Annotated in this window: 414 protein-coding genes, 7 tRNA genes, 3 rRNA genes and 12 pseudogenes (2 of these 436 running past the window's edge); 275 read left to right on the top strand and 161 right to left on the bottom strand. The window is 50.6% G+C overall.

Features of this window, described 5'->3' with window-relative positions:
- The 5 genes from SAQUA_RS23530 to yhjD all read right to left on the bottom strand — a co-directional run.
- A protein-coding gene (locus SAQUA_RS23530) for a sugar kinase (protein WP_380678683.1) crosses the window boundary here: on the bottom strand, positions 1-71 show its beginning. Its footprint begins 862 nt before the window's first position; the window shows 71 of its 933 coding nt (coding positions 1-71); the start codon lies at positions 69-71; its stop codon lies beyond the left edge, outside the window.
- A 159-nt stretch (positions 72-230) separates the two neighbouring features.
- Positions 231-434, bottom strand: a complete 204-nt coding sequence (locus tag SAQUA_RS23525) for a 2-hydroxymuconate tautomerase family protein (protein WP_404413110.1) — start codon at positions 432-434, stop codon at positions 231-233.
- A 52-nt stretch (positions 435-486) separates the two neighbouring features.
- The gene (locus SAQUA_RS23520) at positions 487-1,239 is read right to left on the bottom strand and encodes a CDP-diacylglycerol diphosphatase (RefSeq protein WP_380678681.1); all 753 of its coding nucleotides are present in this window, start codon (positions 1,237-1,239) and stop codon (positions 487-489) included.
- A gap of 95 nt (positions 1,240-1,334) precedes the next feature.
- Positions 1,335-2,657: an MFS transporter gene (locus SAQUA_RS23515; protein WP_380678679.1), complete on the bottom strand. Its 1,323-nt coding sequence runs from the start codon at positions 2,655-2,657 to the stop codon at positions 1,335-1,337.
- 504 nt (positions 2,658-3,161) lie between these two features.
- Positions 3,162-4,154 carry an inner membrane protein YhjD gene (gene yhjD, locus SAQUA_RS23510; RefSeq protein ID WP_380678677.1) on the bottom strand — a complete coding sequence of 331 codons (993 nt, stop codon included), beginning with the start codon at positions 4,152-4,154 and terminating at the stop codon, positions 3,162-3,164.
- 521 nt (positions 4,155-4,675) lie between these two features.
- On the opposite strand from yhjD, the gene SAQUA_RS23505 reads away from it, so the two are divergent.
- Complete coding sequence (locus tag SAQUA_RS23505) at positions 4,676-5,542, top strand: crotonase/enoyl-CoA hydratase family protein (protein WP_380678675.1); 867 nt, start codon at positions 4,676-4,678, stop codon at positions 5,540-5,542.
- 18 nt (positions 5,543-5,560) lie between these two features.
- Here the strand turns inward: SAQUA_RS23505 and pdeR are convergent, their stop codons facing one another.
- Positions 5,561-7,555 (bottom strand): cyclic di-GMP phosphodiesterase, encoded by a 1,995-nt coding sequence (gene pdeR / locus SAQUA_RS23500; protein ID WP_380678673.1) that lies wholly within the window; start codon positions 7,553-7,555, stop codon positions 5,561-5,563.
- Positions 7,556-8,027: 472 nt separating this feature from the next.
- Between pdeR and spy the strand changes: the two genes are divergently transcribed.
- From spy to SAQUA_RS23485, 3 genes are all read left to right on the top strand, one after another.
- The gene (spy, locus tag SAQUA_RS23495; RefSeq protein WP_380678671.1) at positions 8,028-8,543 is read left to right on the top strand and encodes an ATP-independent periplasmic protein-refolding chaperone Spy; all 516 of its coding nucleotides are present in this window, start codon (positions 8,028-8,030) and stop codon (positions 8,541-8,543) included.
- A 1,023-nt stretch (positions 8,544-9,566) separates the two neighbouring features.
- Positions 9,567-10,103, top strand: a complete 537-nt coding sequence (locus SAQUA_RS23490; protein WP_380678669.1) for a TetR/AcrR family transcriptional regulator — start codon at positions 9,567-9,569, stop codon at positions 10,101-10,103.
- A gap of 408 nt (positions 10,104-10,511) precedes the next feature.
- Positions 10,512-11,363 (top strand): helix-turn-helix domain-containing protein, encoded by an 852-nt coding sequence (locus SAQUA_RS23485; RefSeq protein ID WP_380678667.1) that lies wholly within the window; start codon positions 10,512-10,514, stop codon positions 11,361-11,363.
- On the opposite strand, the gene SAQUA_RS23480 is transcribed toward SAQUA_RS23485, so the two are convergent.
- The 11 genes from SAQUA_RS23480 to SAQUA_RS23430 form a co-directional block, all read right to left on the bottom strand.
- Positions 11,353-13,140 carry a hybrid sensor histidine kinase/response regulator gene (locus tag SAQUA_RS23480; protein WP_380678665.1) on the bottom strand — a complete coding sequence of 596 codons (1,788 nt, stop codon included), beginning with the start codon at positions 13,138-13,140 and terminating at the stop codon, positions 11,353-11,355. The genes SAQUA_RS23485 and SAQUA_RS23480 overlap by 11 nt on opposite strands.
- Positions 13,137-13,619, bottom strand: coding sequence for a molybdopterin-dependent oxidoreductase (locus SAQUA_RS23475; RefSeq protein ID WP_380678714.1), 483 nt, complete (start codon positions 13,617-13,619; stop codon positions 13,137-13,139). The genes SAQUA_RS23480 and SAQUA_RS23475 overlap by 4 nt, the downstream gene beginning before the upstream one ends.
- Positions 13,620-13,648: 29 nt before the next feature.
- Positions 13,649-14,683 (bottom strand): glycosyltransferase family 9 protein, encoded by a 1,035-nt coding sequence (locus SAQUA_RS23470; protein ID WP_380678663.1) that lies wholly within the window; start codon positions 14,681-14,683, stop codon positions 13,649-13,651.
- Between the two features lie 155 nt (positions 14,684-14,838).
- On the bottom strand, positions 14,839-16,191 hold the full coding sequence (gene gorA / locus SAQUA_RS23465) for a glutathione-disulfide reductase (protein WP_380678661.1): 1,353 nt from the start codon (positions 16,189-16,191) through the stop codon (positions 14,839-14,841).
- A gap of 101 nt (positions 16,192-16,292) precedes the next feature.
- Positions 16,293-17,081 (bottom strand): DeoR/GlpR family DNA-binding transcription regulator, encoded by a 789-nt coding sequence (locus SAQUA_RS23460; RefSeq protein WP_380678659.1) that lies wholly within the window; start codon positions 17,079-17,081, stop codon positions 16,293-16,295.
- Between the two features lie 128 nt (positions 17,082-17,209).
- Entirely contained in the window at positions 17,210-18,259 is a 1,050-nt protein-coding gene (gatD, locus tag SAQUA_RS23455) for a galactitol-1-phosphate 5-dehydrogenase (RefSeq protein WP_380678657.1), read from the bottom strand.
- A gap of 50 nt (positions 18,260-18,309) precedes the next feature.
- Positions 18,310-19,692, bottom strand: coding sequence for a galactitol-specific PTS transporter subunit IIC (locus SAQUA_RS23450; RefSeq protein WP_380678655.1), 1,383 nt, complete (start codon positions 19,690-19,692; stop codon positions 18,310-18,312).
- A gap of 5 nt (positions 19,693-19,697) precedes the next feature.
- Positions 19,698-19,982, bottom strand: a complete 285-nt coding sequence (gene gatB, locus SAQUA_RS23445) for a PTS galactitol transporter subunit IIB (RefSeq protein WP_380678653.1) — start codon at positions 19,980-19,982, stop codon at positions 19,698-19,700.
- The gene (gene gatA, locus SAQUA_RS23440) at positions 19,979-20,482 is read right to left on the bottom strand and encodes a PTS galactitol transporter subunit IIA (protein WP_380678651.1); all 504 of its coding nucleotides are present in this window, start codon (positions 20,480-20,482) and stop codon (positions 19,979-19,981) included. The genes gatB and gatA overlap by 4 nt, the downstream gene beginning before the upstream one ends.
- On the bottom strand, positions 20,475-21,773 hold the full coding sequence (gatZ, locus tag SAQUA_RS23435; protein ID WP_380678649.1) for a tagatose-bisphosphate aldolase subunit GatZ: 1,299 nt from the start codon (positions 21,771-21,773) through the stop codon (positions 20,475-20,477). Before gatZ ends, gatA begins: the two co-directional genes overlap by 8 nt.
- Before the next feature lie 614 nt (positions 21,774-22,387).
- Positions 22,388-23,230 carry a 23S rRNA (adenine(2030)-N(6))-methyltransferase RlmJ gene (locus SAQUA_RS23430; protein WP_380678647.1) on the bottom strand — a complete coding sequence of 281 codons (843 nt, stop codon included), beginning with the start codon at positions 23,228-23,230 and terminating at the stop codon, positions 22,388-22,390.
- 386 nt (positions 23,231-23,616) lie between these two features.
- Here SAQUA_RS23430 and prlC point away from each other — a divergent pair, with 386 nt between their 5' ends.
- From prlC to SAQUA_RS23415, 3 genes are all read left to right on the top strand, one after another.
- Positions 23,617-25,659 (top strand): oligopeptidase A, encoded by a 2,043-nt coding sequence (prlC, locus tag SAQUA_RS23425; RefSeq protein ID WP_380678645.1) that lies wholly within the window; start codon positions 23,617-23,619, stop codon positions 25,657-25,659.
- 8 nt (positions 25,660-25,667) lie between these two features.
- Entirely contained in the window at positions 25,668-26,414 is a 747-nt protein-coding gene (gene rsmJ / locus SAQUA_RS23420) for a 16S rRNA (guanine(1516)-N(2))-methyltransferase RsmJ (RefSeq protein ID WP_380678643.1), read from the top strand.
- Positions 26,415-26,578: 164 nt separating this feature from the next.
- Entirely contained in the window at positions 26,579-28,471 is a 1,893-nt protein-coding gene (locus SAQUA_RS23415; RefSeq protein WP_380678641.1) for a bifunctional metallophosphatase/5'-nucleotidase, read from the top strand.
- Between the two features lie 194 nt (positions 28,472-28,665).
- Here SAQUA_RS23415 and tssJ read toward each other — a convergent pair whose 3' ends face one another.
- The 32 genes from tssJ to uspA all read right to left on the bottom strand — a co-directional run bounded on the left by tssJ (position 28,666) and on the right by uspA (position 69,035).
- A complete protein-coding gene (gene tssJ, locus SAQUA_RS23410; RefSeq protein ID WP_380678639.1) occupies positions 28,666-29,217 on the bottom strand; it encodes a type VI secretion system lipoprotein TssJ in 552 nt (183 codons plus the stop codon).
- Positions 29,198-30,292, bottom strand: coding sequence for a type VI secretion system baseplate subunit TssG (gene tssG / locus SAQUA_RS23405; protein ID WP_380678637.1), 1,095 nt, complete (start codon positions 30,290-30,292; stop codon positions 29,198-29,200). The genes tssJ and tssG overlap by 20 nt, the downstream gene beginning before the upstream one ends.
- The gene (tssF, locus tag SAQUA_RS23400) at positions 30,256-32,031 is read right to left on the bottom strand and encodes a type VI secretion system baseplate subunit TssF (protein ID WP_380678635.1); all 1,776 of its coding nucleotides are present in this window, start codon (positions 32,029-32,031) and stop codon (positions 30,256-30,258) included. Before tssF ends, tssG begins: the two co-directional genes overlap by 37 nt.
- A gap of 304 nt (positions 32,032-32,335) precedes the next feature.
- Complete coding sequence (locus SAQUA_RS23395; protein ID WP_380678633.1) at positions 32,336-33,424, bottom strand: T6SS immunity protein Tli4 family protein; 1,089 nt, start codon at positions 33,422-33,424, stop codon at positions 32,336-32,338.
- Positions 33,415-33,786 carry a hypothetical protein gene (locus tag SAQUA_RS23390; protein ID WP_380678631.1) on the bottom strand — a complete coding sequence of 124 codons (372 nt, stop codon included), beginning with the start codon at positions 33,784-33,786 and terminating at the stop codon, positions 33,415-33,417. Before SAQUA_RS23390 ends, SAQUA_RS23395 begins: the two co-directional genes overlap by 10 nt.
- A 43-nt stretch (positions 33,787-33,829) precedes the next feature.
- Positions 33,830-34,921 carry a T6SS immunity protein Tli4 family protein gene (locus SAQUA_RS23385; protein ID WP_380678629.1) on the bottom strand — a complete coding sequence of 364 codons (1,092 nt, stop codon included), beginning with the start codon at positions 34,919-34,921 and terminating at the stop codon, positions 33,830-33,832.
- The gene (locus SAQUA_RS23380) at positions 34,912-36,489 is read right to left on the bottom strand and encodes a lipase family alpha/beta hydrolase (RefSeq protein WP_380678627.1); all 1,578 of its coding nucleotides are present in this window, start codon (positions 36,487-36,489) and stop codon (positions 34,912-34,914) included. The genes SAQUA_RS23385 and SAQUA_RS23380 overlap by 10 nt, the downstream gene beginning before the upstream one ends.
- Before the next feature lie 482 nt (positions 36,490-36,971).
- Complete coding sequence (locus SAQUA_RS23375) at positions 36,972-40,382, bottom strand: ImcF-related family protein (protein ID WP_380678625.1); 3,411 nt, start codon at positions 40,380-40,382, stop codon at positions 36,972-36,974.
- Positions 40,379-41,503, bottom strand: a complete 1,125-nt coding sequence (locus SAQUA_RS23370) for a hypothetical protein (protein WP_380678623.1) — start codon at positions 41,501-41,503, stop codon at positions 40,379-40,381. Before SAQUA_RS23370 ends, SAQUA_RS23375 begins: the two co-directional genes overlap by 4 nt.
- A gap of 2 nt (positions 41,504-41,505) precedes the next feature.
- Positions 41,506-41,766 carry a PAAR domain-containing protein gene (locus SAQUA_RS23365; RefSeq protein WP_380678621.1) on the bottom strand — a complete coding sequence of 87 codons (261 nt, stop codon included), beginning with the start codon at positions 41,764-41,766 and terminating at the stop codon, positions 41,506-41,508.
- Positions 41,767-42,420: 654 nt separating this feature from the next.
- Positions 42,421-43,380: a T6SS immunity protein Tli4 family protein gene (locus SAQUA_RS23360; RefSeq protein WP_404413109.1), complete on the bottom strand. Its 960-nt coding sequence runs from the start codon at positions 43,378-43,380 to the stop codon at positions 42,421-42,423.
- Positions 43,381-43,571: 191 nt separating this feature from the next.
- A complete protein-coding gene (locus SAQUA_RS23355; protein WP_380679844.1) occupies positions 43,572-44,657 on the bottom strand; it encodes a T6SS immunity protein Tli4 family protein in 1,086 nt (361 codons plus the stop codon).
- A 74-nt stretch (positions 44,658-44,731) separates the two neighbouring features.
- The gene (locus tag SAQUA_RS23350; protein ID WP_380679841.1) at positions 44,732-45,817 is read right to left on the bottom strand and encodes a T6SS immunity protein Tli4 family protein; all 1,086 of its coding nucleotides are present in this window, start codon (positions 45,815-45,817) and stop codon (positions 44,732-44,734) included.
- 74 nt (positions 45,818-45,891) lie between these two features.
- Entirely contained in the window at positions 45,892-46,977 is a 1,086-nt protein-coding gene (locus tag SAQUA_RS23345; RefSeq protein WP_380679836.1) for a T6SS immunity protein Tli4 family protein, read from the bottom strand.
- Complete coding sequence (locus SAQUA_RS23340) at positions 46,970-48,604, bottom strand: lipase/acyltransferase domain-containing protein (RefSeq protein WP_380679833.1); 1,635 nt, start codon at positions 48,602-48,604, stop codon at positions 46,970-46,972. The genes SAQUA_RS23345 and SAQUA_RS23340 overlap by 8 nt, the downstream gene beginning before the upstream one ends.
- A gap of 3 nt (positions 48,605-48,607) precedes the next feature.
- Entirely contained in the window at positions 48,608-51,130 is a 2,523-nt protein-coding gene (locus SAQUA_RS23335; RefSeq protein ID WP_380679830.1) for a type VI secretion system Vgr family protein, read from the bottom strand.
- Positions 51,131-51,336: 206 nt separating this feature from the next.
- On the bottom strand, positions 51,337-51,795 hold the full coding sequence (locus SAQUA_RS23330) for a putative T6SS immunity periplasmic lipoprotein (protein ID WP_380679827.1): 459 nt from the start codon (positions 51,793-51,795) through the stop codon (positions 51,337-51,339).
- 139 nt (positions 51,796-51,934) lie between these two features.
- Positions 51,935-52,441, bottom strand: a complete 507-nt coding sequence (locus tag SAQUA_RS23325) for a type IV secretion protein Rhs (RefSeq protein ID WP_380679847.1) — start codon at positions 52,439-52,441, stop codon at positions 51,935-51,937.
- Between the two features lie 244 nt (positions 52,442-52,685).
- Complete coding sequence (locus tag SAQUA_RS23320; protein WP_380676927.1) at positions 52,686-53,177, bottom strand: Hcp family type VI secretion system effector; 492 nt, start codon at positions 53,175-53,177, stop codon at positions 52,686-52,688.
- A 3-nt stretch (positions 53,178-53,180) separates the two neighbouring features.
- Positions 53,181-54,923, bottom strand: coding sequence for an OmpA family protein (locus SAQUA_RS23315; protein WP_380679823.1), 1,743 nt, complete (start codon positions 54,921-54,923; stop codon positions 53,181-53,183).
- A gap of 3 nt (positions 54,924-54,926) precedes the next feature.
- Positions 54,927-55,607: a type VI secretion system protein TssL, short form gene (gene tssL, locus SAQUA_RS23310; protein ID WP_380679820.1), complete on the bottom strand. Its 681-nt coding sequence runs from the start codon at positions 55,605-55,607 to the stop codon at positions 54,927-54,929.
- Positions 55,604-56,941: a type VI secretion system baseplate subunit TssK gene (gene tssK / locus SAQUA_RS23305; protein WP_380679817.1), complete on the bottom strand. Its 1,338-nt coding sequence runs from the start codon at positions 56,939-56,941 to the stop codon at positions 55,604-55,606. Before tssK (SAQUA_RS23305) ends, tssL (SAQUA_RS23310) begins: the two co-directional genes overlap by 4 nt.
- Positions 56,942-56,952: 11 nt before the next feature.
- Complete coding sequence (tssC, locus tag SAQUA_RS23300) at positions 56,953-58,506, bottom strand: type VI secretion system contractile sheath large subunit (protein ID WP_404413108.1); 1,554 nt, start codon at positions 58,504-58,506, stop codon at positions 56,953-56,955.
- Positions 58,507-58,529: 23 nt separating this feature from the next.
- A complete protein-coding gene (tssB, locus tag SAQUA_RS23295) occupies positions 58,530-59,027 on the bottom strand; it encodes a type VI secretion system contractile sheath small subunit (protein ID WP_380676143.1) in 498 nt (165 codons plus the stop codon).
- A gap of 880 nt (positions 59,028-59,907) precedes the next feature.
- Positions 59,908-60,513, bottom strand: coding sequence for an SIS domain-containing protein (locus SAQUA_RS23290; RefSeq protein WP_380676145.1), 606 nt, complete (start codon positions 60,511-60,513; stop codon positions 59,908-59,910).
- On the bottom strand, positions 60,513-62,150 hold the full coding sequence (locus SAQUA_RS23285) for an FGGY-family carbohydrate kinase (RefSeq protein WP_380676147.1): 1,638 nt from the start codon (positions 62,148-62,150) through the stop codon (positions 60,513-60,515). Before SAQUA_RS23285 ends, SAQUA_RS23290 begins: the two co-directional genes overlap by 1 nt.
- 16 nt (positions 62,151-62,166) lie before the next feature.
- Entirely contained in the window at positions 62,167-63,120 is a 954-nt protein-coding gene (locus SAQUA_RS23280) for an ABC transporter permease (RefSeq protein WP_380676149.1), read from the bottom strand.
- Position 63,121: 1 nt separating this feature from the next.
- Positions 63,122-64,111, bottom strand: a complete 990-nt coding sequence (locus SAQUA_RS23275; protein ID WP_380676151.1) for an ABC transporter permease — start codon at positions 64,109-64,111, stop codon at positions 63,122-63,124.
- The gene (locus SAQUA_RS23270) at positions 64,104-65,603 is read right to left on the bottom strand and encodes a sugar ABC transporter ATP-binding protein (RefSeq protein ID WP_380676153.1); all 1,500 of its coding nucleotides are present in this window, start codon (positions 65,601-65,603) and stop codon (positions 64,104-64,106) included. Before SAQUA_RS23270 ends, SAQUA_RS23275 begins: the two co-directional genes overlap by 8 nt.
- 143 nt (positions 65,604-65,746) lie before the next feature.
- A complete protein-coding gene (locus tag SAQUA_RS23265) occupies positions 65,747-66,733 on the bottom strand; it encodes an autoinducer 2 ABC transporter substrate-binding protein (protein ID WP_380676155.1) in 987 nt (328 codons plus the stop codon).
- Between the two features lie 337 nt (positions 66,734-67,070).
- The gene (gdhA, locus tag SAQUA_RS23260) at positions 67,071-68,414 is read right to left on the bottom strand and encodes an NADP-specific glutamate dehydrogenase (RefSeq protein ID WP_380676157.1); all 1,344 of its coding nucleotides are present in this window, start codon (positions 68,412-68,414) and stop codon (positions 67,071-67,073) included.
- Between the two features lie 186 nt (positions 68,415-68,600).
- A complete protein-coding gene (gene uspA, locus SAQUA_RS23255; protein WP_380676159.1) occupies positions 68,601-69,035 on the bottom strand; it encodes a universal stress protein UspA in 435 nt (144 codons plus the stop codon).
- 658 nt (positions 69,036-69,693) lie between these two features.
- Here uspA and uspB point away from each other — a divergent pair.
- Positions 69,694-70,029 (top strand): universal stress protein UspB, encoded by a 336-nt coding sequence (gene uspB, locus SAQUA_RS23250; protein WP_380676161.1) that lies wholly within the window; start codon positions 69,694-69,696, stop codon positions 70,027-70,029.
- Between the two features lie 63 nt (positions 70,030-70,092).
- Here the strand turns inward: uspB and pitA are convergent, their stop codons facing one another.
- Positions 70,093-71,598 carry an inorganic phosphate transporter PitA gene (gene pitA / locus SAQUA_RS23245; RefSeq protein ID WP_380676163.1) on the bottom strand — a complete coding sequence of 502 codons (1,506 nt, stop codon included), beginning with the start codon at positions 71,596-71,598 and terminating at the stop codon, positions 70,093-70,095.
- A 303-nt stretch (positions 71,599-71,901) separates the two neighbouring features.
- On the opposite strand from pitA, the gene SAQUA_RS23240 reads away from it, so the two are divergent.
- From SAQUA_RS23240 to fetB, 4 genes are all read left to right on the top strand, one after another.
- Positions 71,902-73,095, top strand: a complete 1,194-nt coding sequence (locus SAQUA_RS23240) for an NAD(P)/FAD-dependent oxidoreductase (protein WP_380676165.1) — start codon at positions 71,902-71,904, stop codon at positions 73,093-73,095.
- Positions 73,096-73,475: 380 nt separating this feature from the next.
- Positions 73,476-73,844, top strand: a complete 369-nt coding sequence (locus SAQUA_RS23235; protein ID WP_380676167.1) for a hypothetical protein — start codon at positions 73,476-73,478, stop codon at positions 73,842-73,844.
- Between the two features lie 441 nt (positions 73,845-74,285).
- Positions 74,286-74,963: an iron efflux ABC transporter ATP-binding subunit FetA gene (gene fetA, locus SAQUA_RS23230; RefSeq protein WP_380676170.1), complete on the top strand. Its 678-nt coding sequence runs from the start codon at positions 74,286-74,288 to the stop codon at positions 74,961-74,963.
- On the top strand, positions 74,950-75,723 hold the full coding sequence (fetB, locus tag SAQUA_RS23225; RefSeq protein WP_380676172.1) for an iron efflux ABC transporter permease subunit FetB: 774 nt from the start codon (positions 74,950-74,952) through the stop codon (positions 75,721-75,723). Before fetA ends, fetB begins: the two co-directional genes overlap by 14 nt.
- A 95-nt stretch (positions 75,724-75,818) precedes the next feature.
- On the opposite strand, the pseudogene SAQUA_RS23220 reads toward fetB, so the two are convergent.
- Together SAQUA_RS23220 and SAQUA_RS23215 are read right to left on the bottom strand one after the other, a co-directional pair.
- Positions 75,819-76,070, bottom strand: a pseudogene (locus SAQUA_RS23220) (inosose isomerase); the annotation flags it as partial.
- A gap of 95 nt (positions 76,071-76,165) precedes the next feature.
- A complete protein-coding gene (locus SAQUA_RS23215; protein ID WP_380676174.1) occupies positions 76,166-77,608 on the bottom strand; it encodes a sugar porter family MFS transporter in 1,443 nt (480 codons plus the stop codon).
- 549 nt (positions 77,609-78,157) lie between these two features.
- On the opposite strand from SAQUA_RS23215, the gene SAQUA_RS23210 reads away from it, so the two are divergent.
- The gene (locus SAQUA_RS23210) at positions 78,158-79,663 is read left to right on the top strand and encodes a CoA-acylating methylmalonate-semialdehyde dehydrogenase (RefSeq protein WP_380676176.1); all 1,506 of its coding nucleotides are present in this window, start codon (positions 78,158-78,160) and stop codon (positions 79,661-79,663) included.
- A gap of 136 nt (positions 79,664-79,799) precedes the next feature.
- Positions 79,800-80,624: a 5-deoxy-glucuronate isomerase gene (iolB, locus tag SAQUA_RS23205; RefSeq protein WP_380676178.1), complete on the top strand. Its 825-nt coding sequence runs from the start codon at positions 79,800-79,802 to the stop codon at positions 80,622-80,624.
- Between the two features lie 90 nt (positions 80,625-80,714).
- On the opposite strand, the gene SAQUA_RS23200 is transcribed toward iolB, so the two are convergent.
- Both SAQUA_RS23200 and iolC read right to left on the bottom strand, forming a co-directional pair.
- Positions 80,715-81,551 carry a MurR/RpiR family transcriptional regulator gene (locus SAQUA_RS23200; RefSeq protein ID WP_380676180.1) on the bottom strand — a complete coding sequence of 279 codons (837 nt, stop codon included), beginning with the start codon at positions 81,549-81,551 and terminating at the stop codon, positions 80,715-80,717.
- Between the two features lie 305 nt (positions 81,552-81,856).
- Positions 81,857-83,797, bottom strand: coding sequence for a 5-dehydro-2-deoxygluconokinase (iolC, locus tag SAQUA_RS23195; protein WP_380676182.1), 1,941 nt, complete (start codon positions 83,795-83,797; stop codon positions 81,857-81,859).
- 573 nt (positions 83,798-84,370) lie between these two features.
- Here iolC and iolD point away from each other — a divergent pair.
- From iolD to SAQUA_RS23175, 4 genes are all read left to right on the top strand, one after another.
- Positions 84,371-86,311 carry a 3D-(3,5/4)-trihydroxycyclohexane-1,2-dione acylhydrolase (decyclizing) gene (iolD, locus tag SAQUA_RS23190; RefSeq protein WP_380676184.1) on the top strand — a complete coding sequence of 647 codons (1,941 nt, stop codon included), beginning with the start codon at positions 84,371-84,373 and terminating at the stop codon, positions 86,309-86,311.
- Positions 86,312-86,458: 147 nt separating this feature from the next.
- Positions 86,459-87,472 (top strand): Gfo/Idh/MocA family protein, encoded by a 1,014-nt coding sequence (locus tag SAQUA_RS23185; RefSeq protein WP_380676186.1) that lies wholly within the window; start codon positions 86,459-86,461, stop codon positions 87,470-87,472.
- 32 nt (positions 87,473-87,504) lie between these two features.
- The gene (iolE, locus tag SAQUA_RS23180; protein ID WP_380676189.1) at positions 87,505-88,401 is read left to right on the top strand and encodes a myo-inosose-2 dehydratase; all 897 of its coding nucleotides are present in this window, start codon (positions 87,505-87,507) and stop codon (positions 88,399-88,401) included.
- A gap of 171 nt (positions 88,402-88,572) precedes the next feature.
- Positions 88,573-89,781, top strand: a complete 1,209-nt coding sequence (locus SAQUA_RS23175; protein WP_404413008.1) for an IS256 family transposase — start codon at positions 88,573-88,575, stop codon at positions 89,779-89,781.
- A 21-nt stretch (positions 89,782-89,802) separates the two neighbouring features.
- Here SAQUA_RS23175 and SAQUA_RS23170 read toward each other — a convergent pair whose 3' ends face one another.
- Entirely contained in the window at positions 89,803-90,282 is a 480-nt protein-coding gene (locus SAQUA_RS23170) for a GNAT family N-acetyltransferase (RefSeq protein ID WP_380676642.1), read from the bottom strand.
- Between the two features lie 386 nt (positions 90,283-90,668).
- Here SAQUA_RS23170 and SAQUA_RS23165 point away from each other — a divergent pair, with 386 nt between their 5' ends.
- Both SAQUA_RS23165 and gntR read left to right on the top strand, forming a co-directional pair.
- Positions 90,669-91,364: a pirin family protein gene (locus SAQUA_RS23165; protein WP_380676644.1), complete on the top strand. Its 696-nt coding sequence runs from the start codon at positions 90,669-90,671 to the stop codon at positions 91,362-91,364.
- A gap of 122 nt (positions 91,365-91,486) precedes the next feature.
- Complete coding sequence (gene gntR / locus SAQUA_RS23160; protein WP_380676646.1) at positions 91,487-92,482, top strand: gluconate operon transcriptional repressor GntR; 996 nt, start codon at positions 91,487-91,489, stop codon at positions 92,480-92,482.
- A 39-nt stretch (positions 92,483-92,521) separates the two neighbouring features.
- Here the strand turns inward: gntR and SAQUA_RS23155 are convergent, their stop codons facing one another.
- Complete coding sequence (locus SAQUA_RS23155; protein ID WP_380676648.1) at positions 92,522-93,028, bottom strand: gluconokinase; 507 nt, start codon at positions 93,026-93,028, stop codon at positions 92,522-92,524.
- A 306-nt stretch (positions 93,029-93,334) separates the two neighbouring features.
- Between SAQUA_RS23155 and gntT the strand changes: the two genes are divergently transcribed.
- Entirely contained in the window at positions 93,335-94,651 is a 1,317-nt protein-coding gene (gntT, locus tag SAQUA_RS23150) for a gluconate transporter (protein ID WP_380676650.1), read from the top strand.
- A 42-nt stretch (positions 94,652-94,693) separates the two neighbouring features.
- Here the strand turns inward: gntT and SAQUA_RS23145 are convergent, their stop codons facing one another.
- On the bottom strand, positions 94,694-95,287 hold the full coding sequence (locus SAQUA_RS23145) for a YhgN family NAAT transporter (RefSeq protein WP_380676652.1): 594 nt from the start codon (positions 95,285-95,287) through the stop codon (positions 94,694-94,696).
- Between the two features lie 300 nt (positions 95,288-95,587).
- Between SAQUA_RS23145 and asd (SAQUA_RS23140) the strand changes: the two genes are divergently transcribed.
- From asd (SAQUA_RS23140) to glgP, 6 genes are all read left to right on the top strand, one after another.
- Complete coding sequence (gene asd / locus SAQUA_RS23140) at positions 95,588-96,691, top strand: aspartate-semialdehyde dehydrogenase (protein WP_380676654.1); 1,104 nt, start codon at positions 95,588-95,590, stop codon at positions 96,689-96,691.
- Positions 96,692-97,143: 452 nt separating this feature from the next.
- Positions 97,144-99,327 carry a 1,4-alpha-glucan branching enzyme gene (glgB, locus tag SAQUA_RS23135; RefSeq protein WP_380676656.1) on the top strand — a complete coding sequence of 728 codons (2,184 nt, stop codon included), beginning with the start codon at positions 97,144-97,146 and terminating at the stop codon, positions 99,325-99,327.
- Positions 99,327-101,312 (top strand): glycogen debranching protein GlgX, encoded by a 1,986-nt coding sequence (gene glgX / locus SAQUA_RS23130; RefSeq protein ID WP_380676658.1) that lies wholly within the window; start codon positions 99,327-99,329, stop codon positions 101,310-101,312. Before glgB ends, glgX begins: the two co-directional genes overlap by 1 nt.
- A gap of 11 nt (positions 101,313-101,323) precedes the next feature.
- Positions 101,324-102,601: a glucose-1-phosphate adenylyltransferase gene (gene glgC / locus SAQUA_RS23125; RefSeq protein WP_380676660.1), complete on the top strand. Its 1,278-nt coding sequence runs from the start codon at positions 101,324-101,326 to the stop codon at positions 102,599-102,601.
- An 84-nt stretch (positions 102,602-102,685) separates the two neighbouring features.
- The gene (gene glgA / locus SAQUA_RS23120) at positions 102,686-104,119 is read left to right on the top strand and encodes a glycogen synthase GlgA (RefSeq protein ID WP_380676662.1); all 1,434 of its coding nucleotides are present in this window, start codon (positions 102,686-102,688) and stop codon (positions 104,117-104,119) included.
- Positions 104,120-104,143: 24 nt separating this feature from the next.
- Positions 104,144-106,591 (top strand): glycogen phosphorylase, encoded by a 2,448-nt coding sequence (gene glgP / locus SAQUA_RS23115; protein ID WP_380676664.1) that lies wholly within the window; start codon positions 104,144-104,146, stop codon positions 106,589-106,591.
- Between the two features lie 86 nt (positions 106,592-106,677).
- On the opposite strand, the gene glpD is transcribed toward glgP, so the two are convergent.
- Positions 106,678-108,186: a glycerol-3-phosphate dehydrogenase gene (gene glpD, locus SAQUA_RS23110; RefSeq protein WP_380676667.1), complete on the bottom strand. Its 1,509-nt coding sequence runs from the start codon at positions 108,184-108,186 to the stop codon at positions 106,678-106,680.
- 380 nt (positions 108,187-108,566) lie between these two features.
- On the opposite strand from glpD, the gene SAQUA_RS23105 reads away from it, so the two are divergent.
- The gene (locus SAQUA_RS23105; protein ID WP_404413107.1) at positions 108,567-108,677 is read left to right on the top strand and encodes a hypothetical protein; all 111 of its coding nucleotides are present in this window, start codon (positions 108,567-108,569) and stop codon (positions 108,675-108,677) included.
- A 76-nt stretch (positions 108,678-108,753) separates the two neighbouring features.
- On the opposite strand, the gene SAQUA_RS23100 is transcribed toward SAQUA_RS23105, so the two are convergent.
- The 5 genes from SAQUA_RS23100 to ulaG form a co-directional block, all read right to left on the bottom strand.
- The gene (locus SAQUA_RS23100; RefSeq protein WP_380676669.1) at positions 108,754-109,512 is read right to left on the bottom strand and encodes a DeoR/GlpR family transcriptional regulator; all 759 of its coding nucleotides are present in this window, start codon (positions 109,510-109,512) and stop codon (positions 108,754-108,756) included.
- A gap of 259 nt (positions 109,513-109,771) precedes the next feature.
- The gene (glpG, locus tag SAQUA_RS23095; protein WP_380676671.1) at positions 109,772-110,608 is read right to left on the bottom strand and encodes a rhomboid family intramembrane serine protease GlpG; all 837 of its coding nucleotides are present in this window, start codon (positions 110,606-110,608) and stop codon (positions 109,772-109,774) included.
- A 154-nt stretch (positions 110,609-110,762) separates the two neighbouring features.
- Entirely contained in the window at positions 110,763-111,089 is a 327-nt protein-coding gene (glpE, locus tag SAQUA_RS23090) for a thiosulfate sulfurtransferase GlpE (RefSeq protein WP_380676898.1), read from the bottom strand.
- A 240-nt stretch (positions 111,090-111,329) separates the two neighbouring features.
- Positions 111,330-112,085, bottom strand: coding sequence for an HTH-type transcriptional regulator UlaR (ulaR, locus tag SAQUA_RS23085; protein WP_380676673.1), 756 nt, complete (start codon positions 112,083-112,085; stop codon positions 111,330-111,332).
- Positions 112,086-112,211: 126 nt separating this feature from the next.
- The gene (gene ulaG / locus SAQUA_RS23080) at positions 112,212-113,276 is read right to left on the bottom strand and encodes an L-ascorbate 6-phosphate lactonase (RefSeq protein ID WP_380676675.1); all 1,065 of its coding nucleotides are present in this window, start codon (positions 113,274-113,276) and stop codon (positions 112,212-112,214) included.
- A gap of 421 nt (positions 113,277-113,697) precedes the next feature.
- Here ulaG and ulaA point away from each other — a divergent pair, with 421 nt between their 5' ends.
- Genes ulaA through SAQUA_RS23050 form a run of 6 tightly spaced genes read left to right on the top strand, consistent with a single transcriptional unit; the run spans position 113,698 to position 118,110 of the window.
- Positions 113,698-115,095 (top strand): PTS ascorbate transporter subunit IIC, encoded by a 1,398-nt coding sequence (ulaA, locus tag SAQUA_RS23075; RefSeq protein WP_380676677.1) that lies wholly within the window; start codon positions 113,698-113,700, stop codon positions 115,093-115,095.
- Between the two features lie 14 nt (positions 115,096-115,109).
- Entirely contained in the window at positions 115,110-115,415 is a 306-nt protein-coding gene (gene ulaB / locus SAQUA_RS23070) for a PTS ascorbate transporter subunit IIB (protein WP_380676679.1), read from the top strand.
- Between the two features lie 10 nt (positions 115,416-115,425).
- A complete protein-coding gene (gene ulaC, locus SAQUA_RS23065) occupies positions 115,426-115,899 on the top strand; it encodes a PTS ascorbate transporter subunit IIA (protein WP_380676681.1) in 474 nt (157 codons plus the stop codon).
- A 10-nt stretch (positions 115,900-115,909) separates the two neighbouring features.
- A complete protein-coding gene (locus SAQUA_RS23060; RefSeq protein WP_380676683.1) occupies positions 115,910-116,566 on the top strand; it encodes a 3-keto-L-gulonate-6-phosphate decarboxylase UlaD in 657 nt (218 codons plus the stop codon).
- Between the two features lie 9 nt (positions 116,567-116,575).
- Positions 116,576-117,436, top strand: a complete 861-nt coding sequence (locus SAQUA_RS23055; RefSeq protein WP_380676685.1) for an L-ribulose-5-phosphate 3-epimerase — start codon at positions 116,576-116,578, stop codon at positions 117,434-117,436.
- Positions 117,421-118,110, top strand: a complete 690-nt coding sequence (locus SAQUA_RS23050; protein WP_380676687.1) for an L-ribulose-5-phosphate 4-epimerase — start codon at positions 117,421-117,423, stop codon at positions 118,108-118,110. The genes SAQUA_RS23055 and SAQUA_RS23050 overlap by 16 nt, the downstream gene beginning before the upstream one ends.
- Before the next feature lie 46 nt (positions 118,111-118,156).
- Here SAQUA_RS23050 and malT read toward each other — a convergent pair whose 3' ends face one another.
- Positions 118,157-120,871 carry an HTH-type transcriptional regulator MalT gene (malT, locus tag SAQUA_RS23045; protein WP_380676689.1) on the bottom strand — a complete coding sequence of 905 codons (2,715 nt, stop codon included), beginning with the start codon at positions 120,869-120,871 and terminating at the stop codon, positions 118,157-118,159.
- A 543-nt stretch (positions 120,872-121,414) separates the two neighbouring features.
- Here malT and malP point away from each other — a divergent pair.
- Positions 121,415-123,820: a maltodextrin phosphorylase gene (gene malP, locus SAQUA_RS23040; protein ID WP_380676691.1), complete on the top strand. Its 2,406-nt coding sequence runs from the start codon at positions 121,415-121,417 to the stop codon at positions 123,818-123,820.
- 9 nt (positions 123,821-123,829) lie between these two features.
- Positions 123,830-125,911 carry a 4-alpha-glucanotransferase gene (gene malQ, locus SAQUA_RS23035; RefSeq protein WP_380676693.1) on the top strand — a complete coding sequence of 694 codons (2,082 nt, stop codon included), beginning with the start codon at positions 123,830-123,832 and terminating at the stop codon, positions 125,909-125,911.
- Between the two features lie 60 nt (positions 125,912-125,971).
- On the opposite strand, the gene nfuA is transcribed toward malQ, so the two are convergent.
- Both nfuA and gntX read right to left on the bottom strand, forming a co-directional pair.
- A complete protein-coding gene (nfuA, locus tag SAQUA_RS23030) occupies positions 125,972-126,547 on the bottom strand; it encodes a Fe-S biogenesis protein NfuA (RefSeq protein WP_380676695.1) in 576 nt (191 codons plus the stop codon).
- Between the two features lie 58 nt (positions 126,548-126,605).
- Positions 126,606-127,289, bottom strand: a complete 684-nt coding sequence (gene gntX, locus SAQUA_RS23025) for a DNA utilization protein GntX (protein ID WP_380676697.1) — start codon at positions 127,287-127,289, stop codon at positions 126,606-126,608.
- A gap of 32 nt (positions 127,290-127,321) precedes the next feature.
- On the opposite strand from gntX, the gene bioH reads away from it, so the two are divergent.
- Positions 127,322-128,089, top strand: a complete 768-nt coding sequence (gene bioH, locus SAQUA_RS23020) for a pimeloyl-ACP methyl ester esterase BioH (protein WP_380676699.1) — start codon at positions 127,322-127,324, stop codon at positions 128,087-128,089.
- A gap of 11 nt (positions 128,090-128,100) precedes the next feature.
- Here bioH and SAQUA_RS23015 read toward each other — a convergent pair whose 3' ends face one another.
- From SAQUA_RS23015 to greB, 5 genes are all read right to left on the bottom strand, one after another.
- Positions 128,101-128,340, bottom strand: coding sequence for a FeoC-like transcriptional regulator (locus SAQUA_RS23015; protein ID WP_380676701.1), 240 nt, complete (start codon positions 128,338-128,340; stop codon positions 128,101-128,103).
- A complete protein-coding gene (gene feoB / locus SAQUA_RS23010; protein WP_380676703.1) occupies positions 128,340-130,655 on the bottom strand; it encodes a Fe(2+) transporter permease subunit FeoB in 2,316 nt (771 codons plus the stop codon). Before feoB ends, SAQUA_RS23015 begins: the two co-directional genes overlap by 1 nt.
- A gap of 81 nt (positions 130,656-130,736) precedes the next feature.
- Positions 130,737-130,961, bottom strand: coding sequence for a ferrous iron transporter A (gene feoA / locus SAQUA_RS23005; RefSeq protein WP_380676705.1), 225 nt, complete (start codon positions 130,959-130,961; stop codon positions 130,737-130,739).
- A 623-nt stretch (positions 130,962-131,584) separates the two neighbouring features.
- Positions 131,585-133,915 (bottom strand): Tex family protein, encoded by a 2,331-nt coding sequence (locus SAQUA_RS23000; RefSeq protein WP_380676707.1) that lies wholly within the window; start codon positions 133,913-133,915, stop codon positions 131,585-131,587.
- 169 nt (positions 133,916-134,084) lie between these two features.
- Positions 134,085-134,567, bottom strand: coding sequence for a transcription elongation factor GreB (gene greB, locus SAQUA_RS22995; protein ID WP_380676709.1), 483 nt, complete (start codon positions 134,565-134,567; stop codon positions 134,085-134,087).
- Between the two features lie 387 nt (positions 134,568-134,954).
- On the opposite strand from greB, the gene ompR reads away from it, so the two are divergent.
- The gene (ompR, locus tag SAQUA_RS22990) at positions 134,955-135,674 is read left to right on the top strand and encodes a two-component system response regulator OmpR (RefSeq protein WP_004709363.1); all 720 of its coding nucleotides are present in this window, start codon (positions 134,955-134,957) and stop codon (positions 135,672-135,674) included.
- Complete coding sequence (envZ, locus tag SAQUA_RS22985) at positions 135,671-137,038, top strand: two-component system sensor histidine kinase EnvZ (protein WP_380676715.1); 1,368 nt, start codon at positions 135,671-135,673, stop codon at positions 137,036-137,038. Before ompR ends, envZ begins: the two co-directional genes overlap by 4 nt.
- A gap of 123 nt (positions 137,039-137,161) precedes the next feature.
- Here envZ and pckA read toward each other — a convergent pair whose 3' ends face one another.
- The 6 genes from pckA to SAQUA_RS22955 form a co-directional block, all read right to left on the bottom strand.
- Positions 137,162-138,781 (bottom strand): phosphoenolpyruvate carboxykinase (ATP), encoded by a 1,620-nt coding sequence (gene pckA, locus SAQUA_RS22980; RefSeq protein WP_380676717.1) that lies wholly within the window; start codon positions 138,779-138,781, stop codon positions 137,162-137,164.
- 509 nt (positions 138,782-139,290) lie between these two features.
- Positions 139,291-140,406, bottom strand: coding sequence for a hypothetical protein (locus tag SAQUA_RS22975; RefSeq protein WP_380676719.1), 1,116 nt, complete (start codon positions 140,404-140,406; stop codon positions 139,291-139,293).
- Positions 140,407-140,945: 539 nt separating this feature from the next.
- Positions 140,946-141,824: an Hsp33 family molecular chaperone HslO gene (gene hslO, locus SAQUA_RS22970; protein ID WP_380676721.1), complete on the bottom strand. Its 879-nt coding sequence runs from the start codon at positions 141,822-141,824 to the stop codon at positions 140,946-140,948.
- A 28-nt stretch (positions 141,825-141,852) separates the two neighbouring features.
- Complete coding sequence (hslR, locus tag SAQUA_RS22965) at positions 141,853-142,257, bottom strand: ribosome-associated heat shock protein Hsp15 (RefSeq protein ID WP_380676723.1); 405 nt, start codon at positions 142,255-142,257, stop codon at positions 141,853-141,855.
- Positions 142,254-142,934: a GMP/IMP nucleotidase gene (gene yrfG, locus SAQUA_RS22960; RefSeq protein WP_380676725.1), complete on the bottom strand. Its 681-nt coding sequence runs from the start codon at positions 142,932-142,934 to the stop codon at positions 142,254-142,256. The genes hslR and yrfG overlap by 4 nt, the downstream gene beginning before the upstream one ends.
- A gap of 94 nt (positions 142,935-143,028) precedes the next feature.
- Positions 143,029-145,167, bottom strand: a complete 2,139-nt coding sequence (locus SAQUA_RS22955) for an IgaA/UmoB family intracellular growth attenuator (RefSeq protein WP_380676727.1) — start codon at positions 145,165-145,167, stop codon at positions 143,029-143,031.
- A gap of 492 nt (positions 145,168-145,659) precedes the next feature.
- Between SAQUA_RS22955 and nudE the strand changes: the two genes are divergently transcribed.
- On the top strand, positions 145,660-146,214 hold the full coding sequence (gene nudE, locus SAQUA_RS22950) for an ADP compounds hydrolase NudE (RefSeq protein WP_380676729.1): 555 nt from the start codon (positions 145,660-145,662) through the stop codon (positions 146,212-146,214).
- A 52-nt stretch (positions 146,215-146,266) separates the two neighbouring features.
- Here nudE and mrcA read toward each other — a convergent pair whose 3' ends face one another.
- Positions 146,267-148,825: a peptidoglycan glycosyltransferase/peptidoglycan DD-transpeptidase MrcA gene (mrcA, locus tag SAQUA_RS22945; protein ID WP_380676731.1), complete on the bottom strand. Its 2,559-nt coding sequence runs from the start codon at positions 148,823-148,825 to the stop codon at positions 146,267-146,269.
- Between the two features lie 121 nt (positions 148,826-148,946).
- Here mrcA and pilM point away from each other — a divergent pair, with 121 nt between their 5' ends.
- The 12 genes from pilM to trpS all read left to right on the top strand — a co-directional run bounded on the left by pilM (position 148,947) and on the right by trpS (position 159,580).
- Positions 148,947-149,795 (top strand): type IV pilus biogenesis protein PilM, encoded by an 849-nt coding sequence (gene pilM, locus SAQUA_RS22940; RefSeq protein ID WP_380676733.1) that lies wholly within the window; start codon positions 148,947-148,949, stop codon positions 149,793-149,795.
- The gene (locus tag SAQUA_RS22935; protein ID WP_380676735.1) at positions 149,795-150,331 is read left to right on the top strand and encodes a PilN domain-containing protein; all 537 of its coding nucleotides are present in this window, start codon (positions 149,795-149,797) and stop codon (positions 150,329-150,331) included. Before pilM ends, SAQUA_RS22935 begins: the two co-directional genes overlap by 1 nt.
- Positions 150,324-150,833 (top strand): hypothetical protein, encoded by a 510-nt coding sequence (locus SAQUA_RS22930; protein WP_380676737.1) that lies wholly within the window; start codon positions 150,324-150,326, stop codon positions 150,831-150,833. Before SAQUA_RS22935 ends, SAQUA_RS22930 begins: the two co-directional genes overlap by 8 nt.
- A complete protein-coding gene (locus SAQUA_RS22925; RefSeq protein ID WP_380676739.1) occupies positions 150,826-151,173 on the top strand; it encodes a hypothetical protein in 348 nt (115 codons plus the stop codon). The genes SAQUA_RS22930 and SAQUA_RS22925 overlap by 8 nt, the downstream gene beginning before the upstream one ends.
- A 64-nt stretch (positions 151,174-151,237) precedes the next feature.
- A complete protein-coding gene (gene hofQ, locus SAQUA_RS22920; protein ID WP_380676900.1) occupies positions 151,238-152,431 on the top strand; it encodes a DNA uptake porin HofQ in 1,194 nt (397 codons plus the stop codon).
- Positions 152,432-153,029: 598 nt separating this feature from the next.
- On the top strand, positions 153,030-153,551 hold the full coding sequence (aroK, locus tag SAQUA_RS22915) for a shikimate kinase AroK (RefSeq protein ID WP_005271698.1): 522 nt from the start codon (positions 153,030-153,032) through the stop codon (positions 153,549-153,551).
- A gap of 219 nt (positions 153,552-153,770) precedes the next feature.
- Entirely contained in the window at positions 153,771-154,868 is a 1,098-nt protein-coding gene (gene aroB, locus SAQUA_RS22910) for a 3-dehydroquinate synthase (protein WP_380676742.1), read from the top strand.
- Between the two features lie 378 nt (positions 154,869-155,246).
- A complete protein-coding gene (locus tag SAQUA_RS22905; RefSeq protein WP_380676744.1) occupies positions 155,247-156,278 on the top strand; it encodes an SPOR domain-containing protein in 1,032 nt (343 codons plus the stop codon).
- An 84-nt stretch (positions 156,279-156,362) separates the two neighbouring features.
- Entirely contained in the window at positions 156,363-157,175 is an 813-nt protein-coding gene (gene dam / locus SAQUA_RS22900) for an adenine-specific DNA-methyltransferase (RefSeq protein ID WP_380676746.1), read from the top strand.
- Between the two features lie 29 nt (positions 157,176-157,204).
- Complete coding sequence (rpe, locus tag SAQUA_RS22895; RefSeq protein WP_380676748.1) at positions 157,205-157,882, top strand: ribulose-phosphate 3-epimerase; 678 nt, start codon at positions 157,205-157,207, stop codon at positions 157,880-157,882.
- Complete coding sequence (locus SAQUA_RS22890) at positions 157,875-158,573, top strand: phosphoglycolate phosphatase (protein ID WP_380676750.1); 699 nt, start codon at positions 157,875-157,877, stop codon at positions 158,571-158,573. The genes rpe and SAQUA_RS22890 overlap by 8 nt, the downstream gene beginning before the upstream one ends.
- Before the next feature lie 2 nt (positions 158,574-158,575).
- Positions 158,576-159,580, top strand: a complete 1,005-nt coding sequence (gene trpS, locus SAQUA_RS22885; RefSeq protein ID WP_380676752.1) for a tryptophan--tRNA ligase — start codon at positions 158,576-158,578, stop codon at positions 159,578-159,580.
- A 193-nt stretch (positions 159,581-159,773) separates the two neighbouring features.
- Here trpS and cysG read toward each other — a convergent pair whose 3' ends face one another.
- The 4 genes from cysG to nirB all read right to left on the bottom strand — a co-directional run bounded on the left by cysG (position 159,774) and on the right by nirB (position 165,040).
- Positions 159,774-161,177 carry a siroheme synthase CysG gene (gene cysG / locus SAQUA_RS22880; RefSeq protein WP_380676754.1) on the bottom strand — a complete coding sequence of 468 codons (1,404 nt, stop codon included), beginning with the start codon at positions 161,175-161,177 and terminating at the stop codon, positions 159,774-159,776.
- A 107-nt stretch (positions 161,178-161,284) separates the two neighbouring features.
- Positions 161,285-162,085, bottom strand: coding sequence for a nitrite transporter NirC (nirC, locus tag SAQUA_RS22875; RefSeq protein ID WP_380676757.1), 801 nt, complete (start codon positions 162,083-162,085; stop codon positions 161,285-161,287).
- Positions 162,086-162,161: 76 nt separating this feature from the next.
- The gene (gene nirD / locus SAQUA_RS22870; protein WP_380676759.1) at positions 162,162-162,494 is read right to left on the bottom strand and encodes a nitrite reductase small subunit NirD; all 333 of its coding nucleotides are present in this window, start codon (positions 162,492-162,494) and stop codon (positions 162,162-162,164) included.
- Positions 162,491-165,040 (bottom strand): nitrite reductase large subunit NirB, encoded by a 2,550-nt coding sequence (gene nirB / locus SAQUA_RS22865; protein ID WP_380676761.1) that lies wholly within the window; start codon positions 165,038-165,040, stop codon positions 162,491-162,493. Before nirB ends, nirD begins: the two co-directional genes overlap by 4 nt.
- Before the next feature lie 279 nt (positions 165,041-165,319).
- Here nirB and SAQUA_RS22860 point away from each other — a divergent pair, with 279 nt between their 5' ends.
- Entirely contained in the window at positions 165,320-166,588 is a 1,269-nt protein-coding gene (locus SAQUA_RS22860; RefSeq protein WP_380676902.1) for a cytosine deaminase, read from the top strand.
- A 68-nt stretch (positions 166,589-166,656) separates the two neighbouring features.
- Here the strand turns inward: SAQUA_RS22860 and tsgA are convergent, their stop codons facing one another.
- A complete protein-coding gene (gene tsgA / locus SAQUA_RS22855) occupies positions 166,657-167,841 on the bottom strand; it encodes an MFS transporter TsgA (RefSeq protein ID WP_380676763.1) in 1,185 nt (394 codons plus the stop codon).
- Positions 167,842-168,582: 741 nt separating this feature from the next.
- On the opposite strand from tsgA, the gene ppiA reads away from it, so the two are divergent.
- The 5 genes from ppiA to SAQUA_RS22830 all read left to right on the top strand — a co-directional run bounded on the left by ppiA (position 168,583) and on the right by SAQUA_RS22830 (position 173,783).
- Positions 168,583-169,152: a peptidylprolyl isomerase A gene (gene ppiA, locus SAQUA_RS22850; RefSeq protein WP_380676765.1), complete on the top strand. Its 570-nt coding sequence runs from the start codon at positions 168,583-168,585 to the stop codon at positions 169,150-169,152.
- Between the two features lie 163 nt (positions 169,153-169,315).
- Positions 169,316-171,001, top strand: a complete 1,686-nt coding sequence (locus SAQUA_RS22845) for a LytS/YhcK type 5TM receptor domain-containing protein (protein WP_380676767.1) — start codon at positions 169,316-169,318, stop codon at positions 170,999-171,001.
- Positions 171,001-171,726: a two-component system response regulator BtsR gene (gene btsR / locus SAQUA_RS22840; protein ID WP_380676769.1), complete on the top strand. Its 726-nt coding sequence runs from the start codon at positions 171,001-171,003 to the stop codon at positions 171,724-171,726. The genes SAQUA_RS22845 and btsR overlap by 1 nt, the downstream gene beginning before the upstream one ends.
- A 152-nt stretch (positions 171,727-171,878) precedes the next feature.
- Complete coding sequence (locus SAQUA_RS22835; protein WP_380676771.1) at positions 171,879-172,454, top strand: aminodeoxychorismate synthase component II; 576 nt, start codon at positions 171,879-171,881, stop codon at positions 172,452-172,454.
- Between the two features lie 111 nt (positions 172,455-172,565).
- Positions 172,566-173,783 carry an aspartate aminotransferase family protein gene (locus tag SAQUA_RS22830; protein ID WP_380676773.1) on the top strand — a complete coding sequence of 406 codons (1,218 nt, stop codon included), beginning with the start codon at positions 172,566-172,568 and terminating at the stop codon, positions 173,781-173,783.
- Between the two features lie 330 nt (positions 173,784-174,113).
- Here SAQUA_RS22830 and SAQUA_RS22825 read toward each other — a convergent pair whose 3' ends face one another.
- Positions 174,114-176,183 (bottom strand): YccS/YhfK family putative transporter, encoded by a 2,070-nt coding sequence (locus SAQUA_RS22825; RefSeq protein ID WP_380676775.1) that lies wholly within the window; start codon positions 176,181-176,183, stop codon positions 174,114-174,116.
- Positions 176,184-176,239: 56 nt separating this feature from the next.
- The gene (gene crp, locus SAQUA_RS22820) at positions 176,240-176,872 is read right to left on the bottom strand and encodes a cAMP-activated global transcriptional regulator CRP (protein WP_005969523.1); all 633 of its coding nucleotides are present in this window, start codon (positions 176,870-176,872) and stop codon (positions 176,240-176,242) included.
- Positions 176,873-177,253: 381 nt separating this feature from the next.
- Between crp and SAQUA_RS22815 the strand changes: the two genes are divergently transcribed.
- Positions 177,254-177,661, top strand: a complete 408-nt coding sequence (locus SAQUA_RS22815; RefSeq protein ID WP_380676778.1) for an OsmC family protein — start codon at positions 177,254-177,256, stop codon at positions 177,659-177,661.
- A 2-nt stretch (positions 177,662-177,663) separates the two neighbouring features.
- Here the strand turns inward: SAQUA_RS22815 and SAQUA_RS22810 are convergent, their stop codons facing one another.
- A complete protein-coding gene (locus SAQUA_RS22810; RefSeq protein WP_380676780.1) occupies positions 177,664-178,572 on the bottom strand; it encodes a LysR substrate-binding domain-containing protein in 909 nt (302 codons plus the stop codon).
- Between the two features lie 193 nt (positions 178,573-178,765).
- Between SAQUA_RS22810 and SAQUA_RS22805 the strand changes: the two genes are divergently transcribed.
- Entirely contained in the window at positions 178,766-179,956 is a 1,191-nt protein-coding gene (locus tag SAQUA_RS22805) for an MFS transporter (protein WP_380676782.1), read from the top strand.
- 11 nt (positions 179,957-179,967) lie between these two features.
- Positions 179,968-181,140: an amidohydrolase gene (locus tag SAQUA_RS22800; protein ID WP_380676784.1), complete on the top strand. Its 1,173-nt coding sequence runs from the start codon at positions 179,968-179,970 to the stop codon at positions 181,138-181,140.
- 40 nt (positions 181,141-181,180) lie between these two features.
- Here SAQUA_RS22800 and SAQUA_RS22795 read toward each other — a convergent pair whose 3' ends face one another.
- The 3 genes from SAQUA_RS22795 to SAQUA_RS22785 all read right to left on the bottom strand — a co-directional run bounded on the left by SAQUA_RS22795 (position 181,181) and on the right by SAQUA_RS22785 (position 183,396).
- Positions 181,181-182,050: a phosphoribulokinase gene (locus SAQUA_RS22795; protein ID WP_380676786.1), complete on the bottom strand. Its 870-nt coding sequence runs from the start codon at positions 182,048-182,050 to the stop codon at positions 181,181-181,183.
- Positions 182,051-182,185: 135 nt separating this feature from the next.
- The gene (locus SAQUA_RS22790; protein WP_380676788.1) at positions 182,186-182,419 is read right to left on the bottom strand and encodes a YheU family protein; all 234 of its coding nucleotides are present in this window, start codon (positions 182,417-182,419) and stop codon (positions 182,186-182,188) included.
- Positions 182,416-183,396, bottom strand: a complete 981-nt coding sequence (locus SAQUA_RS22785; protein ID WP_380676790.1) for a hydrolase — start codon at positions 183,394-183,396, stop codon at positions 182,416-182,418. Before SAQUA_RS22785 ends, SAQUA_RS22790 begins: the two co-directional genes overlap by 4 nt.
- Before the next feature lie 118 nt (positions 183,397-183,514).
- On the opposite strand from SAQUA_RS22785, the gene SAQUA_RS22780 reads away from it, so the two are divergent.
- Together SAQUA_RS22780 and SAQUA_RS22775 are read left to right on the top strand one after the other, a co-directional pair.
- The gene (locus tag SAQUA_RS22780; protein WP_380676792.1) at positions 183,515-184,117 is read left to right on the top strand and encodes a LysE family translocator; all 603 of its coding nucleotides are present in this window, start codon (positions 183,515-183,517) and stop codon (positions 184,115-184,117) included.
- A gap of 10 nt (positions 184,118-184,127) precedes the next feature.
- A complete protein-coding gene (locus tag SAQUA_RS22775) occupies positions 184,128-184,910 on the top strand; it encodes a PhzF family phenazine biosynthesis protein (protein ID WP_380676794.1) in 783 nt (260 codons plus the stop codon).
- A gap of 93 nt (positions 184,911-185,003) precedes the next feature.
- Here the strand turns inward: SAQUA_RS22775 and SAQUA_RS22770 are convergent, their stop codons facing one another.
- Positions 185,004-186,923 (bottom strand): ABC transporter ATP-binding protein, encoded by a 1,920-nt coding sequence (locus tag SAQUA_RS22770; protein ID WP_380676796.1) that lies wholly within the window; start codon positions 186,921-186,923, stop codon positions 185,004-185,006.
- Between the two features lie 244 nt (positions 186,924-187,167).
- Here SAQUA_RS22770 and kefG point away from each other — a divergent pair, with 244 nt between their 5' ends.
- The 4 genes from kefG (at position 187,168) to slyD (ending at position 190,474) form a co-directional block, all read left to right on the top strand.
- Positions 187,168-187,722, top strand: a complete 555-nt coding sequence (gene kefG, locus SAQUA_RS22765) for a glutathione-regulated potassium-efflux system ancillary protein KefG (protein WP_380676904.1) — start codon at positions 187,168-187,170, stop codon at positions 187,720-187,722.
- Complete coding sequence (gene kefB, locus SAQUA_RS22760; protein ID WP_380676798.1) at positions 187,722-189,527, top strand: glutathione-regulated potassium-efflux system protein KefB; 1,806 nt, start codon at positions 187,722-187,724, stop codon at positions 189,525-189,527. The genes kefG and kefB overlap by 1 nt, the downstream gene beginning before the upstream one ends.
- Before the next feature lie 61 nt (positions 189,528-189,588).
- Positions 189,589-189,792, top strand: a complete 204-nt coding sequence (locus tag SAQUA_RS22755; protein WP_380676906.1) for a YheV family putative zinc ribbon protein — start codon at positions 189,589-189,591, stop codon at positions 189,790-189,792.
- A 94-nt stretch (positions 189,793-189,886) separates the two neighbouring features.
- Positions 189,887-190,474 (top strand): peptidylprolyl isomerase, encoded by a 588-nt coding sequence (gene slyD / locus SAQUA_RS22750; RefSeq protein WP_380676800.1) that lies wholly within the window; start codon positions 189,887-189,889, stop codon positions 190,472-190,474.
- A gap of 43 nt (positions 190,475-190,517) precedes the next feature.
- On the opposite strand, the gene SAQUA_RS22745 is transcribed toward slyD, so the two are convergent.
- On the bottom strand, positions 190,518-190,745 hold the full coding sequence (locus SAQUA_RS22745) for a protein SlyX (protein WP_380676802.1): 228 nt from the start codon (positions 190,743-190,745) through the stop codon (positions 190,518-190,520).
- Positions 190,746-191,061: 316 nt separating this feature from the next.
- On the opposite strand from SAQUA_RS22745, the gene fkpA reads away from it, so the two are divergent.
- From fkpA to SAQUA_RS22540, 41 genes and pseudogenes are all read left to right on the top strand, one after another.
- Positions 191,062-191,907, top strand: a complete 846-nt coding sequence (fkpA, locus tag SAQUA_RS22740) for an FKBP-type peptidyl-prolyl cis-trans isomerase (protein WP_380676804.1) — start codon at positions 191,062-191,064, stop codon at positions 191,905-191,907.
- A 363-nt stretch (positions 191,908-192,270) separates the two neighbouring features.
- Entirely contained in the window at positions 192,271-192,993 is a 723-nt protein-coding gene (locus SAQUA_RS22735; protein WP_380676806.1) for a transcriptional regulator, read from the top strand.
- Positions 192,993-193,382, top strand: coding sequence for a sulfurtransferase complex subunit TusD (gene tusD, locus SAQUA_RS22730; RefSeq protein ID WP_380676808.1), 390 nt, complete (start codon positions 192,993-192,995; stop codon positions 193,380-193,382). The genes SAQUA_RS22735 and tusD overlap by 1 nt, the downstream gene beginning before the upstream one ends.
- Positions 193,383-193,391: 9 nt before the next feature.
- Complete coding sequence (tusC, locus tag SAQUA_RS22725; RefSeq protein ID WP_380676810.1) at positions 193,392-193,751, top strand: sulfurtransferase complex subunit TusC; 360 nt, start codon at positions 193,392-193,394, stop codon at positions 193,749-193,751.
- Between the two features lie 9 nt (positions 193,752-193,760).
- Positions 193,761-194,048: a sulfurtransferase complex subunit TusB gene (gene tusB / locus SAQUA_RS22720; RefSeq protein ID WP_380676812.1), complete on the top strand. Its 288-nt coding sequence runs from the start codon at positions 193,761-193,763 to the stop codon at positions 194,046-194,048.
- Positions 194,049-194,192: 144 nt separating this feature from the next.
- A complete protein-coding gene (gene rpsL, locus SAQUA_RS22715; RefSeq protein ID WP_004930426.1) occupies positions 194,193-194,567 on the top strand; it encodes a 30S ribosomal protein S12 in 375 nt (124 codons plus the stop codon).
- 96 nt (positions 194,568-194,663) lie between these two features.
- Positions 194,664-195,134, top strand: coding sequence for a 30S ribosomal protein S7 (rpsG, locus tag SAQUA_RS22710; RefSeq protein ID WP_127959713.1), 471 nt, complete (start codon positions 194,664-194,666; stop codon positions 195,132-195,134).
- Positions 195,135-195,231: 97 nt separating this feature from the next.
- Complete coding sequence (fusA, locus tag SAQUA_RS22705; protein WP_380676816.1) at positions 195,232-197,340, top strand: elongation factor G; 2,109 nt, start codon at positions 195,232-195,234, stop codon at positions 197,338-197,340.
- Positions 197,341-197,411: 71 nt separating this feature from the next.
- Complete coding sequence (tuf, locus tag SAQUA_RS22700) at positions 197,412-198,596, top strand: elongation factor Tu (protein ID WP_380676818.1); 1,185 nt, start codon at positions 197,412-197,414, stop codon at positions 198,594-198,596.
- A 132-nt stretch (positions 198,597-198,728) separates the two neighbouring features.
- Entirely contained in the window at positions 198,729-198,923 is a 195-nt protein-coding gene (bfd, locus tag SAQUA_RS22695) for a bacterioferritin-associated ferredoxin (protein ID WP_380676820.1), read from the top strand.
- Positions 198,924-199,006: 83 nt separating this feature from the next.
- A pseudogene (gene bfr / locus SAQUA_RS22690) lies at positions 199,007-199,487 on the top strand (bacterioferritin).
- Between the two features lie 358 nt (positions 199,488-199,845).
- Positions 199,846-200,157 carry a 30S ribosomal protein S10 gene (gene rpsJ, locus SAQUA_RS22685; RefSeq protein ID WP_001181005.1) on the top strand — a complete coding sequence of 104 codons (312 nt, stop codon included), beginning with the start codon at positions 199,846-199,848 and terminating at the stop codon, positions 200,155-200,157.
- Positions 200,158-200,189: 32 nt separating this feature from the next.
- Positions 200,190-200,819: a 50S ribosomal protein L3 gene (rplC, locus tag SAQUA_RS22680; RefSeq protein ID WP_142008002.1), complete on the top strand. Its 630-nt coding sequence runs from the start codon at positions 200,190-200,192 to the stop codon at positions 200,817-200,819.
- Positions 200,820-200,829: 10 nt separating this feature from the next.
- Positions 200,830-201,435 carry a 50S ribosomal protein L4 gene (gene rplD / locus SAQUA_RS22675; RefSeq protein WP_004929779.1) on the top strand — a complete coding sequence of 202 codons (606 nt, stop codon included), beginning with the start codon at positions 200,830-200,832 and terminating at the stop codon, positions 201,433-201,435.
- Entirely contained in the window at positions 201,432-201,734 is a 303-nt protein-coding gene (gene rplW / locus SAQUA_RS22670) for a 50S ribosomal protein L23 (protein WP_004951179.1), read from the top strand. Before rplD ends, rplW begins: the two co-directional genes overlap by 4 nt.
- 18 nt (positions 201,735-201,752) lie before the next feature.
- Positions 201,753-202,577 (top strand): 50S ribosomal protein L2, encoded by an 825-nt coding sequence (gene rplB / locus SAQUA_RS22665; protein WP_024912205.1) that lies wholly within the window; start codon positions 201,753-201,755, stop codon positions 202,575-202,577.
- A 14-nt stretch (positions 202,578-202,591) separates the two neighbouring features.
- Positions 202,592-202,870, top strand: a complete 279-nt coding sequence (gene rpsS / locus SAQUA_RS22660) for a 30S ribosomal protein S19 (RefSeq protein WP_004929772.1) — start codon at positions 202,592-202,594, stop codon at positions 202,868-202,870.
- A gap of 14 nt (positions 202,871-202,884) precedes the next feature.
- Complete coding sequence (gene rplV / locus SAQUA_RS22655) at positions 202,885-203,217, top strand: 50S ribosomal protein L22 (RefSeq protein WP_002223844.1); 333 nt, start codon at positions 202,885-202,887, stop codon at positions 203,215-203,217.
- Positions 203,218-203,234: 17 nt separating this feature from the next.
- Positions 203,235-203,933 (top strand): 30S ribosomal protein S3, encoded by a 699-nt coding sequence (gene rpsC / locus SAQUA_RS22650; protein ID WP_380676836.1) that lies wholly within the window; start codon positions 203,235-203,237, stop codon positions 203,931-203,933.
- A gap of 12 nt (positions 203,934-203,945) precedes the next feature.
- Positions 203,946-204,356, top strand: a complete 411-nt coding sequence (rplP, locus tag SAQUA_RS22645; RefSeq protein WP_004951171.1) for a 50S ribosomal protein L16 — start codon at positions 203,946-203,948, stop codon at positions 204,354-204,356.
- Positions 204,356-204,547 (top strand): 50S ribosomal protein L29, encoded by a 192-nt coding sequence (gene rpmC / locus SAQUA_RS22640; protein ID WP_002218942.1) that lies wholly within the window; start codon positions 204,356-204,358, stop codon positions 204,545-204,547. The genes rplP and rpmC overlap by 1 nt, the downstream gene beginning before the upstream one ends.
- Entirely contained in the window at positions 204,548-204,802 is a 255-nt protein-coding gene (gene rpsQ, locus SAQUA_RS22635) for a 30S ribosomal protein S17 (RefSeq protein ID WP_020837241.1), read from the top strand.
- Positions 204,803-204,968: 166 nt separating this feature from the next.
- Positions 204,969-205,340, top strand: a complete 372-nt coding sequence (gene rplN, locus SAQUA_RS22630; RefSeq protein WP_000613954.1) for a 50S ribosomal protein L14 — start codon at positions 204,969-204,971, stop codon at positions 205,338-205,340.
- A 10-nt stretch (positions 205,341-205,350) separates the two neighbouring features.
- On the top strand, positions 205,351-205,665 hold the full coding sequence (rplX, locus tag SAQUA_RS22625) for a 50S ribosomal protein L24 (protein ID WP_020837239.1): 315 nt from the start codon (positions 205,351-205,353) through the stop codon (positions 205,663-205,665).
- A gap of 14 nt (positions 205,666-205,679) precedes the next feature.
- Positions 205,680-206,219 (top strand): 50S ribosomal protein L5, encoded by a 540-nt coding sequence (gene rplE, locus SAQUA_RS22620; protein ID WP_317693662.1) that lies wholly within the window; start codon positions 205,680-205,682, stop codon positions 206,217-206,219.
- Between the two features lie 13 nt (positions 206,220-206,232).
- Positions 206,233-206,538 carry a 30S ribosomal protein S14 gene (gene rpsN, locus SAQUA_RS22615; protein ID WP_202308054.1) on the top strand — a complete coding sequence of 102 codons (306 nt, stop codon included), beginning with the start codon at positions 206,233-206,235 and terminating at the stop codon, positions 206,536-206,538.
- A 30-nt stretch (positions 206,539-206,568) separates the two neighbouring features.
- Positions 206,569-206,961, top strand: coding sequence for a 30S ribosomal protein S8 (rpsH, locus tag SAQUA_RS22610; protein WP_380676846.1), 393 nt, complete (start codon positions 206,569-206,571; stop codon positions 206,959-206,961).
- A gap of 14 nt (positions 206,962-206,975) precedes the next feature.
- Positions 206,976-207,509, top strand: coding sequence for a 50S ribosomal protein L6 (gene rplF, locus SAQUA_RS22605; protein WP_380676848.1), 534 nt, complete (start codon positions 206,976-206,978; stop codon positions 207,507-207,509).
- A gap of 9 nt (positions 207,510-207,518) precedes the next feature.
- Positions 207,519-207,872 (top strand): 50S ribosomal protein L18, encoded by a 354-nt coding sequence (gene rplR, locus SAQUA_RS22600; protein ID WP_317693659.1) that lies wholly within the window; start codon positions 207,519-207,521, stop codon positions 207,870-207,872.
- Between the two features lie 14 nt (positions 207,873-207,886).
- Positions 207,887-208,387 (top strand): 30S ribosomal protein S5, encoded by a 501-nt coding sequence (gene rpsE / locus SAQUA_RS22595; protein WP_004929747.1) that lies wholly within the window; start codon positions 207,887-207,889, stop codon positions 208,385-208,387.
- Positions 208,388-208,393: 6 nt separating this feature from the next.
- Positions 208,394-208,573, top strand: a complete 180-nt coding sequence (gene rpmD, locus SAQUA_RS22590) for a 50S ribosomal protein L30 (RefSeq protein ID WP_004956161.1) — start codon at positions 208,394-208,396, stop codon at positions 208,571-208,573.
- 3 nt (positions 208,574-208,576) lie between these two features.
- On the top strand, positions 208,577-209,011 hold the full coding sequence (gene rplO / locus SAQUA_RS22585; RefSeq protein WP_380676852.1) for a 50S ribosomal protein L15: 435 nt from the start codon (positions 208,577-208,579) through the stop codon (positions 209,009-209,011).
- 8 nt (positions 209,012-209,019) lie between these two features.
- On the top strand, positions 209,020-210,351 hold the full coding sequence (gene secY / locus SAQUA_RS22580) for a preprotein translocase subunit SecY (protein ID WP_380676854.1): 1,332 nt from the start codon (positions 209,020-209,022) through the stop codon (positions 210,349-210,351).
- A 33-nt stretch (positions 210,352-210,384) separates the two neighbouring features.
- Positions 210,385-210,501: a 50S ribosomal protein L36 gene (rpmJ, locus tag SAQUA_RS22575; protein WP_002227352.1), complete on the top strand. Its 117-nt coding sequence runs from the start codon at positions 210,385-210,387 to the stop codon at positions 210,499-210,501.
- Between the two features lie 146 nt (positions 210,502-210,647).
- Positions 210,648-211,004 (top strand): 30S ribosomal protein S13, encoded by a 357-nt coding sequence (gene rpsM, locus SAQUA_RS22570; RefSeq protein ID WP_380676858.1) that lies wholly within the window; start codon positions 210,648-210,650, stop codon positions 211,002-211,004.
- Positions 211,005-211,020: 16 nt separating this feature from the next.
- The gene (rpsK, locus tag SAQUA_RS22565) at positions 211,021-211,410 is read left to right on the top strand and encodes a 30S ribosomal protein S11 (protein ID WP_004929731.1); all 390 of its coding nucleotides are present in this window, start codon (positions 211,021-211,023) and stop codon (positions 211,408-211,410) included.
- Positions 211,411-211,443: 33 nt separating this feature from the next.
- On the top strand, positions 211,444-212,064 hold the full coding sequence (rpsD, locus tag SAQUA_RS22560) for a 30S ribosomal protein S4 (RefSeq protein WP_380676861.1): 621 nt from the start codon (positions 211,444-211,446) through the stop codon (positions 212,062-212,064).
- Positions 212,065-212,090: 26 nt separating this feature from the next.
- The gene (locus SAQUA_RS22555; RefSeq protein ID WP_002919219.1) at positions 212,091-213,080 is read left to right on the top strand and encodes a DNA-directed RNA polymerase subunit alpha; all 990 of its coding nucleotides are present in this window, start codon (positions 212,091-212,093) and stop codon (positions 213,078-213,080) included.
- A 40-nt stretch (positions 213,081-213,120) separates the two neighbouring features.
- Positions 213,121-213,510, top strand: a complete 390-nt coding sequence (rplQ, locus tag SAQUA_RS22550; protein ID WP_004929726.1) for a 50S ribosomal protein L17 — start codon at positions 213,121-213,123, stop codon at positions 213,508-213,510.
- A gap of 272 nt (positions 213,511-213,782) precedes the next feature.
- On the top strand, positions 213,783-214,208 hold the full coding sequence (gene zntR / locus SAQUA_RS22545) for a Zn(2+)-responsive transcriptional regulator (protein ID WP_380676908.1): 426 nt from the start codon (positions 213,783-213,785) through the stop codon (positions 214,206-214,208).
- 85 nt (positions 214,209-214,293) lie between these two features.
- Positions 214,294-214,500, top strand: coding sequence for an alternative ribosome-rescue factor A (locus SAQUA_RS22540; protein ID WP_380676874.1), 207 nt, complete (start codon positions 214,294-214,296; stop codon positions 214,498-214,500).
- A 51-nt stretch (positions 214,501-214,551) separates the two neighbouring features.
- Here the strand turns inward: SAQUA_RS22540 and mscL are convergent, their stop codons facing one another.
- The 5 genes from mscL to def all read right to left on the bottom strand — a co-directional run bounded on the left by mscL (position 214,552) and on the right by def (position 219,381).
- Positions 214,552-214,968, bottom strand: a complete 417-nt coding sequence (gene mscL / locus SAQUA_RS22535; protein WP_380676876.1) for a large-conductance mechanosensitive channel protein MscL — start codon at positions 214,966-214,968, stop codon at positions 214,552-214,554.
- Positions 214,969-215,101: 133 nt separating this feature from the next.
- Positions 215,102-216,478: a Trk system potassium transporter TrkA gene (gene trkA, locus SAQUA_RS22530; RefSeq protein WP_380676878.1), complete on the bottom strand. Its 1,377-nt coding sequence runs from the start codon at positions 216,476-216,478 to the stop codon at positions 215,102-215,104.
- Between the two features lie 69 nt (positions 216,479-216,547).
- Positions 216,548-217,837, bottom strand: a complete 1,290-nt coding sequence (rsmB, locus tag SAQUA_RS22525; RefSeq protein ID WP_380676880.1) for a 16S rRNA (cytosine(967)-C(5))-methyltransferase RsmB — start codon at positions 217,835-217,837, stop codon at positions 216,548-216,550.
- A 72-nt stretch (positions 217,838-217,909) separates the two neighbouring features.
- Positions 217,910-218,854, bottom strand: a complete 945-nt coding sequence (fmt, locus tag SAQUA_RS22520; RefSeq protein WP_380676882.1) for a methionyl-tRNA formyltransferase — start codon at positions 218,852-218,854, stop codon at positions 217,910-217,912.
- A 17-nt stretch (positions 218,855-218,871) separates the two neighbouring features.
- Positions 218,872-219,381: a peptide deformylase gene (gene def, locus SAQUA_RS22515; protein ID WP_380676884.1), complete on the bottom strand. Its 510-nt coding sequence runs from the start codon at positions 219,379-219,381 to the stop codon at positions 218,872-218,874.
- Positions 219,382-219,513: 132 nt separating this feature from the next.
- Between def and dprA the strand changes: the two genes are divergently transcribed.
- From dprA to aroE, 5 genes are read left to right on the top strand one after another with little or no spacing between them, the layout of a single operon-like run.
- Positions 219,514-220,635, top strand: coding sequence for a DNA-protecting protein DprA (gene dprA, locus SAQUA_RS22510; protein WP_380676886.1), 1,122 nt, complete (start codon positions 219,514-219,516; stop codon positions 220,633-220,635).
- The gene (locus tag SAQUA_RS22505) at positions 220,607-221,080 is read left to right on the top strand and encodes a DUF494 family protein (protein ID WP_380676888.1); all 474 of its coding nucleotides are present in this window, start codon (positions 220,607-220,609) and stop codon (positions 221,078-221,080) included. The genes dprA and SAQUA_RS22505 overlap by 29 nt, the downstream gene beginning before the upstream one ends.
- Before the next feature lie 25 nt (positions 221,081-221,105).
- On the top strand, positions 221,106-221,651 hold the full coding sequence (locus tag SAQUA_RS22500; RefSeq protein ID WP_380676890.1) for a topoisomerase DNA-binding C4 zinc finger domain-containing protein: 546 nt from the start codon (positions 221,106-221,108) through the stop codon (positions 221,649-221,651).
- Positions 221,652-221,658: 7 nt separating this feature from the next.
- Positions 221,659-222,228 (top strand): L-threonylcarbamoyladenylate synthase type 1 TsaC, encoded by a 570-nt coding sequence (tsaC, locus tag SAQUA_RS22495; RefSeq protein WP_380676892.1) that lies wholly within the window; start codon positions 221,659-221,661, stop codon positions 222,226-222,228.
- 15 nt (positions 222,229-222,243) lie between these two features.
- Positions 222,244-223,062, top strand: coding sequence for a shikimate dehydrogenase (aroE, locus tag SAQUA_RS22490; protein WP_380676894.1), 819 nt, complete (start codon positions 222,244-222,246; stop codon positions 223,060-223,062).
- A gap of 33 nt (positions 223,063-223,095) precedes the next feature.
- Here aroE and SAQUA_RS22485 read toward each other — a convergent pair whose 3' ends face one another.
- Entirely contained in the window at positions 223,096-223,638 is a 543-nt protein-coding gene (locus SAQUA_RS22485) for a gamma carbonic anhydrase family protein (protein WP_380676896.1), read from the bottom strand.
- 519 nt (positions 223,639-224,157) lie between these two features.
- Here SAQUA_RS22485 and SAQUA_RS22480 point away from each other — a divergent pair.
- From SAQUA_RS22480 to rrf, 4 genes are all read left to right on the top strand, one after another.
- Positions 224,158-225,700, top strand: a 16S ribosomal RNA gene (locus SAQUA_RS22480).
- 143 nt (positions 225,701-225,843) lie between these two features.
- Positions 225,844-225,919, top strand: a tRNA-Glu gene (locus SAQUA_RS22475).
- A gap of 222 nt (positions 225,920-226,141) precedes the next feature.
- Positions 226,142-229,051 (top strand): 23S ribosomal RNA (locus SAQUA_RS22470).
- 114 nt (positions 229,052-229,165) lie between these two features.
- Positions 229,166-229,281: ribosomal RNA gene (gene rrf / locus SAQUA_RS22465) — 5S ribosomal RNA — on the top strand.
- The 16S, 23S and 5S rRNA genes sit together here with 1 tRNA gene alongside, the layout of an rRNA operon.
- Positions 229,282-229,403: 122 nt before the next feature.
- Here the strand turns inward: rrf and actP are convergent.
- From actP to acs, 3 genes are all read right to left on the bottom strand, one after another.
- On the bottom strand, positions 229,404-231,056 hold the full coding sequence (actP, locus tag SAQUA_RS22460) for a cation/acetate symporter ActP (RefSeq protein WP_380676572.1): 1,653 nt from the start codon (positions 231,054-231,056) through the stop codon (positions 229,404-229,406).
- Positions 231,053-231,364 carry a DUF485 domain-containing protein gene (locus SAQUA_RS22455; RefSeq protein ID WP_380676570.1) on the bottom strand — a complete coding sequence of 104 codons (312 nt, stop codon included), beginning with the start codon at positions 231,362-231,364 and terminating at the stop codon, positions 231,053-231,055. The genes actP and SAQUA_RS22455 overlap by 4 nt, the downstream gene beginning before the upstream one ends.
- Positions 231,365-231,550: 186 nt before the next feature.
- Positions 231,551-233,509 carry an acetate--CoA ligase gene (gene acs / locus SAQUA_RS22450; protein WP_380676568.1) on the bottom strand — a complete coding sequence of 653 codons (1,959 nt, stop codon included), beginning with the start codon at positions 233,507-233,509 and terminating at the stop codon, positions 231,551-231,553.
- Between the two features lie 858 nt (positions 233,510-234,367).
- Here acs and gltP point away from each other — a divergent pair.
- Both gltP and glgC (SAQUA_RS22440) read left to right on the top strand, forming a co-directional pair.
- On the top strand, positions 234,368-235,684 hold the full coding sequence (gene gltP / locus SAQUA_RS22445) for a glutamate/aspartate:proton symporter GltP (RefSeq protein WP_380676566.1): 1,317 nt from the start codon (positions 234,368-234,370) through the stop codon (positions 235,682-235,684).
- A gap of 437 nt (positions 235,685-236,121) precedes the next feature.
- A complete protein-coding gene (glgC, locus tag SAQUA_RS22440) occupies positions 236,122-237,402 on the top strand; it encodes a glucose-1-phosphate adenylyltransferase (RefSeq protein ID WP_380676564.1) in 1,281 nt (426 codons plus the stop codon).
- Between the two features lie 368 nt (positions 237,403-237,770).
- On the opposite strand, the gene kbaY is transcribed toward glgC (SAQUA_RS22440), so the two are convergent.
- The 8 genes and pseudogenes from kbaY to kbaZ form a co-directional block, all read right to left on the bottom strand.
- Positions 237,771-238,646: a tagatose-bisphosphate aldolase subunit KbaY gene (kbaY, locus tag SAQUA_RS22435; protein ID WP_380676562.1), complete on the bottom strand. Its 876-nt coding sequence runs from the start codon at positions 238,644-238,646 to the stop codon at positions 237,771-237,773.
- 12 nt (positions 238,647-238,658) lie between these two features.
- Positions 238,659-239,813, bottom strand: a complete 1,155-nt coding sequence (locus SAQUA_RS22430; RefSeq protein ID WP_380676560.1) for an SIS domain-containing protein — start codon at positions 239,811-239,813, stop codon at positions 238,659-238,661.
- Positions 239,814-240,310: 497 nt separating this feature from the next.
- Positions 240,311-240,424 (bottom strand): annotated as a pseudogene (locus tag SAQUA_RS22425) (N-acetylglucosamine-6-phosphate deacetylase); the annotation flags it as partial.
- Positions 240,421-240,855 carry a PTS galactosamine/N-acetylgalactosamine transporter subunit IIA gene (gene agaF, locus SAQUA_RS22420; RefSeq protein WP_380676558.1) on the bottom strand — a complete coding sequence of 145 codons (435 nt, stop codon included), beginning with the start codon at positions 240,853-240,855 and terminating at the stop codon, positions 240,421-240,423. The gene agaF and the pseudogene SAQUA_RS22425, both read right to left, overlap by 4 nt.
- A gap of 25 nt (positions 240,856-240,880) precedes the next feature.
- Positions 240,881-241,756: a PTS N-acetylgalactosamine transporter subunit IID gene (gene agaE / locus SAQUA_RS22415; RefSeq protein ID WP_380676556.1), complete on the bottom strand. Its 876-nt coding sequence runs from the start codon at positions 241,754-241,756 to the stop codon at positions 240,881-240,883.
- Entirely contained in the window at positions 241,746-242,528 is a 783-nt protein-coding gene (gene agaW, locus SAQUA_RS22410) for a PTS N-acetylgalactosamine transporter subunit IIC (RefSeq protein WP_380676554.1), read from the bottom strand. The genes agaE and agaW overlap by 11 nt, the downstream gene beginning before the upstream one ends.
- Positions 242,529-242,537: 9 nt before the next feature.
- Positions 242,538-243,011, bottom strand: coding sequence for a PTS N-acetylgalactosamine transporter subunit IIB (gene agaV, locus SAQUA_RS22405; RefSeq protein ID WP_380676552.1), 474 nt, complete (start codon positions 243,009-243,011; stop codon positions 242,538-242,540).
- Between the two features lie 23 nt (positions 243,012-243,034).
- Positions 243,035-244,327, bottom strand: coding sequence for a tagatose-bisphosphate aldolase subunit KbaZ (kbaZ, locus tag SAQUA_RS22400; RefSeq protein ID WP_380676550.1), 1,293 nt, complete (start codon positions 244,325-244,327; stop codon positions 243,035-243,037).
- 248 nt (positions 244,328-244,575) lie between these two features.
- Here kbaZ and SAQUA_RS22395 point away from each other — a divergent pair, with 248 nt between their 5' ends.
- The gene (locus tag SAQUA_RS22395; RefSeq protein WP_380676581.1) at positions 244,576-245,385 is read left to right on the top strand and encodes a DeoR family transcriptional regulator; all 810 of its coding nucleotides are present in this window, start codon (positions 244,576-244,578) and stop codon (positions 245,383-245,385) included.
- Between the two features lie 425 nt (positions 245,386-245,810).
- Positions 245,811-246,233 carry a DoxX family protein gene (locus SAQUA_RS22390; RefSeq protein ID WP_380676548.1) on the top strand — a complete coding sequence of 141 codons (423 nt, stop codon included), beginning with the start codon at positions 245,811-245,813 and terminating at the stop codon, positions 246,231-246,233.
- Between the two features lie 321 nt (positions 246,234-246,554).
- On the opposite strand, the gene SAQUA_RS22385 is transcribed toward SAQUA_RS22390, so the two are convergent.
- The gene (locus tag SAQUA_RS22385; protein ID WP_380676546.1) at positions 246,555-246,716 is read right to left on the bottom strand and encodes a hypothetical protein; all 162 of its coding nucleotides are present in this window, start codon (positions 246,714-246,716) and stop codon (positions 246,555-246,557) included.
- 201 nt (positions 246,717-246,917) lie between these two features.
- Between SAQUA_RS22385 and SAQUA_RS22380 the strand changes: the two genes are divergently transcribed.
- The 5 genes and pseudogenes from SAQUA_RS22380 to SAQUA_RS22360 form a co-directional block, all read left to right on the top strand.
- The gene (locus SAQUA_RS22380; protein ID WP_380676544.1) at positions 246,918-248,852 is read left to right on the top strand and encodes a gamma-glutamyltransferase family protein; all 1,935 of its coding nucleotides are present in this window, start codon (positions 246,918-246,920) and stop codon (positions 248,850-248,852) included.
- A 1,024-nt stretch (positions 248,853-249,876) separates the two neighbouring features.
- On the top strand, positions 249,877-252,525 hold the full coding sequence (gene tssH / locus SAQUA_RS22375; RefSeq protein ID WP_380676542.1) for a type VI secretion system ATPase TssH: 2,649 nt from the start codon (positions 249,877-249,879) through the stop codon (positions 252,523-252,525).
- A gap of 340 nt (positions 252,526-252,865) precedes the next feature.
- Positions 252,866-253,000, top strand: a complete 135-nt coding sequence (locus SAQUA_RS22370) for a hypothetical protein (RefSeq protein ID WP_380676540.1) — start codon at positions 252,866-252,868, stop codon at positions 252,998-253,000.
- A gap of 174 nt (positions 253,001-253,174) precedes the next feature.
- The gene (gene tssA / locus SAQUA_RS22365; RefSeq protein ID WP_380676538.1) at positions 253,175-254,782 is read left to right on the top strand and encodes a type VI secretion system protein TssA; all 1,608 of its coding nucleotides are present in this window, start codon (positions 253,175-253,177) and stop codon (positions 254,780-254,782) included.
- Between the two features lie 31 nt (positions 254,783-254,813).
- A pseudogene (locus SAQUA_RS22360) lies at positions 254,814-255,052 on the top strand (type VI secretion system baseplate subunit TssF); the annotation flags it as partial.
- Positions 255,053-255,086: 34 nt separating this feature from the next.
- On the opposite strand, the gene SAQUA_RS22355 reads toward SAQUA_RS22360, so the two are convergent.
- Both SAQUA_RS22355 and SAQUA_RS22350 read right to left on the bottom strand, forming a co-directional pair.
- Positions 255,087-255,794 carry an autotransporter outer membrane beta-barrel domain-containing protein gene (locus tag SAQUA_RS22355; protein ID WP_380676536.1) on the bottom strand — a complete coding sequence of 236 codons (708 nt, stop codon included), beginning with the start codon at positions 255,792-255,794 and terminating at the stop codon, positions 255,087-255,089.
- 713 nt (positions 255,795-256,507) lie between these two features.
- The gene (locus SAQUA_RS22350) at positions 256,508-257,710 is read right to left on the bottom strand and encodes an MFS transporter (protein ID WP_380676534.1); all 1,203 of its coding nucleotides are present in this window, start codon (positions 257,708-257,710) and stop codon (positions 256,508-256,510) included.
- A gap of 217 nt (positions 257,711-257,927) precedes the next feature.
- On the opposite strand from SAQUA_RS22350, the gene SAQUA_RS22345 reads away from it, so the two are divergent.
- The 4 genes from SAQUA_RS22345 (at position 257,928) to SAQUA_RS22330 (ending at position 262,766) form a co-directional block, all read left to right on the top strand.
- Entirely contained in the window at positions 257,928-258,839 is a 912-nt protein-coding gene (locus tag SAQUA_RS22345) for a LysR family transcriptional regulator (RefSeq protein ID WP_380676532.1), read from the top strand.
- A 732-nt stretch (positions 258,840-259,571) separates the two neighbouring features.
- Positions 259,572-260,753 (top strand): non-hydrolyzing UDP-N-acetylglucosamine 2-epimerase, encoded by a 1,182-nt coding sequence (gene wecB, locus SAQUA_RS22340; protein ID WP_380676530.1) that lies wholly within the window; start codon positions 259,572-259,574, stop codon positions 260,751-260,753.
- 18 nt (positions 260,754-260,771) lie between these two features.
- Positions 260,772-261,500 (top strand): hypothetical protein, encoded by a 729-nt coding sequence (locus SAQUA_RS22335; RefSeq protein WP_380676528.1) that lies wholly within the window; start codon positions 260,772-260,774, stop codon positions 261,498-261,500.
- Between the two features lie 12 nt (positions 261,501-261,512).
- Positions 261,513-262,766, top strand: a complete 1,254-nt coding sequence (locus tag SAQUA_RS22330; protein WP_380676526.1) for an FG-GAP repeat domain-containing protein — start codon at positions 261,513-261,515, stop codon at positions 262,764-262,766.
- 166 nt (positions 262,767-262,932) lie between these two features.
- Here the strand turns inward: SAQUA_RS22330 and SAQUA_RS22325 are convergent, their stop codons facing one another.
- Positions 262,933-263,355 (bottom strand): EVE domain-containing protein, encoded by a 423-nt coding sequence (locus SAQUA_RS22325; RefSeq protein ID WP_380676524.1) that lies wholly within the window; start codon positions 263,353-263,355, stop codon positions 262,933-262,935.
- A 629-nt stretch (positions 263,356-263,984) separates the two neighbouring features.
- On the opposite strand from SAQUA_RS22325, the gene SAQUA_RS22320 reads away from it, so the two are divergent.
- From SAQUA_RS22320 to SAQUA_RS22205, 24 genes are all read left to right on the top strand, one after another.
- Positions 263,985-264,851 carry a ParA family protein gene (locus tag SAQUA_RS22320; protein ID WP_380676522.1) on the top strand — a complete coding sequence of 289 codons (867 nt, stop codon included), beginning with the start codon at positions 263,985-263,987 and terminating at the stop codon, positions 264,849-264,851.
- On the top strand, positions 264,848-265,207 hold the full coding sequence (locus SAQUA_RS22315; RefSeq protein ID WP_380676520.1) for a hypothetical protein: 360 nt from the start codon (positions 264,848-264,850) through the stop codon (positions 265,205-265,207). Before SAQUA_RS22320 ends, SAQUA_RS22315 begins: the two co-directional genes overlap by 4 nt.
- Positions 265,200-266,555 (top strand): SPI-7-type island replicative DNA helicase, encoded by a 1,356-nt coding sequence (gene dnaB-PI, locus SAQUA_RS22310; protein ID WP_380676518.1) that lies wholly within the window; start codon positions 265,200-265,202, stop codon positions 266,553-266,555. The genes SAQUA_RS22315 and dnaB-PI overlap by 8 nt, the downstream gene beginning before the upstream one ends.
- On the top strand, positions 266,545-268,275 hold the full coding sequence (locus tag SAQUA_RS22305; RefSeq protein ID WP_380676516.1) for a ParB family protein: 1,731 nt from the start codon (positions 266,545-266,547) through the stop codon (positions 268,273-268,275). Before dnaB-PI ends, SAQUA_RS22305 begins: the two co-directional genes overlap by 11 nt.
- Positions 268,276-268,368: 93 nt before the next feature.
- A complete protein-coding gene (locus SAQUA_RS22300) occupies positions 268,369-268,938 on the top strand; it encodes a DUF2857 domain-containing protein (RefSeq protein WP_076944321.1) in 570 nt (189 codons plus the stop codon).
- Positions 268,938-270,179, top strand: coding sequence for an STY4528 family pathogenicity island replication protein (locus SAQUA_RS22295; protein WP_380676514.1), 1,242 nt, complete (start codon positions 268,938-268,940; stop codon positions 270,177-270,179). The genes SAQUA_RS22300 and SAQUA_RS22295 overlap by 1 nt, the downstream gene beginning before the upstream one ends.
- Before the next feature lie 300 nt (positions 270,180-270,479).
- Positions 270,480-271,016 carry a stationary phase growth adaptation protein gene (locus SAQUA_RS22290; RefSeq protein ID WP_076944323.1) on the top strand — a complete coding sequence of 179 codons (537 nt, stop codon included), beginning with the start codon at positions 270,480-270,482 and terminating at the stop codon, positions 271,014-271,016.
- 1,054 nt (positions 271,017-272,070) lie between these two features.
- Positions 272,071-272,850, top strand: a complete 780-nt coding sequence (locus SAQUA_RS22285) for a PFL_4669 family integrating conjugative element protein (protein WP_380676512.1) — start codon at positions 272,071-272,073, stop codon at positions 272,848-272,850.
- Entirely contained in the window at positions 272,834-273,424 is a 591-nt protein-coding gene (locus tag SAQUA_RS22280; RefSeq protein ID WP_380676510.1) for a hypothetical protein, read from the top strand. Before SAQUA_RS22285 ends, SAQUA_RS22280 begins: the two co-directional genes overlap by 17 nt.
- A gap of 134 nt (positions 273,425-273,558) precedes the next feature.
- Entirely contained in the window at positions 273,559-275,559 is a 2,001-nt protein-coding gene (locus tag SAQUA_RS22275; RefSeq protein WP_380676508.1) for a DNA topoisomerase III, read from the top strand.
- Positions 275,560-275,839: 280 nt separating this feature from the next.
- Positions 275,840-276,148, top strand: coding sequence for a hypothetical protein (locus SAQUA_RS22270; protein WP_380676506.1), 309 nt, complete (start codon positions 275,840-275,842; stop codon positions 276,146-276,148).
- Between the two features lie 359 nt (positions 276,149-276,507).
- The gene (locus SAQUA_RS22265) at positions 276,508-276,975 is read left to right on the top strand and encodes an STY4534 family ICE replication protein (RefSeq protein ID WP_380676504.1); all 468 of its coding nucleotides are present in this window, start codon (positions 276,508-276,510) and stop codon (positions 276,973-276,975) included.
- A gap of 137 nt (positions 276,976-277,112) precedes the next feature.
- On the top strand, positions 277,113-277,748 hold the full coding sequence (locus tag SAQUA_RS22260) for a PilL N-terminal domain-containing protein (protein WP_380676502.1): 636 nt from the start codon (positions 277,113-277,115) through the stop codon (positions 277,746-277,748).
- Entirely contained in the window at positions 277,745-278,494 is a 750-nt protein-coding gene (locus SAQUA_RS22255) for a hypothetical protein (RefSeq protein ID WP_380676500.1), read from the top strand. Before SAQUA_RS22260 ends, SAQUA_RS22255 begins: the two co-directional genes overlap by 4 nt.
- Before the next feature lie 12 nt (positions 278,495-278,506).
- On the top strand, positions 278,507-279,235 hold the full coding sequence (locus SAQUA_RS22250; RefSeq protein ID WP_380676498.1) for a TIGR03759 family integrating conjugative element protein: 729 nt from the start codon (positions 278,507-278,509) through the stop codon (positions 279,233-279,235).
- Positions 279,214-279,810: a transglycosylase SLT domain-containing protein gene (locus SAQUA_RS22245; RefSeq protein WP_380676496.1), complete on the top strand. Its 597-nt coding sequence runs from the start codon at positions 279,214-279,216 to the stop codon at positions 279,808-279,810. Before SAQUA_RS22250 ends, SAQUA_RS22245 begins: the two co-directional genes overlap by 22 nt.
- On the top strand, positions 279,807-280,313 hold the full coding sequence (locus SAQUA_RS22240) for an integrating conjugative element protein (RefSeq protein ID WP_380676494.1): 507 nt from the start codon (positions 279,807-279,809) through the stop codon (positions 280,311-280,313). The genes SAQUA_RS22245 and SAQUA_RS22240 overlap by 4 nt, the downstream gene beginning before the upstream one ends.
- Positions 280,310-280,846 (top strand): restriction endonuclease, encoded by a 537-nt coding sequence (locus SAQUA_RS22235; protein ID WP_380676492.1) that lies wholly within the window; start codon positions 280,310-280,312, stop codon positions 280,844-280,846. Before SAQUA_RS22240 ends, SAQUA_RS22235 begins: the two co-directional genes overlap by 4 nt.
- Complete coding sequence (traD, locus tag SAQUA_RS22230) at positions 280,846-282,942, top strand: type IV conjugative transfer system coupling protein TraD (RefSeq protein ID WP_380676490.1); 2,097 nt, start codon at positions 280,846-280,848, stop codon at positions 282,940-282,942. The genes SAQUA_RS22235 and traD overlap by 1 nt, the downstream gene beginning before the upstream one ends.
- A 13-nt stretch (positions 282,943-282,955) precedes the next feature.
- Complete coding sequence (locus SAQUA_RS22225; protein WP_380676488.1) at positions 282,956-283,228, top strand: hypothetical protein; 273 nt, start codon at positions 282,956-282,958, stop codon at positions 283,226-283,228.
- Positions 283,229-283,238: 10 nt separating this feature from the next.
- Entirely contained in the window at positions 283,239-283,997 is a 759-nt protein-coding gene (locus SAQUA_RS22220) for a TIGR03747 family integrating conjugative element membrane protein (protein ID WP_380676486.1), read from the top strand.
- A gap of 436 nt (positions 283,998-284,433) precedes the next feature.
- Entirely contained in the window at positions 284,434-285,027 is a 594-nt protein-coding gene (locus SAQUA_RS22215; protein ID WP_380676484.1) for a GNAT family N-acetyltransferase, read from the top strand.
- A 285-nt stretch (positions 285,028-285,312) separates the two neighbouring features.
- Positions 285,313-286,677: a DNA cytosine methyltransferase gene (locus tag SAQUA_RS22210; protein WP_380676482.1), complete on the top strand. Its 1,365-nt coding sequence runs from the start codon at positions 285,313-285,315 to the stop codon at positions 286,675-286,677.
- On the top strand, positions 286,677-287,657 hold the full coding sequence (locus tag SAQUA_RS22205; RefSeq protein WP_380676480.1) for a DUF4928 family protein: 981 nt from the start codon (positions 286,677-286,679) through the stop codon (positions 287,655-287,657). Before SAQUA_RS22210 ends, SAQUA_RS22205 begins: the two co-directional genes overlap by 1 nt.
- A 252-nt stretch (positions 287,658-287,909) precedes the next feature.
- Here the strand turns inward: SAQUA_RS22205 and SAQUA_RS22200 are convergent, their stop codons facing one another.
- Positions 287,910-288,101 carry a stability determinant gene (locus SAQUA_RS22200; protein WP_380676478.1) on the bottom strand — a complete coding sequence of 64 codons (192 nt, stop codon included), beginning with the start codon at positions 288,099-288,101 and terminating at the stop codon, positions 287,910-287,912.
- 300 nt (positions 288,102-288,401) lie between these two features.
- Between SAQUA_RS22200 and SAQUA_RS22195 the strand changes: the two genes are divergently transcribed.
- The 10 genes from SAQUA_RS22195 to SAQUA_RS22150 are packed head-to-tail and all read left to right on the top strand — an operon-like array spanning position 288,402 to position 296,421.
- The gene (locus SAQUA_RS22195; protein WP_156294433.1) at positions 288,402-288,710 is read left to right on the top strand and encodes an RAQPRD family integrative conjugative element protein; all 309 of its coding nucleotides are present in this window, start codon (positions 288,402-288,404) and stop codon (positions 288,708-288,710) included.
- Entirely contained in the window at positions 288,710-288,946 is a 237-nt protein-coding gene (locus SAQUA_RS22190; protein WP_380676476.1) for a TIGR03758 family integrating conjugative element protein, read from the top strand. Before SAQUA_RS22195 ends, SAQUA_RS22190 begins: the two co-directional genes overlap by 1 nt.
- A 44-nt stretch (positions 288,947-288,990) precedes the next feature.
- The gene (locus SAQUA_RS22185; RefSeq protein WP_380676579.1) at positions 288,991-289,362 is read left to right on the top strand and encodes a TIGR03745 family integrating conjugative element membrane protein; all 372 of its coding nucleotides are present in this window, start codon (positions 288,991-288,993) and stop codon (positions 289,360-289,362) included.
- Between the two features lie 12 nt (positions 289,363-289,374).
- Entirely contained in the window at positions 289,375-289,758 is a 384-nt protein-coding gene (locus SAQUA_RS22180; RefSeq protein ID WP_076944265.1) for a TIGR03750 family conjugal transfer protein, read from the top strand.
- Complete coding sequence (locus tag SAQUA_RS22175; protein WP_380676473.1) at positions 289,751-290,404, top strand: PFL_4703 family integrating conjugative element protein; 654 nt, start codon at positions 289,751-289,753, stop codon at positions 290,402-290,404. Before SAQUA_RS22180 ends, SAQUA_RS22175 begins: the two co-directional genes overlap by 8 nt.
- Positions 290,404-291,324, top strand: coding sequence for a TIGR03749 family integrating conjugative element protein (locus SAQUA_RS22170; RefSeq protein ID WP_380676471.1), 921 nt, complete (start codon positions 290,404-290,406; stop codon positions 291,322-291,324). Before SAQUA_RS22175 ends, SAQUA_RS22170 begins: the two co-directional genes overlap by 1 nt.
- The gene (locus tag SAQUA_RS22165) at positions 291,314-292,819 is read left to right on the top strand and encodes a TIGR03752 family integrating conjugative element protein (protein ID WP_380676469.1); all 1,506 of its coding nucleotides are present in this window, start codon (positions 291,314-291,316) and stop codon (positions 292,817-292,819) included. Before SAQUA_RS22170 ends, SAQUA_RS22165 begins: the two co-directional genes overlap by 11 nt.
- Before the next feature lie 10 nt (positions 292,820-292,829).
- Entirely contained in the window at positions 292,830-293,234 is a 405-nt protein-coding gene (locus SAQUA_RS22160) for a TIGR03751 family conjugal transfer lipoprotein (protein WP_380676467.1), read from the top strand.
- Positions 293,234-296,026, top strand: coding sequence for a conjugative transfer ATPase (locus tag SAQUA_RS22155; RefSeq protein WP_380676465.1), 2,793 nt, complete (start codon positions 293,234-293,236; stop codon positions 296,024-296,026). Before SAQUA_RS22160 ends, SAQUA_RS22155 begins: the two co-directional genes overlap by 1 nt.
- Positions 296,023-296,421 (top strand): hypothetical protein, encoded by a 399-nt coding sequence (locus SAQUA_RS22150; RefSeq protein WP_380676463.1) that lies wholly within the window; start codon positions 296,023-296,025, stop codon positions 296,419-296,421. Before SAQUA_RS22155 ends, SAQUA_RS22150 begins: the two co-directional genes overlap by 4 nt.
- A 77-nt stretch (positions 296,422-296,498) precedes the next feature.
- Here the strand turns inward: SAQUA_RS22150 and SAQUA_RS22145 are convergent, their stop codons facing one another.
- The gene (locus tag SAQUA_RS22145) at positions 296,499-297,986 is read right to left on the bottom strand and encodes a DUF2971 domain-containing protein (RefSeq protein ID WP_380676461.1); all 1,488 of its coding nucleotides are present in this window, start codon (positions 297,984-297,986) and stop codon (positions 296,499-296,501) included.
- 159 nt (positions 297,987-298,145) lie between these two features.
- Between SAQUA_RS22145 and SAQUA_RS22140 the strand changes: the two are divergent.
- A pseudogene (locus tag SAQUA_RS22140) lies at positions 298,146-298,394 on the top strand (hypothetical protein); the annotation flags it as partial.
- Positions 298,391-298,798 (top strand): hypothetical protein, encoded by a 408-nt coding sequence (locus tag SAQUA_RS22135; RefSeq protein WP_380676459.1) that lies wholly within the window; start codon positions 298,391-298,393, stop codon positions 298,796-298,798. The pseudogene SAQUA_RS22140 and the gene SAQUA_RS22135, both read left to right, overlap by 4 nt.
- A 211-nt stretch (positions 298,799-299,009) precedes the next feature.
- Here SAQUA_RS22135 and SAQUA_RS22130 read toward each other — a convergent pair whose 3' ends face one another.
- The gene (locus tag SAQUA_RS22130; protein WP_380676457.1) at positions 299,010-301,577 is read right to left on the bottom strand and encodes an AAA family ATPase; all 2,568 of its coding nucleotides are present in this window, start codon (positions 301,575-301,577) and stop codon (positions 299,010-299,012) included.
- Between the two features lie 321 nt (positions 301,578-301,898).
- Here SAQUA_RS22130 and SAQUA_RS22125 point away from each other — a divergent pair, with 321 nt between their 5' ends.
- Genes SAQUA_RS22125 through SAQUA_RS22105 form a run of 5 tightly spaced genes read left to right on the top strand, consistent with a single transcriptional unit; the run spans position 301,899 to position 306,566 of the window.
- Positions 301,899-302,306: a TIGR03757 family integrating conjugative element protein gene (locus SAQUA_RS22125; RefSeq protein WP_380676455.1), complete on the top strand. Its 408-nt coding sequence runs from the start codon at positions 301,899-301,901 to the stop codon at positions 302,304-302,306.
- Complete coding sequence (locus tag SAQUA_RS22120) at positions 302,303-303,250, top strand: TIGR03756 family integrating conjugative element protein (protein WP_380676453.1); 948 nt, start codon at positions 302,303-302,305, stop codon at positions 303,248-303,250. Before SAQUA_RS22125 ends, SAQUA_RS22120 begins: the two co-directional genes overlap by 4 nt.
- Before the next feature lie 18 nt (positions 303,251-303,268).
- Entirely contained in the window at positions 303,269-304,690 is a 1,422-nt protein-coding gene (locus tag SAQUA_RS22115) for an integrating conjugative element protein (RefSeq protein ID WP_380676451.1), read from the top strand.
- A 2-nt stretch (positions 304,691-304,692) separates the two neighbouring features.
- The gene (locus tag SAQUA_RS22110; RefSeq protein WP_380676449.1) at positions 304,693-305,061 is read left to right on the top strand and encodes a hypothetical protein; all 369 of its coding nucleotides are present in this window, start codon (positions 304,693-304,695) and stop codon (positions 305,059-305,061) included.
- A complete protein-coding gene (locus SAQUA_RS22105; RefSeq protein ID WP_380676447.1) occupies positions 305,061-306,566 on the top strand; it encodes a conjugal transfer protein TraG N-terminal domain-containing protein in 1,506 nt (501 codons plus the stop codon). The genes SAQUA_RS22110 and SAQUA_RS22105 overlap by 1 nt, the downstream gene beginning before the upstream one ends.
- Before the next feature lie 44 nt (positions 306,567-306,610).
- Here SAQUA_RS22105 and SAQUA_RS22100 read toward each other — a convergent pair whose 3' ends face one another.
- Complete coding sequence (locus tag SAQUA_RS22100) at positions 306,611-306,826, bottom strand: hypothetical protein (protein ID WP_380676445.1); 216 nt, start codon at positions 306,824-306,826, stop codon at positions 306,611-306,613.
- Positions 306,827-307,094: 268 nt separating this feature from the next.
- Between SAQUA_RS22100 and parM the strand changes: the two genes are divergently transcribed.
- From parM to SAQUA_RS22080, 4 genes are all read left to right on the top strand, one after another.
- Positions 307,095-308,054 carry a plasmid segregation protein ParM domain-containing protein gene (gene parM, locus SAQUA_RS22095; protein ID WP_380676443.1) on the top strand — a complete coding sequence of 320 codons (960 nt, stop codon included), beginning with the start codon at positions 307,095-307,097 and terminating at the stop codon, positions 308,052-308,054.
- Positions 308,055-308,056: 2 nt separating this feature from the next.
- Positions 308,057-308,431, top strand: coding sequence for a plasmid partitioning/stability family protein (locus tag SAQUA_RS22090; RefSeq protein ID WP_380676441.1), 375 nt, complete (start codon positions 308,057-308,059; stop codon positions 308,429-308,431).
- A gap of 582 nt (positions 308,432-309,013) precedes the next feature.
- On the top strand, positions 309,014-310,252 hold the full coding sequence (locus SAQUA_RS22085) for an IS110 family transposase (protein ID WP_380676439.1): 1,239 nt from the start codon (positions 309,014-309,016) through the stop codon (positions 310,250-310,252).
- A gap of 383 nt (positions 310,253-310,635) precedes the next feature.
- The gene (locus tag SAQUA_RS22080) at positions 310,636-311,223 is read left to right on the top strand and encodes a DUF2971 domain-containing protein (RefSeq protein WP_380676437.1); all 588 of its coding nucleotides are present in this window, start codon (positions 310,636-310,638) and stop codon (positions 311,221-311,223) included.
- Positions 311,224-311,720: 497 nt separating this feature from the next.
- On the opposite strand, the gene SAQUA_RS22075 is transcribed toward SAQUA_RS22080, so the two are convergent.
- The 4 genes and pseudogenes from SAQUA_RS22075 to SAQUA_RS22060 all read right to left on the bottom strand — a co-directional run bounded on the left by SAQUA_RS22075 (position 311,721) and on the right by SAQUA_RS22060 (position 314,879).
- Complete coding sequence (locus SAQUA_RS22075) at positions 311,721-313,058, bottom strand: hypothetical protein (RefSeq protein ID WP_380676435.1); 1,338 nt, start codon at positions 313,056-313,058, stop codon at positions 311,721-311,723.
- 89 nt (positions 313,059-313,147) lie between these two features.
- A pseudogene (locus SAQUA_RS22070) lies at positions 313,148-313,408 on the bottom strand (IS3 family transposase); the annotation flags it as partial.
- Between the two features lie 162 nt (positions 313,409-313,570).
- A complete protein-coding gene (locus SAQUA_RS22065; protein ID WP_380676433.1) occupies positions 313,571-314,023 on the bottom strand; it encodes a hypothetical protein in 453 nt (150 codons plus the stop codon).
- Complete coding sequence (locus SAQUA_RS22060) at positions 314,010-314,879, bottom strand: hypothetical protein (RefSeq protein WP_380676431.1); 870 nt, start codon at positions 314,877-314,879, stop codon at positions 314,010-314,012. The genes SAQUA_RS22065 and SAQUA_RS22060 overlap by 14 nt, the downstream gene beginning before the upstream one ends.
- A 1,608-nt stretch (positions 314,880-316,487) precedes the next feature.
- Here SAQUA_RS22060 and SAQUA_RS22055 point away from each other — a divergent pair.
- From SAQUA_RS22055 to SAQUA_RS21990, 14 genes and pseudogenes are all read left to right on the top strand, one after another.
- On the top strand, positions 316,488-317,393 hold the full coding sequence (locus SAQUA_RS22055) for an integrase domain-containing protein (RefSeq protein WP_380676429.1): 906 nt from the start codon (positions 316,488-316,490) through the stop codon (positions 317,391-317,393).
- A 341-nt stretch (positions 317,394-317,734) separates the two neighbouring features.
- Positions 317,735-318,064 carry a hypothetical protein gene (locus SAQUA_RS22050; RefSeq protein WP_380676427.1) on the top strand — a complete coding sequence of 110 codons (330 nt, stop codon included), beginning with the start codon at positions 317,735-317,737 and terminating at the stop codon, positions 318,062-318,064.
- 22 nt (positions 318,065-318,086) lie between these two features.
- Positions 318,087-318,371, top strand: a complete 285-nt coding sequence (locus SAQUA_RS22045; RefSeq protein ID WP_380676425.1) for a hypothetical protein — start codon at positions 318,087-318,089, stop codon at positions 318,369-318,371.
- Positions 318,372-318,471: 100 nt separating this feature from the next.
- Positions 318,472-318,939 (top strand): DNA repair protein RadC, encoded by a 468-nt coding sequence (radC, locus tag SAQUA_RS22040; protein WP_380676423.1) that lies wholly within the window; start codon positions 318,472-318,474, stop codon positions 318,937-318,939.
- 75 nt (positions 318,940-319,014) lie between these two features.
- Positions 319,015-319,467: an antirestriction protein gene (locus tag SAQUA_RS22035; protein WP_380676422.1), complete on the top strand. Its 453-nt coding sequence runs from the start codon at positions 319,015-319,017 to the stop codon at positions 319,465-319,467.
- 101 nt (positions 319,468-319,568) lie between these two features.
- Positions 319,569-319,883: a hypothetical protein gene (locus SAQUA_RS22030; RefSeq protein ID WP_380676420.1), complete on the top strand. Its 315-nt coding sequence runs from the start codon at positions 319,569-319,571 to the stop codon at positions 319,881-319,883.
- Positions 319,883-320,362 carry a hypothetical protein gene (locus SAQUA_RS22025; protein WP_380676418.1) on the top strand — a complete coding sequence of 160 codons (480 nt, stop codon included), beginning with the start codon at positions 319,883-319,885 and terminating at the stop codon, positions 320,360-320,362. Before SAQUA_RS22030 ends, SAQUA_RS22025 begins: the two co-directional genes overlap by 1 nt.
- A 98-nt stretch (positions 320,363-320,460) precedes the next feature.
- Positions 320,461-321,459, top strand: a complete 999-nt coding sequence (locus SAQUA_RS22020) for an ArdC family protein (protein WP_380676416.1) — start codon at positions 320,461-320,463, stop codon at positions 321,457-321,459.
- Positions 321,460-321,481: 22 nt separating this feature from the next.
- On the top strand, positions 321,482-321,802 hold the full coding sequence (locus SAQUA_RS22015) for a TA system toxin CbtA family protein (RefSeq protein WP_380676414.1): 321 nt from the start codon (positions 321,482-321,484) through the stop codon (positions 321,800-321,802).
- A 99-nt stretch (positions 321,803-321,901) separates the two neighbouring features.
- Positions 321,902-322,603: pseudogene (locus SAQUA_RS22010) on the top strand (IS5 family transposase); the annotation flags it as partial.
- A 185-nt stretch (positions 322,604-322,788) separates the two neighbouring features.
- Positions 322,789-323,190: pseudogene (locus SAQUA_RS22005) on the top strand (tyrosine-type recombinase/integrase); the annotation flags it as partial.
- A gap of 6 nt (positions 323,191-323,196) precedes the next feature.
- The gene (locus tag SAQUA_RS22000; protein WP_380676412.1) at positions 323,197-325,329 is read left to right on the top strand and encodes an ATP-dependent endonuclease; all 2,133 of its coding nucleotides are present in this window, start codon (positions 323,197-323,199) and stop codon (positions 325,327-325,329) included.
- Between the two features lie 143 nt (positions 325,330-325,472).
- Entirely contained in the window at positions 325,473-327,008 is a 1,536-nt protein-coding gene (locus SAQUA_RS21995; RefSeq protein ID WP_380676577.1) for a UvrD-helicase domain-containing protein, read from the top strand.
- Between the two features lie 23 nt (positions 327,009-327,031).
- Positions 327,032-327,100, top strand: a pseudogene (locus SAQUA_RS21990) (hypothetical protein); the annotation flags it as partial.
- Between the two features lie 268 nt (positions 327,101-327,368).
- Here the strand turns inward: SAQUA_RS21990 and SAQUA_RS21985 are convergent.
- From SAQUA_RS21985 to SAQUA_RS21975, 3 genes and pseudogenes are all read right to left on the bottom strand, one after another.
- Complete coding sequence (locus SAQUA_RS21985) at positions 327,369-327,743, bottom strand: hypothetical protein (protein WP_380676410.1); 375 nt, start codon at positions 327,741-327,743, stop codon at positions 327,369-327,371.
- A gap of 1,111 nt (positions 327,744-328,854) precedes the next feature.
- On the bottom strand, positions 328,855-330,282 hold the full coding sequence (locus SAQUA_RS21980; RefSeq protein WP_380676408.1) for a PqqD family peptide modification chaperone: 1,428 nt from the start codon (positions 330,280-330,282) through the stop codon (positions 328,855-328,857).
- 308 nt (positions 330,283-330,590) lie between these two features.
- Positions 330,591-330,722, bottom strand: a pseudogene (locus SAQUA_RS21975) (helix-turn-helix domain-containing protein); the annotation flags it as partial.
- 669 nt (positions 330,723-331,391) lie between these two features.
- Here SAQUA_RS21975 and SAQUA_RS21970 point away from each other — a divergent pair.
- Both SAQUA_RS21970 and SAQUA_RS21965 read left to right on the top strand, forming a co-directional pair.
- The gene (locus SAQUA_RS21970; protein WP_404413104.1) at positions 331,392-332,810 is read left to right on the top strand and encodes a TraI domain-containing protein; all 1,419 of its coding nucleotides are present in this window, start codon (positions 331,392-331,394) and stop codon (positions 332,808-332,810) included.
- 20 nt (positions 332,811-332,830) lie between these two features.
- The gene (locus SAQUA_RS21965) at positions 332,831-333,811 is read left to right on the top strand and encodes a tyrosine-type recombinase/integrase (protein ID WP_380676404.1); all 981 of its coding nucleotides are present in this window, start codon (positions 332,831-332,833) and stop codon (positions 333,809-333,811) included.
- Positions 333,812-334,064: 253 nt separating this feature from the next.
- Here SAQUA_RS21965 and SAQUA_RS21960 read toward each other — a convergent pair.
- The 6 genes from SAQUA_RS21960 to aspA form a co-directional block, all read right to left on the bottom strand.
- Positions 334,065-334,140, bottom strand: a tRNA-Phe gene (locus SAQUA_RS21960).
- Positions 334,141-334,283: 143 nt separating this feature from the next.
- Positions 334,284-334,859, bottom strand: coding sequence for a transcriptional regulator (locus tag SAQUA_RS21955; protein WP_380676402.1), 576 nt, complete (start codon positions 334,857-334,859; stop codon positions 334,284-334,286).
- Positions 334,860-334,899: 40 nt separating this feature from the next.
- On the bottom strand, positions 334,900-336,609 hold the full coding sequence (locus SAQUA_RS21950; RefSeq protein ID WP_380676400.1) for a protein-disulfide reductase DsbD: 1,710 nt from the start codon (positions 336,607-336,609) through the stop codon (positions 334,900-334,902).
- Positions 336,585-336,908: a divalent cation tolerance protein CutA gene (gene cutA / locus SAQUA_RS21945; protein WP_380676398.1), complete on the bottom strand. Its 324-nt coding sequence runs from the start codon at positions 336,906-336,908 to the stop codon at positions 336,585-336,587. The genes SAQUA_RS21950 and cutA overlap by 25 nt, the downstream gene beginning before the upstream one ends.
- A 127-nt stretch (positions 336,909-337,035) precedes the next feature.
- On the bottom strand, positions 337,036-338,337 hold the full coding sequence (locus SAQUA_RS21940; RefSeq protein ID WP_380676396.1) for an anaerobic C4-dicarboxylate transporter: 1,302 nt from the start codon (positions 338,335-338,337) through the stop codon (positions 337,036-337,038).
- A 122-nt stretch (positions 338,338-338,459) separates the two neighbouring features.
- Positions 338,460-339,896, bottom strand: a complete 1,437-nt coding sequence (aspA, locus tag SAQUA_RS21935) for an aspartate ammonia-lyase (RefSeq protein WP_380676394.1) — start codon at positions 339,894-339,896, stop codon at positions 338,460-338,462.
- Positions 339,897-340,235: 339 nt separating this feature from the next.
- Between aspA and SAQUA_RS21930 the strand changes: the two genes are divergently transcribed.
- The 4 genes from SAQUA_RS21930 (at position 340,236) to SAQUA_RS21915 (ending at position 343,584) form a co-directional block, all read left to right on the top strand.
- Positions 340,236-340,727: an FxsA family protein gene (locus SAQUA_RS21930; RefSeq protein ID WP_380676392.1), complete on the top strand. Its 492-nt coding sequence runs from the start codon at positions 340,236-340,238 to the stop codon at positions 340,725-340,727.
- Positions 340,728-340,922: 195 nt separating this feature from the next.
- Positions 340,923-341,219, top strand: a complete 297-nt coding sequence (locus SAQUA_RS21925) for a co-chaperone GroES (RefSeq protein WP_380676390.1) — start codon at positions 340,923-340,925, stop codon at positions 341,217-341,219.
- Positions 341,220-341,262: 43 nt separating this feature from the next.
- Positions 341,263-342,906, top strand: a complete 1,644-nt coding sequence (gene groL / locus SAQUA_RS21920) for a chaperonin GroEL (protein WP_380676388.1) — start codon at positions 341,263-341,265, stop codon at positions 342,904-342,906.
- A gap of 333 nt (positions 342,907-343,239) precedes the next feature.
- Entirely contained in the window at positions 343,240-343,584 is a 345-nt protein-coding gene (locus tag SAQUA_RS21915) for a DUF4156 domain-containing protein (RefSeq protein WP_380676386.1), read from the top strand.
- 81 nt (positions 343,585-343,665) lie between these two features.
- Here SAQUA_RS21915 and epmB read toward each other — a convergent pair whose 3' ends face one another.
- Positions 343,666-344,694, bottom strand: coding sequence for an EF-P beta-lysylation protein EpmB (gene epmB / locus SAQUA_RS21910; protein WP_380676384.1), 1,029 nt, complete (start codon positions 344,692-344,694; stop codon positions 343,666-343,668).
- Positions 344,695-344,735: 41 nt separating this feature from the next.
- Here epmB and efp point away from each other — a divergent pair, with 41 nt between their 5' ends.
- Both efp and sugE read left to right on the top strand, forming a co-directional pair.
- Positions 344,736-345,302 carry an elongation factor P gene (gene efp, locus SAQUA_RS21905; protein WP_380676382.1) on the top strand — a complete coding sequence of 189 codons (567 nt, stop codon included), beginning with the start codon at positions 344,736-344,738 and terminating at the stop codon, positions 345,300-345,302.
- Between the two features lie 158 nt (positions 345,303-345,460).
- Entirely contained in the window at positions 345,461-345,778 is a 318-nt protein-coding gene (sugE, locus tag SAQUA_RS21900; RefSeq protein ID WP_380676380.1) for a quaternary ammonium compound efflux SMR transporter SugE, read from the top strand.
- On the opposite strand, the gene blc is transcribed toward sugE, so the two are convergent.
- The 5 genes from blc to frdA form a co-directional block, all read right to left on the bottom strand.
- The gene (blc, locus tag SAQUA_RS21895) at positions 345,772-346,305 is read right to left on the bottom strand and encodes an outer membrane lipoprotein Blc (RefSeq protein ID WP_380676378.1); all 534 of its coding nucleotides are present in this window, start codon (positions 346,303-346,305) and stop codon (positions 345,772-345,774) included. The two genes, sugE and blc, sit on opposite strands and share 7 nt — an antisense overlap.
- 85 nt (positions 346,306-346,390) lie before the next feature.
- Positions 346,391-346,750: a fumarate reductase subunit FrdD gene (gene frdD, locus SAQUA_RS21890; protein ID WP_380676376.1), complete on the bottom strand. Its 360-nt coding sequence runs from the start codon at positions 346,748-346,750 to the stop codon at positions 346,391-346,393.
- Between the two features lie 12 nt (positions 346,751-346,762).
- The gene (frdC, locus tag SAQUA_RS21885; protein WP_380676373.1) at positions 346,763-347,155 is read right to left on the bottom strand and encodes a fumarate reductase subunit FrdC; all 393 of its coding nucleotides are present in this window, start codon (positions 347,153-347,155) and stop codon (positions 346,763-346,765) included.
- A gap of 16 nt (positions 347,156-347,171) precedes the next feature.
- Entirely contained in the window at positions 347,172-347,906 is a 735-nt protein-coding gene (locus SAQUA_RS21880; RefSeq protein WP_380676371.1) for a succinate dehydrogenase/fumarate reductase iron-sulfur subunit, read from the bottom strand.
- Entirely contained in the window at positions 347,899-349,695 is a 1,797-nt protein-coding gene (gene frdA / locus SAQUA_RS21875) for a fumarate reductase (quinol) flavoprotein subunit (RefSeq protein WP_380676369.1), read from the bottom strand. Before frdA ends, SAQUA_RS21880 begins: the two co-directional genes overlap by 8 nt.
- 401 nt (positions 349,696-350,096) lie before the next feature.
- Between frdA and epmA the strand changes: the two genes are divergently transcribed.
- Positions 350,097-351,074, top strand: a complete 978-nt coding sequence (gene epmA, locus SAQUA_RS21870) for an elongation factor P--(R)-beta-lysine ligase (protein WP_380676367.1) — start codon at positions 350,097-350,099, stop codon at positions 351,072-351,074.
- Positions 351,075-351,124: 50 nt separating this feature from the next.
- Here epmA and mscM read toward each other — a convergent pair whose 3' ends face one another.
- The 3 genes from mscM to rsgA all read right to left on the bottom strand — a co-directional run bounded on the left by mscM (position 351,125) and on the right by rsgA (position 356,555).
- The gene (mscM, locus tag SAQUA_RS21865; protein WP_380676365.1) at positions 351,125-354,478 is read right to left on the bottom strand and encodes a miniconductance mechanosensitive channel MscM; all 3,354 of its coding nucleotides are present in this window, start codon (positions 354,476-354,478) and stop codon (positions 351,125-351,127) included.
- Between the two features lie 13 nt (positions 354,479-354,491).
- Positions 354,492-355,388 (bottom strand): archaetidylserine decarboxylase, encoded by an 897-nt coding sequence (gene asd / locus SAQUA_RS21860; RefSeq protein WP_380676363.1) that lies wholly within the window; start codon positions 355,386-355,388, stop codon positions 354,492-354,494.
- 117 nt (positions 355,389-355,505) lie between these two features.
- Entirely contained in the window at positions 355,506-356,555 is a 1,050-nt protein-coding gene (gene rsgA / locus SAQUA_RS21855) for a small ribosomal subunit biogenesis GTPase RsgA (RefSeq protein WP_380676361.1), read from the bottom strand.
- A gap of 226 nt (positions 356,556-356,781) precedes the next feature.
- Between rsgA and orn the strand changes: the two genes are divergently transcribed.
- The 4 genes from orn (at position 356,782) to SAQUA_RS21835 (ending at position 357,872) form a co-directional block, all read left to right on the top strand.
- Positions 356,782-357,327, top strand: a complete 546-nt coding sequence (orn, locus tag SAQUA_RS21850) for an oligoribonuclease (protein WP_380676359.1) — start codon at positions 356,782-356,784, stop codon at positions 357,325-357,327.
- A 194-nt stretch (positions 357,328-357,521) separates the two neighbouring features.
- Positions 357,522-357,597: transfer RNA gene (locus SAQUA_RS21845), tRNA-Gly, on the top strand.
- 67 nt (positions 357,598-357,664) lie between these two features.
- Positions 357,665-357,740, top strand: a tRNA-Gly gene (locus tag SAQUA_RS21840).
- A gap of 56 nt (positions 357,741-357,796) precedes the next feature.
- Positions 357,797-357,872, top strand: a tRNA-Gly gene (locus SAQUA_RS21835).
- Between the two features lie 311 nt (positions 357,873-358,183).
- Here SAQUA_RS21835 and queG read toward each other — a convergent pair.
- The gene (gene queG, locus SAQUA_RS21830; protein WP_380676357.1) at positions 358,184-359,323 is read right to left on the bottom strand and encodes a tRNA epoxyqueuosine(34) reductase QueG; all 1,140 of its coding nucleotides are present in this window, start codon (positions 359,321-359,323) and stop codon (positions 358,184-358,186) included.
- On the opposite strand from queG, the gene nnr reads away from it, so the two are divergent.
- The 15 genes and pseudogenes from nnr to SAQUA_RS21755 form a co-directional block, all read left to right on the top strand.
- A complete protein-coding gene (nnr, locus tag SAQUA_RS21825; protein ID WP_380676355.1) occupies positions 359,322-360,836 on the top strand; it encodes a bifunctional ADP-dependent NAD(P)H-hydrate dehydratase/NAD(P)H-hydrate epimerase in 1,515 nt (504 codons plus the stop codon). The two genes, queG and nnr, sit on opposite strands and share 2 nt — an antisense overlap.
- A 10-nt stretch (positions 360,837-360,846) precedes the next feature.
- Positions 360,847-361,335 carry a tRNA (adenosine(37)-N6)-threonylcarbamoyltransferase complex ATPase subunit type 1 TsaE gene (gene tsaE / locus SAQUA_RS21820; protein ID WP_380676353.1) on the top strand — a complete coding sequence of 163 codons (489 nt, stop codon included), beginning with the start codon at positions 360,847-360,849 and terminating at the stop codon, positions 361,333-361,335.
- The gene (gene amiB / locus SAQUA_RS21815) at positions 361,325-363,058 is read left to right on the top strand and encodes an N-acetylmuramoyl-L-alanine amidase AmiB (protein ID WP_380676351.1); all 1,734 of its coding nucleotides are present in this window, start codon (positions 361,325-361,327) and stop codon (positions 363,056-363,058) included. The genes tsaE and amiB overlap by 11 nt, the downstream gene beginning before the upstream one ends.
- 22 nt (positions 363,059-363,080) lie before the next feature.
- Complete coding sequence (mutL, locus tag SAQUA_RS21810; RefSeq protein ID WP_380676349.1) at positions 363,081-364,946, top strand: DNA mismatch repair endonuclease MutL; 1,866 nt, start codon at positions 363,081-363,083, stop codon at positions 364,944-364,946.
- Complete coding sequence (gene miaA, locus SAQUA_RS21805; RefSeq protein ID WP_380676347.1) at positions 364,939-365,880, top strand: tRNA (adenosine(37)-N6)-dimethylallyltransferase MiaA; 942 nt, start codon at positions 364,939-364,941, stop codon at positions 365,878-365,880. Before mutL ends, miaA begins: the two co-directional genes overlap by 8 nt.
- A 114-nt stretch (positions 365,881-365,994) precedes the next feature.
- Complete coding sequence (gene hfq, locus SAQUA_RS21800) at positions 365,995-366,303, top strand: RNA chaperone Hfq (RefSeq protein WP_004952704.1); 309 nt, start codon at positions 365,995-365,997, stop codon at positions 366,301-366,303.
- A 98-nt stretch (positions 366,304-366,401) separates the two neighbouring features.
- Entirely contained in the window at positions 366,402-367,682 is a 1,281-nt protein-coding gene (gene hflX / locus SAQUA_RS21795) for a ribosome rescue GTPase HflX (protein WP_380676344.1), read from the top strand.
- Between the two features lie 218 nt (positions 367,683-367,900).
- A complete protein-coding gene (hflK, locus tag SAQUA_RS21790) occupies positions 367,901-369,166 on the top strand; it encodes an FtsH protease activity modulator HflK (RefSeq protein ID WP_380676342.1) in 1,266 nt (421 codons plus the stop codon).
- A gap of 3 nt (positions 369,167-369,169) precedes the next feature.
- On the top strand, positions 369,170-370,180 hold the full coding sequence (hflC, locus tag SAQUA_RS21785) for a protease modulator HflC (protein ID WP_380676340.1): 1,011 nt from the start codon (positions 369,170-369,172) through the stop codon (positions 370,178-370,180).
- Between the two features lie 92 nt (positions 370,181-370,272).
- Entirely contained in the window at positions 370,273-370,473 is a 201-nt protein-coding gene (locus tag SAQUA_RS21780; RefSeq protein ID WP_380676338.1) for a DUF2065 domain-containing protein, read from the top strand.
- A 96-nt stretch (positions 370,474-370,569) separates the two neighbouring features.
- Positions 370,570-371,868: an adenylosuccinate synthase gene (locus tag SAQUA_RS21775; RefSeq protein ID WP_380676336.1), complete on the top strand. Its 1,299-nt coding sequence runs from the start codon at positions 370,570-370,572 to the stop codon at positions 371,866-371,868.
- A 235-nt stretch (positions 371,869-372,103) separates the two neighbouring features.
- Complete coding sequence (nsrR, locus tag SAQUA_RS21770) at positions 372,104-372,529, top strand: nitric oxide-sensing transcriptional repressor NsrR (RefSeq protein ID WP_380676334.1); 426 nt, start codon at positions 372,104-372,106, stop codon at positions 372,527-372,529.
- A gap of 59 nt (positions 372,530-372,588) precedes the next feature.
- The gene (gene rnr, locus SAQUA_RS21765; protein WP_380676332.1) at positions 372,589-375,075 is read left to right on the top strand and encodes a ribonuclease R; all 2,487 of its coding nucleotides are present in this window, start codon (positions 372,589-372,591) and stop codon (positions 375,073-375,075) included.
- 60 nt (positions 375,076-375,135) lie between these two features.
- Positions 375,136-375,867: a 23S rRNA (guanosine(2251)-2'-O)-methyltransferase RlmB gene (gene rlmB, locus SAQUA_RS21760; protein WP_380676330.1), complete on the top strand. Its 732-nt coding sequence runs from the start codon at positions 375,136-375,138 to the stop codon at positions 375,865-375,867.
- 129 nt (positions 375,868-375,996) lie between these two features.
- Positions 375,997-376,230, top strand: a pseudogene (locus tag SAQUA_RS21755) (isovaleryl-CoA dehydrogenase); the annotation flags it as partial.
- Between the two features lie 40 nt (positions 376,231-376,270).
- Here the strand turns inward: SAQUA_RS21755 and bsmA are convergent.
- Positions 376,271-376,579, bottom strand: coding sequence for a biofilm peroxide resistance protein BsmA (gene bsmA / locus SAQUA_RS21750; RefSeq protein ID WP_380676328.1), 309 nt, complete (start codon positions 376,577-376,579; stop codon positions 376,271-376,273).
- Positions 376,580-376,709: 130 nt separating this feature from the next.
- Between bsmA and yjfP the strand changes: the two genes are divergently transcribed.
- The 6 genes from yjfP (at position 376,710) to SAQUA_RS21720 (ending at position 379,575) form a co-directional block, all read left to right on the top strand.
- Positions 376,710-377,462, top strand: coding sequence for an esterase (gene yjfP, locus SAQUA_RS21745; protein WP_380676326.1), 753 nt, complete (start codon positions 376,710-376,712; stop codon positions 377,460-377,462).
- A gap of 197 nt (positions 377,463-377,659) precedes the next feature.
- Entirely contained in the window at positions 377,660-378,055 is a 396-nt protein-coding gene (gene rpsF, locus SAQUA_RS21740) for a 30S ribosomal protein S6 (protein ID WP_037404458.1), read from the top strand.
- 8 nt (positions 378,056-378,063) lie between these two features.
- Entirely contained in the window at positions 378,064-378,381 is a 318-nt protein-coding gene (priB, locus tag SAQUA_RS21735) for a primosomal replication protein N (protein ID WP_380676323.1), read from the top strand.
- Between the two features lie 4 nt (positions 378,382-378,385).
- On the top strand, positions 378,386-378,613 hold the full coding sequence (gene rpsR, locus SAQUA_RS21730) for a 30S ribosomal protein S18 (RefSeq protein WP_000135199.1): 228 nt from the start codon (positions 378,386-378,388) through the stop codon (positions 378,611-378,613).
- Between the two features lie 39 nt (positions 378,614-378,652).
- The gene (gene rplI / locus SAQUA_RS21725; protein ID WP_317694293.1) at positions 378,653-379,105 is read left to right on the top strand and encodes a 50S ribosomal protein L9; all 453 of its coding nucleotides are present in this window, start codon (positions 378,653-378,655) and stop codon (positions 379,103-379,105) included.
- 110 nt (positions 379,106-379,215) lie between these two features.
- Positions 379,216-379,575 (top strand): DUF488 domain-containing protein, encoded by a 360-nt coding sequence (locus tag SAQUA_RS21720; protein WP_380676308.1) that lies wholly within the window; start codon positions 379,216-379,218, stop codon positions 379,573-379,575.
- Here the strand turns inward: SAQUA_RS21720 and SAQUA_RS21715 are convergent.
- The gene (locus SAQUA_RS21715; protein ID WP_380676306.1) at positions 379,572-380,246 is read right to left on the bottom strand and encodes an OapA family protein; all 675 of its coding nucleotides are present in this window, start codon (positions 380,244-380,246) and stop codon (positions 379,572-379,574) included. The two genes, SAQUA_RS21720 and SAQUA_RS21715, sit on opposite strands and share 4 nt — an antisense overlap.
- Before the next feature lie 328 nt (positions 380,247-380,574).
- Here SAQUA_RS21715 and SAQUA_RS21710 point away from each other — a divergent pair, with 328 nt between their 5' ends.
- Positions 380,575-381,195 carry a peptidylprolyl isomerase gene (locus SAQUA_RS21710; RefSeq protein WP_380676304.1) on the top strand — a complete coding sequence of 207 codons (621 nt, stop codon included), beginning with the start codon at positions 380,575-380,577 and terminating at the stop codon, positions 381,193-381,195.
- A gap of 63 nt (positions 381,196-381,258) precedes the next feature.
- On the opposite strand, the gene SAQUA_RS21705 is transcribed toward SAQUA_RS21710, so the two are convergent.
- Entirely contained in the window at positions 381,259-383,208 is a 1,950-nt protein-coding gene (locus SAQUA_RS21705) for a bifunctional 2',3'-cyclic-nucleotide 2'-phosphodiesterase/3'-nucleotidase (RefSeq protein WP_380676302.1), read from the bottom strand.
- Positions 383,209-383,568: 360 nt separating this feature from the next.
- Here SAQUA_RS21705 and cysQ point away from each other — a divergent pair, with 360 nt between their 5' ends.
- On the top strand, positions 383,569-384,309 hold the full coding sequence (cysQ, locus tag SAQUA_RS21700; RefSeq protein WP_380676300.1) for a 3'(2'),5'-bisphosphate nucleotidase CysQ: 741 nt from the start codon (positions 383,569-383,571) through the stop codon (positions 384,307-384,309).
- Positions 384,310-384,356: 47 nt separating this feature from the next.
- Here cysQ and SAQUA_RS21695 read toward each other — a convergent pair whose 3' ends face one another.
- The gene (locus SAQUA_RS21695; RefSeq protein WP_380676298.1) at positions 384,357-384,911 is read right to left on the bottom strand and encodes a YtfJ family protein; all 555 of its coding nucleotides are present in this window, start codon (positions 384,909-384,911) and stop codon (positions 384,357-384,359) included.
- 327 nt (positions 384,912-385,238) lie between these two features.
- Here SAQUA_RS21695 and SAQUA_RS21690 point away from each other — a divergent pair, with 327 nt between their 5' ends.
- The gene (locus SAQUA_RS21690; protein ID WP_380676296.1) at positions 385,239-385,445 is read left to right on the top strand and encodes a DUF1107 domain-containing protein; all 207 of its coding nucleotides are present in this window, start codon (positions 385,239-385,241) and stop codon (positions 385,443-385,445) included.
- Positions 385,446-385,520: 75 nt separating this feature from the next.
- Here the strand turns inward: SAQUA_RS21690 and SAQUA_RS21685 are convergent, their stop codons facing one another.
- Entirely contained in the window at positions 385,521-386,852 is a 1,332-nt protein-coding gene (locus SAQUA_RS21685) for a hemolysin family protein (protein WP_380676294.1), read from the bottom strand.
- A 187-nt stretch (positions 386,853-387,039) separates the two neighbouring features.
- Positions 387,040-387,678 (bottom strand): peptide-methionine (S)-S-oxide reductase MsrA, encoded by a 639-nt coding sequence (gene msrA / locus SAQUA_RS21680; RefSeq protein ID WP_380676292.1) that lies wholly within the window; start codon positions 387,676-387,678, stop codon positions 387,040-387,042.
- 293 nt (positions 387,679-387,971) lie between these two features.
- Between msrA and SAQUA_RS21675 the strand changes: the two genes are divergently transcribed.
- The 3 genes from SAQUA_RS21675 to SAQUA_RS21665 are packed head-to-tail and all read left to right on the top strand — an operon-like array spanning position 387,972 to position 393,853.
- Positions 387,972-389,708, top strand: coding sequence for an autotransporter assembly complex family protein (locus tag SAQUA_RS21675; RefSeq protein WP_380676290.1), 1,737 nt, complete (start codon positions 387,972-387,974; stop codon positions 389,706-389,708).
- Positions 389,705-393,502, top strand: a complete 3,798-nt coding sequence (locus SAQUA_RS21670) for a translocation/assembly module TamB domain-containing protein (protein WP_380676288.1) — start codon at positions 389,705-389,707, stop codon at positions 393,500-393,502. Before SAQUA_RS21675 ends, SAQUA_RS21670 begins: the two co-directional genes overlap by 4 nt.
- 3 nt (positions 393,503-393,505) lie before the next feature.
- Entirely contained in the window at positions 393,506-393,853 is a 348-nt protein-coding gene (locus SAQUA_RS21665; protein ID WP_380676286.1) for a gamma-glutamylcyclotransferase, read from the top strand.
- Between the two features lie 51 nt (positions 393,854-393,904).
- Here SAQUA_RS21665 and ppa read toward each other — a convergent pair whose 3' ends face one another.
- The gene (gene ppa, locus SAQUA_RS21660) at positions 393,905-394,432 is read right to left on the bottom strand and encodes an inorganic diphosphatase (RefSeq protein ID WP_380676284.1); all 528 of its coding nucleotides are present in this window, start codon (positions 394,430-394,432) and stop codon (positions 393,905-393,907) included.
- A gap of 270 nt (positions 394,433-394,702) precedes the next feature.
- Positions 394,703-395,707, bottom strand: coding sequence for a class 1 fructose-bisphosphatase (fbp, locus tag SAQUA_RS21655; RefSeq protein WP_380676282.1), 1,005 nt, complete (start codon positions 395,705-395,707; stop codon positions 394,703-394,705).
- Between the two features lie 170 nt (positions 395,708-395,877).
- On the opposite strand from fbp, the gene mpl reads away from it, so the two are divergent.
- The gene (mpl, locus tag SAQUA_RS21650; RefSeq protein WP_380676280.1) at positions 395,878-397,257 is read left to right on the top strand and encodes a UDP-N-acetylmuramate:L-alanyl-gamma-D-glutamyl-meso-diaminopimelate ligase; all 1,380 of its coding nucleotides are present in this window, start codon (positions 395,878-395,880) and stop codon (positions 397,255-397,257) included.
- Between the two features lie 87 nt (positions 397,258-397,344).
- On the opposite strand, the gene yhcN is transcribed toward mpl, so the two are convergent.
- Together yhcN and argR are read right to left on the bottom strand one after the other, a co-directional pair.
- Positions 397,345-397,608, bottom strand: a complete 264-nt coding sequence (gene yhcN, locus SAQUA_RS21645) for a peroxide/acid stress response protein YhcN (protein WP_380676278.1) — start codon at positions 397,606-397,608, stop codon at positions 397,345-397,347.
- Positions 397,609-398,155: 547 nt separating this feature from the next.
- Positions 398,156-398,626, bottom strand: a complete 471-nt coding sequence (gene argR, locus SAQUA_RS21640; protein ID WP_380676276.1) for a transcriptional regulator ArgR — start codon at positions 398,624-398,626, stop codon at positions 398,156-398,158.
- Positions 398,627-399,092: 466 nt separating this feature from the next.
- On the opposite strand from argR, the gene mdh reads away from it, so the two are divergent.
- On the top strand, positions 399,093-400,031 hold the full coding sequence (gene mdh, locus SAQUA_RS21635) for a malate dehydrogenase (protein ID WP_380676274.1): 939 nt from the start codon (positions 399,093-399,095) through the stop codon (positions 400,029-400,031).
- A gap of 58 nt (positions 400,032-400,089) precedes the next feature.
- Here the strand turns inward: mdh and SAQUA_RS21630 are convergent, their stop codons facing one another.
- Positions 400,090-400,350: a helix-turn-helix domain-containing protein gene (locus tag SAQUA_RS21630; RefSeq protein ID WP_380676272.1), complete on the bottom strand. Its 261-nt coding sequence runs from the start codon at positions 400,348-400,350 to the stop codon at positions 400,090-400,092.
- A 181-nt stretch (positions 400,351-400,531) separates the two neighbouring features.
- On the opposite strand from SAQUA_RS21630, the gene SAQUA_RS21625 reads away from it, so the two are divergent.
- Positions 400,532-400,885, top strand: a complete 354-nt coding sequence (locus tag SAQUA_RS21625; RefSeq protein ID WP_380676270.1) for a DNA-binding protein — start codon at positions 400,532-400,534, stop codon at positions 400,883-400,885.
- A gap of 224 nt (positions 400,886-401,109) precedes the next feature.
- Here SAQUA_RS21625 and ispB read toward each other — a convergent pair whose 3' ends face one another.
- Positions 401,110-402,081: an octaprenyl diphosphate synthase gene (ispB, locus tag SAQUA_RS21620; RefSeq protein WP_380676268.1), complete on the bottom strand. Its 972-nt coding sequence runs from the start codon at positions 402,079-402,081 to the stop codon at positions 401,110-401,112.
- Between the two features lie 10 nt (positions 402,082-402,091).
- Positions 402,092-402,229 carry a hypothetical protein gene (locus SAQUA_RS21615; protein ID WP_380676266.1) on the bottom strand — a complete coding sequence of 46 codons (138 nt, stop codon included), beginning with the start codon at positions 402,227-402,229 and terminating at the stop codon, positions 402,092-402,094.
- Positions 402,230-402,350: 121 nt separating this feature from the next.
- Here SAQUA_RS21615 and rplU point away from each other — a divergent pair, with 121 nt between their 5' ends.
- From rplU to cgtA, 4 genes are all read left to right on the top strand, one after another.
- On the top strand, positions 402,351-402,662 hold the full coding sequence (gene rplU / locus SAQUA_RS21610) for a 50S ribosomal protein L21 (protein WP_004955927.1): 312 nt from the start codon (positions 402,351-402,353) through the stop codon (positions 402,660-402,662).
- Between the two features lie 17 nt (positions 402,663-402,679).
- Positions 402,680-402,937, top strand: a complete 258-nt coding sequence (gene rpmA, locus SAQUA_RS21605; protein ID WP_004933559.1) for a 50S ribosomal protein L27 — start codon at positions 402,680-402,682, stop codon at positions 402,935-402,937.
- Between the two features lie 235 nt (positions 402,938-403,172).
- On the top strand, positions 403,173-404,144 hold the full coding sequence (locus tag SAQUA_RS21600; protein WP_380676261.1) for a DMT family transporter: 972 nt from the start codon (positions 403,173-403,175) through the stop codon (positions 404,142-404,144).
- A gap of 16 nt (positions 404,145-404,160) precedes the next feature.
- Positions 404,161-405,333, top strand: coding sequence for an Obg family GTPase CgtA (gene cgtA, locus SAQUA_RS21595; RefSeq protein WP_380676259.1), 1,173 nt, complete (start codon positions 404,161-404,163; stop codon positions 405,331-405,333).
- Positions 405,334-405,604: 271 nt separating this feature from the next.
- On the opposite strand, the gene dacB is transcribed toward cgtA, so the two are convergent.
- Entirely contained in the window at positions 405,605-407,038 is a 1,434-nt protein-coding gene (gene dacB / locus SAQUA_RS21590; RefSeq protein ID WP_380676257.1) for a serine-type D-Ala-D-Ala carboxypeptidase, read from the bottom strand.
- A 255-nt stretch (positions 407,039-407,293) separates the two neighbouring features.
- Here dacB and greA point away from each other — a divergent pair, with 255 nt between their 5' ends.
- A complete protein-coding gene (greA, locus tag SAQUA_RS21585) occupies positions 407,294-407,770 on the top strand; it encodes a transcription elongation factor GreA (RefSeq protein WP_380676255.1) in 477 nt (158 codons plus the stop codon).
- 115 nt (positions 407,771-407,885) lie between these two features.
- On the opposite strand, the gene yhbY is transcribed toward greA, so the two are convergent.
- Positions 407,886-408,179, bottom strand: a complete 294-nt coding sequence (gene yhbY / locus SAQUA_RS21580) for a ribosome assembly RNA-binding protein YhbY (protein ID WP_380676253.1) — start codon at positions 408,177-408,179, stop codon at positions 407,886-407,888.
- A gap of 331 nt (positions 408,180-408,510) precedes the next feature.
- On the opposite strand from yhbY, the gene rlmE reads away from it, so the two are divergent.
- The 19 genes from rlmE (at position 408,511) to yedF (ending at position 428,261) form a co-directional block, all read left to right on the top strand.
- Positions 408,511-409,140 carry a 23S rRNA (uridine(2552)-2'-O)-methyltransferase RlmE gene (gene rlmE / locus SAQUA_RS21575; RefSeq protein ID WP_142009347.1) on the top strand — a complete coding sequence of 210 codons (630 nt, stop codon included), beginning with the start codon at positions 408,511-408,513 and terminating at the stop codon, positions 409,138-409,140.
- Positions 409,141-409,196: 56 nt separating this feature from the next.
- Positions 409,197-411,128, top strand: coding sequence for an ATP-dependent zinc metalloprotease FtsH (gene ftsH / locus SAQUA_RS21570; protein ID WP_380676250.1), 1,932 nt, complete (start codon positions 409,197-409,199; stop codon positions 411,126-411,128).
- Between the two features lie 92 nt (positions 411,129-411,220).
- Positions 411,221-412,054: a dihydropteroate synthase gene (folP, locus tag SAQUA_RS21565; protein WP_380676248.1), complete on the top strand. Its 834-nt coding sequence runs from the start codon at positions 411,221-411,223 to the stop codon at positions 412,052-412,054.
- A gap of 7 nt (positions 412,055-412,061) precedes the next feature.
- A complete protein-coding gene (glmM, locus tag SAQUA_RS21560) occupies positions 412,062-413,399 on the top strand; it encodes a phosphoglucosamine mutase (protein WP_380676246.1) in 1,338 nt (445 codons plus the stop codon).
- A 250-nt stretch (positions 413,400-413,649) separates the two neighbouring features.
- The gene (gene secG, locus SAQUA_RS21555; RefSeq protein ID WP_380676244.1) at positions 413,650-413,985 is read left to right on the top strand and encodes a preprotein translocase subunit SecG; all 336 of its coding nucleotides are present in this window, start codon (positions 413,650-413,652) and stop codon (positions 413,983-413,985) included.
- A gap of 67 nt (positions 413,986-414,052) precedes the next feature.
- A tRNA-Leu gene (locus SAQUA_RS21550) sits at positions 414,053-414,139 on the top strand.
- Positions 414,140-414,199: 60 nt separating this feature from the next.
- Positions 414,200-414,276: transfer RNA gene (locus SAQUA_RS21545), tRNA-Met, on the top strand.
- A gap of 217 nt (positions 414,277-414,493) precedes the next feature.
- The gene (gene rimP, locus SAQUA_RS21540) at positions 414,494-414,946 is read left to right on the top strand and encodes a ribosome maturation factor RimP (protein WP_380676242.1); all 453 of its coding nucleotides are present in this window, start codon (positions 414,494-414,496) and stop codon (positions 414,944-414,946) included.
- 21 nt (positions 414,947-414,967) lie between these two features.
- A complete protein-coding gene (gene nusA / locus SAQUA_RS21535) occupies positions 414,968-416,476 on the top strand; it encodes a transcription termination factor NusA (protein WP_380676240.1) in 1,509 nt (502 codons plus the stop codon).
- Positions 416,477-416,500: 24 nt separating this feature from the next.
- Positions 416,501-419,188 carry a translation initiation factor IF-2 gene (gene infB, locus SAQUA_RS21530; protein ID WP_380676238.1) on the top strand — a complete coding sequence of 896 codons (2,688 nt, stop codon included), beginning with the start codon at positions 416,501-416,503 and terminating at the stop codon, positions 419,186-419,188.
- A gap of 68 nt (positions 419,189-419,256) precedes the next feature.
- Positions 419,257-419,667 carry a 30S ribosome-binding factor RbfA gene (rbfA, locus tag SAQUA_RS21525; RefSeq protein WP_380676236.1) on the top strand — a complete coding sequence of 137 codons (411 nt, stop codon included), beginning with the start codon at positions 419,257-419,259 and terminating at the stop codon, positions 419,665-419,667.
- Positions 419,667-420,611 (top strand): tRNA pseudouridine(55) synthase TruB, encoded by a 945-nt coding sequence (gene truB, locus SAQUA_RS21520; protein WP_380676234.1) that lies wholly within the window; start codon positions 419,667-419,669, stop codon positions 420,609-420,611. Before rbfA ends, truB begins: the two co-directional genes overlap by 1 nt.
- A 131-nt stretch (positions 420,612-420,742) precedes the next feature.
- On the top strand, positions 420,743-421,012 hold the full coding sequence (gene rpsO, locus SAQUA_RS21515) for a 30S ribosomal protein S15 (RefSeq protein WP_380676231.1): 270 nt from the start codon (positions 420,743-420,745) through the stop codon (positions 421,010-421,012).
- A gap of 243 nt (positions 421,013-421,255) precedes the next feature.
- Entirely contained in the window at positions 421,256-423,376 is a 2,121-nt protein-coding gene (gene pnp / locus SAQUA_RS21510; protein ID WP_380676229.1) for a polyribonucleotide nucleotidyltransferase, read from the top strand.
- A 125-nt stretch (positions 423,377-423,501) separates the two neighbouring features.
- Positions 423,502-424,386 (top strand): lipoprotein NlpI, encoded by an 885-nt coding sequence (gene nlpI, locus SAQUA_RS21505; RefSeq protein WP_380676227.1) that lies wholly within the window; start codon positions 423,502-423,504, stop codon positions 424,384-424,386.
- 118 nt (positions 424,387-424,504) lie between these two features.
- Positions 424,505-424,585, top strand: a complete 81-nt coding sequence (yrbN, locus tag SAQUA_RS21500) for a protein YrbN (protein WP_096335046.1) — start codon at positions 424,505-424,507, stop codon at positions 424,583-424,585.
- Complete coding sequence (locus SAQUA_RS21495) at positions 424,575-426,515, top strand: DEAD/DEAH family ATP-dependent RNA helicase (RefSeq protein WP_380676225.1); 1,941 nt, start codon at positions 424,575-424,577, stop codon at positions 426,513-426,515. Before yrbN ends, SAQUA_RS21495 begins: the two co-directional genes overlap by 11 nt.
- Positions 426,516-426,810: 295 nt before the next feature.
- On the top strand, positions 426,811-428,025 hold the full coding sequence (yedE, locus tag SAQUA_RS21490) for a selenium metabolism membrane protein YedE/FdhT (protein WP_380676223.1): 1,215 nt from the start codon (positions 426,811-426,813) through the stop codon (positions 428,023-428,025).
- A complete protein-coding gene (yedF, locus tag SAQUA_RS21485) occupies positions 428,022-428,261 on the top strand; it encodes a sulfurtransferase-like selenium metabolism protein YedF (RefSeq protein WP_317694335.1) in 240 nt (79 codons plus the stop codon). The genes yedE and yedF overlap by 4 nt, the downstream gene beginning before the upstream one ends.
- 32 nt (positions 428,262-428,293) lie before the next feature.
- Here the strand turns inward: yedF and SAQUA_RS21480 are convergent, their stop codons facing one another.
- Positions 428,294-429,319 carry a luciferase-like monooxygenase gene (locus SAQUA_RS21480; protein ID WP_380676221.1) on the bottom strand — a complete coding sequence of 342 codons (1,026 nt, stop codon included), beginning with the start codon at positions 429,317-429,319 and terminating at the stop codon, positions 428,294-428,296.
- 1,133 nt (positions 429,320-430,452) lie between these two features.
- On the opposite strand from SAQUA_RS21480, the gene SAQUA_RS21475 reads away from it, so the two are divergent.
- The 6 genes from SAQUA_RS21475 (at position 430,453) to SAQUA_RS21450 (ending at position 436,749) form a co-directional block, all read left to right on the top strand.
- Positions 430,453-430,947 carry a transcriptional regulator gene (locus tag SAQUA_RS21475; protein ID WP_380676219.1) on the top strand — a complete coding sequence of 165 codons (495 nt, stop codon included), beginning with the start codon at positions 430,453-430,455 and terminating at the stop codon, positions 430,945-430,947.
- Positions 430,948-431,017: 70 nt separating this feature from the next.
- Positions 431,018-431,587, top strand: a complete 570-nt coding sequence (locus SAQUA_RS21470) for a fimbrial protein (protein ID WP_380676217.1) — start codon at positions 431,018-431,020, stop codon at positions 431,585-431,587.
- A 123-nt stretch (positions 431,588-431,710) separates the two neighbouring features.
- Positions 431,711-432,442, top strand: a complete 732-nt coding sequence (locus SAQUA_RS21465) for a molecular chaperone (RefSeq protein WP_404413103.1) — start codon at positions 431,711-431,713, stop codon at positions 432,440-432,442.
- 50 nt (positions 432,443-432,492) lie between these two features.
- Complete coding sequence (locus SAQUA_RS21460; protein WP_380676213.1) at positions 432,493-435,045, top strand: fimbria/pilus outer membrane usher protein; 2,553 nt, start codon at positions 432,493-432,495, stop codon at positions 435,043-435,045.
- Between the two features lie 28 nt (positions 435,046-435,073).
- Positions 435,074-436,192, top strand: a complete 1,119-nt coding sequence (locus SAQUA_RS21455) for a fimbrial protein (protein ID WP_380676211.1) — start codon at positions 435,074-435,076, stop codon at positions 436,190-436,192.
- Positions 436,193-436,206: 14 nt separating this feature from the next.
- Positions 436,207-436,749, top strand: a complete 543-nt coding sequence (locus SAQUA_RS21450) for a fimbrial protein (RefSeq protein ID WP_380676209.1) — start codon at positions 436,207-436,209, stop codon at positions 436,747-436,749.
- Positions 436,750-437,120: 371 nt separating this feature from the next.
- On the opposite strand, the gene SAQUA_RS21445 is transcribed toward SAQUA_RS21450, so the two are convergent.
- Positions 437,121-437,999 carry a U32 family peptidase gene (locus SAQUA_RS21445; protein ID WP_380676207.1) on the bottom strand — a complete coding sequence of 293 codons (879 nt, stop codon included), beginning with the start codon at positions 437,997-437,999 and terminating at the stop codon, positions 437,121-437,123.
- An 11-nt stretch (positions 438,000-438,010) separates the two neighbouring features.
- Positions 438,011-439,006: a peptidase U32 family protein gene (locus SAQUA_RS21440; RefSeq protein WP_380676205.1), complete on the bottom strand. Its 996-nt coding sequence runs from the start codon at positions 439,004-439,006 to the stop codon at positions 438,011-438,013.
- 462 nt (positions 439,007-439,468) lie between these two features.
- Between SAQUA_RS21440 and SAQUA_RS21435 the strand changes: the two genes are divergently transcribed.
- Positions 439,469-439,990: an SCP2 domain-containing protein gene (locus tag SAQUA_RS21435; RefSeq protein WP_380676574.1), complete on the top strand. Its 522-nt coding sequence runs from the start codon at positions 439,469-439,471 to the stop codon at positions 439,988-439,990.
- A complete protein-coding gene (locus SAQUA_RS21430; RefSeq protein WP_380676203.1) occupies positions 439,984-440,487 on the top strand; it encodes a GNAT family N-acetyltransferase in 504 nt (167 codons plus the stop codon). Before SAQUA_RS21435 ends, SAQUA_RS21430 begins: the two co-directional genes overlap by 7 nt.
- Here the strand turns inward: SAQUA_RS21430 and SAQUA_RS21425 are convergent.
- The 4 genes from SAQUA_RS21425 to SAQUA_RS21410 all read right to left on the bottom strand — a co-directional run bounded on the left by SAQUA_RS21425 (position 440,474) and on the right by SAQUA_RS21410 (position 447,628).
- The gene (locus SAQUA_RS21425) at positions 440,474-440,770 is read right to left on the bottom strand and encodes a GIY-YIG nuclease family protein (protein WP_380676201.1); all 297 of its coding nucleotides are present in this window, start codon (positions 440,768-440,770) and stop codon (positions 440,474-440,476) included. The genes SAQUA_RS21430 and SAQUA_RS21425 overlap by 14 nt on opposite strands.
- A 105-nt stretch (positions 440,771-440,875) precedes the next feature.
- Positions 440,876-441,361, bottom strand: a complete 486-nt coding sequence (locus SAQUA_RS21420) for an HXXEE domain-containing protein (protein WP_380676199.1) — start codon at positions 441,359-441,361, stop codon at positions 440,876-440,878.
- The gene (locus tag SAQUA_RS21415; protein WP_380676197.1) at positions 441,358-444,213 is read right to left on the bottom strand and encodes a beta-ketoacyl synthase N-terminal-like domain-containing protein; all 2,856 of its coding nucleotides are present in this window, start codon (positions 444,211-444,213) and stop codon (positions 441,358-441,360) included. The genes SAQUA_RS21420 and SAQUA_RS21415 overlap by 4 nt, the downstream gene beginning before the upstream one ends.
- A gap of 115 nt (positions 444,214-444,328) precedes the next feature.
- Positions 444,329-447,628 carry an amino acid adenylation domain-containing protein gene (locus SAQUA_RS21410; protein WP_380676195.1) on the bottom strand — a complete coding sequence of 1,100 codons (3,300 nt, stop codon included), beginning with the start codon at positions 447,626-447,628 and terminating at the stop codon, positions 444,329-444,331.
- Positions 447,629-448,245: 617 nt separating this feature from the next.
- On the opposite strand from SAQUA_RS21410, the pseudogene SAQUA_RS21405 reads away from it, so the two are divergent.
- The 11 genes and pseudogenes from SAQUA_RS21405 to SAQUA_RS21355 form a co-directional block, all read left to right on the top strand.
- Positions 448,246-448,365: pseudogene (locus SAQUA_RS21405) on the top strand (subtype I-F CRISPR-associated endonuclease Cas1); the annotation flags it as partial.
- Positions 448,366-448,667: 302 nt separating this feature from the next.
- Positions 448,668-449,159 carry a DUF2878 domain-containing protein gene (locus SAQUA_RS21400; protein ID WP_380676193.1) on the top strand — a complete coding sequence of 164 codons (492 nt, stop codon included), beginning with the start codon at positions 448,668-448,670 and terminating at the stop codon, positions 449,157-449,159.
- A 648-nt stretch (positions 449,160-449,807) separates the two neighbouring features.
- Positions 449,808-450,305, top strand: a complete 498-nt coding sequence (gene tssB, locus SAQUA_RS21395) for a type VI secretion system contractile sheath small subunit (protein WP_380676143.1) — start codon at positions 449,808-449,810, stop codon at positions 450,303-450,305.
- Positions 450,306-450,328: 23 nt separating this feature from the next.
- The gene (gene tssC / locus SAQUA_RS21390; RefSeq protein WP_404413102.1) at positions 450,329-451,882 is read left to right on the top strand and encodes a type VI secretion system contractile sheath large subunit; all 1,554 of its coding nucleotides are present in this window, start codon (positions 450,329-450,331) and stop codon (positions 451,880-451,882) included.
- Positions 451,883-451,895: 13 nt separating this feature from the next.
- Positions 451,896-453,248: a type VI secretion system baseplate subunit TssK gene (tssK, locus tag SAQUA_RS21385; protein ID WP_380676933.1), complete on the top strand. Its 1,353-nt coding sequence runs from the start codon at positions 451,896-451,898 to the stop codon at positions 453,246-453,248.
- Complete coding sequence (gene tssL / locus SAQUA_RS21380) at positions 453,245-453,934, top strand: type VI secretion system protein TssL, short form (RefSeq protein ID WP_380676931.1); 690 nt, start codon at positions 453,245-453,247, stop codon at positions 453,932-453,934. The genes tssK (SAQUA_RS21385) and tssL (SAQUA_RS21380) overlap by 4 nt, the downstream gene beginning before the upstream one ends.
- Positions 453,931-455,664, top strand: coding sequence for an OmpA family protein (locus tag SAQUA_RS21375; RefSeq protein WP_380676929.1), 1,734 nt, complete (start codon positions 453,931-453,933; stop codon positions 455,662-455,664). The genes tssL (SAQUA_RS21380) and SAQUA_RS21375 overlap by 4 nt, the downstream gene beginning before the upstream one ends.
- A gap of 3 nt (positions 455,665-455,667) precedes the next feature.
- Positions 455,668-456,159: an Hcp family type VI secretion system effector gene (locus tag SAQUA_RS21370; RefSeq protein ID WP_380676927.1), complete on the top strand. Its 492-nt coding sequence runs from the start codon at positions 455,668-455,670 to the stop codon at positions 456,157-456,159.
- A gap of 292 nt (positions 456,160-456,451) precedes the next feature.
- Positions 456,452-459,163: a type VI secretion system tip protein VgrG gene (vgrG, locus tag SAQUA_RS21365; RefSeq protein WP_380676925.1), complete on the top strand. Its 2,712-nt coding sequence runs from the start codon at positions 456,452-456,454 to the stop codon at positions 459,161-459,163.
- A gap of 11 nt (positions 459,164-459,174) precedes the next feature.
- Positions 459,175-459,585: a DUF4431 domain-containing protein gene (locus SAQUA_RS21360; RefSeq protein WP_380676923.1), complete on the top strand. Its 411-nt coding sequence runs from the start codon at positions 459,175-459,177 to the stop codon at positions 459,583-459,585.
- Positions 459,582-461,373, top strand: partial view of a TIGR02594 family protein gene (locus SAQUA_RS21355; RefSeq protein ID WP_380676921.1) — the 5' portion only. The gene runs 71 nt beyond the window's last position; the window shows 1,792 of its 1,863 coding nt (coding positions 1-1,792); the start codon lies at positions 459,582-459,584; the stop codon falls past the right edge of the window. The genes SAQUA_RS21360 and SAQUA_RS21355 overlap by 4 nt, the downstream gene beginning before the upstream one ends.

Below are 461,373 nucleotides of genomic sequence, written 5' to 3'. Positions count from 1 at the left end.
CTGAGGTCTGCGCCTTTCTGCGACAGTTCGATCATACATTCGCCGATCACGGCAAGGTTTTTACGATTCATGATAATCCCCGGCTGAACAATGAATAAATAGGGTTGATGCGAAATATATCCAGTCTCAACGCAAGGGAGAATTGAGTCAATATAAATAAAACGACGTTTTAATTATTTTATGATCGAGATCGGGAAACCTACTGCTTCCCGATTATTGATGAGGGAAAGCTATTTGGCTGACGCCCGTAGATCGGTGACACATTTACCGCCGATGCCCCAGTTATCGGTTTCTACTTCATCGATCACTACCACGGTTGTGGCCGGATTTTTACCTAGCGTGTCAACCAACAGTTGAGTTACACCAGCGATCAACTGTTTTTTCTGTTCTGCGGTAGCCCCTTCACGGGTAATTTTGATATTGACGTAAGGCATTTTACTTTCCTTTGTTATTGATACATAGGCTGTTACCGAAAGCTGAAATATATTACTGCAGGACCTGACAGTTGTGATCCTGGAGTTCTTCTGCTGAGGCCATATTCAACTGTAAGAAATTGCGTTTGGTGGCTAATAGCAGGAAATCACCCCCAGGCAACGCGGTCATTGCCATGCCATAACTACCCATATTTTCACGAGCGCCGTCGACACCTTGCGCCAACAAGCGGAACGCCCCTTGCTGTTGTAGCTCGCTGGTGGTTACGCGGCGGAACAGATAGGCTTTATCCATTAGATCGCCGGGCAACTGTTGCCATTGCTCGCTGAAATCCACATTTAACTGCGCCAGTTTGTTTTTTACTGCTGGCCGCAGGCAGGAAATATGAATATGCAGCTGATTTTGTGTGCGGCCATACTCAGAGTTGATAGCTAGCGAGATATTGGCATCCTCGATCGGTTTGCCGTATTTATCCGCCATAAAATGCCGTGCTTGCCAAGCCAATGCGAAGAAGTTTGCCGTGTCAGACTGTAAAACCTGTGGGCTTTCAATCCCGGAGATTTTTGTACTTGGCATCAACAGATACTGCAAAGGCCCGTTACGGTCTTTTAGCACCACAAATCCTGCCTGCTCGTCTACTTGAGCGCAGGGGGCCGGATTGTGGTTTTGCCGTTGGTTTGGTAAACACTGCTGGCTGACGATGTGCCATAGTGCGTCCGGGTGAGCGGGTTTCAGCCAGAAATAGAGAGCACTGGCGGCAGCCACAAGTACCGCAGCAGATAAAAAAAGCCAATGGCGCAATGGCATGAGCGTGTTCCACACTTATGAATATGCCAAACAGCATAGCCGGGTTTTATTATCGCGACAAACGGCCCCAAGATAGGGGCCGTAAAAGATGCAGCTTAAAGTGACTTGTGGCGGGTTTCTTTCATCAACAATAATGCAATCAGCGTTAGGCTGGCCATGGCTGCCAGATACATGCCTACGTAGAACAAGCCATAATTGTTAGCTAACCAGGTTGCAATGTAGGGGGCGACAGAAGCACCCAAAATCGAAGCCACGTTATACGAGAACGAAGCCCCGGTATAACGCACTTCGGTCGGGAATAGCTCTGGCAGCAAGGCTCCCATCGGGCCAAAGGTCAGGCCCATAATGCTTAGCCCCAGCAGCAGGAATGCCATAACCAAGACCTGGTTGCCTGAACCCAGCATGCTAGGGAACAAGAAAGCAAAGGCGATCATCAGTATCGTAATCACAATCATGGTTTTGCGGCGGCCAAACGCATCGGCCAGCAAACCCGCAATCGGTACCATCACACCAAAGCCAATAACCGCTACCATCAGCATCCAGAGGAAACTGTTACGTGAATAACCTAGCCCTAGGGGTTCTGGAGTCGTCCCAAAGGTCATGGAGTAAACGGTCATCAGGTAAAACAGCGTGTAAGTAGCCAACATGATGAAAGTGCCCAGAATAGTGGCTTTCATGTGCTTGCTCAACAAAGTACCTAGCGGGATCTTCACCTGCTTGCCCGCTTTGGCTATCTTGGCAAACACCGGGGTTTCATGCAGTGAAATACGAACGTACAGGCCAACCAGAACCAGCGCAGCTGAGAGGATAAACGGCACGCGCCAACCCCAGGTCATAAACTGCTGGTCCGTCAGCAACCAGGAAAGCAGCAGGAAAGTGCCATTGGCGAAGAAAAAACCAATCGGCGCACCTAACTGGGGGAATGATCCGTACAGCGCTCGTTTGTTCGCGGGGGCATTCTCGGTTGCCAGCAGAGCTGCGCCACCCCATTCACCACCCAATCCCAGCCCCTGACCGAACCGCGCCAGTGCCAGCAGGATAGGAGCAAAGATGCCAATAGTTTCATAACTTGGCAGTAGCCCGATCAATACGGTGGAGATCCCCATGGTCAACAGCGAGGCCACCAGCGTGACTTTACGCCCAACACGATCGCCAAAGTGACCAAAGAGCGCTGAACCGATTGGCCGTGCGACAAAGGCAATGGCGAAAGTAGCCAAAGATTGTAGCGTGGCGGCGGCTGGATCGCCTTGCGGGAAGAAGATATGGGGAAACACGATCACCGCTGCGGTGGCGTAAATATAGAAATCAAAAAATTCGATGGCAGTGCCGACCAGAGAGGCGACAATGACCTTGCTCCGGGAGTTGACCGGGGTAGACGCCGTTTCGGCGTCTAAGGGGGTTGCGATGGAGGCTTGCATAGTTATTTCTTATGTGTGGGATGTTAAAAAAAGCCATCTTAGTCATAGCAAAACACCTTTTCAATGACGAGGTTTTGTACAATTTGGCGCTTAAGCTGTTAAAAAGATTAATGTTATAGTTCGGCTGTTTTTTGCGGTTTTAAGCGTGGCTAAATGATAAATATGTAGACATAAAGACTGTAAAAGGAGGAAATAAAGATATTGTGCAGTTTCTTATGCTGGTTTTCGCCACCCGGCTATCTATTTCATGAAGTTATATGCTGACTATTTGGTTTTTTATTGGAATAAAAAACCAGTCATAATGCTATGGCTGGCATGAATGCACTGCATACGATGGGGAACCACTTAGAGCCTAGGCCATTAGGGCTATTTCACTGGTCATTTTGAACCTGAGCAGTGCTCAAAATCCTCACGTACTGTGTGTACGCTGCGGTTTCTACGCGCTGTCCGTGTCCAAACTGCCTGCGCCAATAACGCCTAATGGGATAGGCTCGTAACCTAAGGTCAAGTTTTATCCTCCTTGTACTGCGCTGTCGCAATCCATGCGGCACAAAACAACGTCAGCCGAGCAAAGAAGTAGAAGAACGCCATCAGGCCAATCACGGAGCCAAACGCAGCGCCGGACGGGGATCTTGCGAGTTGCGGCAGCGTCATGGTCATCACAAACTTTATCACTTCGAAACCGATAGCGGCGAGTAGCGTACCGCGTAGCAGCGCTTTTTTCTTTGGTTTATGGCGTGGCAACATCCAGAAAATCCACAAAAACAGCAGGTAGTTGGCGAAGATGGAAATAGATAGAGCGATCAAGGTCATCGCAGGGCGAAGCCATTCGATGCCATCCAGCCCCAATGCCTTCACAATGGCAGCTTGGGCCGAACCGGCAATAGAAGTCAGCGACAGCGTGATGATCAGTGCGATGACCAGGCCGATCAACGAAATAAAATCGCGTGTGTATCTGAAATAGATTTTTTCCTGATCTTGCGGATTACGTTCCCAGACATCCCGTGATTGGGCTCTGATCGCTTCTCGCAGGTTTCCCATCCAACTGATTCCGGAATAAAGTGCCAAAGCCAAACCGGTCAGGCCGACGGTAGTACGCTGCTGAACTGCCGTGTTCACGCTGTTTTTTAACGTAGCGGCCAGGGTGGGATCGCTGATGCTGTTGACGATTTTATTGATCAGTTCAGCCAGCAGATCCGGGTTTGAGGCCAGTACAAAGCCTACTGCGGCAAACGAGACCATCAGAATAGGGATCAGCGAAAGAAAGGAGAAATAGGTAATGGCGGCCCCAAACTGGCTACCCAGGCGATCGTTAAACCGCTCAGTAGCGCGCAGCCAATGGGCAATGCTTGGCCAGGATTTGACATATTGCACCCAGCGAGAAAATGTGGAGAGCCCATTATCCAGCTTTGGATGGCCTGTTTTAAGCGTGACAAGAGACGGCTCTTTGGCCCCGTGTTGTGATCGTTGAGTGTTTTTATCAGATTCAGTAGGCATTACTTCATGATTTCCTTGGCTTAGGCTGTGTCCCTTAACTGCGCGCAAATGGCCCCAGCCCGAAGGGTCGCGCCCCAAAAGCCCGTTCGAAGTAAAGTCGGGCTTGAACAGAGACCCACTCTGCCCTTCACCCTCCGCCTTGATAACGGGCTTTTGGGTCTGCGACGGCACCACGGACAGTTAAGGGACACAGCCTAGTATGTTTTTGATTATAGCCAAATGTACCTTTGCTCTGGCCACCAGAGTCAAGGCTTGACAGTTAAAGAAGCATTATGACTTTGACCTTAACGGCAACCGAGTGAAATTCATGATCAGCGGTCGGAAAATCAAGTCATTTCATCCTGTATTATTCACCATGCATATTCTTTTCTCCTGAATACTTTCAATTTTTATCTATTTAACTGCCAGGAAGGGTTTTACTCATCTTATGGCGCGGTGTTGTTCAAGCTGTCTGCGCCTATTGCAGCCGTATGGGCTGGAACAGTTACCACCTATTATCAATAGATAAAATGGAAGGTCCTATGAAATTATTCAATCACCCAACTTGCCGCCCATTTACCGAAGCGGGCAATTTGTCACAACTTTCCGCTTATTATGAGGAGGACCGTCATATCATGTGGATGCTGTTACGCGCCGAACCTCGCCCTTGTTTCAATCAGGCATTGATTGAAGACATCATGACGTTGGCGCAGGCAGCCAAAGAGTCGACATTGCAGTTCGATTTTTGGGTCACCGGCTCTCTGGTGCAAAACATATTTAATGTCGGCGGCGATCTGAGCTTTTTTGCTGAGGCAATCAAAAACCGTAAACGTGAAGCGATGATGGCTTACGCCCGCGCCTGCATTGACTGTGTACATGCGGCCGCCCGTGGTTTTGATACTGGCGCAATCAGCATTGCCATGGTGGAGGGCAGTGCATTGGGCGGCGGTTTTGAGGCTGCGCTGGCGCACCATTTTGTCCTGGCACAGAACAATGTGCGCATGGGGTTCCCCGAAATTGCCTTTAATCTGTTCCCCGGAATGGGCGGCTACTCTTTGGTGGCTCGCAGGGCAGGTATGCACTTGGCAGAAGAACTGATTTGGAGTGGTGAATCTCACACCGCTGAATGGTTCGAAAGCCGTGGACTGGTTGATCATCTGTTCCAGCCAGGGGATGCCTATATGGCCACCCGCACCTTCATCGATACCATCAGGCCGAAATTAAACGGTATGCGGGCCATGTTGCGTGCCCGTCAGCGGGTATTGCAATTGACGCGTTCGGAACTGATGGACATTACTGAAGATTGGGTACACTCGGCCTTTACCATTGAGGAGAAAGATCGCCTGTATATTGAACGGCTGGTGATACTGCAGGATAGACATGCGCTTAACCTGAGCCGCGCTGGCTAACCATTGACCCCGCCCGCCTCACCGTGACGGTAAGCGCGGGCGATATGATTGCAGCCAATGTTCCAATTGTTCCGGTAGCATTGGCTGGGCAAACAGGAAACCCTGCTTCTCATCAACTCCCACACTATCCAGGAACTGGTTTTCACTCTCCGTTTCTACGCCTTCGGCAATCACTCTGAACTGCAGGGCTTCTGCAGTCGCGACGATGGCGCGTATCAATGATTGCGATACCGGGGCCATATTGACCCCACGCACAAAGCTCTGATCCAGTTTGATCGCATCCAGTGGGATACGTGCCAGTTGCGCCAGGGAAGAGTAACCAGTACCAAAGTCGTCAAGATGTACCTGTGCTCCCAATGCTCTTAATCGGGAAATGACTTCTCGCGTCCGCTTTTCATCCTCTATCAGGCTACTTTCTGTCAGTTCAAAATCCAGCATACAGGGGATGAGCTGATTTTCCTTAAGCACTTCTGTAAGGTCATCGACGATACTATCATCGACTAACTGACGAACTGAAAGATTGACCGCCACGCGAATATTCAGACCCTGCTGTTGCCATTTTGCGGCCTGTCTGGCTGCGGTTTGCAGCACCCAGCGGCCAAGCGGGATGATAAGCCCGGACTCTTCAGCATATGAGATAAACTGCAACGGCGGGATCAGCCCCCGTTCCGGTGAGTCCCAGCGAACCAAAGCCTCGACGCTGTTTATGGCACCATTGTGCGTGCTGACCTTGGGTTGGTAGTATACCACCAGTTGATGCTGCTCAAGCCCTTTGCGCAGGTTGGTATCTAACCACATGTACTCGGCAACGCGCCGATTCATTTCCGTCGAAAACACAATATAGGTGCGTTTACCCTGTTCCTTGGCGACATACATAGCGGTATCGGCACAGCGGATCAGGCTATCAATATCGTCGCCATGTTCTGGGCATAGCGCTATACCGATAGAACAGCCGGTATAGACTTCGATCAGGCCAATGCGGAATGGGGTTTTCAGACGATCAATAATACGTTGGGCCAAATCCTGCAACATGATGCGGTCGGCATGAGATACCAATACCAGAAACTCGTCTCCACCAAGACGTGCCAGCGTATCCCCCTGGTTGAGACAACCGCGAATGGCATGTGAAACCTCAATCAGTAAGCGGTCACCAAACATATGACCGTAGGCGTCGTTCACTTTCTTGAAGTTATCGAGGTCAAGATAAACCAACCCGACGCTGTTTTCGCCTCGTTCGCTGATTGCCTGATTGATCACATCCTGAATGGCGTTACGGTTCGGCAGGCCGGTAATCACATCGGTATTGGCCAGCACCCGCAGGCGTTCCTGCGCGCGGCGTTCTTCAGTAATATCCGTACCTGAGCAGATGAGGAAAACCTCTTTTTTGCCACTACCGCTATGGACGAATTTATTACGGAACAGGAATAATCGCTCACCTTTTACCGTTTTTATCCAACGTTCCACCTCGTAGGAGGAACCATTACGAAAGAAACCGGCAATATTACGGCGGGAGGCGGCGGCTTCTTCAGCGCTCATAAACATCTGGAAGACGTTTTTGCCGATCACGTCCTGTTCCTGTAAACCCGTGTACTCTTCGCTGAGGCGGTTAAAGCGTTGAACGCGGCCGTGCTGGTCAACAATCACAATCACGGAGTTGGCTTCTGACACTACCTGTTCGGCAAATGACAGGCCGTGAACCAGATCGCGAGCTACGGCTTCGGTGTCGGTATAAGCGGAAGCGGTTCCTGCCCATTTAAATTTGTTAACTCGTCGGCCAACCAGATGCAGATGGATGGGTTGGCCTCCGAGTTGGATCGTGAGGTCCAGACTGGCGGTGATCCCACTCAACCGGCGGATTTTTGCCGCCTGCATTTCGCTAAGCGCTACTGCAACATGAGTTTTACCCTTGACTGCTGTCAACTCCAGGGCGTTGCTGTCGAACGCCAGATGCCAGTATGGGCTGCAGGTACCAAAATGAGTGTTAAGCAGCGTAGGGCCTTGGTCTGCGGACATGATCATTCCTCAACAAACAGGGCGGTCGTGCACGAAGGCTTAGCGTCAAAGATGTCTTACCTGCGGGTAAAACGCCTTTTGCCAGCCATTGCCATTATATAGATAATGATTCACTTTGATAGGCGACTTTTGCGCTAACAGCGTCGCTATAGAGTGTAAAAGAGAACTGCAAACGGCGCGAAAATCTATTTTTAATCTGGTTGGTCAAAGGTTGCTATTGCTGATAAATTAGACTACGGACGATAAGGCAACTAATGACTAGTTCATTATTATCCTCAATGCAAATTTCCAAATATCCAACACCTTCTCCATGATTTATTCATAATTGCTCAATAGCGGCATTTTTGATTTTGAAAAATTTACACTCCATCGCATTACTATATGTTCAGACGCATACTATTGTTCCAGACCGCACAATGAGCCTGTTAATGTACAGAGCTTCTGATCAAGAGTAATTATTAAGGAAATAATCATGCGTAAACTGACCACTTTATTTGCTGTTTCCGCTTTAGCCTTGAGTTCATCATTTGCCGTTTTTGCTGCAGACGCTACAACTAGCCCTGAAGCCGCCCCAACAACAGCGCCTGCAACCAATGGCGCTCCGATGAAAATGATGCACCATAAAGGCCAAGACAAAGGTGGTCCATTTGCCGGTCTGAATCTTACGGACCAGCAACGCCAACAGATGCGCGATATCATGAAAGAGTCGCGTCAAAACAGAGGCCAGGGGGTAAAGGATGAGCGCCAGGCATTGCATCACATGGTAGCTTCTGACAGCTTCGACGATGCCAAGGCAAAAGAACAGATTGAGGCGATCGCTAAAGCACAATCCGAACGTATGCTTGAGCGCGTCAAAGCTGAAAACAAAATGTATAACCTGCTGACACCGGAACAGAAGAAACAATACAATGAGAATTATCTCAAGCGCGAACAGAAAATGATGGAGCATATGAATAAAATGAAGGGACAACAGCCAACTGCTCAGTAATTGACATTTCTGTTAAAATATAAAGCCGGATAGCTAATCCGGCTTTATACTCGTCATACTTCAAGTTGCATGTGTGTTGGCTTTCCTCGCTCACCCTAATCACTTACTTGAGTAAGCTCCTAGGGATTCACTGCGTTGCCGCGTTACTCGGCCCAATCTGGGCCTCGCCCCTGCGGGGCCAGCGCAAGCGCTGTTCAAAAACGCATTGCGTTTTTGTCATGCAACTCGAATTATTTAGAGTACACTCATTTTACGCCATGCAAATTTATTATTAATTGTCTTTGGGAATAAAATTCCACCTACCCTTTCCAAACCGCATACCGTTACCCGAAGGTGCCAAATCACTGTCTGTCGCCAACCTGTAGGCAACGTAAATTGCAATGAGTACCTTGGTTACAGACCTTAGGCTGTGTCCCTTAACTGTCCGTGGTGCCGCCGCCGTTCCTCTCCCCGCTAAGAAAGAGCAAAAAGCAACATCAGCGCTTGAATTTTAGGCATATCTCAGCTCCCATCGTTTTGACAAAGTTGGGGCCTGACCTGGAAAAAGGTTAGAATAATTGCTAGGAAGATTTAGCTATAGACTCTTCATATTTCAAGCCGCTACTGCCAGTAACAGAGCGATCTGTGAACTTGGAGGCAAGGAACCTCATTCATGAGGTTCCGAACTTACAGCCTTCATACAACTCGAATTATTTAGAGTATAATGCTAATTATTATTTGAATTTTGGAACCCTGGTGTCGGACAATAAACTAAACATGTTTATTATATGCACATAATGAGACGCTAGTATCATTTATGCAAGTATAAATTTTATTAATGTGTAACCTGTGTCTCATTTTTGGTTCTGATTTTGCTATCGGTGGGATGCATTCTACTGGCTAGGCTTTTATCGTATCTGTTCCGGGGGAGGATGATGCGAGGATATCGAGGTTGACGTGACAATAACTGCATTTCCCACACCCCAAGATGAGTCATTAACACATACGCGGGCTAGAACCCGTCATTTGTTGCTTACCAGCGCAATGGAACTCTATGATAGCGGAGTTTTTCCCTCTATTACTGAGTTAGCGGCGCATGCGCAAGTTTCTCGTGCCACTGCTTATCGTTATTTTCCCACCCAGAGTGCATTGATCACCGCTGTTGTGGCGGAAAGCCTAGGACCGATCCTTGAATGGCAACCGCAGGATAATGATGCCTTAAAGCGGATAAGCGAGCTGTTGGCATTTGCCTATCCGCAAATGGAACAACACGAGGGCGCTTTACGTGCGGCGTTGCAACTTTCACTACAGCAATGGGCACAAGCGACGCCAGGCGAAAAATTTGTACGTGGCAACCGTAAGCGATTGTTGCAGTTGGCTGTTGAGCCTCTACAGAACAAACTGACGCCAGAAGCCTTACAACGCGTGATCCATTCTTTCTCGCTGATTTATGGCTCTGAAGTGTTTCTGGTACTGAAAGATATTTGGGGTTTGGAACTCGAGAATATTCAGGATGTGACGCAGTGGGTGGCAAAGGCCATCATCCGGCAGGCAGAAGAAGATGCGAACGTTCAACCCTGATTTGTTACCTTGAAACCCAAGACAATAGGGTAAGGATAAATTACGGTGCGAGGTTTCCTATCTGCAATAAAAAACCGGATCCCTTACGGTTTCCGGCTCAATAATGGGTAAAACTAGTAGCACTACGGCTAAATTCGCACGGTTTGCAACGTTTTCTGAACATATCGTACTTATTCAGATGATGCAGCCGACTAAAAAATTCCCTGGTGTTGTTATGGTTATTATCAATTTATAGGTCTAGTATCGTTTTTATAATATGTTGCTTCGTGTACCATGTTTGACCATAAAAGGTGGCGTGTCAAGCAAGCTATTAGGTTAAGTTTGCATAATATGCAAGTTTTAGCTAACGTTCATACACAAGAGTGCTTCAAAGCAACTGATTAATCAGCGAAAAGATCGAAGGATAAAATGTGTAACAATAATCAAAAATTCGATTCGCAGTCGATTGCAGGCAAAGTTAGAGAGCTATTTTTGCATCATGGGATCGGCAAGCGTCAGCATGCTAAAGAGCTCAGCCGTGTTTTGGATCTGAGTTTTTCGCACGCGCACCGCAAGCTGAAGGGGCAAAGCCCGTGGACACTTGAGCAAATCAATCGTGTGGCCGTCGCTTTAGGGGAAAACCCTGCTGTCATTGTCGATTTCCCCCACGAAGCTGATACTCACATGCAAACTATGGCGCAGAATGCCATCTTTTCGGTTGCTGGCATAAAACTACCTTGTACTGGGCACATTGGTCATGAGCTGTTGAGCGGAAGGCAGACAGAGTTTGTCGGGTTGCAACAAGACGGGGTGTGGACAATCTATCGTGCCGATGAAGCACCGCCAGGTAGGCGCTTCAGTGTTGAGCTGATCGAGATCCGCCCTAGCCACCTCGACGATGAACGCCTGAGTATTGCTGTATTAGATGATGCCCACCAGGCAGCCGATGAACTGACAAAGTATCTCAATAGTCAGGGTTTTAATGCCGTGGCTTTCTATGACGTCAGCAGTTTCTGTCAGGCGCTGAACAAGTGCCCCTTTGATGGATACGTTGTAGATTGGCTGATTGGGCAGGAAACCGCGCAGAAGTGTATTGAGACCATTCGTGCTTCTGAACATCCTGATGCGCCAGTGTTAGTTCTGACCGGGCAATTGGGTACCTACTTGCGTGAGTCTGAAATTGCCAGAGCGATGCGCGATTACGATGTTCTAGGTCCTTATGAAAAACCGGTGCGGCTCCATGTTATTGAAGCCGCGTTGCAGCGCTGTTTTAATCTTTAGCGGCAAACAGGTTGGTCAATGAGGCTGAAAGTGCCTCAATGCGTACCGGTTTCATCAGATAGTCATCGAACATGTCTCGTTGTTCGCTTGGAATAAGTTCTGGCGTGGAGGCACTGATGCCGATAATCGGGATATTGCGGTTCGGCCCGCGTCTACTGCGCAAATTTCTCGCTACCGCTGCGCCATCAATACCGGGCATCTGCAGATCGAGCAGCAATGCGTCGTAGGGGCGACGTAAAAGTTTCTGTAATGCGCGCTCGGAGGAGTCGCACAATTCATGCTGATAACCGAGCTTATCGAGCAAGTCGACAAAGGCATGCCCGGCCGCGTGATTGTCATCGACTATCAGAATATGCTGTTCTTTTTTTAGCTGCGAGGATTCCGGCTGTAGGGGTTTATGCCGCATTTGCTCTTCACTGATTTCTACCGGAATATTAACAATAAAGGTGCTGCCTTTACCGAGCTCACTTTGTACCGTGATAGTCCCGTTAAGCAATTCTACCAACCCATGAACGATCGCCAATCCCATACCAACACCGCCGTACTGCCGGGTATTTGACTGATCCAATTGTGTGAACGGCTCGAAAATCTGGGGTAGCAGAGCTTTGTCAATGCCGATACCGGTATCCGTGACTTCAATGATTAGCGAGTTGCCTGCAGGTTGAATTCGCAGGCAGCTGTGCAGCGTAATTGTCCCGCTTTCCGTGTATTTAAAGGCATTTGTCAGCAGGTTGGCCACGATTTGCCGCAGCCGCTGCGGATCGGAATAGACCAGCGCATAGGTGAATTCCACCTCGCGAACCAGTTTGACACCAGCTTTATGGGCCAGCATGATGATTTCATCTGCCGTTTCGTCAATCACCTGTTGCGCGTTAAATGGCACGATGCGTAATTCCATCATCCCACTGTCCAGACGAGCGTAGTCGGTGAGATCCTTCATCTGGTTTTCTATCTGCTCGGCAGCGGTTTCCAACCGGTGAAAAGTATCTCGGTGTTCATTTGAAACTCGAGTATTAGTCAATACATCAATCGCAGACATAATACTTTGCAGCGAGGTACGCAGTTCGTGGCCGATAGCGCCGAGGAAGGCGTTTTTGGTGCGGATGGCTTTTTGCTCAGCGTTAATCGCTTTCGATTGTTGGCTGATGGTTTGGCGCTGCTGCCGGATCACGATCAACGTGATCGCTATCAGACTGATTACCGAGAACATGATGATAACCAGGCCATAAAAAATAATGCGCCTTTTCTCGATAAAGTCTTCGTAGGCACCGGTGCGTTGCTTCACTTCGGCATGGTCTGCCAGATTAGCCATCATGATTGCAGCCGGTTTGACTTGCTGCATTGCTTGCGAGATAAGACCCAGATCTACCTTAGGGTTATTTACCAATTGATCTAAATTATCAATTTCATGACGTAAGCGCTCAACGATCTCAGGATAACCCGGCTCTTGGTACAATGGCAAAGTTGACTCAGAAGGGCGGGCGAGAACCGAATAGCGCGAATAAAGAATATCGAATCTCATTCTCAAGTTGTCGATATCCGCTGGCTCGGCATTTTTCTGCTGTTCCACCAGGGTTTCAAATTCCGCCAGCTTGATGGCAAACTTTGCTATCGACCAAGAGTAGTTCTCCTGCGTTCCAGTAACCGCATAGAGCCCTTTTTTGGACAGTGTTGCGCTGTAGTAATAAAGCGTGACGATTGATGCCAGAAGAAACAAGGCGGCAAAGATCGCTGGAATAGCCAACCTGCCGCTGTTTTTAAACCGGACAAACTTCATTTAATCACGATCCTGTTGATCTGCCAGATAAAGCGCGAGTTATACAGTGGAGAATTAAGCTCTGCGCCTCCGGCGTCCCGTGGATAGATCAGGAATAACGGCCCGAAGTCGCGCACTTTCAACAAATTCCCGCCCATTTTGTAAGCCAGGATCATATTGTATTTAGCCACGTCAGAGATCGGTACTTCAATGTAGTAATCATTGAGGGCGTAAAGCGTCATGGTAGTACCATTTGCCCCTGCCTTGGCTAAAATATCGGCCAGTAAAACACCGTCGAATTTCTCTCGTGGTGTCCAGGATGTCGAAGTCGTAATGCTATGAACCGGCATGGCAAAAATGTCTTTATCGGTAAAGACATAGGTTTTGTTTGCTGAATCAGTAGTGTTCTTGATATTACCTGAGAGCTGCAGGGTAAAGCTGAGGGCGCTTGATTGGGCAATAACAACTGCAAGCAGAGCGAATGCGATATTTCTCATCATGGTTAACAACACGAAGATCTCCTTGTGGGTCATGCCCACGGTAATTTTTTTAATATCAATGAATTAAATGCCTGCTCCACCTGCTCGAGGTCCTGTTTTCTTGCACTGGCCTGCACGTTAATCAACTCAGGGATAGCAAAGTAGACGGTCTGACATAAAGGATAATCCCGAACGCGTAATTCTGGGGCAATTGAAGTAAAAAAAGCTGTTGTCGGCACGTCATAACCGGCTGCAATATGCACGGCTGCAGTGTCAGAAGTCAGGACATAGTGAGCGTGTTTTACCCAAGCCAGAAAATCGCCGGTACTCGCCGAAAGCGGTTGAATATTGACATAGTGGGGATGCTCAACCGCCCCGAAGCCCAGGACTGGGCAGGCAAATCGCTCCCACAGTGCATTTACCAAAGGAACATAGGCACTTGCAGGGATGCTGCGCAGCGGCGTGCTGGCAGTGGGACAAAACAGCACGTATTTTCTATCTTGCCAAGGTTCTGGCAATGCTGGCAGACAGAGTTTTTGCATCCAACGATTTGCTTTAGCGGCGGCGGGGATCTGGGCAGGCTTCGCGCCCAACGCCTGTAGAAAGAAATCAATCATTGGCATCGTGGTAAAGTCTGGCCAGAACAACTGATTGCCTGCATCAATACACAATTCCTGCCGGGGTATGTCTTCGGCTCTCCAGGGCAACCAGCGCATCTCTGCAACGAGCCCCGCTGCCAGATGGTAAAGCTGGTCGACATAGCTTGGTGCACGTCCTGGCCGGTAGATAAAAAAGCGTGAGGCAGGATTCAGTTCCCGCAGCGCTTCAATGGCGGTTAGACCGATGATGGAATCCCCCAGTGTTACCCCCATGCCATTAATCACATGAACGGTTTGCTCACTGTGATAGTCAATGTGAAAAGGCGAGGCAGAAGCGTTGAGTATGCCGCGATGGCCTGCCAGGCTGAAATACTCACCAGAAAAACTGTCCTGCTGTTCCAAATCCCATGAAGCAACTATTAGCCCGTCGCGTGTCAGTAAACTACCCTGGTGATAGAGCACTTCATCCTTTGTTAATACATCCATTGCTATTCCTGTTTCCGAGTCTATGCACGCATGGAGCAAGTGAGGTGAATAGCAAAAAGGATGGCAGAAAACAGCGTTTTTTGCAGGTATGAAGAGAATAAACAGCAATAAAAAGGCCAAGGTGTGAACCCCGGCCTGATTTGGTACTGCGCTGATCAGCGCATGGTGACAAATTCTTCTGCGGCGGTTGGATGGATCGCCACGGTATTGTCGAAGTCTTTCTTGGTTGCGCCCATTTTCACCGCGACAGCGAAGCCTTGCAGGATCTCGTCCATACCGAAACCGATACCGTGCAAACCGACGATCTTCTCTTCTTCGCCCACACACACCAGCTTCATGCGGCACGGCTGACGATGCTGAGTGACGGCGCTGTACATGGCAGTGAAGGAAGATTTGTAAACCTTCACCTGATCTTCACCGAATTTTTCTTTCGCTTGGGGCTCGGTCAAGCCGATAGTGCCAATCGGCGGGTGGCTAAACACTACGGTGGCGATATTGCTGTAATCCAGGTGCTCGTCTGGTTTGCTGTTGAACAGGCGCTCAGACAGGCGACGGCCAGCGGCAACGGCGACTGGCGTCAGTTCAACCGCGCCGGTGTTGTCACCCACGGCATAGATACCTTTTACATTGGTATTCTGGAATTTATCGACTTCAATATAGCCTTTGGCATTGGTTTTAACACCGGTAACGGCCAGATTCAGGTTGTCGGTGGCCGGTTCGCGGCCAATCGCCCAGATCAGACTATCGACGGTGAAGGTTTTGCCGTTTTCCAACTGCAACGTTAGGCTACCGTCAGCATTTTTGACGATGGCTTGGGGAATGGATTCGGTGTGCAGGCTTGGTCCCTCGGTATTCATCACTTCAACCAGGGTTTCTACAATCATCGGATCAAAGCTACGCAGTGGGGCGTGTTTACGCACGAACAAATGGGTTTCGGCTCCCAGGGCATTCAGCACACCGGCAATTTCAACGGCAATGTAACCGGCGCCAACCACTGCCACGCGTTTCGGCATGGCATCCAACGCGAAGAAACCATCGGAGTCGATACCGTATTCTGCGCCAGGGATGGAGGGATGACTCGGGCGGCCACCGGTGGCGATCAGAATATGGTCGGCGGTAATCTGCTCACCATTAACCTCCACGGTGTGCGCATCAATAAAGCGCGCAAAACCTTTGATTACGTCAACTTTGTTTTTACCCAGTACGTTGTCGTAGGAGTTATGGATACGGTCAATATAGGCGGTACGGTTAGCGATCAATCGCTGCCAGTCAAACGCATTGACCGTGGTATCGAAGCCGTAGTCCGGCCCATACTGGCGAATCGCCTCGGCGATTTGAGCTGCATGCCACATGACTTTTTTCGGTACACAACCCACGTTGACGCAGGTACCACCCAGTTCTTTGGCTTCAATCAACGCGCATTTCTGGCCGTACATGGCTGCCCGGTTGATTGATGCGATACCGCCGCTGCCGCCGCCAATTGCTAGATAATCGTAGTGTTTCGTCATCTGGGTTTTCCATGAGTTGTGTGATTCGAAAGAGTAAGAGTTTAACGCCTGACCGGAGGCTGTCGCAAAGATTGCTTCTATGACTGTGATAGGGCCAACCTTTACACGATAATCAACTCAGGCTTTGCAGTATCGAGAGCCTGACGCTCGCTGTTGCTGATGCCTGTATCGGTAATGATGATATCGATCTTGTTCATGGGCAGCACTAGGTTAAACCCCCTACGGCCAAACTTTGTGGAGTCTACCACCGCCACGACACGCTTTGCTGCCTGTGCCATGACGCCGCTAATCGAGTAACCCTCATTAAAGGTGGTGATACCGTTGGTGGCATCCAGACCATCTGCCCCGACAAACATAACATCACCAGCGACACCCTGCAGCGACAATTCGGCAACGGAGCCGTGCATCGAACGGGTTTTATGGCGTAGCGTACCGCCGCAAAGCACCAGTGTGATGTCTTTATTGTCGGAAAGGGCAAAAGCGGCGGGTAAATTATTGGTGATCACCGTGATATTGCCCATTTTCACCAGTTCTTCGGCAATCAGCATTGTCGTGCTGCCGCTGTCTAAAATCACCGTATCACCTGGGTTTACCAAGGTTGCTGCCTTTAATGCGATACGTTTTTTCGGGTCCTCTGCCAACTGATAGCGTTCCTCCAGCATAATTTCGCCCAGGCTTTTCGCAACCTCGGCTTCCTGCTCCAGTTGGCTATCAGGTCTGGCGGCCCCACCATGGAAACGGATCAGCAAGCCTTTTTCTTCCAGCAGGCGTAGGTCAGCACGGATGGTAACTTCAGAGATCCCGAAGGAATTCGAAAGATCGCTGACCAGTATGCTGCCATTTTGCTGAACCAAGTCGACAATTTTGTTTCGCCTTTCAAAAGAATTCATTAGCCTGACCTATCGAAATGTTTTGCTTTTATTTTATGCGAAAGGGATATGAAAGGGGAGCATAAAGATCAGGGGGATGGTAAATGAAGCAAGAATAATGGCTGCGCATGGGCAGCCATCGGACGATATCAGTCTTCGGTAAGTTTAAGCATGATTTTCCCTTGCATCGGGCCACCAGCCAAAGCGGATACACTTGCTGCGTATTGTTGTGGGCGGTCAACGCTGGCAATTAACGGCTCAATTGCCAGTTTCGCCGATTGGAACAGCTTCATCGCCTGTCGCCACTCCTCGCCGGGCCACGGGGCTGAATAGTTCATCCAACTGCCTAATAGCGTTAGTTCTTTACGCAGGATCTGGCTGAAAGTGTGGTGAGACAGGTGTAAATCCCTGTGCAGGGTACCGATCAGCGCCACTTGCGCGCGTGGACCCGCGATATTCAACGCCAGACTTACTGTTTCAGGTGTTCCCGCCGTTTCCAGGATCAACTGGTCAAAGCGCCTTTCCTGCAGGTGTTCACCGATCTGCGATGGGCTGAGCTCCTCACTGTTAAGGGCTTCCCCTGCCCCGAGCTTACTGGCCAACTGTAGCCGTTCGTTATTGATGTCGATCGCCGTAACGCTGTTTGCTCCCATCGCTTTGGCACACTGGATTGCCAACTGGCCGATAGTCCCGGCACCAATAACGATCACCTCTTTCCCTTCGCACCCGCCTGCCAGCAGGATTGCGTGCAGCCCGACGGTGATCGGTTCAATGAAAGCACCTTGCAGCAGGCTGACATCGACAGGTAATTTCACCAGATTGGCACGCTTGACGACCACTAACTCGGCGTTGCCACCGTGGCTGCGTGAACCAATGAACTGGTAGTTTTTACACAGTGAATAGTAATGTCGCTGGCACTCTGGGCAATTAAAGCATGGCAGCAGAGGGACGCAGGCCACGGCATCATTCTCTTGCAGATCGTTCACCGACTCGCCATAGGCGACAACGTGGCCACTGAATTCATGACCCAGCGTAATGGGGTAGAAGTGAGCACCTTGGGCGAAGATTCGCGGTATATCTGAGCCACACAGACCGGAATAAGCGACCCTGACCAACACCTCATCGGCGGCCTGAAGAGAAGGCGCAGGGCGTTCTTCAACGCACACTTGTCCCTCCGTGTGGATCACGACTGATTTCATAATTTAGACTCCGAAGTCACAAAGAGGGGGAGAAAGACTCCCCCGAAAGATCAAGGAACCGCGTTGAGGCTTTCTGCCAGCTGTTGTTTGGCTGCTGCTTCAATCTGGGAAAACTGACGGGCGCGTCGCCAGGTGAGAAATACCCCTAACGCGTAGATAACGCCGATAACCAGCAGCCCCATGACGTTTTGCCAGGTAAGCAGTTGGATCAGCAGGTAGGTGATAGGTGAGCCACCCTGGTCCATTGAAGCCACTACACCACCGGCTTTCAGTGCACCAGCATTGGCAGCCAGTTGGGTGTGTAGCCCGATGGTTTGGGTCGCGATCCACAGAGTAATACTCATGATAATGAAACCGGAGATCAGGGTGCGGAACAGATTTCCCTGATGTACCGCGACGGCAATAGCCACAAAGAAGCCGATGGTTGCCAGATCGCCGAACGGTAGTACCTGATTACCCGGTACGATCACTGCGATCAGAATAGTCAGCGGGATAAAGATCAGGCTGGCGGATACCACGGCGGTGTGGCCCAGCAGTAACGCCGGATCCAACCCGATGAGGAATTCCTGCCCACCGAAACGCTCTTGCAGGCGTTTACGTGCATGTCTGGCAATAGGCGTCAGGCCATCCATGATTGGCTTAATTACCCGTGGCATCAGCAGCATAACGGCAGCCGTTTTTACTGCCAGTTGCAGAACACCTTTCAGGTCATAACCGGCTAACGCACCGATGATTAGCCCCATCACGAAGCCGACGGTGACCGGCTCGCCAAATGGACCAAAGCGTTTCTGTACGTCGTCGGCACTGAAATGAATACGGTTCAGGCCAGGGATCTTTTCAATGACGGTATCCACCAATACGGCAATTGGCCCCATATAGGCCGAGGTGCCGTGTGGAATGGCAATTCCCTCCAACCCGAAGAAGTCGCGTGTGTCTTTGGCAAACCAGTCCCCGAGTTTGTAGACAAAGGCGGCATGGACCACCACTCCCAGCATACCCAGCCAGTAGGAGCCTGTCGCAAGGTGTAACATGGCCCCGGTGAATGTCATGTGCCAGATGTTCCAGATGTCGACGTTAACCACGCGGGTCATACGGGTCATCAGCATCACAATATTTACCGCAATCGCAACTGGGATAGCGATTAACGCGATCTGGGATGCCCAGGTCATCGGTGATGAACCGGGCCAACCGATATCAACCACGTGCAGGTTAATCTGGAACTGCTCGGCCATCGATTTAGCCGCTGGACCTATCGAATCCAGCATCAGGCCGATGACCAGTCCAATTCCGACAAAGCCGATACCGATATGAATACCAGATTTGAACGAGTCACCCAATTTCATGCCGAGAAGCAACGAGAAGATGATTATCACCAGCGGCAGCATTACCGTGGGGCCAAGATCGAGGATGTAACGCATGATGTCGGTAAACATGGGAGCTACTCCGTCAGAATGGTCAGTATTTTTTGTTTGAGCGCATCAATGCCGACGCCGGAGACAAATGGCATGCCGTGAACCAAGGGCACATTGCCAAATTCGCGATCGACCCGGGCGGTGGTGCAGATCAGATCGGCATCACTCATGTAAGTTTCGATTTCGGTAACGCGGCATTGCACCAAATCCAGTTCGATATTGTGCTCTGCGCAGAGTTCTTTGATTTCTTCTGCTGCCAGGGTTGAGGTGGCAACCGCACCGCCGCAGGCAACGATAATTTTACGCTTCACAGTATTGCTCCTTCATGTTCTGTTTCTTGTTGTAGCCGGGGGGCAGAGGGCGAAGTGAAAATCTGCTGAGCAAAAATTTCACCCAATTTTTCTTCTGGTGCTGTCAGTAAGGTTTCAATAAATTCCGGGTGCTGTAGATGGCCAAACAGGGTCCGAAGCAAAACTAACTGTGCGGCCGGATCGGTGACGACTAGCGCGATAATCAATGAAACGTTGATCATGCCGTCATCATCCGCCAGAGCGAAAGGCACCGCCTGGTTAGGGCGGATCAGATAAATGGCAGGAGCACGTGCATGTTCGGCTTCACAATGGGGTATGGCGACCGCATGTTGTTCAAGGGCAATACCGGTAGGGTAAATCTTTTCCCGTGCCAGTAACGCCTGCGGGTAGCTGGCGTGTACCACACCAGCGTTGAGCATGGTGAGGCCAATGTGCTCCAACGCTGCTCGATCATCGACAAAATGGACGCCAGTGCGAACGAACAATTGGCTGTTATGCATAGCTTACTTCCTCGTTTTTCTGCTGTTCAGTAGGGGTACAGCCAAAACGATAAGCGCGAAGCACGTCCTGAATTTTGTCAATAATCAACGCATGTGGATCTTTCGCCAGTTTGCGTTCCATTACGCGCTGGTACTGAAGCGGGAGATACTGGCTGAGCAGGCCGCCAGGGATCTCTAGCTGGCCCAGGTTATCCAGCATGGTGGATAGGCTTTGCGCAATACGCGGATGAGGCCAGTAGTAGCGAATGCGGTCCGACAGACTGAAATGCAGGTCAATCAGTGAACGGCTGAAGGTTGGGTGGTAATACTTTTTCCAGTAATCAGGTTCGTCGAGCATGACGCCATCGATCACCGCCAGGATTTGGCTGCATTTTTCCGGGGCAATTAATACCTTTTCAATATTTGCCAGCGCAAACACCGCTTCGCGCAAAGCGAACGTCAGGGCTGGACCCACTTTGAGAATGGCGAAGTGATCGCGAACCAGTTGTTGGTAGGCTTCCCGCGTTTGGTAATCGGTAGAGTGGGCTTCATACACCAGCGGCGTCGTAGTAATAAACTGCGAGAGCTCGCGCGCCAGGGCGGGTTGGTAGGCAAAAACCCGTGAATGGTCGAATTCAACACCGGGTTGTACGACAACTGCGATTATCCGGCCGATCGCCGCCTCGAGCCCCAACTGGCGAAATGCCTGATAGTGTGTTTCCAACGTATTGGCAGCATCCACCGCATGAGTGACATGTACACTATCAATGGCGGAAGACTCCCCCCCGGGGACAGGCACTTCCGTACCAATGACATAGGTTAGCTGCTGCTTTTGTTCTGGGGTCGCAACCTGCTCGGCAATCTGGCAAAGGCGTGCGGCACGTTCTGCGACGGTGCGGGGATCCAGTGGGATCGGATCGCCGGCGCAAGACATAGAGGCATCCAGATGGATCTTGCTGAATCCTGCCTTGACGTAATCGGCGATCAACACCTCTGCTTTTTCCATCGCGCTGGCTGCGGATTCATGTTGCCAGCAGTTGGGGCCGAGATGATCGCCCCCCAGTAAAAGCCGTGAAAGTGGGAAGCCAACGGTTGCCGCAATATCACTGACAAACTGGCGGAAATCAGCGGGTTTCATGCCGGTATAGCCGCCAAACTGATTAACCTGGTTGGACGTCGCTTCGATCAACACTTGGCGATTGCTGTTCAGGTCAAGGCGTAATGCGGCTTCAATCACTAACGGGTGTGCTGAACAGACTGAGCAGATACCTATCGGCTCCCCTGCTTTATGCTTCTCGATCATTTTTTTCATTTTAACCTCCGTTTACTTACGAACATGATCGTAATGTTTCGAAGTGTTAGCAATGCGCTTTTATATTATTCGTGATCGAGATCGAAAACTTTGCTGCTGTTCTCTATGACTATTCCTTGTATTGAGAGGCAAGAGTTCTCATTGATGTTTGCCTTATATGATTAAAATCAGTGAATTAAGATATTAAACTCCAAAGGGAAATAAACTGAGAGTGCTGGTGGTGCGGTTAACAATTAGGCGGCATCAGGTTACCGAGAGTAAGCGAATGTACCAAAGAGGGGGGGATTCAGTTCTGGTATGTCTTGTTCAAGACCCAATATAAGTTATGAGCGTACGAGGTGATGTGTATGGTTGATGTTTCGAATCTCTTCTTTGTGTTTCGTTTTATGGGTTAAAGAAAAACATAAGTAATGACTGCTTTGCGGTAACTATCAAAACCAACAAAGGTACGCAGACTAGGCTGTGTCCCTTAATTGCCCGTGGTGCCGTCGCAGACCCAAAAGCCCGTTATCAAGGCGGAGGGTGAAGGGCAGAGTGGCCCTCTGTTCAAACCCGACAACACAGAAAACGGGCTTTTGGGGCGCGACCCTTCGGGCTGGCGACTATCAGCGCTGTTATTCCGGCACTACCCAATTCACCAGATGGTGGCCAATACCGGAAGGCACTAGCACTTTATGCAGCCATGGCAGAACGTTGTTCATCTGCTGTTCCAGCTTCCAAGGCGGGTTAATCACGATCATGCCAGAGGCGGTCATTCCGCGTTGATCGCTATCGGGTTTGACTGCCAATTCAATCTGCAGAATACGGCGGATACCCGTCGCTTCCAGTTCTTTGAGCATACGTTTGATCTGCTGGCGCAGTACGACCGGATACCAAAGAGCGTAGGTGCCCGTGGCGAAACGCTTATAACCTTCCTGAATGCCTTTCACCACGTCCTGATAGTCGGTTTTCATCTCATAAGGTGGATCCATTAGGATCAGGCCACGGCGTGAAAGCGGCGGCAGTTGAGATTTAATCTGCTGATAACCGTCGGCGCGTTGCACTTTGGCACGCTCATCTTTCTGGAATTCGCTGCGCAGCAAGGGATAATCGCTCGGGTGCAGCTCGGTCAGGTGGATTTTATCCTGCGGGCGCAGCAATTGGCGGGCAATCAGTGGTGAGCCTGGATAGTAGCGCAGGGTGCCCGAACGGTTGAAGTTATGCACCACACTCATATAAGCCGCCATTTCCTCAGGCAGATCGTCACGTTGCCACAGCAGGCCGATACCTTCCATATATTCGCCGGTACGCTCGGCGTGTTCGCCGCTCAGTTGATAACGCCCAGCACCGGAGTGAGTATCCAGATACAGTAGCGGCTTATCTTTTTCTTTCAGCGACTCAATGATCAGGCTCTGAACGGTGTGCTTGAGCACGTCGGCGTGGTTCCCGGCGTGAAAACTGTGGCGATAACTTAGCATGGCGTTTGGTCATTCCTCGTGCTCCTGCTGGAGCGGGCTTAATAAAGGCAAACAATCTGCACAGTATAAACTGTCTGGCTGATAAAAAGTGAACTGAGTTCCTAGGCTGTGTCCCTTAATGGCCCGTGGTGCCGTCGCAGACCCAAAAGCCCGTTATCAAGGCGGAGGGTGAAGGGCAGAGTGGCCCTCTGTTCAAGCCCGACTTTACTTCGAACGGGCTTTTGGGGCGCAACCCTTCTGGCAATTAAGGGACACAGCCTAAGCCTCGATGCTTGCATTAATCTTTACCATTGATTTTCCTGCCACTTGGCTCCATGTTAGTTATTGCGCTATTTTTACTGGCCTGATGCCTGCATCGGGTCTACAACCCAATCAGGACAGCCCTTATGACAAATCCGTTACTCACGCCGTTTTCCCTACCGCCGTTTTCGGCCATTCGCCCTGAAGATATCGTGCCTGCGGTGCAGTCCGCTTTGGCTGATTGCCGCGCTGCGGTGGAACGTGTAGTTGCTCAGCCGGGGCCGTTTACCTGGGAAAATCTCTGCCAACCGTTGGCCGAGTCTGATGACCGTTTGGCACGCATCTGGTCGCCTGTCGGCCACCTGAACGCCGTGAAGAACAGCCCAGAGTTGCGTGAAGCCTATGAGCAGGCGTTGCCGTTGCTATCCGAATACGGTACCTGGGTTGGCCAACATGCAGGTTTGTATCAGGCTTACCGCAACCTGAAAGAGGGAGAAGGCTTTGCCAAGCTGACCACCCCGCAGCGCAAGTCGGTGGAAAATGCACTGCGTGATTTCGAGCTTTCGGGTATTGGCCTGCCTGCGGAAAAGCAACAGCGCTATGGCGAGATCGTCGCGCGCCTATCCGAATTGGGCTCTACCTACAGCAACAACGTACTCGATGCCACCATGGGGTGGAGCAAGCTGATTGTTGATGTGAATGAACTGAGCGGCCTGCCAGAAAGTGCACTGGCTCAAGCCAAGGCGATGGCTCAGGCAAAAGAGCAGGAAGGCTGGTTGCTAACGCTGGACATGCCGAGTTACCTGCCAGTGATGACCTATGCCGATAATCAGGCACTGCGCGAAGAAATCTACCGCGCCTTTGCCACCCGAGCCTCCGATCAGGGCCCGAACGCTGGCAAATGGGACAACAGCGAGGTAATGGCGGAAACGCTGGCACTGCGCCATGAATTGGCGGAACTGTTAGGTTTTGCCAGCTATGCCGACAAATCGCTGGCTACCAAAATGGCGGAAAGCCCGGAACAGGTGATCGGTTTCCTGAGCGATCTGGCGAAGCGTGCACGTCCTCAGGCGGAGCAAGAGCTGGCGCAACTGCGTGCTTTTGCCAAGCAACACTATGGTGTTGATGAACTCGAAGCCTGGGACATCACTTATTATGGTGAAAAACAGAAGCAACATCTGTTCTCCATCAGCGACGAGCAACTGCGCCCTTACTTCCCGGAACAGCGCGTGGTTGAAGGGTTGTTCGAAGTCGTCAAACGCATTTACGGTATTACCGCCCAAGAACGCAAAGATGTGGATACCTGGCACCCGGAAGTTCGCTTCTTTGATCTGTTTGATGCGAACGGTGAACTGCGTGGGAGCTTCTACCTGGATCTGTATGCCCGCGAGAACAAACGCGGTGGTGCGTGGATGGACGATTGCGTTGGTAGTCTGCGCAAGGCAGACGGCGAACTGCAAAAACCGGTGGCCTACCTCACCTGTAACTTTAGCCGCCCGCTGGGCGACAAACCGGCGCTGTTTACCCATAACGAAGTCACCACACTGTTCCATGAGTTTGGACATGGTTTGCACCATATGCTGACCCAGATCGATACTGCCGGTGTTTCCGGTATCAGCGGTGTACCGTGGGATGCGGTGGAATTGCCAAGTCAGTTTATGGAGAACTGGTGCTGGGAGCCTGAAGCATTGGCCTTTATCTCTGGCCACTACGAAACAGGTGAACCCTTACCGAAAGCCCTGCTGGACAAGATGCTGGAAGCGAAAAACTACCAGGCAGCGCTGTTTATCCTGCGTCAGTTGGAGTTTGGCCTGTTTGATTTCCGTATGCACTTTGAATACAGCCCGGAAAAAGGGGCACAGATCCTGCCTACCCTGGCAGAAGTGAAGAAAATGGTGGCTGTTGTCCCTTCACCGAGCTGGGGCCGCTTCCCGCACGCGTTCAGCCATATCTTTGCGGGTGGCTATGCCGCTGGTTACTACAGCTATCTGTGGGCGGAAGTGCTGTCGGCGGATGCCTATTCGCGCTTTGAAGAGGAAGGTATTTTCAACGCCGAAACCGGTAAATCCTTCCTGGATAACATCCTTTCGCGCGGTGGTTCCGAAGAGCCGATGGCGTTGTTCAAACGCTTCCGTGGCCGTGAACCCAAGCTGGATGCTATGCTGCGCCATTACGGTATTAAAGGATAACCCGCCACGTGAGCGTGTTTTTATTGTGTGAAGCAGGCGCCGATCCCGGCGCCTTGTCTATTTTGGCCGAACGCTGGCAGCTGACTTGCGACGAAGATGCGCTGATGGCGCTGGTATTGACGCCGGAAAGGTTGGAACTACGCAAGCGCGACGAACCCAAACTCGGTGCGATTTACGTAGATTTTATTACTGGCCCGATGGCGCATCGGCGGCGTTTCGGCGGTGGACGGGGTGAGGCGGTGGCCAAGGCTGTCGGCATCAAGGGCAGCTATCTGCCCAGCGTCGTTGATGCCACTGCCGGGCTGGGGCGTGATGCTTTTGTCCTGGCGTCACTGGGGTGCCGGGTACGCATGTTGGAGCGCAATCCGGTAGTTGCCGCCTTGCTGGATGATGGTTTGCAGCGGGGTTATCAGGATGCGGAGATTGGCCCGTGGTTGCGCGAACGTATGACGCTGTTGCATGCCTCCAGCCTCACCGCGCTTGCCGATCTCAACCCGCGCCCGGAAGTGGTTTATCTCGATCCGATGTATCCACATAAACAGAAGAGCGCGTTGGTGAAGAAAGAGATGCGGGTCTTTCAGTCATTGGTGGGCAGTGATGACGATGCCGATGGTCTGCTGGAACCGGCCCGTAGGTTGGCGACCAAGCGGATCGTGGTGAAACGCCCAGACTACGCACCGCCGTTGGCTGATGTTCCGGCACATGCGGCCACAACGACCAAGAATCACCGCTTCGACATCTACATGCCTCTATAAACTAGCCCATAAAGGTGTTTGAAAAACCGTAGGGGCGTCAATAAGCAGGCTAATTATTGACCCCCTTCACATTTACCGTGTCCGTTGTGCAATGATGCTGGCAAACCAGGGGTGTGACTTTCATAATCCTATTTAATTACAACTACCTATAATTAAATATCATTATGAAAAAGACACTTGCCTCCTTACTGTTTTGTCTGAGTACCTCTGCTATGGCCCAAGAGCCGGTAAACATCACCATCCTTGGCACCTCCGACCTGCATGGCACTTTTGTACCTTGGAATTACGCCACGGATACCGAGGACCTGTCGGGTAGCCTGAGCCAAATTGCCACACAGGTACACAATGTTCGTGCTCAGCAACCTAATGTGATCCTGGTTGATGCCGGTGACACTATTCAGGGCAACTTTGTTGAAACCTTCAAGAACGATCCAACCAGCCCAATGATCCTGGGTTTTAATGCCTTGAACTACGACGTGTGGGTGATGGGCAACCACGAGTTTGATTTTGGCCTGAAAGCGTTGGCAACCCCAGTTAACCAGTTCAAAGGCGCGGCGTTGGCGGGCAATATTTTCTGGGAAAGCGGCAAACCCTATCTGCCCGCTTATAAAATCGTTGAACGGCAAGGGGTAAAGATTGGCATTATCGGTATGGATACGCCGATGACGGCTGAGTTTGCCAAGGGCACCGATCGTGTCAAAGGGTTGCTGTTTACCGATCCGGTACAGGCGGTAAGAAACGTGATCCAACAGATCCACAGCCAGGTAGACGCGATAGTGCTGGTGGCCCATATGGGGATTGAAAATGAGAACCAGCGGCCAGGGACCGGCGTGGGTGATATTGCGCGGGCTAACCCCGAACTGGCGGCGATTGTCGCTGGGCATATGCACGTAAAAGTGGATAAGGAGTTGATCAACGGCGTGATCGTCACCGAGCCGGATAAATATGGCCGTGCGTTGTCGCGTATCGATCTGCAATTCGAACAGCAAAATGGCAAGTATGTCCTTATCAACAAAGACAGCTACACCTATCCGATAAAAGGTATGGCATCTGACAAAAAGCTGGAAGAGATTTATCGCCCCTTCCATAGCGTGCTGCGGGCCAATGCCAATCGGCCGATTGCCAAGCTGACCGGGCAGGATCTGGTCCCGCCCGATGCGGTGAAAGGTATCCCTCAGGTACATATTCAGGATACCGGCATCAGTGCACTTTATCAGGAAGCCTCGCGGTACTTTGCCCCCAAGGCGCAGGTGATTGCGCTACAGATTGATAATGACCGGCCCAAGCTGAACGTAGGCACCATTACCGCCAAAGATATTGCCTTTAACTATCAATATGCGGGTGGTGAAATCACCGTTTATCAACTGACCGGCAAAGAGTTGAAAAAATACATGGAGTGGGCGGCGGATTACTTCAACCAACAGCATGAGGGGGACGTTACCTACAGCTTTAACCCGCAACGTCGGGCGTCTAAATACTCAACCAACGATTTCTTTGACGGGGTGACCTATACCATTGACCTGCGTAACCCGGCTGGGCAGCGGATCACCGATCTTAAATTGAACGATGGCACTCCGGTAACAGACAATATGCCGATTCGCTTGGGGATGAACAGCTATCGCATGGGGCACCTGACGCAGAAAGGCGGCGTACTGGAAGGCATGCAGTTTCCGATACTCTCAGATACCAAGGCCGAGTATGGGGAAGAGGAGGGGACGATCCGTAATCTCACCATTCGTTATCTGACCGAGGTGAAAAAAGGGGAGTACCAAGGCAAAGCCATGCAACGTTGGAAGCTGGTGGGGCTGACGGGTTATGAGCGGGAACGCAAGATTGTTGAGAAGCTGCTGAACGAAGGGAAAATCAGCGTGCCAACCACCGATGACGGGCGTTATACCAACGTTGCCTCGATCAACGTTAAGGAGCTGTTGTTCAAGGAGCCGCAAATGATGAAGCAACAGATTGCAGCTCTACAGCAACAAGCACTTGCGGCAACAGATCCCATTATCAAACGGCGGTTGAGCGATCGCGTAGCAATTATCGAGGCGATTAACTGAGATTACCCTATTGCTTCGCTGACTCTGTTTGCGCCTGAGCGATCAGCGCATAGCGGTGAGTAACTGCGTTAGTCGGTTATCTATCTGTGCCCGCAGGAAGCGCAGTTGACGGTTAATAGACATGATAGTTCCCTTTCTATGAGGTTATTGCGGGGGGGCTCAGAGGTAGTTACGCTGTTTCAGGTTGCGGCATGTTATTTCTCCTTCAGCGGCAATAGGGTGAGGGTGTGCTCTTTCAGTTCGATTTGCCGCACCTTGTCCGGATCCAGCTCGTCACGTTTGATCACCACGCGCCAATTGTTCTTCTGGCTGTCCGGGGCTAAGAACATCCCCGCTACGGCGACGAACTGCGTGGCCGTTTCCATCGGCATGTCGATAACAACGTTTTCATCCGGCCTGACCCAGACCGCCTTTTCGGCCAGCAGATCGGTTTTTATTGCCTGGCTGTCTGTGGCAAATAACGCCTGATAATCGGTATTGTCGAAGCTCTTGCGGTCTTGCAACTGATAAATTCGCACAATGGTCGAAAGCGGTGCTCCGCTGGCGTTATTGTTGGTCGCTGGGCGCGCCATAATGTCCAGATGCAACGTTTTCACCTGTTTGTAGAAAATGGCTTTGGTTGCCGCCACGGTGCCATCAGACACTTTCTGGGTAAGCCCGCAGCTGGTCAGAGCCAGTAGCGAGAGAATGAGTAGGGTGGATTTATGCCGCCGTAACAGACGGCCATTAATATTGATATTCGCCATTATCGGCCTCACTGTAATGCGCGTTCTCAAAAACGCACTGATAACGCCCTAAGCTGATGGTGATGACTTCACCGTTAGGGCTGGTCTGGTGTGTAGAGATGCGGCGCATAATTGCCGTTTTGCCAAGCTGCGGGCTATCGGCACCGGGCGAGCAGGAGAGCTGTGCGTCCGGCAGCAACGAGCGCGGTAATTGCAGTTGTAGACGGGCATGCAGCCGCGCACCCAGATAAACATGCAGCAGGGAGAGCAGGTCAGTATGCAGTTCTCCCCCAGGTAACCAGCCTCGCACTTCCAGCGGATCAGTAGTGGTTAACGTCAGCAATACCTGGCTATTAACATCAACCGCACTGCGCCCCATTACCGGGTGCGTTTTCAAGGTTACGGGTTGCTGGCAAGACAGCATTGCCGGCGTATCCAGTGGGATATGCAGCCGGTCATGGGGCGTTACGGTGGGCACGGTGTTGGGTGCCAACAGTTTGACCAGAGCTTCGATGCCTTCGGCGGTGCGGGTAGGCAAGCGCAGTACCCCTAGCAGAGCCAGAAAGCGCGAAATTGGCGTGCCGACATGTGCCGCACTGCCCGGTATCCCCAGCCCGACCAGCCCAAGCAGATATTGCGACGTTTCATCACTCCCGCCGGGCTGGAAGGTGGCGGGATAGGAGTATTTACGCCAGATGCGGTAAAACTGCGTCGTCAGCCGATGGTTGAAAATATCCAGAAAATCGCTGACCACTTCAGACCCGTCGCGTTGCTGCGCAATGTCGTCGATGTAACCGCTCGGCAACGGCGACTCCACGCCGTAAAGCCCGATGAAGGTGGTCCTGACCGTCGGTGGCCGCTCCGGGTGATCGGGATCGGTTTCAACGCTTTTTAGCTCACTGACCGGGAACCCCATGCCGGGGTGTGGACGAAAACGCACCGGCTCGTGTTGCGGTGAGTGGGTTGCACCTAAACCCGGCTCGCCCGACTGACTTTGTTCCAATAGTTGGCAGAAGCGGTAAAAGTTAATGTAGGGCGCTTTAATCGCCAATTTCTCTATCAGCCGGGTATGCGCTGATTGTGATTCTCTTTCCATCGCAGGTGTTTTCCCGTGGGCTGAATAATCAGGGTGAGTTGGTTAAATAAGTGAATATCGGTATAGAGGGCAAAGAAACGGTTGAGCATTTCACCAAACAGATTGATATCGCCTTCACCGCTGAAGCCGTTGGCATCGAGCGTGATCACAATGTCGATGCCGCGCAGCAGAAAGCCTTTTTCAAAGCGTTGGATCTGGAAATGTTTGACGTCGACGATGGCATCGAGTTTACGGTTAGTCATTTCATCATCCAGCCAGTTATACAGGGCGAGTGTTCCGCACAGCACCTCGGCACTGGCCATCATGTTCAGGAAGCTTGAGCCCAGATGGCTAAGTACCCGCCAGTGGAAACGGTCTTCGGCGGGCGGGTAAGCGGGCAGCGTTGGCTTACACAGGTTGCGGATCTTCAGCGGAACCGGTAGCGCCTGTTCCGCCCTATCGAGCAAGGTGCTGCGCAGCGCCTTGCGTGGCAACTGACCATTAGTGCCGGTAATTTGCAGCGAGACGGTTTCCCGTTCAAACAGACGGTCGTCCTCCCAGGACTGCCCACCCAGGATCAGCCAGGTATCATGCAGCCCCGAGACGCCGCGTTTGACGCGCGTATGGTAATAACGCTCCGGAGCAGTGCGGCGCAACATACCGCCACGGTGACGGAAACTGGTGAATGGCACATACAGCGCATCGTCGGTACGCTGCGAACCCATAACGCCGTCCACCGAGTAAATCTCCGTGTGCCCGTCTTGCAACCGACGCGGGCGCAGCAGGTATTCGCTTTCCAACCCGTTGATCGTCAGCGGGTCGGCCTCAATCTTGAACAGGTTGATCACCGGCACACAGTGCAGACATAGGTTGTGTGTCGATACCGGTAGCTGGTGGTCCCACAGTTCGCTCAGGACCACGTCGATCTCAAAGCCAGTAATTTTCTCCGGAAAGGCGATCTTCTCCAGCCCATTGAGAGACACGAACATGAATTTTTCGCGGAAGGTGAAATACTCCAGCAGAAGTTGATAGCCACTGAAGGCGGTGTCACCTTTCGGCCAGAGCCGGTCATCTTCCGCGAAGCCGCCGGGAGAAAAGTAACCATCCAGCCGCTGGGGTTCCCCTATCCGCCCCTGATGGGAAAAGAAGCGCAGCGACATTGCCGCGTTTCTTTTGGTCAACGCCAGATGCAACGCTGATGTGAGCGGCGCATCGCCATTAAGGTAAAACCGCAGTTTACTGAGGTTTACGGCGGGCCAATCGGTCAGTTCGCTGCACGCAAAACGCAACCGGATGGCCGAGCGCCCGTCGGGTTCGGTCAGCATCTGTACCTGAGAAACGCTAATCGGCAGCAGGGTGAGATCCTGCGTGGTTCGGTAGCGGCACTGCGTTTTTTTCGGGCCGACCGGCTGGGACAGGATTTCGAATCCGGCGGGCATCGTTTCGCTCATTTTCATGCTGCCGACGGTCGGTACCATTTCCACCACGCTAAGGGATGGAATGGTACGCAGATAGTGCGGCCACAGTAGGCTGACCAGCCCTTCGGTCAGTTCGGGTAAGTCGTCATCAAGCTTTTCGCGCAGCCGCCCCATGGAGAACGCAAAACCTTCAAACAAGCGTTCGACATAAGGGTCGGGCGTTCCCGCCCGGTCGAGATCCAGCGCAGCGGCCCGGTCGGGGTGCGCTTCGGCAAACTCTTTGGCGGCATCGCGCAGATAGCGCATTTCTGCGTCAAAATAGCGCAAAGTTAAATCATCCATCGGAGGTGCTCCATTGGTTGAGACTTATTATTCAGGTGCGTCTTCGCCAGACGACGCTGACGCGGAGAGGAGAATCTGTTTCACTAATCGAGTAGTGGTTCCAATTAAGAGAACATATGCTTTTAGATGAAGTTATCGATGGCTTTTTTATACAACTCAATTGAAATAAGAAGTGGGTTGCCTTGCAAAGCAGTCATTTAATTTGTGTTAATAACGTCAGGTTGCCACTCTTAATAGTAGTATCACCTAAAAACCAGACATACTGTTCACCTGATTATTGCTTGACGATTAACTTTGGACATATTTAAAAAGCCCCAGGACGAACACGAAACGTTCGGGTGATACGATCCCAGATATCGACTAATTGTGCGTCACTGTAATGAGTAGTGACTAATTTTCGATTATGCAGCTTGATTGAAAAAACCGGGTGTTGATAGCTGGCGATTTTTTCATTGCCATACAGCGTAAAGGCGAAAAAATCCACCATATTATCATTGATGTCCTGTTTACTGCGTATCAGCCACTCCTCCGCTTCAATACCTAGCAAGCTGACTCTCCCTTTACGCATAGTGTGAGAGTGACTACTACGGATAGCGTTTTGAATTTCACTGCCTCTTTCTAGCAGACTCACATCTTTTTCAAGCGTATTATTATTTTTTACTCCCAGAGTAAAATCTTCATTTTTATAAACAAAAAGAATGGTTTCTTTATTTTGGCTACCATTATCACGAATAAATCCCTCGGGAATACAGGTGCCTGGCTGTGTTGGTATCTCATCGTCTTTTCTTCCACTTAACCGAGAGAGTAAATCTTTCATCTCAGCTAATTTTTGGGGTTTGGTGTTAGCCGTCGAAGAAGAGGAACCATCACTTAAAAACAACTCGCGTTCTTTCGAATATCTCTCATCTGAATAATCCGTAATTTCTGTCTGGACAATAAATGCGACGCCATCAACATAAAGATGTCCCTCCAAGATTCGACTAAAACCAGGCACACTCTCATTTTGATTGCGATCAAATATAACGGCATTATCATTCAGTCGATAGATCTGCTTAAGAAAAGGTTGGCTTCTGGGGTCTACAGTATGCTCGCTTTTAAACCGCTGTTCGCGTAACTTTATTCGCTGCTCAAAAACTGGCTGATAAAGACGTTCGCTAGCAATCCGTATATCATTAATTTTTACTGAATCACTTAAAGAGTTATAAAAGGGTTCAGGCACATCAAAGAGATAACGGCCAATACATTGTGACTTGGTTTTTGCAAACAGCGAGTCCATGGTGGTTTTTTCCTCAGGGGTTAATGGGGGAGCGGGGATATCGCGGTACAAAAAGAGATAGCCAATAATAGCAATACAGAATATTGCTGCGAGCATGATAGAAGCTTTTACCTGCATGCAGGAACCTCCTGCACCATTTTCACAATGGCACGCAGCGTGAACTTCATTGTGACAGAGAGCTCACCTGCCGCGATATTACCAACAGCATAAGCGCCCTCATGATCGACATCGGTCGCCAGTAAACTACGTATAACAGATGAGGTAATACGCCCGGAGCGAACCGGCACGGTGCTATCACCAGGGCTGCCTGACGAAACCAGCTCAAAGTTACTGACTAATCCACTATCATCCGGTTGCCACTCATTTTCCCTGGCTACCCGGTTAGTGGCACTTCTGACAACACCTGCCACTGCCTGAATAGGGAGCCGTGATGTTGCCACTCTAAATGGTGGTATCACCTTAATAAAAAAATCAGTCATACTTTTCACCTGATTATTGCTTGACGATTAACTTTGAACACATTTAAAAAGCCCCAGGACGAACACGAAACGTTCGGGTGATACGATCCCAGATATCGACTAATTGTGCGTCACTGTAATGCGTAGTGACTAATCTTCGATTGTGCAGCTTGATTGAAAAAACTGGGTGTTTATAACTGGCGATTTTTTCATTGCCATATAGCGTAAAGGCGAAAAAATCCACCATATTATCATTGATGTCCTGTTTACTTCGTATCAGCCACTCCTCCGCATCAATACCTGGCAAGCTGACTTTCCCTTTACGCATAGTGTGAGAGTGACTACTACGGATAGCGTTTTGAATTTCACTGCCTCTTTCTAGCAGACTCACATTTTTTTCAAGCGTATTATTACTTTTTATCCCCAGAGTAAAATTTTCATTTTTATAAACAAAAAGAATAGTTTCTTTATTTTGGCTACCATTGTCACGAATAAAGCCTTCGGGAATACAGGTGCCTGGTTGTGTTGGTATTTCATCATCTTTTCGCCCACTTAACCGAGAGAGTAAATCCTTCATCTCAGCCAACTTTTGGGGTTTGGTGTTAAGCTGTGCCTCTGATGAACCTGTTCTTAAATAACTTTCCCGAACATCTGAAAATTGCTCTCCAGATAGGTCCCTTATCTCTGTTGTGACTATAAATGCTATACCATTAGAGAATAGGTGCCCTTCTAAAGTACGGATGAAAGCTGGGTCGCTTCCGTTTGTATTTCTGTCAAAAATCACACCGTCTATATTTTTTAATGGATAAGTCTGTTTTAAAAATGGACTATTTTTAGGGTAAAGCACACTTGATTTTTTCAGTTCTTGTTCACGTAACCGTATACGTTGTTCAAACGCCGGGTGATATAGGCGCTTACTGGTAATATGCATATCATTAATTTTTACCGAGTCACTGAGGGAATTATAAAAGGGTTCAGGCACATCAAAGAGATAACGGCCAATACATTGTGACTTGGTTTTTGCAAACAGTGAATCCATGATGGTCTTTTCCTCAGGGGTTAATGGGGGAGCGGGGAGATCACGGTAAAAAAAGAGATAGCCAATAATAGCAATACAGAATATTGCTGCGAGCATGATAGAAGCTTTTACCTGCATGCAGGAACCTCCTGCACCATTTTCACAATGGCACGCAGCGTGAACTTCATTGCGACAGAGAGCTCACCTGCCGCGATATTACCAACAGCATAAGCGCCCTCATGATCGACATCGGTCGCCAGTAAACTACGTATAACAGACGAGGTAATACGCCCGGACCTAACCGGCACGGTGCCATCACCTGGGCTGTCTGACGAAACCAGCTCAAAGTTACTGACTAATCCACTATCATCCGGTTGCCACTCATTTTCCCTGACTACCCGGTTAGTGGCACTTCTGACAACACCTGCCACTGCCTGAATAGGGAGCCGTGATGTTGTTTTAAACGTTTGTTTTTTAACCCACGTCAGACTGCCATCAGAGGGGTTGTCCTTACTGGCACCGTAAAAAGCCCAAGTATTAGGGTGGTATTTATTACTTAAACCCTCGATGTAGTCATGTACTTTTCCGTTTATAATATCCCTATATTTATTCCATTTCTCATCAAGGTCTCCATCCGATATACCCGACTCATAAAGTCGCCACCAGTCACTGTTATTCAGGTAGATTTCTTTATAGGGGTCGAATAATGGCTTGACCTGCGTTTCTTTTTCGCTCTGTATTTTCAGCCAGCTATTCCCATAAGTGACACTGGGTAACAACTGTAAAGGCCCAGGAGACTGAGCCAGCACCGGCATAAGTTGCTCTGCATTACGGCCAATAACCCTACCCACAATTCCGCGCTCCCCAGTTTTCATGCGTCGATAGGCCGCAGGGGAGCCCAAATCAGGCATTACACCATGGACAATACCCAGAATATTCTCTTGTCCTCCCATGTTTTCTGAGTAATGACGTGCAACCAGTCCCCCCATAGAGTGGGTAACAAGAATAACTTTATTCAGTGCCAATCTTCCATGATAGAGACCTAAGGTCATTTTAATATAATCAGCAAGTTTTTGGGCTGAATCTACATTGGACTGGAGCCAGTTATAGCCAAAAACATGTACGGGAAATAAAAAATTGTAGCTATGCTTAACTTCAGCTTTAGTCAGTGCTTCTTCTCCCCGCTCCGCATTCAGGTTCTCACCGATAAGTTGTTGCCGAGTGGTCAATCGTTGGGAACCGTTTATAAGATTGTCGAGAAGAATATGTTGGTCATTGAGCATAAATTGCAGGACATGCAATGGTTCACCATAGCTTTTGTAGAATGCTTCTCCCCAACCGCGTTTTTCGCGGGAAGGGAACATCTTCTCTTTCTGATCGTTGTAAAGTATCTTGCCACTGTCGTCGACTATAGTGGTTTCAGGGTCCAGTAACTGAATCCTTTCTTTTGAGCTATTTAACAACCAAAGTAGGGCATCGATACCTTGATAAAAATTCGCGTGCCAGATCCCTTCACCCTCCTGATTTTTTAAATTACTTCCCATCACTCCCGGTAAAAAAATCACTGGGATCACTTTCTCTGCCACTTTAGGGCAGACTGCCACTAGATTTTGATCTGCCCTTGCAATAGGGGTTTTATAATATACTCGGCCATTCTCATCGTATTGCGGGAGTACAATAAATTTATTTTCAGTTTTATTATTCATTGGTTACGCCATATCCTTTAATTACAGTTCGCCAAGCTCTATTCCAGCTTTTTCCATATCTACTATCCGTCTGTGTCATCGAGAATAAAAATTCATTATCATCAGTCTGTAATGGTTTATACCCAAAATAATTCGAGTTGCTTGTAGGCGGCAACTGAGCGACAAATCGGTCAGGAACCGATTTGAACAGCGCTTGCGCTGCCCGCAGGGTGAGCCTCAGGGATGAGGCTCATTAATTCCCAGGAGCTTACTCAGGTAAGTGACTGTAATGAAAGACAAATCTGCTTGGCGGATTTGAACGCTGCTTGCAGCGGCCCCGAAGGGGCGAGGCCCGACATGGGCCGAGTAACGCAGCCAACAACCAAGCAATTTGAAGTATGAAGGGTATATTTCATCTGTCATGGTTAGGGTATTAATAAATAACAGCAGTTTTACGGCATACGCTCTATCAGTCAGCGAAATGGACCATTTCGGTCTGGTGATCACTCATCAAACTCTGTTTCAGATGCGCTGTCGTCAGATAGCGCTGACGCGGAGAGGAAAATCTGTTTCGGCATCACAAAGCCCTTCAGGCCAAGCAGCGACAGCGGCCCTTCGCCCAGTTCGGTGCGCAGCAAATAGTGCAACGGCAGGCCATCTTGCGCCTTCCAGGTCAGGTCATAGACGGTGGTGCTGCCCATGTAACCCTTCACGCGGGCTTTATCCAGCAGGCGTATCAACCCCCAGGTGCCTGGCAGATCGGCATACAGCCGGGTACCCGCCCGGGTACTGATCCAGCTCAGGGTCGCGCCGGGCGCGGCGGTGTCGTTTGGCCAGGCGAAGCGTGTCCAGACGGGCATCTGGTTTGAATAGATCAACGTCTGGCTGTCGATGCGCAGCGCCGTTTGCATCACGTCTTTCGCCGTGCCCGGCCGCAATTCAAAGAACAGCCCCGCATCCCCGTTGGTGAAGACCACATCGGCCAGGTGGCTTAACGTATTCATCGCCGCAAGAAACGCTGGATTAAAGGTCAACCCTTGTGCATTCACCTTATCCGGTACCCACTTGCTGCCTTCCTTATGCAGAATGCCGTTCAGATGGCTTTCCAGAAAACGCTGGATACGCCCGGTATCGGCTCGCAGGTATTGCGACATCAGCGACAGGGACGCATCCGTTGAAACCTCCTTGAACGGGTAGCGCCCGGCAAAGGCCGCGTTCCAGTCATCCACCAGGGTGCTCTTCCACTGCGCATTCAGGCTGCCGGCGGTGGGGGCCAGTACCTGCTGCCACGCCTGCTCCATCGGTTGGACAAACATCGCCTGAGCAAAGCGGCTCCACTCCTGCCCCAGACTGGCGGCCACTAGGCTGCCGTAATCACGGGTATCGGTCAGGTCGACCGCTTTCCCCTGAAACACCGTCTGTGCCAGGGATTGGGTCATCGCCTGCGGATCGGTGGCGTTTGTCACCTGCTGCAGCTTCAGCCGCACGCGGGTGACGCGCGTCAGGAAGGTTTGCAGGCTCAGGTGGGTATTGTCCTGCCCGCCGGCCCTGCCCTCCATCAAGGCCAGTATCGGGCCAAAGCTTTTGTCCAGTGGGCCTTTCGGCCCGGCGTTCTGGTCAATACCGGGCGGGTCACGGTTGAACAGGTTCTTGGCGGATTTCACCAGCGAATCGGAGAGTGCCGCCCCGGTCTGGCCGGTTTTGCCTTGCCAGGCCAGCGTGTTCATCAGCGCAATCAGCGGCGACTGGCGCACGTCGGTCATCAGCGTGAGCTGGTCGATGGCATCGGACAGGCTCCCGGCCCGGTGCCATTTGATACTGTTGAGAAAATCCAGCCAACGGCTGGCAAAGTCGGTGAAATAGCGTTCGGTCAGGCGGGCTTTCAACGCCTCCGGTGAAATCTCGGCGGCCAGCGGCTGCGTACTGTCGGTCAGCACCCAGTCGATCTCTTCACGGCGCTCGTTCACCACCCGGTCAATGGCTTTGGCGACGCTCTCTTCCCACGCCTTGCGGGTAAAAATGCCGGCAACCACGGCATCGGTGGAGAACAGCAGGCTGGCATCGGTATCGCCGGTCATCTGGTTCAGGGTCATGTCACCGTAGGTTTTGGCAACCCGCCGCAACATATTCTGATACAGCGTGGCCTCGGCATTGCGCACGCCAAACTGGCGCAACAGGATCTGGCGAACATCGTGCACCAGAGTGTCGTCGGCGGTGATTTTCCATTCCGGGTGCGCCGCCAGATTCTGGGCATAGAAGCCGATCAGGGCAGGGGAGAGCGCCTGCCACACGCCGGGGTCAACGCCGGGGCGCTGTTGCCAGTCAGCTAGCAGCGTTTGGCTTAAAAAGGCCGGGTCGGTTTTCTGCGGGCGGGCCATCATCAGATAGGCTTTTAACTGGTCATATGCCCGTTTGCCCTGCTGGCGACGTTGTGCGCTCTCGGGGGGCATCGCCACCAACGCCACCAACTGTTGTTGTAAATGGCGGGCCACCGCGTCGCGGACCAACAGCTGATTGCTGTGCTGATAGATTGGCCACAGCGCCTGCAACAGGGGGGCATTCTGGTTCAGTCCGAGGCGGGTATACCACGGGCTCCCGGCCACGGCGCGGTATTGCAGCGTGGCGAGGGTCTGTTGCAGAGCGTACTGCGCCCGCAAACGTTCGGCCAGGGGTAACGGGGTGTCCAGCGCCTGCCGACTTTGCTGCACGCTGTCTTTAATCAGAGCCCGGTTGGCAAAAAACGACACCAGCATCCCCGCGCCCCACAGTAACAAAACGACGCAGAGTGCTGCGCGCAAGGCCGGGAGCCACGGCAGACCCAGGCGTTTTGGCATCAACCCTGAAGGCAGCGCTGAGACTGACGCTAGCAGCGCATCCCAGCTTTTGTCCTGCCCCCAACGGTGGGGGACACTGCGGGCACTGGCGGTGAGCGGCAGGCTGAAAAAAATGCCGGCCAGCGGAAGTGCCTGATAGCGCCTCATCAGTACCGACAGGGTGTTTTTCAGTCTCTCGATACCGCCACCGCGCAGGCTGTGGGCCAAGGCCAGCAGGAAATCATGGCGTGGGTCCGCCAGCACCTGCTGTGTACCGCGTTCGGTCAGTGTTGGCAGTAGCGCCTCCAGGCGGTTGACCAGTTCGTCGGGTTGGCATGCCGGTGGCAACAGGCAACCGACCGACTGGCGGATCCGTGCGTGCTGATCCCACGGTGAGTCCTGCAACGCCCAGACAAACAGCGGGATCTGCCACCCCAAGGCGCGGTAATGTTCGGTTAGCCGGTGTGCGAGGGTGTCCAGGGTGTCGCCGTACAGCTCGCTGGAGGGGGCGGGGTTACCAAGGGCTACGGGCAGATAAAAGTGTTGGGTCACCCAGAGTATGCCATCGAGCGGGCAACGGCGCAGTTTGCGCAGGCTACGCAGCAAGGCGTTATCCGGCTCCGCCGTCGCGTCCCCTCCCCAGAGCAGTACCGTGCCTTCGCCTTCCAGCCAGTGTTGTGAAGTCAGCCCCGGCGCGAGGCGCTCAACCTGATCCGGCTGGCCGATAAGCAGCAGGGTGGTGACGCGGCGTTGCCAGAAAAAACCGTAGTGGGTGCGAAGGTGGTGCTTGAGATCGACGAAGTGGCTATTTTTGACCTGAACTACAGGGATTTGTTTGTTTGATTGTGGGGGACCAAACTCACGTTGTTTATTCTTTTGTCGCCAGCGCCACCAGAACGACATCCCAACCAGCCCGAAGAGTAATGCAGAAAAAATACCTCCCCAGATTGACCAGACGTGGGAAACCGGGATACCTCTACTTTCAAGCTTATCCTGGTTGATGAACAACAATAACGCGCTCACCCCCGCCAACCCCACAGTCAGGAGAAAATATCCCCAGAAACCATAACGTGGTGAACGTGATCCTTTCTCTTGGCTCATGAAAATAACTCCGAGGTGACTAAACACAACCAGCCCGATGACTGAGGTGCTTGGCAAATAACCAGTTGATCCCGTGAAGTCTTGCTGATGGCCTCAGCCATCATGGCCAGTGATATGCCGAAAGAAAGTTCTCCCGGTGGCCCGAAAGAGAGATCGATCAAATGAACAGGGCGTTCTTTAGGCAACGACCAATTGTGGTTGGCTGCGTAGAGGGCAATATCTGCCAGGGTATTCTCTGCTTTTCCCGTTAGCCAGACATGCTGTAGCTGATCCCTATCCAGGAGGGTGTAGTCAAACAGCATGTCCAAATCGGCAGATAATTTTCCTGGAATTAGTGGCATCATGCGTCCCATCCCCGCAATAACAGATAATGTATGTGCATGGGCAAATGTGGGTGATGCCAACAGTTGGGCAGAAATAAACTCACTGGATTTTTCGGGGAAACTGCCAGGCCAGTGTTGCAAACAGAGAAGTAAAACTACGTCTGAAAACTCAGACTCCAGTTGTAAAATGGGAACTCGCCCTATGTCATCGATAATGTCGGGCACCAATCCCCATTGACCGTGCACCGCAGAGATCATGGGTTCTCGCGGTAATTTAGGGGCATGCAGCAGATACACGGTATGTAAGTGATGGCGATAGCCTGGGCATTGGCGCTCCAATTGATTATCAATCTCATGCAGTCGCACTGATAAAGATAAGGGGCTACCAAACAGCGGGCGAGCTTTCTGTGGGTACATGGGAATATCGGCCAGTTTTCCGAGGACGGAACTCACCCCTTCTGCTTCTGGCGTCAGCAATACACTCCCTACCACGGCGAGCTGTGCGCGGCTCCATTGTTGCCACTGTGCTTTTGTCCGAGCAGTTTCCTCCTTCCACGCTTGCGCGGATGCTGATGATTGCTCGTAGCGATTTAGCGCCACACCAAAGAGACACAGCCAGAGTAACAGCCCAGGCAACACGCCATAGAGTAATAGCTGCCCATAAGCTGTGATGTTGCCGATAAATATGATGGACAGCGAGCAACTCACCACTATCACGACCAAAATAACCAACCACATGCCATAACGGGGGGGCGATAGCACTGGTTGCTCAGGAATTACAGGGATCGGCCAGGCCATAATTATGCCTCGATACTATTTTCGGGTTGAGAGCTGATCACTCGGCACCCACAGGCACACAAGCAATTATTGACTACCAGTTGTCGCCCTTCTTCAAACGCGGTAGGGTCACCTTCTACAATGGCATTCATACCATGCTCGGGACAGGAGACTAAGTCCCCGACCAGTGCAGCCTGCTTCCCATTAAAATAAAGGGTAGAAGACGCGGTTTTAACTTCACCACCATGGGTTGTGGCATCACCTAAACAAACAATCCCAGGCATGCTTTTCTCCTGAAAGTAATTATCTCTATTTATAGAACATCCAATTAACTTATATACCCGTCGCCCTTCAAGCTGCATGGGTGTTGGCTGCGTTACTCGGCCCATGTCGGGCCTCGCCCCTTCGGGGCCGCTGCAAGCAGCGTTCAAATCTGCCAAGCAGATTTGTCGTTCACCCCAGTCACTTGGTTTACCAAGCTCCTGGGGCTTCGCTCAGTTGCCGCCTACATGCAACTTGAAGTAACTTGGGTATAGATGTAGATGTGAGAGTTATCGATTTAAATAAATACTGACAATTGCGCTGATTAGAAAAAAAGATCACAGCAACAATAGCGGCTCCTTGGGCCTTTTTTTTACTTTATTGCCTTAATCATCAGGAATAACATTAAAAAAGACAAGCACCCACGCAGGTCAAAGAAAAATAAGCACTATCATTAAATATACGATAATAGTTTCCCACCAATTAAAGCTTAACACCGTGAGCATTATAATGCTCCTTGCGTCAAGAGTTGACAGCCTAATCTATCGGCCTTTTCTTTCATGCTCACTGGCAAATTTCAAATGATCTTGAATGGTTTCATATTGAGAATAACATGTTGAATGCTTGAACAATAATACCTGTGAATATCCAAATATATCCTCAAGTATTGGTATTAATCAAATCGCCCCAGGACGCAGACGCAAGGTTGAGGTTATCTGCTGCCAAAAAGCAATTAATTCATTTTGTGAAAGCTCCTTATCGGGAAGTGGACCATGCTTGAGTTCTATACTGAGACTTGGCGTCTGTGAACTGCCCGTTTTTTCATTAACGTTTAAAACAAAAGTATGCCCACTGCTGACATCTTCTCCATTACCGACAGTTAACCACTCTTCTACGGCTAATTTATTGATTTCTCGCTTTCCTTTCATTAGGGTGTTTATCTTATTATTAAGTAGAGCATTGCTTATTGTTGAACTGCGTTCTAACATTGAAGTATCTTCTTGAATATAATTGTTGCTTGAAAAGACAAGGTATAGTCGTGAACTTATTTTTGCTCGGTAAGAAAAAAGAACTTTTTCCATCTCATTTGTATTTCCGGAAATGAATCCATTCGGAAAACACAGTCCTTTATCTTTCGGTATTTCATTTTCTTGCCGTCCATGTAAACGTGTTAGTAGATTCCTTAATTCAGCCAATTTTATTGACGTATCACTTCGATACACATCAGGCATTTTCGCTCTATCCTCCTTATAGCGCTCCCCGTCAGAATTGATGGTATCTATGCTGGTTTTAAATGCTACTCCATTACTATAAATATGGGCCTCTAAACTACGAAAAGCATCGGGGGCACCTTCACTGCTATTGGTTTCAAAGATAACTCCTTTTATGCCATTGGGTAATGGATAAATATTCTTTAAATAGGGGCCATCCTCAGCATGGATTGTTTTTGTTTTCCGTAACTCATCTTCCCGTAAGCGAATGCGTTGTTCAAAGGCGGGTAAATACAACCGTTGAAACTCGATCTCATTTTTATTGATATATACCGTGCCAATTGGCGAGTTAAAGTTTTCCGGCAAATCGATCAGATAGCGACCAATACAGCGCGGGGTCGCATTTGCTAATAAATTTTCAACCACGTGATGCTCCTGTTCGGTTAAAGTAATATGAGGAGGGTAAGGCTTCAGCCACTGCCATAGGCCCGCCACTATTACTATAAGGAGTAACAGGGTACCGATTTTATTCTTGTTGCACATCGGGATACCTTTCATCGTTCTACAGATAATGCTTGGGAATACCTAAAAATAGACCCAAGCATTGGTATTGAAAATCAAATCGCTCCAGGCCGAACACGCAAGGTTTTTGTTATCTGTTGCCAAAAAGCAATTAATTCGTTTTGTGAAAGCTCCTTATCGGGAAGTGGACCATGCTTGAGTTCTATACTGAGACTTGGCGTCTGTGAACTGCCCATTTTTTCATTAACGTTTAAAACAAAAGTATGCCCACTGTTGGCGTCTTCTCCGTTACCGACAGTTAACCACTCTTCTGCGGCTAATTTATTGATTTCTCGCTTGCCCTTCATCAGAGTACTCATCTGGTAATTAAGCAGTTCATTAACAATACTAGAACTACGTTCAAGCATCGAGGTATCTTCTTGGATAAAATTATCGGTTGAAAGGTCAAGATATAATCGTGGATTTATCTTGGATTGATAAGAGAAGGTTACATCCTCTATTTCATTTGCCACACCAGAGGCACCTGAAATAAATCCATTCGGAAAACACAGTCCCTTATCTGTCGGTATTTCATTTTCTTGCCGCCCATGTAAACGTGTTAGTAGATTCCTTAATTCAGCCAATTTTATTGACGTATCACTTCGATACACATCAGACATTCTCGCTCTATCCTCCTTATAGCGCTCCCCGTCAGAATTGATGGTGTCTATGCTGGTTTTAAATGCTACTCCATTACTATAAATATGGGCCTCTAAACTACGAAAAGCATCGGGGGCACCTTCACTGCTATTGGTTTCAAAGATAACTCCTTTTATGCCATTGGGTAATGGATAAATATTCTTTAAATAGGGGCGATCCTCAGCATGGATTGTTTTTGTTTTCCGTAACTCCTCTTCCCGTAAGCGAATACGTTGTTCAAAGGCGGGTAAATACAACCGTTGAAACTCGATCTCATTTTTATTGATATACACCGTGCCAATTGGCGAGTTAAAGTTTTCCGGCAAACCGATCAGATAGCGACCAATACAGCGCGGGGTCGCATTTGCTAATAAAGTGTCAACCACGTGATGCTCCTGTTCGGTTAAAGTAATATGTGGAGGGTAAGGCTTCAGCCACTGCCATAGGCCCGCCGCTATTACTATAACAAGTAACAGGGTACCGATTTTATTCTTGTTACGCATCGGGATACCTCTCATCGTTCTACTGACAATGCTTGGGAATACCTAAAAATAGACCCAAGCATTGGTATTGAAAATCAAATAGCCCCAGGCCGAACACGCAAGGTTTTTGTTATCTTTTGCCAAAAAGCAATTAATTCATTTTGTGAAAGCTCCTTATCGGGAAGTGGGCCATGCTTGAGTACTATGCTAAAAATAGGTGTCTGTGAACTGCCCGTTTTTTCATTAACTTTTAACGTAAAAAAATGTTCATGGTTAGCATTTTCTCCGTTACCCACCACTAACCACTCTTCTGCGGCTAATTTATTGATCTCTCGCTTTCCCTTCATAAGAGTTGTTGCCTGATTATTAAGTAATGCATTGCTGATACTAAAGCTGCGTTCAAGCATCGAGGTATCTTCTTGGATAAAATTATCGGTTGAAAAAACAAAGTATATTTTAGGGTTTACCTTGGAGCGATAAAAAAAGGCTACATCCTCCATTTCATTTGCCGCACCTGAGGCACCTGAAATAAATCCATTCGGAAAACACAGTCCCTTATCTTTCGGTATTTCATTTTCTTGCCGTCCATGTAAACGTGTTAGTAGATTTCTTAATTCAGCCAATTTTATTGACGTATCACTTCGATACACATCAGGCATTTTCGCTCTATCCTCCTTATAGCGCTCCCCGTCAGAATTGATGGTATCTATGCTGGTTTTAAATGCTACTCCATTACTATAAATATGGGCCTCTAAACTACGAAAAGCATCGGGGGCACCTTCACTGCTATTGGTTTCAAAGATAACTCCTTTTATGCCATTGGGTAATGGATAAATATTCTTTAAATAGGGGCCATCCTCAGCATGGATTGTTTTTGTTTTCCGTAACTCATCTTCCCGTAAGCGAATGCGTTGTTCAAAGGCGGGTAAATACAACCGTTGAAACTCGATCTCATTTTTATTGATATATACCGTGCCAATTGGCGAGTTAAAGTTTTCCGGCAAATCGATCAGATAGCGACCAATACAGCGTGGGGTCGCATTTGCTAATAAATTGTCAACCACGTGATGCTCCTGCTCGGTTAAAGTAATATGTGGAGGGTAAGGCTTCAGCCACTGCCATAGGCCCGCTGCTATTACTATAACAAGTAACAGGGTACCGATTTTATTCTTGTTACGCATCGGGATACCTCTCATCGTTCTACTGACAATGCTTGGGAATACCTAAAAATAGACCCAAGCATTGGTATTGAAAATCAAATAGCCCCAGGCCGAACACGCAAGGTTTTTGTTATCTTTTGCCAAAAAGCAATTAATTCATTTTGTGATAAAGCTTCATCAGGTAGAGGGCCATGTTTGAGTTCTATAGTAAAACCTGGCGTCTGTGAACTGCCCGTTTTTTCATTAACGTTTAAAACAAAAGTATGCCCACTGTTGGCGTCTTCTCCGTTACCGACAGTTAACCACTCTTCTGCAGCTAATTTATTGATTTCTCGCTTTCCCTTCATCAGAGTACTCATCTGGTAATTAAGCAATTCATTAACAATACTAGAACTGCGTTCTAGCATCGAGGTATCTTCTTGGATAAAATTATCGGTTGAAAGGTCAAGATATAATCGTGGATTTATCTTGGATTGATAAGAGAAGGTTACATCCTCCATTTCATTTGCCACACCAGGGGCACCTGAAATAAATCCATTCGGAAAACACAGTCCCTTATCTTTCGGTATTTCATTCTCCTGTCTTCCATGTAAACGGATAAGTAAATTTATCAACTCATTGAGTTTTACTTGAACGTTGTTTTTATAATAACTGGGATTACGTTCTCTCTCTTTTTGATAACGTGTTGCATCTGGGTTTCTGGCGTCAATTTCAGTTTTAAATGCCACACCGTTACTATAAATGTGAGCTTCTAGCTTTCTGGCTGAATCAGGTGCAATTTCACTGAAATTAGTTTCAAATATCACCCCTTTCATACCATTGGGTAATGGATAAATATTCTTTAAATAGGGGCCATCTTCAGCATGGATTGTTTTTGTTTTCTGTAACTCATCTTCCCGTAAGCGAATACGTTGTTCAAAGGCGGGTAAATACAACCGTTGAAACTCGATCTCATTTTTATTGATATATACCGTGCCAATTGGCGAGTTAAAGTTTTCCGGCAAATCGATCAGATAGCGACCAATACAGCGTGGGGTCGCATTTACTAATAAATTGTCAACCACGTGATGCTCCTGTTCGGTTAAAGTAATATGTGGAGGGTAAGGCTTCAGCCACTGCCATAGTCCCCAGACAGCTAGCAAAGCGAGAAGTGCAGAGACTATTTTTTTCCTGTTAGTCATCGGGATACCTTAATGATGTCTGTTTGACTTTTTGGGCTATCTTGACGATGGCCCACAACGTGTATTTTTGTGCAGCCGGATGCTTATAAGCCGGTTCATGCTCCACTGGTAAAGCCACCCGTGATTGTAGATAGTGCTCAGGTATTTTGGATGAATGGACCGGAACAGTACCATCACCTAAATCAGTTGGTGCTTGTATCTGGTATCGCTGGCGAATCACTTTTTGCCAATCATCTTGCCAGCTATCTCCTTCGAATGGCGTTAATACAGAACGCTCGGTATTAAGATCTGGATTAGCCGTTGAAGCAACTTGCCCTTTTAAAGGAAAGTGAGGGCGCCCTTGGGGTAACTTTTTATCTAAAAAGTTAGTCTCACTTTTCCAGATTAATTCACTAAATGTGAGTGTTTCATTACCATAAAAAGCATGTGTATTACTATGGTAATGACCAGCAAGGCCCTCAATAACTGGTTTGACTTGATCCGTTATCAATGAGAGATATTTATTCCAGTCATTATCCAATTGTGATTTATTCAGCGTAACATTAGCCGGGTTAATTAAATTTTCTTCACACATGCTCCACCATTTACCACGCTCGGTATAAATATCATCGTAAGGATTTGTTTTTGGTAGACTATAAGTTTGTTCACCATCCTTGATTTTAAGCCATCGCATGCCATATTCCATGCCTGGCAATAGCTGCAGCGGTCCTGGTGATTGTGATAGTACAGCGGTCATCTCCGCTGCATTACTACCTGCCACCAGAGCTACTCCCCAACTATTAAAGTTGCTTATATCATATTCCATACCCGACTTCATGCGTCGATAGGCTGATGCCGCACCCAATGCGGGCATAACGCCATGTACTATGCCGAGTATTTTGCTATTTCCCCCTGTTAGCTCGGAGCAATAGCGCGCCACGAGTCCGCCCATGGAATGGGTAACCAGGATCACTTTTTCACATTTTATTTTTTTACTGTGATAGTCAGAAATAATTTTATCAATTTGCTTTAACAAAACTTTCGCTGATTCTTCTATGGTATCTAACCAGTTATAACCCACCACATGAAGCGGGAAAAGGTATTTGTAGCTGAGTTTGACCTCCTCTCTGGTTAACGCTGTACTACCCAAATCAAGATCGAGAATGTCATCGATCAGTTTCACTCGCTCACCAATCTCTATTTTATCAAAATCATTGAGTGATCTTTGCAGCCAGGGTAAAAACTCACCATAACTGATATAGGCTGCCTCCCCCCAACCCCGTTTTCGCCGAGAATCAAACCCTGGCTCGGCTAAATCATCATCAACCCGCCCTTCTGGATCTACCAAAACTTTTTTTGGATCCAATAATTTTTTCCTTTTTGTTGCCCCCTTGAATAACCAGCCTTTAGGAGAAAACATGCTGTCCAACCGCCAAAGTTCGTCCGAGTTTTTTTTGTCTTTCGTTTTCAAATTACTGCCCATCACTCCAGGCAAAAAAATCACCGGAATAGCCCGATCCGGAATTTTATAAATCAATATGGTTTGTTTGCTACTGCTGGCAGGTACTACCGTTGGATAATAGAGTTTGCCATCCGCATCATAAGCTGGCATTGCTGGAACAATATTATTGGGAAATATAGTATTCATTATCTATTCCTCGTCCTCTAAATAGATACTCAAAGAATCAAGACTTGCTCTCTGTTGTTTTGTTCCCTGTCCAGACGGAGAGGTCACAGATGCCTGCCGACTGCCATCGCTACTGAGAATATTCAGTTTTTGGGTTGAGACGGGAGAATCATCAAATGGCCAGAGCACTTGCGGAGTAATCGCAAAATCCGCCTGTTCCCATTGCTGCACCATCTGAGTTGCACTCTGGCCACCGAACTTCTGCCACACCGCTGCCCGCTCAATGATTTTATCCGGGGCGCCACTTTCGACTACGCCATCGCCAATGCGGATATAAGCCCCCCCGCTGCCCACCAGTAAAATCTCCTGCTTGGCACTGATAACTATCTTTCCTTCACTGCTACTAACACGCACATCCTTCAGCGCATCCAGAGTTATTTCATCCCCTTGTGCCTGGATTTCCACCTTCCCCTGACTGGCGAATAGCTTCATCCCCAACTTCTGCGCAAACAAACTGACCTTTTCACCTGCCGCTACGGTGAAAGCTTTCAATACGCTAAAGTCGGTATTTTTGCCGCTGGTTGCCGTGACGTTATCCCCGGCTGACAGTTGCAGGCTTTTCGGCGTAGTTTGTGCAATACCAGCAGGCGCAGAGAGTAACAGCGCCGCCTGCTTGAGATCGGTCAGTGCTTCACTCAGCAACGCTTTCTGCGTTTGCAGGTCCGCCAGTTCGGCTTTCGCTGTTTCTGCCGCTCCGCGTAATGCCTCGGTTAGGCTCTGGGCTTGCCGTAACTGGCTAAGTGCCGCCGCCATCTCCAGCATCATTCCCTGTGCTCCTGGCTGTTTATCCGCACTGATAAACACACCATCAGCGCCTCGGATCGCCACATGAGCATCGGTACGCAGCTCGGCCCCTTCGCCGCGCAGTTCCCTGCTGGCATCGACGTTATGCCCCAGATTCAACTGGGTTTTGCCGCCATACTCGGTGCTGAGCTTGATGTGCTCCTCGCCGCGTTTGTCCTCCATCCGCAGCTTGTTGTTTGATGGTGTGCGGATAACATTGCGGGTGTTATTCCTTTCGGTGACGTGGTCCGGGTGGCGCGAGTCGTGCAGGGCATGGGCGATATAAGGCCGATCCGGGTCGCCTTCGTGAAAGGCAATGGCCACTTCGGTGCCCTGGATCAGCGGGAAGTGGATACCGTAGGTGTCACCGCCGTAGGGTTTGGCCAGCCGCACCGGCATGCTTTCGTAACCCGGCTTTTTATCGTCCAGGTCGGCATCAAACTTCACCCAGTACAGGCCGTCCTTGTCCTGATGGGCGTACCGATCGTTGGCTTTCGGGCTGGTCACCCGCGCCATCAGGGTGCCGCTGACTACCGGGCGCGGTTTTAGCGCCGGTCGCCAGCAGAGGGTTTCGCTGTACGGCACGGCGGAGAATGTCACCCGCAGCGCGTTCTTACGGCTGGCGGTGAACCCGGTCTGAACCAGCAACAGGGGGGCTTGCAACAGCGCCGGGAGCGAAGAGGGTTGGGTGCTGTCGGTGAGGGTCAGCAATTGCCCCGGGGCGAGGGTCGGGTCCGTGCTGCTGCCGTCGATCTGGGTCTGGCGCGACAGAAAACGTTCGTGGTCGAGGCGGGCATAAAAGTTGGCCGTTTCGGCGTCCGGGGTAAACTTGTCACCCACGTCAAGGTGGCGCGCCTGATAGTGATAGACGTCGCCGTAAGTGATGCCTTCGCCGTCGCCCCGTGTCATGTCTGCCGGGGCGGATTGCAGCCCTTTCTGCGCCTCGCGGTGGTTGTAGTCCTTGGTGGTGACGCTGGCGGCCACCACGTTGTGCCGGTAACTCAACCCCCACACCGAATCCGCGCCGCTGTCACTCATCCCGGAGGGGCTGTTGAGCGGCAGCTTTTTACCAAACTGGTAGGCGCTCTGCCGGTCAGCAAAGTGGATCACCTCGGTCTGGGTATCGGGTTGCAGCGTGAAGAAATAGAAGATGCCTACTTCGGCCAGCAGGCGTTCGATAAACTGCAGGTCGCTTTCCTGATACTGGTTGATCTGCGCCCGGCGCGGGTAGTGCTGCTTGAGCGTAAAGGCATATTCCCAGTCTTTGAAGCGGTGCTCTGCCATTATCTGCGCCACCACTTCGGGTACGGTCTGGTTGATAAAGAAGCGGTGGGTACGGAATTGCTTGCCGAGCAGTGCGATAAAGGGCTCCAGAGTAATGCGGTACAGTGCCTGGTCAGCCGAGCCGGATAAGCGGCTGAAATCGGTCACCACGCCGTGCACCACCTTGCGCTGTTGCAGGTGCTGAAGTGGCCCGGACCCCATGCTCAGGGTGGCGGGTTTGCGCAGTAGCTGCCCGGCATCGATGAGCTTGTCGGTGCTGGTGAACAGTATGCTGTAGTGGTAGGTCTGGCTGATGGCTTCACTGCCGCTGAAATCTTCCACGTCCAGCGGTGAGGTGCAGGAGGGAATATCCAGACGGTAGCGGTTCAGTGTGCCCCCGATTGCCGAGGCGGCGTGTTGCAGGGGATCGATCAGGCTCATAATCTTTCACTCCGTTTTAATCAATGGGTTTCCATGAGGGTTCGCCGGGGGATATATACCCTTCATACTTCAAGTTGCTTGGGTGTTGGCTGCGCTTACTCACCCCAGTCACATAGTTATCTATGCTCCTGGGGCCTCGTAAGCTTGCCGCCTACAAGCAACTCGAATTTTTGGGTATAGCTGCCGCAAAAATGGGATGTTTCGATTTACGGCTTATTTATCGAGCTATAAGGTTTTGAAGTTTCTGTATCCGTAAGGGGGATGCTGTAAATATGGCTATTTGAAATTTCCAATCCGGCAACTATTTTTCTGGGGGGATTTGCCTGTTGTTTATTAGTTAAAACATATTCAACAATAAACTGCCCTTTATTTGGGAAACGGTAAAATGTGGGTGGTAGACATAAATACCCGGCAGTTATGCTAATGTTGGGATCGAAGTAAACGTTTTGTTGTTTGAATTTAGTTCCCCTGGGATTTATCGCGATATATTCCAGATACAGACCATCTGCATCCGGAACCCCAAAACACACCTTATTACCCTCGGTGCTGACCTTGGCTTCTTCATCAACGCGCAGTCTATCCCCGAGACCAGGGCATCCAGTTAATATCATTGCTAAAACAAGAAGTAGGGTTGATAGAAAAAAGCGCGGCCTCATGCTTACCATGGGAACCCCTGCAACATTTGTTTATACTCGTCATACTTCAAGTTGCATGTGCGTTGGCTTTCCTCGTTCACCCCAGTCACTTACCGGAGTAAGCTCCTGGGGATTCACTGCGTTGCCGCCTTCCTGCAACTCGAATTATTTAGAGTATATATTTCCGTTGTATTATTGCTTCGGTGACGTCCCCATCTAAGGTGATAGTTTGGTCTTTTCTCAAGCGAAGCCAGCCATGGTATCCCTCTTTTTGCAATGAGAAATTATCCGCAATAATCTGTGCCTGCTGCTCCATTGGATATTCACTCAAAAGGCGGCTATCCAGCTTATATCGGTAACTCACGATGCCACTGATTAATCCTCTGGTAATAACATTCATGCCGTGTCTGCGTTGCCAAACATGACTCATTTCATGAATAAACAGATGTTGAAGAAGAGGAGTCGTTATTGAAAAATCATCCCGATACCAGATGCGAAAATACAACTCACCATTCGGTGTCATGGCAGTATGCGTATTTTGCAGGTTAAAAGGCAGATAACTGTCCCTATGGATCCAGACAGTGTGATACTCGATAGTCGATCCAAAAACTGATTGCGCCAGCGCTATCTCGCCAGAAGTCAGCAACCTGACGCCTCCTTCTTTCAATTCCGCCATTTTCCTTCTCCCTAAGCAAACATCAAACTCCAGCACAATGCCCGATTCCTCGTCCCATCCCCGCGCCAGTGTGGTGAAGAGGTGGTTATATTGCCAAGGGTGCCGCGCGGGCACGCTACCGCCCATAGCCGTTTCCCGCGAACAGGAGACCAAGGCCCATGCGGTCAGAGGTAGTGCTTTTTTCAGCGCGCCCGCGTACGGGCGCACTGAAAAAAGCAGACGGCGAACCGTCTGCTTTGAGGTATTACGCGGTGGTACGTTCGTTCCAGGAATCGGAATGGATGATGTTGCCGTCTTTGTAGGTCCAGGTGATTTTTTCGTAGCGCAACTCAATCTGTTCCAGATGGTTGTGCTTCTCTTTGGCCGGGTCCTTGATGTCGTGCATTTTCGGCGCGATCTTCACCAGCTTCACGTTCTCCAGCGTGGTGTTGAAGTACTCCACCTCCTGGCCTGCGTCGTTGATTTTGTACCACTTGAACTCGGCGGATTTCAGGGTCTGGCCGGTGGTCACCGCTTTGTACAGGTACGGGCTGGATGCATCGATCTCCTTGGTAAACAGGAACGGGGTGTGGATACGGGTGCCCGTCAGTTTGCCGGTGTTGTTGTCGGTGGGGATGTACAGGCTGTGGTCTTGTGCCACTACTTCGATGCTGCCTTCGCGGTCTTTCACATCTACCGAGCCCTTGATGTCCGCACCGCCGTCATCCTTCAGCCAAAGATAAACAGGAATTGCCATGGTTCACTTCTCCATTTTTGAGGTTATTGCGCCATCCCTAGCCGATGACGCGCTGAGTGCGCCTGCTGCCTGGCAGGCATCCGCCTGGGGCAGCAGACTGATTTCGACACGGCGGTTGGCCGCGCGGCCCGCCTCCGTCTGATTGGTTGCCAGCGGTTGGCTGGCGCCAAGGCCCTGCACGGCAAAGCAACCGGGGGGCATGCCACCGGTTTGTACTAGCCAGTCGCGCACCGCTTCCGCACGCTTGAGCGAGAGTTGTTGGTTGGTTTGCGCATTACCGGTGCTGTCCGTGTGCCCGGCGATCACAATCAACCAGCCGGGCTTGGCTTTGATGTTGAGCAGGGCGTTCTGCAGTACCTGGGTAGAGGCGGGTTTAAGCATGGCCTTGCCGGTGTCAAACAGCGACAGGCTGTCCAGCCGCAAGGTTTGCGGGGCCTTTTCTACAGTGGGCAGCGTGGGGTGAGGTGTTGCCGGCGACGGGGAAACCCAGTCGCTGATGGCGGCTTGTAACGCTGGGTACAGCACCATGCCCTGATACAACCCTAGCCCTAATGACAGAGGGGGCCCCTGCCGTTGATAACGGGCAAGCTGTTGTTCATCCCTGCGCAACTGTTGTTGGGCCAACGTTTTGGGTTCCGGCGGACTGCCCGTGAGGCGATGATAAAGCGCCAGATCGGCACCAATACTGCGGATCAAACGGTGGTTGTTGGCAAAACTACTCAGCAACGCAGTCATGAAAAAGAGGGCAACTATACCGCCCACACTAAGCTTCAAGTGCTGTGCCGGTGTCAGCCCTTGGCGAACGGGCAACAAGGGCAGCAGGCAATCCGGGAACGGTAATCCCATGGCTGTTGAGGCATTGTCGGGTGAAAGCGCGGGAACGAGCGTAGTGCGTTGGCGGATAATACGTTGCCAGAGGTTGTTCTCTACACCGCATAGCGGGGTGAAAGTCACGGCGATGGCGGTGAGTGGTACCGCTGGCAAGCGTGTTTGCGGTTGGCAAAGCTCATCAATAATCACTGCTTTCAGCCAGCCGAGTAGCGCATCCAGCCACAACATCTGAGCCATGCGCCATTGTCCATCACCCTGTTGCCCCCAGCGTGCCAACGTGAGGCAACCCCCATCCTCGGCATACACGTTGATGTCTTGAGAACGGTTTTCCCCGTCATAAACAAACCAGTCGGCAGGGGCCTTTTCTGTCACCGTCATGCCGTTAACATAGCCACAAAGCACAATGGCCGGGACGCGAGAAAGCTGACGGCGGGAAAAAGCAAACTGCATCCGCCACTGACGGATCTCGCCACGAAGTTGCGCTTCATCCTGATGGCATTCGGGGGCAATGCAGAAGGCGACGGACAATTGATTGAGTAGCGCCGGGGCTGTTGCGGCGATCCACTCGACCGCCAGCGCAAAAGACTCCGGCGTTGGCGTATTGAGATACCAGCCCTGTTGGGTCTGGCGGGGAGAGTCCTGGTCTGAAAACATCAAAGAACCCGCGCCGCATACTAAAACCAGTGCGCCATCAAACCCGGTTGCTGGTAATTGCCAGGTGGCACTCTGCTCAACGGTGCTTTGTAACTGGCGGGATTGCCTGCGTACCCACATGCAGCCAGCGATCACCATCAGTAGCAGAGCACAGGAAAGCATAACCCGGTGCTCGGTACTCAGCGGCAGAAAACCCCAGACGAGCAGGGTTGCCAGCGAACCAGCCAGCCAGCATAAGGCAGACCTTGCGTAGCCAGGCATCCGTTACCCCTTCGGCAGTATCTGTTGGAGATACTGCTGCAACGACGCATCCAGCCCCCACCACATTGCACCCAGCAGCGCAATACCGCCCAGCCACCACAACCAGACTCGCTGTCTTCCACGCCGTGAGCGGCCAGCAGGCAAAACCAGGGGTAAATCCTGCAACAGGCTAAACGGCGGTACCCGCTGTGCCAATCTATCGCGTACCTCATCACGTCGAGCGGGATCTTGAGCGCCGTAGCGGCCATTGAAGCCAAGTTGAAGAACGCGGTGAAAGCAGGTCAGCACCGCGATATCGGGTGTAGGTTCATTCAATACGCCACGTATCTTGTCCCATAGCTGTTCACCGGCTTCCAGCGTATTGAAATATTGGGTTTGCAAGGGGGACTTTAACCACTCGCGATATGCATCGTCCTGCTCCTGCCGGTTCATGACGCTGGCGTCCAGCAGTGCACACTGGGCGTATAGCATGTGTTCAATGGAGGCAGACGAGACACCTGCCTCTTGTAGTTGCTTACGCGCCTGGTCCACGAGGGCACAGGCTTTGCGGTACAGTTCGCGCCCTTGCGTGACAACCGTTCCGTTCCGTAGCTGGCAGACCATCAGCCAGGTATCGGCAAACAGCAGGTCAATGTTGACTGGCTGCTCAGGTTTCTCTGAGAAAGTTTGCTGGGTATTTGTCATGAGCGCAGCACCGCAAAGAGTTCGAGCTGGATATCCCCCAGGGTGCCAGGCACGTAGAACACGCAGGCACCGGCTGCCAGCATGGCCTGAGCCGCTGGGTGATTAAGCTCGAGAGCAAAGTATTGATTTTCCAAGCGCAGGGGGATGGCGGCAGGCACCCGGGTGAGCGCTTTCAACGGGATCCCACTAAGCGCAATGTTAATTACGTTGTAGACATCGTCCGGGCTACCGGCTTTGCACAGCAGCGGGAACTGTGTCTGTACCTGATACGCAGGCAGGGTTGAGCGCACGGACAGGTAGAAGTCTGCATCCTCACGCAGACGAGCATCGTGCAACGCCCCTTTCCAGAACAGGTCGTCATGCGTCAGTTCAATGGCAATCACGCGTGAGGGGAGGCTGGCTTCCAACAGTTCACTCAGCAGTGACAATAGGGGAGGAAACACACTCTCGGGCGTGGTGTGTTGATAGACAGGAATGGCGCTGGTGTCATGCTCCAGTGAAAAGGTCAGCAGGCTCCCGGCTAGCCGGGCGAGTTCACGGTACAGCAGTTCAGGATGTAAACGCGGGTTCGCCAGCAGGTCGTCCAGTACCGGCTCATGGCTATTCAACGCATTAAGCAGCCAGAACAGGGACACGTCGGCCACGGCAAAGTCAGCCATACGCTGGTTGCTTTCACGGCGCATTGCCATCAGGCGCGCCCGTTTGGCTTTGAGGCGGTGGGTCAGTTGGCGCACAGACTCCAGCAGCACGGCGCTGGCAGAAAGCGCCATCATCGGGGGGATAAATTGGCGGTCAAAAGACCACTGCCCCTGGCCGTTGCGGACAAGGCGAGCCACCGGCAATGTCAGGTACTCTTTGTTCTCTTCATGGGCGTAGCGCAGCGACACAGCATGGCGTTGCACGGGGATCTCAGTCAGTTCTTGCCCTGACAAATCCTGTACCCTGACCCACTCACGTAGATAGCGGCGTGGGTGTTCACTGTGACCGGTTTCGTCTACGTTCCCTCCGTTGGCTTGTAATAACGGCAGTGCCAGCACAACATCGGCGATATCGCGATCGGCCAGTGAGGATAAATCACCGGCCAGCGGCAGATTGTCGGCAATGACGGTATCAATCAGCGTGCCATCCTGAAAACGAACGGCCAGTTGCAGGGCACTTAGCCGGGAAACGGCAAGGGCGCTTTCATCAAACGCGGCATGTAATACCCCCCACGGATTGGCCAGTGCCATATGTGCCAGGCAATCCATGGCATGAGCATCCCAGCGTGTTTGTTGCTGGAATAGTTGTGGGGCCAAAAAGGCCCCGTCGCTCCATAACGGACGATAGATTTTCATTCTGTCTCCGTTTACGCCTTCGCTTTCGGCATTTGTGATACCAATGACAGATCCACATCCATGCCTTCCACCTGGAAGTGCGGCACCGCGTACAGCTTCACGCGGAAGAAGCCTGGATTGTCTTCGATATCTTCCACCGTCACCTTCGCATCCCGCAGCGGGTGCGAGGCTTGCAGGTCATCACCCGGATCGGTCATCTCCGTCACCAACCCACGAACCCAGGTGTTCAGCTCCAGTTCCAGCAGGCGACGATCTTTAGTGGTGCCGATGTTTTCACGCTGGATCAGCTTCAGGTAGTGGGCTATGCGCGACAGCAGGAAGATATAAGGCAGGCGGGCGTTGATGCGGCTGTTGGCCGTCGCCTCCGGCGTGTCGTACAGCGCCGGTTTTTGGGCCGAGTTGGCGGAGAAGAAGCAGGCGTAGTCGCGGTTTTTGTAGTACGACAGCGGGATAAAGCCCAGATTGGCAAACTCGAACTCGCGGGTTTCGGGGATCATCACTTCGGACGGAATTTTCACCTGGTTGCCGGTGCCCAGGTCATACAGGTGGATAGGCAGGTCGGTGACCGCGCCCCCCGCCTGCGGGCCACGAATTTGTACGCACCAGCCGTTCTGAATGAAGCTTTTCACCATGTTGGCGGCGAAGGCAAATGACGCATTGGTCCACAGGTATTTCTCGTGGTCCGGGCCTTTCACCTCTTCGATGTAGTTGAAGCTGCGCACAGGCACGGTGTCCGGCCCATACGGCAGGCGGCCCAGCACGCGCGGCATGGTCAGGCCGATGTAGCGGGCATCGTCGGTTTCCCGGAAGGATTTCCACTTGATATATTCGGCGCGGTCAAAGTAGTTGCCGATGTCCTTGATGGCGGCAACGTCTTCCATCGATTCCTTGAGGAAGAACGCCGGGCCGACGGCACCGATAAACGGCATGTGGGCCGAGGCCGCCACTTTGGAGAGATTGCGCAGCAGCGCCACGTCCTGCGCGCTGGCATCGAACTCGTAGTTGGAAATCACCGCGCCAATCGGCTCACCGCCGGGGGTGTCGTATTCGGCAATGTAGGTCTGTTTGTACAGGCCGCTCTGGATGATTTCCGGGCTGTCTTCAAAATCCTGCCGCAGGTCTTCCTTGGCAATATCGAGGATTTCCAGCCGCACGTTCTGGCGAAAGTCGGTTTTGTCCACCAGGGACTTCAGCCCACGCCACAGGGATTCGACCCGCTGAAAATCGGGGTGGTGCATCACCGCATCCAGCTGGCGGCTGATTTGTTCATCCAGGCTGGCAATGTGGTGGTCCAGCAGGGTTTTGTCCAGCTTGTCGACCGGGGTGCCGGACTGCTTCAGGCGCTCAAGAAACACCTGCATCGCGGCAGTGATGCGCTCATCGGCGCTGGCATCGGACATCGCCTGGTTGTCCTGCCAGACGTTAAGGTCACTCAGTTGGTCTACCGGGTTGAGATTGATTTTTTCAAACAGGGTGGCGTACATGCCCTGCGCAGGCGGGGCTTCTTTTTCCAGCGTGGTGGCGTTGCCGCCTGCGGCGTTTTTCTCTTGTACAGTCATCATCATCTTCCTTTATCGTTCCTGAGCCATTAACGGTCTTGCGGGGCCAGTGCTGCCAGTTCAGCCCGCAGTTCGTCGCTCAGTGCCTCATCGCGCAGGATGGCTTCGAGCTCCTGTTTGAAGGTGCGGTTGTCCAGCAGGTTGGATTTGAGGTCGCGCAGCAGATTGCGCATCGCCAGCATGGCGCGCAGTTGTGGGATTTGGCGGGCCACCTGCTCGGGTTCAAAGTCTTTGATGGCGGTAAAATGGAGGTTGACCGCGGTGTCGCTGCCGTCACCGGCAAGGGTGTCAGGCACCGAGAGGGCCAGTTGCGGGTGGAACTCAGACAGAACGCTGTCGAAGTTATTCTTGTTGACGTTGACCTTTTCGCGCTCCGACAGCGGGCGCTGCTCCTGGCCATTGCTGTAGTCGCCGACCGCCAGCAGCTTCAGCGGCAGCTCGACTTTCTTCTGTGCGCTTCCGGTGTGCAGACTTAAGCGAATATTTACGCGTGCTTTAGGGACTTCGTTTTGATAGGAGTTTGACATGGCTAACCCTGTTCAACGGAAAAAATGAAGAACGGTCTGCCCATGGAAATGAACATAAGAATGGCGAACCCTGCCAGACAACAACTTCCTTTTTAAGACAACCAATAGGGTCACAAGCCAGCACATTCATCACAAGATAATGGCAGAGCGCTGTGGAGATTGGTTTCATCGAAAATATAAACAAATATTAATGAAACAAACCGGCGACAGTGTAGAAATTTTGATCTAAATGGTAAAATTTAATTACGTAACAAAATATTGCAAAAAGATTTTTCCTGAGTACGAATGTTTGTGATGGCTTACTTGATATTTTTGTTTATTACATTTAATTCAATGAATTAAATGGTTATTTAAAGTAAATTAATGACTTGTAAACGTAAATTGATACGGTAAAAGAGATGTTCATAGATGATTGATGGCTTTAAGAAACGCAATTTTTATTTGCAAAATTCACCGATGTGTATTCGACTTACGTTACAAACATTTATATATTGAATGTATTTCTATCATTAAAGTTAATTGATATTTATTTATTGGATTGAGAATCAGCGAGTGAGGGCGAAATTGCGCAGGCCGCTGAGTAATTTGAACGACAGTGTATCTCTGTGGGGGAAGCAAATTAGCCAATTGGCTGGGGATGAGGCTGTGTCTTTAAAACGCAGCCTCAGACTGCTGACAAACCCCGTTATTAGGGAGAGCGTGCCGATGGGGTCGTAACGGCGTAAGCCGTCGGAGCGCCCCTCGGTGCGCTAGGCCCGGGTATCTCGGGTCAGAAGGCGACTTTGTCATCAACCTCAGGCTGTGTCTTTAAAACACAGCCTGCTGTTTGACCTCAAAGGCGGAGGTAGAAGGGGCACCAAGCTCTACTTACTGCTTTGGCTCAGCCTTGGTTTGCGGTACGTAAACTTTTTCCCACGTCACCGCCAGGGTGAACCGACAATAGTCTTTCCTTACTGTATCCGCTGCGCTCCATCAGGCAGGTACAGGCAGCGTCAAATATTGCCAGTACCAGCACGATGGATGTTGTTGCCAGCATGTTCAACGGATCAATTTCGTTTTGTATGCCGGTGCGGATCACTAAGTGGGCGGCGCGAGCGATAGCAGAATCGGGGTTCTCCGTCACGCTGATGATGCCCACACCCTTACTCTGTAATGTCGGCAATAAACGCGTCAGTTCATCTGAGTTACCGCCACGAGAAATCAGAATGATCAGATCGTCAGCACGCAGGAAACCGAGATCGCCATGAGCAGCATCGGTCGCATTCAGGAAGATAGCCGGTTGTTCTACGCAGGCTAACATATGGGCAACCTTGCGTGCTGCAATACCAGAAGTCCCCACCCCGGTTACCGCAATTTTCCCTTTGCACTCTGCCAACAGCGTCAACAGGCGTTGCCAGGTTGCCGCATCAAGACGTTGTTCCAACTGTGCCAGTTCACGGCTGTAAACCTGCCAGGCCGCGCTCGCGCGTTGCCAATCTTGCTGCATCAGGCATCCTCCTGCATCAGTTGGCGGTACTTCATGTGGTCGTTATACAGCTCATGGAAGACGCGGTATTTACGGTCGTAATAGGCTTTGATTTTGTTGGTTTGTGGCGTCACCGTTTTACCGATGCGGCTCATGGCACTCATTGCTTCCGGCAGGGTTTCGAACACACCAGCGGCTACGGTTCCCATCATGGCGCCGCCCAACAACATGGCTTCACTCTCTTCAGGCAATAACATGGCGCAGCCGGTGGCATTGGCGTGCTCCTGTACGAATAGCGGGTTTTTGGTACCACCGCCGCTGGCCATGATGGTATCAATGCTGTAGCCACTGAGGTTCATAGTCTCGATAATGTGCCGGGTACCGAGGGCGATGGCCTGTATGGTTGCCAGATAATGTAATGCCATGTCTTCTGGCGTGCGTGAAAGTTTCAGCCCGGTTAGTATGCCTGTCAGTGTCGGGTTGGCTCGTGGCGAGCGGTTGCCGTGGAAGTACGGCAACATGTGGATATCTTTGGTCAGGAAGGCGATCTCCTCCGGCTCCCCGGCCATACGGCGTAGGATGGCATTCAGCGCTTCGTAAATGGTCTGGCCGTTGGCTTTGGCCTGTACCAATAATTCCGCATAGCAAGGGTGAGATTGGATCATATGGTCAATCAACGCACCGGTGGCTGATTGCCCACCCTCATTTAACCAATACTCTGGCAAAACGGCTGAGTAATAGGGCCCCCAAATGCCCCCGATGAAGCGTGCCGTGCGTGACATCGCCATATGACCGGTCGACGTTCCGCCAATCATGGCGATGCGACGATTGAAGTCGGCAACCTCACCGGAAACGCCTGTTGCGCCAAGGGTACCAAGGGTTCCTGCATGGGCATCGATGATTGAGACGCTGACGGCAGTACCAGCAATCAGCCCCATTTCGCTGGCCGCGCGTTGGGTTAATCCATAGCCAAGCGGTTCTCCCATCATTTTTACATCGCTACCGATCTTCTGCGCGTCGTGCTCCAGTAAGTCTTCCAGCCCAATCTGTTTAAAATAGCTTTTATCCCAACGCTGTTCGTGGCCGAGATAGGTCCATTTACAGACGGTGGAGCACAGTGAACGGGTGGCATCCTGCGTGGCACGCCAGGTGAGGAAATCCGGTAGATCAAACAGATACCCGGCGTTAGCCCAAGTGGTTGGCATATGCTGTTTTAGCCACAGAAGTTTGGGGGTTTGCATTTCTGGCGAAATAATCCCGCCAACAAAATCCAGCACCCGATGCTTGGTGGCGTTAATACGCTCCGCTTGTGTGATCGCGCGGTGGTCCATCCACACAATGATGTTCTGCTCGGTGCGGCCTGAAGGGCTGACAGTCAGCGGTTTGCCTTCCTTGTCCAGAACGACCAGTGAGCAGGTGGCATCGAAGCCCAATCCTTTCACCTGGATCGGGTTGATATCTGCCTGATTAACCGCATCGCGCACCGTATTGCATACCGCCTGCCAGATATTGTCGGAGGACTGCTCAACAAAGTCTGCTTTCGGGCGGAACAGCTCTATGGCACGGCTAGCCTGGCCAACCATCCTGCCATTGAGATCAAACACGCCTGCGCGTGCACTGCCGGTTCCTACGTCTACGCCAATAAAATAACTTGCCATCGTTTTTCTCCCGAAATCAGGCCTTTCGATTTTGTAATGCGATGAATAAGATCAGCACGCCACCCCACAATGCCATAGTCAGGTAGCTACTGACGCCCAGCAGATTGAGACCGCTTTCCAGCATTTGCAGTACGATCAGCGCTAGCACCAATCCAATAATGCGGCCAAATCCTCCATCTGGATTAATTCCACCGAGTACCGAGGCCAGAATGGTGACCAGCAGATAAGATTCGCCATAGCCAGCTTTGGCCGAGTTGAACTTTGCCATCATCAGCAGTGCGGCTCCCCAGCCAAGCAGAGCGGAAAGGATATATACCGCAATTTGCACGCGGGCAGTATTCACACCACTGAAGCGTGTTGCCTGTTCGTTGGAACCCACAAGATACAAACTACGGCCCAGCGTGGTGTGTTCCAGTAGTACCCATAGGCCGACGGCAACCAGCAGGAACAGCAATAACGCCACTGGAATACCTAAAATACTGCCGTTACCGAGGTACTGAATCACCTCAGGGAAACCGGAAATCACCGCACCGTCTGACAGCAGGATATTCAGCCCGGTGATGAGCGTCATGGTGCCGAGTGAAGCGAGAATAGGAGATACCCCTATCAAGGCAACCAGCACACCATTAAGTGCACCAATAGCAACGGCGACGGCCAGCCCGGCTAGCAAAGCCAATCCCAGAAAGAGAGGCTGATCCGGGTGGCTGACGATAATCGCCGCCATCACCAGTGAGCAGGCGTTGGCTCCGGCGATTATTGACAGGTTGATGCCACCGGTAAGCATGGTGATCCCCATACCGAGTGCCAGCATGCCGAGGATGGGTAACTGCGAGGCGATCGACTGGAAGTTACCGGCGCTGAAGAAGCGTTGGCCCAGTAAAACAGCAAACAGCAGCGCGACAGCAATGATGATCACGCTTTGCAGGCGGATGATCCGATCTTTGGGGAGCAAACGGGTTAATTGCGTCATGTTAGATCTCCTTGGCCAGCTTGCGTTTTTCATTCCAGGCGGTGGAACTGATGCTGATCAGAATGATCGCGCCGCTGAACACCTGGTGCCAGTATGACGAAACGCTGAGCAGTGTCAGGCCGTTCTGCAGGAACGCCAGTAATACCACCCCCAACATCGTTCCGGTCAATGAGCCCCGCCCACCGGTCATGCTGGTGCCGCCTAGTACCACTGCGGCCAGCACCGTCAATTCAAAGCCGAGCAGTGAATTGGGGGCTACCGACTGGGTTATTTGCGCTTGTACCACGGCAGCAATACCCGCCAGGATGCCCATGTAGCCATAAACGTAAAAATGCAGGCGCAGCAGGTTCAGCCCAAGACGTGACGCGGCATCACGGTTGCCCCCCATCGCGAAGATCTGGCGGCCAAGGCGAGTGAGATTCATCAGCACACCGGTGACGATAATCACCGCTGCCAGACACAATAGCGGTAGCGTCAATCCATAGTCATAGCCATCGCTTCCTTTGAAAGAGAACCAGTTGATGCCATCCATAAACCAGTCCGGGAAGCCGTACAACCAGGTTCCTTTGGTGATGTAGACCAATAATCCGTAAAACAGATTCAGCGTGGCAATGGTGATAATAATGGCCGGTACTTTCAGCCAGTACACCAGGAAACCATTCACCAGACCGAGCAGCAAGCCACACCCGATTGCCATCGCAAATGCCAATGGGAAGCTGCCGCTGTGTTGGATGATCCAACTGGCCATTACATATTGCGCAATGGCGGTAATGGCAGGGAATGAAATATCAATACCGCCAGCAATCAACACCACGAATAACCCACAGGCGAGAATGCCGAGAATGGCATAACTGGTAGCCATGTCAGTCAGGTTGCCGAGCGTCAGGAATCCATCGGTGCTCACACTCAGCCCAATGGCCAATACCAGTACCAGCAGGCCAAGATAGAACTCATGCCGCCCGGCCAGGCGGGCAAGAAACGACTTATCCATTCACCACCTCGGCGATCTGTTGTTCGGTACTATGGAGCGGCGAGAATTCGGCGATCAGTTCGCCTTTGCGCATCACCAACACCCGATGGCTGTTGTAATAGGCTTCCGGGATCTCATCGCAGATCATCAACACTGCCATGCCCAGTTCGGCCAGATCTCTGGCGATCTGGTAGATACCTTCCTTGTTGGCGATATCGACCCCCACCGTAGGAGAGTCGAGGATCAGGATCTTCGGTTGGTTTGCCACCCATTTGGCGATGGCGATGCGTTGGGCATTACCACCGGACAGTGTTTTGACAGGTAGACCACTGTCGGAAACCTTGATGTTGAGATCGCGGATCAGTTTATTCACCAGATCCTTGGCTTTCTGATGATCCAGCAGGCCGATTGGCGTATGCAGTTGATCAAACACCGTCACGATGGTGTTGTCGTAGATCGATTGCTCCATGATCAACCCTTGCGTCAGACGATCTTCAGAGACGTAGCCGATGCCGTGCTTCACGGCTGCGCGATTGTTGTGCAGCTGCACTGGCAGGCCATCAATCTTGATTTCACCGCTATCAGGCCGAGTCATGCCGAAGAGGCTCAGACACAATTCGGTGCGCCCGGCGCCCAATAGCCCGACGATGGAGACAATTTCGCCACCGTGCAGCGCCAGATTGACATTATGGAATTTGCCGCGTCGGCTAAGGTTGCAGACTTCAAGCCGTGGCGTACTTTCCTGAGCCGGGCGCGCGGGTAATTGGCTGTAATGGAAACGTTGGCCGGTCATCAGGAAAGCCAGTTCGTGGCTGTCCAGTTCACTTGCTGGATAAGTGCCAACCAGCTTGCCGTCGCGCATCACACTGATACGATCCGCCACTTCCATCACTTCATCCAGGCGGTGGCTGACAAAAACCACACAAATGCCAGCGGCTTTTAGCTCATTGACCACCCGTAGCAGCCCATCCACTTCCTGGCGTGTCAGAGAGGCGGTTGGTTCATCCATAATTACTAGCCGAGCTTCAGCCGCGATAGCGCGGCAAATGGCGACCAGTTGACGATCGGCAATAGAGAGTTTCTCTACTTTCTTGTCTGGATCGATACTGACACCCACGCGATCCATGGCAGCCAAGGCCATTTCTCGCATCGCTTTTTGGTGCACCCAGAAATGCCCGCCGGGCAGGTAGCGATGAATAGCGATATTCTCGGCTACCGTTAGATTCGGGAATAACGATAGATCCTGGTAAATAACCTGGATGCCGTAATAACCTGAAAGCTGTGGCGTCAGCGAATGGAACAGTTTTCCCTCCAGCGAGATATTGGCGCCTTTCTCTGGCTGATATACGCCAGAGATGATCTTAATTATTGTGCTTTTACCACAGCCATTTTGTCCGGCCAGGCAATGCACTTCGCCTTTATTCAGCGCCAGGTTTATCTGGTCCAGTGCCAGCACGCCTGGAAAGCGTTTACTGATGTTTTCCAGCGTGATAAATGCGGTGGATGAAGTCATAGCTATTAACCTATGCAGGTTTATACCGGTGATTTTTCAAGCCGGGTATATTTCGGTTTAATTGTGGTAAAGCCAACCTGTTCCCCCTCCTCGGAGGGAGAGGGTTAACAGTTAATTTCCCGGTGTGGCTAAAAAGATAAAAATTAAAAACCAAGTGATTTGGCGTTGTCTTTGGTTACCTCAAGGATCTTGTTAAACCGAATCACTTTCTTGTCCATGTCGACATCTGCTTTGCCCAAGCCATCAATCGACAAGTCTTTGGTCACTTCTTTGCCTTGCAATAACTGGTCGGCAACGGTGACCAGCGCATACCCAGCGTCTTTTGGATCCCACAGCAGTGCTTTCTTGATATCACCACGCATCAGGTAAGGTGCAGCCTGGGCAGGCATCGCGATACCCACGACTGCAACCTTATCTTTGGCTCTCTTCTGAGCAACTGCCTGACCTGCACCAATTGGGCCGAGTGAACCAAAGCCGATGATGCCTTTCATTTGCGGATAGGTTTTCATCAGATCCAAGGTAGTAGCGAAGGACTTGTCTATGCTTTCCGCTACCGGCAGGCGAGACGTCACTTCAAACATCTCCGGATACTTTTCTTTCTGATATTTGATGGCGGAATCCGCCCAGGCGTTATGCAAAGGTACAGTTAAAGAACCGACGTAAATCGCATATCCACCTTTTCCATCCATGTTCTTCGCCAACTCATCAATATTGGCCTGAGCATATTTTTCGCTGTCGATGGTTTCGATATCCCACTGGCCAATTTGCTGGTCTGGGGATTCATGAGTCAACACGACGATGCCTTTGTCGCGTGCCTTTTTCAGCACTGGCTCCAGCACTTTGGCATCGTTAGGCACTACGATGATGGCGTTAACGTTTTTGGCGATCAAATCTTCGATAACCTTGACCTGAGCTGCTGGATCAGGAGTTGAAGGGCCCGTTTGGTAAGCATTTACGTCCAGCTTCTTGGCCGCTTCGTTCACGCCCACTTCCATACGGTTGAACCAGGGAATACCGGTCACTTTGGCAACGACGGCGATCTCATACTTTTCCGCTGAAAAAGAAGGTGTTGTTGCAAACATGCACGCAGAAATCACACATGCATTCAATAATGCGAGGTTAAATTTCATAGTTGTACCTTTTGATCTGTAGGGTGTGGTGTTTTTCCACGTTTGCAGATTACAAAGAAAAGGAAGGGGGAACGTAACTGAAGTTGAACTAATGTGACATAAGCCCATTTATGTAAAAATAAAGGCTTATTTACGTTAATTAAAGGTTAATTAAATTTATGGTGGTAATTTTACTACGAATAAATTACCGAGTATTAACTTTAAATTATATATTTTTTAACAAAAATGGCACAATTTTAAGTGTGGAAGGGAAGCAGATAGGTCAAAAACTGCCGGCAAAACTGCCGGCATTGAATCATTTGAAATATTTGTGATAACGATCACTACGGAGGAAGGATCAGAGGACACCCTGAGCCAGCATCGCGTCAGCAATTTTGACGAATCCGGCAATGTTGGCACCGTGCACATAATGTGTTTGCTTGCTCTCGCCACCGTATTCGACACAGGCCTGATGGATATCAGCCATGATGTGGCGTAAACGGTAGTCCACTTTCTCGGCTTTCCAGTTGAGGCGAGCGGCGTTTTGCGCCATTTCCAGACCTGAGGTAGCAACACCACCAGCGTTGGCTGCCTTACCTGGAGCAAACAATACACCAGCTTCGAGGAAGGCATCGGTGGCTTGAATTGTCGTTGGCATGTTGGCACCTTCTGCCACGGCTTTTACCCCGTTGCGAATAAGTACCTGTGCCGCTTCAAGATCCAGTTCGTTTTGCGTAGCACAAGGCAGGGCGATATCTACCGGTACATTCCACGGTTGCTCGCCTGGCAGATAGGTCAAGCCACGTTCGCGGGCGTAGTCAGCCACCCGGCCATAACGCTGGTTTTTAATATCGGACAGATGTGCCAGTTTTTCGGTAGTGAAGCCAGCCTCATCGACCACAGTACCACCGGAGTCGGAAACGGTGATCACCCGAGCATCCAATTCCAGCGCTTTCTCAATGGTGTATTGCGCCACGTTGCCAGAACCGGATACCGCGACACGCATACCTTCAAAGCCCAGGCCATGACGTTGCAGCATGGAATCGGTGAAGTAGACCAGCCCGTAACCAGTAGCTTCTGGGCGAATCAGGCTTCCACCGAATGACAGACCTTTACCGGTAAATACGCAGCCGGTGTTGTTCGACAACTTCTTCATCATACCTGCCATGAAGCCAACTTCACGACCGCCTACGCCAATATCCCCTGCAGGAACATCAGTATCCGGGCCCAGATGACGGTAAAGCTCGGTCATCAGTGCCTGGCAGAAGCGCATGACTTCGCCTTGGCTTTTACCTTTAGGATCAAAGTCTGAACCGCCCTTGCCGCCGCCCATTGGCAGTGTAGTCAGAGCATTCTTGAAGGTCTGTTCAAAGCCGAGGAACTTAAGAATAGATGTGTTAACCGAAGGGTGGAAACGCATTCCCCCTTTGTACGGCCCAATAGCTGAGTTGAACTGGATACGGTAAGCGCGGTTAACCCTAACCTTACCCTGGTCGTCTACCCAACTGACGCGAAACTGAATGATACGTTCAGGTTCTACCAGACGCTCGAGTAATGCGTAGTCACGATAATGAGGATTGCGCTCGATAAATGGCCACAGAGAGGTGAAAACCTCCCGTACTGCCTGCAAATATTCTGGTTGGTGAGAGTTATGGCGCTGTAATGACTTTAGAAAGGATTCTAATGACGCTGCCTGTTCCATTGAGATAGCTCCTGTTTAGCATTTTATTTCCCCTATTTTTATAGATGTGGATCACAGTTGGGGAGGATGTTGTGTCTTTATCGACTATATCATTGGGGGGCAGTTGTTTAACAAGAAATAAATAAGGGGAATAGCATGAAAAACGCCTGCATCGCGCAGGCGTGGGTAAAACATGTTTGCAAGCGCTTACTTTTCTTCGTCGCGCAGCGGCACTATTAGCATGTCAATGTGGACAGTATTAATCAACTGGCGGGCAGAGGACATCAATTTGCTCCAGAAATCCTGGTGATGCCCACACAAGACCAGATCAACCTCATATTTATTGATGGCATCAACCAGCACTTGCGCCAAGTCACCACTACCGCTCAGGGTTTCGGAAATTGGATAGCCAGCATTTTGCGACAGCTCGGTTAAGGCGTGATGGGTTTCTTCAGAGATACGTTTTTGCATATCGCCAAGATTGACATCAATCAAGCCGGTATACAGGTCGGAATAATTCACATCAACGTGGATCAGGGAAACCTTGGCATTGTAGGGCCGTGCCATTGATACTGCTTTTTCAACCAGTATCTTGCTTTCCGGTGAGAGGTCAACCGCAATCAGAATGTGTTTGTAAGCCATGAGAATACTCCTTCCATATAATGCCGGTTAAAGGGGTTGCAGGCATTCAGATGTTTCATCTTGGCGCTTCGCCTTACCTGCATAGTACCATCCAGATAACAGTGTGATATGTAGGGGCGATCACACTGTGTCGCATCAATATAACTGAACGCTTTCAAGCTGCAGCGTGGGGGCACTTGCTTGTGCTTATCTGCATCACGAAATCCGTAGGGTAAAAAAACATCTCCGTTTTACTATATAGTCTTACATGGGTGTAACAAAAAACACCATTACTGGTAATTTTATTAACGTTTTGAATTATAAGCATGTCCGAGCAAAGCATAGACCAATTTTTCTAATCGGGTTGCCAGTACCGTATTTGCCGGAGATTGCATCACGGTGAGAAATTGATTGATTGCGATAAATTTTACGCAGCATTTGGATCTGTTTGCGTTTCATTCTTCTACAATAGTGAATGTGGGCTCCATTCTTTCCGCTTTCGGCCTCTGGGCAGTACAGTTAGTTTCTGGCTGGCCGCTGATGGTTGATGGTTAAAAGGGGCATTGCAGGGTTTATAAGATGCTAGGAGGATGGGAGCCAAAGGCTCCGGCAGCATTGGTGGAGGTAGGGCCGTTGGCCCGGCGGTTTGCCGGGATATCAACGCCTTGAGGGGGCAATCATGATTAGTACCGTCGCGCTGTTTTGGGCTCTGTGTGTGGTATGTGTAGTAAACATGGCTCGGTATTTCTCTTCTCTGCGTACGCTGTTGTGTGTCTTACGCGACTGTGACCCGTTACTGTACCAATACGTTGATGGTGGAGGGTTCTTCACTTCCCACGGCCAGCCTAGTAAGCAGATACGGCTGGTGCGCTACATTTTCGCGCAACGTTACAATGAGCACCATGATCCGGAGTTTATCCGCCGCTGTCAGCGTGTGCGCGGGCAGTTTGTGCTGACATCCTCGCTGTGCGGGTTGGTTGTTATCAGCCTGGTAGCGATGGCGATTTGGTATTAATGCCCGGTCGGCAAGGTAAAAAAATGGCGGCTCAGTGGCCGCCATTTTTACCTGGGGAAATGGTTAGATCAGTTTAAGAGCTATCCAGTACAGGCTGCCTGAAAGCACAATCGATACTGGCAGTGTCAGTATCCATGCCAAGGCTATGCTCTTCACTGTTTTGCTCTGAACACCACCACCATCCACGATCATCGTACCGGCAACTGCCGAAGAGAGGACGTGGGTAGTAGAAACCGGCATCCCGGTATAGCTGGCTACGCCAATAGACAGGGCGGCAGTCATCTGAGCCGACACGCCTTGAGCGTAGGTCATACCTTTCTTGCCAATTTTTTCACCGATGGTTGTCGCTACTCGCCTCCAACCTACCATTGTGCCGAGGGAGAGTGCCAAGGCCACGGCAACAATAATCCAGATTGGTGCATACTCAACTGTCTGCAGCAGATCCGAACGCAGTTTTTTCAGGAAACGTTGGTCTTCCGCTGAGATTTCTGGCAACTTCGCTACTTTATCTGCGGTATCCGTTACACACATCAGTAGGCGGCGCAGATGGCTACGCTGGTCTACCGTCAGTTGATCGTAACTTTGCAGATTATTCAGTAGGTCAAGTGAATGTTCTACGGCAATCAAGGCCCGTGAACTATCACAATGGAATTCAACCGGCTGACTTGGTGTTGGAGTTGCCTCTTCAGGGGTTGGTACCAGTGGCTTTTGCTTGACGACATGCGCAAGCGAATCACCATGCTGTTGGTAGAATTGCTGTAGGTGAACTACGGCATCATGCGTCCGCGATATGTCATAACCGGTCGCATTCATGTTGAGCACGAAACCTGCAGGGGCAACACCGATCAGCACCAGCATAATCAGACCGATACCCTTCTGACCGTCGTTTGCACCATGAGAGAAGCTCACACCAATAGCGGACATGATCAGAGCAATACGCGTCCAGAATGGCGGCTTGCGTTTGCCATCAACTTTCTCGCGTTCTGCTGGTGTCATGTGAATGCGCTGACGTTTTTTAGTATTGCTCCAGAAACGGCGCAATACAAACACCATCAAACCGGCAATCATCATCCCGACGAGCGGAGAAAAGATTAATGACAGGAAGATGCTGATCATTTTAGGAACGTTCAGCGCGTCAACTACGGATGTACTAGTTACCAGCGCATTGGTTAAACCAACACCAATGATGGCACCAATCAGCGTGTGTGAACTGGATGCTGGCAGGCCAAAATACCAAGTACCAAGATTCCAGATAATCGCCGCCAACAACATGGAGAAGACCATGGCTAATCCGTGTGCTGAACTGACGTTCAACAACAGATCGGTTGGCAACAGGTGAACAATGGCGTAAGCGACACTCAAACCGCCTAGCATAACGCCAAGAAAGTTGAACAAACCCGCCATTACGACCGCAAGTTGCGAGCGCATAGCACGGGTGTAGATTACAGTAGCAACCGCATTGGCCGTATCATGGAAGCCATTGATAGCTTCATAAAATAATACGAATAACAATGCGAGAATTAACATTAGGCCGGTATGAAAATCCAGGCCAGCGAACAAATGCAGCATAAGCGTTACGCCAGGTTTGTGGACATGAACGCCGCGCATTATCGGCGACAACCGGGGCCGGGGAAAAGGAAAATATGACGTTTTTTTGATTTCAATGTTACAAAGCGGCATTAAATTCTAAGTAATCAAAACAATTTCAGTACGTTACTAGTATTTACACGCGTTAATATTTTCTTACGTTGGCATTGGTGCATCGATGCATTTACAATCCTTCGCCGTCGTTTTTAAGGTGTACAGGCAGCGAAAAGGCGTAAAATTCGTCTTTCTTGCTGCGATTTTGATTTATTGCTGGGAGAGACTCAGGTGGAACAGTTTGATGTTGTCGTCATTGGCGCGGGGGCTGCGGGGATGTTTTTTGCGGCGCAGGCGGGGCAACTAGGTTGCCGAGTGCTATTACTCGATAACGGTAAAAAACCGGGCCGCAAGATACTGATGTCAGGTGGTGGGCGTTGTAATTTTACCAACATGTATGTTGAGCCCGCAGCCTATCTCTCCAGCAATCCCCATTTTTGCAAATCAGCATTGGCCCGATATACCCAATGGGATTTTATCGATCTGATAAATCGCCACGGTATTGCCTACCACGAAAAAACCTTAGGGCAGCTGTTTTGTGATGATTCAGCACAGCAAGTGGTCGATTTGTTAGTCAAAGAGTGCGAGCTGGGGCAGGTAGTATTTCGTCTGCGTAGCGAAGTATTGAGTGTGGAAAAAACAGCCGATGGCTTTGAGTTAACACTCAATGGTGAGATGGTGAGTGCTCGCTCACTTGTCGTGGCAAGTGGTGGGCTTTCTATGCCGGGACTGGGGGCAACTCCTTTTGGCTACAAAGTGGCTGAACAGTTTGGTTTGAACGTTTTGCCCACCCGTGCTGGACTGGTGCCTTTCACGCTGCATAAGCCGCTACTTGAGCAATCTCAAACGCTTTCTGGAGTCTCTGTTCCTGCTGTGGTTACGGCGGAAAATGACACCAGCTTCCGTGAAAGCATTCTGTTTACTCACCGTGGATTGTCTGGGCCTGCAGTTCTGCAAATTTCCAGCTACTGGCGACCAGGTGAGTTTGTAAGTGTTAACTTACTGCCTGAGCTAAGTCTGGAGGAGTTCCTGAGCGAGCAACGGCTAGCACATCCCAACCAGAGCCTGAAGAATACGCTTGCCTTGCATATGCCAAAACGTTTAGTGGAGTTCTTGCAAGGTTTGGGGCAACTGCCAGATGTAACGCTCAAGCAACTAACATCAGCACAACAGACAGTTTTGATCGAAAACTTACAGAATTGGCGTATACAACCCAACGGTACCGAAGGCTACCGAACTGCGGAAGTAACCTTGGGGGGCGTTGACACCCGAGAGCTCTCTTCTAAGACGATGGAGGCAAGCAAGGTGCCTGGGCTGTACTTCATTGGTGAGGTGGTGGACGTTACCGGATGGTTAGGGGGGTACAACTTCCAATGGGCCTGGAGTTCTGCATGGGCTTGTGCACAGGCTGTGGCTGGGCATTAAAGTCCTTGTGAAAAGGATTGGCAGCATAGTGTCAGATAACCCCTATGCCTAGGCTGTGTCAATTGCCCGCCAGCGGCTCTCGCGTGCGGTTAAGGGACACAGCCTAGGTTACTTCCAGTTGCCGGCAGGCTGCAACTGAACGACAAATCAGCTCACCACCTTCACGCAACTCGTATTACTTATAGTAAAGGCTCTGCGGATTGCAGGTGAATTAGAAACAGGGTTTCACTATTAGCAAGATTCTTCACCGTGAATTGATATAAAAGCCTTAACTATCTTTATGCAATGTGACCTAAATCAATATGTCGTTTTCGGAAAAAACTATCGTGTCATGTGATAGCTGTCTGGCCTAACGGTCAGGTTTTAGTTATGAGTAGTAAATGGTTTTTAACTTACTGTTTATTAATAATATATTGGCAGGTTGGAAAGTTTTGAGGAATGCTGTTATGCCATGGAGTCGTGAAATTCAACAGGCAATCAACTTGTTACATGCGTGCCAACACCGATATGCGGACAATCTTCCTTGCCCAGCCAGGGGGGATGAACCAGGGGCGTGTGGTACCTGTGCTGATAAAATTATGCCATCGATTATTCTGCTTAACGCTTTTGCCGATGTACTTCCACAGCATCAGGAATTACATCGTGTTGGCATTAGTCTTGAGGAGAGGGGCCTTATCAAGAAACTGGAGCAAGGTGAGAGTTATAGCAAAAAAGCATTAGAATATTTACGGTTGCAGATCGATTCATAGCGTGCCACTGTATGGGAATAATCTAATTATACCATTGCCTCAATATACCTTTCATTTTTAAATGACATGAGTTTTGGTTGCAATTCCTTGTGCTTTGCCTCTTTGATAGCACTTGTTGCCTTTACGCAACTCTCATTCATTAAAGTGTAAAATCACCCTTATTTAAATTCAGTTGGCAAGCTTTTTCCCTTCAGGGGGGCAAAATGAGACCTATTCCCCTATCCAGCTTATAAAAATCCCCTATTGACCAATGGCTTGAATCAATCAATGAGCAAATTCAAACTCTTGAGTTATTTTCTTAATTCGCTTGGTTTTTTTTGGGACCCCTTGAATTGGCAATAAAAACTTGTCTGGGGGAATATGTACCTTGTAGATGACAACCCTTAAAGTTAATGAGGATGCGGTTTAAATGGCGAAATGTCAGGTAAAACAGGGGTAATAATGAAGAATTACAATGAAATACTGATTTTGGATGACATTCATTATCAAATAGATGACACCTTAATACTAGATTCCATTTTTTTCAAACTGAAGTTGGGCGAGTTTAAACTGATTACCGGGCCTTCGGGGTGTGGCAAGAGCACGTTGCTGAAGATCGTCTCATCTTTGATAAGTCCAACCAGGGGGAAAATTATTTTTGGCGGTAGCAATATCGATGATATTGCCCCAGACGAATACCGCAAACAGGTTTCTTACTGCTTCCAGACCCCATCTCTATTCGGTGAAACCGTCTACGACAATCTGGCGCTGCCCTACCAAATCCGTAAGCTGAAACCGGATGAAAAGAAAATGCAGCAAGATCTTACGGATTTTTCTTTGTCTGGCAGTATTTTGAAGAAAGGTATTAACGAGCTATCTGGCGGCGAGAAGCAACGTATCTCATTAATCCGAAATTTACAGTTTATGCCAAAGGTGTTGTTGCTAGATGAGGTCACAAGCGCACTTGACCAAGACAACAAGCGCAGCATTAATGATATGGTCCATCGGTTGGTTTCCGAACAGAATTTGGCGGTGCTATGGGTTACACATGATGAAGACGAAATCGCCTATGCACATGATGTGATCACCTTGCGGGCTAATAGTCCGGTTATTAAGGGGAAAACAGATGAATCAGCATAGCATCACCAATGAATCCTTAGGGCTCTCGATGATTCTGGTCATTGTAGCCATTCTTATCAGCCATAAAGAAAAGCTGGCACTGGAAAAGGAGATCATCTGGAGTATTTGCCGTGCGATTGTACAACTGATTATCGTTGGCTATGTTCTAAAGTATATATTTGATTTAAATAATGAAATACTGACCATTCTGATGGTGTTATTTATCTGCTTTAATGCCGCATACAATGCAAAAAAACGCAGTAAATATATAGACTATGCATTTACTATCTCATTTGTTGCCATTACTTCTGGAACGGTGCTGACACTGTTAGTGCTGGTGTTAACAGACTCGATCGCGTTTACCCCTATGCAGGTTATCCCCATTTCCGGCATGATCGCAGGTAATGCGATGGTTGCAGTAGGGTTGTGTTACACCAATCTAGGGCAGCGTTTTAAAGGGGAACAACAGAAAATTCAGGAAATGCTTAGCCTGGGTGCATCCCCGAAGTTTGCTTCTGCGGCACTGATCCGTGACAGTATCCGTGCCTCTCTTATCCCGACGATAGATTCTGCTAAAACGGTTGGGTTGGTAAGCCTGCCTGGGATGATGTCAGGATTGATCTTTGCTGGAGTTGACCCAGTGAAAGCCATCAAATATCAGATTATGGTGACTTTCATGCTGCTTTCTACCGCTAGTCTGTCAACCATCATTGCCTGTTATTTGGCATACAGGAGATTTTACAATCAGCGTCATCAATTGATGACCCGTGCATTGAAATAACTGTTTTTGACACTAAGCCTGATGCACTAGGCTGTGTCCCTTAATTGCACGCGAGCGCCGCTGGCGGTCATTTACGCACAGGGCAAGGCGTGAGCCAGTAGAGCCTGGTCTTCCAGCAAATTGAACATTCCTAGAGCATTGATGGTAACGATCTTAATGTTGTACTCGGTTGCTAACGCATTCAACTGTGCGTCACTGAGGTTATCTGCCACTTTGCCGCCCGGCATATCGTTACGTAGTTCAACTTTGCTCAGCCCACAACGTTTTACTAGGCGGAAGAAGTTTTCCAGCGTGAGATTGGGGGCGATCTTTCGGCTAACACAAAAGCGTTCCAACGCAATGACCATGGTGCGTTATTCCTGGATTTATTCGTGGTAGCTCTTTTATCTTTCAAGTTGCAGCGTGTCCACTTGGCTGCAACTTGAAATCCATAGTGTATGTTTCAAAATTTACTGTGTTCTACCGATGCTGGTTTCGCCTTCGGTAATTGCTGGCGATAGCGTTTCGCCATTACTACGTCCTCCATTTTTTCCAGAGATACCCCTTTGGTTTCAGGAATAAAGCGGCCGATAAACCAGTAGCTGAACAGGCAACAGAAGGCGAAGATCCACATAGGGAAAGCACCGTGGAAGGTTGAGAATAGATAGGGGTGGTCATTGATCATCGGGAAGCTCTGCGACACCACAAAGTTAGCCAACCACATAAAGCCGACGGCAATACTCATTCCTTGTGAGCGCATCCGATTAGGGAATATCTCGGAAACCAGCACCCAAGCGCCAACGCCCCATGAAAGAGCGTAAAACACCATAAAGAACAGCATGCCAAACAGCGCAAAATATCCAGTAGCCTGGGTATAAAGTGCGTAAGAGGTGATCAGCAAGCCAACTATGCTTCCGAGTGTTCCCCAGCGCATCAGCGGAATGCGGCCCATGCGATCCATCAGCATGGCACCAATAACTGAACCGACAAGTTGTAAAACGCCGATCCAGATAGTCTGGAATAACGCTTCCTGTGCATTTTCAGTGACGGTTTTTAGCACCACAGGTGCGTAATACATCATCACGTTAACCCCGGTAACCTGTTGCAGCATGGCGATCATACAGCCAACAAACAGAATGAAACGAACACGTACATCGCCGTAGTTCAGTCTCTGTTTATGGTTTTGCTGATCCTGATGTACCGAATCCTTAATTTCCTGCAGTACGCTTTGTGCATGCTGCGCGTTGGAAACGCGGGTCAACATGGCCAGCGCTTGATCATCACGGCCCACCATCACATTCCAGCGTGGCGATTCGGGGATGATAAAGACCAGAATACAGAACAATATGCAGGGAATAACACCTGAGGCGAACATCCAGCGCCAGCCCATATCAATTAGCCACGCTTCACTGGCGATACTGGCAATCTTGAAGTTAACGTAAAAAATCAGTATCTGACCAAATACAATGGCGAATTGCTGCATGCTTAGCGCTCTGCCGCGCATATCTTTCGGCGAAACTTCCGACATGTACATTGGGGAAACAGTGGCTGCGATCCCCACCGCCAGGCCACCGATAATGCGATAGATTACAAACCAAGTGAAGGTGGGGGCCAGAGAGGATCCAATAGCCGAAATGGTAAATAGCAACGCTGCCAGCATCAGCGCTTTTTTGCGACCAAAGCGCCCGGCAAGCGGCCCGGCAGCAAATGCCCCGACCACACAGCCAACTACAACGTTGGAGACTGCCCAACCGGTTTCTGCCGGGCTGAGGTTGAAGTAGGTTTTCAGGGATTCTATTGCGCCGGAAATCACGGCAGTATCATAACCAAACAAAATGCCACCGAGTGCTGCAATCCCGCAGATTCGCAGAATATACCCAGTATTGTGTTTACGCTGATGTGACATATGTTGCTCCGATTTTTATCCTGGTTGCTGCCCACTAGCTGACCAGTGAGGCAGTAACGTGAACCGTGCCTGTCATTAAGGCGGAGTGATTCAAGCTATCCTTTCCTGAACAAGAACATTTATTTCATATTAAGTGAATAATGAAATATTAATTTTTCGATCTAGTTCAAAAAAATGGCGTCAATACGATCATTGACAACCTTGGCTTGGTGCCAATTCCAGGGAAATAGTCTTTACTACGTAAAGGTCATTTCTTTTTTAAAGTCAGTGAATTTTTAGGATCATATTGTTTATTATGGATTATGTTCTTAGTTGATTGCCATGGTGGATGCCCACGATGAGTGTGGTAAATTTGCGATCCTCCGCACTAAAAATAAATTTTCTAAAATATTTTATTTGAAACTTTTTTTTCAATGAAATAGAGTTTGCTTCATCTGGTCAGGATTTAGCCTGCTAGTGAGTCATATTCTGCAGGTGGATCAATGAACGTCACAGTATTCAGCAGAGCTAAACACTGTGGACGACAGCGGACATAAAAGAGGGTGAGACATGAAGACCGTGGGTAACTTTATTGGTGGGCAGGCTTGCCTGAGCAGCAGCAATCAAACTGTTGACGTGCATAACCCGGCAACTGGCCAGGTTGAACGCCGTGTCACGCAGAGTACCGCAGCCGAGGTAAAACAGGCAATTGATGTTGCCCACCAGGCGTTTACCGACTGGGCGCGAACCACGCCGTTGCGGCGAGCACGCATCATGTTTAATTTTAAAGCGTTGCTGGAAAAGCACCGTGAGGAGCTAGCGCAACTCATCGTCAGTGAGCATGGCAAGGTTTATTCCGATGCGCTTGGGGAATTGACCCGGGGAATGGAAGTGGTGGAGTTTGCCTGTGGGATCCCCCATCTGATTAAAGGGGAATACTCACCGGATGTAGGCACTGGCGTCGACTGTTTTTCATTAATGCAGCCACTGGGTGTGGTAGCGGGGATCACCCCATTCAACTTTCCCGCGATGGTGCCGATGTGGATGTTTCCTATTGCATTGGCCTGTGGCAATACCTTCGTTTTGAAACCTCCTGCGTTGGTCCCTTCTGCATCTGTACGTCTGGCAGAGTTGCTGAAAGAGGCGGGTCTGCCTGATGGGGTGTTCAACGTAGTGCATTGCGGTAACGAAGAGGCTTCGCAGTTGTGTACCGATCCACGTATTCAGGCAGTGAGTTTTGTTGGCTCCTCAGTTGTCGCGGAGCATATTTACACGACTGCCAGCGCACACGGTAAGCGTGTTCAAGCTTTCGGTGCTGCAAAAAATCAGGCAATAGTGATGCCGGATGCGGATCTGGACGCTACGGTCAATGCGTTGATGGGGGGGGCATTCGGATCTGCGGGTGAACGTTGTATGGCGTTACCTGTCGCTGTTGTGGTTGGTGATGATACAGCAGATAAACTGATAGCTAAACTCAAGCCTCTGATTACCCAACTGCGAGTGGGGCCTGGTATTCAGCAAGGTGGTGAGGAAAATGAAATGGGACCATTGGTATCATTGACCCATCAGAAAAAAGTGTTGAACTATATTGATATCGGCGTAGCAGAAGGTGCGAAATTGGTGGTTGATGGGCGTCGTTACCAAGTACCTGGCTATCCTAACGGCTACTATGTCGGTGGAACCCTGTTCGATAACGTTAAACCTGACATGCGTATCTACCGCGAAGAGATCTTCGGGCCGGTGCTGGGTATCTTGCGAGTACCTGATTACCAAACTGCAATTGACACGGTTAATAGCCACGAATTTGGCAATGGCAGCGCTATTTTTACCAGTAATGGTCATTATGCTCGCCAGTTTGTGCACCAGGTTCAGGCTGGAATGGTGGGAGTTAACGTGCCAGTACCGGTACCGATGGCTTTTCATAGTTTTGGCGGGTGGAAGCGTTCAGTGTTCGGTGCGCTTAACGTGCACGGTACAGATGGTGTGCGATTCTATACCAGGATGAAGACTGCCACAGCGCGGTGGCCAACTGGTCTGCAAACGGTGTCAGAATACAGCATGCCAACGCTGGGATAATCCCTATCAGGTATGTATACCGGGGCCGTTATTTCACAGAAGTAGTGGCCTTTGGTGCTGATGTCTCTACTCGAGTTTCTTCAAGGTGCAGGCAGGCAGCAACATTTATCAAGCACGAGATATAAGGAGAAACGTCATGTCTTCATTACTGGCCAAATGTCAGCAACCAGATGCCAAAGGGTGTATTCAGTCTGTCACTCCAGAAAATGCCAATTGGCGTTTTGTCGGTTTTGAAGTCTATCGCATGCAGGCAGGGCAGGTACTGAAATTGGAGAGCGGAGATAAGGAGTTGTGCCTGGTTTTGGTGGCGGGTATTGCATCTGCGAAGACGAAGCATGCTGAATATCCTCATATTGGCAAACGCATGAGCCCGTTTGAACGTACACCACCTTATGCAGTGTATGTTCCACATCATGATCATATTGAAGTCAGAGCTGAAAGTGACTTGGAATTAGCAGTGTGTAGTGCACCAGGTAAAGGCGATTTGCCTTCACGCCTAATCAGCCCGGCGGACGTCGGTGTGGAGCAGCGTGGCAAGGGCCATAACCAACGGTTGGTGCATAATATTTTGCCTGATAGCCAACCTGCCGACAGTTTGCTGGTGGTTGAGGTTTACACTGATGAGGGAAACACCAGTTCTTACCCGAGTCATAAGCACGATCAGGAGAATTCGCCAGATGAAACTTATCTGGAGGAAACCTATTACCATCGTCTTAACCCTGAGCAAGGGTTCTGTTTGCAACGTGTGTATACCGACGATCGTTCCTTGGATGAATGTATGCCGGTTTATAATCGCGATGTTGTGAAAGTACCTCGTGGCTATCATCCGGTTGCAACGCTGGCTGGTTACGATAACTACTATCTCAACGTCATGGCTGGCCCAGTACGCTTGTGGAAGTTCACCTGGGAAAAAGATCACGCCTGGATCAACAGCGATAGTTATCAAGGAGTGGGTCTTTAACGCTAAGAAACTAAGGTGAGGAGTACTGCGCCTTTTTTCTATCCCAATAGAATTCAGGTCGCAGCTTAAAAGATGATAGATATCTTTTAATTACAGTTCCTTGGCATTATTCAGTGCCAATGACACAGCCAGTGTTTGTGCCAGGCACATTGAGGCGACCTGAGAGCGAAAGCCATCCACCTGTGCTTCGCGCACGACAAAACAAACATCACTGAATGCCACTAATGGACTGACTTGGCTATCGGTGATGGCGATTTGCTGTGCACCCTGCTTGGCACCTAATTCCACCAGCTCCAACGCCTCTTTGGCATAAGGGGAGTAGCTGATAGCGATCACCACATCTTTGGGTTTCACCATACTAAGCTGTTCGGTAAACATGCCCCCCAAACCATCGATCAGAAATGCTCGTCTTTCCAGATGACGCAGGGCATAAGTGAGGTAAGAGGCGACGCTAAAGGAGCGACGCAGGCCGATCACATAGATATTTTCAGCGTTGTTCAACAGTTCTACCGCCCGGTCTAACTGTTCGGCACTGATCTGCATCGGTAACTGTTGCAATGCCTGAGCGTTGACCATGGTGAATACATTGAGGATTTCTGCAGGTTTCTCTGGTGCAACGCTATCGTCGGAAGATGTTTGGCGGAATAGACGTGCACGCTCCGTATAGTTTACCGTTTCCTCCATCAAATGCTGGCGGAAGACCTGTTTCATTTCGTTGAAACCGCTGAAACCAAAAGCATTGGCGAAACGGATCAGAGTAGAAGGGGGGACACTGGCCTGTGCGGCGATAGAGGCAACGGTATCAAAGGCAATGCTGTTACTGTTATCAAGAATATAACGCGCCACCTGTTTTAAACGCTTGCTCAGCGTTTCATAACGGCGACGGATCTCGTCTTGTAACAGTGAAAGTTGAGTTGGGCTATTCATCCATTTTGCTCGCAGTATTGGCTGGGGCGTATCTTTTTACACTCCCGATAAGTTGAATTACAGAAAGGCGGCAAGTCCTACCCGGAGTGGCGAAGTAACACTGACAACTTACATGCAATTTACATTATGTCGAGTATATACGCCTGAATTATTATCCAGCCATTCTAACAGATGGAGTAGAAATTTCATTTCATCATAAAGCGATTTATTTCATTACAAGCCGCGTTACTTCACAGAAAATGGGCAAAAACCCCCTTAAAGCAGAAAAATACTTTAAGGGGGATGGTGAGTTAAAATGCAGATGCTCAGTGGCCGCCAGTTCTGCTATCGGCCTGAGGACGATAGTGCCGCCAGAAGCCGATCAACGTCAGGTATTTCTGCTTCACTTGTTCGATTAACTCGGCATCGTCTATCTCTCTTTGTAACCAAAGGCGCGAAGGGGTACCGAAAATTGTACGACCAACAGCGAATCCTTTGACCCAAGAAGCTTCTGCTGCTGCAGCAAAACCCGCTTTAAGCGTTTCCTCCGAGGAATCCAACCCAAGGATCAGCACGCCCCTGCAGAACGGGTCGTTGGTTTCAATTAATTCCCCCACTCTCTGCCAGGATGTGGTGCTGAGTGGCGGTAACTTCCACCAATCGGGTTTAATGCCCAACTGGTAAAAATGCTCTAGTGTCTCTAGGTAGTAGCGTTCGTCTTTATCGGGATTGCTATCTGGTAAAATCACTTCCAACAACAGCTCGTGTCCAGATTTGCAACAGCCACGATAAACGTCAGCGATCTGTTCATCCTGTTCATGGCGCAATTCTTTAGTATCAAGCGGGTGGTAGAAAACCAGGCATTTCACCACGTGTTCCTGTGGCCAGTCGATTAACTGTGAACCAATATTGCCATGTTCCAACCTTAAAGGACGCGAGCTTGGCAATTCAACAGGACGACCAATCCACCAACCTTTGCCGGTAATGGTATTTAACGCTTCTTGACCATACGTGGTATCTGCCAGAATACCGCTATTGCCGTTTAATCCAGCTTCATTAGCTGCTTCCTGCGCCGCCGCCAACAGCAAAGTTTTTAGCTGGGGGATGCGCTCAGCATCAGCCCCTACCTCACGTGCCATATCAGCCAATTGTTTGCGGTGGTCAAAGGCAAAGACACACAATTCAGGCCACTGCTGTTTACGCGTAGTCACGCGATGCAGATGGTTCAAGCGTATATCGCGATCCGGGCGCTTTACAGCCTGTTCACGTTGCAGATAATCGTCCAGTTCCAATTTGGTCGGCATAGCTGGCGCGCAGCCATGGCGTGATACAACCAGCGCCCCACAGGCATTGGCGTAACGACAGGCTTGATCCCAACCCTCATTATTGAGGTAGCCACGCAGAAGACCAGACATAAAAGCATCACCTGCTCCCAATACATTCAGGACTTCAACTCGAACACCTGAATGCAGTTTTACCTGTTGCCAACTGGTGGGAATATCATCTTCAAATACCGAACACCCTTGTGCCCCACGTTTGCAAACCAGCGTTGCCTGGGTGACCTTGCGAACATTTTTAAGGGCTATCAGCGTGTCTGTACTACCACCTGCGATGTGAAACTCCTCCTCGGTCCCCACGATCAGATCGAATTGATGCAACACTTCCTGCAACTCGCGAGTCACTTTCTCTGATTCGATGAAACGGGTTTCCCCATCCCCCAGTGATGTCAACCCCCATAGTACTGGCCGATAATCAATATCCAGTGCGGTACGCAGACCGTGGCGATGGGCACACTCCAGCGCTTTTAGAACTGCTGACCGGGTGTTTGGGTGGGAAAGGTGGGTGCCGGTGATTGCCAACGCTCGTGCTGAAGCGATGTAATTTTCATCAACATCGTCAGGTGTGAGTGCCATGTCAGCACAGTTCTCGCGGTAGAAAATCAGCGGAAAGGTATCCTGGTCCTTGATACCCAGGAGCACCATGCCTGTCAGACGCTGTTTGTCAGTAATCAGGCTTTGCGTATCGACCCCGACGCGTTGGAGCTCTTCACGCAGGAAACGCCCCATGTGTTCATCCCCAACGCGAGCCAACATGCCGGTTTTTAGCCCTTGAATCGCTGTGCCATAAGCAACGTTGCCTGAGGAGCCACCAAGATACTTAGCGAATGTGCTGGCATCTTCCAGGCGGGCGCCGATTTGTTGGGCATAGAAATCAACAGCGATCCGCCCGAGGCAAATGAGATCAAGCTGCTTTAGTTGTGTAGCCATACGCGTTTCCTTCTGTCATTAAGCAAAACTCGATTGCGACCCGGTAGAGGAAGTAAGCAGGAAGCATGGTCAGAATTATGAGGAATAAAAATTTCAATTTCAATAATTAGTGAAATTTACACCCCAAAAATGTGATGAGTTTAATACCCGTTTTCTACAGGGTGGGGGAGCGTAACGATACGTCATTGCTGGCGTAGCGCTCTTTTACTCAAGGATGAGGATATATGTCTGGATCGCTGTAATATCAATTATTTATATCCATGCATGAGCCCTTTCTACACAAGTATATAGAGTGGAGTGTGTATTTAATTTAATGATTTTAAAGGATAAATAATGATTAGCAATCATAATGCGATCTTTATCGCAAAATGAAATGTTTTTTCTGTATTCATATTTAATGAAAAATATATTTGTTTATAATCGATATGCATTTCAAATTGTTTGCAGAATGCGCAAACCCACATAAGAGAACGGCTGCTTTTGTCTATCAAAAGCCACCAGATATACCCGTTAGTCTTCCAAAGCAAAGTTAGTAGAGGCTAAGGGTATGACACTAATCGAAAGGATGAGTAAATGGGTAAGATCAAGTTAACCATGGCACAGGCACTCGTCAGATTTCTCGACAACCAGTACTTACTGGTGGATGGTGTGGAAACCAAATTCGTAAAGGGTATTTTTGCTATTTTCGGTCATGGCAACGTTCTCGGCTTGGGACAGGCATTGGAACAGGATTGTGGCAGTCTAGTGGTGCATCAGGGCCGCAACGAGCAAGGGATGGCTCATGCAGCCACCGGGTTTGCCAAACAGAAGCTGCGCCAGCAGATTTATGCCTGTACGTCTTCTGTTGGCCCCGGTGCGGCTAATATGATTACTGCTGCGGCCACTGCCACGGCGAACCGGATCCCTTTGCTGTTGTTGCCAGGCGATGTGTTTGCTTCTCGCCAGCCCGATCCCGTGTTGCAGCAGATTGAACAATCCTATGATCTGAGCATCAGTACCAATGATGCTTTCCGAGCAGTCAGTAAATACTGGGATCGCATTGTGCGCCCAGAGCAACTGATGAGTGCCTGCATCAACGCAATGCGCGTGCTGACCGATCCTGCCGAAACAGGCGCTGTTACGCTTTGCCTTCCGCAGGACGTTCAAGGTGAACCCTACGACTACCCAGACTATTTCTTCCAGAAACGGTTGCACCGCCTTGATCGCCGCCCTGCCAGTGAAGGCATGCTGGCAGATGCTCTGGCTTTATTGGTGGGCAAGCGCAAACCGCTGTTGATCTGTGGCGGAGGAGTGAAATATTCGCAGGCAGGGCAAGTATTAAAACAGTTTGCCGAGCAGTTTCATATTCCATTTGCTGAGACCCAGGCTGGTAAAGGAGCGGTATCTTCCTGTCATCCCTATAACGTTGGCGGTATCGGTGAAACCGGCTGTCTGGCGGCAAATACCCTGGCAAGACAGGCCGATCTGGTGATTGGCGTCGGTACTCGTTATACCGATTTTACCACTTCGTCAAAATGGCTATTCCAAAACCCCGAAGTGGTCTTCCTCAACATTAATGTCAGCGCATTTGATGCGGGCAAATTAGACGGCGTGCAGGTGCTGGCAGACGCGCGTACTGCACTGGACGCCCTCCACACGCAGCTAATAAAGACCGATTATCGGTCCGGCTGGCAAAATACCATTCGTGAGGCTCTGGATGAACAACAGAAAGAGACTACACGCGTCTATCAGGCAGCCTATACCAATGAAGGTTTCGTGCCAGAAATTGACGATTGTCTCGATCGTGAGCGCGTATTTAGCGAGTTCATCGAAAAAACCGGTTCTGTATTAACCCAAAGCCGTGTTTTGGGATTGCTGAATCAGAACCTGCCTCAGGACAGCATCATCGTTGCAGCAGCAGGCAGCCTGCCTGGCGATTTACAGCGTGTCTGGCAAAACCATGGTGAACACGGTTATCACGTTGAGTACGGCTATTCCTGCATGGGTTATGAAGTCAATGCGGCTTTAGGCGTCAAACTTGCAGAACCGCAGCGTGAGGTTTACGCGATGGTGGGTGATGGCGCGTTCATGATGTTGCATTCCGAACTGGTCACATCAATTCAGGAAGGTTGCAAGATCAACGTGTTGCTCTTTGACAACATGACCAACGGTTGCATTAACAACTTACAGATGGGACACGGTATGGATAGCTATACCACCGAGTTTCGTTTCCGTAACCCACAAGGGGGGAAACTGGATGGTAATTTTGTTCCAGTAAACTTCGCTATGCTGGCAGCGGCATATGGCTGCAAAACCTACAGCATTACCACCGAGCAACAGTTGATAGACGCTCTGCAGGATGCCCGCAAGCAAACGGTTTCAACCCTGCTGGATATCAAAGTGTTGCCAAAAACCATGGTGCATAAGTACCTCAGTTGGTGGCGCGTAGGGGGAGCACAGGTTGCCAAAAGTGAAAAAATTGTCGCAGTCGCCCGCAAGTTGCAAGAGAACATCGATAAAGCCCGCGACTACTGATAACTGATAGCGATATGCCCTATGGATAGCAAGTTACAGCCGAAAGGCGAAAAGCAGTGCTGAGACTTTCAAAACGACAGGGCATTTAAGGAATACCCATTTCCAGACCTTGAGTCTGCCGAACACATGTCCACGAGGATAGCGAAAATGACATTGAACATTGGGGTTATTGGTACAGGAGCCATCGGTAGGGATCATATTCGCCGTTGCAGCAAAGTGCTGCAGGGGAGTCGTATAGTGGCGGTAAATGACATCAACCGGGATAGTGCGGCTAAGGTAGTCAGTGAACTGAATCTGGATGCCAGAGTTTATGACAACGGTCATGACTTGATCAATTCTGCAGACGTTCAGGCGGTGTTGGTTACGTCATGGGGGCCAAGCCACGAGGAGTTTGTACTTGCTGCAATTACGGCTGGTAAACCGGTGTTTTGCGAGAAACCGTTGGCGGTCACGGCACAAGGCTGCAAAAACATCGTTGAGGCAGAAGCTAAACACGGCAAGCGTTTGGTACAGGTAGGTTTCATGCGTCCCTATGACCAAGGTTACCGTGCACTGAAACAGATCCTAACCAGTGGACAGATCGGCGAGCCGTTAATGCTGCACTGTGCTCATCGTAACCCGAGGGTCGGGGAAGCCTACACTACGGATATGGCAATTACCGATACGCTCATTCATGAAATTGATGTACTTCGCTGGTTGCTGGACGATGACTATGTCTCGGTACAAGTGGTGTTCCCACGTAAAAGCACCAAAGCCTTCCCACATCTTAAAGACCCGCAGATTGTATTGATGGAAACTGTAAAGGGTACCCGCATTGATGTCGAAATCTTTGTCAACTGCCAATACGGTTACGATATCCAGTGCGAAGTAGTGGGTGAAACCGGCATTGCCAAATTGCCAGAACCTTCTTCTGTACAAATGCGCAGTGGTGCCAAATTATCGACCGAGATCCTCACCGACTGGAAAGATCGCTTTATCGATGCCTATGACGTTGAGTTACAGGGGTTTGTTAATGACGTACAGGCTGGCAAGTTAACAGGCCCTTCAGCCTGGGATGGGTACGCGGCGGCGGTAACTGCCGATGCTTGTATTGCTGCGCAGCTCAGTGGCGAAGTAGTGCCAGTTACGTTACCTGCCCGCCCGGAGTTCTACGGCAAATAGGATGACAAGTATCCAGATTACTGAGGCTGAATATGAATAAAGACAATGTAAAGCTAGCCATCGCCCCGATTGGTTGGACGAATGATGATATGCCCGAGTTAGGGAAAGAGAACACCTTCCAACAATGTGTCAGTGAAATGGCACTGGCTGGGTTCACTGGTAGTGAAGTGGGCAGCAAGTACCCACGAGATCCCAACGTATTGAAACCGATGCTGGAAATCCGCGGTATCCAGATTTGTAATGCCTGGTTCAGTACTTTTTTTGCCGATGGTCTGAAGGAAAAAACCATTGATGAGTTTGTTAACCACATGAATTTCTTGCATGCAATGGGCGCGAAAGTGATTGGCTGCTCCGAGCAGAGTAAGAGTATTCAGGGTACTACCAAGGCGGTATTTGAAGAGAAACCCTATTTCAGCGATGACGAGTGGCAACGCGTGGCTGAAGGGTATAATGAACTGGCAAAGATTGCCGCAAATAAGGGAATGCAAGTCTGCTTGCACCATCATATGGGAACAGGCATCCAGACTACGCAAGAGATTGATCGTTTCATGGGGGCGGTGAGCGACAATGTTTACCTGCTGTTTGATACTGGGCATGCTTATTACTCCGAGGGTAGCCAACGGGCGATGTTGACGATTTTGGAAAAATACCTGCCTCGCATCAATCATGTGCATTTGAAAGATGTACGTGACGATGTGGTTGCCAAGGTGAAAACGAATAGCCTGAGTTTCCTTGATGGCGTAAAAAAGGGGACTTTCACTGTACCGGGCGATGGGGTAATCGATTTCCGGCCAGTGTTTAAACTACTGGACGAGCGTGGTTACAAAGGGTGGATGGTTGTGGAGGCGGAGCAGGATCCGGCGATTGCCAATCCTTTTGAGTATGCTGTGAAAGCTCGCCGCTATATTCGCGAAACTGCAGGGCTCTGAACCTTTTTACTGGTGTTGTTGTGTACTTTGGGCGACAGCATGATCGCCCTCTTTTCTATGCTACGCATTTTTAATACGAGCCATAAAGTAAGCATCTACCGAGACTGTAATTTAAATTGTGTAATTGCCTGTTTTTGATATGTTCTTCCTGACAATGGAGACAGGCAAATTATGGACGAAAAGAAACTTAAGGCACTCGCTGCTGAGCTGGCCAAAGGCATTAAAACAGAAGCCGATCTCAATGCGTTTTCTCGTATGTTGACCAAGCTCACCGTCGAAACTGCCTTGAATGCCGAGCTGACTGACCACCTCGGTCATGAAAAAAATACCCCTAAAAAAGGCTCGAATACCCGTAACGGTTACTCGTCTAAAACGTTGCTCACTGATGATGGTGAGTTCGAACTGAATACACCCCGTGACCGTGAAGGCTCCTTTGAGCCCCAACTGATAAAGAAAAACCAGACGCGTATCACGCAGATGGACAGCCAGATTTTATCCTTATATGCCAAAGGGATGACGACGAGGGAAATCGTCGCCACGTTCAAGGAGATGTACGATGCCGACGTGTCGCCCACGCTGATATCCAAAGTCACCGATGCCGTTAAAGAGCAGGTTACCGAGTGGCAAAACCGGCCACTGGACTCACTGTATCCCATTGTTTACCTTGACTGTATCGTGGTGAAGGTGCGTCAAAATGGCAGCGTCATCAACAAGGCCGTGTTCCTTGCCTTGGGCATCAATACCGAGGGTCAGAAAGAACTTCTGGGCATGTGGCTGGCAGAAAATGAAGGGGCCAAGTTCTGGCTTAACGTGTTGACCGAGCTAAAAAATCGGGGGCTTCAGGACATCCTGATTGCCTGTGTAGACGGCCTGAAGGGCTTCCCAGAGGCGATAAACAGCGTCTATCCGCAAACCCACATCCAGTTGTGCATTATCCACATGGTGCGTAACAGCCTGAAGTACGTGTCGTGGAAAGACTACAAAGCGGTCACCAGCGGGTTGAAAACGGTGTATCAGGCCCCGACAGAGGAAGCGGCACTGATGGCGTTGGACAAGTTCGCGGGTGTGTGGGATGAAAAATACCCGCAAATCAGCAAGAGTTGGCGTACTCACTGGGAAAATCTCAACACGTTCTTCGGTTATCCCGCGGATATCCGCAAAGCGATCTACACGACCAACGCCATAGAATCGCTGAACAGCGTGATCCGTCAGGCGATAAAGAAACGTAAAGTGTTCCCGACAGATGACTCAGTGAGAAAAGTGATTTATCTGGCCATCCAGGCGGCGTCGAAAAAATGGAGTATGCCGATCCAGAACTGGCGGTTGGCGATGAGTCGTTTTATTATCGAGTTCGGTGACCGCTTAGACGGTCACCTTTAATAGGTTGGCAGTTACACAGAATTATGGACAGGCTCCATCTACCAATTCGCCTTCACGAACAGCAAATCGACGATTTATGCCTTCAATTTCAAAACCGAATTTGCGATACAGAGCTATTGCGCTCTGATTGTCAGTGAACACAGTTAACTCGATACGCTCGATGGCCGCCCAGTTGTCACAGATATCTATCATTGCCTTCATCAACTCACTACCGACCCCTTTTCCGTGATAGCAGGCATCTACAATGATGCCAAAGGTTGCTACATGGCGGCGGCGCAGTCGCTGGTTAAGTTCAACTGTCAATTGACCAACCACAAGTTCATCAATACAGGCTACCAGGCAGTAAGTTCCTGGCTTTATTTCGGAGACACGCTGCTGCCACATCTCTTTCGAGGGCAATGGCAGCTGTAGCGTGTCACGGTAAACGGCAGGATGAGAGAATAACTGATGTAAGGCTTCAGCATCTTTGCGTTCTACATGGCGAACCACAATCTCGTGCATTTCTTCTTTTCCTTAGCGTCGGCCTGATGACTAACTAAGCAAATTATCTGCTCATCATAAGGAGTCAATATATCTCCAAATGTTTTTAAAAAAAGCTTTACAGACTCAAATGATAATGATTATTATTGTCATGCATTCAGAGAGAGTAACAATCTTTGCTACTGCATTCTGAAGGCACGACATTGCTCACATTGCTTCCAGTGTTTACTTAGCCAGCTCGGGTGCTGGCTTTTTTTTATCCAAATCTGACAACAACTCAAACCAACAAGTTTTCTGATAACTGCTTAAGTAATTAGTCTAATTATTTGAATAAAGAAGTGAGATTTTTACGCTTTCATATTCCTCTACCAGAGCTAGACTGTAAAAAACGTTGAGGAGAGTTGAATATGATTTACTTACGCAAAGCAGAAGATCGGGGCCATGCTAACCATGGTTGGTTGGATACCTGGCACACCTTTTCATTTGCCAACTATTATGATCCAGATTTTATGGGGTTCTCTGCCCTACGAGTGATCAATGAAGATGTCGTTGAAGCAGGTCAGGGATTTGGCACTCATCCCCATAAAGACATGGAAATCCTGACCTACGTACTGAGCGGTACGGTGGAACATCAGGATAGCATGGGTAATAAAGAGCAGGTCCATGCAGGTGAGTTTCAGATAATGAGTGCTGGTACTGGGATACGTCACTCCGAGTACAACGCCAGTAGCGAGCATCCACTGCATCTTTACCAGATCTGGATTATCCCGGACCAGGTTGGGCTGGAACCACGCTATGAGCAGCGTATTTTCGACGCACCGCAAGGCCGCCAATTGGTACTGTCACCTGATGCCCGTGAAGGCTCACTGAAAGTGTTCCAGGACATGACACTATCGCGCTGGGCGCTGAAAAAAGACGAGCAATCAGTGTACTCGATTCAGGCAGAGCGCCGCGTTTGGATCCAAGTAGTTCGTGGCAATGTGTCGATCAATGGTAACAAAGCAGGTACCAGCGATGCGCTTGCTATATGGGATGAAACTGCACTATCAATTCATGCTGAAGAAGATAGTGAGATTTTACTATTCGATCTGCCACCGGTTTGATTGCAATGTGATTATAGAGGCTCAGCATGCTGTGCCTCTTGTCTATTTATAACCAGTAATACCTGTAATCCGCTTTCTTTGCTAAAATGGCCCCCCACTCACTGTTAGCCAGTGCATTGATAATGAAGAAAAAACGGCCAGTGCTCCAAGATGTCGCAGATCGGGTAGGCGTCACTAAGATGACGGTGAGTCGTTATTTGCGGAATCCCGATCAGGTTTCTGCTGTTCTGCAGCAAAAAATAGCGATAGCACTGGACGAGCTTGGCTACATTCCCAACCGTGCACCCGATATTCTTTCCAATGCCACTAGCCGTGCTATTGGCGTACTGCTACCTTCGCTGACCAACCAGGTCTTTGCCGAAGTATTGCGTGGGATTGAGAAGGTGACCGACTCGCATAACTATCAGACTATGCTAGCGCACTACGGATATTCACCAGAGCGTGAAGAAGAGCGTCTTACCTCGCTGCTTTCTTATAATATCGATGGCTTGATACTTTCAGAGCGTCATCATACGCCGCGAACCCTGAAGATGATTGAAGTTGCGGGGATCTCTGTAGTAGAGCTGATGGATTGTGTCTCGCCTTGTATCGATCTGGCCGTAGGGTTCAACAATTTTGAAGCCGCACGTCAGATGACACAACAAATCATCGCCCGCGGTCATCGCCATGTGGTTTACTTCGGCGCGCGCCAGGATGAACGTACCATTATCAAACAGCAAGGCTATGAACAGGCTATGCGTGAATCTGGCCTGGAAGCGTACAGCGTTATGACCGCACGTTCTTCTTCATATTCTGCCGGTGCAGAATTATTGCGCGAAGCGCAACGGGATTATCCACAGGTAGACAGCATTTTTTGTACCAACGATGATCTGGCGATTGGCGCTGTGTTTGAGTGCCAGCGTCAAGGATTGTCGATCCCGCAGGATATGGCGATAGCCGGTTTCCACGGTCACGACATTGGCCAGGTGATGGTACCGAAGCTGGCGAGTGTGCTGACTCCGCGTGAGCATATGGGGCAGCTCGCTGCTGAGCGTTTGCTGGCACGCCTGAAAGGAGAAACCGTTTTCCCGCGTATGGTGGATGTCGGTTTCACGGTAATACCTGGCGGCAGTATCTGATCCCTTATGGAACATCTGCAGGCCCATAAGGGGGCCAGATTAAGTCCCCAGTGCCGCAATGCAACGGTTGACCACGCCTTCGACGTCAGCGTCAATATCAACGCAAATCACGTCGTTCTCATCGGCATCGGGCTCTTCTAACGTTTCAAACTGGCTCTTCAATAATTCTGTCGGCATAAAATGCCCGGAGCGTGCTTGTAAACGTTGCAGAATCACTTCGAAGCTGCCCTTGAGATAGATAAACACCATATTCTCGTTGTCTTGGCGTAGTAAATCTCGGTAGTGGCGCTTCAGTGCCGAGCAGACGATAATGCCGGTTTCACTTTTGTGATTCAGGCTATATGCAGCATCGTTAAGACGTTGCAGCCAGGGAGTGCGATCGTTGTCATTCAGTGGTTGCCCACTGGCCATCTTTTGGATGTTGGTACGTGGATGTAAATCATCGCCATCGATGAACTTTGCCTGTATTTCTCGTGCTATTGCCGCGCCAATGGTGGATTTGCCACTGCCAGAGACGCCCATCAGGATGATGCTTTTACCCGCCATAAGTTTGATCTCTATCTCAGAATGCGAATTTTACCAGGGTCTATGGTTCCGAATCTTATCATGTTACCGGTATCATGATACCGGTAACAAATGGAGATGTGATTGTCATCACAAAGGATGGATAAAGGGTGACACCCATTTCTTTCGCTTCGCCACAGTGTGGGTTGCGAACTGGATCCATTGGTATACCGCTGTACTCTACCGCCTTCTTAGAACACCAGGATAGGGCCGTACAACTAAAACAAACCACCCTCTTTCGTTGCTGTTTTGCAAAGAGGATAAGTGATAAAAGGTTGGAGAAAAATTATGCCATTAGTGATTGTTGCCGTTGGCGTAGCCATGCTACTGCTGCTGATGATCCGCTTCAAACTGAACGGCTTTATCTCGCTTATTCTGGTCGCGCTGGCGGTCGGTATTATGCAAGGCATGCCGGTCGATAAAGTTATCGGTTCTATCAAGGCCGGTGTCGGTGGCACATTGGGCGGTCTGGCGCTGATCATGGGTTTCGGCGCTATGCTAGGCAAGCTTCTTGCGGACTGTGGTGGAGCGCAGCGTATTGCGACCACGCTGATCGACAAATTTGGTAAGCAGCATATTCAATGGGCGGTTGTGCTGACCGGTTTTACCGTTGGTTTCGCTCTGTTTTATGAAGTGGGCTTCGTACTGTTGCTGCCATTGGTTTTCACCATTGCAGCATCTGCGCGTATCCCGTTGCTGTATGTCGGGGTGCCGATGGCTGCGGCACTGTCCGTCACCCATGGTTTCCTGCCCCCGCACCCAGGCCCAACGGCTATTGCAACCATTTTCCATGCAGATATGGGCAAAACCCTTCTTTACGGTACGCTGTTGGCGATCCCTACGGTGATCCTGGCTGGCCCAGTGTACGCCCGCTTCCTGAAAGGGATCGATAAACCGATTCCTGTGGGATTGTACAATCCTAAAACCTTTACCGAAGAAGAAATGCCTGGTTTCGGTGTCAGCGTTGCGACCGCTCTGGTTCCGGTGATCCTGATGGCATTACGTGCAGTCGCGGAGATGGTATTGCCAAAAGGCAATTCGTTATTGCCTTATGCTGAGTTCTTAGGCGATCCGGTGATGGCTACGCTGATCGCGGTACTGATTGCCATTTTTACCTTTGGCCTAAACCGTGGACGCAGCATGGAAGAAGTGATGGGTACCATCAATGAATCCATCAAAATAATTGCCATGATGCTGCTAATCATCGGTGGTGGCGGGGCATTCAAACAGGTATTGGTGGATAGCGGCGTTGAGCACTACATTGCCAGTATGATGCAAGGCAGCAACGTTTCGCCGATCCTGATGGCCTGGTCAATTGCTGCGATACTACGTATAGCTCTGGGATCGGCTACCGTAGCGGCAATTACCGCTGGTGGTATTGTAGCTCCACTGATCGCAACGACTGGCGTTAGCCCCGAGTTGATGGTTATTGCCGTTGGTTCGGGCAGCGTGATTTTCTCTCACGTTAACGATCCTGGCTTCTGGCTGTTCAAGGAGTATTTCAATCTGACTATTATGGAAACCATTAAATCCTGGTCGGCGTTGGAAACAATCATCTCAGTCTGTGGCTTGATCGGCTGCCTGTTGTTGGCGATGGTAGTTTAAGCTTTGATGGTAAGAGCGCAGCGGTCTGCTGCGCTCAAAGTGCTACAGTTTCAGGTAAGCCCTGATACCGTCCAGGAACATCTGGGTGGAGAGCATGACCAGAATCAATCCCATTAATCTTTCCAAGGCACTTAAGCCTTTACTCCCTAGCAAGCGGAAGAACAGGTTCGACAACAACAAGATCGCAGCCGACAATCCCCAGGCTATCAACAACGCCCCTACCAGATGTAACAGTTGGTTTGGATATTGATGTGAAAGCAACATCAGCGCCGCCAGAATTGACGGTCCAGCTACCAACGGGATAGCCAGCGGCACAAGAAAAGGTTCTTCACCTGCAGAAAGACCGGTACTGTTACCCTCACTAGATGGGAAAATCATCTTGATAGCGATCAGGAACATGATAATTCCGCCGGATATTGATACCGTTTCGGTGCGCAGATTAAGGAATGCTAGAATGCGTTCGCCAGCAAACAGGAAAATCAGCATCAACAGCAGAGCGATCAATAATTCACGGATCAACACTACCCTACGGCGGCGGGGCTCCAAGTGTTTAAGTACCGACATGAAAATCGGTAGGTTACCAAGTGGATCCATGATCAAGAACAGCAACACTGTTGCCGAAATCATTTCTGTCATTGTTACCTCAGTGTCAAAATAACCAAATACTCTTAATTTCTGAATTTCGTGTTACAGCGCCCAAGTCAGTGGCTGGATGGGCAAGTTCCCTGCATTAAAACCATAGGTTATAAGCAGCACTGCTTATAATCGTTCAACCATCGAATAAATTCACTTTGCGCCTGCGCTGACATTTTGTAAGGTGGGTGCATATTGCACACCACTTACAATTTAAATATGTCTCTTGCCCTTCATGCCGATGTTAACGTTTAGGCCTGAAAAGTATTGAGCATAGTCATCCTCCAAGGCAGGACTGTAAATATGAAAAACGTTGGTTTCATCGGTTGGCGCGGTATGGTCGGCTCTGTACTCATGCAACGCATGACACAAGAGCGCGATTTTGACGCTATTCGCCCGGTATTCTTTTCCACTTCACAGCACGGTGCTGCCGCGCCGGCTTTCGGTGGCCAGCAAAGCACACTGCAGGATGCCTATGATATAGAGGCACTGCGTGCACTCGACATTATTATTACCTGCCAGGGTGGTGATTACACCAATGAAATCTATCCGAAGCTGCGTGAAACCGGTTGGCAAGGCTATTGGATCGACGCTGCTTCTTCTTTGCGCATGAAAGATGATGCGATCATTATCCTTGATCCTGTAAATAGTATGGTTATCCATGAAGGTTTGAACAAGGGGATCAAGACCTTTGTTGGCGGTAACTGCACCGTTAGCCTGATGCTGATGTCTTTGGGTGGCCTATTTGCTAACGATCTGGTTGAGTGGGCTTCTGTCGCCACTTATCAGGCTGCATCTGGGGGGGGAGCCCGCCATATGCGTGAACTGCTGATGCAAATGGGTATGTTGCATGCGGACGTGGCGAAAGAGCTACAGGATCCCGCCTCGGCGATCCTGGATATTGAACGTAAAGTCACAGAAGCTACCCGTTCCGGTAAGCTGCCGACCGATAACTTTGGTGTTCCTTTGGCGGGGAGCCTGATTCCCTGGATCGACAAGCAGTTGGAAAATGGCCAAAGCCGCGAAGAGTGGAAAGGGCAGGCGGAAACCAACAAGATCCTCAATGCCTCAACCACCATTCCGGTCGATGGCCTGTGCGTGCGTGTAGGGGCACTGCGCTGCCATAGTCAGGCTTTTACTCTTAAGCTGAAGAAGGATGTATCTTTGCCGGAAATTGAACAACTTCTGGCAACGCACAACGATTGGGTGCGAGTGATCCCTAACGACCGCGAACTGACTATGCGTGAGCTAACTCCTGCAGCAGTGACCGGGACATTGAATACGCCTGTGGGCCGTTTGCGTAAGTTGAACATGGGGCCGGAATACCTCTCTGCATTCACCGTTGGCGATCAGTTGCTCTGGGGGGCGGCGGAGCCGCTGCGCCGCATGCTGCGTATTCTGCTGTAACCTTAAACTAAACTTCCTAAGGGCTGAGCTCTTACAGCCCTTAAACCCCTTATTTTAAACTTTTCCGTTATTGGCTGCGCTATGGGTGAGAGCGTTAAAGGAGCGGGGAAGTTTCGCCATTAACTACTTACCGTACCGCATGAATAGCATCACAGTGTGTGGTCAGTTTTGTGATTTTTCCGATAAATAATTTTCCTTCATGATGCGGCAATGTTTTTAGCTGACATTGGCTATGCTTAACGGGTTGTTGAATAAAGTCACCACTAATGGTGAAGTTTTGTCCGAAAAGTGACCATAAAGAGCGAAACTATAGTTTGGACGGTAATTGATTAACCAATAACCGACCGGAATCACGCTTTAGGTTGCAAATCAATTGCATGATAGGTTCAACGGCTGCTTTCTTATCAGCGTAGCCCCTTAAAAGTCATGCTCTTAATTAAAGGAAGAATATAATGCCTGTACTTCCCGAACGTGACGTGATTAATCAGTTAATCTCTGGTCACTATGCCGATCCATTTTCATTACTTGGCATGCATGTTACCGAACGTGGGCTGCAAATTTGCGCTCTGTTGCCAGATGCCGGAACAGTATGGCTGGTGGAAAGCAAAACGGGTAACCGGCTGGTGCAACTCAATTGTGATGATGCCCGAGGTTTTTTTAGCGCTATTGTCCCTCGCCGTAAAACCCCCTTCCGTTATCAGCTTGAAGTCAGTTGGAGCGATCATCAGCAACTCATTGAAGACCCGTATCGTTTTGGTACGTTATTGCAGGATATAGACAGTTGGCTATTGGCTGAGGGAACCCATCTCCGTCCTTATGAGCGGTTGGGGGCACATCCCGGCGTGCTGGATGAGGTTGAAGGCGTCAGCTTTGCCGTATGGGCACCGAATGCGCAGCGGGTGTCCGTTGTCGGTGAATTCAATTTCTGGGACGGTCGACGACATCCAATGCGTTTGCGGCGAGAAAATGGCATTTGGGAACTGTTCGTGCCAGCGGTTAAAGCCGGTCAACTGTATAAATACGAAATTATCGATTGTTACGGCAATGTTCAATTGAAAGCCGATCCTTACGCTTTTGAAGCGCAAATGCGGCCAGAAACGGCGTCATTGATTACGCCGTTGCCTGCGGTAGTGGAAAACACACCTGAGAGGCGTCGGGCTAATGATTTTGACCGCCCTATTTCTATTTACGAAGTGCATCTGGGTTCCTGGCGCCGTCATACCGACAATAATTTCTGGCTCAGTTATCAAGAGCTGGCAGATCAACTGATCCCCTATGTTAAAGAGATGGGTTTTACCCACATTGAGCTTTTGCCGATTAACGAGCACCCGTTCGATGGTAGTTGGGGTTACCAGCCTCTGGGCCTATATGCGCCTACACGCCGTTTCGGCACACCAGCAGAATTTAAAGCCTTCGTAGCTGCGGCTCATAAAGCTGGGATTAACGTGATCCTCGATTGGGTACCGGGGCATTTCCCCAGTGATGCCCACGGTCTGGCAAATTTTGACGGTACCGCGCTGTATGAATATGCCGATCCTCGTGAAGGATTTCATCAGGACTGGAATACACTGATCTACAACTACGGCCGCAATGAAGTACGTAACTACCTGGCGGGTAATGCGCTCTACTGGCTTGAGCGTTTTGGTATTGATGGCCTGCGGGTCGATGCGGTGGCATCGATGATCTACCGTGACTACAGCCGCGCAGACGGTGAGTGGGTACCTAACTGCTATGGTGGCAAAGAGAATCTCGAGGCGATCTCGTTTCTGCGCTATACCAATCAGACGATAGGTAAAGAGCGTTCGGGTGCAGTGACGTTGGCGGAAGAGTCGACAGACTATCCAGGCGTAACATTACCGCCGGACGCTGGCGGTTTAGGATTCCATTACAAATGGGATCTCGGCTGGATGCATGACACGCTAAACTATATGAAATGCGACCCGGTACATCGTAAATATCATCACAATCTGATGACCTTTGGCATGCTCTATTCCCATACCGAAAACTTCGTGTTGCCTATTTCGCATGATGAAGTCGTGCATGGTAAACATTCGGTGCTGGATCGGATGCCGGGCGATGCCTGGCAGAAATTTGCCAACCTGCGGGCTTATTATGGCTTTATGTGGGCGCATCCAGGTAAGAAATTGCTGTTTATGGGCAGTGAATTTGCTCAAGGGCGTGAGTGGAATTTCGATACCAGCCTGGATTGGCATTTGCTGGAAGGGGAAGATAGCTGGCACCACGGTGTACAACGGTTGGTACGCGATCTCAACCATTGCTATCAGCACAATGCTCCGCTGTACGAGTGTGATTATCGCCCTGAGGGTTTTGAGTGGTTGGTAGTAGACGATCATGAGAACTCGGTGTTTGCCTTTGCGCGTTATGATTCGCAGGGGAATGAACTGATTGCCATCAGCAACTTTACTCCGGTGCCCCGCCATCATTATCGCATCGGTATTTCCCGCCCTGGGGAATATCGGGAAATCCTGAATACCGACTCGTACCACTACCACGGTAGTAATACTGGCAATCAGGGGCGGGTAGTCTCGGAGCCTATTGCAAGCCATGATCGTGAACATTCGATCAGCATAATGGTGCCACCTTTGGCAACGGTTTATCTGCGGCGGGAGGGGTAATGACGGCGTTGATGCCCGGTATCGCTGCGCCTCTCGGGGCTCACTATGACGGTAGTGGGATTAATTTCACGCTATTTTCTGCGCACGCCACACAGGTCGAACTGTGCCTGTTCGATGAACTGCATCGTGAAACGCGCATACCGTTACCGGCTCGTAGTGGGCACATCTGGCATGGCTATTTACCGGGTGGCAAGCCAGGGCAGCGTTATGGTTTTCGGGTACATGGCCCGTTCGAACCGCAACAAGGGCACCGTTTTAACGCCAATAAACTGCTACTTGACCCGGCGGCTCGTGCGGTAGAGGGTCCGGTCGCAGATCACTTGAATCTGCATGGGGGATACGACTATCCCGATCCTCATGACAGCGCAACGTTAATGCCCAAGTGTGTGGTGATCGATGAAAGATATGACTGGGAGGACGATCGTCCTCCTCTGACTCCTTGGAGCAAGACCGTTATCTATGAGGCTCATGTCCGGGGGCTGACGTTGTTGCATCCGGAAATCCCGGCGGCGCTGCGCGGTAGTTTTGCTGCGTTGGGCCACCCGGTGATGATTGCATATTTCAAGCGGTTGGGGATTACGGCACTTGAGCTACTGCCGATTCAACAGCACACCACAGAACCGCGCCTGCAACGCATGGGATTGATTAATTACTGGGGATATAACGTGCTGGCACCCTTTGCGCCGGACAACCGTTATAGCAGTCTGCTTACCGACATGACACCGCTGCGTGAATTTCGTGACGCAGTAAAGGCGTTGCACAAAGCCGGGATTGAAGTGATTCTCGATGTGGTGTTCAACCATAGCGCAGAACTGGATGTTGATGGACCAACGTTGTCGTTGCGTGGCATTGATAACGCAAGTTACTACTGGCTAACTCCTGAGGGAGACTACGATAACGTCACCGGTTGCGGCAATACGCTGCGGCTGGATCAGCCAGCAGGTGTTTCGTGGGTAATGGAATGCCTGCGGTTTTGGGTACGCGAATGCCATGTCGACGGTTTCCGCTTCGATCTTGGCACGGTGTTAGGCCGAACACCGGCGTTTGACCGCGATGCACCGCTGTTTCAGGCGATGCTGGCGGACGACACGTTAGGGCGCTGCAAACTGATCGCCGAACCTTGGGACATTGGCCCAGGGGGGTATCAAGTTGGGGCGTTTCCTGGCCGTTTTGCTGAGTGGAATGACCATTTCCGTGATGATATCCGTCGTTTCTGGTTGCAGAACGATCTGTCACTTGGTCAGTTTGCCCAGCGCTTTGCTGCTTCCAGCGAGGTCTTTAACCACCGTGGGCGTGCGCCCCATGCCAGCATTAATATGTTGACTGCCCACGATGGATTTACCTTGCAGGATGTAGTGAGTTTCAACCAGAAGCATAACCAGTCTAACGGCGAAGGAAACCGTGATGGCACTGACCGTAACTTTAGCTGTAACCACGGCGTCGAAGGTCCCATTGCCGACGATACCGTTTTACAACACCGTAAGGCCAGTCAGCGGGTACTCCTTGCCACGCTGCTTCTGGCTCAAGGAACACCGATGCTGCTGGCCGGTGATGAGCATGGACATAGTCAGCAGGGTAACAACAATGCTTACTGTCAGGATAACAAAACCACCTGGCTCGATTGGGCCAAGGCGGACGATTCCCTCACCACATACACCGCCGCGTTGATCCGCTTACGCCAGCAAATCCCTGCTTTGCAGGGAGATAACTGGTGGCAGGAGGGAGACGGCAGCGTGCGGTGGTTGAATGTGCACGGGCAACCGCTCAGTGCGCAAGAGTGGGAACGGGGCGAGCGGTATTTGCAGATCCACCTGTCGCAACGCTGGTTGCTGGTGATCAATGCCACGCCGCGCGCCGTTGAGATGATGTTACCTGAAGGGGAGTGGCAGGTTGTTGCTCCATTTACCCAGGACGATTCACGGGCGGTCCTACCCGCCTGGTGCCAGGCTGCGCATTCCCTTTGCGTGCTGGCAAAGAAAAATTAAAGGAGTCAGCTATGGTTAGGTTTGAAAATAAAGACCCCCTGATGTTGGCGCGCCAACTGCCGAATAAATCCGTTGCCCTGATTCTGGCTGGCGGCCGTGGCTCGCGTTTGAAAGATTTGACCTCTACCCGGGCTAAGCCTGCGGTTCATTTCGGTGGTAAGTTCCGCATCATTGACTTTGCTATGTCGAATTGCCTGAATTCGGGGATCCGCCGCATGGGCGTGATCACTCAATACCATTCGCATACTTTGGTGCAACATATACAGCGCGGTTGGTCTTTCCTTAACGAGGAAATGAACGAGTTTGTCGACCTGTTGCCTGCACAACAGCGGCTCAGTACCGAGCATTGGTACAAAGGGACTGCGGATGCGGTTTACCAGAACCTCGATATTATCCGCCGATATGAGGCGGAATACGTGGTGATCCTGGCGGGCGACCATATTTACAAAATGGATTACTCGCGCATGTTGATCGACCATGTGGAGAAAGGGGCACAATGTACCGTGGCCTGTATTCCGGTGCCGCGTTCGGAAGCCAGCGAGTTTGGCGTCATGAAGGTGGACGATAACGATCTGATCCTTGAGTTCCTCGAGAAACCTGAAAATCCACCTGCGATGCCCGGCAATCCGGATATGTCACTGGCCAGCATGGGGATCTACATTTTCAATGCCAGCTATCTGTTCCAACTGCTGGAGGAAGACATGTCGACTCCAGATTCCAGTCATGACTTCGGTAAAGATCTGATCCCGAAAATTACTGCTCAGAAAGCTGCATGGGCACATCCGTTTACGCTCTCCTGTGTCACCTCCAACCCTGAACTGCCACCGTATTGGCGTGATGTTGGAACGCTGGAAGCATACTGGCGCGCCAACCTCGATCTGGCATCGGTCTCACCGGAGCTGGACATGTATGACCGTGCCTGGCCTATCAGAACTTATATGGAACCGTTGCCGCCAGCCAAATTTGTGCAGGATCGCTCCGGTAGCCATGGCATGACGATGAACTCGTTGGTCGCTGGTGGCTGTATCGTCTCCGGTTCGGTTGTGGTGCATTCGGTATTATTTTCGCGTGTCAGGGTAAACTCTTTCTGTACCGTCGACTCCTCGGTCTTATTGCCTGATGTTAACGTTGGTCGCTCCTGCCGCCTGCGTCGTTGCATCATTGACCGTGCCTGCCATATTCCTGAAGGGATGGTGATTGGTGAAAATGCGGATGAAGACAGCAGACGTTTTTATCGCTCTGAAGAGGGCATTGTGCTGGTAACGCGTGAAATGTTGTCAAAGCTGTAAGGATTTCGCTTGCGAACCTGTGGGCGTAGTGTGCTACGTCCACTATCTCCGCAAAGAAGTTATTACCGAATTTCAGGAGTGATAATGCAGGTTTTACACGTATGTTCTGAAATGTACCCGCTGCTTAAAACCGGTGGGCTTGCAGACGTGGTTGGCGCATTGCCGACGGCACAAATTGCCGAGGGAGCGGACGTTCGGGTGCTGTTACCAGCTTTCCCAGACGTGCGCAATGGCATTCCAGATACGGTGCTGGTCGCGGAGATCGACTCTTTTGCCGGGCGTGTAAGCCTGCGTTACGGCACTTATCATGGTGTGGGCGTTTACCTGATTGACGCCCCCTGGCTATATGATCGTCCAGGCAGCCCATACCACGACCAGTCGATGCGCGCTTATCCCGATAACCACCGGCGTTTTGCCTTGTTGGGCTGGGTGGCTTGCGAGATGGCAAAAGGGCTGGATCGTTACTGGCGTCCGAAGCTGGTACACGCTCACGACTGGCATGCGGGATTAGCCTGCGCCTATCTGGCAGCAAATGGCTACCCGGCGCGTTCGGTCTTCACCGTACATAATCTGGCTTATCAAGGGTTATTCGCTGCCCATCATATGGCGGAGCTGTGGTTACCTTCGTCGTTCTTGAATGTTTATGGCCTGGAGTTCTACGGGCAGATTTCCTTCCTGAAAGCAGGTCTCTACTTTGCCGATCATGTCACTACCGTCAGCCCAACCTATTCGCGTGAGATCACGCGGTCAGAATTTGGCTACGGCATGGAAGGGTTATTGCAGGATCGTCAGCGGCAGGGAAGGCTGAGCGGCATTCTCAATGGTGTGGATGAAGGGATCTGGGAGCCATCCCACGATACGCGCCTAACGGCACGTTACGATGCTGAAAGTCTGAAAGACAAAGCCAAAAACAAGATCCATCTGCAAAAAACGATGGGATTGGAAGTGAATGAATCGCTACCGTTGTTTGCAGTAGTCAGCCGTCTGACCAGCCAGAAAGGGCTAGACCTGGTGTTGGAAGCATTGCCAGGTTTGCTGGCGCAAGGCGGGCAACTGGCGCTGTTGGGTGCCGGTGATGCGGTATTGCAGCAGGCATTTCTAGCTGCCGCAGCTGATTATCCGGAGCAGGTTGGTGTGCAGATTGGCTACCACGAGGCATTCTCTCACCGCATTATCGGCGGGGCGGACGTCATTCTGGTACCTAGCCGTTTTGAGCCTTGCGGGTTAACGCAACTTTATGGCCTGAAATATGGCACTTTGCCCCTGGTACGTCGTACCGGTGGGTTGGCGGATACGGTGGTCGATTGTGCGCTGGAGAATCTGGCTGATGGAACCGCCAGCGGATTTGTGTTTGATGACTGCGATGCCGCAGCGCTGGGTAATGCCATTCGGCGTGCCATGGTGCTGTGGGGCAGACCAAAACATTGGCGGCACGTACAACGCCATGCCATGAGCCTGGATTTTGGCTGGCAAGTCGCGGCAAAAGATTATTTGTCGCTTTATCAACGCTTGTTGTAATGACGCACTTGGGAATGAATTGCTATGACTTCACCGTTTAGTTACACCTCACCCACGGTCAGTGTTGAAGCGCTGAAACATTCTATCGCCTATAAACTGATGTTTATTGTCGGCAAAGATCCTGCGATTGCCACCCAACACGACTGGCTTAATGCGGTGTTGTTTGCGGTGCGCGACAGGATGGTGGAACGTTGGTTACGCTCTAACCGAGCCCAGCTTTCGCAAGATGTCCGTCAGGTTTATTACCTGTCGATGGAGTTTTTGCTCGGACGTACACTCTCCAATGCCCTGTTATCCATGGGGATTTATCAGGACATTGAAGACGCACTAAACGAAATGGGCTTAAGCCTGAGTGAACTGTTAGAAGAAGAAAACGATCCTGGCCTGGGTAATGGCGGCTTAGGGCGGCTGGCAGCCTGTTTCCTTGATTCGCTGGCGACGCTTGCACTGCCAGGACGGGGTTATGGTATCCGCTATGAATACGGCATGTTCAAGCAGAACATCATCGATGGCCAGCAGATGGAATCACCAGACTACTGGCTTGAATACGGCAACCCGTGGGAATTCCCGCGCCACAATACCCGTTACAAAGTCCGCTTTGGTGGACGTATCCAGCAAGAAGGGGCTAAGGCGCGTTGGTTGGAGACCGAAGAGGTTATCGCGATTGCCTACGATCAGGTGATCCCGGGTTTTGATACCGATGCCACCAACACGTTGCGCTTATGGAGTGCGCAGGCCAGTAACGAAATCAATCTGGGTAAATTCAACCAGGGCGACTACTTTGCCGCTGTAGAAGATAAGAACCACTCCGAAAACGTATCGCGCGTGCTCTATCCAGATGACTCCACCTATTCTGGGCGCGAATTGCGTCTACGGCAGGAGTATTTCCTGGTCTCGGCGACGGTGCAGGATATTCTCAACCGCCACTGGACGATGCATAAAACCTTCGACAATCTGGCTGACAAGATTGCCATCCATCTCAACGACACTCACCCGGTGCTGTCCATACCAGAGCTGATGCATTTGCTGATTGATGAGCACAAATTCAGCTGGCTGGATGCCTGGACGGTGGTGGAAAAAGTATTCTCCTACACCAACCATACCCTGATGAGTGAAGCTCTTGAGACCTGGCCGGTAGATATGCTGGGTAAGATCTTGCCGCGTCATTTACAGCTTATTTTCGAAATCAATGACCATTTCCTCAAGCACGTACAGCAAGCGATCCCGGGTGACGATAAATTGCTGGCACGGGTATCCCTGATTGATGAAACCAATGGTCGTCGGGTACGAATGGCGTGGTTGGCGGTAGTAGCGAGCCATAAAGTGAACGGTGTGTCTGCACTGCACTCTGAGCTGATGGTGCAATCTCTGTTTGCCGATTTTGCCCGCATATTCCCTGACCGTTTCTGCAATAAAACCAACGGTGTAACACCACGTCGCTGGTTAGGGTTGGCAAACCGGCCATTATCGAAAGTGCTGGATGAGAGTATTGGCCACAACTGGCGAACCGATCTCAGCCAACTCAGCGAAATCAAGCCTAACGTGGACTACCCGAGCTTCCTGGAGGCCGTGCAGGCAGCCAAACGGCAGAACAAAGAGCGGCTGGCGAGCTATATTGCAAAAAAACTCAACGTGGTGGTGAATCCGGATGCCTTGTTTGACGTGCAGATCAAACGTATTCACGAATATAAGCGGCAGTTGCTGAATGTATTGCATGTGATCACCCGTTATAACCGCTTGCTACAGGATCCTACGGCCAAGCATGTACCGCGCGTGGTGATCTTTGCCGGTAAAGCCGCCTCTGCTTACTATGCGGCAAAGCAGATCATTCGCTTGATCAATGATGTAGCTAAAGTGATCAACAATGATCCACGAGTGCATCACCATCTGAAAGTGGTCTTCATCCCTAACTATGGCGTAAGTTTGGCACAGATGATCATCCCTGCTGCCGATCTCTCTGAACAGATCTCGCTGGCTGGCACCGAAGCTTCAGGCACCAGCAACATGAAGTTTGCTCTCAACGGTGCTTTGACCATTGGTACGCTGGATGGTGCCAACGTTGAAATGCTGGATCATGTGGGTGAAGAGAATATCTTTATCTTCGGTAATACGGCTGAGCAAGTGGAAGAGTTGCGCCGCAAAGGTTACAACCCGCGCCAGTATTATGAACAGGATGAAGAGTTGCATAAGGCATTGACGCAGATCGCGACGGGAGCATTTAGCCCTGAAGATCCGAAGCGTTACAGCAGTTTGTTTGATTCACTGGTTAATCTGGGCGACCACTATCAGTTGCTGGCGGACTATCGCAGCTATGTGGATACACAGGATAAAGTTGATGAGGTGTATCTCAACCAGGATGACTGGACGCGGCGCGCAGTACTGAATATCGCCGGTATGGGGTATTTCTCCTCCGACCGTACCATTCAGGAATACGCTGATGAGATTTGGAACATCAAGCCGATAAAATTGTGATGACATAGGGTCAGAAGTTCTGGCCCTAAGAAAATACATTAGGGGCATCAACGCAAAGGTTGATGCCCCTCTTTATTGCTGCGCGATCAAGATGCCAATGACAGCGCTTTTGGTTTCGCGTGTTCTACCAGCCAGGCCTTGACTCGAGCCTGCTGGGTTTCACTAAGCCACATACCCAGCTTGGTTCGGCGCCAAATGGCATCGTCCAGCTCGATTACCCACTCTTTATCAACCAGATAACGCAGTTCAGCTTCGTACAGACCGTGGCCGAAGTCCTCGCCTAAATCAGTCAGACTGTGCGCATTGTTCAGAATCAATGTGCTATGGCTACCATAAGTACTGGCGTAACGCTGCGCCAGAGACTCAGGTAACCAACCGTGTTGGCGACGGAGTTTGGCTACGTAGCTGTCGCGATCGCCCCCGATATCGCCCCCCGGCAATGAACCGTTTTTAGTCCATGCAGGGCCGCAACCGGGGTAGTAGTGCGCCAGTTTTTCCATCGCATGTTCAGCCAGCTTGCGATAGGTGGTGAGCTTGCCACCGAATACGGAAAGCAGAGGGGCTTTGCCCTGCTCGTCATGCACGTCCAGCGTATAATCGCGGGTGACAGCCTGCGGTGAGTCAGATTCATCATCACACAGTGGCCGCACCCCAGAGTAAGTCCAGACGATGTCGTCACGGCCTAGCTGCTTTTTGAAGTGGTCGTTATACACTTTCAACAGATAGTCGATTTCGTTATCGTCGATCTTCACTTCTTTCGGATCGCCGTGATACTCCACATCGGTAGTACCAATGATGGAAAACTCATCCAGCCACGGAATGACAAACACGATGCGATGATCTTCGTTCTGCAAGATATAAGACTGCGGCTGGTTGTGCGCTTTTGGCACCACAATATGGCTGCCTTTGATCAGACGAATGCCATAAGGTGACTTGAGTTTCAGACCGTCATCGAAGAAGTTTTTCACCCAAGGGCCGGTCGCATTAACCAGGCCTTTGGCGCGCCAGGTAAATGCCTTGCCACTGTCTACGTCGGTGGCTTCTACCACCCACATGCCGTTCTCACGCCATGCGCGGGTCACTTTGGTACGAGTACGTACTTCTCCGCCGCGTTCGGACACAGCCTGTGCGTTCAGGACCACCAGGCGTGCATCGTCTACCCAGCAATCGGAATATTCGAAACCACGCTTCAGTTCTGGTTTTAAAACGGATTCGGGACCAAAGCGTAAGCCTTTGCTGCCGGGCAGGCTGGTGCGTTTGCCCAAATGGTCGTACAGGAACAGGCCGGTGCGGATCATCCAGGCTGGCCGCAAGTGTGGCTGATGCGGCAGACGGAAACGCATTGGGAAGGCGATATGAGGAGCCAGTTTAAGTAACACTTCACGCTCGGCCAAGGCCTCACTGACCAAGCGGAACTCATAGTGTTCCAGGTAACGCAGGCCACCGTGGATCAGCTTGGAACTGGCGGAAGACGTAGCACAGGCCAAGTCTTGCGCTTCCAGTAGCAGAACGGACAGCCCACGTCCGGCCGCATCAGCTGCGATACCGGCACCATTGATACCGCCACCGATAACGATCAAGTCTTTGGTTTCCACGTCAACTGCCTCCAGATGTTCGTAATGGTTCTTTCATGTTCGTTTTCGCTCATGATTGTAGTCATAAACCAACAAACAAGCCAAGAGTTAACCAAAATAAATATTTTTGTGGTGACACTTGTAACATCTCTGTGTCATCAAGCACTCGTTTGCAACATAGTGATGAGAAGAGGAGGGCGGGTATGTGCCAGAGAGAAATTGATTAGTAGGGCGTAGCGTGTGTCTACTGCTTCACCACTTCAGTTTGCAGAGGGGAAAGTATTCAATATGTTGATTGAATTATAAAATCGCCGTTTTGGGATGTGGAGATTACCGTTTTATGACGATGCCCTGCCAACAGCGAAACCTATAATTGGCGTATTGCGCGTGAAAATCTGACGTTGCGTAGCCTACTGAAACGCCCCAATCGTAAGACGCGGGGCTATTCAATATCACCCGAAATTCAAGGCAGGGCCATCGGCACTTTCACTGAACTCGAGTATTACGTTTGATGCGGCATCAATTCATAGAAAACGTGACCAATCGCTTGGCTATAAACAAGAAGTTGATGGTTAAAGTAGAACGTGATCAGCATAACTCGAGCTGTACGTCGTATTGCTCGATAATCTTCATTACGCTGGGTGGCGGTGCCTGATCGGTGAACAGATAGTCGATCAAGTTCATATTCCCCAGATTTACCATCGCGTTACGGCCAAATTTGGAATGGTCGGTGACCAGCATGACGCATCGGGAATTTTCGATAATCGCGCGTTTAGTACGAACTTCGTGATAATCGAATTCGAGCAATGAGCCATCCATATCAATACCACTGATGCCGAGAATGCCGAAGTCAAGGCGGAATTGCGAAATGAAGTCCAGAGTCGCTTCCCCCATGATACCCCCATCGCGGGTGCGCACTTCGCCACCAGCCAGAATAAGACGGAAATCTTCTTTGGCCGTGAGGAGGGTAGCCACATTAAGATTGTTGGTCACCACCCGCAGATTCTTGTGGTTCATCAGCGCATGGGCGACCGCCTCAGGAGTGGTGCCGATATCAATAAACAGCGTTGCACCATCCGGGATCTGGCTGGCAACGCGTTTGGCGATGCGTGCTTTCTCTTCTGACCACATCACCTTACGGTCGTGATAGGCGGCATTCACAGAACTGGAAGGTAAGGCTGCACCACCATGGTGGCGTTGTATTTTGTTCTGATCGGCCAGGTCATTTAGATCGCGGCGAATGGTTTGCGGGCTGACTTCGAAATGCTCCACCAACTCTTCCGTGCTGACATAGCCCTGCTGACGAACCAATTCGATAATAGCGTCATGACGCTGTGTTTGCTTCACGATAATCCCCTAATACGCTGGTACATTCGCTGTCTTTCAACCACGTTATATACCCGTCATACTTCAAGTTGCTTGGGTGTTGGCTGCGTTACTCGGCCCATGTCGGGCCTCGCCCCTTCGGGGCCGCTGCAAGCAGCGTTCAAATCTGCCAAGCAGATTTGTCGTTCACCCTAGTCACATAGTTTATCTATGCTCCTAGGGCTTCACTCAGTTGCCGCCTACAAGCAACTCGAATTTTTTGGGTATAATTGCCTGATTGTTATTGTTTGTTGTGCGTGCGATGACGCGTGTCCCAGAATGCCATCAATAACCCTAGCACTAAACCGGCAACATGCGCCGCATTAGCGATCGACATGCCTAACATATCGAAATAACCGGCAACCAGCCAGAGTACGGAAAATACCATTAAACCACGTGGTAGATTCAGACCGCGTTCCGGTGCGCGCTCACCGCTCAACCAGACGTATCCCATCAAGGCATAAACAACGCCGGAAAGTCCGCCAAACAGGGCCCCACTGAACAATGATTGTGCCCAGCCGCTGAAAAAGGCAGAGACTACAGCGATAACGAACAGTTTTCCGGCCCCGAGGCGTTTTTCCAGAGGCCCACCCAGATACCACCACCACAACAGATTAAAGCTGATGTGCAGCAGTGAGAAGTGTAGGAACGCATGGCTTACCCAACGCCACAGCTGACTATATTGTGAGCTGTTCTGTGGCCAGGAGAGCCAGAACATAACCGTATCGTCCCCCAACACTTGCATCAGGACATAGACCAGAATACACAAGGCCATTACCGTGAGCGTTAGTGGCCCGGCCTTGCTGCGGATGGTTTGCAGATAAGAAAACTGCTGGTACTGCAAGCCTGCATCAGTGCTGCCTGCCTGCCAACTTGCTGCCTGATAGCGGCGGTTGAGGGGATCAAGCAAAAACTGTTGCAGCTCATGTTGGACTTGTTCCAGATGTGCTTCTTCAGCCAGCCAGATTTCTGCTGCTTCGCCGCTATTGTGAACTTCAAGAGTAATTCCCTGCGTTGCCATGTAATCGACAAAGGCCTGGGCCAAACGCGGATTGGATACGGCGATCACTCGAACCATAGGTTTTCCGTATAAGTAGATGACTTTGGCTGCGGGTTTAGGCCCCAGCGGTGCTGAAGGCTGATTATACCTTTGAAATCCTGAGCGTAGGGAACAGATATAGCAAAACAGAGGAGAATTCAGCTCTGGCCACCCTTATAAGTGGCCTGCGGCGTTACGATAACGTCTCAACATCCTGCGGGAATTGGCGTGCCCAGGCTTCGAAACCACCATCGATGCTGTATACCGCATCGAACCCTTGGTGCAGAAGATACTGCGCGGCGCTGCGGCTACTGTTTCCGTGGTAACACATCACCATTACCGGGCGATCAAACTCATTCTGCTGCATAAACGTTGGCAGGCTGGCGTTGGTCAGATGAAAAGCACCAGGCGTATGGCCAGCGGCAAAGCTTTGCGGATCGCGAATGTCGACCAATACGGCGCTGCCGTCTTTCCAACGCTGGTATGCCTGCTCGACGTTGATCGCTTCAAATTGTTCCATGACTTCAAGGTGCCCCGTAATATGGTGGAATGTTGTGATACTCATCGATCTTCAAGCCGTAGCCCGAAATCCATAGGTGTTAGGCTGTGCTCCCAATTGCCAGCGGCGCTCGCGTGCAGTTGAGGGTTCAGCCTAGTGTATCCAACTTTGGCACAAATAAGACCAGAACAACGGCAGGGTTTTAGCAGAACATACGGCCTCTGTGGGAGCATAAGCCTTACCGGGCAGGCAAAGGGCAGCCTAGACCAGTTGCACTTCAACGCCTTGCTGGCGCAACTTTTCAACTATCGATGGGTTGGCTTCCCGCCCAGTGATCACGATATCGATCTGCTCAGTGCGGCTAAACAGCATCCCGGCCCGCTGGCCGACTTTGCTGCTGTCGACCAGCACCACCAGCTTACCGACATAGTTAAGCATCTTCTGTTCGGCCATGGCGGTGAGCATGTCGGTTTTATACAGCCCATCAGCAGTGAGACCGATGCCGCTGGTAAACATCCAATGCCCGGCATACAGGCTGGCATCGCCATCCTGTGGGGCCAACGTGATGGATTGGCTTTTATTGTATTGGCCGCCCATGATCACCACGCTTTCGTGCTCACGCTCGATCAGGTAATTGGCCAGCGGTAAGTAGTTGGTGATCACCTGAACTTCTTTACCGCACATTTCACGCCCGAGTAGGAATGCGGTGGAACCACAGTTAATCACCACACTCTCCCCCGCCTGGCAAAGTTGGGATGCTGCTTTGGCGATGCGCATCTTCTCATCCAGATGCTGCGTTTGGTGGATATTGAGCGGGGACCAGGTAGGGCGCGGTGTATTGGTGGCTTCGGCCCCATTACGTACCTTACGCAATTTACCTATTTCATTGAGTTTGTTGATATCGCGGCGCGCGGTCGCAGGTGAGATCTCAAATGCTGCAATCACGTCAGCCACAGAAATCTGCCCCCTACGCTGCAAGAGATCGAGAATGGCATTATGGCGTTGGGATTCGGTCATGCAGGCTCCATCAGGAAATAAGAACGATACCCGGCTGATTATATGCGCACATTCTGACGATTTGAATCATCCATGTGCAGAAGTGCGCATAAAGAGGTAAAAGACTTACATTCTGTTTGCTAACTGCTACAGGAAGGATTTAAACGGTAAATCAGGTTCCATGGTAAAACAATCTTCAAAACCACGTGGGTAGTGATACTCAAAATTATCTTTATCCAGTGGCCAGGTGAATTTGCCGCCGACCTGCCAGATAAATGGCTTGAAGCCATATTTCAAGCGATCTTTCTTCATTTCCCATAGCACGCGGATTTCTTGTGGATCGGCCTGGAAATTCGACCAGATATCATGATGAAAAGGGATGACAACTTTGGCGTTGAGAGATTCCGCCATGCGCAGAATGTCGGCACTGGTCATTTTATCAGTAATGCCACGGGGGTTTTCACCGTAGGACCCGAGTGCGACGTCGATCTGGTGCTCGTTGCCATGCTTGGCGTAATAGTTCGAGTAGTGGGAGTCACCGCTGTGGTAAAGGTTGCCGCCGGGCGTTTTGAACAGATAGTTGACCGCGCGCTGATCCATCCCATCTGGTAATACGCCAGCCGCCTTTTGTTCAACAGGCAGAGTGATCAGGGCAGTACGATCAAAGGCATCCAGAGCGTGAATTTCCACATCTTTGATTTTTATTACATCCCCAGGTTTTACGACAATACAGCGCTCACGGGGAACCCCCCAGCCAATCCACATATCCACACAGCTTTGTGGCCCGATGAATGGCACCGAAGCGTCACAGTTTTGCATCACCGCGGCAGCGACGTTGACGTCGATATGGTCATTATGATCATGGGTAGCGAGTACCGCATCAATTGTCTTGATTGCAAAGGGATCGAGGACGAAGGGGGTGGTGCGCAGATTGGGCTGTAATTTCTTAACCCCGGCCATGCGCTGCATCTGATGGCCGGTTTTCATCAATGGGTTGCCGTGGCTTTGTTTGCCCGTACCGCACCAGAAATCGACACACAGGTTGGCGTTTTCCTGTGACTTCAACCAGATACCGGTACATCCCAGCCACCACATGGCAAAGGTGCCAGGGGCAACCTGTTCCTGCTCAATCTCCTCATTCAACCAAGAACCCCATTCCGGGAAAGTGCTCAATATCCAGGATTCACGTGTGATGGTAGTGACTTTACTCATGATTCTTTCCTCGCAATCAGGGGTTTATTGTCAAATAAAATCATAATTTATCATTAAATGATTGTATATGATTTTATTTGGCTGAATCTACCACCGTTGATTTCATCTGACAACCTGTGTTTGCTACGGTTGCATGAAGGTTCTCGCGCCCTGTAACGCGTATTCTATACATTGGATAATTAAATAAATTATTGTTAAATAAGTAGTTAATGAATTTATTATCAAATCAATTGATTGATTACATGGAGTTTCTCCACATAACTTGCGAGGTTGCTCACAAATAATCATTTATAATCTTTTTATGATTCATGGTGATTGCTATGGTGATGCTGTCCCTGCGTTACGGTGACGTACTGGTTTAGATACCGGCCGCGTCCTCTGCGGCGCATCAGGTAATGCCAAACGTTATTTGGAGAGCTGTATGGAAATCCTCTACACCATCTTCACCGTCTTTTTTAATCAAGTTATGACTAATGCGCCTTTGTTACTGGGCCTGGTGACATTGCTGGGCTATTTGCTGCTGCGGAAAAGTGCTGCGGTGATCGTCAAAGGCACGATAAAAACCATTATCGGTTTTATGCTGTTGCAGGCAGGTTCCGGCATCCTGACGGGGACCTTCAAACCCGTAGTAGCCAAACTCTCTGAGGTTTACGGTATCAATGGTGCTATCTCCGATACCTATGCCTCAATGATGGCGACCATTGAACGGATGGGGGATGCCTACAGCTGGGTGGGCTATGCGGTGTTATTGGCCCTGGCACTCAATATTGTCTACGTCTTGCTGCGGCGGATCACCGGTATCCGCACCATCATGCTGACCGGCCACATCATGTTTCAGCAGGTTGGCCTCATTGCGGTGTTCTTCTACATTTCGGGTTACGACATGTGGACCACCGTGCTGTGTAGCGCCCTGATCGCCTCTCTCTATTGGGGGATCACCTCCAATATGATGTTCAAACCCACCCAATCAGTCACGGAAAACAGCGGTTTCTCGATTGGTCACCAGCAACAGTTTGCTTCATGGGTCGCCTATAAAATCGCGCCATTCCTCGGCAAGAAAGAGGAGAGCGTGGAAGATCTCAAACTGCCTGGCTGGCTGAATATTTTCCATGACAACATTGTCTCCACCGCGATCGTCATGACTGTGTTCTTCGGCATCATTCTTTGCTCATTCGGTCTCGACACATTGCAGCAGATGGCCGGGAAAACCCACTGGACTATCTACATCCTGCAAACCGGCCTGATGTTCGCCGTCGCCATCTTCATCATCGTTCAAGGCGTACGGATGTTTGTTGCTGAACTTACCGAGGCATTTAATGGTATTTCCCAGCGGCTGATCCCTGGTGCCGTGCTGGCCATCGACTGTGCCGCTATCTACAGCTTTGCCCCTAATGCAGTGGTATGGGGCTTTATGTGGGGAACCATCGGGCAGTTGATTGCCGTTGGCATTCTGTTGGCAGTAGGTTCCTCAATCATGATTATTCCCGGCTTTATCCCGATGTTCTTCTCTAACGCCACTATCGGCGTGTTTGCCAACCATTTTGGTGGCTGGCGCGCAGCGATGAAAATCTGTCTGGTGATGGGGATGATAGAAATCTTTGGCTGCGTCTGGGCGATTAAATTGACCGGGCTGAGTGCCTGGATGGGTATGGCGGATTGGTCAATTCTGGCACCGCCATTGATGCAAGGGCTGAGTTTTGGCCTGTGGTTTATGGGGGTAGTGGTGATCATTGCACTGCTATACATGTTCTTTGCCGGTCGGACGCTGCGGGCGGAAGAGGATACTGAAAAACAACTGACTGAATCGGCTTCAAATTAACTGGAGAGCACATCATGACAGTACGAATTCTGGCGGTATGCGGTTGTGGGCAAGGTAGCTCCATGATCATGAAAATGAAAGTTGACCAATTCCTTACCCAACAAGGGGTTGATCATACGGTGAACAGCTGTGCGGTTGGAGAATATAAATCCGAGCTCAGCGGCGCGGATATCATTATTGCCTCTACCCATGTGGCGGATGAAATCACGGTGAGCGGCAACAAGTATGTTGTTGGGGTACGCAATATGCTTTCTGCCGCAGATTTTGGCCCCAAACTGATGGCCGTGATCGGGGCCCATTTCCCAAAAGATATCAAGTGAGGCAATGGGGATGAAGCTAAGTGATTCGCTGGCAGACAACCATTCAATTCTGTTACAGGCGGAAGCCGAGGACTGGCAACAGGCGGTAAAAATTGGCGTCGATCTGCTAGTTGAGGCAGGCGTAGTAGAGCCGCGTTATTTCGACGCTATCCTGGCGGGGGTTGGACAATTTGGTCCCTATTTTGTTTTGGCTCCAGGGTTAGCAATGCCCCATGGCAGGCCGGAAGAGGGCGTTTTGAAAACCGGCTTTGCACTGGTCACGTTGAAAACGCCGGTCTGCTTCGGTGACGATGACAACGACCCAATCGACATACTGATCACCATGGCGGCAGTCGATGCCAAAACGCATCAAGAAGTTGGCATTCTTCAGGTGGTTAATCTGTTTGAAGATGAGGCCAATTTTGATCGCTTACGTGCGTGCCGTTCACCGCAACAGGTTCTGGATCTGATTAACCAAACTTCTGCCGCTGCGGCAGCCCATTAAGGAAAACGAGATGGAAAACACTTTACCCATGCTACAAGTCGCGCTGGATAACCAGTCAATGGACGATGCTTACCGTACTACACGTTTGATTGCCAATGAAGTTGACATCATCGAGGTTGGCACCATCTTATGCGTCGCTGAGGGCGTTCGTGCGGTACGCGATCTCAAGGCACTCTATCCAGACCGGATCGTACTGGCGGATGCCAAAATCGCCGATGCCGGTAAAATTCTCTCGCGTATGTGCTTCGAGGCCAATGCCGACTGGGTGACGGTGATTTGCTGCGCCGACATCAATACCACCAAAGGCGCACTGGCGGTAGCGAAAGAGTTCAACGGCGATGTACAGATCGAACTGACGGGTTTCTGGACCTGGGAGCAGGCACAGGAATGGCGTGAGGCGGGTATCCAACAAGTGGTTTACCACCGTAGCCGCGATGCCCAGGCAGCCGGGGTAGCATGGAGTGAGGCTGATATCAGCGCTATCAAGCGTCTTTCCGCTATGGGTTTCAAAGTCACGGTTACCGGTGGGTTGGCACTAGAAGATTTACCGCTGTTCAAAGGTATCCCTATTCACGTGTTTATCGCTGGCCGCAGTATTCGGGATGCTGCCGATCCCGTGGCGGCCGCCCGCGAGTTTAAACGCGCTATCGGCCAACTTTGGGGCTGAGGAGCGAACATGGTTCCCTTGGGTATCTACGAGAAGGCGCTGCCCGCTAGCGGTAGTTGGCTTGAGCGCTTGCAATTGGCGCGCGAGTTGGAGTTCGACTTTGTCGAAATGTCGATCGATGAAAGTGACGACCGCTTGGCCCGCTTGGACTGGAGCCGTGAGCAACGTTTGGCACTGGTGGCCGCCGTTGCCGAGAGTGGTGTACGGGTGCCATCAATGTGTCTGAGTGCGCACCGGCGTTTTCCTCTGGGGAGTGAGGATGATGCCGTCAGAGATCAAGGGCTGATTATCATGCAGAAAGCCATTCGGCTGGCACAGGATACCGGCATCCGCGTGATCCAACTAGCGGGTTACGACGTCTATTATCAACAGGCAAATGATAACACCAGAGAGCGGTTTCGCCTGGGACTGCAACAGGCGGTGGAAATGGCTAGCCGTGCCCAGGTGACATTGGCGATGGAGATCATGGATTACCCTTTGATGAACTCCATCAGTAAAGGGTTGGGATATACCCATTACCTGAATAACCCCTGGTTCCAGCTCTACCCGGATATTGGCAATCTTTCCGCTTGGGACAATGATGTGCCGATGGAGTTAATGGCAGGTCGTGGGCATATCGTTGCTGTACATGTCAAAGATACCCAACCCGGAGTCTTCAAAGGGGTGCCTTTTGGTGACGGCGTGGTGGATTTTGAACGTTGTTTCACTGCGTTGCAGCAAAGTGGTTATTGCGGCCCATACCTGATCGAGATGTGGAGCGAAAAGGCAGTGGACCCAGTAAAAGAAGTAAAGGCGGCGCGTGCCTGGGTGGTGGAGCGGATGGTTAACGCCGGGCTGGCAATAGGAGCAGAGTCATGCTTGAACAGTTGAAACAGCAGGTATACGCCGCAAATATGGCTTTGCCTGCACATGGCCTGGTGACCTACACCTGGGGCAATGTCAGTGGGATCGACCGCAAGCGTGGTGCTGTGGTGATCAAACCGAGCGGAGTTCCCTACGCGCAACTGCAACCTGCCGACATGGTGGTTGTGGATTTAGCGGGTAATGTCTTGGAAGGGCGCTTTAGGCCTTCATCTGACACCCCTACTCATCTGGAACTGTATCGGTGCTATCTGCAATTAGGGGGAATTGTCCATACCCACTCGACCCATGCGACAGCCTGGGCTCAGGCGGGGCGAGCAATTCCCGCCTTGGGGACCACTCACGCAGATTACTTTGCGGGCGATATTCCCTGTACCCGAGGTCTGACTGCGGCGGAGGTTATGGGTGACTATGAGCTGGAAACCGGGCGGGTCATTGTGGAAACGTTGGACGAGAATGAGCCGCTGCATACGCCAGGGGTTGTGGTTTATCAACACGGCCCATTCAGTTGGGGACGCTCACCTGACGAGGCGGTACACAATGCCGTTGTTTTAGAGGAGGTGGCGAAAATGGCTTGGATAAGTTGCGGCATCAATCCCGACCTTCGCCATCTTGATGCCCATTTAATGGAGAAGCATTTCAGCCGCAAACATGGGCCAAATGCTTATTATGGGCAGCAATAAGGTTGCAGGTTTTCCTTCACGCATTGCGTGAAGGAAAACGTAGAGTCTAGGCTCCGTAACCCATCATCTTCAGTAACTGCTGTGCCTGCTGCACCGCTTCTTGCCGATGTGCTACGCCCAATTTTTGATAAAGATTGCGAATATGGGTTTTGATAGTGGTGGCTGCCACGGCCAGTTCACTGGCGATCTGCTCATTGCTGTAACCAGAGTAAATCAGGCCCAAAACCTGCCATTCCCGCTGTGTCAGCGGACTGGTACGAATCAGTTCCGGCACTTGCGGATGTGTGAGCAACTTATCGACGAAATTCTCATCAAAATGAGCGAATTTGTGGCGATGATGCTGATTAATGTCGCGCAGAATACGTTGTGCACGGTGCTGCTCCAGTTCGGGCAGCGTGTTGAGTTGGATCAACTGACGTAACTGTTGCGCCATGGTTTCACCCTCAATGACGAAATGGCTGATAAAACCGGTTCGGTTTGCCAGCGTCAGCGCTTCTATCAGTACCTTTAACGCATCACTCTTACGATCCATCTGCCAGTAGAGCTGATTACTGAGCAGAAGGTTACGGTTGAGATCGCTCACCAACCGCAGACGACGAGCGTTTTCGTTTAATTCGTCCAGTACCACCTCGGCTTCTTCGTATTGGCCAAGCAAGATCTGCACGCGCGCGATATTGCGCCACTGGCCCTGCATAAAGTGGTTGTTCGCCATACCGGGTTTTTCGGTATTGCGTAGCCAATTGGCAGCTGCAGTGGTATCACCGGTCATCTGCCAATGGATCACCCGTGGTTTATCCGCGTTGGTTAGCCAGTCGCGGTGATACTGAGAGCCATGCAGCAAAACTTCGCAACGTTGCAGGTGAGCATTTGCGTTATCCAGATCGCCGCGTGCCAGTGAACATTTCGCCAACATTGCCATGCATTGCAACTGCTGCTGTGGCTGGTAGTTGGCCAAAACCTTCAGCCCTTCACGAGCTGCTTCTTCTGCCTCATCCAAACGTGACCAGGACCAAAGTACCTGCGAGCGAATGCGCAGCAGAAATTCGTGCATCGGTAACTGTTCCAGATGCTGCTCGCGCACCAGTTCGAAGGCTTTCTCCTGGGTTTCATAGGCTGCCTGCAGGAAGCCCTGAGCTATCAGGATCTCGCTTTGCTGCAACAGCGCCCACAATGCGTAATGATAAGCCTGATGGCGGCGCGCCATCTGCTCCGTCTGCTGCATCATTGGTAATGCTCGAGCCAGTTCACCCTTGCAGTGATGCACCTCACCGGTGACTGAGGTGGCAACGATACGGCTGTAATAGCTGGAAAGCGGCAGGAATTTCAATGCTTCGGTCGCCAACCGTTCTGCCTCTTCGGGTTTACCTGCGTTGATTGCCACCTGGGCTCGTAGCGCATCGAACTCTGCATGCAGAGTTGGGTCGACAGTGATTTGCAGGTTGCGCATCGCCTGTTCGGCACGTTCCAACTGAGTGTTCACCTCACTGTAACGGTGTTGGCTTTGCGCTAACCAGGCTTGCAGCAGTGCCAGTTTTGGGCTCTGAATCAACCGTTCATAGGGGAGAGCATTCAGGCACTCTTCGAGCAGCGCCAATTCACTGTGGTGGAATAAAGACCAGGCGTGTTGCAGCAGAATATCACGCAGCATACTGACATCACTGGCAGCGAGCGCATGGTGAATGGCTTCGGTCGGGTACCCCAATGCTAACCAGCCTTCAGCCGCGGCACGGTGCAAACCAGGTAATTCCAGTGCCAGTTCCCATTGGCAACGCTGACGCAGGAACGAGGCGAACAGGGGATGGAAACAGAACCATTCGCCAGTGTCGTCCATGCGGTGAATGAACAGCCCTTGACGCTCAAGCTCTTCAAGACGTTGTTGGCCGTTGTCCTCGCCCGTCAGGCGAACAATCAGAGCGTCATTCATCGAACGCAATACGGAACAACGTAACAGGAATGAACGCGCATCGGCGTCGACGCGGTCCAGCACCTCATCCACCAGATAATCAGAAAGATGGCTGGCATTCAGCCCGGCCAGACGTTTGGCCGATTGCTGGGCTGAAGAGGTGGACTGGCGTGCCGAAAGTGCGATGAGCTGTAGCGCGGTTGCCCAGCCTTCTACTTCGTCACATAAGCGGCTGCTGTCATGTTGCTCAAGTGGCGAGCTCAGGCGGCAGTCAAAGAACTGTTTGGCTTCCTGATGATTAAACGCCAATTGCTGAGTGCTCAACTCCAATAACTGATCGCGTACGCGGAGATTGGCGATACCAAGAGGTGGCAATGTTCGCGATAGCAGTAACAGCGTCAGATTTTCAGGTTGATGGCGCAGGAAAAAACGCATCGCTTCATGGATCTGGTCATTGGTGATTAAATGGTAATCATCTATCACCAGGTACAAGGGGCGGTGCCAGTCAGACAGCTCGATAAACAACTGAGCAAAGAGTGCAGAAAGACTGGCGTACTGGTGTTTCTGGCTTAATGCTTCGCTCTTGACACAGTGGCCGCCAGTAGCCTGCTGCAGTGCCGCAATCAGATAGCTGGCGAAGCGTTCAGGCTGGTTATCACTCTCATCGAGAGAGTACCACCCCAAGTCAGACTTACCTGCTGCCCACTGAGCAATCAGCGTCGTCTTACCATATCCTGCCGGGCAATTGACCAATGCCAGGCGATAGTTCGCCACGCAGGCTAATTTCACCAGCAAACGATCGCGTACCACGGTATTTTGCAGCCGTACCGGACGGCTCAGTTTTGATGGGATCAGCATAGTGTTCCAGATATAAAGTGCGGTTCCCGCCGCTGAAGGACTGCCCGAAGCCGAAGGGATTCATCTCGCCATGTTCCTGCTTTGGGAGCAAGGCTGAGTTTATTATTTTATAGCGCGTAATTAATCCCACCGTCTAACTTCGAACATAGTGAAACGTATTGCAACAAGCTTACGCTTTGTCTTGAATTTAAATTGCTATAGATCACACTTTTTTACGCTTACCCAGAAATTGGTAAAGGAATGCTTCTGTATCCTAACAGTGCTTGATTTCCTATGGCAATGACGTGTTTTCTAATGCGGTGTACAAAACTTCATCGGTTGAAATAACTGTGTTAACGTTCCAGCCGCAGCGTCGAAACTTGCGGGATCCTTCAGGGCTTGTCTGCCTTAATGAAGGGGATTAAAAAGTGCCTGAGATCACAGTTTCAGCTACGCCCCAATACTCCTCCCCAGCTAATCCCCAGTCGGGATGATGCCGTTGCGCGTTCTCCCCGGCACGATAGTGAAAAAATTGGCCCATTTATCGGATAGAGAGTTTTTCTTATGTCACAGCCTATGCTCAAAAAGGACGTATTTCTGGCTGCGCTGACTCGTCAGTGGCAGCGTTTTGGCCTCAGTTCCGCGCAGCAGATGACTGAGCATCAATGGTGGGAGGCGGTCAGTGCTGCGCTTGCGGAACTGTTGGCAGCGCAGCCCGCACCGAGTAAAAGCAGCCAGCCATTACGCCATGTAAACTACATCTCGATGGAATTCCTGATTGGTCGTCTGACCGCCAACAATCTGATCAACCTCGGCTGGTATGAAATTGTTGAAGCCACATTGGCTGAACAGAACGTCAAGCTGGCCGATCTCTTAGAGCAGGAAACCGATCCGGCATTGGGTAACGGGGGCTTGGGGCGCTTAGCTGCCTGCTTCCTGGATTCTATGGCGACAGTAGAACAACCGGCTACCGGTTATGGCCTGAATTATCAGTACGGCCTGTTCCGGCAATCCTTCAAAGAGGGCCACCAACAGGAGGCTCCAGATAACTGGCAACGCGAGAGCTATCCGTGGTTCCGCCATAACTCAGCGCTTGCTGTGGATGTCGGCATTGGCGGCAAGGTAGAAAAACTGGCTGATGGCCGTGAAGTATGGCATCCGGAGTTTACTTTGCGTGGTGAAGCCTGGGATCTGCCAGTACTTGGGTTCCGCAATGGCGTTACCCAGCCCCTGCGCTTGTGGCAGGCGACACATACTCATCCGTTTGACCTGGGGGATTTCAATGACGGTAAATTCCTGCAGGCGGAAAAACAGGGTGTTGAAGCCGCAAAACTGACCAAAGTCCTTTATCCGAATGACAACCATCAGGACGGTAAACGTCTGCGCCTGATGCAGCAGTATTTCCAGTGTGCCTGCTCGGTAGCGGATATTTTGCGCAAGCATCATCAAGCAGGCCGCAAGATAGAAGATTTACCGAAGTACGAAGTGATCCAACTGAACGATACTCACCCAACGATTGCCATTCCGGAAATGTTACGCATTCTGCTGGATGAGCATCAGTTGGATTGGGATGCAGCCTGGGCGATCACCAGCAAAACCTTCGCCTACACCAACCATACGCTGATGCCGGAAGCCTTGGAGTGCTGGGATGAGAAGCTGGTGCGCAGCCTGTTGCCTCGCCATTTCTCTATCATCAAACAGATCAACGCCAAGTTTAAGAAGCTGGTAGATAAACACTGGCCGGGTGATGACGCGGTTTGGGCCAAGTTGGCAGTGCACCACGATAAGCAGGTGCGCATGGCGAACCTGTGCGTTGTAAGCGGTTTTGCAGTCAATGGGGTTGCACAGTTGCACTCGGATCTGGTGGTAAAAGATCTGTTCCCTGAATATTACCAACTGTGGCCGAACAAATTCCACAACGTGACCAACGGTATTACGCCGCGTCGCTGGCTCAAGCAATGTAACCCGGCGTTGTCAGCGCTCATCGACACCACTCTGAACGTAGAGTGGGCTAACGATCTGGATGCGTTAAAAGGTTTGGAAAAATACGCTGAAGATGCGGCATTCCGCCAGAAGTATCAGCAGATTAAGCGCGATAACAAAGTAAAGCTGGCCAATTACGTGCATAGCGTGATGGGGCTGACGCTTAACCCTGATGCGATCTTCGACGTACAGATCAAACGTCTGCACGAGTACAAACGCCAGCATCTGAACTTGCTACATATTCTTTCGCTGTATCGCCAACTGCGTGATAACCCGGATATGGATATGGTGCCACGTGTGTTCCTGTTTGGCGCCAAAGCGGCACCGGGCTATTATCTGGCCAAAAACATTATTTACGCGATCAATCAGGCTGCCGAGATGATCAACAACGATCCGATTGTGAAGGATCGCATTAAAGTAGTGTTCATCCCTGACTACCGAGTTTCTGTCGCTGAGTTGATGATCCCAGCCGCCGATATTTCTGAGCAGATCTCTACTGCCGGTAAAGAGGCCTCGGGTACTGGCAATATGAAGCTGGCACTAAACGGCGCGCTGACCGTTGGGACGTTGGATGGCGCCAACGTTGAAATCGCTGAACAGGTGGGTGAAGATAACATCTTCATTTTCGGTAATACCGTTGAACAGGTTAAAGCGCTGTTGAGCAAGGGTTACGATCCTCTCAGTTATAGTAAGAAAGACAAACATCTGAAAACGATTCTGGATGAGTTGGCCAGCGGTATGTTCAGCAACGGCGATAAGCAAGCGTTCGATATGATGTTGCACAGCCTGCTGGAAGGGGGCGATCCGTACCTGGTATTGGCGGATTTTGCGTCCTACTGCGAAGCTCAACGTCAAGTAGATAAACTGTATCGCGACCGCGACGAATGGACTCGCCGGACTATCCTTAATACCGCGCGCGTAGGTATGTTCAGCTCCGATCGTTCTATCCGCGACTACCAGCAGCGTATCTGGCAAGCCAAGCGTTAAGGAGAGCGAATGAGTAAAGGTATCGATCAGACAGCAACCCAGGCCGGGATTGCCGCTGATTACATCAACGCCCATGGTAAACGGCAGGCCATTTCGCCGGAAACCAAACGTAAATTGCTGGATGCGATGAGCAACACATCATTGCATGTAGATACGGCACCTTTACCCGTGGTTAAGGTGTTTTATCACGGTGAGTCTGTGGCGCTACCGCTGGGGGGAACCGGCGAGTATCACTGGGTGTTGCAGCGTGAAGATGGTAACCAGCTGCAGGGTCGTGCCACCGCGCGCAAAACGTTAACCTTGCAAGGTGACTTGCCGCTGGGTTATCACCAGCTCACGTTGACACAGGGCGAACAGCAATGGGCATGTCGGTTGATTGTTGCGCCCAAGCGTTGCTATGAACCAGATGCGCTTCTGACAGGAAAAAAATTGTGGGGGGCTTGTGTTCAGCTCTACACATTGCGTTCAGAACGTAACTGGGGCATTGGTGATTTTGGTGATTTACGCGTAATGGTGGCTGAAGTTGGTGAGCGTGGTGGTGCATTCGTCGGGCTTAACCCGATACATGCGCTTTACCCTGCGAGCCCGGAAAGCGCCAGCCCTTACAGCCCTTCTTCAAGACGTTGGCTGAACGTGGTGTACATCGACGTCAATGCGGTGGAGGATTTCCAGCGTAGTCAGGCCGCACAGAAATGGTGGCAGAAAGCTGCAACGCAGAAGCTGTTGGCTAAGGCGCGCAGTACTGACTGGGTGGATTACAGCACGGTAACGCAACTGAAACTGGCGGCGCTGAAGCTCGCTTTTCCGCTGTTCCAGGCCCGTAAGGCAGGGGATGCTGTTCGACAGGCGTTTGAACGCTTTGTTGGGGAGGGTGGAAGCAGCCTGTATCAGCAGGCGGCGTTCGACGCGCTTCATGCTCACCTTTCGGCTAAAGATAGCAACATGTGGGGGTGGCCAGTCTGGCCGGAAGAGTATCGGCAAGGCAACTCTCCCGCAGTAGAAGCGTTCTGCAAACAGCACGCCGATGAAGTGACCTTTTATCTATGGTTGCAATGGCTTGCTGCCAGCCAGTTCGCTGAGTGCTTCAGCCAAAGCCAGGAACGTATGATGCCTATTGGCCTGTATCGCGATCTGGCGGTGGGCGTGGCAGAGGGCGGTGCAGAGACTTGGTGCGAACGCGAATTGTATTGCTTGAAAGCGTCCGTCGGGGCTCCGCCGGATATTCTTGGGCCGCTGGGGCAAAACTGGGGCTTACCACCGATGGACCCTCATGTGATGGTGGCCCGCGGTTATCAACCCTTTATCGATTTGCTGCGCGCCAACATGACTAGCTGTGGTGCTTTGCGTATCGACCACGTGATGGCCCTGTTGCGTCTGTGGTGGATCCCTTATGGCGAAACGGCCGATCAGGGCGCCTATGTTAAATATCCGGTTGACGATCTTCTGGCGCTGCTGGCGTTAGAGAGCCAGCGCCATCGTTGTATGGTGATTGGTGAAGATCTCGGTACCGTGCCAGTAGAGATTGTTGGCAAGCTGCGTGAAAGCGGTATTTATTCTTATAAAGTGCTGTATTTCGAGCATGACGACGAGAATCAGTTCCGTGCCCCGCAGTCCTATCCGGTACAGGCGATGGCTACCATTACCACGCATGATTTGCCCACCATGCGTGGCTATTGGCAGAGTGGCGATTTGACGCTCGGCGAAAAACTGGGGTTGTACCCGGATGCTGAAGTGCTGAAAACGCTGTTTGCCGATCGTGAACGAGCCAAACAAGGGTTGCTGGACGGATTACATCGTTATGGTTGTGTGCCGCAGAAGGTTGGCAAGAAGGCGGCTTTGCTGGCAATGAGCCCGCTAATCAACCGTGGGTTGCAGCGCTATGTGGCTGACAGCGCCAGTGCGTTGCTCGGTCTGCAGCCGGAGGATTGGTTGGATATGGCAGAGCCGGTCAATATTCCAGGCACAAGCGATCAATACCCTAACTGGCGGCGCAAGCTGAACTGCACTCTGGAATCGATGTTCCTGGATCGCGAAGTGAATCGGTTACTTAAAGATTTGGATAAGCGGCGCAGAAAAGTATCGGTAGGTTAAGTCAGTATGTAGTAGGTTCGGTATGCCGGACCTACTACTCATAAAGCATGCGTCTGGCAATCAGTAGTAGGAGTGCTCACCGCGTTGGTGTTCAGTCAGGTCGCGCACTCCTTTCAGTTCAGGGAACTTCTGTAGGAGTTCTTTTTCAATCCCTTCTTTCAGGGTCACGTCCACCATTGAACAACCATTGCAGCCACCGCCGAACTGCAGGATAGCCAGCCCTTCGTCGGTGATTTCCATCAACGTAACGCGGCCACCGTGGCCTGCCAGTTGCGGGTTGATTTGCGATTGCAGCACGTATTCTACGCGCTCCATCAGCGGGGCATCGTCGCCCACTTTACGCATTTTCGCATTGGGTGCCTTGAGCGTTAGTTGTGAACCGAGCTGATCGGTTACGAAGTCGATCTCGGCGTCTTGCAGATAAGGGGCGCTCAGTTCATCCACGTAAGCAGACAGTTTCTCAAATTCGAGCACGGTATCTGTGGCTTCCACAGCATCTGGCGGGCAATAGGAGACGCCACATTCAGCCGTAGGTGTACCCGGGTTGATGACAAATACGCGGATTTGGGTGCCTTCCTCTTGGTTTGCCAACAGCTTGGCAAAGTGTTCCTGTGCAGCATCTGTTATACGGATCATAGCATTAGCTCAATAGTTGACTTCTATAGTAGGTTATAATACGCCCATTGCTTTAGTACTACAATGTGCGGCAGATACACCATATCTGCAATGAAGCGACGCCCTGTTTCTGCAGCAGTTTAGCTATTTCCGCTACGGTACTGCCAGTGGTAACGACATCATCCAGCAATGCCACATGTCGCCCCGCCAAGTTTTTATCACAGCGGAAAGCCCCTCTTAGATTACGCCGCCGCAAACGTGCCACCAGTTGCTGTTGTGGCGAAGTTGCTCTGATCCGACGCAAAGCCGAGGGGAGGTATTCACACCCCAGCCAGTGGGCCAGAGACCGAGCCAACAGATCGCTCTGATTGTAACCGCGCCGCCAACAACGCTTATCTTGCAAGGGTACCGCTAAAATGATTTCGGGTCTGTTCAGATGTTGCTCTCGATGCGCTTGCAGCCAATGAAGCAGGATCAATCTGGCTAACGTTGGGGCAAGCGCTGGCGTCCGTTGGAATTTGAATCTTTTAATCAGAGTGCTAAGGGGTTGGCAGTAGTCGGTCGCGAAAACCAGTGCCTGCCATGGGGGCGGTTTTTGCAGGCAGCGGCCACAAGGGATGTACGGATTGCCGCTGGGCAGACCGCAGCATGGGCAACAGCAGGGCTTGGCGGGCAATGTCTGTAGGCAGTAACTGCATATGCCGTGGCTTATCAGCCGTAGTGGTTGTCGACATAGCCAACAGCGGCTAAGGATTGATAGCATAGGTGTCTCCCGTTTCTGAAGGAAAATAACTGATGACAGGGCTGTATTGGCAAACAATAGGTGAAGGCGATCGCGATCTTGTGCTGTTGCACGGATGGGGGCTGAATGCTGAAGTGTGGGGTTGCATGCTGGAGCGATTGGCTCCGCATTTTCGTCTGCATCTGGTCGACTTGCCCGGCTATGGCCGCAGCCAAGGGTTCGGCGCCATTTCATTACAGCAGATGGCTGATGCGCTGTTGGCGGTGGCACCAGCGAGGGCTTACTGGCTGGGCTGGTCGCTTGGTGGGCTGGTTGCCGGGCAGATTGCGCATATGCAGCCCGAACGGGTCGCTGGGTTGATCACCGTAGCCTCTTCCCCCTGCTTCACGGCAAAAGAACCATGGCCAGGGATCCGCCCGGAGGTGCTCAGTGGTTTCCAGCAGCAGCTCAGCCATGATTTCAAGCGTACAGTGGAACGGTTTCTGGCACTGCAAACGCTGGGCACTGAGAGTGCGCGTCAGGATGCGCGTCTGTTGAAGACGGTTGTGCTCAATCAGCCGATGCCGAGTGTCGAGGTGCTGAACGGCGGCTTGGAAATGTTGCGTACGGAAGACCAACGCCAGCTATTGGTAGCACTGACAATGCCAGTGCTACGTATTTACGGCTATCTGGACGGGCTGGTGCCGCGCAAAGTGGCTACCCTGTTGGATGAGCTTTGGCCGCAGTCATCTTCGATAGTTATCGCTAAGGCCGCTCATGCGCCGTTTATTTCTCATCCTGACGAATTCGCGAACATTATTAATCGATTCGCTGAAGCCTAAATATCCTTGCCTTAGCGCTTAAAACGATAAATCACTGTACTGCAACCTTGGCCTTCCGGGCAGCTCTTACAGCTGCCACTCAAGCACTGGCTGGCGTCTTGCTCAACGCGTTCGGCTTTACCCATTGCGGTCAAGCGTTCCAGCATCGCCTCTACCAAAGGCAGAGGCGTTGCCAACTGTCGGCTCAGTTGCTGAGCCTGAGCGCTGCCCTGCAGGGCAAGGGCATCACGGATTTGTAACAGGCTGGCCATCAGTGACAATCACCTTGTGGCGCCTGACAACATGCTGCTGGAGTAGCACTACGCAGGCGGATCGTTACGCGGCTTCGTGCCTTACGTAAGCCCAGCAGCACCAGCACGTTAAACAGTATTACCATCAGGATCGCCACCAGACTGTATTGCGGATGCTGGTTGAACGTTGCTATCTGATAGAACAGGGTGGCTAGTGAATAAGCGATATTCAGCCCCCATAGAATCGAGAAGGTCATCCAGCCACGGCTTGATTCACGCGCGATTGCGCCCATCACCGAAACGCAAGGTACGTACAACAGTACGAAGATCAGGTAGCTGTAAGCCGAAATAGAGGTGCCAAACTTGCTGCTCATTACGCCCATTGAGCCAGCCCCCATTTCACCGTCGCCCTTGCTGGCCTCGATAGGGTTCGAGAGTACACTCAGGCTGAAGGTATCCTTCAGGCCTTGCCAGGTCTGCTCTGCAGCTGCACCCAACTCAGCAAACAGGTTGAAACTTTCGGCATCAAAAGGTTGGTTGGTAATGTGCTCGGCGGTATACAGCGTGTTGAGTGTCCCCACCACTACTTCTTTTGCCATCGCTCCGGTTACCAGACCGACGGTCGCCTGCCAGTTATCACTGTGAACCCCCATGGGTTGCAGCAGCGGGGTCAGCACTTTGGAAACCGATGCCAATGCCGAATCGTTGATGCTGTCTACCGGTTTGCCGCTGAAAGAGAAACTGTTCAGACCGCCGATAAAGATACTGGCAATCACGATCACTTTCCCAGCACGCAGTATAAAGCCTTTCAGACGCTGCCAGGTTTGCAGCAGCAGGCTTTTCAGGTGTGGTACGTGATAAACGGGCAGCTCCATGACGAAAGGCGAGGCTTCACCGCGCATGATGGTATATTTCAATACTAGGCCGGTGAGGATAGCGACGACGATACCCAGCATGTAGAGCGAAAATACCACACCGGCCCCGTCCTGCCCAAAGAAGGCGGCGGCAAAGACGGCAAAGATTGCCAGGCGTGCGCCGCAGGACATGAATGGCGCCATCATGATGGTGATCAGCCGTTCACGCTGAGCATCCAGGGTACGTGCGCCCATAATCGATGGCACGTTGCAACCGAAGCCGACGATCAACGGTACGAATGATTTACCCGGCAGCCCGAGAATTTGCATCAGGCGATCCATAACGAATGCAGCACGCGCCATGTAACCGGAATCCTCCAGAAATGACAGGAACAGGTACATCATGCCGATTTGCGGCACCAGGGGGAGTACGGTATTGATACCGCCACCCACACCTTGGGCCAGGAAAATAGTCAGCCATTCCGGGAAGTGCAGGGTATAACCAACCCACTGTATCCCATTGATAAAGATAGCGGCTGAGCCGAGTTCAAAAATTGGCTGTAACGCTCCGCCGATGTTGATCGCCAGCAAGAACATCAGATACATCACCAGCAGGAAGATCGGCACCCCCAGCCAGCGGTTGAGGATCACTTTATCCAAGGCTTCGGTCAGGCGGTTTGGCATCGCCTGTTGCGAATTACTGACCGCATCGCAAATAGTGGCGATCGACTGATAGCGGGCGTCGGCAATCACCAGGGCGGGATCTTCCTGCTGCTGCTGTTGCAAGGTCTGCCGGGTTTGCGGCAGCAACTCGGCGGCTTTACCAACCAGTTGGTGGCTGTAGATATCCCCTTCCAGCATTTGCAGGGCCAGCCAGCGGCGCTGCTCGGTTGGCAAATTCTGCGGCATGGCGTTGCTGAGTTTGGTCATTTCGCTCAACAGCAGCGGCGGGTAGTTCACCAACGCTTTCAATTCATTGAATTGATGGTCGTCAATCATTTGCTTCAGGAGCTTAATACCGTCAGCTTTTGTTGAGACCAATGGCACCACCGGGCAGCCGAGCCGCTCAGTCAGGGCGGCGATATCGATTTCGATATTCTGGCTCTTGGCGATATCCTGCATGTTCAATGCAACGATGCATGGAATACCGAGCTCCAACAGTTGCAGCGTCAGATAGAGGTTCCGCTCCAGATTGGAGGCATCCACCACGTTGATCAGTAAATCCGCTTCACCGCTCAGGATATAGTGGCAGGCAATCTGCTCGTCCAGAGAGGTTTGCTCAGAGATGGTGGTGAGGGAATAAGTGCCGGGTAAATCAACCAGCGTTACCTGTGACTGTGCCGTAGTAAACTGGCCTTCCTTACGTTCGACCGTGACTCCGGCCCAGTTACCGACCCGCTGGCGTGCCCCGGTGAGCTGGTTAAACAACGTTGTTTTCCCTGAATTCGGGTTACCGATTAAGCCAATAGTGATTTTTTTCATAGTCCAACGTGATATCAGCAAATTAAATATTGGCCGCGCATTTATGCATGCACGGAAAAGACCTGAACTGAAAATGGCGAGCTAGGGTTGGCCATCAAGCAGGATCAGATCCAAATCTTTTTTCCGTAGTACCAGATTGACGCGGCGAGTTCTTATTTCTATCGGGTCACCAAGGGGGGCAACACGTACTACGTCGAATAGTGAACCGGGTAACATGCCTAGCGAGAGTAGCTTCTGGCGATAAGCGGGGCTGATTTCGCTGGAGAAACCGGTGATTTTATAGGTCTTTTTAGGAAGAAGATGCATATTACCTTCTCAATGATTTGGACGTTCCTGCTGGAGCGTCACTTTCATAACCATCTGCCGCCCAAATATCTGTAGAGAGATAAATGGGGCCGGACCAGTTGAACTGGTGAACAATAAAATAGCACAGTAAACACGCAAGGCAATAATAGTGAGAACGATTATCGTATTCAATACAAAAAACAAAGATATTAGTTAATAATTGTTATTACAGTCACATTTGCAGTGAGATGATTTAATGACGCTAGTTTTAGCATTAAGCAAAAAACAGTGCAAATGGGGGTAATAAGTTAATAAAGTTAACGCGTTGTGCTTATTTGGAGTTTTATGAAACATTTTGCTGATGGGTTTGACCCGTTATTGCTGACAGAAATAAGTATAACAATAGTTTGGTAACATTCTGTTCTGTAAATGATAGGGGTAACTATTTGTGTTTACGATAGAAATGGTAATCTGACAGAGTACGGCTAAAAATAATGTTAACAAATAGTGTATATATAAGATGTTAATAAGCAGGGCTAAGCGGGAAAACGTTATAATGCGGCTGAGTAAAAATAAATCATTTTCTTGCTGTAGGTCAAAAATTAACGAGAAAGGGGCGGTGTCTAAACCACCCCACAATCAGTTTAGCGTTTTTTGCCAAAAGCGGCGGCAAGTGCATCACCCATAACACTGTTACCTGCCGGGGTGCTATTACGCGGTTTGGCCTTAGCGGGTTGACGAGAAGCATTGTCGCGCACTGGCGGGTTGTTACCGCTCCCTCCGCGTCGCGCTGAACCTTCACCCGGTTGCTCGTCCAAACGCATGCTGAGCGCGATACGCTTACGCTGCAGATCGACTTCCATCACCTTCACTTTGACGATATCACCGGCTTTAACCACAGTGTGCGGATCTTCAACGAATTTATCGGCTAATGAAGAGATATGCACCAGGCCGTCCTGATGGACACCAATATCAACGAATGCGCCGAAGTTGGTGACGTTAGTCACTGAACCTTCGAGGATCATGCCTATTTGCAGGTCGTTCAGCGTTTCCACACCTTCGGCAAACGTGGCGGTCTTGAATTCAGGGCGTGGGTCGCGGCCCGGTTTTTCCAGCTCTTTCAGGATATCCGTTACCGTTGGCACCCCGAATTTCTCATCGGTAAAATCGCTGGCCTTGAGGCTGCGCACCGTGCCAGGATTGCCCATCAAATCCTGTAAGGCCAGATGAGTAGCCGCCAGAATACGTTCGACAACCGGGTAAGTTTCCGGGTGAACCGTAGAAGCATCCAGCGGGTTGTCACCGTGATTGATGCGCAAGAAGCCCGCACATTGCTCAAAGGCTTTTGGCCCTAAACGGCTGACCTTGAGTAACTGTTCCCGGTTGCTGAAACGGCCATTCTCGTCGCGCCAATTGACGATGTTCTGTGCCATCATTTTTGTGAGACCTGCGACACGGGCCAACAACGGTACGGAAGCGGTGTTCAGGTCAACGCCGACGGCGTTCACGCAGTCTTCTACCACCGAGTCCAGCTTCTTCGCCAACTGACTTTGGCTGACATCGTGTTGGTATTGGCCGACGCCAATCGATTTGGGATCGATTTTCACCAATTCTGCCAGTGGATCCTGCAGGCGACGGGCAATGGAAACGGCACCGCGCAAGGATACGTCGAGGTTTGGAAATTCCAGCGCAGCCAACTCAGAGGCAGAATAAACCGAAGCACCAGCCTCACTGACGATCACTTTCTGCGCTTTTACCGCTGGGAACTGCTGTTGCAGCTCGGCAAAGAAACGCTCGGTTTCACGAGAAGCGGTACCGTTGCCGATGGCAACCAGCTCAACGTGGTGTTTGATGCATAACGCAGCCACAGCGGCGGCGGCTTTGGCAGCCTGACCGGTGTGCGGATAAACGGTATCGGTGGCCACCAGCTTGCCGGTAGCATCGACAACGGCAACCTTAACGCCAGTTCGCAGGCCCGGATCCAGGCCCATGGTGGCGCGCATGCCTGCGGGGGCAGCCATAAGCAGATCGTGCATGTTACGGGCAAAGACGTTGATGGCTTCATCTTCTGCTCGTTCACGCACGGTACCCATCAGTTCGGTTTCCAGGTGCAGCAGGACCTTGATGCGCCATGTCCAGTTGACCACCGTTTTGCGCCAGGCATCGGCAGGGGCATTATTCAGGCGCAGGTTGAGATGGTTGATGATGATCAGTTCACCCTGACTTTCGCGTGGTGCCTCCTCAAACTGAGGATCGGCGTTCAACGCAAGTTGCAATACCCCTTCATTGCGGCCACGAAACATTGCCAGTGCACGGTGTGAAGGTACCTGCGAAATGGGTTCATGGTGATCGAAGTAATCGCGGAATTTGGCACCTTCTTCTTGTTTACCTTCGACAACTTTGGACACCAGATGGGCATTTTTCCACAGGTAGTCACGCACTTTGGCCAGTAGAGTGGCATCTTCGGCAAAGCGTTCCATCAGAATATAGCGCGCACCGTCCAGTGCTGCCTTGACGTCGGCTACGCCCTTTTCGGCATCGATGAACTGTTCAGCCAATGATTCGGGTTGTTGCTGCGGATCCTGCCAGAGCGAATCTGCCAGAGGTTCCAGACCAGCCTCAATGGCAATTTGCCCACGTGTGCGACGTTTAGGTTTATAAGGCAGATAGAGGTCTTCAAGCTCGGTTTTGCTCTGTGTGGCGTTAATCGCCTGAGCCAGTTGTTCGGTCAGTTTACCCTGCTCATCAATTGACTTGAGGATGGTTTGCCGACGATCTTCCAGTTCACGCAGATAGCCCAGGCGGGTCTCCAACTGACGCAGTTGGGTGTCATCCAGGCCCCCGGTGACTTCCTTACGATAGCGTGCGATAAACGGCACGGTATTACCTTCATCCAGCAGACGGATAGCGGAGTCAACTTGCTCCGGTCGTGCCTGCAGTTCTGTTGCAATAATACGGCTAAGTGGGTCAGTCATAAGTCAGGTATCTGTATAGGAACGATAATCAATAGTGGGACAGTTATACGGTTTGCAGGGGTAAAATACCAGCGCACATGGCCGTAGCTTTGATAATGCCCCGGAACTTTAGCTCATTGCTAGATAAGGAGCACCCACCCTCAATGATGGACGTTCGAAAAAGACGGAATTATTCACTCTCTTTGACATACTCAATCTCGTTAACAGACCAGTAGGCAACCCCTGCTGGCGTTTGTACCGTGGCAGTGTCGCCGACTTCTTTTTTAAGCAAGGCACGAGCCATGGGAGAATCAATGGAGATGTAATCTTTGCGGCCAAAGATTTCGTCGTAGCCCACGATACGAAAGCGTTTGATATCGCCGTCATCATTTTCCACCTCTACCCAGGCCCCAAAGAAAACCCGTCCCTCCTGCTGTGGCGAGTAATCGACAATTTTCAGTTGTTCGAGGCATTTGGTGAGATAGCGTACGCGGCGGTCGATTTCACGCAGCCGCTTTTTATTGTACTGATAATCAGCATTTTCACTTCGATCGCCCAAACTGGCTGCCCAAGTGACTTTTTTGGTCACTTCTGGACGATCCTCGCGCCAGAGATAGTCCAACTCCTGTTTGAGCTTGTTGTACCCCTCGCGGGTGATCAGCAATGTTTTCATCAATAGTGGATCCATCAAATCACAGGGAGGCCGCTTAGCGGATGCTTACATAAACGAAGCGTATCTTATACTCACCGCCGACCAAACTGCACCATTGTTGATTTAACATTGTGCACTATAGGGTATAGTTTTCCCCCCATACACAGGGTTAAATCTGGTAAAGGTTCTTAACGCCTCGCTACATCGTTCTAATGAATACTGCTGATATTTGGGCCAAAGAATAAGCTTTGTAACAATTTCATCTAGAATGTATATCATTAAACGCTGTCAGTAACGGTGGGGTTTTTTAACAATACCAGCCTGTTGTCAAATAGCCGCCTGCGATATTGACGCATAAGTGCGGGCCACCGCCTAGAATCAGGCAATACAGCCTTTGGGAGTTAGACAATGCAAGAGAATCACAAAATCCTGGTCGTCGACGATGATATGCGCCTACGTGCGCTTTTAGAACGTTATCTAACCGAACAGGGTTTCCAGGTTCGTAGCGTGGCCAACGCAGAGCAAATGGATCGTTTGCTGACGCGTGAGTCTTTCCATCTGATGGTATTGGATCTGATGTTACCTGGCGAAGACGGGCTTTCTATTTGCCGCCGCCTGCGCAGCCAAAGCAACCCGATGCCCATTATTATGGTGACGGCCAAGGGGGAAGAAGTTGATCGGATTGTCGGGTTGGAAATTGGTGCTGATGACTATATTCCCAAGCCGTTCAATCCTCGGGAATTACTGGCTCGCATCCGCGCCGTGTTGCGCCGCCAGGCCAATGAGTTACCTGGTGCGCCGTCCCAGGAAGAAGCCGTGATTGCCTTTGGTAAATTCAAGCTCAATCTTGGCACGCGCGAAATGTTTCGTGAAGATGAACCAATGCCACTGACCAGTGGTGAATTTGCCGTACTTAAAGCGTTAGTCAGCCACCCACGTGAGCCGCTATCACGGGATAAGCTGATGAACCTTGCCCGTGGCCGGGAATACAGTGCGATGGAGCGTTCCATCGATGTGCAGATTTCTCGTCTGCGCCGCATGGTTGAAGAGGATCCTGCACATCCGCGCTACATTCAGACCGTATGGGGTCTTGGCTATGTCTTCGTTCCGGACGGTAGTAAAGCATGAGGCGATTGCGCTTTTCACCGCGTAGCTCGTTTGCACGAACGTTACTGTTGATCGTCACCTTACTGTTTGTCAGCCTGGTGACGACTTATCTGGTGGTGCTCAATTTCGCCATCCTGCCCAGTTTGCAGCAGTTCAATAAAGTCCTGGCGTATGAAGTCCGGATGTTGATGACCGATCGGCTGCAACTGGAGGACGGCACTTTGCTTGAAGTTCCGCCAGCGTTTCGTCGCGAGATCTATCGTGAATTGGGCATTTCTCTCTACACCAACGCCGCGGCGGAAGAGAGCGGTTTGCGCTGGGCGCAACATTACCAATTCCTCAGCCAGCAGATGGCACAGCAGTTGGGGGGGCCGACCGACGTGCGTGTCGAGGTAAATAAAAACTCCCCGGTCGTCTGGCTGAAAACCTGGTTGCAGCCGGATATTTGGGTGCGGGTGCCATTAACTGAAATTCATCAAGGCGATTTCTCACCGCTGTTCCGCTATACCCTGGCAATTATGTTACTGGCGATAGGAGGAGCCTGGCTGTTTATCCGTATTCAAAACCGCCCCTTGGTTGAGCTTGAACATGCCGCTTTGCAGGTGGGGAAGGGCAATATTCCACCACCGCTGCGCGAATATGGGGCCTCTGAGGTGCGTTCGGTGACCCGGGCCTTTAACCAGATGGCGTCCGGTGTGAAGCAGCTTGCTGACGATCGTACCTTGCTAATGGCAGGGGTTAGCCACGATCTGCGCACGCCGTTGACGCGTATCCGGCTGGCAACAGAAATGATGAGCGCTGAAGACGGTTATCTGGCGGAATCAATAAATAAAGATATCGAAGAGTGCAACGCCATCATCGAGCAGTTTATTGATTACCTGCGCACCGGCCAGGAAATGCAGACGGAAATCAGCGATCTGAATGCTATTCTCGGTGAGGTTGTTGCCACGGAAAGTGGTTATGAGCGAGTAATTGAAACCGACATCTTGCCGGGCGAACTGATGATGGATGTACATCCGTTGTCAATAAAACGTGCGGTGGTGAATCTGGTGGTGAATGCCGCTCGTTACGGTAACGGTTGGATCAAGGTAAGCAGCGGTCGTGAACTGCAACGTGGCTGGTTCCAGGTGGAGGATGATGGCCCAGGTATCAAACCAGGGGAACTTAAGCATCTATTCCAACCTTTTGTGCGTGGTGACAGTGCACGCAGTACGAGTGGTACTGGGTTAGGGCTAGCGATAGTGCAACGTATTATTGATGCTCATGCTGGCGTGCTGGATATCGGCACCAGTGAACGTGGCGGGTTGCGCATACGTGCCTACATTCCTTTACCGATAGAGAAAAGAGAATCCACAGATGGGCCAGTCAAAGAGAATGCCTCGTAACCATCCTTGCGGCAAATTCTTTGAATCCCCATAGTAAAAACATAAAAAAAGACGCGGGCTCCGCGTCTTTGTCAATAAGGGCAGGGGGCTCATTTGACTGCTATAGCACCCCTGCCGAGGGTATTACAGTTTCGGGCCCGCGCTGACCAATGCGGCACCAGCTGGTGTGTCGGTATACTTGTCGAAGTTGGTGATAAAGCGGTTCGCCAGATCGTGTGCCTTCTCTTCCCATTGCTCTATGCTGGCATAGGTAGCGCGTGGGTCCAGAATCGCTGGGTCAACCCCAGGCAAGCTGGTTGGCATAGCCAGGTCGAAAATTGGCAGCGTGATGGTTTCCGCTTTATCGATCTCTCCGTTAAGAATGGCGTCGATAATACCGCGCGTATCCTTAATCGAAATACGTTTACCGGTGCCGTTCCAGCCGGTATTAACCAGATAAGCCTGCGCACCTGCAGCCTGCATGCGTTTGACTAACACTTCTGCGTATTGGGTCGGGTGCAATGACAGGAAAGCCGCACCGAAACAGGCGGAGAAGGTAGGTGTCGGCTCGGTAACACCGCGCTCGGTACCGGCCAGTTTCGCGGTGAAGCCGGACAGAAAGTGATACTGGGTCTGGTTAGCCGTCAGGCGCGATACCGGAGGCAGGACGCCGAAGGCATCGGCAGTCAGGAAGATCACCTTGGTAGCATGGCCTGCTTTTGAAACCGGCTTGACGATGTTGTGGATATGGTAAATCGGGTAAGAAACACGGGTGTTTTCTGTTTTTGAACCGTCGTTGAAATCGACCGTGCCGTCTGCCAGAACCGTAACGTTTTCCAACAGGGCGTCGCGTTTGATCGCGTTGTAGATATCCGGCTCAGCTTCCTGAGACAGCTTGATGGTCTTGGCATAGCAACCGCCTTCAAAGTTGAAGACGCCGTCATCATCCCAGCCGTGCTCATCATCGCCAATCAGTTGGCGCTTCGGATCGGTAGACAAGGTGGTTTTACCCGTACCGGACAGGCCAAAGAACACCGCCACGTCACCTTTCTCGCCCACGTTGGCCGAACAGTGCATGGAGGCAATGCCTTTCAGCGGCAGCAGGTAGTTCATTATTGAGAACATCCCTTTCTTCATTTCGCCGCCGTACCAGGTACCGCCGATCAACTGCATGCGCTCGGTCAGGTTGAATGCCACGAAGTTTTCCGAGTTCATTCCCTGTTGTTGCCAGTTCGGGTTAGTGCACTTGGCGCCGTTCATCACCACAAAGTCAGGTTCAAAATCCTGCAATTCTTCTTCAGTGGGGCGAATGAACATGTTTTTTACAAAATGTGCCTGCCAAGCCACTTCCGTAATGAAGCGAACTTTCAGACGGGAATCCGGATTGGCACCGCAGAAGGTATCTACCACAAACAGGCGCTTGCCAGAGAGTTGTTCAGTAACCAGTTTTTTCAGATCTGCCCAGACTTCAGGGCTGAGGGGTTTGTTATCGTTTTTACCTTTGCCTTGATCGGCCCACCAGACGGTGTTACGCGTAATATCATCACGGACGATATATTTATCTTTTGGAGAACGGCCGGTGAAGATGCCGGTATCGACGGCAACGGCGCCCAGATTGGTTACTACTCCCCGCTCAAAGCCTTCAAGCGCTGGATCAGTCTCTTCCTTAAACAGTAATTCATAACTTGGATTGTGAACGATTTCACCAACGTTATGAATTCCATAAGCGGCAAGATCCTGATGGGTTATACCTTTAACACGCATGTCACTGCTCCTTGATCACAGAATTTCTTGCGACAATTGTAGGGATCCAGCGCGTTGTAACCGCGATAGGTATCAAATAATTAACGTATTAAACTTTTTTTAGTCAGGTTATGGGATGTAGAACACGGAAAAAAGCAAGCGTGCAAACGACAGCGCGTTGCGGTCTTTCCGCTGGGATAGGTTTGAATGTCACGACAGCAGGTGCATTTGCTATTGTGACATGCAATACAAAAGCTTTATCACTGAACTGAGAGTACTAGGCTGTGTCCCTTAATTGCCCGTGGTGCCGTCGCAGACCCAAAAGCCCGTTATCAAGGCGGAGGGTGAAGGGCAGAGTGGCCCTCTGTTCAAGCCCGACAACACAGAGAACGGGCTTTTGGGTCGCGACCCTTCGGGCTGGGGCCATTTGCGCGCATTGCTGCGTTGTTCGCCGCTTATTTGGTCCACCAAACCTCGCGGCTCACGCCTTGCCCTGTGCGCAAATGACCGCCAGCGGCGCTCGCGTGCAATTAAGGGACACAGCCTAGAACGGCATTACCAGTGAAGTCCCCGGTAGGAATGGTTTTTGCGGCTGGATTTTTTACTGGAGCAACATAAATGCGATCGCTTCCTCTACCATTAAGCAACACGCTGTCAAAACTGCCCCAGGGTTTCACGGTTTTTCCGCCCTGCTTTACGACAATGCCAATTTCCGGGTTGCTGGTAGTAACAAAATTGCTGGAGAAAACACTGTTGTCGGAAACCATTTGGACTTTTACCGGTATACTACGCTCGCTATTGCAGCGGTAATCGAGTTGAATCTCCTTACCATAGCGGCTGCCATCCAAGGTGATATCCGCACTGTTCAAATCGCCAAACTCTACAAGATATGCACTCTGATTATTGGCCTGGATGCTACATTCTACAGGAACCGGCAGTGTTTGCCCTTTAAGGGTGATATTAAAAGCCGGGAGTCGGTTTTTTGTCAGTTGTGCAGCCGGATTAGGGGATCTTTGCATAGAACGATAAACATTGGCGACTAACTGATCTCGTGGTATTAACACCGCACCACCAATCATGTCCTTACGGAGTTTTAATCTTAATGTTCCGGTAATTCCATATGTGCGGTACCCTTTTGCTATTCCAAGAACATCATAGGTTTGGCCAAAATAAACCCAATTGCGCATTGTTGCGTTTGGACTAGTCAAGACCTGCAAGTCAAGATATTCATTTAATTTTAGATAATTAGGATTGACATCAGAATCAGGGAGATCGCTTTCGGTGAGCATAGAGACGTAGACAGTTGTTTGGCCTGTTTGATTATTACTATTCAGCAGATAATCGCTCACACCTGGCGTTACATAGGGTACTTCAAGGGTAGCCCCTGCTCGGTTGCTTGGAAAGCTGAGCTGTGCTAGTTCCACTATGAAATTATTGGTCCCAGGATCAGCCCAATAGGTGTTTGGAAGGTTGGCATGAGCGGCTTGATTGACGGCAAAAAGCAGGAAAAGCGGCAGAGATAATATTAATCTACGACCCATTTTTTTACCCCTGCCAGCTTGCTCGTATCGTAAATCATTCACCCAATGGTCAGTTTTTCGCCAGCGGTAAGGTGTGTCAAACACCTTATAGTCAAAAGCAGCCATGATGATTTCCTTATTCTATTAATTCATTAATCATTCATATTTTCAAATGGTAACAAAGAATCATTTTTTATCAAAAAAACAGATCGTCAAGATCTTTTTTGTGAAGATAATTTGATGATGGAAACAGAATTAATGGGTTTGATTATGAAATGAGGTATTTCATCAAGCAGGATTTTATTTTCAGTAACGGTATCGATAACTGTTTCATATTATTCGAATGCGTAATAAAACAGAGGTGTTAGTAGATCCCTATTTTGATATTCATGGTCTCGATTATTGCACGTAACTTGTCAGGTAAATATGTTCCGGTATTTAGTAGGCGTCTATACTATTCATACTTCAAGTTGCATTATAAAAAACAATGGGTTTTTAAACAGCGCATGCGGGGCGAGCTCCAGATGTGGGCAAGCTTATGCGAGCCCAAGGGGAAATCACTTTATTGAGATTTCCCCTTGAGACTGTCGCTTTGCGGTATTCAAGGCAGTTGACGAACCATTTTTGCGGTTCTACCGATGACTTGAAGCCAGTTGTTCATTAACTTAATGCAGTTGCGCGCTGCCGTCGGTATTACCGGCGTAGAGCGTGGCAATATCTACCGAGTCGAACACGTAATGATTGCCGCAATAGTCGCAATGCATGTCAATGTTACCGTCTTGCTCCAGCATATCGGCGACCTCTGCTGTCGGGAGCGTCATTAACGCATCGGCACAGCGCTGGCGCGAACAAGTGCAGCGGAAAGTCACCTCCTGCGGTTCGTACAGCGTGACCTCTTCCTGATGGTAGAGACGATACAGCACTTCGTTAGCCGGTAGAGTGAACAGCTCTTGGTTCTTGATGGTGGCGGTCAGTTGCACCAGATGGTCGAAATCATCGGCATTACCTTCCTGTGCGGGCAGAACCTGCAACAACATGCCACTGGCGACTGGTTTCCCCTCTGATTCTCCTGTACGGATAAACAGACGTGTCGGCAACTGCTCGGACTGACGGAAATAGCCTTCCAGACACTCGGCCAGCGTTTCGCCTTCCAGGCTCACAACACCCTGATAGCGCTCACCTTCGGTTGGGCTGATGGTAATCACCATAATGCCGTTACTGAGCATTTGGTGCAGCGTGCTCTCAGCCGCAATATAGCCCTCTACACGGGCGACTCCGCGCATTTCCTGACGGTTGTTGCCGTTGATCACCGCCAGCTTCAGTGGGCCATCACCCTGTATCTGTACGGTAATGTCACCATCGAACTTCAGCGTGGCCGTCAGCAAGCTGGTTGCAACCAGCAGTTCGCCGAGTAGCGTTTGCACCGCAACCGGGTAGTCATGGTTGGTCAGGATCTGCTGAAAGGTTTCGCTGACGGTAACCAGCTCACCGCGCACCGCGTAGTTTTCGAACAGGTAACGGTGTAATTGGTCATGGTTGGACATAGTTTTCTCTCTTTAAGGTGAGGGATTATTACTGCTCACCAAATTTAAATTTGATCAGATCGCGCCGCTCTTTCTTATCTGGACGACGATCTGGATGCGGCATGGTCAGTGCATTCATCTTGCGAGCCAGCGCCATTTTTTCGCGGTTGGCAATGCTGGCTTCCGTTTCCTGGTACATCAGAATAGCTTCGCTTGCACTTCGTCGCTGGCCACTAACTGCCAGTACGACTACGGTGCGTTCTTCATTGCCCTGACGCAGCTTGATTTCAGCATTAATCTCAACAATTTTACTTGGCTTGCCGCGTTGCCCGTTGTAATGCACTTTACCGCCGTCGATCATTTCACGGGCCAGGGCACGGGTTTTATAAAAGCGTGCTGCCCATAGCCATTTATCCAGACGAACGGCATCATTAAGAACTTCTTTGGCTTTCATGTTCTCCTCCGCTCCAACGCCGGTATCAACAGACGATAATCGCTCATTGACGGAAAACGCTGGAAAGTCTTACTCGCCATACTGGAATCTGGGTTCTGCACGCCAAGGCAGTAGCGGATACCGAATTTACTGGCCGCATCCAGAATTGGCTCACTGTCATCGACAAACAGCGTGCGGTGCGGTTCAAAACCCGTTTGCTGTTGCACCGCCTGCCATAGACGCTGATCCTCTTTCGGATAACCAAATGTGTGGGTTGAAAGCAATAAATCAAGGTGCCGATCCAAACCTGTATGCTCAATTTTAACCGCCAGGCTATGTGGATGCGCGTTAGTTAGCAGGATGGTGCGGTGCCCGGCATGGCGTAAGGCTTGTAAAAATGGTGTGGTATCTTCTCGCAAGCGTGCACGGTTACCCACCTCGCTGGTCATCTGGTAGATATCCAGATCCAGACGCTCACACCAATAATCAAAACAGTACCAGTTCATCGTGTGCTGTACGGCAAGATATTCTTTATGGATAATCTTACGGGCTTCTTCGAGGGTAATGGCACGCTGTTCACTCAAGGCTAGCGGTACCCGCGTTAACCAGAAATGGCTGTCGAACTCCAAATCTAACAGGGTGCCGTCCATGTCCAGCAATACGGTGTCAATATCCTGCCAGTCTAATTCTGGAACCATGTAACAAACCCCTTTGCGGGTTAGCCATGACCCACAGATGATAGAAGATAATGCTATTAGTTTATCATAAGCAGATGATAGCGAGGGGCGCCGCTTAGATCACAGGGCGTATTGATATCGTGGTTAGCTGCGGATTAAAGCAACTTTGGTAATAGCGGTGAATATCAGCCATGCGATGTTGGTTTTTGCGCCAGCGCTGTACTAAACGCCAGGCGTTGTAGCCAAAGATAATGGTCAAGGTCAGCAGCAATAAGCTGGTACCGAGATAGCGCCACAGGGTGACCATATCCGGTTCGCTGTGCAGCGCGATATGACGGGTGCCGTTAGCATCCACAAAAGTATTGGTGATGACGCCATGCGCCTGGAAGGGCGTCTGCAACAATATTCTGCTAAGGCGTTGTAATTCTTTCCATTGGTCAAACGTATTATATTCGTTAAGCGGTTGAGCGGGCAGTGGATGCTCAACCAATTGCTTGCCTTCGTCGCTGGTGATCAAAAAACCGCCCGGTGGTGGAGTATTGAGCCGTGCTACAGCCTGAAGGGTTTCCTGAGTGAAAAATGCCGAAGTTGCGGCATTGGTCAGGTTTTCCAGTGATTCTGCGCTGATGGGCCGCAGAAGAACGTTAATCCCTTGTAGTGCGCCAGACTTTGCTCTTTTAACCAGACTGTTCCAGTTTTTAGCGTTACCCAAGTTGGTCAGGGCGTTCTTCAACCGGATGCAGTCGGCCTCTGTACCGCACAGATCCTGCGTTTTCAACACAATACCCGAAAAATCATCCAACAAGATCATACCTGATTTCTCTATCGCACTGGCTAACTGCGGATTGAGTTTCTGTTCGTTACCGCTTCGGTGTAACTGCCCATTAACTGCGGCTTGCAGGGCGGTAGCCTTGTTGATTACTTCAGACTCGGGTTGTGGTAATGGAGCAGAATTGTTCCAGTAGATCGCGGAACAGTCGAAAGGCATAAAGCTGGGAATGGTGGCAGGATTGTTGCCTGAGGGAACATAACACATGCCCGTGCCATGAATTTTCAGGGTATCCCCAATGTGCAGAGGGAGCGCTTCTAATGCCTGCACGCTGGAAACCTCGGTTCTCTGTGTGCCCTGTAGCCATGAACTGCTCAATTTAACCGGCAGACTGAGTGGAATGTAGGTTAGTACTAAGAGTAAAACAACCAGGGAATTAGCCGCCAGCACGGCGTTCTTGCCCCACTGTTGCAGAGGGAAATTTTTTACTTCGTCGTGCAGGGAAAGGTAGCGGCCATGGCGTATTACTTGCTTGTTGAGGTAAATATCCACGTTGGTCATTTTCCCAAGGTCTGGCGAGAGGTAAGGTTGCCAGTGCGGGGGATAGATCAAATCAATGGTTCCCAACGAGATATTGCTGTCTTGCTCTTGGTTGGACTCGCCGAACAACTCCCAGCGCTTTGGTATGCCGCGTAAACCGTGTACCTCTTTCAACTCGCTTTCAACCGGGCGGCGAAACAGGCTCCAGCAACCCCATGCGATAGCCAGCACGGCGAGAAAAATCATCCACGGGATCACTATCACTGGACTTATCAAGCTGAAAAACAGCAACAGCAGGGCGGTGGAGATGATAGCGGCTTCCTTGACGCCGTTGGGGCCGTTGAGTGCATGTTCTTCGCGAGTTTCCTTGCGGATATTCACCAATTCAACATGTTCGCTCTCATCCTTGCGAATCGCGGCATTTCTGGGGGCGGCAGTAACAGGAACGAGCGGTGAAGGTGGGCTATTGCAAATATGGTCAAGTAACGAATGACCGTTGAGTGAAATCACCAGGGGTAGCGTTTGGGTTTTGATCACTTCGACATGGTTATCGGCACTGATGTATTGCTCCCAGAATGGCGGTAGATGGATCTCTTCAGAGTCGAGATAATAGCGCCAATTGTTGGGTGCATCGCCCGCTAACCCATAGCGAGTAATAGCGTGCGTAATGGGGTAGACATCGTCGCTTTGTGCTGTAAGCGCCAGCTTGGCTGAGGGGCGCGCAGGTGCTCTTGGGAGCAACTTGTTTCCTGGCCAGTTGTTCTGCCGGTTGAGATAATATTCAATCGCCGTCCGTTCTTCAGCGGTAAGCTTGCGGTGTGTCGGTTTAATGAAGGTAAGGGAACTTGCCAAGGCAGATTTATTGCGGTGCTTGAACCAGACATAGATGCTGGCAGCGAGCAGGCAGGCAAGCACTAAGACCAATATTAACGCTATTGTGCTCATGCAACCCTCACCTTGGACTGATAGAACCGCCAATTCCGTTGTTTTAAAATCTCGCTTGAATTTTATTGGCGGATAAACGTGACATAATATACGGAGTTAACAGCTCAGAGATAGAAGGAGTGGCCGCTAAATTGTAAGCTGGCACCCATTTCAATGACATATCATGGCAGCCCCGTACAGTTCCTTATTTGCACGATCATAGCAATCCCTTCCTATGGCCCGATATCGGGTTTTTCTTATTTTCTCAAACAGTTTTTATTGAATTTGGATGAAAATTGCCGCCGTGCTGGCTACGCTTGTTAAAAAAAAGTAAATTACTGCCTAAGCGCGTTGCGAGCAAGGTTCTCATTAACGCACAATATGAACAAAATTGAGTTTAGTCAGTGTTTGAGAACCATCCGGTATGGCGCACCTTGCACATCATTATCCTGGTTACAGACCTTACTATCCCTTTTATTCAGTGGGATGGAATGTAACCTACTCGAGGCAATCATGGATAAACACCTGCAGAAACCTAAAATTCTGAAAGTAGAGACGGTCGCGCGTTCGCGTTTGTTTAACGTAGAGTCGGTCGATCTGGAATTCAGTAATGGTGTGCGGCGAGTCTATGAACGTATGCGGCCTTCTGAACGTGAAGCCGTGATGATTGTGCCAATTGTCGGGGATGACTTGCTGCTGATCCGTGAATATGCGGTTGGCACTGAATCCTATGAGCTTGGCTTTCCAAAAGGATTGATTGATCTTGGTGAGGGTGTGCTGGAAGCGGCTAATCGCGAACTGATGGAAGAGGTTGGTTTTGGTGCTAAGCGGTTTGATTTCCTGAGCAAACTGACGATGGCACCTTCCTATTTTTCCAGTCAGATGAATATTGTCGTGGCACAGGATCTCTATCCACAAAGCCTGGAAGGCGATGAGCCGGAGCCGTTACCGCAGGTGCGCTGGCCAATAGCCAATATGATGGCATTATTGGCTGAACCGGATTTCCGTGAGGCGCGTAATGTCAGCGCGTTGTTCCTGACAGAGGCCTTCCTGCGTGATGCCCGTTAGCCTTTCTTAGCATGAAATAAAAATGGCCAGATTGCTCTGGCCATTTACGTTTTTAGAACAGCTCGTGACTTTCGCCACCGGGATCTGTCAGGGTGGTGCCCGCATCACGTACTGAGAAATCGGTCGGTTGAGTACCGTCGATGAAATACTCAGAACGGCTACCACCGCCACCATTGGACAATTTACCCGTGCTCTTATCGATGGTCACACTGACAATCCCCGGTGGTGGAGTGATTCTCTGCTCTGGGAGCCCTTCGAGCGCCACTTTCATAAAGTTATCCCAGGCTGGCTGTGCACTTTTCGCCCCACCTTCACCGCCAGAGATTTGATCCTCTATGGCGCCAGAGGCTGATGCTCTGCCAAGATCGCGGCGAGCGTCATCAAAACCGATCCACACCGAAGTGACTGTATCCGGACCATAACCAGAGAACCAGGCATCTTTCGAACTATTGGTTGTACCAGTTTTACCGCCGATATCATGGCGCTTGAGGTCACGGCCTGCACGCCAGCCAGTGCCCATCCAACCGGGTTCGCCAAAGATATTGCTATTCAGCGCATCGCGCATCAGGAAGGACAACTGAGTGCTGATCACATGCGGGGCATACAGCTGATCGTTATCCTGCTGTACCTGAGCTGGGGTAACCTGCTCAATTTGTGGCATTGGCACATTGGCATTGTTACCTTCCTGCGATACCGCTACGTTCTCAACGTTATCATCGGAGAGCATGGCCGAACGCTGGGTATCGCCATAAATAACGGGCAGATTACAGCTCTCGCAGACGACTTTGGGTTTGGCTTCAAATACCGCTTTGCCGGTATCGTCCTCAATCTTGGTAATGAAATAAGGGTCAACCAGATAACCTCCATTTGCCAGCACGGCATAACCCCGTACCACCTGCATGGGGGTAAAAGAAGCTGACCCCAGGGCCAGAGATTCTGAATGTACGATATTCTGCGCAGGGAAGCCGAAACGTTGCAGATATTCTGCCGCGTAGTCAACACCCATGGCACGCATGGCGCGAACCATCACCACGTTTTTTGATTGCCCAAGCCCTTGGCGCAGGCGGATTGGACCATCGTAAGTCGGCGGTGAGTTTTTGGGGCGCCAATCGGTACCAGCACCGGCATCCCAGCGGGCGATCGGCAGATCGTTGAGGATGGTCGCCAGTGTCAGCCCTTTGTCCATCGCTGCGGTGTACAGGAAAGGTTTGATATTGGAACCCACCTGGCGCAACGCTTGAGTAACGCGGTTGAATTTGCTCTGGTTGAAATCGAATCCTCCTACCAGCGCCTTGACTGCACCATTGTTGGGATCGATAGAAACCAAGGCCGAGTTGACGTCTGGCACTTGTGCCAGCCACCAGTTCTCATTCACCTTGCGTACCCATACCTGCTGACCAGCTTGAACCACATCGGTGACACGCTTCGGCGTTGGACCTTGTAGCGTATCGGTTTTGAACGGGCGTGCCCAACGCATGCCGGACATGGGCAGTGTAATGCTGCTGCCATCTGCCAGCATAGCCGTAGCTTGTTCTGCGCTCGTCTGGATGATCACCGCCGCTGCCAGTGGGCCGTAGTTGGGCAGGTTTTTCAGCGAATCGACAATCTGTTTCTGATCCCAAGCGGCTTCACCCACTTTCCACAGCACATTCGACGGGCCTCTATAGCCATGACGCATATCATAGTCAAGCACGTTGTTACGTAATGCTTCTTGTGCCGCCAATTGCAATTTCTTGGTGATGGTGGTGTAGACCTTATAACCATCGGTATAGGCATTCTCACCGTATCGATTGATCATTTCCTGACGCACCATTTCTGAAAGATACGGTGCGGAGAAACTGATCTCAGGTGCATGGTAATTGGCAACCAGCTCCTCACTACGAGCCTGATTGTATTGCTCCTGGGTAATGTAGTGTTCATCCAGCATTCGCGATAGCACCACGTTGCGGCGCGATACGGCGCGATCGTGGGAATACAGTGGGTTGAACGTTGAGGGGGCTTTAGGTAACCCGGCAATCGTTGCCATTTGGCTCAGGCTGAGCTCGCTGACGTCTTTACCAAAATAGACGTGTGCAGCGGCACCTACACCGTAAGCGCGATAGCCGAGATAAATCTTGTTGAGGTACAACTCAAGAATTTCATCCTTGGTCATCATCTGTTCAATGCGGATGGCCAGGAAGACCTCCTTGAGTTTCCGCATCAAAGTCCGTTCCGGGCTTAAAAAGAAGTTTCTGGCCAACTGCTGGGTAATGGTGCTTGCCCCTTGCGAAGCATGGCCCGAAACCAGCGCGATCGATGCTGCACGGAAGATACCGACAGGGTCGATCCCATGATGCTCATAGAAACGGCTGTCCTCTGTTGCGATGAAGGCATGCACCATCACCGGCGGGATTTGATCCAGTTTAAGAGGTATACGGCGTTTCTCACCGTATTGGGCGATCAGTTCGCCATCGGCACTGTAAACCTGCATTGGAATTTGCAGCCGTACGTCTTTTAGCGTTGCGACGTCGGGCAGCTGTGGCTCGACATATTTGTACAAGCCAAAGATCGAGGCTGCTCCCAGCAAGATGCAACACACTGCAAGGATTAAAAGATACTTTACGAACTTCACCTGAGATTTCCCATTTCATGCCAGTTGGGCAGTTTATAAACAACCGCGCAGTAGTATAAAGGCAAGCCTGCAACATGGATATGTTCTTTTGTTATTTGAAGGTATGGAGGCTGTAGTAAGCATGTTTCCTCAAGTTTGGCAGGTAGGGCTGGATATACAGAGTCACTGCGTCAGAGCGCTGGCTGCACAGCGGCGGCGTAATGGTTGGCAACTACGCCACTGGTGGCAACAGGAGTTGCCGGAACCGGTGATGCGTGAGGGATATTTAGAGCAATCCGACATCCTGATTACTGCACTTAAGCAGTGGCGGGCCCGGTTGCCAAGACATATTTCCTTACGTATTGCTTTGCCTGCGCAACGCGTTTTGCAACAGATACTACCGTTACCGGACTCCCGTTTACGGGAGCCAGTTCGTCACGCTTATATCACCACCCAGGGGTTAAAACAGTTTCCCCTAGACAGCCAGACGCTGGTAATGGATTACCGCCAGGCTCATCCCAATACACACCAGTTGCTGCTCACCGCTGCCCGTCAGCAGGAGCTGCAACAGTGGCTACAGTACCTGCTTCAGGCCAACCTACAGCCAGAAGTCATTGATATCACACCGAGTGCTTTACGCATGATGGCGGGGTTTGCAGGTCTGGCTGCGGATGTTGGGCTGCTGCACCGGTTGGAGTATGAGTGGCTGTGGGTCACACCGCGCACTGAGCCGTTTTCTTATGGTGTGCTGCCTGCAAAGGAGGCTGAAGGTGTTGACCAGGCATTGAGCCTGATAGGTGCTACCTGCCCAGCTCTGGCAACCAAAGGCGTCTATTACAGCAGTGTGATTGACGAAGTTTTGCCCGTGGGGACTGGGGCCATACCCTGGTCGCCATTCACGGCTTTCAGCCAGTTATATCCGCCATTACCCACTTTGCCTGGGGCCTTTGTTCTGGCTGGTGGATTGGCACTTCGCGGTGAGGACGAGTGATGTATAGGGTAAATCTCTTACCTTGGCGTATCAGAGAACAGCGGCGGCGCTATGCATTCTGGTTGCGACTCTTCTGCGCCCAGTTACTGATTGCCACGGTGATCCTTGGCTCAACCTATTTCTACCTCAGCCATCAGCAGGTACAGCAACGCCGGGTGTTGCAAGAGTTAACTCAGCAACAAACCGACCTGAGTACTCGTCTGCGTGAGGTACAGCAAGCGATGTCAGAACTGGCACGAGTGACTGCAGAAGAAGCGCGTTGTCAGGAGAATCTTGAACATAATCGGCGTTATCTCTTCCTGCTAAAGCAACTCTCGCTCGTGCTGCCAGCCACTCTGTGGCTCACAAAGTTGGAAGAGAACGCCAAGGGTATCTCGTTGCAAGGCGTAGGGGGGCACTATGCGGCGATTACCACATTTGAACAGCAGTTGGCGTTATCGCCTGTGCTGCAAAACAGCCGGTTGGCGGAAGTCAGACTGCGTGAAGAAGGGGGCCTGGAGTTCACTCTGACTGCTCGCTGGGGGCGGAATGAATAAGCCCTTACCTGCCTGGCTGATACCTTGGCTTGAACGACCAGGCTGGCAGCTATGGGCTGCTCAATGGCTGGTATTGGCAGGAGGTATTTTGCTGGCTTATATGCTGTTTATATCTGGTCAGTGGCAGCAACGGGAAAGATTAAACCAACAGCAGCAACAGCTACAGTTACAGGTTACAGAGCGCCAACAGCAGCTAAGTCAGTTGCCGTCGTTAGCGGTACTGGTGTCCAGTCTGCAACAGAAATCCATGCAACAGCCAGAAGACCACGCAGAGCTGGGGCACATTCTCTCCCAGGCTGGAGGGGAGCTACTCCGCTGGCAACAGCAGGATAAGCCAGCACGACAAACGCTTAAATTCCGGGTGGATTACGCGGGTTTGCTGCGCTTACTGGAAAATATTTCACCAAACAAACGGATTGACCAGATAACTATCGAGAGGCGGCCAGAAGGCGTGATCACCAAACTGACACTGCTGGCTACGGGAGATGCCGCCGATGAGTAAAATCTGTTGGTTTTGGTTGTTTGTCTCCGCTTCGCTTTGGGCGGAGCAATATCGCGATCCATTCCAGCCACCGCAGGTAATACCTTGCACCATACCGGCAGTTTCGCCTGCAGATTGGTTGCTGAGAGGCATCATTGGTTCACCCGACCTGCGTCAGGGGTGGGTTGTGACACCGCAAGGGCAATGGCTAGGGCTATTACCACAGCAATGGCTGCTGGATGGGAGCTGGCAAGTGGCAGGGATCCATCCTGACAGGATTGAACTCCGTGCCAGGAGGGCCAGCGATGATTGCCCGCCACTTGGCGGCAGTGTGGTTCTCGCCTTGGGAAATAAACCATAAGGAGATGGCAATGAAGAGATTGAGCTGGTTTTTGGCTGCTTGGCTTGCATTCCCTTTAACGGTGATGGGAAACGTGCAGCAGGATAAACCGGTGTCGCTGGTATTTCACGATACACCTGTCAGCCTGATTTTACAGGCTTTGGCGGAATATCAGCAGTTAAACCTGGTGGCTGGCGAAGGTGTCGATGGCAACCTGACTCTGCGGCTGGATAACGTTCCCTGGCAACAGGCGTTGGCGGTTGTACTGCGCATGGGGAAATTGACCATGACTATCGAGGGTAACGTGATGATGATTTCCCCAGAACCTGATGAGCAGGAACAGCAACGCCGCCAGCAGGTTTTGGCGCAACAGGTGCCGCTAGAGAATCTGACAATCACGCTACAAAATGCGGAGGCTAGCGATATAGCACAAAGCCTGGATAGCCAGCGGGGCAAATTATTGACCGAGCGCGGTAGCGTGGTGGTGGACAAGCGGACCAATGCATTGCTATTGCGTGATACGGCTCAGGCTCTTGCTCAAATGAAGTCCTGGGTAGCCGAGATGGATGCGCCGTTGGAGCAGGTACAGTTGGCTGCGCATATTGTTACCATCAGCAGTGAAAATTTGCGGGAACTAGGGGTTCGCTGGGGGTTGGCCGCGGAGGAACAGCCCGCGAAGGCACTGCGGATAAACAATTTCAGCGTTGATCTACCAGTAGAAAATAGCCCGGTGACAGCCGGTTTTCACCTTGCCCGTATCAGTGGGCGTATTCTGGATTTGGAACTGTCGGCGCTGGAACAGGAAAATGAGGTGGAAATCATTGCCAGCCCAAGGCTCCTCACGGCACACCAACAAACTGCCAGCATCAAGCAGGGCACGGAAATCCCTTACGAGGTTTCGAGCGGTGCCAGTGGTGCCACATCGGTGGAGTTCAAGGAGGCGGTGCTGGGTATGGAGGTGACGCCAAAGATATTACCCAATGGGCGTATCACGCTAACGCTGCAGATAAGCCAGAACATGCCTGGGCGCTCGATAAAACAGGGGGCAGGAGAGGCTCTGGCGATCGACAAGCAGGAAATTAAAACCCAGGTGACGGTAAAAAACGGTGAAACTATCGTACTTGGTGGCATATTCCAGCGGCAAAGTACTCATGGGGCAGATAAAGTTCCGGGAGTAGGGGATGTCCCCTTGTTGGGTTCTTTGTTCAAACACAGCAGTAAGCAGCATAAACGGCGTGAACTGGTGATTTTCATCACTCCAACGCTGATCAAAGTCTGAATTTCCTGCCGTTTTCCAAACGAGATTATTCCAGCATTTTTAAAGATAACTTCCAGAGACACTACCCTGATGGCTCCGCGCAATGCGAGCCCTTGCCGGTGGAGTGAAACACCCTGCCCATCAGGGTCCAGCCAGAAATACGACAGCGTTAAAAAGCTTAAAAGTTGGTAAGCGGATGCACTTTTTTCTCGTCTTCTCGGCATCTACGTTTGACGCTGCGGCCGATTTAGCTTACAAGGGTTACCGAATTGAGCTCCGAGGTTTTTTTGTTAATGCTTTACCCGTCGTCTTTCAAGCTGCTGCGTTGTTGGTTTAACGTATTTGCCCGGTTACTTATCGAAGTCAAGTTTCCGGAGTCTGCTACGCTCGCCTAGTTGCAACTTGGAATCCATAGGGTTAAAACGCCGTTAAAAACGTATGGTTTCCCTCCTGCGGCGTTGATAGCGATTTATTCGGTTGCCAAACTACCAAGAGTGTTGAGATAATTTTTCGTCTGATCTCGCACTATCGCTCATGAGGTTTCAGTTTAGGTCCCGTTGCTGATTTGATTGGCGGGGCGGGTTATCATTAACGAATTGTCTTAGTAATACCGAAAAACATGGCAGAGAAACGCAATATCTTTCTGGTTGGGCCTATGGGTGCCGGCAAAAGCACTATTGGCCGTCAGTTAGCTCAGCAACTCAATATGGAGTTTTTCGACTCCGATCAAGAAATTGAGCGACGTACCGGAGCTGACGTGGGCTGGGTATTCGATGTGGAAGGGGAAGAAGGCTTCCGCGATCGCGAAGAAAAAGTCATTAATGAGCTGACGGAAAAGCAAGGAATTGTACTTGCTACAGGCGGTGGTTCGGTTAAGTCGCGTGAAACGCGTAACCGCCTGTCGGCGCGCGGTGTCGTGGTCTATTTGGAAACCACCATCGAGAAGCAACTGGCCCGTACCCAGCGTGACAAAAAACGTCCGTTGTTGCAGGTTGATTCTCCTCCACGCGAGGTGCTGGAAGCGCTGGCTAGAGAACGTAATCCGTTGTATGAAGAAATCGCAGATGTCACCATCCGCACGGACGATCAAAGCGCTAAAGTGGTTGCCAACCAGATAATCAATATGCTGGAAAGTAACTGAAATACTCTTCATACTTCGCATGGCATGTGAGCAGGCAGTGCTCAGTAGCCTCGGTTATTGAGTCATCGATATAGCCAAGGGATCTTGGAGTTACTGCCTTCATGCAACTCGAATTCTTCTGAGTATAGCGGTTTCCGTGTTGGCCTCGGGCAAACGCGGAAATTCTGATTGTGTTCCCTGCATTTGGCAGGGAAAAACCACACGAGAACTTAGCGCGACATGGAGAGAATTACCGTAACGCTTGGGGAGCGTAGCTACCCGATAACCATTGCTGCCGGATTGTTTAACGATCCGGCTTCTTTTATGCCGCTAACGGCGGGTGAGCAGGTTATGCTGGTCACCAACCAGACTCTGGCACCGTTGTACCTGGAACGTATCAGGAAGGTGCTTGAAAAGAGTGGTGTGGTGGTTGATCAGGTGATATTACCTGATGGCGAGCAGTACAAATCCCTTGCCGTGCTTGAGCAGGTATTCTCGGCGCTGCTGGAAAAACCACACGGTCGCGACACCACACTCATTGCCCTCGGCGGTGGTGTGGTGGGCGATCTGACCGGTTTTGCCGCGGCGTGCTATCAACGTGGTGTACGTTTCATTCAGGTCCCTACTACGTTGCTTTCGCAGGTGGACTCTTCCGTCGGCGGCAAGACCGCTGTCAATCATCCGCTCGGTAAAAACATGATCGGCGCTTTCTACCAACCAGCTTCAGTGGTAGTTGATCTCGATTGCTTGCGTACTTTACCGGCGCGTGAACTCTCTTCTGGTCTGGCTGAAGTTATCAAATACGGGATTATTCTCGACCGTGATTTCTTTATTTGGCTGGAAAATAATATTGATGCGCTAGTTGCTCTGGACATGGGGGCACTGGCGTACTGCATCCGTCGTTGTTGCGAGTTGAAGGCTGAGGTGGTCGCCGCAGACGAACGCGAAAATGGTCAGCGTGCGTTACTCAACCTGGGGCATACCTACGGGCATGCTATCGAAGCTGAAATGGGCTACGGCGTCTGGCTACATGGTGAAGCGGTTGCCGCTGGTATGGTAATGGCAGCACAAACGGCACATCGGCTGGGGCAATTTACTGCTGCTGATATCGAACGGGTTAAAGCTCTGTTGCTACGCGCCGGTTTGCCAGTTTGCGGCCCGCAGGAAATGGCACCTGAAGCTTATTTGCCCCATATGATGCGTGACAAAAAGGTATTGGCAGGGGAACTGCGTTTAGTATTGCCAAAGGCAATAGGCGAGGCTGAGGTTCGTGGCGGCGTTGCCCATGAAATCGTGCTGGCTTCCATAGCAGATTGCCTGCCGCCATCGCGGGCCTAAGTCTATAGCCAAGCTACTTTGGTAGTCTGGAATGCAGCATACCCCACTGTAACTTCAAGTAATAAGGGTATAACAGTGGCTTGGCTGCTGTTAGTATCTATACTCGTCATTATTCAAGCTGCATGGGTGCTGGCTGCTTTCGCTCGCACCGGTCACACAGTAGGCTATGCTCCTGATGACTCTCGGACTTGCTGCCTACATGCAACTCGAATTATTTAGAGTATATGTTGCTCAATGTGCAGAGTAAGAGCCTATCCCATAGCCCTAAATGGGAGAGCTATCTAAGATAGGCGTCGCTTTGCCATCATCGTGTTAATAGTCTCTAACCATTCCGGATAACGGGTGGTGAGCTTTTGCCTCTAGTTGGAGGGGTTTCATATGGATGAGTTTAAACCAGAAGACGATCTCAGGCCCGATACCACCGACCGCCGTCCTTCGCGTTCGCGTCGGTCATCTGCTGGGCCACGTTTTGCCCTATCGCGTCAGCATATGATGATTGGCGTTGGTATTCTGGTTCTGTTGGTACTGATTCTCGGCATCGGTTCGGCATTAAAGGCACCTACCAAGCATGAAGCCGCACAACAAGGTGTGAGCCGCGATATTAACCTTTCGGGTTCCTCGTCGTTGACCGCCAGTAACGGTGGTGTGGCAGGTGGTACTACTGATACCAACGACAACAGCGGTGTTAGCGGTTCTCAATCACAGCAACCTCAGAATATCAGCGTTCCGCCAATTTCCAGTACGCCTACCGAAGCACCTCCGCAACCACCGCAAGGCGGTGCTCAGCAGCGTGTCGATTTGCCAGGCAATATGGCAGATGCTCTTTCGTCTCAACAGGATCAGGTTGATACTGCCACGCAAAGTTTGAACAATCCCGTGTCTGGTTTGCCCACCGCTCCGGCTACGCTGATGAGTGGTGCTGCAGCCAAAGAAGCTGCGCGAGTGGCAAATACGGGGGCCAAAGAAGCCACGCGTCCGGTGCACAATAATCCACCCGCAACGGTTCAGCAGCATAAAACGCCCGCAAAAACCGCAACACCACCAGTTGCATCATCCAAGCCTTCACCTTCCGCTACCACGGTTTATACCCCACCGTCTTCTGGCAAAAGTGGTGTGGTGGCTGGGAGCAACAGTTCAATCAAGTCGGCACCGGGCAACCACTTCACGTTACAATTGAGCGGCGCTTCGCGCTCCGATACGTTGAATGCCTTCGCCAAGCAGCAGAACCTGCAGCATTTTATGGTGTATGAGACCAAGCGTGACGGCAAGCCGTGGTTCGTGTTAGTGAGCGGTAACTATGCCTCATCGGCGGAAGCCAAACGCGCAATCGCTTCGTTACCGGCAGATGTTCAGGCGAAAAAACCATGGGTCCGTCCTGTACATCAAGTACAGCAAGACCTTAAAAAATAAATCATTTAATTTTGTGCGCTGATGTGCTGTCTGAAACAGAGTACAATCCGCCGCTCTGAATTGTATAAGTAGCTAACTGACGGCATGAAGAAAAACCGCGCTTTTTTAAAATGGGCTGGTGGAAAGTACCCGCTGATAGATGAGATCCGTCGTCATTTGCCAGCGGGTGACTGTTTAATAGAGCCCTTTGTGGGGGCCGGTTCGGTATTCCTGAATACAGAATACGACGCCTATATTCTCGCCGACATCAACAGCGATCTTATCAACCTGTATAACATCGTTAAGCTGCGCACGGATGACTTCGTGCGCGATGCCAGCTTGCTTTTTACCAATGAATACAATAATTCAGACCAGTTTTACCTGCTGCGAGAAGAGTTTAACAAGAGTACCGATGCTTATCGGCGTGCGTTGTTATTCTTGTATCTGAACCGTCACTGCTACAACGGCCTATGTCGTTATAATCTGAGCGGTGCGTTCAATGTCCCGTTCGGACGTTATAAAAAACCTTACTTTCCCGAAGATGAACTGTACTGGTTTGCTGAAAAATCGCGCAAGGCCACTTTTGTCTGTGAGCATTACCGCGATACCATGGTGAAGGCAACGCGAGGTACGGTGGTCTATTGCGATCCACCCTATGCGCCACTTTCGGCAACGGCTAACTTTACCGCTTACCACACCAACAGCTTCAGTCTGGCCGATCAGCAAGGGCTGGCACTCATTGCGCATCAACTGTCGGTGGAAAGCCAGGTACCGGTATTGATATCCAACCATGATACCGAACTGACGCGTGACTGGTATCAACATGCTTCGCTGCATGTGGTGAAAGCTCGCCGCACTATCAGTAGTAACATTCTGGGGCGCAGCAAAGTAAACGAACTTTTGGCACTGTATAGCTAATAACTCTAACCCTACGTTTGGAGAAGCGGATGAAAAAGTTTTTGATTGCCCCGTCCATTCTGTCAGCTGATTTTGCCCGCCTGGGTGAAGACACCGCCAAGGTGTTGGCCGCAGGTGCTGACATAGTGCATTTTGACGTGATGGACAACCATTACGTGCCTAATCTGACGATTGGGCCGATGGTATGCGAGGCCTTGCGAAATTACGGCATTACCGCACCCATCGACGTTCACCTGATGGTGAAACCGGTTGACCGTATTGTTCCCGACTTTGCCAAAGCCGGAGCAAGCTATATCTCTTTTCATCCCGAAGCCTCCGAACACGTTGACCGTACCCTGCAACTGATCAAAGAACACGGTTGTAAGGCGGGGCTGGTATTTAACCCTGCGACACCGCTGAGCTATCTTGATTACGTTATGGACAAAGTCGACGTGATCTTGCTGATGTCGGTTAACCCTGGTTTTGGTGGGCAGTCGTTTATCCCCGGCACCTTAGATAAGTTGCGTCAGGTACGTAAGCTGATCGATGACAGTGGGCGCGATATTCGTCTGGAAGTCGATGGTGGCGTGAAAGCGGACAATATTGCCGAGATTGCGGCGGCCGGAGCGGACATGTTCGTTGCGGGTTCAGCCATTTTCAGCAAGCCGGATTACCGTGCCGTCATCGATGAAATGCGTAGTGAATTGGCCAAGGTGAGCCATGGCTGATTTCAGCGCTATCCGTGGCCTGGCCTTTGATCTCGACGGCACACTGGTAGACAGCGCCCCTGGCCTGGCTGCAGCTATCGATCTGGCTTTGGCTGAAATGGGGCTACCGCAGGCAGGTAAGGCCCTTGTCGGCACCTGGATTGGCAACGGTGCCGATGTGCTGGTTCAACGTGCGTTACGTTGGGCAGAAGTGGATGCCACAACAGAGCACTGCCAGCAAATGCGCCAGCGCTTTGACCACTTCTATGCGCAAACTGTTGATAGCGGTAGCCGTTTGTTTCCGCAGGTGAAGGAAACCCTAGCCTGCCTGGCAGCAAGTGGCTTTCCAATGGCGCTGGTGACCAATAAACCGACACCCTTTGTCGCCCCGCTGCTGACGGCACTCGGAATTATCGATTATTTCTCACTGATTATCGGCGGTGACGATGTGGTAGAAAAAAAACCACATCCTGCTCCGTTGTATTTGGTGTTTGGCAAACTCGGGCTGCGAGCCAATGAGGTGCTGTTTGTCGGCGATTCACGTAACGATATTCAGGCGGCGCAGGCGGCAGGTTGCCCAAGCGTTGGTCTGACTTACGGATATAACTACGGTGAAGCGATCGCCTTGAGCTGTCCCGAGCGCGTGTTGGAGCGTTTTGCCGATCTGTTGCCCGCTCTTGGGCTGTCATCTATAGAAGATCAGGAAATTTAAACATGAGTAAACCCATCGTATTTAGCGGCGCGCAGCCGTCTGGTGAATTGACCATTGGCAACTACATGGGTGCACTGCGTCAATGGGTTCACATGCAGGACGACTATGACTGCATCTACTGCATCGTTGATCTGCACGCCATCACCGCGCGCCAGGATGCAGAAAAACTGCGCAAAGCCACGCTGGATACGCTGGCACTGTATCTGGCCTGTGGTATCGACCCGCAAAAAAGCACCATCTTCGTGCAATCTCATGTGCCAGAGCATACGCAACTGAGCTGGGCGCTCAACTGCTATACCTATTTTGGTGAATTGAACCGCATGACCCAGTTCAAGGATAAATCGGCGCGTTATGCTGAAAACATCAACGCAGGTTTGTTCGGTTACCCGGTATTGATGGCGGCAGATATCTTGCTGTATCAGACCAACCAGGTGCCAGTAGGCGAGGATCAGAAACAGCATCTGGAACTGACTCGTGATGTTGGCCAGCGTTTTAACGCGCTGTATGGTGACGTGTTCAAACTGCCAGAGCCGTTTATTCCCAAAGCTGGCGCGCGCGTGATGTCGCTGCAGGAACCGACCAAGAAGATGTCCAAGTCGGATGATAATCGCAACAATGTGATTGGCCTGTTGGAAGACCCGAAAGAAGTCACCAAGAAAATCAAACGCGCCATGACCGATTCGCAGGATCCCCCTGTGATTCGCTACGACGTGGCAAACAAACCGGGCGTTTCCAACCTGTTGGATATTCTCTCCGGCGTCACTGGCAAGAGCGTTTCACAGTTGGAAACCGAGTTTGAAGGCCAGATGTATGGTCACCTGAAGGGGGCCGTTGCCGAAGCCGTTTCCGGTATGCTGAGTGAGTTGCAGGAACGATATCATCGCTACCGCAGCGATGAGGACTTACTGCAGCAGATCATGCGTGATGGAGCTGCCAAGGCCCGAGTCCGCGCACAGGAAACGCTGGCGAAAGTGTATCAAGCCATCGGCTTTGTACCGCATCCGTAACTGAGGGTGTCGAAAGAGAAAGCGGCCAAAGCGCCGCTTGAGGTTGATGACAAAGTCGCCTTCTGACCCGAGATACCCGGGCCTAGCGGACCGAGGGGCGATCCGACGGCTTACGCCGTTACGACCCCATCGGCACGCTCTCCCTAATAACGGGGTTTGTCAGCAGTCTGAAGCGGCCAAAGCGCCGCTTTTTTTACGCCATTTTGCTGAGGTTTGGCGGGATATCTCTGCTGGCAAACCAGTTCAGTTTACTGCGCAGGCTAACGACGCTGCCAACGACGATCAGGCTAGGGCTGGTGACCTGTGCTGCTAACGTGCCCAACTGAGCCAGTTCGCCTTCAATCACGCGTTGGCGAGTCGAAGTGCCATTCTCGATCAGGGCAATAGGCATGGAAGCCGCCATACCATGTGTTATCAGTTGCTGTTGGATCACTGCTGCCTGGTTTAGCCCCATATAGAACACCAGCGTCTGATGCTCTGCGGCAAGCCGTGCCCAGTCCAGTTCACCGTCGGTTTTGGCATGGCCGGTAACCAACCGCACGCTTTGGGCATGATCGCGGTGGGTGAGGGGGATACCGCTGTAGGCTGAGCAGCCTGATGCCGCAGTGATCCCAGGTACGACGGAAAAGGGAATGCCTGCTTCGGCCAATGTCTCTAACTCTTCCCCCCCACGGCCAAATATAAAGGGATCTCCCCCTTTCAGCCTGACGACACGCAAGCCACGCTGAGCCTGCTCCAGCAGGATCTGATTGATTTGTTCCTGCGGCACGCAGTGGTATCCGGCGCGTTTGCCAACAAAGATGCGCTCTGCGTCGCGGCGTACCAAGGCCATGATCCCGTCAGAAACCAGACGATCGTAGACCACCACGTCGGCCTGCTGGATCTGCTGCAGGCCTTTTAAGGTTAATAACCCAGCATCGCCGGGGCCTGCACCCACCAGAACCACTTCACCCTGTTCTTCTTGCCGTTCGGCAAACAGCTGTTCCACTTGCTGCGTAGCCAGCTCGGTATCCTCGTTGGCCAAGGACTGCGCCAGCCTGTCGTGCGCGAGCAGTTTTTCCCAGAACCGACGGCGAGCGCCGATGCTGGCAAACTGTTGCTTCACTCTTTGGCGCAAAGAGCCTGCCAAATTCGCCAGTTTGCCAAGGTGCTGTGGCAGGATTGCTTCCAGCTTTTCCCGCAGCAGGCGCGCCAGAACGGGTGCTTTGCCGCCAGAAGAGACGGCAACCATTATCGGGGAGCGATCGATGATCGAAGGCATGATAAAACTGGCACGCTTAGGGTCATCGACTACGTTGCAGAACACCCGCTGCTGATTGGCCGATTGATAGACCAATGCGTTCACTTCCGCGCTGTCGGTGGCGGCAATGACCAACCATTTCTCTGCCAGTAAGTCGGCATAAAATGCCCCTTCCACCAGCGTTAGTTGCCCAAGTTCGGCCCACACGTGAAATTGGTTATTGAATTGCAGGGCATTGACGGTTAAGCACGCACCGGCATCCAGCAGAAGGCGGGCTTTACGCTCGGCGACTTCACCACCACCGACTAATAGGCAGGCTTTGCGTTGTAGTTGGCAGAAAATCGGTAAGTAATCCATCGAAAATCCTTAGGCTGTATCCCTTAACTGTCCGTGGTGCCGCCAGCGGCGCTCGCGTACAGTTAAGGGACACAGCCTAGTAGTGGCGATGCTCCGCCCCAAATTGACTATGCGACTTGACGCATTGCGGTTTTCTCGACCTGTGGCCGTTGCGCGCGTGGCGTGGCATACCAGTAGCCAAGACCCATTAACACCGAGCCAGACAGCATGTTACCCAATGTCACCCAGAGCAGGTTATGGCCAATGCCGCTAAGGGTATAGGCTTCGCTATGGTGACCGAACCAGGATAGGGCAAACAGCGTCATGTTGGCGATAGAGTGCTCGTAACCGGAAGCGATAAATGCCAGCAGACACCACCAGATAGCAATAAATTTGGCAGCACCTTCCACACGTAATGCCATCCAGATTGCCAGACAAACCAGCCAGTTACACAGCACCCCCTTGAAGAACAGTACTTCAGCCGTAGCGGTGGTTTTCGCCAACGCTACGGTATGCACCAGGCTGGTATCCACCGGAAGCAGACTCCCACCGCCGTAATAGTACATCAAGGCAACCAAAACCGACCCTACCAGATTACCTAGCCAGGTTTGCGGCAACACTGCCCACATCTGGCTTTGCTTGATAGTACCCGCCTTCACGCCCAGCATCAGGAACATGGTATGGCCGGTGAACAATTCTGAACCGGCAATGATGACTAACGTCAGCGCGATGCCGAAAGTGGCCCCCATAACCAATGGGCGTATTGAAGGATCGACCAGATTGCCAAGAGTAAAAATCAGGATGATGCCAAGACCGACATAAGCCCCAGCCATTGCGGAACCGATCCAGAATCCGAGCGGACTCTCTTTGGCTAGTTTGACGATGCGTGCCGCATTGGCGGCACATTTGTTGATGGTATCGGTGAACATAAATTTCCCAGAAAATTAATAAATTAAATGCAATAAGCGTTAAGGTAAGCCTCTTTTCCTTGTCAGTGGCTGACCTTTAAGTATTGGCTGCCACTTGTACCATGCCGTCGGTTACCCGGCAGGCAAAACGCGCAATCGAACGGCTTTCATCTTCCAGACAGAAACCGTCATGCAGGCGGAAATGCTGTTTCTTCAGTGGGCTGGCGACCCACAGTTCACCCTGATGTTCGGCAATCAGGCCGCGTGAGAGCACACTGGCCTGCGCGAACGGATCGATATTGTCGAGGGCAAATAGTTGCTCATCGGTATAGGGGCGGAATATCGCCACTTGTTGGTTGCCGATCAGCGCACATACCCCGGTGCCTGGCAGAATATCTGCGATTGGGCAAACGGTGATCCACTGGCTCATGCGTTGTTCTCCTCGGTCTCAAGCAAAGTAACGGCAATGCGTTCACCCGGGCGCGCCGGGCGATGTTGCTCACGTTCGGCAACGACCTGAACGTTAGGATCGCGCTGAGGGCTGTTAATGAAGTGAGCGAAGCGTACCTGTGATTCAGGATGCTCAACCGTTTCTTTCCATTCACAGATCACCGCCTCGCGCAGGCGAGCGATTTCTGCTTCCAACTGTGCGTTGATGCCCAACTTGTCGTCGACAATTACGCTGCGCAGATAATCGATACCACCTTCCAGGCTTTCCAACCAGACGGAGGTACGCTGCAATTTGTCGCCGGTACGGATATAGAACATCATAAAGCGGTCGAGATAGCGCATCAGCGTAGCATTGTCGAGATCGGCAGCCAGCAGGTCCGCATGACGCGGTTTCATCCCGCCGTTCCCGCAAACATACAGGTTCCAGCCATTCTCGGTAGCAATAATACCGACGTCTTTTCCCTGCGCTTCGGCACATTCGCGGGTACAACCCGAGACGCCAAACTTCATTTTATGCGGGGTGCGGATCCCCTTGTAGCGGTGTTCCAGTTGCACCCCGAAACCCACGCTGTCACCGACACCAAAACGGCACCAGGTGCTTCCTACACAGGTCTTCGCCATGCGTAGGGCTTTGGCATAGGCATGGCCGGTTTCGAAACCGGCGGCGATCAGCTTGGCCCAGATGGCTGGTAAATCGTCTTTCTGTGCGCCGAACATGCCGATACGCTGTGAGCCGGTTATCTTGGTATAGAGGTTATACTCCCTGGCAATCTGACCGATGGCCAGCAGGCCGTCTGGGGTGATTTCCCCCCCGGCAGAACGTGGGATAACCGAGTAGGTTCCGTCTTTCTGGATGTTACCCAGGAAGTTGTCGTTGGTATCCTGCAACGGTGTGTGCTGCGGTTTGAGCACATATTCATTCCAACAGGAAGCCAGCAGCGAGCCAACGGTAGGCTTACAGACTTCACAGCCGTAACCTTTACCGTATTTCGCCAGCAGCGTTTCAAAGGTTTTGATGCCTTCAACGCGGATCAGGTGGTACAACTCCTGGCGCGAATAGGTGAAGTGCTCGCACAGGTGATTGTTGACTTCGATGCCCTGTTTGCTCAATTCGGCATTCAGTACCTGGGTGATCAGCGGAACACAGCCACCGCAGCCTGTACCGGCTTTGGTGGCGGATTTGATGGCCGCTACGGTGTGGCAGCCCATATTAACGGCTTTGATAATATCGCCTTTGCTGACGTCAAAGCAGGAACAGATTTGCGCCGTTTCCGGTAGTGAGTCCACACCGATGGTGGGTTTACTGCCTGCGTGAGCTGGCAGGATCAGGCTATCCGGGTTTTCCGGTAATTCGATGTTGTTCAGCGCCAGTTGCAGCAGATTGCCATAGTCACTGGTATCACCAACCAACACCGCACCGAGCAGGGTTTTATTGTCCGCACTGACCACGATACGCTTATAGACTTCTTTACTTTCGTCCAGATAGACGTAGCTGCGAGCACCCTCGGTACGTGCGTGGGCATCACCAATTCCGCCCACGTCGACACCTAGCAGCTTCAGTTTGGCGCTCATGTCTGCGCCCTGGAAGCTGTTTTCCCGGCTTAGCAGGTGGTCAGCGGCGACCTGAGCCATCTTGTAGCCAGGTGCTACCAAACCAAAGGTACGTTGCTGCCAAGAGGCACATTCACCGATGGCGTAAACATCAGGATCTGAAGTCTGGCAGCAGTCATTTATCGCAATACCCCCGCGCGGTGCCGTTTCCAACCCGCATTGGCGAGCCAGTTTATCTTGTGGCCGAATGCCGGTGGAGAACACGATAAAATCGACTTCCAACGCACTGTCATCGGCAAAGTGCATGGTTTTGCGCGCGGCTTTGCCACCGTTGACGATCTCTGTGGTGTTCTTTCCGGTGTGAACTTTAACGCCCATGCGTTCGATCTTGCGCCGTAACTGATCGCCGCCCATGGGATCGAGCTGCTCTGCCATTAGCACAGGGGCGAATTCGATCACGTGGGTTTCAACGCCCAGGCTTTTCAGCGCCCCTGCCGCTTCCAGACCGAGTAGGCCACCACCGACCACCGCACCACGCTTGCTACGGCGAGCACAGGATTCGATGGCGTTGAGATCTTCAATGGTGCGATACACGAAGCAGTCCTGACTCTCTGCCCCTTTGATCGGTGGGATCCACGGGTAAGAGCCGGTGGCCATGATCAGTTTGTCGTAATACACCGTGCGGCCAGTATTGGAGTGGATGACTTTTTCCGCCCGGTTAATGGTGATTGCACGTTCACCGATCAGCACTTTGACGCCGTGCTTTTGGTAAAAGCCTTCACGGACCAGTGAAAGCTCTTCCGCCGTGTGGTGCGAGAAATAGGAGGAGAGATGGACGCGATCGTAAGCGATGCGCGGCTCCTCACAAAAAATAGTGATATCAAACTGGTCCTTGTCTGCCTTTTCCAGCAGATCTTCGATAAAACGGTGGCCGACCATGCCGTTACCGATGACAGCGAGTTGGATCCTGCGCATTTTTGCCTCAAAATTCTGATTTCCTGAGCGTACCTTATGCCACCCTGACGGCAATTTATTGATACAAATCAAACGAGTCTCTATATACCTCTAAGGTGGTATGTGTGTGATTTTTATCGATATTTTATAAGCTGCGGTTTTCATTCAACTTTAGCTGAATCGAGACAGTTGATGAGAAGAATACCCATCTGGGATTAGCGACGCGGCAGGTTACTTTGTCAGCCTGTATGATTAAGGCCATGGCAGGTTAAGCAGAGGTGAAAAGTGGCGAATAATCCAGTGAAGTTTATCTACAATCTGCGTCTGAGCGGGCGTGAAGGATTATGGCAGTTGGCGGTCGAGCAGGGGCGTATTGCGCACATCATTCCCCAACCGGAAGGACTGGTGCAGCGCAGCGATGCTCTGGATGCACAAGGTGGGCTGGCGCTGCCTGCCTTTGTTGAGCCGCATATCCATCTGGATACTACGCAAACGGCAGGGCAACCGGCCTGGAATCAATCAGGCACGCTGTTTGAAGGTATCGAACGTTGGGCCGAGCGCAAGGCACAACTCACCCATGAAGACGTCAAACAACGTGCCTGGCAGACGCTGAAATGGCAAATTGCCAATGGTATCCAGTATGTGCGTACCCATGTTGATGTCTCCGACCCTACGCTGACCGCATTGCGTGCCATGCTGGAGGTCAAGCAAGAGGTGGCACCTTGGGTCACGTTGCAGATCGTGGCGTTCCCGCAGGAAGGGATTTTGTCATACCCCAATGGCGAAGCGTTGTTAGAGGAAGCCTTACGGCTTGGGGCGGATGTAGTTGGTGCAATACCACATTTTGAATTTACCCGTGAATACGGCGTGGAGTCGCTGCATAAGGCCTTTGCGCTGGCACAGAAATATGATCGTTTGGTCGACGTGCACTGTGATGAGATTGACGATGAGCAATCCCGCTTTGTCGAAACCGTGGCTGCGTTGGCACTGGCACACTCGATGGGCGATAAGGTCACCGCCAGTCATACTACGGCCATGCATTCTTACAATGGTGCCTATACCTCAAGGCTATTCCGCCTGTTGAAAATGTCCGGTATCAACTTTGTGGCCAATCCGCTGGTGAATATTCACCTGCAAGGGCGCTTTGATACTTACCCCAAACGGCGGGGCATCACCCGGGTGAAAGAGATGCTGGAGGCGGGTATTAATGTCTGTTTCGGTCACGACGATGTGTTTGATCCCTGGTATCCACTGGGCACCGCCAATATGTTGCAGGTGCTGCATATGGGGTTACACGTTTGCCAGTTGATGGGCTACGGGCAAATTAATGACGGATTGAATCTGATCACTACCCACAGTGCCCGCACTCTGCACCTGGAAGATTACGGTTTGAGTGCAGGTAACAGTGCCAATCTGGTGATCCTGCCAGCGGAAAACGGATTTGATGCCGTACGCCGCCAGACGCCGGTGCGTTATTCGATCCGTAACGGTGTGGTTATTGCTGCCACCCAACCTGCGGAAACAACGCTGTATCTGGCGCAGGAAGAGAAGGTTGATTTTCGGCGTTAGATGTAGAAAAGGTAATAAAAAAGGGTTCTGACGGAGCAGAACCCTTGAGACAGATTGATTAAAACTTGTTAGTGCGCGCTATGCCCATGGCTACGGTGTTTGGTAACAAAACCGAGCAGCAGACACATCACAAACACCACCAGATACAGGCCGTTGGCCGTGGTCAGCGCGGCGTGCGCACCGCCTTTGGCAACGATCGGGCCGGTAACCACGAAGGTCAGCATGGTGCCGATGGTGCCGCAGGTGAGAATGAAGTTGACCAGTTTCGGTGAAGAAACCTTGGTCTGCAGCGAACCCAGCGTAATCAACGTGGTGTAAATGGCGCTGGAGACGAAACCTAGCGCCAGCATGTAGTAGCCCAGGTAGTCCGGGTTATCGGTGCTGATAAACAGGTACATTGCGAAGGTCGCCAAGGCGGCCAGTAGGGTAACGATTCGTTGTAGATCGAAGAAGCGCAGTACGAAGCTGAATACCCACATGCCGATCATGTATGAAGTCCAGAAGTCGCTGACTACTTTCCCCGCCTGGCTGATATCCATACCAAAGGATTTGGTAGCGTATTCTGGTACCCACTGGATAAAGCCTAACTGACCGAGGATATAGCACAGGGCTGCGATGGAAAGGAACAGTACGCCGATCCCCCATTTTTCTTTCACTACCGGTTCGCCGCTTTCTGTGCCTTTGTTGCCCAAAACCGGAAACTCAGAACACAGGGTCAACACAAAGATCACCAGGTACAGCACGCCAATGCAGGCATAAACCCAGTACCAACCGATGCTGCGTGCCAGCAGGGTCGCGGCGATAATGGGAAAGATCATCCCGGCCATGCTGAAGAACGAGTCGGTAAACAGCAGACGTGAACCCCGCTGACGGCCAGCGTACATATGGGTGATCAGGAAGGTGCCGATCGACATGGTGATACCACTAACGACGCCGAGTACAAACATGCACAGCGAGAACATCGTCAGGCTTTTGCTAATCATCAACCCGGCAATTGCCAACACCATCAGGATGAAGCCAAAGATTAGCTGACGTTTTAGCGGGATGATCTCCATCAGCCAGGCATTCAGGAAAATCGAAATCAAGATACCGGCGTTAAGGAAAGTAAAGGTATTGCTCATACTGGAAACTGGCAGATTAAAGTAGTCTGCAATATTTCCCATCACCATCCCTGTGACGATAACTAATGCACCGGTCAGCGCGTAAGAAAAAAAGCTGATCCATGTTAGCCGGATGCGGTTGCTGTCATTCATGTAATAGGCCTGATTATGTCTGTTGAGGTATATACCCTTTGCCCTGCAAGTTACAGCGAGGGTGGCTGTGCTCAATGATGCCGCCCGTTGCGGGCTTCACCGTTGCAGCCTGGCTGCAACGCCTAGAGTGCGGATCCTAGCATAGCCAACGAGAGTTTTTGTGATGGTTGTCATTTTTTGGCTGCAATACATGAAATGATATAATTTATTCCTGTGATGTAAGCTGTATCCCTCAAATGATCGCTGGTGATGATTGTGTGCCATCTCGGTGATCGTGAAGTGTACGCTGGTGAGCGCTGGGCGAACGAAAGGGGCGCGTTCGACTTTTTCGCGCCCCGGTTCAATATCTACCAACGCCAGTTTAGTCCCCGGCAATTCTTAATGCGCTTGATCAACCCTTCTACCAGTTTTGGGGTAACTGCTGCCGCCACCAACAATAGCGATTTTCAATGAACTCATTAACAAGCCTTCTTCTGTGCCTGAGGGAGATAAAGTTCAATCATATTGTCGGCCAAATTCTGGATATCGCAAAAAACGCTGAGGTGAGAAAACATGCAAATAATGCGTGTTCGGCTTGGCAAAAATGGGTGTGGCGATCATACTGTCGGCAGGAAAAACCGGCCATGTTAGGAAGTCTCTGGCAATTTGGTAAATATTGGTAAATGGCTGGCGCTGCTCAGAGTAGCTCTTTAGAATTAATGCGCTTTTCCGTTGTTTGTCTCTTAGAGAAAGGACCTGTTCATGTTCAAACGTACTTTAGTGACCTTCGTTGCGCTGTGTTCCATGACAGCAATGGCACCCGCGGCATTGGCCGCTGGTGAAACTCACGTCATGCTGACCACCTCGGCAGGTAATATCGAGTTGGCCCTCGACAGCCAGAAGGCTCCCGTGTCCACCAAGAACTTCATCGACTACGTGAACAGCGGTTACTACAACAACACCATTTTCCACCGCGTGATCCCTGGTTTTATGGTGCAGGGCGGTGGTTTCACTGCAGATATGCAGCAGAAAACAGCCAAAGTACCGATTAAAAATGAGGCCGATAATGGTCTGCGTAATCTGCGTGGTACCATTTCTATGGCGCGCACCGCTGATAAAGACAGCGCTACCAGCCAGTTCTTCCTGAACGTGGCCGATAATGCTTTCCTCGATCATGGCCAGCGTGATTTTGGTTATGCGGTATTTGGTAAAGTGGTGAAAGGTATGGACGTGGTAGACAAAATCTCCCAGGTACCTACTGGTAACGTTGGCCCATACCAGAACGTTCCAAGCAAACCAATCGTGATCCTGTCGGCGAAAGTGCTGCCATAAAGCGAATGTGCCGGTTCCGCAAGGTGCCGGCAGTATTTCCCTCGCGAAGCCTTACCTGTATCACTGTTTTCTTCTGTACCCCATGATTTAATTGCCCGCCTATACCCAGACCGGATATCCGGCACACTGTATTTTCCCCCGTTGTTCAGGATCCACTGTTGTTATGTTCGAGTTTAGCCAGGTTTTGCTGCTGCTTCAGCAGATGAGTGTTTATCTTGTTATTGCTTATTTGTTGAGTAAAACGCCACTGTTTATTCCCCTGATGCAGGTGACTATCCGCCTACCGCACAAGCTGCTTTGCTACGTGATCTTTTCGGTGTTCTGCATTATGGGCACCTATTTCGGCTTACATATTCAGGACTCTATCGCCAACACTCGCGCTATCGGTGCCGTATTGGGTGGGCTGTTGGGGGGGCCTTCTGTCGGGTTTCTGGTCGGGCTGACCGGGGGATTACACCGCTATACCTTGGGTGGCATGACCGACGTGGCCTGCGCAATATCCACGGTAACGGAAGGATTGGTCGGAGGGGTCGTACACAGCATTGCCATGCGACGTGGGCGTATCGATCTGCTGTTTAATCCTTTGCTGGTGGCGGGCGTGGCGTTGACCGCAGAAGTGCTGCAGATGGCGATAATCCTGGTGGTTGCGCGCCCCTTTCCAGAAGCGGTGCAACTGGTAGAACATATTGCGTTGCCAATGTTGATCGCCAATACGGTGGGGGCGGCCATGTTCATGCAGATCCTGCTGGACAGGCGGGCCATGTTTGAGAAATACACCAGCGCGTTTTCTTCCAAAGCTCTCAAGATTGCTGAACGTACTGAAGGTATTCTGCGTCAGGGGTTTGACCAGGAAAACAGTATGAAGGTTGCCAAGGTGATTTATCAGGAACTGGGTATTGGCGCAGTGGCGATCACCGATCGTGACAAGCTGCTGGCATTCATTGGGATCGGCGACGATCATCATTTGCCGGGTACGCCAATCTCTTCGGTACATTCTCACCGCGCAATCGATAATAACGAAGTGGTCTACGCGGACGGTAACGAGCTATCTTACTGTTGCTCCATCAATGCCGTTTGTAAATTGGGTTCGACACTGGTGATCCCGCTGCGTGGAGAAAACCAGCGAGTGATTGGTACTATCAAGTTGTATGAACCCAAAACCAAGCTGTTTAGCACCATCAACCGAACTCTGGGGGAAGGGATCGCCAGCCTGCTGTCTGCACAAATCATGGCCGGCCAATATGAACGCCATAAACAGCTGCTGGCGCAGTCGGAAATCAAACTGTTGCACGCTCAGGTTAACCCCCATTTCTTGTTCAACGCACTCAATACGCTGGTTGCCGTGATCCGTCGCGACAGTGACCGGGCCTGCGAACTGGTGCAGTATCTCTCCACTTTCTTTCGCAAAAATCTTAAGCGTTCAGATGATGAAGTGAGTCTGGCAGATGAAATTGAGCATGTGAATGCTTACCTGCAGATTGAAAAAGCGCGTTTTGCCGATCGATTGGAGATTACGGTCTCGCTGCCGCAAGAGTTGCTTTCGGTCAGCTTACCGGCCTTCTCGCTACAGCCCATTGTTGAAAATGCCATCAAGCACGGAACTTCGCATTTGCTGGGGGTTGGCCGTATCGATATTGGCGCTCGATTGGAAGGAGAACATTTATTGTTGCAGGTCACAGATAATGCCGGGTTGTTTCGTAAACAGGAGGATGGTAGCGGGTTGGGGATGAACCTGGTGGATAGGCGCATACGCGTGCGCTATGGCGAGGATTACGGCGTGCAGGTCGTTTGTGAACCCGAGGTTTTTACCTGTATCACCGTTAATGTGCCGTTGGCGAGGGTTGCATAATGTTGAGCGTTTTGATTGTTGATGACGAACCTTCCGCCCGTGAAAACCTGCGCCATCTGCTTGAGGAAGAAGAAGGCATCACTATTGTGGGCGAGTGTGCCAACGCGATTGAAGCCATCAGCCAGATTAACCGTCTGCGGCCAGACGTAGTATTTCTGGATATTCAAATGCCGCGCATCAACGGGCTGGAAATGGTCGGTATGCTTGATCCAAGCAGCATGCCGTATATCGTATTCCTCACGGCTTATGACGAGTACGCCGTACAGGCTTTTGAAGAACATGCGTTCGATTACTTGCTGAAACCGGCAGAACCAAATCGGCTGAATAAAACGCTGCAGCGTTTGCGTCAAAGCCGCACGCCGCAAAATATTGCCGCGTTGGAGGAGAGCGCAGGCTATCTGAAATATATCCCCTGTACCGGCCATAGCCGCATCTATCTGTTGCGCTTTGATGAGGTGATCGCCATCCGATCCCGCTCGACCGGCGTGTATGTGGTCCGTAATGATGGCATGGAGTGTTTTACTGAACTTACCTTGCGTACGTTGGAAAACCGCACACCGCTGGTGCGCTGCCATCGGCAGTACCTGGTCAACCTTGAGCTGGTGAAGGAGATCCGTTTTGATGAAAGTGGCTCAGCAGAAATGATTATGCCTGTCGGCGAACCGGTGCCAGTTAGCCGCCGTTATCTCAAATCGCTGAAAGAAGAGCTGGGACTGCGTGGCTAATGGGCTACCCGAAAAGCGGCTGGTTTGACAATGCCTCGGTCTATGAAAGAATACGCCCATTCTCTATGTGAGCTGAGTCAAACAATGGCCTACCGACACCCAGAACAGGTTGTATCCAAGAATTATCCATTGGTCAGTAGGATAAGTTTACCATGCTACTGCTGATCGATAACTACGACTCCTTCACCTACAACCTGTACCAGTATTTTTGCGAATTGGGGGCCGAGGTGTTGGTGAAGCGCAATGATGAATTGCAACTGGCCGATATTGAAAGGCTGGCTCCGCAGCATTTAGTGATCTCACCCGGACCTTGTACCCCAAACGAAGCGGGGATCTCACTGGAGGCTATTGGTCATTTTGCAGGCAAGCTGCCGATACTCGGCGTCTGTCTTGGGCATCAGGCTTTAGGGCAGGCGTTTGGTGCCGATGTCGTTCGCGCACGCCAGGTGATGCACGGTAAGACTTCCTGTATCCACCATAGCAACCAAGGGGTATTTACCGGCCTGAATAACCCACTGACAGTGACGCGTTACCACTCACTAGTGCTCGATGCCGCCACCTTGCCTGACTGTTTTGAGGTTACGGCCTGGAGCCTGCGTGATAATGAGCAGGATGAAATCATGGGCATTCGCCACCGAACGTTGGCACTGGAGGGGGTTCAATTCCATCCTGAAAGTATCCTCAGCGAGCAAGGGCATCAACTGCTGGATAATTTCCTTAAAAGTTAGTCGGTTAGGATTTTTTCGCTGCTGAAAGAGATTTGGGTTTGCTCTTTATTGGTTTTTTATGCATATTTTGTGATTATATTTTCACTTAGTGTCTATTCGCCTGGAGCGCTGATGTCCGAGAAACTGTCTGTAAACCGAAGCACCTTCGATCAGGTTATTCTGCCTGTCTATGCACCCGCTCAGTTTGTACCGGTGAAAGGCAAGGGCAGCCGTGTATGGGATCAGCAGGGGAGAGAGTATATCGACTTCTCTGGCGGTATCGCAGTGACGGCGCTTGGGCACTGCCATCCTGCGCTGGTGGCCGCATTAAAGCAGCAAGGCGAAACCCTGTGGCACACCAGTAATGTGTTCACCAATGAGCCTGCGCTGCGTTTGGCCAGCAAACTGATCGCTGCCACCTTTGCCGACCGGGTGTTTTTTGCCAACTCGGGGGCAGAAGCTAATGAAGCTGCATTCAAGCTGGCACGCCATTATGCTGTAACCCGTCACAGCCCTTACAAAACAAAAATCATTGCGTTTCATAACGCTTTCCATGGCCGTACCCTGTTTACCGTTTCAGTGGGTGGCCAGCCGAAATACTCTGATGGTTTTGGGCCGAAACCCGCTGATATTGTGCATGTTCCCTTTAACGATCTCGCTGCGGTCAAAGCGGTGATGGACGATCACACTTGTGCGGTGGTGATGGAACCGATCCAGGGGGAAGGAGGGATCACCGTCGCGGAGATGGCGTTCCTCAAAGGTGTGCGTGAACTGTGTAACCAATACCAGGCTCTGCTGGTGTTCGATGAAGTACAAAGCGGTATGGGCCGTAGTGGTAAGCTGTTTACCTATATGCACTTAGGCGTTACGCCAGACATTCTGACCACAGCAAAAGCGTTAGGCGGTGGTTTCCCGGTGAGTGCGATGCTGACTACCGAAGAGATTGCTTCTGTGATGCAGGTGGGTACTCATGGCACTACCTATGGTGGAAACCCGCTGGCGTGTGCGGTGGCTGAGGCGGCACTTGATGTTATCAATACGCCGGAAGTGTTAAACGGCATTGAGCATCGGCACGGGGTATTTGTGCAGGCTCTGCAGAAAATAGACAGAAAGTACGGTGTTTTCAGTGATATTCGTGGCTTGGGGTTGTTGATCGGCGCAGAGCTGAAAGCCGAATATCGCGGTAAGGCTCGTGATTTCCTGACCGCCGCTGCCGCGCGTGGCTTGATGATCCTCAATGCCGGGCCAGACGTGATCCGCTTCGCTCCTTCGTTGGTGGTGGAGCTGGAAGATATCGAAGAAGGCATGGCTCTGTTTGAGTTGGCTGTGCAGGATGTGATTAACGCCTAGGCTGTATCCCTTAACTGTCCGTGGTGCCGTCGCAGACCCAAAAGCCCATTATCAAGGCGGAGGGCGCAGAGTAGAGTGGCCCTCTGTTCAAGCCCGACAACGCAGAGGATGGGCTTTTGGGGCGCGACCCGCAGGGTTGGGGCCATTTGTAAGCATTGCTGCGTTATTCGCCGCTTATTTGGTCCACCAAACCTCACGGCTCACGCCTTGCTCTGCGTACAAATGACCGCCAGCGGCGCTCGCGTCCAGTTAAGGGGCACAGCCTAGTGTCTCTGTGGAGGCTGAATATCAGGTGTGGCCTCTACTATATTGAAAATCGGCAGGTATATGTCAGCCGTCACGTAGTCTGCGTTTTAACCAAATCCCATGGTGTGGGCGTTGGCGCCAGGCCAGTGACGAAATGGTATGCATCACGCCCAGGTGTGAAAGTATGCGCCGCAAGTGGCGCTCCATTTCGGTTATTGGCATATCTGGGTGCAAATCTGGCAACTGCATGATGCTGCTACTGGTGTTCGGGCCGTCATACTCCAAGCGCTGCTGGCAACTTTGTAGCGCAATCTCACAACTTTGCAGATATTCCTCAGCCAGCTTTGGCGTCAGCATATAGTGCTCGCGTGCCAGAATGGTCATCGCATTCAGATGTTCGACAATAAACTGGTTGTGGGTGATCCATAACCGCATATCTGCCAGATAATCTGATTTGAACCCCGGCTCCTGCATCGCCTGATTGAGAGAGGTAAACAGGGTGTTATGCGCTTGATTAACCGACATTCGTGCATAGGCCAATTGGGCGGCATCCGGTTCCTCTAGTAACAAGCGTAACGCCGTTTGGTCATGCTCCAACGCCTGATGCGCATTTTTACGCAGCAACCCACTCTGCCATTGCGGCCACAGCCAGATTGTACCGCCAAATACCAGCACGCAGCCGATGAGCGTATCTATCAGCCGAGGCACCAGGAAATGAGTGCCGTTGAGGGCTAAAATTTGCAACGTGTAGACTGCGGTAATGGTGAAACCGATCACCGCCAGCCCGTAGTTTTTACGTAGAACCAGATAAGCCACGAGGGTGACTACCAGCATGATACACAGCGTCACCGTCTCCGGCAGTTGTAACTGTAACAACCCTGCTGCAATCACTAACCCGGCCACCGTGCCAAGCGCACGGTGTTGGATCCTCACCCGCGTGGCGTTGTAGCCGTTCTGGCTGACCAGCATGATGGTCAGTAAGATCCAATAGGGTTTTGGCAGATTGAAAATCATCCCCAGGCTGCTGCCGACGGCGAGTATCACCCCCAGCCGGGTCGCATTTCGCAAGGCGTTGGATTTGGGTGAAAGATAACTCACCACCGCAGGCCAGAACGGTAACCGCGACTGATTGACCATCAGGTCACGGCGATAAAGTGGGCGCTGAGTGCGCAGCAGGCGTGCGATGCGGCTGAAGTGGTAATAGCAGAATTGCCCGACCGGCTTATCAGCATGTTGTGTGGCGACTTTTTCCAATGCAGCCAGCTCGTTCTTCATACCAAAGCGTTTGGAACGTCGATGATAAAGAATGTCGCCAGCCACTTCGCGCAGGCGCGCTGCGATAACTTGCGCATTGCGGCGGATAATCGCTTCGGCCTGACTTTGCTCAACCAGTTTTTGTACCTCTTCCGGCTGGTGCAGGCTGACGGTAATGTGTTCCTGCAGATCGAGCGCGACCTGGAATCTGCGCTGCAAACGCTTTTGCTCGACATTACTGGCATGGGGCAGGAAGTTGAGTTGCTGGTATAACAGGCTGATCAGATCCATCACCTGTTGTTGGCGTTTCAATAAAGGCGGTAGAGCGGTTTCCGGATCGGTGTGCTGAGTCAGCAGTGAGTATTTGGCTTCTAGATAGTCGGCCAACTGGATATAGAGTTGGCTGAGGGATTCACGCATCGGCTGCTCTTTCCACAGCTTGAACCAGAACCAGGTGAACAACCCGTACCACGCCGTGCCTACGATATACAGCAAGGGGGTATGCCATATGGGTACACTGCCCGCCATACTGAGTGAGAAGATGGCGGCGACAAGGGCGGCGGGCAACAGACGCGCGTGCAGTGGGCTGATTTCACCGCTGACACCGAGTAACAATGCCATTCCCAGCATCAGTAAAGGCAACGGAATATGCCACAGCAGCGCCTGCTGCAGCAAAATACTGCTGAGGGCGAACAACGAACCACCAACGATCAGACGTTTGAAGAAGCGTTTGTGGGGGGTATCTAGCCCAGCAATATTGCAACAGGCGGGAACCAGCGAGAACAGTAACCCTAACTGCAGGTTGCTAATCAGCAATCCAAAAACCACGGGTAGGCAAAGCACCAGTGTTTGTCGCAGTGCGTAATTGACTTCAGGGTGGTAGATCAGGCGACGCCACATGGTTTGCTATTCAGCAGCTAAAGACACGGCGCCTTGTAGCGCCGTGTTTTCAAGGATTAACGTGTACCGTATACGACAATAGTTTTGCCGTGAGCGGAAATCAGGTTTTGGTCTTCGAGCATTTTCAGAATACGACCGACGGTTTCACGCGAGCAACCGACGATTTGGCCAATTTCCTGGCGGGTAATTTTGATCTGCATACCATCAGGGTGGGTCATGGCATCAGGTTGTTTTGCCAGATTCAGCAAGGTCTGTGCGATGCGGCCAGTAACGTCAAGGAAGGCGAGGTTACCCACTTTCTCTGAAGTGACTTGTAGACGGTTTGCCATCTGTGCGGACAGGCGCATCAGAATATCCGGGTTCACCTGGATCAGTTGGCGGAATTTCTTGTAGGAAATTTCAGCCACTTCACAGGCTGTTTTTGCTCTCACCCAGGCGCTTCGCTCCTGGCCTTCTTCAAATAATCCGAGCTCGCCGATGAAATCCCCCTGGTTAAGGTAGGACAGGATCATCTCTTTGCCTTCTTCATCCTTAATCAGCACCGCGACGGAACCTTTTACGATGTAGTAAAGCGTTTCGGCTTTTTCACCTTGGTGAATCAGCGTACTCTTCGATGGATATTTGTGGATATGGCAATGAGACAGGAACCATTCAAGAGTCGGGTCTGTTTGCGGTTTGCCGAGAACCATTCGCTGTTATCCTCTGTTGTAATCGCTGCCTTGTATCACAGGGGTCAGAGTTCCCTGTAAAACGTGCTTCTAGCCTGGTTTATTATTAGTGGCTATCAACAGGTTTTGAGGCGTGTTATAGAAATACGCTTATGTTCTAGCATATTGACTTGCGTGGAGTGCTGCAAGCTACATTCTGTTAACATGCCAATATAGGGGCCTTTCCTTGGACATTTCCCTGAAATCGGTGACCTGGAAAGAGTTATTGCGGCTTTGTTTGTAGCACAGAGTGAGGCGAGTGTCTTGTGTTGTCTCGCTTCAGCATGATTAGCATCAGGTTCCGTTGCCAGTTTCTATGCGAAAGCGTACTTTGTTTTTCAGAAATAAACCGGAGAGTACAAAATGCAGGCAAGAGTCAAGTGGGTAGAAGGGCTGACATTTATGGGTGAGTCCGCTTCTGGTCACCAGGTATTGATGGATGGTAACGCGGGGGAGAAAGCGCCAAGTCCGATGGAAATGGTACTGATGTCTGTGGGTGGCTGCAGTGCTATCGATGTGGTGTCAATTTTGCAAAAAGGGCGTAACGATATCGTTGATTGTGAAGTAAAACTGACATCAGAACGCCGAGAAGAAGCCCCTCGCCTGTTTACCCATATCAACCTGCACTTTATTGTCGCGGGTAAAGGGCTGACCGATAAGATCGTGGAACGAGCGGTAAACCTTTCCGCAGAGAAATATTGCTCCGTTGCGCTGATGCTGAATAAAGCCGCCAGCGTCACCCATAGCTTTGAAATCCGCGAGATTGCCTGAGCCTACCAACGGTAACGCTGGCAGTATGTGCGCAATAAATCAAGAAAGCGCCGCGCCGTGATGGTTAGCGGCGATTTTTGCGAGTACAGCACGCAATACTGTGCCTGCGGCAGACAGTCGATAGGCAATGCCACCAGCTTATGCTGCAAATAAAGCGGCGTCGCCATCGCTCGTGCCACGATAGTCAGATAGCCAGCCTCCAGTACCATACTCAGTCCATATGCTACCGAATCAGAACGGATGGGCGTGTGGGGCAGCTGCTGGTAGAAGGTGCCGAGCACCGACTGTAGCTGCTGGTAATACCCCATGTCGGTTTCCGGTAATACCAGTTTTGCCTCGCGGAGCTCGTCCAGTGATTTCGCCTGTGCCAGCGGGTGCCCTTGGCGGGCAATAATACAGAAAGGGGCGTTGAACAGCGGCTCGCGCACCAAATCTTCTAAAGGTAGTTCCGGACTAACGGTGCCGACGGCAAAATCCAGGCGCCCCTCACGTAATGCTGGTAGTAGGGTCGACATCTGGGCTTCACGGATCAGCAGATTGGCCTGTGGAAATGGCTGTTTGAACTCTTCTACCAACTCAGGGAGTACCGTTAGAGCCAGTAAAGAAGAACATCCCACCGCAACGCTGCCCTGCGAATGCTGGTTCAACTGCTGGATCTCATCGGTGGCACGCTGTAGTTCTTCCAGAATCAGCTGCATTCGCAGAGCGAACGCCCGGCCCGTTTCGGTCAGCGTCATCCCCTGGCTACTACGAATGATCAACTGGGTTTCCAGCACTTGTTCCAATTCGCGAATAGTGCGGCTTACCGCTGGCTGGGACTGCCCCAGGGCACGCGCCGCGCCGCGAATGCTGCCGCTACGGATCACCTGTTGGAACACTTTAAGTTGCTGTAATTTTGGTAAATACCCCATTCCTGCCCCTATCAGCAAAAGCTATCACTACTTAAAAAATTGTATCTTATGCAACATGGTAAAAGCCTATAGTTTCTAAGGTATTGATATAAGTGATTGTTATTTAAGGTTATAAAGTGACCTGGATCACACTATCAAAACAAGCCCGCCAGGATGGGGGAGGTCTTAGTGATAACTTAAAGGAATACCAGCGATGAAAAGTCGTTCACTAATGATTTTTTTGCTGTTTGTGGGTTATGTCGTGGTTTACATCGATAAAACCGTAATGGGTTTTGCACTGTTACCTATTGAACGTGAGTTCAATCTGCAGGCTGAGCAACTGGGATACATTACCGGGATGTTCTTCCTGGCCTACTCATTGTTCCAGATACCGGCAGGCTGGCTTAATGACCGTTTTGGCTTCAAGAAAGTCCTGTGCAGTTCGCTACTGCTGCTTGGCGGGTTTGCGCTGTGCTTCGGCATTCTGGGGTTCGGCCTGGGGCTGCTGGTGACGTTCCGTTTCCTTTCCGGTATTGGCCACTCTGGCTACCCTTGCTCTTGCGCCAAAGCCGTAGTGGCGAATTTCTCGCTAGAACAACGCACCTTTGCGCAATCGATCCTGCTTTCCTCCGCCGGGTTGGCGATGACCGCTGGGCCGCTAGTCGCAGTTTATTGTCTGGATCATATTGGTTGGCGCGGTTCCTTCTCGGCTCTTGGCCTGCTGGCATTCGCGATTGCCGCCTGTATCTTGTGGCTGGTGCCCAACCCGCCTCAGGCTGAGCGCACCCAGCCCGGTGCAACCGGGGCCAGCTATAAAGCCTTGTTGAAAAGCCCGATAGTGTTGCTGCTATTTGTGGCGATCTTCTGCATCAACATCCCGTCTTACGGTTTGATGGCTTGGTTACCGAAATTTCTGGTCCAGCAACGCGGGCTACCGATCGGTGTTTCCAGCATGGTGGTGGCTGCCGGTGGTTTGGGGATCTGGATCTCTTCCCTCGGCACCGGCTGGTTGGTGGGGCGTTATCTGCAAGGGCGTGAGCCAATGGTGATCTGTATGAGTTCCCTACTTAGCGCAATCTGCATCTGGCTGGTGTTTACCAGCGAATCGCCACTGGCCGCAAGCCTGTTCTTGTTCCTGAGCTATGTGTTTCTGATGGCGTCATTTGTCACGGTTTTCACCTTACCTATGAAACGCCTGCCTGCGGAAGTAATGGGGGCCGCAATGGGGCTGATCAACACCGGCGGCACCCTGGGGGGATTTGTTGCGCCGATTGCCATGGGCTATTTGATCACCCTAAGTCACGATTACATGTCGACGTTTATCTTTTTGGCACTCGCCATGGTGGTTTCTGGGTTAGTGATCCTGCCACTGGCGAGTCAGTCACGCCAGCCGATATTGAATTGAGGAGTACGAGAATGAATATTGAACAGTTGATAGCTGATGTTGAACAGCAGGTCCTGAACTGGCGTCGTCATCTGCATGCTCATCCAGAGTTATCTTTCCATGAGGCGCAGACAGCCGATTATATTGCCGAGCAACTCGCCAGTTTTGGCCCATTAACCCTAACCCGTCCTACCCCGAATAGCGTGGTTGCCGAATTGCAGGGGGCTGCACCGGGGCCATGTTTTGCCTTGCGTGCTGACATTGACGCCTTGCCAATCCAGGAAGAAAACGACGAACCCTTTTGCTCGACGCGGCCAGGGGTGATGCACGCCTGTGGCCACGATGCCCATAGCGCGATGCTTCTGGGGGCGGCCAGGGTACTATGCCAGTTACAATCCCGGTTACAGGGCTCCGTGCGTTTTATCTTCCAACATGCTGAGGAGGTACCGCCGGGGGGCGCGCAGCAGTTGGTGGATCTGGGCGTACTGGATGGTGTGAAGATGATCTTCGGCCTGCATGTGATGCCAAACTTCCCTACCGGTGAAGTGGCTTTAAAACCGGGCGTTTTCAGTGCTTCCAGTGATAACTTCGATATCGTGCTGCAGGGAAAAGGGGGCCACGGATCGATGCCCCACTTGTGTATCGACCCCATCCCTATTGGTGCAGAAGTCGTCACCGCATTGCAGCAGATTGTTGCGCGTAAGTTGGATCCGTTGAATGTCCCTGTCCTGACGGTGGCCACTTTCCAAGGAGGCGACAGCTATAACGTCATTCCTGACAGCGTCAGGCTGGCAGGCACTTTGCGTACCCATAATCGGGAGGTACGCGAGCGGGTGCCGCAGTTGGTTGAACAAACCATCGCTGGGATCAGCCAGGCTCATGGTGCCAGCTACAAGGTGAGTTGGACGCGTGGTTACACCATCGGTAATAACCATCCGGACGCGTGCGCCATTGCGCGTGAGGTGATTGCCGAAACCGTGGGGCCGCAAGCATTGCGGGAAATGACAACACCGATGTTTGGCAGTGAGGATTTCTCCTCTTATCAGGAGAAAGTGCCAGGGTGTTTCCTGTTTATCGGTAGCGGTAATGAAGCGATTGGTGCAACTTACGGTGTACATAATCCCAGGTTTAAACTGGATGAGGCGGCATTACTGATCGGGGTGCAACTGCACGTCGGCTTTATTCGCCGTTTGCTGATGCGTTAACGACGTTTGGCGCGGTAATAAACCGCGCCAAACAAGGTTGTTATTCTATCTTCTTGCCTTCCAATAACCGCTGGACCAGTGGAGCCATGATCAACTCCATTGCCAGCCCCATTTTGCCCCCCGGCACGACCAGCGTATTAATATGTGAAATAAACGATCCCTGCAGCATGGCTAACAGGTAGGGGAAGTCGATCTGATCTAAACCGCGAAAATGGATCACCACCAGGCTTTCATCCAGTGAAGGAATGGCTTTAGCGGCAAACGGGTTGGAGGTATCCACCGTCGGAACGCGCTGGAAGTTGATGTGGGTGCGCGAGAATTGGGGGGTAATAAAGTTAATGTAGTCTTCCATCGAACGCACCACGGAGTCCATCACCGCCTCACGCGAGTGGCCACGTTCACCGGTGTCACGCACCAGCTTCTGGATCCATTCGAGGTTCACAATTGGAACCACGCCAACCAGCAGATCAACATGTTTAGCCACATCGACGCGATCTGTCACTACCCCACCATGCAAGCCTTCATAAAACAACACGTCAGTTGGAACCGGCAAGGGTTCCCAGGGAGTGAAAGTGCCTGGAACCTGATTGTAGGGCACCGCTTCATCGTAGGTGTGCAGATATTTGCGAGAACGACCAGTGCCGTCTTTGCCATATTGGATAAAGCTTTGCTCAAGCAGGCCAAAATTATTGGCTTCCGGGCCGAAGTAGCTGATATGGCGACCTAAATCGCGCGCTTTACGGATGGCAGCATCCATTTCCGGCCGGGTAAAGTGATGGAAACTATCGCCTTCCAACTGAGCAGCACGGATGTTTAGCTGTTGGAAAATTTTGCGGAAAGCCTGGCTGGTGGTGGTAGTCCCGGCACCGCTGGAGCCGGTTACCGCGATAATAGGATGCTTGGCAGACATAGTTGTAAGTCACTCCGAATTTAGTACGCGTGAGTCAGGCTGTGGTGACCTTTTCCCCGTGACCCTGTGCGCGCCTTGGTTGGCAATAATCCATTGTTACCTGATTTTTTGTGCCAGTCATAGGCCTGAAGTCGACTAAATATCTTCTTGCCCGGCTCGTATCTGCCCACGAGGCATCAGATTAATAGTCTCATGCAACTCCGACCACACCAGAACCACCTCACCACTTTTTAACTGTCGGTGCACATCTCCTACCTTTTGCTCCAGCGTGCGCTCATGCTCGCCATAGTCGGTTCCTTCACGCAGGACAAAGGATTCGATCAGGCTATTCAGGGTCTCTTTTTCAAGCTCTTGCCAGGGGATAATCACGTTGTCGATTCCAAGAAAGGGGAAAGCCAGGATGGAATACGGTATTCCAGCCACATTTGTGGTTTTTTTAATGTGCCGCCAACAAAGCCAACGTGACCGCCACATTCCGTCAACTGATATTCGATATTGGCTGGCAGACTGGCGAAATCCGGGATCACCTCATCTGTCATAAAGGGATCGTCTTTAGCATGAATGATCAGCAATGGCGTGGTGATCTGCGGCAACAGAGGTAAGGCACTGCAACGGCGATAATAATCAACAGCATTACTGAAACCGTGAATGCGCGAGGTTATCACTTCATCAAATTCGCGGATGCGCCGTAATTTGTTTAACTGTGGCAGATTGAGCGGCAGCGTACCTGGATAATACAGTAGTTTACGCGCCGCGTTCTGCTTAAGCTGGCCCAGAAGGTAGTGCTGATAAACGCGGGAAAACCCCTGTTCCATTCGTATGGAACACGGTTCCAACATCAGCGGTGCAGAGACGATCACTGCCGCCTGTAATAGACTGTCATCCCCCTGTTGTGCCAGATAGTAAGCCAGCATATTGCCGCCAAGAGAAATGCCGACCGCTGCGGTGGGTGCTTCACCAAGGCTTCCTCGCAACCATCGCAGGAAAAAACGGGCATCTTCTGTTTCACCGGAGTGATAGATGCGTTGTTTGCGATTGGGAACACCGCTGCAGCCGCGAAAATGCATGATCACCCCCAGCCAACCCTTTTCGCGCCACGCATTGAGCAGCCCGTGGGCATAAGGGCTGTAAAAATTACCCTCCAACCCATGAAATAGCACGACGCGTGGTTTATTGCGCGCCAAATAGGGATCTTCATTCCAGGCCAGATCGACAAAATCGCCATCGGGCAATTCCAACCGTTGCCAGAATGGTTTCAACATGACACGACGACGAACCAGCCGTGGCAGCAGGGTTTGCAGATGTGGATTACTGGCCCCAGTCATGGGACGGAAGGATTCATTCATAGTTGAAGAAAATTCTTGTTGGCGGCTATTGTGTGATCAATACCGCACTGTTAGCTTCAATATCCAATGTGAACAATCATACTGCAAAAAAAACATTTGGGTGAGGAGCACCCACCTCATGGAACTGAGTTTATTTCTTTCGATGCTAGGCTTCTTATGGGTTGCGGCAATCACGCCGGGCCCAAATAACATGCTGCTCACTACTTCTGGTGCCAATTTTGGTTTTATGCGTTCGTTGTGGCTGATGATTGGCATTATGTTGGGTATGCAAAGTATTTTGTTGCTGGTGGCCTTTGGCGTCGGGGGATTGATCCTGATTTATCCCTCCTTGCACCTGATCCTGAAGATCCTCGGTAGCCTCTATCTGCTATGGCTGGCATGGAAAGTGGCTACCGCAGCCTATGAAAAGCTGGAAACAGATGCGGCACCGCCAAAGCCTATTCGCCTTTATCAAGGATGGCTGTTGCAGTTCCTCAACCCAAAAGCCTGGTTAATGGCATTGGGGGCGGTGGCGAGTTTTAGCCTGGCGGGGGATAAATACAATCACTCTATTCTGGCAATCGCCTTCGGCATTTTTGCCGTAAATATGGTGGCCGGAGTCATCTGGTTAGGATTTGGCACGGTGATTGGTCGTCTGCTGCGTAGTAAGAAAGCCTGGGTTATCTTTAACGTTTCGATGGGGCTGTTAACCGCGGCCTGTGTATTACTGATTTGGCATTAAGGGAACGCAGATGGACGAGAATTATTTTCACGTTGATGCTTTTATCGGTGACGGGCTGCGCGGTAATCCTGCGGGAGTTTGTCTGCTGAAACACCCCTTGGATACGGCGCAAATGCAAGCTATTGCCAACGAGCTCTACCTGCCGGAAACCAGCTTTGTTTGGGAAGATGGTGATATGCATGCGATCCGCTGGTTTACGCCAACGCGCGAGGTTGATCTCTGTGGACACGCCACGCTCGCCACCGCTCATGTCTTGCTAAACGTGATAAATCCGGCGCAGAGTGATATCCGTTTCCGCTCCGCCAGCGGTGAGTTATATGTAAAACGTGATGCTGCAGACGGTGAACGTCTGATCCTTGATTTCCCTTCTCGTCCACCGCAGAAAGTAGCCGAACCAGCGCTATTAGCAACGTTACTCGGTGCCCAACCGCTGGAAGTATGGCAAGCGAGGTCGATGATGGTGGTATTGGCTAATGAAGGGCAGGTAAAAGCATTGCAGCCAGACATCCCCGAGTTGATCGACAATGTTGGCTGTGGCGTGATCGTGACGGCGCCGGGCGATGAAGTTGATTTTGTCTCGCGTTACTTCTCTCTGGATCGCAGTGAAGACCCGGTAACGGGCTCTTCTCACTGTACGCTGATGCCTTATTGGACGGCGCGTCTTGGCCGCCACGTTTTACATGCCAGGCAGCTATCGGCGCGGGGCGGTGAATTGTTCTGCGAACTCAAAGGTGATCGCACGTTACTGGGCGGTTATGCATGCATTTTCCTGAGGGGAGAGATCGGTTTATAAACTGGGGATGGTTGTTTATCAGCAATAATAAATTCACCTTGCATGGCAAGGTGAATGGGATGCAAAAGTTATTCCTGCGGTTGAGTATCAGGTTTAACTCTCTGATTCAAATGCCTGAGTCAGGTTTTCCAACTGCTCCTGCGCCTCCAGCCAGGTCATTTCTGTCTCTTCCAAAGCAGATTTGGCCTCGCTCTGCTTTTGCAGGCATTCGGTCAATTCGGTTTTCCGGTTGATGTCATACAACGCTGAATCAGCCAGTTGTTCTTCCACTGCCGCCAACTCGGCCCCCAGCTTGTCCATTTGCTGTTCCAGCTTGGCGATCTGTTTACGTAACGGCTGGGTTTGTGCACGGAACTCGGCTTCACGGCGCTTCTGATCTTTACGCGCTTGCGCGCTGTTACCGTTATCCTGCTTCGATGGGGCATCCTGCTGAGCCTGCTGTTTTTGCAAGTCGCTAAGCCACTGCTGGTAATCGTCCAGATCGCCCTCAAACGGTTCTACCTGGCCGTCATGCACCAGATAAAGATCGTCGGTAGTGGAACGAAGCAAGTGACGGTCGTGCGAAACGACCACTAAAGCGCCTTCAAAGTCGATCAGTGCTTCAGTCAACGCCTGGCGCATATCCAGATCCAGGTGGTTGGTTGGTTCATCGAGCAGCAGTAGGTTGGGCCGTTGCCAGACGATTAACGCCAGAACCAGCCGCGCCTTTTCACCACCTGAAAAACGCTCGGTAACCTCGGTAACTTTATCGCCCTGAAAACCGAAGCCGCCGAGATAATCACGTAGCTGCTGTTCCAACACTCGCGGCGCAATGCGGCTCAGATGCTGCAACGGTGATTCATCAGCGCGCAGGAACTCCAACTGATGCTGCGCGAAGTAGCCCAGTTTTATGCCCTTTGCCAGCCCAACTTCACCGCTCAGTGATGGCAGGGTGCCAGCCAGTAATTTAATCAGGGTCGACTTACCGGCACCGTTACGGCCCAGCAAACCAATGCGTGAACCTGGCACCAGATTGAGCTTGATCGACTGCAGGACCACTTTATCACCGTATCCAGCACTGACTTTCTCCATGCGCAGCAGCGGGTTTGGCAGGCTCTCCGGTTCGCGGAAGCTAAAGCTGAAGGGGTTATCAACATGTGCAGGGGCAATTAGCTCCATGCGTTCCAGCATCTTGATACGGCTCTGTGCCTGCTTGGCTTTGGAGGCCTTGGCACGGAAACGGTCAATATAGCTATGCAGGTGGGCTACTTTCTCCTGCTGGCTTTGATAGAGCGACTGTTGTTGTGCCAGCTTGGTAACACGCTGGCGCTCGAACGAGGAATAGTTACCGGTATACTCGTTTATGGTCTGATTCTCGATATGCAGGATTTTGTCGACAATCGGGTCGAGAAAGTCCCGGTCGTGCGAAATCAGTACCAACGTGCCCGGATAGTTTTTCAACCAGCGTTCCAGCCAGATAACCGCATCCAGATCCAGGTGGTTGGTCGGTTCGTCGAGTAACAGTAAATCAGAACGGCAAACCAGAGCCTGTGCCAGATTGAGGCGCATACGCCAACCACCGGAGAACGCGCGTACTGGGTTGAGTAACTGCTCATTGGAAAAACCTAAACCGTGCAGCAGGCTGGCGGCACGGGCGCGGATGGTCCAGGCATCGATAGCATCAAGCTTGCCGTGCAGCGTGGCGATGGCATGGCCGTCGTCGTTATGGTTTGCCAGTTGCAATTCAGCTTCGAGCTGACGAAATTCGCGATCGCCATCAATAACATACTCAATGGCAGGCACATCCAATGCTGGTGTTTCCTGATTAACCCAGGCTAATGCCCAATTGCCAGGGAAGGTATAACTCCCGCTATCTGCGGCGATTTCACCCTTTAGCAGTGCTAATAGTGTCGATTTACCACAACCGTTCTTGCCCACCAGGCCAACTTTTTGACCTGGATTAACCGTCGCAGTGGCGTTGTCCAACAAGACGCGAGTACCGCGTCGGATTTGTAGCGAGGAAAATACAATCATAAAGCGCCGTATGTTTAGAGTATGTTAAATTGGAATCGGTTTACATTAACAGGACACTCACCAATTTCTTTCAAGTTGCGGTTGTGCGGTAAATTGTTGCATTCTCACGTGCTTACTTAAGTAAGGGAGTACAGCCAATAACGCAGCAGCTTGAAGAACACGGTTTTATGCTGCCCTAATAATTAGTCTTTGCGTTGCATGGTAACGGAAATCTACCAGCCTGACGACGCTTTGGAGGGGAATGATGTCGCAGCCACCTAAGGTTTTGCTGCTGTATACCCATCCGGAATCCCAGAACTCGGTAGCGAATCGGGTTTTGTTAAAGCCGGCACAGCAATTGGAACATGTTACCGTGCACGACTTATACGCGCACTATCCTGACTTTTTTATTGATATCCAGCATGAACAACAGTTGTTGCGTGACCATCAGATTATTGTGTTTCAACACCCCTTATATACCTATAGCAGCCCGGCTTTATTGAAGGAGTGGATAGATCGTGTGCTGACCCGTGGCTTTGCCAGCGGTATTGGCGGCAATGCGCTGGCAGGTAAATACTGGCGTTCGGTGATCACTACCGGGGATCCTGCGGGGGCATACAGTACTGGGGGTTATAACCGCTATTCAATCGAAGATATTCTGCGCCCTTTTGAACTCACCGCAGCCATGTGTCATATGCACTGGTTAACGCCGATGGTGGTGTACTGGGCTCGCCGCCAGAAACCGGAAGTGCTGAGTAGCCATGCCGATGCCTATGAAGATTGGCTACGTCATCCTTTACCGCACAAGGGGAGACTGTGATGGAAGGCTCAGCGCTGATCAGTGCCATACTGTTGTTCCTGTTTGCGGCCGTGGTGACCGTGCCCATCGCCCGCCGCCTGGGTATAGGGGCGGTTTTAGGTTACCTGATTGCCGGGATTGCCATCGGCCCTTGGGGGTTGGGGTTTATTCGCGATGTCGATGAAATCCTGCATTTCTCCGAGCTTGGTGTCGTGTTTCTGATGTTTATCATTGGGTTGGAGCTGAATCCGGCCAAGCTGTGGCAACTGCGTCGCTCGATCTTCGGTGTTGGTGCCGGGCAAGTGTTGATCACCGCTGCAGTGATGGGAACGCTGCTTTACTTCAGCCATTTTGCCTGGCAGGCCGCGGTGATTGGCGGTATTGGCCTGGCGATGTCGTCAACGGCCATGGCGCTGCAACTGATGCGTGAAAAGGGCATGAACCGCAATGAAGGGGGCCAGCTCGGCTTTTCTGTGTTGCTATTTCAGGATATGGCGGTGATCCCGGCGTTGGCACTCATCCCCATCTTGGCCGGAGGTGCTGGTAACAGCGACGATTGGGCCGATATTGCCATCAAGGTTGCGGCATTCGCTGGCATGCTGATTGGTGGCCGCTTTCTGTTACGTCCTCTGTTTCGTTATATCGCCTCATCTGGTGTGCGGGAGATCTTCACCGCTGCTGCGCTGCTGGTTGTGCTGGGGGCGGCGCTGTTTATGGAAACCCTGGGGCTGTCGATGGCATTGGGCACATTTATCGCCGGAGTGCTGTTAGCGGAGAGTGAATATCGCCACGAGTTGGAAATTGCCATCGAACCTTTCAAAGGGTTGCTGCTCGGGCTGTTTTTCATCTCGGTAGGCATGGCCTTGAATATGGGCGTGCTCTACACCCATCTGGCGCAAGTGCTCTTGGGGGTGTTGGTTCTGGTCGCCGTCAAGTCAGGCGTTTTGTACTCGCTGGCGAGCGTCTTTGGTTTACGTAGTGCCGTACGCACGCAGTTTTCTGGTGTGCTGAGTCAAGGCGGGGAGTTTGCCTTCGTTTTGTTCTCGGCAGCGTCAGCTCAGCATGTGCTGAATGCAAAACAGCTGGCACTGTTGTCGGTGGTGGTGACACTTTCTATGATGACGACACCGCTGCTGATGCAGATAATCGACCGTATTCTCGCTCGTCGCTACAACGCTCAGGATGAACATGAAGAGAAGCCCCATGTTGAGGACGACGATCCCCAGGTAATTATTGTTGGTTTTGGCCGTTTCGGGCAGGTGGTTGGCCGTTTGCTGATGGCTAATAAGATGCGTATTACCGTGCTTGAGCGTGACGTCAGTGCGGTTGGCGTGCTACGCCGCTATGGCTATAAGGTGTATTACGGAGACGCAACCGAGTTGGAACTGTTACGTGCGGCAGGTGCTGAGAAGGCTAAATCTATCGTTATTACCTGCAACGAGCCTGAAGATACGATGGCCGTTGTTCATTTGTGCCAGACGCATTTCCCAAACCTTTCAATTCTGGCGCGGGCTCGCGGCCGTGTGGAAGCGCACGAACTGTTGCAGGCTGGTGTAAAACAGTTCAGCCGAGAAACGTTTTCCAGTGCGCTTGAACTGGGGCGTAAAACATTGACTGAGTTGGGCATGCATCCTCATCAGGCGTATCGTGCGCAGCAGCACTTCCGCCGGTTGGATATGCGCATGTTGCGAGAGTTAATGCCACCGCATCAGGGCGATGTGGCGCAGATCTCGCGCGTTAAAGAAGCACGGCGTGAACTGGAAGAACTTTTCCACCGCGAAATGCAAAAAGAAAAACGACAGTTCGACGGCTGGGATGAAGACTAGACGAACCCCTCGCATCACTGGCGGTTATACAGCCAATGGTGGATTAACCCGGAGCTTAATGATGTCTGCAACACGTAAAAGATTTATCGCCGGGGCAGTTTGCCCAAGTTGTAACGCTATGGATTCACTGATGGTGTGGCGCGAAGATCAGGTTGAAGTGGTAGAGTGCGTCAAGTGTAAGCATCATCAGCGCCAGACCGAACAACAGGTTGAGAAACACGTTCGCGCACAGGAGCAAGTGATCGGTATTTTTCATCCAGAATAGTGTTATCTGCCGTGATTTTTCATGCTGGAGGGTACACTGAGGAAGATTTCCGATACAATCTTCACCGATTTAGTTTCCAACGGTAGGAGATATCATGAAAGTAGCAAAAGACTTGGTAGTCAGCTTGGCTTACCAGGTACGTACAGAAGACGGTGTTTTGGTTGATGAGTCTCCGGTGAGTGCACCGTTGGACTATCTGCATGGGCATGGTTCTCTGATCGCAGGTCTGGAAAAAGCATTAGAAGGTCACGATGTCGGCGACCGTTTTGACGTTCATGTCGGTGCTAACGAAGCGTACGGCAATTACGACGAAAATCTGGTGCAACGCGTACCAAAAGATGTATTTATGGGCGTTGAAGAACTGCAGGTCGGGATGCGTTTCCTGGCTGATACCGATCAAGGACCAGTTCCTGTTGAGATCACTGAAGTGGATGGTGACCACGTTGTGGTTGACGGCAACCATATGCTGGCCGGTCAGAACCTGAACTTCAATGTAGAAGTTGTTGCAATCCGCGAAGCTACAGAAGAAGAACTGGCTCATGGGCATGTTCACGGTGAGCACGATCATCACCACGAACACGGTGAAGGCTGCTGTGGCGGTCATGACCACGAGCATGGCCACGACCACGACCACGGTAAGAAAGGTGGCTGTGGTGGCAACGGTGGTTGCGGTTGCCACTGATCCTGGTGTTTTTACTGCAAAGAGGTCGCGTAAGCGGCCTTTTTTAGTAATGTGGTGGTGGAGTTTCTTCTGACTGCGAGGCGATTATCGAAGGTTGGGTGGCGCGTAGTTTGTCGGTCAGCAGGCGAAGCTGCTCTTGCAATTTCAACATTTCCAACTGATGCCGCACCACGGTTTGGTTGAGCTCCTCGATAGTTACTTCCTGAAATGCCTGCCGGCTTTCCAACTCTTCCAGCCGTTTTTTTAAGCTCTCGTCACCTGTATTGTGCATGATGTCACCTCTGGCACTGTTAAATCTGGGATTCTGAGACTATGTTAACAGTAGCCGTCGGCTTTGTGCTGCGCAATTTCTTAAAGTGGCGTTTCTGAGCGCGGCGTCGAACAAATCAATGCGAGTGCTACTAACGAAAGTTATTAATTATCAGCCTGCTAGGTATAGGTTTGAAACTTCTGTACGAATAAGTGGTCACACCTTGACTCGATTGGTTACCTGTGTGACTGTTTTGTTTGGTTTCAGGCAGCTATAGTAGCTTGGTTAACTTACTTAATGATTGTTTGGGGCACCGCTTCAGACACTGGAGAAATGGATGAAATCTTTGTTTAAAGTCACGCTTCTTGCAACCACAATGGCTTTTGCTCTGAATGCGACTCAAGTTATGGCGGCTGATGCTGCTAAACCCGCGGAAGCGGCCAAACCTGCTGAAGCTGCTGCTGCAGCACCGAGCACGGGCAAGTTCAAGAATGATGATGAGCAAGCAGCTTATGCTCTGGGCGCCTCTCTGGGCCGTTACATGGAAAATTCGCTGAAAGAGCAGGAAAAACTGGGTATCAAGCTGGATAAAGACCAGTTGATCGCCGGTGTTCAGGATGCGTTTGCCAACCAGAGCAAGCTGAATGATGCAGATATCGAAAAAACCCTGCAAGGTTTTGAAACGCGTGTGAAAGCTTCTGCTCAAGCGAAGATGGAACAGGACGCGAAGGAAAATGAAGCAAAAGGAACCAAATACATCGAGACCTTTGCTAAAGAAAAAGGCGTGAAGAAAACCGAATCTGGTCTGCTGTATCAGGTAGAGAAAGAAGGTACCGGTGAAGCGCCGAAAGACAGTGATACCGTTGTGGTCAATTACAAAGGTACTCTCACCGATGGTACTGTGTTTGACAACTCCTATGACCGTGGCGAACCATTGTCATTCCGTCTGGACGGTGTGATCCCAGGTTGGACAGAAGGTCTGAAACACGTTAAGAAAGGCGGCAAAATCAAGCTGGTTATCCCACCAGCTCTGGCTTACGGTAAAACAGGCGTCCCTGGCATCCCTGCCAACTCCACGCTGGTCTTTGACGTTGAGCTGTTGGATGTGAAACCGGCACCTAAAGCTGACGAGAAGACAGAAAAAGCGGCTGGCGAAGCAGCAACTGAAGCCAAGGCTAAATAAACCCCTTATTTTCGCAACCGCCGCCAATAATCTTGGCGGCGGTTTTATTTCTACCTGACCAGTAATTCAATTCCTCTACAAGTTCAACTCTCTCTTTACAGATTGCTTGACGCCTGGCTGGCATCGGGCTTAACGTCAATATTGCGCGCAAAGGAAAGGACTCTGATCTGGCAGTTTGCTAGACTTGCGGTCTGTACTTATGAATCATGCGTCTGCCCCTTAGGGCATGTATCTAAAACTGTTCCTGGTCGTTCGGCCTGCGGATAATTGTCGTGTTTCACCTGGATATCTCTCAGGAACGATGGCACGAGCAGTTTTAGCTGCGCCCCCTGGCACAGGCGTTTTATGAGGGTGGTATCTTCGATGTCTAATTCGCTTTTATCCAGCGAAGCCAGCGAACTTGATTTGCTGAATGAGCGTCCGTTTAGCCAGACGGACCATGAAATCCTGAAGTCGTATGAAGCCGTGGTGGACGGATTGGCGATGTTGATCGGAGAGCACTGCGAGATCGTGCTGCATTCACTCGAGGATCTGAAATGTTCTGCAGTGCGTATTGCTAATGGGGAACACACCGGGCGAAAAATCGGTTCTCCTATCACCGATCTGGCACTACGAATGCTGCATGACATGGCTGGGGATGACAGTAGTGTCTCCAAGGCCTACTTTACCCGCGCCAAGAGCGGTGTTCTGATGAAGTCAGTGACGATTGCCATTCGCAATCGTGAGCAGCGCGTTATTGGCCTGCTTTGCATCAACATGAACCTTGATGTGCCTTTTTCCCAGATTATCCAAACCTTTATGCCGCCGGAAACGCAGGAAGTGGCTTCCTCGGTCAACTTTGCTTCCTCGGTAGATGACTTGGTCGCGCAGACGCTGGAGTTCACTATCGAAGAGGTGAATGCCGATCGTAATGTGTCCAATAACGCCAAAAATCGCCAGATAGTGCTCAATCTCTATGAGAAAGGCATCTTCGATATCAAGGACGCGATTAATCAGGTTGCTGACCGTCTGAATATCTCCAAGCACACTGTGTATCTTTACATCCGCCAGTTTAAAAGTGGAGATCTGTTGGGTAATGAGCGCTAATGCTTAGTTATTGTCTACTGGTTACCGGGCCTGCTTATGGTACGCAACAGGCCAGTAGTGCCTGGCAATTTGCTCAGGCCTTGCTGGCCGCTGGCCACCGAATTACCTGCGTGTTCTTTTATCGCGAAGGCGTGCTCAACGCTAATCAACTAACATCTCCTGCCAATGATGAGTTTGATCTGGTGCGCGCATGGGTTGCCTTGGCACAACAACATAGCGTTGAGCTTAACGTCTGTGTGGCTGCGGCTCTGCGTCGTGGAGTTGTTGATGAGCGGGAGTCAGAAACGCTTGAGCTGATCACGGCAAATTTACAGGCTGGTTTTACCCTGAGCGGTTTAGGCTCGTTGGCGGAAGCCGCATTGAGTTGTGATCGCCTGGTGCAGTTTTAAGAGAGCAAAATGAATCGAGTTGCATTTGTTTTTACTCGTGGACCGCATGGTAATGCATCTGGCAGGGAAGGGCTGGATGCCTTGCTTGCGACTTCGGCACTCAGCGAAGATATCGGCGTGTTTTTTATTGGTGACGGTGTACTACAGTTGCTTCCTGATCAGCAACCGGAGAAGATCTTCGCTCGCAATTATATTGCCACTTTCGGGGTGTTACCGCTGTATGACGTCGAAAAAGTGTACATCTGCGAAACCGCGGTGTACGAGCGTGGCTTGCAGCAGATCACCGGTTGGGTGTTAGAGGCTGAGATCCTGCCTGCGGATGTGCTACGGCAGAAACTGGCCAGTTACGATGTGGTAATGACATTTTAGGATACTCAAATGCTGTTTACTCTCAGCCAATCCCCTAGCCACTGTGATCTTCCCGCGTTACTGAGGCTCACCGGGGAAGGTGATGATTTGTTGCTGTTGCAGGATGGTGTGTTGGCAGGGCTTGCTGGCAGCACTTGGCTTGATTTACTGCTCAATGCCCCAATATCCCTGTATGCGCTGAAGAATGACCTGGAAGCTAGAGGGTTAATTGGTTATATTTCACACAACATCACTGTCATCGGTTATACTCAATTCGTCGAATTAACCGAAAGGCAGCACAACCAAATAGCTTGGTAATGCGTGTAATGTTGTATATTTCTTGACACCTATACAGGTCAGCCATAAAATTCTGCGTCCTCGTACTTTGCCAGTAGTGCATACGAGGGGATTTATCACGTGTTTACGAAGCAAGAAACGAAGCAAAACCCAGGAGCTTTTTGAATGGCAACGATTAATCAGCTGGTTCGCAAACCACGCTCTGTGAAGGCTGCTAAAAGCAACGTTCCAGCGCTGGAAGCTTGCCCGCAAAAACGTGGTGTATGTACCCGCGTATATACCACCACCCCGAAAAAACCAAACTCTGCACTGCGTAAAGTATGCCGTGTGCGTTTGACCAACGGTTTCGAAGTGACTTCCTACATTGGTGGTGAAGGTCACAACCTGCAGGAGCACTCCGTGATCCTGATCCGTGGCGGTCGTGTTAAAGACCTGCCAGGTGTGCGTTACCACACCGTCCGTGGTGCACTTGACTGCTCCGGTGTTAAAGACCGTAAGCAAGCTCGTTCCAAGTACGGCGTGAAGAAGCCAAAGGCTTAATGGTTCTCCGTTAAGTAAGGCCAAACATTTTCACTTTAATGTCAAAATAAACTCGTAGAGTTTTGGACAATCCTGAATTAACAACGGAGTATTTCCATGCCACGTCGTCGCGTAATCGGCCAACGTAAAATCCTGCCAGATCCTAAGTTCGGATCCGAGCTGTTGGCCAAATTTGTAAACATTCTGATGGTAGACGGTAAAAAATCTACTGCAGAAGCAATCGTCTATACCGCGCTGGAGACCCTGGCTCAGCGTTCTGGTAAAAATCATCTGGAAGCTTTCGAAGTCGCTCTGGACAACGTACGCCCGACTGTAGAAGTTAAGTCGCGCCGCGTTGGTGGTTCTACTTATCAGGTTCCAGTTGAAGTTCGTCCGGTTCGTCGTAATGCTCTGGCAATGCGTTGGATCGTTGATGCTGCTCGTAAACGTGGTGATAAATCCATGGCTCTGCGCTTGGCGAATGAACTGTCTGATGCAGCAGAGAACAAAGGTTCTGCTGTTAAGAAGCGTGAAGACGTTCACCGTATGGCAGAAGCCAACAAGGCGTTCGCCCACTACCGCTGGTAATTACCACGCAGTAGTTATGCTAACCAAGCGGGCGCTTCAAGAGGCTAACCTGCTTGGCTTAACTGAACTTGAACGCCTAAGGCAATAGAGGAATCAAATGGCTCGTACAACACCCATTGCGCGTTACCGTAATATCGGTATCAGTGCTCACATCGACGCCGGTAAAACCACCACTACCGAACGTATTCTGTTCTATACCGGTGTAAACCATAAAATTGGTGAAACGCACGAAGGCACCGCGACCATGGACTGGATGGAGCAGGAACAGGAACGTGGTATTACTATCACTTCCGCTGCGACTACCGCGTTCTGGTCAGGTATGGCCAAACAGTTTGAGCCGCATCGCATCAACATTATCGACACCCCAGGGCACGTTGACTTCACCATCGAAGTAGAACGTTCTATGCGTGTGTTGGATGGCGCAGTAATGGTTTACTGTGCGGTTGGTGGTGTTCAGCCGCAGTCAGAAACTGTATGGCGTCAGGCTAACAAATACAAAGTGCCACGCATCGCGTTCGTTAACAAAATGGACCGTATGGGTGCCAACTTCCTGAAAGTGGTTGGTCAGCTTAAATCTCGTCTGGCAGCGAACCCGGTTCCATTGCAACTGGCGATCGGCGCTGAAGAGAAATTCACCGGTGTTGTTGACCTGGTGAAAATGAAAGCGATCAACTGGAGTGATGAAGATCAGGGCGTCAGCTTCGTATACGAAGAGATCCCTGAGGACATGGTTGAGCTGGCTGAAGAATGGCACCAGAATCTGGTTGAGTCTGCAGCTGAAGCTTCTGAAGAGCTGATGGATAAATACCTGGGCGGCGAAGAGCTGACCGAGGAAGAGATCAAGAAAGCTCTGCGTCAGCGCGTGCTCAACAATGAAGTTATTCTGGTTACCTGTGGTTCTGCGTTTAAAAACAAAGGCGTACAGGCAATGCTGGATGCGGTTGTTGAATACCTGCCGGCACCAACTGACGTTGAAGCTATCAACGGTATGTTGGACGATGGGAAAGACACCCCAGCGGTTCGTCACTCTGATGACAAAGAACCTTTCTCAGCGTTGGCGTTTAAAATCGCTACCGACCCATTCGTGGGTAACCTGACGTTCTTCCGTGTTTACTCTGGGGTTGTTAACTCCGGTGATACCGTGCTGAACTCAGTGAAATCTCAGCGCGAGCGTCTGGGTCGTATCGTTCAGATGCACGCCAACAAGCGTGAAGAAATCAAAGAAGTTCGTGCTGGCGACATCGCCGCGGCTATCGGTCTGAAAGATGTAACTACCGGTGATACGCTGTGTGATCCTGCTAACCCGATCATTCTTGAGCGTATGGAATTCCCAGATCCGGTAATCTCGGTTGCTGTTGAACCAAAAACCAAAGCTGACCAGGAAAAAATGGGTCTGGCTCTGGGCCGTCTGGCGAAGGAAGACCCATCATTCCGCGTATGGACTGATGAAGAATCAGGTCAGACTATCATCGCGGGTATGGGTGAGCTGCACCTGGATGTCTTGGTTGACCGTATGCGTCGCGAGTTTAACGTTGAAGCAAACGTCGGTAAGCCGCAGGTTGCTTACCGTGAAACGATTCGTGAAACGGTTAAAGACATTGAAGGTAAGCACGCCAAACAGTCTGGTGGTCGCGGTCAGTACGGTCACGTTGTGATCGATATGATGCCTCTGCCTCCAGGCGGCGTTGGTTACGAATTTGTCAACGATATCGTGGGTGGTACTATTCCTAAGGAATTCATCCCGGCCGTTGATAAAGGTATGCAGGAGCAACTGAAAGCCGGTCCTCTGGCAGGTTACCCGGTTGTTGACATCAAAGTGCGTCTGCACTTCGGTTCTTACCACGATGTTGACTCCTCTGAACTGGCGTTTAAATTGGCCGCTTCTATCGCATTTAAAGATGCGTTCAAGAAAGCCAAACCAGTTCTGCTTGAGCCTGTAATGAAGGTTGAAGTTGAAACCCCTGAAGATTACATGGGTGACGTAATTGGTGACCTGAACCGTCGTCGCGGTATGATCGAAGGCATGGATGATACTGCCACCGGTAAGACCGTTCGCGCTCAGGTTCCACTGTCTGAAATGTTTGGTTATGCTACAGACCTGCGTTCTCAGACCCAGGGCCGTGCTTCATACTCCATGGAGTTCCTGAAGTATGCTGAAGCGCCAAACAACGTCGCTCTGGCCGTTATCGAAGCCCGTGGTAAATAAGCTTTCGGGTTTAACACATTGATCCAGTGCTCTCTCCAAGAGGGGGGAGCATAAGAGTAAGGAATATAGCCGTGTCTAAAGAAAAATTTGAACGCTCCAAACCGCACGTTAACGTTGGTACTATCGGCCACGTTGACCACGGTAAAACTACCCTGACTGCAGCAATCACTACCGTTCTGGCTAAAACCTACGGCGGTAATGCTCGTGCTTTCGACCAGATCGATAACGCACCAGAAGAAAAAGCGCGTGGTATCACCATCAACACTTCTCACGTTGAGTACGACACCCCAAGCCGTCACTACGCACACGTTGACTGCCCAGGGCACGCCGACTACGTGAAAAACATGATCACTGGTGCTGCTCAGATGGATGGCGCTATCCTGGTTGTTGCTGCGACTGACGGCCCTATGCCTCAGACTCGTGAGCACATCCTGCTGGGTCGTCAGGTTGGCGTTCCTTACATCATCGTATTCATGAACAAATGTGACATGGTTGATGATGAAGAGCTGCTGGAACTGGTAGAAATGGAAGTTCGTGAACTTCTGTCTGCTTACGACTTCCCTGGTGATGACCTGCCTGTGGTTCGTGGTTCAGCTCTGCAAGCGCTGAATGGCGTGCCAGAGTGGGAAGAGAAGATCATCGAGCTGGCTGGCCATCTGGATTCTTATATCCCAGAACCAGAGCGTGCGATTGACAAGCCATTCCTGCTGCCAATCGAAGACGTATTCTCCATCTCTGGTCGTGGTACCGTTGTTACCGGTCGTGTTGAGCGCGGTATCATCAAAGTTGGCGAAGAAGTTGAAATCGTTGGTATCAAAGACACCGTTAAGTCTACCTGTACTGGCGTTGAAATGTTCCGCAAACTGCTGGACGAAGGCCGTGCGGGTGAGAACGTGGGTGTTCTGCTGCGTGGTATCAAGCGTGAAGATATCGAACGTGGTCAGGTACTGGCTAAACCAGGTTCTATCAAGCCGCATACCAAGTTTGACTCAGAAGTGTATATCCTGAGCAAAGAAGAAGGTGGTCGTCACACTCCATTCTTCAAAGGCTACCGTCCACAGTTCTACTTCCGTACAACTGACGTGACCGGTACCATCGAACTGCCAGAAGGCGTAGAGATGGTAATGCCAGGCGATAACGTGAACATGGTTGTTACCCTGATTCACCCAATCGCGATGGATGACGGTCTGCGTTTCGCAATCCGTGAAGGCGGCCGTACTGTAGGTGCGGGCGTTGTGGCTAAAGTTCTTGCTTAATAGCAAGTAACATCTAGGCACTAAAAGAGGGCACTTCGGTGCCCTTTTTTTATGTATGCTGTTTAAATGTTAATTGAAATAGAAACCATTCTTATTTAGAATTACAAACAGATTAAGAAATGAGTTCCTATTATGTACGTATGTCTATGCAATGCCGTGACTGACAAAGCGATCCGCAATGCGGTTCGGCAACACAGTCCTCAAACCATGAAACAGCTGCGTGACTTGGTACCAATTGGTATCGATTGTGGAAAGTGCATCCGTCAGGCAAGACAAATCATGGTGGAAGAACGTGCTGCCATCACACATCTGCATAAAGTTGCCTGATGCGGGAAACAAAACGGCAGACTGTTCTTTGACTCCTGGTCTACAGGTTCTACACTTCTAGAACTTCCCAGGAGGACATACCTATGAAAGGCGATAAAAAAATCATTGCCCATCTCAATAAACTGCTCGGCAACGAGCTGGTTGCCATCAATCAATACTTCCTGCATGCACGAATGTTCAAAAACTGGGGCTTGATGCGCCTCAACGCCAAGGAATATCACGAATCGATCGACGAGATGAAGCACGCCGATCGCTACATAGAGCGTATTCTGTTCCTTGAAGGGATCCCGAACCTGCAAGAGCTTGGCAAATTGAATATTGGTGAAGATATTGAAGAGATGTTGAAGTCCGACCTCAACCTTGAGCTAATAAGGTGCAAAAGATTTGCGAGAGGGTATAGCCTATGCTGATTCGATCCATGATTATGTTAGCCGCGATCTGATGAAAGATGTTTTGGCCGATGAGGAAGAGCATATTGACTGGCTGGAAACAGAATTGAGCCTGATCGAGCGGTTGGGTGTACAAAATTACGCGCAGAATCAGGTGTTGGAACAAAAAGACTGATTTTAACTGCTCCCCATTGGCCGATGTACCAAGGTACTTAGGATAGGGGAGCAAAAGTATCTCCCCGTTTTACGCTTCTCACTTCGGTCATCGAAATACTTACCTACTGAAATTATCGCCATCCTTGGCGCATTGCCATCCATCACTTGCTTCCTGTTCAGTTTTGCGTATAATGCGCGGGCTTACCTAATCTTGGTAAGCCTGATTTTAGCGAATCAGTCGATAGGCAGGTTAGTTTTGCCATTCGAACAATACTCCCGATATGGGGGTTATATGTTGACGATTACACTCCCCCATCAATCGAAATGGGTGTGAGGAGTAATTATTTACGTTTATAAATAATTGGAGCTCTGGTCTCATGCAGAACCAAAGAATCCGTATCCGCCTGAAAGCGTTTGATCATCGTCTGATCGATCAATCAACCGCGGAAATCGTCGAGACTGCAAAGCGCACTGGTGCGCAAGTGCGTGGTCCGATCCCGCTGCCAACTCGCAAAGAGCGCTTTACCGTTCTGATCTCTCCGCACGTCAACAAAGATGCGCGTGATCAGTACGAGATCCGCACTCACAAGCGTCTGGTTGACATCGTTGAGCCAACCGAGAAAACCGTTGATGCTCTGATGCGTCTGGATCTGGCTGCCGGTGTAGACGTGCAGATCAGCCTGGGTTAATCAGGTCATTGAGCGATTGAGAGGTTGAAACAATGATTGGTTTAGTCGGTAAAAAAGTGGGCATGACGCGTATCTTCACTGAAGATGGCGTTTCTATCCCAGTAACCGTAATTGAAATTGAAGCGAACCGCGTGACTCAGGTTAAAGACCTGGACAACGACGGGTACCGTGCCATTCAGGTCACTACCGGTAGCAAAAAAGCGAACCGTGTGACCAAACCGGAAGCGGGCCATTTCGCAAAAGCTGGCGTTGAAGCTGGCCGTGGTCTGTGGGAATTCCGCCTTGAAGAAGGCCAGGAGTTCACTGCGGGTCAAGAAATCAGCGTGGAAATCTTCGCTGACGTTAAAAAAGTCGATGTTACCGGTACTTCTAAAGGTAAAGGTTTTGCTGGCACTGTAAAGCGCTGGAACTTCCGTACCCAAGACGCTACCCACGGTAACTCCTTGTCTCACCGCGTTCCGGGTTCTATCGGTCAGAACCAGACTCCGGGCAAAGTGTTCAAAGGCAAGAAAATGGCTGGCCACCTGGGTGACGAGCGTGTAACCGTTCAAAGCCTGGACGTAGTACGTGTTGACGCTGAGCGCAACCTGCTGCTGGTTAAGGGTGCTGTGCCGGGCGCTACCGGTGGCAACCTGATCGTTAAACCAGCTGTGAAGGCGTAAGGGGATAGCAATGGAATTAGTATTGAAAGACGCGCAAAGCGCGCTGACTGTTTCCGAAACTACCTTCGGTCGTGATTTCAACGAAGCGCTGGTACATCAGGTTGTTGTTGCTTATGCAGCAGGTGCCCGTCAAGGTACTCGTGCTCAGAAGACCCGTGCTGAAGTGACTGGTTCCGGTAAGAAGCCATGGCGTCAGAAAGGTACTGGCCGTGCGCGTTCAGGTTCTGTAAAGAGCCCGATCTGGCGTTCCGGTGGTGTGACCTTTGCTGCCAAGCCACAGGACCACAGTCAGAAAGTAAACAAAAAGATGTACCGCGGCGCGCTGAAAAGCATCCTGTCCGAACTGGTACGTCAAGATCGTCTGATCGTTGTCGAGAAGTTCTCTGTAGAAGCGCCTAAAACCAAGTTGCTGGCACAGAAACTGAAAGATATGGCTCTGGAAGATGTGCTGATCGTGACCGGTGAACTGGATGAGAATCTGTTCCTGGCTGCTCGTAACCTGTACAAGGTTGACGTGCGCGATGTGGCAGGTATCGACCCGGTTAGCCTGATCGCCTTCGACAAAGTGGTTATGACTGCTGATGCTGTGAAGCAAGTTGAGGAGATGCTGGCATGATCCGTGAAGAACGTTTGCTGAAAGTGCTACGTGCACCGCACGTATCTGAAAAAGCATCGGCTGCGATGGAAAAAAGTAACACCATCGTTCTCAAAGTTGCCAAAGACGCGACCAAAGCAGAAATCAAAGCTGCAGTGCAGAAACTGTTTGAAGTCGAAGTCGAAGACGTAAACACCCTGGTTGTTAAAGGGAAAGTTAAGCGTCACGGTCAGCGTGTTGGTCGTCGTAGCGACTGGAAAAAAGCTTACGTCACCCTGAAAGAAGGCCAGAACCTGGACTTCATCGGCGGCGCAGAGTAAGTCGGAGGAGTAAGAACAATGGCAATTGTTAAATGTAAACCTACATCTCCGGGTCGTCGCCACGTTGTTAAAGTGGTTAACCCTGAGCTGCACAAGGGTAAACCTTATGCCCCGCTGCTTGAGAAACTGAGCAAAAGCGGTGGTCGTAACAACAATGGCCGTATCACCACCCGTCATATCGGTGGTGGCCACAAGCAACATTATCGTCTGGTTGACTTCAAACGCAACAAAGATGGTATCCCTGCTGTGGTTGAGCGTCTGGAGTACGATCCGAACCGTTCCGCGAATATCGCGCTGGTTCTGTACAAAGACGGCGAACGCCGTTATATCCTTGCGCCTAAAGGCCTGAAAGCTGGTGACCAGATCCAATCTGGTGTTGATGCTGCAATCAAAGCAGGTAACACCCTGCCGATGCGTAACATCCCAGTAGGTTCAACGGTTCACAACGTAGAAATGAAACCAGGTAAAGGCGGCCAGTTGGCGCGTTCTGCTGGTGCCTACGTTCAGATCGTTGCACGTGATGGTTCCTACGTAACTCTGCGTCTGCGCTCTGGCGAAATGCGTAAAGTTCCAGTTGATTGCCGCGCCACCCTGGGTGAAGTCGGTAACGCTGAACATATGCTTCGCGTTCTGGGTAAAGCAGGTGCTGCACGTTGGCGTGGTGTTCGTCCTACCGTTCGCGGTACGGCGATGAACCCAGTAGATCACCCGCACGGTGGTGGTGAAGGTCGTAACTTTGGTAAGCACCCGGTAACTCCGTGGGGCGTTCAGACCAAAGGTAAGAAGACCCGTAGCAACAAGCGTACTGACAAGTTCATCGTACGTCGCCGTAGTAAAAAATAATTAGAGGATAAGCCATGCCACGTTCTCTCAAGAAAGGTCCATTTATTGACCTGCACTTGCTGAAGAAGGTAGAGAAAGCGGTGGAAAGCGGTGACAAGAAGCCTTTGCGCACTTGGTCCCGTCGTTCAACGATCTTTCCTAACATGATCGGTTTGACCATCGCTGTCCATAATGGTCGTCAGCACGTACCAGTGTTCGTTTCCGATGAAATGGTCGGTCACAAACTGGGTGAATTCGCGCCGACTCGTACTTATCGCGGCCATGCGGCTGATAAAAAAGCTAAAAAGCGCTAAGGTAGGAGGAAGAGATGGAAACTATCGCTAAACATCGCCACGCTCGTTCTTCTGCTCAGAAGGTTCGCCTTGTTGCAGACCTGATCCGCGGTAAGAAAGTGTCGCAAGCTCTGGAAACTCTAACCTACACCAACAAGAAAGCTGCTGGTCTGGTTAAGAAAGTACTGGAGTCTGCCATTGCTAACGCAGAACACAACGATGGCGCTGACATCGATGATCTGAAAGTCACGAAAATCTTCGTCGACGAAGGCCCAAGCATGAAGCGCATTATGCCGCGTGCAAAAGGTCGTGCAGATCGCATCCTGAAGCGCACCAGCCACATTACTGTGGTTGTGTCCGATCGCTGAGACTCTGGAGACTAGCAATGGGTCAGAAAGTACATCCTAATGGTATTCGCCTGGGTATTGTCAAACCTTGGAACTCTACTTGGTATGCGAATACCAAAGAATTCGCTGACAACCTGGACAGCGACTTTAAAGTTCGCCAATTCTTGACTAAAGAACTGGCGAAAGCTTCCGTTTCTCGCATTGTTATCGAGCGTCCTGCGAAGAGCATCCGTGTGACTATTCACACCGCTCGTCCAGGCATCGTTATCGGCAAGAAAGGTGAAGATGTCGAAAAACTGCGTATGGTCGTAGCGAAAATCGCTGGCGTTCCTGCGCAAATTAACATCGCCGAAGTCCGTAAACCGGAACTGGACGCAAAATTGGTTGCTGACAGCATCACTTCACAGCTGGAACGTCGTGTTATGTTCCGTCGTGCTATGAAGCGTGCAGTACAGAACGCAATGCGTCTTGGCGCTAAAGGTATCAAAGTTGAAGTAAGCGGCCGTCTTGGCGGTGCTGAAATCGCGCGTACCGAATGGTACCGTGAAGGTCGTGTTCCACTGCACACGCTGCGTGCGGACATCGATTACAACACATCTGAAGCGCACACCACTTATGGTGTAATCGGCGTTAAGGTATGGATCTTCAAAGGTGAGATCCTGGGTGGTATGGCTGCAGTTGAACAACCGGAACCGGCTGCTCAACCTAAAAAGCAGCAGCGTAAAGGCCGCAAGTAAGGAGAGTCGCTGATGTTACAACCAAAGCGTACAAAATTCCGTAAGATGCACAAAGGCCGCAACCGTGGTCTGGCGCAGGGTACGGATGTTAGCTTCGGCACTTTCGGTCTGAAAGCTGTTGGCCGTGGCCGTCTGACTGCTCGTCAAATCGAAGCAGCTCGTCGTGCAATGACTCGTGCAGTAAAGCGTCAAGGTAAGATTTGGATCCGTGTATTCCCGGACAAACCAATCACCGAGAAGCCGCTTGAAGTGCGTATGGGTAAAGGTAAAGGGAACGTGGAGTATTGGGTTGCCCTGATCCAACCTGGCAAAGTCCTGTACGAAATGGACGGTGTGCCAGAAGAAGTCGCCCGTGAAGCGTTCAAGCTGGCAGCAGCGAAACTGCCGATCAAAACCACCTTTGTAACTAAGACGGTGATGTAATGAAAGCACAAGAGCTGCGTGAAAAAAGTGTTGAAGAGCTGAACACTGAGCTGCTCAACCTGCTGCGTGAGCAATTCAACTTACGCATGCAGGCGGCGAGTGGCCAACTGCAACAAACTCACCTGTTGAAACAAGTGCGTCGTAATGTCGCACGCGTTAAGACTTTACTGACTGAAAAGGCGGGTGCGTAAATGACTGATATTATCCGTACACTGCAAGGTCGTGTTGTTAGTGACAAAATGGAGAAATCCATGGTTGTTGCTATCGAACGTACGGTGAAGCACCCTATTTACGGGAAATTCATCAAACGTACGACTAAGTTGCACGTACATGACGAGAACAACGAGTGTGGTATCGGTGACGTGGTAGAAATCCGCGAATGCCGTCCACTGTCCAAAACTAAGTCTTGGACGTTGGTTCGCGTTGTAGAGAAAGCGATTCTGTAATAGAGTAGCTGGCTCTAACTTAATAAACGGCTCAGAAAGTGAGCCGTTTATTTTTTCTACCCATACTTTGGAAGCGGTGTTATAATGCTGCGCCCTCAGTTATGGGGCTTTTCAACGACCTAGTAATAGGTCCTAAAGTTGTAGTTGACATTAGCGGAGCACTAACATGATCCAAGAACAGACTATGCTGAACGTGGCCGACAACTCCGGTGCACGTCGCGTAATGTGTATCAAGGTTCTAGGTGGCTCGCACCGTCGCTACGCAGGCGTCGGCGACATCATCAAAATTACCATCAAGGAAGCAATTCCTCGCGGTAAGGTGAAGAAAGGCGATGTGCTGAAGGCGGTAGTGGTGCGCACCAAGAAGGGTGTACGTCGCCCGGACGGTTCTGTCATTCGCTTCGATGGTAATGCATGCGTTATTTTAAACAATAACAGTGAGCAACCTATCGGTACGCGTATTTTTGGGCCGGTAACTCGTGAACTGCGTAATGAGAAGTTCATGAAAATTATCTCTCTGGCACCAGAAGTACTCTAAGGAGCGAACCATGGCAGCGAAAATCCGTCGTGATGACGAAGTTATCGTGCTTACCGGGAAAGACAAAGGTAAACGCGGTAAAGTAAAAAATGTCCTGTCTGCTGGTAAGGTCATTGTTGAAGGTATCAACCTGGTTAAAAAGCATCAGAAGCCTGTACCGGCCCTGAACCAGCCAGGTGGCATTGTTGAAAAAGAAGCTGCTATTCAGGTTTCCAACATTGCACTCTTCAATACGGCTACCGGTAAGGCTGACCGTGTAGGCTTTAGATTCGAAGACGGTAAGAAAGTCCGTTTCTTCAAATCAAATAGCGAAACTATCAAGTAATTTGGAGTATGACGATGGCGAAACTGCATGATTACTACAAAGACGAGGTAGTCAAACAACTGATGTCTCAGTTTGATTACAACTCTGTCATGCAAGTCCCTCGGGTCGAGAAGATCACCCTGAATATGGGTGTTGGTGAAGCGATCGCTGACAAGAAACTGCTGGACAATGCAGCAGCCGATTTGGCAGCAATCTCCGGTCAAAAGCCGTTAGTCACCAAAGCACGCAAATCTGTTGCAGGCTTCAAAATCCGTCAGGGCTATCCGATCGGCTGTAAAGTAACTCTGCGTGGCGAACGCATGTGGGAGTTCTTTGAGCGTCTGATTTCCATTGCTGTTCCACGTATCCGTGACTTCCGTGGCTTGTCTGCCAAGTCATTCGATGGCCGTGGTAACTACAGCATGGGTGTGCGTGAGCAAATCATCTTCCCAGAAATCGACTACGACAAAGTCGATCGTGTTCGTGGTTTGGATATTACCATTACCACTTCTGCGAAATCTGATGATGAAGGCCGCGCACTGTTGGCTGCTTTTAACTTCCCGTTCCGCAAGTAAGGCAGGGTTACTGATGGCTAAGCAATCAATGAAAGCACGCGAAGTCGTTCGCGTGAAACTGGCTGACAAGTACCGCGCTAAACGCGAGGAATTGAAAGCTATCATTTCTGGTGTGAACTCATCCGACGAAGATCGTTGGAATGCCGTTCTCAAGCTGCAGAGTCTGCCGCGTGATTCCAGCCCGTCTCGTCAGCGTAAACGCTGTCGCCAAACTGGCCGTCCGCATGGTTATGTGGGCAAGTTCGGGTTGAGCCGTATCAAGCTACGTGAAGCCGCAATGCGCGGTGAAGTGCCAGGCTTGAAAAAGGCTAGCTGGTAATTACCAATTGAATCACGGGAGTAAAGACAGATGAGCATGCAAGATCCGATCGCGGATATGCTGACCCGTATCCGTAACGGTCAAGCCGCGAACAAAGTTGCGGTCACCATGCCTTCCTCCAAGCTGAAATTGGCTATTGCCAACGTGCTGAAGGAAGAAGGCTATATTGAAGATTTCAAAGTCGAAGGCGATGCCAAGCCTGTTCTGGAACTGGTACTGAAGTACTTCCAGGGCAACGCAGTGGTAGAAAGCATTCAGCGTATCAGCCGTCCAGGTCTGCGAATCTATAAGAAAAAAGATGAGCTGCCAAAAGTTATGGCCGGTTTGGGTATCGCTGTTATTTCTACCTCTAAAGGTGTTATGACCGATCGTGCAGCTCGCCAGGCTGGTCTTGGTGGCGAGATTATCTGCTACGTAGCTTAATTCGGGAGGAAAGAATGTCTCGTGTTGCAAAAGCACCCGTCGTCATTCCTGCCGGCGTAGAGGTAAAACTCAACGGTCAGGTTATTTCGATTAAGGGTAAGAACGGCGAGCTGACTCGTACAGTCCATGACGCCGTTATCGTTACGCAAGAAGCTAATACACTGACTTTCGCTCCACGCGAAGGTTTTGTAAATGCATGGGCCCAAGCGGGTACCACGCGCGCTCTGCTGAACGCAATGGTTGTCGGTGTTACCGAAGGCTTCACCAAGAAGCTTCAACTGGTAGGTGTTGGTTATCGTGCTGCCGTTAAAGGCAACGTGGTGAATTTAGCCCTGGGCTTCTCTCACCCAATCGATCACCAACTGCCAGCAGGTATTACTGCCGAGTGCCCTAGCCAAACTGAAATCGTGCTGAAAGGTGCTGATAAGCAGATTATTGGCCAGGTTGCTGCAGATCTGCGTGCCTACCGCCGTCCTGAGCCTTATAAAGGCAAGGGTGTCCGTTACGCCGACGAAGTCGTGCGTACCAAAGAGGCTAAGAAGAAGTAAGGTAACACTATGGATAAGAAATCTGCTCGTATCCGTCGTGCGACCCGCGCACGCCGTAAGCTCAAAGAACTGGGTGCAACCCGCCTGGTGGTACATCGTACCCCGCGTCACATTTACGCTCAGGTGATTGCTCCAAATGGTTCTGAAGTACTGGTAGCCGCTTCTACTGTAGAAAAAGCTATCAATGAGCAATTGAAGTACTCCGGTAACAAAGACGCAGCAGCAGCAGTAGGTAAAGCCTTAGCTGAGCGCGCGTTGGAAAAAGGGATTGCTAAAGTCTCCTTTGACCGTTCCGGTTTCCAATATCATGGTCGAGTCCAGGCACTGGCAGATGCTGCCCGTGAAGCTGGCCTTCAGTTCTAAGGAAGAGGTTTAAGATGGCTCACATCGAAAAACAAGCTGGCGAACTGCAGGAAAAGCTGATCGCGGTAAACCGCGTATCCAAAACCGTAAAAGGTGGCCGTATTTTCAGCTTTACCGCACTGACTGTCGTTGGTGATGGTAACGGTCGCGTTGGTTTTGGCTACGGCAAAGCACGCGAAGTTCCAGCAGCGATCCAGAAAGCGATGGAAAAAGCCCGTCGCAACATGATGAATGTCGCGCTGAACAGCGGCACCCTGCAGCATCCTGTTAAAGGTGCTCATACGGGTTCTCGTGTGTTCATGCAGCCAGCTCACGAAGGTACCGGTATCATCGCGGGTGGTGCAATGCGCGCCGTTCTCGAAGTTGCTGGGGTGCACAACGTATTGGCTAAAGCTTATGGTTCCACCAACCCGATTAACGTGGTTCGTGCAACTATCGATGCTTTGGCAAATATGAAGTCTCCTGAAATGGTCGCTGCCAAGCGTGGTAAATCCGTTGCAGACATTCTGGGGTAATTGACCATGGCTAAGACTATCAAAGTTACACAAGTTCGCAGCTCCATTGGCCGTCTGCCGAAGCATAAAGCTACACTGCTCGGCCTGGGTCTGCGTCGTATTGGTCACACCGTAGAGCGCGAGGATACTCCTGCTGTACGCGGTATGATCAACCTGGTTTCCTACATGGTTAAAGTTGAGGAGTAACAGATGCGTTTAAATACTCTGTCTCCGGCTGAAGGTGCCAAGCAAGCGCCGAAGCGTGTAGGTCGTGGTATTGGTTCTGGCCTGGGTAAAACCGGCGGCCGTGGTCACAAAGGTCAGAATTCTCGTTCTGGCGGTGGCGTACGTCGTGGTTTTGAAGGTGGTCAGATGCCTTTATATCGTCGTTTGCCGAAATTCGGCTTTACCTCTCGCAAAGCGATGATCACGGCAGAAGTTCGTCTGTCTGAACTTGCTCTGATCGAAGGCGACGTAATCGACCTGAACACGCTGAAAGCCGCTAACGTTGTTGGTATCCAGATCGAGTTCGCCAAAGTTATGCTTTCTGGTGAAATCGCTCGTCCGGTTACCCTACGTGGTCTGCGTGTCACCAAAGGCGCTCGTGCTGCTATCGAAGCTGCTGGCGGTAAAATTGAGGAATAAGTGAGCTAATGGCTAAGCAACCAGGATTAGATTTTCAAAGTGCTAAAGGCGGGCTCGGCGAACTGAAGCGCAGACTTTTGTTTGTTATCGGCGCGCTGATTGTCTTCCGTATCGGCTCTTTTATTCCGATTCCTGGTATCGATGCCACTGTGCTTGCCAAATTGCTTGAGCAGCAAAGAGGCACCATCATTGAAATGTTTAACATGTTCTCTGGTGGTGCTCTTAGCCGTGCTTCTATTTTTGCTCTGGGGATCATGCCGTATATTTCGGCGTCGATCATTATCCAGCTGTTGACGGTGGTTCATCCTACGTTGGCGGAAATCAAGAAGGAAGGGGAGGCTGGCCGTCGCAAGATTAGCCAGTACACTCGTTACGGTACGCTGGTATTGGCCATATTCCAGTCGATCGGTATTGCTACCGGTCTGCCGAATATGCCAGGTATGCAGGGCTTGGTGTTAAACCCTGGCTTTGCATTCTACTTTACTGCGGTTGTGAGTCTGGTTACCGGGACTATGTTCCTAATGTGGCTAGGTGAGCAGATTACTGAACGAGGTATCGGTAACGGTATCTCGATCATTATCTTCGCTGGTATCGTGGCGGGGCTTCCGCCGGCAATCGGTCATACTATTGAGCAAGCTCGGCAAGGCGACCTGCACTTCCTCCTGTTGCTGTTGGTTGCAGTATTAGTGTTTGCAGTAACCTTCTTCGTTGTTTTCATGGAACGTGGTCAGCGCCGTATCGTCGTTAACTATGCGAAACGTCAACAAGGTCGTCGTGTTTACGCAGCACAGAGCACACACTTACCGTTGAAAGTGAATATGGCAGGGGTAATCCCGGCAATCTTCGCTTCCAGCATTATTCTGTTCCCTGCCACGATTGCATCATGGTTTGGGGGCGGTACCGGTTGGAACTGGCTGACAACGATTTCGCTATACTTGCAGCCTGGGCAGCCGCTTTATGTGTTACTCTATGCGTCTGCAATCATCTTCTTCTGTTTCTTCTACACGGCGTTGGTTTTCAACCCGCGTGAAACAGCAGATAACCTGAAGAAGTCCGGTGCCTTCGTACCAGGAATTCGTCCGGGAGAGCAAACGGCGAAGTATATCGATAAAGTAATGACGCGTTTAACCCTGGTGGGCGCGATGTACATTACCTTTATCTGCCTGATCCCGGAGTTCATGCGTGATGCAATGAAAGTGCCATTCTACTTTGGTGGTACCTCGCTACTGATCGTGGTTGTCGTCATCATGGACTTTATGGCTCAAGTGCAAACTCTGATGATGTCAAGTCAGTACGAGTCTGCATTGAAGAAAGCAAACCTGAAAGGTTATAACCGCTAGTCAGGTGCGTTTGAGAAGTTACGGAGAGTAAAAATGAAAGTTCGTGCTTCCGTCAAGAAATTATGTCGTAACTGCAAAATCGTTAAGCGTAACGGTGTCGTTCGTGTGATTTGCAGCGCCGAGCCGAAGCATAAACAGCGTCAAGGCTGATTATCTCGCATATTTTTCTTGCAAAGTTGGGTTGAGCTGGCTAGATTAGCCAGCCAATCTTTTGTATGTAGCTGCAACATTATTTGAGTATCCTGAAAACGGGCTTTTCAGAATGGTGTTGCCGTAAAAATTAGTAGGAGTGCATAGTGGCCCGTATAGCAGGCATTAACATTCCTGATCATAAACATACCGTTATCGCGTTAACGTCGATCTTCGGAATCGGCAAAACTCGTTCACAGTCTATCTGTGCTACTACGGGTATTGCTGAAAATGTTAAGATCAGTGAGCTGTCTGAAGAGCAAATTGAACAACTGCGTGAAGCGGTTGCCAAATTCACTGTTGAAGGTGATTTGCGTCGTGAAGTTACCCTGAGCATCAAGCGTCTGATGGATCTTGGTACATACCGTGGTTTGCGCCATCGTCGTGGTCTACCAGTGCGCGGACAGCGTACTAAGACCAACGCACGTACCCGTAAGGGTCCGCGTAAACCGATCAAGAAATAATCGGGGTGATTGAATAATGGCAAAGGCACCTGTTCGTACACGTAAGCGTGTAAGAAAACAAGTCTCTGACGGCGTGGCTCATATCCATGCTTCTTTCAACAACACCATTGTAACTATTACCGATCGTCAGGGTAATGCTTTGGGTTGGGCAACAGCCGGTGGTTCTGGCTTCCGTGGTTCTCGTAAGTCAACGCCTTTTGCAGCTCAGGTTGCAGCAGAACGTTGTGCTGACGCAGTAAAAGAATACGGTATCAAGAACCTGGAAGTTATGGTTAAAGGACCTGGTCCTGGTCGTGAGTCTACTATCCGCGCTCTGAACGCGGCTGGTTTCCGCATCACTAATATTACTGATGTGACTCCGATCCCTCATAACGGTTGTCGTCCGCCGAAAAAGCGCCGCGTGTAACGCCCCTGCTTTTCGGATTGTTGGAGAAAGAAAATGGCAAGATATTTGGGTCCTAAGCTCAAGCTTAGCCGCCGCGAGGGCACAGACCTGTTCCTGAAGTCTGGCGTTCGTGCGATAGATTCAAAGTGCAAAATTGATCAACCGCCTGGTCAACACGGTGCGCGTAAACCGCGTCTGTCTGACTATGGTGTGCAGTTACGTGAAAAGCAAAAAGTTCGCCGTATGTACGGTGTTCTGGAGCGTCAGTTCCGTAACTATTACAAAGCAGCAACCCGCCTGAAAGGCAACACCGGTGAAAACCTGTTGACCCTTCTGGAAGGTCGTCTGGACAACGTTGTTTACCGTATGGGCTTCGGTGCCACTCGTGCAGAAGCACGTCAATTGGTTAGCCACAAAGCTGTTATGGTAAATGGTCGCGTTGTTAACATCGCTTCTTATCAGGTATCTCCGAATGACGTAGTCAGCATCCGCGAGAAAGCTAAAAAGCAGTCTCGTGTTAAGGCTTCTCTGGAGCTGGCTGAGCAGCGTGAAAAGCCGACTTGGCTGGAAGTTGATGCTGCGAAGATGGAAGGTGTGTTCAAACGTATTCCTGAACGTACCGATCTGTCCGCCGACATTAACGAACACCTGATCGTCGAGCTTTACTCCAAGTAAGGCTTGAGTTTCAAAGAGAGGACACAATGCAGGGTTCTGTGACAGAGTTTCTAAAACCGCGCCTGGTAGATATCGAACAAGTCAGTTCGACGCACGCCAAGGTGACCCTTGAGCCTTTAGAGCGTGGCTTTGGCCATACTCTTGGCAACGCACTGCGCCGTATTCTGCTTTCATCTATGCCGGGTTGCGCTGTGACCGAGGTTGAGATTGATGGTGTACTACATGAGTACAGCACCAAAGAAGGCGTACAGGAAGATATCCTGGAGATCTTGCTCAACCTGAAAGGGCTGGCGGTGAGAGTTCAAGGCAAAGATGAAGTTATTCTTACCCTGAATAAATCTGGCATTGGCCCTGTGACCGCTGCCGACATTACCCATGATGGTGATGTCGAAATCGTCAAGCCGCAGCACGTGATCTGCCACCTGACCGATGAGAATGCTGCTATCAGCATGCGTATCAAAGTTCAACGTGGTCGTGGTTATGTGCCGGCTTCTGCCCGAATTCATTCGGAAGAAGATGAGCGCCCGATTGGTCGTCTGTTGGTTGACGCCTGCTATAGCCCTGTAGAGCGTATTGCCTACAATGTTGAAGCAGCGCGTGTAGAACAGCGTACTGACCTGGACAAGCTGGTAATCGAAATGGAAACCAATGGCACGATTGATCCTGAAGAGGCGATCCGCCGTGCGGCAACCATTCTGGCAGAACAACTGGAAGCTTTCGTTGACTTACGTGATGTTCGTCAGCCGGAAGTGAAAGAAGAGAAACCAGAGTTTGATCCGATCCTGCTGCGCCCTGTTGACGATCTGGAATTGACTGTCCGCTCTGCTAACTGCCTTAAGGCAGAAGCTATCCACTACATCGGTGATCTGGTACAGCGTACCGAGGTTGAGCTGCTCAAAACGCCTAACCTGGGTAAAAAATCTCTTACTGAGATTAAAGACGTGCTGGCCTCCCGTGGCTTGTCTCTGGGCATGCGCCTGGAAAACTGGCCACCGGCAAGCATTGCTGACGAGTAACCGGATCACAGGTTAAGGTTTTACTGAGAAGGATAAGGTCATGCGCCATCGTAAGAGTGGTCGTCAACTGAACCGTAACAGCAGCCATCGCCAGGCTATGTTCCGTAACATGGCCGGCTCTTTGGTTCGTCATGAGATCATCAAGACGACCTTGCCAAAAGCAAAAGAGCTGCGTCGCGTTGTTGAGCCGCTGATTACTCTTGCCAAGACCGACAGCGTAGCTAATCGTCGTCTGGCATTCGCCCGTACTCGTGATAACGAGATCGTGGCAAAACTGTTTAACGAGCTGGGCCCGCGTTTCGCGAGCCGTGCCGGTGGTTACACTCGCATTCTGAAGTGTGGCTTCCGCGCAGGCGACAACGCGCCGATGGCATACATCGAGCTGGTTGATCGTGCTGAGTCTCAAGCAGAAGTAGCAACTGCAGAGTAATCTGTAGAAGCGTAAAAAAACCGGGCTTGCCCGGTTTTTTTACGTCTATATCAGGTAACAATGCGCTCGTATCCAAGCATGACTTAATTTCCCTCTTATCATCCGCTATGCTAAGGCTTATATCTGTTCTTTAGAAAGAACGCACAGTTATGTGGTTCCTAACCGTCGCGACGTTATCTAGGGAGATTGATTTCCAGTCCCTTGACTATGCAGATATTAATAACTGTATGATATTAGTTGGTAAAAATGAAGTTCAAACCGGAGGGTTCCTGATGTTTAAGATCGGGCAATTGGCCAAGCTTGCAGATGTCACACCGGATACGGTGCGCTATTACGAGAAGCAGGGAATGATGGCACACAATATTCGTACCGAAGGGGGATATCGGCTGTATAACGTTCAGGATTTACAGCGCCTGCGATTCATTCGTTATGCAAAACAACTGGGTTTTACGTTAGAAACCATAGCTGAGCTATTATCGATTCGGGTTGATCCAGAGCATCACACTTGTGAAGAGTCTAAGTCAATTGTTGATGCGAGACTACGGGAAGTTGAAAGCAGACTATCCGAATTAACCAGAATGCGCGAGTCACTGAAAAGGCTCAGCGATGCCTGTTGTGGAAGTAGTCACACCAGCAATTACTGTTCTATCCTGGAAGCCTTAGAGCAAGGTGCTAGCGAAGAAAAGGCTAAAAAGTGATTTGAATGCTTACGGGCGTTTAATTGCTTCCAACAAGGTAGCATTATCAGCGAGTTTATTACCACAAACAGACAGGAATTAAGTTATGACAAAATATCGGCATACTAGAGGCCAGATCCAGGAAAATGCCATTGAGGCATTACTACACGATCCGTTGTTCCGGCAGCGTGTAGAAAAGAACAACAAGGGGAAGGGAAGTTACCGGCGAAAAGATAAACATGCAAAAGGTGGTAGCTGGGAGGCCAGTGGTAAATTTTCTTGTGATAATTTACCACTGGCCTTCTGGTTTTAAGGGACCAACAACCATCTTTTCATTAGGTTTTGCGTGCTGATGAAATGCTTATTACTGCTTTGGCCGTTGTTGTTTGCTCAGCAAATCACGGATTTCAGTTAGCAATTTCTCTTCGGCTGTTGGAGCCGGCGGAGCAGTCGGTTCTTCAACTTCTTTACGGCGCATTTTGTTCATTAATTTAATGGCCATAAAGATTGCGAAGGCAACAATCACGAAATCAAAAATATTTTGAAGGAAGGCACCATAATTCATGACTACTGCGGGAATATTGCCTTCAGCTTCGCGCAGCACTAAGTGGAATTTTTTGAAATCGACTCCACCGATCAGTAAACCTAATGGTGGCATTATGATGTCTGCAACCAGAGAAGAGACTATTCTACCGAATGCGGCTCCAATGATTACACCTACAGCCAAGTCGACCACGTTGCCACGCATGGCAAACTCGCGAAACTCTTTCAAAATACCCATCAGAACCCCCTCAAAAAACTATTTACATAAGTTTAACAAAGCAACTTCCCTTTGCCACTACGAGTAATGAAAAGATTTCAGCTACTCTAAATAAAAATCACGCCCCCAATTAATTATCGCGAAATATACGCATCTATAAGAAGAATGGGCTCGGTTGGAACAGCCGCTCGACGTCGGGGACAAATTTCTTGTCCGTAATAAACATAATCACATGATCGCCTTGCTGAATTCTGCTGTTACCGTTGGCAATAATCACATCATCGCCACGAACAATGGCACCAATAGTGGTTCCCGGAGGTAACTTGATTTCCTCGACCATACGCCCGACAACTTTGGAGGTACTTTCATCTCCATGTGCGATAGCTTCGATTGCCTCAGCAACGCCACGGCGTAGTGAAGATACACTGACGATATCGGCTTTACGTACGTGACCAAGCAATGCTGAAATGGTGGCCTGTTGCGGCGAAATGGCAATATCTATCACGCTGCCCTGAACCAAATCAACATAGGCACGGCGCTGAATCAGTACCATGGCTTTTTTGGCGCCCATACGTTTTGCCAGCATGGCAGACATGATATTAGCTTCGTCATCGTTAGTGATGGCGATAAAAACGTCAACCTGCTCTACGTGTTCTTCTGCCAACAATTCCTGATCGGAGGCATCACCGTAGAAAACGATAGTATCGTGCAACTGCTCAGCCAGCTCGGCTGCACGTTGCTGATTTCGCTCAATGAGTTTGACGTTATATGATTTTTCTAACCGATGCGCCAACCCGGCACCTACGTTGCCACCACCGACAATCATGATTCGCTTATAAGGTTTTTCAAGGCGTTGAAGCTCGCTCATTACGGCGCGGATATGCTGTGAAGCAGCCACGAAGAAAACTTCATCACCTGCTTCAATAATTGTGGAACCCTGTGGGCGAATTGGACGATCCTGCCGGAAAATGGCTGCAACACGTGTATCTATGTGTGGCATATGTTCACGCATAGAGGAGAGGGCGTTACCCACGAGTGGGCCCCCGTAATAAGCTTTCACTGCGGCGATGCTGACCTTACCCTCGGCAAAGTTCACAACCTGTAGTGCACCGGGGTATTCGATTAATTTATAGATGTAATCGATAACCAACTGTTCTGGCGAGATCAAGTGATCGATTGGCACCGCTTCTGGATTGAAAAGCTTATCACCCTCTCGGATGTAGTCTGGTGCACGAATACGCGCTATACGGTTTGGAGTGTTAAATAATGAATAGGCGATCTGACAGGCAACCATATTGGTTTCGTCAGAGTTGGTTACCGCAACCAGCATATCCGCGTCTTCCGCACCGGCTTCGCGAAGTACGCGTGGATGGGAGGCATGCCCTTGTACAACACGTAGGTCAAACTTATCCTGTAACTGACGCAGACGTCCGGTATCGGTATCAACCACGGTGATATCGTTATTTTCACCAACCAGGTTTTCTGCCAGTGTTCCACCAACCTGACCAGCGCCAAGAATAATTATTTTCATTGAATTCTCTGCTTCACACTACAACGGCCATGGCCGACAGTTGAGGGCATTAAAAATGCCCTTCAGCAATTATATCTTAATCAGCTTAGCGTAAAAGAAACCATCTCCGTCTTCAGGATGCGGGAGGTTCTGTTTACCAGGTGTTTGTTCATCGCCGGTTTCAACTAGTTTTGCATCGCCATGGCTTTTTAAGAATGAAGTTATCTGCTCGCTATTTTCTTGCGGCAAAATAGAACAGGTCGCGTAGACCATCACGCCACCGGGTTTCAGATGTGGCCAGATAGCCTCCAGAATTTCGCTTTGCAAACTAGTTAATTCGGCAATATCACTATCGCGACGCAGCCATTTGATATCAGGATGGCGGCGGATCACCCCCGTTGCTGAGCAAGGAGCATCTAACAGTATACGGTCAAATTGTTTATCACCACACCATTGTTGTGGGGTACGGCCGTCACCTTGCCGCACGACTGCATGCAGGCCAAGACGCTGTAGGTTTTCATTAACCCGTACCAAGCGTTGCTCATCAATATCTACAGCCATAACATGTGCTTTGGGTGCGGCTTCCAGAATATGGGTCGTTTTGCCGCCTGGAGCAGCGCAAAGATCGAGGATCTGTTCACCATCTTGCGGATCCAGTAGATCGATACAACCTTGCGCAGAAGCGTCTTGTACAGTGACCCAGCCGTCTGCAAATCCAGGTAAGTCTGTCACTGAGCAAGGTGTCAACAGTCGTATCGCGTCGCGATATTCCTTATGGGGCTCAGCCGCAATACCGGCCTGCTGCATGAGCTGTAAGTAATCTTCTCGTGTATGGTGTAACCGATTGACACGAAGCCACATTGGAGGTTTTTGATTGTTGGCATCAACAATTTGCTCCCAATGTGCCGGATAGGCTTGCTTAATGCGTTCCAGCAACCAACTTGGATGCAGATAACGGCTTTGATTGTTAGCCGCTCGGGCCAACAGTTCTTCCTGTTGGCGTTGGAACTGCCGCAGGACGCCATTAATCAGGCCTTTCAACTGTGGCCGTTTTAAGGCTACGGCCCCCTCTACTGTTTCTGCCAATACGGCGTGAGCGGGAATGCGGGTATATAACAACTGATAGAGGCCAACCATTAGCAAATAATGCAATGTACGCTGTTTACCCGTCATTGGTTTTGCCATCAGTTGTTGGATGCACCACTCAAGTTGTGGCAACACGCGCAGCGTGCCGAAACAGAGTTCCTGCAATAAGGCACGGTCCTTATCTGAAATATTTTTTTGTAATGGCGGCAAAATCGCGCTGAGTGATTGGCCTTGATCCAGTACTTGGCCGATGGTTTTGGCTGCGTGGCTGCGAAGATTGTAATTGTTTTTCATAGGCTGAAGCTGATAACGATCGGCATTAGGAAAGAAACGGCCCGGTAAAAATGCCCGGGCAATGGGAGTGATTTATATCCGGTTACCCGGCATGAACCATTCACGACGTGAATTCAGTAAGTCTTGTGCTGACATCGGTTTTTTACCTGCAGGTTGCAGTTGCGTCAGGTTTAGAACACCTTCGGCGGTAGCTACCTGAATACCGTGTTTGTCGGCATGTACAATAGTCCCAGGTTCTAAGCTGGAGGTTTCAGGCAGTACAGTTGCTTGCCAGACTTTCACCGGCAGATCTTCAATAGTGAAATAGCTTACCGGCCATGGATTAAAGGCACGGATACAGCGTTCCAACTGTGAGGCGGAAAGTCGCCAATCAAGGCGTGCTTCTTCTTTGCTCAGCTTTTCAGCATAAGTGACTAGTGCTTCATCTTGTACTTCACGCTTGATAGTACCTGAAGCCAACTGCTGCAATGCTGCCAACAGCCCTTGTGGCCCGAGCTCTGCCAACTTGCCATACAGGCTGGCACTGGTATCTTCGGCTTCGATTGGGCAACTGATCTTGAGCATCATATCACCGGTATCAAGACCGACATCCATCTGCATGATCGTCACGCCCGTTTCGCTGTCACCAGCCCACAGTGCACGTTGGATCGGAGCTGCGCCACGCCAGCGTGGAAGCAGAGAGCCATGAACGTTGATACAACCCATACGTGGCATATCAAGCACAGCTTTTGGCAAGATCAGTCCATAGGCAACGACAACCATGACGTCCGCGTTGAGATCGGCTACAAGGTGCTGGTTCTCTTCCGGACGAAGAGATTTGGGTTGAAATACTGGGATCTGATGTTGTTCAGCCAGAACTTTTACCGGGCTTGGCGTGAGTTTATTACCGCGGCCAGCGGGGCGATCGGGCTGAGTGAATACCCCGACAATCTGATGCTGAGATGACAACAGCGCGTCAAGGTGACGCGCTGCGAAGTCTGGTGTTCCGGCGAAAATAATCCGTAAAGAGTCAGACACGTTGTTTTCCTGATCAGTTAGGCACGCGCATTAAGCTTGGCCATTTTTTCCAGTTTCTGACGGATGCGTTGGCGTTTAAGCGGCGACAGGTAATCGACAAACAGTTTGCCGACTAGATGGTCCATTTCGTGCTGGATACAGATTGCTAACAAATCATCTGCTTCAAGCTCAAAAGGCTTTCCTTCGCGATCCAAAGCACGGATCTTCACTTTTTCAGCTCGAGGCACCAGAGCTCGGTGTTCGGGCACGGAAAGACAGCCCTCTTCGATACCGGTCTCGCCGTGTTTTTCCAACAATTCTGGGTTGATCAGCACCAAACGTTGAGTACGATCCTCAGAAACGTCAATGACGATAATCCGTTGATGAATATCTACCTGTGTCGCTGCCAGACCAATGCCTTCCTCCGCATCCATGGTGTCGAACATATCATCAACGATGCGTTGGATCTCTGCATTGACTTCTTTTACCGGGGCCGCAATTTTGCGTAGCCGCTCGTCTGGGAAATGTAATACCTGCAATACTGACATATATCTTTAGATCTGAATCCGAGTGATAAGTAGAGTTTAGCTTCTATTCTAGACATTTCCCCTACTGATTGACAGCATCCTTGATCGATTGCACGAATTGGTAAAACCCCACTTTCTGCGAGGGAATGCACGATGCAGCCAGAAGAAATCACTTTACGTATGCATGCGGTAACAGGGATCAGCGCACAGCAGGCTACCCAGATCATCAATCGGTTGATTGCTGAAAATAGCAATTCTCACTCGTTGCTAAAGGCGTTGGGCTTGAATGATAAACAGCGAGAACAGTTTAGCCGTGGGCACGCGCGTTATCTCAAGGCAACACTCCAGTGGTTGGAACAGCCGGGAAATCAGATGTTGAGATATGGTGAATCGGGTTTCCCCGAGCTTTTGGCCCATATCGATGATGCGCCATTGTTATTGATGGTAAAGGGTGACGTATCTGCGCTGCAATTGCCGCAGATCGCTATGGTTGGCAGTCGCCAATTCAGCCATTATGGCGAGCATTGGGGCAATTATTTTGCTAGCGGGTTGGTACATTGTGGTTTTGCCATCACCAGCGGGTTGGCTATCGGTATAGATGGTATCTGTCATCGAGCAGCACTTAATGAACAAGGGGTTACTATTGCGGTGTTGGGGAGTGGCCTGGACAATATTTATCCGCGCCGCCATCGTCGTCTTGCAAAGCAAATCATGGAGCAAGGCGGTGCAGTAATTTCTGAACATTTGACTACCGATCTGCCGTTGGCCGATCATTTTCCGAGGCGCAATCGTATTATCAGTGGGTTAAGTCTAGGCGTTGTGGTTATAGAGGCCTCATTGCGAAGTGGTTCACTGATTACTGCTCGCTATGCTTTGGAGCAGGGACGTGAAGTGTTCGCTTTGCCTGGGGCTCTGGGTAATCCGATGAGTGAGGGTACGCACTGGTTAATCCAGCAGGGGGCCAGCTTGGTGACAGGCCCGAAAGATATCGCTGAACAACTGGGTAGTGGCTTGAGTTGGTTACCTTTGCACGAGAATACAACTATTTCTTCATCAGAAGCTCAAGTTGAATTGCCATTTGCTGATGTGTTGGCTAACGTAGGAGATGAGGTGACACCTGTTGACGTCGTCGCTGAACGTGCCGGCCAACCTGTGCCAGAGGTAGTAATCAAGTTACTCGATCTGGAGTTAGCAGGGTGGATCGCAGCTGTACCCGGCGGCTATGTCCGAATAAGGAGGGCAGGCCATGTTCGACGTACTCATGTATTTGTTTGAAACTTATATACACAATGAGCCCGAGATGAATGTTGATCAGGATACCTTGACCGACGATCTTGCTGAAGCAGGATTTGATCGGGATGATATCTTCAATGCGCTAAATTGGCTCGAAAAGCTTGCAGACCTCCAGGAAGGCGAGAATGCACCTTATTTTATGGATGCCGATCCACTGGCTATGCGGATCTACACCGAAGAAGAGGGCGTGCGTTTAGATGCCAATTGCCGTGGTTTTCTCCTATTCTTAGAACAGATTCAGGTATTGAACCTCGAAACCCGCGAAATGGTTATTGATCGTGTCATGGCGTTGGATAATGAGGAGTTCGGTCTCGAAGACCTGAAATGGGTAGTGTTGATGGTGTTGTTTAATATTCCAGGATATGAAAGCGCCTATCAGCAAATGGAAGAGCTACTGTTTGAAGTAAACGAAGGTTACCTGCACTGAGCTGGTAACAAGCCTAGAAGAAGTTATGACAAAAACAGCGATTTTTGCCACCAAGCAAAATGAACCCTGTCCGGAATGCGGGGCCGAATTGGTGATCCGTAGTGGTCGCCACGGCCCCTTTTTCGGCTGTTCTGAATATCCTGAATGCCAATATATCAGGCCCTTAAAGACGCACATTGACAGCCATGTTGTAAAGGTGCTGGAAGGGCAGGAATGCCCGAAGTGCAAGGCGACTCTGGTGCTACGTCAGGGGCGCTTTGGTATGTTTGTCGGTTGCAGCCACTACCCTGATTGCGATCATACAGAAGTTATCGACAAGCCGGATGAAACCAGTATTGCTTGCCCTCAGTGTGGTCAGGGCACCTTACTTCAGCGTAAGTCTCGCTATGGCAAAGTGTTCCACTCCTGTGACCGTTACCCTGAATGCCAATTTGCCCTCAATTTCAAGCCTGTGGCCGGTGAGTGCGCCTATTGCCACTATCCATTATTAATGGAGAAGCGCACAGCAAAGGGTCCAAGGCTTTGCTGTGCCAGTAAACTATGCGGAAAACCCGTCGCAATCACAGAATAATTTCTCTATGAGCTCAGAACAAATTTCCGTATTCGCACCTATTATTACCGCTCTGGAAAACCAGCAAGTGGTTGCCTACCCAACAGAAGCCGTGTTCGGTTTGGGATGTGATCCTGATAGTGAACAGGCCGTCATGGCGTTACTGGATTTGAAGCAGCGTCCGTTAGATAAGGGTTTGATTCTTATCGCTGCCGATTACTCGCAACTCACACCTTATATTGATGATAGTGTTTTGAGTGAACAACAGCGTGCCGCGATGTTTGCCAGTTGGCCTGGCCCAGTCAGCTGGGTCGTCCCTGCCAAATCGCAAACACCACGCTTTCTTACTGGCCGTTTTAGTTCTTTGGCTGTACGTGTCAGCGATCATCCATTGGTAAAACAGCTCTGTCTCCAGTTCGGTAAGCCACTGGTTTCAACCAGCGCCAATTTAAGTGGTAAGGAACCGTGCCGCAATGTTGCAGAAGTGATACAGCAGTTCGGCGAGTCTTTCCCAGTACTTGTAGGTCACGTTGGTGGGCGGTTGAATCCTTCTGAAATAAGAGATGCTTTGACCGGTGAGCAGATCCGTCAGGGCTAGAGATAGGTAACGTTTATGGAAAGGTTCGCAGTATTCGGTAATCCGATTGCTCATAGCAAGTCACCTCGTATTCATGCGCTATTTGCTGAGCAGACTGGGATTGAGCACCCATATGGGCGTGTGCTGGCTCCGCTGGATGGGTTTGAGCCAGCCCTGCAACAGTTTATTGCTGCGGGTGGTCAAGGCGCTAATGTTACCGTTCCTTTTAAAGAGCTGGCCTACGCGGCAGCTTCCGAGCTAAGTCAAAGGGCGGCGATGGCAGGAGCGGTGAATACGCTGAAGGTCTTACCTGGGGGGCAGCTGTTTGGGGATAATACCGACGGTGTCGGTTTGTTATCAGACCTTGAGCGTCAACAATTGATCAAGCCGGGTGATCGTATTCTATTGGTTGGCGCTGGTGGGGCTGCACGAGGTGTTATTTTGCCTCTGCTCTCTTATGGTTGCGAAGTGGTACTGACTAACCGCACATTTAGTCGAGCAGAAGAGTTGGCGGAAGTATTCTGCACTTTTGGCAAGATCGACGCATTATCTCTGGATCAACTCGATCAACCTCTATTTAACTTAGTGATCAATGCTACCGCTTCAGGGATCAGCGGTGAAATACCGTCGTTGCCTGACAGTGTTGTGAACAACACCATTCGTTGCTATGACATGTTTTATCGGCAGGGAACTACCCCATTCCTGGCCTGGGCAAAGCAACTGGGGGTAGAGCTCTATGCTGATGGTTTAGGGATGCTTGTTGGCCAGGCGGCACATGCTTTCTTTTTATGGTACGGTGTCATGCCAGAAATCGAACCGGTTTTAAAACAACTACGAAAAGAAATGGTGGCTTAGCTATGCTCCGCTTTGAGCAGCCTGAGCGGGGTATCAGACATCTTCGGAAAGGTATTCATCTTTCCAGCGGACATAGTTATTGGCTGAGTAACGTAGTCCCTCTATTTCTTCTGCAGTTAGTCGCCTGACTTGACGTGCTGGGCTGCCTACATATAAGTAGCCACTTTCCAGGCGCTTGCCAGGTGAAACAAGGCTGCCTGCACCAATCATCACATCATCTTCGATTATCGCACCGTCTAGCAGAATCGAGCCCATACCTACCAGAACGCGATTACCGATAATGCAGCCGTGTAGCATAGCTTTATGCCCGACAGTGACATCGTCACCAATCAGCAAGGGATAGCCAGCAGGATTATACGTTGACTGGTGTGTGACATGCAGGACGCTGCCGTCCTGGATATTGCTGCGTGCACCAATCCTTACTGCATTAACATCACCGCGAATAGCAACTAATGGCCAGATACTCACATCATCAGCTAGTTCTACGTTGCCGACCACAACACTAGAGGGGTCGATCATGACGCGAAGGCCAAGTTGCGGAGAGTAATGAAGATAAGAACGTATTGAATTGGACATGTGATAGCACCTCAGCTCAGGATCATATTACTGGCAATACTAGTCTTTGGTGGTGCAATTACAACCGTTCGGCATAGCGGATCCCTTGTAATACAGGTGTGATCGGGCAAGATCCACACGAAAGGGCTGAAAATTGCGCAGTCGGAAAGAAAAGATCTAAAAAGGGGTTGTGGAAAAAACGAGGATCCCTATAATGCGCCTCCATCGACACGGAACATGTGAATCACTTCACAAGGCTTCCGAAGTCAGCAGAGAAAAAACCTGAAAAATGAGGTTGACTCTGCAAGAGGAAAGCGTATTATACGCCACCTCGAGTTAGCAAGCGAAAGCGCGTAACTCACTGCTCTTTAACAATTTATCAGACAATCTGTGTGGGCACTCACAAGACGATATCCAGCTGCTTCGGCAGCAAAAAAATATCAAGTCTTGAAGAGTGACCAAGCAGTAATTCATGCGAATGAATTATTACGAAAGTTAATTTTCGAGCATCGCTGCACGAGTTGCAGCACATCAAGCTTTTAATTGAAGAGTTTGATCATGGCTCAGATTGAACGCTGGCGGCAGGCCTAACACATGCAAGTCGAGCGGTAGCACAGGGGAGCTTGCTCCCCGGGTGACGAGCGGCGGACGGGTGAGTAATGTCTGGGAAACTGCCCGATGGAGGGGGATAACTACTGGAAACGGTGGCTAATACCGCATAACGTCTTCGGACCAAAGTGGGGGACCTTCGGGCCTCACACCATCGGATGTGCCCAGATGGGATTAGCTAGTAGGTGGGGTAATGGCTCACCTAGGCGACGATCCCTAGCTGGTCTGAGAGGATGACCAGCCACACTGGAACTGAGACACGGTCCAGACTCCTACGGGAGGCAGCAGTGGGGAATATTGCACAATGGGCGCAAGCCTGATGCAGCCATGCCGCGTGTGTGAAGAAGGCCTTCGGGTTGTAAAGCACTTTCAGCGAGGAGGAAGGGTTTGGTGTTAATAGCACCATTCATTGACGTTACTCGCAGAAGAAGCACCGGCTAACTCCGTGCCAGCAGCCGCGGTAATACGGAGGGTGCAAGCGTTAATCGGAATTACTGGGCGTAAAGCGCACGCAGGCGGTTTGTTAAGTCAGATGTGAAATCCCCGAGCTTAACTTGGGAACTGCATTTGAAACTGGCAAGCTAGAGTCTTGTAGAGGGGGGTAGAATTCCAGGTGTAGCGGTGAAATGCGTAGAGATCTGGAGGAATACCGGTGGCGAAGGCGGCCCCCTGGACAAAGACTGACGCTCAGGTGCGAAAGCGTGGGGAGCAAACAGGATTAGATACCCTGGTAGTCCACGCTGTAAACGATGTCGACTTGGAGGTTGTGCCCTTGAGGCGTGGCTTCCGGAGCTAACGCGTTAAGTCGACCGCCTGGGGAGTACGGCCGCAAGGTTAAAACTCAAATGAATTGACGGGGGCCCGCACAAGCGGTGGAGCATGTGGTTTAATTCGATGCAACGCGAAGAACCTTACCTACTCTTGACATCCACGGAATTTGCTAGAGATAGCTTAGTGCCTTCGGGAACCGTGAGACAGGTGCTGCATGGCTGTCGTCAGCTCGTGTTGTGAAATGTTGGGTTAAGTCCCGCAACGAGCGCAACCCTTATCCTTTGTTGCCAGCACGTGATGGTGGGAACTCAAAGGAGACTGCCGGTGATAAACCGGAGGAAGGTGGGGATGACGTCAAGTCATCATGGCCCTTACGAGTAGGGCTACACACGTGCTACAATGGCATATACAAAGAGAAGCGACCTCGCGAGAGCAAGCGGACCTCATAAAGTATGTCGTAGTCCGGATCGGAGTCTGCAACTCGACTCCGTGAAGTCGGAATCGCTAGTAATCGTAGATCAGAATGCTACGGTGAATACGTTCCCGGGCCTTGTACACACCGCCCGTCACACCATGGGAGTGGGTTGCAAAAGAAGTAGGTAGCTTAACCTTCGGGAGGGCGCTTACCACTTTGTGATTCATGACTGGGGTGAAGTCGTAACAAGGTAACCGTAGGGGAACCTGCGGTTGGATCACCTCCTTACCTAAAGATATGCAGTTGAGTGCAGTGTCCACACAGATTGTCTGATGAAAAGTAATGAGCAAAAGCGCTACCTGTTGATGTAATGAGTCTCTGACTCATGCTGATACGAAACGGTTAAATTTCGGTTTAATCGAATTTTTCGTGTCCCCATCGTCTAGAGGCCTAGGACACTGCCCTTTCACGGCTGTAACAGGGGTTCGAATCCCCTTGGGGACGCCAATCCGATAATGAGTGAAAGACATTATCACCGAATATCTTAAAGATGACTTCCAAGTCATGTTTAAGATATTGCTCTTTAACAATCTGGAACAAGCTGAAAATTGAAACCTGACAGCTGAAACTTATCTCTCCGTAGAACTATTGAGATAAGAACTAACCTGTCAGAGAGTCTCTCAAATGTTTACAGCACGAAGTGCGTCGAAAGACACCTTCGGGTTGTGAGGTTAAGTGACTAAGCGTACACGGTGGATGCCTAGGCAGTCAGAGGCGATGAAGGGCGTGCTAATCTGCGATAAGTGTCGGTAAGCTGATATGAAGCGTTACAACCGGCAATACCCGAATGGGGAAACCCAGTGCAATTCGTTGCACTATCGTTAAGTGAATACATAGCTTAACGAGGCGAACCGGGGGAACTGAAACATCTAAGTACCCCGAGGAAAAGAAATCAACCGAGATTCCCCCAGTAGCGGCGAGCGAACGGGGAACAGCCCAGAACCTGAATCAGGGTGTGTGTTAGTGGAAGCGTCTGGAAAGTCGCGCAGTAAAGGGTGATAGCCCCGTACACTAAAATGCACATCCTGTGAGTTCGATGAGTAGGGCGGGACACGTGACATCCTGTCTGAATATGGGGGGACCATCCTCCAAGGCTAAATACTCCTGACTGACCGATAGTGAACCAGTACCGTGAGGGAAAGGCGAAAAGAACCCCGGCGAGGGGAGTGAAATAGAACCTGAAACCGTGTACGTACAAGCAGTGGGAGCCTTCTTAATGGGGGTGACTGCGTACCTTTTGTATAATGGGTCAGCGACTTATATTTTGTAGCAAGGTTAACCGTATAGGGGAGCCGTAGGGAAACCGAGTCTTAACTGGGCGAATAGTTGCAAGGTATAGACCCGAAACCCGGTGATCTAGCCATGGGCAGGTTGAAGGTTGGGTAACACTAACTGGAGGACCGAACCGACTAATGTTGAAAAATTAGCGGATGACTTGTGGCTGGGGGTGAAAGGCCAATCAAACCGGGAGATAGCTGGTTCTCCCCGAAAGCTATTTAGGTAGCGCCTCGTGAACTCATCTTCGGGGGTAGAGCACTGTTTCGGCTAGGGGGCCATCCCGGCTTACCAACCCGATGCAAACTCCGAATACCGAAGAATGTTATCACGGGAGACACACGGCGGGTGCTAACGTCCGTCGTGAAGAGGGAAACAACCCAGACCGCCAGCTAAGGTCCCAAAGTCATGGTTAAGTGGGAAACGATGTGGGAAGGCATAGACAGCCAGGATGTTGGCTTAGAAGCAGCCATCATTTAAAGAAAGCGTAATAGCTCACTGGTCGAGTCGGCCTGCGCGGAAGATGTAACGGGGCTAAACCATGCACCGAAGCTGCGGCAGCGACGCTTAGGCGTTGTTGGGTAGGGGAGCGTTCTGTAAGCCGTTGAAGGTGGACTGTGAGGTCTGCTGGAGGTATCAGAAGTGCGAATGCTGACATAAGTAACGATAAAGCGGGTGAAAAGCCCGCTCGCCGGAAGACCAAGGGTTCCTGTCCAACGTTAATCGGGGCAGGGTGAGTCGACCCCTAAGGCGAGGCCGAAAGGCGTAGTCGATGGGAAACAGGTTAATATTCCTGTACTCGGTGTTACTGCGAAGGGGGGACGGAGAAGGCTAGGCTAGCCGGGCGACGGTTGTCCCGGTTTAAGCGTGTAGGGGGTGTGACCTGGTAAATCCGGTTGCATATCAACCCTGAGGCGTGATGACGAGTCACTACGGTGGCGAAGTGGTTGATGCCAAGCTTCCAGGAAAAGCCTCTAAGCATCAGGTAACATCAAATCGTACCCCAAACCGACACAGGTGGTCAGGTAGAGAATACTCAGGCGCTTGAGAGAACTCGGGTGAAGGAACTAGGCAAAATGGTGCCGTAACTTCGGGAGAAGGCACGCTGGCGCGTAGGTGAAGAGACTTGCTCTCGGAGCTGAAGCCAGTCGCAGATACCAGCTGGCTGCAACTGTTTAATAAAAACACAGCACTGTGCAAACACGAAAGTGGACGTATACGGTGTGACGCCTGCCCGGTGCTGGAAGGTTAATTGATGGGGTTAGCGGCAACGCGAAGCTCTTGATCGAAGCCCCAGTAAACGGCGGCCGTAACTATAACGGTCCTAAGGTAGCGAAATTCCTTGTCGGGTAAGTTCCGACCTGCACGAATGGCGTAATGATGGCCAGGCTGTCTCCACCCGAGACTCAGTGAAATTGAACTCGCTGTGAAGATGCAGTGTACCCGCGGCAAGACGGAAAGACCCCGTGAACCTTTACTATAGCTTGACACTGAACATTGAGCCTTGATGTGTAGGATAGGTGGGAGGCTTTGAAGTGTGGACGCCAGTCTGCATGGAGCCAACCTTGAAATACCACCCTTTAATGTTTGATGTTCTAACTCGGCCCCGTAATCCGGGGTGAGGACAGTGTCTGGTGGGTAGTTTGACTGGGGCGGTCTCCTCCCAAAGAGTAACGGAGGAGCACGAAGGTTAGCTAATCACGGTCGGACATCGTGAGGTTAGTGCAAAGGCATAAGCTAGCTTGACTGCGAGAGTGACGGCTCGAGCAGGTACGAAAGTAGGTCTTAGTGATCCGGTGGTTCTGAATGGAAGGGCCATCGCTCAACGGATAAAAGGTACTCCGGGGATAACAGGCTGATACCGCCCAAGAGTTCATATCGACGGCGGTGTTTGGCACCTCGATGTCGGCTCATCACATCCTGGGGCTGAAGTAGGTCCCAAGGGTATGGCTGTTCGCCATTTAAAGTGGTACGCGAGCTGGGTTTAGAACGTCGTGAGACAGTTCGGTCCCTATCTGCCGTGGGCGTTGGAAGATTGAGAGGGGTTGCTCCTAGTACGAGAGGACCGGAGTGAACGCACCACTGGTGTTCGGGTTGTCATGCCAATGGCACTGCCCGGTAGCTAAGTGCGGAAAAGATAAGCGCTGAAAGCATCTAAGCGCGAAACTTGCCTCGAGATGAGTCTTCCCTGGGCCTTTAAGGTCCCTGAAGGAACGTTTAAGACTAAGACGTTGATAGGCTGGGTGTGTAAGTGCAGCGATGCATTGAGCTAACCAGTACTAATGATCCGTGAGGCTTAACCTTACAACACCGAAGGTGTTTTGGATTTGAGAGAGAAAGATTTTCAGCGAAGTTCCTAGATTGGTTCTGATGGCTGTACGCGAGTGAGCGTGAAGCGGTTGGAATGAAACGAATTTGCCTGGCGGCCATAGCGCGGTGGTCCCACCTGATCCCATGCCGAACTCAGAAGTGAAACGCCGTAGCGCCGATGGTAGTGTGGGGTCTCCCCATGCGAGAGTAGGACACTGCCAGGCATCAAACAAAGTTGAAAGCCTCATGCGAAAGCATGAGGCTTTTTGCTTATCTATCAAGTAAAACAAGAAGCCCTGATAGTTAAGGCCGGACAATGTGCCCGGCCCGTATTACTTTACGAATATTAGTGCGAACTACTTTGCGAAATGCCTAAACCAGTTTGCGAACGCACAAATTGGGCGCGGAACTTCTCGCGTTCTTCTCGCCCGGTTGACGATGTATCGGTAATAGAGAAGAACCAAATGCCAATGAATGCCACCAACATTGAGAACAATGCTGGATATTCATAGGGGTAGATTGGTTTGGCGTGCCCAAGGATCTGTACCCAAATGGTCGGGCCTAGAATCATCAGTATCACTGCGGTCAACAGACCTAGCCATCCCCCAATCATTGCTCCCCGAGTAGTCAGCCGAGACCAATACATAGAGATAATGATAATTGGGAAGTTACAGCTGGCCGCAATAGAGAATGCTAGCCCTACCATGAATGCAATATTCTGTTTCTCGAACAGGATCCCAAGAGCTATGGCAACCACGCCAAGTAGCACCACGGTGATTTTAGAGACTTTGAGTTCATTACGCTCGGTTGCTTTACCATCTTTGATGACACAAGAGTACAGATCGTGAGAAACAGCTGAGGCACCGGCTAACGTTAGCCCGGCAACAACCGCCAGAATAGTGGCAAACGCAACAGCAGAGATAAAACCGAGGAAGAAGTTCCCACCAACGGCATTAGCTAGGTGTACCGCAGCCATATTGTTTCCACCTAACAACGCACCACTGGCATCCTTGAATGCTGGATTAGCACTGACTAGCAGGATCGCGCCGAACCCAATGATAAATGTTAGGATATAGAAATAACCAATAAATCCAGTGGCATAGAATACGCTTTTACGAGCTTCCTTGGCATCGCTAACGGTAAAGAAGCGCATCAGAATGTGTGGTAAACCCGCTGTACCAAACATTAATGCTAGGCCTAAGGAGAGTGCTGAGATAGGGTCGGATACCAATCCTCCTGGACTCATAATGGCCAGCCCTTTCGGATGGACTTTGATCGCTTCAGCAAACAGGGTATTGAAATTAAAATTCACTGACTTCATTACCATCAGAGCCATAAAACTGGCACCTGCTAGCAACAGAACGGCCTTAATGATCTGTACCCAAGTTGTTGCCAACATGCCGCCGAACAGCACGTACAACACCATTAATATACCAACCAATATCACCGCAACGTGGTAATTGAGACCAAATAGCAACTGGATCAGCTTACCTGCTCCGACCATCTGGGCGATCAGATATAAAGCGACGACCACCAGTGAACCGCAAGCGGAAAGGCTCCGAATAGGTTTTTGCTTAAGCCGATAAGAGGCAACGTCTGCAAAGGTGTAACGCCCAAGGTTACGTAGCCGCTCTGCGATCAGGAACAGAATGATCGGCCAACCTATCAGGAAGCCGATGGAATAGATCAGGCCATCATAGCCAGAGGTGTACACCAGTGCTGATATCCCCAGGAATGATGCCGCAGACATAAAGTCACCGGCTATCGCCAAACCATTTTGCAGTCCGGTAATACGCCCACCTGCAGTGTAGTAGTCCCCGCGAGAGCGAGTACGCTTTGAAGCCCAGTAGGTGATATAAAGTGTGCCCCCCACGAACAGAACGAACATAAGGATGGCCTGGATGTTAAGTGGCTGGCGTTGAACCGCCCCACCTATGGCATCTGCTTGGCTAATACCCGGTAAAGCCAGCAAAAAGGCAGTTGAGAGCAAACGTTTCATTTTTTCACCCCACGCAAGATTTCTGCATTGAGACGATCAAACTCACCATTTGCGCGGTAAACATAGATCCCAGTTAATACGAAGGAGATCACGATCAAGCCCACACCGATCGGGATCCCACGGGTAATGGTCAAACTGGGGGAGAGTGGAGTTCCCAGCCACTGTGGATCGAAGGCGATCAAAAAAATGAAGCCAACGTAAAGTGCCAATGTAATCAGGGAAAGGAGCCAGGCAAAACGGCTACGTTTCTGTACCAGTTCTTTAAAGCGCGGATTTTCCTCAATCCTTTGATAAATGTCGTCATTCATCTGAGTTTCTCCTGTCGGTATTGATAGAGTACGCCGCGCAATACCCTGATTACTTTCAAGTAACCGCTCTTATTGGCCGTCTTCATCCGCCCCAGCCGAAATGACTGGGGAAAATTCTTACTGCATCTTGAAAGTTGTGGGTATACGGGCCGTTCAACTGCATATGAACGGCCAGAAGCGGCGCAATTAGGATGGAACGTTCATTGACTGTTTTTCTTCTAACAACTTGTCGACTACAGCCGGGTCTGCCAGCGTAGAGGTATCTCCCAGGTTACTGATATCACCAGCGGCGATTTTGCGCAGAATACGCCGCATGATCTTGCCGGAACGCGTTTTCGGCAAGGAGTCGGTCCAGTGGAGGATATCTGGTGTGGCAATTGGGCCGATCTCCTTGCGAACCCAATTGCGAACTTCTGCGTAGAGTTCAGGCGTAGGATCTTCGCCATGGTTCAGGGTGATATAGGCATAAATTGCCTGTCCTTTGATATTGTGCGGAATACCAACCACGGCTGCTTCAGCAATTTTAGGGTGAGAAACCAGTGCAGACTCAATCTCGGCTGTCCCCAGACGGTGGCCTGAAACGTTCAAAACGTCGTCGACACGTCCCGTGATCCAGTAATAGCCATCTTCATCACGGCGGGCACCATCGCCACTGAAATACATGCCTTTAAAGGTAGAGAAGTAAGTTTGTTCGAAACGCTCATGATCACCGAACAAAGTACGTGCCTGACCTGGCCAGGAATCGATAATCACCAGGTTACCTTCACAGGCCCCTTCTTGCGGTATACCCATATTGTCTACCAGCGCAGGCTGCACACCGAAGAACGGATGCGTAGCTGAACCCGCTTTCAGCTCAGTCGCGCCGGGTAACGGGGTTATCATGAATCCCCCAGTTTCGGTTTGCCACCAGGTATCAACGATTGGGCACTTACCGTTACCTATTTTGTTGTAATACCATTCCCAGGCTTCCGGGTTGATTGGTTCACCTACTGAGCCCATGATACGCAGCGAATCACGTTTAGTGCCTTCGATGGCTTTGTCGCCTTCAGCCATTAAGGCGCGGATTGCCGTTGGAGCGGTATAGAGGATGTTAACCTGATGCTTATCTACCACTTGAGACAGACGGTTTACGCCAGGATAGTTCGGGACTCCCTCAAACATCAACGTAATTGCGCCACATGCCAATGGGCCATATAACAGATAACTATGGCCGGTAACCCAGCCTACATCTGCGGTGCACCAATAGATGTCGCCATCGTGGTAGTCGAAGACATATTTGAATGTTGTTGCGGCGTAAACCAGATAACCGCCAGTAGTGTGAACGACGCCTTTTGGTTTACCCGTCGAACCGGAAGTGTAAAGAATGAACAGAGGATCCTCTGCATTCATCTCTTCAGGCGGACAATCAGCAGAAACCCCAGCGGTCAGTTCGTGCCACCAGAGGTCTCGCCCTTCCTGCCAATAACCAGGTTTTCCGGTGCGCTGGAATACCACCACGTTGTTGACGCTTTTTACTCCTGGGTTTTTCAACGCATCATCTACGTTCTTTTTCAGCGGCACGGCACGGCCAGCGCGCAAACCTTCATCGGCGGTGATGATCAGTTTGGTATTAGAGTCGATAATCCGGCCTGCAACGGCCTCAGGAGAGAACCCTCCGAAGATTACCGAATGGACGGCACCAATACGCGCACAGGCCAACATAGCGACAGCGGCCTCAGGTACCATTGGCATATAGATAGCAACGACATCACCTTTTTTCAGACCAAGCTTTTTCAGGACGTTGGCGAATTGGCAGACATCATGGTGCAATTGCCTGTAGGTCACATTTTTCGACTGAGTGGGATCATCACCTTCCCATATAATGGCAGTCTGGTCACCGCGTGTGGCCAAGTGGCGGTCAAGGCAGTTGGCTGAAAGGTTTAATGTGCCGTCTTCAAACCAACGAATGCTGATATGACCGGGATCGAAAGAAGTGTTCTTTACTAGGGTATAAGGTTTGATCCAGTCTAGGATCTTGCCTTGCTCACCCCAGAACGCTTCTGGGTCTTGCACAGATTGTTGGTAATAGTGTTGATACTGTGCTGGATTCATCAAAGTGCGTTCTGCAATTGCGGCAGGAATGGCATGTTTATGCGGTTGGCTCATGGTTTTTCTCCTTGGATTTGTTAATAATATGTCAAATGATGGTTAAGTATAGTTTGCTATGATTCTTTGTTTCTTTTTTGGGCGGCAGATCACGCAACGAAGATATTGATTTGTAATAGTTACTACACCAAATGTGTCATATATCCGTTCTGTTGCCGGTGAAAAACGGGTGATTGGCTTATTTTCCTAAAGATTTCTTTAAAAAATAAAAGGAGATAAGATACATGAAAGCTAACTTATTCCACTTATGATGGGATTTTTCTTAGGCTCTGAGTGCGTGTTGTTACACGTTGTTCTCTTCCAATGCTCTTTATCACATATATTTATATTAGTAATGCCTACTCATTTTCACTGAATTTCTAAAAATTAAAATTATCTATATTTGAGTGTAATTAAATAAAATGACTAGATGTTTTGATGAGTAATTAGGCGATACAGTAAATATTGGTTATTTTCTATCTCACATTTTAAACTTTTCATTAACAAATATTAAACATTGTTCACGATTAAATATGCAAGCCAAATGATAAATCATGCATTTTAATTTTGTTTGAAACTTGTTCAAGTTGTCATGGTATTGATCTATTCTCACTAGCATTATGTTTTTAATAACAAGTAATTATGTTGATAGTAATTTTTAACTTGTTCATTTAACGTGCTAAAGACGTTGTAACCAAGATGAAACAAGGCTTGCTAAAACCAGCCTTCAGATGGTAAAGATTTATATTGCGTTGCACGAAGGGCAGGTAAGCGCATGTCGTTAACGAACATAAGCCCGTATTAAATGATTAAGTATTCCCTCCTGGGTTTAACGGTTGTTAAACGCTTTGTGAGAGAAACCTTTGAGGACTTTAGGGTATGAAGAGTTTCAAAATCAGCCTTGCTTGGCAAATTCTGATTGCATTAGTATTAGGTATTGTTTTAGGCGCTGTATTACATAATCAAGCGGAATCTCGTGAATGGCTGGTCAATAATGTATTGAGTCCAGCCGGTGATATATTTATCCGATTGATCAAAATGATTGTAGTGCCTATTGTAATATCTACATTGATAGTAGGTATTGCCGGTGTTGGTGACACCAAAAAATTAGGCCGTATCGGGTTTAAAACCATTATCTATTTCGAAGTGATTACCACAATCGCTATTGTCGTTGGGGTAACACTGGCTAACGTTTTTCAACCCGGGCACGGTATTGACATGTCGGCACTAACCGCTGTCGATATCTCACAGTATGAAAAAACGACAGAACAGGTGCAAAGTGGTTCGCATAGCCTGGTTGCAACCCTACTTTCGTTAATTCCCTCTAATGTGTTCTCCTCAATGGCCAAAGGGGACATGCTGCCGATTATCTTCTTCTCGGTACTGTTTGGGCTTGGGCTATCTTCCTTACCAAAAGATACCAAAGAACCCTTGTTGAAGGTATTCAAAGCCGTTTCTGAAAGCATGTTCAAAGTCACCCATATGATCATGCGTTACGCACCAATCGGTGTGTTTGGCCTGATCTCGGTAACTGTAGCCAATTTTGGTTTTGCCTCGCTGCTGCCGTTGGCCAAACTGGTATTGCTGGTTTACTTTGCAATCGCCTTTTTTGCCTTGGTAATACTGGGGGCTGTTGCGCGGATGTGTAAACTGCGCATCTGGACATTGATCCGGATCCTGAAAGAAGAACTGATCCTGGCTTTTTCAACCGCGAGTTCAGAAACCGTGCTGCCACGCATCATTGAAAAAATGGAAGCCTATGGTGCGCCAAAATCTATCACCAGCTTCGTGGTGCCCACCGGATATTCTTTCAATCTGGATGGTTCTACCCTGTATCAGAGTATCGCCGCCATTTTCATTGCTCAGTTGTATGGCATTGAGTTATCACTGGGGCAAGAGATCATTCTGGTGTTGACTCTGATGGTTACTTCAAAAGGGATTGCAGGCGTTCCAGGCGTCTCTTTTGTGGTGCTTCTTGCAACACTCGGCAGCGTCGGGATCCCATTGGAGGGGTTGGCATTTATCGCAGGTGTTGACCGTATTCTGGATATGGCGCGCACTGCATTGAACGTGGTAGGGAATGCTTTGGCAGTATTGGTCATCGCCAAGTGGGAGCACCAGTTTGATGGTAAGAAAGCTTTGGCCTATGAACAGGAGTTCTTGTCCGGTAGAGTGAAGCCCGCGAATCAGTCGTAGCCTTTTCTACTGTTACCAAAGCATGAGGTACGCGTTCGGTTTACCCACATAGCAATCTTAAATGCCCCGATCTCGATAGTCGGGGTATTTTATAATAAACATCACCTCAAATCAGATCCCTTCAGCATTTAGTATCAATGTTCTCTTTTCTGGCTAACTTGTGTCCGTCAATTATGTGTAATTGCAACGGTTATATCTATTTTCTTCGTCAGGATAAAGCTTAGATATCTTGAGGCGTGGACGTTTTGCATAAAAACACTTAGGTATTATTGGGTTAATTTTGATAGGACTCGCAATATCGTTAATTAATCTGATTAATAATCAATGCTAGTGACTTTCTTTACTGGCCGTTTTCTCAAAAGTCTAAAATACGGCATGAGTAGTCGTCGTCGGTAGGCGTTGGAGCAAGCGGTATTAGCAAAAATAAGGGGTTTGAGATGCAAACGATAGACGATAGACACAAAGCCATGCTGGTCAGGCAACTTCCAAATAAAGCAGTGGCGTTGGTTCTTGCTGGGGGGCGCGGTTCCCGCCTCAAAGATTTGACTTCAGTCCGGGCCAAGCCTGCTGTGCACTTTGGGGGTAAATATCGTATTATCGACTTTGCACTTTCAAACTGCCTCAACTCCGGTATTCGCCGTATCGGTGTCATCACTCAATATCAATCACACACATTATTGCAGCATCTCCAACACGGTTGGTCGTTTCTTAGTGAAGAGATGAATGAGTTTGTCGATCTGTTACCCGCGCAACAGCGGCAAGGGGTCGATCACTGGTATAGCGGCACGGCTGATGCCATCTTCCAGAATCTGGATATTATCAGGCGTTATCGCGCAGAGTATGTAGTGATCCTGGCTGGCGACCATATCTACAAGATGGACTACTCGCGTATGTTACTGGACCACGTGCTGAGTGAAGCCCCTTGTACTGTGGCGTGTATTGAAGTCGCGAGAGAGGACGCAAAGGCGTTTGGCGTGATGGAAGTCTCCGACAATTTGCAGGTTAAAGCATTCTGGGAGAAACCCGATGAGCCACCAACGCTCTCTGGTAAACCGGACCGCAGTCTTGCCAGTATGGGGATCTACGTATTTAACGCAGAGTTTCTCTTTAAGCTGTTGAAGGATGACCATGCCGATAGCAACAGCACTCATGACTTTGGCAAAGATATTTTGCCGAAAATTACCGCCCAAGGTCAGGTATGGGCACATCCATTCTCGATTTCCTGTGTCTCTTCTGCCCCTGGTGCGCCTGACTATTGGCGTGATGTTGGGACATTGGACTCTTACTGGCAAGCGAATCTGGATCAGGCCGCAGTCACGCCGGAGCTGGATATGTACGATCGTAATTGGCCAATCCGTACTTATGCCGAACCGTTGCCCCCAGCCAAATTTGTTCAGGACCAGTCAGGAAGCTATGGTATGACAATGAATACGCTGGTGTCTGGCGGTTGTATCATTTCCGGTTCGACGGTGGTTAATTCGGTTCTGTTCTCGCGAGTTCGGGTTAATTCGTTTTGTTCGCTGGATTCTTGTGTGCTCTTGCCTGATGTCAACGTAGGGCGTTCTTGCCGGTTGCGCCATTGTGTTGTTGATCGTGGCAGCCAGATCCCTGCGGGGATGGTCATTGGCGAAAATGCTGAAGAAGATAGCCGCCGTTTTTATCGTTCTGAAAATGGGATTGTGTTGGTAACGAAAGACATGTTGGCAAAACTGCAATAACCCCTATTTCACCCCATTGAGCCCTGTGCAGGGCGTTACGGGCCTGGATTTCCAGGCCTGACTTGTAGTTTTTTCATCGGTGTTGCACGAACAATGGGGCGGTAAGTCTCAGCATCGCAACAGGTGAGTTTATCCTTTACCAACACCGCCTAGTTACTGCCGTCAAACGAGGTGGCGTATTCAATTGATGTTGTGCAGCGAAAGCCACATTGCTGACGAGCAGGAGTAATAAAGAGCTTTTCAACACTTTCTTCATCAACGGATCCTTTTTCTGGCTATTGGCTATTGGCTATTGGCTATTGGCTAATAGTTTTCATTGGCAGCATTACCATTAGGAAAAGGATAACGCTGCAACAGCCCCCTATTTACTACGCGGTAACAGCCTGTCTTGCGAGCCTGTTGGCCGAACCACAAACAGTGATTTTGCTGCGTACCACTTCTTTCATCGCATCCATGCCAACGCGCATGTAATAACGCGGATCGTTGCCTTGCGGATTATCGGCAAACCATTTTTTTACCGCTGCGGCGAAAGCGATTTTGAGCTCGGTCGCTACGTTCACCTTGCAGACGCCAAGCTCAATGGCACGCCGCACGAACTCGTCTGGGACATCGCTTGCGCCATGCAGCACTAGCGGAATAGAGACCGTTTCACGGATCTCCGCCAAGCGTTTGAAATCAATTTTCGGGCGCTTGGTGTATAGGCCATGGGCGGTTCCTATAGCGACGGCAAGGCTGTCCACACAGGTCTTTGCCGCGAAGCGGCACGCTTCCTGCGGATCGGTCAAAAACGCGCTTTCTTCATCGACCGCCATATCGTCTTCTACCCCACCAAGACGGCCTAACTCTGCTTCAACGCTGCAATCGTAGAGGTGGCAGAAATCCACCACCGACTTCACCAGCTTAACGTTCTCGGCAAACGGGAAGTGGCTCCCGTCGATCATTGCGCTGCGTACACCCGCCTTAACCTTGCTGCTGATATCTTCCAGTGATTCGTGATGGTCGAGGTGCAGCGCAAACGGCATGTCATAGCTTTCCGAGTAGGCTTCGCACAGCGCGTAGATTTCGCTGAAAGCAATATGTTTGAAGGTGCCTGGTGTGCCGGCGAGGATCACCGGAGATTGCATCTCTTTGCAGACATCGAGGATCGCCTGGATGGTTTCTGCATTGTGGATGTTAAACGCAGGCACGGCGTAACCTCTGGCCTGAGCGTCTTGCAGCAGATACTTGGTGGAAATAATACTCATAGCGTGCTCCTCTCAACCTTTCCAGGGGTGAATAACCACACCTTTCACCACGCGATTTACCGTACCGCTGGCGGAAGGGCTATCTGGAGTGATACCTGCTTTGATGGATTCTGCCAGCGCAAAAACTTGTGCGTAAATCAGGAAGCAAAACGCCTGCTCAATATCGAGAAACTCGCGAGCTGTAGGCAGCAGGATGTGGGGACCGGCTTCAATTTCCGGGTTGGTGGTTGCCGAAATTGCTACCACACGCATGGCTTGTTGGTCACGGTGCAGTTCAGCCAGCAAGTCGAGGTCGTACTTGCGGGTATACGGATGGCTTGAAACCATCACTACTACCAACGTTTCGTCATCAACCAGTGATTTGGGGCCGTGACGAAAACCAGTTGGAGAGTCGTAAAACGCCGCCAGTTTGCCTGCGGTCAGTTCCAGCACTTTCAGTGCCGCTTCTCTGGCAACGCCCTGCAACCCGCCGCTGCCGAGGTAGACAATACGTTTGAACGGTAAGTCGCCAAACACAATTTCGCTGAAATCGCCCAAGGAAGCGATAATCTGTTCGCAGCGTGCGGCGACATCCTTGAATGTGTTGCAGTTGATAACATCCGGCGCAAAAACTGACAGGCAACTGGCCATCATGGAGGTGATGCTGCTGGTCATTGCAAAGCCGCGATCATGAGTTTCTGCTGGTGTCAGCAGTGCCAGTGAATTGCTGCTGTTAGCGGCGTTCTTATACAGGCTGCCTGCTTCGTTACAGGTGATGACCAGATGGTGGCAATCACTAACGATCTGATTCGCTAAATCGACTGCGGCGACGCTTTCGGGGCTATTGCCAGAGCGAGCGAAAGAGATTAGCAACGTTGGCTGTTCGGCATACAGATAGTCAACGGGGTTGGTAACCAAGTCAGTGGTTGGAACCGCAATCACGTTTTTGCCGGTTTGGCGAGAAAGCCAAGGTGCAATCATGTCGCCGATAAATGCAGAAGAGCCTGCACCAGTCAACACGATTTTCAGGTTATTGCTCTGCAAGATAGGGGCAAGGAAAGCATCAATAGTGCCGCGTAGGTTCTCGATGTTTTTCAGCGATTGGATCCAACTTGCGGGTTGTTGGCGGATCTCTTGTTCGGTCCAGGTTGGCGTGCCGGAAGTACCTGCGCTGTGGGTTTTACTCATAATTTAATCCTTAGTCGTGCATATTCAACAGGAAAACAAAACATAACTCGAAGGCCTTTCGTTTCGTTTAATCAACTTGGTGCTTAAATGAAATCTATACAAAACGAAATTAAAGATCAACACAGAAAAGAAATAAAACAAAACGTAATGTCGTAAGCATGATCTGCCTTATGAGGTTGATGACAAAGTCGCCTTCTGACTCGAGATACCCGGGCCTAGCGCACCGAGGGGCGCTTCGACGGCTTACGCCGTTACGACCCCATCGGCACGCTCTCCCTAATAACGGGGTTTGTCAGCAGTCTGGACTTATGTTCTTTTCCATAGGATTTGTTGTCATCCTTATCCGTTTGACTGTTTTTTGAAAAGGAAAAGAAAGGGCTATGCAAATGCATATCACGGACCAAAATGAGGTAAGTGAAAGGTCTAAAGGGAGACAGCCAGACCATTAACCCAAATATTTTGCAGCAAAAGCTGGTTATTCAGGGCGATCACGCTGGCACGTTTACCGGGATGGGCTTGATGACGGCATTCGTGCCGCCATCAGTGCGTACCACCGTATCCAGCCAGCCTTGTTCTGTCAGTATTCTTCTGGCTCGTAGCAACACGGTCATATCCCTTCTTCGGCGACTTCTGCAGTGCGTTCGCGCCCCATTTCGTCTACCAAACTGGTTAAGCCACGGTGGCCGCACTCCAGTGCCATCAAGCGGAACTCTTTACAGGTCAGCCCATCGCGCTCCAGCACCATTTCCAGCAGCAATTGCAGGTTGACTCCGGTGATCACCTCGCGTTCTAGCTTCTGCATCGCCATTGTCGAGGCGACCCGGAATGGGGTGCCGCCCAGCAGGTCGGTTAAAAATATCAGCCCTTCACTTTCATCAAGCTTGGCCAACGCTTCCTCGAACTGGCTGGTCAGCAGCGCGGTGGTAGAACTTTCCGGAAAGTCGATGGCGATGATCTGCGGCTGCTCGCCGAGGATCTGATGCATCGCTTTTTCCAACCCACTGGCAAACCCACCGTGACCGCTAAGAATAATGCTTAACATATGCTCTCCTTTCGTTTTCAGGGCATTACAGGAAGTGACCGAACTTCCCTACAATACCCAGCACCACGGTGATGCCGATAAGGCGCAGCGGGCTCCAACCACGACGTACCAAGGCGTACATGATCAGGGTGTAGACCAACGGCAGAAACGCGGGCATTAGCTTGTCGATAACGTCGGTTTGCAGTTTCACCACCGCATCGCCTGCCGTGATTTCCAGCGTTGTGGAGAGACGAACGTAAGTGGCAACCAGCGCACCAATCACCGTCATCCCGACGATTGAGGCGGCATGACCGACTTTCCGGGTATTGGCCTTAATCATCGGGATGGCGGCAACCCCTTTGCGGTAAGCAAAGTGGGCAAGCCCGAAACGCAGCCCGAGGTGGACAATGTTAAACATCACGAAAAATATCACTGCCCCGAGGATGGAACCTTGCAGTGCCAGACTGGCGCCGATACCGCCACAGATCGGTAGCAGGGTAAGCCAGAACATGGCGTCACCAATTCCGCCAAGTGGTGCACCAACGGCAATTTTAGTGCTCTGGATACTGTTCACATCCTGTTTGGAACGCTCCATTGCCAGCACAATGCCAATCACAAAGGTGACCAGGAACGGGTGAGTATTGAAGAAGCCCATGTGGCCTTTCATTGCTCGCGCCAGGTCGGGTTTGTTGGTGTGGATCTTTTTCAGCGCCGGCAACAGGCCATACAACCAGCCGCAAGCCTGCATACGCTCATAGTTGAACGAAGCCTGCAGCAACATAGAGCGCCACGCCACACGGTTAATGTCCTGCTTGGTCAGCTCCGCACCAATCGTCTGATCTTCATAGATATCGTCTTTGCCATCGCTGATCAGAGGTTCCTGCTTACCAACTTGTGGCAGAGTTTGGGTATCAGATGCCATCTTCGAATTCCTCTTGCTGAACGCGGGAAGGTTGCGGGGGAGTCGGGTCCTTACGCATTAATTCCATCAAAGCTAAGGCAAGTGCAGCAGCAGCAATCGCCAACACAGGTAGTTTCAGCCAGGCGGCACCCACGAAACCGATAATGAAATAGGGGATGTAGACATTTTTCATCATGATTTTCAGCAATACGGCAAAACCGATAGCTGGCATGATGCCGCCTGCCACGCCGAGCCCGTCGATCAGGCGGGCTGGCAGAACGTCAATTACCGCCTTCGCGTGTTCAGCACCGAAGAAGATCGGCAGGAAAGCGCAAAGGAAGTAAAAGATACCCAGCGCCAGCATTGCCAAGTAGTTGATTCGCTCAATCCCTTTGGTATCTGCATTAGCCGCCATACGGTCAGCGCGCGCCATCACGCCGGACATAATGGAGAACAAGAAGGTGATCCCCATCTGTACCGCAACAGCAAATGGCACCGCCACCCCGACGGCAACTTCCGGTTTTACCCCGGTGGTAATGGCAAAGGTGGTTCCGACAATGGTACCGATAATCACGTTAGGCGGCTGTGCACCGGCCAACGGCGCCAACCCCATCCAAACCAGTTCCAGCGTGCCACCGGTTAAAATACCGGTATGCAGGTCACCCAGGATCAGGCCAACCAATGGGCCCAATACCACTGGCCGGTGCATATGCGTCAGGCCATTGAACATATCCAGCCCGGCAATAAAGGCCAGAATGCCTAACGCTACGGACTGCAATAAGCTGATTTCCATAACAAGTCCTCAGAGAAGTTTGTAGAGATCCTGAGCCGGTTCTGTGGGCACGCCCTGAACAAAACACTCCACTCCGGCATCTTTCAGGCCGTTGAATGCGGCAATATCCTGATCATCTACAGAGACGGTTTTGGCGATTTGTTTCTTGCCTTCGGCGTAGTGCATATTGCCGACGTTGATACGATTTACCGGTACGTTACCTTTTACCAGGGTGAAGAAATCTTGCGGGCTTTTGCAAACCAGCAGAATTTTCTGGCGGTCGGCGGCGCGATGAATGTTGTCGATCACTTTCTGCAATGGCCAGAAGCGCACCGCAATTCCTTCAGCAAGCACCATCTCCATCAGATTTTGCTGTACGGTGTCTTCCGCAACTTCATCGTTGGCGACGAGCACCAGGTTGGCACCGGCAAACCCAACCCACTGCACGCCAACCTGACCATGGATCAGGCGCTCATCAATGCGGCTTAATACAATGTTTGGCATCTGTTTTCCTTATTATCATTGTGTTAAATCTGTGGCGATTTACCCAGGCAGGCCGCATGGTACTGGCGCAGTACATCCTGGATATGGTCGATAATCAGATCGTGTGGCATGGCGGTAATAAGTGCTTCACGAACTCGTGCATATTGAAGTGGCAGGTACTGACTGATCAGCGGCAGCGGGATGGCCTCGTTGGCCAGATTGTCGACCAATCGGCTATAGGCGTCGTCTATATCCTGGTCTGGCCAGTAATAGCGCACGCGGTCAGAGTAGCTGTAGTTGCGCGCCAGACGCAGCGCTCCATTGTTGCCATGGTAGTGCTGCTGCCAATACTCGGGGTGATCCAGCATCACATTTTCCAATACGTCGCGCAGGCCAGAACATTGATGTGCTGGGCGTAGTTCCCGTTCAATTGCTGCCAGTGAAAACAGCGCTTCGCGCAGGGCAAAGGTCAGTGCGGGGCCGACTTTCAGGATCGCAAAGTGGTGTTGAACAAGTTGTTGCAGGGCAAACGGGGTCTGGTAATCGGTGGAGTGAGCTTCAAACACCATGCTGTCAGACGCCTCAATCATCTGGCTCAAAGCCAGGGCTTCATGCGGCTGGAAGTCAATCACCTGAGTATGGTCGAACTCGACGCCTGGTTGCACAACCAGCCCGATAATCCTTGGCCAGAGGCCATTCAGCCCCTGCAGCTCGAAAGCGTGGTGGTGGGCTTCAAGCGTTTTTCTTGCCGCTTGTGGCGTAGTGACGACTAACGCCCCCAGAGTTTCATGAGCGCCACCAGGTACCGGCACTTCGGTGCCAATAACGTACACCAGATCGGGCTCACCAAACCGCTCAATACAGGTTTGTTCGGCGATCCGTGCCAGCCTGGCTGCCCGCTCGGCAACGATAGCATCAGTGAGTGGCACCGGGTCGTCAGCGCAGGACATGCTGCAGTCGAGATGGATTTTTTTGAATCCCGCCGCCACATAACTGCGAATCAGCTCATCTGCCTTGGCCATGGCTTCTGCGGCCGGCAGTGCCTGCCAGCGGTTTGGGCCGAGATGGTCACCGCCGAGGATCAACCGTTCGCGGGGAAAATGTTGCCGGTCTGCCAATTGTTGAACGAAACGGCAGAAGTCAGCGGGGGTCATGCCGGTGTAGCCACCGTACTGATCAACCTGGTTTGAAGTGGCTTCGATAAGCAGGGTTGAATGGGCTTCTTTGGCGTGCCGCATGGCTGCTTCGAGTACTAGCGGATGAGCAGAACAGACAGCAAAGATGCCACAACGATTATCCTGTTTATGCTGGGCCACGAACTCGGTTAAATGTTTCACTTTCTTCTCCGTATCGGTTTTGTTGCATTTTATCTTTCGATTCGTGTCTCTTGATACTGCTTTATTGCAAAATTAAAATAAAGAGAAGGGTAATGAAGTTGGGATCCGTTTCACAAAAGGTATGTAACGAAAGATATTGAACGAAGGGATGAGTGGTTGTGAGTAGTGCCGAGACTTGCTTTCCACTTAAAGAAAGGTATTAATAGGTGAAGTGAAATGAAACAAAGGATTTTATGAAAGGGTTACCCATGCACAATAGCGATTCCGTCACCGATAAACGTATCATCGGTACCAGCGAGAGACGCGAGCAGATAATTCAGCGTTTGCGCCAACAGGGAAGTGTACAGGTTAATGATTTATCAGCTTTTTTTTGTGTTTCCACTGTCACAATCCGTAACGATTTAGCATTTCTGGAAAAGCAGGGGATTGCCGTTCGTGCCTACGGTGGTGCACTCGTGTGTGATCCGTTAGTCCCTGTATCAGAACCTTCGGTAGAAGATAAAAGCTCCCTGAATACTTCCCTGAAGCGCAGCATTGCGCGCGAAGCTGTAGAACTGATTAAACCGGGGCACCGCGTAATACTTGATTCCGGCACCACCACTTATGAGATTGCGCGTCTTATGCGTCAGCACAAAGAGGTGATTGTCATGACGAATGGCATGAACGTTGCCAATGCGTTGCTGGAAGCCAAGGGTGTCGAGGTATTAATGACCGGTGGACATTTGCGCCGTCAGTCCCTCTCTTTTTATGGCGATCAGGCCGATCAATCGTTGCAGAATTACCATTTCGATATGCTGTTCCTCGGCGTTGATGCCATCGATCTGGAACGTGGAGTGAGTACCCATAACGAAGATGAAGCGCGTCTCAATCGCCGCATGTGTGAAGTGGCAGAGCGTATCATCGTGGTTACCGATTCCAGCAAGTTTAACCGTTCAAGCCTGCACAAAATCATTGATACACAACGTATTCATATGGTGATCACCGACAGTGACATTTCTGCGGCAAGCCTTGAGGGGTTACGCAGGAGTGGCGTTGAAGTGGTGCTGGTGGGTAAATAAAAGCGAGAGACATATCGAAATTGCCGGGTGTGGCAGACATGTGGTCGCATCTGGCAAATTGATTGTACTCGTCATCCAGAATGATCCCCAACTTGGAAAGATCGCTCCGTACAGGCGTATCCAGTAACTACCCTTCTCATAATGTGATTTTACCGTCCTCATAGTGTATTGCCGTGTAAGGATTAAAATCATTTTTTCTTATTAATAATGAATGATTTCCACAAGTATTCACAGCAATGGCTTAATCATCTCAGAATGTTGGGTACTTTAATTTGTTGTTATCCATTATATGAATAATGATGTAATTTTTTGTTTTATATGAATTTAACATTGCTCTCGATCAATGTTTCCTGAATTTCCCCTGTAACATTATACAACCAAGATTATATTGATTGTGATTCTCACTCACTTTCAATAGGTGCAATATGGTTAATTGGTTTAATCGTTTAATGGATCGCCCAGATCTAGGAAAGCTCATCCTGCGCTTGGCATTCAGTATTATGATGATGTTCCACGGATGGCATAAACTGATCGACGGCATCGAAAATATTCAGGGGATGCTGACCCAGCACGGTTTGCCGGGCTTTATCGGTTACGGCGTTTTTATTGGTGAGTTAGTGGCGCCATTGCTGATGGTGTTGGGGATCTTCACTCGTCCGGCTGCGTTGGTGTTTTCATTTACCATGCTGGTCGCCTACCTGCTGATCGATCCTGGCAGTGTGCTGACGTTGACCAAAGTAGGAGCCTGGGGAGCAGAAGATATTGCCGTCTACTTCTTTGCCGGATTGGCCATTGCATTCCTCGGTAGCGGTCGCTATTCGGTAATGAAAAACCCGGACTGGCGCTGAGAGTGGTGTAATAAACTGCAATGGTATCTTATTAAAAGGGGGAACATGTTGGTCTGTTCCCCTTCCCACAGAAAACTACAGCTGGTTTGCTGAAACCTATCGATGGCAATCGCCGCATTTTTTATCCAATAACCCAACAACATGGCTAATCCGATACTCGCCACCAAGCTATCGTTCGAACCGGCCCGTCCTGCTGGAGCTCATCCGATGAGCGGCAAATTCATGGTACTCAATGGCCGCTTCATGCACCTCGGTGATACCGATATAAGCGAAAGCGCTATGAATAGAGGCTTCCACGTGGTTTTGAGTTCCTATGCATCCTCATGGTTGATATCCGTAATCACTGCGTGAAGAGAGGATCTCCTCTCTCGCCAGCCAGGATGGAAAAGCCAGCATCTGGTGAGCCTGGGTGATGGGATGTTTATCGATCTCGCCTTTGCCGATGACCGGCAGCATGCAGAAGCAATTTGCGCGTCTTGGCAAGGGCAAACCCGGTGTGATGAATTTTTAGCACTGATTGAACCCCTGAGTATGGAGTTTGGTTCGTTGGACTAGGGGTAATCATCCTGGAGTTAAAAAACAGCGCTATCCTGCTGAATATGCTTTGTAATACAAAATCTTGCGCATCCTACAAATACTGCTATCGTCAAAGCTCACAGCTTTATGACAACAGGAAAGTCGCGTATGAAAAAGCAGGTGTGTTCGTCGAAAGGATGGGGAAAAAGGGTTTCACAGTTTATTACCGTACTTACCACGTTAGCGTCGTTCCAGAGCGCTTTGGCACAGGTACCACTTCAGGATCAGCAACCTGCCAATGTTGGGTTGCGTCCGGCCATCATGGGCCATACTGCCGCAGTCTCAACCGGTGATCCGCTGGTTACCGCTGTCGCTATGCGCATTCTTCTGCAAGGGGGGAATGCTTTTGACGCGGGTGTCGCTGCGCTGATCGCAGGCGGCGTACTCGAGCAGGATCTTTACAGCCTGGGTGGTGAAGCACTGGTTCTGGTGTATCCGGTTTCTGAAGCCAAAGTGACCTCCATCGTTGGGCAAGGTTGGGCGCCGCATGCGGTTGATGTCGATTGGTATCTCTCACGCAACAAGACGTTGCAGGGAGAAGGCCTCGATCCAGCGGTGGTTCCCGGTTCCCTTCATGCGGCGCTGACGGTGCTCGAGCGTTGGGGGACGATGAGTTTCGAACAGGTTTCGGCACCAGCCATCGAATATGCTGAAAATGGTTTCCCGATGCGAGTAAGCACTGCACGTGCTATCGCTGCGCAATCCAAACTGTTCGATCGTTGGCCTGCCAACAAGGCTTATTGGTACAAAGCGGATGGCACCCAATATAAAGTCGGCGAGACGATCAAACTGCCGGCGACGGCCAATACCTTGCGGCGAATGGTTGAGGCCGAACGCGCTGCGAAAGCAGAGGGAAGGGCAGCGGCTATCGTTGCCGCGCGTGATCGTTTCTATAAAGGTGATATTGCCAAACAGATGGTCGCTTTCCTGCGTCAGAACGAAGCACCATTCGACGAGAGCGATTTTGCCGATTTCTATGCCCGTATCGAAGAGCCAACCAGCACCACCTACCGTGGCTATACCGTCTATAAACAGGGTTTCGGCAGCCAGGGTCCGGTGCTTTTGCAAACGCTCAATATCCTCGAACAATTCGATCTGAAAGCGATGGGTTTTGGCAGCGCAGATTATTTACACACGATGGTTGAGGCACTGAAGCTGGCCTATGCCGATCGGGATACCTACTACGCCGATCCAACCTTTGTGAAGGTTCCTGCCGAAGGGCTGTTGTCAAAGGCCTATGCTAAAGAGCGTGCCGCGCTGATCGACCCTAAACATGCCTCGAAGCAATACATCGCTGGCAACCCGCTGAAATATGATAGCAAAGTAAAGGAATGGCCGTACGCGGTGATCAATGTCACTGATACGACTCGCCCGGGCCAAACAGCCGCGTTGCTGTCTGAACCGATTATGCTTGCTTCGCTGGGGCGTGATTCTGCGGGTATATCGAAAGACACTACCCACATGGCGATTGTCGATAAAGACGGTAATCTATTCGACGCCACACCGAGTGGTGGCTGGATCCCCGGTGCGGTTATCCTAGGTGATACGGGTATCGCCATGAGTGTGCGCGGCGAACAGTTCTGGCTGGATGAGCATCATGCCAATCAGGTGCGCCCACACGCCCGCCCACGTTACACACTTACGCCAACTATTATTTTCAAGGATGGTAAACCGTTTATGGCGCTAGGTTCACCGGGGGGCGACAATCAGGAACAGACCATACTCCAGGCACTGCTAAGCACCACAGAACGCTGGGATGACTGGTATCCCAACCTGAATAAGGCCTTTGAAGCGCCACGAGTGCAGACTTCTCACCTTTATGGTTCGTTCTGGCCACACGCTGCGGGTTTCAACAAGCTGGCGATTGAGGCTACCGTGCCTGACGCGGTGTACAACGAACTGAAATCGCGAGGCCATGAGGTCAGCCGTTTGCGCACTTTCGGTATGTCGGGTTGTGCTACCTCGGTGCTGATTGATCCAGCGTCGGCCAACCGTTTTGCCGGGGCCGACCCTCGGCGTGACTGTTATTCGATCGCCTACTAGGCTGGGGCCATTTTCGCGCATTGCTGCGTTGTTCGCCGCTTATTTGGTCCACCAAACCTCGCGGCTCACGCCTTGCCCTGCGCGCAAATGACCACCAGCGGCGCTCACGTGCAATTAAGGGACACAGCCTAAACTGCACGGCATATAGCTTAGGCTGTGGTTTGGCGATCTGGCGCTTCTTTCGTTGCCTCGCTATCTGGATAACGAGGCAACGGAACGATAGCGCGGAGATCAGGAAACAGCCTAATTCATCCCCTTACATTCCAATGGTTTTACTCTATTAATGACGATGCATCAGCGATGACGGCGGTCATCAGCCCTTTCATTGTTATCTATGCTCCTGGGGCTTCGCAAGCTTGCCGCCTACAAGCAACCCGAATTATTTTGAGTATAAATATTAATTAATTTCATGGTCGAAATGCATTCAATATATAAATGTTTATAAAATTAATTGAATGTATCGAGGCATCTTCAGTAAATAAAAATACTGCTTATCAATGCATGTCTGTGGGTATAAACGTCCTTTTTACCGTATTAAATTACGCTCGTAAATTACTCTCTTGTTTCTTGGTTTTATTTAACTCTTTGAATTTAAACTAATAAATATAAAATCCATATAAATTATTACCATGATAGAGATTTTTTGTAATATTCTGTTACGTAATTAACTTTTACCGATTAGTTCGATATTTCTACACTTCCTGTTGATCCGTTTAATTCATTTTCATTTATGTTTTCGATGAAGCCAATCTCCACTGCGCTCTGCCATTATCCCGTGATGAATGTGCTGGCTTGTGATCCTATTGATTGTCCTAAAAAGGAAGTAGCTGTCTGGCAGGGGGCCATTCTTATATTTATTTCTATGGGTAGACGGTTCGCCGTCTGCTTTTTTCAGCATACCTGTGAGCGGGTGCGCTGAAAAAAGCACAACTCCTCACCGAATGGGCCTTGGTCTCCTGTTACAGGAAATGGCTATGGGCGGTAGTGTGCCCGCGCGGCACCCTCAGTCAACAAGGAAGTCTCAATGACAACGCATTCATCATACTTACTACGTCGGTTAAACCCCTATTGTGCCCACGCGCTGGCTGCGGCGGCCACCTTGTGCCAGACCCGTGCGCACGGAGACATCACACCGGAACACTGGCTGCTCAAACTGCTGGAACAGGGGGAAGGCGACCTGACAGTGTTGGCTCGCCGTTATGAGTGGGATATGGACAGCGTCTGGCAATCACTGCTCAACTGGCTTGATACACAGCCCCGCTCGGTGCGCAGCCGCCCGGAACTGTCTGCATCGCTGGCCACCTTGCTAACACAGGCGTGGCTGATCGCGACACAGGCAGGTGACGAGCAGATCCGCAGCGTACATCTGTTGGGGGCGCTGAAAGAGAGCCCTGCACTGGTCCACTGCGATGGTCTGTGGCCGTTGCTGACCCTGACTGCTGGCCAGTTGGAGCGGCTGCGCCCGTTGCTGGACAGCCAGTCGGAAGAGCGGCCCGCGCAGCAACAGCAGGCCAGCCTTAACAGTTCGTCCGCCACTCTGGATACCCCGCCTGCACCCGAAGGGTCCACGCCGTCATTGAACGAAGCATTACAGGCTGCGCTGGATAAATTCACGATTGACGTGACTGCCAAAGCAAAGGGCGGGCAGATTGACCCGATCTTTGGCCGTGACACGGAAATCCGCCAAATGATGGACATTCTCTCCCGCCGCCGCAAGAACAACCCGATATTGGTGGGTGAGCCGGGGGTAGGGAAAACCGCTCTGGTGGAGGGATTGGCGCTACGCATTGCCGAGGGGAACGTACCGGACAGCCTGAAAACCGTCAGCCTGCGTACCCTGGATCTCGGGCTATTACAAGCTGGAGCTGGGGTGAAAGGCGAGTTTGAACAGCGGTTGAAGAATATCATTGAAGCCGTACAGCAATCTCCTACTCCAGTGCTGTTGTTTATCGATGAGGCTCACACCATTATCGGTGCTGGTAATCAGGCGGGCGGTGCGGATGCCGCCAACCTGCTCAAACCAGCGCTGGCCCGGGGCGAACTGCGCACCATTGCCGCCACCACCTGGAGCGAATACAAGCAATATTTTGAGCGCGACGCCGCGCTGGAGCGCCGTTTCCAGATGGTCAAGGTAGACGAACCGGACGACGAGACAGCCTGCCTGATGTTGCGCGGCCTGAAATCACGCTACGCCGAGCACCACGGTGTGCATATGCTGGATACCGCTATTACCGCTGCCGTTACCTTGTCCCGCCGTTTCCTGACCGGTCGTCAACTACCGGATAAAGCCGTCGACCTGCTGGACACCGCCGGGGCGCGGGTGCGTATGAGCCTCGACACCCTGCCGGAATCGCTGGTGGCGATTAACGCAGAGTTGGCGGCGTTGACGATGGAACAACAGGCTATCGAACAGGATTTACGCTTCCAGCCGCAAAACGACGCCGCGCGGCTGACCGTCATTGAAACCCGCCGCGCGGCGCTGACCGTAGAGCAGCAAACGTTGCAGCAGCAATATGAAGCAGAAAAACGGCTGGCCGGGCTGATTATCAACGCCCGGCGTAACCCCGGCGAAGCCACCGAGCTGGAAGCGTTACAGGCCGAACTATTACAAGTGCAGAGCGGCTCGCCGCTGCTATCTCTGGACGTGGATACACGTACCGTTGCCACGGTGATTGCTGACTGGACCGGTGTGCCGCTCTCTTCATTGATGAAGGACGAACAGACCGAACTGCTGACGCTCGAAGCGCAACTGGCCACCCGGGTGGTGGGCCAGGATCCCGCGCTGACCGCACTTGCCCAACGCCTACGGGCGTCCAAAACCGGGCTGACGCCGGAGAACGGGCCGCAAGGGGTTTTCCTGCTGGTTGGCCCGAGCGGGGTGGGCAAGACTGAGACCGCACTTGCTCTGTCCGACGTGCTGTACGGTGGTGAGAAATCCCTTATCACCCTCAACCTCTCTGAATACCAGGAACCGCATACAGTCAGCCAGCTCAAGGGGGCGCCGCCGGGCTATGTGGGCTACGGTCAGGGCGGAATTCTCACCGAAGCGGTGCGCAAACGCCCGTACAGCGTAGTGCTGTTGGATGAGGTAGAGAAGGCGCACCGGGACGTGATGAACCTGTTCTATCAGGTGTTTGACCGGGGCTTTATGCGCGACGGTGAAGGGCGCGAAATTGATTTTCGCAACACCGTGATCCTGATGACCTCGAACCTGGGCAGTGACCTTCTGATGCAACGGTTGGATGAACAGCCAGAGGCGAGCGAAGGGGATTTGCAAGAGTTACTGCGGCCAATACTGCGCGACCATTTTCAACCTGCGTTGCTGGCACGGTTCCAGACGGTGATTTACCGCCCGTTGAGGCAAGAGGCGATGCGTACCATTGTTGGTATCAAGCTGGCACAAGTGAGTGGCCGCCTGCAGCGCCATTACGGTATTGCCACCCACATCGAAGAGAGCCTGTACGACACCCTGACCGCCGCCTGCCTGCTGCCGGATACCGGTGCACGTAACGTAGACAGCCTGCTGAACCAGCAAATTCTGCCGGTGTTGAGCCAGCAGTTACTCAACCATAAGGCTGCGCAACACCACCTTTCTTCACTGACGCTGGGTTGGGATGAAGAAGAAGGGATTGTGCTGGAATTTGGTGAGGAGGCCGAAAGAGGGCATCCATGAGTGCCCTAGGCTGTGTCCCTTAATTGCCCGTGGTGCCGTCGCAGACCCAAAAGCCCGTTATCAAGGCGGAGGGCGCAGGGCAGAGTGGCCCTCTGTTCAAGCCCGACAACACAGAAAACGGGCTTTTGGGGCGCGACCCTTCGGGCTGGGGCCATTTGCGCGCATTGCGGCGTTGTTCGCCGCTTATTTGGTCCACCAAACCTCGCGGCTCACGCCTTGCCCTGTGCGCAAATGACCGCCAGCGGCGCTCGCGTGCAATTAAGGGACACAGCCTAGCATTCTCTGCGAGGTGCTGCTGTAAAGCCCGCCGCTTTTACTTTCCAGACACCGAGGTTCAACGGTGCCCCGACGAACCGCTGCGGACTCGGTTTGGTGTCTGGCTGCCAGCCTTGGGCAAGAGTGGGATGGCTTTGGCATGGCGGCAGGTACTTGCTCCGATAGCAGGCAACCTGAATACACGCTGGCAGACCGCTGAAATTTGTCATGCGCAGTGAATGGGGAGAAGGGCCGCTGGCGTTACTGATGCTCAAGGGGTTCCGCCTGCCAGAGTCGATTTTTAGCGTGGAACCCGGTTTTGATAGTGCGCAGTAGCGTGCAAAAGCACCATGGCTACTATGTTGATGAAAAAGAAAAATAAACGAGGGAAAGTATGAGTTCACCGCTGGCTTTATTAATGGCAGGTACTCAGGATCAGGAAGAACAACAGCGTCTTGTTGCTCGAGCATCCGATGCTCTATCACTTTGGGATAATTGGTTGCTTCCTGTCAGCCCTGAACAGGAAACCGGTGAAGATCCCAGCTATGACGATAACTTCCAACTGATGCGGGAGGAAATCAATAAGCTCTCAGGTACCGATCCGGCACTGTTATGCTCCCTTGCTGAAAAGTGTCTTTGCCAGACAGCCAAGGATATCCGGGTTGTCACCTGGTACATTCAGGCTCGCTTGCAGCGTGACGGGGAGAAAGGGCTGGCTGAAGGCTTACTCCTGCTGGCGGCAATGCTTAACCGTTACGGTCAGCACTGCCATCCGCACCGGCCCAATGCGCGTAAGGCCGCGTTGGAGTGGCTGAACAGTACCAAAATGCTGGATACCCTTTCGCTCTGGCCGGAGGTGGATCGCAACGATGCAGGGTTGACTGCCGGGGCGATCAACCTACTGGCTGACGCCGTCAGCCACTGGCAAGACAATGAGAGGCCGTCCTTTTCCGAGCTATGTAGTGCACTGGAGAATCGCCTGGCGCGTTCCGGTGGCATGGGCTCATTGATCCCACAGAACAGTCGCCCTAAGGATACCGGGCGCGAAAAAAGCACGGCAAGCTCGCCACAGCTTGCTGCCGTTAAGTCCGGACGTGATTTGCTTGATCAGGCAAAATTACTTTCCCGCTGGCTGGCAGAGCAACCACAGGGCTGGTTGGCTTCTCACCGTCTGATGAAAACCGTGCGTTGGGATACGGTTGATCAGCCTCCTCCGCTCGACAGCAGTGGGCGAACCCGTCTTTTACCGCCCAAGCCGGAGTACCGTGCTCAACTTAAGCGCCTGTATCTGCAGAAAAACTGGGCTGAGCTGGTGGAACAAGCCAGCCAGATGTATTGCGAAGGCGTGAACCATTTCTGGCTCGATCTTCAATGGTATCTCTGGCAGGGGCTTAGCCACGCAGGTCAGCCATGGGAAGTCTGGGCAGATGCCATCATCCTCGATATGCGCTTATTGCTCAACCGACTCCCCGGGCTTGAAAAACTCGCCTGGAATGACGGCACCCCGTTTGCTGATGAGGTCACTCAGGGCTGGATAAACGAGAAAATAAGCGAAGATAGTCTGGAATTCCACGATGATCCCGCCACGATCACCAGTAGTCAGGCAGACGAGGTTTTGTCACTCGAAGCCGAGGCAATGGAAAAAGGTGACAGTGAGGGGCCGGAAGCGGCGCTCGCCTGGCTGCAGACCCGGCCAGGTACTGACACGCCGCGCAGCCGCTGGTTGACCAGGCTGCTGATGGCCCGAGTTGCCGAACAGTATGGCCGCAACGAGATGGCGCTGCATCTGCTGGGGGAACTGACCACCACGGCTCCACTCTTGACGCTGGCGGATTGGGAACCGGCTTTGCTGTTTGAAGTGCAGGCCCGTCGCCTGAAGCTCCTTCGCATGAAGGCTGGCCGCAGCGAGTCCGATAAAGTTCGGCTAATGCCTGAGATGGATGCATTGCTGGCGGGGCTGATTGCCATCGATCCTGCTCGTGCCATGGTGCTTTGCGGCTGATTTTATCCGATATCGCTCAGGAAACCTGTGCATGGATGATTTAACCCTACGATACTATGAGGCGCGAAATGCGCTATCTGCGCGAAGCCGGTAAAGAATTTGCCCGCGCTCACCCGTACCGGGCAGCGATACTCAATCTGGATAAACCAGACGCACGCGATCCCTATGTGGAACGGCTGTTTGAAGGCTTTGCTTTTCTTATGGGGGCGACTGCGTGAAAAGCTGGATGACGATCTGCCTGAGCTGACAGAAGGGCTGGTCAGCCGGCTGGCTACCCGAACAGGTAGCCAGCATCCCATGACAATCAGAAGGTGTACTTCACCCCCAGCATCGCGGCTTTGTCATCATACCCTTTCTGCCCTATCTGCTGCGTCAGGTTGCCCCAGACGCTGAGATTGTTACTCAACTTACCTTCCGCTCCCACTTTCACTTCAACCAGATGACGGCTGCCCGTTTGCTGGACACCTTGTCCATCAGCGTTTACGCCGGGCAGACGGGTATTCTGGATCCAGTTCAGATCCATATAGGTTGTCAAAATACGTGATTTGTCTTTCCCCAACAGGGTGTCGTTCGACAGTTTGGCACCCAAACGCGTCTGCAGATTGTTATTGCCGTTCTGCTTAACCAGAGAACCGTTGTTTTGTATGTCACTCATCTTCGCCCCATTCAGCGTAAAGACGCCTGCGGATGTGCCACCGACGTTAATTACCTGAATACCATTGATGTTTTTCGCTCCCTCCCCTGCCAATACGGTATTCAAGGCGACATTACCGCCGTTGCCCACATAGTTACCATTGATAATAAAATCGCTGAAGTTGCTCCCGGTAGCAGCACGCCCAACCAACAGAACCCCAGCGTTAGACACATTACCGATAACCTGACCGTCACCGCCAAACGTACCGTTAGCCTGCACCGTCACATCGCTGGTCAGTGTTGGTATCTGGGTTGAAGCCGTCGTTAATGCAAAGGCCAGTGGTGAGGTGGCAAGTGTTGGTGATGATCCAACTAACAAGGTTCCCGATTACACCGTTGTCATGCCAGCGCTGACTGGGCTGTTGTTGATTTGTACCGTACCGATGCCTTATTTAACAAATTTGTTCTGCGTCGGCGTTTTGAAAGAGTTACTGAGATAGGTACAAATTGGATGATGAGTGGCATTTTCATCAACGTGAAAATGGCGTCGACGAGTTCTTGCGGTGGCCTTAGTGTCAGGTAAAACGCGTTTTAACATCGATACTTTGGAAGTAGATCGAAATAATGTTTCGGGCAACCATAAGCAGAGGGCTTTACTTCAGAGTCACAGTGATTAAGAGCCGTCTCATTACCCGCAAGCTTGGAATTATTAGAATCATCAAAAAATGCTGTGGGGCAACGGTTTGCCCCACATACAGTGTATTCCGCAACTCAGCTGTATTAGGCTGTGTCCCTTAATTGCCCGTGGTGCCGTCGCAGACCCAAAAGCCCGTTATCAAGGCGGAGGGTGAAGGGCAGAGTGGCCCTCTGTTCAAGCCCGACAACACAGAGAACGGGCTTTTGGGGCGCGACCCTCCGGGCTGGGGCCATTTGCGCGCATTGCGGCGTTGTTCGCCGCTTATTTGGTCCACCAAACCTCGCGGCTCACGCCTTGCCCTGTGCGCAAATGACCGCCAGCGGCGCTCGCGTGCAATTAAGGGACACAGCCTAGTGATTCGCACTAAAGCCTGTGTGACGAATGGTCCGACAAAATTATTTACCACTGGTTCGTGCCACTTTGGCACTCGATGGCTGACTTGCCAGCCACGCTAGCGGTAACTGTGCGAGCAATACCAGCCCGACTCCCACCCAAGGCGTCAGTGCCATACTGTTTCGTGCCACCAGCGCGCTACCCATTGTTTCACCCAATGTGATACCCAGGTTGAACGCCGAGATATTCAAGGCCGAAGTGAAGTCTACGGCACGCGGCGTCCATCGTTCAGCGGTTGCAAGCATACCAACCTGGAAGCCAGGAGACATACCGAAAGCCAGCAATCCCCAGACGAACAACAGTGCCACCATCGGTATTTGGTAGGGCATCAGTAACGCAAGGGCGATGAGTATCAGCAACAACCCCGCCAGCATGCGCTGCAGTGCAACCAGCCATCCCAGACTTGCCGCCCAATGCCCACCGGCAAGATTACCGACCAACGTCGCTGCGCCGAACACCACTAATAGCATGCTGGCAGTCAGTGTTGAGAAGCCGGTAATGTCGGTCAAGATAGGTGTGATGAAAGTAAAGGCTGCAAAGCTGGCACCGAAGCCAAGAATAGTAATGCTCATCATTGCCAGGATTTTGGGTTGTAGCAGCGATGCTAGTTGCGTACTAATTCGCCCAGCCGCTTGAGCGGGCAAGGCTGGAACCCATATTGCGGTCGCGAGCCACCCTATTGCAGCAAGCATTGCGACGGCGTAAAACGGGAGTCTCCAGCCGAGGCCGTTGCCGAGTAAACTCCCCAGTGGTACGCCAATCACCATGGCTAATGTCAAACCTGCGAACATCAACGCGATAGCACGACTGGCTTGACCTTCGGGGGCCAGCCGAGCAGCCACCGTCGCGCCGATGGCAAAGAAGCTACCGTGCGCCACCGCCGTTACTATGCGCCCGAGCAACAACATACCGTAGCTGGCCGAAAGTGCCGAAAGCAGGTTACCGGCCAGGAAAATGGCCACTAACCCCAGAAGTACTGGCTTGCGAGGTAGCTGAGCCAATCCTAGTACGACCAAGGGGGTACCTATGGCCAGAGCTAGTGCATACAATCCGACCAATCCGCCTGCACGCGCCAGAGGAACTTCCAGGTCGGTCGCGATGGCTGGCAGTACACCGACTACGATGAATTCAGCCACACCAATGGCGAATGCGGTGACAGCCAATGCCCAAACGCCGGGATGGATATGCTCTTTTTTCTGATTCATCTTGTTCCCCAGACTGCCGCAGGCAGTTGACTGTTCTATACCGCAAATGCCTAATCGGCGCAGCCTGCAGCTACACCATGCGGGGAAAAGCGAGCGACCAGGAGATCTGGCCAAGGGTTATAGTAATTAATGCGTTAATTATGAATTCAAAGACACAATCAAGATAGACTGTCCGTTGGAACAACATTTGTGAGTTGAACTCACCAAGGATACAGATATGGCTCGCCTGGAAGTCAACCGGTCCGGCGAACTGGAAGTGTTCGTGCGCGTCGTTGAACTGGGTAGCTTTTCTGCTGCTTCTCGTTCCTACGGTATAACGCCTTCGGCCGTTAGCAAGCTGATTGCACGTTTGGAACAACGATTGGGCACGCGACTGGTGAACCGTTCCACTCGGCAACTCCAACTTACGCTGGAGGGAAGTACCTACTACGAGAGTGGGGTACGCATCTTGGCAGATTTGGATGAGGCAGAACGCTGTGCCAGTGAACATTCAGCACCACACGGTCAACTGCAGGTAAATGCCAATGTACCTTTTGGGCATCACTTCTTGCTGCCGTTGGTCCCTGAATTCTTGGAGCGCTACCCTGACGTGAGGCTGGATATCACGCTGATAGATGAGGTCATCAACATTCTGGAAGAGCGGGCCGATGTGGCCGTACGTGCTGGCCCACTCAAAAGTTCAAATCTGGTAGCGCGCAAATTGGGCCAGACGCATATGATGATTGTTGGGTCGCCTGACTACCTGGCACGCCACGGCACCCCAATTACGCCGAAAGACCTGTATCAGCACAATCGTCTAGGGGCGAATTTCGTGCGTGCACAGTCTGGCTGGCGATTGTGTTACGGTGATGAGGATATCGTAGTGCCTGTTAGTGGCAACGTACAAGCCAGCGATGGCGAGGCTCTGCATCGTTTGGCCTTGGCCGGAGCTGGCTTGGCGCGTCTGGCTGCTTTCCAGGTGCGCGAGGATATCGGTGAAGGTAGGTTGCTACCAGTGCTCGTAAATTACAGTCTAGGTGATATTGAGGAATTCCACGCCGTATATGTTGGACAAGGTGGCCATCTGCCGTTGCGTGTGCGCGCTTTTCTGGATTTCTTTGCCGAAAAGGTCAACATTGGTTCGTGCTGATCCTGTTCTAGGTGGATAGAGGCGCAGTGTCATGTCAAAAGTTATTGGATAAGGCTATACGAAAGGTGCTTGAACGGTTGAGGAAAAAATCACCGGCGTGCCAGACTGACTAAATTCAGTATCTGCGGCTAAGTGATCATGGTGTTCTGGCAGACTTATGAAAAGTATTAAGTCCCTACTGTCAATTTACTTATCCACACTCCATAACGTTAGGGCAGGCTCTGAATATACACTTTTCGTTTATCTTACTGAGGAGTTTGGGTTAGTATGCTATAAACAATTTCCAAGAATTACAAACCTCATTCAGTATAGACCTAAATATATTCCTTGCTCAGTTACTCTAAAATTTATTTTTAAACAATGCTATACCCAAGTTACTGGGGTGAGAGAGGGCAGCCAACACCCATGCAGCTTGAAGGGCGACGGGTATATACTAAGGGAAGTATCTTTTTTACTTGTGGCGCCTGGGCGAGATATTAAGAGCACTAATTATACCTGAAAAATTACTATACTCGACAGTTCTGAAAATTCCTCAAGGTCATTGAAGTTTATTAAGTACCTCATCTACTTGTTCCCTGGAATCACAAGTGTTATTCGAATTATTTACTGTTAAGTTTTTAATGATTGGTATTAAATAACGCTTGGTATATAAAAATGAGGCGATAAGTTTATATGCCCAATGAGTAAATGTATTCCTTGATGCAATACGTGAACAACTGGAGAGTCATTGTAATGAAAAAAATCGCTGTTATTTTAGGTACAAGGCCGGAAGCAATTAAGTATGGTCTGGTTATCAATGGGTTGAAAGAGGATGGTCGCTTTGATGTGATTGTAATATCAACCGGTCAGCATAAAGAAATGCTTGATGATACGTTGGCAGTGTTTGGCATTAAGCCCGATTATAATCTCGCGGTTATGCAGCCAGGCCAAACGCTTGCGCAGGTGACAGCCCGTATTACTGATGGGTTAGCAAAACTGTTGCCAGAAATTGCCCCAGATGCCCTTACCGTACATGGTGACACTGGTACCACATTGGCCGCTGCACTTTCAGGTTTTCATCATCAGATCCCTGTTATACACATTGAAGCAGGGCTGCGCAGTGGTAATAACAACTCGCCTTTTCCAGAAGAAGGAAACAGGAAGTTGGTCGCCCAAATTGCCTCATTGCATCTCGCCCCAACTCCAGGTAATTCAGCTAATTTAATTAGAGAGGGTATCCAGGAAAAAAATATTGTAATCACCGGTAACACAGTTGTTGATTCTCTTTTATGGGCTGTGAATAGCCAATATCCGAGCACCAATAAGATTGTGGATGATCTAAAGGATGACCCTCGTAAAATTATTTTAGCTTCAGTACATCGTCGCGAAGCTTGGGCGAAAATTCCTGATATTGCGAGGACTATTCGTGAGATCTCGTTACGTGACGATGTACGAGTTGTCATTCCAATGCATAAAAATCCTGTAGTGCGTAACGCTTTGAAAGTCGAGCTTTCGGGATTGCAAAATGTTGACCTTATTGAGCCATTAAATTATCTGGACTTTTGCCACGTAATGAAAAGAGCCGATATTATTCTGTCGGATAGCAGTGGTGCAGAGGAGGAGGGCCCGACATTAGGTAAACCAACTCTCATACTACGTTCTCTTACAGAGCGTCCAGAGGCGACTTACTCTGGCTCGGCAATTTTGGTTGGAAGCTCAGGAGATTTAATAATTAGCCATGTAAATCAAATCTTGGATAATTTACGCTCATTCAGAAGTTCTAATGTAAAAACAGATCATTATGGTGATGGATTAGCAACGTCACGTGTTATTGGCGCTATAGCAAATTACTTTGGGTTAGGACCAGCCGTCCAGCCATTTTTCTCAGGTTGTGAAATGTCCCAAGGAAATGATTTAGCAGCTAATACAGTTTGATTGCACAGGAGATGTTTCATGAAAAATACTTCATCAAATGTCATGAAAAGGTGCTTCAATCACTCTGAGCTGAAAAAGGGTATGATTGGCGCTGGTGAATTGACGTATATCGAAGGGAAAGTACTGCTTGTTAACTATTCCTCTCAGGATGTTAAGTTAAATAATATCCAAGGAACAGTAATACATCCTTTTTCTTCACTGATTAGGTGCAACGAAAAAATCACCCCTAACTTTCAATTGATGTCGTTTTATCTTGAGGATGATTTAACCGTCAGTCCTGAAGTTTCTTGGGAAAATCAAGAGGTATATATTGGGAAGGTGAGGAATGAGGAAGTAAAAACAGGTTTTGAGAATGTGAATTTCTATCGGTCTCCCAGTGAGTGTCTAGATATCATTCACTTTGAGCCATTGGAATTAGTCACTCGTTCAGTTGGACCTAAGAAAAACCAACTGTTTTCAGTCAGTGCTAATCTGTGGTTTGCTAAAGCAGGAACCCATTGTGGGATTCATAATCAACATTCTTTTATAGAGATACACACGCAAATATTAGGCCGTGGCCGAATGCAATCTTTTTATAATGAAGAGTACTCCTCTCTATGTGAAGAGATTCACCTAGCTCCAGGAACCACTACATCACGTGCTTTTTGTTGCATAGATGATAACGGCGAATATATATATCCATTTCATCAATACTATGCTGATACTCACTCAGTCTGGTTAGCTATCGAGTACTCTGCGGTAGAATAAAAAGGTCAAATTATGTCTGACAAAAAAACAATACCTAATGTTATTGCACCTGTATTCACAAAAGAGGTCGTCGCTAATAATCTGCGTGATGGCTATTGGCTTGAGGCCGCTGATTTAAATCAAGATGGTAAAGTAGATGTATTTGGCTATGGATTAACGCTTGGTGAACTTTATTGGTATGAAAACCCTGACTGGGAAAAACATTTGATTGTTGACAAAATTAAAATGCCCGTAGGTGCTGATTATGCTGATATCACTAATAATGGTTATCCTGACGTTATTGTATGCTATGAGTTGTATGGGCCAATTGGAACGATTTATGACCCTGACACATCAGGAGGGAAGATTGACTGGATTGAAAACCCCGGAATTGATCTGTGCAAAGGCGAGCGCTGGTTGCGTCACTACATTGGCCGAACAACAGGCATGCACCGCCTACGTGCTGGTTATTTTACCCAGAATGAGAGAATAGAAATTCTAGGTTTTCCTATTGTTGCCAAAGAAGATGTGCATGCTGTTTTGCCAGTAGTATTATTTACTCAACCCGATGACGTCTATTCTGCCACAGAATGGCATATGACAGTCATTGATGACAGTAACTTCAGAATGATCCATGGTGCAGAAAAAAAACGTGGCCTCATTCCGGGCTCGGATCTTGATTCGGTGGTTTTAGCTTCTGATGAAGGTGTAACGTGGCTCTACTATGATCAAAAGCAAAATCACTGGCGTCGAGTACTGATTGGAACCGGTGAATTAACCCAATTTGAAGACACAGGATTTAAAGGCAGTGGAGATATGGACGTAGGTCGCATTGGTAATGATACATTTTCTTATGTAGCAGCCATCGAGCCTTTTCACGGTAATACAGTAGCGGTCTACTATAAAAAGGGTGATGGCGAACCGCAGCAAGCGGAATGGCATCGTGTATTACTGGATGTTTACGGTGATCCTAATGAAAACGGCGAAGGCCCTGGTCATCAGGTAGTTTGTGCAGATTTTGATGGTGACGGAGATGAGGAGTTCATTATTGGTTTACGCGGGCCTTGGCCGTGGCAAGGGGTATTTTACTATAAGGCCATTGATATAAAAAATGGTGTTTTTGCTAAATGGCGTATTTCCGATGAATCAGTCGCCCGTATTGCTATAGCAGACTTTAAAAACCGAGGTAGAATAGATTTTGCAACTATTGCATACTCAGTGCCTAATTACTACGTAGCTAAACATGCCAAAATTGTGGTGCATTACAATGAAATTTCAGGGTTGTAATTTGCATCGCCTCTCCATCAAAGAATCATGCTACTTATTGGGCTAAGTGTTGTTGGCTTTGGTCATTTTACATAGGGAGCTACTTTCATAGCTCCCGTGTTGCCTCAGTTGTACTCATCCAAAAACTCCGCTTTATGAATTACGTTACCTGCAGTTTTCTTTCGGCCTACAGTTTGGTACCCATCGCGGCGGCAATGATGTTGATATCGTGATCACTGATCTGAAAAATCCCAAATCGAAGTTGATACCCCCAATTCCGATTGCCAGCGGAAAAATCTAAAACATTCAAGATCGGCTGAATAGATGCTTCATGGGTATTAAACCAGGCTACATCGCGGCGGAAAGGGCAAAACCCTCCGCCCATATCGAATGGGTAAGGCTCACCGGGTTTGACTATGCCGAGGGCGGTGAATGCCTGTAGTTTATTTTTCCCACCAAATTCAACAGTGGGGGAATAATAAGCAATTCGGTCTCCTGGTTTTACGCGGCGCAAGGGGCCGGCTTTCCCATGGCAAACCTGCATAAATCCGCCTGTTCTGCCACATTGCACATGCTCTGCCGATGCTACGGCAATCCAGTTATTACTCATTTTTCCGCCAGTCCCGAAACATGACGACGAAGGACATCTGGCTTGAGGGGCACAATTGTGCAGAGCTCAGGCCTCTCTACGTAAAAAATAATGAAATTTTGGGCTGCCATATGGATACTCTGCATTGGTTGATGAACGCGCTAGCGCAAGAAATGCTCGATGCGATCCATGCTAAGTCGTATTACTGTCAATTTCTGGCAGTAGCGATGATGACTGTAATGGGAAGATTGCTATTAGGCTGTGTTCTTCAACTGTCTGTGATGCCACGACAATACCGAGGATGGGCAACACTGGGCCACTTGAGTGTTCGCTGCTAGACTGCGGGACTCAGGCCTTGCTCTGCGTACAAATGAATACAGGCGGCGCTAGCGTGCAACTGAGGGATACAGCCTAGTACTTGATTCAGGGAGGATCAGGTTGGTCAAAGTGGGGAGGAAATGTAGTGAAATTGGATATAACAAGGATTTTAAAGGAGTTTACTTGAATTCAGGAGACTTGGGGAGAAGTTAAAGTGGTGCCCGGACTCGGAATCGAACCAAGGACACGGGGATTTTCAATCCCCGAGTAGAAAAAGGTTAAAATGACATCTGTGCTTATTACGACTCGAATAACTTATTCGGGTAATATATATGCACGTAATCTCAATAATTTCTACCAAAGGCGGCGAAGGGAAATCGACCCACGCAGCCAATCTCGGCGGCTTCTGCGCCGATGCCGGTCTCAAGACACTGTTAATCGACGGTGACTACGCTCAACCTACAGCCTCCAGTTATTATCACCTGCAGTATGAAGCCCCCTATGGCCTATATGAATTATTAATGCAGACGGCGGATCTCAATCAACCTCAACAGCTTATCTCCCATACCAGTATTACCAACCTTGATCTGATTATTTCTAACGATCCCCATGAGCAACTCAAAACGGCCATGATGCATGCTCCGGATGGCCGTTTTCGTCTGCGCAACCTGCTGCAACACCCTCTGTTTAAAGACTATGACGTGATCATCATCGATTCACAGGGTGCCCGATCCATCATGCTGGAACTGGTGATGCTGGCAACGAATCACACGGCACTCGCCATGATCAAGCCGGTCGTCCCCGATGTCCGTGAGTTTTTACGTGGGACGATCCCGCTGATGGAAGGTTTACTGCCCTACAAAGATTTTGGTATTACGCTCCCCCCGGTGAAAATCCTGGTGAACTGCATGGATTACACCAAGTTAGCCAGGGAGGCGCTGACGGCGATAACGCAGATTGTGGAAGAGGGGAGTTACAGCTCTGCAGATATCCCGGTCAGTATGCTGGCAACGCAGATCTATGATTTGGACGTCTATAGGTTGGGGCATAGTCTGTCTCAGCCTGCGCATCGGTTGGAATACCAAACAGATCGCAAAACCCCGTCCGCTGCACAATCGATATGTGGCCTCGCCTGTGAGCTTTTCCCTGAGTGGAAACCCCAGTTTGATGATGTTATTGCTCGGGGGATCCGCGTATGAATCGCAATCAACTTTGGCGGGCTGTCGCCTGTTCCACAGCAACCTATCAAGCGCACGATGAAGTCCACGTGTTCGTCGATGCGCCTGATTACGAAACAGCTAAAAGCCGGTTCTATAAGCGTTTGGCTGATGAATGGGGAGTGGCGAGCGGTTTTATCGAATTTTATAACGTGTGGAGTGAATCTGAACTTCGCGATATGGCCATCGGCCCACAAGCGCCAGTTGGGCTTCCGTTGCTTGAGTCTGGGGCGAGTTATGATCGGGAACCCCTGATCCTGGTCGCTTCTTCCCGACTCCGTGATGTTCTGGAATGCGCGTTGCGCGAAGTTCAGAGTAAGGAGGTTCGCCATGCATAACGAAGCACCACGGCGGGTGATGCCGCATTCTCTGGAAGCAGAGCAGTCCGTTCTGGGTGGATTGATGTTAGAAAACGACCGCTGGGACGAAATCGCCCCTCTCCTGGCCGTTGACAGCTTTTTCTCACCCTCTCATCAGAAGATCTTTGCGGTGATGCAGGGGCTGCTTGGCCGCAATATGCCTATCGATCTCATCACCGTCTCGGAAGAGCTTGAACGTCTTGGCCAGCTTGATATTGCCGGCGGTTTTGCCTACCTGGCGGAACTCTCGAAGAACACCCCGAGTGCGGCCAACATCGTGGCTTACGCCGAGTATGTTTCTACGGCGAAGCAGAAACGTCAGTTACTGGCGCTGGGGCATGATTTGGCAGGGCAGGCTGAAGATGCGCGTACTGATGTGGCTGCATTAATGGAAGAAGTCGAGCGACGTCTTTTTGACATTGCCGGTTTGCAGGCCGCAGGCAAACAGTTCGACCTGGTCTCCTCACTGGAGGTCTACCTCAACCGATTGGAGCAGCGCTGTGCCAGTGAGGACTTGATCACCGGTACGCCCACCCCGTTTGAACAACTCAATGGCATGACTAGCGGACTGCAGGAGAGTGACCTGATCCTGCTGGCAGGCCGTCCCTCCATGGGAAAAACCGCGTTGGCCCTGAGTTTGTGTGAAGGGGCGCTGGATAGCCGAAAAGAACAACCGGTGCAGATCTACAGCCTGGAAATGCCGGTTGACCAGCTTTTATCTCGATTCGTCGCGATGCTGGGGCGCGTACCTCTGCAGAATTTGCGCAGTGGCAATATGGGGGATGAGGATTGGGCCCGAGTGGCCAAAGCGACCCATATTCTCCTGACGGAGTGGAAAGATCGTTTGATCGTCGATGACGACAGCTTTATGACCCCGTCCATGCTGCGCTCCCGCGTCCGCAGGAATGTCCGTAAATACGGTCGCCCGTCATTAATCCTCTTGGACTATCTGCAACTGATGCGTTGCCCTGGTCAGGAGAACCGCACACAGGAAATTGCCGAAATTTCGCGTTCGCTAAAAGCGTTGGCAAAAGAGATCGGCTGTCCGGTGGTTGCCCTCTCACAACTTAATCGTGCCCTCGAGAGTCGGGCAGACAAGCGGCCCAATAACGGCGATCTGCGAGACTCCGGCGCATTAGAGCAGGATGCCGATGTGATCATGTTTATTTACCGTGACGAGGTTTATGACGAGCACTCGCCGGATAAAGGCGTCGCCGAACTGATTATTGGCAAGCAGCGTAATGGCCCTATTGGTACGGTAAAGGTGAAATACCTGGCGGAAATCACCCGGTTTGAAGATTTCTCGGGAGGCCGCTATGACTTCTAAGGCACCAAGAAACATGCAGAAGCTGGGCGAACAATTGTTGCAGCGTGGACGAGTGCCGGCGTCCGGTGCAGCCTCTATGTTGCCCGTCAGTGAAATGCCGATGGTGCTGACGCTGGATCAACTGCGGCCCAACCCGGATAACCCACGTACCACGCGCAACCCCAGGTATGCCGAAATCAAGGCTTCCATCCTGGCACGTGGGCTAGATTCGGTACCCAAGGTGACGAAAAACCCTGATAGCGCGGAAGACGTGTACATTTTCAGTGATGGCGGAAACACGCGTTATACGATCCTGCTGGAGCTCTGGGAAGAAACACAAGATGAACGCTTTCGCCGTATTCAATGCATTTTCAAGCCGTGGCCGGGACGGCTGAAGTGTGTCATCGGTCATCTGGCTGAAAACGATGTTCGGGGTGATTTGTCTTTCATTGAAAAATCGTTTGGCGTCGCCAAGGCCCGAAGCATCTATGAGGAACAACTCGAGCGTGAGGTGAGTCAGCGTGAACTTGCTGATCTATTGAAGACAGAGGGTTACCCCATACATTACTCCAGTATCAGCCGGATGGAGTATGTGATCAAACAACTGTATCCCTATCTGCCTGCGCTGCTGGAATCCGGGTTAAGCCGTGCTCAAACTATTCCTCTTATCAATCTGCGCATGGCGGCTGAAAAAGCCTGGGGGGAATTTAGTGCATATGCCGATGCGGTCAAATCTTTCGATGCGGTATTTGGCGAGGTTTGCCGCGCTTTAGATGATCCCGAACACTACACCCTGGATACGTTTAAAGACGAACTGATTGCGGCACTGCTCCAGGCAATGCCTAGCCCTGAGATCACCTATGACCGTTGGTTAATCGAGCTGGATCCGAAAGAGCAGAATCGCCGGAAGTTGTTCGGTGAACCTGCACCGCTGCCGCAGCATATTATCAATGCTGATAAAGACACCGAGAAACAGGAGCAGGGGACAATACCGACTGTTGTACCACCATTTTCATCGAGTATACCGCCTGGTGGTGATGGCCAGCATAAAGAAAAATCACCTGCAGTAAATCACCAACCTGATGCCGATCTGACGCTTGAGGACGCGAAAACCCCTGCACTCACAGGGGGATCATCGCAGCACTACAGTGCTGGCCGTAAGAAAGAAGAACAGCTTGATTTGTACGTTGAGGGACATGAGCCGCGAGAATCAACGTTGCCGGTGACGTTTCCGTTGGCATCTGATAGCGAACGAATGGAAACGGATTATCCCCCAACGATGCTGGACAGCGCCGCTACCGACTCTTCCGTTTCCTTTGCCGATACCGGACTGGAGCCGGTGACAGACATTTGGCATATATCCGCCCTGCAGGATGACCTGGAGCATCTGCAGGATACGGCCTTTCGTCTGGCGTTTGAACTGGCTGAAGTATTGCAGGTTGAACAGGCGCTGTGTGAGGACAATGCGCCAACTTCAGCCGGATACCGTATACAGATCAACCTTCATCAGGCCTCTCCCATCACGCGGTTGCTGGCTGCACTGACCGGTGATGCAGCAGTCTCACTGTCTGCGAACGAATTGACCCAGATGGTGTTCGGCACTGAACAGCCTGCCGATTGGCCACTGCTGGACGATGTCCTGGTAGTGAAGTTTTTACGGTTAATCCGTGTGATACGGCGTTTGCGGGAGATCCAGCGCCAATCTCAGCAATGTGAAAATGGAGAGACTGACGATGAATAAACCCCGCAAGGACTGGTCTTGCATCGCACTCATTGTGTTGTGCGTGGTGACATGGGCGATTGATATAGGGATGTTGTTAGGAGGGCACAACGTATGAATCCACAAATCGGTATAACGACCAATGCGTTGTTGACGCAGGTCCTGATGGAACTGAAATCCGGCAATATCCGGCGTTGCGAAGCGATGGGGCTGACGCTGGAGGAGATCCAGGAACTGAACCAACTGACGGTGGAGGATTTGCACTACCTGGTGAATTCATCCGTTTCGATACTGACGTTCCATATCAACCACACCAATCTCAATATGATGCTGGCGCAGGCCCGACAGGAGCAGGTACGGGTACAGCGCATTGACCGTGCTTTGGCCCTTGGCGGGTCGATAGAAATGATGCAGTGCTATTTTGGGCTGACGGCGTCAGAGGTCAGCACCCGTCGTCGCCTTGCAGGGATACCCACCCGGCAGGGGCGTAATCAAACGCCCGCCGAAGCCGAGGAAATTTCGATTTGGGAGCAGTGGCGTGCCGCCAACATAGACAATCTGGACTCTCTGGAAGCGCTGGAGGTCATGATGTTGATTGCCGAACAACAGGATATTGCCCTAACGTCCGTATGGACGCTGGTAAAAGGCTGGGTTGAACAGCAGCAACGGCGGAGAGCGGGTTGATGGCCTTGGCGGTAGACAGCGTCATACAACATACGTTAAGCAAAATGACGGCCCGGATTGTGCAAAAAGCGCAATCCGGCGCGGTGGCAAACGAACAGAGTGGTCTCCTCTACCTGGGGAATGTGCATGATGCGATTCCTCGGCAGTTGTATATGGACAGGCGATTATCGCCCTTGGATAAAACGGCGTGGGTGATGATCCGTCTCTATGCCCAGCAGAACGAAGGGGCCGTATTCCCGACCTATGAAGAACTGCAGCTTCAGCTTGCCTCCCCCCATGCCGGCAAAGCGTCTCGAGAAACGGTCAGTCGTACTTTGCTTATGTTACGGCTCACGGGCTGGCTGAGTTTATGCAAACGAGTCAGGGATGACGGTGGCCGGGTACGCGGCAATATCTATGCCCAGCATGACGAACCGTTGGGGCTGCGCGATGCGGAGTATTTTGATCCGGGCTGGCTGGATGCTGTGGCACAGGCCTGTCAGCATGGGAACAAAACCATTCGGTTAACGGCGTTATCGGTGCTCAAGGAAATCAAACAGGATACCTCCATGCGCCACCGCCATTCTCGTATTGCCTTGATCGAATCACGCCTGTCTTCTCCTCAATCCGCTCAAGCGCTAGCCCAGCAGTTGCAGGCCAGTTTACCGAGTTCGGAAACCGAACCCCGGCAGAAATTACCCTCTTTGGCGGAAAAATCACTGAGTTCGGAAACCGAACCCAGTGTGAACAAGGGGGCTATTTTACCGAGTTCGGAAACCGAACTCAGTGGAGAAACAAGGGATCCTGACAGAGTTCGGAAACCGAACTGTTACGTACGTAGTTTTACACAGTGTGTAAAAGATACGTACGTAGGCGCTGCAAGCAAGAATGAGTCTCGACTACGTTGGCCATCAGCGTTGATTGAAAATCTGACTACGGCGGACAGGGATAACGTTGAGCCACAACTGCGCGCATTGCCGGAGCCATTGGGGCAGCAGGTTCTGGATGACGTAGCGGAGCGGGTCGGCACTGGTGAGATAAAAAATGTGATTGCCTACCTGCTAGCCACGCTGAAGCGAGCGAGAAATGGGCAATTTAATTCGACCGCAAGTGTGGCAAAGCGTGCGCAACAACCGCCACCGTCTCAGCATTTCGCTGGTGCAGAGCCAGCTCAGCGAGCTGTTCAACAGGAGCACAAGCGGGCATCCGTAGAGCAGATTGCAAAAGTGATGGCGGAGATCCGTGCGGCTTACAGGCCATGAATTCGTGGTGTGTTGGGTATGTTGTGGTTAAAAATCATACAGTGTTGCGGGGCGCAACACTTTTTGGAGTTCGATGTGATGGCTTCTCGTGAGCTCTTTCTTTGTCGAAGTCTTAGAGGTCGGATAAACGGAATGCTTATTTTTTGCCCACTTTCTAACACAATGATTAGGTGGTGAGAGGATTTTGCCCATGTGGGAACGTCGTCGCGGCCTGTGTTAGCATAACGGTCATTCACTAATGCGTTGTGGTCTCAGGATAATCCGAGGTAGGACTTGTCATCTCTGGAGATAGGTTAAAACGTGAGAATTGATGAAGTAGAGAAATGGCGACCTTTCATTGATGCTGAGGGTGTAATTTGGGACCTTTCCTTTCTTGACGCACATGAGGTGATATACACGCATCGCAGCGAGGGCAAAGAAGACAAGATCTACAAATTCATCGTTTCCTATTCATTTCATTGTTTTTGCAAAGGTTACTCGGAACAGAGTGAGGAAGAAAAGCGGGCATTGATGTACCACTCGCCAAAGGAGTCCCGCCCGTTTTGTAAGATCCGTTACCGCCTGGCACAACGTTATCTTAGAGACATGATACTTTCACTCGATCGCCAAAGAATTATTCATGCCGGCTATGGCAGCTATGCGGTGATCGAAGTGCTGAATGAAGAGGGTGAACACTGTTATTACTACGTCCCCTTTAGAGTATTCCGGGAGCGGAAAAAACTCAGAATTCATGTGACCAGCGCCTATGCCGTCGATACCAAACCAGGGGGAGGTAAGGTCGGTTTTTATATCATTGCAAGTAAGTTGCTGGCTGGCAAACCACTACCTCACCCCTGAAATAACAAAACCCACCTTAAGGTGGGTTTCGCCAGATAACTTCTCTGGTATTCAGAAGCGCCTTTACCGGACTTGGCCAGACCAACTTAGTTGGTAGCGGGATGTCTGGATAAACCAGTCTGCTGCATCCTTGTGGTTATTCTAGTGTATGTTTACTGTTAATGCACCAACTATTGGTGCATTAATGATGGTTTGTTAAACAGCATGCAAAAGTATAAGCATCAATAACTTATGAAGGGGGACTGTCATGTATATGCAATGTGGCCGCAGGGTGTATCCTCAGCGCCACCCGATTACCCTATAACGAAATACGCTTAGCCAGTCCCGAGGTTAACCCGGTCTGGCCAGTCATAGCACCACTGACCACACCTGTTATCCCGGCCCATATAGTCTCGCAGAATGCTGTAGCGACAATTAATGTATAACGGAATAATTTCTTCATAGGCTTTTTCTCATTTGCAAAATTCATAAGCACAATACTTGCACAACGTATAAGTATAATGGAGAGAAAGAAGGCCGGAATGAAAGGTAAGGCCATGAGAATCGAACTCATGCTACTGGCTAAGTGCATTTTAAATGAATCATAACGAGTTAAGATTTAGCGGGCAATGGATTTCAATCAACGTTCAATTTTAACCAGCTGATAACGCTGAGTATTGACCATAACCAAAAATATATATCCATTAAAATCAGAGGCTGTACCTATCATAAGAGGTAAAGTTAGTCAGCGCCGTGTTGAACATTTTTGACACATCTGACAATGGTATTGATAAACATCGTACCACCACACTTCAACTTCAAACCCCGCTAAAAACACACAAGGTGTTGCGGGGCGCAACAGTGATTAAAAATTAAGCGGTGTTGTCGGTCGCAACAGTGGCTAAAAAATATACAGTGTTGCCGGTGGCAACGGTGGCTAAAAATCATACAGTGTTGCGGGGCGCAACAGTCGCTAAGATCAATTGTCGCCGTTGAGAAAATACTTTCCCGTTGTTTGAAGACCCGCCGTTCTCTGACTATCTCACTCTGCGTCAACTATCGAATAGAGGCTGTCATGACTGACAATGCGGAGAAAAAGGACGGTAAGAAAGTCGGTGCGCTACATTCTGAACTGAGGATTGATTTGCATACCTTCTATGCGATCAGTACCTGGGAAGGAAGAGAGAGGGGGACGAGGAAAGATACCATCATCGGAATGCCGCGATTTTTCCGCCTGGTTTCCAGTATTAACCGAGATTCCCTGGCTGATAATCCCTATGCGGATGCCGTAATGTATCAGCTTGAAAAACTGATTGATGAAGCACACAAGAATGTTCAGCGTTTGTTGGATGAGGCAAATGATCTGATAGCCGATCTCCCCAGCGGTATTTCGTTGTCCAATGTTGTTTCCAAGTCCCCCCTGAATATTGGCGTGCACAGTCATACGCCTTTAGGATACCGCTGCGTTTACCTTCTCGTTGGCTTTGACCAACTGGCACTGAAATTATTCCAGGCTCACCATTACGGGTTTATCTCTCGGCAGCATCGTGACGACCGGCTGTACCAGGGGGGATACCAAATTCGCAAAATATTCTCGGCGGCACAGCACTACCGCTCATTCCCCATCACCCGCAGAGATATTGTGTTGGCGACGGAAACCATACCCCCGGCGCAGCAGTATTTTGGTGAGGTAGATCGTGAGGTGCTATTGGGCAGAAAACGCTCGCGCTTCTCCCCACGGGTTAATGCTGAAAGTCTTCGCTTGTTACATGAACGATTGCGGCATACGTCCAGGGATCATAAGGCAGAAGAAAGCATCGATAAACAAGGAGATAAAGATGAGCGTCAGGGGTAAGCGTCATTTCTGTCATGTTGCCTGTGTGGTGTTATCCGCCGTTCTGTTGACGGGATGTGCCGGTAGCGATGTTGCCGAGTTGAACAAGAAAGTCAGCGACATGAGCTACGGCTTGCTCTCACTGGGTAAAAAAGCCGACAGCCATGAGCGTGGTGGTTTGCCTGCGATGTCAACGAATTCACCGGTAATTGATAAGAAAACCGCCCGAGAATTCGAGGTGCCGGTGGATGTGGATACCGCAGCCGCACGAGTCAAACGGTATTACCATTTCACTTCCAGTGATGTGGTAAACACCCTGAAGGGGCAGGGGTTGGAAGGGGGGATGAAGGCGGCAGCGATCACCCAAGGGGGCTATGCCTGGGACGCGCAACCGGGGGCCTACTACAAGATGGGCAGGGATTGGGGCGCTGATGAGGGGATTGAGGACACTATTCTGATTGAGCTTGAAAAAAATGGGGCGGGGAGTCGTATGTACATTACGTTCCGCTCCAGCGAGGCTACTCACGTTACTGAGGCTTATACCGGCAAATTGTTTGCCCAAATCAAACAGGTCGCTGAAGGCAAAGTGCGCTAACGGCGTCTGTATCCTGTGATGGTCCGGCTGGGCCATCTTCGAATTTTTATTCACCTGTCATTTTAGTGCTATGCCCCTGTGGGTAGAGTGTTGTGCATTCTGAATCTGACGGGCTCACTTTCATGGATAATGGAATGAAACTATTTCTGTGTGAAAAACCCAGTCAGGGACGGGATATTGCCGCTGTGCTGGGCGCAACGGAGAAGAAGAGCGGTTATTTGTCAGGTGCGGGGGTGACGGTGACCTGGGGGTTTGGGCATCTGTTGGAGCAGGCCAGCCCTGATGTGTACGGCGAGCAGTTTGGCAAACCCTGGCGTACCGAGGTGTTGCCGGTGTTGCCCACGCAATGGCAAATGCAGATCAAACCCGAATCCAAAGTGCAGTTTGAGGTGATACGAAAGTTGTTGCTCAAGGCGGATTGTGTGGTGATTGCGACGGATGCCGACCGAGAAGGTGAAGTGATTGCCCGTGAAATCCTTGATTATTGCGGTTATCAGGGCAACGTCGAACGGTTGTGGCTCTCGGCGCTCGATGAAGCCAGTGTTCGGGCCGCACTGGCCGCGATAAAACCGGGGCATAAAACGTATCCTTACTACCTGGCGGGTCTTGGCCGCTCTCGCGCAGATTGGCAAATCGGCATGAATTTGACCCGTCTTTACACGGTCAAAGCCCGTGATAGCGGCTACGGCAATGTGCTTTCAGTCGGACGGGTACAGACGCCGACGCTCAATCTGATTGTTGAGCGCGATCGGCACATCGCGGGTTTTGTGCCAACGCCCTTTTTTGTGGTCACGCTGGCACTGGCGTCCAACGGTCAGTCATTTCAGGCGCAGTGGGTGCCCGCAGCAACCTACTGTGATGAGGAAAAGCGCTGTATCCAGCAAGGGGTGGCGCAGCAGGTCGTCCAGCTCTGCCAGCAAACGGGTGTTGCCACGGTCACAGAGATAGAGACCAAACGCGAAACCGTCTCGGCCCCGCTCCCGTTTGATCTGGGTACGCTACAGCAGCAGTGCTCAAAGCGTTGGGGATTGGGTGCTCAGCAGGTACTGGATATTGCCCAGGCGCTGTATGAAACACATAAAGCGACGACCTACCCACGTACAGACTGCGGGTTTCTGCCGACCTCGATGTTGTCTGAAGTCCCCACCGTTTTTTCCGCCCTGGTAAAAAGTGACCCAGCCCTGTCGACGGTGCTGGAACGGTTGCAGGCAGGTTTTGTTTCCCGTGCCTGGAACGATAAGAAGATCACCGCCCACCACGGTATTATCCCGACAAAGCAACCTTGCGATTTGGATAGCATGAGTGACACGGAGCGTCAGGTCTACCTGCTGATCCGACAGCACTATCTGGCGCAGTTTCTGCCGGTTTATGAACAGGATGCGACCCGTGTTTCTCTCAACTGCGGCGGTCAACTGTTTAAAACCCGTGGCAATGTGGTGGTGGTGCCGGGCTGGAAAATCCTGTTTGAGAAAGAGCCGGTGGACGATGAAGCGCAAGAGGATACCGATAACGCGCGGCTTCCGCCTCTGCAGTCGGGAACGCCGTGTCGGGTGACGGGGGCTGAGATGAAGCCCCAGCAAACCCAACCCCCGGAGCATTACACGGAAGGTACCCTGATTGCAGCGATGAAAAATGCCGCGCAGTTTGTGACCGATCCCCGACTGAAGAAAATCCTGAAAGAGAATGCGGGGCTGGGGACGGAGGCGACACGGGCCGGGGTCATCGAAACCCTGCTGGCTCGCGGTTTCATTGTAAAGAAGGGGAAGTCTTTGCGTGCTGCCGTGGTGGCCGGTGAACTGATGGACATGCTGCCCGTGCCGTTGAAAGATCCCGGCATGACCGCGCTGTGGGAGCAGGCGCTGGATGAGATCGCCGAAGGCAAGATGTCACTGGATGATTTTATGGCCAAGCAGTCAGCCTGGACGGCCCAGTTGGTCGAGAAAGGGCGTCAGCAAGCGATAAGCATCACCGTTCCGCCCTCGCCGCCGTGCCCGGTGTGCGGTGGCGCGACCTTGCAGCGTAAGGGGAAATCGGGGCGTTTCTGGGGTTGTCTGCGTTATCCTGACTGTACCGGGATAGTGAACCTGCCACAGCGCACCCGACGCCGAAGTGCCGCAAAAAAGAAAGTACGCTGAAGGGTAATCAATTTTCCATTGCGCTCGATACAGCGGTTTTGTTATTTTGCTTTTGCTTCTGAAGCACCCCGTGATTACTGCGGTTACCAGTAACGTGCACCCTGCCTTTACCCGAGACAGGGGGGTACAAGACGCAAAGTCTCAGTGAAAAACGCGTCGGGTTCGAAGGCTCGGCCTCTGAGTTGATAGATGTAGTGACAACAGCCTGTGGTGCAGGCGTGCGGGGACGGTATCAGGATGATGCGGTCCCCGTTTTTTTATGCGGTATAGGGGGGGGTGTATGCAGTTAAGCCATGATTTCAGTGGGGCTTTGAGAACGTTTGCGTACTTCATGGCCAGTGGAACGCATTACATGCTTAAGGGTGTGGATTACCTCGATTTATATGGAACCGAACCGAGTGCAATTGAAATGGTCTTCGCAATATTCGTGAATGTCATAGAGCTTGATGATGAAGGTAATGTGCTCAATTTCACGTATGCCCAAAAAAGAGCGACTGATTACTTGAGGTCCTATTGCGAGCCATCCTTCCAAATAATACCGCCGCTAGAGGACTGGGAAATGGAGCTCTATTGTCCCCCTTCACGCTGAACCCATTTGTTGTGCCGGATAAACTTAAAACTTAATGGGAGTTGGTAAAGTGTTGACTTCTTTTTAGCCCGTTTGAATAATGACCAAGCTAACTCGTTGTCCCTGACAACAGCCAATGTCCTGGTGATTTGAGAAGGACGCCTTCGGGCAATCACAAGCCAAAGCGACCTTAACCTGAGAGGACGCGCTCTAGAGCGGTAACCCCCCTGAACCTTTGAGAGCGGGGATCGCAGTGTACTGCGATGAAGGTGCACTTATCCAACTCAACAGACCGTCAGCGTCTTCACGTTGACACCCTGCGGGAAACTCCCGTAGGGGACGTTTCTCCGCGTACCGGTTTATTCCCAAGGAGAAACACCATGTCTCAAGCTACTGCGACTCAAAATCAGACCAGCTATTTCAATCTGCATGTTGATGGTCTGGGGTATCTCAGCCATCTCCGTGAAATCACCACGGCCAACGGTTCATTCCTGACCTGCGTGATTAACGCCTTACACGGTTCGACTGAGAAACCTGACTATACGCGCTTCGATGTAACCGTCTCGGGTAAAGAGGCCAGCGGTTTACTCCGGCGCTGCCAGAAAGCCGTCGATGAAGAGAAAAAAGTGCTGTTGGGCTTCAAACTCAGCAACCTGACGGCAGATGTGTTCACCTTGACCAAAGGCGATCATGCAGGTGAAACCCGACCGACCCTGAAAGCCCGGCTGATAAAAATCAGTTGGATAAAAGTGGGGCAGGAGATGGTTTACAAGGCGGAGAAATCAGCGTCAACACCAGAGGCTCCGCCCAGTAACGCCAATAAACAATACCCAGACAATGCCTTCTAGGTCGTCCATGTAGCACCCCCTTACGCCAGAGCTTCTCTGGCGTTTTTTTTCTTTTCGGGAAATGAGTTGTTGATTGAGGGGGCGGTTGAAGATTCGCACAGTGGGCACGTCTTGTTGACTGCTTACTGAGGATATTCATGAAACCCCATTCCCTTTCCCTGTGTTTATTGGCGGCGGCGGTACTGACCGGGTGTGTCAAATCGCAAAAAAACCTGCCGCGTGACCCGGTCTCCCCGCTGGCCGGTGTTCAGCTCTCCAGCAATGTTCAATCGGCGCAGCCCGACCTGTTTGCCACCCCGCTGGAGGTGGTCCGCTATGACCGATACCTGCTGGTCAGTACGTCGCCTTCTCAGGCACAACGCGCCCCGCTGGAGCAGGTGATTGATATCCGTATCCCGGCGTCTCTTTCGCCCACGGTGGCGGATGCGATGCGTTATGCCCTGCGCCAGTCCGGCTTCAGCCTGTGCAGTATCACCTCCGCCAATCGGGTGCTTTACAACCAGGCACTGCCCGCCGTGCATTACCAGCTTGGCCCCATTCGCTTGAGTGAGGCGCTGCAAATCCTGGCCGGACCAGCCTGGCAACTGGAGGTGGACGCGGTGCAACGGGTGGTGTGTCACTCGCTGCGTGACGGGTTCCGTTTACCGCCAGCGCCCACCCCTGCGCCCAGTGTCAGCAGCAGTTTTCTGCAACCTCCCGCCATCAAGACGGTGACCCCGGTTGTGCAACCGCAACCCGCTCCGGCCCCCGCCCGGCAAAGGATGCTGAAATGAGTGAAATAATGGAGGAAACCCTGCCCGTTCGACCAGGCAAGGCAATGCGGGTATTGCGTTATGGCGTCTTCACGCTCCTGGTGCTGTCCGTTGCCGGTATCGGCGTCAAGGTGATGCGTCAGTCTGCCGAGATAGCCACCTTGCAGACGGCGTTGGGACAGGTACCGGGGCGGGATGCGGTGCAGCAGGAACTGGACCGGTTGGGCGAGCAGCTTAATCACAACCGCGAGGCGCTGACCGCTTTGTCGGCCTCACTGGAGAGGGTCAAGGCTGCGTCCGCGGTGGATAAACCCGCCTTTGAACAACTGGCGCAACAGGTGCGCCAGCTCGAGACCCAAGTCAGCCAGCCGGTATCGTCAGATGCACAGGCACTGCAGGGCGTTCATGCCACGATGGCACTGCTGCAGGCCCGTGTTGACACCCTGGAACAACGGGCCGGTGCAGCACAAACACCGGCAATCAAACCAGCAACCTCTGCCGTCACTCCAGCGGCGACCGTGCCCACCGTCAAGAAATCCCCCTCCCGGAGCGCCCGGTCTGTTGCTGCCCCTTTCCGTCTGACCAGCATTGAACGGCGCGGCGGCACGGTGTTTGTCGCCGTGGCCCCGCTGCAGGCGTTCAACCTGGCCGATATCCGGTTGATGGAGACCGGTGAGACCTTTCAGGGCTGGACGCTGCTGTCCGCCGCAGGCAATCAGGCCCAGTTCAGCGTCGCAGGTCGGACGCAGACGCTGAGCGTGCAATAAAGGAGGTTCAGGATGAAATTGACATCAATCGCGCTGGTATTGGGCCTGGGACTGGCCCCGCTTTTCTCGGCAACCGCTGCATTGCAAACCGAGCAATCCCTACAGGGCAATACCGCCAGCGTCAGCACCACCTTGCAGGCGCTGGAAGAGGCACAGTCGAAAAAAAGTGCCCAGGAGTGGGGGCTGACCACCGAGGAATGGCAACGTTTTCAGCAGTTGAGTAAAGGACGGCGCGGGATTTTATCGCCGGGGTTGGACCCGATTACCACGCTGGGTATCGAGGCGCGGACGGAGGAGGAGCGTCGTCATTTCGCTGAGCTGTCGGTCAAACAGGACTTTCAACGGGTGGAGGCCGAACTGGCGTTTCAGCGTGAGGTGAATGCCGCCTGGCAACGCATCTACCCCGATATCCTGCCAATTCAGGCCGTGGGCAGCACAACGGCTGCGGGCAACGGGCGACTGGCGCTGTTCGTCCGGGCTGACTGCGGCGCTCCTTGTGAAACCAAGGTCGCCTCGCTGTTGGCCACCCAACGCCCGTTGGATATCTACCTGGTGGGCAGTGACGGCAAAGACGAGGCGGTGCGGGCCTGGGCAAAGAAACTGGCTATCCCGGTCGAGCGGGTCAAAGCCAAAACGTTGACGCTCAATCATGACCGGGGCCAATGGCTCAAATTCGGTCAGGGGCGGATGCCGGTGGTGCTGCAACAGGGAGAGAAGGGATGGCAAATTACCGCCTATTGAGTGCGCTGGCGCTGTTGTTGAACAGTGCCAGTTGCCCGGCCGCGGTGTCGTCCCAGACGATACCGGCGGGGTACTACCAGGTGGCGACGTTGGAGCGGGTGCCCGCCGAGGCCCTGTACAGCCTGGCGCTCACTGAATCTTCCAAAAAACTCCCGCACGGTGTTCGACCCTGGCCGTGGACCATCAATGTGGCCGGGAAGGGTTACCGTTACGCAACGAGGCAAGAGGCTTACCAGGCGTTACTGGGATTTATGCGCAGCCATTCGCTGAAGCGTATCGATGTCGGCATTGCTCAGGTCAATCTGGGCTGGAATGGTCACCATTTCCGTTCTGCCTGGGAGGCCTTCGACCCTTACACCAATCTGCACGTGGCGGCCCGCATCCTGCGCGACTGCTACGACAAACAGCCGGGGAGCTGGATAACGGCTGCCGGGTGTTATCACCATCCTGCAGGCGGTCAGCCTGCCCGAACTTATCAAGCCATCGTCAAACGGCACTTGAACCGCCTGCAACCAGCTACGGGGATACTGGTCTCAAATGTTGTCGTTGAACCCACTCAGGGAGTACATCCATGAATACCCGTTTTTTAACCCGTCTCCTGATACTCGGTCTCCTGAGTGCCGCGGCTTACGCGGAACTGAAGGTGATTGCCGATTTGGGCGGCACCTCAACGGCAGCGTATTTTGAAGGCATCAACAATCAGGGGTCGGCGCTTGCCCCATCGAGTGAGCCTTCTCCTTTATCCCTGTCGGCAGCCACCGGATTGCCGGTCAGTACCCCCGAATTGACACCGGGGAACGTCGAGGCCCGGGCATTGAGCCTGCCGGGGATGCGCCCGCTGTTCCTGATTGGCGATGACGATCTGTCACGTCGCTGGCTCGCAATGCGCCGTGATGCATTGGTGCAGCTGAACGCCATGGGCCTGGTGGTGAATGTGGTCAGTGAGGCGGCGCTCAATGACCTGAAGAAACACGCCGACGGGCTGGAGTTGCTGCCGGTCTCTGGCAGTGACCTGGCGAAACGGCTGGGGCTATCCCATTACCCGCTGTTGCTGACCGAGAAAGGGCTGGAGCAATGAGACCGGGCCTGCCGCTGGAGAGTTTGCCGTGGGGGATGGCGTTGCTGTTGCTCAGCCTGCTGGTGTGGTGGGCTTTGCTCGCCCGGGGAAAGTCCCTGCGCCATCGCCGCTATCAACAGCAGGCCCAACGTATTCTTGACCGGCTCCCCCAGTTGGCGGGTGATGGCCAGCGCCTGACTTACCTGCGCACCATCAACCCTTATGTGTTTGAAGAGCTGCTGCTGACCGCCTTCGCGCGCCAGGGGTACCGCATTCAACGCAACCGGCGTTACAGCGGTGACGGTGGACTGGACGGGCAGGTGTGGATTGACGGGCAACGTTATCTTATCCAGGCCAAACGCTATGCCCGTGCCATCACGCCGACCCACGTGGCCGAATTCGGCGCGTTGGTGCGCCGCGAAGGTTGCCGGGGGCTGTTTGTCCACACCGGACGCACCGGCCCCAAAAGCCGCACCGCACTGGCGCGACACACAGAGATTGAACTGCTCAGCGGGCAACGCCTGCTGGCGCTGTTGAAAAAGGATATCCCCTGATGAGTGACCGCTATGTGATTGAGGCCATGCTGCGGCCTGCGGTTGAACTGAATACGGCGGTGGTGGCCGCCTGTGCCAGCTATATCTGTGCGACCGCGCCCTGGGCGGTGGCCTTGGCCCCGACGGTCAGTTACGTTACCGCCGGTGGGTTTGCCGTGTTCGCCCTGAAACGGACCCGCGAAGGCCTGTTGGTGTTGCGTTACCGGCGCAATATCCGCCGTTTGCCCCGTTACGTGATGACCAGCGCCGAGGTGCCGGTGAGCCATCAACGCCTGTTTATGGGGCGGGGGTTCCTGTGGGAGCAGAAGCACACCCAGCGTCTGCTGGCCACGCTGCGCCCCGAGGTGGAACGTTATGTGAATCCCCCGGCGTTATACCAGGCGGCGCGTCGCTTTGAACAACGTTATGAATACCGCTATCCCACCCTGTGCAAATGGCTTGCCAGCCAGTCTGCTCTCAACCCGGTACGACCGTTGCCGGACGTCGGCGGCAAACCTGCGCTGCACGGCATCGAACCGGATGAGGTCAATGTCTCGCTGAACCTGCTGGAGCGGGTAGGGCATATGTTGGTACTGGGCACCACCCGCGTCGGCAAAACCCGCCTGGCCGAGCTGTTAATTACCCAGGATATCCGGCGTGGCAATGTCACCATTGTGTTTGACCCGAAAGGGGATGCGGACTTGCTCAAGCGTATGTATGCCGAAGCGCACCGCGCCGGTCGTGCCAGCGAGCTGCAGGTGTTTCACCTGGGCTGGCCGGATATCAGTGCCCGCTATAACGCCGTGGGGCGTTTTAACCGTATCTCGGAAGTGGCCACCCGCGTCGCCGGGCAACTGGAGGGCGGTGGCAACAATGCGGTATTCCGGGAGTTTGCCTGGCGGTTTGTCAACATCATCGCCCGTGGCCTGGTGGCACTGGGGCAACGCCCCGACTTTGGCCTTATCATGCGTTACGTCAATAACATCAGTGACCTGTATGAGGATTACGCCGAGTTCTACCTGTCGCAACACGCTCCTGCGCTGTGGGGACAGATTGAAGGGCTGGTGCCCATTCTGGATGAGCGTGATGTACCGCGCCATATGGAAGGGCGGTCGATGCGGGTGGTGGCGATTGAGCAGGTGCTGGGCAGCGATGAGGGCAAGCGGATCTACGACCCTATCCTCGACGGCCTGCGTTCTTCGGTGCGCTACGACCAGAAATACTACGACAAGATTGTCGCCAGCCTGTTGCCGTTGCTGGAAAAGTTGACCTCCGGCAAGACGGCGCAGCTCATTTCCCCGGATTATACCGACCTCACCGATCCGCGCCCGATTTTTGACTGGCAGCAGGTGATCCGCAAAAAGGGCATTGTCTATATCGGCCTCGATGCGCTGTCAGACCCGGAAGTGGCGGCAGCGGTGGGCAACAGCATGTTTGCCGACCTGGTGAGCGTGGCCGGTCACATCTACAAGTTTGGTATCAACGACGGCTTACCGGGGGAGGAGGGGAAGAAAACCCCGATCAGCCTGCACTGTGACGAGTTTAACGAGTTGATGGGGGATGAGTTTATCCCGCTGATCAACAAAGGCGGCGGGGCCGGTATCGAGGTGACGGCCTATACCCAGACTCTGCCGGATATCGAGGCGCGGTTGGGCAGTGCCGCCAAAGCAGCGCAGGTGGTGGGCAACTTCAACAGCCTGGTGATGTTGCGCGTTCGCCACACCGAGACGGCGGAGCTGATGACCAAACAGCTGCCGGAGGTGGAGGTGTATACCAAAACCCTGGTCTCGGGCGTCACCGACATCTCCAATCCAGAGATGGGCAGTGATTTTACCTCCAATACCCAGGACAGAGTGAGCTCCGTGCGCACCCCGCTGATCACCCCGGCCAATGTGATCAACCTGCCAAAAGGGCAGGCCTTTGCGTTGCTGGAAGGGGGCAAGCTGTGGAAGATCCGCATGCCGTTACCTGCGGCGGGGAATGATGCCCTGATGCCGGAAAGTCTGGGAAAGATTGCTGAGTACATGAAGAAAAATTACCGCACGGGCGATACCTGGTGGTCGGGGACGGCCCTGCCGGGCGACCGGGCACCGGAGAATGATCATGATGTGGTCTGAGAAGGAGCAAAGTGTGAAACAACAGTACCGTGTCCGCGCCGTCAAGGCATTCTGCCCCCGTCTGGGTGGCCCCGCCGAGGTGCCGGGGGAGATCCTGATGGTGTTAAACAGCCTACCCTGTTTAACCCCTTTCGTGCCGGAGATCCTGGCGGCATTAAACCAACTGGGATTTGATGCCCGCCGTGAACAGGAGCCTTGTCCGCCGGATCGGGTGGGGATCTGGGTAACGGTGTATGGCGAACCCATGTTGCTGCAGTGTGAGCTGGAAGCCCTGGGGCTGCATTAAGGAGAACGTGATGGCGCAAACATCTTCTTCCCCGCAACCGGTTCAGCAAACTGCACCGCCCAAGCGGCCCGGCCTGCTGACGACGGTATTGTGGGACATGCCCTGGCGGATCGTCGGCATGTTGCTGGTCTCCCTGTTGTTCAGTCTGATCGTGGAGTACATCGGCATTGCCTTTTTCTGGCCGGAGCAGGGGGCCGAACACAGCCGTGCGGTGATGGTGACGGAAAGCGGTTATTTCTCGGCAGGGTTTACCCGTAGCCTGCTGCTGTCTGCACCGGTGACCACGGTGAGTACCTGGATAGCGCTGGGTTATCAGTGGTTGTTTGTGAACAGTGGTTTTTTGGGCTGGCTACAGTCGGCACAGTCCGGCAACAGCGGCAATGCGCTGACGGATGGCCTGAATGTCGGCGGGGCCTGGCTGCTTCAAACGGCGCGGGAATACCTGATGGCCACCATGTATGTCACCCTGGTGTTTCTGATGCGGGTGACCATTTTGGTGCTGTCGGTACCGTTGTTCGTGTTGGTGGCTCTGGTGGGGATTGTGGACGGCATGGTAAGGCGCGATTTGCGGCGCTACGGGGCCGGGTATGAATCGAGTTTTTTGTATCATCATGCCAAGCGATTTGTGAAACCGGCGGTGTATATCCCCTGTGTGCTGTACCTGTCCGCACCGTTCTCGGTGTATCCGAACCTGCTGTTGCTGCCTGCCGCGTTGTTGATGGGGCTGGCGATCTCGGTGACGATGGGCTCATTTAAAAAATATCTTTAGTGCGATATTAATATTTATTTTTCATTTAAAAACAGAAGGTTGATTTAAATTAGATAAACTAAAGTCCCACTAATTTTTTTCAAACTTTCGATGTCAGAATGGAGGCAGGGCTGTTGTGTTGCCAACAGTAGTCCCAAAATACAGGCATAGCGGGCACTGAGCGCACGATTCTTAAAGGGGAACAGCTTAGTAATAGGGATGAGTTTGGAGATTGGAAATCATTGTACGTTAAGCCTGTTTTTTGAACAGGCTTTGCGATTACAATAGGGCGTACTCACGCGCTATATGCCGTTTTCCGTTCATTTTGTCTAATCGGACAACCGAGTCATAGCAAAAGCCCTTTTCCTAGCAGGTTAAATGTTTGTTCTTCACCCCATACCTCTATCCGTTTCGCTGCTAACATCAGGCTTTAAAAAAATAACGAAGGACCCTTTGTATGGCTGATAACGCAGCAAATGAGATAGCTCCACACTTACCCTTAATCTTTGAAAATGAAGCCAATGGGATTCTTCAGGATCTGATCGGTACTCCAACCCTGATGATGATGTTTGCGACCGAGGAAGAAGTAAAAGCCGCGCGTAGCTACATCATTGGCGTATTTGAAGCGTGTTACCGCGACGGAGATTTACGCATCATGGGCTCCGCTGATGAAGGAACTTTGTTTGGGTATTCCTTAATTTTTGGGCGTCCATCGGCAAACTTGTACTGCCATAAAATTTATGTATATGAGCAATATCGTGGTAATGGAATTGGCAGCCAGATGCTGGCCGAGATTCTTGCCCTTCCAAATGAAGTCGGTCTGGTTTGCTCGTCTGATTTAGTTCCTTTTTACGAATCTGCCGGAATGCACTTTAAAGGAAATGTCACTACGCCATCAGACGCAGGTTTCACGAAAACTCGCGGTATGTATGCAGGTCTTTGCATAATGAGCAGTGATAACAGTGGCGAGGCTAATGGCCTGCCCATCTTCATGCTGAACGATAACGACATTGATAACATCATACAGGCCATAGTATTAGCCAAAAAATGATCCCCACCCCCGGCAATGACTGGGGATTTCAAAGCAGCTTTTTGGCGGGTAGGTAACTGTTTGATTTAGCATCGAAGCCTGTTCAAAAAACAGGCTTAACGTACAATGATTTCCGATCTCCACATCCACTCCCCCTCCCCCTCCCCCTAATACGTGCTTGCTACTCGACTTATGCTTTTTGTACATACAACAATGCAGGCGAATGGAATTGACAGATTTATCATGTTCGATATGCTAACCTCTAATTAGAGGGGCCAAAATTTGGCGCCACTTATAGGGCATTTTATGAGTATCACTACAAAGCATCGAACCAGTCTTCGTCTCACCAACGCCCAATACAGCTATATCAATCACCTGTGTCGAGCCGATGGCAGTAAAATTACAATGAGTGCGTGGATTGCTCAGGCAATCCACGAAAAAATTCAGCGTGATTCTGAGTGTGTAAATCCCCAGCGAATGCATTCTGGTCATTCAGGACGACGTTTTTATGAATTTTTTGCCGGTGGCGGGATGGCCCGTGCAGGATTAGGTAGTGAATGGGATTGTCTATTTGCTAATGATTTCAGTCCGATGAAAGGCCACGCTTACCGCGACAATTGGAACGGAGGGGCTGACTTGCTGATAGAAGACATAAATAATATCACCAGTGGACAACTTCCTGAACAGGCAGACTTAGTATGGGCTTCATTCCCTTGCCAGGATCTATCTCTAGCTGGTGTCTATAAAGGCATCGGACGCGAAGAGGATAAAAACCAGACTCGCTCAGGTACATTTTGGCCATTTTGGCGGCTCATGCGAAGTCAAATAGATGAAGGACGGCCCCCAAAAATTATTGTACTTGAGAATGTTTATGGAGTTATGACCTCAAACAAAGGAAAGGATTTTGCATCTATCGGAGCAGTTTTCTCCGATGCAGGTTACCGTTTTGGTGCCATGGTTATTGATGCTCGACACTTTGTGCCGCAATCACGTCCCCGAGTTTTCATCGTTGGAGTACATCCATCTGTAGAACTACCCCATGATTTGACATCATCTGATCCTATTGATTTGTGGCACCCAGAGCGCATGGTTGCTGCTTACAAAGGTTTATCGGATGAAGCCCGACAATCGTGGATATGGTGGAATTTACCGCTTCCAGAAAAATCCATAGTAACGTTTACCGACCTTATCGACGAAAATCCAGAAGGAGTTAAATGGAATAGTGCAGAGAAGACCAATCAGTTACTGGCAATGATGACGCCACCTAATCTCCTCAAGGTCAAAGCTGCACAGAAGTCAGGTAAACGTATTGTCGGGGGACTATACAAACGTACTAGGCAGGACGAGAATGGGAAAAAAATTCAACGTGCAGAGGTACGATTCGATGGTATCGCTGGATGTTTACGTACTCCAACTGGTGGCTCTAGTCGCCAAAGTATCTTAGTCGTTGAAGGTAATAAAATACGTTCACGTTTACTCTCCCCGCGAGAGGCTGCTCGCTTAATGGGTTTGCCTGATACTTATAAACTGCCAAACAATTATAATGATGCATACCACATCGCTGGCGATGGTGTTGTTGTCCCTGTAGTTAGGCACCTTGCTAAATTCATTTTTGAACCTATCTTGGCTGAGCCGTACAATACTGCATCTACTCAGGAAAAGGTCGCATAATGAATTCCCTTTGTTCTACCCTTAAGACAACACTAGAAGCATTCGCTGTAAATAAAGCTGTGAATGGTAACAAAGGACCTATTGCTGCTCTTTTGGTAATAAATCGGCATGCACTTGAACAACAAAAAGCTGAAACACTTGTATGGCCCTTAAAGAGTGACGATTGGAAGACGGGTAAACAAGGACAAGTTAAAGGACTGGGCGGCCCTGCAACACAGAAAATCTTGAGTGAACATGGGGTTTTTAGAATGTTAGCAAGTGAAGGCGGTCGAACTAGCCGTGGCAGCATGCAGCTCATGATAGATTATATAGAGCTGCTGAACCAATATTACAGCGATAACGGTACTATAGATCTTCGTGAGTGTGAGCTTTTTTGGGTCGATAAAGCACGAGGTTATTTTGAACGAAAACCGTTTGTCTTAAGCATTGACCCGCAATGGGGAACGCGCAGAGCAATACGGCATCTGTTATCTCAAGCACAAATCAGACAAAACGAAGGGGCCGGTGCGAGGTTTGTTGGCAGTCTGATGCAACACATGGTTGGAGCCAAATTGGACGTGCTTCTTGGAGAGGGGAATATTAAGCATCATCATTCAAACCAAAATGACTCTGGTTCGAGTCGTAGTGGTGACTTTGACTTCGAAGATATGGTACTTCACGTTACGAGTATGCCAACTGAAGCCCTACTTGCTAAATGTATAGCAAACTTGGATGGCGGATATAAACCCCTCGTAATCACGTCTTCTAAGGGAGCCATCGTATTGGAAGCCTTACTTGAAAATTCCAAAGATGGTAAATATGACGGACGTGTTGATATTCTTGAGTTCGAGCAATTTCTGGCCTCAAATGTGATCGAGCTTGGTAAGTTCAGTGCTGCTGGTCGTAAGGCGACACTCCACAAGATTATTGAGGTTTATAACCATATCATTGATACGGTTGAACATGATCTTAGTATGAGGATCGAACTTGGCGACAGGTAGGTGTCACGTGAAAACTTACACTGAAAAGCCAATAGTACGGTTAAGTACAATCCTACCAATATTACGGTAGCAACACTTATTGAATTTTCTCCCGCTGTACCAAAGACACAAAATTTCTAGCTCTCCCTCGTTGCGGGTATACAGGTATTTAAGATGCTGGATGATGCGACTGTAAGGTCGAGTGTTCGGCGATAAAGGCGATTAACGTGTAGAGTGCAGTTCGGGCATCGTCAGTCCATTTGACTGGTAACATCAAGCCTGTTTTCTTCTTGCTTTAGCCTCTTCGATAATCTTCCAGGCACCCGCCATCACTTCATCGTGGGGAATGCGGGGTTTGGTACTGTTCATCGCGGCTTCCACTTTGGCGCGGAACCAGCGGTCATAGCTGTCTGCCTGCTCCTGGGTTTCAAACTCTGACACGATAGGGGACAGTTTGGTTACCATGTTAATTGACTCCTGATTCTGCTGACCTTTTAACCAGTATAGCCTGTTCCGCTGTTCAGACCAAGCGGGGAGAAAGGGACAGAATAGCAAGCCTGTGCGTCTTTCTGTTCCTTTCTCCCTGCCTGCGGGGCGCACAAGCGGGCTTGTGCCGGGGTGGCAAAGAACCCCGATGGCGCGGCCCGCGCCACACTGTTGACACCTGCCTAAATTTTCACAATCCCCCTTCTAGTTGTTTGCTGACCCTGCGGCTCCTTTTCGCCACTCTCTGCCTTGCATCCATTACTCGAAAAGGAGGTTCCCATGCATATAGCACCGCTGCGGGCGTTGTGCCTTGCAGGTTGTCTGTGCACCGCGCTGTCCGTGCAGGCCGGTGAGAAAGACGAGTTGGCCCTGGTCATGAAGCAACTGGACCAGGTGCAGGCCAGCCTGGAACGCGCCCGTGTGGTGGCGGTTCAGGACGGTCAGTCCGGGCGTTTTCACTTTGACTACCTGCGGGCCACCCAGGACGTCAACACGATGCGCCGGGGGATTGCGTTTTACCTCGAGCCCTCCCGCGCGCAACCCACTCCATCGTCGGTCTCCGGGCAATACCGCCAGGAGCGTCGGTAATGAATGACGCCCAGACCGCCGCGTTTAAAGCCGCTGCCAGCAACGTCGAACCCGCCGTCCTGAACCTGCTGTTTATCGGTTCGCTGATAGCGGTACTGACGTTATGGGCCGGGTGGGGGCTGGTTCACGTCTATCGGGGCTATGCGGCAGGCAACATTAAAGCGTCTGCACTGCAACGCTTTGTGGTCCGTGTCGTCATCCTGCTGCTGGTCAGTGTGTATCTGTTCGCCAGTTAATCACGTTATCTCTTTTATCCCTTTGTAAGGAAACCATCATGAATCTGCAGTCGCTTTTCGCTTCCGCCCGTCGTCTGACTCACCGCGTTCGCCAAGGAGCCACCGTGCTGGCCCTGACGGCGGTCACCTCTGCCCAGGCCGCTCTACCCACCGTGGAAGGCCCTAAAACCAGTACTGACAGTTCGTTCTACGGCCAGATTTCCGGCTACCTCAACGATGGCATTGTGCTGGGTGGCCTCATCCTGGCCGCCGTGGCGCTGCTGGTCGTGGCGAACTCCATCATTGCGACGTTTGCGGAAGTTCAGCAGGGGCGTTCCACCTGGGCCAAGTTCGGCATGCTGGTTGTGGTCGGTATCGTGCTGGTCGTGGCGGTCATCTGGCTGGCCACCAAAGCCGCCACGGTCATCGTCGGTTAAGGCAGGCACGGTATGGCGACCATCACGTTTTTGCCTGACAGGCTCAACGCCGAGCCTGTCGTGTTCAAAGGCTTCACCACGCCAGAGCTGTTTATGACCGCGGGGTTGAGCGTACTGGGCGGCCTGGTGGTCGCCATACCCTTTGCGCCGTTTATCGGCTGGCTGGCATTTCCGACCGTCAGTTTGTTGATGCCGCTGTTTACGGTGTTCTTCGGCGGCAAGCTGATGTCCCGCTTCAAGCGCGGCAAGCCGGAGAACTATCTGTACCGGCGCGTTGAGCTGTGGCTGAGTCGCCAGCGGCTGGGCAATCCCCACTTGATACACCGTAGCCAGACCTGGGCATTGCGCCGTTCAACGCCGGTCATTCGCCAGTTTCAGGAGGAGTTTGATGAGTAAGTACCGAAGTGCGGTCAATGCGCGTGACCGCCATATTGCCACCCTGCGCGGGGCCTGCGGCGTGCTGCTGGTGCTGTTGATGGTGGCCATCGCCGGCTGGATGCTGTCGCCGCGCAACCTGACCGTTCATAACCCGCCCGACCTGCGTTCGGGCTCGACCCGCGCCTGGTGGGAGGTTCACCCGTCCACCGTCTACAGCTTTGCCTTTTACATCTTCCAGCAACTGAACTCCTGGCCGAAAGACGGCAATACCGACTACCCGTACCGTATCAGCACGCTGTCTGCCTACCTGACGCCCACCTGTGAAGAGTGGCTGAACAAGGATGCGAAACAGCGCAAGTCTGCCGGGGAGTTGCGTGAGCGCGTGCGGGGGATCTCGGAGGTGCCAGGTCGGGGTTACAAGGATGACAGCGTCACGGTGGTGAGCCGTGACAGCTGGATCGTGCGTCTGGATCTGGTGGCCGACGAGTATTACCACACCGAGCCGGTCAAGCGTGCCCTGGTGCGCTACCCGCTGAAAATTGTGCGTTGGGACCAGAACCCGGAGGCCAACCCGTTTGGTCTGGCCCTGGACTGCTACGCCGATATCCCACAACGCCTGGAAGCGGCCTCGGTCGCGCCGGTTGAGAAAAAAGGACTGTTCTGATGCGTACAAGACATCGTCATTATCTGCCGCTGTACCTGGCGTTGCTGGGTACGGTAGGCGCATTGAGTGTCCCTTTGCCGGTCGAGGCGGTAGAACTGATGAAGTGGGAGCGTATCCCGCTACAAGTGCCGCTGACCGTGGGGCAGGAACGTATTGTGTTTGTGAACAAGAACGTGCGGGTGGGTTTCCCTCCCGAGTTGAACGGTAAACTGCGGGTGCAGAGCACCGGCGGCGCGGTGTATCTGCAGGCGAGCAGCGCCTTTGCCACCACGCGGCTGCAACTGCAGGACGTGGAGAACGGCGAGCTTATCTTGCTGGATATCACCGGTCTGGAGGGCAAGCAGGTGCGTGAGCCGGTGAGCCTGGTCTACCAGGGCGAGGTCTCCAGTGCCACGGCCAGCAACAACACCTCGGTCAGCAGCGATGAAGCCGCGATACCCAAGGGTAAGACGTCCGCGAAAGAGCAGGCCCCGCGTATCACCACCCCGTTGCCGATTGCGCTGACCCGCTACGCGGCGCAAAGCCTGTATGCCCCTCTGCGCACCCTTGAGCCGTTGCCCGGCGTGCATGCCATTTCGCACGGTTTGTCGTCGACCATCACATCTTTATTACCCTCCGAGCCGGTCACGGTGCGCCCATTAGCGGCCTGGGGTGTGCAGGGGGGCAACGTGGTGGCCCTGAAGCTGACCAACCAGCGGTCGGGGAAGGTGGTGCTCGACCCGCGCCGTCTGCAGGGCAATTTCACGGCGGCCACCTTTCAACACCGTTGGCTCGGTGCGGCCGGTACGCCGGAAGACACCACCACGCTGTACCTGGTGATGCAGGGCCGCCCGGATGCGGCGTTCTTGCCAGAGCCGGTGGCCCCGAGTGTGAAGGGCAAGGCGCGAACCGCGTCAGGAGGGCAGACTCATGCAAATTAAATCCAATACCTTGCTGAAAGTCCTGGTGCCGGTGGTGCTGTTTATTGCCGTGACCATCGGCGTGAAATCCTGTGGTTCAGGCCCGGCACAGGAGTCATCGGTGGTGAAGTCGAGCGCGGTGGCCGATTTGACCGATGAAGAGCTGCAGATACTGGGCATCGAGGGGGATACCCCGGAAGATACCCTGCGTACCCTGGTGGCGCGTCTGAAGGTCATTCAGGACAAGCAAAACAGCCTGGAGCGGCAGAACGTCACGCTGTCGGAAGAGAACGCCACCCTCAAGGAAGGCGGGGTGAATGTGGATAACCGCATTCGTGATGCGGTCAATGTGGCGAAACAGGAAGAGGCTCAGGCCCGGCAAAAACTGCAGGCCGAGCAGCAGCGTCTGGCCACGCTGATTGAGAGCTTGAAAAGCGCGGGCGGTATAGGCGGCACGGCAGGCCAGCCATTGACGGCAGGGTCATCCGCATCCGGGCAGGGACAGACGGGGGATTTGCCGATTGGGCTGGGCCTGGAGGGCAGTGATGTTACCACGGGCACCGTCAGCGGCGGCGTGATGTGGATTGAGCCACAGGACGCGGTGCAGCTTGACCGCAACGGCAAGCCGGTCATCGGGGCCGCTGCCGTGGGCACGGCGGCAGGTACCGGCAGTTTCCAGTTCCCGAGTTCGTTTGCCAGCCTGGATGACAATCAAATCAGCCGCCAGAAAGCGGAACTGGACCGGGCGGCGAAGAATCAGCAGGCCATCGAGGAGGCGACCCCGGTGTATACGCTGCCGGAGAACTCGACGCTGATTGGCAGTCGCGGCATGACCGCGTTGCTGGGCCGGGTGCCGATAGACGGCAAGGTGACTGACCCCTACCCGTTCAAGGTGCTTATCGGCAAGGAGAACCTGACCGCCAACGGCATCGAACTGCCGGACGTGGAAGGGGCGATTGTCTCCGGCACCGCCACCGGCGATTGGGTATTGTCCTGTGTCCGGGGCGAAGTGCATTCCATTACCTTTGTCTTTACCGATGGCACCGTGCGTACTGTGCCGTCGCCGGCCAAATCCAGTGACGGCAGCAACGGCAAATCGAACGGCGGCAGTATTGGCTGGTTGTCCGATGAGAACGGGGTGCCGTGCCTGTCCGGGGAGCGCAAATCCAACGCCTCCACCTACCTGCCGACCCTGTTCGCGTTGTCCGGTGCCGGTGCGGCGGCGGATGCGATGGCCAACAACCAGACCACCACCTCGGTGGATGGCACCACGGTGACCAGTACGCTGACCGGCAGTGCCGGGCAGGCGGCGCTGGGCAAAGCCCTGTCAGGCGGCACCAACGAACTGGCGGCCTGGGTGAAAGCGCGTTACGGCCAGATGTTTGATGCCGTGTATGTGCCGCCAGGCGCACAGGTGGCGGTGCATATCACCCGCCAAATCCCGATTGATTTTGAGGTGCAGGGCCGCAAGGTTCGGTACGAGTTTGATATGCGCCAGCAGCATGGGCTGGATTGAGGAGGTTGTGATGAAACAGCGAGTTTTACCGTTCCTGTGCCTGGCTGTCTTGTTGACCGGCTGCAGTACCACCAAAGATGAAATGTTGCCACCGGGGGATGCCACCATGCTGGAGCTGTGGCAGAACAAGGGCTCGTCGGCACGGACGGCCACCGAGGCCCGCAGTACCTTACGCCGGGGATTGAGTGATGACGACAGCGTTGCCCGTCAGACTATCGAGGAGAGCTATACCCGCGCGGCAGAAAATGAAATCCAGCAGGTGTTTCCGCGTCTGCCGAACCCCGACATGGTGATTTACATTTACCCGCATATGGCGGGCAATGCACCCGCGCCGGTACCGGGTTACAGCTCGGTGTTCCCGTTTTACAGCCAGGTGCAGTATGCGCTGCCCGGTGAACGTACGGAGGCGTTGTAATGTTCTCATTGTTCAGCAAGAAGAAAATCGGCCAACAGGCTCCTGCAGCAGAAGACGATGGCCTGGATACGGCAGTCTTGACGCGTGAGCCGCAAACCAAGACCGGCAAGCTGACGGTGGCCGAGGAAAAGGCGCTCTACCCGAACAACCCGACCTTTGTGGACTACCTGCCGTGGGCCGAGTACCTGCCGCGCAGCCAGTGCCTGTTGCTCGATGACGGCGTCTCGGTGGGGGCGGTGTTTGAGATTGTGCCGGTGGGCACTGAAGGGCGCACCCCGGAGCGGCTGGAAGAGATCCGCGATGTGGTGGAAGATGCCCTGCAGGACAGCTTTGAGGAGCGGGATAGCCATCCGTGGGTCATTCAGTTCTTCTGCCAGGATGAGGCCGACGTCACCGATTACCTGGATAAACTGCGCGGCTATGTTAAACCCTGGGCACAGGGCTCTGCGTTTACCGAGGCTTACCTCAGCGAGATGGAACGGCATATGCGCGGTATTGCTGTACCCACAGGGCTGTTTATCGACAAGGCCATCACCGGCGCACCCTGGCGCGGCCAGCAACGCCGGACCCGGATGGTGGTCTACCGCTATATCAATCCGGCACTGCGTGAACCCCATCCCCCGGAAGAGGCGCTGAACCAGGTATGTGAGCGACTGTCATCCGCGCTGGCGGGGGCGGGCGTGGTGGCGTCGCGGCAGAACGGCGAGCAGATCCATGCCTGGCTGTTGCGCTGGTTCAACCCCGCGCCGGACTGGATCGACAAAGAGACCTTGTATCGCACGGCCGCGCACCAGGATAACGAACGCGGGGTATTACCGGTAGAAAATGACTTTAGCGAAACGGTGCTGTTCTCCCCACCCCGTTCGGATGTGGAGCGCGGGGTGTGGTGGTTTGACGAGGTGCCGCACAAGGCCATCACCATTGACCGGCTGCGCCGGGCTCCCACCGTGGGGCACCTCACCGGCGAGACGCGTAAGGGGGAGAATATCAATGCGCTGATGGACCTGCTGCCGGAAGGCACCGTGGTCTCGCTGACCCTGGTGGTGCAGCCCCAGGACGTGCTGGAAGAGCGCTTTAATCACCTGGCGAAGAACGCGATTGGTGAAAATACCGAGTCAGAGCGGGTGCGGGAAGATTCGGAGACCGCCAAGCGTTACCTGGGGGAAAAGCACAAGCTGTACCGGGGCAGCATGACGTTTTACCTGAAGGCCCCGACCCTCAAGGTGTTGAACGCCCGCCAGCGCGACCTGACGGCGGTACTGCTGAACGCCGGGCTGCAGCCGGTGAAGCCGGAGTTTGATGTGGCCCCGCTCAACGGCTACCTGCGCACCTTGCCGATGTGCTTTAACCCGATGCACGACAGGAAACACTGGTACACCCGCCTGACCTTTGTGCAGCACATGGCCAACCTGCTGCCGGTGTTTGGCCGGGATACCGGCACCGGCCATCCCGGCTTTACCTTTTTTAACCGGGGCGGTGCGCCGTTGACCTTTGATCCACTCAACAGCCAGGACCGTGCCAAGAATGCCCATCTGGTGCTGTTTGGTCCCACCGGTTCGGGGAAGTCTGCCACGCTCAACAGCCTGTTCGCGCAGTTGATGGCCATCCACCGGCCAAGGCTGTTTATCGCCGAGGCCGGTAACTCCTTCGGACTGTTTGCCGACTACTGTGAAGAGCTGGGGCTGACGGTGAACAAGGTCAGCATCAAGCCGGGGTGCGGTATCTCGCTAGCCCCGTTTGCCGATGCGCACCGGCTGATTGAAACGCCTGCCGCCATGGTGAGCGAAGAGGAACTGAGCGAGCGTATCGAGACCGAGGAGAGTGACGAGGATGACGATGAGGAGCGTGACATCCTGGGCGAGCTGGAAATCGTGGCGCGACTGATGATCACCGGCGGTGAAGCCAAGGAAGAGGCCAAGCTGGAGCGGGCCGACCGCGGCATGATGCGAGAGGCCATCCTGGCGGCGGCGAAAACCGCCTATGACCAGGGACGGCAGATGATCACCGGCGACCTGCAGGCGGCGTTGTACCGGTTTGCGGCAGACGAGGCTCGCCCCGAGGTGCGCCGCACCCGGGCGCAGAACATGGGCGAATCGCTGGGCGTGTTTATGCAGGGGTTCCTGGGCGAACTGTTTGACCGCCCCGGTGAGAACTGGCCGGAAGCCGATGTGACGCTGATTGACCTGGGTACCCTGGCGCGGGAAGGGTACGAGGCGGCGCTGGCGGTGGCCTATACCTCGCTGGTAAACACCATCAACAACATTGCCGAACGCGACCAATTCCTGGACCGGGAAATCGTGTTTGCGACTGATGAAGCACACATGATCACTACCAACCCGCTGTTGGCCCCGTTCGTGGTCAAGATCGTGAAGATGTGGCGTAAGCTGGGGGCCTGGCTGTGGTTGGCGACGCAGAACCTGGAGGATTTCCCTAATACGTCGAAGAAGATGCTCAACATGATTGAATGGTGGCTGTGCCTGGTGATGCCGCCGGAGGAGGTGGAGGAAATTGCCCGGTTCAAGAAGCTGACGGCAGAGCAGAAGGCGATGTTGCTGTCAGCCACCAAAACCCCGCGCTGTTACACCGAAGGGGTGGTGTTGGCCAGCCGCATCGAGGCGCTATTCCGCGCGGTTCCGCCCAGCTTGTATCTGGCGCTTGGCATGACCGAGAAGGAGGAGAAGGCGGCACGGCGGGCGATTATGCAGGCACAGGGGGTGACCGAGTTGGCGGCAGCGAAACAGATTGCCCACCAACTGGATGTGGCGCGCGGTATCGCTAAGGCGGCGGCATGATGCAGTTGAAAAAGACGGTGCTGGAGATAATCACCGGTGACGGCCAGGAGGGCGGGGTGTTGTTTGAGGCCCCGCCGCAGGGCAACCCGCGTATCAGTGAGACCCATGCCGAGCAGTTGGCTGAATTGTGCAAACAGGTCCAGGCACGTACCCCGTCAGTGCTCACTATCACCTGTTCGCCGCACCGGGTGGGGCATCACAGCTGTGTGGCGGTGAAACTGGCCGGAGCCAATGACTGCGTCAATCTGTTGCTGACCATCACCGGCACGCTGCGTTGGCCCACCCCGCAGGATTATGCCCAGGCTCCGCGCTGGTATATCAACCTGCCGGATGCGGTCGATGCGGTGTACCTGGTGACGCAGTTGGCGGAACGTTTACAAATCAAAGCCAATTAAAATTTTTTCGGATACAACTGCAGCCTACAGATTATCTGAAGGCTGTAGTATCAATAGCCATATTATCTATTGTGTAATTACTGTCCTGCATCATAAGCACTGGCGATTAATTTTATTAGTTCATCAGGTAAGGGATGGAATCTCATTCGTTCTAATTTTATTTCGCCACTCTCACTTATATATTGAGTGGTTTGATAGAATTCAAAATCCTCTCTGTCTATTTCTTTGCATTTTTTAGTAACTATAAGTATTATCTCTGATTTATCTTTTGTCGGTGTGTTAATTCCGAAGGTAATGCTTTTCAATGAACGAAAATCATAGCGATATTTTTGTTCTATGGTGAAGTCATCCCACGATGGATAACTACAAATCAAACGCAACTCCCTTTCATGTTCCCAAGGCTTTGTTTTAGTTACTGGTGGATAAAAGCAGAAATACTCATCATACTTTCCGTCCTTTATGAAAGTGCTGGATTTATTATACAGTTCAAAGAAATTATATGTATTGATTTCATTTGTATAACCCACTTCCATAAAATAAAAATCTCTACTTTCTTTCCATTCTGGATGACTAAGGGAAAGGTAACGCATTTCATTGTTTGGGTTTTTTATTGTTTCGAACTCAAGACAGACTCCTTTATGGCTGTCACCATAATACCCCCACATAGAGGGGTTACTAATGTTTTCTTCTCTCATAAAACACGCAGTACCTAATGTTGGGGAAATTAATTTTTGGATATTATTTAGGTATTTATCAGGAAAGGGTATCTTATCGGAAACTTCATCATCTTTTGTGAGGAATAGTTTGGATATTTGATGTAGCGAATTCTGTAAGTGGTTGATGTAGTTAAAGAATAGCATTTCAATTTTTTCGCCATCAGCAACTGAGTCAATTTTTTTAATGCATTCCATTTCTGCGTTTTGCGAAAACAACTTTAATACTTCTTCGTAAATAATATTTCCTTGAAGGGTCTTTATGTCTGGTGGCGTATCATCTATTCCTTCTATCATGTCGAGAAATTTAAGGGAAATATCTATGATGTTAATGTTGTTTAAAAAGGAGGCTAAGCCTTCCTCTCTCTCGATAATATAAATTAATGCATAGATGTGAGCTATATATAAATACATTTTTAGTTGATTCTTTTTTATTGCCTCCTCTTTATTAGATAGGCGTTCTATGCATTTGTTTATGTTATTATCATTAAAGAATAGTTTTTCAATGTTTTTATATATATCTGTATCGGAAATGATGTTAATTGTACTGGGTTTGCAGAATATTCTTGTGTCTTTTGCAATGTATGCAGAGTATAAAAATCGTAACAAATACTGTTTAAAAAATTCTCTCCAATCGTTTTTATCACCTTGCCAGTAAAAATTCGCTAGGCTTTCTGCAGGGTCATTTAATAATTCAGGTGAAGGGAAGAATATTTCCTGTTTTTCTAATTCGTGATACCCACATAAAAGAGAAGTTGTAGATCTAAATCTATAAAGATATTGATGGGGCGATCTTCCCTTTGGAAGTTCTTCGTCTTTGTCTGTAATTGATGATGCTCTAGTATCGTCCATATATCCCCTTCAGTATCTATTAAATAGCCGTGTTTATGGCGATTTTAGCACTACACCCTAAGTCCGAACTTCAGTTGCTAGGCAGACATTGGGGTGCCGTCATATTAGCATCTATAAATCAGTAGAGGCACTATATAGTGCAGTGTGTTGCATTGAACCGCCATGTTGCTGTCTGCGACCAAAACCCCAAGCTGTTATACAGAAAGGGTAGTACTGGCTAGCCGTATCGAGGCGCTGTTCCGGGCGGTACCGCTGAGCTTATATTTAGCATTGGGCATGATCGAGAAGGAGGAGAAGGCAGCGCGACGGGCGATTATGCAGGTGCAGGGGGTGTCAGAGTTGGCGGCAGAAAAACAGATTGCACATCAACTGGATGTGGCTCGCGGTATCGCTAAGGCGGCGGCATGATGCAGTTGAAAAAGACGGTACTGGACGTTGTGGCTGGTGACAGTAACGACGGTGGGGTGCTGTTTGAGGCTCCGCCGCAGGGCAATCCGCGTATCAGTGAAGTACATGCAGTGCAGTTGGCAGAACTGTGTGAGCAGATCCGGGTGCGTACCCAGTTTGTGCTCTCGATCACCTGTTCGCCGCACCGGGTGGGGCATCACAGTTGCGTCGCGGTGAAGTTCGTCGGTGCCGATGGCAGTGTCAATCTGCTGTTAACGATAACCGGCACGTTACGCTGGCCGACCGCACAGGATTATGCCCAGGCTCCGCGCTGGTATATCAACCTGCCGGATGCGGTCGATGCAGTGTACCTGGTGACGCAGTTGGAAGAGCGCCTGGGTATTCCTGACCGGAAGGTTAGGTAATATAAATGTCGAACCATAGGAGAATGGCTCTCCATATATGTTGTTGTCCGTTACCGTCGATTAGGTAGAAGACCGGGGCTGGTTAATATAGGGACTATCAGATAAAATCTGAAGCACTACAAATAACGGCAGGTTAGAGTATTGATTAACCTGCCGTTATTAATTGTAGCAGGATCGCTCTATTACCAGTAAATGCCGATTAACAGTATTTTCAAATTGTACTTTTATCTCGCCTATCCTTCAAATTATCTCGCCACGTCTTGAGTGACTCGATATCAGCGCGAAGTTCCGGCTCTTCTGGAATTATTATAGGTACTTCAGTTGACTGGCTATGCTCATAGCAACTGTACTTGGTCATGAGGTCATCAATCAACTTGCAGTCCTCGACAGATATTTGACGAACCCCGCTAAGACGGCCATCAGTTGTCACACTTCTTCGATGTCGTAGAACTACCTTATTGAGTAAGTCTTCCTCTACAGAACGCTCTACCAGTTTACGAAAATCGCTGCAAACTCCTTGGGCCAAAGCCCGATAGGCTCCCCCACCTCCAGCTTCACCAGCTTTTCTTGCAGCATCTAGCCGCGTGAGAAGAATATTGTTGGCTTTTTTAGTATTAGCATTCCAGACGTCTTGTGCTGCTGGATGACCTGCTATACCTGCATAAGCCTCGATACACATAGGGAGATAATGAGCATCCTTCCACGCTTCTCCAGCTTTTTTTGCCGCATCTTCCAATGCACCATATAGCGATAGACGGTGAGTGAGGACGAGAACCTGCCGATTTTTGGCGAGTTCAACTAGCCTGCAGGCCACATGCCACTCAAAATCATTATCGAGAGATGAAATTGGATCGTCGAATACAAATGGCGCAGCGCCTGGTTTGTCCGAAACATCGGCTAGGAAAGCGGCAAGGGAAATAATTCTTCTTTCACCTTCACTGAGTATATTCTGAGGTTTGTCGTTTTGAACACCTTTCAGGCGTAGTTGGTGAAGCACGCGGGCATTTTGTGTTCTGGTTTTTACTAGTTCGACTTGTATCCGGGGAGCACCGAGGGATTGTAGTTCGCGATTAAATCTTGCAACGTATGCTTCAGTGACTACTTTTTGCGTTATCTCAGCAGATTTCAGTGACACAGACCGGGAACCTGCAAGTCCTTTCCATGTATCATAAGCCGCATGTTTCTTGAACCGCTCAACCTCAGTTTCAATAGCACCTTTTTGCTCCGCAACCCATTTTTTCGCTTCTAATCCGAGCTTTTCATTACTCGCTTTAACCCAGTCGAATTTCTGTGCATCTAACTCATGCTGAATAGCCTGAGATTCTAAGTTGTCACGATAAGTTACAAGATTGGCTAAGTTTTCCTTCTGATCCTCAACTGGTTGAGCATGTTGGGTATGTTCGTGGGCCTGTAATGCAAGAAGCGATTGAGAGGTATGCTGCCAAGTTTTCCAGAGATAATTGTTCCATTCATCTGACAGACCTGCTGCGGTACATAGAGTATGAACTTGCTGTTCAGTTATAGCAGGAGAAAGTTGTTTCAATGTTGATTGATATAGAGTTTCTGCAGTTTTTGCGTCCCCTTCGAGCTTTGTGTTAACAAATTTCTCGAAGTCCGTGAGCCGTTGTTGTGCCTCTGTTGTGAGCTCTTGTTGGCAAAGAATGCAACGGGCATCGACTGTCACTGGGAATTGTGAATTTGGGTAAGGTATAGCAGAGAATTCTCTTGCTGCTTCCCACATTGCACGCCATGTCGGCGTACCTATTCCATCAAGTACTGAGGCCTGTACTTTGCCACCCTCAATGGCAATGTTTCGTTTTTCTATTGCCAACTTTCTTAGGGTTCGGATTGCCTCCAAATTATCAATCCCATATTCCCTTGAGGTTTGTGTGAGTTTGGTAATAAGTTGCTGTACTTCTGCTTTGGTCGCGCGCTTTTGCTTGGCCAGAGCTATAGGATCTTGAACTTTGAGGCGTTCATCTAGATCTTTGAGTTGCTGTTCTTGTTCAGCAGTCCAATTAGTAATTGCAGCAAGCGTAGTTTGGGTCGCGTTACTTAGCGCTTTATAAGTACTGGCAATTTCACACTGTTGGTATACGGGGGGAAGAGTTGGTAATGAGCTAATAAGCTTTGCTTGTTCAGCATCCAGCAGCGCTCTGATTTTCTCAATTTCTGCGGCAAGTCTCTCGAACAATCCCACTATCGGGGGGATGTAGGTCGCTGCACTTTCAGCGTTTAGGTAATGGTTTGCTTCGTCGCTATCAAATATGTCTATGGCTTTTAGCTCCCCGATTGGCGCGCTTCCTACGTGCCATTCGGTAGTGTTAGTTACACCATTCAACTGATACGCGATTTGGCATTTGCGTTCCTGCGGTGGTTGCAGAAACACATTCGCCTTCAAGTCAACTGCTCGTGGCTTACCTGAAACTTTTTTCAATACTCGTGTATAGCTGGATTTGCCAGAGCCGTTATGACCATAAATTACGGTCAGATTTCCCGTTCCGAAGTCCAAAGGTTGCCGTGGCCCTAAATTTTCAATACCACAAACACCCTCAATACGTGTTAAACGAAGCTCTTCGACCACAAGTGAGGGTTGCATCAGACTTGCAAAGGTGCGGTGTTTGGTTACCTTTTGGCCTTCAGGGGTTTTCACCAACGCAACGAGATCTGATAGATCCTCCACAGTTAACTGACCATTATTAATAAGTCTATCTGCTGTTTCTTGAAACCATTCTCGTTGCTGCAGCAACCATGTTCGAATCTCTTTCTGAACGTCCATAATCCAACCCCTAGAAACTAGATATGCGAAGAGCCCCCAAAATCTATCCAAGAACAATATTGCCATTATTTGGAGGTGACCAAGTTCAGTTTACGACTGTTCCGTAACGTATTGTTAGGGGGGGGAACACCGGCAACCCTGATTTGGATCACGACTTTTTGTCATTGTAGAGTTTTACCGCAATCTGGCTTGGTCTATGGGCTATTTAGTCCTCTTGCATCGTCACTTTCACATAATTTCCCCCAATGCATTTAGAGTTGTTTGCTGTTTTTGTCACCAACGCACGTCACCCTGCGGTTTTGCCCCACAGGAGTGAACGTGATGAAAAGACGAAACAGGGTGTTCCTGCTGGTTATCGGGTGTGCAGCCTTGTCGGCACAGGCGGCGACCGTGGTGTATACCGACAGCCAGCATCCCCCCACTGGATTAGGTGCCGGGCATCAGGTGGTTTACCTGGATGCACCGGAGACGGTTCAACGCGAGGTGTTCGGCGAGCTATCGACTGATCCGCGTCAGGCTGAGCAACAAGCCAAGGCAATTCTACAGTCGCCAGACTGGCAACAGAAAGAACAGCGTATTGCACAGGCCTACCAGGGCGTTATCCAGGCCTATGGCCTTGGACTGAAAAAATACCCCGCCGTGGTGTTTGACGACCGTGAGGTGGTTTACGGCACCGCCGATGTTGCCCTGGCTGAAGCCGAACGAGCCGAGCACAAGGGGGCACAATGAACCTTATCCCCTTGCGTCGCCACCGTTTGGCCACCGTACTGTTGTTATGCTGTGCGACACAACCGTTGACGGCCAGCGCCATCAACTCGGCCCAAATCATCGCCAGTGCGCTTTCCCCCTCCTGCCTGGAGTACCGGATTGCCGGTATCTGCTACTGGCTTAATTGCGGCTGGGGCGGGTGCCGCATCCTTACCTCCGTCAAAGTGAAACACTATATTCCCAATGCAGTAGTCTCCAGCTATGCCCAGACCGGGGATAACCCCTGGTCAGAGGTGGCGATGCTCGGTACCGGTATTCCGGGGCTGGCAGAGGGGGGCGGGAATAATGAACAGAAGCGGGGGTTGCGTAAAGACAACCTGCGTTACAAGAACGCCGATGCCATTGGCCATCCCGCGTTGGCCGCGCAGGTGTTCAATAACTTCCTGGGCTCGATGGGCTACACCTGCGCTGGTTCGGCCACGGCATTTGTGCCGTATTTCCTCAGTACCCTGGATGCGCTGGCCTGGCGCAGCGGTGTCCCGGAAAGCGTTTATCCAGAGGCGGTCACCCCAGGGCTCAGGGAGGTCGGTTCGACCGGGGATATGTGGGGTAATGTCTACCCCCGCAGCGGGTTTGTCACTCAAGTCGATGACTACAAGACCGCCGCCGTGGTGGCTCAACGCACGGCGGACATTATCACCCGCACCGGCCAGGTACATGTCTATCACCCGATGACGGCCAACAAGCGCGATGGCTACTGGCCCCCGGAGCCGGTGACCGAAAATACCGGCACCAAAAACCACAAATGGCAGCGTCTTGCCCCCGCCATCTCGTCTTCCTGTGCCGTATTCCCAGACAGTAGCAACCCGATAGCAACGGATGGCGCTTACGCCTGGGTTCTCTGGCAACCCTATTCCTGCTGCCAGAAGCGCGGGCAGACGTTCCTTTACAGCACGGATTTCTAACTTGAAGGAGAGTATTCAATGACAGTGACAACATGGTTGAAAGCAGGAGCGCTGGCGAGTGTAGCCCTGCTGGTTTGGCAAACACCGGCATTTGCGGCGTTCAATCTCAGCGCCGAAGAGGCCAACGTCGGTTACGGCAAGGGAGTGAAGGGGGCGGTAAACGATAACCTGTTCTACTCCATCGGTGGCGGTACGGTGATATCCCAGCCGCCGAGTTCAAACAACATGGAGAAAATGGGGCTTGGTATCCGTTGGAACAATGACCTGATGTGCGGCAACTTTGACTTGAGTACCACGGTCAAGAACCAGCTCAACGGGGCGACGGACGGCTTCAAGAACATGATGGGGGACGTGATTAATGGGGCCACCGGCGCGGTGGCCAGCCTGCCCGCGATGATAATCCAGCGGGCGAACCCGGGACTGTACGAGCTGCTGACCAACGGGGTACTGCAGGCCAATGTGGCGTTCGACAAAGCCCAGCTCAACTGTCAGACGATGTCGAAGAAACTGGCCGATTACACCCTGTCGGGCAAGTTGACGCAAACGGCGATTGGCGAGGAGTTTCAGAACGTGATTGCCAGTACGTCGGATGCGATCCGTGCAGATAACAGCTTGAAGAAATCCACGGGTAAAGAAGGGGTGAAATGGGTCGGCGGCCAGCAGCGCGGAGGGACGGGGCAGAAGGCCATCAAACCTACCTATGACATTGCCAAAGCGGGTTACAACATCCTCAACAAACAGCCTGCTACCAGTGATGCTGCGGTGAGCACTTCAGCGTGTAATGGGGCGTTGTGTCAGAAATATAAAACCAGTGCTGAAGCCGCAGAGTCGGTATCGAAAGTACTGGGGGATCGAGCGCTACGCACTTGTGTGAGCGGTAGCGAGTGCAACAGCGGTGGACTGGAAAATGAGCCGGGCACCTCTACACCGGGCGAGGGTTTTTCTCCCATGCTGGAAAAAACCACCAAAGAGAACCAGGAAACGCTGATCAAGCTGGTGAACGGTAATCTGGCTCCCAATGCTACCAATCTGGCAATGTTGAAAACCGGCGATCTGGCCGTGACGCGTGGTGTGATCCAGGCGTTGAAGGATGACCCGGACAATGGCGCGTTGGTGCAGCGCCTGGCCGGGGAACTGGCGATGGCCGACACCATCACCACCGCATTGGCGATGCGCCGTATGTTGATGGTGGGGCAATCGGAGCCCAGCGTGGCAGCACAAGAACCCATCGTTGCCGAGTCGGATCGTCGCCTGGAGTTTCTGGATCGTGAGATCCAGGCGCTGAAAAATGAGATGGAGATACGCAAAGCCATCAGCAACAACTCCATTCTGGTAGCGATCACCCGCCAGGAAGCGCGGGAAGTGGATAACAGCCTGCGCCAGGACAGTCAACAAAATGACAGCGCTGTCCAGGGGCTCAGCAACTCCACGGAGGAGTAATTATGGCGACCGCAAGAGTATTGAAGGGCCAAGGCCAACCCGAGAAAAGGGGGCCGCGCCGGTGGCGCAGAGCGGCCGGTTTTATTGCCGGCATGGTGGGGGTGCTGCTACTGGCGGGATGTGCGACGGCGCTGGGGGTATATCTGGCCGGGAATGAGAGCGCATTGACGGACTGGCTGCAACAGGCCCGTGTGCCGCTGTTATTCTGGCGGCTGACGCTGTACGTCACCGTGGTTGCCATGTGGTTTCACCGTGTCCGGGCAACGTTGTTGCGTCAGGCTCCTTCGCGGGGTGTGGTCTACCGCATTGAAGTGATGATGGTATGCCTGGCTCTGCTGATTGAATTCACCAGTTACCGTTGGGGGATGTGATGACGACGGACAGTTATCTGGAGTTTTTCCTGGTGTTCTTGGGCTGGCTGATTAATAACGCCCTGTGGATCATCATTACCACCACCGGATTGTTTGCCTTACCGCTGGCGCTGAAGGTGGCCGGGGTGTGGCTGAAGGTGCGTACCGAAGGGGATGACGAGGGCAACAAGGGGGCGCTGGCGTTACCCCGTATCGAGCAGGTGTTGTACGTGGCGTTCGTGGTGATGCTGTTCTGCGCCATGCCGTTTAAAGACGTGGACCTGACGGTGATGAAGTTTGACCAGACGCGTTCCCGGCAATGCGGTACCAATGTGCCCAAGCCCGATGAGTCCGGCTACGGTGGGTTGCTGAATGACTTTAACGGCCAGGTGGCCAAGGTGCCGATGTGGTGGTATCTGGTCCACAACCTGTCAAAAGGGGTGACCCATGCCGCCATTGCGTCCATTCCCTGTGGCAAGGAGCTGCGGCAACTGCGCTTTGAGGTACAGCATACGCAACTTATCGATCCGATCCTCCGCCAGGAGGTGCAGGAGTTTGCCAGCCAGTGCTATTCCAAGGCGTATTTCAAACTGAAGTCCACCCATGGCCAACTGACAGCGGCCACCATCAATGCGGTGGGGTGGATAGGCTCACGCTATTTCCTGAATACTGCCGGGTATTATGACTACTACACGTCGACGTCGCCCCGTTCGCAGTGGCCTTACAACGAGAGCCGGGACAGTGGCTACCCCGACGTGGGGCGTGGAGGCTATCCGAGTTGCAAGACCTGGTGGAGTTCGGCAGGGACTGGCCTGAAGAGTCGACTGTCGGCTGCTTATGACCCCAAGGTGGTCAACCGGATGAAAGCCAGGGACCCGGCCAACTGGGAGGAGAACCTGTTGCGCTGGTTGGTCAGCCCGCAAAATTCCCTGATGTCCGGGGGGCATGAAACCTACATGGCAGGGAGCCAGCGGGGAACGGGTATCGATCTTGACAGTTCCTTCAAGCAGATGGTCAGTGGCCTGGGGGCATTATCGGCACAGTCGACCCAGTTACCGGCGTTCGATGCGCTGCGTCAGGCACTACCGATGGTGCATGGCGTTCTGATGATGGCGATGGTGATCTGCATCCCGTTGGTGATGTTGTTCGGTGCGTACGATCCCAAAGTGGTGGTCACGCTGACCTTCGCCCTGTTTGCGATGATTTTTGTGACGTTCTGGTGGGAACTGGGGAGTTGGATGGATGACCGGCTGATCGAAATCGTCTACACCGGCGCGAACGGTTATTACAACTGGTTCAGCAATGTTGGTGCCGAGGGATGGATCATGAACCTGGTGCTGGGGTCGATGTTTGTGGTTTTGCCCATGTTCTGGTTTGGGGCTGTGAGCTGGAGTGGGGTGCAGATTGGAACTGCAATTTCTGCGTCAGTAGAAAATAGCTCGAAAGGATCTCAGCAAGCTGGAGCACAGGGAACTAAAGTTGCTATTGATGCAGTTAAGAAAGTCGCAACAAAAGGAAAAGGGTAGTATTCACTCCCATTAGTTTTCAGTAGCGGTGTAGTAACTCGCCGCTACTTTTCGTCATCAATACGGGTATTCCCTATATAACACCCACTACCTGCAGATCCACTACGGTACCCACTATCTGGTTCATCCTCATCTTTATTTTGTGCGCTCGAGACGAATATGCACGTAAAGGCAGAAAACACCATCTTTACTGCTTCTACTAATCCTTTGGCGATAACATCCCAGATATCATCCTGTTGATTTGACGCTTTGTTGGTCATGGTCCTTAACCTCCAGAATTTTTTCACCCTTACATTACGGCAGATGCGTTATCGGGACAACCGGTTTGCTGCATAAAGGGTGACGCAATGTGAGACAGTTCATGACGCATTTTGAGTCAGGGCAGGGAATGATGCGTAGGGAAATTATAAATTTCTCAATTTGAGTTAAAAATGGACTCAATGATTGATCCGTCCGAAGGTAAGCGTGTTTTCGGGGACTCATTTTTTCTCAATATGAGTCAAATCCATACTCAATCAGAGACAGCGTATGCTCAACATATCTTGTGATGACGGTTCGACCTACGTAAAACTGGCCTGGCTGGAACAGGGCGAAATCAAGACACATCTGTCGGGGAACAGTTTCAAGGATGGCTGGAGTCCGGCCATTCTGGGGACGGGAAGGGTGTTCAATTACACCGTTGATGGGAAGAAGTATTCGCATGACCTAGGGAGTACCGCGGCCATTGGCACCACACATGTCAGTTATCAATACAGCACCACAAACCTGCTGGCTATCCACCATGCGCTGCTGACATCCGGTTTGCCACCCCAGGACATTATATTGACGGTTACCCTGCCGGTGACCGAATTTTTCGATGCTGATAATCAGCCGAACGAAGTGAATATTGACGCAAAGAAAAAGAATGTTCTCCGCGATATTTCATTGAATAAAGGCGAAGTCTTTAAAATCATAGAGGTAAACGTGATGCCAGAATCATTACCTGCCGCATTGTCTTCCCTCATTGCCGATGGGGTTACGCCCCTGGAGCGTAGTTTGATTGTTGATTTAGGGGGCACAACGCTGGACTGTGGCATTATTCAGGGCGGATTTGACAGCATTAGCGAAATCAAAGGGAATGCTGAAATAGGTACATCCAGGATCACTCGTGCCGTGATGAATGCTCTGATAAGTGCGTCTACGCCAAGCAGCTACTATGTGGCAGGGGAGATCATCAAAAATCATGCTGATGAAGACTATTTGTGTACGTTAATTAATGACGTAGAGCAAATAGGCAACATCCAGGCAGTAATACAAAGGGAGTCTTCGTCCCTGGCAGAGAGTGTTAAAAATGAAATTAAATCCTTCAGTGGCATGCACCGTATCTATCTGACCGGTGGCGGGGCTGAGATTATCTATCCGTATATTAAGAAATACTTTTCCCAGCATAAGGTGAGCAAAATAGAAGAGCCGCAATTTGCTCTGGTCAAGGCGATGGTCAGGGCCTGACTATGGAGAGTAAACGGAAGAAAATAATCGCGTACCTGCATCCATCAATATATCCGCAGGATAAACTGACGCAACACTATGTTGAAAGCTTGCCTACGCAAGTTCGTGGTGATTTTTATCGTCAGTCTATTATTTGCGGGGCTGCATTATCGTCTATTGATCCTCGGTTGGTGAGCTTAATTAGTGGTTTTTTTAATGGGGAGGTAACAGCGGGAAATGTGATCAAGCTGATAGAGCAGGTGACCGGTAATCAATCCAAAACGGCAGCTGCTTATGTTATTCCGGAAGTACCTTCCAGAGCTGAAGAGAATATAAAAACGGAAGCTAACCGGACAGAAAAAAAAGCTATTGAGAACCTGTCAATGTTGAAGAAATAAATTGAGTTATGCACATATCCACGGTCAGAAAAGCCAGTGCAGCCGGGGGCCACCCAGCACCCCGGTAAACGGGAGCGGTCTGTGAGCGTGCGAACAGATTCTGGCGGTGGGTATGTGTAGAACTCCGACACCTTTCTAGCATATGCTGGGTTTGCGGTTGCTCTGTATGATGGTCTGCTAAGTGCCCAGGCTGTGTGAAAACGTTTTTGACCGCAGAGACTGCTAAAACGGAGCTGAAAACCGCGCTCATACGTAAAATTCGGCTCTACTAACCAGTCGATCAATTTCAGATTTTACGTAGATGCACGCACTTCCGTTTTCGGTCAGGGTTTTCACACAGCCTGTGCCAGATATAGTCATTCGAACCCTGAGAGTTACACTTTTAAGTGATTCAGGGTATGCGCTTACTGGTTACGAATATTGTGCCAGAATCATGTGATTTGATGATTGCCGCTTTGCTTTCGAGCCAGTAAGTGCTCCACGTTCGCTAACGAATACTCAGGGCATGCAGACAAACTGCTGACTATATTTCTTTCGAAGAGCGTGGAATGCATACCAATCCCCGGTGAAAAGGAGTTGGTTATGACTGCGATAGATCAGTTTTCTGCTCATGTTGGTCTGGACTGGGCGGATAAAAAACACGATGTCTGCGTTCAGTTTAAAAACGGTGAGCGTATATTCCATGTGGTTGAACATACTCCGGAAGCGCTTGATATCTGGCTTACCAAGTTACACCAGAAGGTAAAAGGCAGGATCGCTATAGCTCTCGAGCTGAAGAAGGGCCCGGTAGTGTATGCTCTCCAGAAGTACCCATTTGTCACTGTTTTTCCAGTACACGCGTTGTCACTGGCCCGCTATCGGCAGACCTTTTGGCCAAGTGGTGCGAAGGATGATCCGCAGGATGCTGAGTTAGCGTTAGAGCTGATGCTACGCTATCCCGAAAAGATCAAAGCCATTGAACCCGACAATGCGGATATTCGATTACTTCAACAGCTAGTTGAACAGCGTCGACTGCTGGTCGAAGACAAACGCCGTTTTGTGAATCGTCTCATCAACACGCTTAAGCAGTATTATCCTCAGCCACTGGAGTGGTTCTCACATCGGGGTAGCTTACTATTGTGTGAGCTGATTATCCGGTGGCCCAGTCTGCAACAACTGAAACGAGCCAGGCGCGACACGATCCGCAACTTTCTGAATGCCAAAGGTGGCCGCGCAATGGCCCTTACCGAGCAACGTGTTGCGAGTATTGATAACGCGATCCCATTGACGACAGACCCGAGTGTTATAGAGGCGAATGCTTTGATGGCAACAGCATTGGCGACACAAATTAAAGTCGTGAGTGAAATCATCAAAACCTATGACGAACGAATCGAAACGCTGTTTGACACATTGCCAGATGCAGGACTGTTCAAATCACTTCCGGGTATGGGTCCGTGTATGGGCCCACGGATGCTTGCTGCACTTGGTGATAACCGTGACCGGTTTAACAGCGCTGAAGAAATTCAAAACTACGCAGGTATAGCACCGGTGACAGAACGAAGTGGCCAGAAATCCTGGGTACATTGGCGTTGGCAGTGTGCAAAGTTCGTCCGGCAGACATTCGTGGAATGGACTGCGAAGACAGTTAACTCATCATACTGGGCCAAGCTGTATTATCAGGGGCTGCGAGAAAAAGGAAAATCTCATCAATCTGCCATCCGGGCTCTGGCGTTTAAATGGATAAGGATCATTTACCGCTGCTGGAAGGCCAGAACCTGCTACGACGAGGCAAAATACTTACTGGCACTCGAGGCGCGAAATTCGCCTTTGCTGAAGCCATAAAAAGCTTGTCGAATGTCTCAGGGCGTGAAGCGGACGTCATTGGCATAATTAATGAGAATTAAAATACTACGGAAATGAATTCAGTTGGTTTTTTTGAAAAGTGTACGCATGAATGCTTTTCTTCTATGTGCGAATGTACTAACACTTTGATTGCAATGGTAAATTACCACTAGCATTTCTGATGCTAAAGTTGCATTATTGATAGCATTAATATTGAAGATAATATGGGAACACTAGTGATACATCCTGAAATTACATCTCTCTTCAAATACTGCCCTATCGGTAAGAATCAATTGAGTGCTCTTGCCCAACGGAAAATTTGGTACTCAAAACCGTCAGAATTTAATGATCCCTTCGACACCAAATTTACTGTGAGGGGAAAAATGCATATATTCGAACAGGAAATGGATTCTCAAAAATTATCTGTCATTTTTGATGGAGACATGTCTGATACGATGGCATTCAAAAAAAGATTTCTTGATGAACCTTTGGACAATTTTAAGAGAGGGATAGAAAAACTAGGTATTCTTTCATTAGCGAGCAGTAATAATAACTTATTGATGTGGTCGCACTATGCTTGTGAACATAAAGGTATGTGCTTAGGATTTGAACGCAATTCTAACACAGCCTTAGCAGACGATGAAAAAACAAAACCGATGAGTTACAACGATAATTACCCATCGATAAAAGCGTCTTCGATTCTAAATGAAATTGATGCGTTATCTAATAAAGTTAGAATATTACATTCAAAATCCAGGCATTGGGAATATGAGCAAGAGTGGAGACATATAGTTGAGCAAGGGGATAAGTTGTATCCCTGGCCAGCAGCATTGACCTCTGTCTATTTCGGCTGCAAGACAGATATTTCAGATATACATTTGGTAAAAAGCATCATTGCTGACTCTAATATTAAATACTATAAAGGAAATTTATATAGTGACAGATTCGATATTTATTTCAAACCAATATAACCTCCTGAAAATATATCCATATTCACCGATTGCTGTCTCTAAAAACGCCATGATCTATGAAACTTCCGCTCCTCACCCAAAACAGCCTGTCAACCTGGCCCTCATACCACAACTCAGGTGTACAAAAAAACTTAACATACAATAATTTTTGATATTCAAACTGCCCCAAAACACATCACATGAGGTTACCCTCTGAGAGGTAGCCCAGTTCACGAATGACATAGGTGATATTTCTGCTAAATTTAAAATAGAGTTTATTAGCGCGAAGCCGTAAACTTAGGAATGCATAATTTATTTCCTGAAGGTCTAAGAAACCGCCCGTCCCTTTTTCGGTCTTATATCAGTGTTGCCGATATATCATTACAGCCTATAACCTTGACCGACTTCGAGCGGTTTTTCTCTCTAACATTTTGAGATTTCAGGTTTACGCGAAGTTTACCGAAACAGACCATTTTATATCACACATAATGCAAGCCAAAATATATTGCCTATAAATATCAACTAAAAAACAATTTTAACATTTCCGTTTTATCAGAGATGCTCATTCCTTTATAGTAAGATATGATTTCTGCATAAAAATCTCGCGCATAAATAGATAGTTCACTTTGCTTCCATGTGTTTTTATTTATAGGAGACAAGAAGATTTTCAACCGCTCCATTGCTGGCGGGTGAACACCATCCTTCAATGTTGCAATTCTGACATAAGAGCCAAAGTCATCTCGAATTAAATCGGACATTTGCTCACAGAAATGCATATGTTCAAACAACACCTCAACACCTTCAACCATCTCGTTATAATTTACATACGAGTCTTCATCATATAAAACTGATTCCACGCCTTCAATGTTATTCACGGCCAAAAGATAGTTTGCAAGTGCATCCGCTTCGACTTCGAATTCAATCTTCTTTTTCTTCTTTGACTCTATATCACTAATTATGACTGATTTTTGCGGATGTTCGAGTATGTGGTGGGCAATTTCGTGCGTGAGTATAAAATCGATTTGGCATTCTGTTATGAATTTAACACGTTTAACCGAATCATTGAATAAAATAGTAGGAGGTACGTAACCAATACATTCAACATTCGTGCAGAGATAAATAACTAATGGGATAAAATTATTTATTGCTCGATAAGCCCGCGGGCGATGACTCATATGTGTAGTCGAGTAAAAATGCTCTAGTTGCCTATTAAACTCAAATAAGACATCACGTAACGCATAATTAGCTGTGATAAATCTAACTCCATCTTTTTTTGCACTGGTTGCGTTCATTCCTCGTTTTTTGACAGGGAAAAAAGCTATATTATGTAAGGATGATTCCTTTATGATCTTATTTGGTATATGTGATAATAAACGTAATTGACTAAATCTCATCCAATAGGGTAGGAGTTTTTTGGTTTTATCAAAATTCTCTGCCATCTTGACTGATGCTGCCACTAACGTTTTTGCAAAGGATATTTCATGCTCCTGCATAGCCTTGAGCATGTTTTTAGAATTAGGTTCGTTCCAACTCATTACGAATGTATTCCTAATTCCTGAAAATATAGTTTCCCATATTCTTTGGTCATGATAATCACATGCACTTGTTATTAATTCCTTCTGAATATCAGATAGCTCAGGAAAACAACTGTAATCAGCGACCATGAAGGACTCCAGGTCTATAACCATATTAAATCTGTTACCACCGAGATCCTTCCTGCAAGACTCATGAACCTCGATGTACGTTTCGGCCATGATAATGTCTATTTGGTGCTGCTTTAGCAAGATGTCACATAGTTTGTTATCCTTGGCAATTCGGTCATAATAATATTTGTTGTACCCAGATAAATTTTGCATAAACGTCTTCCCTTATTATATTAATAATACTATATTCCACCATTGCTGAGTCTGTCCAATAGTGCTTGTTCTGAATTGCCACGGATGATCTAGACACTTCCGAACCGTTGATACTGGTTTTCGTATTCAGTTGGTGGCAACTGATCGCTCGAACCATGCCGTCGTTTACTGTTATACAACATTTCGATGTAATCAAAAATATCGCTACGGGCTTCCTCCCATGTTCCGTAGATCTTTTTCTTTTTCCACTCACGTTTCAGCAACTAGAATAACCTTTCTGCAACCGCATTATCGTGACAGTTACCGCGACCACTCATACTAACCTCCAGACCGTGTGATTTCAGGAACGACTAACGCTCATAGCTTGTGACCTGCTCCCTGATAATTCACACAGAAGGCTGTTAGCAATGTCCGTTGATCGCTCGAAGCTGCCGTAGGAAACACCTAGGGCTGCAGTGAGCAAATTGCGGAACTAACACTTTTTATGATTATAAATCACTATATCCATCAAATCATTTCTCATTACTATGCCTATATTGAAGAATATAAGATGCAAGACTATCCTTGAAGAAGAAAAAAATAGAGAGCAAAAACAAAAATATTTGTAAAATACCCATGTAAATATTAGGTCTGAAAACCATAGCGGCATACATAAATAAAGAAACAAATATCAAGAGAATTCTCTTGGAGAGATAAAATGTAAATCGTCTACCATCTACCTTCCCTCCTAATAGAGGGAGAACCTTAGATACTTTATATGCACACTGTCCGAAAATAACAGCAGACATTATAGACCAGTCTGTTGTTAATACTAAAGAAAGGAGAATAGATGAAATTGATGATGAATTTTTAAAAATAGTGACAAAAATCAATCCTAAAAAAGGAATGATCAAAAAAATGGCCTCACCATACGTGTCAGCAAGCATGGATTTTCTCTCTGAGGACTTTCCTTTAGAAGAGATCATTTTGCTCCCCTCGGTTTCTTGTTATGTCTATCACTTCTAATATCTTAGCATTTCTAATTTGCTTACGAATTTTTTTCTTGCTTATGTTTGTTATAATCTCATCATATTCGATAACAGCCTCCATAAGATCTTTGGGGCCAATCGGATCAATAAATCCTGATTGATAACTTTCTAGCCAGTCGCTATTTATAACTCTGACCGCAAAATGATTCTCAGTTAATAGTTCCTCCAAACGCCAAACATTATGACCCTTATTCACTGGAACATGAACATAAAACTTTGAGCTCCTTTTATGATGTTTAATTTCATTAGACAGCATATCAACTATATTTCCAGTAAAAACAAAACACTTTGTGAGTGTTTTGAATTTACTGAAATCAGAATCACCAGGTTGACCAATACCTATGGATGCGCTTTCTTCAGGGTACAGTTTAGAATTTAAAACAGAGTAATCAGACAGAACCTTACCCAACTGCTCCATATCAATATATGGTTCAGTTACTAAGCTCTGATCTGCATTTTTAGCAACCGAGTTAGAAAGAAACGTTGATGCCGCTTCCAGATCTTCACCTGTAGCAATCTCAGGATTATCATCTAAGTAATCAGCTAAGTCCTCTGCTGAATTAAATATGAAATTTTCCCAGTTTGATATCTTACATCTTATCCATGCAATAGCAGAACCATCCTGCAAGCTAACAAGATCAAATTGCGCACTATTTTTCTCGTTAATCGATGATAAAGATATAATGCCAATATTCTTATAAAATTTAACGTACTCACTGAGGATAAGTAAAATATCTTCAGGATTCTTTCTATTATCACTGTAATCAAATCTTATAGCTATTGCGTTTTTCATTATAATCTCATGACGAATTTATTATCTGAAAAATTTTAATTATAAAAATATCACTATAAAGAATAGTATTATACATATCTTTTTCCATTACCATAAATTTCTAAGTTAATGTAGAGGCAGGACATCACGCCGATCGTCTCCTATCTCATCTCAGTCAATACAGGATGGGGCTGGCGAGGTGATTATGGCTTCTGGCGACTTGCATAGTCGTGTCGCCTTTAGACAAGGATTGACCACGTGCGCTTTCAGGGTCTACAGAAATGGCCGCAGCCTGATGTGTGAAAAATTTCGAGCAGACAGCCTTATTACTGGGTTTCCGCTTTTGGCACAGGCTGTGTGAAAACGTTTTTGACCGCAGAGATTGCCAAAAACGGAGCTGAAAACCGCGCTCATACGTAAAATTCGGCTCTACTGACCAGTCGATCAATTCCAGATTTTACGTAGATGCACGCACTTCCGTTTTCGGTCAGGGTTTTCACACAGCCTGGGCACGAAGCTGACTCTTAATGAGCAGCAAAGATGCCTGGCCCACCATTTCTTTTTTGTTTGAAGGTTCTCGAACTCTCATTTATGATTCTTCTGTCCTACCGTTGTCGATGACAACAGCCAATGCTTCAGCGCAAGGAATGCGCGGGTGATCTGAGAGAAGCGCCTTCGGGTGATCACACAGCCAAAGTCATATGGAGAGAAGCGTGGTCTGAGACTGACGCTTTCGAGCGACCACAGCCAATGCGACCTAAACCTGAAAGGACGCGCTTTCGAGCGGTAACCCCCCTGAACCTTTGAGAGCGGGGATCGCAGTCCACTGCGATGAAGGTGCACTTATCCACTCACAGACAGTCAGTTTCATCACGACAACTGGCACCCCAGCGGGAAACTTCCCGGCGGGGCAGTTTCTCCATTACCCGGAGAAACACCACGTCTATGCCCCTATCTTTTTGGACCGACGTCCAGCCATCCCGGCAACATTTGCTGCTCTCTGCTATGCCAATTGGAACATTTGGCATCTGCGAGAGCTGCATTTGGTGCGGGAGTGGCGCAGCGCGTCACTTGTGTAATTGCGAAGCATATACCAAGTGACGCGCAAAGCGCATAACGGACGAACCCACGTCATACGGGCTTTACCAACGTCTTCTACGCTCTGACCGACACGCAGTACCCTGGCCGAACCTCGGGCTACGGAACGTCCAGAACAGTAAAAGGCCATTTTTTAAACTCACGCGTCATAAAAACGGGGATCCCCCTATGAAGACGCTTACCCATGAAATGAAGGAGAACAATCGACTCGGTAACGATGGCAACGTCAGTCAAGGCTGACGGATGGAGGTGACCTGACAACGGTCAGGAACCGGCGCAAGCCGCAAGCAGCTCAGCGAGCTGTGGATACCTCACAAGAACTCAACATTTTGCCACCCCGATGCACAGTCACCAGTCGAGTCGCATGAAGCGCAAATCACACCGTGTCGTCGGGGCCAGGATGTATCACCGTCGTGCTGAACGTTGTTCAGACGTTTTGTCATACATCAAAAATGCAGTTCGGTACGTCCTTCATCCTTCGAGACGAAGGCGGTAATGTCCTGCGTTTTTCAGGACGAAAGGGGAGCAGCGATGTCGAGAGCCAATAAGCAGTTAAGTAAACAATTAATCACGTTGGCCCGACAGTCAGGGGGGAGTTTTAAAACTGTCGCGGACCGCGCCAGAATAGCGTCCCGATTGGCGGAGAGTATGCTGAAATTAAATATTCAGATCCGCGACGTGAGTAATATTAAGACCCACCACATTGAGTTGTATATTAAAAGTCGTCAGTCTGAAAATATCTCTAAACGGACAATGCAAAATGAAATGGCGGCTATACGGGCGATACTCACCACGGCAGGCAGGACGAAACTCGCCGATCCGAACCATGAACGATTAAGTAATTCAGCGCTCGGCTTATCCGGGGCCAGTCGTGACGGTTCAAAAGTCGCTATTTCGGACGAGCGCTATCACGCAGCGCTCGTCCATATACGTGAAAAAGACGACGGTGTTGCCGCCGCTATGCAATTGGCGCGTTATTTAGGATTAAGAACGGAAGAAGCCGTGCAGTCTGCCAAATCATTAAAAACCTGGCAGCAGGCATTGAATAAGGGCGATGAACGGCTGCGTATTGTATTTGGCACTAAAGGTGGTCGACCGCGAGATACGACGATTGTAAATCGTGACCAGGTTATTCACGCAGTGAGTGAAGCAATTAAATATGCCAATCAGCATGGCGGACGATTAATTGATAAACCCACGTTGCATTCGGCTATCGACCGCTATCGCAATACGCTGAAAGAGGCCGGATTAACGGGAAAGGAATCCCCCCACAGTTTGCGTTACGCCTATTCTCGAGAGGCAACGGAATATCATATGAGCAAGGGGTTAAGCCGAAAAGAGGCCGAGGCAATGGTCTCAATGGATTTGGGGCACGGCGATGGTCGAGGGCATTATGTTGCCAGGGTGTATAACCGAGTGAGTGATGATGAGTCCTGACGGCATCAACGGTGAGTATTTATGCCGAATGGGGCTTGTCGACTACGTTTGAATTGTGTACGATTTTTCAGGCTAACCCGTTGTCTTTGACAACAGCCAATGTCCCGGTGATTTGAGAAGGACGCCTTCGGGCAATCACAAGCCAAAGCGACCTTAACCTGAGAGGACGCGCTCTAGAGCGGTAACCCCCCTGAACCTTTGAAAGCGGGGATCGCAGTTTACTGCGATGAAGGTGCACTTATCCAACATGCCTTGAATGGCATCCCGTCTGATTGACTCACCCTTGAGGGAACATGCTTCCCTTCAGGGCGGTGATGTTCCCTTTTTTTATGGAGAACATCATGCAAACCTTTACCCAGCGTCATGCTGCATCCGTCACCCGTGGGGCTTTTCCCCTGTTTGATCGGCTTTTTCCTGAACGGAAGGAAGCGCGTCACGGTGATTGGGTAGCCAATAAAACCGGACGTGTCAGTTACCGTGCCGAGGTCTTTCCGCTTGAGACGGGGAACTGGGGCATGGCGATACTGTGCCGTACCGGTTGGCATGCTGGCGAATATACCTACGAATGGTGCCGTGTGGGCCTGAATGCGGGGCCCCGCCGTCAACGGGTATTTCGTGAAGCCTGCCTGTTGGCTGAGCAACTGGCGACGCTTCGTTACCGTTATCACTAAACCGAACAAACAGGAGTGACCGATGACGACGTTTGTTCTGGTAGCAGACTACCGTAACGCCACAGACCGTCTGTTGACGTTGGCCAACGCGCATTTCTGTGCGTGTGTGACTGACAGTGAACGGCGTTCGTGGCGCAGTTGTGCGCAACGCCATCTTGCTGAACTGGAAAACCTGGGCTGCAAGCGGGCGAGTGAGCGTGACCGGCGCTGTTTTACCCGAGCCTGTCAGCTTCTGCGTGAACGTATTGCCATGGTGGATCCGTACGGTGAGGTGCTGTTACCGACCTCGGTGGTGGTGGAGCGCTAACGCGGTACCGTCTGCATTTTATACCCTTCATGATCTTCACCTGATCGGGTTGACCTCTGCCCGACAGGGCAGGCGTACGCCGATCTCTCTGGAGTACCCCATGCACTATGAGTCTCATGAGCAACATATCATCACCCAGGCTATCTGCTTGTTGGAACGACAACTGCAGGCCCGCACGGTGGTGCTGACACAACCCGATGCAGTTCGCCGTTATCTGCGTCTGCAACTGGAAAGGCAGGAGCGCGAGGTATTTATGGTGATGTATCTGGATAACCAGCACCGATTGATCGCGTGTGAAACGCTCTTTACCGGTACGTTGGCCTCGGTCAATGTTTATCCCAGGGAAATCGTCAAGCAGGCCCTGGCCTACAATGCCGCTGCGCTGATCCTGGCGCACAACCATCCCTCGGGGATGGCTGAGCCCAGCCAGGCAGACAGAACCGTGACGGAAACGGTGACCGCTGCGCTGTCATTAATTGATGTGCGCGTGCTGGATCATATTGTGATCGGTCATGGCGAGGCGGTGTCGTTTGCCGAGCGTGGTTGGCTCAATATGACCCTGCTGTAAGCTGATTTAACTCAATCCTTTGCGGGACCCGTCCCCAAAGGACAGGTCCCGCTCTTTTTTTGGAGAAGACCTGAAATGACACTAACGACAAAAGCAGATACCCCCGTCGTCACGGCGGCGCTCACGGAATGGATGACCGGTTACTACCGCCTGGCTTCCGTACTCGCCCAGCAGGGTTTTTCCCCGGACAGTGCGACTCGCCATGCGTATAGCTTTACCGAGATGTGCTACGCCTATGCCCGTCAATTCAGTCAGGACTATGGCGGTGATTTTTGGCACTGGTACACCCAATCCGATGGCGGGTTCTTTATCTGTCCGCAGACCGAGAAAACCTATCGGATTGAGGTTGCATCAAATTATTACCAGGGCGAGATGAGCGCCCAGGCGTTGGGGCTGACGGTGTCATTGTATGCTCTGTGCGTCCTGGTGGAATCTGGCCATGACTTTTTCATCGAGAGCTACCATCGGCTACGCGGTTTTGCCCTGGCGCATCCCGAAGGCATGGCGATTGCCGGTGCCATTGATTAGTCCCACCCACGGGCGTTAACCCGCCCGGTATTTTACCCACCCACAGGGGAGTGACCTCCCTTTGGGTGGTCAGTCCCCGTTTTTTATTCTGGAGACTGACCATGACGACGATAGATGACCTGTGCGACCTGGCGAACCTTGAAGGTGATTTGCGGGTGATTGCAGCCTACGAGAAGTTGGGTATTGGCACCCAGTCGGACGAAGACAATTTTACCGATAATATCTGGGCGGTTGGCCATCTGGCTGAAACGCTTGCCTGGGAATGTGGGGGAGATCCACCTCGCTATACACATCCTTCCTGTAAGGGTCTGTTCGACGATGTTGTTGCGCTGGGCAGAACGATTTGTCCGGGAGCCTGGGACTACTTTTTCAGCGTAGGCCAGAGAGACTCGGCAGCAGCTGCGGCGGGGTGGTGATGAATCGACGTCATTCGTTTATCCACTACCAGGCAGTTTCGCCTGAGGCCTGGCGCGAGTTGTGTCGTGCAACAACCCGGGTACATCATCAGGTGCGCCATGAGCCGGACTTTCGCTGGTTGGGAAGGCCGTTGGTCGTTTGTGACCTCAGTGGCACCCAACCGTTGAGGTATGACGACAGCCTGATTGGCATCGGCGTGATTGCCTTTAACGGCGATTTTAACGCAGGCCTGTCGGGTGACCCGTTCTGCCTAGTGCGCTCGTTCACTGTCGAACGGCAGCAAGGTCAATGTGATACCCGTCATCACCCCTACGATTTTCTGGTGATGGCGATTCTGTTACTGGCCAACCACTGTTGTCCTGGGTGCTACGGTATTCGTTCAACAGTGGCATGTACCGAGTGGCAGCAGGTGGCGGACTGGCTCAACACGCATCTTGACCTGGCGGTGACACTGCCGCCCGGACTTTTAACAGACTGACGCTACAGTCGATTAACGCGACGGTAGCACTGACAACCCTTGCGGGGATTTATTCCCGCAAGGGGGTCAATCCCCGTTTTTTATGGCGAGGACTGACCATGACAACGAAACACACCAAGAAGAAGGCGGCATCACGCAGCCAGGATAAAACAGACCTGTTCCAGGTGGTGACGGACAAAATCATCGCCGCACTGGAGAAGGGGACGTCTCCCTGGCGCAAGCCGTGGAAAACCGTCGTTGGTGGCCACGCGGCCAGTATGAGCGGATTACCGGCCAATGCGGTGACGGGGCGAGCCTACAGCGGCATCAACGTGCTGTTGTTGTGGATTGATGCCGCGGACAAGGGGTTTACCTCTCACCGTTGGCTGACGTTCAAGCAGGCGCTGGACGTTGGCGGTAACGTTCGCAAGGGCGAGAAATCGACGCTGGTAACGTTGTTCAAGCCGTTTGAGAAGAAAGAAACGGACGAGCAGGGCAAGCCGCTGTTTGACGACCAGGGGAATGCCGTGGTTTCCCAGCGGAATTTCATGACCAGTTTTCATCTGTTCAACGTCGAGCAGTGTGAAAATTTACCTGACAAGTTGCTAGCGCCGGTGACCGTGGCCGGTGACGCAGAAGCCACACCCGAGCAAGACGATATTGAGCGTATCCAGCGGGCCGAACAGGTAGTCACCTGCAGCGGTGTGCCAGTGGTGCATCGGTATCAGGACCGGGCGTTTTATAGCCCGGGTGCTGACCGCATCACCATGCCGGAAGCCGTGCAGTTCAACTGCCCGGCAGATTACTACAGCACGTTGCTGCATGAGCTGGTGCATTCCACCGGTCATCTCTCCCGGTTGGCGCGAGAAGGCATTACGTCTTCAGCACGTCGGTTTGGCGACCCGGTGTATGCGTTCGAAGAATTGGTGGCGGAAATCGGTTCGGCATTTTTGTGCGCCGAACTGGGTATCCAGGGTGACGTTCAGCATGAAAACTATATCGCTTCCTGGCTGAAGGCACTGAAAGAAGACAAGAGGGCTATCTTCCAGGCAAGCCGTTTTGCCCGAGAAGCCTTTGAGTACCTTATCTTGCGTGAACAGGCCCTGGCTGCCGCCTGAGCCGCTATTAGAGGAAGACACGATGGACACTACTGCAATTCGCGAATACCAAAAGATAGTGGCGTTTCTGCTGGAGAAACACTTCGGGCTGACGTTGAACGATACCAACCTGCATGACGATGCTGTTGTACAGGAGCTGGTTGAACTCAACGTGCCGGTGTTTGAAGCGATTAACCAACTGGTGGAGAAATACCACCTGGACCGGATAGACCAGAACGCCTGGTCCCCCCGGAGCCCCTTGTTAACTGCGAGCCACTTTATGGTTGCTGTATTGGAGACAGTGCCGGAAAACGTCCAGCTTATCCGTATCGATGAAACGGACGACAGACTGACCCCGCACTGACTTTTTACCTAAGGTTAGCCAATAACCTGCCACTCCCCAGGGAAACATTTCCTGGGGAGATGTTTCCCGTCATTTCAGGAAACATTCCGGGCCCTCTAGGGCTTCGTCGACACCATTTTCGCACTGATGAAAGTGCCGTTAAACTGTCCTGATTACACCTGCATCAGCAAGCGGGCGAAACCCGTGAATATCCCGTTTAAAAACCCAACGCGGGGTGAAATTGCACACCTCGTTATCGACTACACCGGCCTCAAAGTCTTTGGTGAAGGGGAGTGGAAGGTGAAAAAACACGGTCAGGAGAAACGGCGTATCTGGCGAAAACTGCACTTGGCGGTAGACGCGAAAACGCATGAAGTCATCTGTGCAGACCTGTCATTGAGCAATATCACCGATACGGAAGCCTTTCCGGGCCTCATTAGACAGACGCACCGTAAAATCAAGGTGGCCTCAGCGGATGGAGCTTACGATACGCGAGTGTGTCACGATGAGTTAAGACGCAAGAAAATCAAGGCGTTAACTCCGCCCAGAAGCGGAGCCCGCTATTGGCCCGCAGACTACGCAGACCGAAATCAAGCCGTGGCGAACCAGCGCCTTACGGGGGACAACACACGATGGAAAAACATGACCGGCTACCACCGACGTTCGGTAGCGGAAACGGCGATGTACCGAGTAAAACAGCTGTTTGGTGGTCACTTGACCTTCCGTGATTATGATGCGCAAGTGGCAGAGGCTATGGCGATGTTCCGTGCGTTGAACAAGATGACGCTCGCGGGTATGCCAAAAAGTGTGCGCGTTGCCTGAGGTATATGCACATTCAAGGGGCTTTTTTGTCCAAATATGATTTATTCAACAAAGCCGGGATTACCCTAAAAGAACATCGTCGAATTGCCACACACTCAGAGAAAACAGCCAGAAATTACCTTGCATGCTTAAATTAGGCTCTGTTCGGTTATTTTTAAAGCGACTATTGGGTTAAGGGACACAGCCTAGACAACGCTATTTGGAAAATTCCTGCTGAAAGGATTAAAATGCGCAGGTCACATCTTGTGCCATTGTCTACTAAGGCGTTAGATTTACTCAATGAACTCAAGATCATGACAGGGAACTATCATTATGTTTTTCCGGGGCGGAATGATCCGAACAAACCGATGAGTGAAACGAGTATTAATCAATTAATCAAGCGTGTTGGCTATGCTGGGAAGGTTACTGGTCATGGTTTTCGGCATACTTTTTCGACTATTCTTCACGATTTTGATACTACCTGGATTGAACTTCAGTTGGCTCATGTTGATAAAAATTCAATTAGAGGCACGTATAACCATGCTCAATATATCGTTGGTAGAAAAAGAATGATTCAATGGTACTCCGATTTTATATTCAAGGTGTGAAAGTATATGTTTATCAAGACTCTCTCGTTAAGAAATTTTAGGAATTTTAAGGCAACATCTTTGTCTTTTAAAAAAGAATGTGTTAATACTATTGTTGGTGAAAACTCATCGGGGAAAACAAATGTTTTTGAGGCGATGAGACTTATACTTGACGATACTTTGCCATATTATAAGCGATATCTTTTAGAAAATGATTTTCACAGAGGATTAGGAGCTGCATTTGGCCATTGGGTAATAGTTAGCTTGGAGTTTGATGAGATAGGGGGGGATGAGGAATCAGAGTTACTATGTCAATTAAATGCTACTGTTAATGGTGGAGGCACTGGGCGAATAACTTATATTTATAGGCCGCAGTTTTACATCAGAGAGCAGCTTTTTAAACTGAATGAAATTGAAGATTATGAAGCGCGTAAAAGTGCATACCATACTCTGAAAGAACAGTATTTAATTGATAAGACAACCTATGAATCTTTAGTGTTGTGCCAAGGTACTGCAGATTTTAGTGATAACCAAACATACTCTCTTGTGGTTGGTGATTTTGATACGCTCTTATTCTCAGATCCTAAGCTAGAACGAATTAATTTAATTGGGAACAGGCAACGTAATTATAATATACAGGACAATATCAGTTGTACCTATGCTCGAGCCTTGAGGGATGTGGTTAGTGAGCTTAAGAACAATAGATTCAATCCATTTCAAAAGCTCTTAGAATATGTATCTAAAGGAATTGATAATGATGAGACTTTGAGCGAAAACATCAGGGATGTGAATGAAAGAATATCATCGATTGATGAGGTAAAGAAACTTTCGGATGGGATATTATTATCAATAACGAATGCTGTTGGTACAACGTATTCGCCAGTTTTAAATGTTACCTCTGAATTACCCTGTGAGCTCAAAGAATTGGTAAAGGTTTTACAATTAAAGGCAGGAGACTCGCTTTGTGAAGGATATGTCTCCGAACTTTCAGAAATGAGTCTTGGTGGTGCAAATTTAATCTATTTGGCTTTGAAACTGTATGAGTATGAAGAGGGCATCAGTAAAAATCTTCTGGCTAACTTCCTGATAATAGAAGAGCCTGAGGCACATATTCATACGCATATACAAAAATCTTTGTTTAGCAATCTCAAAAATAATAAGACTCAGGTTTTTATTTCTACGCATTCAACCCATATCTCTTCAGTATCAAATATTTCAACTACTAATGTACTTGTAAAAAATGGTCTCGAAACTATTTCATGTTCACCTTCCAAAGGACTCGAAGAGGACAAAGTTAATCGTATTGAACGATTCCTTGATGCCATAAGAACAGATATTCTTTTTGCGAAAAATGTAATTCTAATTGAGGGGGATGCAGAGGAAATATTAATCCCTCACCTCGTAAAAATTACTTTTGGCGTTACACTTGATGAACTTGGTATTTCATTGATATCTGTGCGGGGTACTGGATTTGAATTGCTATCTTCATTGTTTCATACAGATCGAATTAAAAAGAAATGTGCAATTTTAACAGACGATGATATAAATCTGTATGGCGATAATAAGCCCGATTATCTATCACAAGAAGAATATAATAAAGCTGTAAAATCAGCAGAATCTGGTGTTGCTCGTAAAGTCATCTTGGATGAAATTGTTGGAAATAACAATTTCATTCGTGCCTATTACTCTAAATTTACTTTTGAAATCGATTTAGTCCTGTCGGGAGCTGTAAGCTATTTTGATCAGATAGCAGATGAATCATTTGAGAAAAAAGCCTTTTATAGCCCATATCAAGAAGCATTCTCATCCTCTGATAGACAAAAAATCGGATGTTACGCTTTAAAGTTAGCAAATAAGCATAAAAAGGGTTGGTTTGCCATGATGCTGGCTGACAAGCTTGATGCCGATTTCCCTATACCTGAAGCACTTTGTCATTCATTAGGATTTACTGGTGATTTTAATAAATTTACTCTAGCTAAGATGGTTCGATATCGTGTCGAAGTCATTAAAAATAGAGATGGGAATGATTTGTTAAATAATATTCTTGGGCAGGATGATTTAGCTTTTGTTATTAATAATTTAGATGCTGCTTTGGCAGTGTTTAAAGATCATTACTCTAATGATCCTTTAACTTTTTTGCTCGAGGTTCATTATGGATGACCAAAAGAGAGGTTTGATAAATATTAAAAGCAATCTATTAGTTAGTGCCTGCCCTGGGGCTGGAAAAACAAAGCTATTAATTGGGATGCTTGAGGATAATTTATATCATAATGAAGGTTTTCGTTGGCATATTGTACTAACTCATACTAACTCATACTAACGCTGCAGCTGACGAGATCTCTAGCAGGATAGATAATCTTAATATAGAGACTGAGAGGGTTTGGTGCGGTACTATTCATTCATTTCTTTTAGAGTGGGTTGTTAAAAAATATGCTGGAGCCATCCCGCGACTTGTGGATGGATTTTCTTTAATCTCAGAATATAAGCAAAAGAAAATAATCCAAAGTATAGAGGTTGATAAGAAATTAGAATCAAGACTACGTTATAATAGTGATGAGGAAGGCAATGCATTTGTAGAACCTTATTGCCATCAGGTGGATAGTAAAAATAAAGAATTGCTAGTCATTCAAGAATATAATCGCATTAAAGAGGATAATAAATATATTGATTTTGATGATATCATAAAGTTAGGCGTTGATTTTCTTAATAATAATTCAAAAATATGCGAGCATCTTTCAAAGTTAATCGGTAATATTTACTTAGATGAGTCGCAAGACACCAGTTTAATCCAACTTAAAGCCTTGTCATATATAACGAGATATGATCGTGTTTCTGTTTTTATAGTTGGTGATAATGACCAGGCTATTTATCAGGATCTCGGAGTGTCTGTAAAAAACAAAGATATTCTTAAATCTGAATTACAACTATCTGAATTAAGGCATGAAACGCTGTCTGGTTGTTATCGATCTTCTAAATTACTGGTTGATTATTATAAAAAATATTCCGCTTCGCATAATGATGTTATTTCTATGCGAGAAAATGATGGTAGGTCACCTATTATAAAAGATATATCGAAAGATGAATTACCTAAAAGAATTTTTAATTTAATAAGTCAATATCACTCAAAATACAATGGCGTGGATGGTGTGGCAATTATAGGCCCGGATAAGTACTACCTTATGGGGCTGATCAATGATTTGTATGATATTTCTGAATATTTTGTTTATGATTTCCAATCTACAAATCCACTTTACTGTGTTAGAAATACTGTTTTTTATGAATTAATAAAATTAGTTCTTCTAGATGTAAGTGTAGTTAACTATCAAAGAAGACATTCTCTAGCAAGAAAGATAATTGACTCAATCCCTGAGTTAAGTCATCTAAATCCATTACAGCTTAAGCGTGATTTAAAAGAGTTCCAATCTGTAAAGAATAATTTTATTTTATGGTTGAAAGAATTGTATGTGTTTTTAGAAGTGAAGTACCAAAAATCCATTAAGTTAGAGACGGATTACAATATTTCTAATGCAGCAGCTTCCGTAGCAAAACTTAAAGCTGGTATGGGAGCAATAAAAAAAATAATAAACAAAGATAAAAATGTTGTATCTGTGTCTACAATTCATGGTTCAAAGGGGGAGGAATATGATTATGTAATTACTATTGGATATCATGATAAAGTGGTTCCACATCAATCGTCGTATGATAAAGGAAATGATTATGCTCAAGATATTGCTAACAGATTAATGTATGTGGCTTTCTCTAGAGCAAAGGATTACATGAACATATTTATAGATGATCGAAAGGCGGTTAGCCCTTTCTTTATTCGAGAATTGGACTGAAATTAATAAATTAAAGCATTTAAATTGCCAGCGAGCTGGCGGTGATTGTTCGCCAGCTTATGCAGCGTTTCAGCGACCCAATGAGTGCTAGGTGTAACGTCCTGACATCGAAACCCGCCCGACCTGCAATCAACTGCGTTTTTCAACCCACATTAGGTGATTCTCACCGAGTCTGAAACCCACATTATTTGCCTCCAGCCTGCATTCCATCTCTGCCAACCCACATTATCTGCCAATAAAAATGGGTCACCGTCAGAGAGGCGGTAATATAACCGAACGGCAAACTCGCGTTGTGTGATTAACATAATGTAATAAGCTGGAAGATATTAACTGAAGCTGTTTTCGGCGTAGGGTTCAGTTTCATTGTCGAGCCTCTCTCGTACGTTTTATATTCGTGCTAACATCACGCAACCCGGTGTATTCATGACCTACGGATGCCTCTTTTTTTACGTGGATCACTGCTAATTTAAAATAAAATCGGTAGTCGATAAATGACAAACGGGTTTCAACCTGTGCCAGATGACGTTGTGCCACCTTATACTGATCCTTAAAGTGTACCTCGTCGACACCGTAGGCTTGACAGCGCGTGTTATCAATACCAATAACCACGATGCCCTGGTTGTACTGTGCGACATCATTGATGACGTTCACGAGATGTTCAGTATTTTCTATCGCGGGTAATACAACGCAATCCTCATCATTCGCCGAGTTAATGGCATAGCTTATATCAAACATTAAATTTAATTCCTCTATTGTTGGAATGGCATGATGGTGTATCTGTGATTATCTTACCATAAATAAAACAGTGCTGTTTTTCGTGCCTAGTATGGGACACGGTGACTGCGTTTTTGATAAGCGCCCTTCAGAACAAAATGTTTGTGACGAAAATTAATTTATTTTCGTCAGTAATATCCCCTCGCGAGCACCTTAAACCAACCACTGGCAACCAACCACTGGCAACCAACCACTGGCAGAGTGTTGCCTGAATGGCATACGGATACCGACTTTACGCAGTATGGTCTTTCCCAAGAACAGCGGGAGGTCAGGTGGAGAGAATGGCTGAACGTCCAGGTATTGCTGGAATTAAGTGAGCAGCAAAACTTTCGCCCATTTGCGGTACCGAAAATTTGGTCGTGATGTTTTCCTGTTGATGCGGGATCAGCCGCGCTGAAGAGATTACCCATGAAAAATGACATCAGGTTGCAGCAGATCATCCGCACTGTCACGCAGGCAAGACATACCTACCTTATTTCCAGGAGCGTCATGGACAGGGAGGTTTTCAGGCGTGGGTATATGTCGTTGTGGGCAGTCGTTCTTGATGGAGCTGAAAAAATGGAAGTGCTAACGCGACAAGACCGAGCGTCGCCAGGCGAATAGCCCACGATGTGACTGGTGCGACAAATCTGCCTGGAGCTGATTTGAACGCTGCTTGCAGCGGCCCCGGATGGGCTGAGTAGCTGGACGCAGCCAACATCCAGGCAACTTGAAGTATGACGAGATACCGCCATCAAGGATACTTTCCAGCTACTTTTATCGTCCATCGCGCCCCTGGATACCAGCAGGCAAATTTATTAAATGATGTTGGTTATTCTCGCTCCAGCAGTCGATCCATTCGGTGACTGCCCCACGGTTTTTCATGCTCTCAAGACGTGAGGTTTGGTGGACCAAATAAGCGGTGAACAACGCAGCAATTCGTGAAAATGGACCCAGCCCTGCGGGGCACGCCCCCAAAACCCGTTCTCTGCGTTGTCAGGCTTGAACAGAGGCCCACCATGTCCTTCGCCCTCCGCTTTGATAACGGGCTTTTGGGCCTGCGACGGCACCACGGGCAATTGAGGGACACAGCCTAGCTCAACAGAGCTTTTTTTAGTTTCGTTATATTGCAGAAATACTTATTAATATTCAAATAGTTACCATTAAAATCTTCATTTGCGTTTCTTACCATGCACATTGAACAGATACCTTTAAGATCACATTGCATACATTCGGGGAAATCTTTCTTTTTTAGTTTTCTTAATGAATTTATTTTCCGGGAAAAATGCCAGATATCATTTAATGAGGTTTCCAGAATATTACCTAAAACGCAATCCTGCCAGCCAGCACAGGGATAAACGTTTCCGTTCTCAGCAATGCAAACAGATACACTACAAACCGAACAGACAGGATCTTCCGGGTCAATATGACTCCTGTTAATTAGTTCACCTTTTAATTTATCAAGATAACTTTCATCAGAAGAAGCTTTATCTTTAAGAACTGTACTGACTTCATTTAATGAGAGTCGATTACAGGTATTCTGGTTTGAATGATCATATTCTGCAATCAATGCATAATCATCACTGGCCGTAACCCCATACTTTTTCGCCCACTCAATGACATCGTGATAACAGTCTTTATTCTGTTTCATTAGCGGACAACTGATTTGTAGCGGTATATCATTTTCGACTAGTTTCAGTATTGATGATTTAGTCTTTTTAAAACTCCCCGTCATTTTTGTTATTGAGTCATGAATAACCGGATCTGTTGAATACAGTGATACCTGAACCCCCAGCAATCCATTCTGCTTCATCTCAGCCACAACTTCATCAGTCAAGAGCGTGAGATTAGTAAGGACGCTGACAGCAAAATCATACTCTCTGCATTGTTTTAATATGTCACAAAAATCTTTATGCAACATAGGCTCCCCGCCGCTCAGAGTTATATGTAGCACATTCATGTCCTTACATTGTTTTAATAAAGAATAAATATGTTTTGTGTCCAATGTTTTTATTTTTTTCTCATGGGGGATATAACAATGAATGCATCTTTCATTACATTTACTGGTGATCTCTATATGTACACTGGTCAGACGGTTTACTTTTTCTTCATTATCTTCAAAGAAATCAGTTGTATTGTCGATGTTATCTTTATTTTTATCACTTTTAACTTTACTACCTGACTTTTTATATGAAAAAAAATAATCATTGCTATTACATTCAGTAACTGTCTCACCTTTACACAAAAAACCATCACAAACTAGCTCAGAGAAAAACTCCTCGACATCACTTTTTATTATTTCAATACTGACATCCTGGTATTTCTCATGTATTTTCGTGAGTATATCAAGAACAGATTTTGGTTTTTTATTTAAAGTAGATAAAAACGCAGCACCACTTTCTGAAACAATCCTTTCACCTACTACCTCATCTTTTATATATCTGTAGTTTCTATCATCCGTAATATAACCGTAATCCCCGTAGTTTCTGAATAGTACATTTGATTTTAGTTTGTAATACATAAGATTCTATTTCGGCTGTATATAAATAAAGAAGCGACGAGAACTGTCGCCGCTTCGCTTTATGTCAGAGTGCAAAACTAACGACCGCTCGGCCCCGGAGGATTGCAGGGCCTGCCGCTGGGCTTACTGTTAGGACGGCACTCCGCCTTGTATGCAGAACTTTTCGCTAAAACCGCCGGTTTTGAATAACTCATACATAGAATCCTTTTTAAGTGTAAGGTTATTATATTATTCCCTTGTTTTGTATGAGTCAATTTGTTGTTGGTATTGACTGAAGCAACGATCATTAGCAGCATTTTGTGGAGATTTTACGAGGCCTTCTCGTCTTCCAGAATCTTACAGACCGTGGAACGAGCAATATTAAGTTGCCGGGCAATCTCCGTTGCGCCAGTCCCCTGTCGGTGAAGCGTCAACACTATGCCCCTGTCCACTATGCGTTTATCGGTTTGCTGGCTTTGATGTCATTTCGGATCTTCTTTCATTGAGATTTTAGTCTCTAGGAAACTCGGTGCGGGGAACGCCCCTTCCGTTCTCTGTCATTTCCGGCAAGTCGGCACCCTGCCTCGTTGAACACCAGATGTAGTGGATAAGTCAGTTGATACAGACACTAGATGTGGTGTTTTTTCCGGTTTTCACCCCCGCGCACCCCAGCCATTTTTTGCTTACAGTGTTTCCGATTTAGAGTGAATTTACAAAAATCGGAAATTTTTGAAGGATCCACACGGATCCCGCGACGAATTACTCCCCGTGTGTCGGCACCAGTGTTATAAGACCTGAAGGGGCATCCGCCGTTGGTGTTGACAGTAGCTTGGAAAACCAACGGGAAGCCGATCAGTAGGGCAATGAAGTTCACTGCCGTACAGATAGCTTAGAAAACGAGCATACTACGTGCCTGCATTGGGGGCCGACTGGTGGTGTCTGATCGCCATTCATACAGCATGGGAATACCGTTCATGAGGTAGAGGGAAGGATTTTTTCAATATTTCTGCCGAGGCGATATAATATGCGGATGCGAAAAAATTACTTTTTTCAGATAAAGAGTTGTCGGTTGCACTCTGGATTAAGGCAGATAAGGTAGCCCGATTGCTCACCTGACAAGGGCTCCCGCTATGTTACGTCTGAAACTGAGGTCTCTTTTCCGTCCCGTCGTTTCTTCGCCTGTTGATTATACACTCACTGTCCCTTCGGGGTATTCGTTGCCGTTATCAGCAAGCACTCTGCTGTCAGATGCTAGACGCCAGCAATGGCTGCAAATGCTGTGGGATTACTCCTCGCTACCAAAAGACCTGTACCAACAGTATTACCTTCGACCGCTTGAGCGCTGTGTCACCCTGATGCAGCAGTTTCCGGCTACCGAGAACGGCCACCATGCGTATCTCGGTGGCATGGTGGATCACCTGTTGGAAACAGTCGCTTACGCAGCACGACTATCGAAAAACTATTTACTTCCGGTTGGCGCACCACCGGAAGAACAGGCATCGCAGGGGGCCGCCTGGAACGCGGTGATTGTCTATGCCGCGATGCTGCAGGCACTTGATGGGTTGTGTCATATCGAGGTCGAACTGGAAAGCGGACGGCGTTGGCTACCGCTTGATGCCGAACCTGAAGAGCCGTACCGTTTTCGCTTCAGCCCGGTCACAGATGCGCTGCAAGTGCAAAGTCTGGGGACGATGCGGGCTTGGAAGATTATCCCGGATAAAGCATTACTTTGGCTGAGTGCTTGGCCAGAAGTGCTGAAAACCTTGTCACTGTATTTGACAGGGTTTCGTCACGAGTCAGGGATCATCAATACCATCGTCGCCGAGGCCATTCGTACCTCGGTGGGAAAAACGACACCTATGGTCCTAGCTGCCCCCCAGATAATACCCGGCCAAGAGACAACTTTGCCGAAGGTGACCACTTATCCCGAATGTTCACCGCTACAGGCCCCCTCTATTGAACCTGTTGAGCGTTTAACGGCGGTCAACTTGGCCTCTTCACTGGACAGCGCGGTGAGTGATAACACCCCCAGCGACGCTGGCGTTGAACCCGTGGTTCAAAGTGAGGATGCTACGGGGGATTTGCTGGCGGTCATGGGGCTTTCTGCCGTGAGTGATCCCGGTAGGGAAGGTGGGGCTGTGGAAACAAAAGCGGAACAGGGTATTTATTCTGTACCACAGGATATTGGCGAACGATTTTGGCATTGGTTAAGTGAAGGATGTATTAAAGACACTTTTTCGGTCAATACTGCCAACTCTCGGATACATATTTTTTCAGGTTATGTCTTTATTCGTGCACCAAATATATTTCATCAGTTTTTGTTAGAAAACCAAGAATACTCCGAAGATAAAACTGGCTTACAAAATGCGTTTGAACGATTAGGGAGGCACAGGCAGGATAAGGGCGTGATGTATACCTGTCATATTTACCAAAATAAGGCCAGAGAAGGGCGGTTTCAGAAAATGGCGGGGTACCTTATTGCTGCCAAAAAATTGTATAAAGACCATGACATTCCAGCGGATAACCCATTCTTGGTAATTAAATCTTAGTGCTTATAGGGAGTTATGGCATGCCCGATGTGACGTTTGAACAATTGATGGAGCAGTATTTTTTTAATCATTCTATTCGGCCAGCAACGGAATGGAGTTACCAAAAAGTCGTTCGAACTTTTAAGAAATATACGCAAGAATTACCTGCTGATGTGAGTAATGAGTTGGTTTTAGAATGGCGAAGATTTGTTCTTAAAGAATTGAAACTGGAAGCGTGTACCTGGAACAATAAAGTGACCCATATGCGAGCGCTATTTAATTTTGGTATGAAAAAAGGATTGTTACCCCATAAAGAAAATCCTTTTAACAAAGCGGTCGTTCGGGTAGGGAAAAAGAAGAAAAAAACGCTGTCAAAGGCACAGGTAAAAACGGTTTATCGCTTGATGGAGCAACACCAGGAACTGGAACGCCGCTTTCCGCAATCCTACTCCATAAGCTCGCGGGCTAATGCTTGCTATCCTGCCTGGTTCTGGTTGGCCGTATTGGACACATTGAGCTGTACCGGGATGCGCCAAAATCAGCTCCTTCATGTACGGCTGCGTGATATCAATCTTGAAGAGCGCTGGATTGATGTGATTTCCGAGGGTTCAAAGAACCACCGCGAATTCCGAGTGCCAATTACTTCAGCCTTACATCCGCGATTAGCGGAGATACTGGAACGTTCATTGGCAGCAGGGGCTGAGTTAAACGAGCAGCTATTCAACGTGAACCGTTTTGATCTAAAAAGAATAGCCCAGTCAGCGCCTGGGGAGCATGACTCAAAGATGGGTATCTATCCGATACGGGCATTCTTTCGGCGAGTCTCCAGGGAGTGCCGGTTTGTCGTCAGCCCCCATCGCTTTAGGCATACGGTGGCCACCAACCTGATGAAGTTTCCAGATCGCAATATCCAGGCGGTCAAGCGTCTGCTGGGGCATTCCAGTTTACGGTCTACGCTAGAGTACATTGATGAGGACATTGATTCTCTGAGAGAGCTTCTGGAGCAGGAACTGATGAGATGAGTTGCCGTGGTATGCCGAGAAAGAGTATCCCCTTGACACAATTTGACATTTGCCTACGAAGTCTGTAAAAATCAGACGCGAAAAAACCCGCATGGTTGGACATGCGGGCCTTTCAAGAGCCTTTTCACAGCAACCGGGTCGTGATATCACAGTGTGACATCATTTAACCAAACCCTAGGTTTTTGCGTATTTGGACTCACTTTAGAACCTGTCATTTTTTCATCCTGAGAAATTGACAAGCGCTTCTGAATGATGGTGCCCGGACTCGGAATCGAACCAAGGACACGGGGATTTTCAATCCCCTGCTCTACCGACTGAGCTATCCGGGCAACGGGGCGCATTAAACCGTATTGGCTGTGCCGCGTCAACGGGTTTATGACAAAAAATATGAAAACAGAGCCGATTGCTGGCTTTTCAGACAAAAGGCCGGTTTTTGTTCTCGCCACTGCTAAGCAAGAGTGGCTTTGTTGGTTTAGCTCAAAGCGCCAAACTTGCGGCACTGCGCAATGTGCAAAATATCTTCTGCCAACCGCTTGGCGACAGATACATCCTGCAACTGCCTTTTTACCAGTAGTTTACTTAGACATCCTTCTTGAACCAGTTCCATCTGATCAGCTACCGAATCCGCATCGTGAGCGTCAAACTCGTGTAGCAAATCGCGGGTGAAGTTCAACGACGCCAGCTTCTGTTGCTCTGCCAATTGATGAATAGGGTGGTCCCTTTCAGGGAACAAACTGCAGGCGGCAATAAACAGACAGCCAGGATAGCGTTCATTCTTCACGTGTTCAGCCAATACATCATAGCGCGCCAGAAGCTTTTGCTCGGCACTCAGTGATTCATCAAGCTGTAACTGACGCCGCCAGGTATCAATTTGTTGACCATGATAGCGCAGGCAGTCATACAACAGCGCCTCGCGATCTGGCCAAAACGGTTTCATATCACTGGGTGTTACCCCCAGCTTCTCTGCCAGCATGTCTAATGTGGTGGTCGCCAGGCCCTGTTTTTCCAACAGCTCCAATGCTGTGCTTAAAACGTGTTCTCGTTGCACTTGTGCTCCCTCCCAAAAATGTTCTAAATCTCAGTGTTGTTTACCGAATCGTTTTCTGCAAATGCGCGTCGAATGCCTCAGCATTCATAAAGCCTGTCACGCGGGCAGAAGGTAATTCACGACCTGTCTCGTCAAAAAACAGAATGGTAGGCAGCCCCAGAACCTTCAAGTGCTTAAGCAACGCTACCTGCTCGCTATTGTTAGCTGTGACGTCTGCCTGCAGCAGTAGGGTGTTGGCTAGCTTAGCCTGCACTACAGGGTCACTGAAGGTGTACTTTTCAAACTCCTTGCAGGCAACACACCAGTCTGCGTAAAGGTCCAACATCACGGGCTTACCTTGCGCTTGTTGCAGCGCTAGATCAAGTTGGGCAATGTTGTTGATGCGCGTGAAATTCAGGTGTGGTTGAACCGCCTCCTGAGCTGTTGTGTTACCGAATGCCCAGTCCTGCAGTGGGCGAGCTGCCATCACCAGCGCAGCAAGCAGTATCACTTGCATGACACGTACCCAGCCGCTGGATGATTTCAAACTCAGGACGAATGCCCATCCGAAGAATGCTAACCCGAGCAGACTCCAGAAGCGTAACCCCCAGACATCGCCGATCACACGCTCCAGCAGGAACACTGGCAGTGCCAGGATCACAAAACCAAAGGCTTCTTTGACGTATTGCATCCAAGGGCCGCTGCGTGGCAACAACCTATTGCCAAACACTGTCACGACAACTAATGGGATGCCCATTCCTAGCGCATAGAGGTAAAGCGTACCACCACCGGCCCACATGTTGCCGCTTTGGGCGATGTACAGCAGAATGGCGCTCAGCGGCGCGGTAGTGCAAGGTGAGCAGATCAATCCTGCCAATGCCCCCATGACAAACACGCCAACCAGTGAGCCGCCCCGTTGGGTGTTGCTCCAGTTAGCTAGGCGTGTTTGCAACGAAGAAGGTAGCTGCAATGAATAACAGCCAAACATTGATAAAGCCAAAGCGAAAAACAGTATCGATAACCCAATCAGCACGTAAGGGTGCTGTAATGCAGCCTGGAATTGCAATCCGGCGGCGGCAACGACCAGCCCGAGTAGGGTATAGGTCAGAGCCATACCTTGCACATAGACTACGGACAGTACCAGGATACGTGCACTACTGTGCGGACGTTCACGGCCAAGAATGATGCCGGAAATTAGCGGATACATCGGCAATACACATGGCGTAAACGCAATACCGATGCCGATCAGCAAGGCCCACAGCGGGGAGAACGGCAGGTTGGTTGCTTTGGTTTCTGTCTGTGCGGACGGCACTGGAGACTCTAAGGCAGCGGTTACCTCACTTAAGGGAACAATGCGTGTTTCCGGTGGATAGCAGAAACCGGCGGCAGCACAGCCTTGGTAGGTTACGCTCAGGCTGGCATTGGCTCCAGCTTGTAATAGCGGAATAGTTAATACCAACGGTTCCTTGAAAATGGCCACTTCACCAAAGAATTCATCTCTATGTTTTAGTCCGTCAGGCAGCTTAAACTCGCCGAGTGTTGCCTGCTGGGGAACCAATTTGATCTGTTGGCGATACAGATAATAGCCGGGGCGGATTTGCCAGCTCAGGGTCAGTTGATGATCCTGCTGCTTAAAGTCGAAGGTAAACGCTTGATCGACGGGAACAAACGCGTTGGCGCCGTTTTGGCCAAACAAAGAGGCCTGAGCGGCCTGCGGCAGAAAAAACAGGCTGCAAAGCAGGAATATCAGTTTAATGAAACGTTGATCCATGACAGGTAGTCTTTATCTCCGGCGATCACCGGCAACACCAACAGTTCGGGTGTTTGGTACGGGTGATGTTGTTTCAGGTAGGCGAGTAGTGCTTGTTGATGCTGACGGTTACTTTTGAACAGCATTTGCACCTCATATTCCTGCTCAAGTTTGCCCTCCCAGTAATATAACGAAGATGCTCCGGGCAGTAGCGTGGCACAAGCGGCCAGTTTTTCTCCCAGAACACGCGCCGCCAGTTCTTGCGCGGTGGACTCATCGGGGGCAGTGCAGAGTATGACAATAGCTTCGCAGTCAGGCATCTTCCGCTCTCTCAACCAGGTTATCAACGGGCCACTATACCCTGAAGCTGTTCTGGCTAGAAGGTGAGTTTATCAACAGTGAGGAAAAGGGGGCGAGCAAATGCGGGGCCGTAGCCCCGCACGGGGGTTACAGAATAACGCTGCCTATTAGGAAGCCGAAGACTACCGCAAACACCACTCCCAAGGTCCCTGGAATGAAGAATGGGTGGTTAAATACAAAGCGCCCGATACGCGTAGTACCTGTGTCGTCCATCTGTACCGCTGCAACCAGGGTTGGGTAGGTTGGCAGAATGAACAGGCCAGAAACGGCGGCAAAGGAAGCTATTGCCGTCAGTGGTGTGACGTTCAGCGCCAGAGCCATTGGCATCAGTGCTTTGGCGGTAGCGGCCTGAGAGTACAGCAGTGCAGAGCAGAAGAAGAAGATCACAGCCAGTAACCAAGGATGTGATTGGATCACTGTACCGGCAGTCTCTTTGATCCAGTCGATGTTGGCCTGTACGAAAGTGTCACCCAACCAGGCGACGCCAAGAATACAGATACAAGCACTCATACCGGCTTTAAACGTACTGGAGTTCAACACCATATCGGTATCAACGCGGCACAGGATAGTCGTCAGAGTTGCTACGCTCAGCATGATGATCAGAATGGCGTTGGTCGTATTCATCAGTGGCGTTGCCACCAGACCCATACTCGGGCTGTTAATGATGGCATAGGCTACTACACACAGCACACCAGCCAAGAACAGCAGCACAGAAGCTTTTGCACGAGGCTTGATTTCTATCACGTGGTCACCGCGCAGCGTAACCAAACCCTCTTCGAAACGTTTCTGATACACCGGATCGTCAGACAGTTTGGAATCAAACAACCAGGTCACCAGCACCGACATCAGCAGCACCGCCAGGAAGGTTGAAGGGATCACCACCATCAGCAAATGCAGGTAGCTCACACCATGGCCTTCCATCACGGAAGACATATACACCACCGCAGCAGAAATTGGTGAAGCGGTAATGGCAATCTGCGCGGAAACAACGGCAGTAGATAGTGGACGGCAAGGTTTGATGCCCTGTTCTTTGGCTACTTCTGCTATCACAGGCAGCGCTGAGAGAGAGATATTACCGGTACCGGCGAAGATGGTCAGAAAATAGGTGACTATCGGCGCCAGAATAGTGATGTATTTGGGATTCTTGCGCAGCAGTTTTTCGGTCTGCTGTACCAGATAGTCCATACCGCCTGCAACCTGCATAGCGGCAATTGCGGCGATAACCGCCATGATGATTGAAATAACGTCAAAGGGAATGCTGCCGGGTTTAACGCCAATCATAGCCAGAACCAACACCCCAAGACCGCCTGCAAAGCCTATTCCTATACCACCTAACCTGGCTCCTAAAAATATGGCCAGTAGAACGATCACCAATTCCACTATTAGCATAATGTTTACCCCTCAAAATGAGTTTTTATGAAAATCAAAAGTTGCAACTTTGTGGCACAAGAAAGAAAAAAGGCACGCTCTCCAGAGGATTAGCGTGCCTTTCGGGCTACCGGATGTTTCTGTTATTGTTCATTTTCATCTGTATAGCGTTTCGCTTTATAGGCTGGGTGCATCAGGTTCTCAACAGAGAAAATGTCATCCAGTTCAGCTTCGGTCAACAACCCGCGTTCCAATACGACTTCACGTACGCTCTTGCCGGTTTCTGCACAAATCTTGCCGACAATATCACCGTTGTGGTGGCCAATAAACGGATTAAGATAAGTCACGATACCGATCGAGTTGAATACGTAATACTCGCATACTTCCTTGTTTGCGGTGATGCCATTGATGCATTTTTCCAACAGGTTATAGCAGGCGTTGGTTAGAATGTGAATTGATTCAAACATTGCCTGACCAATCACCGGTTCCATCACGTTTAATTGCAACTGGCCAGCTTCCGCAGCCATGGTAACGCAAACGTCGTTGCCGATCACTTTAAAGCAAACCTGGTTTACCACTTCAGGAATAACCGGGTTCACTTTTGCTGGCATGATGGATGAACCGGCCTGCAACTCTGGCAGGTTGATTTCGTTCAGGCCAGCTCGTGGGCCGGAAGACAACAGACGCAGGTCATTACAGATCTTGGAAAGTTTCACCGCCAGACGTTTCAACGCACTGTGCATCATGACGTAAGCACCGCAGTCTGAGGTGGCTTCGATCAGGTCCTCTGCAGGAACTACTGGCAGGTTACTGACTTCCGCCAGTTTCTGTACTGCAAGCTGCTGGTAGCCTTCAGGTGTATTCAGCGCGGTACCAATCGCTGTCGCGCCGAGGTTTACTTCCAACAACAATTCTGCAGTGCGGTGCAGGTTGCGGGTTTCTTCGTTCAACAGCACGCTAAAGGCATGGAACTCTTGGCCTAATGTCATTGGTACGGCGTCCTGCAACTGGGTACGGCCCATTTTCAGGATAGTTTCGAACTCTTTGGCCTTGCGATCAAAACCTTCGCGCAATTGGTTGATTGCATCAATCAGTTTTTGGTTGGAAGCATATACCGCAATACGGAAGCCGGTCGGATAAGCATCGTTAGTGGATTGGCATTTGTTGAGATGATCGTTAGGGTTAAGATACTGATACTCACCTTTCTGGTGGCCCATCAGTTCCAGGCCGATATTCGCCAGTACTTCGTTGGTGTTCATGTTCAGAGAGGTACCAGCACCACCCTGGAACACATCGACTGGGAATTGATCCATGCACTTGCCTTTGTCCAGCACTTCATCACAGGCTTGGATAATGGTATCGGCAATTTTGCGTGGAATGGTTTTCAGCTCTTTATTGGCCATTGCCGCGGCTTTTTTAACCATAACCATACCGCGAACAAACTCTGGTACATCACTAATTTTACTGTTGCTGATATAGAAGTTTTCAATCGCACGCAAAGTATGAACACCATAGTACGCTTCTGCGGGTACTTCACGTGTTCCTAGCAGGTCTTCTTCGATACGAATGTTGTTTGACATGGGAACCTTCTCTATGTTGCTGCCGAATTAATAATATCTGCGCTAACTAAATTATGTTGTTGAGAGCTTCAAGTGCGGAAGTATTGACCGCAACGATTGTAGCTGCCCAGATCATATGCTGCTCTGTAATAAATGAATGAACTCAGATCACTATCTGGCGTTTCAGAAATCGTGGTTTTCTATTTCTGAGATCTACATCACGTTTAATAGCATGAGTAATATAAAGGAAGTACTTGGTTGAAATGGCAGTAGGAAGCCCCCATTGTACTAGTCTGTAGACCCCATTTTCACGCATGCGCCGTCAGACGCGTAGGCCTATCCTACCTAGAGGAGAACCAGGTGCGCTGGTTACCGTTATTGCTGATATTTCTACTGGCTTATATAGAAATATCCCTATTTATTAAAGTCGCTGCCGTGTTAGGCGTGGCGATCACTCTGTTACTGGTGGTGTTTACCTCCTGCGTAGGTGTCTCTCTGGTGCGCAATCAGGGAATGAAAACCTTCATGCAGATGCAACAGAAACTGGCAGCGGGTGAAAGCCCTGCTGCGGAGATGGTGAAAAGTGTCTCTCTGGTTCTGTCGGGGTTCCTGCTGCTGGTGCCAGGTTTCTTTACTGACTTCCTTGGCTTGCTGTTGCTGTTACCACCGGTACAGAAGTCGCTTACGCTAAAGCTGATGCCGCATCTCTTCGTTTTTCGTCCAGGTGGTAGTGCGCAGAGTGGTGGTGCCAGCAGCGGAAATACCTTCGACGGAGAATTCCAACGCAAAGACGATGATCGCTATACGTTGGATCATAAACCTGATGAACACACCAAACGCGACGATCGTTGATTATGTTACCTAGCGCGGCTAACTGGTCGCGTTTTGTTCGTTTTACTCAACAATGACCATCAGATCAAAAATTTTTTTGATCTTACCCCTTGAAGGGGGATGGAATGCCCCCATTTCAAATGCCACGGAGCCGGTATCAATAATCCGGTGAGCAACCCTAAATCTGATAGAGACTTTCTTACAGGAGAGCGTTCAATGAGTATTCGTCCATTGCATGACCGCGTTATCGTCAAGCGCAAAGAAGTTGAATCCAAATCTGCTGGCGGCATCGTTCTGACTGGCTCTGCAGCGGGTAAATCTACTCGTGGTGAGGTGGTAGCCGTTGGTAAAGGACGTGTTCTGGAAAGTGGCCAAATTCAGCCACTGGATGTAAAAGTTGGCGACATCGTAATTTTCAACGACGGTTACGGCGTGAAAGCAGAGAAGATCGACAATGAAGAAGTGTTGATCATGTCCGAAAGCGACATTCTGGCAATTGTTGAAGCGAAATAACGCTTTATATCTTCTGAACTGAACGAGTTGAAGGGAAATACTAATGGCAGCTAAAGATGTAAAATTCGGCAATGACGCTCGCGTGAAGATGCTCCGTGGCGTGAATGTACTCGCTGATGCAGTTAAAGTGACCTTGGGCCCGAAAGGCCGTAACGTAGTGCTGGATAAATCCTTCGGCGCTCCTAGCATCACTAAAGATGGTGTATCTGTTGCTCGTGAGATCGAACTGGAAGACAAGTTCGAGAATATGGGTGCCCAAATGGTGAAAGAAGTTGCCTCTAAAGCGAACGACGCGGCAGGTGACGGCACCACAACTGCAACTGTACTGGCTCAATCCATTATCACTGAAGGCCTGAAAGCTGTGGCTGCGGGTATGAACCCGATGGATCTGAAGCGCGGCATCGACAAAGCGGTGATCGCAGCGGTTGAAGAACTGAAAAAACTGTCTGTACCTTGCTCTGATTCCAAAGCTATTGCTCAAGTAGGCACCATCTCTGCAAACTCCGATGAAACTGTGGGTAAACTGATTGCAGAAGCCATGGAAAAAGTGGGCAAAGAGGGTGTTATCACCGTTGAAGAAGGTACCGGTCTGCAAGATGAACTAGACGTGGTTGAAGGTATGCAGTTCGACCGTGGCTACTTGTCTCCATACTTCATCAACAAGCCTGAAACTGGTTCTATTGAGCTGGAAAGCCCGTTCATCCTGTTGGCTGACAAGAAAATCTCCAACATCCGTGAAATGCTGCCAGTACTGGAAGCCGTTGCTAAAGCGGGTAAACCACTGCTGATCATTGCAGAAGATGTTGAAGGCGAAGCACTGGCGACTCTGGTGGTTAACACCATGCGCGGCATTGTGAAAGTGGCTGCAGTTAAGGCACCTGGCTTCGGCGATCGCCGTAAAGCGATGCTGCAAGATATCGCTACTCTGACTGCGGGTACCGTAATCTCTGAAGAGATCGGCCTGGAGCTGGAAAAAGCGACTCTGGAAGATCTGGGTCAGGCAAAACGCGTCGTGATCAACAAAGACACCACTATCATCATCGATGGTGTTGGCGATGAAGCCACCATTCAGGGCCGTGTTACCCAGATCCGTCAGCAGATTGAAGAAGCAACCTCTGACTACGATCGTGAAAAACTGCAGGAGCGTGTCGCTAAACTGGCAGGCGGCGTTGCCGTTATCAAAGTTGGCGCAGCAACTGAAGTTGAAATGAAAGAGAAGAAAGCCCGCGTAGAAGATGCCCTGCACGCGACCCGTGCTGCGGTTGAAGAAGGCGTGGTTGCTGGTGGTGGTGTAGCGCTGATCCGTGTAGCAGGCAAAATTGCCGGTCTGAAAGGTGACAACGAAGACCAGAACGTGGGCATCAAAGTTGCCTTGCGTGCTATGGAATCTCCACTGCGTCAGATCGTGATTAACGCTGGCGAAGAAGCCTCTGTTATCGCTAACAACGTGAAAGCAGGCGAAGGTAGCTACGGTTACAACGCTTATACCGAAGAATACGGCGATATGATCGCGATGGGTATCCTGGATCCAACCAAAGTGACCCGTTCTGCTCTGCAGTATGCGGCCTCTGTGGCTGGCCTGATGATCACCACCGAGTGTATGATTACCGATCTGCCGAAAGAAGATAAAGCTGACATGGGCGCTGCGGGTATGGGCGGCATGGGTGGTATGGGCGGTATGATGTAATTCGCCACACTTTTGTGTGTTGAAACCATCTTAGGCCAAATGCCGAGCGGGCAAGTCGCAAAGTAAACTGCTAATGACCTGCTCAGTTTATAAAAATCCGTAACCTCTCTTGAGGTTACGGATTTTTTGTATCTGTCGATTCAACTCTTCTTTCATCAGAAGTGTGATCAGATTTTTGCTGACCCTACCAATTTACCGTGTAAACTGATACCTCATTAGCTGTCGCTCAAGGCGTTGACCAGGCGCTCGTAGCCGGTGGCAACGGATGCTTAAGAGATAGCAACGCTTTCTGATAAGCTTTTGCCTAATTCTCAATATCATATGGGGAACAAGATGCGGATTAAAGCCTTACTGGGTCTAACGGCAGCGTTGCTGCTGGTAGGTTGTAGCAGCACCAATGAGCTGACCGCCGCAGGTCAGCAGGTCAAATTCACCGACACTAAGCCAGCGGCAGAATGTCAATTGGTAGGTGAAGTTACGGGTTCTCAAAGCAACTGGTTTTCCGGGAGTGGTGGTGAAGGTAGCTCCATGCGTGGTGCAGCAAACGACTTACGTAATAAGGCTGCAGCAATGGGGGGGAACGTAATTTATGGTGCAAGCAGCCCAAGCCAGAATCTGCTTTCAAGTTTTGCACCGCTTGACAGCAAAATGATTGGTCAGGTCTATAAGTGCCCATAACGTTGGTGCCACAACCCGAATAAAACAAAAGAGGAATGCCAAGGCACTCCTCTTTTGGTATCAGGCAGTGCCTAGGGCCAATCAGCTTTGTGTCAAATGTAGATCCAGTGGCGTTTTGCTTGGTTCACCACCAATTTCACGCGCCAAACGTGGTACCAAATAGCCGGAGACTTTACTCAGCAGGCCTTTCATAATCGCGCGGGCCTCATCATCATTGACCATGAAATGGGCTGCGCCTTGCACCTTATCCAATACGTGAATGTAATAAGGCAAGATCCCACTATCGAACAGTGCGTTACTCAGCGTTGCCAGCGTATCGGCATTATCATTGATACCCCGCAGCAGTACGCTCTGGTTTAACAATGTAACTCCTGCTTCGCGTAACTTTGCCATACTGGCCTGGAATTCCCGATCAATTTCATTGGCGTGATTGATATGGGTGATCATCAGTACCTGCAGGCGTGAGGCCGAGAGCCGTTGGCAAAGCTCCGAGGTGATCCGCGCAGGAATAACTACTGGCAAGCGAGTATGAATGCGCAACCGCTTAATATGTGGGATTTTTTCAAGTTCACCGATCAGCCAATCCAGTTCATGATCTTTGGCCATCAGCGGATCGCCACCGGAAAAGATAATTTCATCCAGTTCCGCGTGTTTGCCGATGTATTCCAATGCCTGAAGCCAGTTTGCTTTCTTACCCTGGTTATCCTGATAAGGGAAATGGCGGCGGAAACAATAACGACAATTGACCGCACAACCGCCTTTCACCAGTAGCAGAGCACGATTGCGATATTTGTGCAGCAAGCCTGGTACTACGCTGCGTTGTTCATCCAACGGATCGGTGGTGAATCCAGGCGCACTGATGAATTCCTCTTTAGCGGTCAAAACCTGACGCAACAGCGGATCATTGGCATCGCCAGGCCGCATGCGTGCTGCAAAAGCTCGTGGTACACGCAAGGCAAACAGGCGGCGCGCATCGCGCCCCTGCGGAAGTTCCGGGTGTGAATTCAGTGACAAAAGCTGCAGCAATTCATCTGGGTCGGTAATAACATCGGCGAGTTGATACAACCAATCTTCTCTAAGTGCTGTGTTTTGGGTTACAATGTGTGCCATTTTTTGGCTAAGCTACCAGTTTAAATATTCAGAGGGCCATTATGGCGACTTATTCTAGCAACGATTTCCGTCCGGGTCTTAAAATCATGTTCGAGGGCGAGCCTTACGCTATCGAATCCAGTGAGTTCGTGAAACCTGGCAAAGGTCAGGCTTTTGCGCGTGTAAAAATGCGCCGTCTTCTGACCGGCACCCGCGTTGAAAAAACCTTCAAGTCTACCGATTCAGCGGAAGGTGCGGACGTTGTGGATATGAACCTGACTTACCTGTACAACGACGGTGAGTTCTATCATTTCATGAACAACGAAACCTTTGAACAATTGGCTGCCGATGAAAAAGCGATTGGTGATAACGCCAAGTGGATGCTGGATCAGGCAGAGTGCATTGTGACCCTGTGGAACGGCCAACCGATCGCCGTAACTCCACCTAACTTCGTTGAACTGGAAATCGTGGATACCGACCCAGGCCTGAAAGGCGATACTGCGGGTACCGGCGGTAAGCCAGCAACCCTGAGCACTGGCGCAGTCGTTAAGGTGCCATTGTTTGTACAGATCGGCGAAGTGATCAAAGTTGATACCCGCTCTGGCGAATACGTTTCTCGCGTTAAGTAAGTTTCAAGGCAGAGGAGCCAAGTGGTTCCTCTGTTTTATTTTCCCGCCAAACGTTGGCAGGGGCCTTTTATAAATACCGCTTCCACCCAGCCAGAAGGGACGACCCATCTGCGCTTCTCTTGCTCGGGGACGACCCCATAAGTTTTGGAGCCTGTTTCATGGCATGGATCGTTTTGATTTTCGCTGGCCTTTTAGAGATCGTTTGGGCGATTGGCCTGAAGTACACTCATGGTTTTACCCGCCTGACGCCCAGTTTAATAACCATCGCTGCCATGGTTGTGAGCATGGTATTGCTGGCACATGCGATGAAAACGTTGCCTGCAGGAACCGCCTACGCCGTGTGGACAGGAATAGGTGCCGTAGGCGCGGCGGTTATGGGCATGGTGTTGCTTGGCGAATCGACCAATATTATGCGGATCCTCAGCTTGTGCTTGATCGTCGCCGGTATTCTGGGGCTGAAGTTCAGTAGTCACTGAGCAGGATGTTGTTTAACCCAGACTAGTGCTGCAGTGTCAAAACCGTAGCCTTTTGCTGTCTGTACTAATCTGTCGCGCGTGGCGGTGTCTATTGTCGGCGTGCGCGACAGTATCCATAAGTAGTCTCTGTTTGGTCCTGCAACCAGTGCATAACGGTATTCACCATCCAGATCGATTACGTTATAGCCGCCATAAAATGGGCCAAAGAAAGAGACCTTCAACGAAGCCATTTGCGGTGAACCAATAAAGTAGGCTTTACCTTCGCTTTGTTTCCATTGCTGCTTTTTAGTGTCAAACCCACGGTTAATTACTTTCAGGCCGCCGTCCGCGCGCGGGCTGTAATTAGCGGTGACCTGTTCCAAACCACGCTCGAAACGGTGATCTAAACGGGCTATTTCATACCAGGTACCCAGATAACGTTGGCTGTCGAAGTTATCGACAACCTTTATGTCTTTCGGCGGAGTTACGCTACAGGCAACAGAAATAATGGCGGATAACGCTACGCAAAGCTTTGACCAAAAACGCATGGATAACTCCTGTCTACCCTAATCAGATAGACAGTGTAGTCGAAAAGAGGGATAGGCGGCCAACGAAAGCTGACCGCCTGAGGTCTTAAAGCGTGACAACCCCGATCAGGGTAACGACACTCAGAATGGCTGCCAAACCGTAAAAGACCCATTTGCCAGCAGGCACGTGGACTTTTAGATCATGCATGGCGTGGTGAATGCGGTGTAACCCGCACCACAGTGGCAGAATAATCATCAGCAGCAGGAATAGGCGGCCGATCCAACTTTGGCTGAACGCCAAGACTCGCTCATAACCTAGAGCCTCTCCTGGGAAAAGACCTAGTGGCAGCAGAATTCCAATCAGCAGCACAATAGCCGGTGCGATGATCGCTCCCCACATACCGCCAGCGCCGAATAACCCCCAGAAAACCGGCTCATCCGAGCGTTTAGGTGCAAGATTAGTCATGTTTCCTCCGGATTACAGTAACGCTACAGCGAGAATGATCACGGTGACGACGACCGTCACTGCCCACAGAGCTTTAACAATTGGCTCTGGCCCCATTTTTTCACTGTTTACTACTATGTTGGCGGCTTTAGGGGCAAGATCAAACCAGGTTTTGGTATGCAGCACCGCAGCCAGCAGGGCGACGATGTTAATCAACAGTACCAACGGATTTTGCAGGAAACCCACAAAACCGGCCCAGCTTTCAGGCCCACCTTTTAGCGCAAAAACGCCGTACATCAGTACGATACTGAACCAAACCGCAGGTACTGATGTGCTTTCACGCAGCATATAGAAACGATAGAAACCCAGCTTTTGCCACCAGGTTGGTGTCATGGTACGTACATAGGGCTTACGTTGTGTTGTCATTGCAGTCTCATCTCCCTTATTGCGGCTTCAGCATGGCGATCATGAAGTCTTTAGCACTCTCAACCTTGCCTTGCTGAATTGCTGCAGCCGGGTCGACATGTTTTGGACAGACTTCAGAGCAGTAGCCAACAAACGTACAGGACCAGACACCATTTTGACCATTGAGCTGCGGCATACGCTGTTTCTTGCCGTGATCACGGTTATCCAGATTGTAGCGGTGTGCCAAGGTGATGGCTGCCGGGCCGATAAACTCAGGATTGAGGCCAAACTGTGGGCAGGCGGCATAGCATAGACCACAGTTGATGCAGCCGGAAAACTGGTGATATTTCGCCATTTGTGCCGGAGTTTGCACGTTTGGGCCATCTTCCGGTTTTCGATCGTTGCCAATAATGTAAGGCTTAATCGCTTCCAGGCTCTCGATAAAGTGGGTCATGTCAACGACCAGATCGCGTTCGATCGGGAAGTTGCCTAAAGCTTCAACCTTCATACCTTCTGTGTATTCTCGCAGGAAGGTTTTACAGGCCAGTTTTGGCACACTGTTGACCATCATGCCACAAGAACCACAGATGGCCATGCGGCATGACCAACGATAGGAAAGGTCGGGAGCCAGGTTATCTTTGATATAACCCAATGCATCCAGCAGTGAAGTCTGCTCATCGTAAGGTACGCTAAAGGTTTCGAAATGCGGCTCGGCATCGCGTTCCGGATTGTAGCGCATGACTTCGATTTTAAGGTTTTTCATCTCAGCCATTCGCCTGCTCCTTATCCTTTTTATCCTGTGCGTCGGCTTCTCCGCCGTAAACACGTTTGGCCGGTGGCAGTTTGGTAATTTTCACGTCGCTGTACTCCAGGCGAGGCGCGCCATTGGGATTATGGAACGCCAACGTATGTTTCAGGAAGTTCACGTCGTCACGCTCGGTGCAACCCTCGTCAAGACGCTGATGGGCTCCACGTGATTCTTTACGATTTATCGCAGAGTGTGCCATGCATTCGGCAACATCCAGGCCGTAACCTAATTCGATGGTGTACAGCAAATCGGTGTTGAATACGTTGGTATTGTCGGTGATTTTGACACGCTTGAAGCGTTCTTTCAGTTCAGCCAGCTTATCGACGGTTTTCTGCATCAGCTCTGTGGTGCGGTAGATACCACAGCCTTCTTCCATCGACAGACCCATTTCGTCGCGGATTTTTGACCAGTTCTCGTTTCCTTCCTGTTTCATCAGGTTGCTGAGGCGGGTTTCCACATCACGGCCTTGTGCATCGAGGGCACTGCCGTTGGCTGGACCAGTCTCCAGAGCGCGACGGGCAGCATTTTCGCCGGCCACACGCCCGAATACTACCAGTTCTGCCAATGAGTTGGACCCGAGGCGGTTCGCGCCGTGCAGGCCAACAGATGAACATTCACCTACGGCAAACAACCCTTTAATGCGGGTTTCGCAGTTCTGATCGGTTTCAATGCCGCCCATGGTGTAGTGAGCGGTTGGGCGCACTGGGATCGGGTCTTTTACTGGATCGACACCAACATAAGCCTTCGCCAGTTCGCAGATAAACGGCAGACGTTCCAGTAGTTTTTTCTCGCCCAGATGGCGTAGGTCCAGATAGACCACGTCGCCACGTGGTGTGGCAATGGTCCGGCCAGCACGCCACTCGTGCCAGAATGCCTGGGATACTTTATCCCTTGGGCCTAGTTCCATGTATTTGTTCTTTGGCTCACCAAGCGGGGTTTCCGGGCCCATGCCGTAGTCTTGCAGGTAGCGGTAGCCGTCTTTATTGACCAGAATGCCACCTTCACCACGGCAGCCTTCAGTCATCAGGATACCGGAGCCTGGCAGGCCGGTTGGGTGGTACTGTACAAACTCCATATCCCGCAGCGGCACGCCGTGGTGGAATGCCATCCCCATACCGTCACCGGTTACGATGCCGCCATTGGTGTTATAACGGTAGACTCGGCCTGCACCACCGGTTGCCATAATCACCGCGTTGGCGCGGATCTGCACACGAGTGCCTTCCATCATATTCATTGCTACCAAACCACGTGCCTGGCCGTCATCCACCAGAATGTCGAGTACGAAGTGCTCATCGAAACGTTGGATTTGGGGGTACTTCAGCGAGGTTTGGAACAGAGTATGCAGCATGTGGAAGCCGGTTTTATCGGCCGCGAACCAGGTACGCTCGATCTTCATGCCACCGAATCGGCGCACGTTGACTGAACCATCCGGTTTACGGCTCCACGGGCAACCCCACTGTTCAAGCTGGGTCATTTCACGCGGGCAACTATGGACAAAATGGTCAACGACATCCTGCTCACACAACCAGTCGCCACCGGCAACGGTGTCCTGGAAGTGGTAATCATAGCTATCGTGTGCCTGAGTGACGGCCGCAGAGCCCCCCTCTGCGGCTACCGTATGGCTGCGCATTGGGTAAACTTTAGATATTAGCGCGATTTTCAGTTGGGGATTGGCTTCCGCGGCGGCTATTGCTGCCCGTAAACCTGCTCCCCCAGCGCCAATGATGGCGAGGTCGGCGTTAAAGGTTTGCACTGCATTCCTCCAATATTCTTGTTAAAACGAAAAAATAAATATCTATACTTAATATTTATAAAAATGCTTCGGGTGCTAACGTAATTCAGCAGTTATTTAGATTAAAGACTAAGGATAGATAACTCCTACCGAATATAGGGTTATGACTATACCTAAACTTGTTCGCTAGAAATTTGATGTGATCGATTGTTTTGTCTATTAACTATGGCACGAAAGGCATTCCTGTAAAAGTAAGGGGTTACCTCGTCTTTGACCTGGATTAACACTAATACTAGTGGTTTATATAGCCACTATGTTTTTTATGATTTTAATCTGTACCCAAGGCGGTAATCGCTAAGAATTTGTTTGCATGGCAGGATACGAGTAGACTGCATCCCCTGTTTGATTTCGGAGTAATTACCATGAGCGAAGCGGCAAGCTGGCAACCGAGTGCACCCATCGCCAATTTGTTGAAACGCGGAGCGATATTGGCGGAAATCCGGCGCTTTTTTGCCGATCGTGGCGTATTGGAGGTTGAGACGCCAGCAATGAGCCAGGCGACGGTAACCGACATTCATCTGTTTCCTTTCCAGACGCGTTTCGTCGGCCCAGGCGCGGCCGATGGTCTTATGTTGTACATGATAACCAGCCCGGAATATCACATGAAACGCCTTCTGGCGGCAGGCAGTGGCCCGATTTATCAGATGTCGCGCAGTTTCCGCAATGAGGAAGCGGGGCGGCATCACAACCCAGAATTCACCATGCTGGAATGGTATCGTCCGCATTATGATATGTATCGCCTGATGAATGAGGTGGACGACCTGTTACAGCAGGTGCTGGATTGTGACAGTGCCGAAACTCTGTCCTACCAGCAGGCTTTTTTGCGCCATTTGGACCTCGATCCACTCTCTGCAGACAAAGTGCAATTGCGTGAGGCAGCCGCCAAGCTGGATTTGAGCAATATCGCCGATACGGAAGAGGATCGCGATACGCTTTTGCAGTTACTGTTTACCGTGGGCGTAGAGCCGCATATAGGTCGCGATAAACCGGCATTTGTTTATCATTTTCCTGCTTCTCAAGCTGCACTGGCAGAAATCAGTACGGAAGATCACCGCGTTGCAGAGCGGTTTGAGGTCTACTTCAAAGGTCTCGAACTGGCAAACGGTTTTCGTGAACTGACGGATGGCAATGAACAGCGTCAGCGCTTTGAACAGGATAATCGTAAGCGTGTTGCGCGTGGCTTACCGGAGCACCCGATTGATAACAACCTGCTAGATGCGTTGCAGCATGGTATGCCTGAGTGTGCTGGCGTTGCTCTGGGCGTCGATCGTCTGGTCATGCTGGCACTGGGAGCCGAGAGTTTGAGTGAAGTCATGGCGTTTCCTGTCAGCCGGGCATAACGCTCTGGAAATATGAAAAGGGTTCGGTTAGCCGAACCCTTTTTTTACACTTATAAACCACCCGACTCGCGGCGATTGTTCGGCGCAGGCGTTGAAGGTGGCGTACGGCCATTGTTAGTCATGCGTGAAAGCGTTTCGCTACGAACCTGGAACGGTGGGTATGGCAAGGTAATGCCATGCTCACGGTAACCGGCCAGAATCAACTGGTGAATTTCGTGGCGTAATGGCATGCGATGGCCCATTTCGGCGGCGTAGATCCGCAGTTCGAAGATCTGAATACCTTGCTGTAGATCGACCAGATACGCTTCTGGTACTGGATTATCCAGCACTAGCGCACAGCGTTCTGCTGCATTCAATAGGATCCTGGTGACTTCTTCGCTGTTGGCCTCCCCTGGCGCAGGTACGGTCAGTACCACACGCGTGAGCGTGTCTGATAGCGACCAGTTGATAAACTGTTCGGTAATAAACGCCTTGTTAGGCACAATGATCTCTTTGCGATCCCAATCTGAAATAGTGGTCGCTCGGGTGTTAATCTTAGTGACACTACCGGTCAGGTTACGGATCGTGACCGTGTCGCCAATGCGGATCGGTTTTTCAAACAGGATGATCAAACCAGAAATAAAGTTTGAGAAGATCTCCTGCATGCCAAAGCCCAAACCCACACTGAGTGCGGTGACTACCCACTGTAGTTTTGACCACTCAATCCCAATCCAGGCAAAACTGAGTATCGCGCCAAAAAGTAGCAACAGATATTTGGTGATGGTGGTAATGGCATAGCCGGTACCTGGTGCCAGATCCAGGTGCTGCAAGACGGCCAACTCAAGCAGCGCAGGCAAGTTGCGCACTAGTTGCATAGTAACGATCAACACCAGAATGGCGATCAGCAAAGCGCCCAAGGTGATCGGTTGTGCAACATCGACCCCATTAACTGTAGAAGTTACGTCCCAAAGCTTAATGTTTTCCAGAAAGCCAAAGGCCGAATGGATCTCTGACCACAGGAAGATCACTGAAACCAGAGCAATCATCGTGAGGATCGAGCGCACCAGTTGTAACGACTGTGCGCTGATCACATCAAGATCGATCTCTGTCTCATCCACTTCAATCGAACCTTCTGTGCTATTTGGTGTTTGTGAGGATTCACCTTCACCTTTTGCACGCTGGGCCAGAATATCAGCACGGCGTTGCTTGGCACGATCAAAGGCAATACGACGCCGCTGGATCAGCATCCAGCGGCGGATAATGTGGTAAACCACCAACAGCAGGAACCAGATGGCGACAGAGGTTTCCAGCCGTGCCAAGAGCTTTTGTGCGGTTGTCAGATAGCCGACAGTGGATGCCAGTGCGGCAATCAGTGGTGCTGAAAGCAGTAATCCCCATAGAGCAACGTTGATAACGTTTTCACCGGAGCCTTTTTTATCCAGGTAGAGTGGAATACCTGCGCGTTTCAGGCTGTGCGTGACCAATGCCAGCGCCAGACACAGCAAGATGAAGCACAGCCGCCCGAGAGTATTGGAAAATTCGCGATCGTTGAGATTGTCAAAGGTGATCAGTGCCATGATCAGTGGCACAATCAGCCAGATCGACATCTTGTAGTAACGCATAGCGCGGGAAACCTGCGTTACCGGCCAACGGAAATGTGCGATGAATAACCCTTGCGGATGCGCGAACGCGGCACTAATCATACAAATCCACAGTACGGGTAACGTCGCGGTGACGCCATCGCCGATAGCAACCGCTACCGGATAAGGCCATGCATTTTGCAGGCCAAACCCTAGCGCTGCCCACAATACGGGTAGTGGCAAGGCCACCAGAATTGACCAGAAGACGGTTCGCATTGTCAGGAAAAACTCATCCTGCGTAACTTTGCCCACTTTGCTGCTGGCCCGGGCAAGGAAGGCGTGATAGTGCTTGCGCGAACTGATACTGAAAATAACCAGCAATACCGCACCAAAAAGTGGTACCAGCGTTTCCCGGCTGGTGACCATCATCATAAAAGCGCCGCTAAGCTGAGTTAGGGTATCCAATGACAGTAGACGCGTCAGGTCTTGCGCCACATTTAATGGGTAAGATAGCGTGATAGGGCTGATGTCTGGTACCCAGAACAGATAACGGTGGGCAGCGTCACGAATTTCGTTCAGTGCTTCCACCAACTGGGAGTTAGCGACTTTTAATTTAGTCAATTCAAGAATTTGGGTATCACAGCCGGAAAGAAGTGAATTCAGTAACTCACGCTGCGTGCGTATTTGCGCATCGGCAATACGCTGCTGCGCACTGGTCAGCGGAGAACCATCATCTTGTTTCAACTCTTTGAATTGTTGCGGCAACTTTTCCAACTGGCTTTCAAAACGCAGACGCTGAACGCGCAGGTCGGCCATTGCACTGTCCAACTGCTGCGTTTTTGGCATGTCGGGCATGGCAGCAACCTGCGCCCGCAATGTTTCCCCAAGAGCAGTTGAGGCACCAAGCCACTGGGCTTGTTCAATGATGGTACTCAGCGCTTGGCGCACCTGTAGTGTTTGTGCCGCAGCCTGGCGCTGTTGGGAGGAAATCAGATCCATCTGCTGTGCCTGATGGTTCAGAGCAGTGGAGAGTTCACGGTTTATTTGCAACTGTTGGTTGATGCTCTGGGGTAAATCGCTATTTTGTTCCGCTAGTTGTTCCGTCTTTTCCAGCGCGCGCTCTGCTTCGCGCTGGCGCTGGCTATTGAGGTTGTTACGCAGCGTCTGCAACTGCATATCAATTTTTTCGTGGCGTGCCTTATAGACTTCGGCGCGCATCCTGGCCAATTCCTGGCGGTTATTGGCTGAAAGCTGAGCCAACTCAAGCTCATCCACTTTCGCTTTGCGCGCAGCAGCTTCAGTTTGCATCAGTGCCAACTGTGCCATTGCCAATGGTGTCGTCTGGTTATTACTTTGTGCCTGTAGGCGACGCTGTATTTCCGTCAACGAACGCCGTGCTTCGGTCTGCAACTGTGGCAACTGGCTGAGAGAATCACTGATCTCGCGTGAACGATCCTGTTCTTGCTGCAGTAGCCGAGCCTGTTCCAGTAATTGGCTGCTTGTCTGCAGGATCAACTGTTCCAGTTCGCTGGCTGACAGGTTATCGCCGTTTGGCAGGATTTGGGTCTCTTCAAGCGTAAGCTGGTGGCGCAATTCCTGAGTCATTTTCGGGAAATCGTCGATCACCCTCTGATATTGCTCAGAATTGTTTTTCGACTCTTTTCGCTCTGAAAGCCAGTTCAGGGCGCTTTGCAGCGCCTCAATCGTTTCTGCCTGATTTGGTGCGTTTTTGTTACCTTCAACCTGCTTCAACTCCTGTCGGAGCTGGGATTCGTTGGGAACGGTCGCAGCCAGAACCGGCTGAATCAGCATCAGGCTGAGCAAGAACGTGATAATCAGGCGCACAGCGTCAACTTCCTTAGTTTGGCGGGGTAGAGGCGGCGTCTGATACAGCCACGGATCCTGCAAAGGCTTGCCCCATTCGGGTTACGCTACCACTGTTCAACTGCGTGGCAAACTGTACGCTGCCCGGTGTGAACAGATTGATTACCGTAGAACCGAGCTTGAAACGCCCCATTTCCTGGCCCTTGTCCAACTTGATTGCGCCTTCAAGACCTTCAGCCGGATAGGTCCAACGCTTGATAATCCCTTCACGCGGTGGTGTGACGGTCCCTGCCCAGACCGTTTCTATACTGCCTACAATGGTGGCACCCACCAGGATCTGTACCATTGGCCCAAAGGCGGTATCAAACAGACAGATGACACGTTCATTGCGTGCAAACAGATTGGGTACGTTGGCAGCGGTTAACGGATTTACCGAGAACAGGTCGCCCGGTACGTAAATCATTTCACGCAGAACGCCATCACAGGGCATGTGAACGCGGTGGTAATCGCGCGGTGCCAGATAGGTAGTAGCGAACAAACCGTTACGGAATTGCTCTGCCAACAGATAGTTGCCTGCCAACAGCGCTTCCAGCGTGTAGTAGTGCCCTTTGGCCTGGAAAATCTGATCGTCATCGATCGAACCAAGCTGGCTTATTGCACCGTCAGCGGGTAGGGCCAGCATGTCGGGATCCGCTACGATAGGACGTGCACCGTCACGCAGTGGGCGAACGAAGAAATCGTTGAACGTAGCGTAAGACGACAGATCAGGGTTCTGCGCCTCTTGCATTTCCACGCGATAATAACGAGCAAAAGTTTTTACTACCAGTCGCGTCAGCCAACCCGCTTTTTTTTCAGCTCCCCAACCTGCTAGACGGGTTAGTGCCACTTTTGGCAGCCAGTACTGTAATTTAATCTTGACGCTATCCAGCATTTTGACCTCTTGAAAGGATGTATCCGTTGTCTCTATAAACTGTGCTGCCGCTACACAGATAAATCAGGGTAAGGGCGGACATTGACCGCAATCGTTGCCAATGTTCGCACTGTTGGATCAGTTGTCCGTATCTGCAAAGTTTTTGCGGGTTTTAACCTGCGCCATACTTTCTAGAATGCGGTGGTAATTATCGAAACGCTCTTTTGCGATGGCTCCATTTTCCATAGCTGCTCGAATCGCACAGCCGGGATCGGTGTCGTGGCGGCAATCACGAAATTTACAGCCGCCTAAATATTCACGAAATTCGATATAGGCACGGGTGACTTGTTCTGGCTCCAGGTGCCAAAGGCCAAATTCACGCACTCCTGGGGAGTCAATCACATCCCCGCCATGCTGGAAATGATACAGTCGTGCCGCCGTAGTGGTATGTTGCCCTAGGCCGGAAACGTCGGATACCTCGTTTACCAAAATTTGCTTTTCTGTCTGCGGTAGCAGTGCGTTCAATAGACTTGACTTGCCTACGCCGGACTGCCCGGCAAAAATACTGATACGTTCGGCGAGCGCCTGTTCGAAAGCCTCCATTCCCTCGCGGGTCTGGCTGGAAACCTCAAGGACGCGATAGCCGATACGGCGATAGATATCCATCATTCCATCAACCAACTTACGTGCTTCTGCGTCCAGTAAGTCTATTTTGTTGAGGACAATCAGCGGTTCGACTTCCAGAGTTTCACAAGCAACCAGATAGCGATCAATCATATTGAGTGAAAGTTCAGGCAAGATAGCTGAAACAATGACAATCTGATTGATGTTGGCGGCAATAGGTTTAACACCGTCGTAGAAATCGGGGCGGTTTAGTACCGAGGTTCGCTCGTGCACGGCCTCAACAATACCTTTGACGCCCTCATGAGCGCCAACGCCAGGGCGCCATACCACGCGGTCGCCGGTAACCAGCGAGCGTAAGGTTCGGCGTATATTGCAGCGATGCTGCTTACCGTCTGCAGCTTCAACGTCAGCATGCATGCCGAAACGGCTGATGACGATCCCATCCTGCGGTTCGCCCAATTGGGAATCATCCAGTTCCGGCTTATTATCAGTTCGCTTTAGACGACGCTGGTGGTTCGCCTGTACGCGGCGTTGCTGACCTTTGGACAGTTTGTTCTTAGTCACTGAGCCTCACTTGAATCGGCTTTGTACCCGTATCTTCCAAGTAGCACTGTTTTTGCCGCTTGGCTGCAATTTGAAATCCACAGGGTAATGTCGCTCGGGGCGAGCAAAAACGCTATGATACACGCTATTTTATATTAAATAACCGTTGTTAGCCGCACACGCACCGCCATTGGTCGTGTCGCTGTCTACGCTTTGTTTATCTTTCGGCTTTTATGCAGGAAATATCATGACAGGAAACGAAAATAACCTGATTTGGATCGATCTGGAGATGACTGGGTTGGATCCTGAGCGCGATCGTATTATCGAGATTGCCACGCTGGTAACCGATGCCGATCTGAATATTCTTGCCGAAGGCCCGGTGATTGCAGTGCATCAATCTGATGAGCAACTGGCACTGATGGACGACTGGAACGTGCGTACCCATACCGGTAGCGGGTTGGTTGAGCGAGTCAAAGCTAGCAAGTTTGATGAGCGAGCGGCTGAACTGGCGACTATTGCTTTCCTGCAAGCCTGGGTACCCGCAGGCAAGTCACCCATCTGCGGAAATAGTATTGGCCAGGATCGTCGCTTCCTGTTCCGCTATATGCCACTGTTAGAAACCTACTTCCACTATCGCTACCTCGACGTCAGTACCCTGAAAGAGCTGGCACGCCGCTGGAAACCGGGAATATTGCCTGGTTTCAAGAAACAGGCGACTCATCAGGCGCTGGAAGATATCCGCGAGTCAGTGGCCGAACTGGCATACTACCGTGAGCACTTCATCCAGTTGTAATGCCCTTTGCTGTTCCCGTAAGTTGCGTACGAACGCCATGCTGACGCTTAATTCACCACTTTGGTCTATAAAGCAGCGATCAAACAAAAAACGCGTTTTTTTGCTTTCAGGGGCTTGCGGCAAAAAGGATTTCTCGTATAATGCGCACCCCGTACCGATGAAGATTTTGGTTTTTAAAACTATCGGTACGCCGGGCGGGAATAGCTCAGTTGGTAGAGCACGACCTTGCCAAGGTCGGGGTCGCGAGTTCGAGTCTCGTTTCCCGCTCCAAATTCAACAATGCTGCTGATGCAGCATGATGAATAAAAAGCAGTAAAGTAAGTAGTACCCATGCGACGCGGGAATAGCTCAGTTGGTAGAGCACGACCTTGCCAAGGTCGGGGTCGCGAGTTCGAGTCTCGTTTCCCGCTCCAAAAATTTCAAAGGCCATGCTGTAATTTTTTGGCCGGATGCTGAAAAGCATCTCAATGCGGGAATAGCTCAGTTGGTAGAGCACGACCTTGCCAAGGTCGGGGTCGCGAGTTCGAGTCTCGTTTCCCGCTCCAATTTTATCTCCAGATAATATTCAGACTAACGCCACTCATGGTGCGGTCTTCCTCACTGTTATTCATACTCAGACAAGATGTTGTGAACAGAGTTATCCACAATTAGTGTACATAATATCTTCAGCTTAAAAATTCAAAGTCTCACAAATGAAATAATTATCTTGTTGATAGTAAACAGTATTTATTTCTTATGAAACGTTATCTCGATCACTTGCTCTTTTTTTTGCAATTGAAAGACAACACATTTTTATTTTTATGCACAAATCCACAGAGAGTATTCAACGGTGAGAATGAGAGATCTGCCATTGGATTTAGGCATCTCTAGGTAATCCCTTTTCTACTGCGCGAATCAAGCGTCTTTGCTGCGAGGTTTGCACCTCAACCCCCAAAGCTTCGCGTCTTGCAAGCTGTTGTGCCAATGCCCAGGTGATGTGTTCATCCAACATGGTGTCGTGACCCTGTCGGGTGCGCAATGCGATGACAATCTGGTCCTGATAAGGGGCATTGCCGAGAGCAACGGCAATATTACGTAACCAACGTAGATGACCAATACGACGAATAGCAGAGCCTTCGGTGATGCGAAGGAACTTTTCCTCGCTCCAGTTGAACAGCTCAAGCAATTGAGGCGCGTGAAGTGCGCTTCGTGGGCTGAAATCATCCTCGGCGGTTAATTGCGAAAACCGATTCCACGGGCAAATGAGTTGGCAGTCGTCACAACCATAGATACGATTACCCATCAGAGGCCGAAGCTCCTCTGGGATGATGCCTTCCAACTCGATGGTGAGATAGGAAATACAGCGGCGAGCATCTACGGTATAGGGGGCGACTATTGCACCGGTTGGGCAGGTGGTGATGCAGGCAACGCAGTGGCCGCATTGCTCTTCTTGTGGTTTATCCACCGGCAACGGCAGGTCTATCAGCAATTCTCCCAGAAAGAACCAGGAGCCAGCTTCGCGATTAAGGATTAGTGAGTGTTTACCAACCCAGCCAATGCCTGCCTTTGAAGCCAGCGCGCGCTCCATAATGGGGGCTGAGTCCACGAAGGGGCGGAAATGAAGCTCACCGCAATAGGCTTGAATTTGGTCGCCAAGCTTTTTAAGGCGTTGACGTAATAGCTTGTGATAATCACGCCCAAGTGCATAGCGGCTGACATAACCCAATTCTGGGTTTTTTAGAGTACTGGCGAATGCTGCTTTGGCGGGTAAATAGTTCATACGTACACTGATAACCCGAAGCGTGCCGGGCAACAGCTCGTGCGGCCGCGCGCGCAACATGCCGTGACGCGCCATCCATTCCATCTCGCCGTGATACTGCTTATCCAGCCAAGCTTGCAAATTGGGTTCTTCTGCGCTGAGGTCGGTATCGCAGATCCCTACCTGCTGGAATCCTAGCGATTGCGCCCATTGCTTGATATGTTGGGCGAGTTGATTGAGGTCGAGAGGGTGTGTCATGACGAGCCATAGTGAGAAACAGTACTGCTCCAGTTTACCACACTCTGTCTGGTCCGCAGACTGGGTCCGGCAGGCTGAATCCGTCGCTGCCGTTTCGCTCGGTATCTCTTTATATTCGCTGATGCTGCGTGCCGGTGCTGCCGCCACTGCTCTGGCGCGCGATCATTATCCTGCAAGTCGCCATTGGCTGGTACTCTGTGGGCACGGTAATAATGGTGGTGATGGTTATGTCGTAGCGCGTTTAGCCACTGAGGTAGGCATTAAAGTGAGCGTAATTGTTTGTGAAGGTGTTCGCCCATTGCCAACGGAAGCTGCAATCGCCCGACAAGCCTGGTTGGAGAGTGGTGGGGAAATTCTGCCTGCCAGCAGCCATTGGCCACAGGATATCGACCTGATCATCGACGGCCTGTTAGGTACCGGTTTAGGAGGTGCTCCCAGAGCACCCTATGAGGTGCTGATTGAAGCGGTAAACCGAGCCGGTGTACCGGTCATTTCCCTCGATATCCCTTCCGGCCTGCAGGCTGAAACCGGTGCAGTAGCGGGTGCCGTGATTCGCGCTAGTCATACTCTGGCTTTTATCGCCCTTAAGCCCGGATTATTGACCGGGCAGGCGCGGGATTGGGTCGGGCAACTTCACTATAGTACGCTAGGATTATCGGACTGGCTGGCAACACAGCGGCCGCAAATACAGCGCTATAATGGTGCCGATCTAGGACAATGGCTGAAACCGCGTCGCCCTTGTTCCCATAAAGGTGAGCATGGCCGATTGCTGCTGGTAGGGGGCGATCACGGTTTTGGTGGGGCGATACGGATGGCGGCTGAAGCTGCATTACGCAGCGGCGCAGGATTAGTGCGAGTACTTACTCACACTGCGCATGTCGGGCCTTTGTTAACCGCCAGGCCCGAGCTGATGGTGCAGCGCCTGAGTGATGATACGCTTCAACAGGCTGTTGAATGGGCTGATGTCGTTGTCGTGGGGCCTGGACTTGGTCAGGGTGATTGGGGCAAGAATGCGTTAAAACTGCTGCAAACCAGCGATAAACCGGCATTATGGGATGCTGATGCACTTAACTTACTGGCATTGCATCCTGAGAAGCGTCAGAATCGCGTTATTACCCCGCATCCTGGTGAAGCCGCGCGGCTATTGAACTGTCGCACCGTTGATATTGAAAGTGATCGCTTACTTGCGGCCCGCAGATTGGTGGCACAATACGGTGGTGTTGTGGTACTGAAAGGTGCAGGAACCCTGATTGCTGGTCAGCATGGAGAGATGGCGATTGCCGATGTAGGTAATGCTGGTATGGCTTCCGGTGGCATGGGCGATGTGCTGTCGGGTATTATCGGTGGTTTGTTGTCGCAAAAGCTCCCACTGTATGATGCTGCTTGCGCAGGTTGCGTTGTTCACGGTGCGGCAGCAGATTATGTGGCAAAAAAGCAAGGAACAAGAGGATTACTGGCAAGCGATTTGCTACCTGTGATCCCTCACTACGTTAATCCAGAGTTGGCAAAATAGACATTATCGAATGAAAGAACACGTTTTACCTCTGCCAGATGAGGCAGCGACAGTCGCTCTTGGTGCCAGTTTGGCCAAGGCATGTGATCGCGCCAGCGTGATTTATCTCTATGGTGATTTGGGGGCTGGTAAAACCACCTTCAGCCGGGGTTTTCTGCAGGCATTGGGTCATAGGGGTAATGTCAAAAGCCCAACATACACGTTGGTTGAACCTTATGTATTACATCCCTTGGCAGTGTATCACTTCGATCTGTATCGATTAGCTGATCCAGAAGAGCTCGAGTTTATGGGCATACGCGATTATTTTGCTCAAGATGCCATCTGCCTGGTTGAATGGCCGCAACAGGGAACGGGTGTCCTCCCTGACCCCGATCTGGAACTGCATCTCAGTTACCATAATGAGGGTCGGCGTGCGCAGATCCAGGCCGTTTCCGCTTATGGTGGAGAACTTTTAGACCGTATTCGTGGGCTACAAGGATCACACAGCAATGATGTATAGGTTAAGAAAGCTTGCTGTTATTACCTTGCTTGCACTAGTACTGGCGCCATTTGGAGCCTGGGCCGCATCGTCATTATCTGATATCAAAGTAACCAATGCTCAGCACGAAGCTACAGTGTCGGTGAGTTTCAATGGGCCTCCGGCCTATGCTTTCTTCTCACTGCATGGGCCAGATCGCGTTGTTCTGGATGTTAATCAAAGTGGCAAGGTCGGTGGTTTACCGTTGAATTTCAGCGGCCAGAATCTGGTAAAAAGCATTCGTGTCAGCAAGCCAAAGGATGCCCAGAGTGTACGGCTGGTGTTTGATCTGACCAAACGCTCGAAAACGCGCGCGGTAACCCGCCAGAATGGCAACATCTACACGGTAGTGTTCACCATAACCTCTGAAGGTGGCAGGAATACCAATACCACGCGTAAGGCACCAGTTTCTGTGTCAGCAGTGAATGAACCGGTGCGCAAAGCGCCCGCGACGCAGAGTGGTTCGAACCCCTTTACCAATAAATCGGCGGTGGTCTCTGGCACGGCAACAGAAGTCACACCCCGTAGCAGCAGAGTCTCCAGCGGTTCTGGCGATCGTGTCGTTGTCGCGATCGATGCGGGCCACGGTGGGCAGGATCCCGGTGCGATCGGGCCCAACGGCCTGAAAGAGAAAAATGTGACCATTGCTATCGCGCATCGCTTGCGAGACTTGCTGGATGCCGACCCAATGTTTAAACCGGTGATGACACGTACTGGCGATTATTTTATTTCGGTCATGGGGCGTTCAGATGTAGCACGTAAGCAAGGGGCTAACGTGCTAATTTCTATCCATGCTGATGCCGCACCTAATCGCAGCGCCAATGGCGCTTCAGTTTGGGTTCTGTCTAATCGCCGGGCCAACAGCGAGATGGCGGGGTGGTTGGAACAACACGAGAAACAATCCGAACTGCTGGGCGGTGCTGGCGATCTGTTAGCTAACAGCCAGGCCGACCCCTATCTGAGTCAGGCGGTATTGGATCTGCAGTTTGGCCATTCCCAACGCGTTGGTTATGACGTAGCGGTAAAGGTGTTGCAACAGTTACAAAAAGTGGGCTCGTTGCACAAGCGGCGTCCGGAGCACGCTAGCTTAGGCGTGTTGCGTTCACCGGATATCCCATCACTGCTGGTGGAAACAGGATTTATCAGTAATAGCACGGAGGAGCGGCTGCTAGGCAGTAGCGCGTATCAGGATAAAATTGCACGGGCGATCCACAATGGCCTACGCAGTTATTTCCTGGCGCATCCGCTACAAGCTGACCCAAAGGTGGAAAACCGCCCGTTGGACGTCGCAGCGGCGGTTAACTCCTCAGCACCGAAATTGAAACAACCTAGAGTTGTAAGCTCTTCGGCCAGCAATGACGTAGGGAAAACGCAGACCCATGTGGTCAAGCCCGCAGAAACGCTTTCTGGCATTGCTGCCAGCTATGGCATCAGCATGGCAGCGTTACGCGATCTGAATAAACTCAAGAAAGATGGTGTATGGGTCGGCCAGCGATTGAAAGTGCCTGCCGGGAAAAACAGACAGGCGCCGGTTCAGGCCAAGGCGAAAAATACCAAGCCGACCAGACACAAAGTAACGCATGGTGATACGCTGTCATCCATCGCAGCGCGTTATGGCGTTAGCGTTAACGATTTAAAACGTGTTAACAATTTAAAGACGGATGTCGCGCCTCTGGATCGGACGCTGACAATTCCGCAGATTTGAAGTACTAACCAGAGGGGTCAGCATGCCTATCCAGGTGTTACCGCCACAGCTAGCCAACCAGATTGCAGCCGGAGAGGTGGTTGAACGCCCTGCATCGGTTGTGAAAGAACTGGTAGAGAACAGCCTGGATGCTGGGGCAACGCGTATCGATATCGATATTGAACGCGGTGGCACCAAACTGATCCGCATCCGAGATAATGGCTGTGGGATCGGCAAATCGGATCTGGCTTTGGCTCTTGCTCGCCACGCTACCAGTAAAATCAGTTCCCTCGATGATCTGGAGGCGATTATCAGCCTGGGTTTTCGCGGTGAGGCGTTGGCCAGTATCAGTTCTGTTTCACGCCTGATGCTTACCTCACGCACGGCAGAACAGAGCGAGGCGTGGCAAGCCTATGCTGAAGGGCGCGATCAGGCAGTTACCGTCAAACCTGCGGCGCACCCGGTAGGGTGTACGGTTGAGGTGCTCGACCTGTTCTACAATACGCCCGCCAGGCGCAAATTTATGCGCACGGAAAAAACCGAGTTTGGTCATATCGATGAGGTGGTCCGGCGTATCGCGCTTGCGCGTTTCGATGTCGCCATCAACCTTACCCACAATGGAAAACTAACGCGCCAGTACCGTGCGGCTAAAGACGAAAGTCAGCATGAGAAACGTATGGCTAGCATCTGTGGCCCCGCTTTTTTACAGCATGCTCTGGCGGTTTCCTGGCAGCACGGTGATCTCAGTATTCGTGGTTGGGTAGGCGATCCCCAAGGGGCTGGCCAACTTGGCGAAATTCAATATTGCTATGTAAATAGCCGCATGATGCGCGATCGTCTGATCAATCATGCCATTCGTCAGGCTTATCAGGATCAGTTGAAAGACGATCAACAGCCTGCCTATGTGCTTTATCTGGATGTGGATCCGCATCAGGTGGACGTGAATGTTCATCCGGCCAAGCATGAGGTGCGTTTTCATCAGGCACGATTGGTGCATGACTTTATTTACCAGGCTGTGACAACCGTATTGCAACAGGCCAGTAATATGCCACTGCCACTGGCAGAAGAATCCGCAGAAAGCCCTGCCTGGCAACCGGAAAACCGTGTTGCCGCAGGGGGCAACCACTTTTCACAGCCAGCACCTGAGCGTGAACGGCAGGCGACGGCACCTGCTGCTCGCGAACGTGCGCTGCAGCCAACTTATCAGGCTGGCTCTGGCTATCAAAAGCGTGAGGGCGAGCTGTACAGTAGACTGCTTCAGGCCACGCCAACCACTGAAACACCAGCAGAAAAGATAAAACAGCCGCTGTTCCCGCCGGTTAATGCTGCGAAAGAAACACCACTAGCCGGTAGCGAACACGGTTTTGGCCGCGTCTTGATGATTTGCCCACCTTGTTATGCATTGGTCGAACAGCGCCAGCGACTGGCATTGTTGAATCTACCCATTGCCGAGCGTTGGCTGCGTCAGGCGCAATTGAGCCCACCAGAAGAGGGGTTAAAACCGCAGCCACTCCTTATTCCTATCAAACTGGCCTTGAACAAAAATGAAGCGGCAGCCTGCGTACAACATCAAGCGCTGCTGGTAAAAATGGGCTTGGAACTGCAATCAGATCATGGGCGTGTGACGTTGCGCGCAGTTCCTTTACCGTTACGGCAACAAAATTTACAAAAGTTGATACCCGAGCTGTTAGGCTATCTGGCGGAACATCAGGAGATGTCACCTACGGTGCTGGCCATTTGGCTTGCGAGCCATTTAGGCAGCGAGCATGAGCAATGGAACAGCTCGCAAGCGATACAATTGCTGACCGATGTTGAACGACTCTGCCCACAGTTGGTCAAATCCCCACCTGGCGCTCTTTTACAACCCGTTGATTTACAGGCTGCACTGGCAGCTCTCAAGCATGATTGAAACTGAAATGATACACCGTCCTCCGGCCATTTTTATCATGGGGCCTACGGCCTCCGGCAAGACTTCTTTGGCGATGGCACTGCACCAACGTCTGCCAGTGGAGTTGATCAGTGTCGATTCCGCCTTGATTTATCGCGGAATGGACATTGGCACCGCCAAACCGAGCGCAGAAGAATTGGCTCAGGCCCCACATCGGTTGATTGATATTCGTGATCCGGCTGAGGTTTATTCCGCGGCGGATTTTCGTGCCGATGCATTGAAGGCGATGGCCGAGATTACAACCGCGGGCCGTATCCCGTTACTGGTCGGTGGTACCATGCTTTATTTCAAGGCATTACTGGAAGGGTTATCGCCATTGCCCTCTGCCGATCCGCTGGTGCGAGAGCAAATTGAGCAGCAGGCTTCAGAGCAGGGTTGGGAGGTTTTGCATCGTCAATTGCAGGAGATAGACCCTGTTGCAGCGTTACGAATTCATCCGAATGATCCACAGAGACTGACCAGAGCACTGGAAGTTTTTTTTATTTCGGGTAAAACTTTAACGGAACTGACTAAAATTTCGGGTGAATCGTTGCAGTATGATGTTCACCAGTTTGCGATTGCGCCAGTCAGCCGGGAGTTGTTACACCAACGCATCGCGCTGCGGTTCAATCAGATGTTGGCGGCAGGTTTTGAGACGGAAGCTCGTGCACTTTTTGCACGGGGTGATTTGCACACGGATTTGCCTTCCATTCGTTGTGTCGGTTACCGCCAGATGTGGTCATATTTGTCTGGCGAGATTAGTTACGATGAGATGGTTTATCGTGGTATTTGCGCAACACGTCAGTTGGCCAAACGCCAAATGACCTGGTTACGGGGTTGGGAGTCGGTTCATTGGTTGGACAGTGAAAAGCCGGGAGAGGCTTTAGACTCGGTAATACAGGTTGTTAGTGCATAGGTTGGGTGATTGTGTACAATTGATGAGTATTCAGCGCGCAAATTTTTTAGTTCGTTTATTTTAGAGCCGATAGGTTCTTTGTTACAAACAACAAACAAATAAGGAAAAGATAGAATGGCTAAGGGGCAATCTTTGCAAGATCCGTTCCTGAACGCATTGCGTCGTGAACGTGTTCCGGTTTCTATTTATTTGGTTAATGGTATTAAGCTGCAAGGCCAGATTGAGTCTTTTGACCAGTTTGTCATCCTGTTGAAAAACACGGTGAGTCAGATGGTTTATAAGCACGCCATCTCTACCGTTGTTCCGTCACGCCCGGTATCGCACCACAGCAACAATCCGAGCGCCGGTACCAGTAATTATCACCATGGTAACAATCCATCTGCGCCACAACAGCCGCAGCAGGAAAGCGATGACGCTGAATAAAGCGCGTTGCGAGTCAACCATGGCGGGGAGCATAGGCAGCAATGTGCTGTTTATGTCCCCCGAACTCACGGTTTTTGTCCGTTTGAGAGGTTGCACGCTTGTTTGACCGTTATGAAGCCGGTGAGCAGGCCGTACTGGTTCATATCTATTTCTCACAAGATAAAGATACAGAAGATCTCAGCGAGTTCGAGTCGTTGGTGTCCTCTGCGGGTGTTGAAGCTTTGCAAGTGGTTACTGGTAGCCGCAAAGCGCCTCATCCCAAATACTTTGTCGGTGAAGGAAAGGCCGAAGAAATTGCAGATGCGGTGAAATCCAGCGGCGCGTCTGTTGTCCTGTTTGATCATTCCCTTTCCCCGGCGCAGGAGAGAAATCTCGAACGCCTGTGTGAATGCCGAGTGATCGATCGCACCGGGTTGATTTTAGACATTTTTGCCCAGCGTGCCCGTACCCATGAAGGTAAGCTGCAGGTTGAGCTGGCGCAGTTGCGCCACATAGCGACCCGACTGGTTCGTGGCTGGACTCACCTTGAACGTCAGAAAGGTGGGATTGGTCTGCGGGGGCCTGGCGAAACTCAGTTAGAAACTGACCGCCGTTTGCTGCGTGATCGCATAAGTTTAATTCTTAGGCGTCTCGAGAAAGTTGAAAAGCAGCGTGAGCAAGGTCGGCGAGCGCGTACCCGCGCCGATGTGCCAACCGTATCGTTGGTGGGCTATACCAACGCGGGTAAATCAACCCTGTTTAACCGAATTACGTCTGCCGAGGTTTATGCCGCAGACCAGTTATTTGCCACCCTGGATCCTACATTACGGCGTATTGATGTAGCTGATGTAGGTGATACCGTGTTGGCGGATACCGTAGGCTTTATCCGACACTTGCCGCATGATCTTGTCGCCGCGTTCAAAGCAACGCTGCAGGAGACGCGTCAGGCCTCTCTGTTATTACATGTGATCGACGCTGCGGATACCCGGGTAGATGAGAACATTGAAGCAGTGAATACCGTGCTGGCAGAAATTGAGTCGGATGAAATTCCTACACTGTTAGTAATGAATAAAATAGATATGCTGGATGACTTTGTCCCGCGTATCGATCGCAACGATGAAAATTTACCGATCCGAGTGTGGCTCTCTGCCGCCAGTGGCGAAGGTATTCCGTTGCTTTTTCAGGCGTTGACGGAACGCTTATCGGGGGAAATTGCGCGTTATGAGTTGCGTTTACCGCCAGAGGCAGGCCGTCTACGTAGCCGTTTTTATCAGCTTCAGGCAATCGAGAAAGAGTGGAATGAAGAGGACGGTAGTATCGGTGTGGTGATACGTATGCCGATCGTGGAGTGGCGTCGCCTCTGTAAACAGGAACAGGATCTGATTAACTTTATCGTATGATCATATACTGTTACATTTAGACGCTCAGCTTAACAATACTGAGTGGGCAATACCCGATGGATTTGAATATGAAGGTCGGCGACAACCGAAGCGAGCCTCAGAAGTTTGGTGCGTCAAATGACTGAGTTGAGCACAGGAAAGCGTCATCTTTATGTTTAAAAAACGTAGGGTAAAGCGTTAGCCTGAAGTACCCAATCACAGAATAATGGAGCTAAAACATGGCGTGGAATCAGCCCGGTAATAACGGACAGGACCGCGACCCGTGGGGGAGCAGCAATAACAATGGCGGCAACTCTGGCGGTAATAATAAAGGCGGTCGCGATCAAGGGCCACCGGATTTGGATGATATTTTCCGCAAGCTGAGCAAGAAATTGAGCAGTTTGGGCGGAGGTAAAGGCTCCAACGGTAATAACAGCGGTGGTTCCGGCTCAACCGGGCCTCACTTCAGTGGCCGAATTTTTGGTATCGCTGCGGTTGCGGTAGTGGTTATCTGGGCCGCAAGCGGCTTCTACACTATCAAAGAAGCCGAGCGTGGTGTAGTTACCCGTTTCGGTAAGCTCAGTCACTTGGTGCAGCCAGGTTTGAACTGGAAGCCAACCTTCATTGATGAAGTGCGCCCGGTTAACGTGGAGTCGGTACGTGAACTTGCAGCGTCAGGCGTCATGCTGACTTCTGATGAGAACGTGGTACGCGTAGAAATGAACGTACAGTACCGTGTTACCGATCCGGCTGCTTATCTATTCAGCGTGACCGATCCCAACAACAGTCTGCGGCAGGCTACAGACAGTGCATTGCGTGGTGTTATCGGTAAATACACCATGGACAAGATTCTGACTGAAGGCCGTACCATCGTGCGTAGCGACACTCAGCGTGTACTGGAAGAAACCATTCGTCCATACAAAATGGGTATCACTCTGCTGGACGTCAACTTCCAGGCAGCACGCCCGCCGGAAGAGGTGAAGGCCGCGTTTGATGATGCGATTGCCGCTCGTGAAAACGAACAGCAATACATTCGTGAAGCAGAAGCCTATACCAACGAAGTTCAACCACGTGCGAACGGTCAGGCACAGCGTTTGCTGGAAGATGCCAGAGCGTATGAAGCACGTACCGTTCTGGAAGCCCAGGGTGAGGTAGCTCGCTTTGCCAAGCTGTTGCCGGAATACAAATCCGCACCGGAAATTACCCGTGAGCGTCTGTATATCGAAACCATGGAGAAAGTCTTGAGCCACACCCGCAAGGTGTTGGTGAATGACAAAGGCAATAATAATCTGATGGTATTACCACTGGATCAGATGCTGCGTGGCCAGACCGGTAAAGCGGCGACCGAAGGCAGTAAAGATACCAGCCTGATTCGTCTCAACCCAGCCCCATCTACCAGCACTACGGCAGATACGGGTTCCAGCAGCGCCGGCAGTAGTTCGATGATGGACCAACGCCGGGTAAATACGCAGCGTAGCGACAACACTCGCGTAGGGAGAGAATAATCAATGCGTAAGTCTTTCATAGTTATCGTCGCAGTGGTGTTGGTAGCACTCTATACCTCACTGTTTGTGGTACAGGAAGGCGAACGTGGCATTGTGCTGCGTTTCGGCAAAGTACTGCGCGACAACGAAAACAAACCACTGGTATATGCACCGGGTCTTCACTTCAAGATCCCATTCATTGAAACAGTGAAAACGCTGGATGCCCGCATCCAGACCATGGAGAACCAGGCCGATCGCTTCGTAACCAGTGAGAAAAAAGACCTGATTGTCGATTCTTATCTGAAATGGCGTATCAGTGATTTCAGCCGCTACTACCTGGCAACAGGCGGTGGTGATGTTTCTCAGGCTGAAGTGTTGCTGAAACGTAAGTTTAGTGACCGTTTACGTTCCGAGATTGGCCGTTTAGACGTGCGTGATATTGTAACCGATTCCCGTGGTCGCCTGATGTTGGACGTCCGTGATGCGCTAAACACCGGTACTGTTGGTGAGGGTGAGGAAGTTGCTACTACCGAAGCCGATGATGCCATTGCTTCTGCTGCTGCGCGTGTTGAGCGTGAAACTACCGGCAAACAGCCGCAGGTTAACCCGAACAGTATGGCGGCACTGGGCATCGAGGTAGTTGACGTGCGTATTAAGCAGATCAACCTGCCTGCTGAGGTGTCTGATGCCATCTTCCAACGTATGCGTGCAGAACGTGAGGCAGTAGCCCGTCGTCACCGTTCGCAGGGCCAGGAAGAGGCTGAAAAGCTGCGTGCAACAGCGGACTACGAAGTAACGCGTACTCTGGCTGAAGCAGAGCGTCAGGCGCGTATTACTCGTGGTGCGGGTGATGCGGAAGCTGCCAGACTGTTTGCAGCCGCGTTCAGCCAGGATCCGGATTTCTACGCTTTCATCCGTAGCCTGCGTGCTTATGAAACCAGCTTCGGCCCGGGTAACCAGGACGTGTTGGTGTTGAGCCCGGACAGCGATTTCTTCCGCTACATGAAGTCGCCGGAAGCTACGCGCAATAGATAATGCCAGCCTAGTGCTGCTCGATGGCCTATAGCCTGAAGAGTAAGGGTATACAGGGTCCGTTAACTGCGGGCCCTTTCTTTTATGGGGGAAAGATGAATTCAACGATCTGGCTGGCGCTCGGGCTGGTTTTGGTGCTTGAGGGATTGGGGCCAATGCTGTTTCCGCAGGCCTGGCGTAAAATGATCCAGGCAATGACGCAATTACCGGATCCAACGTTACGGCGTTTTGGTGGTGCATTAGTGGTTGCAGGCTGCGTAATCTACTACATGTTGCGTAGTCGCTCAGGGGTTTAAACTTTAGTCGAAAAAGTACGCAATCGTATGCTAAAAGTGCTGAAACTCGAGAATTACGATGGTAGAATCCATTTTTAAGCAACCGGTGATTTTAAAATGGGTAAGAACGTCGTCGTACTGGGCACCCAATGGGGTGACGAAGGTAAGGGTAAGGTCGTAGACCTACTGACTGAACGGGCTCAATATGTTGTGCGCTACCAAGGTGGTCATAACGCTGGCCACACTCTGGTTATCAACGGTGAAAAAACCGTTCTTCATTTAATTCCTTCAGGTATCTTGCGTGAAAACGTAACCAGCATCATCGGCAACGGTGTTGTTCTGGCTCCGGACGCATTGATGAAAGAAATGGGTGAACTCGAAGCGCGCGGCATCCCGGTACGCGAACGCCTGTTGCTCTCCGAAGCCTGCCCACTGATCCTGCCATACCATGTTGCATTGGATAATGCTCGTGAGAAAGCGCGTGGTGCCAAAGCGATCGGCACTACGGGTCGCGGTATTGGCCCAGCTTATGAAGATAAAGTGGCGCGCCGTGGTTTGCGTGTCGGTGATTTGTTCGACAAAGAAACCTTTGCTGTCAAACTCAAGGAAATCATCGAATACCACAACTTCCAATTGGTTAACTACTACAAGGTTGATGCTGTCGATTATCAGACGACGCTCGACTATGTGCTGTCTGTCGCCGATATCCTGACCTCGATGGTAGTAGATGTTTCCGAACTGCTGGATGGTGCGCGCAAGCGTGGCGACTTGATCATGTTCGAAGGGGCACAAGGCACTCTGCTGGATATCGATCACGGTACCTATCCGTATGTGACCTCTTCCAATACCACCGCGGGTGGCGTAGCAACAGGTTCAGGTATTGGCCCGCGTTATGTGGACTATGTGCTGGGCATTGTGAAAGCCTATTCTACCCGTGTGGGTGCGGGTCCGTTCCCGACCGAGTTATTCGACGAGATCGGCGAATACCTTTGCAAGCAAGGTAATGAGTTTGGTGCAACCACGGGTCGTCGTCGTCGTACCGGCTGGTTGGATGCTGTAGCCGTGCGCCGTGCGGTGCAGATCAACTCCCTGTCTGGTTTCTGCCTGACCAAGCTGGATGTCTTGGACGGTCTTAAAGAAGTGAAGATCTGTGTGGGTTATCGTATGCCGGATGGCCGTGAAATGACCACCACTCCACTGGCAGCAGAAGGTTGGGAAGGTATCGAGCCAATTTACGAGACAATGCCTGGCTGGAGCGAAACTACTTTTGGTGTAAAAGAACACAGTAAATTGCCGCAGGCAGCGCTGAACTATATCAAGCGTATTGAAGAGCTGACGGGAATACCGGTAGATATTATTTCAACGGGTCCAGATCGTAGTGAAACCATGATCCTGCGCGATCCATTCGACGCATAATCTGTAGCTAACGTCGTAAAATAAACCGGGCGTTGTCCCGGTTTATTACTCCCGTTTATTCTCCCTGAATGCGATTTCACCTCAAAAAATCCTTCCATTGACCTGGCTTAAAGTCTTCCATACGCTAAATAATTAGCTGCGAGCTCTCTGGCTGGTTTATTATCCAATAAGACATCCAAATAACATCGCTGAAAATCGGCATAATAGACGGGTAAACTAATACCCAGAGGTAGACGTGCAGTTAACAAGTTTTACTGACTATGGCCTGCGGGCATTGATCTACCTGGCATCACTGCCAGCGGACAAAATGACCAGCATCTCTGAAGTGACTGAGGTGTTCGGAGTTTCACGCAACCATATGGTAAAAATTATCAACCAGTTGAGCCGCGAAGGTTTTGTCAACGCCGTGAGGGGTAAAAACGGCGGTATTCGTTTGGGCAAAGCGGCCAATACCATCCGAATTGGTGATGTGGTACGCGCATTGGAACCACTTTCGTTGGTCAACTGTAGCCACGAATTTTGCCATATCACTCCCGCCTGCCGCCTGAAGCCCGTGCTGCGGCAGGCAGTACATAATTTCCTTGAGGAGCTGGATAATCATACTTTGGCTGAGATGGTTGAAGATAATCCACCGCTCTACAAGCTTTTGCTTGTCGAATAACGTGTGACTGAGAAGACAAGGCTCAGTAACATCCTGCTGATGACAACGGAGGAACCTCAATGTCAAAAGATCCATTTTTGGAACGAGAAGCAGAAAAATATGAATCCCCCATTCCTAGCCGTGAATTTATTCTGGCCCATCTGGCGAATCGTGAAACGCCTGCCAGCCGCGAAGAGTTGGGCAATGAACTGAATTTGTCTGGAGAGGAGCAACTGGAAGCATTACGCCGCCGCCTAAGGGCTATGGAGCGTGATGGCCAGTTAGTCTTTACCCGTCGCCAGTGCTATGCATTGCCGGAACGTCTGGACCTGTTGCGTGGCACGGTAATTGGCCACCGTGATGGCTATGGTTTCCTGCGTATTGATGGTCGTAAAGACGATCTCTATCTTTCCGCAGAACAAATGAAAATGGCCATCCATGGTGATGTGGTTCTGGCACAGCCGTTGGGTGAAGATCGCAAAGGCCGTCGTGAAGCGCGAATTGTGCGCGTGCTGGTGCCCAAAACTAGTCAGATTGTTGGCCGCTTCTTTACCGATGCCGGTACCGGTTTTGTCGTGCCCGATGATAGCCGCCTGAGTTTCGATATTCTGATCCCCGCTGACTCGGTCAGTGGCGCGCGCATGGGTTACATGGTGGTAGTTGAACTGACCCAGCGCCCAACGCGTCGTACCAAGGCTGTAGGCAAGATTGTGGAAGTGTTGGGTGACAAGATGGGGACCAGCATGGCGGTAGATATCGCCCTGCGGACCCATGAAATCCCCCATACCTGGCCGCCACAGGTTGAAAAGCAAGTCGCCGATCTGAGCGAACAGGTGCCTGAAGCTGCCAAGAAAGGGCGGGTTGATCTGCGAGATTTACCGCTGGTTACCATCGACGGTGAAGATGCCCGGGATTTCGATGATGCAGTGTACTGTGAGAAAAAACGTGGTGGCGGTTGGCGTCTGTGGGTAGCGATTGCCGATGTCAGCTATTATGTCCGCCCGCGCACTGCGCTGGATGATGAGGCCCGCAGCCGTGGCACTTCTGTCTATTTCCCTTCAGAAGTTGTCCCGATGCTGCCGGAAGTGCTCTCCAACGGTTTATGCTCATTGAATCCGCAGGTAGATCGTCTGTGTATGGTGTGTGAGATGACCATCTCTGCACAAGGCCGTCTCTCTTCGTTTAAATTCTATGAAGCGGTGATGAGCTCCCATGCGCGCTTAACCTACACCAAAGTCTGGCATATTCTGCAGGGCGATCAGGAACTGCAAGAACAATACCATCCGCTGGTGAAACACCTGCAGGAACTGCATGCGCTGTATAAAGTCCTGGATCAGGCTCGTGCTGAACGTGGTGGTATTGCCTTCGAAACCGAAGAAGCCAAATTTATCTTTAACGCAGAACGCCGCATTGAGCGCGTCGAACCAACGGTTCGTAATGACGCTCATAAATTGATCGAAGAGTGCATGATCATGGCGAACGTTGCGGCTGCACGTTTTGTTGAAAAGCACAGCGAGCCAGCTCTGTTCCGTGTGCACGATCGTCCAAGTGACGACCACATCTCAGCCTTACGCAGCGTATTGAATGAGCTGGGGTTGACCTTGGGTGGCGGCTTGAAACCGCAGCCGAAGGATTACGCCACGCTGATGGATGAAGTGTCTGAACGTCCAGATCGTGAAATGCTGCAAACCATGTTGCTGCGTTCAATGAAACAGGCGATCTACGATCCGGAAAACCGTGGCCACTTTGGCTTGGCGCTGGCCTCTTATGGCCATTTTACTTCGCCTATTCGCCGTTATCCGGACCTGTCATTACACCGCGCTATTAAGTATGTGCTGGCGAAAGAGCACGGCGAACTTACCGAGCGCTGGACACCAACAGGTGGCTGGCACAGCGATTTCGAAGAAATGCTGCAGTTGGGTGCTCACTGTTCGATGACCGAACGCCGTGCGGATGAAGCAACCCGCAACGTTGCAGACTGGCTGAAATGCGACTTCATGCAGGATCACGTCGGTGAAGTATTCAGCGGGATTATTGCCAGCGTGACCGGTTTTGGTTTCTTCGTACGTCTGAACGATCTGTTTATTGATGGTTTGGTACACGTGTCTTCGTTGGATAATGATTATTATCGCTACGACAATATTGGCCAGCGCCTGATCGGCGAGTCTTCAGGTATGGTCTATCGTCTGGGTGACACGGTGGAAATACGTGTTGACGCTGTGCACATGGACGAGCGCAAGATCGACTTTGCGTTGGTTTCCAGTACCCGCAAGCCGCGTGGTGAAGGGAAAACCGAACGTGAACGCGCCAAAAATGGTGGCCAGCGTACGCTGCGTGACGGTGCTGGATCGGGGCGTAGCCAGGCTCAGCGTAAGCGTCGTGGCGGTAAGCCGCCAGCTAACTTTGAGCCTGACAGTGCCTTCCGCAAAGAGGCGGCTAAGCCTGTAGATAAGGTGAAAAAGGACAAAAAGGCGAAAGCCAAAAAAGTGTCTGATAAAACCAAAAAGATAGCAGCGGCGACCAAAGCCAAGCGTGTCAGTAAGAAAAAAGGTACGGAACAGGGTTAACCCGCCGTACGTTATTATCCCCGGCCGGGAAATTCCCGGCCGCACTGTTAAAAGAGCATCATGAGCGAAATTATCTACGGCATTCACGCCGTCAAAGCCCTGCTAGAACGTGACCCACAGCGCTTCCTGGAAGTGTTTATTCTTAAAGGCCGTGATGACCGTCGCCTGCAACCGTTAATTGCTGAGCTGGAAGCAACCGGGATTGTAATTCAGGTCGCGAACCGGCAGTGGCTGGATGAGAAGGTGGAAGGTGCAGTCCATCAGGGCATTATTGCGCGCGTACGCGAAGGGAAGCAGTATCAGGAAAACGATCTGCCTGGCCTGCTGGAAAGCGTCGATACGCCGTTCTTGCTGGTGCTGGACGGAGTTACCGATCCGCATAACCTCGGAGCCTGCCTGCGTAGCGCCGATGCTGCCGGTGTGCATGCAGTGATCGTCCCACGCGATCGTTCTGCTCAATTGAATGCAACGGCTAAAAAAGTTGCCTGTGGCGCGGCAGAGAATGTCCCGCTGATCCGCGTAACCAATCTGGCCCGCACTCTGCGCCTGCTGCAAGAGATGAACGTTTGGGTGGTTGGCACCGCTGGCGAAGCAGATCATACGCTTTATCAAAGTAAAATGACTGGCCCGATGGCACTGGTTATGGGGGCTGAAGGCGAGGGTATGCGTCGTTTGACTCGGGAACATTGCGACGAACTGATCAGCATTCCAATGGCGGGAACCGTTTCTTCCTTGAACGTTTCGGTGGCTACCGGGATTTGCCTGTTTGAAGCAGTACGTCAGCGTAGCTGACAGCGTTACGCAGGGGGTGGGAGTTGCCACCCCTTTGATAACCAATGTTCCATCTTGTGATCCCATCTCCGGCAGAAATCCCCTTTGCGACCATAATAATTCCTGAAAAGTTAATCGGGGAGCATACTCATGGTCTGGAATACGCATAACGTTTTTAACCAACCCAAGCCCTTGGGGAACAGCAACCTTTTTCTTTCAGATACGCCTTTGCGTGAGGCGGTGCAGCGCGAGCAGGCTGGCTGGGATAGTGATGTTCTGGCTTCCCTGGGTCAACAATTGGGAACCCAGGAGTCTCTGGAATTGGGAAGGTTGGCCAATGCTAATCCACCCGAGCTGTTGCGCTATGACACCACCGGACACCGGGCTATTGGCGTATAAACATACACTTGGCTTCACCTGGCGATTAACGGTAAAGAATAGCCTGAGAGTACCATTGGCCAGGGGTAACGGTATCACTGTTCATGATGATCATGTAATAACGAGCGCCGCTGGCATTGGCTTTACGCTGAATTTCAGCTTCCACGTCCATGGGGCTGCCTCGAACCAATGCGCTGATCGTTGCCATTTTCTCCAGCCCGAAAGTCTGTGCCCGTGTGATCTCCTGTGCCTGGTCGGTTGGTGCCGGTGGTGGCTGAGGGGGAGTTTTCAGAGCACTACAGCCTGCGAGCAGGTATATCATCAATAAGGTAGGCAATGTACGGGAAAGATTCATGGCTGGCCTCTCTAGGGGGTTTTTAGCAAACAGTGTAACGCAACTGTCTGTTTTAGAGAGGAACCTATTGAGCGAAAAGTCACCTATCGTTTTTTATCGTGCTCCGAACGGTAGCCAAAGAGGGAAATAGATGATCGAAATTTACGATGAGCGGGTGGGGGAAATTGCTGTCATTCATGCTGTTCCGGCTGGGCTCTATAAGAAGCCGTTGCCAACACTCTTTTTTTACCATGGCTACACCTCATCGAAGGAAGTTTACGCCTATTTTGCCTATGCACTGGCAAAGGTCGGTTTTCGGGTCGTGTTGCCAGATTGCAAGATGCATGGGGAGCGTTTTGATGGTGACGAAGCCGGGCGCCTCGCACATTTCTGGGAGATACTCCAAAGTAACGTCGATGAGTTGCCATCAATCAAGACTCACTTTGAACAACGAGGATTGATAGACGGAGAGCGTATCGGTGTTGCAGGGGCATCGATGGGCGGTATGACGGCTCTGGGCGCATTTACCCGCTATTCCTGGATTAAGTCTGCCGCCTGCCTTATGGGCTCGGGTTATTTCACCGCTTTGGCGCAAACGTTGTACCCGCCGTTGGATGCTCAGGGTCAGCGGTTGGAGAAAACCGCCTTCGCGGCCCGTATTGCTCCTTTGGCTGCTTACGAAGTTGCGCAGCACTGGGAGAGTTTTGCTGGCCGCCCGCTGTTGCTGTGGCATGGTGAGGCCGACGATGTCGTTCCCGCTGTGGAAAGTGAACGGCTGGCTAGTGAACTCCGTCAGCGTGGGTTAGATCAACATCTGATTTATGTTACCGAACCCGATGTTCGGCATCGCATCACGCCGGGTGCTTTAGCCGCCACGACCACCTTTTTCCAGCGCGTGCTATAAAATCTTGAGGCGGGGGTAGGGCTTGAGCATACCCTCAAACATGGTCTGTAATAAATCCCACTCAGTCCTTGAGTTTCCTACCCTGCGCAAGTATGATTACGCGTCATTTTTCAGCCGCACACATACACACGTTCCTTGCTTCCATGGGCCGCGGTTGACCCTGACAGGAGGCTGAATAATCCGTAAGGAGCAATTCGATGCGTCATTACGAAATCGTTTTTATGGTCCATCCTGACCAAAGCGAACAGGTTCCGGGCATGATCGAGCGTTACAGTGCTACCATCACTAACGCGCAAGGTCAGATTCACCGTCTGGAAGACTGGGGCCGCCGTCAGCTGGCTTATCCGATCAACAAACTGCACAAAGCTCACTACGTTCTGCTGAACGTTGAAGCTCCGCAGGAAGCGATCGATGAGCTGGAAACTAACTTCCGCTTCAACGACGCCGTTATCCGTAGCATGGTTATGCGCGTTAAGCACGCGGTAACTGAAGCATCTCCTATGGTTAAAGCTAAAGACGAACGCCGTGGCGATCGCCGCGATGATTTCGCTAGCGAAACCGCAGATGATGATGCTGGGGATTCTGAAGAGTAATTGCCGCTGTGACGGCTAATCGTCTGGTGTTGTCTGGCACAGTGTGCAAGACGCCGGTTCGAAAAGTGAGTCCTTCCGGTATACCCCACTGCCAATTTGTGCTCGAGCACCGATCAACGCAGGTGGAAGCCGGATTCAGCAGACAAGCATGGTGCAGAATGCCCGTGGTTGTCAGCGGACAGCAGTCACAAGCTTTAACTCAAAGATTAACGGTCGGCAGTCAGGTTACCGTTCAAGGCTTTGTTAGCAGCCATCAAGGGCGCAACGGGTTGAACAAACTGGTCCTGCATGCCGAGCAGATTGAATTGATAGATTCTGGAGACTAGCCAAATGGCACGTTATTTCCGTCGTCGCAAGTTCTGCCGTTTCACCGCGGAAGGCGTTCAAGAGATTGACTATAAAGACATCGCTACGCTGAAAAACTACATCACCGAGAGTGGTAAAATTGTCCCGAGCCGTATCACCGGTACTCGTGCAAAATATCAGCGCCAGCTGGCCCGTGCTATCAAGCGCGCGCGCTACCTGTCTTTGTTGCCGTACACTGATCGTCATCAGTAATCGGCCACTGTCCATTAACGACTTTGAGAGGATAAGGTAATGCAAGTTATTCTGCTTGATAAAGTAGCAAACCTGGGTAGCCTGGGTGATCAAGTTAGCGTTAAAGCGGGTTATGCCCGTAACTTCTTGGTACCACAGGGCAAAGCTGTTCCTGCTACCAAGAAAAACGTTGAGTTCTTCGAAGCACGCCGTGCCGAACTGGAAGCCAAACTGGCTGACGTTCTGGCCGCAGCGATTGCTCGTGCAGCCAAGATCAACGAACTCGGTTCAGTAACCATCTCGTCTAAAGCAGGCGACGAAGGTAAACTGTTCGGCTCTATCGGTACCCGTGACATCTCTGACGCAGTGACTGCGGCAGGTGTTGAAGTTGCCAAGAGTGAAGTTCGTCTGCCGAATGGCGTTCTGCGTACTACTGGCGAGCACGAAGTGCAGTTCCAGGTACACAGCGACGTGTTCGCACAGCTGAATGTAGTTGTGGTTGCAGAAGCTTAATCGGCTTTTGCCAACCCAGTTAAAACGCCAGCCTCGTGCTGGCGTTTTGCTTTTCAACGTCTGGTGAATCGCGTTATTCTGTGGTCATCTTTTGGCCAGGAGAGGCGAAAATGGCAAAAATCAGCTTACAGCGAGTTTACGATTTCAGTGCCCCTGCTCTGGAGCATTGCTATTTGATTGACCGGCTTTGGCCGCGTGGAGTCAGTAAAGAAAGATTGCAAGGCGTAGTGTGGTTGAAACAGGTTGCGCCAGATAATGCATTACGCCAGTGGTTTCACCAGAATACCGACCAGTGGGATGAGTTTGAACTGCGCTATCGCCAGCAATTGGCGGAGAATGACGCCTGGCAGCCGCTGGTGGCGTTGTTGCAGCAAGGTGAGCCACTCACTCTGTTGTATGGCAGCAAGGACACACAGCACAACCAAGGGGTTGTACTGCGCGATTTTCTGCTGGATCAAACTAAAGGCTAACGAACACGAAGATAGCTGCCGTCCGTCTGACGACGGAACAAGGCTTCATTGCCATCTCCAACGGTGACCGAAAGCGCGGTAATCACACCGTTGGCATTGTGTTCGATACGCACTTCCTGCCCGGCTTTCAAGTTGCTGAGTGGTTTATCGTTACCCTCGATTTGTGCCATGGCAAAAACCTCGTTAACAGGCAGGTTATTGTCGCGGAACAACTGCGCCAAAGTCTGGCCAGACTGCACCTTGTAACGTTGCCAATTGTCGCTCTCAGACTGCGCTATGCTATGTTGCTGGCCATTACTCAGTAATTCTGCCTGCAACGTAACCGCACCCTCCTGGCTGGTTACCGGAAACGAACGCTGCGCGTTATCGTCAGAATACGGCCATAACAGTGAAATGAGCAGGATAGCGCCAAAAATAATCACCCAACGGCGATGAAAACAGGGCAAAGGTTCCATCCAGTGGAAGCCGTCAGGCAAGTGCCATATCTTCAGCAGTAAAGTTTTGAGTATTTTCCCCTTACTGTTTGGTGGCGGTAAATCTGACACCTCAATCGTCTCTGCTGCTTCCTGTGCAGCGTCCGGCTTCAACCGTTGGCTTAAGTTAAGCCAAGTTCGCAGCAGCGGTTGGTAGACTGGGGTGGTTTTCCTTCTCCTGGGCGCGATTCTGCCCATGGTAACCTCTCTTCAACTGCGTAAAATTGCTACTGTATAAATGGTGTATCGCCAGCCTCACTATATATTGCAACGTCGGCTTTATCCCTCTATTCCGGGAAACAAAGATACTGCTTGTATGGCTACACCTTCAAAGCCGACGAGTAATCGCCCGCGAACCGTTTGCAATTCAGGTTGGCAGAGTACATGGTGACAGCAAACGTTAACAAAAGGTTATTGTTTCTTTTTCTAAGACAAAAGTCATCATTCTCTACACAAGATTTTACCCGGCATTCTTGCGCTGTTATGCTGCGTCTTCGAATTTTTACAGACTTAAAGGAAAACCCCCATGACAAACCCTTCTTTTGATAGCGTTGAAGCGCAAGCAAGTTACGGGATTGGTTTACAGGTTGGTCAGCAATTGCAAGAATCCGGCCTGGAAGGTTTAAAGCCAGAAGCTTTGCTGGCTGGCCTGCGTGACGCGCTGGAAGGGAATGCTCCGGCGGTTCCGGTAGATGTGGTCCATCGCGCACTACGCGAAATTCACGAACGTGCAGATGCGGTTCGTCTTGAACGTCAGAAGGCGATGGCGGTAGAAGGCCAGAAGTTCCTGGATGAAAATGCCAAGCGTGATGAAGTGACGCTTACCGAGTCTGGCCTGCAATTCACCGTATTGGAACAGGGCAATGGCCCAATTCCATCACGGCAGGATCGCGTCCGCGTGCATTATACTGGCCGTTTGGTCAATGGCGTGGTCTTTGACAGTTCAGTTGAGCGTGGCCAGCCAGCTGAATTCCCGGTCAGCGGCGTGATCCCTGGTTGGATCGAAGCGTTAACGCTAATGCCGGTAGGCTCCAAATGGCAGTTATATATTCCACACAATCTGGCTTACGGCGAGCGCGGAGCGGGTGCTTCTATCCCTCCATTCAGTGCTCTGGTGTTTGACGTAGAGCTGTTGGAAATTCTGTAATCTGTTATAGCCACATATTAAGGGCGCCCTAACGGCGCCCTCTCAGTAGAATTAAGCCAATTACTAGTCTTGTAAATCAATCTGATACAGCGAAAATCCGATACTGTCGTTACCCACTGGTTTCATTGGGTATTGGGCATTTTCTTTAATAAATGCCGCAGCTTTCTCGCTGGGAGAGGTTTCAAAGCGAATATCTAGGGGCTTCGTGCTGTGTAAATTGGCAAGACGCCAGTTGTTGTCCGCTTGCGGGTGAACCGCGCCGTGTTTCTTGGTTTCCTCGCTGATGTAAGCCGCCAGTATAGAACGCGTCTCATCAGGTGAAGCAAAAGCGATGTGTTTATCACCTGTACCGGCAAACTTGCCGCCGTATGCGCGGTAATTATTGGTAGCCACCAGGAAAGTGGCATTTGGATCGATTGGCTTGCCGTTAAACGTCAGTTGTTTGATGCGCTCAGCCTGGTTATTAATCAGCTCACACTCCCCGTTGTAGCGGGCCGGTTGGCTGACGTCAATTTGATAGTTTACTCCGTCTATCACATCGAAGTTATAGCTGCGAAAACCCTCCCAGTTAATCAGCGCCTGCGGTTCACTGCTGTTAATGTCGATTTGATTAAACTGCCCGGCTGAACATTCTAGCCATTCTTTCACTTCCTTACCGCTGGCTTTAACCACGACCAAGGTATTTGGGTACAAGTAGAGATCGGCCGCATTGCGGAAGGTGAGTTGGCCTTTTTCCACTTCGGTAAAACTGGCTGGATCGTTCTTGCGGCCACCCACCTTAAATGGTGCGGCAGCGGCAAGTACCGGCAGATCTGCCAGATCCGGATCGCCCTGAATATATTGCTCAACGTAGGCTCTCTGCGCATTATTGACGATCTGGACCGTAGGATCGTCCTGTATCAAGGCCAGATAGCTGTACATGTTACCTTCAGATTTGCCGATAGGTTTGCTGACAAAGTCACGAGTCCCTTTGTGATCCTCCTTCAGTACTTTCACCAGTGCTTCATCTTCCGAGACCAGTGATTTCTTGTTTTCTGTGTCGTAAATTGGCCACGCTTGCGCTTTGGCCGAACTCACCATCCAACTACCGACATCGTTATTCAACTGCAAATCTACTACGCCCAGATGATCGCCCCACTGTCCAGGCATTACCGCCGGTATGCCGTTCAATAAGCCTTTTTCTATATCTGCACCTTTAATATTGGCAAAATCCTTACTAGGGAAAACGGCATGGGCATGGCCGAACATAATGGCGTCTATGCCAGGAACCTGGCTCAGGTAGTAAACCGAGTTTTCCGCCATTGCCTTATAAGGTGCGCTGGAAAGACCGGAGTGGGGGATGGCGATGACCAGATCGGCACCCTGTTTGCGCATTTCCGGTACATAGCGTTTAGCGGTTTCGGTAATGTCGTTGACCGTTACTTTTCCCTGCAGGTTGGCTTTATCCCAGACTAATATCTGGGGCGGTACAAAACCGATGTAGCCAATACGTAGAGTGTGCGATCCCCCGTCACGGTCTTTTACCGGGGTATCGACAATAATGTAAGGCGTGAAAAGAGGTTTTTGTGTAGCGGTATCAATAACGTTGGCGTTGATGTAGGGGAATTTGGCACCTGCGATAGCGTTTTTTAGATAGTCTAGACCGTAGTTGAACTCGTGGTTGCCGATATTACCTACCGCATAGTCCAACGTATTCATGGCCTTGTAGACGGGGTGAATATCGCCAGGTTTCAACCCTTTGGCAGCCATATAGTCGCCGAGTGGGCTGCCTTGAATAATGTCGCCGTTATCAACCAGAACGCTATTGGTTACCTGCTCGCGCGCGTACTTGATCAGGCTGGCAGTGCGGACCAGGCCGAATTTATCGGTAGCTTTATCCTTGTAGTAGTCGAAGTCCATCATATTGCTGTGCAGGTCTGTAGTTTCCAGCACGCGTAGGTCAACCGTGGCAGCCTTTACCGAAGTGCAAATCAGTAGTGTAAGGGCCGAAAATATAAGCGGATGCTTTGTCATCGTTTATCTCCATCTCATTATTATCTGAGAATGGTCTTAGAAAAGAATGCAATTATCATCAACCGTATCATCAAAATGTGAAGTTCAGCAGGTAATTACCCAGTGTTGTACCGAGATTTGCAACGTTACGACGGTAAAGACTAGAGATAATACCGCTGCTGGGCTGATTGAGATGGATATTCCAGAGAAAAAAAACTAGGCTGCGATTTAGACTGTGCCCAAAACAAACTGAGCGGGGCGGGCATGAGATAGGCCCAACCTCTTTCGACTTGTGAGTTAGCCTATATCAATCATAGTCAACGAACAGCACAGCTTATAGCTGGGGAAATTTCCCTCGGAACTGAATGTCAGAGGTGGACGATGATAGAGCAGATTTGCCAACTGTCCCGTGATGCGGGAGCGGCGATTATGGCGGTATATAACGGCGAGCAACCGATTGATATAGTGACGAAAAAAGACGACTCTCCGGTTACCGCCGCCGATCTGGCCGCGCACCATATTATCAAATGCGGTTTGGAGAAACTGACACCCAATATACCGTTACTGTCAGAAGAGGATCCCCAAGCTTGGGAAATCCGTCGTAACTGGAGCCGTTACTGGCTGGTGGATCCACTCGATGGTACCAAAGAGTTTCTGCATCGTAATGGTGAATTTACCGTAAATATTGCGTTGATCGAGGAAGGTGAAGCTGTGATGGGCGTCGTCTATGCCCCTGTGCTGGATGTGCTGTATCTGGCTGACCGCGGTAAGGCATGGAAGGAGGAGGGGGGACGACGCAGTGAGATTGGTGTGAGTAACACCCAACCCCCAGTGGTAGTGGTCAGCCGCTCTCATAGCGATGATGAATTGAGGGACTACCTGCAACAGTTAGGCGAGCATCAAACTATCGCTGTCGGATCATCGTTGAAGTTTTGCCTGGTGGCAGAAGGTAAGGCACAGTTGTATCCACGTTTTGGACCAACCAACATCTGGGATACCGCAGCAGGGCATGCGGTAGCCGTCGCTGCCGGGGCGCACATTCGTGATTGGCAGGGCAGGCCGCTAGAGTATAACCCCCGTGAGTCTTTCCTTAATCCTGGGTTCCGCGTTTCTCTGTTTTAGCCAGTGCCATGTGTCCCGCAACAAAAGTGCGGGACATTGTCTGGTAATTATTTAAGCAATTGGTGCAGCATTTCTATCACCTGCTGCACCTCTTGTGGGGTTAGTGCCCCTTCCTTGGCAAACTGAATTTTGCCCTCTTTATCCAATACAACAATTGCTGAGCTTTTCGGTTGCAGCTCCCACGCCTTTTTGACGTTGCCGTTGCTGTCGACAATGAATTGCGACCATGGAAACTCTTTCTTACTGCTTTCAAGACTGCTACGAACAAACACCGCTGTTCCGACGATAGCATCGTCGGTATTCACGATGGTCGTCGTTTGGTAACGATCATGAGGTAACTTGGCCGCTTTGATGGCTTCGATGAGTGGAGCGTTCAGGTCTTTGGCAGAGGTACGACCAGCAATATGCTGTATCACTCGCACTTTTCCAACGAGTTGTGCGCTATTCCAGTCTTGGTAGCTGAATGCCTCATTGGCGTAATTCAACTCTCCTTTGTCGCTGACACCAATAGGTGGCAGGCGCTGCTGAAGCTGGAAGTTGTGGGCACAGGCCAGCATTGGGACTAACAGCAGCGATATCATTAGCATGCTACTTCTTTTCATGCACTCTCCTGCAAAGGGTAATCACATGGGTATTACTCAGGTGTCTAAAGCATAGGTGGTCATCGGAGGTCTGTCTTGTCAGCACGATCGCAGTTTTGCTCTCTTACCCTAAATATGCTTTTTTTGAATATATATACTGAAAAAATAAAAAAATATTACATACAATTCTGTCAGGAAGTGTAAATCCAGTGCGGTAATCCGAGCGGACTTGAACAAAATAGTCTTTACTAGGTCTATTGAGAAGCAATCAAGTTGCGTTCAGGCCATAGAAGCCGCCACTTTGGCCGCTTGCTGAATGCATGGATCCATTGGGAGGAGAGTAAAATAATGAGAATCTTCCAGCGTTATAACCCACTTAAAGTCGCTATGTATGTAAAAACCCTGTTCCGGGGGCGTTTGTACATCAAGGACGTTGGGGCGTTTGAATTCGACAAAGGAAAAATACTGTTGCCGAAGATCCGTGACAAGCGCCACTTCAATGTGATGACAGAGGTCAATCGGCAAGTTTTGTTACTGCAAGCAGAGATGGGATGAAACGCGACTGAAGTACCTGCATAACAGAATAATTGCGGCCCTGATGGGGCCGCTGATGTTTCAGTCTTAGGGCATTTAAGCCTGGGGTGTTTCTTCCGAAGCCTTGGATAACACTACTGAAGGTTTATCGCTGAGACGTGTGACCAGCAATTGGTCAATTTTATAGCTGTCGATGTCAACAACTTCAAACTTGTATCCAGCATATTTAACGAAATCGGTGCGTTTCGGGATCTTACGCAGCATATACATCATGAATCCGCCGATGGTCTCGTAGTTGCCTGCCTGAGGGAACTCATCGATATGCAAGACGCGCATCACGTCTTCAATAGGAGTGCCCCCCTCAATCAACCAAGAGCTTTCGTCACGAGCAACGATCTGCTCTTCCTGGCCTTGACCAACCAAATCACCCATCAACGTAGTCATCACGTCGTTTAGAGTAATGATACCGACAACCAGCGCATATTCATTGAGTATTACTGCAAAGTCTTCACCTGCGGTTTTAAAGCTTTCCAGCGCTTCTGATAATGTCAGAGTATCCGGGACAATCAGCGCTGAGCGGATCTGCACACCACTGCTCAGAACCAGACTTTGGTTACCCAGTACGCGGTTCAGCAAATCCTTGGAATCAACGTAGCCTACTACCTGATCGATATGGCCGTCGCATACCAGAAACTTAGAGTGCGGATGAGTGGAGATCTTCTCTTTGATACTCTCTTCGCTTTCGCGCAGGTCGAAATAGATAACGCTTTCGCGGGAGGTCATCGAAGACGGCACCGTACGTGACTCCAGTTCGAACACGTTTTCTATCAGTTCATGCTCCTGTTTGCGCAGAACCCCAGCCAGAGCTCCGGCTTCCACTACCGCATAGATATCGTCGGAAGTGATGTCGTCTTTGCGCACCATCGGCAGCTTGAACAAACGGAAGATCAGGTTTGCCATGCCGTTGAAAAACCACACCAGTGGCCGGAAGATCATGATCGAGAAACGCATCGGGTTGATGATCCGGACGGCAACCGTCTCTGGTGCAATCATACCGATGCGCTTCGGGGTTAAATCCGCAAACAGGATGAACATGCTGGTTACCAGTACAAACGAACAGGTAAAGCTGACTTGTTCAGAGAGTTCATGGGGCATGAAACGATCAAACAGCAATTCAAAGGTGGGAGAAAACGCCGAATCACCGACGATACCGCCAAGGATGGCTACGGCGTTGAGGCCGATTTGCACTACGGTAAAGAAGAGTCCCGGTGTTTCCTGGAGTTTTAATACTTTGGTGGCATTAACGTTACCTTCGTCTGCCATCAATTTGAGTTTGATTTTGCGTGAAGCTGCTAAAGAAATTTCTGAAAGCGAGAAAAACGCACTCACTGCAATCAGAAAAAGAATCAGTAAAATACTGTTTAACATAGTCTATCCATTCGTGCCGACGGGATGACGGCGATCTTTCGGAGGGGTAACACAGTGTCTAAAAAGAATTGCAGGGGGCGCAAATTACCGCACACACCTGAGCTTTAAAAAATCAGAGCCGCAGAAGCGACCCGTCACAGTATAGCAGTAGCCCTGTGAGGGCCGCCAGTGGTTAAAAATTAACAGGTTAACCTTGTGGTGCCAGGCAGACTCCAATGCCACCTAGACCGCAGTAGCCCCCCGGATTCTTATGCAGATATTGTTGGTGGTCGTCTTCCGCATAGAAGAAAGGCCGGGCCGGAGCGATCTCTGTTGTGATTGCCCGCTTGTCGCCTGCCTGATCCATCGCCTGCTGGAAACGTCGCAGGCTGTTCTCCGCTTCGGCCTGTTGCTCGGCATTGGCATAATAAATGGCAGAGCGATACTGGGTGCCGATATCTCCCCCCTGGCGCATGCCCTGTGCTGGATCATGATTCTCCCAGAATACCTGCAGTAGATGCGGGTAGCTGGTTACATTGGGATCGAACACCACGCGCACCACTTCCGCATGACCAGTTTGGCCACTGCAGACTTCGCGATAAGTCGGATTTGGCGTGTAGCCACCGCTATAACCTGCTGCAGTGCTGTAAACCCCTTGCTGTTGCCAGAACAAACGCTCAACTCCCCAGAAGCAACCCATTCCGAAGATTGCCGTTTCCATTCCTTCTGGCACCATAGTCATGGAATTGCCGGTTACCTGGTTAATGCTGGCGACAGGCATCGGCGTTGAACGGCCTGGTAGCGCACTTGCCTGATCGACGTTTTGAGATTTATCAAAAGATTGCACCAAGGTAGACTCCTGTTGTCACAATAATAATCGACCTGAGAGGGGCGCTTGTCAGTTGTATCTGGTCATTTCTTTGCCCACAATAAGTCATATGTTGCATTCATGTATAAGCTTAACGCACTATTCTGGGCGTAAAAAGCCAAGAATGCGTCTTGTTTTCGGTAACAGAAGTTGCCGGATAGGCAGCGTCTGGAGTAAAGCTCTAAAGGGTGGCTATCCAAAAAGCGCAAAGCATGCCCCAGCACCAGAGCAAAGGTACTGACAGGAAAGTAGAATATTTTTGAGGAGAACCTGTGCCGCGATACCGTGTCCTTTGCGTTTTATGTGCGCTATTCGTTACGCCCTCGGTGTTTGCGGCGAATGTGCGGCTTCAGGTTGAAGGCCTGAGTGGAGAATTGGAAAGAAACGTTCGTGTGCGTCTTTCGTCGATCACACCTGAAGAGGTTAATGCCGAAGGGCGCTTTCGTGCGCGTGTAGATGCCGCTATCCGCCAGGGATTGCGGCCACTTGGTTACTACGAGCCAATTATCGATTTCACCTTCGACGATCGCCCAGAGCTTTCGCGACCAGTGTTGCGCGCTAAAGTCGATCCTGGCGAGCCTGTTCGCATTGCCGGGGTGAATATTGCCCTACAGGGTGGCGCGAGAACTGACGAAGACTACCTTCGGCTGGTCAAAACCAGCCGCCCAGCTATTGGCGACATTCTCAACCATGGTAAATATGATGGCTTAAAAAGCTCGATGACTGGGCTTGCCCTGCGTAAAGGCTATTTTGATGCGAATATGGTCAAGAGCCAGCTTGGTGTAGCGAAGGAGCTGCATAAAGCGTTCTGGGATATTGATTTCGATAGTGGTGAGCGCTATCACTTCGGCAAGGTAAAGTTTAAGGGTTCGCAAATCCGTGAAGACTACCTGCAAAATCTGGTGCCCTTTCATCAGGGGGACTATTACAGCTCAGACGATCTGGCTGAGCTGAATCGCCGTCTTTCTGCTACCAATTGGTTTAACTCTGTGGTGGTCTCGCCGGATTTCAGCGATGCCCAAGAGAAGCGGATTTTGCCGCTAGATGCATTAGTGACACCGCGTAACAGTAACATTGTGGAACTGGGGGGCGGTTTTTCTACCGATATCGGTCCACGGGTGCGGGGAACCTGGAGAAAGCCTTGGTTAAATGATCGAGGCCACAGCCTGGCAACGACGGCCAGTATTTCTGCGCCGGAACAGCAGTTGGATCTTACCTACAGAATACCTTTGCTGCGCAGCCCATTAGAGCAGTATTACCTTCTGCAGGGTGGTTTCAAACGAACCGATCTCAACGACACCAAATCTGACAGCACCAAATTGGTGGTCTCACGCAACTGGGATCTTTCCAGTGGCTGGCAGCGTGCGTTGAACTTAAGTTGGCGTCTGGACCATTTTACGCAAGGGACTGTCACCAATACTACCATGCTGCTTTATCCAGGAGTGACGTTTAACCGGACGCGCTCACGTGGCGGCCTGATGCCGGTGTGGGGTGATAGCCAACGCTATTCTCTTGATGTCTCTGATACGACTTGGGGCTCAGGGGTCGATTTTGCCCTGATGCAGGCGCAGAACGTATGGATCCGCACCTTGGGTGAGAAAAACCGTTTTGTGGCACGCGGGCAGGTAGGATGGATCGAAACCAATGACTTTGACAAAGTGCCACCAGATTTACGGTTCTTCGCCGGTGGCGACCGCAGCATCCGTGGGTACAAATTCCAAGGCATTTCCCCTCGCGGGGATGATGGTAAGCTGACTGGCGCATCCAAAATGATGACGGGCTCACTGGAATATCAGTATAACGTTACTGGCCGCTGGTGGGGGGCGGTATTTGTTGACTCTGGGCAGGCGGTTAACGATATCAAGGATAGCGATTTCAAAACCGGTGCTGGGGTAGGGGTTCGCTGGCAGTCGCCGGTAGGGCCAGTGAAACTGGACATCGCAGCACCGATTGGTGATAAAGAAACTCACGGCGTGCAGTTCTATATCGGTTTGGGGCCTGAACTATGAGCCTGATAAAAAAATGCTGTTTGGGGTTTTTGATCCTGCTGTTGTTACTGATTGGTACGGTGGCGTTTCTGCTTGGTACGACTTCCGGCCTGCACATGGTCATCAATGCGGCCACACGCTGGGTTCCTGGGTTGGAAATTGCCGCTGTTAGCGGTGGTTGGCGCGATTTGACGCTAAAAGGCGTGAAATACCAGATGCCGGGGGTTTCGGTTAATGCTGAGCAATTCCATCTCTCGCTCGATCTTTCCTGTTTAAGACACAGCGCCTTGTGCATCAATGCGCTCACTGCACAGGATGTTGATGTGGTTGTGAAAACTGCCGAAATGACGCCTTCTGCACCCGAGGTAGAAGAGAGTGCGCCGCTCACCAACCTCAGCACTCCTTATCCGATTACCTTACGTAAGTTGGCTTTGAATAACGTCAACGTCAATGTCGACGGTACAGCGATTTCACTTGGAGAATTCAGTTCCGGTGCGCACTGGCAGCAACGTGCATTCACCCTGATGCCAACCAATGTTCGTGCTTTACTGATCGCCTTGCCGAAGACACCGGTCAATCCTTTGCCAGAAGTGATTCAACCGGTTACCAGTACGAAAGAAAAGAAGGTCACGTTAACGCCGCCAACGGCAGAAAAACCGTTGGGCGAAACGTTGAAGGCGCTGTTTGCCAAACCTCTATTACCGCCACTCTCGGATATTCACCTGCCGCTTGATGTAACCATTGAGGAAATCAGCGGTGATCAGTTGCATTTGACCGGTGACACGGATGTGGCCATCACTCGGTTAGTACTACAGGGGAGCACCAAAGATCAGGATGTTCAGGTGGATCGTTTGGAGGTGAGATCGCCACAGGGCACAGTGTTCACCAAAGGTCAGGTAACACTGGCTGGTAATTGGCCCGTGGATATGACGGCTAATGGCACGCTGAATATCGATCCGCTGAAAGGCGAGAAGGTAAAACTGAACATCGGTGGGGCGCTGCGCAAAGAGCTGAACGTGGCGCTTAATCTCTCAGGGCCCGTCAGTGCACAACTTGATGGGCAAACCCAACTGGCTGAAGCGGGGTTACCATTACTGCTGACGCTGCAAAGCAAACAACTTAAATGGCCTCTGGTGGGTGAAGCACAGTATCAGGTTAATGATTTACGCCTGCGTTTTAACGGTAAAGCTGCGGATTATGCGTTGTCTACCCGAGCTGATATTAAAGGCCAGGATCTGCCACCTGCGGTGTTGACGCTGGATGGTAAAGGTAACCTTGAGCAATTCAGGCTTGAACGCTTGCGCGTGGCAGCTTTGGAAGGGAATACCGATCTCACGGCGTTGGTGGACTGGAGTAAAGCGATAAGCTGGACATCACAGCTGACGCTGAGCGGTATTAATACCGCTAGGCAATGGCCGGAATGGCCTGCACGTCTTGAGGGTAAAATAACAACCCGTGGTAGCCTGCACGGCGGTAGTTGGCAACTGCAGGTACCAACGCTGCAGCTCGATGGCAATGTGAAGCAAAACAAAGTCTTTGCACGGGGTTCACTGAGTGGGAATGCTGCCGGGCAGTGGACAATACCTGGTATCGACTTGGCTCTGGGGCGCAATACACTCAATGTAAAAGGCCAGTTAGATGAAAGGAATTGGGCACTGGATGCTACGGTCAATGCCCCCCAACTTGATGGTGCTTTACCGGGGTTGGCAGGCAATGTCAGAGGGCTGTTGAAACTGCGTGGCAATCTGCAGGCACCACAGTTACTGGCAGATCTCACCGCAACAGGCCTGCAATGGCAGGCACTCCATATCAATCGGGTGAAGATAGACGGTGATGTTCGTTCTAGCGATCAGGTTCAGGGGAAACTGGCGGTACGGGTTGAACAACTGAAGCAGGATGCGTTGCATGTTGGTCTATTGACGCTGGACGTCAGAGGCAGCGAGCGCCAGCATCGGCTGCAATTAAATGTTGAAGGTAAACCCGTATCTGGGCAATTGGCCTTGGAAGGGAGTTTTGATCGCTCACAACAACGTTGGCGCGGTAACCTGAACAATACTCGCTTCGACACACCAGTAGGTGAATGGCGCTTAACTCGTTCCATCGCGTTGGACTACCTGAATGCGCAGCAGAGGATCAGCGTTGGTCCCCATTGCTGGGTGAACCCCGATGCTGAATTATGTGTGCCGAGAACCATCGAAGCCGGTGCCAGTGGCCAGGCGAATGTGGTGCTAAACCGCTTTGATTTGGCCATGATCAAACCGTTCCTTGGGCCTGAAACCACGATGAGTGGTGTATTCAGTGGCCGTGCCGACGTGAGTTGGCAACCAGGGGGGGCATTGCCGCAGGCGAGAGTTTCGCTGGTGGGTAATGGTGTTAAGGTGGTTCAGCAGGTTCAGGGGAGCGCGTTGCCGATTGCCTTTGATACGTTAAACCTCAATGCCGGTTTGAACAATGGCCGCGCTCAGGCAGATTGGCTGATTAAGCTGGCTAATAATGGGCAGTTTAACGGCAATATTCAAATTACCGATCCACAGGCCCGCCGTGCTATCAGCGGTAATGTGAATATCACCAATGTTTCATTGGCACTGCTCAACCCGATACTCACTCAAGGTGAGAAAGCTACCGGGATGCTGAATGCCAATCTACAGTTGGGGGGAAATGCGCGTAATCCATTGGTATTTGGCCGCTTGGCACTGGATAAGGTAGGGATTGTTGGCCACTGGATGCCTTTCGATATGACCGAAGGCCGCCTGGTGCTCAACTTTAACGGCATGACCTCGACCCTTGAGGGGTTGCTAGCCACCACGCATGGGCAACTTAATCTCGCCGGTGGAGCAGACTGGCGAGATATCAATGCCTGGCAGGCGCATATTGCGGCCAAAGGTGATAGGCTGCGTGTAACAATTCCGCCGATGGTCAGAATAGACGTGTCGCCTGACCTGCTATTTGAGGCGACACCACAGTTATTCTCACTCAATGGGTCCGTGGATATTCCATGGGCGCGGATCACGGTACAGGAACTGCCTGAAAGCGCGGTGGGCATTTCTCCTGACGAGGTGATGCTTAACAATCAACTTAAACCGATCCAACCTGCGTCGGCAGGGATCTCGATTAATAGTAACTTGACGGTTCGTGTTGGCGACGACGTTCGCCTAGATGCTTTTGGTCTGAAAGCTCGTCTGCGCGGCAATCTCCGAGTCATTCAGGATAGGAATGGATTGGGCTTGAACGGTCATATTGATATCCCGTCCGGGCGATTCCATGCATACGGTCAGGATCTGATCGTGCGAAAAGGCCAACTGTTGTTCTCTGGTCCGCCAGACCAGCCCTTGCTGAATATTGAGGCGGTTCGTAACCCGGACGCAACGCAGGATGGTGTGACAGCCGGGGTGCGAGTGACTGGAATGGCTGATGCACCAAGGCTTGAGGTGTTCTCAGATCCGGCGATGTCTCAACAGGCGGCTTTGTCTTACCTGCTGCGTGGCCAAGGTTTAGGCAGCACAGGTGCAGATGGTAATGCGATGACTTCAATGTTAATTGGCATGGGGGTTGCACAAAGTGGTCAACTTGTGGGTAAAATCGGCGAAGCGTTTGGCGTAAGTAACCTGGCCCTTGATACCGAGGGAGTTGGCGACAGCTCTCAGGTAGTGGTGAGCGGCTATGTCCTCCCTGGCTTACAAGTAAAATATGGGGTGGGGATATTCGACTCGTTGGCTACGTTAACGTTGCGATACCGCCTGATGCCTAGGCTGTATCTGGAAGCGGTGTCTGGATTAAATCAGGCACTTGATGTGCTTTATCAGTTTGAGTTTTGAGCTATGCGAATAATTGTCTACGGCAGTTTACGACGCAAGCAGGGGAACAGTCATTGGATGACCAACGCCCAATGGCTGGGAGAACATGAGTTAGAGGGCTATCAGATTTATGATCTGGGCCATTACCCGGCGGCGATCCCTGGAGAGGGAACTGTACACTGTGAGGTGTACCGTATTAACTCATCGATTCTGGCTGAGCTGGATGAATTGAAAAGTAATACCAAGGACTATAAGCGCGAACTAATTCAGACGCCTTATGGTAGTGCGTGGATCTACCTGTATAAACACAAGGTAGACGGTTTCCCGCGGATTGAGAGCGGTGACTGGCTGAAACGCCTTGATGAAAAGTAGTAAAAATACACCGCTCAATGAGCGGTGTATTTTTATCTGAACCGGCGGGAATTACTTCTTCGCGCGTTCGAAAGAGGCGATGATTTCAGCTTTGGCTGCTGCGGCGTCTGCCCAACCTTCCACTTTCACCCACTTGCCTTTCTCCAGATCTTTGTAGTGCTCAAAGAAGTGGGCAATCTGCGCTTTCAGCAGTTCTGGCAGGTCGTTCACGTCTTTTACGTGATCGTACTCTTTACTCAGTTTGCTGTGCGGTACGGCAACCAGTTTTGCATCTTCACCAGCTTCATCCGTCATTTTCAGAACGCCAACTGGGCGGCAGCGGATCACTGAGCCTGGTTGCAGCGGGTATGGGGTTGGTACTAGTACATCTACCGGATCGCCATCCAGTGACAGCGTGTGGTTGATGTAACCATAGTTGCACGGGTAGAACATCGCGGTAGACATGAAACGATCAACGAACAACGCACCAGTTTCTTTATCGATTTCATATTTGATTGGGTCAGCGTTGGCTGGGATTTCGATAACTACGTAGATGTCTTCCGGCAGGTCTTTGCCAGCAGGGACCAGATTCAAGCTCATGTCGGTTTCCTTTAATCAAACCAGAAATGGGGTGGCGGTTATTATAGTCAAAACCGATCTAAAGTACCCCATTTATTCGGGGGCATAAACCCGCTGCATTGCCGCATGGTACGTACTGAATGTACGCTATCGCGGCATTTAACGACTGGGATAGGCATAACGACTATGTTTTTGAAGAGGGGCTTTCGATTGGGCGCTTAACACAGCAACTGATAGCTAATTCAACAATACAGCACTGGGTTCGGCATGCCGAACCCAGTGCTGATGGCTTTATTTGTCCGGGAAGTCGGCAATAAAGCGTTCGGCGTCTTCAACCATTGATTTTGTACCGACGAAGAACGGGGCGCGTTGGTGCAGCTCCTCCGGCACGATATCAAGAATGCGGTCTTTACCGTCGCTGGCTTTGCCACCGGCTTGTTCAGCCAGGAAGGCCATCGGGTTGCACTCATACAGCAGGCGCAGTTTACCTTTCGGGTGGCTGGCGGTGCTTGGATAAATATAAATGCCGCCCTTCAACAGATTGCGATGGAAGTCGGCAACCAGAGAACCGATATAGCGTGATGTATAAGGACGATGGGTTGCCTCATCTTGTTCCTGGCAGTACTTGATGTATTTCTTCACCCCGAGCGGGAACCTGATGTAGTTACCTTCGTTGATGGAATACATGCAGGCTTTTTCCGGGAAACGGACTTTCTCATGCGAGAGGCAGAACACACCCAGGGACGGATCGTAGGTAAAGGCATGCACGCCATAACCAGTGGTATATACCAGCATGGTGGATGAACCATAAACCACGTAACCGGCTGCCACCTGTGCACTGCCTGGCTGCAGGAAATCTTCTTTGGTGACAGGAATACCAACGGGAGTAATGCGACGGTAGATAGAGAAAATCGTCCCGACCGAGACGTTGACGTCAATGTTTGACGAGCCATCCAACGGATCCATCAGAACTACGTACTTACCATTCTCAGCCCGCTCCCCGTCGAAAATCACAATATCGTCTTCTTCTTCAGAAGCGATACCTGCAACTTCCCCTCGTGCTTTTAAAGCGGCTTTTAGTTTTTCATTCGCGAACAGGTCCAGTTTCATCTGAACTTCGCCCTGTACGTTTGAAATACCGCTGGTGCCCAGAATATCAACCAGACCTGCTTTGTTGATATCACGGTGGATGATCTTGGCACCCAGTTTAATTGCAGAAAGTAACGCAGTCAGCTCGCCGGTGGCGTGAGAGAAGTCGTGCTGTTTCTCGACGATAAATTCGCCTAACGTTTTCATGACACAATCCCTGAATCTACGGATGGAAAGCGGTTTGTTAACATACCGCCAACGTTTTCGTAAGCAGTGTAGCCCAAAGCAACTCGCCATTCATAGGCAAATCCATTTCTTCTAACGGATTCGGAGCGCTAGAATAAGCACTAAATCGATGCACTCAAATGAGAAACCTAATGCGCATACATATTCTTGGGATCTGTGGCACCTTTATGGGCGGGCTCGCTATGCTGGCACGTTCGCTCGGACATGAGGTTACCGGGTCAGATGCTAACGTCTATCCTCCAATGAGTACACTGCTGGAAAATCAGGGGATCGATCTGATCCAAGGCTACGATCCTGAACAACTGGATCCGGCACCGGACCTGGTGATCATTGGCAATGCGATGAGCCGTGGTAATCCCTGCGTGGAAGCGGTTCTTGAACGGAGCATACCCTACGTTTCCGGCCCTCAGTGGTTGCATGATTATGTACTGCGCGATCGTTGGGTGCTGGCGGTTGCGGGTACACACGGTAAAACCACCACCGCCGGTATGGCAACCTGGATACTGGAGGCTTGTGGCTACCAGCCGGGGTTTGTGATTGGGGGAGTACCCGGTAATTTTGAGGTTTCTGCCCGTCTCGGCAACAGCCCATTCTTTGTTATTGAAGCGGACGAGTATGACTGCGCCTTCTTCGATAAACGTTCAAAGTTTGTTCACTACAGCCCACGTACGCTGATCATGAATAACCTGGAGTTCGATCACGCTGATATATTCGACGATCTGAAAGCCATCCAGAAACAGTTCCACCATCTGGTGCGTTTAGTGCCTGGTCAAGGGAAGATAATCCTGCCGGAAAACGACACGCATCTGAAACAGGTGATGGCAATGGGATGCTGGAGTGAGCAAGAGTGGATTGGCGAGGAAGGAGCTTGGCGGGCGCAGAAAATGACAACAGATGCCAGCCACTACGAAGTGTTCCTTGACGGTAATAAGGTGGGGGAAGTTAAATGGGCTCTGGTTGGTGAACACAACATGCATAATGGTTTGATGGCGATCGCAGCCACACGCCATGTAGGTGTTCAACCTGCTGATGCCTGCCGTGCATTGGGTGATTTTATTAATGCGCGTCGCCGCTTGGAGTTACGCGGTGAGGCTTACGGCGTGACGGTTTATGACGATTTCGCCCATCATCCTACCGCTATTTTGGCGACGCTGGCTGCGTTGCGTGGGAAGGTTGGCGGCACCGCGCGTATTCTGGCTGTATTGGAACCTCGTTCAAACACCATGAAAATGGGGATAAGCAAAAATGAACTGGCTCCTTCGCTCGGACGAGCCGATGAAGTTTTCCTATTCCAGCCTCATCATATTCCCTGGCAGGTCGCCGAGGTAGCTGATGCCTGTGTACAACCGGCGTACTGGAGCTCCGACTTGAATACGCTGGTGGAGATGATCGCGAAAGCCGCGCAACCTGGAGATCACATTCTGGTTATGAGCAACGGTGGCTTTGGCGGTATTCATGACAAGCTGCTGGCTGCTTTGGCTAACAAGGCTGAGCCGAAAGAAACCTACTGATTTAATGATAGATTTAAGGCCGCGAATGCGGCCTTCGTCGATAACATATTGTTTTGTCAGCGGAGAATCGTAACGCAATAGGCGTATTTATTTATAAACTTCAGCAGTAGCGTGGTAGCTATTGTTGTTGCGGAGTTCGATTACCTTATATGCAGTAGCCCCTTGAGCATCTGCTTTGGCTGAGAGTTCCTGACGAATATCGGAAGGTGTCCCACCCACGCCGCTGACGGTGATGGTGCCCACAGATTGGAGTTTTCCGGTCTGTGATGCATCAATGTATTGCGCGGCAAATGCGCCGAAAGAAAGGGTAGACATAAGGCTGATTGTTGCTATTGCTGTGCTGATTTTCATGATAAATCCTCTTTATGGTTATTTTCTTGTTTCAACAATTCGTGATTTATGTCACAGAAATGAGTATACACCTAGTAACCATCAAAATTAATAGCTGACTAATTATTTCTGGTGAAACTTTTGTTGGTAAGAGGCTGTTGCTAATAACTGAAGAGAATAAAAAACGCTCAAAAAGCGCTCAGTTTGTCTTCAAGTTAATTGATTTCAATAGGATGGGTATTTTTGACTTAAAGTGCGAAGTTTTACAGCCGCGGCTTCTGACGAAATTAAAAATTTCGTTGAACTTTACCGAGGATGGCCTGACGGGCAGTTTTAAACATGCTGAGATCCTATGAGTAAGTTGTGGCTACTTTGCCTTAGATGTATTCGGAGAAGATAAAAGCGGGAAATTATGGCCTGCAGATATAGAGTCTAATCAGGCTACGCTTAATTGGGGGAGCTTCCAAACCCATCAATTCAGAGATTTTGTGCGCTAGCGTGATGCCTTCAGAGAGCCCTATGCCAACAGCATGCGGAAGCTAACCGCACGCTACCAGCTTACTGAAAATCAAAGTTCTTGTTCAAATAGCGAGAGAATCGCTTCAAAGAGTTGCCGCGCGGTAAATGTACTGGCTGGCGTGACAAAAATGGTATCGTCCCCCGCAATGGTGCCAAGGATCCCCTCAGATTTACCCAGCGAGTCTAATAGTCGAGCAATCAGCTGTGCTGCGCCGGGGCTGGTATGGATCACTACCACCGCATCATTATGGTCGACATCCAGCACCAGGTTTTTGAGCGGGCTGGTGGTGGTAGGCACACCTAACTCGGCCGGAAGACAGTAAACCATCTCCATTTTTGCATTACGCGTGCGAACTGCACCAAATTTGGTGAGCATGCGTGATACTTTGGACTGGTTGATGTTTTCGAAGCCTTCTTCTTGCAGCGCCAAAACGATCTCACCCTGAGAACTGAATTTTTCCTCTTTCAATAACGCTTTGAACGCTTTGATCAGATCTTCCTGCTTTGCGGGATTTCGCATTTTGCACCGTGGAATAATGTTGACAAGGGAGTTAATTATTATGCATATAAATGCATTTTTATGCAATACAGGAGGAGGTAGAGAAAGTAAATTGCGCGGATTGTATGGGGAAAATAGCATTTTAACAAAACCTCGAACTAATGAATATGCCTTTTAGTCAGGAAGGCGAATTACCTCTTCGGTAACGAAAATGTTATTAAAATGATGTTGTTCTGATGTTATGTAAGGGTGTAATGTAACTGTCGGTTAACGTGACCGTGAAGAGCCCCGCACTATTTCCGATTAATGTGCGCTATGCCCTTAATGCGTAAGCTAATTACTCTACAATAACTGCGAAATCGGTCATTTTATTGCGCCAGATCTAAAATGGACTGTTAATAGGTTGTTTTTAAAGGTGTGATAAATTAAGGTCCGAAACCATAGAATTCACGGCACTTTTATATTTGAGATAATAAAGGAGTATAGGATGAAAGTTGCAGTTCTCGGTGCTGCTGGCGGTATTGGCCAGGCCCTCGCCCTTCTACTCAAGACCCAGCTTCCTTCAGGTTCAGAACTCTCCCTCTACGACATTGCTCCTGTTACCCCAGGCGTTGCCGTTGACCTTAGCCATATCCCAACTGCTGTTAAAATCAAAGGGTTCAGTGGCGAAGATGCTACGCCAGCCTTGCATGGTGCGGATGTGGTGCTGATTTCTGCGGGTGTCGCTCGTAAACCAGGCATGGATCGTTCTGATCTGTTCAACGTAAATGCTGGAATCGTGCGTAATCTGATCGAGCAGGTAGCCAAAACCTGTCCTAAGGCATGCATCGGTATCATCACCAACCCGGTGAACACCACGGTTGCTATTGCTGCTGAAGTTTTGAAGAAAGCGGGTGTTTACGATAAGAACAAACTGTTTGGCGTGACTTCACTGGATATCATTCGTTCTAATACCTTTGTTGCTGAATTGAAAGGCAAGCAGCCTGAAGAGCTGAATGTACCAGTCATCGGTGGCCACTCTGGCGTGACAATTCTGCCGTTACTTTCTCAGATACCTGGCGTCAGCTTCACCGATCAGGAAGTGGCTGATTTAACCAAACGCATCCAGAATGCTGGGACCGAAGTGGTTGAAGCCAAGGCGGGTGGTGGTTCTGCAACTCTCTCCATGGGGCAGGCTGCTGCACGTTTTGGCCTGTCACTGGTCCGTGCCCTGAGCGGTGAGAAGGGCGTGACTGAGTGTGCTTATGTTGAAGGTGATGGCAAGTATGCCCGTTTCTTTGCACAACCGCTGTTGCTGGGTAAAAATGGTATAGAAGAACGCCAAGATATTGGTAAGTTGAGTGTTTTCGAACAAAAAGCACTGAACGAAATGTTGGATGTATTGCATAACGATATCGAACTGGGCGAAAAATTTATCAATAAGTAATCCACCCAATACGATTGAAAAACATAAGCCGCCGGAATGTATTCCAGCGGCTTTTTTTTCATGATTTGATCCGGCTTTTCCGATCCAGCAGATGATGCGTGTGTGGATCAAAATACCTACTCGGCCAAATTTCCGCCGGATGAACGTCTAGTGCATCGGCAATTAACCACTCTCCTTTAGGCCACGGGCGTGACAGCGCGTTTGCCAGTGTAGAGGAACTCAGCCCAGCCTCACGTGAAACCGCTGCCAAAGTGGTGCCTCTTTTCTTCAATGCGGCGATAACGTCTGCTGGATGCCAATCCGGATTCCTTGAATTCATATTTACATTCCTTTTTTGATAAGAGAAAGTTCTGTTAGTGGTATAACTAACGGGTCAGAATTAATCGTTTGAACAACATGAAATGCTTATTCGGAAACCAGAATACCATTAAGTTTCTAAAAAATATCTTATGGTTTCTGAAAAATGCGTATTGCCACACTATTGTCCCGAGATAATGGCTATGAAAAACGAGTGGTTTGCTGCCAAGGAGCTTACAGGTATCGCAGGATTGCCTTCCTCTACACAAGGAATCAACTTAATGGCCCGGCGTGAAGGCTGGGTCAGTCGCCGTCGCAAAGGTGTTCAGGGAAAGGCATTGGAATATCATGTCGACAGCTTGCCGACCGGCGTCAAAAATCTTTTGATTTTACGGGAAGATCCGGCCGCCTATGAAGCTGAACGTCAGGATCCGCTGGCGGTGTGGATTGAATACTATTACCACCTATCGGACAGTGAACGGGGGAGGGTGATGGCGTATTTGATGCGCGAAGGAGTGGGCAGTCTGCTGACTTGGATCGCCGAAAAGAATAAATAGCGTGGCCTGGCAAAATTGGCAGTTCTGCTTTCATTCTTCTCTGACGTGAACGGCTATTTTGACGCTTTGAAGCCGAATCTTGAGTGTGTTTTCGGGATTATCTGGCAATGAGTATATCGTCACATCTGTCGCCTTACGGTAAACAGAGGTAGCAACTCATTAGGAAAGGGAATGAATAGGCCTGCATAGCAGGCTTATTTTGAATATATGGAAATTTTGATTTCTTAAAAATCGCGTTGTACTGCAAGGTGTGCTAATCCTTCCAGCGCGGAACGATAAACTGACTCCGGCAGAACCTGTAACGAGGCGATTGCCTTGTCCGCTTCTTCCTCTGCACGTTGACGTGTGTAGGTGAGTGAACCACACGCCTGCATGGCAGCAAGCACCGGCTCCAGAAGATGGCGGCCATTTCCCTGTTCAATTGCTCCTCGGATCATGGCGGATTGCTCCGCACTGCCGTTATGCATCGCATGTAATAAAGGCAATGTTGGTTTGCCTTCATTCAGGTCATCACCGGTATTTTTCCCCAGCGTAACGCCGTCTGCGCTGTAATCGAGCAGATCATCCACCAACTGGAATGCAGTGCCGAGATAGCGGCCATAGTCTTGTAGCGCCTTCTCTTCTGCTTCGTTGGCCCCCGAAAGGATTGCGGTAGACAGTGCTGCTGCTTCAAACAGACGGGCAGTCTTGCTGTAGATAACCCGCATATAGCTTTCTTCAGTGATATTTGGATCGTTCACGTTCATCAATTGCAGCACTTCACCTTCAGCGATCACATTGACTGCTTCAGACATCACTGCCAATACGCGGAGCGATTCCAGGCTGGTCATCATCTGGAAGGCACGTGTGTAGATGAAATCACCGACCAGCACGCTGGCTGCATTGCCAAACGCCGCGTTAGCGGTTGCCTTGCCACGACGCATATCCGACTCATCCACCACATCATCATGCAGCAAAGTAGCTGTATGGATGAATTCAATCAGGGCAGCTACGGTAATATGCTTATCACCCTGGTAGTGCAGTGCCCGTGCCGCCAGAACGGCGATCATCGGACGAATGCGCTTACCGCCACCGCTGATAATGTAGTAGCCAAGTTGATTGATGAGCGTGACATCGGAATTCAACTGTTCAAGAATTGTTGCGTTCACGGCCGCCATATCTTGCGCGGCTAACTCAGTAATTTGCTCTAGGTTCATTGTATTTTTTTCAGCTGTGTTTCTCTTCACCGCGATGAGATCGCGGCTCACATCGGTACATGGCGGTAACTGTCAGCTTGATTGTACTTGAAAAACGGTCCAGATAAACGTCGGGAAAGAAACTGTGTTTTTTTTCTTCTTTTTTCACCTTGCTTCCCTATTATGCTCTTGTCATGAGCGGGATTATTGCGTAGAATTCGCGCCCTATTGTGAATATTTATAGCGCGCTCTGTACTGAATAAGTGAGCACGCGGAAAGCGGAGTTTTATATGTACGCGGTTTTCCAAAGTGGTGGTAAACAACACCGAGTAAGCGAAGGTCAAACCGTTCGCTTGGAAAAGCTGGACATCGCAACTGGTGAAGCGGTTGAGTTTGACCAGATTCTGATGATCGCTAATGGCGAAGATATCAAAATCGGCGTTCCTTTCGTCGATGGCGGTAAGATCAAAGCTGAAGTCGTTGCTCACGGTCGTGGCGAAAAGATTAAGATTGTTAAGTTTCGTCGTCGTAAGCACTACCGTAAGCAGCAGGGCCACCGTCAGTGGTTCACTGACGTTAAAATCACCGGCATCAGCGCTTAAGTTAGGAGAGCGGATTAATGGCACACAAAAAGGCTGGCGGCTCGACTCGTAACGGTCGCGATTCAGAAGCTAAACGTCTGGGCGTAAAACGCTTTGGCGGCGAAGCAGTACTGGCAGGCAGCATCATCGTTCGTCAGCGCGGCACCAAATTCCACGCTGGTACCAACGTGGGTTGCGGCAAAGACCACACTCTGTTTGCTTTGAAAGACGGTAAAGTCAAATTCGAAGTTAAAGGCCCGAGCAATCGTAAATTTATCAGCATCGAAGCTGAATAATTTTTCGAGCCTTATGAAATAGATGTAAGCCCCGCAATTCGTTGCGGGGCTTTTTACATTTATACCCGTCAATATTCCAGGCTGTAGGTGCGTTGCTGTACCGCTCGTCCCGGTTACAGAGTTTGCCTATGCTTCTGGGGTCTTTTCAAACGAGATTGCTGTTTCAGGCAATTCGAATGATTCAGGGCAGTTTGGCCGCTTGTGTTAGGGCGTCATAGCGCGAGACAGTGAGAAGATGGAAACGAAACAGCAGGTCGGTGCTGGTATCTTTCTGGCGATTACCACAGCCGTTTGCTGGGGTGCACTACCGATCGCGATGAAAGAAGTACTGGCAGTGATGGAGCCGTTTACCATTGTCTGGTATCGCTTTACTATGGCCGCCATTGGCTTGGGTATGATCCTGGCAGTGCGAGGCCGCTTGCCGCCGGTAAAAATGTTCCGCCAACCGCGGTGGCTCCTGTTATTGGTGATTGCGACAGCAGGGCTGCTGGGCAACTTTGTATTCTTCAGTTCTTCGCTGCAGTACCTTAGCCCTACGGCGTCGCAGGTTATCGGCCAATTGTCGCCGGTTGGCATGATGTTCGCCAGCGTATTGATCCTGAAAGAAAGGATGCGTATCACTCAGGTGATTGGCGCAATGATGCTGATCTGCGGGTTGATACTGTTTTTCAATGTTAGCCTGATTGAAATTTTCACCCGATTGACGGATTACACCCTCGGCGTTTTGCTGGGAGTTTGTGCTGCTTTGGTTTGGGTGACTTATGGTGTGGCGCAAAAAGTCTTGCTGCGTAGGCTGGCTTCGACGCAGATTCTGGTAATATTGTATACTTTATGTGCAATTTCCCTGTTCCCCGTCGCCAAGCCTGAGATGATTTTTCAGCTCAGTAGCTGGCAACTAGCCTGCCTGTTGTTCTGTGGGGCTAACACGCTTATTGGTTATGGTGCCCTTGCGGAAGCGATGGCACGCTGGCAGGCGGCTCAGGTGAGTGCAGTGGTAACGCTGACTCCCCTGTTTACCCTGTTGTTTTCAGATTTATTGGCGCTGGCCTGGCCACAGATATTCGCCGCCCCGACATTAAATGTTGCGGGATATGTCGGTGCTTTCGTGGTGGTAACGGGCGCTATGTTTTCCGCCATTGGTCACCGTTGGTGGCCGCGACGGGCAGAAACCCACCTGGTTGCTTCTTTGAAGCCACCGGGAGAATGATTTACGGAGACGGTAGATGAAGTTTGTAGATGAAGCGACGATTCTGATCGTTGCAGGGGATGGCGGTAATGGTTGCGTCAGTTTCCGCCGCGAGAAATATATCCCGAATGGTGGACCTGATGGCGGTGACGGCGGTGACGGCGGTGACGTCTATCTGCTGGCGGACGAAAACCTGAATACCCTGATCGATTACCGCTTTGAAAAATCTTTTCGTGCTGAACGTGGTCAGAACGGTCAGAGCCGTGACTGCACAGGCAAACGCGGCAAAGACGTGGTGATTAAAGTGCCTGTCGGTACCCGCGTGAAGGATCAGGGGACGGGTGAGATCCTCGGAGATATGACCCGCCATCAGCAACGCCTATTGGTCGCAAAAGGCGGTTGGCACGGTCTGGGGAATACTCGTTTTAAATCCTCGGTAAACCGCGCCCCGCGTCAGAAAACGTTAGGAACCAAAGGTGAGACGCGCGACATCTTGCTGGAACTTTTGCTGTTGGCTGATGTTGGCATGTTGGGTTTGCCGAATGCCGGTAAATCGACATTCATTCGTGCAGTCTCTGCCGCCAAACCCAAAGTGGCTGACTATCCTTTTACTACGCTGGTGCCAAGCCTTGGTGTTGTGCGCATGGACCATGAGCAGAGTTTCGTGGTTGCAGACATTCCGGGCCTGATTGAAGGGGCTCACGAAGGTGCTGGCCTGGGTATCCGTTTCCTGAAGCACCTTGAGCGTTGCCGCGTACTGTTGCACCTGGTGGATATTGCACCTATCGACGAATCCGATCCGGTAGAAAATGCCAAGGTCATCATTAATGAGCTTACTCAGTACAGCGAAAATCTCTCGCAGAAGCCACGCTGGCTGGTTTTCAACAAAGTTGACCTACTGGACGAAGAAGAGGCAGCGGAGCGTGCCAAGGCGATTGTAGAGGGCATGGGCTGGGAAGGTAAGTACTACATGATCTCTGCCGCGAATCGTGAAGGCGTCAACGCGCTGTGCTGGGACGTGATGAATTTCATTAATACCCAACCAAAAGCCATGGCGATTGAAGAAAGTGCGCCAGAAAAAGTTGAGTTCATGTGGGATGATTATCACCGTGAACAAATCGCTGAAGTGGAAGCTGAAGCAGAGGATGATTGGGATGACGACTGGGATGAGGATGACGACGAAGGCGTCGAAATCATCTATCAGAAGTAATTCTACTCTTGAAAAGGAAGAACCCTGTTGAGGGTTCTGAGGTTGATGACAAAGTCGCCTTTAGCCTGAGATACACGGGTCTAGCGCACCGAGGGGCACTCCGACGGCTTACGCCGTTACGACCCCTTCGGCACGCTCCCCCTAATAACGGGCTTTGTCAGCAGTCTGAGAACCCTGTTGAGGGTTCTTCCCCTTCGCTGAATAACCAACGATAGCTGTTGTACGTACTGCAGATTACCTTGAACATGCGTTCATTCCACGCCAGTCATTCTCAGTTGTTCTGATAAATATCCTTATAAAGCCGGCTTTCGAAACGCACTAATGGCGCTCGGCGTTGTTTCTGATCTTCCGGTGGAACTGCGTATCCTGACAGATATTGGACAAAAGCATACCGTTGACCACTAGCAGTGGTGATAAAGCCAGCCAGGTTATATACCCCTTGTAGCGCACCGGTTTTGGCAGACACTTTGCCATCGACACCGGCTTCGTGCAGACCACCTCGATAACGTAGAGTGCCATCATACCCGGACAAGGGAAGCATCGAGATGAAGTTGAGTTCGTCGTCGTGCTGGGCGATATATTGTAATGCCTGCATCATGGTGGCTGGTGTCAGCAGGTTATGGCGCGAGAGGCCCGAACCATCTACCACGATACTGTTTCCCAAATCTACCCCGGCTTTCTGCCGCAGCACTTGGCGCACCGCATCAGCACCCGCTCGCCAGGTTCCAGGTACGCCAAAACGCTCGTGGCCAATAGTGCGGAATACGGTGTCGGCAATCATGTTGTCCGATTTCTTCAACATTATTTTCAACAGTTCATGCAATGGCGCGGATTCAGTCTGGGCGATGACGGTTCCCGCTGTGCCCGGAATGGTTTGACGCTTGAGATTTCCACCGATCTTGATCCCTGCCTTTATCAGCTCATCTTTCAAAATGGCCCCGGCGTAGCTCGCCCCGTCCTGAATAGCGAAGGCTAACGGTAGAGGATCACTGCGCTGTGTTAGGCACCCTGTTAGGGTAAAACGGTTTAATTCACCAGGAACGACATCCAGTTCGCAGTATTGTGCCTCCGCGGAGCCTCTGGCCAACGTTCTCACTTGGCTGAACATGTTAACGGGGTAAAAAGAAGCAACACGAATAAACGCCATTTCACCCGGGGTTGATGCACTGTAGAGTGAAACAGAGAAACAGTTGCGATCCACAATTGCCGCCGCCGGTGGGGCACTGAAACATTGGGTCATATCGTTCCACGGCCAACCTGGAGCTTTATCGTGGCTGGCGAATACCGAGGTGTCCACCAGAACATCGCCAGTAATCTCGTTGACGCCCTGTTTTTTTAGAACTGCTACCATATTGCGCAGGCTTTGGCGCTTGAAGGTTGGATCACCGCTAAAACGCGCAATCAGGTTACCGTGCAACACGCCATCCGTGACGTTGCCCTGGCTTTCTAATGTTGTTTTGAATCGATAGTCAGGCCCAAGCTGCAATAGTGCCGCCAGTGCTGTGAGAACCTTCTGAGTACTGGCCGGTAACGCCATTTGCTGAGAGTGATAATCGATGATCGGCGCAGAAGCACCAATCTTCTGAACTATCAGAGCCAGGTTGGCCCCATTAGGCAAATATTGTGTGTAATCTTCGACCGGGGCTGCATTTGTTTTAAGAACAAATGCGCAAGCCAATGCACCAACAATTAGTGAAAAACGCATAATCTCTGGGTAACAGCTGGATAACGTGCTGTCATACTACGGTGCATTAAGGGATAAAGTAAACGATGACCCTTAAGGAACTCTACGCTAAAATGCGTATCAAAATGCAAAATCGACGCTGACTTGGATGCATTTCCGAGTTAGGCTTCTTTTATTTATCGCCTGGAGACGGGGGCGCGATGCTCACCGTATTTTCAAACGAATACGTCAGGACGACGGCTATTTGAACAGGAAAGATTTAGAGGTATTTAAACAATGAAACAGATTCCGATGACCTTGTTTGGCGCAGAGCAGTTGCGTGAAGAACTTGAATATTTGAAAAGCGTGCGCCGCCCTAAAATCATTGCAGATATTGCTGATGCGCGTGAGCATGGCGATCTGAAAGAGAATGCCGAATACCATGCAGCCAGGGAACAGCAGGGCTTTTGTGAAGGGCGTATTCAGGAAATAGAAGCCAAACTGTCTAATGCGCAGGTGATCGACATCACTAAAATGCCTAATACTGGTCGCGTAATTTTTGGTGCTACAGTCACGGTCATGAATCTGGAGACGGAAGATGAGGTGACTTATCGTATCGTAGGTGACGATGAAGCTGATTTTAAGAAAAATCTTATTTCAGTGAATTCACCTATGGCTCGCGGATTGATCGGTAAAGAGCAGGACGATGTTGCGATCATCAAAACACCCGGTGGTGATGTAGAATATGAAATACTGAAGGTGGAATATCTTTAATTCCGGAAGCAATGGTCAGATATTCGGCTGAGTTTTGTAAAGAAAAGAAAAAGGCCGCAAGCGGCCTTTTATCTGAGCTCGGTGCGTGGCACCTTGCAGTCAATCTGATAGATGGCTAGCGTGGTAAAGCAATCTTGCGCTCTTTCGATGGGCGGTAAAGAATGAGTGTACTGCCGATCACTTGTACATTACAGGCGCCAGTTTCACGCACAATAGCGTCGGCGATCAAGGTCTTGGTCTCGCGATCTTCAGCAGCGATTTTTACCTTGATCAGTTCATGATGCTCCAGTGCCTGTTCAATTTCAGCCAGCACCCCTTCGGTGAGACCGTTATTACCCAGCATGACAACCGGTTTTAACGGATGCGCCAAGCCTTTCAGGTGCTGTTTTTGTTTATTATTCAGATTCATTGTCTTTTTTGCTTAAGTTGGGATTGAAAACGGTACATTCTACCGCCATCTCATGTGTATCACCAAATCGGTCTGCACCGAATGGAGTCTACGTGAGTAGCGAATCTGCTTCACCCTATGGATTTCAAGCCGCAGCAAGGCCACTTATCCCTCGGAGCTTGACTCCGGTAACTGATTGGGGATAGTGGTAAATCTGCCGGGAATAGATTTCAAGCTACTCGCTGCAGCCCCGAAGAAGCGGAGCATACGGATGAGCCGGATAGTGCGGCCAACAACCTGCAGCTCGAAAGGCACGGGCATAAGACTCTTTTTAGGATAGTTGGAAAACGAGATGGCAAATAAAAAGCGTTCGGCCAGTTCCAGTCGCTGGCTACAAGAACACTTTAGCGATAAATATGTGCAACAGGCGCAGAAAAAAGGGCTGCGTTCCCGAGCCTGGTTTAAACTTGATGAAATACAGCAAAGTGACAAGCTGTTTAAGCCCGGAATGACCGTCGTTGATTTGGGAGCAGCACCGGGTGGTTGGTCGCAATATGTGGTAACACAGATTGGTGGTAACGGGCGTATCATTGCTTGTGATATTTTGCCAATGGATCCAATTGTTGGCGTCGATTTCCTTCAGGGCGATTTTCGTGATGAACTGGTCCTTAAAGCACTGTTGGAACGTGTAGGCGAAAGTAAAGTTCAGGTAGTCATGTCTGACATGGCCCCGAACATGAGTGGCACTCCGGCAGTCGATATACCGAGATCGATGTATCTGGTGGAATTAGCACTGGAAATGTGCCGTGATGTTCTCGCACCAGGCGGTAGTTTTCTGGTGAAGGTGTTCCAGGGAGATGGTTTTGACGAGTACCTACGGGAAATTCGCTCCCTGTTTACGAAGGTTAAGATTCGTAAGCCTGACGCTTCCCGCGCACGTTCGCGTGAAGTGTACATTGTAGCGACAGGGCGGAAACTGTAGTACCCTAACGCTGTTTGTTAACACAGTTGTAATATGAGGTTAATCCCTTGAGTGACATGGCGAAAAACCTAATTCTCTGGTTAGTCATCGCGGTAGTGTTGATGTCTGTATTCCAGAGCTTTGGGCCCAGCGAGTCTAATGGCCGTAGGGTGGATTACACTACCTTCATGTCCGAACTGACCCAAGATCAGATTCGTGAAGCGCGCATTAATGGGCGTGAAATCAATGTTATCCGTAAAGACAGCAACAAGTACACGACTTACATCCCGGTCAACGATCCTAAGTTGCTGGATACGTTGTTGACCAAGAATGTCAAAGTTGTCGGTGAGCCACCGGAAGAACCGAGTTTGCTGGCTTCTATCTTTATTTCCTGGTTCCCAATGCTGTTGCTGATTGGGGTCTGGATTTTCTTTATGCGGCAAATGCAGGGTGGCGGTGGCAAAGGTGCAATGTCCTTTGGCAAAAGCAAAGCCCGTATGCTGACGGAAGACCAGATTAAAACCACTTTTGCCGACGTCGCAGGTTGTGACGAAGCAAAAGAAGAAGTGAGCGAACTGGTAGACTACCTGCGTGAGCCAAGCAGATTCCAGAAATTGGGTGGTAAGATCCCCAAAGGTGTGCTGATGGTCGGCCCTCCTGGTACCGGTAAAACTCTGTTGGCTAAAGCCATTGCAGGTGAAGCCAAAGTGCCATTCTTCACCATTTCAGGTTCTGATTTCGTTGAGATGTTCGTAGGTGTGGGTGCGTCCCGCGTACGTGACATGTTCGAACAGGCCAAGAAGGCAGCTCCGTGCATTATCTTCATTGATGAAATTGATGCGGTAGGGCGCCAACGTGGCGCGGGTCTCGGTGGTGGTCACGATGAGCGTGAGCAGACACTGAACCAGATGCTGGTTGAAATGGATGGGTTTGAAGGCAACGAAGGCATCATCGTCATAGCGGCCACCAACCGCCCTGATGTTCTTGACCCTGCGTTGTTACGTCCGGGCCGTTTTGACCGCCAGGTTGTTGTTGGCCTGCCGGATGTCCGTGGTCGTGAACAGATCCTCAAAGTTCATATGCGTCGTGTACCGTTAGCTGCTGATGTTGATGCCTCTGTGATTGCGCGTGGAACGCCAGGCTTCTCTGGAGCTGATTTGGCTAACTTGGTCAATGAATCTGCATTGTTCGCTGCACGTGGTAACAAACGCGTGGTGTCGATGGTCGAGTTTGAAAAGGCCAAAGACAAAATCATGATGGGGGCAGAACGTCGCTCCATGGTGATGACAGAAGCGCAGAAAGAGTCGACCGCGTATCACGAAGCAGGCCATGCGATTATTGGCCGTCTGGTCCCTGAGCACGATCCGGTGCACAAGGTTACGATCATTCCTCGTGGCCGTGCGCTCGGCGTGACCTTCTTCCTGCCGGAAGGGGATGCGATCAGCGCTAGCCGTCAGAAGCTGGAAAGCCAAATTTCTACCCTTTACGGCGGTCGCTTGGCGGAAGAGATTATTTACGGACCGGAAAAGGTTTCTACCGGTGCATCGAACGACATCAAAGTTGCTACTTCGATCGCCCGCAACATGGTTACCCAGTGGGGCTTCTCTGAGAAGCTGGGTCCATTGTTGTATGCAGAAGAAGAGGGTGAGGTGTTCTTGGGGCGTTCAGTAGCCAAGGCTAAACACATGTCGGACGAGACTGCACGTATCATTGATCAAGAAGTAAAATCTCTGATTGAGCGTAACTATACACGTGCGCGAACGTTGCTGATGGAGAATATGGACATCCTACATTCGATGAAAGATGCCCTGATGAAATATGAAACCATCGACGCACCGCAGATCGACGATCTGATGAACCGTAAGGATGTACGTCCGCCAGCAGGTTGGGACGACGCGACGAAGAGTAATAATTCCGACAACGGTGGCAGCCCAAAAGCTCCGTCGCCAGTCGATGAGCCGCGTACACCAAACTCAGGTAACACTGCGTCTGAACAGCTCGACAAGTAATGTCTGCTGTGCAATATGATCACACCCCGGCCAGTCCGGGGTTTTTTTTGGTTACAGAGTTATAAAACAGGCAACATTAAGGTGAATTAATCATGCAGTTAACCGTGCGCGACACGATCCTTGACCTCAATCACCCTCAGGTTATGGGGATCCTTAACGTAACCCCAGACTCATTCTCCGATGGCGGAAAGCATAATTCGCTGAATGATGCCCTCATACATGCCCATGCGCTAATCTCTGCTGGAGCGACAATGATTGATGTGGGCGGTGAATCCACACGACCAGGAGCGGCCGATGTGAGTGAAGAGGAAGAGATCGCCCGTGTCGTGCCCGTGGTAGAGGCGTTGGCGCAGCGTTTTGAAATTTTTATTTCGGTGGATACCTCGAAAGCTGCTGTGATCCGCGAATCTGCCAAAGTGGGAGCACATATGATTAATGATGTTCGCTCACTGCAAGAACCTGGTGCATTGCAAGCTGCAGCGGAAAGTGGGCTGCCAGTTTGTCTGATGCATATGCAAGGTGAACCACGCACAATGCAACAGGCCCCGCACTATGACGACCTGATGAGTGACGTAAATGCGTTTTTCCAGCACCATATAGAACGCTGCACGGCAGCGGGAATAGAAAAACATAAATTGTTGCTCGACCCAGGCTTCGGTTTCGGTAAGAATTTAGCGCATAATTACCAGCTTCTGGCTAGATTGGGGGAATTCCATCACTTTGGTTTACCGCTGCTAGTGGGTATGTCGCGTAAGTCGATGATTGGCCAGTTGTTGAATGTACCCCCCGAACAACGGGTTATTGGTAGCGTTGCCTGTGCAGTGATTGCTGCGATGCAGGGGGCGCAAATAGTCAGAGTGCATGACGTTAAAGAAACCGTCGAGGCGATCCGTGTCGTCGAGGCAACACTTTCAGCTAGGGGATAGTAGACAGATGAGTGAGCGCAAATACTTCGGTACCGACGGCATCCGTGGCAAAGTTGGTGATAGCCCTATTACCCCGGAGTTCGTGCTTAAGCTTGGCTGGGCTGCGGGCAAAGTATTGGCGCGCCATGGTTCCCGTAAAATCATTATCGGCAAAGATACCCGTATCTCTGGTTACATGCTGGAGTCAGCACTGGAGGCCGGGCTTGCCGCCGCAGGGCTTTCTGCATCGTTTACCGGGCCTATGCCAACGCCAGCCGTAGCATATTTGACGCGAACCTTCCGGGCTGAGGCCGGGATCGTTATCTCAGCGTCACACAATCCTTATTACGATAACGGAATCAAATTTTTCTCCATAGATGGTGCCAAGTTACCAGACGATGTTGAAGAAGCTATCGAAGCTGAGATGGAAAAGCCTCTGACCTGCGTTGAGTCAGCCGAGCTTGGAAAAGCCAGCCGTATTGTTGATGCCGCTGGGCGCTATATCGAATTCTGTAAAGGGACTTTTCCCAGTGAACTGAGCCTGAACGGCTTGAAAATCGTGGTGGACTGCGCCAATGGTGCAACCTACCACATAGCTCCCAGCGTCCTGAGGGAACTGGGGGCAACAGTCATTACCATCGGATGCGAGCCCGATGGCATGAACATCAATGAGCAATGTGGTGCCACTGATGTTCGTCAACTGCAGGAACGAGTGCTGGAAGAGCAGGCTCACGTTGGCCTAGCCTTTGATGGTGATGGCGACCGTGTGATGATGGTTGATCATCTGGGTAATCAAGTCGATGGCGACCAGATCCTCTACATCGTTGCTCGCGAAGGCTTGCGTCAGGGGCAACTGCGCGGGGGGGCTGTTGGTACACTGATGAGCAATATGGGCCTTGAACTTGCGCTGAAACAGCTTGGTATTCCTTTTGCTCGGGCAAAAGTGGGTGACCGCTATGTGCTGGAAAAACTACAAGAATTAGGGTGGCGCATCGGGGCCGAAAATTCTGGTCACGTGATCTTGCTGGATAAAACCACAACCGGTGATGGCATCGTTGCGGGTCTACAGGTCTTGACTGCGATGGTGCGAAATAACATGAGCCTGCACGATTTGTGCAGCGGCATGAAGTTACTGCCGCAAATTCTGGTTAATGTGCGGTTTGCTGGTGAGCATAACCCGTTGGAGTCTGATGCTGTGCGGAAGGTCGCCGAGCAAGTAGAGGCTGAACTGGCAGGTCGTGGCCGTGTGCTGTTGCGTAAATCGGGGACTGAACCTCTGATCCGCGTGATGGTGGAAGGTGAGGACGAGCAGCAAGTCATAGCATTGGCGCACCGTATTGCCGATGCCGTTAAGCTGGCTGGCTGATTAGCTGTTTTCGCGCAGACACAGCATCATGTGTCTGCGTAAGTTGTAGATTACACCCACTTTTGGTGTTTTTTTCCGCAAACGCGTCGGTGGCTGCAAATTGCCCTTGCACGCTTGGGCGGCTTTGGTTAGTATTCACACCCGCTTCAGTGGGCTGTTTTAATGGCACGCCACGCCTTCTTTAAACGGAATGCATCTGGGGTAGGAAGCATTTAGCACGCGGTGAACCCGCAAGGATACAGGTACAACTATGTACGAAGCTCTTCTGGTAATTTTCTTGCTGATCTCAATCGGGCTTGTGGCTCTGATTATGCTACAGCAGGGTAAAGGCGCTGATATGGGAGCCTCATTCGGAGCAGGTGCTTCTGGCACGTTATTCGGATCGACCGGTTCAGGCAACTTTATGACCCGTATGACAGCTGCGTTGGCGACACTGTTTTTCGTCATTAGCTTGATCTTGGGTAACCTGAGCAGCAACCAAAGCAAGAAAGGCAGCGAGTGGGAAAACCTGGGTCAGCCAGTGAAAACTGAGCAGACTACCGCGCCGGCAGCACCAGCCAAGCCGAGCAGCGATATCCCGCAGTAAGTTGCAAAGAGTTTGATAACGGATGTTGTAATATAAATAACAACAGCCGTTAGCAGTAAGAATCAGTACCGAGGTGGTGGAATTGGTAGACACGCTACCTTGAGGTGGTAGTGCCCTAACGGGCTTGTGGGTTCGAGTCCCATCCTCGGTACCAAATCCCAGAGATAACTTGCGTTTTTGCGATTATCGGCGTAATATTTGCCACGTTTTCGGACGCGGGGTGGAGCAGCCTGGTAGCTCGTCGGGCTCATAACCCGAAGGTCGTCGGTTCAAATCCGGCCCCCGCAACCACTTTCCTGTAAGTGTTTATTTTCAAATACACTTTTCGATTGAAATCCTCTTTTCTCGAACAACATTTGAAAATGACACTTGTTAGAAAGTTGCACCGAAGCCGCTTTGCGGCAAACAGGGTCCAGTTGCATAAAGCCCCGAATTTTCGGGGTTTTTTGTTATTTGGCAACAGAATCACTGGGCTATTAAGCCCTTTTTTTATGTCTTGGGGGTGGACTTGTCCACATTAGAGCAAAAGTTAACAGAGATGCTTTCCGCACCGGTAGAGGCGTTGGGCTTTGAGCTCGTAGGCATCGAATTTATTCGGGCGCGCCAGTCGACACTACGCATCTATATTGATAGTGACAACGGAATTAATGTTGATGATTGTGCTGATGTCAGCCACCAGGTCAGCGCTGTACTGGACGTCGAAGATCCCATTACCGTTGCTTACAACTTGGAAGTCTCCTCTCCTGGCCTTGATCGTCCTATGTTCACCGCCGAGCACTACCAGCGTTTTATCGGTGACGAAGTCAGCGTTGTCCTGCGTATGGCGATACAAAACCGCCGTAAGTGGCAGGGCATCATCAAGTCTGTCGAAGGCGAAATGATCACGGTTACTGTGGAAGGGAAAGATGAAGTGTTCGCGCTGAGCAACATTCAGAAAGCGAACCTGGTACCCCACTTTTAAAGTTTGGATGAGGCAACTAGGATGAACAAAGAGATTCTGGCTGTTGTTGAAGCTGTTTCCAATGAAAAATCCCTTCCGCGTGAGAAGATTTTCGAAGCCCTGGAAACCGCATTAGCCACCGCAACCAAGAAAAAATATGAGCAGGAAATCGACGTACGTGTCAGCATTGACCGCAAAACTGGCGATTTCGACACCTTCCGCCGTTGGGTGGCCGTTGATGAGGTAACACTGCCTACGCGCGAAATCACCTTGGAAGCTGCACAGTACGAAGACCCATCTATCGAGCTCGGCGGTTATATCGAAGATCAGATTGAATCTGTGACCTTTGACCGTATTACCACCCAAACAGCCAAACAGGTCATCGTACAAAAAGTACGTGAAGCCGAGCGTGCTATGGTGGTTGATGCTTTCCGCCAACATGAAGGCGAAATTGTCACTGGCGTGGTGAAGAAAGTTAACCGTGACAGCATTGCGCTGGATCTGGGGAGCAATGCTGAAGCCGTGATTGGCCGTGAAGATATGCTGCCCCGTGAAAACTTCCGCCCAGGTGACCGTATTCGCGGTGTGCTTTATGCCGTGCGTCCTGAAGCGCGTGGTGCTCAATTATTCGTTAGCCGTTCCAGCCCGGACATGCTGAAAGAACTGTTTCGCATCGAAGTGCCGGAAATCGGTGAAGAAGTGATTGAAATTAAAGCCGCAGCCCGCGATCCGGGTTCCCGTGCCAAGATTGCCGTGAAGACTAACGACAAGCGTATCGACCCGGTCGGTGCCTGTGTTGGTATGCGCGGTGCTCGTGTCCAGGCTGTTTCGAGCGAGCTTGGCGGAGAGCGTATTGATATCATCCTGTGGGATGATAACCCTGCACAATTTGTCATTAACGCCATGGCCCCGGCAGATGTTGCCTCGATCGTGGTGGATGAAGACCGGTGCACCATGGATATTGCCGTTGAAGCCAGCAACCTGGCACAGGCGATCGGCCGTAATGGCCAAAACGTGCGTTTAGCCTCCCAATTGTTGAAACAGCATCGTGATGATGATCGTTGGGAACTGAACGTGATGACGGCGGACGATCTGCAGGCCAAGCACCAGGCCGAGGCTCATGCCGCCATTGATACCTTCACCAAGTATCTTGATATTGACGAAGATTTCGCCACTGTTCTGGTCGAAGAAGGTTTCTCAACGCTGGAAGAACTGGCCTACGTGCCAATCAAAGAGCTGCTGGAAATCGACGGACTGGATGAAGATACGGTTGAAGCGTTGCGCGATCGCGCCAAAGCTGCATTGACCACGCTGGCCCTGGCTCAGGAAGAAAGCCTGGGCGATCAAAAACCTGCTGATGATTTGCTTAACCTTCCGGGGCTTGAGCGCAGCATGGCCTTTAAACTGGCCGCGCGTGGGGTTTGTACGCTGGAAGATCTTGCCGAGCAGGGTGTTGACGATCTGGCTGATATTGAAGGGCTTAGTGATGAACAGGCCGGCGAGCTGATTATGGCCGCACGTAATATCTGTTGGTTTGGCGACAACGCGTAATAAACTGTAGCAGGAAGGAACAGCATGACGACAGATGTAACCGTAAAATCGCTGGCAGCAGAGATTCAGACTCCGGTTGATCGCCTGGTACAGCAATTTGCTGATGCAGGGATTAATAAGTCTGAGACAGACTCTGTGACTCAGCAAGAGAAAGAAACGTTGCTGGCGCACCTGAACCGTGAACACGGTAGTGCACCAGGTAAACTCACGTTGCAGCGAAAAACACGCAGCACATTGAATATTCCGAGCACCGGCGGTAAAAGTAAATCGGTGCAAATTGAGGTCCGCAAGAAACGCACTTATGTAAATCGCGATACGCAAGAAGCCCAACAGGCAGAAGCGGCAGAGCAGGCACAGCGTGAAGCGGAAGAACAGGCAAGGCGCGAAGCAGAAGAGCTAGCGAAACGCGAAGCAGAAGCTAAGCGCGCAGCCGAAGAGCAAGCCAAACGTGAGGCCGCGGAGATTGCTAAGCGTAATTCAGCGGAAAAAGAAAAAGTGACCAATCAACATACCGACGAAATGACCAAGCCAGCTCAGGCAGAAAAAGCGCGCCGTGAAGCCGAAGCCGCAGAACTGAAACGTAAAGCGGAAGAAGAAGTGCGCCGTAAGGTTGAGGAAGATGCCAAACGCGTAGCGGAAGAAGCACGCCGTATGGCTGAAGAGAATGGAGAGAAGTGGGCTGAAGCAGACGCTGCAAGCGCAGCGGTTGAAACTGCCGATTACCACGTAACCACCTCTCAGCACGCTCGTGCTGCCGAAGACGAAAACGACGCCAAGGTTGAAGGTGACCGCCGTAGTCGCGCTCGCGGTGGTAAAGCGACCAAACAGAAGAAAGGCAACAAGCTTTCCGAATCTAAAGCGGATCGCGAAGAAGCACGTGCCGTTACCCGTGGTGGTAAAGGTAAGCGCAAGCCAAGTACTCTCCAGCAGGGCTTTAACAAACCCGCCCAGATAGTGAACCGCGATGTTGTGATCGGGGAGACCCTCACCGTTGCGGAACTGGCTAACAAGATGGCAGTTAAGGGTTCTCAGGTCATCAAAGCGATGATGAAACTGGGCGCCATGGCGACTATCAACCAGGTTATCGATCAGGAAACGGCACAGCTTGTTGCTGAAGAGATGGGCCATAAAGTTATCCTGCGTCGTGAAAATGAGCTGGAAGAAGCGCTGATGAGCGATCGTGACACAGGTGCCGCAGCCGAGTCTCGTGCTCCGGTGGTAACCATCATGGGCCACGTTGACCACGGTAAAACCTCCCTGCTTGACTACATCCGCTCCACTAAGGTGGCAGTAGGTGAAGCTGGCGGTATTACCCAGCATATCGGTGCTTACCATGTCGAAACCGAAAACGGCATGATCACTTTCCTGGATACCCCGGGCCACGCCGCCTTTACCTCTATGCGTGCTCGCGGTGCTCAGGCTACCGATATCGTAGTTCTGGTAGTGGCAGCAGATGATGGCGTGATGCCACAAACCATCGAAGCTATTCAGCATGCTCAGGCGGCGAAAGTGCCATTGGTAGTAGCGGTTAACAAAATCGACAAGCCAGAAGCCGATCCTGATCGCGTCAAGCAAGAGCTGTCTCAGTATGGTGTTATGCCAGAAGAGTGGGGCGGTGAAGCACAGTTTGTTCACGTTTCTGCGAAAGCCGGTACCGGTATTGACGAACTGTTGAACGCTATCCTGCTGCAAGCTGAAGTTCTCGAATTGAAAGCCGTTCGTAGCGGCATGGCGAGCGGTGTGGTGATCGAATCCTTCTTGGATAAAGGCCGTGGTCCAGTGGCTACCGTGCTAGTGCAGGAAGGGACGCTGAACAAGGGCGATATCGTTCTGTGTGGCTTCGAGTATGGCCGCGTGCGTGCGATGCGTGACGAGTTGGGCCGTGAAGTTACCTCTGCGGGTCCTTCTATCCCAGTTGAGATCCTGGGCCTATCCAGTGTTCCTGCTGCGGGTGACGAAGCCACCGTAGTACGTGACGAGAAAAAAGCGCGTGAAGTGGCGCTGTATCGTCAAGGCAAGTTCCGTGAAGTCAAACTGGCACGCCAGCAGAAATCTAAACTGGAGAACATGTTCGCGAACATGACCGAAGGTGAAGTTTCTGAACTGAACATCGTGCTGAAAACCGACGTACAGGGTACCTGTGAAGCGATTTCCGATTCACTGCAGAAACTCTCTACCGACGAAGTTAAAGTCAAGATCGTGGGTTCTGGTGTTGGCGGTATTACTGAAACTGACGCCACCCTGGCAGCAGCATCCAACGCAATCATTCTGGGCTTCAACGTTCGTGCGGATGCCTCCGCGCGCCGCGTGATTGAATCGGAAAGTCTGGATCTGCGTTATTACTCCGTCATCTATAATCTGATCGACGAAGTGAAGCAGGCGATGAGCGGTATGCTGGCGCCGGAATACAAGCAGCAGATCATCGGTCTGGCTGAAGTACGTGATGTGTTCAAATCACCTAAGTTCGGTGCTGTTGCCGGCTGTATGGTGACCGAAGGTAACATCAAGCGTCACAACCCAATCCGTGTTCTGCGTGATAACGTGGTTATCTACGAAGGCGAGCTGGAATCACTGCGCCGCTTCAAAGATGACGTTAACGAAGTCCGTAACGGTATGGAATGTGGTATCGGCGTTAAGAACTACAACGACGTGCGCGTTGGCGACATGATCGAAGTGTTCGAAATCATCGAGATCCAGCGTACCATCGCTTAATCCTCGAAAACGCTTAAATCTGTTTTAGGGGGGCCTTGTGCCCCCCTATTTGTCTGGAGGATTTCCAAATGGCAAAAGAATTCAGCCGCGGTCAACGCGTGGCGCAAGAGATGCAAAAAGAGATTGCTATCATTTTGCAACGCGAAGTCAAAGATCCGCGCATCGGCATGGCTACCGTTTCAGGTGTGGAAGTTTCACGCGATCTGGCTTACGCCAAAGTTTACGTCACCTTCCTGAACGTCCTTACTGAAAACCACGATCCGGACCTGGTAACCAACGGTATTAAAGCGTTGCAGGACGCTTCCGGCTATATCCGGACACTGCTAGGCAAAGCGATGCGCCTGCGCGTAGTACCGGAACTGACGTTCGCCTACGACAACTCATTGGTTGAAGGCATGCGTATGTCCAACCTGGTGACGAATGTAGTGAAGAAAGACGCTGAGCGCCGCTCCGCATCAGGCGATGACGAGGAGGCTTAATGAGTCGCCCTCGCCGTCGTGGTCGTGACATCCACGGTGTACTGCTGTTGGATAAACCGCAGGGCCTGTCGTCTAACGACGCCCTGCAAAAAGTAAAGCGTATCTATAATGCCAATCGTGCGGGCCATACTGGTGCGCTCGATCCACTGGCGACCGGCATGCTGCCAATCTGCCTTGGTGAAGCGACCAAGTTCTCTCAATACCTGCTTGACTCAGACAAACGCTACCGCGTGATTGCCCGCTTGGGTCAGCGTACGGACACGTCGGATGCAGATGGGCAAGTGGTGCAAGAACGGCCTGTGAATTTCACACAACCCCAGCTTGACGCAGCTCTTGATACTTTCCGTGGCGATATTCAACAAGTCCCTTCCATGTATTCCGCGTTGAAATACCAAGGTAAGAAACTGTACGAATATGCTCGCCAGGGTATCGAAGTGCCGCGAGAGGCGCGCAGCATCACGGTTTATGAGTTGCAGTTTATCCGTTGGGAAGGGGATGAACTCGAGCTGGAGATCCACTGCTCGAAAGGCACCTATATTCGCACCATTACCGACGATCTTGGTGAATTACTGGGCTGTGGTGCGCACGTGATCTATCTGCGTCGTCTGCAGGTGGCAAAGTACCCGATTGCCCGTATGGTGACGCTGGAAGCATTAAACTCTTTATTGGAGCAGGCTCATGAAGAGGGCATTGCGCCTGGCGTTCTGCTCGATCCGTTGTTGATGCCAATGGACAGTCCCGCTGAAGATTTCCCGGAAGTGAACTTGTTACCAGCGGTAGCCGCTTACGTTAAGCAGGGGCAACCGGTGCAGGTTGCCAGTGCACCGGTTTCTGGTCTGGTACGTATTACCGAAGGCGAAGCACGGAAATTTATCGGTATTGGCGAAATTGCCGATGATGGCCGAGTTGCTCCGCGCCGTCTGGTTGTCGAATATTTCGACTGACCGACCAGCCAGGCCATCCGCAGTAGCTTGAAGGATGGTGGGGATAAGAGTAGAATGGCGCAGCTTATGCATTGGGTTGCTGAATTAGAGATCGGCACCTGTATTTATTATCTATAATCTGGAGTATTACAATGTCTCTAAGTGTTGAAGCTAAAGCTAAAATCGTAGCTGATTTCGGTCGTGATGCTAACGACAGCGGTTCTTCTGAAGTTCAGGTTGCCCTGTTGACTGCACAGATTAACCATCTGCAAGGCCACTTCTCAGAACACAAAAAAGATCACCACAGCCGTCGTGGTCTGCTGCGTATGGTTTCTCAGCGTCGTAAGCTGCTGGACTACCTGAAGCGTAAAGATGTAGCGCGTTACACCAGCCTGATCGAGCGTCTGGGTCTGCGTCGTTAATCTAGCGAGTTTCAGTGGAAAGGGGCCTAATTTGGCCCCTTTCTTCTAGGAAGCATAAGCAAATCAGGTTAATGTATTAGAGAGGACCTTCCATTACAGAGGTTCGCGCGGCTAATGAGAGCTCTTATCCCGGTGAGCGGTAAGGATTGTCATTAGTCGCGAGGATGTAGTGAGAAGGCAAGTTAAATCAAAGGCGTGTCGAGTCGTCAATACGATTGCGCGCCGCCAACCAAGGATTAAATTTTGCTGACACCGATCATTCGCAAATTCCAATATGGCCAACATACCGTCACTATCGAGACCGGTATGATGGCACGTCAAGCCACTGCTGCTGTTATGGTGAGCATGGATGATACCGCAGTATTCGTTACCGTAGTGGGCCAGAAAAAAGCCAAGCCAGGCCAGAGTTTCTTCCCACTCACCGTGAACTACCAGGAGCGTACTTACGCCGTTGGCCGTATCCCGGGGAGCTTCTTCCGCCGTGAAGGCCGCCCGAGCGAAGGCGAAACCCTGACTTCGCGCCTGATTGACCGCCCAATCCGCCCACTGTTCCCAGACAGCTTCCTGAATGAAGTACAAGTGATCGCGACCGTGGTTTCCGTCAACCCGCAGGTTAACCCTGACATTGTTGCAATGATCGGTGCTTCTGCAGCGTTGAGCTTGTCCGGTATTCCGTTCAATGGCCCAATCGGTGCTGCGCGTGTGGGTTACATCAACAACCAGTATGTGTTGAACCCAACAACTGACGAACTGAAAGAAAGTCGTCTGGATCTGGTGGTTGCCGGTACTGCAGGTGCTGTGCTGATGGTGGAATCCGAAGCTGACGTACTGAGCGAAGATCAGATGCTCGGTGCTGTGGTGTTCGGCCATGAACAACAGCAAGTGGTTATCGAAAACATTAATGCTCTGGTTGGTGAAGCGGGTAAACCGAAGTGGGATTGGCAGCCTGCCCCGGTGAACCAAGCATTGCATGCACGCGTTGCGGAACTGGCTGAAATCCGTCTGGGTGATGCTTACCACATTACCGAAAAACAGGAGCGTTACGCTCAGGTTGATGCAATCAAAGACAGCGTAGTGGAAACCCTGCTGGCTCAAGACGAAACGCTGGATGCTGGTGAAATTCAGGACATCCTGGGTACCGTTGAGAAGAATGTGGTACGTAGCCGAGTACTTCGCGGCGAACCTCGCATCGATGGCCGTGAGAAAGACATGATCCGTGGTCTGGATGTTCGTACTGGCGTTCTGCCGCGTACTCACGGTTCAGCCTTGTTCACCCGTGGTGAAACTCAGGCGCTGGTTACCGCCACGCTGGGTACCGCACGTGACGCGCAGAACATTGACGAACTGATGGGCGAGAAGACCGATAACTTCCTGTTCCACTATAACTTCCCTCCGTACTCCGTAGGTGAAACCGGCATGGTGGGTTCACCTAAGCGCCGTGAAATTGGTCATGGTCGTCTGGCAAAACGTGGCGTATTGGCTATGATGCCTAAGCCGGAGGATTTCCCGTACACCGTACGTGTGGTGTCTGAAATCACCGAATCCAACGGTTCTTCTTCAATGGCTTCCGTCTGTGGTGCTTCTTTGGCACTGATGGATGCGGGTGTGCCAATCAAGGCAGCGGTTGCGGGTATCGCAATGGGCCTGGTGAAAGAAGAAGAAAACTTTGTGGTTCTGTCTGATATTCTTGGTGATGAAGATCACCTGGGCGACATGGACTTTAAAGTGGCCGGTAGCCGTGAGGGTATCACTGCCCTGCAGATGGATATCAAAATCGAAGGCATCACCCGCGAAATCATGCAGGTAGCTCTGAACCAAGCCAAAGGTGCTCGTCTGCACATTCTGGGCGTGATGGAACAGGCAATCAGCATTCCACGTGGCGATATCTCCGAGTTTGCACCGCGCATTCATACCATTAAGATCAATCCAGACAAGATCAAAGATGTGATTGGTAAGGGTGGTTCTGTGATTCGTGCGTTGACCGAAGAAACAGGGACTACAATTGAAATTGAAGATGATGGTACAGTGAAAATCGCTGCTACCGATGGTGAGAAAGCGAAATACGCGATCCGCCGCATCGAAGAGATTACTGCTGAGATTGAAGTTGGCCGCGTGTATCAGGGTAAAGTTACCCGTATCGTTGATTTCGGTGCCTTTGTGGCCATCGGCGGCGGTAAAGAAGGTCTGGTACACATCTCTCAAATCGCTGACAAGCGCGTTGAGAAAGTGACCGATTATCTGCAAATGGGTCAGGAAGTACCGGTTAAGGTACTGGAAGTGGATCGCCAGGGCCGTGTGCGCCTCAGCATCAAAGAAGCTACGGCGCCTGAAGCGGCTGCGGCTCCTGTACCAGAAGCAGAGTAACTGTATCAGCAGTTTTACAGCCCCTTGCGCAGGCAGGGGCTGTTCTTGTCGAGCGAGTAGGATACTCGCGTATTAGCAAGCGGAGGACAGGACGTTCATCCAATGTTTGTCTTCGGGAGTGGGAAATGAAGCCTTTCTTGCGCTGGTGTTATGTTGCGACAGCACTATTGCTGGCAGGATGCAGCAACCATGATTGGCGTAAAGACGAAGTTCTGGCTATTCCGTTGCAGCCAACGCTGCAGCAGGAAGTGATCCTGGCGCGCATGGAACAAATACTTGCCAGCCGGGCACTGACGGACGAAGAGCGCGCGCAGCTTTTATATGAGCGCGGTGTGCTGTATGATAGTCTTGGGTTACGTGCACTGGCGCGCAATGATTTTTCACAAGCGCTAGCGATACGTCCTGATATGCCGGAAGTTTTCAACTACCTGGGCATTTACTTAACGCAGGCAGGCAATTTTGATGCTGCCTATGAAGCGTTTGATTCTGTACTAGAGCTTGATCCAACTTACAATTACGCGCGTTTAAACCGGGGCATCGCATTGTATTATGGCGGCCGCTTCCCGTTGGCGCAGGATGATCTGCAGGCGTTTTATCAAGACGACCCAAACGATCCCTTCCGTTCTTTATGGCTTTATCTTGCGGAAAGAGAAATCGATCCCAAGAAGGCTGTCGCAGCGCTTGAACAGCGTTACGAAAAAGCGGACAGAGGGCAATGGGGATGGAATATTGTCGAATTCTACCTGGGCAAAATCAGCGAAAAAACGCTGATGGAAAGGCTCAAGGCAGATGCAACGGATAACACTTCGCTCGCTGAGCATCTCAGTGAAACTGACTTCTATTTAGGTAAGCATTACCTAAGTCTGGGGGACAAGAACACCGCTTTGGCGCTGTTCAAACTGACGGTGGCTAACAATGTTCATAACTTTGTTGAGCACCGCTATGCATTGTTGGAATTGGCGCTGTTAGGCCAAGAACAAGACGACCTATCGGAATCGGACCAGCAATAGCTGACGGACAATTATCAGCCTGATATACATTGGTTTTTTTAACCAAAGTAATCGCCTTGGCGGGCGATGGCTTTTTTGTCTGTTTTATAATCTAATTTGAGCCGGTTCACACTTTTCAATGAAAATGACTGAAAATTTTCTCGACGAGTTATGTAGACTGGCTGCCATTATTAATGAGGCACGTGTACATGACTACTGAGTTTGAAACCTCTTTTGCTGACCTGGGGCTATCTGCTCCGATCATTTCTGCTCTGACCGATCTGGGCTACGAAAAACCATCACCGATCCAGGCTGAGTGTATTCCTCACCTGTTGAACGGCCGCGATGTACTGGGCATGGCTCAGACAGGTAGCGGTAAAACGGCAGCGTTCTCGCTGCCCCTGCTGCACAATCTGGATGCAGCTGTTAAGGCACCACAAATCCTGGTGCTGGCACCGACCCGCGAACTGGCGGTTCAGGTTGCTGAAGCAATGACCGATTTCTCCAAACACATGCACGGCGTGAACGTAGTGGCACTGTACGGTGGCCAACGTTACGACGTGCAACTGCGTGCTCTGCGTCAGGGCCCGCAAATTGTAGTAGGTACTCCAGGCCGTCTGCTGGATCACCTGAAACGCGGTACGCTGAATCTCTCCGGCCTGAAAGGTCTGGTGCTGGACGAAGCTGACGAAATGCTGCGCATGGGCTTTATTGAAGATGTAGAAACCATTATGGCGGAGATCCCGGCTGAGCATCAGACCGCGCTGTTCTCTGCAACCATGCCGGAAGCGATTCGTCGTATTACACGCCGCTTTATGAAAGATCCGCAGGAAGTACGTATTCAGTCCAGCGTCACTACTCGTCCAGACATCAGCCAGAGCTACTGGACTGTGCAGGGGATGCGTAAAAACGAAGCTCTGGTGCGTTTCCTGGAGTCAGAAGATTTTGATGCAGCGATTATTTTCGTACGCACCAAGAATGCGACCCTGGAAGTAGCTGAAGCGCTGGAGCGCAGCGGTTACAACAGCGCAGCGCTGAACGGCGATATGAACCAGGCCCTGCGTGAGCAGACTCTGGAACGTCTGAAAGATGGTCGTCTGGACATTCTGATTGCTACCGACGTTGCAGCCCGTGGTCTGGACGTTGAGCGTATCAGCCTGGTAGTAAACTATGATATCCCAATGGATTCAGAGTCTTACGTTCACCGTATTGGTCGTACAGGTCGTGCGGGTCGTGCTGGCCGTGCGTTGCTGTTCGTTGAAAACCGCGAACGCCGCCTGCTGCGCAACATTGAACGCACCATGAAGCTGACTATTCCTGAAGTTGAACTGCCAAATGCAGCACTGTTGGGTGAGCGTCGCTTGGCCAAGTTTGCCGCTAAAGTACAGCAACAGCTGGAAAGCAGCGATCTGGACATGTACCGTGCACTACTTGCTAAACTGCAACCGGCAGAAGAGCTGGATATGGAAACGCTGGCCGCAGCACTGCTGAAAATGGCTCAGGGCGAACGTCCTCTGATCCTGCCACCGGATCCTGTGTTCAAACCGCGTCAACGCCGTGAGTTTAACGATCGTGATGAACGTGGTGGCGAGCGTCGTCGTGATGCACGTCCAGATAGCCGTGAAGGTGCAGGTGAGCGTCCACGTCGCGAGCGTCGTGACGTGGGTGAAATGCAACTGTACCGGATTGAAGTGGGCCGCGATGATGGTGTGGAAGTGCGTCATATTGTTGGTGCAATTGCCAACGAAGGTGACATCAGCAGCCGCTATATCGGTAATATCAAGCTGTTTGCTTCTCATTCTACTATCGAGCTGCCAAAAGGCATGCCGGGCGAGATCCTGAATCACTTTACCCGTACCCGTATTCTGAACAAGCCGATGAATATGCAACTACTGGGTGATGCACTGCCAAACGAGCGCCGTGAGCGTCGTGAAGGTGGCGCAGGTAATGGCGGTGAACGCCGTGGTGGTGGTGCACGTCCGTTCAACGGTGAACGCCGTGAAGGGGCAGGTGCTGCTCCGCGTCGTTCTTTCAGCGAGCGTCGTGAAGGTGGCGCAGGTAATGGCGGTGAACGCCGTGCTGCCAAACCAGCCCCACGCCGTGATGATGCCGCACCAGCTGCACCACGCCGTCGTTTTGGTGATGCATAATTGTTGATATAACCTTTTAGGGTTAATTAATATACTAAAACCAGCCTTCGGGCTGATTCAGACTGCTGACAAACCCCGTTATTAGGGAGAGCGTGCCGATGGGGTCGTAACGGCGTAAGCCGTCGGAGCGCCCCTCGGTGCGCTAGGCCCGGGTATCTCGGGTCAGAAGGCGACTTTGTCATCAACCTCAACCAGCCTTCGGGCTGGTTTTTTTATGTCTAAAGTCGCAGCACATCCTGTTAACAGGCGTATTATCTGACGGCTTATTTTTCGGATGTTTCGCACGGGAGATGCCATGAGCTGGCAGCAATTCAAATCTCAATATCTGGTGCGCTTTTGGGCACCTATGCCTGCGGTGATCGCCGCAGGGATACTCTCTACCTATTATTTCGGTATGACAGGCACTTTCTGGGCCGTGACGGGTGAGTTTACCCGCTGGGGCGGACACGTATTGCAATGGTTTGGTTTCCACCCTGAACAGTGGGGGTATTTTAAGGTGATTGGCCTGCAGGGGACACCGCTGGAGCGTATAGATGGGCGCATGATTATCGGCATGTTTGCTGGCTGTATTGCTGCGGCACTATGGGCTAACAATATAAAACTTCGCATGCCGCAACACCGTATTCGCATTATACAGGCATTGCTGGGTGGGATTATTGCCGGTTTTGGGGCACGTTTAGCTATGGGGTGTAATCTAGCGGCCTTTTTTACCGGTATTCCACAATTTTCTCTGCATGCCTGGTTTTTTGCGCTGGCTACTGCGGTAGGTTCTTACTTCGGTGCCAAATTTACTCTGCTGCCAATGTTCCGCATTCCGGTAAAACTGCAGAAAGTTAACGCAGCCTCGCCATTAACGCAAAAACCTAAGCAGGCACGCAGCCGATTTCGATTGGGAATGGTGATCTTTTGTCTCGCGATTGCCTGGTCGCTGTGGACACTGTTCGATGCCCCTAAAATGGGGGTCGCGATGCTATTTGGCATTGGCTTCGGTTTGCTGATTGAACGGGCACAGATCTGTTTCACCTCCGCGTTTCGCGATTTGTGGATCACAGGCCGTACCCACATGGCTAAAGCGATTATTCTCGGTATGGCGGTGAGCGCCATCGGTATCTTCAGCTATGTACAGTTGGGAGTATCACCGAAAATTATGTGGGCCGGGCCTAACGCTGTACTGGGTGGCTTGCTGTTCGGTTTTGGTATTGTGCTGGCTGGGGGGTGCGAAACCGGTTGGATGTATCGTGCGATTGAAGGACAGATCCATTACTGGTGGGTAGGTTTGGGTAACATTATTGGTGCTACGCTGCTGGCTTATTACTGGGATGCTCTGTCGCCTGCTCTTGCCACCCGTTACGACAAGATTAACCTATTAGATACCTTCGGGCCAATTGGCGGACTGCTGGTAACCTATCTGATGTTGGCCATTGCCTTTGCCGCCATGTTGTGGTGGGAGAAACGTTTCTTCCGTGCCAAACAGGATGCCTCAGTGGTGAACTTAAGGAGTGAAGCATGAAACAGGTAGAGTTAGTGCCGGATTACCGCCTGGACATGGTGGGGGAACCTTGCCCGTACCCGGCTGTGGCAACGCTGGAGGCGATGCCACAGCTAAAGGTGGGCGAAATACTGGAAGTGATCAGTGATTGCCCGCAGTCGATTAATAACATTCCACTCGATGCACGGAATCACGGCTACACAGTGTTGGATATTCAGCAGGATGGCCCAACTATTCGGTACTTGATCCAGCGTTGAAAGAGTTATGGGCGCCGTAATGGCGCCCATACTTATACCTTCACCAAATTATTTTTTACCCCGGCAACAATCTCGAACGAGCGCAAGCGCGCCTGATGATCGAAGATCTGGCCATTAACCATGATTTCATCCGCTGCGGTTTCATGCAGCAAATTCAGCAATCCTTGGCGAACGGTGTTTTCACAACCGACAATCGACATGCGTAGCGCTTGCTCAACCCCATATTGCTCACCAGCGCTCCATAAGGCGTGAATGTTATCTACTGGCGGCGGCAGAGGGCCTGGCGAGCCGCGGCGCAGGTTGATGAACTGCTGTTGCATAGAGGTAAACAGGAAGCGTGCATCGTTATCACTCTCGGCAGCAATCACATTCACACAAACCATTGCATGGGCTTTCCGGCACTGCTTTGAAGGGGTGAAGTTTTCACGGTAAAGCTCCAGGGCTTGGAACAACATATCTGGTGCAAAGTGAGAGGCAAAAGCAAAAGGCAAACCGAGTTTTGCCGCCAACTGCGCACTGTAGAGGCTGGAGCCCAACAGCCAGATAGGGACATTTAATCCCTGGCCCGGTACCGCCTGTACTGCTTGCCCTGGTTGTACTTCACCGAAATAAAGCTGCAATTCTTGCACGTCACGTGGGAAGTTATCTACCTCGCCAGAGAGATGGCGGCGCAGCGCCATCATCGTGCGTTGATCTGTTCCTGGAGCCCGGCCAAGCCCCAGATCGATACGCCCAGGATAGAGTGATTCCAGAGTGCCAAACTGTTCGGCAATCACCAGCGGCGCATGGTTTGGCAACATCACTCCACCGGATCCCAGGCGAATACTTTGTGTTCCCGCCGCCAGATAGCCCAGTAACACCGATGTAGCCGCACTGCCGATACCGGTCATATTGTGGTGTTCTGCCAGCCAGTAACGCTGGTAGCCCCACTGTTCGGCATGCTGAGCCAGGTCCAGTGAGTAATGAAACGCATCACGCGCTTTGGCTCCCAAAGGGATCGGGGATAAATCCAGCACCGAAAGCGGCACCTGTGTATTTTCAGTCATTTCATCGTCCATTGTGCTGATACCCAAATGGGTTGGGCATGGGGTTCATCGCTTAAAGGGCGAGCGCAGAAATCTGCAAGCCGTTCCAGCATAATTCAATTCACGGATGAAGAAGAGGATATCCGTGCTGGTAATCCTCCCTTCTAGGCCCGTGGTGCCGTCGCAGACCCAAAAGCGCGTTATCAAGGCGGAGGGGGAAGGGCAGAGTGGCCCTCTGTTCAAGCCCGACAACACAGAAAACGGGCTTTTGGGGCGCGACCCTTCGGGCTGGGGCCATTTGCGCGCATTGCTGCGTTGCTCGCCGCTTATTTGGTCCACCAAACCTCACGACTCACGCCTTGCCCTGCGCGCAAATGACCGCCAGCGGCGCTCGCGTGCAATTGAGGGACACAGCCTAATACCCTCCACCCAATGGCCGCACACTTCCTTCCTATTTTCCTGATTTCATGTAAGAAAATTCGGCTGATTTGGTAAGAATGTTAATTAAAATATCAACATGTTATGCGAATGTTAATTATTTTTAATTAGGAATATTCTTGGGTGTGAGCTGAAATTATATTAAAAAAAGATAATTCTACTTTTTCAATTACTGGAGTAGAAGTTTGTTTAAGCATTCACATTAACAAGGTTTTTGCTTTCTTTAATCAAGATTTCGATGATTTCATATTTAAGAAGATGCTTAAAACTTATTTAAAATCAATTGATTGATTTTGATAGTTAGAGAGCGGGATGAGGTGGGGAATATTGTGTATGAGTGTGCTACAAGAAACCATATATTCCTGAAAAAAAGAAATAATTTGGTTTTTTAATGTTAGTCAATGATATTTAACAATAAAAAACAGAATATATATTCGAATAAATTTAAAAAATAGTGTTTTATGCTTATACATAAGTTATTTTGTATGTTTAGAGTTTTAATTCTTAAAAATTATAAATAAAGGTGAAATAATCTGTTTTTTACTCATCACTTTTAGTTAATTGGATTTAAATTCTGCGCTTTACGCATTTTCTTAAATGTTTATGAATTGACATTCATACCGCAGACCATAATATGTACTTGGCCGACATATGCTAGACCTCCGATTTATAAATAAAATATCAGGGCGGTTGTAGCAGTATTACAACGGTGATGCGATGGGGTAATAATGGATATAATGACTCAAAAGAAAGAGGCTGCAGGGACAGTTATCATCAGCGAACAGACTAGGTTGTTTCTTTTTGGTTATATTGTTAATAATGAGTTCCAGATAGATGCCGAGTCAGGTACGGTAATTAAACTCTACAATAATATAGATTGTGGCACGCATTCGGATTATCATTTTAGTAATTACCTAAAACTGCATAAAACGATGATGAGACTATTGCTCTATTTATTAGAGAATGCAAATTTTGGTTATGTTTCTAATAGAGATATCCTTGTGCATGTGTGGGAGAACTATAATCTGTCCTCATCTTCCACCAGGTTAATTCAAGTGATTAGCAAGCTTAAAGAGCGGTTAGCAGTAATTGGTATTGATGATAGCTTTATTAAAGCTTCGCGTGGTAAGGGATATACATTGCAAGGATCGCTGATTGTACCTTTGTACAGTTTTTCAGGTACAGATAATAGGGAGACTGGATTTCACTACTCGGTGAAATAATGGCTCTGAACCTATGCTTCAACCCGAAGATTCAGAGTATTCAAGGACAATTAACAGGATGACTATTTAAATGAAAAGAAATACTCTATTAGTGGCGATAGCATGCGCCTTAGGCACTATTGCGGCAACTCCTGCTTTCGCTAGTAATGGTAATATCAATTTCGAGGGTGAAGTCACTACCACGACTTGTTTGATTAACGGTCAAAATCCAAATCTCGGCGATGTTGATGTCGACGTTGACCTGAAACAGGTTGAGGTTAGTTCGCTGAATTTTGCCGGTGCAGTGGCCAACGCAACACCATTTAAAATCACCTTGGGTGGTAATGGTGATCCCGACTGCACCAATGGGAAGATGGCTAAAGTGCATTTCGAACCGAACAGCCCTGCTATCGATTCAAACACTGGCTGGTTGAAAAATATTGATGCTTCGGCGACACCAGCAAGTAACGTTGAAATTCAAATCCTGAATGCCGATGACAATCAAGTTATCGATCTCAGGGACGATTCGAGTGTTCCTAGTAAAATGATCGTCGATAACACGGCAGTGTACAATTATTTCGGTCAGTACGTTGCTGTTAATGGCCCGGCAACGGCCGGTAAAGTGGCTTCTACGGTCAAATACACTATTGTCTATCAATAATATGTAGTGAAAAGGCCCTGGTTACACAGGGCCTATTTAATACCGTCATACTCAAACCATTTCAAGCTAGAGGTTGAAGGTGAGCCTGTGGATTGAAATTCTGGATATATTTACGAGGCGATTATGCCCTTCATGGAAAGATACTGGTTAGGATTTTTATTCCTTATTTTGGGGTTGTTTTCATCATGCCTAAATGCGGGGATTGTTATTTCTGGTACTCGTGTTATCTACCCTTCTAATAAAAAAGAAGTCACTCTGAAGTTGGAAAATAAAAGCCGTTTTCCTCTTCTGGTGCAGTCCTGGATTGATGCGGGGGATGCTAACGCGCTTCCTGAAGATAGCGATGTGCCTTTTACTATTATGCCCCCCGTTTCACGTGTTGAACCCAATAAGGCACAAACTCTGCGTATTACCGCAGCACCGACCAGAAACCTGGCAACCGATCGCGAAACACTTTACTGGATCAACGTGCTTGAAGTGCCGCCTCAGTCGAAAGGTGACAAGAATTACCTTTCCATTGCCTATCGTAACCGTCTGAAAGTTTTCTATCGGCCTGCTGCTTTGCAAGGGCTGTCAACTGAGGTTATCGCGAAGGTGACCTGGCGTTTGCAAGGGGAAAAATTGATTGGCAACAACCCTACACCTTATTACATCAGTTACGCCTCAGTACGAGTCCCTGGGATAGGGATAGCGGCGGTGGCGGGCAGTGAGGGTGGCATGATTGCGCCTTTTTCCGAGCAGACCTTTCAGGTAAAACGCAGCCGCACCAACGCTGGGCTGCCAAACACAGTAATGGTTAATGCCGTCAATGACTATGGGTCTTTTGTTGAAAAAACATACTCATTGAGTCGTTAGTATTAACCATTTTTCAGGATTATTGGCTTATCTGAGTCGCCAAGGATGCTATGACTACGCATAAACTGGCAAATAGTAGTGGACTGAAATGGATCCTTTCCTGTGCCATGATTTCGGCCAGTTCTACCTATGCCGCAGAACCGCTGGAAGAAGTGAGATTTGATCCCAGCTTTTTTCCAGGGGGAAAGGCCGGGAAATTCGATCCGGCCCAATTTAGCCGCGCCAACGTTGTTGTCCCCGGAGTCTATAATGCGCGGATCGAGCTAAATGGCCAATTGCTCGGTGAAGAGGAGATCAATTTTCAATTGAAGGCAGGTAGTCGCTTTGATTCCACTCCTTGTTTCAAAGGTAGTTTCTTTACTTTGCTTAACCTGAGTGAAAAACGGCTCTTGGAGCAAAGCCCCCCACAGCCGTTGAGTCAACTGGAAGCTGAAGGATATTGCGGTTCGCTCAGCGATATTCTGCCGGGGGCGATGTCCGATTTTGACCTCGGTGAACAAAAGCTGGCGATCTCAATACCACAGCTGCTATTGAATAGAATGCCGCGAGGTTATGTCAGCCCTAAACTTTGGCAGGATGGTTTGACGGCGTTGATGATTAACTATAACGCCAACGTCTATCAATCCAAACAGCGTGAGGATACCAACACCTACAGTTTTATCGGGCTACGCAATGGCTTGAACTTTGGCCCCTGGCGCCTGCGCAACAACGGTACTGCCAATTGGGGCTCCAACGGTGCTCAGGGCTACAAGAGCACATCCACCTACCTTGGTCGTGATATTACGCTACTGAAATCCCAGGTGATTATCGGTGATGCCTTCACTAGCGGTGAGCTTTTTGACGGTATACGTTTCCGTGGCGTCAGGCTGTATTCAGATGACCGTATGTTACCGGACTCTCTGCGTGGCTATGCGCCCGTGATACGTGGTGTTGCCAATACTAATGCCAGAGTCACTATTGAGCAGAATGGCTTTACCATTTATACAACCACCATATCGCCGGGGCAGTTTGAGATTAACGATCTCTACCCTACTAGTTATGGCGGTGAACTGACGGTTCGGGTAGAAGAAGCCAATGGGCAGGTACGCACTTTTTCTGTCCCTTATGCTTCGGTCACGCAGATGCTGCGGCCTGGCGTGAGCCGCTATGAATTCGCTGCGGGCAAAGTGAATAGTGTCGGGCTGTCTGATAAGCCTGGCTTCGGCAGCCTGACGTATCAGCTTGGTCTGAATAATCTCATCACGGGTTATACCGGCGTTGTAGGCAGTCAGGGCTATTTCTCAGCGCTAATTGGTAGCGCAATGAATACCCCCTTTGGCGCATTCTCTTTTGATGTGACCCAATCGATCGCCCGGCTGCCAGAGCAGGATCAACGTTCAGGGCAAAGCTACCGTATCGGTTTTAGCAAGGTCTATCCGGAAACGCGAACCAGTTTCTCGGTAATGGCGTATCGATACTCAACTGACCGCTTTTTGAGCCTGAATGATGCCGTACACCTGCGCGATCTGTTGCTGCGCAACGAAGACATTAATAGCTATGGACGCCAGCGCAGTGTGTTTTCGCTCTCGGTGAGCCAGCCGCTGGGAGAACGCTGGGGAAGCCTGTATGCCACCGGCAACCATGCCACCTACTGGAGTGACAAGGGCTCCCAGCAAAGTATGCAGGTAGGTTATAGCAACTTCTGGCGCAACCTCAGTTATACATTTGCGATAAGCCGGACGCTGAGCGGCCAGGCATCTGGGCTCTTGGATAGCTCACCGGATCGGCGGGAAACCCAGTACTCGCTGAGTCTTTCACTGCCGCTAGGTTCGAGCACACACGCCCCCACGCTCAATTTCACCGGAGTGACCGACAGCAAAGGCAGTAACGGCCTAATCGGGCTGTCTGGTAATGCCGGTGAGCAGAATCAGTTTAACTATGTGGTCAGCACCAGCCGTGATACCGCCTCTAATACCAACTTCTTCAGTAGCGGGGTGGGCTACCGCGCTTCGCAGGCCAACTTGAACGCCAGTTACAGCTATGGGCAGGGCAACCAGCAGCTTTCTTCCGGTATTGATGGTGCCATTGTTGTTCACCGTGGTGGTATTACTCTGGGGCAATCGCTGGGGGAAACTGGTGGCCTAGTACGTGCTCCAGGGGCAAAGGGTGCGCTGGTTACCAGTGCTTCTGGCGTTGAGGTGGATCGTTTTGGTTATGCGATTGTGCCCTACCTGCGGCCTTACTACCTCAACCAGGTGGATATCGATCCGAATGGGATTTCGCAGGACGTTGAGCTGCTTTCCAGCAGCAGTTCTGCGGTGCCTCGCGCCGGTGCGCTGGCGTTGCTTGATTATGAAACCAAGACCAGCAAGGTAACCTACATCAAAGCGAAGCGGCACGATGGCTCGCCACTCCCCTTTGCGGCCAACGTTTACGATGCACAAAACAACGCTATCGGGGTGGTTGCGCAGGCGAGCCTGTTGGTTGTCCATGACCTTGCCCAGTCAGGCGTTCTGCAGGTGAGATGGGGGGATGCCCAGAAAGAACGCTGCAGCATTCATTACTCATTACCTACCTCCTCGTCAGAGGGGGAGCAACAGGTGATCCCGGGTGTCTGCCAGTAGCCGAGTGCCGAGGCAAATGAGGAAACAGATGAAAAAAAGAATCGCGCCAGGTATGGTGATGTTACTGCTATCTCTCACATGCCTACCTATAAAAAATACGCTGGCTGAAACTGCCGGCTGCGGTTGGGATAGCAGTTCCACCGTTGTTGCTCCGCTCGAAACCCGTCTGAATATCGGCGGTAACGTAACCGTTGGAGAAAATCTGCCTGTTGGCAGTGTGATCTACTCCCAGCGTATTCAGACCAATGGTAGTGGGGCTGTCCTACTGTGCAAGGCGGGGAGCTACGATCTGGTCGGTACCCTTACCAGCGCGCCTTATGGTCAGTCAAGCTACAGTGCTGGTACGTCACCTATCGTATTCAATACCAATATTCCAGGTGTCGGGATCGCAATGTGGCAGAGCACTCCTGATGGAAGTACGCAACGTTTGCCGATCCCAGGGAGGATCACCGCATATCTTTCAAATAGCAGCGATACCCTCGTGAATTTTTCTGGTCAGAATGGTGATGCTCCGCTCAGCTTCAATATTGATTTTATTAAAACCGATAACGTTGTTGGCAGTGGAACAATCACCGGCAGTGACTTGCCCAAGTTCAGTACCTCGCTGGACGGTAATGGCGTGAACTTTGGCTACCGTAGAACTATCGTTCTCGGCAATTTGACGGTGATCCCAGCCACCTGCAACGTGGGCAGTAACTATTATCTGCCGCTTGGGGAACATTACCCGGATGAATTCAACGGAGTTGGTAGCACGGCTGGCAGCGCCGAAACCCAGATCGTCCTCTCAGGTTGCCCGGCCTTTTATGGCACAACTTCTTATGGTGTTATCAAACCCAATGTTGTCAGCATCAAACTCACGCCACGTAACGGGTATGAAGATGCCGATCAGGGTATCTCGAAGCTGAATACATCGTCAGGGGATGCGGCGTCTGGAGTCGGTGTTCAACTGAGCTTCAAGCAGGAGAATGGCGGTTACCAGATTGCCAAGTTCAACCAGGATATCGATCTGTCGAACTTTATTACTTTCTTGGAAGATCGCGCCAGCGATTACAGCCTAGGCGTCAAGGCTACCTATATTCAGACCTCAATGCCTATCCGACCAGGCAAGGCCGATGCTCAAATAGAGTTTATGATCATCTATCAGTGATCGGGGGGCGTGAGATGCGCATAGCAAGTATATTGAGAAAAACCGCTGTTCTGGTGCTGTTCTGTTGCGTGGTAAGCGTGCAGGCTGCGTCTAACGGTGTATTGAACGTCACAGGCTCCATCAAGAGTGCTACCTGTTATTTCGACAGTGTAGAGGGGCAAGACAATAAAACCTATGACTGGACGCTGCCTCAGGTGTATACGGGCAACCTTGATCGCGCAGGGAAGACCTCGGGCCGTAAAAAAAGCAGCATCTTTCTGGGGGGAGTACACTGTACTAACGGTTATACGCCTTATATCACTTTGCATAATGGGGCCACCGTCAGCGCGCAGACGGGGAATCTGGTCAATACCCTGAGTGATGAGGCCGATAATGTTCAAATCAGGCTGCTGATGAATGACACGCCGCTGGATCTACGCGGCAGTCCGCGCGTTGGTTGTGCGGTGATTGTTAATCGCCAGAGCCAGTGTGATATTGAATATGAATATTATGCCACCGGGGCGGCGACGTCTGGCAAAGTGAAAAGCACGATACAGTTTGATATCTCCTACGACTGAGGAGCGCACGCAGCCAGAAAAGGGGAGTGATAAGCCTCCCCTATACTAGGCTGTGTCCCTTAATTGCCCGTGGTGCCGTCGCAGACCCAAAAGCCCGTTATCAAGGCGGAGGGTGAAGGGCAGAGTGGCCCTCTGTTCAAACCCGACAACACAGAAAACGGGCTTTTGGGGCGCGACCCTTCGGGCTGGGGCCATTTTCGCGCATTGCTGCGTTGTTCGCCGCTTATTTGGTCCACCAAACCTCGCGGCTCTCGCCTTGCCCTGTGCGCAAATGACCGCCAGCGGCGCTCGCGTGCAATTAAGGGACACAGCCTAGGCTCCAACAGATAGCACTGATGCCGGCATGAACAACACCGTATCGCTATTGGTGGTTATGGCACCAGCTCCAACCCGGCCACACGCCGCCAGTAGCCGTTGCATTCTGCATGGTCGATGAGTGTTAGCGGCTGAGTTCCTTGCTCATTGGCCCGGAAACTGTCGAACAACGCTAATGTTTCTACACCCTGTGGCGAAACGCGCACGATATCAACCAACTCGTGCATTCCTGTGAGTTCGTTTCCGAGGTTGTAGCAATAACCGCTCATGGTTTGAATGCCATTCAGCACAAACACCTGCTGGTTCTCCTGCGAGTTGACGATCCTACCCTGAGGATATTTGATGCAGCAGGTCTCACACTCATCTTTGCCACGGTTTTCCGAACGGGCGGTAAAGCAACGTGCCGAGTATGCCAGTGGCAGATGGCCGTAGCCCAAAACCTCCACTTCAAACTGATTGCGGAACCCCAACTCCTCGCATTGCTTCAACAGGTTCGTTAACCAATCGCGTGAGAGCTCTACTGGCATGCACCAACGCATCATGCCTTGCTTGTGTAACAGGCGCAGCGTGTAGGCGTTGTAGCAATTAAGGGCATGACCGGCGACAAACGGTAGGTTGCGCTCGGCGGCCAGATTTACCGTGCCCAGATCGTTGGCCTCTATCAGGAAATCACCGTTTTCAACATAGCGCTTCAACTCGTTCAACTCGGAAGGGGCCTGTAGCAGAGCCAAGGTCGATAGCACCACCTGCTTGCCGGATTTAGCAATTTCCCGCGCCAGTGCCAGCCAGTCTGCTACTTTCATCTCGCGCCGTTTGGAACAGACGCTTTCCCCCAGATAGATAATATCGGCGCTACTGACGACGGCCTGTTGATAAAAGGCTTCCACATCTTTTTTTGGCCAGTAGTAGAGTACTGGGCCTAATGCATATTTCATGGTTCCTCCAGCTACTGCCATTTGCGATGATACGCGCCAAGGGTGGTTTGGGTGCCTTCGGAAATCGCACCGAGCGTCTCCATCCAGGCAGCCTCAGCCTGATAGCCAGCGGGATTGGCTTTACAGCGATCGATCGCCTGGCGCCATACCTGTGTCACCTGGCTAACATAAGCCGGGCTGCGCTGGCGGCCTTCGATTTTTACCGAAGCAATATTGGCGGCGAACAGTTCTGGCAGTAGCTCCAGCGTATTCAGGCTGGTGGGTTCTTCCAGTGGATGATAGAGCACGTTATCCACCCGATAGCGGCCTTTGCATAGGGTGGGGTAACCGGCGTTTTCCCCGTCCTGATAGCGATCGATCAGCACATTATTCAAGCGCGATTCCATACCTTGTGGCGTTTGCTGCCAGCGTACAAAACGTGCGGGAGAACAGGCCCCAACGGTATTGGGCGACTCACCAGTCAGATAGGAGGAAAGGTAACAGCGCCCTTCGGCCATAATGCACAGACTGCCAAAGGCAAACACTTCCAGCGGAACGGGGCTGGTTCGTGACAACTGTTTCACCTGATGCATTGAAAGCACACGCGGCAACACCACACGCGCGACATCAAAGTGACGTTGATAATAACGAATGGCTTCTTCATTGGTGGCGGAGGCTTGTACCGAAACATGGCGTTCCAACTGCGGATAGCGTTCTGCCGCATACTCCAGCATCGCTAAATCCGCCAGAATCAGCGCATCGGCTCCCAACTGCGCCGCCATATCTACGGCACGCTGCCAACGCGCATAACCATCGGGGTGAGCAAAGGTATTGATAGCGATGTGCAACTTGCGGCCATGCTTGTGCACATAGTCTGCCGCTTCCTGTAGTTTTTTCTCGGTAAAATTCAGCCCGGCGAAGTGGCGCGCATTGGTATCATCTTTCAGACCGATATAAACGGCATCAGCGCCATTATCCACCGCGGCTTTCAAGGCTGGCAGATTGCCAGCGGGACAAAGCAGCTCCATAGATATTTCCTGATTCAGTCATATGCCTAGCGAGGTATATGCTGTGATAAGCGTAGCCGGGTGTAACTTGGCCCGGCAATAATGTAAATGGGGCACAATTTTAGTGAAACTGGCACTCACTGGCTTTGATTTGAGGCAGTTTCTGGCGTATTGATAGAAAGGTAATCACGGATGTGAATTGCACTATACCCTTCATACTTCAAGTTGCTTGGGTGTTGGCTGCGCTTACTCACCCCAGTCACATAGTTATCTATGCTCCTGGGGCTTCGCAAGCTTGCCGCGTTACTCGGCCCAAAATTGGGCCTCGCCCCTACGGGGCCAGCGCAAGCGCTGTTCAAAAACGCATTGCGTTTTTGTCAAGCAACCCGAATTATTTTGAGTATATTTGTTGATATAGGCCGGTTATACGGTGCTTCAATGTGGCAAAATAGCCCAAGATTGAGTTGAAAGGAGTGAATGACAGTGTTGGGAAAACTACGAGCACGCATAGTGCGCCAAGGGCCGTCGCTGTTGCGCGTACCATTAAAATTCACGCCGTTTGCTCTGCAGCGCCGGCTTCTTGAGCAGGTACTGAGCTGGCAATTTCGTCAGGCGTTGGCGGATGGCGATTTAGAGTTTCTCGAATCGCGCTGGCTGAAGATTGAAGTACGCGATCTGGCGTTACAATGGTTTATGACAGTAGAGAACGATAGGCTGGTGGTGAGCCAACAGGCTGAAGCCGACGTTAGTTTCAGCGGCGAAGCCAACGATCTGATCTTGATTGCGGCGCGTAAGCAAGATCCCGACACGCTGTTTTTCCAGCGTCGGTTGCAGATTGAAGGAGATACAGAATTGGGCCTGTATGTAAAAAATCTGATGGATGCCATCGATCTGGATTCGATGCCTTCGACGTTACGTGTTGCCCTGCTGCAACTGGCTGATTTTGTCGAAGCAGGCTTGCAGGAGGACACGGTGCAACCTGCCCGTGTTACGCAGCCATGCTGATCCGTGTTGAAATTCCGGTAGACGCCGCAGGCATTGATGCCCTGTTGCGCAATGCATTTGGTCGTGATGATGAAGCCGAACTTGTGCAGCAACTGCGTGAAGATGGGTTACTGACGTTGGGCATTGTTGCCACTGATGATCAAGGTGGCGTGGTGGGCTATGCAGCTTTCAGCCCGGTTGACGTTGCTGGTGTTGATCGGCAATGGGTTGGCCTGGCACCAATCGCGGTAGAAGAAAGCCTACGCCGCCAAGGTTTAGGCGAAAGACTGGTCTACGAAGGGCTGGATGCATTGAATGAGTTCAGCTATGCCGCAGTTGTGGTGCTGGGTGAACCCGCCTACTACGGGCGCTTCGGTTTCAAAACGGCGGCCCAGTTCGGCTTGAGTTGCCGCTGGCCGGGAACGGAAGCGGCATTCCAGGTCTATCCGCTGGCAGAAAACGCGCTGGATGGCGTGCAGGGGCTGGTTGAGTACTCGGCACCTTTTAATCGTTTTTAGCCACGGGTAGTAAATATTCCAATGAGGGAGGCGGGTTTATTACCAGCTTCTCTTTTTGTTTTTTGCTCAATTGCTTAACCCGATACTCCAGCCTCAGAGCGGTTGAGCGGTCCCCCACCATGCAGTGAAAAACCAGCTCCAGCTCTCCTTTCCCACGCAGGGCTTTGGCCCCTTTACCGGCCTGATGCTGCGCAACACGCCGCATAACATCGGTCGTGATGCCGGTATACAGCATTCCACCCGGCATCCGCAGCATATAGAGATGCCAGAGCAAGTCAGTCATAACGGCTTGTGCAATGTTTCATACGGAGTTCCGGAAGATAAACACTGCCATTTTTCAGTGTTAGCGGCTTGAGTTCAACAGATAAATAACAAAACCTGCTCCCTACTAACTTGAGAACACATTGCCAACCAGCAGTGCCAGCGCAATCACCGGTATTGTCAACAGCCCCCCCGAAAGTAGCAAAACCAGCTTAAGGCCAGTAGTCAGTTGAAGAAGCGGCCAGTGACTGGCAACTGCCAATATGACCGTACACAACAGTACGCCAGCACTGTACAAGCCGGGATTATATTGCCAGGTGATCATCGCTCGTGAAATGTGCATGAGCGTATTTAATCCAAGCCCGCCGGCTAAAATGAACCCCAACTTCATCCAGATACCCGATGCGCCGAACCCTATTGCTACACAGGGTATTGCTGCCATCAGCGTCAGGAAAATCATGGCGTACCCAAGCGGTTCGGACGCATACAGTCTGGCAGGCAATTTAAATGGCAGTTGCTGGATTGGATGCTGCGTTATCCAGAGCCATTCTTCTGCATTATGGATGGCAAATGCTACCAGCATGGCCATCCAGTATCCCTTCTGTATCATCATTGCAAGCCACGGCCGATCGCTTCTGCCAGACTCTGTATATATTCTGGTTTACGAAGCATTGAGTAATGGTTGCCCAGTGTGGGTACTACTTTCAATCTCTGGCTCAACAGATGCTGCCAGTTATCTGCCCCATGTCGGCCAATATGCAGACACTCCAGTACCAACGGGTTTTCTGGCTCCTGCGCTTCGATGAGTACGGTAGGTACATGTAACTGGTCATCCGGATGCCAGTGTTTCAGCGCATGGTGGTTATCACACCAGATTTTGAAGAACCGATACAGTTCTTGTTCAAAATCCTCAGACCAACGGTCTTTACCTATTCGTGTCAGAATTTGCCGCATGGTGAGGCCGGAAAAATCCGTAGTTGGGGCATCAAAACCGGGAAGCAGTTCAGGTAGAAGATGCACGAATGCCTTGGGGTAATCTGGAGGTAAATGATTACTATCCAGATACGATGCTGGTGGATGTGAATCGAGCAGTAAAACTTTATGTACCTGCTGGCCACGTGCCTGCAATTCCATGGCCATGTTAAATGCTACGTTACCACCGAATGAATATCCACCCAGGATGAGCGATGATGGATCGCCCAGTTCGCTAATCTCGTCCAGGTAGCGCGATGATAATGCTCGTATAGAGCGGCCTTGCTGTTCACTATGGGTCGGATAGGTAATGCCGTAGACAGCGTATTCGCTCGGTAGGTTTTTGGCGAGTGAAGCGTAGCCAAGGACGGAGCCGCCAGCCGGATGCACCAGACACAATTTGGCTCCCGGACCTGAACGCAGCGGTACAAGCAGACCGCCAGAAGTCTTGCCTGGTGCCTGACCCGCAAAGCAGGAAGAGTCCGGTGTTTTCTGCGGTTTGGCATGATTTTGTATGCGCTGCACAATCTGGTTTACAGTGCGTCCTGCTTCGATATCTTCAAAACCGATTGTGACATGTAGGCGATCGCGTATCTGAGTTACGGCGTCAACCAGCCCCATAGAATCCAGGCCGCTATCTAGCAAATCGTCATCACCTCGCAAGTTGGCATTACTAAGCAGCTTGGAAAAAATCTCGGTGATAACTTCGCTCCACTGCTCCTGCGCCAAGGGTTCGGCTGAAAGCGTTGCCACGTCAGGTATCGTGGCAGTATGTTGTGCTGACTGATGATCAGGCCAGTAACGATGTGCTTGCATTGGCTGCCCAGGCATCGACAGTCGCTGTGCAAACTGGATGTTGCCCAGCCAGGATAAGGTTGATTCTTCTGGTATGGGGTTCAATTCGAGTAAGCCAGCTGCCAGCGCGCCCAAACGTTCGACTAACTGGATACGATTTGACGCCCGGAGTATACCGCCAATATTCAAACGGCGACGCCCGATGCCGAGTGTCAAGGCCATGTCATCAAGTCTGGCGGACGGATTAGCTTCGATGAATACGCTCAGTTGGTGCGCCAGTTTGACGATTTCTTCCCGATTTTTTCCCGTAATAACAAAGCCAAACTCACTTTCAGGTACAGGAGGCCGCTCTGTTTCAGGTTCAGCGCGAACAATGACATGTACATTGGAACCCCCGATACCAAAGGCACTGACCGCAGCCGCTTGTATGGGGGAATCGACATGGACGGTTTTAGGGCTGACAACAAACCCACGTTTTTCCAATTGCAGTGCTGGGTTGGTACGCTGGCAGGAAATCTGCCCCGGTATCTGCTGATGTTGCAGGATTTTCACTGCCTTGATCAGGCCGGTTACACCCGCTGCGGCATCAAGATGCCCAATATTGGCTTTAACACTGCCTAGGTAACACATGGATTTCTCACTATGCTCTTGGTCACGTCCATAGGCACGGGCCAGGGACTGGACTTCGATTGGATCCCCCAGATAGGTGCCAGTCCCATGTGCTTCAATGTAGCCGATCTCAGTGTGACTGATCTGTGCGTCTGACAATGCATCTGCAATAACTTCTGCCTGCCCACATGGACTGGGGGCGGTGAAGCCAACCTTATCTGCTCCATCGTTATTCACCGCGCTGCCAATAATAGATGCCCGGATATGGTCCTTGTCAGCCACAGCATCCTGATATCGACGCAACACAACAACGGCGACACCATTACCTTTCACTGTACCTGCTGCGTTATCAGCAAAGACCCGGCACTTGCCATCAGGAGATAAGATACCTTTTTCTTTGTAAAGATAGCCTGCCTGCTGTGGGAAGCTGATGCTGACTCCTCCCACCACTGCCAGATCGCAATCGTGGGCCAGCAAGGCCGCTCGGGCAACATGTAGTGCCGTCAGGGAACTGGAGCACGCAGTTTGAACCGTGAGTGACGGACCGGTCAGACCAAGAAAATAGCTGGTACGGGTTGCCAGGAAATCCTTGTCATTGCCTATCAGCGTGGAGTAATCAACGCCTTGCGGATCCCATACCCCGTGCGGTGCAATATGCGCCAGATAACTACTGCTGGTGGTCGAACCAAACACTCCGATCCTTAACCGTGACACATCGCCCGCATGTCCGGCATCTTCCAGGGCGCGCCATGTTGTCTCCAGAAACAAACGTTGCTGCGGATCCATCAGCATGGCTTCGGCATCGCTGATACCAAAAAACGCAGCATCGAAATATTCTGCCTGATGCAAAGGTGCGCAGGCGCGTACGTAGTATGGGTGATCGATCAATGATTGGGGGATCTCGGCTTGCTGCAGTTCTTGTGCCGACAACTCACGAATGCTGCTTCTTTCATGCAAAAGGTTTTGCCAAAACTCATCCAGATTTTCTGCTCCCGGCAAACGGCCTGCCATACCAATAATGGCGATATCAGCGGTTTGTGGCACGTTATCCGAAGTGGGGGCAGGGTTTTGTGTAGTGATATAATCCATTTTAAATCAATCTCCCTTCACATGTTTTAAATGACCCGAGAGGTCATCATGCTGTATAGATCAAAGTAAATGCAGATCCCGGAATGCCCGGGATTGTTGTGTGGATATCCGGCTTTTATTGCCAATATTTGTGCAGTTCGCTCAGACTTTGGCTACGTTGTGGGCGATAACCCGGCCTTTGTCGTTGCGCCCTCGGAGTGGTGGCGTGTTGTGCTGACGCGTTGAGTTCCGCTGAGATCGTCTCAATGTGTTGAGCCAGGCTTCTTGCCGTTGGGTGCTCAAACAGGTCCATCACGCTTAGTGATGGTAAAGAAAAGGTAGCGCTGACTTTCGACAACAAGATCAATAGGTGCATGGATGTACCGCCAACATCAAAGAAACGCTCATTTACCCCAATGTGTTCTACGCCTAGTACCTGAGCAAACAACAGCGCGATATGCTGCTCCCTGCTCATTTCTGTTGAAAGCTGAGGTAATCTGGGTGGTTTTGCTGGATGTGGCAATGCCGTCTCATCAATTTTGCCGTTCACCGTCATCGGAAAGGCTTTCACCATGATTAGTGCTGCTGGACGCATATAAACGGGTAAACTTGATGCCATCGCCGATTGCAATTGTACTTTGGAAAAATCCGCAGTTGCAGGAATGATCCATGCGGCGAGCATCGCTTCATATTCTCCATCGGATATCACTTTGACAATCACATCACGCACGCTCGGATGGGCGCGTAATGCCGTTTCCACCTCACCCAGCTCAATTCGATAGCCTCTTAACTGAACTTGCCGGTCCAGACGTCCCAGATATTCCAGTTCCCCATCGGCCAGCAGACGAACCTTATCGCCGCTGCGATAGACCACCCCAGCCAGTTCGGTACCCCTGACAAATCGTGTTGCTGTCAGTTGCGGACGGTTGAGATAACATTGTGCCAATCCTGGCCCCCAGATTATCAACTCACCCGCACACCCCAGAGGCATTGGCCGCAAGTGCCTGTCCACGACGCTCATGCCAAGGTCAGCAAGTGGACGACCGATAATACTGCGCGACTTCAGGGGGGAATCGGGGGGGATCGCATAACTGGTGCCATGCACGGTAATTTCGGTAATTCCGTACATATTGATCATCCGTACCTGTTGACCAAACTGTTTCCACCAGTCATCCAGCATATTCGCTTCCAAAGACTCACCGCCAAAAATCACACAACGCAGCGCTGGCAGTGACATGGGGCGAACCGCAAGACTCGTCAGCAGCCGCCGGAACGCCGTGGGGGTTTGGTTCAGGATGTTGATGCGCGAAGTTTTTAGAAAATCGAGGAAAGCAAGGGGATCAGCTACTATCTGTTGGCTTGGGAGCATCAGGGTTCCGCCTGTCAGCAGTGGACCAAATATTTCCCACACACTGAAATCAAATGCCATCGAATGAAACAGGCACCAGCGATCGCCTGCCTGAATGCCAGTATCTGGTATCGCCGTTTGCAACAGGCGCAATACGTTGCCGTGGCCGATGCTCACCCCCTTGGGCTCACCTGTAGAACCGGAAGTAAAAATGACATACGCCGGTGAGCTTTCATCGGATATTTGAATCGGTGTTTGAACTGCCAACGGTTCACATTTGCCCAGTTCTGGTAACGACATAATCTGGCAGTTGCTACTGGCTGGGAAATTATGGTGGTCGGCCAGGATATACAGCCCTGTTGGGGCAGTTTCTTCAATTACCTTTAGAATATGGGCCAAACGGGTGCTGGGAGCATTGGGATCGAGCGGCACATAAGCCTTCCCCGCCCGCAATATGGCAAGAATGGCCACAATTGCATCAACACAGGGCTGAAACGAGACTCCAACATATTGCCCCGGTATCTTGTGGGCAATCTGCTGCCCCAGTTCGTCAACACGCTGATATAAAGCGCTATAGCTCAAACTGTGCTGATTATCTTCAAGGGCTGTCTGGTTTGGGTACTGCCGGGCAATGTGTTGCAAATGTTCGCAAAGTGTACCGTGTACCTTAGACGCAACCTGGGCCTTGATGCTGGAATGCGCTACCTCTGTCAATTGCCCGGTAAGCAGGTTTACCTTAAGCGGGTTGTATGCCGGGGTATTGAGCAAGGTATGCGTGGCGTTCAGGTATATTTTTTCAGGCTGGGCAGCAAGAAAGCGCTCGGCACACTCAATCGTCAATGTATAACCGTTTTCATTTTGGGCTACATTGGCTGAAAACGGATATTTCAGATGGCGGTGGGCTGATGGAAACAGGTTGATTTGGGTGCCTGGCAGAGTAAACGAGACGTTTCGATCATAAAAAGTAAACGCATTGGTTAAAACCGGAGGGCACTGCATCAGGTTTGGTACTAAATCTGCCGCATGTGCCCAGAAATCAAAATCCCGATACCTGACCATGCCAAAAACAGTACTTGAAAGCCATTGGCATAATTCATCAAGGCTGGAGAATTGAGCAAGGTTAACCGGCAGTGGGTTGGTATGAACAAAATAACCCAAGGACACCTTTGCTCTTTTTCCAATCCGCGCAGCTACCGGCAGGCCAACCACCAGTTCATCCACGCCAGTCAAAGCAGAAAGCGTTAATAAATAAGACGCCATCAAAAGCGGGAAAACGCCATGGCGTGCAGCTCCCTGACCCGCATTCACACCATCAACCAATGAAACCGGCAGTGCTTCGATAACTGTTGATGCCTGATCCGATGGCTGTGGTGTGAGTACTCCTTCAGCATGAGAGTTGGCACCAAAACTCTCAAAAAGCTTCGCATACATATCATAAGCTTGCTGCTCAGCCCTGGTTTTTTTGACCAGCAACGCTGGATGATCTGCCAGTTGGGCACTTAGTCGGGGCAGCGCTTTATCATCGGCATACATTTGTGCAAAGGTATCGAACAGTATGCTTACTGAATGCGCATCGGCAACCAGGTGAGAACACACGCAAGTCAGGTAAACGCAGTCAGCCCCCTGATACAACGCAACATATCCCTGTGGCCAGGTACCAGGAGCGAAGGGAGTTTCTATAGCTTGCTCATATGCCTGCATAACGAATGCACGTTCCGCATCGGCATTTTCTGCAGGAATTTTGTGGACCGGAACCGAGTGACGCGCTGCCTTATAAATTTTTGCATAAGTTCTGATATCGTCATCACCTTCATCGGCCTGCATGATATCTCGTTTGCTGGAGTTGACAAAAATTGTTGAAAATACGCTGGCGCTGTTAAGGACGGACTCTATGGCCCATTGCAAGCGTTTAACATCAACATCCCCCCTGATTTCACAACCCAATCCCAGATTAAATGCCGGGTTTTCTGGATGCGGTTTTTGAAATAAATATAAGCTGCGCTGCGCAGGGGTCAGTGGAAAACAGTCAAACTGATCTTCACAAAAGTCATTATCCCTTTCTTTGGAGAATTCAACATGAGTAGTCATTTGGAATTCCTTTATCCACATTATTTGTATGGATAATTTTACTAACTTGTAACAAAAGATCCATTAATAATTTTATATAAATGAATATTTTTAACTAATATGATGTTGACTTTTCCATTCAAGTCTTAATAAGAGGCGCTCTCCGCTTAATCCGCATATTTTTTGGGGAGGGATTTTACGGGGTGTCGAGAAGTCATTGCGCATAATAATTCGTTGGTGCCCTGATTTTGGCCTCTGTGTACTTAGGCAGGGCGTTAACTCCGGCATAAAACATAACAGCCCATCACTCGACGTATCGTTCAGTGATGTGCGCTATTGGGCTTTGCGTTTGACTGCGCGTTCCACATCTGGCGTATCAACACTACAGCATAATTAATGTTAATTGTTGCGGTGGGGATCAAAAATTAGGCACCACGCTTTTACCGGATACTGCACCCTTTCTTCTACAGTGCTAATAGAAAGCGCAAATGGCCCCAGCCCGTAGGGTCGCGCCCCAAAAGCCCGTTCTCTGTGTTGTCGGGCTTGAACAGAGGCCCACTATGCCCTTCGCACTCCGCCTTGATAACGGGCTTTTGGGTCTGCGACGGCACCACGGACAGTTAAGGGACACAGCCTAGGGTGAGTTAATGCGTGCAAAGCGTGGCGGTGGTGTTGATGTGGTCAACCGTTTTCTCTGTCGTGGTAATTATCTGGCTTACGGGGTAGTGGCCAGATCGCAGACCGTTATAAGGTCCCCTATCTGGAGTTGAAGGGAAACCAGTGTGCTCGAGCGTATTGATTAGCAAATTGAAAGTGTGCCGCAGGCACATAAATTGGCAGAGTTAGGAACTTGTGTATAAGCTCGGAAAACGATGCTACTGAGCATACCAAAGCGGGTTACTGGGCACAGATTGCAACACCCAGAACAGTTTCTGAGTCATGCCAGGCGGCTTTAGCAGATGGGTGCTACAACTACGTAAGTAGATACTTTTACCTCTGTGGCTGCGAAGCCGGTTTTGGCGCGTAGCATCAGCACACAACAACTGAGCGCGGAACGCTGATGAAATTGAATGCAAGATTCTGGTTGATCACCCTTGGCTTCGATGCTTACTGGACGTTGGCTGTCCTGGGGCGTGAGCGTGTCGTTCCTGCGTTACTGATAGGCGCTGTGCTGGCATTAATCCTCACTCCAGCCTGGCAACGGAAGTGGGTTTTGGCCGCGGCATTCCTGGGCACGATGATGGATGCTCTGTGGTGCTATGTCGGTGCATTCGAATTTGCGGGCCAAAACGGTGTGCCATTATGGATGATATCGCTGTGGTTAACCTTCAGTTGCTGGTGGTACTGGCTACTCAGCAAGATAAAAGTTTCCCCTGTGCTGCTTGCTTTGTTGGGTGCGGTGTCCGGCCCACTGGCCTATCTGATTGGTTGGAGACTGGGTGCCATGACATGGCTTATGCCTGTAGAAGCCGTCTTATTGCTTCTTGCGTTAGGCTGGATGATTTATTTGCCTATCATCAGTTTGCCACTACAGCGCAGGAGAACGGAGTGATGTTTCTTTTCACGATATTACCCCGCCTAAGCTGCTTTAGCGCGTAGCCTATCGTTGGGTGTTGTGGCAAGAAAATGCCGCACATAACCAACGATAGCCTTCAACTGCCGCCTGCATAACACATCGCGCTTTCAGTCAAGCGCATTCATTGAGTGAATATCCATCCATAATAACGATATCACTCAACCCAATCACGCCAATATACCCTGTGATTTTTTAGATAAATATCGAATAAAAAATTCATTTTTTAATTTTTTTATCAATATAAGTAATTTATTGATGGTTCACCCCGATCTTGCAACCCTTTGTGGAATGCGGTCTGATTGTTATTTTATATAAAATAATATAAATCAATACTATGCACTATACCGCAAGGTTATTATATTTGAAATATTTTGTTACTTAATTAAATTTTATTTATATAAATAGGGTTTTTACACTGCTGGTGATAAGTTTTGTCTGAAAGTTTATTTTTTAAGATAAAACTTATTTACACAGCGCTCTGCCATTATCTTGTGATGAATGTGCTGGCTTGTGACCCTATTGGTTGTCTTAAAAAGGAAGTTGTTGTCTGGCAGGGTTCGCCATTCTTATGTTCATTTCCATGGGCAGACCGTTCTTCATTTTTTCCGTTGAACAGGGTTAGCCATGTCAAACTCCTATCAAAACGAAGTCCCTAAAGCACGCGTAAATATCCGCTTAAGTCTGCACACCGGAAGCGCACAGAAGAAAGTCGAGCTGCCGCTGAAGCTGCTGGCGGTCGGCGACTACAGCAATGGCCAGGAGCAGCGCCCGCTGTCAGAGCGCGAAAAGGTCAACGTCAACAAGAATAACTTCGACAGCGTTCTGTCTGAGTTCCACCCGCAACTGGCCCTATCGGTGCCTGACACCCTTGCCGGTGACGGCAGCGACACCGCGGTCAACCTCCATTTTACCGCCATCAAAGACTTTGAACCCGAGCAGGTGGCCCGCCAAATCCCACAACTGCGCGCCATGCTGGCGATGCGCAATCTGCTGCGCGACCTCAAATCCAACCTGCTGGACAACCGCACCTTCAAACAGGAGCTCGAAGCCATCCTGCGCGATGAGGCACTGAGCGATGAACTGCGGGCTGAACTGGCAGCACTGGCCCCGCAGGACCGTTAATGGCTCAGGAACGATAAAGGAAGATGCTGATGACTGTACAAGAGAAAAACGCCACAGGCGGCAATGCCACCACACTGGACAAAGAAGCCCCGCCTGCGCAGGGCGTGTACGCCACCCTGTTTGAAAAAATCAATCTCAACCCGGTAGACCAACTGAGTGACCTTAACGTCTGGCAGGACAACCAGGCGATGTCCGATGCCAGCGCCGATGAGCGCATCACTGCCGCGATGCAGGTGTTTCTTGAGCGCCTGAAGCAGTCCGGCACCCCGGTCAACAAGCTGGACAAAACCCTGCTGGACCACCACATTGCCAGCCTGGATGAACAAATCAGCCGCCAGCTGGATGCGGTGATGCACCACCCCGATTTTCAGCGCGTTGAATCCCTGTGGCGTGGGCTGAAGTCCCTGGTGGACAAAACCGACTTTCGCCAGAACGTGCGGCTGGAAATCCTCGATATTGCCAAGGAAGACCTGCGGCAGGATTTTGAAGACAGCCCGGAAATCATCCAGAGCGGCCTGTACAAACAGACCTACATTGCCGAATACGACACCCCCGGCGGTGAGCCGATTGGCGCGGTGATTTCCAACTACGAGTTCGATGCCAGCGCGCAGGACGTGGCGCTGCTGCGCAATCTCTCCAAAGTGGCGGCCTCGGCCCACATGCCGTTTATCGGTGCCGTCGGCCCGGCGTTCTTCCTCAAGGAATCGATGGAAGACGTTGCCGCCATCAAGGACATCGGCAACTACTTTGACCGCGCCGAATATATCAAGTGGAAATCCTTCCGGGAAACCGACGACGCCCGCTACATCGGCCTGACCATGCCGCGGGTGCTGGGCCGCCTGCCGTATGGGCCGGACACCGTGCCGGTGCGCAGCTTCAACTACACCGAAGAGGTGAAAGGCCCGGACCACGAGAAATACCTGTGGACCAATGCGTCATTTGCCTTCGCCGCCAACATGGTGAAAAGCTTCATTCAGAACGGCTGGTGCGTACAAATTCGTGGCCCGCAGGCGGGGGGCGCGGTCACCGACCTGCCTATCCACCTGTATGACCTGGGCACCGGCAACCAGGTGAAAATCCCGTCCGAAGTGATGATCCCCGAAACCCGCGAGTTTGAGTTTGCCAATCTGGGCTTTATCCCGCTGTCGTACTACAAAAACCGCGACTACGCCTGCTTCTTCTCCGCCAACTCGGCCCAAAAACCGGCGCTGTACGACACGCCGGAGGCGACGGCCAACAGCCGCATCAACGCCCGCCTGCCTTATATCTTCCTGCTGTCGCGTATAGCCCACTACCTGAAGCTGATCCAGCGTGAAAACATCGGCACCACCAAAGATCGTCGCCTGCTGGAACTGGAGCTGAACACCTGGGTCCGTGGGTTGGTGACGGAGATGACCGATCCGGGTGATGACCTGCAAGCCTCGCACCCGCTGCGGGATGCGAAGGTGACGGTGGAAGATATCGAAGACAATCCAGGCTTCTTCCGCGTGAAGCTGTACGCGGTGCCGCACTTCCAGGTGGAAGGCATGGATGTGGATCTGTCATTGGTATCACAAATGCCGAAAGCGAAGGCGTAAGGCTGGAGGCACGATGAAGATTGAACGTCCCCTGTGGACACGCGGGATCCTGGTTTCCCCGCAGCAGTTTCAACAACAGGCCGCACTGGAGGCCTGGAACAATGAATGCATTGCACAAATGGGCCTCCTGCATCCCTGGGGCGTGCTTGAGGCGACATTTGAGCAAGACGCTTTGGCACAGGGGCGTCTGAAAGCAGAGCGCCTGCACGTGCGATTCCAGGACGGTGTTCTGATCGACACCGCGTGTGCCGATGCACTCCCCCCGACGTTGACGTTGGGGGCAAACCTGCCAGCGGACGCGAATGAAGTGACCGTGATGTTGGCCCTGCCGCAGGTTTATGCCAACGGTGGCAACTGCCTGCTGCCGGAGGAGCGTGCCGAACGTCCGGTACGTTACCGCCAGACCTGGCGCGATGTGCCAAATTATTACGGCGACGATACAAAACAGATCGCAGTAATGGCGCACGAACTCTCTCTGCGTCTGGACACTCAGGAAAACGGTGATTATCTGGTCTGCCCGGTGGTGCGGTTATTGCGTGATGCACAGGGTCGCTGGACGCAGGATGCAACCTTTATCCCGCCGCTGCTGAGCTTGAAGGCCAGCCCTTGGTGTGAAACGCAGCTTGAGTTGCTGATGGTGCAGTTGCGGGCGCGTTTGCAACGCCTGATGGGGATGCGCCGGGAAAGCAACGCCCGCATGGCCGACTTTGCTGTGGCTGACGTATCACTATTCTGGTTGCTTAACGCCCTGAATGGCTCGGAGCCGGTGCTGGGGAATTTTCAGCGCTACCCGCAGGTTCATCCCGAGCGGCTGTATCAGGAACTGGCCCGGCTGGCTGGTCACTTGCTGACCTTTTCACTGGAGCATGACAGCACCGCCATTCCCGTCTATCAGCATGACCGTCTGACGGCGGTATTCCCGCCGTTATTTACGCTGCTCAATACCTTGCTGGAAGTGAGCCTGCCGTCGCGGGTGGTAGCGATTGAGCTGGTTCACGAACCGAGGTTCAATCAGTGGCGGGCGGTCCTGCACGATCCGCGTCTGCGCGAAAATGTGGATCTCTACCTGTCCGTGCGTTCGCCCCTCCCTGCGGCACAGTTGCAAACCCAGTTCCCCCAATTGTGCAAGGTCGGGGCACCAGACGATGTCGGTAACGTGGTCAACGTTGCGTTGAGCGGGGTTCCGTTGCTTCCGCTGAGCCATGTTCCGGCGGCCATCCCGTTGCGTCTGGAGAATCAGTATTTTGCTCTTGACCTCAGCCATCCGGCTGCACAGTCGATGATGGCTTCGGGAGCCTGCGCATTCTACGTGCCAGGTACGCTGGGTGACATTCAGCTTGAACTGTTTGCGGTGTTACGCGCATGAGCCCATCGATGAAGAAAAGCACACCGGACGTTGATATTGATGCACTGTTGCAAGATACCTGGTTGCAGGTGATCAGCCTGCGGCAAGGCATGGTCTGCCCGGAGGGAGAAGGGCCGAGGCTCTGGCAACGTTGTGTGGCCGATATTGAACACACGCACCAGACGCTGCTCGCGGCGGGTGTCAGTGAGCAGAGCCGCCAGCATATCCAGTATGCCCAGTGTGCGGTGCTGGATGAAGCCGTGAAAGGGCGCAGTGTTGAGGATGACGCCTATTTCGTGTGGTGCCATTCGCCGCTGCAGGCCCATTTTTTCAACACGCTGGATGCCGGTGATCAGCTTTATGAGCGCATGCGTGCTGTTTTGCGTGAAGCAGCGCCGGACCCTGCCGTACTGACCTGCTTTCATCGGGTGCTGATGTTGGGGTTTCAGGGCGGCTACCTCTCAGCTGACGTGCCTGCACGTGAACAGTTGGTCAAACAACTGTCTGCCAGGGTGCAGTCGTTTAGCCTTGTATCTTCCCGACCAATGTTGGCGGTGGCGGCATCACGTAGCCGTCTGAGCGCCGCCTTTCGCTACTGGCCGATGCGCCTGGGGCTGGCTGCCCTAACGGTAGGATTGCTGTGGTGGGGCTTGCATCACTGGCTGTCCAGCCTGTTACTGACCGTGTTGCCGGGAGCAGTGGCATGAGCTTGTGGTGGCAACGGGGGCTATGGTGTTGGGCCGGTCTGTTGGCCAGCCTGCTGTGCCTGGTTTTTTTGCCTTTCTCTGCGTGGGTGCGCGGGCTGGCGTTTTTACTGGTGCTGGTTGTCTGTATGCTCGGGTTGTGGCGAACGGGTCGCCCGTCAGGCGAACCCTTAACCGATGGCCGGTTTGAGGGATTACCGCCGGACAACACCCGTTTGCCGGTAGTCCTGGTGTGTGGTGACGGTCTGGCGTCGCTGTTTGGGGCCGATACTCTGCATCAGAGCACTTATGGCTGCTGGCTGCGAGTGGATGACGCCAGCACGCTCCGTCAGTGCGCGCAACAACTGTTGTGGCAGCGCCCCACATGGGCGTCACAGTTGGCGGTGATGGTGTCGGTCAATCCTCAACAACAGAGGGACCAGCGGGCGCTAGCTAACTTGCTGTATGAACTCCGTTGGCAACTTGCCCAACTGCGCCGAGATACCCGTTGTACGCTGCCGCTACTGTTGTGCAGCACGGTGGCGACCAGCCTCGCCCGCGCGCCGCTCTGGCTGGCTCAACAGTCCGCACAATCCGTGACACTGTGGCCAAGCGTCACGCTGCCGGAAACGTGGACAGAGTGGCAAGGGCAGGGCAACGTAGCCGAACAGGCCGATCGGATGAGGCAGGCTATCCTGTTCCGCCATCACCACGAGTGGCTGATGGCCCAGGTGTTGCCGGCGTTGCAGGCCCGCAACGATGACGTGGCCAGCATTTTGCCACAGCAGGTGCTGCTGCATCAGGTTACCGGGTTACCGGGCCTGATGTCGGGGTCACTGTGGCAACAGTGGCTGGTGAACCATACCGCGCTGACCCAAGTGGCGGGTTGGCACCCTGAACCAGGTGAAGAGCGCGACAGATCCCCCTTCCCTGACTTTATTTTTGCTGACCTTACGCTGGGCAGCGGTGTGTCGTCACGCCAGCGTGGGTTACAGCAGGCATTCAACTTGCTGACCGTGGCGTTGGCAGTGGCCCTGTGCAGCAGCGCCTGGCAAAACCGGCAGTTATTGCAGCGTATCGCTTTCGATATCCACCAGTACCACAGCGTGGCGATGACGGATTATGCGCTGAAAGCCCAGGCAGTGGGCGTGTTGCGTCAGGATGCGGCGCAGCTTGATGACGCATTCCGCAATGGAGAGCCTATGCGTCTGGGGCTTGGGCTTTATCAGGGGGAGCGCCTGCGTACCCCTCTGATGGCAGCCATCAAAAGTTATGTTCCCCCACCGACGATCGCAACCCCCATGGTTGTAAATACCCCGCAAGCCCCGCAAACCTTGCGGCTGGACAGCCTGTCGCTGTTTGACACCGGCAAGGCCATGCTCAAACCCGCCTCTACCCAAGTACTACAGAACGCCCTGCTCAACATCAAAGCCAAGCCCGGCTGGTTGATTGTGATCGCCGGGCACACGGACAGCACCGGTAATGCGCAAACCAACCAGCAACTCTCGCTCAAGCGTGCGGAAGCGGTGCGCGACTGGCTAGTACAAACCGGTGGCATGCCCCCCGGTTGCTTTGCCGTGCAGGGCCTTGGCGCCAGCCGCCCGGTGGCAACCAATGAGACGGAGGCGGGCCGCGCGGCCAACCGCCGTGTCGAAATCAGTCTGCTGCCCCAGGCGGATGCCTGCCAGGCAGCAGGCGCACTCAGCGCGTCATCGGCTAGGGATGGCGCAATAACCTCAAAAATGGAGAAGTGAACCATGGCAATTCCTGTTTATCTTTGGCTGAAGGATGACGGCGGTGCGGACATCAAGGGCTCGGTAGATGTGAAAGACCGCGAAGGCAGCATCGAAGTGGTGGCACAAGACCACAGCCTGTACATCCCCACCGACAACAACACCGGCAAACTGACGGGCACCCGTATCCACACCCCGTTCCTGTTTACCAAGGAGATCGATGCCTCCAGCCCGTACCTGTACAAGGCGGTGACCACCGGCCAGACCCTGAAATCCGCCGAGTTCAAGTGGTACAAAATCAACGACGCAGGCCAGGAGGTGGAGTACTTCAACACCACGCTGGAGAACGTGAAGCTGGTGAAGATCGCGCCAAAAATGCACGACATCAAGGACCCGGCCAAAGAGAAGCACAACCATCTGGAACAGATTGAGTTGCGCTACGAAAAAATCACCTGGACCTACAAAGACGGCAACATCATCCATTCCGATTCCTGGAACGAACGTACCACCGCGTAATACCCCAAAGCAGACGGTTCGCCGTCTGCTTTTTTCAGTACGCCTGTGCGCGGGCGCGCTGAAAAAAGCACTACCTCTGACCGCATGGGCCTGGGTCTCCTGTTACAGGAAATGGCTATGGGCGGTAGCGTGCCTGCGCGGCACCCTCAGCCAACAAGGAAGCCTCAATGACAACATATTCCTCACAACTATCTACGTCGGTTAAATCCTTGCATCGTCTATCTGCTGCCGGACTCGCTGAGCTGGTGTGGAATGAAAAAAGAAGGAATTCTGTTCGCATCGGAGAAGAAAGATGAGTGAGTTACCCACATCCTTGCCAATTTTTTTCGACCACAGCCACCATAAATTAGCGGTGCGTGGCAATCAGGCACCGATCGATGTGCTGGGTTTTACCGGCGAAGATGCCCTAAGCAAACCGTTCCGTTATGACATCCAGTTCACCAGCCGCGAGCGGCACATCGACCCGGCGACGATGCTGATGCAGGATGCGTCCTTCACCCTGCAGGCTCCTGTGGCGAAAGCCTTTGGTGTGGCTATCCAACAGCCGCAGCGGGTGATCCAGGGAGTAGTCACTGCTTTCAAGCGGCTTTCAACCTCGAAAGACGAAAGCCGCTACGAACTCTGCCTGCAACCACGGCTGGCGTTGCTGTCGCGCAGCCACCAGAACGCGATTTATCAGGATATCTCGGTGCCTGGTATTGTGGAGAAAATCCTGCGGGAGCGCCACGACATGCGCGGGCAGGATTTTGTCTTCACGCTGGCCCATGAGTATCCGCGCCGCGAACAGGTGATGCAGTACGGTGAAGATGACCTGACCTTCATCCGCCGCCTGCTGGCCGAGGTGGGTATCTGGTTCCGTTTTACTGCCGACCCGAAGCTCAATATTGACGTGGTGGAGTTTTATGACGACCAGCGCCACTATCAGCAGGGGTTGACACTACAGGCGGTGCCACCTTCCGGGATGCACGACAGCGGTGTTGAATCGGTGTGGGCGTTGGTCAGTGCCCACAAGGTGGTGGAAAAATCGGTCAGCACCAATGATTACAACTACCGCACCGCCATTGCAGACCTGAATAGACAGGTGGACGTGACCCGAGGCGACGCCACCACCTACGGTGAGGCCTATCACTACGCGGACAATTATCTGACGGCAGGCAGTGAAGGACGAGACCCGGCGCCGGAAAGCGGAGCCTTTTATGCCCGGTTGCGCCATGAGCGCTACCTGAACGCGCAGGCGCGGTTCTCGGGGGTAGCGAATGCGGCCACGCTGGTGCCGGGGTGGGAACTGAAGGTGACGGGTCACGATGCCCCGGTGACGTTTACCCAGGGCGTGGTTATCGTGCGCACCACCTGCTCGGCACGGCGTGACCGCAGCTTTGAGGTCGCCTTTGAGGCGATACCCTATTCGGAGGATTACTGCTTCCGCCCGGCGCTCATCAGCAAGCCCACCATGGCGGGCACCTTGCCCGCCCGAGTGACCAGCACCACCGCCAACGACACCTACGGGCATATCGACAAGGACGGGCGTTACCGGGTGAGGATGCTGTTTGACCGCGACAGCTGGGAGGCGGGCTACGAGAGCCTGTGGGTGCGCCAGGCCCGGCCCTATGCGGGGGACACTTACGGGCTGCACCTGCCGCTGCTGGCGGGGACCGAGGTAGCAATAGCGTTTGAAGACGGCAATCCGGACCGGCCTTACATCGCCCATGCCCTACATGACTCGGCGCACGGCGACCATGTGACCATCCGCAACTACAAGCGCAACGTGCTGCGCACGCCGGCCAACAACAAGTTAAGACTGGACGATGAGCGGGGCAAGGAGCATATCAAGCTCAGTACCGAGTACGGCGGCAAGAGCCAACTGAATCTGGGGCACCTGGTTGACGGTGAAAGGCAGCGGCGTGGCGAGGGTTTTGAGCTGCGCACCGACAGTTACGGTGCCATACGCGCGGAGAAAGGGATTTTTATCAGTGCCGATGGGCAGGCCAAGGCACAGGGCAAGGTGCTGGAGATGCAACCGGCCATCAGCCAGTTGAACCGTGCCCAGGAGCAGATGCAGGCTATTTCCAGCGACGCACAAACCGCTACCGCCAGTCCGGCAGACTTGCAGGCACAGATTCATCTGTTACAGCAGAACCTTGATGAATTGAAAGCGGCGGTTTTACTGTTGAGCGCCCCGCAAGGGATTGCCCTGAGCAGCGGTGAACATCTGCAACTGTCTGCCAGCGATAACCTGATCGCCACGGCGGGTAAACATGCGGACGTCAGCGTGGCAAAAAACTTCTTTATCGGTGTGGGGAACACTCTGAGCGTCTTCGTGCGCAAACTGGGGATGAAGCTGATCGCCAATCAGGGGCCGGTGACAGTACAGGCGCAGAACGATGTGATGGAGTTACTGGCCCGCAAGGCCATCACCATCACCAGCACCGAAGATGAAATCCAGATCACCGCCAGGAAGAAGCTCACGCTGAACGCGGGAGGAAGTTATATCACGCTGGATGCGAACAAAATTGAGTCGGGGACGGCGGGGGATTATCTGGTCAAAAGTGCTTATTTTGGGAAGCAGGAGAAGGCGAGTTTGAAACCTGCTATGCCGACTTTCCCTATTATTGAGCCAGGTGAACAAAGTTTACGATTTGCATTTCCAGGGACTGACAGCTCAGTTGAATCTATGAGTAGGTTGATTGATCAACCTTATAAAATCATTGATAGCAAAGGTGGTATTCTTGCATCGGGAACAATAGATAAATCGGGGCGACTGCCTAGGGTAATGACTGATGAACCTGAAGAACTGACTCTGATAATAGGGATAGAGGAGTGGGAAATGGAGGAGTTAATCATTAATGATGTTCATGACTATCTTTATTCAGAGAAGGATGTTTTTTCAGATATTGAAAGTGATGAACTATATCATACCAATAGTGACCCCTACATTGATAAACTGGACTACAGTAATGAACAATGGCCTGATGAAGAGGTTCTTCGAAAAATTCTAGTTAGTTGAGGTGAAAGATAATGTTTCGAATTATATGGCCGATTTTTTTTCTGCTTTTTTCATTCTCGCTATCAGCATGTTTGAAAGAGGGGGGTAAGATAGTATTAACCGGTGTTATAAAAAAAGAAATTGTTTATGGCCCTCCAGATTGGGGAGAAATACCGAAGAATGATAAAAAAATGGAGTATTGGTTTTTATATCCTGGGGAGTTATTGAGTTGTACTTTTAGAACTGATGATAACACTGTTAATAGTAGTAAGAAAATACAAATGATTATGTCATCTCAACAATATAAAAAATATAGATATTTATTTGGTGAAAATATTAAAGTGAGTGGGAGGGTGATGTTTTCCAATAGCCCATATCATTTTACTCCTATATTAATTTATCATGTATCAAACATTGAGTTAACGACGGAGGAAAACCAATGAGTCATAATTTTATTTCAGCTACTTACGATAAAAGAACGTTAACTGCTATGTATAAAATGGCAGATGGAACGATCTATATCCGAAAAGGTGGAACAATTCCGTGGCGGCTCCAAAATCCAGGTAATGTTAGACCCAATAGTGATGATTCGCCAGATAGTGAGTACTTACAGCCTTTGAGGCTTGCTATTGCAGATACCGCAAGTGGGAAATTCTCCATGTTTAGTAGCGAAGAAGATGGTTGGGAAACTAAGAAAAAATTATTAAGAACATCTTTATACAGAGATTGCACAATTTCTGAAATGGCTGAAATTTATGCGCCTAGTGGGGATGGAAATGACCCAGAAAAATATGCAAAAGATGTGCTAAAAGCGAGTGGTGTATCACCAGACATAACACTTGGCGATATGGATGATGCTACTCTGGAAAAAGTTATGCAAGGAATGAAGAAAATTGAAGGATACTTTAGCTTAAAGGAAACAAGAGTCGAAAAATGGATTGCTACAACAAATATAAATTTAACTGATGGCATCAGACCGATTCCTGATTGTCAATTGAAAGTTACTATTGGAAACTGTGAATATGAATGGAAAACCAATGAGGTTGGAGCACTTCCGACTATAGCGCATATATTAGAGGGAATGAAAATTGAGGTTAAGACCGTAAACTCTAAAGGTGAAGATAAAATACTTTATTTAGCTAGGGCAGGTAAAGAGAGTAAGAGTATAGTTCTGAAGAAAAAGTTTATACAGCATAAAGCAAATACATTAGCACATAATCCGAAAGTGCCTCGGGAGAAAAGTCAGCCAGAGCCAATAGAATATATTGTACGGTCTGGTGATGTGTTATCTAAGATTGCTTCTCGTTTCGATGTGAATACTTCTGAACTTGCTGCAAACAATAATATTAAGTATGCAAACAAAATCTATCCTGGGCAGAGGATTATCATTTATGGTAAGAAAGAAAAAAGTACTGTGGATTTAAAAGAACAGCTACCATGGGAAGAACATGGGGAGTCATTTCCCGTTCCATCATATCCACAGTCAATAGAATCTAAAAACAGTATAAGTAATAGCCCTTATTCTACTAGGAATGAGGCTAAACCATCACAGCACGATGTTCGCACACCGCAAGGTAAGTCGTCCTCTATCTATCCTACTTCAGTAGAAAGAAAAGATAGCGTGAGCAAGCCACCTTCAGTATCTACTGCAACAGTTTATCAACATTATGAGAAAAAAAATAAAGAAAAACTTGATACTATCGGTGGGAAAAATAGTGGAAAATCACAAGCAATTTTGCCCTTCTCAAATAATGAAGCACCCTGGATGGCAATTGCAATGGCGGAGGTGAGTAATTGTGGTGGAATAGATGAAAGTAATATTCCCAAGGAGCATAATTATCATGTTTTGATAAATAAGAAATCCAAGCAAAACCTATCTACTACACCATGGTGTGCTTCTTTTGTGAATTATTGCATACACAAAGCTGGTTACCCAATGTCACATAATCCGACGGGATCAGTTTCTTTCGTTGGAGATATCAATTTCAAGAAAATTAAAAAGCCTGTTTATGGTTGTTTGACGGTATGGTGGAGTTCTATAGCAAAACAAGGGCATGTAGCATTTGTTTTTGGCATAGATAGCGTGACAAGTGAGATTATTGTCTTAGGTGGTAATCAGAATGATTCGCTCAACTTTATGTTGAAAAATGATACTTCAAAACCGTGTGTTGGTTACTTTATTCCTGTGCTTTATAATCCTCCAACTCAATCTGAACTTGGGGTTTATGATA

It is taken from the genome of Serratia aquatilis (genome assembly GCF_044865145.1).
In the GTDB taxonomy this organism is placed as follows: Bacteria; Pseudomonadota; Gammaproteobacteria; order Enterobacterales; family Enterobacteriaceae; genus Chania; species Chania aquatilis.
This window is presented reverse-complemented; position numbering and strand designations above follow the sequence as displayed.

Bases quoted from the DNA above. Each gene is read 5' to 3' on its own strand.
- SAQUA_RS22300 (WP_076944321.1), top strand. From the start codon at position 268,369: ATGAATCCACAAATCGGTATAACGACCAATGCGTTGTTGACGCAGGTC.
- SAQUA_RS23210 (WP_380676176.1), top strand. From the start codon at position 78,158: ATGAAGACCGTGGGTAACTTTATTGGTGGGCAGGCTTGCCTGAGCAGC.
- amiB (WP_380676351.1), top strand. From the start codon at position 361,325: ATGATGTATAGGTTAAGAAAGCTTGCTGTTATTACCTTGCTTGCACTA.
- parM (WP_380676443.1), top strand. From the start codon at position 307,095: ATGCTCAACATATCTTGTGATGACGGTTCGACCTACGTAAAACTGGCC.
- SAQUA_RS21965 (WP_380676404.1), top strand. From the start codon at position 332,831: ATGCCCGATGTGACGTTTGAACAATTGATGGAGCAGTATTTTTTTAAT.
- cysQ (WP_380676300.1), top strand. From the start codon at position 383,569: ATGATAGAGCAGATTTGCCAACTGTCCCGTGATGCGGGAGCGGCGATT.
- rplR (WP_317693659.1), top strand. From the start codon at position 207,519: ATGGATAAGAAATCTGCTCGTATCCGTCGTGCGACCCGCGCACGCCGT.
- tsaC (WP_380676892.1), top strand. From the start codon at position 221,659: ATGAGCTCAGAACAAATTTCCGTATTCGCACCTATTATTACCGCTCTG.
- glgC (WP_380676660.1), top strand. From the start codon at position 101,324: ATGGTTAGGTTTGAAAATAAAGACCCCCTGATGTTGGCGCGCCAACTG.
- nirD (WP_380676759.1), bottom strand. From the start codon at position 162,494: ATGAGCCAGTGGATCACCGTTTGCCCAATCGCAGATATTCTGCCAGGC.
- asd (WP_380676654.1), top strand. From the start codon at position 95,588: ATGAAAAACGTTGGTTTCATCGGTTGGCGCGGTATGGTCGGCTCTGTA.
- secG (WP_380676244.1), top strand. From the start codon at position 413,650: ATGTACGAAGCTCTTCTGGTAATTTTCTTGCTGATCTCAATCGGGCTT.
- SAQUA_RS21720 (WP_380676308.1), top strand. From the start codon at position 379,216: ATGGCAAAAATCAGCTTACAGCGAGTTTACGATTTCAGTGCCCCTGCT.
- SAQUA_RS21480 (WP_380676221.1), bottom strand. From the start codon at position 429,319: ATGGACGATGAAATGACTGAAAATACACAGGTGCCGCTTTCGGTGCTG.
- orn (WP_380676359.1), top strand. From the start codon at position 356,782: ATGACAGGAAACGAAAATAACCTGATTTGGATCGATCTGGAGATGACT.
- ulaC (WP_380676681.1), top strand. From the start codon at position 115,426: ATGAAGCTAAGTGATTCGCTGGCAGACAACCATTCAATTCTGTTACAG.
- rsmB (WP_380676880.1), bottom strand. From the start codon at position 217,837: ATGAAAAACAATTACAATCTTCGCAGCCACGCAGCCAAAACCATCGGC.
- asd (WP_380676363.1), bottom strand. From the start codon at position 355,388: ATGCTGGATAGCGTCAAGATTAAATTACAGTACTGGCTGCCAAAAGTG.
- efp (WP_380676382.1), top strand. From the start codon at position 344,736: ATGGCGACTTATTCTAGCAACGATTTCCGTCCGGGTCTTAAAATCATG.
- SAQUA_RS21690 (WP_380676296.1), top strand. From the start codon at position 385,239: ATGAGAATCTTCCAGCGTTATAACCCACTTAAAGTCGCTATGTATGTA.
- SAQUA_RS23285 (WP_380676147.1), bottom strand. From the start codon at position 62,150: ATGGCAAGTTATTTTATTGGCGTAGACGTAGGAACCGGCAGTGCACGC.
- SAQUA_RS22930 (WP_380676737.1), top strand. From the start codon at position 150,324: ATGAATAAGCCCTTACCTGCCTGGCTGATACCTTGGCTTGAACGACCA.
- ulaR (WP_380676673.1), bottom strand. From the start codon at position 112,085: ATGACCGAATCCCAACGCCATAATGCCATTCTCGATCTCTTGCAGCGT.
- uspA (WP_380676159.1), bottom strand. From the start codon at position 69,035: ATGGCTTACAAACACATTCTGATTGCGGTTGACCTCTCACCGGAAAGC.
- SAQUA_RS22245 (WP_380676496.1), top strand. From the start codon at position 279,214: ATGGCAAATTACCGCCTATTGAGTGCGCTGGCGCTGTTGTTGAACAGT.
- tssC (WP_404413108.1), bottom strand. From the start codon at position 58,506: ATGATGATGACTGTACAAGAGAAAAACGCCGCAGGCGGCAACGCCACC.
- rplO (WP_380676852.1), top strand. From the start codon at position 208,577: ATGCGTTTAAATACTCTGTCTCCGGCTGAAGGTGCCAAGCAAGCGCCG.
- SAQUA_RS23460 (WP_380678659.1), bottom strand. From the start codon at position 17,081: ATGAATTCTTTTGAAAGGCGAAACAAAATTGTCGACTTGGTTCAGCAA.
- rbfA (WP_380676236.1), top strand. From the start codon at position 419,257: ATGGCAAAAGAATTCAGCCGCGGTCAACGCGTGGCGCAAGAGATGCAA.
- yedF (WP_317694335.1), top strand. From the start codon at position 428,022: ATGAAACAGGTAGAGTTAGTGCCGGATTACCGCCTGGACATGGTGGGG.
- SAQUA_RS23390 (WP_380678631.1), bottom strand. From the start codon at position 33,786: ATGACTGATTTTTTTATTAAGGTGATACCACCATTTAGAGTGGCAACA.
- miaA (WP_380676347.1), top strand. From the start codon at position 364,939: ATGATTGAAACTGAAATGATACACCGTCCTCCGGCCATTTTTATCATG.
- agaE (WP_380676556.1), bottom strand. From the start codon at position 241,756: ATGGCATCTGATACCCAAACTCTGCCACAAGTTGGTAAGCAGGAACCT.
- iolE (WP_380676189.1), top strand. From the start codon at position 87,505: ATGAATAAAGACAATGTAAAGCTAGCCATCGCCCCGATTGGTTGGACG.
- yhbY (WP_380676253.1), bottom strand. From the start codon at position 408,179: ATGAATCTGAATAATAAACAAAAACAGCACCTGAAAGGCTTGGCGCAT.
- SAQUA_RS21715 (WP_380676306.1), bottom strand. From the start codon at position 380,246: ATGGGCAGAATCGCGCCCAGGAGAAGGAAAACCACCCCAGTCTACCAA.
- SAQUA_RS23340 (WP_380679833.1), bottom strand. From the start codon at position 48,604: ATGAATACTATATTTCCCAATAATATTGTTCCAGCAATGCCAGCTTAT.
- SAQUA_RS21625 (WP_380676270.1), top strand. From the start codon at position 400,532: ATGAAAAACGAGTGGTTTGCTGCCAAGGAGCTTACAGGTATCGCAGGA.
- SAQUA_RS23215 (WP_380676174.1), bottom strand. From the start codon at position 77,608: ATGTCACATCAGCGTAAACACAATACTGGGTATATTCTGCGAATCTGC.
- rpsK (WP_004929731.1), top strand. From the start codon at position 211,021: ATGGCAAAGGCACCTGTTCGTACACGTAAGCGTGTAAGAAAACAAGTC.
- kbaY (WP_380676562.1), bottom strand. From the start codon at position 238,646: ATGAGTATTATTTCCACCAAGTATCTGCTGCAAGACGCTCAGGCCAGA.
- fetB (WP_380676172.1), top strand. From the start codon at position 74,950: ATGAATCAGCATAGCATCACCAATGAATCCTTAGGGCTCTCGATGATT.
- SAQUA_RS23525 (WP_404413110.1), bottom strand. From the start codon at position 434: ATGCCTTACGTCAATATCAAAATTACCCGTGAAGGGGCTACCGCAGAA.
- iolD (WP_380676184.1), top strand. From the start codon at position 84,371: ATGGGTAAGATCAAGTTAACCATGGCACAGGCACTCGTCAGATTTCTC.
- SAQUA_RS22770 (WP_380676796.1), bottom strand. From the start codon at position 186,923: ATGATTGTATTTTCCTCGCTACAAATCCGACGCGGTACTCGCGTCTTG.
- folP (WP_380676248.1), top strand. From the start codon at position 411,221: ATGCAGTTAACCGTGCGCGACACGATCCTTGACCTCAATCACCCTCAG.
- argR (WP_380676276.1), bottom strand. From the start codon at position 398,626: ATGCGAAATCCCGCAAAGCAGGAAGATCTGATCAAAGCGTTCAAAGCG.
- iolC (WP_380676182.1), bottom strand. From the start codon at position 83,797: ATGGCTACACAACTAAAGCAGCTTGATCTCATTTGCCTCGGGCGGATC.
- SAQUA_RS22030 (WP_380676420.1), top strand. From the start codon at position 319,569: ATGACGACGATAGATGACCTGTGCGACCTGGCGAACCTTGAAGGTGAT.
- SAQUA_RS21440 (WP_380676205.1), bottom strand. From the start codon at position 439,006: ATGGAGCTGCTTTGTCCCGCTGGCAATCTGCCAGCCTTGAAAGCCGCG.
- SAQUA_RS22335 (WP_380676528.1), top strand. From the start codon at position 260,772: ATGAAAAATACTTCATCAAATGTCATGAAAAGGTGCTTCAATCACTCT.
- rpsC (WP_380676836.1), top strand. From the start codon at position 203,235: ATGGGTCAGAAAGTACATCCTAATGGTATTCGCCTGGGTATTGTCAAA.
- SAQUA_RS21470 (WP_380676217.1), top strand. From the start codon at position 431,018: ATGAAAAGAAATACTCTATTAGTGGCGATAGCATGCGCCTTAGGCACT.
- gntR (WP_380676646.1), top strand. From the start codon at position 91,487: ATGAAGAAAAAACGGCCAGTGCTCCAAGATGTCGCAGATCGGGTAGGC.
- SAQUA_RS23290 (WP_380676145.1), bottom strand. From the start codon at position 60,513: ATGCAGCAAGATTGGCAACGCGCGAGCGCGGCCTGGCAGGTTTACAGC.
- zntR (WP_380676908.1), top strand. From the start codon at position 213,783: ATGTTTAAGATCGGGCAATTGGCCAAGCTTGCAGATGTCACACCGGAT.
- yhcN (WP_380676278.1), bottom strand. From the start codon at position 397,608: ATGAAAATCAGCACAGCAATAGCAACAATCAGCCTTATGTCTACCCTT.
- SAQUA_RS22485 (WP_380676896.1), bottom strand. From the start codon at position 223,638: ATGTCCAATTCAATACGTTCTTATCTTCATTACTCTCCGCAACTTGGC.
- yhjD (WP_380678677.1), bottom strand. From the start codon at position 4,154: ATGCCTACTGAATCTGATAAAAACACTCAACGATCACAACACGGGGCC.
- dacB (WP_380676257.1), bottom strand. From the start codon at position 407,038: ATGCGTTTTTCACTAATTGTTGGTGCATTGGCTTGCGCATTTGTTCTT.
- glgP (WP_380676664.1), top strand. From the start codon at position 104,144: ATGACTTCACCGTTTAGTTACACCTCACCCACGGTCAGTGTTGAAGCG.
- SAQUA_RS22320 (WP_380676522.1), top strand. From the start codon at position 263,985: ATGCACGTAATCTCAATAATTTCTACCAAAGGCGGCGAAGGGAAATCG.
- gatD (WP_380678657.1), bottom strand. From the start codon at position 18,259: ATGAAATCAGTCGTGATCCACACGGAGGGACAAGTGTGCGTTGAAGAA.
- yrbN (WP_096335046.1), top strand. From the start codon at position 424,505: ATGAAAATGACTGAAAATTTTCTCGACGAGTTATGTAGACTGGCTGCC.
- SAQUA_RS22190 (WP_380676476.1), top strand. From the start codon at position 288,710: ATGAATGACGCCCAGACCGCCGCGTTTAAAGCCGCTGCCAGCAACGTC.
- SAQUA_RS22270 (WP_380676506.1), top strand. From the start codon at position 275,840: ATGCAGTTAAGCCATGATTTCAGTGGGGCTTTGAGAACGTTTGCGTAC.
- SAQUA_RS23175 (WP_404413008.1), top strand. From the start codon at position 88,573: ATGGACGAAAAGAAACTTAAGGCACTCGCTGCTGAGCTGGCCAAAGGC.
- SAQUA_RS22935 (WP_380676735.1), top strand. From the start codon at position 149,795: ATGTATAGGGTAAATCTCTTACCTTGGCGTATCAGAGAACAGCGGCGG.
- SAQUA_RS21445 (WP_380676207.1), bottom strand. From the start codon at position 437,999: ATGAAATATGCATTAGGCCCAGTACTCTACTACTGGCCAAAAAAAGAT.
- SAQUA_RS22295 (WP_380676514.1), top strand. From the start codon at position 268,938: ATGGCCTTGGCGGTAGACAGCGTCATACAACATACGTTAAGCAAAATG.
- SAQUA_RS22830 (WP_380676773.1), top strand. From the start codon at position 172,566: ATGTCCGAGAAACTGTCTGTAAACCGAAGCACCTTCGATCAGGTTATT.
- cysG (WP_380676754.1), bottom strand. From the start codon at position 161,177: ATGGATTACTTACCGATTTTCTGCCAACTACAACGCAAAGCCTGCCTA.
- rpsG (WP_127959713.1), top strand. From the start codon at position 194,664: ATGCCACGTCGTCGCGTAATCGGCCAACGTAAAATCCTGCCAGATCCT.
- rpsE (WP_004929747.1), top strand. From the start codon at position 207,887: ATGGCTCACATCGAAAAACAAGCTGGCGAACTGCAGGAAAAGCTGATC.
- SAQUA_RS22775 (WP_380676794.1), top strand. From the start codon at position 184,128: ATGGACGAGAATTATTTTCACGTTGATGCTTTTATCGGTGACGGGCTG.
- SAQUA_RS23430 (WP_380678647.1), bottom strand. From the start codon at position 23,230: ATGCTAAGTTATCGCCACAGTTTTCACGCCGGGAACCACGCCGACGTG.
- glgX (WP_380676658.1), top strand. From the start codon at position 99,327: ATGACGGCGTTGATGCCCGGTATCGCTGCGCCTCTCGGGGCTCACTAT.
- agaW (WP_380676554.1), bottom strand. From the start codon at position 242,528: ATGGAAATCAGCTTATTGCAGTCCGTAGCGTTAGGCATTCTGGCCTTT.
- SAQUA_RS21985 (WP_380676410.1), bottom strand. From the start codon at position 327,743: ATGTTTGATATAAGCTATGCCATTAACTCGGCGAATGATGAGGATTGC.
- SAQUA_RS23145 (WP_380676652.1), bottom strand. From the start codon at position 95,287: ATGACAGAAATGATTTCGGCAACAGTGTTGCTGTTCTTGATCATGGAT.
- ulaB (WP_380676679.1), top strand. From the start codon at position 115,110: ATGACAGTACGAATTCTGGCGGTATGCGGTTGTGGGCAAGGTAGCTCC.
- bsmA (WP_380676328.1), bottom strand. From the start codon at position 376,579: ATGAATCTTTCCCGTACATTGCCTACCTTATTGATGATATACCTGCTC.
- epmA (WP_380676367.1), top strand. From the start codon at position 350,097: ATGAGCGAAGCGGCAAGCTGGCAACCGAGTGCACCCATCGCCAATTTG.
- tusC (WP_380676810.1), top strand. From the start codon at position 193,392: ATGAATCGAGTTGCATTTGTTTTTACTCGTGGACCGCATGGTAATGCA.
- nusA (WP_380676240.1), top strand. From the start codon at position 414,968: ATGAACAAAGAGATTCTGGCTGTTGTTGAAGCTGTTTCCAATGAAAAA.
- hslR (WP_380676723.1), bottom strand. From the start codon at position 142,257: ATGAAAGCCAAAGAAGTTCTTAATGATGCCGTTCGTCTGGATAAATGG.
- sugE (WP_380676380.1), top strand. From the start codon at position 345,461: ATGGCATGGATCGTTTTGATTTTCGCTGGCCTTTTAGAGATCGTTTGG.
- SAQUA_RS22125 (WP_380676455.1), top strand. From the start codon at position 301,899: ATGAAAAGACGAAACAGGGTGTTCCTGCTGGTTATCGGGTGTGCAGCC.
- SAQUA_RS21465 (WP_404413103.1), top strand. From the start codon at position 431,711: ATGCCCTTCATGGAAAGATACTGGTTAGGATTTTTATTCCTTATTTTG.
- rpsS (WP_004929772.1), top strand. From the start codon at position 202,592: ATGCCACGTTCTCTCAAGAAAGGTCCATTTATTGACCTGCACTTGCTG.
- SAQUA_RS22315 (WP_380676520.1), top strand. From the start codon at position 264,848: ATGAATCGCAATCAACTTTGGCGGGCTGTCGCCTGTTCCACAGCAACC.
- fbp (WP_380676282.1), bottom strand. From the start codon at position 395,707: ATGAAAACGTTAGGCGAATTTATCGTCGAGAAACAGCACGACTTCTCT.
- SAQUA_RS23490 (WP_380678669.1), top strand. From the start codon at position 9,567: ATGGAACTCTATGATAGCGGAGTTTTTCCCTCTATTACTGAGTTAGCG.
- fetA (WP_380676170.1), top strand. From the start codon at position 74,286: ATGAAGAATTACAATGAAATACTGATTTTGGATGACATTCATTATCAA.
- btsR (WP_380676769.1), top strand. From the start codon at position 171,001: ATGTTGAGCGTTTTGATTGTTGATGACGAACCTTCCGCCCGTGAAAAC.
- aroB (WP_380676742.1), top strand. From the start codon at position 153,771: ATGGAGAGAATTACCGTAACGCTTGGGGAGCGTAGCTACCCGATAACC.
- SAQUA_RS22540 (WP_380676874.1), top strand. From the start codon at position 214,294: ATGACAAAATATCGGCATACTAGAGGCCAGATCCAGGAAAATGCCATT.
- SAQUA_RS23345 (WP_380679836.1), bottom strand. From the start codon at position 46,977: ATGACTAACAGGAAAAAAATAGTCTCTGCACTTCTCGCTTTGCTAGCT.
- SAQUA_RS23280 (WP_380676149.1), bottom strand. From the start codon at position 63,120: ATGACGCAATTAACCCGTTTGCTCCCCAAAGATCGGATCATCCGCCTG.
- malT (WP_380676689.1), bottom strand. From the start codon at position 120,871: ATGCTGATCCCATCAAAACTGAGCCGTCCGGTACGGCTGCAAAATACC.
- SAQUA_RS22015 (WP_380676414.1), top strand. From the start codon at position 321,482: ATGGACACTACTGCAATTCGCGAATACCAAAAGATAGTGGCGTTTCTG.
- SAQUA_RS21670 (WP_380676288.1), top strand. From the start codon at position 389,705: ATGAGCCTGATAAAAAAATGCTGTTTGGGGTTTTTGATCCTGCTGTTG.
- SAQUA_RS22800 (WP_380676784.1), top strand. From the start codon at position 179,968: ATGAATATTGAACAGTTGATAGCTGATGTTGAACAGCAGGTCCTGAAC.
- SAQUA_RS22035 (WP_380676422.1), top strand. From the start codon at position 319,015: ATGACACTAACGACAAAAGCAGATACCCCCGTCGTCACGGCGGCGCTC.
- tssG (WP_380678637.1), bottom strand. From the start codon at position 30,292: ATGGAAAGAGAATCACAATCAGCGCATACCCGGCTGATAGAGAAATTG.
- rplD (WP_004929779.1), top strand. From the start codon at position 200,830: ATGGAATTAGTATTGAAAGACGCGCAAAGCGCGCTGACTGTTTCCGAA.
- SAQUA_RS22220 (WP_380676486.1), top strand. From the start codon at position 283,239: ATGGCGCAAACATCTTCTTCCCCGCAACCGGTTCAGCAAACTGCACCG.
- radC (WP_380676423.1), top strand. From the start codon at position 318,472: ATGCACTATGAGTCTCATGAGCAACATATCATCACCCAGGCTATCTGC.
- gatZ (WP_380678649.1), bottom strand. From the start codon at position 21,773: ATGAAAAAAATGATCGAGAAGCATAAAGCAGGGGAGCCGATAGGTATC.
- glgB (WP_380676656.1), top strand. From the start codon at position 97,144: ATGCCTGTACTTCCCGAACGTGACGTGATTAATCAGTTAATCTCTGGT.
- rpmJ (WP_002227352.1), top strand. From the start codon at position 210,385: ATGAAAGTTCGTGCTTCCGTCAAGAAATTATGTCGTAACTGCAAAATC.
- glgC (WP_380676564.1), top strand. From the start codon at position 236,122: ATGCAAACGATAGACGATAGACACAAAGCCATGCTGGTCAGGCAACTT.
- rpsR (WP_000135199.1), top strand. From the start codon at position 378,386: ATGGCACGTTATTTCCGTCGTCGCAAGTTCTGCCGTTTCACCGCGGAA.
- SAQUA_RS21600 (WP_380676261.1), top strand. From the start codon at position 403,173: ATGGAAACGAAACAGCAGGTCGGTGCTGGTATCTTTCTGGCGATTACC.
- ulaG (WP_380676675.1), bottom strand. From the start codon at position 113,276: ATGAGTAAAGTCACTACCATCACACGTGAATCCTGGATATTGAGCACT.
- rlmE (WP_142009347.1), top strand. From the start codon at position 408,511: ATGGCAAATAAAAAGCGTTCGGCCAGTTCCAGTCGCTGGCTACAAGAA.
- rplE (WP_317693662.1), top strand. From the start codon at position 205,680: ATGGCGAAACTGCATGATTACTACAAAGACGAGGTAGTCAAACAACTG.
- rpsQ (WP_020837241.1), top strand. From the start codon at position 204,548: ATGACTGATATTATCCGTACACTGCAAGGTCGTGTTGTTAGTGACAAA.
- SAQUA_RS22755 (WP_380676906.1), top strand. From the start codon at position 189,589: ATGTCTGCAACACGTAAAAGATTTATCGCCGGGGCAGTTTGCCCAAGT.
- rpsL (WP_004930426.1), top strand. From the start codon at position 194,193: ATGGCAACGATTAATCAGCTGGTTCGCAAACCACGCTCTGTGAAGGCT.
- hfq (WP_004952704.1), top strand. From the start codon at position 365,995: ATGGCTAAGGGGCAATCTTTGCAAGATCCGTTCCTGAACGCATTGCGT.
- greA (WP_380676255.1), top strand. From the start codon at position 407,294: ATGAAACAGATTCCGATGACCTTGTTTGGCGCAGAGCAGTTGCGTGAA.
- SAQUA_RS22345 (WP_380676532.1), top strand. From the start codon at position 257,928: ATGGCTCGCCTGGAAGTCAACCGGTCCGGCGAACTGGAAGTGTTCGTG.
- rnr (WP_380676332.1), top strand. From the start codon at position 372,589: ATGTCAAAAGATCCATTTTTGGAACGAGAAGCAGAAAAATATGAATCC.
- SAQUA_RS23060 (WP_380676683.1), top strand. From the start codon at position 115,910: ATGGAAAACACTTTACCCATGCTACAAGTCGCGCTGGATAACCAGTCA.
- gntT (WP_380676650.1), top strand. From the start codon at position 93,335: ATGCCATTAGTGATTGTTGCCGTTGGCGTAGCCATGCTACTGCTGCTG.
- tssB (WP_380676143.1), top strand. From the start codon at position 449,808: ATGTCAAACTCCTATCAAAACGAAGTCCCTAAAGCACGCGTAAATATC.
- SAQUA_RS21705 (WP_380676302.1), bottom strand. From the start codon at position 383,208: ATGACAAAGCATCCGCTTATATTTTCGGCCCTTACACTACTGATTTGC.
- SAQUA_RS22160 (WP_380676467.1), top strand. From the start codon at position 292,830: ATGAAACAGCGAGTTTTACCGTTCCTGTGCCTGGCTGTCTTGTTGACC.
- fkpA (WP_380676804.1), top strand. From the start codon at position 191,062: ATGAAATCTTTGTTTAAAGTCACGCTTCTTGCAACCACAATGGCTTTT.
- rpsJ (WP_001181005.1), top strand. From the start codon at position 199,846: ATGCAGAACCAAAGAATCCGTATCCGCCTGAAAGCGTTTGATCATCGT.
- aspA (WP_380676394.1), bottom strand. From the start codon at position 339,896: ATGTCAAACAACATTCGTATCGAAGAAGACCTGCTAGGAACACGTGAA.
- SAQUA_RS22380 (WP_380676544.1), top strand. From the start codon at position 246,918: ATGAAAAAGCAGGTGTGTTCGTCGAAAGGATGGGGAAAAAGGGTTTCA.
- SAQUA_RS22805 (WP_380676782.1), top strand. From the start codon at position 178,766: ATGAAAAGTCGTTCACTAATGATTTTTTTGCTGTTTGTGGGTTATGTC.
- SAQUA_RS22000 (WP_380676412.1), top strand. From the start codon at position 323,197: ATGTTTATCAAGACTCTCTCGTTAAGAAATTTTAGGAATTTTAAGGCA.
- SAQUA_RS23415 (WP_380678641.1), top strand. From the start codon at position 26,579: ATGAAAAAGACACTTGCCTCCTTACTGTTTTGTCTGAGTACCTCTGCT.
- SAQUA_RS22130 (WP_380676457.1), bottom strand. From the start codon at position 301,577: ATGGACGTTCAGAAAGAGATTCGAACATGGTTGCTGCAGCAACGAGAA.
- SAQUA_RS22390 (WP_380676548.1), top strand. From the start codon at position 245,811: ATGGTTAATTGGTTTAATCGTTTAATGGATCGCCCAGATCTAGGAAAG.
- SAQUA_RS22060 (WP_380676431.1), bottom strand. From the start codon at position 314,879: ATGAAAAACGCAATAGCTATAAGATTTGATTACAGTGATAATAGAAAG.
- SAQUA_RS22975 (WP_380676719.1), bottom strand. From the start codon at position 140,406: ATGGCTGCTTTTGACTATAAGGTGTTTGACACACCTTACCGCTGGCGA.
- SAQUA_RS22120 (WP_380676453.1), top strand. From the start codon at position 302,303: ATGAACCTTATCCCCTTGCGTCGCCACCGTTTGGCCACCGTACTGTTG.
- SAQUA_RS23380 (WP_380678627.1), bottom strand. From the start codon at position 36,489: ATGAATAATAAAACTGAAAATAAATTTATTGTACTCCCGCAATACGAT.
- SAQUA_RS22275 (WP_380676508.1), top strand. From the start codon at position 273,559: ATGAAACTATTTCTGTGTGAAAAACCCAGTCAGGGACGGGATATTGCC.
- SAQUA_RS22150 (WP_380676463.1), top strand. From the start codon at position 296,023: ATGATGCAGTTGAAAAAGACGGTGCTGGAGATAATCACCGGTGACGGC.
- blc (WP_380676378.1), bottom strand. From the start codon at position 346,305: ATGCGTTTTTGGTCAAAGCTTTGCGTAGCGTTATCCGCCATTATTTCT.
- SAQUA_RS21475 (WP_380676219.1), top strand. From the start codon at position 430,453: ATGGATATAATGACTCAAAAGAAAGAGGCTGCAGGGACAGTTATCATC.
- queG (WP_380676357.1), bottom strand. From the start codon at position 359,323: ATGACACACCCTCTCGACCTCAATCAACTCGCCCAACATATCAAGCAA.
- SAQUA_RS22090 (WP_380676441.1), top strand. From the start codon at position 308,057: ATGGAGAGTAAACGGAAGAAAATAATCGCGTACCTGCATCCATCAATA.
- SAQUA_RS22085 (WP_380676439.1), top strand. From the start codon at position 309,014: ATGACTGCGATAGATCAGTTTTCTGCTCATGTTGGTCTGGACTGGGCG.
- SAQUA_RS22555 (WP_002919219.1), top strand. From the start codon at position 212,091: ATGCAGGGTTCTGTGACAGAGTTTCTAAAACCGCGCCTGGTAGATATC.
- acs (WP_380676568.1), bottom strand. From the start codon at position 233,509: ATGAGCCAACCGCATAAACATGCCATTCCTGCCGCAATTGCAGAACGC.
- SAQUA_RS21460 (WP_380676213.1), top strand. From the start codon at position 432,493: ATGACTACGCATAAACTGGCAAATAGTAGTGGACTGAAATGGATCCTT.
- SAQUA_RS23385 (WP_380678629.1), bottom strand. From the start codon at position 34,921: ATGCAGGTAAAAGCTTCTATCATGCTCGCAGCAATATTCTGTATTGCT.
- uspB (WP_380676161.1), top strand. From the start codon at position 69,694: ATGATTAGTACCGTCGCGCTGTTTTGGGCTCTGTGTGTGGTATGTGTA.
- SAQUA_RS22810 (WP_380676780.1), bottom strand. From the start codon at position 178,572: ATGGGGTATTTACCAAAATTACAGCAACTTAAAGTGTTCCAACAGGTG.
- malP (WP_380676691.1), top strand. From the start codon at position 121,415: ATGTCACAGCCTATGCTCAAAAAGGACGTATTTCTGGCTGCGCTGACT.
- SAQUA_RS22745 (WP_380676802.1), bottom strand. From the start codon at position 190,745: ATGCACAATACAGGTGACGAGAGCTTAAAAAAACGGCTGGAAGAGTTG.
- SAQUA_RS21450 (WP_380676209.1), top strand. From the start codon at position 436,207: ATGCGCATAGCAAGTATATTGAGAAAAACCGCTGTTCTGGTGCTGTTC.
- glpG (WP_380676671.1), bottom strand. From the start codon at position 110,608: ATGGTTCGAGTGATCGCCGTATCCAATCCGCGTTTGGCCCAGGCCTTT.
- SAQUA_RS22925 (WP_380676739.1), top strand. From the start codon at position 150,826: ATGAGTAAAATCTGTTGGTTTTGGTTGTTTGTCTCCGCTTCGCTTTGG.
- def (WP_380676884.1), bottom strand. From the start codon at position 219,381: ATGTCAGTATTGCAGGTATTACATTTCCCAGACGAGCGGCTACGCAAA.
- iolB (WP_380676178.1), top strand. From the start codon at position 79,800: ATGTCTTCATTACTGGCCAAATGTCAGCAACCAGATGCCAAAGGGTGT.
- hofQ (WP_380676900.1), top strand. From the start codon at position 151,238: ATGGGAAACGTGCAGCAGGATAAACCGGTGTCGCTGGTATTTCACGAT.
- traD (WP_380676490.1), top strand. From the start codon at position 280,846: ATGAGTGACCGCTATGTGATTGAGGCCATGCTGCGGCCTGCGGTTGAA.
- SAQUA_RS21695 (WP_380676298.1), bottom strand. From the start codon at position 384,911: ATGAAAAGAAGTAGCATGCTAATGATATCGCTGCTGTTAGTCCCAATG.
- SAQUA_RS22215 (WP_380676484.1), top strand. From the start codon at position 284,434: ATGGCTGATAACGCAGCAAATGAGATAGCTCCACACTTACCCTTAATC.
- secY (WP_380676854.1), top strand. From the start codon at position 209,020: ATGGCTAAGCAACCAGGATTAGATTTTCAAAGTGCTAAAGGCGGGCTC.
- SAQUA_RS23395 (WP_380678633.1), bottom strand. From the start codon at position 33,424: ATGCAGGTAAAAGCTTCTATCATGCTCGCAGCAATATTCTGTATTGCT.
- SAQUA_RS22955 (WP_380676727.1), bottom strand. From the start codon at position 145,167: ATGAGCACAATAGCGTTAATATTGGTCTTAGTGCTTGCCTGCCTGCTC.
- ppa (WP_380676284.1), bottom strand. From the start codon at position 394,432: ATGAGCTTGAATCTGGTCCCTGCTGGCAAAGACCTGCCGGAAGACATC.
- SAQUA_RS21410 (WP_380676195.1), bottom strand. From the start codon at position 447,628: ATGACTACTCATGTTGAATTCTCCAAAGAAAGGGATAATGACTTTTGT.
- SAQUA_RS23275 (WP_380676151.1), bottom strand. From the start codon at position 64,111: ATGGATAAGTCGTTTCTTGCCCGCCTGGCCGGGCGGCATGAGTTCTAT.
- gorA (WP_380678661.1), bottom strand. From the start codon at position 16,191: ATGACGAAACACTACGATTATCTAGCAATTGGCGGCGGCAGCGGCGGT.
- nfuA (WP_380676695.1), bottom strand. From the start codon at position 126,547: ATGATCCGTATAACAGATGCTGCACAGGAACACTTTGCCAAGCTGTTG.
- SAQUA_RS22890 (WP_380676750.1), top strand. From the start codon at position 157,875: ATGGCTGATTTCAGCGCTATCCGTGGCCTGGCCTTTGATCTCGACGGC.
- trkA (WP_380676878.1), bottom strand. From the start codon at position 216,478: ATGAAAATAATTATTCTTGGCGCTGGTCAGGTTGGTGGAACACTGGCA.
- SAQUA_RS23370 (WP_380678623.1), bottom strand. From the start codon at position 41,503: ATGGCCTGGCCGATCCCTGTAATTCCTGAGCAACCAGTGCTATCGCCC.
- fusA (WP_380676816.1), top strand. From the start codon at position 195,232: ATGGCTCGTACAACACCCATTGCGCGTTACCGTAATATCGGTATCAGT.
- mdh (WP_380676274.1), top strand. From the start codon at position 399,093: ATGAAAGTTGCAGTTCTCGGTGCTGCTGGCGGTATTGGCCAGGCCCTC.
- SAQUA_RS22105 (WP_380676447.1), top strand. From the start codon at position 305,061: ATGACGACGGACAGTTATCTGGAGTTTTTCCTGGTGTTCTTGGGCTGG.
- rplN (WP_000613954.1), top strand. From the start codon at position 204,969: ATGATCCAAGAACAGACTATGCTGAACGTGGCCGACAACTCCGGTGCA.
- spy (WP_380678671.1), top strand. From the start codon at position 8,028: ATGCGTAAACTGACCACTTTATTTGCTGTTTCCGCTTTAGCCTTGAGT.
- SAQUA_RS23480 (WP_380678665.1), bottom strand. From the start codon at position 13,140: ATGAAGTTTGTCCGGTTTAAAAACAGCGGCAGGTTGGCTATTCCAGCG.
- SAQUA_RS23315 (WP_380679823.1), bottom strand. From the start codon at position 54,923: ATGCCTGGCTACGCAAGGTCTGCCTTATGCTGGCTGGCTGGTTCGCTG.
- SAQUA_RS22240 (WP_380676494.1), top strand. From the start codon at position 279,807: ATGAATACCCGTTTTTTAACCCGTCTCCTGATACTCGGTCTCCTGAGT.
- glgA (WP_380676662.1), top strand. From the start codon at position 102,686: ATGCAGGTTTTACACGTATGTTCTGAAATGTACCCGCTGCTTAAAACC.
- SAQUA_RS23200 (WP_380676180.1), bottom strand. From the start codon at position 81,551: ATGAATAGCCCAACTCAACTTTCACTGTTACAAGACGAGATCCGTCGC.
- SAQUA_RS22330 (WP_380676526.1), top strand. From the start codon at position 261,513: ATGTCTGACAAAAAAACAATACCTAATGTTATTGCACCTGTATTCACA.
- pilM (WP_380676733.1), top strand. From the start codon at position 148,947: ATGTTTCCTCAAGTTTGGCAGGTAGGGCTGGATATACAGAGTCACTGC.
- SAQUA_RS23470 (WP_380678663.1), bottom strand. From the start codon at position 14,683: ATGGATGTATTAACAAAGGATGAAGTGCTCTATCACCAGGGTAGTTTA.
- SAQUA_RS21915 (WP_380676386.1), top strand. From the start codon at position 343,240: ATGCGGATTAAAGCCTTACTGGGTCTAACGGCAGCGTTGCTGCTGGTA.
- SAQUA_RS22500 (WP_380676890.1), top strand. From the start codon at position 221,106: ATGACAAAAACAGCGATTTTTGCCACCAAGCAAAATGAACCCTGTCCG.
- SAQUA_RS22780 (WP_380676792.1), top strand. From the start codon at position 183,515: ATGGAACTGAGTTTATTTCTTTCGATGCTAGGCTTCTTATGGGTTGCG.
- nlpI (WP_380676227.1), top strand. From the start codon at position 423,502: ATGAAGCCTTTCTTGCGCTGGTGTTATGTTGCGACAGCACTATTGCTG.
- tssL (WP_380679820.1), bottom strand. From the start codon at position 55,607: ATGACAAATACCCAGCAAACTTTCTCAGAGAAACCTGAGCAGCCAGTC.
- SAQUA_RS22785 (WP_380676790.1), bottom strand. From the start codon at position 183,396: ATGAATGAATCCTTCCGTCCCATGACTGGGGCCAGTAATCCACATCTG.
- rpmC (WP_002218942.1), top strand. From the start codon at position 204,356: ATGAAAGCACAAGAGCTGCGTGAAAAAAGTGTTGAAGAGCTGAACACT.
- hflC (WP_380676340.1), top strand. From the start codon at position 369,170: ATGCGTAAGTCTTTCATAGTTATCGTCGCAGTGGTGTTGGTAGCACTC.
- trpS (WP_380676752.1), top strand. From the start codon at position 158,576: ATGAGTAAACCCATCGTATTTAGCGGCGCGCAGCCGTCTGGTGAATTG.
- SAQUA_RS22430 (WP_380676560.1), bottom strand. From the start codon at position 239,813: ATGAGTAAAACCCACAGCGCAGGTACTTCCGGCACGCCAACCTGGACC.
- SAQUA_RS23375 (WP_380678625.1), bottom strand. From the start codon at position 40,382: ATGAGCCAAGAGAAAGGATCACGTTCACCACGTTATGGTTTCTGGGGA.
- SAQUA_RS23015 (WP_380676701.1), bottom strand. From the start codon at position 128,340: ATGGCCAGCCTGTTACAAATCCGTGATGCCCTTGCCCTGCAGGGCAGC.
- dprA (WP_380676886.1), top strand. From the start codon at position 219,514: ATGCAGCCAGAAGAAATCACTTTACGTATGCATGCGGTAACAGGGATC.
- crp (WP_005969523.1), bottom strand. From the start codon at position 176,872: ATGGTTCTCGGCAAACCGCAAACAGACCCGACTCTTGAATGGTTCCTG.
- SAQUA_RS23355 (WP_380679844.1), bottom strand. From the start codon at position 44,657: ATGCGTAACAAGAATAAAATCGGTACCCTGTTACTTGTTATAGTAATA.
- nirC (WP_380676757.1), bottom strand. From the start codon at position 162,085: ATGTTCACCGATACCATCAACAAATGTGCCGCCAATGCGGCACGCATC.
- SAQUA_RS22175 (WP_380676473.1), top strand. From the start codon at position 289,751: ATGAGTAAGTACCGAAGTGCGGTCAATGCGCGTGACCGCCATATTGCC.
- yedE (WP_380676223.1), top strand. From the start codon at position 426,811: ATGAGCTGGCAGCAATTCAAATCTCAATATCTGGTGCGCTTTTGGGCA.
- SAQUA_RS21970 (WP_404413104.1), top strand. From the start codon at position 331,392: ATGTTACGTCTGAAACTGAGGTCTCTTTTCCGTCCCGTCGTTTCTTCG.
- bfd (WP_380676820.1), top strand. From the start codon at position 198,729: ATGTACGTATGTCTATGCAATGCCGTGACTGACAAAGCGATCCGCAAT.
- mscL (WP_380676876.1), bottom strand. From the start codon at position 214,968: ATGGGTATTTTGAAAGAGTTTCGCGAGTTTGCCATGCGTGGCAACGTG.
- SAQUA_RS22280 (WP_380676510.1), top strand. From the start codon at position 272,834: ATGAGCGTCAGGGGTAAGCGTCATTTCTGTCATGTTGCCTGTGTGGTG.
- SAQUA_RS22210 (WP_380676482.1), top strand. From the start codon at position 285,313: ATGAGTATCACTACAAAGCATCGAACCAGTCTTCGTCTCACCAACGCC.
- SAQUA_RS22110 (WP_380676449.1), top strand. From the start codon at position 304,693: ATGGCGACCGCAAGAGTATTGAAGGGCCAAGGCCAACCCGAGAAAAGG.
- SAQUA_RS23000 (WP_380676707.1), bottom strand. From the start codon at position 133,915: ATGACTGACCCACTTAGCCGTATTATTGCAACAGAACTGCAGGCACGA.
- tusB (WP_380676812.1), top strand. From the start codon at position 193,761: ATGCTGTTTACTCTCAGCCAATCCCCTAGCCACTGTGATCTTCCCGCG.
- SAQUA_RS22055 (WP_380676429.1), top strand. From the start codon at position 316,488: ATGTCGAGAGCCAATAAGCAGTTAAGTAAACAATTAATCACGTTGGCC.
- SAQUA_RS23185 (WP_380676186.1), top strand. From the start codon at position 86,459: ATGACATTGAACATTGGGGTTATTGGTACAGGAGCCATCGGTAGGGAT.
- rpe (WP_380676748.1), top strand. From the start codon at position 157,205: ATGAAAAAGTTTTTGATTGCCCCGTCCATTCTGTCAGCTGATTTTGCC.
- SAQUA_RS21775 (WP_380676336.1), top strand. From the start codon at position 370,570: ATGGGTAAGAACGTCGTCGTACTGGGCACCCAATGGGGTGACGAAGGT.
- feoB (WP_380676703.1), bottom strand. From the start codon at position 130,655: ATGAAAAAAATCACTATTGGCTTAATCGGTAACCCGAATTCAGGGAAA.
- mutL (WP_380676349.1), top strand. From the start codon at position 363,081: ATGCCTATCCAGGTGTTACCGCCACAGCTAGCCAACCAGATTGCAGCC.
- SAQUA_RS22045 (WP_380676425.1), top strand. From the start codon at position 318,087: ATGACGACGTTTGTTCTGGTAGCAGACTACCGTAACGCCACAGACCGT.
- SAQUA_RS21360 (WP_380676923.1), top strand. From the start codon at position 459,175: ATGTTTCGAATTATATGGCCGATTTTTTTTCTGCTTTTTTCATTCTCG.
- rpmA (WP_004933559.1), top strand. From the start codon at position 402,680: ATGGCACACAAAAAGGCTGGCGGCTCGACTCGTAACGGTCGCGATTCA.
- pitA (WP_380676163.1), bottom strand. From the start codon at position 71,598: ATGCTGCATTTGTTCGCTGGCCTGGATTTTCATACCGGCCTAATGTTA.
- tssB (WP_380676143.1), bottom strand. From the start codon at position 59,027: ATGTCAAACTCCTATCAAAACGAAGTCCCTAAAGCACGCGTAAATATT.
- ompR (WP_004709363.1), top strand. From the start codon at position 134,955: ATGCAAGAGAATCACAAAATCCTGGTCGTCGACGATGATATGCGCCTA.
- rplX (WP_020837239.1), top strand. From the start codon at position 205,351: ATGGCAGCGAAAATCCGTCGTGATGACGAAGTTATCGTGCTTACCGGG.
- kefG (WP_380676904.1), top strand. From the start codon at position 187,168: ATGTCGCAGCCACCTAAGGTTTTGCTGCTGTATACCCATCCGGAATCC.
- dam (WP_380676746.1), top strand. From the start codon at position 156,363: ATGAAGAAAAACCGCGCTTTTTTAAAATGGGCTGGTGGAAAGTACCCG.
- pdeR (WP_380678673.1), bottom strand. From the start codon at position 7,555: ATGTCCGCAGACCAAGGCCCTACGCTGCTTAACACTCATTTTGGTACC.
- rplP (WP_004951171.1), top strand. From the start codon at position 203,946: ATGTTACAACCAAAGCGTACAAAATTCCGTAAGATGCACAAAGGCCGC.
- SAQUA_RS22135 (WP_380676459.1), top strand. From the start codon at position 298,391: ATGATGCAGTTGAAAAAGACGGTACTGGACGTTGTGGCTGGTGACAGT.
- feoA (WP_380676705.1), bottom strand. From the start codon at position 130,961: ATGCATCTTCTTCCTAAAAAGACCTATAAAATCACCGGTTTCTCCAGC.
- epmB (WP_380676384.1), bottom strand. From the start codon at position 344,694: ATGGCACACATTGTAACCCAAAACACAGCACTTAGAGAAGATTGGTTG.
- tusD (WP_380676808.1), top strand. From the start codon at position 192,993: ATGCTTAGTTATTGTCTACTGGTTACCGGGCCTGCTTATGGTACGCAA.
- truB (WP_380676234.1), top strand. From the start codon at position 419,667: ATGAGTCGCCCTCGCCGTCGTGGTCGTGACATCCACGGTGTACTGCTG.
- frdD (WP_380676376.1), bottom strand. From the start codon at position 346,750: ATGACTAATCTTGCACCTAAACGCTCGGATGAGCCGGTTTTCTGGGGG.
- aroE (WP_380676894.1), top strand. From the start codon at position 222,244: ATGGAAAGGTTCGCAGTATTCGGTAATCCGATTGCTCATAGCAAGTCA.
- gntX (WP_380676697.1), bottom strand. From the start codon at position 127,289: ATGCTATCAATCCTTAGCCGCTGTTGGCTATGTCGACAACCACTACGG.
- SAQUA_RS23335 (WP_380679830.1), bottom strand. From the start codon at position 51,130: ATGAGCCTGATCGATCCCCTGCAACACGCCGCCTCGGCAATCGGGGGC.
- SAQUA_RS21685 (WP_380676294.1), bottom strand. From the start codon at position 386,852: ATGTTAAACAGTATTTTACTGATTCTTTTTCTGATTGCAGTGAGTGCG.
- SAQUA_RS21880 (WP_380676371.1), bottom strand. From the start codon at position 347,906: ATGGCTGAGATGAAAAACCTTAAAATCGAAGTCATGCGCTACAATCCG.
- gatA (WP_380678651.1), bottom strand. From the start codon at position 20,482: ATGCATAACAGCCAATTGTTCGTTCGCACTGGCGTCCATTTTGTCGAT.
- aroK (WP_005271698.1), top strand. From the start codon at position 153,030: ATGGCAGAGAAACGCAATATCTTTCTGGTTGGGCCTATGGGTGCCGGC.
- SAQUA_RS23485 (WP_380678667.1), top strand. From the start codon at position 10,512: ATGTGTAACAATAATCAAAAATTCGATTCGCAGTCGATTGCAGGCAAA.
- SAQUA_RS22265 (WP_380676504.1), top strand. From the start codon at position 276,508: ATGTCTCAAGCTACTGCGACTCAAAATCAGACCAGCTATTTCAATCTG.
- SAQUA_RS23365 (WP_380678621.1), bottom strand. From the start codon at position 41,766: ATGCCTGGGATTGTTTGTTTAGGTGATGCCACAACCCATGGTGGTGAA.
- glmM (WP_380676246.1), top strand. From the start codon at position 412,062: ATGAGTGAGCGCAAATACTTCGGTACCGACGGCATCCGTGGCAAAGTT.
- SAQUA_RS23520 (WP_380678681.1), bottom strand. From the start codon at position 1,239: ATGCCATTGCGCCATTGGCTTTTTTTATCTGCTGCGGTACTTGTGGCT.
- tssF (WP_380678635.1), bottom strand. From the start codon at position 32,031: ATGGATGATTTAACTTTGCGCTATTTTGACGCAGAAATGCGCTATCTG.
- SAQUA_RS21370 (WP_380676927.1), top strand. From the start codon at position 455,668: ATGGCAATTCCTGTTTATCTTTGGCTGAAGGATGACGGCGGTGCGGAC.
- SAQUA_RS22350 (WP_380676534.1), bottom strand. From the start codon at position 257,710: ATGAATCAGAAAAAAGAGCATATCCATCCCGGCGTTTGGGCATTGGCT.
- SAQUA_RS21665 (WP_380676286.1), top strand. From the start codon at position 393,506: ATGCGAATAATTGTCTACGGCAGTTTACGACGCAAGCAGGGGAACAGT.
- SAQUA_RS23235 (WP_380676167.1), top strand. From the start codon at position 73,476: ATGGTTTTTAACTTACTGTTTATTAATAATATATTGGCAGGTTGGAAA.
- tssC (WP_404413102.1), top strand. From the start codon at position 450,329: ATGCTGATGACTGTACAAGAGAAAAACGCCACAGGCGGCAATGCCACC.
- SAQUA_RS22250 (WP_380676498.1), top strand. From the start codon at position 278,507: ATGAAATTGACATCAATCGCGCTGGTATTGGGCCTGGGACTGGCCCCG.
- tssK (WP_380679817.1), bottom strand. From the start codon at position 56,941: ATGAAAATCTATCGTCCGTTATGGAGCGACGGGGCCTTTTTGGCCCCA.
- SAQUA_RS22145 (WP_380676461.1), bottom strand. From the start codon at position 297,986: ATGGACGATACTAGAGCATCATCAATTACAGACAAAGACGAAGAACTT.
- SAQUA_RS23055 (WP_380676685.1), top strand. From the start codon at position 116,576: ATGGTTCCCTTGGGTATCTACGAGAAGGCGCTGCCCGCTAGCGGTAGT.
- bioH (WP_380676699.1), top strand. From the start codon at position 127,322: ATGACAGGGCTGTATTGGCAAACAATAGGTGAAGGCGATCGCGATCTT.
- SAQUA_RS21950 (WP_380676400.1), bottom strand. From the start codon at position 336,609: ATGGATCAACGTTTCATTAAACTGATATTCCTGCTTTGCAGCCTGTTT.
- nirB (WP_380676761.1), bottom strand. From the start codon at position 165,040: ATGCGCAGGATCCAACTCGCTGTCATCGGTAACGGCATGGTCGGCCAC.
- yrfG (WP_380676725.1), bottom strand. From the start codon at position 142,934: ATGGTTCCAGAATTAGACTGGCAGGATATTGACACCGTATTGCTGGAC.
- tsaE (WP_380676353.1), top strand. From the start codon at position 360,847: ATGAAAGAACACGTTTTACCTCTGCCAGATGAGGCAGCGACAGTCGCT.
- prlC (WP_380678645.1), top strand. From the start codon at position 23,617: ATGACAAATCCGTTACTCACGCCGTTTTCCCTACCGCCGTTTTCGGCC.
- rplB (WP_024912205.1), top strand. From the start codon at position 201,753: ATGGCAATTGTTAAATGTAAACCTACATCTCCGGGTCGTCGCCACGTT.
- tssH (WP_380676542.1), top strand. From the start codon at position 249,877: ATGACAACGCATTCATCATACTTACTACGTCGGTTAAACCCCTATTGT.
- SAQUA_RS21420 (WP_380676199.1), bottom strand. From the start codon at position 441,361: ATGATGATACAGAAGGGATACTGGATGGCCATGCTGGTAGCATTTGCC.
- SAQUA_RS23505 (WP_380678675.1), top strand. From the start codon at position 4,676: ATGAAATTATTCAATCACCCAACTTGCCGCCCATTTACCGAAGCGGGC.
- rpsD (WP_380676861.1), top strand. From the start codon at position 211,444: ATGGCAAGATATTTGGGTCCTAAGCTCAAGCTTAGCCGCCGCGAGGGC.
- cutA (WP_380676398.1), bottom strand. From the start codon at position 336,908: ATGCCTGACTGCGAAGCTATTGTCATACTCTGCACTGCCCCCGATGAG.
- tssL (WP_380676931.1), top strand. From the start codon at position 453,245: ATGAGCCCATCGATGAAGAAAAGCACACCGGACGTTGATATTGATGCA.
- gltP (WP_380676566.1), top strand. From the start codon at position 234,368: ATGAAGAGTTTCAAAATCAGCCTTGCTTGGCAAATTCTGATTGCATTA.
- SAQUA_RS23515 (WP_380678679.1), bottom strand. From the start codon at position 2,657: ATGCAAGCCTCCATCGCAACCCCCTTAGACGCCGAAACGGCGTCTACC.
- SAQUA_RS22165 (WP_380676469.1), top strand. From the start codon at position 291,314: ATGCAAATTAAATCCAATACCTTGCTGAAAGTCCTGGTGCCGGTGGTG.
- SAQUA_RS21430 (WP_380676203.1), top strand. From the start codon at position 439,984: ATGCTGATCCGTGTTGAAATTCCGGTAGACGCCGCAGGCATTGATGCC.
- SAQUA_RS23350 (WP_380679841.1), bottom strand. From the start codon at position 45,817: ATGCGTAACAAGAATAAAATCGGTACCCTGTTACTTGTTATAGTAATA.
- SAQUA_RS22205 (WP_380676480.1), top strand. From the start codon at position 286,677: ATGAATTCCCTTTGTTCTACCCTTAAGACAACACTAGAAGCATTCGCT.
- SAQUA_RS22255 (WP_380676500.1), top strand. From the start codon at position 277,745: ATGAGTGAAATAATGGAGGAAACCCTGCCCGTTCGACCAGGCAAGGCA.
- envZ (WP_380676715.1), top strand. From the start codon at position 135,671: ATGAGGCGATTGCGCTTTTCACCGCGTAGCTCGTTTGCACGAACGTTA.
- kefB (WP_380676798.1), top strand. From the start codon at position 187,722: ATGGAAGGCTCAGCGCTGATCAGTGCCATACTGTTGTTCCTGTTTGCG.
- greB (WP_380676709.1), bottom strand. From the start codon at position 134,567: ATGAAAACATTGCTGATCACCCGCGAGGGGTACAACAAGCTCAAACAG.
- rlmB (WP_380676330.1), top strand. From the start codon at position 375,136: ATGAGCGAAATTATCTACGGCATTCACGCCGTCAAAGCCCTGCTAGAA.
- rplU (WP_004955927.1), top strand. From the start codon at position 402,351: ATGTACGCGGTTTTCCAAAGTGGTGGTAAACAACACCGAGTAAGCGAA.
- tssK (WP_380676933.1), top strand. From the start codon at position 451,896: ATGAAGATTGAACGTCCCCTGTGGACACGCGGGATCCTGGTTTCCCCG.
- SAQUA_RS22260 (WP_380676502.1), top strand. From the start codon at position 277,113: ATGAAACCCCATTCCCTTTCCCTGTGTTTATTGGCGGCGGCGGTACTG.
- SAQUA_RS22735 (WP_380676806.1), top strand. From the start codon at position 192,271: ATGTCTAATTCGCTTTTATCCAGCGAAGCCAGCGAACTTGATTTGCTG.
- rplF (WP_380676848.1), top strand. From the start codon at position 206,976: ATGTCTCGTGTTGCAAAAGCACCCGTCGTCATTCCTGCCGGCGTAGAG.
- frdC (WP_380676373.1), bottom strand. From the start codon at position 347,155: ATGACAACACAACGTAAGCCCTATGTACGTACCATGACACCAACCTGG.
- SAQUA_RS21630 (WP_380676272.1), bottom strand. From the start codon at position 400,350: ATGAATTCAAGGAATCCGGATTGGCATCCAGCAGACGTTATCGCCGCA.
- vgrG (WP_380676925.1), top strand. From the start codon at position 456,452: ATGAGTGAGTTACCCACATCCTTGCCAATTTTTTTCGACCACAGCCAC.
- ftsH (WP_380676250.1), top strand. From the start codon at position 409,197: ATGGCGAAAAACCTAATTCTCTGGTTAGTCATCGCGGTAGTGTTGATG.
- rpsN (WP_202308054.1), top strand. From the start codon at position 206,233: ATGGCTAAGCAATCAATGAAAGCACGCGAAGTCGTTCGCGTGAAACTG.
- SAQUA_RS21780 (WP_380676338.1), top strand. From the start codon at position 370,273: ATGAATTCAACGATCTGGCTGGCGCTCGGGCTGGTTTTGGTGCTTGAG.
- SAQUA_RS21415 (WP_380676197.1), bottom strand. From the start codon at position 444,213: ATGGATTATATCACTACACAAAACCCTGCCCCCACTTCGGATAACGTG.
- infB (WP_380676238.1), top strand. From the start codon at position 416,501: ATGACGACAGATGTAACCGTAAAATCGCTGGCAGCAGAGATTCAGACT.
- rplV (WP_002223844.1), top strand. From the start codon at position 202,885: ATGGAAACTATCGCTAAACATCGCCACGCTCGTTCTTCTGCTCAGAAG.
- SAQUA_RS23155 (WP_380676648.1), bottom strand. From the start codon at position 93,028: ATGGCGGGTAAAAGCATCATCCTGATGGGCGTCTCTGGCAGTGGCAAA.
- hslO (WP_380676721.1), bottom strand. From the start codon at position 141,824: ATGTCCAACCATGACCAATTACACCGTTACCTGTTCGAAAACTACGCG.
- SAQUA_RS23265 (WP_380676155.1), bottom strand. From the start codon at position 66,733: ATGAAATTTAACCTCGCATTATTGAATGCATGTGTGATTTCTGCGTGC.
- mpl (WP_380676280.1), top strand. From the start codon at position 395,878: ATGCGCATACATATTCTTGGGATCTGTGGCACCTTTATGGGCGGGCTC.
- SAQUA_RS22115 (WP_380676451.1), top strand. From the start codon at position 303,269: ATGACAGTGACAACATGGTTGAAAGCAGGAGCGCTGGCGAGTGTAGCC.
- cgtA (WP_380676259.1), top strand. From the start codon at position 404,161: ATGAAGTTTGTAGATGAAGCGACGATTCTGATCGTTGCAGGGGATGGC.
- SAQUA_RS22170 (WP_380676471.1), top strand. From the start codon at position 290,404: ATGCGTACAAGACATCGTCATTATCTGCCGCTGTACCTGGCGTTGCTG.
- rpsF (WP_037404458.1), top strand. From the start codon at position 377,660: ATGCGTCATTACGAAATCGTTTTTATGGTCCATCCTGACCAAAGCGAA.
- nudE (WP_380676729.1), top strand. From the start codon at position 145,660: ATGGATAAACACCTGCAGAAACCTAAAATTCTGAAAGTAGAGACGGTC.
- SAQUA_RS22825 (WP_380676775.1), bottom strand. From the start codon at position 176,183: ATGTGGCGTCGCCTGATCTACCACCCTGAAGTCAATTACGCACTGCGA.
- SAQUA_RS23320 (WP_380676927.1), bottom strand. From the start codon at position 53,177: ATGGCAATTCCTGTTTATCTTTGGCTGAAGGATGACGGCGGTGCGGAC.
- rpmD (WP_004956161.1), top strand. From the start codon at position 208,394: ATGGCTAAGACTATCAAAGTTACACAAGTTCGCAGCTCCATTGGCCGT.
- SAQUA_RS22845 (WP_380676767.1), top strand. From the start codon at position 169,316: ATGTTCGAGTTTAGCCAGGTTTTGCTGCTGCTTCAGCAGATGAGTGTT.
- SAQUA_RS22325 (WP_380676524.1), bottom strand. From the start codon at position 263,355: ATGAGTAATAACTGGATTGCCGTAGCATCGGCAGAGCATGTGCAATGT.
- SAQUA_RS23170 (WP_380676642.1), bottom strand. From the start codon at position 90,282: ATGCACGAGATTGTGGTTCGCCATGTAGAACGCAAAGATGCTGAAGCC.
- SAQUA_RS22155 (WP_380676465.1), top strand. From the start codon at position 293,234: ATGTTCTCATTGTTCAGCAAGAAGAAAATCGGCCAACAGGCTCCTGCA.
- SAQUA_RS21455 (WP_380676211.1), top strand. From the start codon at position 435,074: ATGAAAAAAAGAATCGCGCCAGGTATGGTGATGTTACTGCTATCTCTC.
- tssJ (WP_380678639.1), bottom strand. From the start codon at position 29,217: ATGGCGAATATCAATATTAATGGCCGTCTGTTACGGCGGCATAAATCC.
- SAQUA_RS22200 (WP_380676478.1), bottom strand. From the start codon at position 288,101: ATGGTAACCAAACTGTCCCCTATCGTGTCAGAGTTTGAAACCCAGGAG.
- SAQUA_RS22100 (WP_380676445.1), bottom strand. From the start codon at position 306,826: ATGACCAACAAAGCGTCAAATCAACAGGATGATATCTGGGATGTTATC.
- SAQUA_RS22285 (WP_380676512.1), top strand. From the start codon at position 272,071: ATGACTGACAATGCGGAGAAAAAGGACGGTAAGAAAGTCGGTGCGCTA.
- SAQUA_RS21925 (WP_380676390.1), top strand. From the start codon at position 340,923: ATGAGTATTCGTCCATTGCATGACCGCGTTATCGTCAAGCGCAAAGAA.
- pckA (WP_380676717.1), bottom strand. From the start codon at position 138,781: ATGCGTGTTAAAGGTATAACCCATCAGGATCTTGCCGCTTATGGAATT.
- SAQUA_RS23325 (WP_380679847.1), bottom strand. From the start codon at position 52,441: ATGGCGGAATTGAAAGAAGGAGGCGTCAGGTTGCTGACTTCTGGCGAG.
- SAQUA_RS22305 (WP_380676516.1), top strand. From the start codon at position 266,545: ATGACTTCTAAGGCACCAAGAAACATGCAGAAGCTGGGCGAACAATTG.
- rpsH (WP_380676846.1), top strand. From the start codon at position 206,569: ATGAGCATGCAAGATCCGATCGCGGATATGCTGACCCGTATCCGTAAC.
- SAQUA_RS21980 (WP_380676408.1), bottom strand. From the start codon at position 330,282: ATGTATTACAAACTAAAATCAAATGTACTATTCAGAAACTACGGGGAT.
- SAQUA_RS22815 (WP_380676778.1), top strand. From the start codon at position 177,254: ATGCAGGCAAGAGTCAAGTGGGTAGAAGGGCTGACATTTATGGGTGAG.
- nnr (WP_380676355.1), top strand. From the start codon at position 359,322: ATGACGAGCCATAGTGAGAAACAGTACTGCTCCAGTTTACCACACTCT.
- rplC (WP_142008002.1), top strand. From the start codon at position 200,190: ATGATTGGTTTAGTCGGTAAAAAAGTGGGCATGACGCGTATCTTCACT.
- SAQUA_RS23475 (WP_380678714.1), bottom strand. From the start codon at position 13,619: ATGATGAGAAATATCGCATTCGCTCTGCTTGCAGTTGTTATTGCCCAA.
- SAQUA_RS22395 (WP_380676581.1), top strand. From the start codon at position 244,576: ATGCACAATAGCGATTCCGTCACCGATAAACGTATCATCGGTACCAGC.
- SAQUA_RS21710 (WP_380676304.1), top strand. From the start codon at position 380,575: ATGACAAACCCTTCTTTTGATAGCGTTGAAGCGCAAGCAAGTTACGGG.
- groL (WP_380676388.1), top strand. From the start codon at position 341,263: ATGGCAGCTAAAGATGTAAAATTCGGCAATGACGCTCGCGTGAAGATG.
- tsgA (WP_380676763.1), bottom strand. From the start codon at position 167,841: ATGAATGACAGCAACCGCATCCGGCTAACATGGATCAGCTTTTTTTCT.
- actP (WP_380676572.1), bottom strand. From the start codon at position 231,056: ATGAAACGTTTGCTCTCAACTGCCTTTTTGCTGGCTTTACCGGGTATT.
- SAQUA_RS21425 (WP_380676201.1), bottom strand. From the start codon at position 440,770: ATGACTGACTTGCTCTGGCATCTCTATATGCTGCGGATGCCGGGTGGA.
- rplI (WP_317694293.1), top strand. From the start codon at position 378,653: ATGCAAGTTATTCTGCTTGATAAAGTAGCAAACCTGGGTAGCCTGGGT.
- agaV (WP_380676552.1), bottom strand. From the start codon at position 243,011: ATGCCAAACATTGTATTAAGCCGCATTGATGAGCGCCTGATCCATGGT.
- SAQUA_RS22180 (WP_076944265.1), top strand. From the start codon at position 289,375: ATGGCGACCATCACGTTTTTGCCTGACAGGCTCAACGCCGAGCCTGTC.
- SAQUA_RS22020 (WP_380676416.1), top strand. From the start codon at position 320,461: ATGACAACGAAACACACCAAGAAGAAGGCGGCATCACGCAGCCAGGAT.
- SAQUA_RS21400 (WP_380676193.1), top strand. From the start codon at position 448,668: ATGAAATTGAATGCAAGATTCTGGTTGATCACCCTTGGCTTCGATGCT.
- SAQUA_RS22050 (WP_380676427.1), top strand. From the start codon at position 317,735: ATGCAAACCTTTACCCAGCGTCATGCTGCATCCGTCACCCGTGGGGCT.
- slyD (WP_380676800.1), top strand. From the start codon at position 189,887: ATGAAAGTAGCAAAAGACTTGGTAGTCAGCTTGGCTTACCAGGTACGT.
- SAQUA_RS23270 (WP_380676153.1), bottom strand. From the start codon at position 65,603: ATGACTTCATCCACCGCATTTATCACGCTGGAAAACATCAGTAAACGC.
- rplQ (WP_004929726.1), top strand. From the start codon at position 213,121: ATGCGCCATCGTAAGAGTGGTCGTCAACTGAACCGTAACAGCAGCCAT.
- SAQUA_RS22080 (WP_380676437.1), top strand. From the start codon at position 310,636: ATGCATATATTCGAACAGGAAATGGATTCTCAAAAATTATCTGTCATT.
- ulaA (WP_380676677.1), top strand. From the start codon at position 113,698: ATGGAAATCCTCTACACCATCTTCACCGTCTTTTTTAATCAAGTTATG.
- SAQUA_RS22025 (WP_380676418.1), top strand. From the start codon at position 319,883: ATGAATCGACGTCATTCGTTTATCCACTACCAGGCAGTTTCGCCTGAG.
- SAQUA_RS23450 (WP_380678655.1), bottom strand. From the start codon at position 19,692: ATGTTTACCGACATCATGCGTTACATCCTCGATCTTGGCCCCACGGTA.
- tssA (WP_380676538.1), top strand. From the start codon at position 253,175: ATGAGTTCACCGCTGGCTTTATTAATGGCAGGTACTCAGGATCAGGAA.
- ppiA (WP_380676765.1), top strand. From the start codon at position 168,583: ATGTTCAAACGTACTTTAGTGACCTTCGTTGCGCTGTGTTCCATGACA.
- agaF (WP_380676558.1), bottom strand. From the start codon at position 240,855: ATGTTAAGCATTATTCTTAGCGGTCACGGTGGGTTTGCCAGTGGGTTG.
- SAQUA_RS22795 (WP_380676786.1), bottom strand. From the start codon at position 182,050: ATGTCTGCCAAGCATCCTATTATCGCGGTAACCGGCTCCAGCGGTGCC.
- SAQUA_RS22065 (WP_380676433.1), bottom strand. From the start codon at position 314,023: ATGATCTCTTCTAAAGGAAAGTCCTCAGAGAGAAAATCCATGCTTGCT.
- malQ (WP_380676693.1), top strand. From the start codon at position 123,830: ATGAGTAAAGGTATCGATCAGACAGCAACCCAGGCCGGGATTGCCGCT.
- SAQUA_RS21495 (WP_380676225.1), top strand. From the start codon at position 424,575: ATGACTACTGAGTTTGAAACCTCTTTTGCTGACCTGGGGCTATCTGCT.
- dnaB-PI (WP_380676518.1), top strand. From the start codon at position 265,200: ATGCATAACGAAGCACCACGGCGGGTGATGCCGCATTCTCTGGAAGCA.
- wecB (WP_380676530.1), top strand. From the start codon at position 259,572: ATGAAAAAAATCGCTGTTATTTTAGGTACAAGGCCGGAAGCAATTAAG.
- gdhA (WP_380676157.1), bottom strand. From the start codon at position 68,414: ATGGAACAGGCAGCGTCATTAGAATCCTTTCTAAAGTCATTACAGCGC.
- SAQUA_RS22835 (WP_380676771.1), top strand. From the start codon at position 171,879: ATGCTACTGCTGATCGATAACTACGACTCCTTCACCTACAACCTGTAC.
- yjfP (WP_380676326.1), top strand. From the start codon at position 376,710: ATGATCGAAATTTACGATGAGCGGGTGGGGGAAATTGCTGTCATTCAT.
- SAQUA_RS22235 (WP_380676492.1), top strand. From the start codon at position 280,310: ATGAGACCGGGCCTGCCGCTGGAGAGTTTGCCGTGGGGGATGGCGTTG.
- SAQUA_RS21375 (WP_380676929.1), top strand. From the start codon at position 453,931: ATGAGCTTGTGGTGGCAACGGGGGCTATGGTGTTGGGCCGGTCTGTTG.
- glpE (WP_380676898.1), bottom strand. From the start codon at position 111,089: ATGGAACAATTTGAAGCGATCAACGTCGAGCAGGCATACCAGCGTTGG.
- rplW (WP_004951179.1), top strand. From the start codon at position 201,432: ATGATCCGTGAAGAACGTTTGCTGAAAGTGCTACGTGCACCGCACGTA.
- rpsO (WP_380676231.1), top strand. From the start codon at position 420,743: ATGTCTCTAAGTGTTGAAGCTAAAGCTAAAATCGTAGCTGATTTCGGT.
- ispB (WP_380676268.1), bottom strand. From the start codon at position 402,081: ATGAACCTAGAGCAAATTACTGAGTTAGCCGCGCAAGATATGGCGGCC.
- SAQUA_RS23330 (WP_380679827.1), bottom strand. From the start codon at position 51,795: ATGGTAAGCATGAGGCCGCGCTTTTTTCTATCAACCCTACTTCTTGTT.
- SAQUA_RS23050 (WP_380676687.1), top strand. From the start codon at position 117,421: ATGCTTGAACAGTTGAAACAGCAGGTATACGCCGCAAATATGGCTTTG.
- SAQUA_RS23165 (WP_380676644.1), top strand. From the start codon at position 90,669: ATGATTTACTTACGCAAAGCAGAAGATCGGGGCCATGCTAACCATGGT.
- hflK (WP_380676342.1), top strand. From the start codon at position 367,901: ATGGCGTGGAATCAGCCCGGTAATAACGGACAGGACCGCGACCCGTGG.
- SAQUA_RS22505 (WP_380676888.1), top strand. From the start codon at position 220,607: ATGTTCGACGTACTCATGTATTTGTTTGAAACTTATATACACAATGAG.
- SAQUA_RS21940 (WP_380676396.1), bottom strand. From the start codon at position 338,337: ATGCTAATAGTGGAATTGGTGATCGTTCTACTGGCCATATTTTTAGGA.
- SAQUA_RS22075 (WP_380676435.1), bottom strand. From the start codon at position 313,058: ATGCAAAATTTATCTGGGTACAACAAATATTATTATGACCGAATTGCC.
- SAQUA_RS22455 (WP_380676570.1), bottom strand. From the start codon at position 231,364: ATGAATGACGACATTTATCAAAGGATTGAGGAAAATCCGCGCTTTAAA.
- SAQUA_RS22905 (WP_380676744.1), top strand. From the start codon at position 155,247: ATGGATGAGTTTAAACCAGAAGACGATCTCAGGCCCGATACCACCGAC.
- SAQUA_RS22195 (WP_156294433.1), top strand. From the start codon at position 288,402: ATGCATATAGCACCGCTGCGGGCGTTGTGCCTTGCAGGTTGTCTGTGC.